Source organism: Negativibacillus massiliensis (assembly GCF_900148495.1).
Classification (GTDB): Bacteria; Bacillota; Clostridia; order Oscillospirales; family Ruminococcaceae; genus Negativibacillus; species Negativibacillus massiliensis.
Genome location: NZ_FTRU01000008.1, coordinates 230687 through 692059, shown reverse-complemented (window position 1 = coordinate 692059; position 461373 = coordinate 230687). Strand labels below are relative to the sequence as shown.

The following is a 461373-nucleotide window of genomic DNA, read 5'->3' as shown; positions in this document are numbered from 1 at the left end:
TCCGGCTGTCCCAGAACATCCTGTGGTCGAGCAACCATCCGGCAGACCAGTTTGGTCTCTTCCTCTTCGCGGACAGTAAGCCTTCCCTCAATATAGAGGACCTGATTTTCTTCAATCAGATATCGGTACTGATCATAAGTCTGCGGAAATACCAGCATTTCCATTGAACCGCTGGTATCTTCAATATTAACAAAGGCCATGTAACCTCTGCGCTTTAAAATCTTTGTTTTTTTACCGGTCACGATACACAAAACCTTGACGATATCGCCGTCATGATACTGCTGATCCCCCAGCAGAAGGTCTGCATCTTCATCCACCGTCATCAGGTCTTCCAGTTCCACCGTTTCCAGCTGTTCCGCCATGCTCCGGTACTGTGCAAGCGGATGTCCGGAAACATACAGTCCGGTGACCTCTTTTTCCATTGCAAGTTTTAATTCCGGCATATATTCTTCCAGTTTTGGCAGAGAAAATCCCTGTCTGCTGCTGGACAGTTCCGGTGTATCAAACAGGTTCAGCTGACCTTCCAGATTATTTTTGTGGCGGTCATCAATATCACTGATCAGCGCAGTATATCCTTCCAGCATTTCCCGGCGATTGTGTCCAAAGCTGTCCAGAGCCCCGCACTTGATTAAGCTCTCAATCGCGCGCTTGTTTAATTCCTGTCCATACATTCTTTCGCACAGGTCATCCAGGTCGCTAAACGGACCGTTTTCCTCTCGTTCCTTAACCAGAGCTTCCATGACACCCTTGCCCAGATTTTTAACGCCCAAAAATCCAAAGCGGATGCATCCGTCTTCTACAATAAATCCAGTATTGCTGCGGTTGATGTCTGGAGGAAGGATTTTTATTTTCATCAGCTCGCATTCCTTGAGGTAGCCGAGCATCTTATCAGTATTATCCAGGATACTGGTCAAAAGCGCTGCCATGTATTCTTTTGGATAGTGTGCTTTTAGGTATGCGGTGCGGTAAGCAACAATCGCATAGGCTGCTGCGTGCGACTTATTGAATGCGTAGGATGCAAACGAGCTCATCTCATCGAAAATTTCGTTTGCTACCTGTTCACTGACACCATTTGCCACACAGCCCACACAGTCAACCGAGCCATCCTCTTTTTTGGCTCCCCAGATAAAGTTCTGCCGTTCCTTTTCCATGACATCGTGCTTTTTCTTCGCCATAGCGCGGCGCACAAGGTCAGCTCGTCCATAGGAGTATCCTGCCAGCTTGCGGCAGATCTGCATAACCTGTTCCTGATAAACGATACATCCGTAGGTAACATCCAGAATATCCTTGAGCAGTGGGGTCTTATAGGTAATCTCCTGCGGGTTGTGGCGGTTCTTGATATATTTCGGGATGGAATCCATCGGACCCGGACGATACAGCGAGATAACCGCAATCAAATCCTCGACTGATTCCGGTTTTAACTGGGTCAGCACCTGACGCATTCCGCCCGACTCAAACTGGAATACACCTTTTGCCTGACCTTTGGACATCATTTCAAAAGTCTGCGGGTCAGAAAGGGAAACTTTTTCAATATCAAAGTCTGGTTCTTCCTTGCGGATCATCTTTTCCGCATCACTGATAACGGTCAGGTTACGAAGCCCCAGAAAGTCCATTTTGAGTAGTCCCAGCTCTTCCAGCGTGGTCATGGTGTACTGGGTCACAATGGCCTCATCGTTCTTTGCAAGCGGTACATAGGTTTCAACCGCATCCCTCGCGATTACAACGCCTGCCGCATGGGTCGAGGCATGCCGTGGCATACCCTCAATCTTGGATGCCTGATCGATCAGCTCCTTGACCTGTGGATCACTTTCATACATCACTTTCAGGTCTGGGGAGCGTTCCAGAGCCTTGGCAATGGTCATGTGCAGTTCCATCGGAATGGCTTTTGCCACCTTGTCCACCTGCTGATAATCCATTCCCAGCACCCTGCCGACATCGCGCACACCGCCGCGGGCTGCCATCGTACCAAAGGTAATGATCTGCGCTACCCTCTCCTTGCCATATTTGCGGATAACATAATCGATAACTTCCTCACGACGTTCATAACAGAAGTCAATATCAAAGTCCGGCATGCTGACACGTTCTGGATTTAAGAATCGCTCAAACAACAGATGGTATTTCATCGGGTCGATGCCGGTGATACCGATACAGTAAGCCGCAATACTGCCTGCACCGGAACCACGTCCCGGACCGACCGGAATTCCATTTCGTTTTGCATAGTCGATGAAGTCCCAAACAATCAGATAGTAGTCGACATAGCCCATCTTTTCGATGACCGAAAGCTCATATTCCAGACGATCCCGGTATTCCTGCGGAGGATTTTCCCCATAGTTGCGGTAAAATCCTTCATAGCATTTTTCTCTGAAAAAGGCAGCGTTGTCCTTATTGTCCGGCACCTCAAACCTTGGGAGAATATGATGTCCGAAGGTAAATTCCACCTGACAGCGCTCTGCAATCTTTTCGGTATTATCCAGCGCTTCATTGATAACTGCTTCGTCCCCGATACACTCCCGCATAGCGTCGTGCATTTCCTGACGGGATTTTACGTAGAACTCCTCTGTTTCAAACTCCATCCCGTTATCTTCCTGCAAGGTATGGTTTGTCTGGATACAGATCAGGATTTTCTGGGTAGAGCTGTCCTCTTTCTTCAGATAATGGCAGTCGTTGGTCGCAACCAGACCCACTCCCAGCTCCCGGGAAAGGCGCACAAGATCCGGAATAATCTTCTGCTGCTCGGCAATGCCATGATTTTGTATCTCAATAAAGTAGCGGTCCTTGCCGAACACATCCAGATAAAACTGTGCTGCTTCCTTTGCCTGTGCATAATCGTTTTGATTCAGTGCCCTTGGCACCTCACCTGCAAGGCAGGCAGACAGCGCAATCAAGCCTTCAGAATGCTGCCGGAGCAGTTCGCGGTCGATACGTGGCTTAAAATAAAAACCTTCGGTGAAGCTGCGGGAGACCATCTTGATCAGGTTTTGGTAGCCGGTCTGATTTTCACACAGCAAAACCAGGTGATATGGCGCATTGTCAAAACCCATCACCTTATCAAAACGGGTTCTTGGCGCAACATAGACTTCACAGCCGATAATCGGCTTGATTCCATTGGCTTTTGCCTCTTTGTAAAAGTCGATGGCACCGTACATTACCCCATGGTCGGTCACCGCTATCGCACTCTGTCCAAGCTCTTTGGCACGCTGTACCAGCTGTTTGATGCGGCACGCGCCATCCAGAAGGCTGTATTCACTGTGAACGTGCAGATGAACAAAATGATCTTCCATCCTGCCTGCTCCTTTCTATTCCTGTTCTTCCCTTACCTGCTTTGCAATCTGGCTGATTTTTTGCAGACGATGATTGATTCCCGAACGGGATACTCCCAAAAGCTCTCCCAGCTCCCGAAGAGACATTTCAGGATGGCGCAGACGTGCTTCTCCGGTCTCCTTGAGCACTACTTCCAGGTTCTGGAACACGCCCATCTTTTTTAAGTAGCGGATATCAGCCGCCTGTGTCGTCGCCGCGCTGACTGTCTTTTCGATATTAGAGGTTTCGCAATTGGTCACGCGGTTAATCTTGTTCCGCATATCCTTATAAATCTTGACGTTGACAACATCCATCATCGAGCCGGTCGCGCCTACCATGGTGAGCAGCTCCTCGATCGATTTGCTGTCCTTGCAGTAAAGGACCTGCTGTCCGCGGCGAACCATGTGCTTAAAATTCAGTTCCAGACTGTACAGCACCTCCATCAGTGCCTGCAAAGCGCAGCTGTCCGAAACCACAAATTCCAGATGATAGTCCTTTTGTGGGTCACTGATATTGGATGCACTCAAAAACGCCCCCGCTAAAAAGGCGTGGCGGTGTTCAATATCCTCCAGCAGATCGCGGTTATAATCCTTCAAATGTTCTTCATCATGACCAAAAAAGCGGAGGATCGTTTTGCGGTCCTCCTCATCATCCACGCTGACCGAATAGGTGGTCTGCTGGAAATTTCCGTTATATTCTCTGGTCGTCACGCTGGTCTGCATTGGAATCTGCTGAAAGATCAGCTTTGCATACAGCTTTGCGACATACTTGTTTTCGGTTGTCATGGCAATGCTTTCTGTGGAAAAGCTTTTGCCGCACAGCAGCATTCCATAGGAGAATGCTTTTTTATTTCGTCCGATCAGCCCCTTGTTATGGCTGATTTCGCTTTTTACTTTGGTTGCGAATGTCACTCATGTGACCTCCTTAAATCCTGCTTTCATTTTTTCTTAAAGCTGTATTAGAGCACAATGTTACAGCATCTTTTCCAGTTCAATTTCATGACGGATCGGGATTCCGTTGTCTGCCTTGAGCGGAATTTGCGGTTTTTTCTTTCTGGCACGATCCACCGCACCATATCTTAGGCAAACCATATCAAATCCTCTTTTTTGATAAAACTCTAAAGCATGCAGATTATCATTTGTCGTACTGACAATAATTCTTTTTCTATGCTGGGCTTTTTGCTCCTGCTCGAGCATTCCAATTAAATAGCTTGCTGCTCCCCGATTCTCAATCAGTGAATCCAGTGAGACAATCTCACAATCATCGCCGGTAACCGAATAGGTCAAAAGTGCTGTGATATTCCCTTTTTCCATCAGCAAAAATCCCGGCAAATTTGACAGGCAAAAGGTGGTGTCATGCACCACCATCTGCTCACTGCCCCATTGGGAACACACAAATTCCCGTACCTTCTCATCATCAGAAGGCAATATTTTTCGATATTCCATCTTGATTTACAACTTCTTTTTCTCGATATCCCGATGGCTTGTGATGACACGAAGCCCCTGATTTTTTAAATGTTCCGAAAGTTTCTGTGCAATGGTTACTGAGCGGTGCTTTCCGCCGGTGCAGCCAATGGCAATTACCAGCTGGCTCTTCTGCTCGTCGTGACGGTAGAGCGGAATCATATAGTCGATAAAGTCATAGAGCCTTGTCAAAAAGCCCTGTGTTTTCTGGGAATCCAGCACGTAGTCCTGAACTGCACGGTCAAGACCAGTCTTTGGACGCAGCTGGACATCATAAAACGGGTTTGGCAGACATCTGACATCAAACATCAGGTCTGCATCTGCCGGAACCCCAAATTTAAAGCCAAACGAGATGCAGTTTACCACAAAATCATCTTTTTCCGGGTCATCACTGCGAAACAGCTCGTGAATGTTGCTCCGAAGCTGGGAAGCGGAAAGCAGCGTTGTGTCCAGTACAATATCCGCCCGTTCCTTTACCTGACGCAGCATCTCCCGCTCCTGACAGATGGCACGGTTGAGCGAGTCACTTCTTCCCATTAACGGATGTGGACGACGGGTAATCTTGTAGCGGTTAATCAGCTCTTCGGTCGCTGCATCCAAGAACAGAATCTGGTAGCTGACATGCTCCCGATCCAGCTCTGCCAGCGCGTCCAGCAGTTCCTTGAGTGCATCCTTTCCCCCGATGCTGCTGCGCAGACCTCTGGCATCAATGACCAGCGCCACGCGGTCAATCGAAGATGATTCCGGCCCGATTCCGCCCAGATGTGCGATCTTTGGAATCAGGGACGGCGGAATATTGTCCATACAGTATACACCGACATCCTCCAGCGCATCTACTGCCGCTGATTTTCCCGCACCGGACATTCCGGTCACAATAATAAACCGCATAAAGATTCTCCCCTTTTCCGGGCTACGGCAGGAGCCTTACTTCCATCTCCAGCTCAAAGCCCGTCTTTTCTTTTACACATTCCTTTACCTGACGCGCAAGCTCCAGTACATCCTGACAGGTTGCTCCCCCGATATTGACCACAAAACCGGTATGCTTTGTGCTTACCTGTGCTCCTCCTACGGTAAAACCGCGAAGGCCACACTGGTCGATCAGCTGAGCTGCATAAGCTCCCTGCGGGCGTTTAAAGGTACTTCCTGCACTTGGCAGATCAAGAGGCTGTTTTTCCTTTCTCTGACCGATGATTCGGTCCATTTCTGCCTGAATGGCCGCCTGTTCTCCTTTTTCCAAAGAAAATGCTGCCCTGATAATGCAGACACCCTGATATTCCTGCTCCATAAAACAGCTGTGGCGATAGGAAAGATTGAGCTTTTCTGCCGGCACACGCTGGATGTTTCCATCCAGGTCAAGATATTCCACCCAGATAAGCCGATCCTTCATTTCTCCGCCGTAGGCTCCAGCATTCATATAGACAGCTCCGCCCACGCTTCCTGGGATTCCCCAGGCAAACTCCAGTCCGGTAAGCTCTGCCCGACACGCTGCAGCACACACAGAGGACAGCTTTTTCCCTGCCGGAGCTTCCAGAATCGTGTTGCTGATCAAAATTTCCTCGTCAAAATCAGAATCCAGCAGAATCACAACACCTTTTAATCCTTCATCCGAGATCAGCAGATTGGAACCATTTCCAACAAACCAATGGTTTATCTGCATTTTTCTCAAAAACGAGAGCAAACAGGACAGCTGTTCCCGATTTTTGGGAATACATACTGCCGATGCAGGACCGCCAATCTGAAAGCTGGTATAATGCTTCATTGGTTCTTCCCACAAAACAGGGATTTCCTTTTCTTTGCACAGCGATGCAAGTTGTTCTTTTGTTGCGTTGTCCAGACAGGTCATGGAACAGCTCCTTTCTTATTGGGCAGTCCTGATTACCGGTTTAATCCCGCACGCTTCTGAGCAACAATCTGCTCAAAGCGCTCTACATCCGTATTGATGATGAGTCTTTCTGGGAAATCAATCTCGGTCAGGATCTTGATTGCTTTATCAAAAACGCCGATATTTGCGGCAAAGTGCGCGTCGCTGTCTACAACGATCGGCACTTCCAGACGTTTGCACCAGCGCGCAATTTCGGCGCAGTTGGACTCGGTATGTGGGCGGGAACCAAACGAACCATTGTCGATTTCTACGATTTTGCCGTATTCCTTGAACGCTTTGATGACCGTTTCGTGGTCAAAATCATATCTTCCGTCTCCACAGTGTCCGATAACATCTACATGAGGATTCTTTGCGATATTCAGCCATGCTTTTGTATGGTTCTCTTTTGTGCTTGGCTTAATACATGGTGTATGCATCGAAGCAATAACCCATTCCAATCCGGCAAGGATATGATCGTCAATATCCAAAGTGCCCTCTTCATCCATAATGTCTACTTCCGCACCGTGCAGGATGTTGACCCCGTTATATACCGATGGAACTTCCCACTGATTGACACAGTGCCAGATATGTGGAGCATCCGGCATCTTTGGTCCATGCTCGGTCATTGCCATATAAACAAGACCTTTTTGTCTTGCTGCTTCGATATTTTCCATGATGGTACTGTAAGCATGATTGCTTGCAATGCTGTGAATGTGAGTATCTGCAATAAACTTCATCTTCCGTCTCCATCCTTTCCTTTTTCCCTGACTGTGCTTCTTTTTCCCTTAATAAGCGTTGTAGTCCGGTGCGTTATTGAGCGCATCTGCCGGAATATCCTCCACCATACCAAGCTGTTTGAGCAGTTCCTGTGCAGCATTGTAACCCATCTTTTTCTGACGGTTGTTCATAGCCGCAACCTCGATGATAATAGCAAGGTTTCGACCGGTCTTAACCGGAATGGTCAGCGATGGAACCTTGATTCCCAGAATCTCGGTATACTCATCGTTCATACCCATACGGTCATAGACCTTTGTTTTGTCCCACTGTTCCAGAGAAATAACCATATCTACTTTTTCGGTCATCTTAACCGAGCCCATACCAAAGATACGGCGGGCATTGATGATGCCGACTCCGCGCAGTTCCATAAAATGACGGATGTTTGCCGGAGAAGAACCGACCAGAGTCTTATCCGAAACGCGGCGGATTTCAACTGCATCGTCTGCAATCAGACGGTGTCCGCGTTTGATCAGCTCAATTGCAGTCTCGCTCTTACCGACGCCGCTTTCACCCAGAAGCAGGATACCTTCGCCATAAACCTCAACCAAAACGCCATGGCGGGTAATTCTTGGTGCAAGGTCAACCTTCAATGTTGCAATCATTGTGGACATAAAGTCGCAGGTGTGCTGAGCGGTACGCAGCAGCGGAACCTCGTATGTATTGGCAGCAGTTACCATCTCTTCCGGAATTTCCAGATTTCGAGTAATGATAACAGCCGGAATATTCTGGGAGAAAAATTTATCTAAGAATTCCTGACGTTCCTGTGGGGTATATTTTTCCATATAGGCAAATTCACCCAGTCCAAACATCTGGATTCGGTTGCTGTCAAAGTAATCATAAAAACCGCACAGCTGAAGACCCGGACGGTTGATATCTACGGTTTTGATCATGATTTCCTGTGGATCGCGGGGCATATAGACCGTTTCCAGCTTCAAATCCTCGATCAGCTTGGAAAGTGCAACGGAATACAGTTTTGCCATAAACAAATTCCTCCTCAAAAATCCTATATCATGAAATCTTTCTGATTTCTTGAATATTATGTTTCTCATAAAAAGAATACAATTTTCTTTTATTATACCACGTTTTTTTCAGCAAGAAAACTCTCCAAAAGCAATTTCTTTTTTGACGATGGTCTGATATAATAAAATTAAAAAGTCATGTTTATTAAGGAGAAAATATAATGAATCTTATCATGAGCGATTGTCCGCTTTCCTTTTCCCCTTCTTTTTCTTCCGATCAAAACACTGTTATTGATCTTTCAGCCCTGAATATTTCTCCCTGTCTGGGATGTTTTGGATGCTGGGTCAAGACACCGGGAAAATGTGTAATTCCTGATGATGCGCACAAGGTTTATCCTTTGATTGCCAAAAGTGAAAATGTGATTTACGTTACACGTCTTTTCCATGGCAGTTACAGTCCTATCATGAAACGGATGCTGGAACGTGCCATCCCGATTCAGCAGGCATTCTTACACCTTTACCGCGGCGAAGTTCATCATGTTCCCCGCAATGTTGTACCTAAAAAAGCTGTCATCATCGCCTATGGCTGTGATGACGTGGAGGAACAGGAATTATTCTGCAAACTGACAGAGCGTAATGCCTTGAATATGCTTTTTACCGAATGCAAGGTTTTGTTCCCTTCCAAAGAAGAACTGGAACATAGTATCGAAAGTGAGGTATCCAGATGGACAAACTCTTAATCTTAAACGGAAGCCCCCGCGCACTCCGTTCCAATTCTCAAAAATTTATCGAAATGATGACACCGCATCTTGGCTGTGAATGGGAAGAATGTTTTTTGTTTACCCAAAATCACCGGGAGATCTGCGATAAAGTAAAAGAATATTCCGATGTTCTGTTTGTCTTTCCACTTTATGTCGATTCCCTCCCCTGCTGTGTTCTGGAATTTTTAGACTGCCTGTGTCAGAATCTTCCCGATTCCCGTCCCACAGTCCACCTGATGATCAACTGTGGATTCCTGGAAACGGAACAAAACAGTATTGCCATCAAAACTCTCCAGTTTTTCTGCAAAAAGTATGGATTCCCGTTTGGATCATGCCTTTCAATCGGAAGCGGAGAAGCCATTCTCACCCCTCCATTTGATATGCTGTTTAAACTAAATCTTAAAAAGCTTGCAAAATCAATCAAAAATTCTGCTCCGCTTACACTTTCGATTGCTCTTCCGATCTCGAAAGAACGCTTTGTTGCTGAATCTGAAAAATTCTGGCTTCGTGCCGGTGAAAAAAACGGTCTTACCAAAGAACAGATGCAGTCACCAAATATCGAATAACAAAAAAGGGATTCCAGTGCTTATGCCTGGAGTCCCTTTTCTGTATCTTGAAACAACAATTCCTTTTTATGTTTGCGGTAATAAAGCAGTCCTGCCAGATCTGCCAAGAACCATCCGATTGGAATAGACCACCAAATACCAACCACACCGATTGCCGGAATAGCAGAAAGCAGATAAGCAAGTGCTACACGGGTACCCAACGAGATAACGGTGAGCACCACCGAAATGCCCGGACGTCGAACCGCACGATAAAAACCATACAGCAAAAACAGGCAGCCAATTCCACAATAAAAGGTTCCTTCCACCCGCAGATACTCCACCCCGATGGACAGAATTTCTGTTTCCTGCGGCTGCACAAAAATCAGCATCAGCTGGCGGGCAAAACCAAATACCAGTACAGAAATCACAAGACAGAATACTACCGTTACCGAAATTGCGCTGCGAATTCCCTTGCGAATTCTTTCCTCCTTCTGTGCTCCAAAGTTCTGCGCCGCAAAGGTGGAAAATGCGTTTCCAAAATCCTGCACCGGCATATAGGCAAAGGAGTCGATCTTGACTGCCGCTGCAAAGGCTGCCATGACCGCAGTACCAAAGCTGTTGACCAGTCCTTGTACCATCAGGATACCAAAATTCATCACCGATTGCTGGATGCAGGTCAAGAAGGCATACTGGAAAATCTCCTTTAAGACGACAAGGTTCATCTTACGGTATTTCCGCTCCGGGAAAAACTGCGGGAATTTAACCAGCGTGTAGATGGTGATTCCCACTGCGGACAAAATCTGGGCAATTACGGTTGCCCAGGCAGCACCCGCTACCCCCATTTTGAAAACCAACACAAAGACCAGATCCAACACAATGTTGGTGATGGCAGAAAACGCCAAAAACAAAAGCGGTGCCAGTGAGTTTCCCACTGCACGCAGCAGTGCAGCAAAAAAGTTATAAAGGAATACAAAACTGATGCCGACAAAGATGACCCACAAATAATCGTACATCATCTGATACACGTCCGATGGAACATTCATAAAGCGAATGATCGGTTCAATCAGGACAAAAACCAGAAGATTGATCACGACCGTAACTAACGCAATCATCACAAATGAAACAAAGATGCTGGACTTTAGCTTTTCTTCATTTCTCTGCCCGTAGCGGATAGAAAACACCGCGGAGCTTCCCATACATAAACCCAACAGAATTGAGGTCAGGAAGGTCATCAGTGAAAATGCGCTTCCTACCGCCGCCAGTGCCTGCGCCCCCAAAAACTTTCCGACAATCAATGTATCCGCAATATTGTAAAACTGCTGCAAAAGATTTCCCGCAATCATCGGCGCCGCAAAGCTGAGCATCGTCCTAGTGATCGGTCCTTTTGTCAAATCGTGCTGCATCAAACTCACCCCTGTATGCTAAAAAAGGTTCAACAAACGCCATGTTTGCTGAACCTTCTCCTATGGTGAGGACAAGTGGACTTGAACCACCGACCCCTTGCATGTCAAGCAAGTACTCTAACCAACTGAGCTATGCCCTCTTATTTCGTGGTGGAGACGAGGAGGATCGAACTCCCGACCTTACGGATGCGAACCGTACGCGCTCCCAGCTGCGCTACGCCCCCGTATAGTTAACGTGAGATATTATACAGGATTTCACACAAAAAGTCAAGTGTTTTTGAAAAAATGGGAAATGGATTTCTCCCACATTCTGTGCTATCCTTATTCATGAAACAGATTCCAAACAAAAGGATGGATAATTATGAAAAAAGGGATTATTTTCGACCTTGACGGCACTTTATGGGATGCAACCGAACAGATGCTTCCTGCCTGGAACAAGGTTCTTCTTCGCTACGCTCCCGACCGTGAGCCAATGACGCTCGAAGAGGTGCGCAGCTTTATGGGGAAAACCGTAGCCGAAATTGCTGCGGCGGCTCTTCCAAACTTTCCTGAGGAAGAAAGAGTAGAAGTTTTTAACCGATGCAGCATTGAGGAACTTCCATGGCTGCGGGAACATCCGGGCAGCATCTATCCAAAGGTGCCGGAAATTCTTCATTTGCTCTCCAAAGAATACCCACTTTACATTGTCAGCAACTGTCAGGACGGTTATATCCAGACCTTTCTGGAGGTAACAGGCTTGGGAAATCTTTTTGAGGATTTTACCTGCTCTGGTATGACCGGTTTAGGAAAGGGTGACAACATCCGACTGATCGTGCAAAAACATCATCTTGATTGTGCGGTATACCTTGGAGATACACAGGGGGACTATAACGCCTGCCAGAAAGCACAGGTTCCATTCATCCATGCAGCATACGGCATGGGAAGTGTTGACGCCGAGGTTCCTTCTATCAGCTGTTTTGCAGAACTTCCAGACGCTGTTACTGAGATTTTGAAGTAAAAAACAAAAGTTTTCGTCCACCTTTTTCAAAAGGTGGTGGTGTCCAGAGGCAACGCCTTTGGCCGCCTTCCGCAGAAGGCGGAATACTTTATCCGTGAAAGCGCCTTTGCGGGTGAATTTTTCAATCCAAAGTTTGGATTGAAAATGAGGGGGCTTTTGTAAGAGAAAAGCCCCCTTAAGAAACAAACGACACGCACTTTTCAGAAAAACCTCCCAGTGGGAGGTTTTTCTACTGTCTATACTATATCTACCAGTTATAGATGAACCGTTTTTTACTAAAGGTCGATTAGAACAAAATATCATTGAGCAAATGCAGATTTCTACTACCGAAAACTTCCCACTGGGAACTTTTCGGGGAGAGTCTATTCTAAACGTTAGCTCTTGAAAACTTTTTGCAAGTGAAAAAGTTTTCAAGAACCGATTGCTAGTAGTGGTCGACCTCAAAAATGATCCAGTGGATGATTTTTGACGGAAAAACTTGTTCCGGTTTACACCGGTGCACTGTCGTGCGGCAGCCTCAGAAATATTTTCTGCCCCTATCGTTTTTTATATTCATTGTGAGGTGTCACAGGGGTTTCACCCCCGTACCCCCGCGACCTTTTGAAAAAGGTGGACAAAAACTCTGATTTGCCTTCGAAGCAAATCTGGCGGAAACCCGAAAAAAAGGATGCTCTTAAAAAGAGCATCCTTTTTCTATTTCTCTTATTTTGCTTCAAAATATTTTGGCTCTTCGCTTTCGCCCAGCACCAGGAAACCATCAAAGCCCTGTTCTTCCAGACGGTTTAAGAATTTACCCAATTTCTTTGGCTTGATATAAGCGCTTGCTTCCACACCCTGCTCACGCAGTTTGTCGGTCATGCGTACTGCCTGCAAACCTTCATCTTCGTTGCAGATAACTGCAATCCGTTTGCGGCGTCCCGGAATAGTAAAGCCCTGTTCCTCCAAAATCTGGAAGATACGCTCAAAGCCAATTGAGAAACCAACTGCCGGAACATTCTCGCCGGTGAACTTGCCAACCAGACCGTCATAACGTCCGCCGCCGCCAATTGCACCGCGGAATTTGTTGCTCTGAATTTCGAATACGGTGCCGGTATAGTAGCCCTGTCCGCGGATAAGCAGCATATCAAATACAACATCATATCTTCCTGCTGCCAGTTCATTTGCATCTGCAATGATTTTTTTCAGCTGTTCGATATAGGTTGGTTCTCCGCAGAGCTGTTCTGCCTGATCGATGGTGCATCCGCCTTCCAACAAGGATGCGATCTTTTCGCAAGATTCTGCCGAAACTTCCTTTTCGCCCAGTTCCTTCATCACACCTTCGGTACCGATCTTGTCCCATTTGTCCAGAGTGATGCACACGCTGTCCATCATATCATCTGCAATACCAATGTTGTGCAGTACTCCTTTGAGTACGCGGCGGTCGTTGATCTTAATGGTAAACGAACCGATGTCCAGCTTGAGCAGTGCAGCTGCTGTGGTGTGAATCAGTTCCAGCTCGCACAGAGGAGAATCGCTTCCCAGAATATCAATGTCACACTGTACAAACTCGCGCATTCTTCCTTTCTGTGGACGCTCTGCGCGGTAGGACTTATCGATCTGGATACATTTAAATGGCAAAGACAGTTTTGCGCGGTTTGCTGCATAAAAACGGCTCAGCGGCAGGGTCAGGTCATAGCGCAACCCTAAATCCGCAAGATTTTTGTAATCCTGTTTTTCCAGCGCAGCATCCAGCTTGTCCCCACGTTTTAAAATCTTGAACATAAGGTTTAAGTTGTCGCCGCCCTCGCTCTTTTCCAGATTTTCCATATCCTCAATGGCAGGGGTCAAAATGCGTTCAAAACCGGCTGCACGATAAGTTTCCAGAATGCTGTTCTGCAAATAATCCCGCAGCAGTGTCTGCGATGGCAGATAGTCCGCGGTTCCCTTAACTGGGTTCATCTTCATAAAACATCTCTCCTTGATACCGTTTGTCTTATTGCTTTATCATACTACATCATCCGCATCTTGTCCAGATAAAATTAAATGCTTTCTCCTGTTGTTTCCTAACAACCCTTAAACGGCACTCAACTTTGATATCCCGCCCCATTGGAGGAAGAAGATAATGACCTTCCCTCCTCAAGCGATGAGCCTGTAAAAAAGTCCAATCCTATAGGCTGCCTTTTCCGTGGGACAGGGTGAGTTTCACCCATCTCCCAGTAGGACTGAAAGTCCCATGCGGGGAAGTTTTCCTCTTTGTTGACCTCATTGTAGTAAAGGCCCTGCGCAGTCATCGAGGCGTTGTCCCCTACCGGATATCCTGCCTTCCAGTGTGCGTTATAGTCCATAAAGTAATAACAGTCTATGTCTTCACCATACTCGTATCCGACAAAACCGCCGACCGTAATGGCAACCTTCATTGTCTTGACCGCACCCATCGACAGGCAGTTTCTTAAGGTACCCATATTCATTCCGGCAAAGCCACCGATAAAGCGCAGATTGATTGCCCCTTCTGCGGACTGATCTCCCCAATTATCCGGCGTTGAGAAATCGGTCTGGGCAAGCAGGCTTTCCCTCGAATCTGCAATCACAGTTCCCATAGAAAGGCTATTTTCTATATTGCTATCCATCCCTAAACATCCGACAAAGCCACCGACATTTTCCTGTCCGCAAACCTCTGCGTCCGCTACACAGTTGAGGATAGAAATATTTCCTGCATTCCCCACAAAGCCGCCGATATCGCTGGTGATGCCATGTACCGTACCAGTGAAGGAGCAGTTTTCGATGCTCGAATAAGTCACACCGTCCGGACCTTCTTCACCGCCTGCCGTACCAACAAAGCCGCCCACATTCTTGAATCCGCTGACCGTTCCTGTGACATTGAGATCATACAGTCTGGCATATCCTCGAATTGATCCGAAAAATCCAGCTACTTCATCATATCGTCCCTCAACAACATTCAAGCCGCTGACGGTATATCCCTGCCCCAGAAAGGTTCCCCGGAAGGGATGATCGCTTGTTCCGATGGGGGTAAACGGCTCATTTTCCAGATTGATGTCATTTTGCAGCACAAAGATGCAATCGGCTGTTTCCTCTCCCTGTGCTATCCATGCCGACAGGTCGTGCAGGTCCTGCGCGGTGGAGAGGGAAAATACTCGCTGTTCATCCACCCGCTGTATCGTCTGGTAGAAGGCAGGGGCATTTTCCGGAATGGACGGCTGCGTTTCCTCCGTTTCTTCCGGCTGTACCGATTCCACCGATTCGCCAACCACCGGCTGCGGGTCCTGCTGATTAAGCTGGCGGCTTTCACAGGCACACAGGGAAGCCAGCAGCAAACAAAGTAAAATCACAGTCTGTATTTTCTTCATAAACACCCCTCCTTTTGGATGATTCTCTACAATTATTTTTCTATGTCTGGCTGTTCGATACCGCCGTATGGTTTGACCCGCAGCTGATCGAGAGTGGACTGGATCGCTCCGGTCGGGCAGGCTGCCTTGCAGTCTCCGCAGCGAATACAATCAAAGCTGTTTGGCTTTTCCCAAACCGGAATATCCATTCCGCAGACACTTTTACATTTACCGCAGTGGATACATTTTGCTTCATCCACCGAAAAGCGGTACAGTGCAATTGGATTAAAGACACCGTAAATTGCTCCCAGTGGACATACATATTTGCAGAACGGACGATAGTATTTGATCGACACAAAGAGGATCAACAGTAAAACAAACATCTTCCAGCTGAACAAAAATCCCACTGCAGAACGGAGCGTTGGATTACTTGCCAGAAGTGGAAGCCCACCAAGCAATGTACCGCTTGGACAGATATATTTACAGAACCACGGATCGCCCATTCCAGTGATACCCACTACCGTCATTGGAAGCAGGATCACAAACAGCACCAAAATCACATAGCGCAGATACTTTAAGACGCGATGTCCTGGCATATTTTTCTTCTTTCGAAACAGCGGAATCTTGTGCAGAAGATCCTGTACCAATCCAAACGGACAGAGCCATCCACAAACAAACCGTCCTAATAGTGCTCCAAACAGCATCAGGAATCCAAACACATAACAGGATACACGGAATTTCCCGCTGTCCAACACCGCCTGTAAAGAACCAATCGGGCAGGAACCCAGTGCTCCCGGGCAGGAATAGCAGTTGAGTCCCGGCACACAGACGTATTTTATCTGTCCTTTATAGATCTTTCCTTCGAGGAAGCCCTTTGCATATCCGTTGGTTACCGCAAACCATGCTGCCTGAAACCAGAGGCGGATATTTTTCTGTTTCTTACCCAATTCCGATACACTCCATACAGATATTGATTGCCTTTGACAGCACCAGCTGGGCCTCCCCTGTCAGGGTTCCGACCGCAATCATCACAACAGCCAGTGCTACAAGGACGAGCGAAAATTTACTTGTCTTCATCTTTATTTCTCCAGCATTGCAAGGCGGTTATTGATTTCTTCCTGCCATGCTGCTTGATCTCTTGCACCAATAACAGACTCACCCACTTCTTTGCCCTGTGAATCTACAAAGAAGGTTGTTGGGACACCGATGATATTTTCCATCAGAAAATTAAGCATTTCATCGTCAGGAACCAGGTGGGTGTAGTCTGCTCCGGTCAGTTCCACAATCTGATTTGCAAGTTCAATCTGGCTATCCACACGGTTTGCATCCATGTCCACAAGATCGGTACAAAGGCCTATGATCTGTACCTGTCCACCGTTCTGTTCATATTCATCCGAAAGCTTGGCAAGCTCCGGCATTTCACTCAAACATGGTTTGCAGGAGGTTGCCCAGACATTAATCACAGTAAGGTCATGACCTTCAAAGATCGTTTTATCAATCTCATCACCTGCAAGATTGGTCAGAGACATTTTTTCAAATGCACCTTCTTCTGTGGATTGTTCCGCAGACTGTTCCTCAGTATCTTCTGGTTGTTTTTCAGTATCTTCTGGCTGTTCCTCAGCATTTTCTGGTTGTTCTTCAGTATCTTCTGGCTGCTCTTCCACAGTTTCCTCAGCAGGAGTTTCCGAAGGAGCTTCTTCCTGTGTTTGCTCTGTAGACTGTTCTGTAGCCTTTTCTTCCGAAGACTGTCCACAACCAAACAGACTGAGCGTCATTGCCACTGCGAGAATAAAAACAGTTAATTTTTTTAACATTCTTTTTTCCTCCTAAAAAGGTCCCTATTTTAAGGTTTTGTTTTGATACAGCTATCTTTCTACATTATACCGGCTATTGTTATTTGTGTCCAGTCATTTCCCTTTTTCTGTGTTTCCTTTGTGATTATCAACTACTTTTATTCTCGAAAGGTGAAGGAAATTGTTTTTCCTTACCGTTTTATCAAAAAGAAAAGTTTTTTGTATGAAATCTTCGAAAACATCCAAATTCAGATTGATTTTTGTCAGACATTGCCCTATACTTTATTTAGTAAAACGAGACAATTCTCATTGGAGGTCAGTTATGCGTATTGCAATCTTCACCGAAACCTATCTGCCGCAGATCAACGGCGTTGTTACACATATTAAAATCTTAAAAGAAGGATTGGAAGCACTCGGTCACACCGTTTTGATCGTTACTGCCGATTCCAAAACCCGCAAACATTATATTAAGGATAATGTTCTGCACTGTCCGGCCCACAACCTCAAACGAATTTACGGTCTAGATCTTGCTTCTCCGGTCAGCCGTTCCCGTCTGCATTATCTTCGTGAATTTAACCCGGATATTATCCATGTACACAATGAGTTCAGCATCGGTTTGAGCGGCATGGCAATCGCCAAAATTCTGCACGTACCGGTCGTTTACACCTTACATACCATGTACGATGACTACATCTATTATATTGCACCAAAGCCATTGGTTCCTCTTACCAAAAAGCTTTCGCACCGTTACTTCCGTCTCTTCCCGAAATACGCAAACGTGGTAACCGGACCTTCCAAAAAATGCCAGGAATACACCACCGAAATCGGAAGCGACAAAAAGGTTGAGGTAATCCCGAATCCGGTTGAACTGGATGCATTCTCCCCGCAGACCTCCACTCCGGAACAAAGAGAAGAGATCCGCAAGACCTTCGGCATCCCGTTAGATGCAACCGTTGCCTGCTTTGTAGGACGTCTTGGTCAGGAAAAGAGCGTGGATGTCCTGTTAAAATTCTGGGCAGAAGAAATGAAAAAAGAGGACAACATGTATCTTCTGATCGTAGGCGATGGTCCGGAAAAGCCAAAACTGGAAGAACTTGCAAAAGAGCTGCACATTACTGATACCGTTATCTTCACCGGCAAGGTAATGCATCCAGAACTTCCGCCGTATATTCACACCTGCGACATCTATGTCACCGCTTCCCTGTCGGATACCAACTCTATCTCGATGCTGGAAGGTATGGCGGGCGGACTTCCTGTTCTTCAGCTTTACGATGAGCTCAATGCCGATCAGGTTCGCGATGGTGTCAATGGTTATATGTTCCGAGATGCAAAAGAGATGGGAGCGCGCCTGCGCCAGATTCGCGATATGGATAAGGATGAGCTTGACAAGTTGAAAACCTCCGTTATCCAGTCGGTTAAAAACTCCGGTGCCGAAACGCTGGCAAACTACATCCAGACCATCTATTATCAGATTTACAAAACTGTTCCGCCAAAAAAATCTCCGATCCTTCACCTGTCCGGGCTCCTGTCCCAGAATGGGTTCCGTCATAAATAGCATTTTAAAACACCCGATCCGGTAACGTTCCGTTATCGAATCGGGTGTTTTTTACACGCATTTTTCTGTAAATTGCGCAAAATGATATTGATTTTTGATTTCGGATGTGCTAGACTTCATCTAAGCATTTTCACTTGTTTTTTATTTTAGAAAGGTGGTTTTTTTATGGATATTTCCCTGTTTACCAGCTGTAAGGAACGTGTTTTAGCAAATTGCGGCAAAGTCATCGTCGGAAAAGATGAAGCAATTACCCTTGTATTCACCAGTTTTCTCTGCTCCGGTCATGTCCTGCTGGAAGATGTTCCTGGTACCGGAAAAACAATGCTTCTTCGCGCCTTTTCCAAAACAATCGGTGGAAAGTTTAAGAGAATCCAGTTCACACCGGACCTGCTTCCTTCCGACCTGACCGGTATCAACTTCTACAACCAGAAAACAGGGGAATTCCAGTTCAGAGAAGGCCCTCTTTTCTCCAATATTATTCTTGCTGACGAAATCAACCGTGCTACTCCACGAACCCAGTCCAGCTTGCTGGAAGCAATGGAGGAGCGTCAGATCTCGGTAGATGGCACCACAAGCCGCCTGGAAGAACCATTCATGGTTATGGCAACCCAGAACCCTCTGGAATCTTATGGTACCTTCCCACTTCCGGAAGCACAGATCGACCGTTTCTTCATGAAGCTTAAACTTGGCTATATGACAAGAGAGGAAGAACTTTCTGTTATCTGCCGTCCTTCCACTGGTAAGATTGTGGATGAACTGGAATGTGTTGTTTCTCTGGAAGAAATTGCAAAACTTAAGGAGATGATCCCTCAGATCACCGTTTCCGACGATGTTGCCGGCTACATGATGGACATTGTCACCCAGACCAGAAAGGAATCCCACTTTGCGCTTGGCGTTTCCACCCGTGGTGCAATTGCACTGTATAAAGCATCTCAGGTAACCGCTGCCTTTGCTGGACGCGATTATGTCATTCCGGAAGATGTCCGCTACATCGCTCCGTTTGTACTGGGTCATCGTGTCACCGTAAACGGTACGGTACGCCCAGGTGAAATCGAGAAATACTTCCAGGAAATGCTCGCTTCGATTCCAAGCCCTCTGGAAGCAATCCGCCGTTAACACCTAAAAAGGAGATGATTCCTTGATTTCATTCTTCATTCTCTTTTCTGTTTTTTTGTTTCTCGCTGAATGGTATTCCTTAAAAAAGGGATTAGAGAAGGTCACATATGATGTTCATGTTTCTCAGACACTACTGGAACCGGACGAAAAATTTACCGTTAATTCTATCATAGAAAACCGTAAATTCTGGTTTCTCCCATATATCGATATGGTAGAGACGTTTCCGCATAACATTCAGATACCCGGAGAAGAAAAAAACATCTCAGATGAGGGTATTACTTATTCTCTTTCTTCTCAGCTTTCTACCAATGCATATGATAAGATGTCGGCTGCAAAGCTTCATTCCAGTTTTTATATGATGCCTTACCAGCGCTTGGATCGAACATTGGAGGCCAGCATCCCGGTCCGCGGAAGATATATTTTCAGCGGCTGTTATATTCATGGCGGCGATTTTCTGGGAATAAAAGATGGTGCCACTGAGTTTACCACACACAAAGAAGTTGTGGTTATGCCGCGTTCTCTCCCATCTCCGGACTTTGATTCTTTCCTTGGGGGACTGATTGGAGATATTTCCATTCGACGCTTTATCTATGAAGACCCAATGCTGACCATCGGTTTTTCTGACTATACTGGCCGGGAACCGATGCGCGACATCAGCTGGACGCAAAGCGCTCGTCTTGGCAAAATGATGGTCAAAAACTACGACCACACCACAGATGTCTGTGTTTCTATTATCCTGAACGTCCAGTCAACTGTTAACGGCTCTGAAGATGAAGAACTTGTGGAAACCTGTTTTTCAATGACCCGTTCCATCTGCGAATATCTGGAAAAGAAGCAGATCAAATACCGTTTTACTACAAACGCCATTCCTTTGGGAATGCTTGACTGTATTTCCAGCGTAGATCAGGGATTCGGCAATGTACATTTTTATACTATCATGGAAATTTTGGGAAGAGCTTCTCTTTCTGCCTGTGAAAACTTTGCTGTTACCCTAAGGCGCGCCTGTGGTAATTGTGAACAGGGAGAATATCACATTGTTATCAGTCCAAACGAAAATGCTGTTTGGGAAGAAAACTATCATAAGCTACAGGAACTTTCCCAAAACAAAACCTTCCTTCTGACACCTGCATCTTTTATTTCACAAAATACTGATAATAAAGAGGAGGAAATTGCATGACCTACTGTTTTTTCTTTAAAATGTTAGGAAACCTTTCTCTTTTTTACTTTATTATCAACTGCTTGTTGTGCATGTTTCAAAAGGGGGTTTCCATTCTTCCAGTATTCATTCTGGCCTTGGCAAGTGCACTGGGATTTTTCCTAAATGAAAAGAAACCAAAACTGCGTTATCTTTCCATTCTTCTGATGCCACTTGCCCTGATCACGACTTCTGATATCATTGGAGTTGTTGTCGTCTCGGCTTCTATTGTATACTGCGCTTTCTGCATTGTGCAATCTCGCTTTTTGTTAAGCTACGAAGAACGGCTTGAGTTTTTCCTTATGTTTCCTAAAGTGTTCTTTGTCTGCTTTTTCATGATTATGTTTTCAAGCGTCTACTATTCTGACCAATTTGCCAATACAGTTTCTTTCTTAATGAACTTTCTCTTGGTATTTATGATCAGTACAATTCTAATGACTCAGATTTTGCGTCATGATATTTCTGTCATTGTTAAACCAAAGTTCCGGATGACTTGTATTGGAATTTTTGTCGGAATTACACTGACAATCCTCTTTATTAAATCCAAATTCTTCCTTAGCACATTGGCATTCATTTTTAAAACAGTTTACAGTATGGTAATTATTCCTGTTTTTATGTTTATTGCCAAAATTATAGGAAGCGTTATCTGGTTTATTATTGAGCCTTTTTACGAAACTCTGCACAATATCATGCTTGAGGGAATCGCACAATTAAATGGAAGACCCCTTGTTTCTGATGGAATAGATCCCTTTTGGGACAGTATGCTGAAAGATTTCATCAGTGAACCAACCTCTTCTTTCTCCGATTTTTTCCATGGAATATTGTCACTGGTCATTATTATTTCATGTATTGTTCTGTTTGTTCGTTTGATTAAAAAAATCAATCACAGGATCCACTACTCCCGTGCACAAATATCCCGCTCCACATTAAGTGGAAAAGAACAAATCAAGGAAGATATTCCACTCGATCTCGTTCCTCCCGGTGAACCACGCAAAGCAGTTCGATACTACTATCGCTGTTTTTTACGAAGCTGCCGTAATACGGGATTAACTTTTAAGCCAGATGCAAACAGCGACATTGTCGCGCGGCTAACTGTTGAGCACTTTATGAATCAAGATCCTTCTTCAATTTATAAGCTGCGAAACATATATATCAAAGCTCGTTACAGCGAACATACTATTAAAAACGAGGATGTTGCACAGGCAAGGTTGATTTGTGAAGAACTCAGCGGCGAAGAAAAACGTATGAAGAAACAAGTTTCCAAAGAGCCTCAACTTACACCAGAACAAGTTTTGAATCAGTCGCTCAACGATCACAGAAAAGACGATTTTCCGGGAAATTTCCCTTCCGGTTATTAAGAAAACCCCACTCCAATCTTGGAGCGGGGTTTTCTTAATCATTATGTATATTTAGGCTTTGATGATCTTTTCAAATGCATCCAGTGCACGGTCGATATCTTCGCGGCTGGTATCATGGGTTGTTACGAAACGGAACTCACCATCTTCGATTCCGTTAATCTTAACACCTGCTTCCAGCATTTTTTCTGGCAAAGAGTCAATTACTTCTTTTGGAGCATCCAGTTTAAAGAATACCATGTTGATCTCAACGGAATTCATGTCCAGAGTAACACCCGGCATTTTCTGCAGGCGCTGTGCCATATATTTTGCGTTGTCGTGGTCTTCCTGTAAACGTTTGGTCATAACCTCCAGCGCAATCAAACCTGCTGCTGCCAAGAATCCGCACTGACGCATTCCGCCGCCCAGCATCTTACGATTTCTTCTTGCGCGCTCAATATACTCCTTGCTTCCTACCAGCATGGAACCTACTGGTGCACACAGTCCTTTGGAAAGACAGAACATAACCGAATCTGTGCAGGCTGCAATCTCTTTAACATCAACACCCAGAGCAGTTGCTGCATTAAAGATTCTGGCGCCGTCCATATGAACCGGAATATTTTCCTCTTTCGCCATCTGATAAACCTGCTGTAATCTTTCCAGAGGCACTACCTTACCGGTTGCCAGAGGCTCTTCCACACAGATTAATCCGGTGTAAGGATAATGGATGTTGCTTCTATCGCGGATTGCTGCACGAATCTGTTCAGCGTCAAATAAACCGTCCTTAAAGTGCAGGGTACGGATAAATGCCTGCGAAAGAACCGCAGCGCCGCCAACTTCATGCGCCACAATATGTGCTGTATCAGAGAGAATGACTTCATTTCCACGCTGGATATGGCTCATAACCGCAACAGCATTGCCCATAGTTCCGCTTGCCATAAAGAGAGCTGCTTCCTTGCCCAGCATCTCTGCTGCTTTACGCTCCAGCTCATTCATGGTCGGGTCGTCGCCATATACATCATCGCCAACCTGTGCGCGATACATCGCCTCACGCATTTCCTGGGTCGGCTGGGTAACGGTATCACTTCTCAAATCAATCCATTTTTCCATAAAAAAGACCTCCCTTTTTCATCGCATCCGTGCGTCAGCTGTATTCTCGCCTTTTGCCCGGCGGATTTATTTCCTTAAAATTATACTAAAATATGTTTGTTTATTCAAGTATTTTTTAATAATTTTAACAGTTCCAGTCGATTTTAGCTGGATTTTCCTCGTCTTCTACTGCAATTTCTTGAAGTCTCTGATACATCTTCTGACATTCTTCTGCGGCAATCTGTTCATATACTGCATCCGTTTCTTCGGTTCCTACCCTGTCATAGGCCAGAGCTGCTGCCGCATAAAAACACATCCCCAGTGCGCTGGTCGGTGTGGAAATGGAGCTGAGCGACGAGCTGATCGCTCTGACCGCAGCCTGTTCTGATGGCGACAATCCTGGTTGTTTTGCCTGCGCCATCACTTGTTTGGCTGCTGCTTTTACCTCTGTAAGCTTCTTTTCTTTCACAAGATAGGCCTGTGCTGTTTCCAGAGCCGATCTTACACATTCTGATTTCAGCGCCGATTTTTCATAAATTGGCAGTATCACCTGCTGTGCGTAGGAAACTGCCCAGCAGGAAATGGTATGTTTGCTCTGTGTTTCAATTAAACGCATCAGTGAAATAATATATGGAGAATCTGGACTCCCCAGCATTTTTCTTAACTTTGCCATTCTAATCCCTCCTTTTTTATCTTACCACATTCTGTTTTTTGTTCCAACAAAAAAAGGGCAATTTCCAGAGGAAATTGTCCTTTTTAAGAAAACTATGCTTTTGCCGCTTTTGCAGCCTTCTTTTCCTGCCACAGAGTCCACAGGGAACCGGAGAGGAATACAGAAGAATACAGACCGGAAATAACACCGACCATCATTGGAACTGCAAAGCTGAGGATAGAAGAAACATTCATCATAACCGCTACAACACAGATACAGATCAGTGCCATAACTGTGGTCAGAGAGGTTGTTACGGTTCTTCTCAGACACTGGTTAATGCTCATGTTAACCAGTTCACCCAGTTCCATCTTGTTGCCGTAATAACGTTTGTTTTCACGGATACGGTCATAGATAACGATGGTATCGTTAATCGAGTAACCGAGGATGGTCAGAACTACCGCGATAAAGTTATCATTGATGGTAAAGCCAAGAAGTACAAAGACACCGTAAGCAATCAGTACGTCGTGAATCAGCGCGATAACGGAAACGACACCAGCAGAAGCACCGCCGATCTTGCGGAAACGGAAACCGATATATACAATCATGATAACCGAAGCAAATACAACTGCTACGATACATTTTTTGAAGAATTCCATACCCATAACTGGGTCAACGTTGTTGATATCGGAAGCTTCAATTTCATTGTCTGCATAGGTGGTCTGCAGTTCTTCCAGCAGACCGGTCTGAGTTTCGGTGGTCAGGTTTTTGTTGGAAGTAAGGCTTACCACCATGCTGGTCTGTCCGGTTACGCTGTTCTCCTGTTTCTGAACGGTAACGTCCTGTCCCAAAAAGCTTTCTACAGTCTTGCCAAATTCGTCCGGAGTAATGTCACCGGTATAGGTATAGGTGGCAATTGAGCCGCCCTTAAACTGAATGTCCAGTTTTGGTCCAACCACGATTGTGATGATCAGAACCAGCACCAGCGCTACAATCGAAATTCCAAAGAAAATCTTTCTTTTTCCAATGATATCCAGTTTCATTATTTTTCACCTCCATACAGCCATGCCTTGCGGAATGGTTTGAATCCTGCAAGGGAGCGCAGCATCAATCTGGAAGAAAGAACACCCATCAGGAAGTTGAGGATGATGCTGACAAGCAGGGTGTAACCGAAGGAGTATACCGAACCTGCGGTTGCAGTTCCCAGTCCCATCCAGGAGAACAGGAAGTTAAATGGAATTGCAAAGATGCTGTCGCTTGGACCAAAGACACCCATCAGAATGATTGCAATGAATACTACAGTAATGTTACTGTCGAAAATTGCCGAGAATGCATTCTGGAAACCGGACTGGATCGAAGCATCGATGCCTTTTCCAGTACGGATCTCTTCACGGATACGCTCTGCGGAGATGATGTTTGCGTCAACACCGAATCCAAGACCCAGGATAATACCTGCGATACCTGGAACGGTCAGAGTAAAGGATGGGAATACTGCAAAGAAACCGGTGATTGCTGCAATGGTTCCTGCAAGCTGGCCCATCAGAGCAATGCTTGCTACAAAACCTGGCAGACGATAGTAAAGAATCATGAACAGCGCAATGATGATGAATGCTGCTGCACCTGCTTTTACCATGGCATCTTTTGCACCCATACCGAGGGTTGGGGAAATTGCATTGTAGCTCTGGGTTACCAGTTCAAATGGCAAAGCACCACCGTTAATCTGGTTTGCAAGCTCTACTGCGCTTTCCGCTGTAAAGTTACCGCTGATAACACAGCGACCGTCTGTAATCTCTTCATCTACGGTTGGAGCAGAAATAACTTCGTCATCCATGAAGATGGAGATCTGTTTGCCAACCTGTTCTTTGGTTGCTTCTGCCCATTTTTCTTTTGCTTCATCTTTGAGGACCAGAGAAACAACCGGCTGCGAAACACCTGTTGTCGGGTCCTGCTGCATTACAAACTCTGCTTTTTCTACATCAGCACCGGTCAATACAGGTTCTCCTGCATTTGCACTGAGCAGACCTGTTGTCTGATCAATCGGTACATCCTTGTAAAATGCAAGCTGAGCGGTTTTGCCAAGTTCTTCAATTGCTGCTTCCGGATTAAAGTCCTGTTCGTTGGATTTCCATGGGAAACGAACAATAATACGGTCAGTGTTTGTATCAGTGTAAACCTCACTGTCGGTGATGTTCTGGTTGAGCAATCTGGTTTTGATAACCGATTCTGCTGCGGACATCTCCTCATCGGTTGCGTCGACTTCTTCCGGTGGGCTGAAGGTTACATCGACACCGCCACGGATATCGATACCCCAACGGATATCGTCTGCGCCCTTGATATAGGTGCGGTCGATATCACCGTATTTGGAACTAACGCCAAAAAATGCTGCATAAGTTAAGAGTGCCAGTATCGCAACTACCACGAAAAAGACTGGCTTGCCAACTCTTTTCATCTGCAATCCTCCAATTCCTGTCTCTGAAAAAACTCTTTGGGTCTTCTCAGATTATTTTTGCCATTTTATAGCATTCATACCGCATATTATATTGCAAATTCCCTAAAAAGTCAATTTTATTATCCTCTTTTGTGCTTTTGTTCATAATTCTTTTTCATCTTTTGCTTTTCTTTTCCACAAAATGATTGTAATATGCATGATTTATGCCCTATTAGCAGTGCTGTTTATTCTAAATCCAGTGCGGTCTGGGACGTTGTCTCCTCTCCGGTCATCACATTGCGGTACAGAGAATAAAGCGAGGATGCCGACCAGCTAAAGTTGGTTGTATGCAATCCTTTTCCGTTAAGAGGATGATAATTTTCCCGAATCGGTTCATCGTCCAAAAGTCCCTGCGCATGGTCAAAGATCTTGTACGCAAGCTCTCGTGCTTCTTTCTGATAACCATAATTTTGCAGCGCTTCTATTCCGTACATTGCCTGATCCAACCAAACCGGACCTCTCCAGTATTTGTCCGGTGCAAAGCTCTCGCTGTCCCGGGACACCGTGCCAAGCGACACAAAAGTATTAAACTTATTGGGATCAAGCATATTGGCGATGACCCGATCTGCCTTTTCCTTGGGAGCCAGCTTTGCCCATAGTGGAATCCAGCCTTCCGGACCCTTTCCACGGTTTACAAGCAATCTTTTACCCGAGCCGCCCAGACCGATTTGCAGGTCATAATAATAGCCGGTCTGTTCATCAAACATATAGGTGTTGATATAGTCGCGGACAAACTTCGCCTCTCTTTCCCAACGGCAGACATCCTCTGTTTTCCCCAACAGCTCTGCCATTGATTCTAAAAATCCCTTTTCTGCATACAGGTAAGCATTTAAGTCCACCGACTCCTGATTGATGGAATAGCCGATCACCTGCCCGCTGCTGTCTTTGTTTTCAAAGACCTGCACCCCAGGGTCATCTTCTCCCATTCCCTGTTTATCAAAGCGGGGTGCATTGTCCATGCCGCTCTCCCATGCTGCGGCTTCTATCACAGCATCCGGATCAAACACTTGGTCGTTGTTTTCGTTTGCTTTCCAGTTTGCCTGATCTACCATCGCGCCATACTCTGCGATTCCGTTTTTGTCTGCATCGCGATTCTGATACCACCACTCATGATAAGCCACCAATTTTGGGTACATCTCCTCCACGAAGTTAATATCTCCGCTCTGGCGGTAAACGTTCCATACTGCCCAAGCTGCCAAAGGCGGTTTGGAATTTCGCTCATTCCAGTTTCCGCCGTCTCCGCCGCGCTCCTGATTTTGATTATAAAACACGCAGTCAATGATGGTTCCTTTATCATATGGACGCAGTGCATCTTCCTGTCCGATCTGGTAATCGAACAGTGCCCGGATGTTATCCTTTGCAAGCTGTGGATGAAATGCGCAGACTCCCACCGCCTGCTTCCAGGAATCCCATGCCCACATTCCGATAAAATACTGATAGGATGTGGACGGCACTACGCCATCATGCCGGATTGCTCCAGCAGCGCTTTGCCAGTTGGTCATCAAGGTCTCGATTGCTTTGACTGCTGCCCTTCGATAACTGATCTCTGCCTCATGACCCGAAAAGGTCTTTTGCAGATAATCTTCCCAGCGATTTGCTGAAGCTAAAAAAACATTCTCTCCATTTTGAAGAATCCAAGCTGCCTTTTTCTGTTCTGTTTTTGCTTCTTCTGCGGTAAAGGTAAATCTGTGCGTTTCAAAAGTCTGAAAGCTTCCTTTTGCCGGCAAGAAAACTGCATTTTTTGTTCGGGACTGGTAAGCATTTCCCTGCTCATTTACCGTTGTTACAACCTGTATGTCGTGCGCGATCACAAAGCAGTTTTCATGAGAGGTCAGATAATTCCACCGATTTCGAATAGTTTCAAAAGTCACCTTCACTCCAGTTTGGGTAGAAGAAAGTCTGGTTCCCATTGCAAAACGATTTGGTTCTTCATCACTTGTACCAAATTTTTGATTAATCGTTCCCTCCCAGCAAAGGTGGATCTGCTTTTGCTGCTGCGTTTTATTTTCAATAGTCTCACAGATGAGCGCTGTTCGGTTAGTCGCAAAAACCAGTTCCAGAGTCAATGCAATTTCATCCATATCGTAGTGCTGCACCAGTCTTCCCGGATAGGACACTCCTTTTTGCCGGGCATCTTTCAGCTGATATTCCTTTCCGGTTTCATCCATAATTTTGATATGACTGATTGCTCGTGAAAGATTGACCGGATATTCTTCCGCGATAATAACCGGACCTGCAAAACCGCCTAAAAGTCTATCCTCCCCCTGCTTTGGCAGATAATATCCATGCCATGCACCAAGATCGGAGAAATGATTATACTCGTTGGTGTTGTATGTTCCGTACAGCACCTGTTTTGGATCTGCCGCCAGATTCAGTACGTTTGGATAGCTTTCGGTAAGTTTTCCAATTTTCTGTTTTGTCACTTTATTTTCCTGCATAAAAGTTCCTCTCTTTCCCGATTTTCTTTCAGTATATCGAACTTTTTAAGCAAACTCAAGGGCAAAAAAAGGACAGCCCGCAGGCTGTCCTTTTAAAATCAGCATATTCTTATACGTTTAATTCTGCATGCTCGCCAAGGATATCCTTGTTTGCTTCCAGAACAGGGTTTACACATTCATTTAAGAATTCTGTTACCTGTTTTGGTGCGCGTCCGGTAAAGTTTACTGGATCAAGGATGGAAACGATTTCCTCTTTCTTGAGGTTAAACAGCGGGTCAGCAACAATGCGGTCGATCAGGTCGTTTTCGCCGCCTTCTTCTTTTACAACACGAGCTGCTGCCTGAGAATGAACACGCAGCTGTTCATGCAGTACCTGACGGTCTCCGCCCTTCTTAACTGCAGACATCATGATGTTTTCGGTTGCCATGAATGGCAGCTCTCTCATCACTCTCTGATGAATAACTTTTGGATAAACTACCAGTCCATCACAGATGTTGAGCATGATGTTGAGAATGGAGTCAACACCCAGGAATGCTTCTGCAACCGAGATTCTCTTGTTTGCAGAGTCATCCAGAGTTCTTTCAAACCACTGAGTACCTGCGGTGATTGCCGGGTTAAGGGTATCGATCATAACGTATCTTGCCAGAGAGGTGATACGTTCGCTTCTCATTGGGTTGCGTTTATATGGCATTGCGGAGGAACCGATCTGATTTTTCTCGAATGGTTCTTCCATTTCTTTAAAGTTCTGCAGCAGACGCATATCGTTGGAGAATTTGCTTGCAGACTGTGCAACTGCACTCAGATTGGAAAGAACATAGTAGTCGATCTTTCTGGAATAGGTCTGACCGGATACTGGAACGCATCCATCAAAGCCCATTTCATTTGCGATCATCTGTTCTGCTTTTTTGCATTTTTCTTCATCGCCGCCAAACAGCTCCATGAAGCTTGCCTGTGTGCCGGTGGTACCTTTGGAACCCAGCAGTTTCAGAGATTTGATTCTTGCTTCGATTTCCTGTTCGTCCATCAGCAGCTCATTGATCCACAAAGTTGCACGTTTGCCCACGGTGGTCAGCTGTGCTGGCTGGAGGTGGGTGTAAGCAAGACATGGCATATCTTTGTATTCATTTGCAAATTTAGCCAGCATTGCGATTACATTGAGCAGCTTTCTGCGGACGATCTCCAGACCTTCGCGCATGATGATGATGTCGGTGTTGTCGCCAACATAGCAGCTGGTCGCACCCAGATGGATAATGCCTTTTGCATTTGGACACTCGCAGCCATAAGCATAAACATGGCTCATTACATCGTGACGAACCAGTTTTTCTCTTTCACGGGCAACCTCATAGTTGATGTTTTCTTTGTTTGCCTCAAGCTCTGCAATCTGTTCATCTGTGATATTGATTCCCAGTGCTTTTTCTGCTTTTGCCAGTGCAATCCAGAGTTTTCTCCAGGTCTTGAATTTGTTGTCCTGAGAAAATACATACTGCATTTCTTCACTTGCATAACGGGAAGAGAACGGGCTCTCATATGCATTTGTGCTCATTATAACATTCCTCCATACTTCTCTTTGGCAGTTTCCTCTTTTTATTCCACGTTGTTTTGAGGATTTTCTTTCCTTTTTAGTTTATCAATCTCTTCTCTGATTGTCAATTTATTTTGACTGCTGACAGAAAAAAACATCTTTTTTTCTTTTCTTCTTGTTTTTGACAGTTTAAGTGCACATTTTTATTTTATCAAACAATACTTCTTTTGTTCATTTTTCTTTGATTTTTCTCTTGACAAAGCTCATTTGATATGGTAATCTTATCTCAAACAAGTGAGTTAGCAATTGCTAATCACAAATTAATACAGGAGGTTCAGACTATGGGCACATGGATTATTGCTGCAATCCTGCTGATTCTGGCAGTTTTGGCAATTCGAAATATTATAAAAACACGTAAGGCAGGAGGCTGTTCCGGATGCTCGGGAAGCTGTGGCGGCGGATGCTCCTGTTGTTCCCACGCTGCAAATCACACAAACGATACCCACTAACTTTTTATAGATAACCCATTTTTTTATTCCTTCTTCTTAAAGACAGGCTCCGTTTATAAAAAAACGGAGCCTGTCTTCATTTTACAAAGATTATACTGCCTTTTTAAGCCAAACTCTGTCAGCAATCCGGCAAGCAACCCAGCCAAATAGCCAACCTAACAGTCCTCCACAGAGAACATCCGTTGGAAAGTGAACATACAGATACAATCTAGAAAATGCGACACAAAAAGCCAAAATCAAAGCAATGATCGACCATTTTTTAAAAGTATCGCGATAGTTCCAAAAAACACTGGCACAGGCAAAGGAAGCCATTGTGTGCCCGGATGGAAAAGAATAGTCCTTCAATGGCTTTATCAACAGCTCTATTCCTTCCATTAAGTCATAAGGTCGAATCCGAGCCACTAACGGTTTAAGCAGTAAATTTCCAAAAATCAGGCAAAAGGTCAATCCGCCCAGCAACGCAATTCCTGCACGACGATATTTTTTTCTGCACAGCAAAAAAACTGCCAGTAGTCCAAAGAAGATTCCTCCATTGCCAAGCGCTGTAATTAGGGGCATCAAAAAATCCAGAAAATCCCCTTTGATATGCTGCTGAATCCAATCGAGCACTGCAAAATCAATCTTCTGTATCCATTCCATCCAGGTCATCCTTTCTTTTTCCCATTTTCCTTTTTTCTCAAATTGTGATAAGATAGTAATCGTATTATCTTGTCATGTTTTGGGGGACTTATTTATGCAGGAATATTTTGCAGAAGTTTCTCTGCCGATTCGAGAGTTGGTGGAGTTTGTGTTGGCAAGCGGCAGCATTGATAATCGCTACGGCGGCGGAGACTTATACCAGCGTGCCAACGAAGGTTCCCGTCTGCACCGAAAGTTGCAGCGCCAATCCAAAACAGAATATGGTGACCGCTACCACTCCGAGGTGGCACTGTCCGACGACCGCGTGGAAAACGGCATCCTGTACCACATTTTTGGACGTGCCGACGCCATCCTCACCGATTCAGAGGGAACCATTATTGAGGAAATCAAAACCACTGAACTTCCTCTGTCCTCTTTAAGCGGTGACCCCTCCTCAGCCGGATACCGTCCGCTGCATTGGGCACAGGCAAAATGCTATGCCTTTATCCTCTCCCAAAAAGAAAAGCTTTCTTCTGTCCGCGTCCGCCTGATCTATTGTCAGGTGGAAACGGAAGAAACGATTTCGTTTACGCAAATTTTTTCTACACTTGAGCTTCAAACCTTTTACACCGGACTGCTGCAGGCTTACCGCCGCTGGGCTGTTATGCGGTTTGAATGGACCCAGATTCGCGACAAAAGCGCCAGAGAACTTCCCTTCCCATTTGAGTCCTACCGCGCCGGTCAGCGACAGATGGCTGCTGTCATTTATCGCGCCGCTGCTGCTGGTTCCCGCGTTTTATGTCAGGCGCCTACGGGAATCGGCAAAACAATTTCCTCTCTTTTTCCTTCTATCAAAGCAATGGGGGAAGGACTTGTTTCCCATCTGTTTTATCTGACTGCCAAAACCTCCACCCGCGCTGTTGCGGAGGAAGGTTTTTCCCTCATGCAGCAAAAGGGACTGAGACTCAAGCGGGTGACCCTTACTGCAAAGGACAAAATCTGTTTTTTGCCGGAACGCCTGTGCAATCCGGATGACTGCCCCTATGCCAAAGATTACTTTGACCGGATTCAGGATGTCCTGTTTGAGATGCTGGAAAAAGAGGACTCCTTCACCCGCCAGACTATCGAGCACTGGGCAAAGGAAAAAACGCTCTGTCCTTTTGAATTGGGGCTGGATCTCTCCTCCTGGTGCGACGCCATTATTTGTGACTACAACTACCTGTTTGACCCAGTTGTCTACCTCAAGCGATTTTTCGACCATCGGGACAGATATGCTTTTCTGATTGATGAGGCACACAACCTGCTCGACCGCGCACGCGGAATGTACTCTGCCATGCTGCAAAAATCCGATGTGCTCACCTGCAAAAAGCTGGCAGAGCCGCTCTTTAAGCCACTTTCCAAAAGCCTTAACACGCTCAATCGGGAAATGCTTTCCCTTAAAAAGCAGATTCTAGCTCAGGGAGATAATTCCGAACACTCTCTTTCCTTCCCATCCATCCCCAAACCGTTTTGGAAAGCAGCGCAAAACACCCTTTCTTGCTGTTCTCAGTTTCTGGAAGAACGGCGGCAAAGCCGAAAATACACTCTCTTTCAAGTGGAGGAAAACATTCCCCAGGAAATCCTGCAATTTTATTTTGACCTGCGGTTCTTCCTGCGAATTGCCGAACTTGCAGACACCGAAGAATTACAGCATAAATTCTGTTTTTTTGTCAGTACCAAAGGCAGTCAGGTCACGGTAAAACTCCTTTGCCTCGATCCTGCCCCCATGATTGACAACCGCATGAAGCTCGGACAGACTACCGCGCTGTTTTCGGCGACTCTGTCCCCTCCCTCTTATTATAAAACGGTGCTGGGCTGCGATCATCCTCAAGAAAAGACAAATTCCTACTCTTTTCCTTCCCCATTCTCGCAGGAAAACCTCTGTCTGCTGGTCTGTGGGCAGATCAACACCCGCTGGGCAGCAAGGGAGGAAAGCCTTGTCCCCATCGCGCAGCTGATTCACCAGATGGTCAGCGCCAAAAAAGGAAACTATCTTGCTTACTTTCCTTCCTATCAGTATCTGGAAAAGGAAGCGGAGGTCTTCTCAAAGCTCTATCCTAATATCCGTCTGATCTGCCAGTCGCCACAGATGGACGATCAGGAGCGTGCTGATTTTTTGCAGCAGTTTGATCATCCCGATTCTTCCCCTGCGCTGCTCGGATTTGCCGTTCTGGGTGGGATCTATTCCGAAGGGGTGGATCTAAAAGGGGAAAAACTGCTCGGTACCGCGATTATTGGAACGGGACTTCCCAAAGTCGGAACAGAACAGGAAATCTTGCGGGATTACTACCAACAAAAAAACAATCAGGGCTACGATTTTGCCTACCGCTACCCCGGCATGAACAAGGTGCTTCAGGCAGCTGGCCGGGTTATCCGCGGACAGAATGACCGCGGTGTAGTGCTTCTGCTGGATGATCGGTTTTCCACTCCTGCTTATCTCCGGCTCTTCCCCGAACACTGGCACCATGCCCGTATCGTCTATGACAACGATGGGTTATCTAAAATCCTTCATGATTTCTGGTCAGAATCTTCTATAGATTAATTCATCTTAAAACATGGGAGATCTTTTGTATGAGAAAATGGTATATTAGACTTTTCATTCTAATAGCATACTGTATTCCCTATACTTTCCCTGCCGTTTACGGTGATGCGATGTATCGCACCATGCTCCTTTATGGTGTCATGGCTGTGGCGTTCTTTGTGTTGTATCGTCTTTGTATCCGAAGTCATAACGTCGTTGTTTTCTTCATTGGAAACATACTGAGCCTTCTTATTTCTCTTTTAACAGCTCGTCTGACTCATCTGGAAAAGATGGAGTGGTATTTTAAGCCGTTTACCTCACAATCCCTGCTTTTGACGATTTCCATTGCTGTATTTGCAATTCAACTGATCGCCGCCGCAATCTACTTTCGAAAACAAAAACATTAGCTTATCTTTCCCCATCCACATTCCAGCGCAAAATTCTTCCTACCGGGCAGCCATACTCTCTGGCTGCCTTTTTTGCGGATTCATATTCGATGGTCGTCTTGCTGATTCCTTCAAAGCTGCACCGTTTCCCTTTCAGCTCTCCCCATGGAGATTTTACCGTTACCGCCTCACGCTGCATTACCGCGCGGTCAAAATAGTTCCAGCGCACACCGATGGTCGAGGTGTCCTGCATCAAAATCTTTGCAAACTTCTGTTCCTCGCCCTTGCCGCACAGGACGTTGAGCATCACCGCAGGGCGATTTTTCTTCATTTGAATTGGGATAAAGAACACATCCTTCGCGCCCTCTTCCAGCAGCTTTTCCATCGCCCAGCCCAGCTCCTCGCCAGTGGAATCATCAATGTTGCAGCTGAGAAGCGCAACTTGTTCTGTCTGCGGTTCTTCTCCGATGACAACAAGGACCGAAAAGGTTTCGCCGACCTCTTCTTCTGCCAAAAGCACCTTAACAGGCTCTGTTTTTGGGATAAATTCCACCTCAATCCCAGACTGCTTGATCTTTTCAAGCTCCTCGAGCATCCCGGCATCGTCTTCTTCTCCTGCTGACACACATACCTCTACCCCAAGCTCTGCTGCACGCTGAATTGCTGTAAATTCACCAAAACAGAGCGGCTCTATGAAAACCTTTTTAATCGAAAGATTTTTTAGTCCCTCTGCAAGAGAATCTATCTTTTTCCCAATGAGCTTTTCCAGAACTTTCCTGCACTCTTGCGCACCCAATCTGGATTTTTTTCCTTTTAAAAAGAATGTTGTCTTCACTAGGATTTCCTCCCAAATAATCGATCATACAAGACAAGCCACCAATCCTTGCGGAAAAGTGGCTTGCATTTTTTGCTTTTGTATTTTTGTTTAGAACTCTGCGGAACCGGTTGTTCTTGGGAATGGGATAACGTCGCGGATGTTGCCCACACCGGTGATGTACATGATCAGGCGCTCAAAGCCCAGACCATAACCTGCATGTTTTGTGCCGCCGTATTTGCGCAGATCCAGATACCAGGAGTAGTCCTCCTCTTTGAGACCCAGCTCACGGATACGATCAAGCAGAACATCGTAACGCTCTTCACGCTGGCTGCCGCCGATGATTTCGCCGATACCTGGAACCAGAAGGTCTGCAGCTGCAACAGTCTTGTTGTCGTCGTTTAAGCGCATATAGAATGCTTTGATTTCCTTTGGATAATCGGTAACGAAAACAGGTTTCTTAAAGAGCTTCTCGGTGAGGTATCTCTCGTGCTCGGTCTGGAGATCGCAGCCCCAGTATACTGGATATTCAAACTCATCCTTGTGCTCTTCCAGCAGTTTAACTGCCTCAGTGTATGGCAGACGGACGAAGTCGGAATTTACGATATGGTGCAGACGCTCGAGCAGTTCCTTATCATAGAACTGGTTGAAGAATGCCATTTCCTGTGGACACTGTTCCATAACATAGGACAGAACATATTTCATCATGTCCTCTGCCAGGTTCATCATGTCGTTGAGGTCTGCAAATGCGATTTCCGGCTCCATCATCCAGAATTCAGCTGCATGACGGGTGGTGTTGGATTTTTCTGCACGGAAGGTTGGACCGAAGGTGTAAACATTGGAGAATGCCATTGCCATACACTCTGCTTCCAGCTGTCCAGAAACGGTCAGACTGGTTGGTTTACCAAAGAAGTCCTGGCTGTAATCAACCTTGCCGTCCTCGGTGCGTGGTGGATTTTCCATATCCAGAGTGGTAACATGGAACATTTCGCCGGCGCCCTCACAGTCACTGCCTGTAATCAGTGGAGTATGTGCGTAAACAAAGCCGCGCTCATTGAAGAATTTGTGGATTGCAAATGCTGCTACCGAACGAACACGGAATACTGCGCTGAAGGTGTTGGTTCTCGGTCTCAAATGAGCGATGGTGCGCAAAAATTCAACCGAATGACGTTTTTTCTGAAGCGGATAATCTGGGGTGGAAAGTCCTTCGATTGCGATTTCGTCAGCATGGACTTCATATGGCTGTTTTGCTTCCGGTGTCAGAATCAGCTGACCTTTTACAACAATGGAAGCACCAACGTTGAGCTTGCTGATTTCATTAAAATTTTCCACCTTGCTATTTTCAAATACTACCTGCAGATTCTGGAAGCAGGTACCGTCATTCAATTCGATAAAGCCCAGGTTTTTGGATGTTCGGATGGTTCTGACCCATCCAGCCACAGTCAGCTGCTTATCTGCATATTCTTCTTTGCTGGCTGCGAGCTTTCTCAGTTCTACTCTTTGCATCGTTTTTACCTCCATTTATAATTTATCCTCATAAAAATATGAAAGACACAAACTGGATTCTAGGGACTTCTCGTCCACAATATAGCTTATTATAATACGTTTTGCCGCAATAATCAATCCACTTATCAGACGCTTTTCATAAAAATTTTGCCAAAGATTGTGTTTATCGCAGAAGTGTGATAAAATATCTGTGGATATCACTTAAAGAAAGGATGTAATTTCATTGAAATGTAATATAAAAAAGGATGTCACCTCCAACGCTCTGTATCAGTCTGATCTGGACTGTATCGAAGAGGGTCTGAACCTTCTGGAAGCAGACATCAACGGTTTTCTGGAGCGCAAAAACTTTAAGGAAGTAAGTGAGGAGAACGCTTTGCAGAACCTTGGTTTTATCGCTTCGGTACGCAAACAGCTCGAACACAACCGTCAGTCGTTGAGTCTTAACGAACTGAAAGTTATCTACATCGGCTTAAACTTCCTGCGCGACGATCTGGATGCACCAGCTGACAAACGCAGCGAGAAAAACCGTGACTTAAACGATCGTGAAATCCTCAACAAAAAACAGGATGTCCGCGCTGCACGCCAGAAGATCACCGCGGTATTTACCCGTATGGGTGTCGACATCCAGGCTACTCTGCGTGGCTTCTAATCTTTTTGTCCTTTTTCTGCAAATTAGGGATTGTGCATTGTCGCAAAAAAGAGTATAATAACTTTGAGTTATATTTTGTATTGGAGTAGCGGATTTTTCCCACAGCGGATTGTTTCGCGGCGGGTCCTTCCGCTTTCTTCCTGGAAAGGACTGTGTCAACATGAAAGCAACAGATATCGTAAACAAAGTTGAGCTGGAAGTAGATTACCAGAAACTGATCGAATTAATGAGAGCTGGCCGTCAGGTAGATTTCGTTCTTCCTGCACCAGAAACTGATGGCGACGGCTACCTGACCTGGGATACCGAGTACTGGACCACCGTTGACAACAAACGTTTCATCCGTACCTATTCCCTCAATGGCCGTGTTCTGCGTGACTCCACCACCCACAACATCTACGACCTGGAAAACGACTTCAAACCGGAAAAAGCTGCTCAGATCCGCATCAGCTAATTTTTCTAAGAACTCTGGACGATACCTTGTGAAAGGTATCGTCTTTTTTATTACAAGGAGGTTTTCTATGAAACTGGACACGTTATATACCGAGCGATTGATTCTTCGTCAATTTTCTAAAGAAGATTTAAAAGACTACACAGCTATTATGACAAACCCTCAGGTCACCTGCTTTTTAGGCACCGGAAAGGAGAAAACTCCGGAAGATGTCCGTCAGGTACTGATTCATTTTCAGAATTGTCTTGATAAAAACGGTTTTGGTGTATGGGCAGTTATTTTAAAGGAAAGCGGGAAACTGATCGGGCATTGTGGTTTTCTACCCTTGGAAAACGGGGAGGATGTCGAGCTTCTCTATGCTTTTGATCCTTCCTCATGGGGGAAGAAAATCGCTTCGGAAGCTGCTTGCATTTGTCTAGACTATGCTCAAAAGAACTATCACTGGGATTTTGTTTATGCACTTGCCTATCCCGAAAACACTGCTTCTATTCGTGTTTTGGAAAAACTCGGATTTACTCCAGATGAAAAAGTATTATGTTTTGGGAAGCTTTTAAACCAATTTTCGTACAAATTATGATCATTTCTTCTTCAATCTTTCTTTACAAAAGTGACCACTATTGTTTAAATACAGGTTATACACAATACATATTTTGTCAGTATACTTAGGTCAAACAAAAGAAAAGAGGTGTTGATGGAATAAATTATTCTTCCTTCTAATATTTTTTATATGGATATATTTTTCTTCGTCGGTTCTTTTTTTAAAAAATAGAACAACTGTTAGCCCATTATGTGGACGGAACACCGGCATAGTGGGCGGGGCAGACTAACTATTCTCTTCCACAAAATGGGATTTGATGCAGTACTAGTGATGTATTACTAGCTGCCGGGGTTTTTATCTCCGTATAGATTTATTTTGATATCTTCAATATTTTCTTCATAATACTCTCCTGAAAATCCGTGCTGCAATCAGCGCGGATTTTTACTTTGCTCACCCTTCGTTTTCCAAGGTATAGCGCAAAAATTTTGTTTCATCGACGCGCACTGTACCAAGCTTTACTATACGTACCGTTCTGGGATTTTGGGGCGGCACAAAGGGCTTGATATCCGACACATGGATTTTTTTCTGCTTTTGGGTGTCCTTTTTACAGGCATCCCTTTTTCTATCTTCTAATTCCCTTTGCCAATGCTCGCAGTAAAACTTCAGATCCAGAAGAAAATCCTCCTTTCCCACAGAAATCGCCTGCTCCCTGCTGATTCCCCGCAGGATGGCCAGCCGCTGTGTCAGGAAGGGGGAATTGCTGCTGAGCTGCCGCGCTTCCTGCGCCGCCGTATCCCAGTAGACATACAGTGTAACCGGCTGGTAATACGCAAAACCCGTCCGCTCAAACGCGGTATACAGAAATTCTGTTTTTTCCCCGCGCGGCAAATGGAAAAAGCGGTAATCGCAAAGATTCCGCTGCGGCATCCCCATTTCAATGCAGTACTGGTTGTGGCTTAACAGGCTATACTGGGTCGCCAGATCCAGCTGTTCAAAGGTACATTCAGTCAAGCCTTCTTCCTGTTGTAACCAGAAAATGATCTGCTCGGTTGTTTTGGGAGAAACATTCAGCCGCTCCGAGCCGACTGTGAGCCAGCCGCTGGCGAGCATAGCATGAAGCACCTGTGGTGTCATATCATCTTCCCCTCCTTATTTTTCTTACTCTTTCACGATATACGTCCCCTATTTTTTCCTTTTCCATATTGTACTACACTTTTATGATGTGCTCAACACATTACAAAACAGCAGCACTTCTTCATTACACCTAACAAACTCTTTTCCTTTTCGTGCCCCTTCCAGAAACACTTTTTTCGCCTCCAGCATAGAGTGGTAATGCCGTAAAGTATTTTCGGCACTGGTTACCAGTAATCTATGAAAACGAGGTGGAATCCATGTCATACTACGATTCATGCTGCAATCCATGCTGCTGTAACCCATGCTGCAACCCATGTCAGTCCAACCCCTGCTGCTCCTGCAACTGTGGTGGAAGCGCTGCTTCCGGCACACAGCCGGCATTCATCTGTGCAAACGGTACGATGAATGATTTTGCAAGATGCACGCTCGCACGTTACGATCAGCTTTCCTATGATCTTGACACCATGCCTGCATGCTCGACCATCTGTTCTTCCTTCATTCCTTCCGGCTGCCTGTGCGGCTGTAACCGTCCAACAACTCTTCCTTCTTTCCCCTGCCTGCCAAACTGTCTGCCAAATTGTTCTCAGGGCTGCACACAGAACACCAACAATTGTTCTTCCTGCGCTCCAAGCTATTTAAACTCTGTCAACGAAGCAGAACAGTCTGTAACTACCCAGTCTCCTGTTCTGTTCTCCACTGACAGACTGGCAAGCGGTAACTGTATCCAGCATACAGCAGGTACTGCAAACTTTACTTTAACCTGTCCTGGTGTTTACTTAATTCAGTATAATGCCAACGTTGAACCGGACAGCGGCAGCAACGTCGCACTCTCTCTGGGACTGCTTTCCGGCGGTTCCGTCATCCCAGGTTCCGAATCAGCAACCACTGTTGCTTCTACCGGTGAGCTTGGTTCCATGAGTGCATCTACCATCGTTACTGTTCCATGCGGAACGACCGGAACAATCGCTCTGTCCAACACTTCAGGCGAAACAACCAAAGTAACCAACGCAAATATCCTGATTACCAAAATCATGTAGCTTCATCCTGTTCATCCAAACAGCTGGCATCTTATACAGATGCCGGCTGTTTTTTCTGTTAACAAATATTATCAAAAAAAATTATTTTAGGATTGAATTTTATAAGGAATGACATTATAATGAAAATGGTCCTAAAAATATTTCAGGAAACAATATTTCACGTGTTTTTAAAATATTTTATGTATTTATGAAAAAATTGCAGAAGGGATGGAGCTATTATGAAATCAGTAAACGCTTTGCTGGAATATATGAAACAGCATGATATGGATGCTTTCTTTCTGGCAAAAAAACAGAACATCCGCTACATCAGTGGATATACCGGAGATGATTCCTATCTCGTCATCACCAAAGATCACTTCTATTTCCTGACGGACCCTCGCTATACCGAGCAGATTTCCATTGAATGTCCGGGTTATGAAATTGTGCTGTGGAAAAACTACGGCTCCATCGGAGAATGTGTTGCTGAAATCGCGAAAAAAGAACACATCAACTCCCTTGCTTTTGAGGCAGACACCTTAAACTATCTGTTCTATTCCCAGCTGGAAAAGAACGTAAAAGCAACACTGGTTCCAACCACCAATGTTGTGGAAACCTTCCGTTCCATCAAAACCCCGCAGGAAATCGAGTATCTGCGCGCTGCCTGCGAGATCTCCTGCCGTGCGTTTGAACACATCCTAGGCGACATCCGTGTCGGTGTTACTGAAAAAGAACTGGCTGCAAAACTTTCCGCCTATATGGTTATGGAAGGTGCTGATACCCAGCCATACGGCAACATCCTGATTTCCGGTGCAAGAACTTCCCTGCTGCATGGCATTCCATCTGGCAAAGCAATCGAATACGGCGACTTTGTTCTGATGGATTTTGGTTGTCAGTTTAACGGATACCTTTCCGATATGACCCGTACCGTTGTGGTCGGACGCCCAACTGACAAACAGCGCGAAGTATACGAGCTGGAGAAAAAAATGCTGGAAGATTCTCTGGAAAAAATGAAAGCCGGCGTTCCGCTCAAAGAGGTATATGAAGCTTCCATTCAGGCAGTAAAAGATACCGAATACTATCAATACATTTACAGCGGAATTGGACATGGCATCGGTATGTTCGTTCACGAAATTCCATTTATGGGACCAAACAGCACCGAGCTTCTGGAAGAAAATTCGGTTCGAACCATTGAACCTGGTATTTATATTCCAAACTGGGGTGGCGTCCGCATTGAAGATCAGATCCTGATCACCAAAGACGGATATGAAAATATGATTTCCACCACCCACGAATTGATTGAACTGTAAAACCATCCATTTACATACAGGATGAAATTATCTCAGGAGGGATTTACCATGACTACCAACGAGAAGATCGCCAAAATCAGGGAACTGATGAAGCGCGATCAGATTCAGGCTCTGATCATCCCAAGCGGTGACCCACATATGAGCGAATACTTTTCTGACCACTGGAGAACTGGCACCTATATCTCCGGATTCACCGGTGAGGCTGGAACTTGGGTAATTACAACCGAAATCAGCGGTCTGTGGACAGACGGAAGATTCTATGTTCAGGCACAAAATCAGCTTGCTGGAACCGAAGTTGTACTGTTCCGTGCTTCCGAGCCAGACTGCCCAAGCTATACACAGTATCTGCATGATACTCTGCCGGAAAACAGCGTTGTTGCATTAAACGGCAAACTGTTTAACGTCGATCAAATCAACCAGATGAAAGATCTGTTTACTGACAAGGATATTTCCATTGATATCACCAAAGACTACGGCAACGATGTCTGGGAAGATCGTCCGAAAGAAGAGTTCACTCCGGTATATTATCTGGACGAAAAATACAGCGGCAAAACTGCTGCACAGAAAATTACCGAAGTAAGAGAAGCTCTGGCAGAAAGTGGCTGTGATGCTCTGGTTGTTTCCCGTCTGGACAACACCAACTGGCTGTTCAACGTTCGTGCACTGGACGTTCCAACCAGCCCACTTGCAACTTCTTATGGATTTATCTCCAAAGATTCTGCTGTTTTGTTCCTCAGCCTTTCCTGCCTGTCGGAGGAAGCAAAAGAAACTCTCTCCAAAAATGGCATCTGCGTAAAAGAGTATGAGGAAATCTATTCCTATCTGGAAAATCTGGACACTCAGGCAACTGTTCTCTGCGATGAAAAAGAAGTTAACTACATGCTTTACAACGCAATGGAGAAAAATCACAACCTGATGCTTGTTCCGGGAACCAGCCCAATCCCAATGATGAAAGCAATCAAAAACGAAACTGAGATTGCAAATACCTATACAGCTTACCTCAAAGATGGCTGTGCAGAAGCAGAATTCTTTGGATGGCTGTTTGAGGCTCTGGAAAACGGAGAAACTCTGACCGAGTGGGATTGCTCGGAAAAGATTGCTTCCTTCCGTGCTGCACAGGGCAACTATGTCAGCGAAAGCTTTACCGCTATCATGGCATACCGCGACAATGCTGCTATGATGCACTATGCACCAACTCCTGACAACTGCAAGAAACTCAAACGTGCACACCTGTTCCTCAACGACAGCGGCGGTCAGTACTATGAAGGTACCACCGATACCACTAGAACTTTTGCTCTTGGCGAAATCTCTGCTCAGGAACGCCGCGACTTCACAACCTCTCTCAAAGGTGTCATCGCACTTTCCCGTCAGAGATTCCTTGCTGGTTCCACCGGTTCTGATCTGGATGCTATCTGCCGCGGTCAGGTTTGGAGAGATGGTCTCAACTATCGCTGCGGTACCGGACATGGTGTCGGCTACTTCCTGAACGTTCACGAGGCACCTCCGAACTTCCGTGACCGCACCATTGCATTGGAAGAAGGCATGTTCATCACCATCGAACCAGGTGTTTACACCGAAGGCAGCCATGGTGTTCGTACCGAAAACTCGGTTGTTGTCCGCAAGGATATCGAGACAGAGTACGGTCAGTTCTATCGTTTTGAAACCTTTACCGTTGTTCCAATCGATACCGACTGTCTGGATCTTGCCCTGATGAATGACGAGGAAATCCAGTGGCTCAACGATTACCACAAACATGTTTATGAAAAGGTTTCCCCTCTGGTCAGCGAACGTGCAAGAAAATGGCTGGAAAAGAAAACACAGCCAATTTCCCGATAAACAAAAACAGCCCGGCATACTGCAAGAGTATGCCGGGTTTTCGTTTAATCTGTTTATAATAAAAGAGGCAGCCTTCTGCGGCTGCCTCTTTTCTATTTATCCTCTGATTTGGAGCAGTTTCTGCTTGAGTTCTTCTTCGATTCGTCCCAGCTCCACTTCCGCATCTCTGCGCTTCTGTCTGCCTTCTTCCTGGATTTTCATCACTTCGTCCAGAGTAGAAATCAGCGATTCGTTGGTTGCCTTGAGCGTCTCGATATCCACGATACCGCGCTCGGATTCTTTGGCTGTTTCGATAGTCGCCATCTTCAAAGTCTGTGCATTTTTGCGCAGCAGCTCGTTTGTCATGTCGGTCACTTCACGCTGTGCCTGTGCTGCCTGCTGGGAATGGGTCACGCCCAGAGCAAGCACCATCTGGCTTTTCCAAAGCGGAATGGTGTTGACGATGGTGGACTGAATCTTTTCACTCATCAGGGTATCGTTATTCTGCACCAGTCGAAGCTGCGGCGCCATCTGGATGGAGATCATGCGGGTCAGTTCCAGATCATGCAGCTTCTTCTCAAAGCGGTCGCACAGAGCTGCCAGATCATTTGCTGCCTGCGCGTCCTCTGGAAGGTTGGTCTGTTTTGCCTTTTCAATCAACTGGGCAAGCTGTGTTTGGCGCACTTCTGCCAGTTTTTTCTGACCTGCCAGAATGTACATCGAGATTTCCTTAAAATAGGTTTTGTTTAACTCATACATCTTGTCCAGCATTGCCACGTCTTTAAGCAGAGTTACCATATGATTTTCCAGACCGTTGACGATCTGGTTGATGTTTGCTTCTGCCTTTGCATATTTTGCCTTCATGGAGTTAAGCTTGTTGGTGTTTTTCTTAAAGAAACCAAAGAAGCCCTTTTCCTCTTCCTCGTCAAAGTTCTTAAGCTCGGTGACAACTCCACTAAGCATCTGACCGATTTCACCAAGGTCCTTGGTGCGCACATTTTCCAGCGCACTTTCAGAAAAGTCCGCCATTTTCTTCTGTGCGCCAGCTCCGTACTGCAAAATCATACTAGAATTGGTAAGATCAATCTGTGCTGCAAAATCGTTTACCATTTTGCGTTCCTGCTCAGTAAGCATGCTTTCATCAAAAACAGGCTTTGGTTCTTCTTTTACTGGAGCCTGTGTCTGCTGCGCCTGCACCAATTCCGGAGCAGGTGCTTCCGGGAACGGATCAAAGGTCAATGTTGGCTGTACAGAATTGTTTGGATCATATGTATTGCTCATAAAAGCTTCCTCCTAAAACAAAACTCTTTTAGTTTCTGGTGACGTTCTGATCAAACTCCGATCCCATCAAACCTTCCTGTTTGAGCATGGTTTCCAGCACAGAAATATCGGAACTTACATCCAGAACTTCATCGGTAAAAAGCTGATCCAGCAGATTTTCAAACGCAAGATTGATGGTATCAAGCGTTTTTTCAATCTGTTCTTTAGCAGTTTTGATATTTTCTCCCTGAATAGGCTGATTATCAAATTCCTCATAGGAATTTAATAATTTCAATGTCGTCGGCAGATAATAATTCATCAGTCGACGGATATCTGGCAGTTTTTCCGGATGATCCTCAACCTGACTAAAAATCTTGTCCACAATCTGCTCAAGACGGAACATCTTGTTTGAAATTTCTTCGCCCTCGATGCGGTCATTTGCCTGACGGATCTGTTCGATCATCTCTCTGCCCTGTCGAATTGCTGCTGCAAGCTCCGGACTTTTTGCCATTACCTGGGCTTCCCGTTCCTGCTGGGCTTTCATCGCTGCCTTCTGCGCTTCTTCACGCTCTTTTCTCTGTCGTTCTTCCTCCTGCTGGCGCTGTTTTGCCTGCTGCTGGACATAACGGTATTGCTGGTAAATTTCGTCGGTGAGCATCAGGCAGGTTTTTTCATCGTCCAGATGTGCCTGCGGCAATGCCTTCTTCTGGATCATTTTCTGCAGATCCTTTAAGATAAATGCCTTATCTCTACCGCTTTCCTGAACCAGCATATCGATTGGGCAGAACTGTCCCTTTCCAATAATTTTCAGATATTTTTTAAGGCGGGCACTCCTGTTAAGCAGCGAGATTCCCTTGGCGAGCATCCCGCCCGAAACGGCAATCAGAACAAGCAAAATCCCTGCTACTACAAAAAATGAAGTGCCAAACATCTGCATAATGGAAGTAAGCCATGCTGTTACGAGCAAAAACAGGGTAAAAATACCCAGACCAATTCCGCCAAAAACGGTGAACAATACACCGGATACACTGAACGTTTTGTATGGCTGTATCTTGACTGTATTTTTGCTCTGATTTGATCCATAATGATTGTTGTTATTTTGTGCATAGTCGCTTTTAGACACATGTTTTTTCTCCGCATGGTAACGGTCTGCACTTTCCTTCTTTTGATACGGGTCAGACCCCCATGTTCCGGAGCGACCGTTCTTTTCATTGTTAAAACGGCCTTCTGAACAATAGGAAGAAAACTCTCTCTTGACATCGTCTGCCATATTCTTAAAGTCTCTTTTGATATTTTCCATTTCTTTGGAACGAGAAAGCTCTTCAATCTTTCTGCGTACCTTATATTCAAAATCCTCTGGCATGGCAGGGTTCCTCCATTCATCCTCATTTTTATTCTCATTATAGAACATTTTTCCGTAAAGTACAAGAAGCATACGCCTGCATCAAAATAATTAAGGATTTATTTAAAATATCAAAAATCTCTTCCAAAACCCACAGAATCTTCTTTTCTCCTCTGAAATTGGCGCAAATATTTTTTTTATTTCTGCAAACATTAAAAAGGACATCAAGGACAATGACCGATTTTATATGAAATAGGATTTCCAAATAAAAAAACTTTATGAAGTGTGAGGAATTTCAAGGTGAAACCAATTTTTGTCTTTTCCGGAAGGATCTCCCACAGGAGATTTTTTTATGAATCCTGGCGCATATTCAGTGCGCTGTTTTCTGTTCTTGTTATGGGCAGCCTTTGTTTTGCGCTCTATCTTTCCTCCCAGCTTCCCGACCGCTACTACCTTGCCAAAGGAGAAACCTTTTCCATCGGGGACAACAAGATGATACAAGCTGTCAGCAGCAGTTCCTATCCTCTTTCTGTTTATTCCTCTGCAGGGAACACCTTTCAGATGGATTTAAAGCTATTTGGATTAATCAACATTAAGGATGTCAATGTCCAGGTGGTTGATCGTCGCGTCGTTTCTCTGTGTGGTACTCCGTTTGGCATTAAGATGGTAACAGACGGTGTTATGGTAGTGGGAACCGGTAATGTAACCGATATGCAGAGCCAGTCAGTCAATCCCGCCAAAGAAGCTGGAATACAGGAAGGAGATGTCATTCTTTCTGTTAACGGGGAGAAAATTTCTTCCAAAAAACAGCTGACCAAACTGGTCAGCACGTGCGGTGCCACCCCTATTTCCATAACCGTCCGTCGCGGAAACGATCTGCAAAACCTGACAGTGTCTCCCGTAAAGTCCTCGATGGACAACGACTATCATCTGGGGCTGTGGGTACGGGACAGTTCCGCAGGAATCGGAACCATGACCTTTTTTGACCCCAACAACGGCTGTTTTGCCGGACTTGGACATGCAATCTGTGATGTCGACACCGGACAAATCATGCCTCTTTCCCAAGGTGAAATTGTGGAAGCCTCCATTATCGGGATACAGGCAGGCAGCGCCGGATCTCCGGGACAGCTTCAGGGAGCTTTTGTCGCAGACAGCCCGGTCGGTCAGCTGTATCAGAACAGCTACAACGGTGTTTACGGCAAACTTTCTTCCCTTCCTCCTTATTCTCAGACCATCCCAATGGCACAAAGTCAGGAAGTGAAAGAAGGTCCTGTCCAAATCATGACCACTGTGGAAGGTGAAAAACCGCGTCTGTTTGACGCATATATCGAAAAGGTATCACTTTCTCAGGATGAACCTACTAAAAACATGGTCCTGCGAATCACCGATCCAGAGCTTCTGGAATTATCCGGCGGAATTGTTCAAGGTATGAGCGGCAGCCCCATCATTCAGGACGGCATGTTGGTTGGGGCGGTGACTCATGTTTTTGTCAACGACCCGACCCGCGGTTATAGCATCTTTGCTGAAAATATGGACAACACCCTGCTCACTGTAGCAGCACAGACAAACCAGAATGCAGCATAAAAAATCCCCCACCTCTAAAAAAGGTGGGGGTTGTACGTTTTTTATATAATATCTATTTTGCTTTTCCCTCTAAATTTATCCATAAAATACTGTTGTTCTTATTGTGTTATATTGCTTAGAAACAACTATATATTAAATAATACTTGATAGAAAAAATAAAATATCAGATGAAAGTAAGCTCATAACATGTAAACATTGTGGAATAGTCTATTGCAGCATTTTTTCCCATTACAAAAAGTGAAGTAGAAAGTGCATCACAACGCTTTTCCTCTTTTGACACAATAGTAACAGAATCCAAATCATTGTTCACAGGATAACCTGCTGGCCGGGAACCGATTGCAACAATGTTCCCACTCAAATTCAATAAGGCAGAAGTAACACCTGCTTCTTAAAGAATCTCAGCAACCTTATCACTGGCATATCCTTTACCTACCGCATCCAAATCCAACATCATACCAGGATTCAGGCAATCAGAAAAAACGAAAAGAACCTTTTCACTCTGTTTTCATCTCCTGTCTCTTTCCAATTTTGCGAACACCTGACGCACAATAGTGACCAATCAAAACAAATAGTTCCATCATTGCCAGATAATCTGCAAAAAATAATACAAGTGGTTGCTCATAGTCAAAAAATACAAACTGTGTCCGAAGAAAAAGATAATTTGGAATTCCATGTCGTATAAAAGCAAAGATACCATACACGGCAATTGAAACTGCTATCATACGCAGTAACAAAACAGAACCCACATTTTTTCTCTTACAGAGTTTGCGAACCACACCCATCATTACATTCCAGTGTATACCAAGATGGAAAGAGAAAAAGACAAGATTCCAATATACGCAGAGCATATGCAGCATCCGTCCAAAGCTACGACCTGTACTGATGGAAAGAAAGGAAAATACCTGGCGGGAGATTAGCACTGAGCTAATTATCGTACCTGTCATTGTAATAAAAATCACAAAGACACAAAGTATTTGTAAAATGCGAAAGGGCGTAAACCTGCCGTGAAACAAATTCCTGGTCCAGCTCCAATTTAAGATATGATGTAAAATAAACATTCCAAACATACCAATTCCAATCCATTCGTGAGCTGTTCTACCAATCAATTCAAAAGCCATGAGCAGCATCAAAGTAATGGTCATACTAATATCCAATAAAATTTGGAGCCCCAATTTAGTTTTCATAGCAGCCGCCTCCTGTCGGTTTTTATTTTCGAATAAAATTGGTAAAAACAAATGACTCCTTTGGTGGAAGCGGAACCAATTTGCTGCCAACTTCTTTGCATTTAAGAAAATAAGCTAAATTATGTCCTAAAACCTGCATGCTTTGCATTCCCTCAAGGCCATGCTTGACTTCATCGGGGGTTGTTCCATGAACCATATTCCAGTAACGCGATGTAATAATAGGCATCTGCATTAACCCAAAATATTTGTTTATCTGATCCCATGTGACTGTTGTACCAGCTCCGCGTGCGGAAATTACTGCCGCTGCCAGTTTCAAATAAAATCTTCCCTCACCACCGTTCAGATCCGCATAAAAAACTCTATCCAAAAAAGATGTCATTCCTCCGGATGCTCCTGCCCAGTGAACCGGACTTCCAAATACAAATCCATCGTAAGTATCTGCCAAATCCAAAAAATCATTGACTGCATCCTGAAATACACAGTGATGAAGTTCACTGCATTTATGACACCCAATACAGCCAGAAAGAGGCTTATTGCCAATCCAAAACATAACACAACATGAAAAAAAGAAAGCCATTTCTTTCTACTCATTGTCTGCCTCTTTAATAGCCCAGTTCTTCCAGCCATGCAGCAACATCGGAAGCTGCATCTGCCACTGTCTGCTCGCTGACAGTAAAACCGTCTTCAATCACAGTAGCACCTGGCTCCAATTCCTCAATCGTTTGGATTGTGCGGGAAAAACGACTTCCATTATGAACATTGAATGGAATAATGGTTTTTCCGGAAAAATCGTACTCATCAAAAAAGCTGTATAACACTTGAGGCATATCTCCCCACCAGTTGGGGTATCCGATAAAAATGGTGTCATACTGATCGAGATTCTCAATATGTGTGGTCAGTTCCGGGCGTGCGTTGTTTGCTTGTTCCTCTGCTGCATAATCGATCAGCTCAGCGCCGTCAGCAGGATAAACCACAGAAGTCTGGATTGAGAATAATTCACCACCCACCTTGTCTTGAATCATATCTGCAACTGCACGAATACGTCCAACGGCCTGTCCATCAATCATGGAATAGCTGGCAGAAGCAATCGCATCCACACCGCTGTTTTCAGCTGCCGTAAAATAGGCAATCAATATATTTTCATTCCCTACTTCTTCATTCCCTACTTCTTCATTCCCTACTTCTTCATTCCCTACTTCCCCATTTCCATCCGTTTGAGAATCAGAATCGGATACATCGGTTTTTTCTGCAGGATCAACGTACTCCAAAGTTAAATCTGATACATCGGTTTCACTTTCCGTACTTGAACTACTGCATGCGTTTAACGACAGCAATAACGCTGTGGTCAGCACTGCTATCAACAATTTCTTTGCAAACATCATGATAAAACGGACTCCTTTCTATCTTTCCTGTTCCTATTCTAAGCTATAAAGTTTCGGTTCTTTCTCCCGTTCATGAGGAAAAGTACATCCTATATTGAAAAAAGCAGCGATTTTATCACTGCTTTTTTCAGTTATATTGCTTGAAAGAGATCACCAATGCTTCTCCAGCCACAAACATTTTGGGGCACCGTTTTATATAAAACTTCCCACTTCATTCTGCTTTTACCTTACGACATACCGAAGCCACAAAGCATTTCCTTCTAATTTCTCTACTTCTTTTAACGTAAATGCAACGGGGGTATGAGCAGGCAAAAAGTCTGCCTGTTCAAAGATAGATACCGAAGTTGTACTGCCATCAGCTACTGGAGCAACCACCAAACTAACCTCATCTATCAGATCTTCCTGAAGAAATGACCAGTTCATTACGCCGCCCCCTGCCACCATGATTTTTTCAATGCCAAACAGACTCTGGAGCTTTTGAAGTAATAGCGTACAATCGAGATATTTTTCCCCCGCAAACAGGTACGATACTCCCTGATTTTGCAGATAAGTCAGATATGGTGCAGATACCCGCTTTGTCAGAACCTCAATTACATGGGCAGCAGTTCGCCCTTTCTTTTTTATGGTTGAAGAGGAAAATGCCAGCTCTCCTTTGGGATCCACAGAAATAATAAAGTTTCCCAAATCTTTTCCTGCCGGATTGATCCAATCAACTAAAGGAACTGATTTCGCTATTTCAGGCAAAGCTGGAGCTGGACCATCCGCGTAGACACCAAGCATGGTTGTTGTGCCATAGAGTGTAGCCTGGCACCCATAAAACTCACGCAAATCGCTATAAGCTTTTAAAGCTGGTGCCGTTTGAGGAAGTTCAAAAAAAGCTCCATCAATCTTACCGTCCAAAGACGCAAGCATATGACAAACAACAAAAGGACGTTTTATCTTTCTTTCCTCCATAGATATCCTCAGCCTTTCTGTTATTACTTTAACGCTGTTCCATCCTTAAACGCATTTCCTACCCGCTCACCCAGCACATGGTAGCCATTATTTGCCGGTTCAAAAGCAATAGGATGGAATTTTGCCATATCCAGATGACCTGTATTATCCAGTACATTCTCATCAATGCTGACATTGATAATCTGACCTATGATATTGCCGTCATCAGTCTCTTTCAGGAATTTGCATTCCAGTGCCACCGGAAGCTCACAGATAATCGGTGCATTTACAAATTCACTTTTTACGGTATGAAAGCCTGATTTTTCGAGCTTATTTTGTTCCGTATTTCCCGAAACAAGACCTACGTAGTCTGCAGAAATTACATGGTCAGCGTCGGCAAACGCTACAGTGAATGCTCCCTTTGCATGGATGTTTTTTGTGGTTTTGTGTCCTGCACTCAGGCAAAGTACAACCTTATCCGAATCATACAGTCCACCCCATGCCGCATTCATGGCATCAGAACTTCCATCCTCGTTATAGGTTCCAATAATCAGTACTGGAAGCGGATAAAACCAAGATTTTTTACCAAAATTTTTTCTCATAACAGCAAGCCCTTTCTTATGATTTATTTTTGCTCATCCACAGGCGGAACCATTTCTGCATACCTTTTCAGCATTTCCGGTGTGCTGGTATAGTAACGTTTCTTCTGATCCATAGCAGAGATCTGCTCCATCTCATCTTGATTCAAAGAAAAATCAAACAGGTCGAAATTGTCCTGGATATGTGCAGGACTCTTGGAACCAGGGATTACGATGTTACCTGCCTGTATGTGCCAACGCAAAATAATTTGTGCATTAGATTTGCCGTACTTCTTGCCCAACTTAGAAAACAGTGGCTCCTGAAGGAGCGACTTATCCCCATGTCCCAGAGGATACCATGACTGAATCATAATCCCTTCATTGCTGAGGAAACGTTTTAATTCCTTTTCCTGAAAATATGGATGCACCTCCGTCTGAAGTACAGCGGGCTTCACCTCACAGATTGCCAAAATTTCTTTCATCTGCTCCATATTAAAATTGGAAAGGCCAATGGCTTTTACTTTTCCTTCCTTATATGCTTTTTCCATCAGTTTGTATCCAGCAATATAATTTCCAGCAGGCTGATGAATGAGCAGCAGATCGATATAACCGGTATCCAGCCGTTTCAGTGTTTTTTCTACGGCATCTTGCTGCTCATAGAAAGCAGGCCACAGCTTCGTTTCCAGAAAAATTTCTCCTCGCTGAAGTCCGGATTTCTTCATCGCGCGACCCACAGCCTTTTCGTTGACGTATGCATTGGCGGTATCAATCAGCCGATAACCGCACTTCAAAGCATTGAGCACCGAAGATTCTGCTTCATCAGGTGTGAGTAAAAATGTGCCAATACCCACCATTGGCATCTTTAATCCATTGTTGAGAGTTACATTTTCCATTTTATTTTTCTCCTTACATGTTTAATGGTTGATTGATGTTCTAAAAATACAGCGGATATCTACATCTTATCTAATGCACAGTCCAAATATGGAAGCTCTGTTGAGGACAGGTATGCATCTGCCGTACCTGTATTTTCCTGAATCCACTCTTCTTTTCGGGTACCGGGAATTGGAATTTTTAGAGAACATCCATGCCAAACTGACCTGTGCTGGACTTATGCTTTTCTCTTTTCTATTTATTATTATAAATGGAAGCCGCAGCAAATAGAAGTTCCTGTTTGTTATGGAGTGATAAGCTAAAGGTTTTAACTCTTTGTTTTTGATTTACTGACTAAAGATTTCTGTAAGCCACTTATCATAAGCAGGAATCCAGTCTCCACCTGCTCCAAAACCGTGCGGCATATTGTCAAGTTGAAGTTGTTCTACCAAAACACCTGCCTGTTCTGCCGCATCGGCATTTGCCAAAAACTGTCCGTAAAATGGGTCACGGGTTCCATAGCAATAAAATGTTGGCGGTAAATCACCAGAACGCAGAAGATCTACATCTGTGGTTCCTAAACTCAGCTGTCCATAGAAGGAGTAGATCATGCCACAAGCCGCTACATCTGCCGAAACACTGTCCAGCTCATCCTGCTGGTATTCTGGATCCAGAATCGTGGGAAGTACATCCCCATCAAAGTTTATAAGCATCTCACCGCTTAAAATACCGCCAGCCGAGAAGCCCATCACAGCGATATCCTGTGGCTCAATGCCGTATTCCTCCGCATGGGAGCGAACAAAACGAACCGCTCTTGCCAGATCCAGTGCACCCTCTTGCTGGGTATAGGGTTGCAGACGGTAATCTACCACAAAACACTGATAGCCAAGGATGTTTAATGCTTCTGCCACATCCACACCTTCCGGCTGATCACTACGAAACTGGAAAGCTCCTCCTGGACAGATGAGCACAGCACCTTTTATATCCATACCCTCCGGGACCGGATAACTGGTAAGATAAGGTCTGAAATCTGGGTTATCTGAATACCTTCCATCGTTCATGGTATATTCTGTTTGAGCCGGTGCGTTATCTTCTTCCCATAAATAAAGTACTTGCTGTTGATCGGGTGTTACTGTGGCTGTAGCTACAGTATTACCTTCTTCCGCTGTCGGAACAGCAGTTTTGATATCAGATAGCTCCAGCTCTGCGCCCCACTCACGTATTTCCTCATCCGTAGTATTTTCTTCTATCAAAAACTCGCCGTTTCCCATCAACGCACCTGGTTCCAGCTCCGAGATTGCAGAACTCACGGCAGACAGATCGATACCATCTCCTAAAACAAACGGATAGATTGTGCGGGCACCAAAATTGTACCTTTTCAGAAAATTCTGAACTTGTGGTGAAAGCTGCTGGTTATGGCCATCAAATCCCAGCAAAACAAATTCATACGTATCTACCTGCAGATTGCTGTCATTCGTTATCTCTATCAAATCTGCATTTAGTGTATCTGCCAACAGCTTGGCTGCCCTCGTTATTGTTTCCTGCTCAGGATCATAGGCTATGAGAATATTCGTGTGTATTTGCTGTACCTGACTATTATCCACACCTTCGGACTGTGACAGATTATTATTTATTGTCTGATCAGAAAAGGTGCCCTCATTATTTCCACAGGCAGCTAAACTGAAAAGTAATACCGCTACAAAAATCAGAATAAACATCCGTTTCATCTGCCGAGGTCTCCTTTCAAAACCGCTTATAGTCCAAATCCAGCTGCCCATTGCACCACCTGATCACGGCTTCCTGCCACATCATTTCTGGAAATCTCCAGACCATTCTCACTCACAGTTGCTCCTGGCTGAAGTTCAGCTATTGTACTTTCTGTACGAGAAAACCCACTTCCTCCATGAGGGCAGAAAGGGATAATCGTTTTTCCAGAAAAATCATATTCCTCCAAAAAGGCGTACAGCGCTTGGGGCATATCTCCCCACCAGTTGGGATAGCCGAGAAAAATGGTATCGTACTGTTCCAAATTTTCGATATGGGTGGAAAGCTCCGGACGTGCATCCTCACCCTGTTCCTGTGCTGCCTGATCGACCAAAGGATCATGATCCAATGGGTACTGCTCCACAGTTTCAATCTGGAACAAATCTCCTCCCACTGTGTCCTGAATTATTGAAGCTATATATTCCACATTTCCCATTATTTTACCCTCGTCGACTACAATGCTGGCTCCGGCAATTGCATCCACGCCTTCTGTATCCACATCTTCCGGCATGGTAAAATACGCAATCAAAATATTATTTCCTTCGCTGCTTTCCGACACATCTGTATCAGGAGCAGAAGATTCTTCATTAGAAAACGTTTCCGATTCGACGGAAGTATCAGAAATTTCTGTATTGGAATCTAAAGCATCGGCAATCTCTTCAGACTTATCATTGAGCACACTATCCAGCCATTCCTGAACATCAGACTCACTGACGCTGGAGCGGAAACGTATTCCTTCCTGCCAATCACCAGTTCCAGCTAATTCTGCCAGTAGCTCTCCGCTCTCACCCAAACCGGAGCTGGCAGAAGTACAGAAAGGAATGACTGTTTTGCCGGTAAAATCGTTGGCTTTAACAAACGTATCCACAGGCCATGCGGCAATTCCCCACCAGATAGGATAACCGATAAACACAGTATCGTAGCTTTCCCAGTTCTCCACTGTATCTGCTAACAGTTCAACAGTTCTTAAAGACTCGTCTGCATATTCCCGGGAAACACGACTCTTTTCATTGCCATAATTCAGGTCTTCATCGGTATAAGGGTCAGCAGGCTCCAGCTCAAACAGATCGCCTTCGGTCAAATCGGCAATATAACCTGCTGCCTGCTCTGTATTTCCGGTAGCAGAAAAATACACTACCAGGGTTTTTCCAGTTTGACTTTCTTCTAAAGCATCCCCGCTGTCTGTTTTAGCAGAAGTGCTTTCAGGGACAGCCGGCTGAGAATCCTCTGTTTTAGAATTCTCCTGTGCAGAAGAAACTGAAGCATTGCTGTTTCCGCACGCTGTAATACCAAGTACCATGATCAGACTTAAAAACAATGCTGTTATTTTTTTCATCGTAATCGCTCCTTTCAAGACTAAAAATTTTTATTCATAGCATTCCTGAAAGATTTCCAAAATTTCTTCATGAGTCATGACCTTATAGCTGCCTTGAGAAATGCTGCAAGAATCGGCGATTTCTTTAAGTTGGGATTGATTCACATCCAATTCTTTTAGTGTGGCAGGCAGACCAATTTCTCGAATAAAATTTGCCAGTGCCTGAATACCTGCCAAAGCAAGTTCTTCCTCGGTCTTGCTCTCCGGAGCAATTCCCCATACATTTTTTGCAAAACGGACAAATTTTAACAAGCCCTCTTTATAGATATGCCGGTAGTATACCGGATGGAGCACTGCCAGGCCACATCCATGGTTACAATCAGTAAATGCGCTAAGCTGGTGCTCCATATTATGGCACTGAAAATCACATCTCTTGCCCATTTTGATCATCCGATTTTCCGCCATGGTTGCATCCCACATCAGGTTGGAACGGGCAGTATAGTCCTGTGGATCTTCAATGGCTGCCCGGAGATTTCGAACCACACTTTTCATCAATCCCTCCATAATATCATCAGAAACATTGTCTTCATCGGGTTTGCTGAAATAAGTTTCCATAATATGGCTTAAAATGTCGAAACTAGCGGATACCATTTGTTTTCTTGGCACAGAGAAAGTATAGGTGGGATCCATCAGAGCAAAACGAGGGTTAAGAGCCGGATAGTCCCGACCTGTCTTGACCTTCTTTTCCTCATTGGTGATCACTGCGCCTCCATTACACTCGCTGCCAGTACCCGCCACAGTAACTACAACGCCCAATGGCAACGGATCAAAGTCAATAACACCTGGGTGAATCCAAAAATCCTCCCAAATATCGCCTTCATACTGTGCAGCAAGACAAACAGCCTTACAGCAATCCATCGTGCTGCCGCCGCCTACAGCAAGAACCATATCAACATGATTTTCTCGAGCCAGTTTCGCACCCTCCTGCACCTTAGCATAGGTGGGATTGGACATGATATCAGAAAACTCCACAATGGTTTTACCAGCTTTCTTCAGAATGCTCGTAATCTCATCGTAGACGCCGTTTCGTTTGATTGAACCTCCGCCATAACCCAGCAGAACAGTCTGAGCGTCTTTTGTCAGACAGGCCAGATATTCCTTCACGCAGCCCCTGCCGAAATAAACCTTCGTGCTGTTTTGAAAAATAAAGTTGTTCATATCTGTACTTCCTTCCTTGAATTTCATAAATGATCATCTATATCTGAGCTTCCCAAAAAGAAACAGCTTCGTCAAGCCATCCTTCTGCCACCGTGCCACTTCCCAGCCCAAAGCCGTGTGACAGTCCAGGATAATGATGAAACTCCGTTGGGATGCCAAGATTACTCATAGCATCCAGACGACGCTCCATTGTACGCCAATTTGCGATGCCATCCCGTTCTCCCACACAAGCAAAGGTCGGGGGATCATTTTTTGTATATTCATTGTGTCCGGTGTACTGCATAATCACCGCACTCGGCCGTGGAAGATCTTCTCCTCCAAATGCTACCGGTCCATATGAGCCCAACCACGCTGCCATGCGAGCTCCAGCCGAACCTCCCCAAAGGGAATAACCTTGTACATCAATTTCCAGCTCCTCTTTATGCTCAAAGATAAAGCTGATTGCCCGTGCCAGATCTTCACAGCCAGTTTGTGCCCCAGGACGGTAAATCAGAGCAAAAGCATTATATCCTCGTTTGGAAAGTTCCAACGCATGAGGAAAACTGTCCTGCATGGCACCCACATAGGCAAATCCACCCCCTGCATTGCACAACGCAAATTTTTCTCCTAGATTTCCTTTGAAGAAAAACAATCCAGTATCCTCTTTATCCGGGTCCCTGGCTTTTTCTTCCTCTGTATAAATATCATAGAAAACGGTTTGTCCGGCACTTGCCCGATTCCATAATGTATTGACGACTTCAACCGTTTTGTCTGAATCGATATTGTTATACCAGGTAAGCTGCAAATCACCTAAAGTTTCACCTCTCATATACCACTCTTCCATTGGAAACAAGAAACGTCCATATTTTCCAAAAACAGGGTCATTCATTACGGTATAAATCAAAGTAGTGTCGTTAAAGTGCTGTATCATATCCTCTGCAAGCGCAGAATCCGTTTTCTTCAAGCCAAAACTACTATTTTGCACTGTATCAATCTCAAATATTAATTTCGTCAGTCCACTATATCCAATCATAAACAACAACATAAAGATACAAATGACTGATAACTTCCGCGCTTTCATTGACTCACCATCCTTTCTGTCTGATTTAATTATAAAAAAATCGAGACTTCTGCAGAAGTCTCGATTCGTTATGCACTATTTACTTGAAGGTTCATACTGGATTATCACTTTTGGGTTGCTTTTTTTACTGCTTTCAGAAATTGTTTGACAACTGGAGATGGTGTTGGAGAGTGTAATAAGCCAAAAGGAATCATATAGTTCCAATCCAATGGCAAAATCTTTAGCAGAGGGTGAACATAGCTCCAGTTATTCACAGCCATAAGGACATAGTTGTTGTTCTCACATTGATTAAATGCATTAACATTGTAAAAATCAAAATCCACAATTTGTATTTGAGGATGATTTTTCCATAAATCATCCCGAAGAAGATCGACGTAATGACTCCATCCACGGCGCATCAACATCATCTTTTCTCCATACAGATCCTGTACCGTCAGCCGGTCTTTTTGTGCCAGCCGATGATGAACAGACACTGCACAGCAAATAGGTTCACGGGAAATCTCAAGTCCATTACACTGACGTAATTGAAGCATTGTTTCATCAAAAATTCCGGCAATCACATCAATGTTTTGCCCCAGATTTGCTAGAATTTCTCTGGCATTTTCTGGAGTATTATCAAATGGAACCAGCTTAAATTTTATTCCGGGACAATATTCTTGCAGCTTTGGCCAAAGGTCTACCAATACTTGGGCTGGTGTCATAGGAGAAGTACCGATACGAATTACATTCTTCGTTTCTTGCATTGCATTCTTTGCCCGTGTAACCGAATCTTTACAATACTGTATGATATATTTTGCATCCTGATAAAGAGACCTTCCCGCTTCTGTAAGTTGCAGCCCACGATGTGTCCGAACAAAAAGCTGCAAGTCCAAACTTTCTTCAAGCAAATTGATTTGTTTAATGACTGCTGGTGGAGAAATGTATAGTTTTTCTGCTGCTTTATTAAAGCTGCCAGCCTCTACCACACAGATAAATGTATCTAGCTGCGGATTATACATTCGCCTCACAATTCCTTTCTTCCGGGGATTTCCTTATTTGATACTTTTTATTACACTTACTCATATTGACATTTTTTAGCTTTTTAAGATTGTCTCTGCAAATTCAAATTTTCTGGTTTTTCAATTAACTCTGCCCACAAAACTTTTTAAATTCTTGTTTCAAGAAGTCTTATTACAATAAAATTATAGGCAAATGATTAAAATATTTCAAGTTATATTCTCTTTAACATATTCTTTGACTGTCTTTAAAACCGAGTCTTTGATTTACTTACCATATCTCAGTCAGCATTCTTTAAAAATCTTTCCAGTTCCTGATATTATTTTCTAAAACAAACTTCTCATTCAAAACACTGGCAGACAGAAGATAACAGTAATCCCGTTTTGCAAAACACATATAAATCTATGAACCATGCAAGATTGCTCATAGATTTATATCATTTCGCAATATACCTACTCAATGCAGTGCAAGATGGGAAAAGTATTTTTTATCAATAGCGATAAAACAAAAAATGCCACTAAATGATTCATCATGAATGGTTTAGTGGCATTTCTTTATTCATTATTGTGAGTCTTATAATTTTCTCCCCATGTCCACATGGCATCTAAAATAGGTTTAAGGCTTTTTCCAAGTTCTGTCAAACTATACTCGACTCGTGGCGGCACTTCTGCATACACTTTTCGATTTACCAGTCCACTGTCTTCCATGTCTCGCAGCTGTGCTGTCAGGACTTTTTGCGATACATTGCCAACAGACTTTTTTAATTCACCAAAGCGTTTTGTCCCAGGCATCAGATCACGCAGAATCAAGACTTTCCATTTATTGCTGATCAACATTAAGGTTGTTTCTACTGGACATTCCGGTAACCCTTTTTCTTTCTCCATATGTTTTCCCTCCTCCAATAGTATCTTTTTGGTACCTACAGCACAATAAAGTGCTTACTTTACAAAAGTTCTTTATGGTTTTATTATAATCTTGCAAGATAAAAATTGCAAGACTAAAAACCCATACTTATCAGGAGGTTATAATGATGAACAAAGTTGTAAAATTTTTGCAGGAAAATCCCGTACAATACCTTGCTACTGTTGGTCGTGATGGAAAGGCTAAATGCCGCCCATTCATGTTTGCCGGTGAACTGGATGGCAAACTATGGTTCTGCACCAATAACCAGAAAGATGTCTACAAAGATATGCAGGCTAATCCTTCTGTAGAAGTCTGTGTTTCCAGCCCGGCGTATGCTTGGATTCGCCTGAACGGAGAAGCTGTTTTTGAAAACAACATGTCTGCTAAGGAAATGTGCATCCAGAACCCCATTGTTAAAGGACAGTACGGCGAAGCTACTAACCCAATTTTTGAGGTCTTTTATTTGAAGGACGCTCACGCGGTAATCGCCGACTTCTCCGGTAATCCGCCTGAGGAATACGATCTGTAAACAAAACTTCCCAAATATCTTCGGGGCAAGGTGGAATCCCTGACCGGCAGTGACAGTCTGCGAACTGCAAGAGCAGCCGAAACGGTGTAATCCCGTTACCGACGGTAAAAGTCCGGATGAGAGAAGATATGATAAGAATATCCTCCGCATGTGCCAAACCTCGCAGGATTTGTTCTTAATCCAAATCATATCTTAACAGGAGAATCATGGAAAAAAATATTATCCTACAAAAGAAAACATCCGATCAGAAAGTACGTATTCTCACGATGACGGCTGTACTTTCTGCCATTTCCTTTATCCTTGCTTTTTTTGAGTTTCCTGTTCCCTTATCTCCATCGTTTGCACGAATGGATTTATCGGACTTGCCCGCATTGATCGGTGCCTTTGCATACGGTCCTGAAACAGGAATTCTAATTGAATTTGTTAAGAATGTTCTGCAGCTACCAGCTACTTCTACGGGTGGTACCGGCGAACTTGCTAACTTTATCATGGGAGGCAGCTTTGTTTCGGTAGCCGGACTTATCTATAAATTTCACAAAACAAAGAAAACCGCGATAATCGCCTGTCTGATTGCCAGCGTCATCATGGGAATTGTAGCCGCAGCAGTTAATTACTTTATCTTGCTGCCTCTGTTTGAAACATTTATGCCGCTCGAACAGCTGATTGCTTCTTTTCATGAGTTTATGCCTTTTATCAAGACAAAATTTGATGTCGTTATTTTTAATGCGTTCCCATTCAACTTGCTGAAGGGAATCGGTATCAGTGCTTTCACAATGCTGTTTTACACACACCTCTCCCCCTTCTTAAAAGGTTCACAACAATAGGAGGTTACCATGCAAACAAAAAATTATCTAAAATATATTGTAGAGGAAATTCATTCCACTGTATTTGCTACTGTTGATAAGAATGGTCATCCTGTTACCTGTGCCATCGACATCATGGATTATGATGAAAGCGGCCTTTACTTTCTAACCGCAACGGGCAAAAACTTTTATAGGCGGCTAAAAAACAATGAAAATATCGCTTTTACCGCCATGAAGGGAGAAGATACCCTTTCCTGTGTAGCGGTATCAGTACAAGGCAAAGTAAAAGAAATTGGGCCAGACAAAATACCTGAACTGTTCCGTAAAAATCCATACATGGAAAAGATTTATCCGGATGTATGCTCCCGTAGTGTTCTCACCGTTTTCAAAATATATGAGGGCATTGGTGAATGGTTTGATCTTACCAAACTTCCCATCGAACGAAACAGCTTTTCTTTTGGCATAGCTCAGCCAGCGGAAAATGGTTACTTTGTAACAGAGAAATGCATCGGCTGCAAATTATGCTATTCAAAATGTCCCCAAAAGTGTATTGATATTACACAAAAGCCTGTTGTAATAAAACAGGAGCACTGTCTGCACTGCGGAAATTGCTTTGAAATTTGCCCTGCAAGGGCCATTGAACGGAGGTAACCATATGACACAGGAGCAACGGGCGGAGTTTATGATTCGCTATCTGCTGAATGAAAGAAAAGAATATCAAAATATCGCTCTGCCTTTGAGTCTTGCAGGAAAACGTCGGATTTTGCGCAGCTTAATCAATGTCCGCCCCCCTGTTCCGGTCAGCCAGGATTTTTTGAAAATACAGGACGCATATCTGCAAGAGCGCCTTATTGAGAGAGGGGTTACAAAAATAGAAGACCTGACCCCGCTACAACCGAAGATATATCTATGGCAGGGCGATATTACCACCCTTGCCGCCGATGCAATTGTCAATGCGGCAAACAGCCAAATGCTGGGTTGCTTCGTTCCCTGTCACGGCTGCATCGATAACGCCATCCACACCTTTGCTGGTGTACAGCTTCGTTTAGAATGCGCTGATATCATGGCAAAACAAAATGCAGAAGAAACCACAGGTCAGGCAAAAATTACAAAAGCCTATAATCTGCCCTGCCGTTATGTACTGCATACCGTTGGTCCTATTATTGATGGAGCCGTCACCAAGAAAGACGCTGAATTGCTGGCAAACTGCTATCGTTCCTGTCTGGAACTGGCAGCGTCTTATGGTCTGCAAAATATAGCATTTTGTTGTATCTCCACTGGGGAATTTCATTTTCCCAATCAATTGGCAGCGGAGATTGCTATACAGACAATCAAAAACTGGCAAACACAAAATCCAAAACAAATGGATGTGATTTTTAATGTTTTTAAAGACAGTGACTACGAGATCTACCAAAAATTATTGCGATAATTTGTCCCGCCTAAAACAGGAAGTGCTTACTGCAGATGCCATTGTCATCGGTGCTGGTGCAGGGCTTTCCACTTCTGCCGGATTGACTTACACAGGTGAACGTTTCGAACATTATTTTGGAGATTTCATTCAGAAATATGGTTTTCACGATATGTACTCCGGCGGATTTTATCCCTTTGAAACGTTAGAAGAACATTGGGCATATTGGAGCCGATATATCTACATCAACCGCTATCTGGACGCACCAAAACCCGTTTACAATGACCTTTTGAAACTGGTACAGGATAAAGACTATTTTGTCCTGACCACCAATGTAGACCATTGTTTTCAAAAAGCCGGATTTCAAAAACAACAGCTCTTCTATACACAGGGCGACTATGGATTATGGCAGTGTTCCAAACCCTGTCACCAAAAGACCTATGACAATGAATTTGTTGTCAAAAAGATGTTCACTGAACAGAAAAACATGAAAATTCCCAGTGAATTGGTGCCCCACTGTCCTATCTGCGGTGCGCCTATGTCCATGAATCTACGGGCAGATATGACCTTCGTAGAGGATGAGGGCTGGTATACAGCAGCTGCACAGTATGAGAACTTTCTTCACAAACATCAAGGACAACATATCTTGTATCTGGAATTGGGAGTTGGAAACAATACACCCGGTATTATCAAATACCCTTTTCGAAAAATGACCTATCAAAACCCTAAAGCCGTTTACGCATGCATCAACTTATTGGATTCATATTGTCCAAAAGAGATTCAAGAGCAGACAATTTGTATTAGTAGAGATATCGGCATGGTTTTAAACGAGCTATCCCGATGAGTATACAAAAACAATAAGAGGTGGCAGTATACTGCCACCTCTTATTCTTATCACAGAAATCATAAATCCCCATAGGGAAACCAGAAAGCCAAAATTTTCTCTACCTATGATACTGACTATTTCTCTGCCATCTTGATCACTACATTACCTGCATGGTCAACATCTGCAGCAGTACGAATCGCCTTTTCAAGTTCAGACAAAGAAAACTCATGGGTAATAATAGATTCCAAGTTCCACTTTCCACAGCTCATAATTTCCTGTACATCGCGTACATCCTCGGGCATATAGCCGCCGGACCCGATGATACTTTGTTGAGCATAGGTCATCTGCAACAGATTAATGGAACGAGGAGCATTATTGACCGCAACAGAAACAAATCGACTTTCGATTTTACCAAGGTTCAGAAATTCTGTCAGAATAGTTTCCGCACCTGCGGCATCCAACCAACAGTCAATATCAGCTGTTTTCCCGCTCAATGATACTGACGTTCCAAAGTATGATGCCGCATGAGCTTCAAAGCTTTCATTTGCTGTGTTACAGGTTTCAAATCCCAGTCCAGCCGCCAGTTTTAAGCGAAAATCTGAATGATCACACACCATTACTCTGTTCATCCCGAAATGCTTAAAAGCAACAGCAGCTGCAATCCCGATCGTTCCACATCCAAAAACTACTGCATTTTGACCTGAAACATATTGATTTTGCCCCAATGGAATCATCCCGCGCCTTGCTGCCCGGCAGCCAACTGTAAAAGGTTCGATCAAGCTGGCAAGACGATCGGAAATACTCTCATCAACAGCATAAAGTGAGTAATTCCGCTTGGCCTGCGGAATCAGAATATATTCAGAAAAGCCACCAATCGTCCCTGCTCTCCTGGTATCATTTTTGGCATATCTGGGATAAGGGTAGACCCGTTCTCCCACTACAAACTCAGTAACATTCTTCCCTACTTTGACTACACGGGAAACCGTTTCATGTCCAAATTCTCCGCCCACAGTAATCTTGTGGCCTGTATTGGGACCATGGAGGAATACAGCCACATCGGTTCCGCAAATACTGGAGTAGATGTTTTGCACTAAAACATCATCATCACCTATTTCAGGTAAATCGAGTTCCCGGATTTCAAGCGCTTCTTTTCCTAAATAAATTCCAGCATTCATTTACTTTCCTCCTGTTTTCCGCGCCCACACATGACACATTGCTCCATAACAGCACTAATATGACTAATAGAATCTCTGCAGTCATTTTTCAGCCATTCCGAAATAATTGCCATAAGGCCGTGTATATAAAATGCTACCATATATTGCTGATCCTCTTGTGCAATTTGAAAACGTTCCAGAATTGGGACAAAAACATGACTCATCATCCGGCTGTAAGTTTTGTCCAGTTCAAAAGATTTAGAATTTTTTAATGCTGTTCGGAACAAACGTTTGTTTCGCGCGATATATTCGAGATACGGAGTTAGATATTCCGGTGTAACCAGATACAATTCATCCAAAGGACATTCCTGTATCTTGGAAACGAACATCTCTGCACGCAGCTTCATATGTTCCAGAAATTGTTCGTTCATGTACTGTATGCTTTCTGTCATCAAATCTCCGATTGTCTCATAGTGCAGATAGAAGGTGGAACGATTAACACCTGCTGTTTCACAGATTTCCTTTACTGTGATATATTCCATATCCTTTTTTCCCAACAGTTCCAGAAAAGCCTGATCCATTCGAAAAGCAGTGTTAAAATATTTACTTTCGGATTTTTTCATTGCATTCCACCTACTTTTAATTTTTAATGATTCAATTTAATAAGAGTTACTTGGGACTAAGTTATCTGTTCTTCATTTTTTATTCTCCACTTATTTCTTTGGCCAGTTCCATGATCTCGAAAGCGTATTTCTGTTTTCCTTTCGCCAGCATTTTCTTGTAGACGGGATAGTTGATACCCATGCCTGCTAAGCCAATAAGCCCAATAATGACACCAAGTACGAACGAAACTGAGCTGCCGCTTCCGATCACCTTCATGGACAGGCACATACCAACTCCGGCTATCAGTGCGCAGAGAATACCAACAGTATAGGTAAATACTGTCGCCGGTAATTTTGCTTTGGCATCCAGTTTCCGAAGGGCAATGACTTTGGAGTCGTCCTTAGGTGCATATTCGTTTGCAAGGTGTTCTGCATAAATTTTGTCTGTGTTCATAGTTTTTACCTCCTTGATTTGATACTTCTATCTTACCAAAATCAGAAGTATGATGGAACAACACAGACAGTGCCTTGTGTTGAATTAACCCATTGAATATGCATACAAAACTTTCCCATGAATAGATTATATCACAAAAAACAACTTCTTTTTTGCTTTTGACTAAGACCAGCTCAGACTGATTTCCTGACTTATTCGCTGCTTAGATAGCAAACGTTCTTATCCCCCAAAACAGTTATGATAATATAAAGTGTCTGGGGTGATATCTTTTCCGATATTATAAAAAGAGGAGCTTAAAAAGCTCCTCTTTTTTATTATCATTGCTTATTTCTTTATCATATTTGTTTCAAAGGACACCCGGAAAATAAAGGATAACAACCAACAATTTTAAATGGTACTACTCTAAACAGAAAGTTGCTCAATATAGGAGATATCTATATAATCACCTTTTCGATTCGGTGAACACATCTAAACTTCCAAATAAAATCTGACAGAATAACAACTCCCACTATGGGTCAAATCCTCTGCCTTATTCTTTTTCAAAAATCATTCTCAATTCTGTGTTCGGTGTGCCAAGCTGAATCGTTTCCTCTTTCCCGTCAAAGCAGAAACCGTATCTCTCATAGAATCGGATTGCCCTTTCGTTTCCTTTGAGTACCCAAAGTGCAATCCTCTTATACTCCTTGAGCTTTTCAAAGGCTGCGTTCATCAGCTCATAGCCGACCTTTTTTCCGTAGTAATCAGCGAGCACATAGATGCAGAACACCTCGCCGCAATCCGAAAGTGTATCATCATGATATTTTCCATAGCCGACAAAGCCGATCACTTTCTCTCCATCCTTAGCAACCAAAAGGTTTTCCAGCCATTTGTGGGCGATTTCCTTACACTTTTCTTCGCTCATGCTGCTCAGATATTCGGCATCCATCAGCCCTGCATAAGCTTCCTGATAAGACTGATAGTGAACATGGCCTTTTCCGTCCATTTCACTTTCGGTCTGCATCGGTTTGATAATGTAATTACTCATAAAAATCGTCCCTCCTTACAGGTTGTTTATTTTAAGCTAATTGAGAATTACGAAAATGATGTTCCGCAGAATGCATGATACATCCAGCCGGAAAGCAAAAAGTGTATTCTCTGAGTTCTAAGGTTTTTCTCTGGAGTACCCCCACAAGCTGGAAATCCCTTATTTCTTTTTGAATTTTGACACAATCTTATTTACCCATATATCCATGATTATGTCACCAATGGTTCCCAAAGCATCCACTATTAAATCAAACATAAGACAACCTCTCAAATTTGGATTTGTCATCCACTTTATTTAGATAAATTGTACCATAAATTTATCAACAACTCAATCTATATTCGTAAAAATAAGGGAAAGTCCTAAATAAATGCTATCTTATTCTAATTATAAAACTATTTGCTGTAAGGTTCCCTTCCCTATTGACCAAACTTTTGCTCAAAGCAAATCAGGATCTATTCTTCCGTTTCATATACAATATTACCTGTAAAGTACATGGACAGTGACATCTGAATCGACTCTTCTTTATCAGGCAAACGCAGATAACCAATATATTCCACCTGGTTAAATCCATACATTTCATCTACAATCTCAAAGGAATACTCGTTATACTGATCAAGAAAGTCTTTCAGCGACATTTTCTTTCCTCTAAAATCACCATATCTTCCCAAATCGCTTAACAGTAAAATACAGGCAGAATCCTGATCGACCTCTTCAATGGTAATACTACCATTCACTTGTGGATATGGTTCTTTCGCGCGGATATATCCATGCTCAAATCGCAGATAAACAGTATCATTTTCCAAGATAATCTGATTCACAATCATATCATGTAAGCTATACGGTATGTCAACTTGTTGTTTAAATCTTGTTATCATCTTTTAGCAGCTCCTAATTTCTCGATAATCTTTTTTGTATGAATGATACCATAAATTTATCAACAGTTCCATATTCCATTTACCAGTAAAATACATCGGATTTTGACGGAATCAGCTCTCAGCTACTTTCGATTGAGAAAGTAAATCTGCGGAAAATCATTTTGCCTTTGCGTTAAGCGACCTTAAGCACAAAAAAAACAACGGGTTTGAGAAATCAAACCCGTTGTTTCATCAATAAAATATGAATCACAGTTCATTAATGGTTTCGGACACTGCCATATTGCAAATCCTCTTTGCAGGGGCAAGCGGTGCAAGAAGAGCAGTGAACACAAGCAGTATCAGGATTCCTCCAATGGATGCAAAAGGAACCTGCCATGCTGTTCCCCAATAATTGGTAATCATCTGCGAATAGAGAAAATAATGCAGCGGCAAACCCAAACCACAGCCTGCAAACAGTCCAAGTGCTGTGTATGTGGCGGCTTCTGTGGTAATCATCTTCTTAATTTGTAAGCTGTCCATTCCCACTGCCCGCATAGCTCCGTATTGCTTTGTCCTTGCAGACACACTCATCGAAATACTGTTTACCGTATGGATAATGGTAATCAATGTGATCACTGCTAAGAATCCATAAACAAACAAGCAGAACATATAATAGGTATTTTGTGTATCTTTGTTTTGTTCCAGTCTATCATAAAAGTGATATTTTCCATCCGCCAATGTATAAAGCTCCTTGACATCCTGTGCTGTTGCATCTTTGGACAGCTGTACATCCAGAATCGCATAGGCATCTTCACCGGTAATTTCCTCAAACGTTTTCTCAGAACAAATTACCGTTGGTTGATCTGATGTATCAAAGGGACTGTCCTTCAAAACTCCAGCTACCGTAAGTTCTGTTTGTTCCAGTTGAATGGTATCACCTACCTGCAAAGAGTTGCTTTTATCAAAAACTGTTAATACACCGTTGCTTTCACTGACAGCTTCGATATTTCCTGCAACCAAATCTTCTTCTGCCCACTGAAACTGCTGGTTTTCATAGGAAATCAAATCAATTTGTCCCGATTTTCCTTCATATTCTGCTGGAAGACTTTGATACATCCGCCCAAATACCCGCTTTACATATGGGAGACTTTCTACCTCTGCGACAAAGCTTTTTTCAATTTCACACAGATTGTCCGGGCTGCTGTAAAAGACATCCGGTGCCCATGGCTTTAATGGATTGAGTACCATCTGAACCCATTGTACCAAAACAGAAAAACTCAAAATCATAATAATACTCAATGCAAAAGAGCCTGTCATGAGAAACAGATTTTTGTGCGAAGATATCGCATGATGAATTCCCAAGGTTGTTTCAATTTTTAAAAAGCTTCTTTTGATTGGTCGGGATATCTTTCCTCTTTCGGAAAGATTGCCGGTAACTGCTGCAACCGGAGAAACTCCTGCTGCCCGCCTTGCGGGTGAAATGGAAGATAACAGCACGGTCAAAACGCCGACAACAACGCCGCTGAAAATACCTACTAAACTAATCCCAAACAGAGGAATCTGTACAAACTCACTGCCCGCACAAAACCTGAGCAATCCACAAAGAATCCAGGTACCTACAATTCCAATTCCTACACCGATTGGAACCGCTGTTTTACACCAATAGAGCGCTTCCAGTCTGACGATATGCATAATTTGTACCCGACTTGCTCCAATGCAGCGAAGCATTCCAAAAAATTGTGTTCGTTCTGCAGTTCTGCTGTTGAGGCTTCCCGCAATCATAAAGACTCCTGCTGCCAAAACCAGTGCAAACAGGATTGCCGCTACCAGGTACATTCCCATCACATAAGAATCACTGCTGAACCCTGTTAATCCCATCAAAGCTGTATTTTCGGACAAGGTATCATCGGACAAACCATAGGTCTGGCGCAGCTCGGCAATCACTTTGCGAACGTTGACATTCTCATCAAACTGTACAAAGCAAACCGGTTGAAGCTTACTTCCTTCTGCTCTGGCAAGACTTTGAAAAGCGTCCCAGTTCAGTAAAGCACCCACAACATCAGCATTTGTACTGATGGTAACATCTCCCCCAAAGCCAGAAATCGTATAGTTAAAATCTCCAGCTGGTGTGCACAGGGTCACTGCATCCCCAATATTCAGGGAAAGCTGCTCCTTTGCACGGTTGGAAAGCAGGATTTCATCCGATTTTTCAGGGTAATGTCCTTCCGTCAGGTTGTTATAGATTTCTGTCAAAATGGCTTCGTCAGCACCTACGACGACACAGCTCTTTTCATGGATGGTGTAATCTTCAGACAGATCAAAATTGAGTCCATCATAGCGGGAGAAGGCTGCCACATCCGTTCGCTGTGTGATTTGTTCCGTCAGTTGCTCCGATGGTTCCTTTAACATGATATGCCAGTTTCCGTGTTCTTCTATCACCCGCATTTTCTCCATGCGGATCGCCATATCTGCCATGCTGAAAATCATGGTAACCAACAGCACAGAAATGATGATACATAATAGCGTCATCCGATTTTGTCTCTTTCGTACTTTGGCTGAAATGGGAATCAGACTGAGATAACTTTTCATTCTCGGCACCTCCCAAAGTCAGTCAGCACTCCATCAGATACCTGCAAAATACGGTCTGCCGTCTGAGCGATGCTTTTGCTGTGTGTGATCATCACAATCGTTTGCTCATATTTTCTGGATGCTTCTTTGAGCAGCGCAATAACCTCACTGCTGTTCTGGGTATCCAGATTTCCGGTTGGCTCATCTGCCAAAATCAAAGAGGGACGCGTCATCAGGGCACGCCCGATTGCTACACGCTGCTGTTGGCCGCCAGACAACTGGCTTGGCAGATGCTTCCGCCGTTCTGTCAAATTCAGTACATTCAACAACTCTTCCAGATACTTTTGATTTGGCTTTTGATAGTCCAGCAGTACTGGGAAAATGATATTCTGCTCGACGGTCAGTTCTGGAATCAGATTGAAGCTCTGAAAAACAAAACCGATATTCCTGCGTCGAAATACTGTCAGATTGCGATCTTTCATTGCAAAAATATCTTTGCCGTCAACAAACACTTTACCAGATGTGGGGGTGTCCAATGCACCAATCAGATTTAGTAATGTGCTTTTACCAGAACCGGACTCGCCGACAATCGCGACAAATTCTCCTTTCGGAACAGAAAAACTTGCTGCTTTCAGCGCGTGTACGGCAGTTTCTCCTCTTCCGTATGTTTTGGAAAGTTCCTTCACCTCTAACAAGTTCATGAAGCTAAACACCTCTTTCTTTTTTGTTACGGAAAGAGTAACATAACAATCCTACCGTGACATGACACCCAGCCTACAATTTTGTAGGAATCAAAAAATTGATGGTAAAAGTCGTACCCCTGCCCAGATCACTGTCAATCTCAATTGTGCCGCTGTGAGCTTCCACGATTGCCTTTGTCAACGGCAAGCCCAAACCAACGCCCTGTGTATCTTTGGAAAAACGGCTGCGATAAAATCGTTTGAAAACATGAGGAAGATCCTCTGGATGGATTCCACTGCCATTATTTTGAACAACCAGCTGAACAATCGATGCAAATTGTTTCCACTGGATGGAGATTGTATCCCCAGCTTTGGTATGGGCAAAAGCATTTTTGACAAGGTTGCTGACAGCTTCCATCAGCCAAATACGGTCACATAGCAAAGTAACCGTATCGTCGCCGCAAAAGATCAGCTTTTTTTCCTCCTGCTGGGCCTGATAGGTAAAGTTTCTTTGAACACAGTCCATCATTTCGGAAAGATTTTCCATTGTCTTTTCCAGTACGATTGTTCCGGAATCCAGCTTTGCCATTTTCAGGAGATTTTGTACCAATGCTTCCATCCTATCCAGTTCCTGTTCAGAAAGGTCGGTAAACTCTTTGATTTCAGGAAAATCCTTAGACTCTTCCTGAAGAAGTCCGTTATAGATATTCAGTGCAGCAAGGGGTGTTTTTAACTGATGCGAGATGTTGGATATGGTATCTTTCAAAAAGTACTTTGCTCTGCCTTCATTTTCTGCATGAGCATTCAAAATTGCAGCCAGAGAATTGACCTCGTGAAAGAGGCGGTACAGTTCACCCTCTTCATCACAGTCAATTCGGGCATCCTGATTACCGGAAAGATACTCTCGTATCTGCGTTACCGCATTTTCTATGATCTGATCCTGTTTTCTAAAATACAGGTACAAAGCCGCAACAATAAAAACTCCCATCAAAATGGCAGATACCAAAACACACCACACAGAATACTCCCATTGCAGACTGACAGAAACAATAGAAATAGAGGAAAAACCAGCGATAAGCAATGCTATCTGCCAGAAAAGGTGTTTGGTTTTTCGATTTGCCAAAATTCGCATAGCACACCTCATTCTGTTACATTCCACTTATAACCCATCCGGCGGATTGTGACAATCTTTTGCGGATTGCTGGGATCATCCTCGATTTTTGTGCGCAATCTGCGAATATAAACCGTTAAGGTGCTGTTATCGATATAGTTTTCCTCGCAATCCCAAAGCTTACTCAAAATCTGCTCCGCGGAAAGGACAATGTTGGGATTTTCCATAAACAAGCAAAGCAGTTTATATTCATTCGCTGTCAGGTCAATCTGCCTGCTGCCTTTATATACTTCATGTTTTAATCGCTGGACTGTAATTCCGTTTGAGTTAAGCTCCGCATCGGATAGATAAAAGTTTTCACTTCTGCGCAATAACGCATGAACCCTTGACAGGAATACTGCTAATTTAAAAGGTTTTGTGATATAATCGTCACCGCCAATATCAAGCCCCATGATAATATCTGTTTCTTCATCCGCCGCTGTTAGAAAGATAATCGGAACCTTGGAAGTCTGACGAATTTTTCTGCACAAATCGTAACCGGAGCCATCTGGCAGAGACACATCTAAAATGACCAAATCATATTTTCCGTCCATCCACAGCTGCTCTGCTTCCAAGCTTGTTCGGGAAACATCCACCTCATACCCTTGCTTTTTCATGGCAAAAGACAGTCCGTTGATTAAACTAAGATCATCTTCCACAAAGAAAATTCGTTTCATATTTTTCATCATCTCCTACATGAGCATTTCACCTTTTATGGTCCTATTTCCTTATTATAAAAATATAACTTTTTCAATTTTGAGCATGGAATAGTGATAAAATATCACAGCATTTTCCGCTCCTGCTCATATTCTATTGCCCATTGCTCCAACGCCTCTAAAACAGGAACAAATTTTCGTCCAATTTCTGTTAAAGAATACTCTACTCTGGGTGGTACCTCACGGTAGATTTCCCGGTGCACCAAGCCATATTGCTCCAGCATGCGAAGTTCTTTTGTCAGGTTTGCCTCCGTAACCTGAGGCATTTTTCGTTTCAATTGGCTAAAGCGCAGGGTTTCGTGATAAAGGAAATAAATAATAACCATCGACCATTTTCCACGTATTATTTTCTGAACACTTGCTACTGGGCAATTCGTAATATCGATTTCATGAAATTGTTCCACGTTAACACCCCAATACTATTATTTTTGATAGTACCTATTAAAAAATACCGTACTTGATACTATTGATTATACATCATATACTTATTCATGTAAACGCAAGAATGAATGGAGTGATGTTATGAATGTATTGATTTTGGGTGCATCAGGTGGAATTGGAAAATGGGCTGTTGAATATGCCCTTCAAGACGGACATCATGTAACTGCTTATGTTCGTCATCCTGAAAAAGTACAAATAACTAGTGATCATCTGACTCTCACCCAAGGTCAAATAACGGACAAGGAAAAGATAACCAAAGCCTTATCAGGACAAAACGCTGTCATCTGGTGTGTTGGTATTCCTATGAAACGAAAATACCCTGTCATGCAGTCACTGGAAGGACATAAAATCCTGATTCAGGCAATGAAGGAACAGGGTGTAAAAAGATTCATAGACTGGGGAACACCCAGTATCCGTTTTGAACAGGACAAAAAGTCATTAATAACAGTTGCACCTAGCATCCTTGCTGGAATTGCCTTTCCTCAGGCAAAAAAAGAAATGGTAGCAATCGGGCAGCTGCTTCAAACATCGGAGCTAGAGTGGACCCTGATTCGATTTATGGCTCCGAAAGATACCCCGTATACAGGCAAAGTAAAAACAGGATTTGGCGATGTAAAAATGAAATTCAGCATTTCTCGAAAAGATATTGGCGCATTTATGGCTGAACAACTCCATGATGACCGATTTATTCGGTCGATGCCGATTATTGGAAGTTAATATATAAAACTGATTTGCTGTTAAGATTATTATGCGTTATATTGTCATCTCTTCTGATAGATAAACAAAAGGCGACAGCAAAAAAGCTGTCGCCTCTTTATTACCTTTAACAAAAACAGGACCCTCTCAACCTATCCTGTTTTCTTAAGTCTCTATTATTTTTCCGCTATTTTGATAAGTACATTACCTATATAACCAACATTATCAGCATCAATCGGCATTTAATAATTTGTTATCCTCTTTTTTGCTACACCCGGTGCAGTTGGTACAACCAGACCAAAGTTTGTCAGCAGTTTCAATCCAGTTTTTTGCATACGGCGTCGTTTTGTCGCAAAGATGGTCCACACTTTCAGGACTTTGATAATCCGTGCTGGTAGCTCCTGTTGCTTTTACCATTCCTCTTAATGCTTCTGGATTCTCCAACATAGGACAAGGACGAAGCATATTTTGATTAAATGGTTGATTGTTGTGATAAGCCATAAACAATGGACTCTTGAGGGCATCCAGAAGGCTGGTTTCATGAATGTTGCAGTTGGAATAATGGATAAATACGCACGGCTCCACATCACCTTTTGCATTGATATGGAGATAGCGGCGACCACCGGCAATACATCCTCCCACATACTGAGCATCATTTTGGAAATCCATGGAGAAAATTGCTTTTGTTTGACGGAAAGCACGAATACGATGGTATACTTCCTCCCTCTGTTCAGGAGATGGAAGCAGTTCCACAGCCGCATCGTTTCCGACCGGCATGTAATGGAAGAACCAAACAAACAACGCACCACTGTCGATGATATAGTCGAAAAATTTCTCACTTGTAACATCGGCATAATTATGGCTGGTATAACAGGTGGAGATACCGAACGGCAGATGATGTTTTTTCAGCAATTCCATCGCCTTTTGAACCTTCTGGTATGCACCTGTTCCTCGACGAGAATCGTTAGCTTCCTCAAATCCTTCCAGCGAAATTGCTGGAACAAAGTTTTTAACCTTCAGCATTTCCTGGCAAAAATCCTCATCGATCAAAGTGCCGTTGGTAAAAGACAAAAATTCGCAATCCGGATGCATTTGGCAGATCTTGATCAAATCTGCCTTACGTACCAAAGGTTCTCCTCCAGTATAAATGTACATATAAGTTCCCAGTTTTTTACCCTGGCAAATGATAGAATCGATGGTTTCCAGACTCAAGTTAAGCTGATTGCCATATTCAGCGGCCCAGCATCCGGTACAATGCATATTGCACGCAGAGGTTGGATCAAGCAGAATTGCCCAAGGAACGTTGCAGTTTTCTTTTGCACTGGTTTCTTCCTGTGTGGCACTTCCTTTTAAGCTAGCATTAAAGAGGAAGTTCTGGAAGAAAGCTCTACGGACACCGGGATCGAGTTCATATACCCGGAGGATCAACTGATACCAGTTATTCTTTTCATCAATTACTTTGCGAATGGTATCTCTCTGGCTTTGATACCAACCTTCAGGGGTAAATCGATCCACCAGATCCATCAGCTTTGGAATATTCTCCTCTGGGTTTCCTTCGATATAGTTGAGGGCCTGATTCACTGCAAAATTTTGCATACTATCTTTTATTAGATTCATATAATTCATCCTTTCTGTGCCTTGCATTGGCTGTTTGGCAATATTATAGAAAACCATATATAAAAAGTCACGGGACACAAAAGCGTGCCAGTCAAAAAACGTGACACCCCATCCTCTCCGTTACTTTTTGGGACACAAAGCTGTGATTGTCTATTGTTTCAATCGGCGCAACGGTATATGATTTTCTTATCTAAAACCAATATCTCAATATGACTATTCAATTGTCATTGTATCTTCGGAAGGAGATTCAATATGGAAAACAGCATGTCAAAAATCATCATCGAAACAACCGTCCGGCAGACCTTAAAAAGCTTGAAAGAGGACCCCAAAAGAAGCATCCGGAACTTGGTAGATATGGCTTTGCAATTTTCCAAAGGAAGATTCCAAAGCCGTTTTTTTGAGGCTGCCCACACAATGCTGGAGAATGAAAACAGTGCTTACTATGACTTGATCTATAACGCAACAAATCATATTGAAACGGAGCATCTGATCAAATTTGGAATGAACCTTGGCTACAACAGCTTTACTTGGGGTGCACAGCATATCCGTACAAACGAAAACGTATTGGGGTTTAATATTCCTTGGGTTATTTTCTTCCAAATGGATCAACCTGAATGTCTGGAACATTTGAATCAGTATCACGAGGCGATTAAAGAAGGAGAAGAACTCGGTATTTATTCCTGGATGCTTTTTACACAGGCAAATTCATTGAAAATTCTTCCACTGGTGCAGGAACACCCTGACAGTGCATTTTTCCTCTTTTGTGATCCAAAATTTATAACGCCTATCTTCTTGGAAAAGGTCTCACAAATCAAACATCTTATGCTGATACTCCGCTATAATGACGATGCTGATGAAGCGTGTGCTATGCTGAGAGACGCAGGGCTGCCATATTCTGTTTTTTACTCATATTCATCAGAGGACGCAGAATCTATTACCAATGGGGAACTGTTCCGTGATGCGCAGCAGCTTCATCCTATCTTTACTGTCCTGATCCCACAACCAGACTGTCCTGATAAGACGCGTCAGCTGGTTTATCAGGCTTCTGTACAAGCAAGAAACAAACAATATTTCCAGACCTTACCTTGGGAACTCTATGATGACACTCGAAGTTTGGATAAAATTATTTCGGACGATGCTTGTTGTATGTTCATCGATGGTCAGGGAAATGTGCATGGTGCAAATCATACAGACAACGTTTGTGGTAATTTGTTTCAATGCAGCTTGACAAATCTCATGAAAAAAGCAAATCCGAAAAAAAATGTCCAGCATACACTACAATGATATCTCCCCTCTTCTGTCCGGACAAAAAATAAAAACCAACAGCGCACTGTCAAATGATAGCGCGCTGTTGGTTTTTTATAATCGCTTTTTTGTTATTTACTTTGCTTTTTTTATATTGTTTGAAAAACAAAAAACTCTTAAGATATCTTATCTTTTTCCTGTGTCATCTCCCGATAGATGGATGCTGCACCTTTTTCAGTCAATGATTTAATCTTTTCTACAAACTGCTCTGGAGGCAAACAATCTTTTTTCAATAACCACCGTTCTACCGTACACACAATTGCATCGGTAAAAAAATCCAGAGCGAACTCATCAATCGGTTCATTCGCATATAAATAAGCAAGCCGGGCACTTAAAAGCGGTCTGATATATTCTCGGAAATGATCTGCAAAAGAATTTTGCCCTTGGATTTGAAGTGCTTTGCGGTAAAAGGCATGATTCTCATAGAAATAGAAGCATATTTTCTCTATGAATTCCCAATGCTTCTCATAACTGGTTTCTAAGTCTTCATCCCTCACAAGAAAAATAATCTCTGTATCAAAGATCCAGTTTACCAAATCATATTTATCTTTAAAGTGATAATAAAAACTTTTGCGATTCATACCACAACGTTCACAAATATGTGCCACGTTGATTTTTTCAAATGGCAGTTCTGTCATCAGCTCACGAAGAGCCGTCGCCAATGCATGTTTTGTAATATTGGAATCTGCCATAGTTTGCCTCCTTCCAAATTGCAATATTCCCGTATTGTCCAGCAAAGTTATAACCCATAGGGACAAAATCATTTTCCTGTAAAGTCTGTCTCATAAAAAACACAAGGGAGTCCTGTCAAAGCATATCAATTTCATGGATATGCACAATTATCCTGATTGTACTCATCCAGTAATCTCCTATTCCCAATTTTTAGAGTTTTTCTCCCGACAGATAAAAAAATAAGACTTACCTGTCGATACAGATAAGTCTCGTCATTTAAAATAATACCAGGAAATATCCAGGATGTTGGTATTATCACACCGAATAGTGCTGACTACTCCCTTATATTCCTATTATATTCCTTTTTTCTCTCTTTCACAACAAAAATACTCGTTTGATTGTTGGACAATTTTGTTGTTTTGTCCCACGATATGGCATAAAGATTATCGTAATCGTACCGCATCTATAACAAGCCAAAGCAATGTTCTTATACCGGATAGGACAAATTCATCTTCTTGTCTAAAAATGTAACAAACATTCTTTTGAGGGAAAAAGTCCGACGCCTGAAAAGCTTTGCCCCATGACATAATCCAAGACTTGCATTACAATTTTCTTGTCAACAAACAATCAAGGAGGTATTTGTCAATGACATTTTATCATGCTTCACCATCTGAGGTGATACAGGAACTGGAATCTGATCTTACATCCGGTTTGCGTTCGGATCAAGTGCAGAATAGAATTGCTCAATTTGGCGAAAACAAACTGAAGGGAAAGAAAAGAAAAAGTAACTTTCAACGCTTTTTGGCACAATTTAAAGACGTTATGATTCTGATTCTGCTGGCCGCTGCCGCGATTTCCTTTGTCATCGCATGTGTGGAGGGACAGCCAAAAGAATTTTTTGAGCCACTTCTGATTCTGCTCATTGTGGTTCTGAACGCTATCATGGGCGTCATGCAAGAAAGTAAAGCAGAAAAGGCTTTGGATGCACTCAAAAATCTATCTGCACCACATGCAAGAGTAATCCGCGATGGTAAAGAAAGCATCATTGACGCAGCACAGCTAGTTCCCGGCGATATAATTCGACTGGAAGCTGGTGACTTTATCCCTGCTGATGCAAGATTGTTAAAAAGTGTTAGTCTAAAAAGCGAGGAGTCTGCCCTGACAGGCGAATCTGTTCCTTCTGAAAAGGATGCAGAGGCGATTGTTCTGGAAAACGCTCCTTTAGGCGACCGAAGCAACATGGTATTCTCCGGCTGTTCTATCACTTATGGAACTGCTGTTGCTGTTGTAACCGCTACCGGAATGAACACAGAAATGGGCAAGATCGCAAATCTGTTGGACAATGAAGGCGACACCCAGACTCCTTTGCAGAAGAAGTTGGCTCAGTTAGGTAAGTATCTTGGCATTCTGGCACTGGCTGCCTGCGGTATTATTTTTATTGTTGGACTGTCCAGCGGAATTCCTCCTATGGAAATTTTTATGACAGCTGTTTCCCTTGCTGTTTCCGCTATCCCGGAAGGACTGCCTGCGATTGTAACCATCGTTCTTTCCATTGGTGTCCAGCGAATGGTTAAGAAAAATGCTTTGGTTCGACGCCTCCCTGCTGTAGAAACGCTGGGAAGTGCTTCTGTTATCTGTTCTGATAAGACCGGTACTCTGACCCAAAACCGCATGACTTTGGTAAAAGCATATGTCGATGGTGCTCCCTCTATTGAAGAAATCAACACACAAAACTCTGCAGAGGTACGTCAGCTGCTGCAATATGCCAGCCTTTGTTGCGATGGTACAGTCATCTTTCGCGACAATGAGGAACAGCATATAGGAGATCCTACCGAAACAGCCATTGTTTATGCTGCACATAAAAGCGGAATGTCGAAAGAAACATTGAATCAGCAGTATCCTCGCCTTGCTGAACTTCCTTTTGATTCAGATCGAAAACTGATGACAACAGTTAATCAGATAAACGGAAAAAATGTGGTGATCGTCAAAGGTGCTTTCGATATGATGGCTCCTCGCTGCACATCTGGCAACCTGGATGCAGCAAAGGAAATTGTGGAAAAGATGAGCGCCGATGCCCTCCGTGTTCTGGCTATTGCATATAAAGAAATCGACACTGTTCCCCAACACCCCACCTCAGAAGAATTGGAATGTGGCTTGACATTGATGGGATTAGTTGGAATGATCGATCCACCGCGTCCAGAAGCAAAAGCTGCTGTGGAACTCTGCCGCAAAGCAGGAATCAAACCGGTAATGATTACCGGTGACCATGTCGTAACAGCCTCTGCCATTGCCAAGGATCTTGGTATCATGAAATCCGGTGATAAAGCTATCACTGGTGCACAACTGGATGCCATGACGGACACACAGCTGGACCATGAAGTAGAACAGATATCTGTCTATGCTCGTGTTTCCCCAGAAAACAAGATCCGTATCGTCAAAGCATGGCAGCGTAAAGGTCAGGTGGTGTCCATGACGGGTGATGGTGTCAATGATGCTCCTGCCTTAAAAGCTGCAGATATTGGCTGTGCCATGGGAATCACCGGAACAGATGTTGCCAAAGGCGCTGCGGATATGACCTTGACCGATGATAATTTTGCCACAATTGTGGATGCTATCCGGGAAGGACGCGGTATTTATGCTAATATCCGTAAGGTTGTTGGCTTTCTCTTGGGAACCAATATTGGAGAAGTAATCACTGTCTTCACTGCGATGCTTCTCTGGCACAAGACCCCACTGCTTTCTATGCAGCTTTTATGGATCAATCTGGTAACCGATAGCCTGCCTGCAATTGCTCTTGGTATGGAAGCGGTAGAATCAGATGTTATGAATCAAAAACCTCGTCCAAAAGATGAAGGGATCTTTGCACATGGCTTGGGAATTCGAATTGTCCTTCAAGGAATTATGTTCTCTATCCTGACACTGATTGCTTTCGTTATGGGTGAAAATGCTGTTGGACAGGAAGCCGGCGGTCAGACAATGGCCTTTATGGTCCTTGCTCTGTCACAGATCATACAGGCATTTAATATGCGCTCCGAACACTCCCTGTTCCGAATCGGACCATTCAGCAACCACAAATTAAACTGGGCCTGCCTTGTATCCTTCCTGTTGGTGGCGCTGGTTATCTTTACACCAATACGCGTTGCTTTTGGATTAGTTGTCCTGCCATGGAAAACTTATCTGCTCGGACTGTGCCTGTCGCTGATCCCAGTAGTTGTAATGGAATTTTCAAAAGCTTGTGGATTAATCAAGCATCAACATTAAATGCATATATTAGCATCCAGGGGGATTGCCGAATTGGCTATCCCCCCTTTTTTTATGTCTAACACACTGCTCTATGCAAATTTTATTTTTGTTTCTTGCAATAGAATTATCCTTCCAATCTCATGATTACATATATTTTTTCAAACCCCATGTGTATATCTGACTGATTTCTGATGTGATCTCGTCCAAAGTCAATGTCGATTCTTTGTTCAAACTTTTTTGATATAAGCTAACAAAACCGCCTGCAACACATTCCAGAAAAATTAAGAACCCTTCTCTGTCCTTTACCCCAGTGGTTGGCAGATTTTCCATAACTCTTTTGATAAAAACCCGCTTTATTTTTTCGCAAAAAGCAGCAGCATTTTGATTGGCAAGAAGCAGTCTGTTGGTTTCTACACTGTCCTCTACAAAATGCTGAAATTTTCGCAACAACGGAAGAGGGTCAAAAAATTCTCTGTTATGAACAGCCTCATCCAAGCAACGGTTCATTTCTGAAAGAAAATCATCTTCTAATTCTTCAAGAACAGCGTAAATATCCTGATAATGAGCGTAAAATGTATTCCGGCTTAAATCAGCTTTTCCTATAATGTCAACCACTGTGATTTTTGAAATGTCCTTTTCTGCTAATAGTTCAATCATTGCCGAACGAATCATCTTTTTGGAGCGAATGGAGCTTCTATATTCCTTCATATTTTCCCTTTCTTTCTTAGAAACAGTACATTTTTGATACACGTGTATGATTTTATATATTATACTCAAAATTGTACATTGTGAAATAGCTTTAGAACTATTATACTGTGTTTCAGAAGATAAATCAATCATCCAAATGAAGGAGGTACCTTACATTGAGTACAGACATTTTGTTTGAACCCATCCAAATCGGTAACGTCGAACTGAAAAACCGAATTGCCATGTCACCTATGAACATGGGCTACACCGGCCCGATGGGATTTGCATCCGAACAGACCAACGCATGGTATGCAACCCGCGCCAGAGGTGGTTTTGGTCTGATCATCACCGAGTGCATCGTAGCAAATCCATATCCATGGAGAGGAAGCGACAGCCTCAATCCTCTTCTGTGTGATGCTCAGGACAAATACCGACACATCAGCCAGGTTGCCGATGTAGTTCACTCTTACAAAGGAGCTAAGATTTTTGCACAGCTTTCTCCTGGCTGGGGACGTCAGGGTCACCCACAGCCAGGACATAAGAGCATCGCTTCAGGTGCACCTTCCGCTGTGCCGATGGAAATGGATTTCCGTCATATCACCAAGGGCTGGCTGCGCCAGGCAACCCGTCTGGGATTTGGAGGTATTGTCAATAACTTTGGTGGACTGGAAGCTATCCAAAATATGTCGGACGAAGAGTATGACAAACTTCGTCCATATATTCGTGATTTCATGGAAAAGAATGGCGGAGAACTCTACCATGTCGCTTATGGCGAAACTCCAAGAGAACTGACCATCCGCGAAATTGAACAGATTGAAGACTTTATGGTAGAACAGGCAATCGCTTTGTACGGTCTTGGATTCGATGGTATTGAGCTTCATACCCCACACGGTTATTTACTGCATCAATTTTTATCGCCTCGCTCTAATCTGCGTGAAGATATGTATGGCGGCAACACTGAAAACCGCTGCCGTATTGTAACCAATATCATCGAGCGAATCCGCAAAAAAGTCGGTCCAGACAAAGCACTTGGCGTACGTATCTCCGGCAACGAATATATGAATGATGGACTTGACCACGAGGAAGCCTGCAAAGTTGTCAAACTGCTGTCTGAAGCAGGAGCTAACTTTATCAATGTCTCCCAAGGCAGCTATGAAGCTTTCGGAAAAGGCTTTGCTCCAGATGGTGAGAATGAATTTACTCAGTGGGCTCCGGGCTTCAAAAAAGCTTCTGGTGGTCTGCCAATCATCACTCCAGACTTTATCACACCGGAGGTTGCTGCAGAAGCAATTGCCAGCGGCAAGACCGACATCATTTCTCTGGGACGTCAATCGATTGCTGATCCTTACTGGCCTGCAAAAGTAAAAGCAGGCAGAACACAGGACATCGTTAAATGCTGCCGCTGTCAGCAGTGTTATATGAATTTGTTTGAAGGTAAATGGGCACGCTGCACCGTCAACCCAACCGCTGGATTTGAAAAATACTATCCTGAATTGTGGCAAGAAGACGGCTTGATGGATCAGCGTGCAAAACGTTTTATGGAAAAACGTGCAGAACTGCCGCAGATTTAAGGAAAGGAGCAATTCAGAATGAATCATAATGTATGGGAAGACGGGTTCTTCAAAATTGACCCAGAGTGTCATATCATTGGTGATATGGGACCAATCAACCATTTCCCAGGCGTACAGATGTGGTGGAACGCCATTGATGGCATCATGCGTCCAACAATACAGGGTGCCCCATCAGAATACATGAGTACCCTTGAGCCATGGGAATTGCAAAAGAGCACCGATCCGGAGAATATCCTCCGGGCAATGGACAAATATGGCGTGGATGTAGCCTGCATCCTGCCGGAATCCATGATGGATACTACTGGATATTCCAGCCGTTGGTGTACCAATGGGGATGCCTGGAAAGCAGTACAAACCCATCCGGACCGCTTTATCATCAATCCAAACATTTCTCCTATCAAAAAGAGAGGCGTACAAAATGCCATCTGGGAAATGGAATATTGGGTAGATAAAGGCGCAAAGATCTTTAAATATTACTCCCCAGAGGACACCTATATCAATGATCCAGAACTATGGCCTTTCTATAAACGTGCAGAAGAATTAGGTGTCGTTCTTTGCCTGCATGCCGGATTCAGTTGGGTACCACCAGGCAAGAGTAAATACTGCTATCCTACCCAGATTGATGATGTGGCTCGCGACTTTCCTAACCTCAAAATCGTCGCATTCCATATGGGCTATCCTTTCACCGATGCTATGAATATGGTTGCACTGGGACACCCAAATGTCTACCTCTGTCTGAGTTTGTTAGTTCCGTGGGCCATCTCTGCACCATATAAGTTTGCTCATATTCTTGGAGAAGCTATTCGTTTTGTCGGTCCTGACCGTATTATCTGGGGAACCGACAGTGCAGGTTATGGTGCTCAAATCGGTGCTGCATCTATTGGATTGACGGATTTCCAGATTCCAGAGGAGTTGCAGTGGAAATACGGCTATCTCCCTCTTTCTGATGAGGATAAAAGAAAGATCTTCGGCGGAAATTTGGGCAAACTGCTTGGTATTGATACCACCAAGCGTCGTGGCGGCCCTAATGCTGTTACTGACAGTTTAAATAATCATGCAACCAAGATTCCGTTGATTACCCCTAAAACACAAGAAAAGGAGGCATCTCAGATGCCAAAGAATGAATACGATGTTTCCATTTCCACCCCTATGGGCGACATGGACGGAAAAGTTAATCTGAATATCGATGGCAATGCTCTGTCAGGAACCATCTTCTTTATGAAAAATGAAAATGAATTTACAGGCGGCAGCATCGATGAAAATGGAAACATCTCATTTAAGGGAGATTTGAAGACACCGGTTGGAAAGATAGCTTATACCATCGATGGTACATTTGTTGACGGCAAAATTGATGCCGTAGCAAAAACCAAGATGGGTGACCTGGCAATCAAATCCAAATAAGAGCGTTCCTTCTCGCTCTACTGTAGAGGCGCTGCCTATAATTTCATTTCTCGCATAATAGTAGCAATATTTCTGACAGTGTATGACATGCGTATATCGGTTAGTTTCTTGATATTTTGTTTTCTATGATAATAAAAAGGGGCGACAGCTGAATGCTGCCGCCCCTTTTTTCTATTTGTAGAATCGATATAACTGTCAATCATGGGAGTATTCTTTTTTATCGATCCTTTAGTTCCAAATTTTCTGCCATTCTGAATAGTTCCTTCTTTCCAATATTGCCATAAATATTGATTGATATTCTACCTGTATTTAAGTAAATCGATTGTTTTCCTTCTTTCTCACTGTAAAAGCCCTCATTATCCTTTATTATTATTTTTACTGTTTTAGCATTTTCAGTATCTATTCGAGTCTTTATATCGGTTGAATTAACCCATTGAGAAATACAAAAATATTTTGACTCTTTTTCAAAACTAATATATTGTATTTCTTTGTCTGAAATTGTTTCAATAACCTCAAACCCAACCGGAATATACTTAGGAAAATAAAAATATTCCATTGATTCTTCGTGATCCTCTGCAATAATCTGTTTGTATGTTTGGATCGAGGTATAGCGCTCCTCTCTCAAAAAGATTGTTTCATAAAGAGAAAAGCCATTTGCTTCTGCCAGAAAGATCAGACTTCCTGATATCATCACCACTATCAGCAAAATACTCACTGCCCGCCGTATTGTCCAACTTCTTAAAGAACGTTTGATAGCATACATCCGGTAAGCTCGTTTGATTCTCCTCGCAAATCGTTTGGATGGGACATAATCCCCCGTCTTGTGTTCTTCAAAAAGTTTTTCTGATTTTTGAAGTTCTTCCTCTTCAATCTGCCGCAATGCCTCTGCAAGAAAAACATCAAACAGCTGTTCATTCAGTTTTTCTCTGTTCATCCGCTCTTGTCCTTTCTTGTGATAGATTCTCTTATCCTCCATTTCCCTGATGGACAGATTAATAAACCCACAAACTTAAAATCATGTAAAAATGATGTTGTGCTTTTCATTTAGTCTCGTTACCATTATAGTAAGTATAACTGCTTTTCCCACTGATTTACTACGCTTTACCTTTATTTTTAAACTTTTTGTTTCCGAAATCAAAAATAAACGCCGGATATCCAACCCGGCATGAAACACTTTCAAATCTATGAAACAAAAAATGACAGCGGCTTATAAAAGCCACTGTCACATCTGTTTGCCTATATAAATAACTCACACTCTTTTCGGTCCGAACATACTTTTTTAAGTGCCAGGCCAGCCGCAGACAACATAACAGGATTTACCCGACGCGCCTTATGTGGGCATACCGAAACACATCTCATGCAGGAAATGCACGCCTTGTCATCGACTTTTTTAGGATTATCCTTATCGATTGCCTGAACAGGACACTCTTTTGCGCATATGCCGCATTGTGTACATTCTCTGGTCGGTTTTGGAATCATGCCAACTCCTCCCGCATTTTTATAAGGACGGTTGCCTGGGATAGTAGGTTCTTCAGTATCCTCAGCAGAAAGTTTTGTTTGAATCTGTTTTGCAAATTCAGACAGTTGCTGAGCATCTTGTGTATCCGGTCTACCGGCAGCAAACTGTCGTGCGATGGAATGTTCTGCAATTGCAGCTACGGCTGCTGTTACACAAAAACCTGCCTGTTTTGCAACATCCTGTAATTCCACCAATGTATCCTCATAGGCGCGATTTCCATAGACACAAACTAAAACTGCCCGAGCTCCATGACCATCTATCATAGCCAGTCTTTCAGCAGCAACTGCCGGAACACGGCCTGCATAGGACGGAACCGAAATCACTGCAACATCCTCTTTTGTCAGCGCAATGTTGTGAAAATCTGCCTGATTGCTTGTTAGATCAACTAAAACGGTCTCCCCTTCCAGTGTAGAGGTCAAAAGTGATGAAACCTTTTTTGTTCCTCCTGTCGGGCTAAAACAAATCTCATAAATTTTCATATGCAATTCCTCCTTAATCTCCTGACACATCTCATTGAACGCTCATTTTCCATATCTCATAATCCCGTCAACATTCATTTCCTGCTGTATCACCCATAATCTCTTTGCAGATTTTTTATTTTTATATCGATTTCTCTTGAAACTTTCCGGGAATCTCGATACAATAAATGATGTAATAATTAAATTTACATCGTTTACAGTTTAACACCCAATAGATGTAATGTCAAGAGTTACATCTATTGAAAATATCATTCACTTTTTATTGAAAGGATATATTATGCAAATCAGTATGAAATGCTCCATTGCAGTTCATTGCTTGATATTCATCCATGAAGCTAAGGGAACTGCAAAAGTGACCAGTAATCTCCTCGCTAAAAGTACCGGATGTAATCCCGTTATCATCCGCAACATTATCAGTTCTTTAAAAAAGGCAGGCATCATCACCGTTCCGCGGGGAACCGGCGGTGCAGAATTGTGTGCAGACCCTTCCCAGATCACACTATATCAGATCTATACTGCATTAGAACCAGATGGACTTGCTTCTCTGATTGGGATTCATCCCTGTCAGGACCGTCCATGCCCAGTAGCGCAGAACATCCGCAAGGTATTGCAAACTCCTTACAACAAAATTGAGGACTCGATTAAAGAAACAATGGAAAGCATCACTTTACAATCTATGATCGACGAGTTTGACCACATCTTAAATCCCTTAAATTAAAATACAGGACAATAATTTATACTGATGCAAAAGCGGCTGTCTGAAAACAAATTTTTCAGACAGCCGCTTTTTACGTTGCAGTGTTTATCTTTTTTGTATTTGTGGATAAGAAAAAATTATATGTTATATTACTTTAAATACCCTTCTGCCTTCAAAATTTCCAACACCCTTGCCTCTCGTTCGAGCATGTTCTGTTCCTTTGGACCATGGTCAACCGTTCGGTTTACCACGATAGCTTTGTCTGGTTCCACCCATTCAAGGGTAAAATGCTCGTCCGCTTCATAATCGTCAAGTTTCTGGCTCGTCTTGGCTTTCTGCACCTCACACAGATAATAGAAATTATCCTGCACAAAATAATCTGCATCCATGTGATCGCTCTTTTCAACACGATGGACATAACCAAATTCCCGAATCGATTCCGGAATAATAACAAGCCCCGCCTCTTCCTCGGTTTCGCGAATGAGTGCCTGAACCTTTGTTTCGTTCTCCTCAATGCCGCCGCCTGGGAATTTATAGTAGTCATATTTCATGCTATGTACCATCGCCACCCTGCCATTTTGGATGGTAATGCATCGAGCGGAGTGGCGAACAAATGCCCGTCCGTTTTTGTCATAGTTGTTTGCATCCATATTAAACAATAATCGCATCGTCTTCTCCTTACTTTTCGAAATTTTAATTTTATTGTACCACATCCCAAGGTAGAAGAAAATCTCCTTCTTACATTTTATCCTAACTAAAAAGAGCAAAGGGTGCTCATGAAGCATACCTTCGCTCTTTTTTCTCTTTATGAATTTGCCGGATTGCGCTCTTCCAAAAAGGCCTCAATTGCTTCGACTGTTTGTTTCTGCTGCTCCTCTGCGGAAATTTCAGCCGGAGGATCACCCTTTTGCAAACCGTAATTTCCAAACTGCGCGTGATTTCCGCCTTCGATCTCCACAATATTTTCGGTGTAGTCGATGTGGTCTTCCACACTTTGGTTTAAAGAGCCGTAGATGGTCAGGGTATCCTCGTCAGGATAATCTCCGTAAATATAGGCTCCCATCAAGATCAACCCGTTCACCTCATTGGGATGTTCTGCGGCAAACTTTGATGCCATAGCACCGCCCATCGAATGTCCGGCAAGATACCAGTGTTCTATCTCCGGAAACTGTGTCATAACATCTTCTGCCGCATCCGAATCAAAAATTGCCATGTGAAACGGCATATCCACCAGAATGCAGGTAATACCGGTCTGACGAATCTGGTCGAGCAGCGGCAGGTAAGCTTCCGCTTCTACCTTGGCACCGGGATAAAAGATAATCGCCGTATCGCTTTGGTAGGATGGAGACAGGATGGTCAAATTATCCTGTGTTACGATACCGTCGTTTTGTGCCAGCACTTCAAGAGCTACATCCTCGGCCCGATAGTAATCGGACACATACCAGAAAAAGGCCCCGGCTAAGATTGCCAGCAGCAACAGCACAATAAAAAGCTCTTATCAGCTTTTTATGTACAGATTTTTGTTGTGTTTTCATGCTTACATCACCTTTGTTATGATATGCACGATCAGTGCCAGAGTAAACATTCCCATAAAGCCGGAAATCATCCAACCCAATGCTTTGGAGTAGCCTTTGGGCGTGATACATCCCATGGCATCCAGCTTTTTAATGGTAGGATGCAGCCGCCAGAAGTAGGTGGCAATCGACAGAATCATCGCTACCACCGCCCACATTCTCAGAGTTTCAGTGCCAACAAGCAAAATCACCGCCAGCAGAAAAATAAAGATCAGCTTTACTCCCGCTACCCAGTTGACTAGATAGGAGGTAAACAATTTTTGTTCTTCGCTTTCGCTGTGATGAAACGCATCAAACACCCCAACTCCATTTCCGATCTGACTGCCGGGCCAAAAATAAAGGATGGCAACGTTCATCGATTCCATGATGATAAAAATTAAAATTGCAATGGATAAAATGTCCAAATTTTCGTTCTCCTTTTCATTTACGATTGCAGTACATTAGAAATCAGCCGCATCATTTTCCTGCTACCATTTGGAACTATTGTTCGTCCTGCGGCAGGTAATTCTGGATGGTGTAGCGGCGTCTGCCTTCGGTACCTTTGCCGTACTGGATGGCCTGCTTTGGACATTCGTTGATGCAGCGCAGACACTGATAGCACCGAGTTCCCCAGTTTGGAAGGTTATTGAGCATCGTAATGGTATGTGCTGGACAATTTTTTGCACATAGTCCGCACGCGTTGCAAAGACTTGTCGCATAAAACGATTTTGTGCTGCGGGCAAATCTGTTAAATCCAAAGTTAACAAGGCTCGATTTTAAACCAGCAAGAGAGCCTTCCTCCACACGATAAACCTTTTTGCGCTGTAAAATCTCACCGGAAATCTTCTGCAATTCTTTTCTGGCAGCATTGATTTTCGCATGAATCTTCGCTTCATCGTCGGTATCTGTGCCGACAATGTAGTTGTTTGGCATCACCAGACTGTAACTGCTGTCCAGCGGGTAGTGCTTGGAAAACTGCTTCATTGCCATGCCAGCTTCTTCTCCACAGGTACAAACTCCAAAAGAAAATGCACCGGTCTTCGGTAATTTCATGGCAAAGGCTTCCATCGGTTCGGGAGCTCCCCATGCATAGACGGGAAAGACAAATCCAATCTGTTTTTCCTTCTTAATATCCGGCATTTCAGTCAGCGCGGTGATATCACAGGTTTGATCTCCCAAAAGGTAAGCAAGTTGTTTTGCGACCCATCGAGAGTTTCCGGTTCCCGAAAAATAAAAAATCATAGTATAACCTCATTTCCAAGGAATTTCATTTGCTGCATAATGTGACGACTTTATTATAACATACCCTGATAAAAAATTTCAGTGTTTGTTTTTTCTTTTTCAATTGTTTTGCTGTTTTTATCTTGATTTTCCATTCTAAGGCTAAAATCACAGAAGATTTTTCTGTTTTAAGAATATTTAAAAATTCGTTTTAGTAATTTCAAATATTTTTGCTACCCTTACATTAAGTTGTTAGAAAAAACAAGATTTTATATGAGGTTTATCATGAAAAGCTTTTTTATTGGGGAAATGATACGGCAAAGAAGAATGGAACTTGGGTTAAAACAAAACGAACTTTGCCAAGGGATTTGTGAACCCACAACCATGTGCCGTATTGAATCTGGAAAGCAAACACCCAGTTTAAACCAACTAAAAGTGTTGTTGCAGCGTTTGGGATTACCAGACGAACGTTACTATGCAATTGTCAGCAAAAATGAAATGCTGATTTCCGATCTTCAAACAGAAATCGTTTCCAGCAATGTGTTTCGGGACCCGCAAAGGGGTTTGCCGAAAATCGAAGAACTGGAAAAGATTGCCGATCCGGACGACCGGCCGATTCGTCAATTTATTCTGCGTTCCAAAGTTTTGCTTGGAAAAATAGAAAATGGACAGATTGTCCCCTACACAAATGATGAAAAATTGGATATGCTCTTTGAAGCTATTCGGCTGACCTCACCAAACTTTAATATTGATGCGATTTGTGACGGTCTTTACAGCGTTGACGAAGTCAAGGTAATCAATCAGATTGCTCTTATTTATTCTCAATTAGAACAACGAGAAAAGGCAATTGATATCTACCGTCAATTACTAGCATACATCGAAAATCATTTTCAAAATACCGGACAGTTTGGTAGTTTGTTTTCTCTTGTCGCATTCAACTATGTAAGAGAACTGGATCTGGTGGGGCGTTATACCGAAGCAATTGAAATCGCCGAGATTGGCTGGAAAGCTTGTGTACAACATAAACAATACCGCATGCTGCCTTCTATAATTGCTGGGATTGCAGAATGTTATCATTTTTTAGGAGAAGATGACAAAAGTAAAGATTATTATCTTCAAGCTCTTTATTTGTGTAAGGCTATCAATGATGAGGAATGTCTTAGCACCGTATTATATGAAATCAAAGAATATTTTGGCGATGACTTTTCCTTTTAAATGCCTTTTCTTACCCCATTATCCGCAATGATAATAAAATAAACCGAAATAAAACCCGCATCGATTTTGCATCAGATGCGGGTTTTGTGTTTTATTGCAGCGGCATATTTAGGATCAGCTCAAACTGATTTTCCTTTTTTCCGGCATCAAAGATACCACCATACCTCGTTACGATCTCACGCATTCCATTCAGACCAAACCCATGCAGCGCTTTATCTTTTTTGGTGGTGCTCAAATCCTCATGCTCATCCCCTGCCAAAGGATTTTGAATCAGCAGCATGAACATTCCGTACTCAACCTTGCATCGAAGGGTGATCTTTTTATTTTTTGCCCTTTTTGTCGCATCAATGGCATTGTCCAATGCGTTGCCAAACAGCGCACACAGATCGGTGTCCGCAAAGGGCAGCTGTTCGGGAAGCGAAATTTTGATGTCTGCACCAATATCCAAACGTTCCATTTCCTCGCATTTGGATGTCAGCACCACATTGACAATCTCATTGTCACAAAGCCGGCGGGAACGCCGCAAAACGGGAGAATCGGTGAGCTTCGCAAGATATTCCTGTGCTTTTTGAGTTTCCTTTTCTTCCAAAAGTCCCAGTACCGTGTTCAGATGATTGCGCAGATCGTGCCGCAGGGTTCGCACCTGTGTCTGCTCTTTCTGCAAACTTTGATAATATACTTCGCGCATCTCTGCAAGGGCGGCAGCCTGCGCTTTTTGCTCATAATCTGCCAAAATCAGGATGCTGTGCAGCAGCACTACGGAAGAAATCAGGGACAGCGGCAGGATGAACATTCCCTGAAACAAGGTCAGGTTTTCAATCAGAATGGAATCCGGCATCCAGTAGGCTGGCAGAATCAGAACCGATAACGTGACCAAAGGCAACAAGGTTAATCCGGCACAAAGTTTCCACAATCGGTGCGGCAGACAAACCGCTTGCTGTTTGAGCTGACGGTGCAGTGTCAGGTAAAAGATTCCAAAGATAACCGGCCGCACTATGCGCGACACCATATCGTACAGCCCGAGGCGATCCAGCGGTATCAGATAGGTGTTGGATATCGCACAAACTGACATGATGAAACAATAGAAGATTCCACCTATTGTCAGCCTTCCCAGCCAATCCCCTTTGGTCGCAAAGAAAAAAGCAGCAATATAAAACGGAAAGGTCATCGCAAAGTTGTTGTCTCCAATCCAAATTACCATTCCGCTGGAAAGCGTCATAGCAGAAAAGAGCATAACCTTCGCCCACCAAATCGGCTTTACTTCTGTAAAGCGCAGAGAGGTGTAATACAGAAAAAATCCGCTCAGCAGAACAAAAAGTATATATGGACCAAGAAAAAACAGAAAGGCATTCTGCATGAAAATCACCCCTCCAGTGTTGTTCTGGTCAGCGCAAGCAGTGCGGACGCATGGTAGCTGCGGCTGATTGGCAAAGTGGTGTCACCCACCTGCACCTCGTTGCCGCACAGCTGCCGAATTGCAGCAGAACGCACCAGATAGCGCTGATGGATGCGGACAAATCCCGCTCCCTCCAGCTCCTGAGCCACCTCATCGAGCTTGCCATAAAAGCTGTAAGTTCGGTCTTTGGTAACACAGTTTACCTTGCGCCGATCCGACTCGAAGTACAGGATTTCCTTGTGCGGGATACGAAACCAGCTGTCACCATCCCGGCAGGAGTACACCTCCTGCGCGTCCTGACAGAGTTTGACCAAAAAACGGGAAAGAATTTCTTCCAGCTGGTCGCGTTTAGCAGGCTTCATCAAGTACCCTAACGCCCCCACACGATAGCCATCAAAGACATAATCCGAAAATCCGGTGACAAACACGATTTGCAGTGCACTGTGTTTTTCCCGCAGTTGACTGGCTGTCTCCATACCGTTTACACTGCCCATTTCAATATCCAAAAACAGGAGATCGATTTCGTTAGGATGTTTTTGATCCCATTGCAGGAGAGTTTCACCAGATGAAAATTCAAAGATAGTATGTTCGATATTTTTTCCTTCCAGGATGCTTTCCAAAAGCCATCTTAAGCTTTGCCGGTTGTCCTGGCTGTCATCACAAATTCCAATCGAGAGCACAAAAACTGCTCCTTTCTTTTGCTTGTTTTGCCATTTATTATATCATAGCAGCTTAGATTATCAAAACAAAACTTTACATCAAACGTGCTATTTATTACATGACGTTTTCAAGTTTTACATCATCGCTGCCAAAGATGACACCCCCATTTGCAACCAGAGTTATGCGGTGGTATTGTGGAATCAAAGAAAGGGGCGATACCATGTTATCTGTGCAGAATCTTCATAAGTCCTACAAGGTAGGCAACGAAAAATACGAGGTACTCAAGGGAGTCTCTCTGGAAGTACAAAAGGGGGAATTTGTAGGTGTCATGGGGCCTTCCGGTTCCGGCAAATCCACCCTGCTCAACTGCATTTCCTGCTACATCCCATCCGATTCGGGGAAAATCGAATTGGGTGACACCAATCTCGCAACGCTCGACGAGGAAAGTATGGCTCATGTCCGAAACGAAAAACTCGGCTTTGTTTTTCAGGACTTTTTACTGCTGGACGGACTGACCATTCGGGACAACATCATGCTGCCCCGCATCATCGGTGGAAAAATATCCACCTCTATGGAAAAAAGTGCTGACCTGCTGTGCGACCTGTTCGGAATCTCACACATCAAAAACAAATATCCTGCGGACGTATCCGGCGGTGAAAAACAGCGCACTGCTGTTGCCCGCGCTCTCATCAACAATCCGGAGCTGATTCTTGCCGACGAACCGACCGGCAATCTGGACTCCAAATCCGCACAGGCTGTTATTGATGCTTTCCTGCGGGCTAAAAATGAGCTTTCCGCTACCATCTTTATGGTGACCCACGATTCCTTTGCTGCCAGCTTCTGCGACAGAGTTGTCATCCTTAAAGATGGAAATGTTCGAAAAACACTGGTGCGTGGAAATCAGGAGCGCCGCACTTTCCAGGACGCTTTGCTGGATGCTATCCGCGAATTAAGCGAGGTGAAGGGAGAATGAAAGACATTCGTGCTGTATTTTCTGCCCTGCGCAAGAACGGCAAGGGACAGTACAAACTGCTTTCCGGCTGCCTGTTTTTTGGAAGTCTGCTGATCACTGCGTTTTGCATGATGATGTACTCTCCGACCGTGCAGAACACCCTGCCACAGGGCGGTGACTCCCGCAAACAGGTCATGATGATTTTTATTCTGGCAGTCATCGGTTGCGCTGCTTTTTCGGTCTATGCGTCTGGGTTGTTTTTCCGCTACAAATCCAGAGAAACCGGCGTTTTTCTGGCACTTGGACTCAGCCGCAAAACCCTAGGTCAGCAGCTGCGCCGCAAGGTCATCCAGCTTGCTGTAGCTTCCTGCGGAGCCGGCTTAATTCTGGGGACACCTCTGTGCTGGCTCATCTGGTCACTCTTCCGCTTATCACTGGTCGATACCCCGGAAATGGCTCTGATCTTCGATCTGCGGGCTTACCTGATTCCCCTTGCCTTCCTCTTGTTCGTTTTGATTATGCTGCTTGTGATGCAGAAGCGCTTTCTTGCGCGGGTCAACGTGCTGGACATCATTCAGGAAAGTCACCGCGCGGAACCGGTTCGTGCAGTTCCCCAATGGTACGGCTGGGGCGGTATCCTGATGATTGCAATCGGCTGCCTGTTGGGATATTTTGTCCCAAGCTTTTGTGTACGAGTGCTGCACTGGTACGCACCAGCTATTTTCACCGCACCGTTTTATCTGCCAGCTCTGATCGGACTTTACTGGGTGCTGCTCTATACCGTTGTGGGTGGCTGGCATCGGGGTAAAAACCGATACACCCACCTGATCGAAAGCGGTATGATGCAGTTTCAGGGAAGACAGACCGTCCGCAATATGCTGGTTGTCACCGTATTGGTTGCGGGAGCTTACTTTGCATCCTTTTACACTCCAATGATGATTGTTCCCGGCCGTGCAGAAATTGAGAATCGACCTGTCAACTATCAGTTTTTCTATCGCGCCGATCAAGACATGATCACAAAGTCCGAGATTGAAGAGTTGGCTTCGGACTTCGGAGCGAAGGTCATAGATTATGTAGAAATGCCGTCTGCCTCTCTGGCAATCGATGGTGAAGCTGAGGTGGAAACCGAAGGACCGCTGGGCACGACCTACACCAAAGAATACCGGGAAGCCTTTTTGGAGCACCGATTCTTCTCCGTGTCTTCCTGGAACGCTCTCACCGGTGATGACCTTGTGCTCCAGCCGGGAGAATGTGCTGCAACGCTTGATTATTACGGGGATATTTTAGACATTTCCCTTGTGACCAATCCGGTTACCATGCAGCAGCTTTCTGTTACAACCCTTCCGGAACCTCTGCCGAGCGAGCTGTTTCAGGATACCTTTGTCCTCACTGACGAAGACTATACCTCCATCATACAGGGACTTACTCCCGACTGGCAGGAAGTTCAGGTGCTCTTTAACGCAGAAAATGACAGCTATGCTTTTTCCAAAGCACTGCTGCACAGCATTGTGGCGCACTCCGGACCAGAAACTGCTGTCTTTGACGGATATGACCGAATCAGCCGGATGAATGCGCATAAGGCTGGCGAAGAATACCGGGGCGATCAGGTAGAAGAATTAAACCTTCCTGTCATCGACCTGAGCCAACCAGACACCAGCGATTTTCAGCTCTACTGGCTGTACATGCCAAAATTCCAGGCATTGGATGATGGAAATTTCCTCTCCAATTTTGCTGTATTCCTGCTGCTGTTTGTGTTTGTTGCCATTCTCTGCTTTGGTGCAGTCGGTGTAATCCTCTATACCCGCAGTCAGACACTGATGCTTTCCAATGCATGGGTTTATGAAGATCTTCGCAAGTTAGGTGCATCCAATCGCTACCTGAAAAAGACAGCCCAAGGACAAATTAAGCGGGTGTTCTTCTCTCCGATTTTGATTGGTACGGTACTGATGCTGGGATTCTATACTTTGATCCTGCTTGCAAACGGCGGCGATATGGTGCTGGATCAAAATGAACGCATGTCATTAAGCGTTTGTCTGCTGGTTGTCGCTGCAATGTCTGCTGTCTTCTATGGATTTTATCGTTTTACTTTGAATAAATCGTGTCATACTCTGCACTTGTCAGAGTGATGATAAAATCTAAAAGCAGTATGTGAGGAATCATATTATTATTTTTTCCTTTCATTTTTATATTTTTAAAAACAGGCTGTGCTGTTTTGCACAGCCTGTTTTGTCACAAATTGCAGTATCATTAAAAAAGCATACAGAAAACCGATCCTTTTTTACCAAATCAATTATCTGCATCGGGATATATTTTTGCCATATGCTACTTGTGACCGTTTCTAAAATGTGCTATACTGGAGTGCAAACAAAATCGAGTGCAGAAAGGATACGTATTATGGCAAAACGAGTAGATTTACTGCAAGGAAATATTATGACAACGCTGGTTCAGCTGGCGCTGCCTATCATGGGAACTGCCCTCATCCAGATGGCTTACAATCTGGTCGATATGGTATGGATTGGTAAATTGGGCTCCGGTGCCGTTGCTGCTGTTGGAACAGCGGGACTATTGATGTGGTTATCCAATGGATTCACCGTTCTTTCCAGAATGGGGGGTCAGGTACATACCGCACAAAAACTGGGAGCAGGAGATCCGGAGGAAGCGGGAAAATATGCTCAAAATGCAATTCAAATGGGAGCGCTTCTTTCGATAGGATACAGCGCTGTCATGTTGATTGCCTGCCGTCCGCTGATTGGTTTTTTCAGGCTGAATGATCCAGCTGTAGTGGAATCTGCCGTTCAATATCTGAGCATCGTCAGCCTGGGTATTCTGGCAAGCTTTCTCAATCAAATGTTTACCGCTCTGATTACTACCACTGGAAACAGCCGTACTCCTTTTTATTTCATGACGATTGGTCTGGTCTTTAACATTGTGTTGGATCCTCTGCTGATTTTTGGTTTAGGTCCGATTCCTTCCATGAAGGCTGCCGGAGCTGCTTGGGCAACAACCATTGCACAATGGTTGGTTTCCATCTTATTCTTGCTGTATATTCGCAGAGATGACCACCTGTTCTGCTATGTTCGGTTGTTCGGAAAGATGGACAAAGAATGCTGCGTTTCTATCGTGAAACTGGGATTACCTTCTGCTCTTCAAAACTGTATTTTCCCTCTGATTTCAATGGTAATTGCGCGGCAGGTTGCAAGTTTTGGAGATGCTGCTGTGGCAGTACAAAAGGTCGGCTCACAGATTGAGTCCGTCTCCTGGATGATCTCCGATGGTTTTTCGGTTGCCATCAACAGCTTTGTCGCACAAAACTATGGTGCACACAACTTTAGTCGTGCCGGAAGGGGATATCGAGCTGCTATGATATCCATGACGGTTTGGGGAATTTTCTGTTCACTGCTTTTGATTCTGTGCGGCGGCTGGCTGTTCCAGCTGTTTATCACTGAACCGGACGTTGTTCCAATGGGAATCAGCTATCTGACCATTTTGGGATTCTCCCAGATGTTCATGTGCTGGGAAGGTGTCAACACAGGAGCATACTGTGGCTTTGGCAAAACCTTGCCGCCATCGATCGTAGGCATTGTATTCACTGCTGCAAGAATCCCGGCAGCTTTGATTCTTTCTTCTACCAGTTTAGGTCTGGATGGTATCTGGTGGAGCCTTTCCATCTCCAGTGTCTGCAAAGGTACCCTTTTGACTCTACTGTTCTGGAGATTTCTCCGACATAAACTCAAAGAAGTACCAGAATCTCTCTCCCAGGTAACTATCTGATAAAGTTTCTATCCGCGACAGCAAAACTATCCAGTGATGTTTTGCTGTCGTTTTATTTTTGCTGTATCCACACCAATAAAATATTTCTGGTTTTCAGATTCATGATGATATGGTACAATAAGACCACATCTAAAAAATGGAGGGTAACAAAATGAAAATAGGTGTACTTGGCCTGGGTGCCAGAGGACAAAGCTTAATCAAAAATGCAATCCTGCCTGCACTGCAGGAATATAATATGGAAATTGCTGCAATATACGATCCTTATGCAGACCGTGTCCAGCGAGCTTCCAAACTCATCTTCAAAAAGACAGGAAAACACCCGATAGAAGCAAAAGATCAGCATGAGGTTCTGCAAAATCCGGAAATTCAGGGCGTCATCATCGCATCCAGCTGGGAAGCTCATATCGAACTGGCTGTGGAAGCGATGAAAGCAGGCAAATATGTCGGTCTGGAAGTTGGCGGCGCTTATACCATTGAGGACTGCTGGAAACTGGTGGACACCTATGAGCAGACTAAAACTCCTGTCATGCTGTTGGAAAACTGCTGTTATGGCCGCCGGGAATTGATGGTTCTCAACATGGTTCGAACAGGATTGTTTGGAGAAATCGTCCACTGTTCGGGCGGATACATGCACGACCTGCGTGATGAGGTCTCCGGAGGCAAGGAGTATCGCCATTACCGCCTGAGAAACTATCTCAATCGAAACTGCGAAAACTATCCGACTCATGAACTGGGTCCGATTGCAAAGCTGCTTGACATCAACAACGGCAACCGTATGGTTTCCCTGACCTCCACTGCATCCTGTGCCAAAGGTCTGCATGAGTATATCCTGCAAAAAAGAGGCCCGGAAAGCCCTCTGGCACAGGCTGAATTTTTGCAGGGAGATGTTGTCACAACCGTAATCAAGTGTGCCAAAGGTCAGACCATCACTCTTCAGCTTGACACCACACTGCCGCGAAGCTACTCCCGCGGATTCACCGTTCGTGGAACAAAAGGGGCTTATTTTGAGGACAGTGACAGCATTTTTCTGGACAGTGAACACCACGACTTTGAGTTTAACGCAAAAGGACTGTGGGGAAATGCAGAACAGTACGAGGAAAAATACACCCATCCTGTCTGGGAAAATTACCATCCAACTGGTGGTCATGATGGTATGGATTATCTGGTAATCAGTGCATTTCTAGAAGCGATGACATCCGGAAAACGCCCACCAATCGATGTTTATGATACCGCTGCCTACATGGCTATTACCGCTTTGTCCGAGGAATCCATTCTCAAAGGCAGTGCTCCGGTTATGATTCCTGATTTTACCCGCGGAAAATGGTACATGCGCGACGATATCGATTACAGTCTGAAATATAACCTTGACCGTGAAGGGGTTTTCCAGGGAATTCTGTACTAAAGTTTTATATCCCATTACATCCTAGAAAGATTTCTTTCTCAGTATAAACTAGCAAAACGACAGCAAGCTTACTGCTTTGCTGTCGTTTTTGTTTTGCTGCTTGATATTTATTTTGTACTGGTAAGATGTCCTATCTTCTCACCTACCGGAATCACAATCCTTGTTTTAAATTGGGTGTCGTTAAATTCTGTTTCAAAATCGCCGCCATATTTTTTAACTGTTTCCTGAACATTGGATAATCCTATCCCAAAATGCTCTTTTTTATGCGAACGGATTTTTCCATTTTGAAAATCCGGCTTTTCTCCCATACTGTTTTCCAGCCGAATCACCAGCATCTTTTTATACTGATGGATAAACAGCTCTATCTTTCTTTCCCCCTCTTTCACCTGCTGGCACGCCTCAATGGCGTTGTCGAGGATATTTCCCAGAATGATGACCCAGTCCAAATCACTGATAAAATCAAATTCCAAATCCTGCACTTCTGCACGAAAAAGGATTTTGCTCTTCTCTGTCTGTTCCATCTTACTGTTTACCAAAGTGGTAATGATCTTACTGTTTGTTTGAAATCGAAAGCTTGTTTTGTCAATGCTCTCTATCACCTGCTTTACATATTCCGATGCCTCACCATTTTCGCCTATGCTCAAACGTTCTATCGCCAAAATGTGGTTTTTCATGTCGTGCAGTATTTTTCGCGACCTTTCTTGCTGCTTTTGGAGACGCTGCAGATACAGATATTCCAGCTCATCTTTTTGTCTGGACAAAGCTAGCTGCTGATGCAACTGTTCCTCAACCTGAAGAATGTGGTACAGGTATATTCCAAGCAGGTCAAACACAAGAAAAAGAATCAGGATTACAAACAGAACCTCCTGACTGACCAGAGCGTTTTCTGATAAAAAGATACTATAGATTATCAAACCAATCTCTATGAAAACGGTAAAGAAAAACACGGCATGAATGTTCCATCTGCCTTTTTCAAATTGATTGCGGTTGATATACCGAACAATCCATCGTATTGTCACTATCATTAATCCACTGCTGACCAATGGCAGACAAAGGGTGAACGCATCGCTATACTCTACCTGTTTTTTTCCCATCCCAAAAATCAATGATACAATCGGCAGCGAGAGTGCGTCCAAAATTACCAGATACAGGTAAAAAAAGGTGGTGTAGACCAACTTATTTTTATATGGCTTATAAAAGCAGGAAATGATCTGGATAGAAGTAAATCCAAACAGGGTCATCCAGATAGGATTTCTGTTCCGGGAAATAATCAGAATATAACCCGATACAAAAATAGTCCACAACAGAAGAAAGATTTCCTTCCGATATTGATCCCTGCGTCCATATACCTGATCCATAAAATAACTGGATATTCCCGCGACAGTGAGCACCGGCAAGAATACAGAAATCAGTATTTTTAGAATGACAATCTTACTCATCCCCTTTTGTTAGATCATATAGTAAGTATTTTCCAGAAAATCATAATATTTTTTCTTAAACTCGACACTTCTCTTTTGTGATAATGGTATCATATCTCCGTTATCAACAAAAATGTCATATCCTTTCAGACAATCAACATGGAAAAAATTAATCAAAAAGCTCTGATGCGGACAGGCAAACATTGACCGGTCAATCTTTTGATAAACATCTTCTATCGTACCTTTAAACACGTATTTGCCGTCTTTACAGATCATTCGTATCTTTCGTTCGTAAGTCTCAAAATAGTAGATATCTTCCACAGCAACATGTTTTATCCCGGTGTCTGTCATCACACCAAACTGATGGTGGGGTGATTTCTTTTCCAGATACTCCAGCGCTTCTTCCAGAATTTTGTTGATATTTTCCTCATCAATCGGCTTTGTCAGATATCCAAAAGGATGCACAGAATATGCCGTTTGGGCATACTGTGCATAGTTGGTAAGATAGATAATCTGTCCCCAATTTGACTGCTTCCGAAATGCTTTTGCTACTTCAATTCCGTTTTCTTCTGGCATCTCGACATCCAAAAACATGATATCAAAAAGCGGCATATCTTCCAAAAGCTTTTTTGCATCGGTATATTGCTGAATTGCTGCCGGTATTTTCTTTTGTTCAAGATATTGTTGAATTATCGGAAGTAACTGATGATTGATTGTTTGATCGTCATCACAGATTATAATGGACAGCATAAAAAGCTCCTCACATTAATAAAAATCGATTTTAGTAAAAATTGCTTTTTCATTATACCATAATCGGTAAAGCTATTTCCATTATATTTCTCTTTTCATCTAAACAATTTACCCTTATGGTAACACCCTCATCTATTTTTCTCCTAATATAAGCAAAAACAGCCAGAGTCATTTAGACGCTGGCTGTTTTATGGTATTTTTTATTCTGTGATATTTTGTGGATTTTGGTGTATTCTCACTTTAGGCTTCATGCTCCAGAATACAACATTCATCAAAATCACGATCAGCAAAACGACTGCCATCGCTACCCAAAATCCCATATCAATTCCCAAGAATTCTGTTGTTCCAAACAGATTCATCCAAATTTTAGCCCAGTTCATCAAAATCTCCTCCTTTTAAAGCAGCTCTCCATAGTGACGTACATACGCCTTTTTCAGGCTGGTTGCAAGCACCATATAAAGCAGGATACATGGAATCAGATATGCAAAATAAGAAACAGGAAGTGCTACGAATCCCAACATTGCCCCAAATGGTGTAAATGGAATGATGGTGAGCGCGGTAATACCGCTTAAGGTCAGCAGGGTCAGAGAAGCAGAAGCGCGGCTTTGAATAAATGGAAGTTTTGGTGTGCGGATCATATGGATAACAAGTGTCTGGCTCCACATCGACTCCACAAACCATCCTGCCTGGAACATTCCCATATATGCCTGCTGCATCTGAGCAAGCTGAGCACCCTGATAGTGATTTGCCAAATCGTTATACAATACACCACCGGATACAAACAGCGGGCAGAAAACAAAATACATAAAAATGTAGGTGGTAAAATCAAAGATGGAACTGGTAGGGCCAATCCAGATCATAAAGCTGCCGACACTGGATGCATCCCATTTGCGTGGTTTGGTGATAAATTCCTCGTCCACATTATCCCACGGAATAGCGGTACAGGACAGGTCGTAGATAAGGTTGAGGAAAATCAAATGCACACTCATCATTGGCAAAAACGGAAGCAGAGCTGATGCAGCCAAAACCGAGAACATATTTCCAAAGTTTGAGGATGCTGTCATCTTGATATATTTAATCATATTGGCATAGGTTTTGCGTCCCTCGATAATGCCCTGTTCCAGAACCATCAGATCCTTTTCCAACAGGATAATATCAGCTGATTCCTTGGCTACATCCACCGCAGTATCTACCGAGATTCCGATATCGGCAGCTTTCATGGCAGCTGCATCATTGATGCCATCCCCCATAAATCCAACGGTATGACCATTTTCCCTCAGAACCGAAACTACACGTGCCTTCTGGTCCGGTGTGAGCTTTGCAAATACATCGGTGGATTCTGCTGCTTGTGCAAGCTGGGCATCGCTCATTTTCTCCACATCAGAACCCAGCAGCATGTTGCGCACCTTCATTCCTACCTGTTTGCAGATGGTACGTGTTACCTTATCATTGTCACCGGTCAGAATTTTGGTGGTAACACCGTAATGTTTCAGTGCTTTGATTGCATCTGCTGTGGACTCCTTTGGTGGATCAAGGAAAGCAAGATAACCGATCAGCACCATCTCGCATTCATCCTTTACCCCAAAAGCACCTACCGGAGAAGGATTGCTCTTCTGTGCAATGGCAAGGACGCGAAATCCCTTATCGTTGAGTTCATCCACTGTATGCAGGATACGGCGGCGCACCTCATCGGTCAGGGGTTGTACCCCTCCATCACATTCTGCAAAGGAACAGATGGAAAGCATCTCCTCTACCGCACCTTTTGTCACCATCTGAGTTTTGCCGTTTTTGTCCTGCACCACTGTGCTAAGACGGCGGCGGGTAAAATCAAATGGAATTTCATCTACCTTTACATAGTTTTCAGACAGGTCGATTAACTTAGGGTCCTCTGCCTCTGCCTCCTCAGTCTTGTGGATAATCGCCAGATCCATCAGATTTTTGTATCCTGTCTGGAAGTAGCTATTGAGGTACGCATGGCGCAGTACACGGGTATCATCCTTTCCGTTTACATTCAGATGGTACTCCAAAACAACTCTATCCTGAGTAAGTGTTCCGGTTTTATCCGTACATAAAATATCCATCGCACCAAAATTTTGGATGGAGTTTAAATTTTTCACGATGGTCTGTTTCTTGCTCATCGAGACTGCGCCCTTTGCAAGACAGGTCGTCACGATCATCGGAAGCATTTCAGGAGTCAGTCCAACTGCAATGGAGATACCAAACAGGAATGCATCCAGCCAATCCCCTTTTGTGATGCCATTAATAAAGAATACCAGCGGAACCATTACCAGCATAAAGCGGATCAAAACCCAAGAAACTGCGTTGACTCCCTTAGTAAAGCTGGTTTCCACCGCTTCTCCCGCTACTGCAGATGCCATGGAGCCAAACAATGTGTTGTCTCCGACACAAACTACAACTGCGGATGCACTTCCCGAAACCACATTGCTGCCCATAAACGCAATGTTATTGTAATCGGTAACGCTCTCTTTTGCTGCACTGGCAAAAGGTACCTTTTCGACAGGCTCACTTTCTCCGGTAAGGCTTGCCTGGCTGACAAATAAATCCTTCGCTTCCAGAATTCGTACATCAGCCGGAATCATATCTCCTGCGGACAGATGTACAATGTCTCCAACCACCAGGTCATCCATCGGAATTTCTGTTTTTTCCTGACCTTTGCGGGTAACAGTACAGGTAGTAGTAATCATCGCCAGCAACTTTTCGGCAGCATTTCCGCTTCTGGATTCCTGTACAAACCGAAGTGTTCCGGAAATGATAACCATGGTCAGAATAATCACTACGGTCAGGCAGTCAAAGTCTTCCGGCACACTGCCAAACAGGGAAAAATATGGGAATACCATATCGGTCATTGTGGACACGATTGCCAGACAAAACAAAATAACCGTAAAAGGATTTACAAATGCTCCAGCCAGACGCTTCAGCAAAGGCTGTTTTTTCTCATGTGTCACCTTGTTGCTGCCGTATTTACTGCGGCTCTCACTCACTGCCTGTTCATCCAATCCACACAGTGCAGCCTGATGTTCTTTCAAAACATCCTTGATGCTGCTTTTTGCCGCATGCTCCATACGACGGTTTTGTTCTTCTCGAATCATTGCTTTTTCTGCTGCCTGACGTGCAGCAATTCGATTTTCTTTTCTGTTCATTGCTAAAACCTCCCGATGTTGTTATAGAGGCAGACAGCACGCAGAAAAAATGGCACGGAATCTCCGGCCCCATGCGCGCCTGTGCCTTGGTGGACTGCCATCAGAGTCCATGCCATTCACCTTCCTTTACTCAATCAGATAAAAATTTATGGATGATCATATCGGTGGCCCTTTGAGATATACCAAACATCCAGGCCAGCGACGATAAACCAGGCAACCATTGCACACATAAACCAGTGATCGCGAAATCCTGACCACATTCCTTTGGTCAAAAACAGGATTCCATTTAACATAATCACCTCGCCAATATTGCGGCAAAGCGGCAGAATATCGATTTTGTCCTTTTCCTTCTGCGGCATATTTTTCCATGCCTTAAGGTGGATGTGCCCTTTACCAAAGGCAAAAATAAGTCCCATCGCGATAAAAAGACATCCAAAGAAAATGCAGGTGTAGTTCATTGTCCTCATTCCTTTCTGTTTGTTAAATTGTTTCTGATATTTTTTAGCTTTAATAGCTGTATCATCAGCATCAGCGACATCACTGCAAAGAAAATCCAGATTGTCAGCGTTACCAGATACCAAAGCTCATACAGTACTTCCTGTTGCAAAAGCATGCAGCTTAAACTGCATATCAAAGTAAAGGCTGTGTATAAAAACAAAAAGAACATTATTTTATCGTTTTTTATCCTTTTCCTCATTCACAGCACCTCCCACGCCGCACTGCTTACTTCTGCAATTGACAGCATCCGTCCAACAATGCCCTCCAGAATATTATTTTTTGTTTTTCCAAAGGAGCAATATCCTGCAATAATTTCAACCTTGTTTCCCACAACATCGCAGCTTTCCAGGTGGTTGAGGTACAGCGTCTTGCAAGGATTACTGTTAATCAGCAGCAGACGAACATCCCTCTCCGCTTCCTGCTGGCAAATAACCGAAATTCGGTATTGCTTTTCCATTTCGTCTCCATCCATGATGGGGTTTAACTTTCTTGCCAACGGACGTAGAATCAAATTAGAGGTGATAAGGATTGCAGCAGCAGAAATCGCCATCGCATACATTCCTGTGCTGGAAAGAATTCCGATTGCTGCGGTGCACCAAAGAGTGGCGGCTGTATTCATTCCTCGTACAGAACCACTATCTTTGAAGATTACCCCGCTGCACAAAAATCCGACACCGGATATGATGCTGCTCCCGACACGAAACATCTGATCCGACCCGTAAAGCATTGGAAACAGAGTAAAAAAACTGGTTCCCATACAAATCAAAACATTGATTCGGATTCCTGCCGGATGACCGGTAAGCTGTCGTTCCAAGCCGATTAAAAAGCCAAGCAATAAAGATAAAAAGATTCGGAACAGAAAGCTGGTGTATATCATGTAAGCCACCTCCCATCGACCTTTTATAGCATACAAAAATCGCAAGGAAATTCACATGGTCAAAACCTTGCGATTTCCTTGCGATTTGGTAAGGAGAGTTTTATTCTGTTTTATCGTTAAACTTATATCCGATTCCCCAGATGGTCAGGATATACTCCGGTGCATCCGGATTTGGTTCAATCTTCTTTCTGAGTTTTCGGATAAATGCCATGATGTTGCTGTCATCCAGAAGATAATCACTTTCCCACACCGCTTGATAAATCTGTTCTTTGGTAAACACCTCTCCGCGGTTGCGCGCCAAAAAATACAGGATATCAAATTCCTTTGGTGTCAATGCAATCTCTTTTCCATCCCGTATTACCCGCCGCAGCCGCAGATCAATGGAAAGTGCTCCACAATGAATGACATCTCCCAGAAACGTTTTCGGACTAATTTCCCCCATCTCTACCATCAGGGAACTTGTCGTTCCATTCATCAGCTCCGAAAGTCCTTCCTGCAATTCCTTTGCTGCCGGTGTATCTGGAGCCGAAAGGCGCAGCTTCTCCAAAAGCCACTCTGTAAGGCAGGAATCCAGACTGACAAAGCCAATATTCTTTTTCATCTAAGATCCCTCCTCTCAAAGCAGTTCATGATATTTTTTAAGATATCTGCCTTTTGCTAATGTAACAAACAACAGATAAAGTAAAACGATCACGACCAAAAAGCCAAAATAACTCAGTGGCAAAGCGGTCAAACCAATCAACGTTCCCACTGGCGTAAAGGTCAGGATGGTGAAAAATAAAATTCCCAGCATCGTGACAACCATCACCGGACGGGAAGGTCTGCTTTGCAGCATGGGAACCTTCTGGGTACGCAGCAGATGCAAAATCAGCACCTGTGTCCACATCGATTCCAAAAACCATCCGGTCTGAAATACTGCAATAAATCGCAGCTGTCCACCCTCGGCTAAGGCTGCAAAATTTCCCCCACAGACCGACGGACAAAGGACAAAAAACAGGTAAGAAAATGTTATGATATCAAAAAATGAGCTGATTGGCCCGAAAAAACGCATAAAACGTCCCAGCGTTCTGCCCGACCATTCCAACGGACGGGCACAGATTTCCTCATCCACATTATCCCATGGCAAAACAAGACACAGCATATCGTAAAGCAGGTTTAATAACAAGAGCTGTACTGAGGTCATGGGAAAAAATGGCAGAAACACACTGGCAACAACAATCGAAAAGATGTTGCCGAAGTTAGAAGATGCTGTAATTCTGATATATTTTGATACATTGGCAAAGGCTTTTCGTCCTTCTTTGATTCCTTCTTCCAGAACATTCAGATCCTTTTTGAGCAGGATCACATCTGCTCCTTCCCGGACAGCCTCTGCTGCTGTATCCACCGAGATTCCTACATCCGACTCAACAACAGCAGGAAGATCGTTCATCCCGTCCCCCAAAAATCCTACCGTGTGTCCATTTGATTGCAGAGTCTGTACAATCTGAGCCTTCTGCTTTGGTGAAAGTTCAGAAAATACGGTGGTGCGTTCAATTTTGATTGGAGCCTCATCATCGCTTAAAATTTCCAGCTGAGCACCGGTCAGAGTCTCCGCTGTATCGATGCCCAGTCTACGGCAGATAGAGATTGCCACACTTTCCTGATCTCCGGTCAGCACCCGTATTCCAACATGGAGTTTTTGAAGCTTGCTGATGGCTGCCGCAGCGGTCTGTTTTGGTGCATCAAAAAATGCCAGATATCCCAACAGGACAAAGTTTTGTTCATCCTTGGTGTCCAGATAATCCTGTCCCAGTTCCTTGTATGCTACCGCCAGCACCTTCATGCCATCTTCTGTCATCTCATCCACAACGGCATGAACGCTGGCAAGCCCATCCTCTTCCATAACATTGCGGTTACCTTTATATTCAACGAACCCGCATCGGCGGCAGACTTCGTCCACACTTCCCTTGATGATAAGCAAATTCTTTTCTTTTCCCTTAACCAGAACACTTGCAAACTTTCGTTCATGATTAAACGGCAGCTCATCGAGCTTTGGATGCATCTTTTCAAGCTCCTGAAAGTGCCCAGCTTTCCCCGGCATTTCCTGATACCTGAGAATTGCTGCATCCAGATGATTGCTGACCCCTGTATGGTAAAGGCTATTCAGATAAGCTAAATCCAGGACAGCCTGGCTTTCATTCCCGAGAATATCCATGTAATATTCCAGAATCAGGCTGTCTCCGGTCAGAGTACCGGTCTTATCCACACACAAAATATCCATGCTGCCAAATCCTTGCATGGCATTTATGTTTTTCACCACCGTCTGTTTGCTGCCCATAATGGCGCTTCCCTTTGCAAGGCAGGCGTTAATTACCATCGGAAGCATTTCTGGGGTCAATCCAACCGCAACGGAAAGTGCAAACAAAAATGCAGAAAACCAATCTCCCTGCGTAATACCACAGGCAACAAAAACAACCGGAATTAAAATCGTCATGAACCGGATAAGCACCCACGCAATGGAACCCGCACCCTGATCAAAACCATTTTTTTCGCTTGACTGCGTCCCAGAAAAGCCGCCATATACAGTATCCTTCCCCACTGCAAGCACAACGCCTTCTGCTGTACCACCAATAACCGCAGAACCCATAAAAGCGATATTAGTATATTCGCCATAGGAACGAGCTTTCTCCTGTGCAAGCACATCCGTGTTCTTTTCTAAGATTGCACTTTCTCCTGTAATCACCGACTGCGAAACAAACAGGTCATCCGCTGTGGTCAGCCGAATATCTGCCGGAACACGATCCCCTGCCAGAAGCCGCACCTGGTCGCCGACCACAAGCTCGGTTGAAGAAAGTCCAACCCACTTATTGTTTCGGCGCACCAATATGCTGGAGGCAATCATTCCTGTCAGATGGTCTGCAACAGATTTTGCCCGCAATTCCTGCATAAAGCGAACAACACCGCTAATGAGCAGCATCGATAAAATAATAATGACCGTTGTCATGTTACGACTAAAATTGGACGCAAGAAGAACATCGGTCACAAAGGAAATGCTTGCCAGTATTAGCAGAATGATGGCAAACGGATTGACAAAAGCTCTGCGCAGTCGATAAAGCACCGTATCCGATGCCCTTCCCGACAGAATATTGCTTCCATATTGTGTACGGCTTTCTTCCACCTGTTTTTCTGTGTATCCCTGCTCGGAAATATGAAAATCTCGGTACAGCGTTGCGATGTCTGTGTATGCATAATCAAGCACTCGTCGGTGTATTGTACCGTCTTTCATTACCTTCACCTCCATTTGATTTTTCTTATTATATCACAGAACCACCTGATTAACATAAGTTGAAATCTTGCTTTTTCCTTGTTTTGGTTTAAGAACAGTAAAATCGACTGCACAAAAAAAGCAGGTGATTTTTCACCTGCGTCTTTGATACTCGCTGTATAACAAGGTAACAACCACTGCCGCCGTAAAACAAACCACCGCCACCAGCACATATCCACCGACATTTTCATGCAGCAAAATTGTGCCGTACATTCCATAGATTACCGGATAGGCGGGTCCGCTGGTTTGATGTAAGATAAAAAGCAAAGAGAAGCATAGTGCTCCGCACAGTACCATCAGCCTATGAATACTTTTTCTTGTCCTGTGATACCGCACCCTTCTTTCTACTATCTCAACACGCTTTGTGGTGTCATGCATGACAAGATCTCCTTTCCGCCGAAATTGACCCGAAACAAGCTTTCACTCATATAGGTACAAAAACGCGGAAAAACTCTCACACAATATTTCAATTTTCCAAAAAAAGTCCCCGTTCCGCTGTGGGCCGCGGAACGGGGACAGGCTTTATGCCAAAGATGGATTCTTTCAGAGACAAACTATGTAACAGTTTGCTTATTTAACCAGTTTCTTGAACTCGTCAGCTACAAACTGAACTTTTGGACCGATAATAACCTGTACACTGGTCTTACCTGGACGAACGATACCAGCAGCACCGGATGCTTTCAGTTTCTTTTCGTCTACCAGCAGACGGTCTTTAACTTCCAGACGCAGACGGGTGATGCAGTTGTCAACGCTTGTAACGTTAGCAGCACCGCCAACACCTTCCAGAATAGCTTTTGCCATTGCTGCGTAGTCGTTTGCGCTCAGTTCAATATTCATTTCAGCAGCAGTATCGTCATCTTCACGACCTGGAGTCTTCAGGTTGAGTTTAACGATCATGATGCGGAATACAACATAGTAGATCACAAAGAATACCAGACCGATTGGAATCAGCAGGATTGGGTTCATTGCGAATGGAGCCTTGAAGGACAGGAACCAGTCAACAAAACCAGCACTGAACTGGAAGCCAGCACGAATTGGCAGAGCAGCTACGATTGCAACGGAGATACCGGTCAGAACTGCATGAGCTACATACAGAGCTGGAGCCAGGAACATGAATGCGAATTCCAGAGGCTCGGTAACACCGGTGAAGAAGGAACAGAGTGCAGCGGACAACAGAATACCGCCAGCAATCTTTTTCTTTTCTGGTTTAGCAGTGTGGTACATTGCCAGAGCAGCACCAGGCAGACCAAACATCATAACTGGGAAGAAACCAGCCTGATACATACCGGTCTGACCGAGAACGCCGCCTTCAACAGAACCCCAGAACTTACCAATATCAGAGATATTTGCAACGTCAAACCAGAATACGCTGTTGAGAGCATGATGCAGACCAACTGGAATGAGCAGACGGTTGAGGAAACCGTAGATACCAGCGCCGATTGCGCCCATACCGAGGATGCCTTCACCAACGCTTACCAGGAAGGTGTAAACAACCGGCCATACGAAGTACAGCGGGATGCAGATGAGCAGAGTAACAACAACGGTCATGATCGGAACAAAACGACGGCCTGCAAAGAAGCCAAGGAAGTCCGGCATGTTGATCTTGTGGAACTTGTTGTAGCACCATGCAGCGATCAGACCGCAGAGGATACCGATAAACTGGTTGTTGATTTTACCAAATGCAGGGTTAACGGTTGCATCAGCACCGATGATGAGCTGAACAACAGCGGTTCCCAACATGGTCTGTACAGTCAGCCAGGAGATGATAGCTGCCAGAGCAGAAGTACCTTCCTGGTCTTTGGACATACCGATTGCAACACCCAGAGCGAACAGAATTGCCATGTTATCGATCAGAATACCGCCAGCTTTGATCAGAAGCAGAGCCAGCATGCTGTTAGCACCCCAGCCAGCTGGGTCGATCCAGTAACCGATACCCATCAGGATACCACCGATTGGCAGACATGCTACCGGCAGCATCAAAGATTTACCTAATCTTTGTAAAAATCGCATCATAGAGAAAATTCCTCCTCATTTTTATTTGTCGCATACAGATTCTCTCTATCCATAGACAGACTGCCGCCCACAGCAGTCTATCGGTCTCCAAAAGAAAATGAAAACGCTTTTTCAAGCTGTTTTTTCCAAATAATATGCGGTCGTTTTTGTTAAAATGCCGCGGCAGACCTTTTTACAGGTTTGCTTTCAGAAATTCTTCCAGAGCAGCAGCAGCTTCTGCTTCCTGTGGACCGGAAACTTCGATGGTCAGAGTGTGGCCCTGTTTTGCACCCAGCTGCATAACACCCATAATGCGTTTTGCATCAACAGTCTTGTCACCAGCAGTGATTTTGATATCGCATTCTTTCCATGCGCCAGCAGCTTTTGCAAGCTGACCTGCCGGACGAGCGTGCAGACCGATTGGGTCCTGAATTACATAAGAAATTGTTTTCATTTTACAATAACCTCGCTTTCGCAAACTTTCTTTCTCAACTGCAGCACCCTTGTTGGGGATACAGATAATTCATCATAGCCCATTTCCAGGAAGGTATCTGTCATAGTCAGATCCGCAGCAAGTTCGCCGCAGATTCCGCACCAGATTCCTGCCTTATGTGCGTTTTGTGCAATCATTCCGAGCAAGCGGATGAGTGCCGGATGATGTGGATCATCAAATCCATCCAGAGATGGGTTCTGACGGTCAACCGCCAGAGTATACTGGGTCAGGTCGTTGGTACCAACGCTGAAGAAATCTACTTCTTCTGCCAGCAGATCGCTGATAACAGCTGCTGCTGGGGTCTCGATCATGATGCCGTGCTCAACTTCACCAATTTCAATGCCTTCCTGCTTCATCTCTTCGCGGATCTGCTCGCACATTTCTTTAAGCTTGCGAACTTCCCACACTGAAGCAATCATCGGGAACATTACACTGACTGGTCCCAGTGCACTTGCACGATAGATCGAACGCATCTGGGTACGGAATACTTCCGGACGGCGCAAACAGATTCTTGCACCGCGCAGACCCAGTGCCGGGTTTTCTTCTTTATCCAGTTCAAAGTAGTCTGCCTGTTTGTCAGCACCGATATCCAGTGTACGGATAACGACACGTCTTCCTTCCAGCCCTTCTACTACCTTGCGGTAAGCGTTAAACAGTTCATCTTCGGTCGGGTAGGTGTCGCGTCCCAGATAAAGGAACTCGCTGCGCAGCAGACCAACGCCTTCTGCATCACCCTTGAGCACATGCTCAACATCAGCAGGGCTGCCGATATTGGCATACAGTTTAATCTTCTGACCGTGTGGGGTAACGCTTTCCTTGCCGCGATAGTTTTCCAGCTGACGCTGATATTCGTCGGCAGTGCGTTTCTTTTCCTGCATCTTTGCCAGTGTCTCTTCATCTGGATCGATGTAGTAGCAGCCGTCAAAGCCATCTACAATCATCATCTTTCCATCGAGATCTTCCTCAAGATTGATCTGGGTTTTTACCAGAGATGGGATACCCATGATTCTTGCCAAAATTGCAGTATGGCTGTTCGAGGAACCCTGTCTTGTCACAAATGCAAGAATTTTGTCTTTTGGCATCTGGACTGTTTCGGATGGGGTGAGGTCTTCTGCAATCAGAATACCCGGTTCTTCCATCGAAAATCCTACTTTGCCGTTGCACAGGATGGTAACAACACGGGTGGAAATATCCTGTACATCGGTTGCGCGCGCCTGCATATAAGCGTCATCCATTGCGGAAAATGCTGCTGCAAAGGTATCGCCGGTTTCTTTAACTGCCTGAGCTGCGCTTGCACCATTCTGAATCATTGCCTCGATGCTTTCCAGATAATCCAGGTCATCGAGCATCATCATCTGTACATCCAGAATCATTGCCTGTTCTTCGCCCAGACGCTCTGCGGCATCCTGCATCAAAGTCTGGAGCTGTTCCAGAGCGGTCTGTTTTGCCGCTTCAAATTTCTGCTGTTCCACAGCGGGATCACCACAAGAAACAGGCAGAGTGGCAAGCTGTTTTTTATAAACATAAGCTTTGCCGATGGCAATTCCGGAAAAGACCGGACGTCCATTTCCAAAAATCATATTGTAATGCCTCCAAATTTCAGCGTCTTATTTTTTCAGGGTGAGAACAACATCGCCTACCGATACAGTTCCGGTATGTGGCTCAATTGCAGTAAACTGATCCGAGTTGCAGATTACGATTGGAGTGATGACATCATATCCTTCTGCTGCAATTGCTTCTCTGTCAAAACTGATGAGCTTCTGGCCTTTTTTGACCTGATCGCCGTTTGCTGCGTGAACCTGGTAGTATTTACCTTTGAGGTTTACGGTCTCCAGACCAACGTGGATGAGGATTTCGATGCCGTCGTTGCTTGTCATGCTAACTGCGTGACCGGTATCAAACATCATCTCGATTTTGCCGTCACATGGAGCAAACACTTCGTTTCCAGTTGGGCGGATTGCAAGACCTTTGCCCAGAATCTCATCGCTGAAAGTAGGATCGTTTACCTGAGAAATCGAAACTGCTTCACCTGCAAGCGGTGCTGCAAGTTCCATCTTTGGTTCTTCTTTTTTTCCAAACAGCTTATCCAAAAATCCCATAACTATTACAACCTTTCATTTCATAAAACTGTAACTGTACTTTAAATATATGATTAACCTCGGTTGACCCGATGTAAATTAACGGTCAGATAGGCGCGCTGTTCCGGTGTCAGCGGACGGCCACTTGCCTTTTCCAATGGATGAACCAGAATACCTGCCAGCTGATATTCCCCGGGAAATGCCTGCGGAATCAGCACAGACAATGGACTTTCCTGCTCGAGTACCGGATCATCCGAAAACTGTTTTAATGCAAGGAATTTCAGATGAACGATAAACTCATCAAAATCGATCGAGCTGCGGTCCACATGGAAGGATGGATGTTCCTCCAATACTCTGAGCATTTCTGACAAGGTTTGTGTTACCTGCATGGTGATACTCAGCGAATTTTCGTACTCTGCATTGAGAAGATGCAGTGCAATGGATGCAGCCTCATCTTCCAGGAGAGAAACATGAAATCTGCGTTCAATCTCTGCCAGAGCATAGGAACCGATTGCATATTCCTTTGGATAGAACAGACGAACTTCGGTGTGCAAAGCATTTGCAAAGCGCATTCCGTTTTTTTCCCGCTGAATGGCAAAGCAGATATGATCACTGAGCGTATAGTAAATTACTTCACTCAGCTTATGACCCAAAACGCTCTGTGCGTATTCAATCAACTCAGCACAAAATTCCACCTGATCGTGAGGAAGGCTGGCATAAAGCGTCTGCAAACGCTCCATGTTGTTCTGATCTGTAATGCGAAAAACCTTTTCTGCCTGTTCACGCTCCACGGTATGCCCTGACTTTAACCCAAAGCCAAGACCTCGCCCCATAACAATGTATTCACAGCCATTTTCGTCCTGACAACTGACTACATTGTTGTTGATTGTCTTAATCACACGGAAACTCACAGATCACGCCTCCTTTGACAACCATGCAGCAAATCTTTCTTGTGCCAAACAGCACAAAAAAGAGCTAGCTCTTTTATATAAACAAAAAAACCAGGTCTCACAAAAATCACCACAAATCAGCCGGCAAAAAATGACGACAAAATGTGATGTGCTTTGTGAGCCCCGGTTTTGCCCGCTTATGCAGTAACAATCCAAGTTCATATTCAAATTATATAAAAAATAATTGCATCTGTCAATGGATTTTCGGCAAAACAAATAGTTTAGTGAACTTCACAAAAACTCCGTTAATTCCTTGTTAATATTTACTTAAAAAATGGCATTTCAGACCGTATTTTCCTCGCGTACACGTCCCTTTTTTCCTGCCAGTTTCAGCGACACCTTCCTAAGTTAGAAAACATATTTCTATTTTCTTCTTAAAAAGCAAGATTGCTTTTTAAAGAAAATCATGCTATACTTTGCTCAAATTACGACAATCAGGCTTTATACTGGAAAGGATATTATCATGAAAAAACTGTTTGCAATTTCTATGACCTGTTTGCTTACCTGCCTGCTGGTTCTTCCTGTCTGCGCTGAGTCAACCACTGAATCCCCGGTAATTCCAACTCTGGGAAACGGTGACGGACTGCTGGTGGATGGTTTGGCTCTTTTTCTGGTAGCAGTCATTCTGTTTGCGGTCATCGTTTTCTTTTACCGCGTTCTGGGACCGAAAGATAAAAAACCGGGTTCTCCGCTCAAAAAGAATCGAAAATAGTTTAGATAAACAAAAGGGAATGGATCTGAAGTCCATTCCCTTTTATGATGTCATCGAATATTTTGTTGCAAAAAACTTCTCACAAAATCCTGATATTCCGTTTCTCCCATTTTATAAAAGAAGGAATAGATCAGTACCATATAATAACGCACCAGATCTTCTTGGAAAGTTCCTTCTGAAGCATATCCCCGCAAAAACTCCCTGATTTCTTCCTCTGTCAGCAAAAAACGCTGACCTGGACGCACAATGAGTGCCCACGCAATATCAAACTCCCGATTTCCCATCCCGGACAGCTCAAAATCCAAGATAGCCGAAATGTGCTTTTCTTTCCACAGAATATTGGCATAATGAAAGTCCCCATGACAAAAACATCGGGTTTCCCGCTCCGGTTTGTGCTTTACAAGATAATGGTAGACTTCTTCTAATCGCAGCTCACGAAAATGCTCTTCTAGTGGAATATGAAAGAACCTGCGGTCTTTCACATTTTCAAAATTTCCCTGTGTCTGGTGCAGTATTGCAAGAGTCTGGCCATATTCGAACAGATAATCTATCGACTTCTCGTCTTTATTTTGATTAAGCAGCATCGATAATCTTTCTCCCTGCCGCGCAATCGTCACCACAAATTGTTCTCTATTCTGGTCATAGTCGATAATCTCAGGAGCAAGTTCCAGATTCAGCTTTAAAATGGTATCAATTTCTCTTTTGATATCCGCACCCTGTTGCCTTGCAACCTTGATGTATACCTCTGTCTCCTGCTGCTGGTAGATTCCCTTTGCATGAAACACATCATTGCCGGCATGGGGATAACCCAGAATTTCTGTTAACCGAAAGTGATGGTAGTCCAGTTCAAACGGGTCGATTGTTTCCCTCCACTTGGCTGGATGCATCCTGATTCCTCCTTTATTATGCAGCATCTTACATGAAGTTATTCTATATTCTTTTTCTTCCTTCTATCAGGAAAGCTGCTCTGTTTCTTGCATTCAATTTCCCGCTGTGATATAATCGTTGTCGAATTTTTAAAGTTCCTAAATTTACTAAAATCATTTTATCATAATGCTTCAACACAGAAAAGAGGAATCATTGTCAGATGGAACTATTTTCTTCTAAAGAAGGTTTGTGCTTTCAGCAGTTGATCACCTATCCTGAAATCAAAATCAATGCTGACTGCTTTTCCTTTATCACTGGAAAAAGCGGCTGCGGAAAGAGCACCTATCTGCGAATGCTCAGCGCGACCCTGTCAGCACCGGACGGTCAGATTTTTTATCGTTCAAAGCCGCTCGAGGACTATCCTGTCTTGGATTACCGCAGAGAAGTCATGCTGGTTCCTCAGCAAGTCTTTCTTTTTGATGGAACTATACGAGAAAACTTTGACCTCTTTTACGATATGAGAGAGGAAAAACAGCCCTTAGATGAAGACGTGCAGCGGTTTCTTTCCATCTGCTGTGCTGATTTTCCGTTGAGTGCTAACTGTTCTACCCTCTCCGGCGGAGAAAGGCAGCGTGTCTTTCTTGCAATCTTTCTTTCTGCGATGCCAAAAGTTTTGCTGCTGGATGAACCGACCGCTGCATTGGACGAACAGACCTCCGAAACTTTGCTGCACAATCTAAAACAGTTTTGCTCGCAAAACAACATCAGCGTAGTCTGTGTCTGCCATAACGGCGAACTGGTCCGCCGGTTTGCTGACCAAGAAATCAGATTGGGGGAAGAACGATGAACGGAATTGTCCAGCTGCAATTATGGCAGTTTTCTTTGATTTACCTTTTACTGTTAATCGTCATCTTTATCATGAAGCGGTGCAGCATCAACCGAACCAAACTTTTGATTGTAGCCAGCATCAAGATGACCGTTCAGCTGATTCTTTCTGGACTAATCCTCACCTATATTTTTGAAAACCCACATCCGATTTTTGTTGTTGCCTATGTCTCGGTCATGGTGTGGTTTTCCATCCACCGGGTTTTATCCAACAACAAAGACTTGAACAAACGGTTTAAGGCGGTGATTGCACTTTCGATTGCAAGTTCCGGACTGTTTGTACTGCTGTTCTTTGTCTGTGTTGTTGTGGGAGAAAGCATCTTCAATCCACAGTATGTTATCCCAATTTCCGGTATGCTGATGGGCAACACCATGACCGGTGTCTCTCTGGGTATCAAGACCTTTCGGGAAAGTCTGGATGGTCAACGTGCCAAAATCAATGCCCTACTGTGTTTTGGCGCTGCACCTAAAAAAATCTTGATGCCGTTTGTGAAGCAGTCGCTGGAAACTGCCATGCTTCCAACCATCAATTCGATGATCGGGATGGGTGTTGTTTCCCTTCCGGGCATGATGACCGGTCAGATTCTGTCCGGTACTCTGCCGACCACCGCCATCCTGTATCAGATTGCAATTATGATTGCAATCTGCACTATGGTCACCAGTGCAAGTTTCGGAGCGCTGTATTTTGGTTACCGGACTTTGTACGACTCCAAAAAACAGATTATCTAAAGCAAAAAAGCTTCCTGAAAACAGGAAGCTTTTTTATGTTTTCTTTCTATTTTGTTATCTTTAGAAACCGAGCTCTTCGCCTACCAGAACTACTTTAATTCTGTTTTTGTGGCGCTGCTGAGCACTGACAACATAGTTGCAGCAAATTCTGCCTTCGCTGTGACAGTTCATGCATTCACCGACTTTTGCACATGGGGTCTCACAGTGCAGACGAACTGCATTGATCGGCGCTGCCACCTTTTTCACTCTCTGTACCGCAGCATCGATATCCGGAACAATTTTATTATATCCCGCTACCACGATAACACTGTCCGGTCCATAGACCAAAGCAGCTACGCGGTTGGAATTTCCGTCCACATTGTAAAGCTCACCATTTTCAGTGATAGCATTAGCGCTGAGCAGATAGGTGTCTGCAAAAAATGCCTTACGCAGAATATCCTTGGATTCCTGTGGGGTAAGTCCCGGCTTTGCGCGATCCAGAAAATCATAACGACCGCTGCGCAGCAGATCCATGATGCCGCACTCTGCCAGTGTAACCGAACCACCGCATGCAACAACCTGACCGGTCGGGATCAGACTTTCCACAATTTTCAGCGCGTCTTCTTTTGTCTTTGCATAAAACGGCTGCATGTTGTTTTTTTCCAGATTTGCCATTGTTTTGGCAATTCTTTTTTCAATAACGAAGCGTTTGTTCTCATCCATTTTCTAATTCCCCATTTCCTTTTATTTTACAGCTTCTTTTACTGTCAGCGTTGGACGCTGTTCCAACGCAAGCTGTTTCTGCTGACGAATGGTAACATATCTCTTTTTGCGGAAGGTCAAAAACAGTACAATCACACTTGCCAAAATCGACAAAACCGAACCGGTAATCAAGGTTTCAATCAAAGAAATATCAACCATATAGAAATGAAGCACAATGAAGGAAATGGCTGCTCCGAGATCTGCAGCAACATGATAGGTTACCAGTTCCGGCAGACGGATTTGACTCCAAAAGCTTTTTGCAACCAATGCGATTCCGATTGCCGCAATTGCAAGCGAAAGGATTACCAGCAGAGCTGGAAGATGAATCTTTCCCAGAAACGCAAGCAGCATGGAAGAAACCACTCTGGTCACCGAACCGGCAAGCATCATATAGTACAGAATTTTTTTATACAAAGTTATCGCCACCTAAGTAAATTTCCCTCAGAAAAAGAGAATTTCTTCCTTTTTATCAGGTTTGAGGTGGTTTTATTATATCATATTTTTCCAGTAAAATCAAATTGACCTGGAAACGGCCTGTTTCTGCCTGCTTTTGGGCTTGCTTTTGGAAGCATTGCTTTGGCTGTTAATGACCTCTTCTTTTCTTTTGGGCTTGCTTTTGGAAGCATTGCTTTGGCTGTTAATGACCTCTTCTTTTCTTTTGGAAAACATCATTCCGCTGACCACCGACCACAGCAGAGGAGCTATCATCAGCAGCACACCGATAAGCTTCATCTGCTCTGTATTCAAAGCAGTTGTCTCAAAAATCATCCTGCCCATCGGGTGCCATACTGCAAATCCCATCACCATCAGGGAGGTGCACACTGCAGCAATCAGTTTCCAGTTATTGAAAAATGGAATGCTAAACAGCGTCTTGTTCTCCGACTTACATTCAAACACATGAATCAGCTGGGTTAAGATCAAAGTAACCAACGCGCCGGTTCGGGCAGTCTCCAAGCGAATTGCTTCAGGAATTGCAGGACTGGTCAGCAGCAGAGAAAAGGCTGCAATGGTCGTCAGTCCAATCAGCATTCCCCGGAACAAGATCACGCTGAGCAGACCTCCAGAAAAGATGGAATCGGTGCTCTTTCTTGGCTTCTGATTCATGACATCACTATCCGGTGGGTCCAATCCCAGAGCGATCGCCGGCAAACCATCAGTCACCAGATTGATCAGCAAAATCTGAATCGGCAGGAGCGGAACAGGCATTCCCATCAGCATTGCAAGGAACATGGTGACTACCTCACCGATGTTGCAGGAAAGCAGATATCGGATAAACTTTCGGATATTCCGGTAGATCACTCTTCCTTCTTCAATAGCGGAAACCAAAGTAGCAAAATTATCGTCCATCAGGATGACTGCGCTTGCCTCCTTGGTGACATCGGTTCCGTTTTTTCCCATCGAAACACCGATGTTTGCCTCCTTGACCGCTGGCGCGTCATTGACTCCGTCTCCGGTCATTGCCACGATGTTTCCCTGCGATTTGAGCCCTTTGACAATGCGCAGCTTGTGCGCTGGTGTCACCCTTGCAAACACGCTGACTTTGGGCAGCTTCTGCAAAAAGCTTTCGTCGTCCATCCGTTCTATCTCTGCACCGGTCAATACTTCGCCGCCCGGACGCAGGATTTTTAGCTGCGATGCAATAGCACAGGCGGTCTCCCTGCTATCTCCGGTAATCATCACCGGCCGAATCTGCGCTGTCCTGCATTTTTCCACCGCGTCAAAAGCTTCCTTTCTCGGCGGGTCGATCATTCCGCACAGACCGCAGAACACTAAATTTTGTTCAGCACAGTCGGATGTTGAGTTTGCCCTGCGCCAGCACAGTGCCAGTACACGCATAGCATCCTTTGCCATTGCTTCATTTTCACTTAAGATCTTCTGTTTCTGCATCGGACTCATGACCGATACCTCGCCATTCTTCTGGCAGAACGCGCACCGCTGCAATAAAATGTCCGGTGCACCTTTGGTAAACAGAAACATTTCCCCATTTTTGTTTTTCACAACAACCGACATCATCTTCCGCTGTGAATCAAACGGTATTTCTTTGAGCACCGTAATACCGCTCGACGAAAATTCAACACCGCCTTTTGCCCCCAGTACAGCAAGAGCCGCTTCGGTGGGTTCCCCGTTTACTGCATAGCTTTTGGAAAACAGTCCCTTTCCCCTACGGTTTGCGCCACCTTCTATCCTTGCGTTATTGCATACAACCGCAATTTCAAGGCTTCTTTTTAAATCAGGGTTTTCTTCAATACGGATTTGTCTGCTGTTTTGCTCAATTTTCCCGCTTTCCAACCCGTTTCCAGTTACTGTAAACTGCTGCCCTGCACAGCAGAGCTTCTTGACGGTCATGCGGTTTTCGGTAAGAGTTCCGGTCTTATCCGAGCAGATCACGTTGGCGCATCCCAGTGTCTCCACTGCGTGCAGCCGTCGAATGACTGCATTTTTCTTCACCATGCGGTTGACCGACAACGCCAGAGCGATGGTGACAATGGCAGGCAAGCCCTCAGGAATTGCTGCAACTGCAAGGGAAATTCCGGTGATGAGCATATCCAGTACCGGCTCCCCGCGAAGGATTCCGACCCCCGCTACCACTGCACAGATCAGTAAACAGCCTGCCGCGATCATCTTACCCAGCTGGTCAAGCTTCTGCTGGAGCGGTGTCTGCTCCTCCTCGATGGAATCAAGCATTACCGCAATCTGTCCCATGCGGGTATCTTCACCAATGGCATGGACAATCGCCTTGCCGTGTCCTCGAGTAACGATTGTCCCCATAAATGCACAGACCTGATCGGAGGTATCGTTGGTGCGGTAGTCGGTATATGCTTTTTCCACCGGGACCGATTCTCCCGTCAGCAACGATTCATCCACCATCAGCGCACTGTTCTCGACGATACGACAGTCTGCCGGTACACGATCCCCTGTTTTGAGCAGTACCAGATCTCCGATAGTCACTTCCCGCGCCGGAATCGTCTGCTCTTTTCCGTCACGGATGACACTGGCTGTGGGAGCTGCCAGTTCATTTAATTTTTCAAGCGAACGTTCGGTGCGATATTCCTGAAAAAATCCCAGAAGTGCGTTTAACATTACAATTGCGATGATGGTGACTGCCTCCACCTTTTCCCCCATCATCAGAGAGATTCCGGTCGAGCACAGCAAAATCAGCGTCATCAGATCCCGAAACTGGGACAGAAAGATTTTGATTGGATTTTTCTTCCGGCTGTTTTCCAGAAGATTGTCCCCATAGTCCACACGGTTTTGCTGGGCCTGTCTTTGTGTAAGCCCCGGATATTGTGTCATCTTGAAAACCCCATCCTTTCTTTTTTGCGGTTTCATGAAAGAATGTTTTGCTGCTTTAACCAAAACAAAGCAAAACCTTCTTTACAATTTAAAATTCCGCTTTCGATTCTGACCTGTCCTAAGGATATGTTTTTGGGGCAAAAAAAATGACAGGCAGTCTTGCAAAACTGTCTGTCATAATCTTTTTATTTTTCAATCAGGGCGGTAAGGATGCGGGAATAAACCTCAGCAGGGTCATTCTGAATATGTTCCTTTACCAGAATGCACTCCTCTTCGGTGGGTAAAAACACATTTAAGTTCATCAGGTCTGAGCCGATATCCCGGATGGTCAATTGCAGGATGTAGCCGTCCGAAACAGGGTGATAGTTCACATCCACCTCGTCCATACACTTTTGCACCTCGGTGAGGTGACGTGCAGTTTCCAGAGTCTTTTCCCTTACCGTCAAAGGCAGGGTTTTCTGGAAGGTCTGGGCGGTGATGGAACCGACTTCGGTAATCACAAAAATTTCCTTTTCTCCGTCCGGTGTCATCTGCCGACGGATATGTTCAGTCTTTTCCAGTTCGCTCATCGACTCGGCAAACTCAAAATAGTTGACCAGTCCGGTTTCCTGAAAGATTTCGTTGAGCTCATCAAAAGACAGTCCCGGCTGCTCCCCATCTGAAAGAGCTGCCCCGGGGGAATTTTTCTTCAAGCTGTCCAGCAAAAAGCAAATTAAAATCTTTACTTCAAAATCGTTGGTTAAGCCTCCCGGCTGGATTCCTCCCACAAAAGCGTTAAAGGCCATTCCTTTTCCACCTCATTGTCGTTGTTTTTTCTATTTTACAACATTTTTGTTCATTTTAAAAGAGACGTTTCTCAGTTTTTCTTAAAATTCTTCTTTTTCTCTTAAATTTTCGAGAGTTTTTCCAAAATGGACTGCATCTTTCTGGGGGAAACATAACCACCTGCGTTATTGATGATATCCCGAAGCGGAATTGCGTTTGCCATCGGAAGCATCGGGTGACGCATAATCATCGGCAGCTCCTTTTGCAGCATTGCTTTTGCCTGCGGATTTTTGAGCACCTCTCCGACGGTGATATTATAATTCTTTAAATCCATATTATCTGCTCCTTTCTGTAATCGTAAAAAGGTTTCCTTATATCTTATGCACTTTGTAAAAAATTGTGTTTCTCCCCTATATAATGGCTGATTTTTCTAATATTCCATGATACAATGAAGAAAAAGTCAGGAGGGATTTTATGAAAACTGATCTGCTCTGCATCCCAGGAATCGGTAAAAATATTCGTCAGGACCTGATTAACATTGGCATCGACTGTGTCGAAGCGCTGCGTGGTCAAGACCCTGAACAGCTATACCAAAAAGATTGCCAGTTCAAGGGATATACTGAAGACCGCTGTCAGTTATATGTTTTTCGATGTGCTGTCTACTATGCCGATCACGATACTCATGATCCCCAAAAATGCAAATGGTGGTATTGGAAGGATCATATTTACCTTCCAACACCACAGATTTTCGACCCAAAGGAGTAGTTGCTATGAGAAAAGTGTTACACATAATAATACCCCTCCTGCTTGCTGTGATACTCGCTCTCTTCTGTTGCGGATGCAAAAAGGAGGATGTCCTTCATGCAGGACTCAATGCCGAAATACTGGAAGTCAACGTGGAGAATAAGACAATCCGGGTGCGTAATCTTGATAGAAGCGGTCAATTGCTCCTGGAAGAGTGTACCTTCGATTGCTCCGAAGCCGAAAAAGAAGACCTGATCATCTATGTAAAGTACGGAACCGGCGATGTTACCCAGCTTTCCCTTTCTGACCTGCAGCCGGGGGATGATGTGATTTTGTGGATTTATGACTCTGAGCTTTCCAAAGCAGAAAGTGGCAGCATTGCCAAACTCTATGAAATCCAGCTTGGCACACAGCGACTAAGTTAACTTACTACATCATACTTTCATTTATAATCAAGGGGGAATCTCTGTGAAAAGAATATTTTCCATCTTAACACCTGTCCTACTTGCCTTAATGCTCGTTCTTTTCTGCTGCGCATGCCAAAAAGAGAGTGTTCTCTGCACCGGATTCGATGTTGAGCTGCTCGAGGTCGATGCGGAAAAACAGACCATCCGTGTACGTGACTTGAGGGAAGAAGGCAAAACATTTGGGCAGGACTGCACTCTCGACTGCTCTGAGCTTACAGAACGTGGATATATTCTGTACGTAAACTACGATACCAGCGAAGAGACTTATCTTTCCCTTTCCGACCTGCAGCCGGGAGATGAATTGTTCCTCTCCATTCATGAATCGGAACTTGCCAAAGTAGAAAGCGGCAATGCTCGCCTCTATGGAATCCAGCTTGGAACGCAGCGGTTTAGCTAATAGACCGCAATTTGTGCAAGGAATTAAACACAAGGCATTGAGTTTGCACAAAAAGGGTGCTATAATTTTATCGTATATTTTTTATCATTAATTCTGCCATTGCGGTATTCCATAAAACAGGAGGAGCAAAACCACATGGAAACAAACGACAAAAAGACATTTTATATCACCACGCCAATTTATTATCCATCCGATAAACTGCACATCGGTCACACCTACTGCACCGTAGCAACCGACACCATGGCTCGCTACAAACGTCTGCAGGGCTACGATGTTCTGTTCCTGACCGGTACCGATGAACATGGTCAGAAGATCGAGGACAAGGCAAAAGAGGCTGGCGTTACTCCAAAACAGTTTGTAGATAATATTGTAGAAGGCGAACGCGGCGTACTGGATCTGTGGAAACTGATGAACATTTCCAACGATCGATTCATCCGTACCACCGACGATTACCATGAACATTCGGTACAGAAAATCTTCAAGAAGCTGTACGAAAAAGGCGACATCTATAAGGGCAAATATGTCGGCAAATACTGCAAACCATGCGAATCCTTCTGGACCGAGACCCAGCTGGTAGACGGCAAGTGCCCAGACTGCGGACGTCCTGTTGTTGATGCTGAGGAGGAAGCATACTTCTTCCGTCTTTCCAAATATGCAGACCGCATTCAAGATCTTCTGGAAAACACCGACTTTCTCGAGCCACGCAGCCGTGTCAACGAGATGGTAAACAACTTTATTAAACCAGGACTTGAGGATCTGTGCGTTTCCCGTACCTCCTTCAGCTGGGGCGTTCCGGTTGACTTTGATCCAGGACATGTTGTTTATGTATGGATTGACGCACTTTCCAACTATATCAATGCACTGGGCTACGAGAACGATAAATATCATGATTTCGAAAAATACTGGCCGGCTGACGTACACTTCGTTGGTAAAGAGATCGTTCGTTTCCATTCCATCATCTGGCCTGCTATCCTGATGGCACTGGATCTGCCTCTGCCAAAGAAGGTTTACGGTCATGGCTGGCTGCTTCTGGACGGCGGCAAGATGAGCAAATCCAAGGGCAACGTGGTTGACCCATACGTTCTGGCAGAACGCTACGGCGTAGACGCACTGCGTTACTTCCTGCTGCGCGAGTTCCCATTCGGCTCGGACGGCAACTTCTCCAACGAAGCACTCATCAACCGCATCAACATCGACCTTGCAAACGACTTGGGCAACCTGCTGTCCCGTTCTGTTTCGATGGTAGAAAAATACTTCGGCGGTACTCTGCCGGAAGAACGCGAAGCAGATCCGCTTGATGATGAGCTGATCTCCATGATTTCCTCCCTGCGCGAAAAATATGACGCACAGATGGAAAAATACGCATTCCAGAATGGTCTGGCTGAGGTATTCAAAGTAATCTCCCGCACCAACAAATATATCGACGAGACCGCTCCATGGGCTCTGGGCAAAGATGAAACCAAGAAAGCAAGACTGGCTACTGTTCTGTACAACCTGCTCGAATCCCTGCGTGTATCCGCTTCTCTGCTCTCTCCATTCATGCCGGAAAGCGCTGCTAAGATTGCAGAACAGATTGGTGCAACCGCTGAGGATGTTTCTTACGAAAACGCTGCTAAATTCGGTGTTCTGCCAAAGAACGTAACCGTACACAAAGGTGCAACCCTCTTCCCTCGTATCGATATGCAGAAAGAGCTGGAAGAACTGGCTGCTGCACAGGCTGCTGCTCATCCACAGCTTCCAAAATATGAAGGCGTTGCAGAACTCATCGACATCGAACACTTCGGCAAAGTTGACCTGCGTGTTGCTCAGATCAAAGAATGTGAGCCAATCAAACGTGCAAAGAAACTGCTGAAACTCCAGCTGGACGACGGTTTTGAGGGCGGCAGACAGGTTGTTTCCGGTATTGCTCCATGGTACAAACCAGAAGACCTGATCGGCAAGAAGGTCGTTGTTGTCGCAAACCTCAAACCTGCAAAACTTTGCGGTGAGGAATCCTGCGGCATGATTCTTGCTACTGACGTTGACGACAAGACTGTAAAGGTTCTCTTTGTAGACGACAGCATTCCAAACGGTTCCAAACTGCGCTAAGCAGTAATACAAAAAAGAGGAGCGATTGCTCCTCTTTTTTCGATTGGATGAATAGGGGGAATTTTTGTGATTTCATCTGCCCATGCACAAACTTATCTCAGACAAGCTGTTCAAAGCAATCCCGGCCCTTGGGAGCAGCACAGCCTTTCGGTTGCGGACAATGCAAAACGCATTGCCCAAAAGGCAGGATTAAATCCAGAAAACGCTTATGTAATGGGACTGCTGCATGACATTGGACGCGGTGCAGGGGTCAGCGGCATCCGGCACATCTTCGACGGGTACGACCTGATGACATCGCTTGGAGAGCCTGAGATTGCCCGCATCTGCCTGACCCACTCTTTTCCAAGTAAGGATATTCACACCTATATTGGAAAGATCGACTGCACACAAGCCCAGCTTACCTTTTTGCAGGATTTTTTAAACAGTCGTCCTTATGACGACTACGATCGCTTGATTCAGCTTTGTGACGCCATCTCCCTGCCAAACGGCGCCTGCATCCTCGAAAAAAGGCTTATCGATGTCGCACTGCGTCATGGTGTAACCGAACATTCCATCGATAAATGGAAGGCATTCATGCAGGTGAAAAAGCATTTTGACCAACTTTGCGGATGCAGCATCTACTCCCTGCTTCCCAATGTGCTGGAAAATTCGTCGGTGGATTTGATATGATTTTCTTGCGACAGGAGGTTTTTTATGCAATTTCATTTTTCCCTTATGAGTCAATCGGATGCTGAAAAAATCGCGGATTGGCATTATGAAGGTATCTACTCCTTTTACGATATGGAAAACGATCCCGAAGACTTGCAAGAACTTCTTTCCCCAGAAAAACGTGGCGAAAATTACTGGAGTGTTTTTTCAAACGGAGTTCTGATTGGATTTGTCGCTCTTTCCCGCGATGATCTCTCTATGGAGATTGGTTTAGGGTTACGCCCTGATCTGACTGGCAAAGGACTTGGCAGCACATTCTTAGATGAGATTGAGCAATTTATTCTGGATTATTTTCCTACTGTCTCTAAAATTCGTCTTTCCGTTGCTTCTTTCAATATTCGAGCTCAAAAAGTCTATCAACGTGCTGGATTTCTTCCCTGCAAAGAAGAAATGATTGCAACCAATGGGGGAAAATATCCTTTTCTTATCATGGAAAAACACCTTTTTAATACATAAAAATATCACCTGAACTCTATGAAATGGAGGTACTCATGCAAAATATTTTTGACTCTCACGCACATTACGATGACCCACGCTTTGATGAAGACCGCGATACCCTACTTTCTTCGATGGCTTCCCATGGCGTGCGTGCCATTATGAATGTTGGCAACACTACCCATGCCAATCTTGCAGGTATCGAGCTTGCCAAAAAGTATCCATTTGTCTATTGCAGTATCGGCATCCACCCTGATCAGTCGGCAGAGATCGCTGCACAAAATTCCAAAGAATATCTGGATGTCATTGCACAGCAGCTTTCCTATGAAAAGGCAATGGCTCTGGGTGAAATCGGATTGGATTACTATTATGACGATGATGCTCCGCGCGATATCCAGAAAAAAATCTTTGAAGAGCAGCTTGCCTTGGCAAAAGATCTGGATGTTCCTGTCATCATTCACAACCGTGACGCCCATCAGGACACCTTGGATTTGCTCAAAAAGTATCGTCCAAAGGGCATTATGCACTGTTTTTCCGGCTCGGCAGAGGTTGCAAAAGAGGTTCTCCGCCTTGGAATGTACATCGGATTTACCGGCGTTATCACCTTTAAAAATGCCCGCCGCGCTGTCGAAGCTGCTGCAGAAATCCCACTGGACCGGCTGCTGGTCGAGACAGACTGCCCATACATGGCACCGGAACCATTTCGCGGCAAACGCTGCGATTCCACCATGCTCACCCGCATGATTGAAAAGCTCGCAGAAATTAAGGGCGTAAACCCACAGCAGTTTGCAGATCAAACCTTTCAGAATGCCTGCGAGGTTTATCGCATTTCTTCCCTTATGAAATAACTGCTTTCTTTTTCACCTACAAAAATCGATCCGATTTCACAAGAATTGCTCTTTCTCCCCTTATTCCACTTGACAGTGGTAAAACATGGGACTATAATAGACTTACTGTTACAATTCTTTTATGGAAAGGATGTGCTTTTCATGCGCAGCACAATCAATCGTTTTCTGACTTTTCTTTCTGCTTTTGCAGTATCCTTTTTCGCTCTGACTCCAGTTGCATTCGCAGTAGAAAATCCAAATACCGGTGACAACAACATGGTTCCTGTTGTAATTGGTCTGCTGGCTGTCTCCGCAATCGTAATCGTTCTGCTGCTTGTAATTTCCGCAGCAAAGAAAAAGAAACGCTAATCTGCCGTTTTCAAAAGCCGTCTGATGTTTTTCATCAGGCGGCTTTTTTTATTCTATTTTTCATTGATATTTCATATAGTAAAATATTTTTGCATCAATTTTATCATTGATAAAAAATTATCGAGTGCTTTCTTGTCTGTTTTGAATAAAAGAAGCTTTATTTTTTCTATAATTCTGCGATTTGATTTTATTGTCGCGATGTTTTATAATGTAGTTGAAATTAATTCTTGATTATTTTCATATTATGAAATTTAGAGGGATTCTTATGAATTTTCCAAACATCATCAACATTCAAAAATTTTCCGTTCACGATGGTGACGGAATCCGTACCACCATCTTCTTCAAAGGCTGTGCCTTAAACTGCTGGTGGTGCCACAATCCGGAAAGCCAGAACTTTGCTCCGGAACTGTTGTATAATGCAGAGCGCTGCACTTCCTGTGGCCGATGCGCAGAAATTTGTCCGCAGCATGGCATCAAAGAAGTAAACGGACAGTTTTTAGCAGATCGCACCAAATGTGATGCCTGCGGAACCTGCACTGAATACTGCTTAAACAATGCCCGTGAAATCTGTGGTCAAACCTATGCAATCCGTGACCTGATCAAAGAGATTCAAAAAGATCAGATGTTCTATGAGGAATCAGGCGGCGGCGTTACCCTTTCCGGCGGTGAGGTCATGCTCCAGTCTCCGGAATATATTGAAGAACTGACCCGTCAGCTTCACAAAAAAGGATTTAACATCGCAATTGATACCTGCGGATATGCTCCATGGGAAAATTATGAAAGAATCCTTCCTTATGTAGATACTTTCCTGTATGACATCAAGCTGATCGACCCAGAACGCCACAAAAAATATATGGGACAGGACAATGTTCTGATTTTAGACAATCTCAAGAAGCTCAGCGCTGCTGGTGCTACCATTAACCTGAGACTTCCACTGATTGTTCCGGTCAACACAGATGATCAGGATATTCAGGATATCATTTCCTTCTTAAAGGAAAACAACATCCGCATTTTAAAAACAAATCTGCTTCCATACCACAATACCGGCAATCACAAATATGAAAAGCTCGGTGAGGAGTATAAAGGCGTTACCTTCGAAAAACCTTCTCAGGAACGCTTGGAAGAGATCATGCAGCAATTTATTGACGCTGGTTTTACTAATATTAAAATCGGCGGTTAAGTACAGAACAAAAATTCACATTTTCATATTACAACCCAGCATTTTAAAGGAGAATGTATCATGGAAGAAAGAGGAATGAACGAACGAATCAAAAAGCTTCGTCGTCAGAGCGTAGACACTCCAGCAAGAATCTACATGGAACGTGCCGACCTGATGACCGATGCTTACAAAATGTATGAAGGCAGTGTTTCGGTTCCAGAAATGCGTGCACTCGCGTTCAAATATTTTATGGAACACAAACACCTGTGCATCAACGACGGTGAACTGATTGTCGGTGAAAAAGGCGACGGTCCACAGAAATCTCCTACCTTCCCGGAACTGTGCTGCCACACTCTGGAAGACATGCATGTCATGAACGACCGTGAGCTGATCAGCTTCAAAGTTACCGATGAAGATTTGAAATTACAGGAAGAAAAAATTATTCCATACTGGGAAAAACGTTCGATCCGTCACAAGATCATCAACGCAATGACACCAGAATGGCGCGACTGCTATGAATCCGGTATCTTCACTGAATTTATGGAACAGCGTGGTCCTGGTCATACCGTTGGTTCCCAGAAAATCTACACAAAAGGTTTCCTGGATTATCAGAAAGACATCCAGGACGCAATGGATAAACTGGACTTTTTAAATGATCCAGAAGCTCTGGACAAACAAAACGAGCTCAAAGCAATGTCTATTGCCTGCGATGCCATCATGATTCTGGGCAAACGTTATGCTGCTATGGCTCGTGAAATGGCAGAGAAAGAAACAGACCCAGTCCGCAAAGAAGAGCTGCTGCAGATCGCTCACAACTGTGATGTCGTTCCTGCTCACAAACCAGAAACTTACTGGCAGGCAATCCAGATGTACTGGTTCGTTCATCTGGGTGTTACTACTGAATTAAACCCTTGGGATGCTTACAGCCCAGGTCGTCTGGACCAGCACCTCTATCCATTCTATGAGCATGATGTTGAAGCTGGCATCCTTGATGATGAAAAAGCACTCGAACTTCTCGAATGTCTGTGGGTAAAATTCAACAACCAGCCAGCTCCACCAAAGGTTGGTATTACATTAAAAGAAAGCAGCACCTACACCGACTTTGCAAACATCAATACCGGCGGTATCACACCAGACGGTCATGATGGTGTCAACGATGTCAGCTACCTGATTCTGGACTGCATGGATGAGATGAAACTGCTCCAGCCAAGCTCCAACGTACAGATCAGCAAAAAGACCCCACAGCGTTTCCTCAAACGTGCATGCGAGATTTCCAGAAAAGGCTGGGGTCAGCCGGCATTCTACAACACCGATGCAATCATCCAGGAACTGCTCAATGCAGGCAAGTCGATTGAAGATGCTCGCCGCGGCGGTACCAGCGGATGTGTTGAGACCGGTGCATTCGGAAACGAAGCTTATATTCTGACCGGTTACTTCAACCTTCCAAAGATTCTGGAAATCACTCTGCACAACGGCTTTGATCCAGTCAGCAACAAACAGCTGGGCTTAAAACTTGGTAATGCAGAAGACTTCAAGTCTTACGATGAACTGTTTGAAGCTTACAAAAAACAGGTTCGTCATTTTGCAGATATCAAGATTCGCGGCAACAACGTAATCGAAAAAATCTACAAAGAATATATGCCAGCTCCATTCCTTTCGATCATCACAAACGATTGTATCAGCAAAGGTAAGGACTACAACGGCGGCGGCGCACGTTACAACACCAGCTACATTCAGGGTGTTGGTATCGGTACCATCACTGACTCGCTGGCTGCTATCAAATACAACGTATTTGAACAGCATCGCTTCACCATGCATGAACTGATGGAAGCTCTGGACCACAACTTCGAGGGCTATCCTGAAATCTACAACTTCGTTGCAAACAAGACACCAAAATACGGCAACGACGATGACTATGCAGACGAAATCATGGAATCGGTATTCGACTATTACTATCACACCGTTTCCGGTCGTCCGAACGTTCGCGGTGGTACCTATCGCATCAACATGCTGCCAACCACCTGCCACGTTTATTTCGGTGAAGTAATGCTTGCAAGCCCGAACGGACGTCTGGCTCACAAACCAGTTTCGGAAGGTATCTCCCCTGAAAAAGGCGCTGACGTTCACGGACCAACTGCAGTTATCAAATCCTGCTCCAAGATGGATCACCTGCGCACCGGTGGTACTCTGCTTAACCAGAAATTTACCCCAAGCGTTGTTGCGGGCGAAGAAGGTCTTGACAACATGGCAAATCTGGTTCGCTCCTACTTCAGCATGGACGGTCACCATATCCAGTTCAACGTTATCGACCGTCAGACTCTGATCGATGCACAGAACAATCCGGAAGAATACAAAGACCTGATCGTTCGTGTTGCCGGTTACAGCGACCACTTCCGCAACCTCAGCCGCGCATTGCAGGATGAGATCATCGCAAGAACCGAACAGTCTTTTAATTAGCATGTCTTTTGGGGGGCGGCTTCCTCCTTTATAAAACGCCCTGCCCCCCTTTTTCTTAGAATAATATAACTTTATCAATATATACTTTGGAAAGGATGTCAACACCATGAGCAACGCAAACTTCGCAATTCCAAAAGCATACAATGAGCCTGTAAAAGCTTATCTGCCAGGCAGCCCGGAGCGTGAAGCGCTGAAAAAAGAACTGGATCGTCAGGCTTCCATTCAGGTTGAAATTCCGATCATCATCGGCGGCAAAGAGTACCACACCGGCAACAAAGGCAAATGTGTTATGCCTCATGACTTCAACCATGTTCTGGCTGAATACAACATTGCTGGCGAAGAAGAACTGAAACTGGCTGCTGATGCTGCAATGGTTGCAAAAGAAGAATGGGCTAACATGCCTTGGGAACACAGAGCTTCCATCTTCCTGAAAGCTGCTGACCTGCTGACCGGTCCATGGCGTGCAAAGATGAATGCCGCTACCATGCTTGGTCAGAGCAAAACCGCTTTCCAGGCTGAGATTGACTCTGCTTGCGAGCTTGCAGACTTCCTGCGCTTCAACGTTGCATTTGCTGAACAGATCTACAAACAGCAGCCAGAAAACTCCCATGGCGTATGGAACCGCACCGAGTACCGTCCTCTGGATGGCTTTGTAATGGCTATTTCTCCATTTAACTTTACCTCTATCGGCGGCAACCTCTGCACCGCTCCAGCAATCATGGGCAACACCGTTATCTGGAAACCAGCTCAGACCGCTGCTCTTTCCAACTACTACTTCATGCAGCTGATGAAAGAAGCTGGACTGCCAGACGGCGTTATCAACTTTGTTCCATGCCGTGGTTCTGATGTCAGCAAATATCTGCTGTCTGATCCTCGTATGGCAGGTTTCCACTTCACCGGTTCCACAGCTGTATTCAGCGGTGTATGGTCTCTGGTTGGTGAAAACATCGCAAAATATCATTCCTATCCTCGTCTGGTCGGCGAAACTGGCGGTAAAGACTTCATCTTTGCTCATCCAACTGCACAGGTTGAACCTCTGGTTGCTGCAATGGTTCGCGGCGCATTCGAATTCCAGGGTCAGAAATGTTCTGCTGCTTCCCGTGCTTACATCCCTGCAAGCATCTGGCCACAGGTAAAAGAAGGTCTGCTCAACGAAACTGCAAAACTGAAGATGGGTGATCCAAGAGACTTCACAAACTTCATGTGTGCTGTTATCGACAAAGCTTCCTTCACCAAGATCTCTGAATACATCGACTATGCAAACGCTTCTGAAGATGCTGAGGTTCTCTGCGGCGGTTACGACGGTTCCAAAGGTTACTTTGTAAAACCAACCGTAATTCTTGCTAAGAAACCTGACTTCAAGACCATGGTAGAAGAAATCTTTGGCCCAGTACTGACTGTATATGTTTACGAAGATGAAAAACTGGAAGAAACCCTGAAGATCTGCGATACTGCTTCTCCATACGGTCTGACCGGTGCAATCTTTGCTCAGGACAGAAACGCAATCGTTATGATGGAAAAAGCACTTTCCAACACAGCTGGTAACTTCTATATCAACGACAAGCCAACCGGCGCTGTTGTTGGTCAGCAGCCATTCGGTGGTGCACGTGCTTCCGGTACAAACGATAAAGCTGGCAGCATGCTCAACCTCTATCGTTGGATCAGCCCAAGAACTATCAAGGAATCTTTCGTTCCATCCACCGATATCGCATATCCATTCATGTGCGAAGAATAAACAAGATAGCTTCCTTCTTCAAAATAATATCAAAAAAGGAATCGGCTCTGATAACAGGGCCGATTCCTTTTTTGTTTTATTGCTTTGTTTTAAAAACGTCCTGAACTTCCGCTATAGCTGCCTCCGGACGAGCTAGAAAAACTTCCGCCACTGCCGCCGCTGTTGTTCTTCTGAATGGTTCGGGAGGTTGTGAAGGTACGTACAAAACGATCTCTCTTTGTATGCAGCTGTACCCTGCCATCCTTTAGATAAGCGGTTGCAGAAATCTGGCTGTTTGATACTTTAGGATGGGCAACGATCATGCAGCCGACCACCAGTGCCGCAATCAGTACACCAGCGCCAAGAGAAACCATCACAATCGTTCCTACTGGTTTTACGCCATAGTTTACGATGGTTTGATAAGAATCGTCCAGAAAGGCTCTCACGCCGTCTGCATAACGTCCATCTCTTAAGTAATCTGTAACGTCGTCAACCATATCGTCTGTTTTGCTGACTGGGAAGTAATCCACATAGCTCTGTGTTGTTGCAACAGCAATCTCCCGGTAGTCCATATCGATTGCCAGCATGATTGCCGGAAGGGTGTCGTTATAACCTGCCTTTTCATATTCATCGGCAATATATCGACGAATCTCTTTTCCGTCGGTACCAAATGTTGTCTTGACAAAAACAACAAATCCGGTTTCCTTCGCAATCTTTTCTCCATATGCTATCAGCTCTGTTTCTTCGCTGTCGGTCAGGATTCCTGCATCGTCATAAAGTTCCATCGTTCCGCGATCACTTAATGGCAATCGCTTTTGATCTGCACAAGCGGGAATACAGCACGCAACTATCAACAGAACGCTGACACAAAAGAGGCTTACACGTCGAATTAAAGCTTCCTTTAACACAACAGCAACCCTCCAATCGTACCCAGAATGGTGACTGCCGCAGCAATAATTCCTGCCAGAGCCGCCGCTCTTCCAATGCTCAGCGGCAGATTACCGACCATTTTTCCGGTTTGCCCGTTCATCGCAAACAGATAGTCCTTTCCTCGATATTTGGTGTACAAAAGCCAAACTGGCAGCATAACATAGTTACAATTAGAGCTGACAATCTGAGCATCCACATTGGAGACTTTGAGAGTCGTATAAGCTGTACAGGTATCCCGCAGCTTATCTTCTGCACTTTTCCGGATTCGTTCCCGCACTCTGTCTGTGCACGCTTCCTTTGGTACATCATATCTTTGCGCAAAATAACCGGACAAAAATGCCGTGTTGAATTTTTTGAGGTCTTCATAGGAAAACGGCTCCAGTGCATCCATCATACCATCTTCCATCTTTTGAGAAGCATCGGCAGGCAGGTTCTGATAGGTCAAAGCTGCCTCTCGTTCCACTTCATAGAGATCCGTCTTGGTGTATTCGGTGTTTCCGGTTCTCCATACCCGAATCTTTTCCCCGACTGCCTGCATCCTTGCATCCACATAACAGTCATGCAGCCAGAACGGAACATAAACACCGGTTATCTTTTCGATGTGGGTTTTCTCAGTAAAATCCTTTGGCAGCAGAGGTTTTCGTTTGCAGAGGTCAAACAGTGCCTGCTTTGCCTTCTCCTTATCCAGCTTAAACGGGATCAGTGCTTTGGGCCGAAATTCTCCTTCCAGCTTTTTGGGCAGTACGGATGGATTGCCGCAGAAGGTACAGAATGTCGCAACCGTTTCCTCATCCGTGATAAGCTCTGCACCGCAGTTTGGACAGAAATAACACTTCTTTTCTGCGCGGTACTGCTCTTCTTCCTCCTCCTGCTCCTCTTTCTGCTTTTGTTCCTGTTCTCGATTATACTCTTCCAGGTCGCTTTCCTCAAAAGAGCTTAAGCAAAACTTACAGTCCCATTTTTGTGTCTCACTGTGAAACTCCAAGGGTGCCCCGCAATTAGGGCATTGATAGCTAACCGCTTCCAAAAATAGCCCCCCTATTCCCTGCCTTTTCCTATCCTAATTTTGTTCCGCATTCTGGGCAGAACTTCATTACACTTTCAGATTTAAAGCCGCAGTTTGGACAAACACTGCCTGTCGGTTTTGGTTTTCCGCATTCACTGCAGAACTTTCCGCTGTTCTTTGCTCCGCATGAGCAGACCCATTCTCCTAAAACAGGCTTTGGCTTTCCGCACTCACTGCAGAATTTACCGCTGTTTTTTGCTCCGCACACACAGGTCCACTCTCCAGCTGAACTTTCTGCTGGATTCTGTGCTTTTGCAGCCTGCTGGGATGCAAACTGAGCCTGATTGGAAGCGCTTGCTGCCGACATAAATCCGCCGCCCTGCTGCATTCCCAGATTCATTCCAAAAAATCCTGCTGCTGAACCTGCAGAATTGGAGCCTGCCGCTTCAAGGCCGCGTGCAACCGAACCCTGGACATATCCTTCCCGAATCAGCGGATCGGAAAGCATTGCGCCCTGATTGCGCATATCGATCAGCTTCTTGGACTGCTCATCATAGGTAATGCTGTTGATACCGACTGACTCGATCTGCATTCCTCGTTTTTCATTCCAGGATTCATCCAAAACTTCTCCCATATAGTTTGCAAGCTCCATTGCTTTGGAGGTCACGTGAGAAATGCGGATTCCGTCCATCGACATTTTGTTGACTGCTGTTTGAAATGCAGTCAGAAATTCTGCAATGTACAGCTTTTGAATATCCACAATCGAAACATGATCCATATTTTTCGGAATTGCTTCCGCATAGAATTTAATTGGATCAGTAATTCGGATGGAGAAATAACCGTTGGTGCGCAGATACAGCTCGGCATTATAGAAATTATCGAAGTAGTTGATTGGATTTGGCGTACCAAAAGCAATATCCTTGATCTCCTGAAGATTAATAAAATATACCTTCTGGGAGCTGGATGGAACTCCGCCAAAACGCAGGCGGTTAAAGGTCTCCTCAATCGCTTCCGAAAATCCTCCATTAAACATAGAAGGAGCATTTTTGTTATCTACTTTATAGTAGCCAGGTTCCGAGGTATAATCAACAATTTTGCCGCCATCGGTCAAGATCATGAACTGATTGACTCCCACTTCAATCAGGGAACCGTCACTGACAAAATCAGCTGAACCTTCTTTGTTCTCGTTTCGTTTATCCCATCCGCGTACCTTAACACCGGCTGACATCACGGTCTGACTGTCCATGTTTCCTGCTTTGATATACTCCAGCCACTGATCGGCAAAGCTTCCTCCAATCGAATTGATTGCGGCTTTAATGATTCCCATATTTTTCATCCTTTCTAATATCAAATTTATCTTATTAAAAATGTACAAAAATTCCTCGATATGAACGTTTTTATTATATCATAGCCCCTTTTATTCTGCAATTATGCTTTTCCTGCTTTTGTCTTTTATTCTCAAATTATGCAAAAAATATTCTTTTTTATTTAACAATACGACCATTGTAATTTTCAAAATTATCCGTTACAATTTATGTTAAGGTTGTAGAATTCTATGTTTTTTTATTTTATTATACAAAAGAAAGGATTGGGAGAATGATACGACTTTTCGGGCCGTTAAAAAAAGATCCCGATCTAAGACGGATCGAACAGCTATATGAAGAATACCGCCTTCCTCTGTGGCGTTATGCCTACAAGATTCTCCATGATGAACACATGGCTGATGACGTGGTACAAACGGTATTTACCAAGGCCATTGAAAAAAGTCAATTAATTTTTTCTTTGGACTGTAACAAAACAAAGGCTTATTTCGTCATTATGGTGAGGAACCTCTCATACAGTATCTATCGCCAGCAAAAAAGTCATCCTCACACCGATTTTTATGAACTGGAAGAGATGCTTCCGGATGTAAATGAAAGTCCGGAAGAGCTGATGATTCGGCAGTACGAGTATGAAGAAGTTCACCAGATGCTTTCCTCCCTGCACGAATCCTATCGGGACGTGCTGACCATGAAATTTCTTTACCGTATGTCGGACGAAGAAATCGCATCGGTCATGGGAATCAAGCCTGCCAGTGTCCGGGTAGTATGCCATCGGGCACTCAAATCATTAAAGAAATCTTACCAGACCAGAGAGGAGGGGGAAAATTCATGATGTCTTCCAAAGAAAATTTCGACGACCTGAAAGCTTCTTTTGATGACGATCTCGAACAATTAAACCAGGAATTTGATCAGTTACTTCTCAAAAAACTCTCTCTGGAACATGCACTGGAGCAGGACCAGCTGTTTGATGAGCTTGCTCAGGAAGATGAGCAGATCGACAAACTTGCTGCAAACCGTCCTGATCTGGATGCAGCAATTAAAGACCAGCTGGAACGCTGTCAGAAAAAGCGTCTGCAAAAACATACATTGCAGTCTCTCAAGAAGATTTCACGCCGGGCTGCGGCTTTTCTGGTTGTATTCCTTGCTGGATTCACCGTTTTATTTTTTACCGTAGATGCTGTTAAGCTCAACGTTGTGGAGTTTATCGTCCGTTCTCACGAGATGTTCACCCAATTTCGGATGGAAGATATGTTCGGAAATATGCCGGAGGACATTCCGGAGCTGACCGAATCCTCCTTCCGGCGTCCCTCCTACATTCCGGAACGCTTTTCGGAAGTTTCCTTTCACTTTATTCCGGGACACGGTTATGTTGGCTATGAGTGTCAGGATACACCGTACATTCTCTCCTATTCCTGTATGGAGTTAAGCACCTCCATTTCTCTGGACACCGAGGACTGTATGCGCGAATCGGTATCCGTCAATGGTTACAGCGCTTATCTGTACACCAAATACCGGGGTGATCTTAAGGGAAACACCTCCCTGATCTGGCATGACGAAAACTATATCTATCTCATCAGCGGTCCGGTCAATCAACATGAAATATTAAAGATTGCAGAAAGTTTATACTAATCAAAAAGCAAAAAATCTGTTACACTGATCTGTCTTCTGCCATTCTTTGATAAGATAATATTTTAAAGAAAAGAGGTATCGAATATGTCTACTATTTTGCTGATTGCTTTGTTTGTTTCTCTTTGTCTGATGCAGTGGTTTTTCTCCAAAAACCGAATCAGCCTGCTCTCTTTCCTGCCAACTGAATTTTACCTGTTGATTGCAGGCATTGCTGCAATCCGCACGATTTTGGACGGTACCTTTTCGGCAGAAGCCGGCATCATGCTTCTTCTTGCTTTGTCAGTTCTCCTGATTGTAAGCTTTCTCTCCTACTTTCTGTCCCACAGACACCTCCGTGTAGAGCGAAGCTCTTCCTGTCAGGAAAATCCTGCTTCTTAAAACTGCAATACCAACAACAAAACTACAGAAAAAAGGCACAGGAAAACCTGTGCCTTTTTGATTAACATGATTGTGAGGATTCTTCTTTCTCCTCGATCGGATGCTCCATCGGCGGGAAGCGAAGTTTATACAGACAGAACGCAAACAGCAGAGAGCTGATGATCCAAGTAATCGGATATGCCCAATAGATGACATAAATGCTTGGAATAATCTTTACGGTAACCGTAATATAGAAAATTCGGAAGACGCACCATACCGCCAGCATAATTCCCATCGGGATAATTGGACGACCGATACCTCTCATAATACCGGCACAGCAATGAGAAAATGCAAGCAGGCAATAAAACAGCGAGATGGTATGAATCTGGTTTACACCAAATGCTACTACTTCCGGTTTGTCATTAAATGCGGAAATCAGGGTTGGTGCAAGCAGATACATCGTAATTCCGATACACTCTGCAAGCAGCGGGCTGCAAATCAAACCAAACTTAATGCCTGATTTTACACGGTCATAGCGTCCCGCACCGATATTCTGGCTGACAAAGGTGGACAGAGCCAGCGCAAAACAGGTAACCGGCAGAAAGGCAAAGCCCTCAATCTTGGAGTAAGAACCGCATCCTGCCATTGCAGAAGCGCCAAATGCATTGATATTTGCCTGTACGATAACGTTTGCAAGTGAAATAACCGAGTTCTGTACACCGGATGGAATACCAAGTGTAACGATCTGTTTGAGCATCGGGAGATCGAAATGTACCTTCTTCCAGTACACACGATAGCTTGCCTGAACACGCATCAACTTACCAAAGGCTAAAGTTGCACTCAGAATCTGACTGATAATGGTTGCCAGCGCTGCACTTGCAACGCCCCATCCCAGAACAGCAATAAACAAAAGGTCAAGTACAACGTTGGTAATCGACGCTGTAATCAGGTACTTCATCGGGCTTCGGCTATCTCCCACCGACTGCAGAATACTTGCACCCATGTTGTACAGAATAACTGCAAGCGAACCCAAGAAATATACACGGAAGTAAGCGGTCGAGCTTGCAAGAACGGATTCCGGTGTTCCCATCCAAATCAAAATCTGCGGCGTCAGTACAACACCTACCACTGTCAGCACAATACCGGATACCACACCGAGTGCCACTGTTGTATGAACCGCTCTTTGGATGTTCTCATCGTCCTGTGCCCCAAAAAATCGGGCAATCAGTACGCCTGCACCCATCGATACACCATTGATAAAGCCGATCATCAGCATGATCAGGCTTCCCGAAGAACCAACTGCTGCCAGTGCTTCTTCCCCGATAAAATTTCCCACAATCAGGGAGTCAACTGCATTATAAAGTTGCTGGAACAGATTGCTGAAGAAAATGGGGACTGCAAACAGCAGCATCTTTTTGACGACGCTTCCTGTCGTCAACAGATTTTGGTCTTGACTCATAACCATACACCACCATTAATTAAATTTTTGCACTCCCCCAATTATAGCACATCTGCATCCTGATTAAAAGAATTTTGCAATATAACCTTGTACAAAAATATACAGTACAATCAGCGGCAGCAGATAGGTTACATAACCTCTCGCCCATTTTGGGAACTTGATACCGTTTCCGGTATCTGCTTCCTTGATAAAATTATCCCAGCCCCAACCGTAACGATTAACGCAGAACAGCAGATAAACCAGTGAACCCAGCGGCAGGATGTTGTTGCTGACAATAAAGTCCTCCAGGTCCAGAATGGTGCTTCCATCCCCCAGCGGCTGAACAAAGCTGAGCAGATTATAGCCAAAAACAGCTGGCAGGGACAATACAATAATCAATACAATGTTTACAAGGGTTGCTTTTTTTCTGCTCCATCCCCACAAATCTTTTGCGAAGGAAAGGATATTCTCAAACACCGCAATAATTGTAGTCAGGGCTGCAAAGGTCATAAAGATAAAGAACAGGGAACCCCAGACACGTCCGCCAGCCATGTGGTTAAACACGTTTGGAAGTGTTACAAAAATCAGTCCAGGACCTTCTCCCGGGTTAATTCCAAATGCAGAACATGCCGGGAAAATAATCAATCCTGCCATAAAGGCTACCATTGTATCCAGTACCGCTACGTTGATGGATTCGCCCATCAAAGAACGATCTTTTCCAATATAGCTTCCGAAAATCGCCAGTGCACCAATACCCAGACTCAGAGTAAAGAACGCCTGACCCATTGCTGCAAAGACTACTTCACCAAATCCCGATTCCATCATCTTTCCAAAATCAGGTTTGAGGTAAAACGCAAGTCCTTCTGCTGCTCCGTCCAGCAAACAGGAACGCACTGCCAGTACTGCCATAATCAGAAGCAGACAGGTCATCATGAACTTATTAACTCGCTCTACACCCTTTTGCAGTCCCATAGAGCAGACGCCAAAGCTAAATACAACAACAAGGATCATCCAAAAGATCATTGGACCTGGCTGAGAAAGCATTCCATTGAAGGCATCGCTGACTCCCTGGGCATCCAGACCTTCAAACTCTCCGCGAACCATCTTGACAAAGTAAGAAAGCATCCATCCACCAATGGTGGTGTAAAACATCATCAGAAGGTAGTTTCCCAACATTCCCACATAACCGTTGATATGCCAGTAACTTCCCTTTGGCTCCAGAATCTTAAAGGAGCTGGCACAGCTTTTCTGGCTGGCACGTCCAACTGCAAATTCCATTGCCATAATCGGAAGGCCCATGATAACCAGGAAAAACAAATAAACAAGTACAAAAGCTGCTCCGCCGTATTTTCCGGTAATGTAAGGGAATCTCCACACATTTCCCAAGCCAATTGCACAGCCTGCGGAAATCAGCAGAAATCCCAGGCGGGATGAAAATTTTTCTCTTTCCATTCAAAAAAACTCCTCTCTCAAAGCATATTTTGCAAATTATCAGTTTAAAACTTTATTGCATAAAAGCAACTGACGCAAAAATTTCGGGATAATGCCGCACATTATCCCGATTGCTTTTTTTACAAGTAAAACCATACAACTTTTTTATGTTTTTGTCAAGAGAATCTGCTAGAAACTATCCTTTTGTAACAAAATTCTTTCGACTTTCCGCAGGTCTTCCAGTGAATCGATATCCATCATCTCAGCTGCACAGCAAGCTTCCGAAAGAACAAGAGCGTCTGGGTGCGCTCGAAGTACTGTCGAGCCAGTCTGTCCATCTGTGATTTCCAATAATTCTTTATAGGACGATTTTGGAAAGATGACCGGATTTCCCTTTTTCCCCTGAAAGCTCAGAGCAACAAAACGCTCTTCCCCTTTTCGAAGATATTGCTGGTAGAGGGCAATCTGTTTTTGCAGGGAGCTTTTTTGTTTCAGCGGCTGGTCTGCTGCGACAAACATGCAGCCATCGCTGTTTGAGGAAAGATTGCGCACACCACAGCGTATCGTCGCATCCTGTCCCCCTTCGGGGTCATCGGTATAAATTCCCAAAAATGGTGCCGGATACTCCGCTACAAGATCCAGAATCTCTTTATATTTGGTGACGACCAGAATTTCCGAAAACAGCTCTGCCGGCAAAGCGTCGAGGGTATAGCGAATCAGTTCCTTTCCTTTTAGCTCCGCCATCAGTTTATTGGAGCCAAAGCGTTCTCCTTTTCCACATGCCATGACAATCGCACTTAAAAACATCTTACATTTCTCCTAAAATTTCGCGATTCTATCTTCCTTCTGCGCTTCCCAATAAAACAGTACTTCTACACAGATGCTGCCACAATATGCATCCACTGGAGTCTGCAGCAGTTCACCACGCAGAGGATGTCCCATTGTTCCTCTTTTCTGAGCTGGGCGAACCAGAAAATCAACCTTTTTCCCTGAGCAGTTAATCGGCTGAGAAAGATAATGCTCATCAAAAAACTCCAGTTGCCGATTATCTTCACTTTCATATTCAATCAGAGGAAGATATTTTCCCTTGGGGCATATTCTTTCCATCTGCCTTTCGTTTTGCTCTTTTAATTCTTCCAGCATCTCTTGTGAGAAACATTCCAGTAGTTCAGGATCAGAAAACTGCTCTTCCTCTCCTTCCCATGGATCATATAAATATACCCGATCAATCCAGATGGGATAATCTTCCTGAGGCAGAACATATTTTTTAGGCTTTACGTCTTCTGACTGACCTGTAATGTTCAGTGTCATCTTCTTTTTTACCGGAATTCTTTTGCTATATTGCCCTAATGTTATACTTACCTTTTCCCAAGAAGTGATTGCTCCCACCAGTTCTTCCCAATCTGCATCCAGTGTTATCTCACACAATCCCAGCAGATCAAACACCCAGTCGGTCATGGTTTGCGGTTCCCAGCCTTGTTGGAGGCACCCACGCAGGAAAAAAATATCTTCTGCCTCCAGCATTCCAATTCTACTTTCTGTAATATCATATATATTATCTGCAATTTGTACTTGCTTGATAAAATAATTTCCCGGGTTATTCTGGTAACGCTCTTCTTCCAGATGCCGTGCTATTTGGGTTAATTGCTGGCGTTTAGTTGTCACACTGCGTGTTCTTGTCGGGAAGGCGTCCGATTCGTTTTTCTCAAATGGCTCTAACAAGAGCAGTTTTACGCTTCCATCCTCTTCTTGAGCAAGACCGATCAGCTGCATTTCCAGCTCTGCTTCATCCTGCGTCCCGCGGTTAAGCGGAAAATATTCTGCGTACTTTCTCCCGCAGCCTAAGAGTTTCCCGATTGATAAATCCATCATTTCCATTTTCTTTTTCCCCTTTTATCAAAAGTCATGGAGCTGATTTTATTCTATCATTTCCGATTTTACTTTGCAAGAATCACTTCTTGAGCTTCTCAGAGGTTTTATGAATATCAAAAAAGGACTTCGAATACTCGAAGTCCTTTTTAAAAGTCTTACATAACAATGATGAAACGCAGGATAAACAGAACACACAGGATGTACATAATTGGATGTACTTCTTTTGCTTTACCTTTGAAAAGTTTTGTGATGGTAAAGAAGATAAATCCTGCTGCGATACCGTCTGCAATGCTGTAAGCAAATGGCATGCAGGCAATGGTCAAAAATGCTGGAAGCGCTGTATCAAAATCGTTCCAGTTAATATTCTTAACACTTGCCATCATCAGAACACCAACGATAATCAGAACCGGAGCGGTTGCTGCAGTTGGAACCAGACCAAGGAATGGGGATGCAATGATTGCCAGCAGGAACAAAACTGCTGTTGTGCAGGAGGTTAAACCAGTACGTCCACCTTCGGAAACACCAGATGCAGACTCAACAAAGGTTGTAACGGTGGAAGTACCCATTACTGCACCACATGCGGTTGCGATTGCGTCTGCAAGCAGAGCACCGCTGGCTCTTGGAAGATTACCTTCTTTGTCCAGCATATTTGCACGGGTTGCAGTACCAATCAGTGTGCCGATGGTATCGAACATATCAACCAGAACCAGCGCAATCAGTACCGAAACCACAGAAAGCAGCGCCGTTCCTACACCCTCACTGAAGTTAAACAGCTCACCAAAGCCATGGGTAAACTGCATAAAGGTTGGAGCCAGGGATGGGATGGAGATGCCTGCACTTGGAGCGCTGACACCAACATCAATTCCAAATACAAACTGCAGAACACAGCCTACTGCAGAGGTAACCAGGATACCGATGAACAGAGCACCTTTTACATTGCGAACATACAAAACAGCCAGAACAATCAGTCCAAAAATTGCAAGCAAAGTGGAAGCACTTGCAAAGTTAAATGCTGGAACCGGAGAAGCATCCGCTACGATTGTTCCATCAAAGTTCTGATATTTACCTGGGTCAATGGTAAATTTCAGCATGTTTGCGTTCTTCAATCCGATAAATGCGATAAAGAAACCAATACCAACGCTGATTGCGCTTTTCAGTTCCATTGGGATTGCACGAACAATCGCTTCACGCACACCGGTTACTGTAATAATGATAAACAAACAGCCGGAAATAAAAACTGCTGCCAAAGCTGCCTGCCAGCTGTAGCCCATTGAACCACAGATGGTAAAGGCAAAGAAAGCATTCAAGCCCATACCTGGTGCCAGTGCAAACGGATAGTTTGCTAAGAATGCCATCAGGAAGGTACCAATTGCAGAAGCAATACAGGTTGCCAGCATAACAGCTCCTGCATCCATTCCTGCTGCGGACAGAATTTGCGGGTTGACAAAGATAATGTAAGCCATGGTAAAGAACGAGGTAATACCTGCGGTAATCTCGGTTTTTACATTGGTTCCATTCTCTTTGAGGTGGAAAAGTTTCTCAAACACGTTTGATTCTTCCTCTCTTTTTTATTTTGCGGCTATCGCTTCCAAACTATAGCCACACCCTTTCTCTCTTGCTCCCAAAATATCATTTTGGGAAACATGTCTTTATTGTAAATTATTTTTTAACATTTGACAAGCGCTTTTTTCTTCTTAAAAATTCTTCGCACTCCTTCTTTTCCTCTTTTACAAATGATTTTTACTCTAATCTACACATTTTTTTATTTTGTTTCTACAACTTTTTCTCCCGAAAACACCCTTGTCTTTATGAAAAAACTACCGATTTTTAAAAAGAAAATATTTTTCTCTGATTTTATTTTTTAATGTTTTTAGAACCACGCTCTTGACAAATATTATTTTTTTCCGTATAATCATGTTCAGATTGTTAGTATTCTAATTATTAATATTCTAACTATAAGAAAGAGGTTTGTTTTGGAGAAATCTTTTCACTATTTATTGATGGCAAATCAGGCTGTGCTTCATAAAAAGCTGTTATCTAACCTGAAAAACACCTGTTTGACCTTAGGTCAGCCCAAAATTTTGGACTATCTGAAAGATCACGACGGCGCAAGCCAAAAAGAAATTGCTGCTGCTTGCTATATTGAGGCTGCATCCCTGACTTCCATTTTAAATCGGATGGAGGAAAAGGGAATGATTGAACGCAGAATGTTAAACGGAAATCGACGCAGCTTCTATATCTTTATGACTCCATTTGGAAAAGAGCTGCAGGAAGAAGTTGCCAATAGCTTTACCATGTTGGAGGAAGAAGCATTCCGAAACATTCCGGAAGAAAAGAAAGAAGAGCTAATTGATCTTCTTCTTACCATCCACAACAACCTGATAACGGAAAGGAAGGCAAACGATATTGATTAAGCTAAAGCGTTATCTTGTGTTTTTACTGGGACTTTTTATCAGTTCCTTCGGTGTCAGCTTTATTACCAGATCTAACCTCGGCACTTCGCCCATCTCCTCTGTGCCTTATGTGCTCAGCTTAAATTTTTCTTGGTCCCTGGGAGAATTCACCATCGCATTCAGCGTTCTTTTGATTCTGCTTCAGATTCTGATTCTGCGAAAAAACTTTCGTTTAGAACATCTTCTCCAGATTCCAATTTCCATTGCCTTTGGTTACTTTATTGATCTTACCATGATCTTGCTTTCCTCGCTGAATCCCTCGTCCTACCTCATCAAGCTGGTCTGCCTGATCTTTGGATGTGTGATTTTGGGATTTGGCGTTTATTTGGAGGTTCTGGCCGATGTTGCCATGCTTCCCGGTGAGTCTTTCGTTCGCGCAGTAACCAGCACATGGAACACCGATTTTGGCATGACAAAAGTTGCATTTGACGTTACCATCACGGTTAGTGCTGTTGTTCTTTCCTTTCTTTTTGCACATCAGCTGGAAGGAATTCGAGAGGGTTCTCTGATTGCCGCTCTACTGGTCGGTTTTATTGCACGGCAGTTTGGTTCCAGATTAGCTTTTCTGCCCTCCCTTTTATTTGAAAAGACTGCCATTTCATCCGAAAACGCAGCAAATTAATTTCTTTGACATCTTGATTTCTTCTATCATTTTTACATCCTTTTTTCATTTGACACAAAAGAGCTGTATGGAATCCCATACAGCTCTTTTGTGTTTTATTTATGCCTGATATACGATTTTTCCATCTACCATGGTATAGAGAACCTTTGCATCGGTATCCAGTCCCAGCTTGCCTTTCATGATCACAATATCTGCGTCTTTACCAACTTCCAGACTTCCCAGACGGTCATCCAGATTCAGCTGACGAGCTGGATTGATGGTAACCATACGAACTGCACGTTCCTGGCTAACACCTTCACGAACCGCTTCCCCGATGTGATGATACAACGATTCCTCGCTTAAAATTGGGGAGTCGGTAATCATAGCAACGTTGACACCGCGGTCATCCAGCATTTTAACTGCCTCTACATCCACTTTTCTGCGCTCACCTGGAGAACGGTAGGTTGCAATTGGTCCATAGCAGATATCGCATCCACTTTCCACAATCTCATCCAGATAATCTGTCGCACCCCATGCATGTTCCAGCGAGAATTTTACGCCGTAAGCTTTTGCTACTTCGATTGCAGTAATCATATCATACTGGGTGCAGTGGATTTTACATGGAATCTCTCCCTTGAGTGCTGGAATAATTGCTTCCATGTTTGCATCGTAATCCTGCTCTTCCCCACGGTTTTGTTTATCCAGATATTCTTTTGCTTTTCGGAAGGTTTCCCAAAGAACGTTTGCAACACCCATGCGGGTCATTGGCAGACGTTTCATATCTCCGTAAGTATTTTTCGGATTTCCGCCCAGTGCAATTTTTACGGCTGCTGGTGCTTTGATTGTCATCTCAAAAATATTGTCACCATATGTTTTTGCGACAATAGCCTGTCCGCAGAAAACGTTTCCGCTGCCCGGCGTAAAGAGCATTGTTGTGATACCATGTTCATAAGCAACCTTCAGCTCTCTTGCTTTTGGGTTGATGCTGTAACGTGCATCCATTGCAGCTGTGACCGGATCGGTCATCTCATTAGCATCATCCACCGAGGAATCATGGTTAAAATCAAACAATCCGATATGAGTATGAGCATCAATCAGTCCTGGAAGAACATAGTTTCCATTTGCATCGATTACCTGTGCATCTTCACAGACAATCTCCGGTGCAACCTGAGCAATCTTTCCGTTTTCAACCAAAACATCTCCATGGAAAATATTGTTTTCTCCATCGGTCATTGTATACAGGGTACCACCCTTGATCAGGATCTTGTCCATTAGAAAATCACCTCGCCATTTACCATGCTGTGTTTTACTTTTGCTGCATAACTTGTTACAGGATTTGCGGTGTATACAGATAAATCTGCATCCTTTCCAGCTTCCAATGTTCCCACACGATCCTGAATACCGAGCATATGAGCTGGGTGTTCGGTCATCATGCGAACTACTTCTTCTGCTGGTACACCTGCACGATAAGCTTCGATTGCAGACCAGATAAATACTTCGCGTCCTTCCGAATATCCTCCATTGGAGTTGGTAAACGCGATTCGATTTCCGTTTTCAACCAGCTCACAAAGTTTGGAAAGGTCCATACCATTTTTTGCAATCTGAGAACAGTTATTGACATTTCCCAGAACCAGACCTACCTTTTGTTCCTTAATCTGTTTTAAGGAATCTGCAAAGCAAAATCCATCTACAAGGTTAACCTCTACCTTTTCTTTTTCCATCAGGTGAAGCAAACCGTCAATTTCTGTCTTGCTGGAAGCTGCTACAAACAGCGGCATGCTGGCATTATCAAATACATCGCAGATTACTTTCTGCGCCTCGGTGCGTTTTTCTTCCTTTTCTGCTCTTGCTTTGCGCAGGCTTTCTGCAAACAGGAAGAAAATTCCCATCTTTGTCTTTGGAAGCTGATCGCGGGAACCATAAGTTTCTTTTACACTGCTGGTTACGCTGCACTTTAATCCGGCATGTTCTTTGACCAGACGCTCTTTCATCTTCTGAGGAGCTGTCTTGCAGACAGCGATCTGACCACCCATAATATTGTTATTGGTTGGAGAAAGTCCCACTGTTGTGATACCGCTCTTATAAAATTCCTGACGGTTTACTTCATCTGGGTCCATGCTGTAACGAAGATTCATCTCTGGGGTGATTGGATTGGTTGCTTCATTGTTGTCCAGATAGCGTCCTGGAATTCCCATTGCACCAATGCTGGAAACCGGATCGATAAATCCCGGAAAAACTTCGCATCCGGATGCATCAATAACCTCTGCGCCTTCCGCACTGAGATTCTTTCCTACTTCTTTGATCACTTTGCCTTCCACAAGAACATCGCTTTGCTGCAACACAGTACCGTTTCCAATATGTACTGTCGCATTTTTGATCAGATACATTCTGACTCCCTCCTGACGATTACCTTTGATTTTAAAACAGGCACCCCATACAGGATGCCTGTGAGCATACTTATTCTGCGTCTACGATAGATACCTGAGACCAGTCGATGCGGCCGTTTGTAGTGATTGGATAGTTTTCAACACATTTTGCAACATAGTATGGGCTGCTGCTCAAAGTTTCTGGGGAGATAACTGCATTTTTAACCAGCAGTTCTTCTGCCTGCAGATAAACTTCTGCTTTTTCTTTCTCGTCTACGATATTCTTTGCCTGATCGCACAGTTCTTTGAACTTGTCAGCATCTTCGCCAACCCAACCGATCTTGTCAGCATTGAAGTAACCGTTTACTGGGTCAAACAGAGTCAGAACAGCACTTGGTTCGTTGTAATATGGACCCCAACCGCCGCAAGCGATATCGTAGTCGCCAGCATCGATCTTATCCCACATGATGTTCCATTCCATCATATCGATCTGTACATTGATGCCGAGGGTTGTTTCCCAGGCCTGTTTGAACCATTCTGCCAATTTCTTAGAGAACTCACTAGTACCACGGCTTGCATAACGGATTGTAATCTGAGATGGATCTGGGTCTTTGCCAAGTTCTTTCAGGCCTTCAATCAGCAGAGCTTTTGGATCTGGATTTTCTTCCTGAAGCTGTTTTACAAAGTAGTTCTTGTCGCCAACCAGTTCATGATATGGTGTATCACCAACCATCATGGTGTCTGGCATGGTGGAGTAGATAGCCAGCGCATTGCCGTTGTACAGGTCGTTTACCATTGCTTCACGATCATAAGCGATGGAAAGAGCCTGACGGATCTTTGTGTTGGAAAGATATTCGTTGTTCAGGTTGAACATCAAGAATTCTGGAGCATTTCCTGGTACAGTTTCGCCGGTAGAAAGTCCGGATTCTTCAATGAGCTTCATCCAGTTTGGATCGCTGGTACCAGCTAAATAGATTTCACCATTGATGAATGCCTGAACAGCTGTTGCATTCTCCTGGATGATTCTGTTGTTGATCTTGTCCAGTTTTACATTTTCTGCGTTCCAATAGTTTGGATTCTTAACCAGAACCATTTCTGTATTCTGATTCCAGCTTTCTACCTGGAAAGGACCGCTGCAGATGATCTTATCAGCAGAAGAACCGTAAGCATCGCCCCACTCTTCGTATTTATCCTGTCTAACTGGGTATACGCTGCTTACCAATTCCAGGAAATAAGATGCTGGATGGGTCAGTTTGATTTCCAGTGTCTTGTCGTCAATTGCTTTTACTGCAATATCGTCTGGTGTTTTTCCGTTGCTGTACAGTGCTTCACCAAAGTTTACGATAACACCATCAAACAACCAGCCGTTTGTAGAAGCTGCTGCAGGATCTGCCATCAGTTTCAAGGTGTACTCAAAATCATTTGCTGTCAGCGCTACACCGTCACTCCATTTTGCATTTTCACGGATATGGAAGGTATAGGTCATACCATCTTCACTGACATCCCAGCTTTCAGCCGAACCCGGAACAGTTTCGGTTGTGTTGCCTTCTACTGCATTATTTCTTACCAGAGGATCGCAGATCATGTTGTGAGCTGCGTTATCAGGTGCAGTTGTGTTAGTGATTGGATTCAGACCAACGACTACACTGTTGGAGCTCATATTAAATACCTGTTCTGCTCCACTGTCTGCGCTGGTTGTTCCTTCGCTGCTTCCACCTTCACTTGTGGTTGTTTCTCCGCCGCCGCAACCTGTCAGTGAACCTAATGTCATCACTGCTGCTAACAGGAGGGCCATCCATTTTGTTTTCTTCATTACATTTACCTCCTTAAGGTATATCATCAGCTGTATGAAATATCAGCTTTAAAGACCTAATGCATTCACTTCTTTTACACGGTGACATGCTACAAAATGTCCCGGTAAAACTTCTGTCAGTTCCGGTGTTGTCTGCTTGCAGGCTTCGGTTGCATATTTGCAGCGGGCAGCAAAACGGCATCCTGGTTTTGGATTGATTGGGCTTGGGATTTCGCCTTCGATTGGAATTCTCTTCTTTTCTTTTTCTGCCTTCGGGTCCGGAATTGGAATTGCGGACATCAGCGCTTTGGTATATGGATGCAGTGGTTTGGAATAAAGCTCATCACTGTCTGCAAATTCCACCATGCTTCCCAGATACATAACACCTACACGGTCAGAAATATGTTTTACCATCGAAAGGTCGTGTGCGATAAACAGATAGGTCAGACCCAGCTCTTTCTGAAGCTTGATCAGCAGGTTTACTACCTGTGCCTGAATGGATACGTCCAATGCCGAGATTGGTTCATCACATACAATGAATTCCGGTTCAATTGCCAGCGCACGCGCAATACCGATACGCTGTCTCTGTCCACCAGAGAACTCATGTGGAAAACGAAGTGCATGTTCCTTGTTCAGACCTACCATTTCCAGCAGCTGATGGATTCTCTGGCGACGTTCTTCACCTTTGTACAATCCATGAATATCAATACCTTCTCCGATGATATCTTCAACGGTCATACGAGGGTTGAGCGAAGAATATGGGTCCTGGAAAATAATCTGGGCACGTTTGGTAAATTCTTTCTTTTCTTTTTTATGTAAGCTGTGGATGTCTACGCCATCAAAGATAACCTGACCGCCGGTCGCTTCATAAAGACCCATAACCGTTTTTCCGCAGGTTGTTTTTCCGCATCCGGATTCTCCCACCAGACCTAAAGTTTCTCCCTTATAGATCTTGAAGTTTACACCGTCAACTGCTTTCAAAACAGCTTTTTTTCCTACATTGAAATATTTTTTCAAGTCCTTTACTTCAATCAGTACTTCCTTTTCAGCCACGTCTTCCTACCCCCTCTTGAAAATCTCTTCCGGCAGTCCGCTTACGTCTGCCTTTGGATGATGCAGCCAGCAGGAACACTGCTGAGAATCGCTGAACTGGGTAATTTCCGGATATTTCTGGCGGCAAATTTTCATACCATACTCGCAACGTGGTGCAAAAGAGCAGCCAACCGGTGGATTGATCAGATCCGGTGGGGTACCTTTCAGGGAATACAATGTTTCCTTGTTGCTGGTATGAATCTTTGGCACCGAGCTGAGCAATGCTCTGGTGTATGGATGGGTTGGATGATAGAAGATCTCATCCACTGTTCCGCGTTCAATAATCTTTCCTGCGTACATAACCTGAATTCTGTCCGCTACACTTGCAACGACACCCAGATCGTGGGTAACCAGGATAACAGCCATGTTCAGTTCTTTCTGCAGTTCTCCGATCAGATCCATGATCTGTGCCTGAATTGTTACGTCCAGTGCGGTTGTTGGTTCGTCCGCAATCAGGATTTCCGGTTTGCAGGCTAAAGCTACTGCAATCATTGCTCTCTGGCGCATACCACCAGAAAACTCAAATGGATACTGTTTCATACGCTGAGCTGCATTTGGAATTTTTACCAGCTCCAGCATCTCAAGAGCCTGTTTTTCTGCTTCCTTTTTGCTGATCTTCTGATGAATCAGAATACTTTCCATAATCTGATTTCCGATTTTCATGGTTGGGTTCAGCGATGTCATCGGGTCCTGGAAGATCATCGAAATTTTGCTTCCGCGGATATGGGTCATCTGCTTTTCTGTATAATTGAGAAGATTTTCACCATGGAACAGAATTGCGGAATCTCCATCTTTTTTGATCTGTGTCTGAGGTGTTGGAAGCAAACCCATAATCGCTTTGGATGTTACTGTTTTTCCACAACCGGATTCTCCAACGATCGCAAGAGTTTCACCCTGATTCAGGTGGAAATCTATTCCTCGAACCGCATGGGAAGTACCCGCATAGGTATGGAAGGAAACATTTAAATCTTTAACCTCTAATATTTTTTCGCTCATGATTTTCTTCCTCCTGTTGTTTCATCCTACTGTCTCAATTTCGGGTCAAGCGCGTCCGAAAGTCCATCGCCGATCAGATGGAACGATAAGATTGTAATAACAATCAGCAGACAAGGGAAGAACAACTGATATGGATAGAACATCAGCTGCTGCTGACCTGCACTGGCCAGTGCGCCCCAGCTTGTTTCCGGTGGTCTGATACCAAGACCGATATAGCTTAAGAAAGATTCACTGAAGATAAATCCTGGAACCGACATGGTAACATCTACCATGATAATGCCCAGTGTGTTTGGAAGAAGGTGTTTGATGATAATTCTGCCAGTGTCTGCACCCAAAGCTTTTGCTGCCTGTACATAGTCCTGTTCTTTAATCTGAAGAATCTGACCACGTACCATACGGGTCGTTCCAACCCAAGCAGTCAACGACATCGCAAATACCAGAGAGAACATGCTTCTACCCATTACCATAGAAAGAATTACAACGATAATCAGATATGGAAGGTTTCCGATCAATTCGCAAAGTCTCATGATAAGGTCATCAACAATGCCGCCTTTTAAACCTGCCAGAGCACCCAGCAGAGAACCGATTACAAACATTACCAAAGTACAGCACAGACCAATATAGATAGAAACTCGTCCACCAACGCATACACGGGTAAACAGGTCACGACCCATATCGTCGGTACCAAACCAGTATTCACTGTTCGGAGGTGTATTTTTAATCGAAGCATCAATAAACTGATAATCTTTTCCAGAAAGAGTTGGTCCTATAAAGAGCAGACAGATTACTGCAATCAGAAGGATCAAACCTAAAATTGCCATTTTGTTGGAACGAAATCTTCTCCAAACATCTGCCCAGTATGTAAGGGATTGTTTACCAATATCTTCACCCGAAAGTCCTTCGGTGCCGATTCGTTCAAACATGTCGTCAGTCAACGGAACTTCCTGTACCATTGTTTTCTGTTGATTTTCACTCATCCTAATCACCTCACCTATTTTCTGCCTTTTGCTACTCGAATTCTTGGATCTACAAAACCATATAAAATGTCAACAATAATCAACGAAGCCACAAAGAGCATTGCAAAGAAGATTGTCAGACCAATTACCATGGTATAGTCGTTATCCGAAACGGATTTCATATAATAGAAACCAAGGCCTGGGATAGAGAACATTTTTTCAATAACGAAGGAACCAGCAAAAATACCTGCTACTGCTGGACCGATCATGGTAATAATCGGAATCAAAGAGTTTCTGAAAATATGTTTTCTTACTACTCTGCCCTTGCTGCATCCCTTAGCCTTTGCTGTGATGACATAATCTTCACTGAGAACAGAAAGGGTGCTGTTTCTCATATACTTGGTGTAAGAAGCGATACCACCAAGTGCGTAAGCTGTAACTGGAAGAATATAGTGTTTCAATTCGCCCCAGCCAAATACTGGAACCAATTTCCACTTAAATGCTAGGAAGTATTGCAATAGCGCCGCGAAAACGAAACTTGGAATACAGATTGCCAGTACAACCAGAACTCGTATGATATTATCAACCGGCTTTCCTCGATTTAAAGCTGAGATCATTCCAAGGCAAATACCGATGGTAATCTGGAATACCAATGCAATTAAACCAATTTTTGCGGAAATCAAAGTGTTTTCTTTGATAACATCGTTTGCGGATTTTCCGGTATAGATGATCGATTCACCAAAATCACCTGTTGTAATCAAGCGCTTCATGTAAATCAGATATCTTTCAAAAACCGGTTTATCCAATCCGTATTTTGCACTGATGATCTCCTGTGCCTGTTCTGGCATCTGTCCAACTTTTGCTGCGATTGGGTCTCCCGGAGCCCCCGCAACCAGGAAAAATGTTGCTGTTGCAATTAAAAATAACGTTATAATAGCATACACAAGCCTTTTTCCAATAAATCTAAGCATTTTTCTTCCTCCTTTTACTTCTAATAATCATTGCTGTAAGCAAAAATTATTCCTTTCCCCTTTGTTGTTCCTTCTGAGACAATGTTTCCGGAACCACCATGTAGTGCTTATGAATCTCATGACTGATTTGATCTACACTCGCACTGTTTTTAAACAAATCCAAAATCACTTTATGATTTGCCGCAACAAAATCATATGGCATTAAATTTTCAGTGTTCATGGTATAGTAAGTAGATGTATTCGCTCCCTGTAACTGTCTCCAGATTTTTAAAAGCTTTTCACATTCTGCTTCTTCCACAATTGCGGAATGGAATGCCTCATCCGCCTGAGTCAGTTCGTACAGCGTTTTGTTTTCTCCCGCCATCCGGATATCCTCTAACGCTTCCTCCATTTTACGCAGACCATTTTCACTGATTTTTCCTGCATATATCTGAACTGCCAGAGATTCCAGCGTAGAACGGATCAAGTAGGATTCCTGCATATCTCTTAAGGATAATGTTTTTACAACACATCCTTTATGCGGCTGGTAGGAAATCAAGCCTTCTTCTTCCAGCTGCCGCAGCGCTTCCCGGATTGGACCACGGCTGACCTGATATTCTTTTGCAACTTCTTCTTCGACAATCCGATCACCCGGTGCAATCTCGGATCTTAATATTTTTGATCGAAGGATATCTGCCAGCTGTTCTCTTAGTGTTTTTCTAATAAACTGTTGTTTTTCACTTGGCACAAATTTTTCTCCTTCCAATTTCACTGTGACCTCATTGACCACATTATACTCTGTTAACAATTTGATTGTCAATCGTTAACAATCATCAATGATAAAAAATCTCGTTTTTTGTTAAATAATTGTGTCGATTTTATGCATAATTCACTATCAAATTATTTTTCACTAAAATTTATTTTATTTGCACAAAAAAATTATTTTTATCTCCTAAATTCCATCACCTTTATTCTTAATTTTAAATAAAAAAATCTGTATATTTTTATTTTTAGATCAAAAATAGTTCATATTTTAGGATTTTACAGCAACTCTGCTTTTCATTTTCCACACCATATTTTTATTGTAAAAGTAAAAATGCGCTATTTTTTACTTCCTGACGCACAAAAAAAGGCAGATACCCACTTAACATGGTATCTGCCTTTTCTACATTATTATCTATTCTGTTGTTATCTTTCTTCTCCAACACAGATTTCACAGGTTGACTGCATAATTGAATCTTCTCGTACAATCTCTCCGATAGAATCCGCTACAATTTTTCCGGATTTTGGATTCTTAACTGAAAGAATGTTTCCTTTAACCTTAGCATCCACTTCGGAATATTCAAAAGAGAGATCGGTTTCTTCCATGGTACAATCAATCAAACGAAGGTTCTTGCAGTAGCAAAGCGGCTGTGTTCCAATAATTTTACAGTGAATCAAGGTCAATCCTTCGGAATACCATCCCAGATACTCCCCTTTGATTACGCTGTTTTCTACGGTAACATTTTTACTGTGCCAGAATGCGTCTTTGGTGTCCAGCTCAGAATGATCAATTTTCATGCTTTCGATATACTGGAATGAATATTTTCCTTTCATCTTCAGATGATCGATCTGAACATCTTTACATTCCAACAGGAAATATTCCGACTCAACCTGGCTGTTTTTGATCTCAAGATCCCGGCATTTCCAACCAAACTCCGGAGAATGGATTGTGCAGCCATCCAGCTTCATTCTGTCGCACTCTCTTAAGCATTTGATTCCACCCAAGATACTGTTCTTAATTGTTCCATCGCTTGCATACCAGATTGCCGCACGGGTCAATTCATCCATGGAAGAATCTTCCATCAAAAACTTTTTGGAATGCCACAAAGGATAACGCAGAGAAAAACGACAATTTTTCAAAGCCACGTCACGGGATTCTTTTAATGCGGATTCCCCGTCTGCTGGTCCCGCAAAAATGCAATCTACAACCTGTGTGTCTTTTAAGTTATAGAGCGCACGCTCCTGATCAAAAGTTTGACCTATAATTTTTTCATTCATGATTCATTGCACTCCTTCTGTATAAAATACTTTACTCCCTTTTGAGGAAAATTTCTTATTCTGTGATTTATTATAAAACCTGGAGTGAACTCAAAGTCAATACCTTTCGCGCAATTTTGCGGTAAAAATAAAAACTTCCGGCAAAATTACCGGAAGTTTTTATTTCAAATTAAGCTCTTCTCTTATTTGCTACTTTTACAAACAGGAAGGCAATTACTGCTCCAAAAAGAATTACCACTGCAATGGATGCAATCACTACAACCGCCTTGGAATTTTCCTGAGACTGTGTTTCGGAATCGGATTGTACTTCCTGCTCCAATGTTTCAGACTCATCTGTTGCAGAAATTTCCTCATTTTCTGTTGTTTCCTGTGCTGCTTCCTGTGCTTCCACTTCCTCCTCTGTCATCATTGGCGGAACAGTTACAACCACATTGCCAGAAAGATCCAATGCAGTGCTCTGGGACTGCTCAGAAGTTTGTACAGACATTTCTTCGGTTTTGGCTGCCGCTGTCCACAAATCCTTTGATGTCACAATATATTTTGCCGCATTTTCAATTGGGAATACAACCGTTCCATCTTGGTTTACTACAGCTTCTGCTGTCTTCTGGAGAGTTGCTGCCAACTCATCATAATATGCAAGATAGAGTGTCTGTCCTGCGTAATCTGCACCAACTGTGATCGTTAAGGACGCCGGACATGGCATTTGTCCCTGATACTGAACTGCAAACTGAAGCAGATCACTGCCTTCTGCTGCTGCAGTGAGGTTATGCTGGGAAAGCATCTCCAGCGAGAAATCATAAAATTTCTGCTTATCCGGTACACTGCCGCCATTTGCACCGTCAAAGGTCCATTGATAGTTTCCATACTGAAGGGTAACACTGATTTTCTGCTCAATTGCATTGCGCAGAATATCTGCATCCAACTGCTGTCCCTGCTCAATTGTAATTGCCAGTGTCTTTTTGCCGGATACAGTCTTTACCTGACTGGAAATATCCTTCCATGCCAGTATCTTCTGGGTGCCCTCTGTTGTCTGATTTTTATCGGTTTCCTGCTTTCCTGTGGTGTTTGTCTGGGAAACGGTAATCTGCTGGCTTCCAGAAGGTCTGCTGGTGTTCTGGGACTGATTTGTGTCGGAAGGTTTATTATTTCCAGAGTTGCTTCCAGAGTTGTTTCCAGAAGAGTTATCCGATCCGCTGCCGTTATTCGAACCATCCGGTGTCAGCTTTGTATCGAGCACAACATCCTGATAAACGGTCGATTTTTGATTCTGATTCACTGTTTTCATGTAACCGCTGGTTGCAAAAGAACTGCTGTTCAATTCGCGGTCGGTCACGATGGTCGCCACCTGAACATTGGAACTGTTGGAAAGCGGACGCAGCTTGGAAACATAAAAGGTAATCTGTGTTTTACCGTTGCTGTCTGTCTGGACCGCTTTCTGAACATTTCCGCTATCACCGTCTGCCCAGTTGACAGTGACGTCTTTGTCACTGTCAACTGTCAGATCAAACTGCACACCGTAAGTTTCAGATGATACATTTTGAAGGGTCACTTCATACTCATTTTCAGCACCGTTGGAACGGACCTGAATATTGGGCACACTTGCCGCCGAGGAGGCCAATGCTCCAAATCCTGCCATCATAACAGCAGTAAAACCGGCAACTAAAAATTTTCTCAAGTTCATGGATTAATTTATTCCCCCTGCAATGTAATTTGTGGCATCGATTCATCACTTGGAGAAGAGATCCAGCGGGTATCGCTTACTTTACGTTTATCCTGTGCATTATTCGGGTCATCGGTACGGTACAGTACTGCCTTGATTCTGGATGGCAGAATGCTGTGTGCGCATCCTTCGCCCTGGAACTCTTCTTCTGCCTGGATGTTTGGAACAAAGATCCAGATGCCGTTATTGATTTCTGCTAATGCGCCTTCTTCCGGAACCTCCGCAAAGAGGTAAACTTCTCCGTTGATTGGGCGCTCTTCTGTCTGTGTGCTTCCCTGTGCCATATCACCAACCAGGTATTCACCGAGAATCTGAATGGTATTGTATACCGGGTCACCGCGGTAGGTTCCTGCAACAATCAGGGTTCCTGCCGGAATCACTTCGCTGGAATCTTCACCATACTGGTAATCATGTGCCAGTCGTCCAATTGCTCCATCCATGAAGGCAATGCTGTCTCCCGGATAGCCAACAAAGTCAAAGTTTGTTTCGGTCACATTCTTCGGTAATCCCAGGATTCGGATTGCTTTGGTATCTTCGCAGATTGTAATTCTTCCATCATCTGCACCGCTGTTAAACAGCTGGAGCAGGTTTTCCGGTTTAGTAAGATCGGTCTGTTTTAAGTCGATGGTCAGAACTGTGGTAAAGTCCACGCCATTCTTGCTTACCTGTACCACAATCTGATTGGAAGGAACAGTTTCCGGCTTGTCTTCTTCTGGAAGGTTCTCTTCTGGATGGGTTTCCTCCGGAAGGGTTTCGTCTGGGAGTGTCTCTTCTGTTTCATCTTCCGCAGGAAGTTTCTCATCTTCAGATGGTTCTTCCTCAGACTGATCGCCTTCTGTTACAGACCCATTTTCATTTCCATTGTTGTCTTCTGGAATCTGAGGCTGCTCTTCTGTCAGTCCAGCATCTTCGCTGTCCTCTGTCCACTCATCTGTGGAAGTTTCCAGTGTGGTATCAGCCTCTTCTCCTGCAAACAAGTCAGCAAAGAAGGATGCTGCGTTCTCTACGCTATCCACATTACTATCTACATTCTCTGCTTTCTCTTCATTCGATTCGCCGGAAGGTTCTTTTTCTGTCTCTTCATCGGCTGGAGTATTCTGTTCTGGCTGCTGGGAATCCTCGATCACCGGATCAGATTCACCGATTACCAGTTCCGGCATATCCTTAAAGAGGATACCTGCAACGGTCTGTGGCTGAGTAAAGTTAATCAGCATTGTTCCGTCTTCCTGACGCTGTGCGTTCCAGAAATCGCGGCTGATAACGTTGTTATGGCTGATCAGCACCTCTTCTTTTGTGCTTTCTGCCGCAACGTTGCCCAGAAGGTCAATTGCTTTTACCTGATAGGTAAAGGTCTTGTTGTTTGCTGAACCGATGGTATCAGTGAATGTGAGATCGGAACCTTCGGTAACAAATGCGTATGGTTTATCGTTCTTTAAAATCTCATAGCCCTGCACGCTTCCAGAAAGGGATGGTGTAATATTGATAACAACTTCCTTTTCATTAACAGATGCCTGCATGGATACGCTTCCGGACGCGCTGCCGCTGCCGTTCATTCTCTGGCGGCGGGACTCGTCGGAGAGGTAGTGAATCTTTCTGCTTTCTGTGCTGTGTCCGCGCATTGCAGAAATCGCTGCATCGGAAAGCTGAACGCCCCACTGGGTGAAGAATTCGGTCAGGTCGTAGCCTGCAACTTCGCTTGCAACCACTGCAAATCGTTCATCTCCGCTGAATCCGGAGCCTACGCCGCTTCGATATGCCTTGTTCACTAAATTATAGAAGTTATCATCTGCATCGTCATATGCAAGGTGCAGCTGCCAGTACATTCCAAGCTGAACAAAGACATTGTTTGCAAGGCCTTTTGCACCCGAAGAGGTCTTGTCAAAAATGTTTGGATAAAGATCCGACAATTCCAGACGGGAAGCTTTTGCATTCTGTCCTGCATCAAAGGTCTGTGCGAACAGAGAATAAATATTGTTGGTAATTTCAGCATGGCCTAAAGTATCCATGTTGTGTCCGATCTCGTGTGCAATTCCCCATCCAAACAGGGATTCTTCACCAAAACCTGCGGAACCTGCCGGGATACCCTGAACCAGTGGTGCGGTCGAGCCGTATTCAACGCCGATATGTTCCCCTGCTGCATACATGAAAGCACCGCTGAACATTCTCTGATAACGGATATTGTTTCTGGAAGCTTCGGTTGTGATGTCATCCACACCATGTGTGCGGTACATCAGTTCCATCAGCTGATTCCATGCCAGAGTGTTCTGATACAGTCTTTCCACTTTCGCTTCGGTGGAAGATGCTCCACCGCTGATTCCGGACTGTACCTGATCTGCCGGCAGAGAAAGAAGAACGTATGGCAGAGAAATTTCGGTCGCGTTGCGGATATTGGTCTGAAGATTGTTAGAACCTAATGCAGCAACGTATGTATTAAGTTCTTCCACATAATTTGTGATTTTCTCTTTGCGCTGCTGTTCGGACATGCTTTCCCAATCCGACAGTTCCAGCATTGGGATCTTGGTTACATTACCTCTGATTTGCAGCTTAATGCGGTCAGCGTTGCTTCCAGAATACTGCAAGTACAGAGAGCCGCCTTTTTCTGCGCTCAGGCTGGTCATGGTCGGCATGGTAATAACGTTTCGTCCATTCTGCAGCGCAATCGGAGTTCCTTTCCAGGAATTGGACTCTGCATAGAACTGAGTTGGTACCAATGTGACGCTTTCACCTTCTGGAATTTCTGCGTAAACCACGATTTTCTTTCCAGAATTTGCAACTGCTCCAATTGGCTGAAGAGTGTTGAGCACTCGAACATCTCCAGTTGTATCGCGGGACTGGATTCCATCCATCACGATGCCCAGTGCAGAAGTGTTATTCTGCAGCAGCTGTTCTGCCAGATTCAGCTCATCTTTCAGGATATCACTGTCAATATAGAAATCCTGTGTTGCATTGAGCTGTTCCCTTAACTGATTGATTGTCTGTTCATCTACGCCTTCTGCGAGTTTTGTTTTGCTTTCATTTGCAAACAGAGCATCGATCTGATCTTCAACTCCATTGTACTCATAGAACGCAATTTCGGACAAAGAAATATTGGTTGGAGAACCATCCCACTGGTTTACCTCTACTGAGATCTTTTTGATATGATCATTTCTTTCAAATGGAAGAATCGCATATTTGGTTTCAGATGGATTATTTTTTACATACGGACCACTGCCAACATTTCCTTTGTCGCTGGTCAGATAGGTTTTGTTTCCATCTTTGTCCCATGCTGTGATCGTGTAACGGTTCAAGCTTCTTGCATACTGCCCATCCACACGTGGAACGTAAATCAGGTAGTTCATGCTCTGTTCTTCATCAAACTCGAAGATGAACTCTTTGCTTTCCCACCATCTGCGTGCAGTCCAGTGAGTAGCATAATCATTGTCTGCTACAAACTTGAGATTAAATCCGTTTGGATACTGGGTTGTATCTACATTTGCCGGGAACGCCATCTGGATGGATGTGATCTTATCATTGGAGATTCTGCCCAATTCTGGCAGTTCTGGTCCCTTTACCTCGATCTTTTCCGGTGTTCCGGAAGCGACCAGAGAACGTGGACCTTCACCAATATTATTGACTGCTGTTACATATACATCGTAGCTGACATCGTTTTCCAGTCCGCCCAAAGCATAGCTTGTTGCGGTGATCTCTGCATCCACCTTGGTGTAGGCAGTATCTGGATCGCTGCTCTTTTTATAATACACACGATAGCTCAGGGCATCATCTGTTTTTCCCCAGGAAATGCTCAGAGCCTGATCCTGCGGAGCAACTTTCAGATAATCCGGTGCGCTTGGTACTTTATTTGGCTGTGGAGTTGCTGTCACTTCACTGGACAGCTTTCCGGTCCAACCATCTTCGGTATAAGCTGCAACCGTAAAGTAGTATTTGGTCAGATTTTCCAACCCTTCGATGGTAGCTTCTGGCACCGAAACTTTAAGCTCTCTGGTGTAGTTGCCCGAAGAGGTTCCGTATTTTACCAGATAACCATCTACGTTATTCACTGCTTTCCAGCTTAACTCAACCTGTTCTGCTCCTGCAGTTGCTTTGAGGTTTGTTGGAATTGAGTTGGTGATTTCTACATTATCCGGAACGATATCTTTTAAGAACTGGATATTTTCTACTACGGTATATCCTGTATCGCCTTCTACCTTTTCTACTTTGATAGTTACTTTTTTCACCGCAACACGTTTGCCCAGATTGATTACAACCGAGCTGCTGGTCTTATCACGGCTGATTGCATGTACCCCTTCCGGAGCAGACGCGTCAAAAGAAACTGTTTCTGTTTTCTCCTGTCCATTCTCTTCATAGGTTACTTCTACTTCACCTGTCTGTACCGCTCCATTTCCAGGAGGCGACTGAATGGTGATCTGTTCCATCTCAACCGGTTCTGTAAAAGAAATTGGAAGAACAATCTCTCCACTGGAGGAAGCTTCCAGCTTAACACTCTCGCCATTTTCTTCAAACAGATCGGACAGATTTCCTTCTACATTGATTCCCTGGCTTTCCAGCTCATTTTTAGTTTCCTGCTGGTCAACGATTGTTCCAACAATTGCTGTTGTCTCAAACAGAACCGCTTGTCCTTTTTCACCCTGATTGTGATGGATGATTGCCAGGTCTTCAATATCAACCTGATTATCCTTGGTAATATCTGCATCAGAATTGTTCTGACCCAGCTGAGCTGTTACCTGATTTAAGTCCTGTTCGTTTATTTTTCCATCGTTGGTTACATCACCTAGCGAGAATCCACCTTCCCAGGAACCAATCAGAATTTTTCTGGAATAATCCTTTAACAAAATTTCCTGTGATTCATAATCGGTATAGCCCTCTGCCGAAAGAGCAACGGTGTAATTTTTATTATTTGGAAGGCCTTTGAATTCAACCTCGTAATAACCCACTGTATTTTCTGTTGTCAAATCTACATCTTGTTCATTACGCAGACTAACCAGAATGGTTACTTCTTTTCCATCAACAAAAATCGTTTCTGTTGATGTTTCTTTGGATAAGGAAATTTCTGCACAAAGCTGCTGTCCTTCCTTTAGTTGCAGCTTGAAATTTCTTTGCTCCACATTGTTCAAAAGTTCTGGATAGTCTAAACGGATGGCCGCAGTCAAGTTTCCCACAGCTTGTGTTGCAGCCTTAGAAGATGTTTCTGCAAATACTGAAAGATTGGTCGCAGAAACTAACATTGCCGCTAACAATACTGCAGCAATTACTCTTCTCATCAAAGCCCCTCCTTTATGTAGTAAAAAAGTATATTTTTGCCTCACCTAGAATATCATAAATATTCCTAAATTTCCAGCATTTTTCGGTAATTTTTTTATCTTTGTATATATGACCAAAACTATTTCCCAGTCGTGATTCTCTTTTGTAAAGTCACACATTATTTTATCTATTTGTTACTTTTGTTCTCCCTTTCTTTTTGATCTAACCGTTTTTTACCTTTGTCTTAAAAAATACAACAAAAAATACCGCCTGAAGCAATCAGGCGGTATTGGAACTACATATCAAAATATTTTATATTAATACAACAAACAGTGCCGGTAAAAAGAAAAGTAATCCTGAAACGACATTCGCAAAGAAGTTTGCATAGAGCTTCTCTCGATCTGTCAGCTGTTCCTGTTCGGAAAGCTCCTCATCCACATAATCGATCATCTCTCGTTTTCTTTTCAAAAGACGTTTTTTCTTCTTTTCTTCTTTTCTCATCAAGCTGTTCGCAAATGGATTTCTCAAGCCATCCAATCTCAGATAGTTAATCCATGCAAGTGTCAGCCAGAATGCACCCACAACAAAAAAGGCATCCGGTACAATCGCGTAATAATGGCTGGAATTAACGGTTCGATCCCACAACAGCGCTGCAATAAGGCCGATCAGCAAACGAACAATCGCCTTCTGCAAAGTAGGACGCAGCATATAAGGCTTTAAAACATCCTTTATATCCTTCATTCTCTTTTCAGACATCCTTTCTTTCAAGATATTTTCAGAACGAAATAAAGGGAGTTTCCATTCCAGCATAAAATGACAAAAGCAGTTGCCCGAAAAAATCCGGGCAACTGAAATGACAATCATTTATTTGCTTGTTGCACTGTTATGTGCTTCCTCGCTGGCTTTGATCTCTTCTGTAGTAAAACCATTTGCGTTAGTTTTCCAGTTCTTCATCTTTTCGTTCTGGCTACCAAACATTGCATTCATTTTACTATATGGATCAACTTTTGTCAAACACCAGGTCGGGTTGTAGTAGAATGGGATTACCAGTGCATGATCCAGCATATATGCCTCTGCAACTGCGTATGCCTGATAACGTGCATCCAGGTCATCGGTAATTGCATCTGCTTCTTCTACCAGTCTTGTAAACTCTTTGTAGGTATCAAGCAGGTCTTTGGTTGCTTCTGTTTCTTCTACATCATTGATCTTAGACTGGCTGGTAGAATAGTATGCGTTATCATATCCGTAAGTTTCCTGACCAAGGTAGTTCTGTGGGTCACCGTAGTCAGCACCCCAACCGTTAGTGGAAATGGAGTGGAGTTTTGGAGTGTAAACTTCTGTTGTTGCACTGGAGATATAGGTCTTGATGTTTACTACGATAAAGTCATCACCCAAGCTGCTGGATACGGTCTGTTTGAATACATTAGCGCTGTCCAGAGAAACCTGGTTAGCAGATGCAATGTAGTAATCCAGACCAACTGGGAAGGTTACACCCAGAGCTGTCAGTTCTTCGATTGCAGCCTGTTTGTATTCTTCTGCTTTTTCTGCATCCAGACGGATCATAGTCTCGCCATTATTTTCTGGCAGGCCCATTTCCTGTCTTACCAGTTCTGTATAATCAGTACCATCGGATGTATAGATCAGACCCTTCATGGTATAGAAGTTATTTTCGCAGTTCATTGGGTTAACTGCGTTAACTCTCTTATAGTAATCTGTCAGGTCCAAACCGTAGTAGATTGCTTTTCTGAAGTTTTCATTTGCAATAGCGGTATTCCAGTTGGTATCCGGAGTTCCGTCTTCTTTGTTCTTACTGTAGTTGAAGTGAATCTGGTAGGAATATTTATCTACCGGTTTTTCTACCAGATAATCATAGAACTCGTTATTTGCATTGCCGCTGATGGTCTTCAAGTTACTTTCTGTCAGGTCAACATAGTCAACCTCGCCTGTCTGATAAAGCTGGAATGCAACGTCGTTGGACTCTACCATTTTAATGGTAACAGTGTTGAACAGACTGCACTCTGTATCCCAGTAAGTAGGATTCTTGGTAAATACTTTTTCGTTGCCCTGTACATAGGAAGTCATGGTGTAGCAACCGTTATACCACATTGTCTCGTTGTTCATTTCCTGAACACCTTTGACACCAAGCTCATCAACCATTGCCTGGGACATTGGATACAGACAAGCATAGGTTGCAACTGTGTCAAAATATGGTTTTGGAGTGGTGCAATGATAAACAACGGTGTAATCATCCGGTGTTTCGATTCCAACCATTTCGCGGAACTTGGAGCCTTCACCAGCAGTCAGTGCCTGAGCTTCTTCTGCTGACAAAGTTTTGGTATATTCATAATACTCTTCTGCGCCCTGAATCATTTCCAGAGGCATCGAAGTATTTGCAGAATCGTTTTTATGGAAGTTCAGCACCCATTCGAGGGAGGTTGCAAAGTCCTGAGAAACGCAATCTGCTTTTTCCTGTGCGTTCACATCGACCCATTTTACACCTTCACGGAGTTTGAAAGTCCAGGTCAGACCGCCATCTTCTGTTCCCCATTCTTCTGCCAGTGCTGGAGACAGTTCACCATAGGTGTCTACTTCCAACAATGGCTCTGTCAGGTTACACAGGTTTTCAAAGTCAGACGCCAGCTGGCTATGTAAAATATTGAATGTCTCCAATTCTCTTGTTGCAACCTTTGGAATTACCAAATCGGTAATTTCATCAGCAGAGGATTGAGCATCCTGTTCGCTTTCTGTCTGTTCGTTTTGTGCTGTTGTGCTTTCGCCATCTGTTTTTTCTCCTGAAGTTTCTCCAGTGGAGCTGTTACAGCCACTCAAAACGACAGAGCTTGCTAAAAGCAAAGCAAACAACTTGGAAACTGTCTTTTTCATATTTTTCCTCCTTTACTCAACTGCCTTACACAGTTCATTCACATTGTTTTACCAATATTTTCTATGTTAAAAACTCAAAAACATGAGTTTAACATCACAACAAAATCACAATAAATTATTGTTAGGATACCACAGGATTTATAATTTGTCAATAATATATATTTAATTTCTTTATATTTATTAAAATATGTGCAAAAATTATAATTTTAACGCTTTACTATACTGCATTATTCCTTAAAATTTTGTTATTCTTCATGACTTTCTCATTATATTCTGTTTTAAAAAACAATGTGATTTATTTTGGAAAATCAGCTACATTTTATTCTAATTTTAGAATAAATATTCCGTTGTTCTGATTGTTTTTTAAAGATAAATCAAATAAAAGCAAATACTTTCAGCTTTTTATTATATTTATTAAAAACTTTATTTATTTCTTCCTGATCGGCAAAATGTTTACTTTACATTTAAAACGACATAAAAAAGTCCCCACATTACAATGTGGGGACTTTTAAGTAACTCAATATAAGTTGCAGCAAATAAATTATGCTTCAATCTCTTTTCTGTACTGCTCCAGTTCACGTTTATTTCCGTAAACGAAGTGACCTTCTGTGATTTCTTCCCAGATTGGCTGATCAACAGAGTAATCATGTACAGATGGATCATATACCAACAGTTTCTTTTTCTTTTCAATTTCTGGGTCCGGAATCGGTACTGCAGAAAGCAGAGCTTTTGTATATGGGTGCAGAGGATGCAAGAACAGTTCCTCAGCCTCAGCCAGCTCTACGATTCTACCTTTATGAATTACAGCGATACGGTCAGAAATAAAGCGAACTACAGACAGGTCATGAGCGATGAAGAGGTAGGTCAGACCTCTGTCTCTCTTCAGACGGTTAAGCAGGTTCAGTACCTGTGCACGAATCGAAACGTCCAGCGCAGAAATTGGCTCGTCAGCAACGATGAACTCAGGTTCCATAACCAGCGCACGAGCAATACCGATACGCTGTCTCTGACCACCGGAGAACTCATGTGGGAAACGAGAAGCGAACTCTGGAAGCAGACCTACTTCACGCAGAACCTTCTGTACTTTGTCTTCACGGTCTTTTTCATCTTTGTAGAGATGATGGTTGATCAGACCTTCAGATACGATGTAATCTACCTTAGCTCTTTCGTTCAGGGAAGCCATTGGGTCCTGGAAAATCATCTGGCATTTACGGATAACTTCTTTATCCAGCTCTTTAGAGATCTTGCCGTTGATTTTCTGACCTTTAAAGTAGATTTCACCAGCGGAGGTTGGGTTAATTCTAAGAATTGCACGACCGATGGTTGTTTTACCAGAACCGGACTCACCTACCAGAGAGAAGGTCTCACCTTTGTAGATGTCGAAATTTACATGGTCTACTGCAACGAATTTCTTTTTACCGGTACCGAAACTGATCTGCAAATCTTTCAGTTCGATTAATTTTTCTCTTTCTGCCATTTTCATTAGCTCCTCTCTCTCATTTTCTCACGCAAACGACGGATGGAGTGTGGCTGCTCAATCTTAGGAGCACGAGGATCCAGATACCATGTTTTTGCTTTATGAGTTTCAGAAACGCTGAAGAATGGCGGCTCTTTTACGAAATCAATTGCCAATGCCTGTTTGTTACGTGGAGCAAATGCATCGCCTTTGATAACGTTAAAGAGGTTCGGTGGAGTACCTTCGATGGAAGGAAGTTCTTCACCTTTAATACCCAACTGTGGCAGTGCAGACAGCAGTGCCCAGGTGTATGGATGCCATGCATCATAGAAGATTTCATTAACCAAACCGTATTCAACGATCTGACCAGCGTACATAACAGCAACACGGTCAGCAACGTTTGCAACAACGCCCAAGTCATGGGTGATGTAAATAACGGTCATGTGCAGTTCTTTCTGCAGGCTGTGAACCAGATCCAAAATCTGAGCCTGAATGGTTACGTCCAGAGCGGTAGTTGGCTCGTCGCAGATCAGGATCTGTGGACGACAAGCAACAGCGATAGCAATAACAACACGCTGTCTCATACCACCGGAGAACTCATGTGGATACTGATTATAACGGCGTTCTGGGTTAGGAATACCTACTTTGCGAAGCATTTCGATTGCTTCTTTTTTTGCTTCCTCACCTTTCAGACCCTGATGCAGCTCGATACTTTCCTGAATCTGTTTACCAACAACTTTCAGTGGGTTCAGAGATGTCATTGGGTCCTGCATAACCATGGCAATTTTTTTACCACGGATTGTCATCCATTCTTTTTCTGTTTTATATTTGGAGATATCTACTCCATCGTACATGATGGAACCGCCGATGATGCTACCATTGGCATCCAGCATACCGATAAAAGATTTTGTAAATACAGATTTACCGGAACCAGATTCTCCTACGATTGCTAATGTTTCGCCTTCGTACAAATCCAGAGAGCATTTTCTGATTGCTGTTAATTTACGACCACGCAAACTGAACTGGATTTCCACATCTCTAGCAGATAAAATAGGTTCTTTTGTTGCCATTTGTGCTTCCTCCTGTTCCTTGGTTTATACGTGATTTCGTGGGTCAGCTGCGTCAGAGAATGCATTACCGATCAGATAGAAGGTAATGGTGATGATGGACACGATAACTGCCGGGAATACCAGAAGGTATGGATAATCCAGGAAGTAGCTACGTGCGTTTCTAAGCAGAATACCCAGAGAAGGTGTATTGATATCCAAACCAAGACCGAGGTAAGACAGAGTAGACTCCATACCGATAGTACCTGGAATAGACAGAGCAAGACGAAGAATGATAACGCTGATCAGCTGTGGCAGAACGTTTTTAATCAGAATACGTCCAATTGGAGTACCCAGTGTTCTGGATGCAAGGTTAAACTCACGGTCACGATACATCATAACAAGGTTACGAACGTTACGTGCCATAACCATCCATCCGAAGCAGATCAGGGAAATGCTCATGATGGTGAAGCTCTGACCAATCAGAAGAGCAATCAGAGTCATGTAAAGAATCATTGGTACGTTGTTGATCAGGTTGTAAAGCTCTGTGAAGAAGCGGTCGAGCTGACGAACATAACCCCACAGACAACCGATTGTGATACCCAGTGCACACTCACCAACTGCTACGATCAGAGCAAGTTTGATGGATGTCTGGGAAGCGTACCATACCTGACACCAATAGTCACGACCGATGTTATCGGTACCAAACCAATATTCGGAGTTAGGGCTGATAAATGCTTTTGTACTGTCAGTTACAAGGTTTGCATAGTCGTATTTACCGATTGCAAGAGCAATAAACGAGAAAATAACCAATGCAAAGAAAATGATACTTAAAACTACTGCAGATTTTCTTTTCAAGAAATTTTGGAAAACGGACTTCCAGTAAGAATAATCAGAATAACCGATCATTTCAGCGGCTTCAGGAGAGTATTCAACGAAATGGAAGAGTTCATCTTCATTTTCCAGTTTCTGATCCAATACTTTGTTCTGATCTTCCACTATCTTGTTCCTCCTTTGCCTACAAGTGTGATACGTGGGTCGATGATCATCATGAGCACGTCACCAAGGAATACGCCCACGATACCCAGTGTTGCGTACAGAATTACCAGTGTCTGTACAACGTTTGTGTCGTAACGGTTGATCGAGTCTGTCAGCAGAGGACCCATACCTGGTACAGAGAAGAATCTTTCAACAAGCAGGGAACCACCGATGGTGGACAGAATCGACTGTGGCAGGTACTGTGCAATCGGAACGAATGCGTTTCTCAGTACGTGTCTTGTCATGATCTTTTTGGTTTCCAGACCTTTTACACGAGCCAATTTGATGTAGTCTTTGTTCAGCTCGTCGATCATGTAACGTCTGGTCCACAGTGCGTACCATGCAATGGATGTCATGGACAGACATACCAGAGGCAGGATACTGGAAGGACCAGGATTTCGTGTAGAGTACATGGATGGCAGTCCCAGCACACGGGAACCGAATACCAGTACCAGAGAGTAGGATACCAGTGCAGGTACCGAGTTTACAAAGATGGTGTAGATGGTACCAAGATGGTCAGGAATTCTGTTTTTGTAACGGGTCTGAAGGATACCAATCAGAACACCGATTACCAGAGAGATACCAATCGAGATGATACCTAATTTCATGGAAATCTGGAACTTGCTGCCGATAACTTTTACTACCGGTACACCGTTCTGAATTCTTCGGGATTCACCAAAGTCCAGTCTTACCAGGTCACCATAGAAGCGAACCAGCTGTTCTGGAATTGGATCGAGAAGGCCTGCTGCCAATAACTGTTCCTGTTTCTGTTCTTCGGTGAACTTCATCAACTGCTCTTCTGTGAAGTAATAGTCAGTTGGGAGCATTCTGAGCAGCAAGAATACAATTGTTACAATTATTAAGACTGTTACAAGAGACTGCAGCAGTCTTTTTACAGTATACTTAATCATAGGCTATTTCCTTATCATCCGCAGAATCTTTCACTGTCGGAGTTTTGCATCTTGTTGTGTTGTTTTCGTTCTTCTTTTTGTTCTTTACGAACTTGAAATCCACAACCAGCTCACATGGTCTGATTTATGGATTCTGGGTTTTACTATTCCAATCCTTCCTCGCCTTACCCTTCCTACGGCAATTCATTCTGGTTTGGTTTTTGTAAAACCTCGTTTCTGATTTTTCCAAAGTGAAAAAACATTGTGCCATCATCAACATTCCGTAGTGATCAGAATGTAAGCTGTGGCACCTTAGCCTTTTGCCTGGCAACCAGAAACACATTTTTGCCTTTTATGTAACTGTTTGGCATCCTTTCAGAATATCGGTTTTGCAAATTCCCCTGCAGCTACCTGTATATCCATAATGGAATACCCAATTACATTTCTCCTGATTCTGTACTGAAAAACTGATCAGATTTCCTTTACGATATTCCCCTTAAAAGCGGAACAAGCTGACCCCATACCATGAAGTATGCAAGCGGTCAGTCTGCAAAGTATCTCGATCCCCTTCTTCAGTTTAAACCAGCTCACTCGTTTTGCCTTTGCTCTGTACACGTTCTGTGATACAGCGTCGGTCTTTATCACCGTCGTCGTATCTCCAATTCCCACAGCCGCCCAAGGCAAGAGTGGCTGTCAGCGCCAGAGCAAATCAGCCATTTACTGTTTTTGTCGATAATACTTCCTCCTTCGCCTGTTGGAAACTCATCAGAAACAAGCTCCCATACACAATCCGCCGCTCAAATTTATACAACGCTGTATCTCGGCAGATTTCTTTTGAGCATCATAACCATACCTTAAATGGTATAACCCATCGGCATCTACTGATCTCAAAATTGATTGTATTTAGGATAACAGATATGGTTCACTTTGTCAATATTATATACTATTCTATATTTTTTAAAAACTTTTATATGCAAACAAAACAAAAAATATTTAACTTTATTATCCTAACGAGTTATACACTGTATAATTTGCACGTTTAAATATACATTTTATGTACGTTTATTACAGTTTTTGGGCCGTTCAAAGCTTATTTATAAAAAATTCAGTAGTTTGTCAATATATTCTTATTTTCAAAATTTATCCCGTATCAAGAAATTTCGACTTTTTGTCGATTCTATAAAGCTATTTTTATGCAGATTATCTTGAGTTTTCCACATTTTCTTTGCTTCTCTTTCAATATTTTTATCAGATTATACATTTTATCTTTTATTATTTTGTTTATTTTCACATTTTATTTCTTTTTAAAACACAAGAGAAATTTCTTGAAAGCCCCAATTTTATATAAAAACTCATAGTATTTCTAATAAAAAATTCTGTTGTTTCCGCTCCATTGTAAAAAACATACAAATACAACTAAATTTAAGAAAAAAGCCCCGATCAAATGGCCGGGGGTCATAAGAAAGTAATATTGCTTTTTGCAGGAACGGCATGGCTTCGGTCATGCCGTTTCCTGTTTCATCAGTTCGTCCACGGGGATAAAACCCACAAGGTCATAGGAGATGCGGATGCTCTGTCTGCGCTTCCCGCTGCTCTTGTCAGGCGCTTCGATGTAGATACCCTTGACAAGTTCCCGCAGAGCGTAGGGTGTCATTTCCTGCAAATCCTCGTATTTGTGTACCCGCTGGATGAACTGCTCCAAATTTTCAATCTGTCGTTCCTGTACTTCGATTTCCTGCTGCAAGGTCTGGATTTCCGCTTTAAGCTGCATCTGCTCGTCCTCATAGGTCTTGCTCATCAGCGCAAACCGTTCATCAGAGAGCTTTCCGGCCACATTATCCTCATAGATACGGATGAACAGCCGGTCAAGTTCCCCAAGACGGCGTTCTGCCTGCGCCAGACGCTTCTTGTATCCCCGGACAGCTTCTTCGCTGGACAACCGGAGTCTATGCTCCATCACTGCCCGGAAATGCGATTGATGCCGGGTTACATAGGAGATAACCGTTTTCATGTGCATCCAGACCAATTCTTCCAGTACAACCGCCCGGATGAAATGGGCTGAACAGGTTCCCGTGTTGCTGCGGTAGCTGGCGCATACAAAATGGTCTTGCCGTTTCTCAAAGTAGTTGGTGGTGCAGTAGCGCATTTTTGCCCCGCAGTCAGCACAGTAAACCATGCCGGAGAACAGACTGCTCTTTCCGGTTTTTGTCCTTCGATGGCGCTGCTTGCGGATCTCCTGCACCTTGTCAAAGACTTCCTGCTCAATGATCGCCGGATGGGTATTGTAGAATACCGCCTGCTTCTCAATGGGCGTTTCCCGCTGCTTCTTGTCCCAGATGGAGTTGGTGTAGGTCTTGAAATTAACCGTACAGCCCGTGTATTCCCGCCGTTCCAGAATATGAACAACGGTATTAGGATTCCAATGGCACGGATCGGCGGTTTTAGGGCTTGGGGGGCTAATGCCCTCTCTCCGCTTATAGGCGGTAGGGTTGAGCACCTGTTCCGCCTGCAAGAGTTTTGCGATCTGCATCGGCCCCCGGCCTTCCATACACAGCTTGAAGATGCGCTTGACCACAGGAGCGGCTGCCTCGTCCACGATCCACTTTGTCCGATCCTCCGGGTCTTTGCGGTAGCCAAAGGGGACATTGGTTGTCAGCGGGATGCCCTGCTCGCCCTTGGCCTTCTGTACCGCACGGATTTTACGGCTGGTATCCTTGGCAAAAAACTCATTGAACCAGTTTTTGATTCCCGCAACATCATTATCGGTGCTGTTGGGGTCAATGGTGTCAAAGTGGTCGTTGATGGCGATATAGCGCACACCATACTTGGGAAAAGTGAAGTTGATATACAAGCCCGTCAGGGAAGAATTTCGACCCAGCCGGGATAGGTCTTTCGACAGCACAACAGCCACTTTTCCTGCCTCGATTTCTGACAGCATCTGCTGAAATCCGGGGCGGTCATAGTTCGTGCCGCTGTATCCGTCATCCACAAAAAATGTTGGATTCGGGAAACGGTGCTCTTTTGCGTATCGGAGCAGGATGTCCTTTTGATTGGTGATGGAATTACTGTCGCCCGCGTTTGCATCCTCTTGGGAGAGGCGGCAATAGAGTGCAGTGATTTTATCAGTTGCCCGTAACATTTCTGTATCCTCCTTCAAAGGGGCAACTGTCAGTACAGGATTGGTTGCTTCTATTGTACCAAGATTCCCGGTATTTGTCATTCATCATCCTCCGTATTTTCTGTAAACTTTTCAGCCAGAATGCGCTCCATCTTTCTATCCAGCGTTTCTGTCCCGTCATAGCTGCCCGTGATGGTGTAAATGGTGCCGCCGATCTCACGCTGTAAGGTGAACTCCGGCAGCCAGAAAGCAGATGGATTTTTCACACGGATATGTCCAGTTTCGTCAAACCAGAAATTGTGTCTGGGGCGGTCAGGCGGCAGCGGTTCGAGTTTAAAATAGGGATCGGGATTGGAGAAAAAATATTCCGTTGGCTCGTCATGGTCAGAATTTTCCCATTGACTGATTTCTTCCCAAAGTTCCAAATCATCTGCATCAAAAACCGAAAGCAAATCATCAAGTAACTGTGGGTCAAGAGCATATTTTTCTTCCAGCTGCCTGATGACATCATCCACATCAATGCGGACGGAATCGCCGCTGCGTTGTGCGGCTGCAAATTCCGCATCACTCATATTTGCCCACCGCTGCAATTCAGCCCGTGAAGCATCATCAAGCAATATGAACGAACTTACAGGCTCGCCATTGGGCAGCGTATCACCGAGAAGTATTTTTGCGAGTTTCCTTATGAGGTTATGATCCTCTTTCCAGTTGAGTTCCATTTTTGAATTCCTCCTTAATGGTCGATCTGATGCTGTTTTCTGCGGCTCTGCTCGTGATTTTCCTGTGCACGAACGATCTGTTCTACCTTGTATTTGATCTGCCAAAGTTTTTTCACCTCGGCATAAATGGGCGAAAGTTCCGCTTGCCCCGTCTTGTATTCCTGTTCCAGACGGTCATGCTCCTTGCGCCATGCAGCGACCGGCAATTTTCCATCCTTAAAATGCGGCTTTAATTTGCGCTCTGCCATGTGATACAGGCGGAGTGCATTTTCATTTTCAGATATGAATTGCTCACGCCTGCCTTTCCACTTGATGGCTGCCAGTTTGTCTGCAACAGGCTTTCCGTCAGCGTAAAACTGTACCATGCGGAGAAGCTCGTCCAGCTCCTTCATGCGGTCAGATTTGCCAGACAGGGCGCTCTTCAAAATGTCAATGCGGTCACTCAGCGCAGATACACGCTCCTGCAACTGTTCCGGCGTTGTCAAATCGTTCTGCATGAGATAATTGCAAATCTCATTGAACTCTTTGAGATTTCCGATCTTCGCTTTCCGGCTCCATGCGCCTGTGCTGCGGTTGGTATAATACTCGCTGAGCAGCTGCGCCAGATTGGGGACTTGTGGTTTGCTCAACTCCTCATGTGCTTCTTTCAGCCAGTCAAGCAGCGCCGCAATTTTCTTTTTCAGCTTGCCGATCAAGGCATTGGTCGCCTTGATCCAGCGGTTAAACTCGCCTTTGTCAGTACGAATACCTCTGGCCTCCATCTGGCGGATCGCCGGCCCCTCATGGACAGTAGGCAGCTGCTCCACGCCCTGACGCTCGTAGCTGCGGTGGTCGATGCGGCAATTCAGCCCTTTTTCGGCAAATCGAGCATTGCACATTGCCGCCCACTGTTCCCGCCAATGTTCCAGCGTTTCCGGTTTACCCCAGTCCGTGGTGGGGACAGCGTTGAACACATAGTTTCCTGCTTCATCCCGTATGCGCTCCCTGTTTTCATCCAGGAGATATTCCCGCCGCTGCTTGCTGCCCCATTTCCCGTCCGGCAACAGGGGACGGATGGGACACATGACATGAAAATGCGGGTTGGCAATGCCGCCGTTCCCCTTGTCAGGTGCATGAACTGAGAAATCCACCACCATTCCCCGGCTCACAAATTGCTCCAATAAAAATTGCCTTGCAAGGTCGATGTTCTCCTGCATGGAAAACTCGTTCTGCAAGGCAATGTCGAAACTGTATGCAAGCTGGGCTTTCTTGCCCCGTTCTGCCTTTTCCACCTCGTTCCACAAAGTCTGCCGGTCTGCGAAGGAAGGCGGAGCGTGGGGCGGCAGCAGAATTTCAGAACAGAGCACACCGCCTTTCCGGGTGTAGTCGCTGTCCTCTCCGTAATACTCGCTGTGCAGCTTTTCGCCGGATCGGTAAGCAGCGGACGCAACAGCGGATTGCCCTGCGCTGCGTTTGATCTGGGTAACATGGAAGTGAAATAGTGCGATACTTATCCCTTTCCTTTCTGGCTTGCCTGATTGTGTGTATTGATTGCCTTCATTAACAAAGCCCTGACTTCCGGCAAGGTAAAAACCTTTTCCATGAAAGTATAGAACTCCGTTTCGCTCAAAACCTTTGACAGCGGTGCAATGCTCTCCACGGCAGCCCCTCTGGTAATGAGGCGGTGCGCCCGTTTCTTCCTGTCTCCCTTCTCATAATAGGATTTCCGGTTTTGCAGCCGCTGGATCCTGCTGCGCTCCTGCGCCAGCTTCTTTTCTGCGTCTGCGATCTCCTGTTTCAGCTTTTCGGTTGTTGGCATTGTAGATTCCTCCTTTATTTGCAGATAAAAAATACCGCCTGCCTTTCGGACAAGCGGTAAAATTTGCGTGTTGCGTTTCAGGCTTTGGATGGGAAACTGTCTGTGCAAACAGATTGTTTCCCATCCAAAGCGGGCAGGGATAGCCGCATAAGCGGCGCAAGGGATGCAATCCCTTGTACGGAACGCAGTGACGCAAAACAGCCCGGACTTCCATCGTCCGGGCTGTTTGCCTCGCAGAGCGCACGCATACAGGGTTTACCCTGTATAGAAGTGCGCCCTTGTTACCAAGGGATTATTCGAATTCTACAAGAGATAGTGTGTCAGAGAAAATGCTCGTTCTCGAATACATTCCATCGGGATACACAAACAGCGCAGTTGAGAGAGGTTGATTTGAATCCACCGATTCAGCGGGGCCACCTGCTTTCGGGACTCGTTTAATTTGACCAGAGCCAATCATTGCCAATGCGTAAGTAAAATATTCGTCTTCGTCAATATATTTGGCAAGCTCAGTTATCTCATCCGTTTCAAGTGTTTGAAGGTAATAAATATTATCTCCATCTATGACGAAGTTTCCTACTTTAGAATCTTTGACAATTAGCTCGGCACTCTCTTTGCCTGTAAGTGATACTCTATAAATGCCATTGTCATTTTTGAAGTATATTTTTTCATCGCAAAGGACAAGATTGTACGCCTCGGAACTGCAAATTTCAACGCTCTCAGCCTTTTTTATGTCATAAGAGAAAATTGAACTTTCAGTGGCATAGTAAATCGTGTCACCAGCAAGTATGAAATCCTCAACATTATCAAGCAATAGAGTATCCTCACCATCATTCATGGGGCGCATTCTCAATTCATCATTATACAGATAATACAGAGTCGTATCCGATGCACTGAAATCGTTCAAGTAATTATCGGAATCGTTGGTCAATTCAACAAGTATATTATCGTCTGAACCATCTTTTCCCATTAAACCAATTTTATAAGTGTCATCTTCATAAGTCGCATATAGGATTTTTCCATTTGCGATGCGGATTCTACTGATATTTGGATTACTTGAAACAAGGGATTTATTGGTTCCAGTATACGAAGTTGAATAAGCACAGGTCTCACTGTCATTTTCGTCATAAAGCCCAATAAAATATAGAGCCTTATCATCAAAAGCTAACTTGCCGCCGTTATTAAAATTACTTTCAACTCTTGGATCAGAAACACCAAATGTTGATTTGTTTAGCGCAAAGAAAATAGCTAAAAAAACAATTACAGCAAGAGCAGCAACCAATGCAATAATTCGTCTGCTTTTAGGCTTGGCCACAGTTGCGGTAGGATTTTCATTGGCTGATTCGTTTGATATTTGATTGTTGGAACTGGATTCCTGAGCGATGGAATCTTTAGCCGAATCTAAACTTGCTGTGCGCTTAATAGCCGTGCCGCATTTTTCACAAAACACGGCATCATCATCCAGCTTTGATCCGCAATTTTTGCAAAACACGAATAATATCCCTCCCTTAATAATCAAAGTCGATTACTGTTACTGTACAATCTTTAATTGACCAATCTTTGGAGACAGACAGTCTCCACTTACATGATTCACCCGGTGCAAGCCCTTCTGACCCCACAGCGTATGTCCAATCAGTATCAACCACAGACCCGGAACTTGTCTTAAATGCACCTTTTATTTCTACAAAGCTCACCGTCTGATCGCTGTTGTTTGTAATAGTCCCTTCGGCAATCGTATAACCACTATTGGATGAAAGTTTAACATTGCTAATTTTCAATTCGTGTGAGTACACAGGATCACTGCCGAATTCTTCTTGCGCATCATCGTCATAAAGAAGGTAGTGCTTATAACAATAATTACTATAAAGGAAGCGACTATCCTTACACGACTCTACTGCACATTTATGAGAATAGCAATAATCGCTGCCGGAAACAGCTTTATTTCCACATCCGCTATATTTGCATTTTCCCGGATTTAATACGATTACAATTATGAGAACACAGGCGATCAGGGCCGCTATTCCAAATAAGATTTTGGGATGTTTCCTGATGTTTTTTGTTACAGTCTCGATACTATTGATAGTGCTATTTTTCTGGGTTGCTTCGTCTGTTGAGCCACTTTTTAAGTTCCTTCCACAATTTGGACAAAGCTCATCTGTTTCTGAGATTTCCGTGCCACAATATTTACAGAACCGCATGGTTTTTGTCCCCTTAATGTTTCATTGAAATAACATCAATGGCAGCACCGACAGCTACAATCAACCAACCAATGGCCTGTTCGATAGAAGCAAGAATTTCAGATATTGCAACGATCCCTTGGTAGGTATATGTGTAAAAATCAGCTCCAAAGGAAGTAGCGGAAATGCTTGTTCCTGCGCTCACCACTCTGATAAGGCCAATGATAATTATAAGGGTTCCAATAATCAATCCCGGCATATTTGCCTTTCGTTCTTTCTTTGTTTCTGTTTTAGGGGCGTCAAATGTAGTCGGATGATCACTTTGTTTACCTTGCGCTAACCCATTAGACGCTGCTGCTCCAAAATCGTCAAGGCGTGTACCACAAGAAACGCAGAATTTTGCATCTTCTTCCAAAATAGCTCCACATTTAGGACAGTCCATAATTTCTCCTCCGTTATTTCATTTTTAGTTTTGAAAAAGTGTACCTTTCTGTAAAGAAAACATGACCAGTTTTTTGTTCGCTGTTTTGTCTGGCTTTTCGCCAAAACAGTATGGAAAATTTTGCTGCTCCATGATATAATAAATTTATATAAACTTTTGCACCTTTTACAGGAAGGTACACATTCCTGTAAAAACACCCCTTTTACAACAACTTGGCTTTTTCGTAAATCTCCGCCCGGTAACGGAAGGTAGCAAGGGGCATCCCACATTCCTTTGCTGCTGCCGTCCCGGTGATTTCTCCCATTTTCCAACGCTGGTAAACAGAATGGAAATTCTCGGGCAGCGGTTTGGGTGGCCGCCCAAACCGAATGCCCTTGGCTTTTGCCGCAGCAATACCCTCAGCCTGCCGCTGCCGGATGTTGGTGTGCTCGTTCTCTGCCACAAAAGACAGTACTTGCAGCACAATGTCACTGAGGAAAGTTCCCAGTAAATCCTTACCTCTCCGTGTATCCAGAAGCGGCATATCCAGCACCACAATGTCAATGCCTTTTTCCTTTGTGAGAAAGCGCCATTGCTCCAATATTTCGGCGTAATTGCGTCCCAGACGGTCAATGCTCTTGATATAGAGCAGATCGTCTTTTTTCATTTTTCGCAGCAGTTTCTTGTACTGCGGACGCTTGAAATCCTTGCCGGATTGTTTGTCGATATAAACATTTCTCTCAGGTACGCCCACTTCCCGGAGGGCAATGACCTGACGATCTTCATTTTGCTCTCTGGTGGAAACACGGATGTACCCATAAATTTTCTGCTCGATCTTATTTCCTCCGTTTCTGCCACACAATGTCGTACCCCAGCACATCCGCCAACTCCACCGCCTCGCCATAGCGTAAAGAACCGCGCTTTAATTTCCCGGACAGGTTGGGGACGCTGCTGCTCCATCCGTATTCGTCAGCCAAAACCTCCACTACCTCGCTCATGGTCATGCCAGCCCTGACAATGTAGGCTTTGATCTCGTTCCTGTAATTCTCATGATCGCTCATAAAAAGTCCTCCTGTTTTGTTTGCTCTGCGGCGAACAAAATCTATTCCGTGATAAATTCCATTTGCCGCAAAGCATTGTTTGAATTAAACTCAATTTCAAACTGGAATTTTTGCTTGTGATGCCCTATTCACAGCACCCGCTTTCCCGTTTTGTTGGTTTGTGTGAAATCAAGCCAAACAGCGAATATCCACACGAAACGATGTATTGTGTATGCTGGACGGTGCAACGCTCTTTGGTGTGGGTGGCAATACTAAAATTGCAGTTTGTTCGCTGATTTCACATGGATTGATTTTTGCCTGTGTTTTTTAAGCGCCGTTTTTCCCGAATGCCGTTCCTGCCCGGGACTCTCACCCCGGCGTTTTGTTCTCTTTGGTACGCTCATGTCGTGGCGGTACTTCGCCGGAGAACATATCCCATTCGGACGGTCATGTATTTTTCAAGCTGCAATGTCTGGTGACAAGTACATTTTAGCGAAAAAACATGACCATTCCCGTATATCCAAAAGGATGGAAAAGGCTCTGAAAAAGCAGCAATTTCCACGCTTATAGACAAGCTGTGTTATAATAAAAGAAATGGAGCGGCGAGGAGGCTTGGCATGAATACGACCTTAACGATTCAGGAAAAATTGAAGGATTTGCGGGTGGAGCACGGACTTACCTTGGAACAGCTGGCCAACCAGACCGGGCTTTCCAAATCTGCACTCGGCAAATACGAGAATGACGATTATAAGGACATCAGCCCTTTTGCCATCGTCACACTGGCAAAGTTTTATCATGTAACCACGGATTATCTGTTGGGTGTGTCAGAGCAAAAAAATCACTCAGACACAGAGCTGAGTGCTCTGCACCTGAGTGATGATGCGATTGATGTTCTGAAAGCCAGGAAATTCAACCTCCGGCTGCTGTCGGAAATTCTCTGTCACCATGATTTCCAGAAAATGATGCTGGATGCGGAAATTTATGTGGATCGGATCGCTGATATGCGGATTAGCGATATGAACGCCGTACTGCAAGCCGTCCGCCAGATGGTGCTGATGCAGCAGGGAGAAACGGAAAATGATCTGTACCTACGAACGCTGGAACTTGCACAAGTACAGGAGGACGAGTATTTCGGCCATGTTATTTCTGACGATTTGAAGCTGATCCTTCGGGATATTCGGGAAGCCCATCAAAATGATGCGACCACTGCGGACAGCCATTCTCCGGCGCTGGATGTGCAGCAGAGTTTGCAGGAAGCCACGAACTACAAAGGCAGCGATGCGGAAAAACAGGCCCGCATTTTCCTTGCAACCTTTGGTATTGACTATGATGCGATCACGATGGAGCAGTTTGTAAATCTAATAGAGGTCTTGAAACTGTCCAAACACCTGAAACCTTCTATTAACCAGCGAGGGAAAACCAACATGACCCACGGAAAAGGAAAAAGAAAGCGCAAATAGGCAAAAAAACATGCTGGACACGGTTGATTTCAACCATGTCCCGCCTATTTCATTTACCCAATCCCGTCTGACAGATGATATAGTCATCACAAGAAGCGGAAGCATCGTCTTTTTTTGAAAGCCTTGACAAATTTCGTTTAAACGAATATAATGTATTATGGTTTATTGTATTTGTGAGGTGCCGAATGGAAAACTATATGACAGTGAAAGAAACTGCCGCCAAATGGAAAATCACCGAACGGCAAGTTCAAATTCTTTGCAAAACAAATCGTATTCAAGGGGCAATACAAGTAAGCCGAATTTGGTTGATCCCATCGAATGCATTAAAACCAACAAGGCAATAATTCTATTTGTAGAGAGGTGGTGTTTTGAGTGGACAATGCTAATCCAATATTGCTTAACCGGTTCTTTACTCGAAACACCTTTAAGCAAGTAATTGATGATGGGGAAAGTCCTGCATATATAGCAGCAATTCGCAGATATATCGTTGATCCTACTGAGAAGACCAACGGAGAATGTATTAGCGAAATTTACCAATACCTAAAAAAAGAATACCAAAATGAATATTTTTATAAAAACACTCTACTGAACAAACTATTACTCGGCATCCATAGTCCACGCACGACAACGGCATTAACAGAAGTTCCGGTTGGAAATTCCAAAGCCGACTTCATTTTAATAAACGGAAAAGCTGTTGTATACGAGATAAAAACGGCATTGGATAATTTTGATCGTCTCGATGGTCAAATTGAAGATTATTATAAAGCTTTTTCAAGAGTAGTTGTTGTTACATCAGAAAAGAATTTTGATAGTGTACAACAAAAGCTACAAAATTCTCCAACAGGAATCTGTTTATTGACAAAAAAAGGAACATTAAGTGTACGCAAGGAACCGATTGAATATGGCGATATGCTTTCAAAAACAATTATGTTTAAGATCTTGCGCAAAAATGAGTATGAGCAAATCTTACTTAAGCATTTCGGTCTGTTGCCAGATGTGTCGCAATTTGAGTATTATAGAGAGTGTCAAGCAATGTTTGAGTCATTGCCAACAGATATAGCTCATCAAATGTTTGTCCAAGCCTTAAAATCACGAGCAAAAATTGATGTTGTCGAATACTCAAAAATACCGTATGAATTGAAGTTTTTAATTTATTTTTCAAATTACAAGAAAAGTGACTACGCAAAATTATGTCGCTTTTTAAGTACATAGGAGGATATTATGTATTTCCCAATTTTGCGAGGTCGTCAATTTGAGCTTTTGGCTCTCCGTGAGTGTGTTAACAAAAGCCTTCTTAGCAACAAAATAATCCCTATTGTAGAACCAGTAAAAGTATCATCGACATACACAAAAACCGTGGATTCTTTCATAAAAGCCGGAAAACCCATCGCTGTCATTCGTAATCCGCAAGTAGGCTCTTGGATTAAGGATTTGAAAAAGGAAAGTAATGCTAAAATTCGGGAGCAAGCCAGTGAGCAACTTAAAGATGCCAATGTTATTTCTTCTTTCTATGTAACATCGAAGTTGGATGCGCACATCAAAAATGCAGCAAAAAATGGTATTCCCATTGATTCGTTGCTTTTACTTTGCAATAACCCGGAATATTTGGGCAATTACGAAGAAGTAATTGGTGATAGAATTCCCCTATATAATGTGATACCCGACAAAGGTGATTTCAGAAGAAGAATTCGCCTCAATCGTGTTATGTGTGAAGACCATTTTCCAAAGCAAACACGCAATATTGATTACTCAGATATAGAAACAGAATTCTTTTCTTCTGATCATCTGTATTATGCAGACGATGGATACAAAGGTTTTGCTGATTATTCTGTTGTTGGTGAGGAATATAGCGAAACGGGATTTGCTCCATACGCTGTAGCAATTCACATCGTATACTTTGATACAAAAAATATTTTGCGAATTGCACACTTTGTTTCTGATTCTAACGATGATATTTCTGACCCGGCAAGAAAATTTGCAGAAGCAGTTGAAAAACTGGTCGAGTGGAATAAAACCATGAAATTAGATACTGTCGGAATACGGGAATTTGAAGCAGCTTACCGCAACAAGACCTACCCTGGATTAGGTGTCGTAAAGAAGTATTCAATTATGCACCATCTTGAACTGATGAGCAAGTATTTGGATGGGGTAGCAATATGATTTTTTGTGAGCATTGCTTTAATGACAGGGAAATAGCATCAATTATTTGCTCTGTATCGGCATCGAATGTAGGAGAATGTCCCGTGTGTCATCACAGAGAGGGACACTTATATGATACAAGCACACAAAGCGAATTGACTCCTTATTTTGAAGAGTTGTTGAGCATTTACACTCCTTCTACAATGCTTCCAGATACCTATCCCAAAGCCGAAACCAGATCTTTGATTGATGATCTGAAAGAACGATGGAATATTTTTTCAGAGATTCCAAGAATCCAGATTTATGAGATATTAAAGTCGGTTTGTCATGAATTATATGTAAATGTCCCGGAAATTTTGGATGGAACTGTTGGTATTCCAGAGTTGTATGATAATGTATATCTACAGAGTCATGCTTTATTAAAAAACAATGATTGGGATGCCTTTGTAACTGAAATCAAGACAAAGAACCGATATCATTCAAAGCTAATAAATTTTGATATTCTGGAAAAATATTGCTCGTTTATTCGTAAAACTTACAAGACTGGGGATTTATTTTATCGTGCAAGAATTTCTGAACAAACCGGATATCCAATAAGTGAAATGTCAGCACCCCCTGCTGGTAAAAGTTCGGAAGGTAGGGCTAACGCAAGAGGAATCACTTGCCTTTATGTGGCAAGTGATGTTGATACTACCTTGCATGAAGTGCGTGCTGGTGTGTTCGATTTTGTAAGTGTCGGCACATTTCGATTAAAGCAAGATATTACGGTGGTGGATCTTCGTGCTATAACGGAGATTAGCCCGTTTGTTGATGGTCTTGAATATCTTGACCACGCAATAAACAAGCAATATCTTGAAAAGTTAAATTCTGAAATGAGCAAATCTTTGCGTAGAAGCGACAGTACATTGGACTATGTCCCCACGCAATACATTGTTGATTTTATCAAAAGCATCGAACATAACGGAGCGCAAGAATATGATGGGATTGAATACAACAGCACGACTAATCCAGGCGGGTATAACCTTGCAATTTTTAATCCCGACCTATTTGAGTGTGTATCAGTAAGCGTATATGACATAGAAAAATTGCAATATACATCCAAAAAGGTATTATGAAAGCAGGGGAATCATTCTGAAAAAGAATGATTCCCCTGCTTTTTTCCAATCCCGTCTGACAGATGCCGTAAGTGTAATTTTGAGTGAATTACTTTCTTACGAGCACCCGCCTAACCTCGGGGCTTTTTTCTATTCCATTACGCTAAAAAGATATTCTGTCTTTTCTTTATACAGTTCTCCTGCCTTTAAAACAACACTCGGGAACTGTGGACATGCCATCGCATTTGGAAAATGCTGTGTTTCCAGACAAAAACCGTCCCGATCCTGATAGTTTGCCCCATCTTTCCCCCTGATGTTTGAAGTGCTTAAAAAGTTTCCAGTATAAAACTGTACTCCTGGCTGTGTGGTATAACATTCCATACAGATACCACTTTCCTTGCTGTATGCTCTTGCAGCAAGCCCGTCTTTCCGATTTTCCAAAATATAATTATGGTCATAGCCGGAACCGTTTTTGAGATGGATATTATCCTCCTCTATCTTCTCCCCAATGGTTCTGTCCTCCCGGAAGTCCATTGCTTTTCCCTCTTCCGAGTCAAGAGAGACCACTCTTCCGGTCGGCAGGCAGTCGCTGTCATTTTCGGTGAAGCTATCTGCCCAGATATGTAGATATTGTCCATTCACACTTCCGCTGTCATGACCATTGAGATTAAAGTAGGTATGATTTGTCAGATTAACCACAGTATCGCGGTCTGCAAGCGCCTTGTAACGGATGACAAGACGTCCTTTGTTGGTGAAGGTATATTTTACTGATACCATTAAATTGCCCGGATAGCCCTCCTCACCGTCTGTACTGAGGCGGGAAAAAACCACACTGTCGTCATCCACAACTTTTCCATACCAGACGCGGCGATGAAAACCGGTTGGACCCCCATGCAGATGATTTGGTCCATTATTGACTGCAAGGGAATATTCTTCTCCGTTTAAAACAAATCGACCCTTGCCAATTCGATTTGCATGTCTTCCTGGAACTCCTCCCAGACATGCTGTCTGTTCCTCATAATCAGCAGCGCAGCTGCATCCCAGTGCAATATCACGAAGATTCCTTTCTCTGTCTCTGATATTGATTGCAACAACGGATGCACCATATTCTGTTACGCTGACAGACTCTCCTTTTTCATTGATGATGGTATATAAAAACACCTCTGTTCCATCTGAAAGTTTTCCAAAACTTTGTTTTTTTACTGCCAAAACCTTTCTCCTCCTATTGTTTTTCTTTCATTATAATACACCTGTTTTTCTCTGGCAACCACTATCTGAAATTTCGATCCTTTTTCGCCTGTGTTAACAGCGTTTCCTCGATATATTTCCAGAAATCTGTTCCCAAAAGCCGCAGGCATATTGTATAGAGGAAAAAGAACACACTGATGACAAACACAACCCTTAGCCCGGGGAATATCGGCAAGTCTCCCATCGTCTTGAGCAACAGTCGGGCAAATGCGCCCGAAACTGCCGATGCAAAAAGAGGCCGCCCTATCCAGTTGCCGATTCGGAAGCTTATCTGTGTGTATTTTTTAACCCAGATTGCTGTCATGCTGCATCCAATCAGGGACGAAAGCAGTTCCCCACATAAAAATCCCCAGATTCCCAAGGAGAAAGCTCCTCCCAAAATCAGAGTGCAGCAAAGTCCCGCTAAGCTAGCAAGCACAGTCAGCACTGAACATCGTTTTTGCAGTCCTGTACTTTCCAGCACACATTCCAAAACAGCATAGTAAAATCCCGTCATGGTAATCAAGCTTAACATCGGGATATGATTTCCAACCATTGGATTATGATAAAGAACCTCCCCCAACTGGGAACCGGTAAGGATCAGAATTACCATAGACGGAATTCCAATCAATCCCACGACATGAAGCGCTTTCCCTGTCTTTCGGCGGATCATCGCCTGATCCTCCAGAACCTTTCCTGCGGAAAATCGAGGACTCAATACTGTAATCAATGGAGACAAAAAAGCCGAAGGCAGCATCAGCATCGGCATGGTCATTCCGGACAAAACACCAAACTCGGTCATAGCGGCATCATATCCGCTTCCTGCCCGCATCAGGATTCGGGGAATCAAAATCATATTGGCAGAGGAAATCAGTCTCCCAAGCAGCGTGGACAGCGATACTGGAACCGCTACTGAAGCAATATCCCTTAAAACCTGTGGCAGACAAACCCCATCCCTGCCTGTCAGTTTTTTGCGCCGAAAACGATACAGCGTCGTCAGGAAAGTTGCACTGACGATTTCACTGAAAATCATGCCGCAAACAATCAATGCTGCAGCCTGACCATCTGTAAGCGGTGTACTGCTTTTTGCAGCAAACACCGAGAACAAGCAGAATGCGCCAACAATCCTGCAAAGCATTTCCAGCGTTTCCGATACTGTGGGTGGAAAAGTCTGCCCTGTTCCATAAAAGAAGGCTTTGTGGACATTTTCAAAGCCGGTCAGAAAAAGGCAGGGAACAATCAATAAAAGTGCTGCTGAGGTTTCTGGATTTCCCAGTACCTTCTGAGCAAAAAAATCTCTGCAAAACGCAAAAGGAACTGCAAGCAGGCAAAACAGCCCCAAAAACAGAAAGAGAGCTGTTCGAATCAACCGAATAATAGACCTACCCTCTCCCAAAGCCTGATAGGAAGAAGCTATTCGCGAGACCGAAAGTGCTACTCCAGTCAGGGTGCAGGATAACACTACATTATAAGCAGACATTACCAAACCATAGACAGCGATTGCCTGTGCTCCTGCAAGCCGTCCCAGCAGAATGCGGTATCCAAATCCCAACAACTGCAAAACGACCGAAGAAGAGCTCAACAGCAGGCAATGATAAAAAATACTGTTTTGATTGAGTTTCAACATCATCCCCCCTGTCAAGAGGATATGCTGTATCCAAGCTGCAAATTACCAATTTGCCTTACTGCCGTTATTTTTCTCTTGACCTGGAGTGGACTCCAGATTGTATAATAATTTTATGAAAGGAGGTCATCGCCATGACGATTGCTCAGGTAAGTCAAAAATATGGTCTTTCTCAGGACACACTGCGCTATTATGAGAGAATCGGCTTGATTCCGCCTGTTCCAAGAAATAAGAGCGGTATCCGTGACTACGATGAAGTGTCCTGCGGATGGATCGAACTGATGAAATGCATGCGTTCTTCTGGTGTACAGGTGGAGGCATTGATTGAATATGTCGCTTTGTATCAGCAGGGAGATGCCACCATTGATGCGAGAAAGGCACTGCTGATCGATCAGCGGGATCAGCTTGCTGAACGAATCGAACAGATGCAGCAGTCCCTGACACGGTTAAACGAAAAAATCAGCCGCTACGAACAGGGATTGATGAGCGCCGAACATCGCTTAAAACAACTGGAAGAAAAACGTCAGGAAACCCTGTAAAATTCCGTAAAAAAAGCTCCATCTTGATGATGGAGCTTTTCTAATTATCTGAATCTTCAGGTTATCCGACTCTTCGGAATATTTTCTTTCTCAGTACCTCGCGGTAGGCGGTGATGATGCGGGAGAGTGCAACATCATAAATCCAGAATACGACATTTCCCAGAGCAAGCAGCAGCAATACGCTGTACTTTCCAAACGGACCCACTTCCTCCAAAATATCCTGTATGCCAAACAGATAGATGATGACCATGTAGTTTGCAACCATTGCAACGTTAAACACACTAAACTTCAGCAGATATTCCACCATGCGCACACGGATTTTTTCCAGCTTTCCTTTCAGTATCGGATAATAGCCGAAGAATCCAACAAACAACATCGCCGCTTCCTTATCCGGACAGATGAACAAAGACAGAAATCCTACCGCAGCATAGACCATCCAGGCTGTTGAGTAACCGTTTTCGATTACTACTACAATCAGCACCATCCCCGCAAGTGCCGGCATGGTATAGGTTGCAATCGGGATGATGGTCAAAAGCATCAGCAGCAGACACAGCGCAGAGGCAATTCCTCCCATCGCTACCTGCGTACTTTTCTTAATCAAAAAATCACTTCCCAAAATTTATGGTACAGCAGTTATAAAGCTGCCGAAATTAACAACAGCTGATTAAATCGCCGCCCATACATTCACAGCAGCAGTCAGCACAGATCAAGCCGGAGCACATGTCGCATCCGCTGCATCCGCTGTACTGTACATTGCGGTAATCGCCATATCCATTTCCAGCTGGACGTCCTGTATTTCTCTGCCACATCAATTGGTTGAGTGCATTTTTATATTCCGGATTTGCCGGATTCATCTGGTTTGCGCGAACATAATAGCTGTAAGCCTGGTCAAGCCATCCACGGACATAAAATACCCTGCCGCGCAGATAGTACCATTCTGCATCCCTGCGATTGGAAGGAATACCTTCCAGAAGCTCTTCGGCATCACTGATACGGTTTGCATTTAACAGCTGACGGATATCTGCAAACTGAGAATAACCGCCCTGACTGCCGCTGTATGAGTTCTGGCTGCCATAGCCATAACTCTGGCGAGAATATCCCTGATTAGAGCTATAGCTCTGCTGCTGTTTTCTCTGGCGCTGAATCTGGTCATATGCTTCGTTGATTTCTTTCATCTTTTCCTGCGCCAAATCCGCCAAAGGATTGTTGGCGTAATTATCCGGATGATATTTTCTTGCAAGTTCTCGATATGCGTTTTTGATCTGTTCGTCACTGGCATTCGGCGAAACACCGAGAACCTGATATGGATCTGTCATGATTAATTGCCCTCTTCCTGCTCATTTTCTCAAATTATCAAAACCTGTAGCTTCAAACTAAGTTTGTCCCAGACGTTTTTTCATTATGTTGTCCACTGTCTGCAAAAGTCCAAGATCCAATATATTTTCTAAAATGGTATCCAGCGAGTGGATTCCCAGAAGATCATAGGTCTTTCTCATCTCTGCAACAGTCAGATAAAGGGTTCCCTTTGCCTGCTCATACTGCTGCTCTTTTTGGACCTGTTCCTGACCGTTCTGCTGCTGTGCAAATGGATTATATCTTCCCTTCTGCACATCCTCATCCCAGTCGTCCAGTGCATCAATTAAATAAACCCATCGTCCCATCAGATAGCCCAGACGCTCCAGCACTCTCTTTTCCATTGGATCTTCGGAAAGAGAGGAAAAAACCTCCTCCATCAAACAGGCGGTTGGTTGGGAAGCTAAATCTATCTGCGCACAGTGGTGTTCTTCCAGCTTCTGCTGCTCCTGCATCTGCTGCCGCAATTTTTCGGCAAGCTGTGGACGGAAAGCTGCCGCTTTTTTATAATCCCTTTTTGCAAACGGAAAAATCAGCCGCACTGCTAAACGCTTTGCAAAACCTTCATCGTGCAGGTCATCTTCCAACTTGTGGTAACAAAGCATCATTGCCACATCGCAGCAAAGTTCCAGACTTTCGTTGCAGGTGCAGCAGCTGCGTTTTTTGAAGGGATGGACAATACAGTGTTCCCGGCAAAAGTGAATCCGTTTTCCATGCAGTGCCATATCCAGCATTGCCAGAAATACAAAGTCATAATTTAAGGTCATTCTAGCAAAAAAGCCATATCGTTTGGCAAGCTGTTTGCAAAGCCCGCAATAGATCCCTTGATAGGCTTCCCATTCCTTGACCTTTAATTCTGCTTTGACCGGTTTTATATAGCCAAACACACTGTTTTCCCCTTCGCTGACTGGTTTCTCTACCCTATTTTACAATACTGTGGATGTTATTTCTTGAACAGGCAGTAAATTTTTCCCCCTTTTTCTCCTGCTTTTCTATTTTTTTAATATCTATTGTGAAAAAGAAAAAAAACTGCTATACTATCAACTGTTGCCGATGAATAAGATAAGGTATCTTCTGATCTGGGTTTCATCGGTGGTGCTCGTATGTTTGAGAAGGAGGAATTGTTTTGTTAAACCTGTTAATGATTGCCGTCGGTTTATCGATGGACGCTTCTGCTGTATCGATGAGCAACGGCATGTGTGTGTCTGCACGTTCCAACAAAAGCCGCTTTTTTGGCAGCGCTCTGGTGTGGTCGATTATGTTTGGTGTCTTTCAGGGATTGATGCCACTGATTGGCTACTTCCTTGGAAAAGCCTTTTCCGGATTCATCTCTTCGATTGATCATTGGGTTGCTTTTGTTCTGCTCGCTTTCATCGGCGGCAAAATGGTCTGGGAAGCTATTCATCCAGAGGAGGAAGAATGTGAGGTTTCCTTGCCGTTCCAGACCATTGTAACACAGGCAATCGCAACCAGCATTGATGCTCTGGCTGTCGGCGTCAGCTTCGCACTGCTGCAGATTGAGATTTTCTCTGCAAGCGGCATCATCGCCCTCACCACCTTCCTTTGCTCTATTGTAGCTTCTTTCCTTGGAAAGGTGTTTGGTTCCCTGTTAAAGAGTAAGGCAGAAGTCTTCGGTGGTGTTATTCTGATTCTGATCGGCCTTAAAATTTTACTGGAACACACCATCCTTGCATAAATTGAATAATAAATTATACAAAAAGCCATCGATTTTCACAATTGATGGCTTTTTCTCTTTTTGTTTTTCATTGTGCATTGAGTCGGCACCATGAATCTGTTATAATTAAGACAATCTGTCAAATTGCAGGAAAGAAATCTGCAACTTTCATAAAACAATCAGGAGGGATTACCAAATGAAATTATCTGTGGGAGAAATCGTCCTTTCTCTGGACGAATCGACACTTCGATATCAGGTCGAGGCAGCAGGCATTGAATGGAAATGGAGCGATCATTTCTGCCCTGCCATCCTCACCGAAAAAGGAGAAATTCCTTTTACCCATTGGAAAGAAATTCGTCATACCGAATTCAGCTGCGGCGTTGGAAAGGGAATTCATTCGACCTACCGAAACTATCTTGGCAAAGCAGATTCCTACTCTTTTGATACCATTGTTTGGGTAGAAGAAGTCAACAAAACCGTCCACTTTGAATGGATTCCAATCTGCGAAAAGGATCTTTCCATCCAGCAAGTAAGATGGCCAGGTTATATGGAGTTTGAAGAAGGCAGCAAGGAAAATTATACCCTTCTCAACCAGGGACAGGGCCTGTTGATTCCAAACAACTGGACTGTTGCTCTGGAAAAACTTTCATTTAACGGACAGTTCCTCACCTCCGGCGGATATATGCCTTGGTTTGGTCAGGTAAAACATGGCGCAGGCTACATTGCGATTGCTTCCACACCATGGAACGGCGGTGTCTACGCAGAACATCCTGCTGGTGGACCTTACACCCATGTTGGAACCTGGTGGGAACCAAGTCTTGGCAAGATGGATTACCGCAGATGCCTTGAGTACACCTTCCTGAATAACTGTGACTACAACGACCTGTGCAAGGTTTACCGCAATTATGTCAAAGAACACGGTCTCTTTACTTCTCTGGAAGAAAAAGCTGCAAGGGTTCCTTCGGTCAATGATCTGATCGGCTGTTCCTTTGTTCACTGCGGAATCAAAACCAATGTAAATCCAAAGTCTGATTTCTATGATCCGGAAAATCCGGAAAAGAATAACTTTATCACCACCTTCGCTGCAAGAGAAAAAGAGGTGGAAAATCTCTATCAGCTTGGTGTCAGAAAGATGTACCTGCATCTGGACGGTTGGGCTGAACCGGGATATGACAACCATCATCCTGACTATCTGCCGGCTTGTATCGAAGCAGGCGGCTGGGAAGGAATGAAATCTCTGGTTGACACCATGCATCGTCTGGGATTCATGTTCGGTATCCACGACCAGTACCGCGACTATTATCTGGATGCTCCAACCTTTGACCCAGCTTATGCGACCATGCTGCCGGATGGCACCTATCCACAGCACGCAAGATGGGCAGGCGGCCCTCAGACCTATCTGTGTGGCACACAGGCTCCTTATTATGTCAGAAGGAACTTCACCGAGATTCTCTCCCACGGTATCAAGCTGGATGGCACCTATCTGGATGTTTTCACCTGCAATGAAGGCGACGAGTGTGCAAATCCTCTGCACCGCATGACCCGCAAGGAATGTTATGAATTCCGTAAGAACTGCTTTGACTGGCTGCTTTCTAAAGGCATCCTCTCCAGCTCTGAGGAAGTTTCTGACTGGAGCATGCAGAGTTTGGTATTCTGTCACTATGCACCATACCACTTTATGCTTCAGGCTCCAGGCACTCCAAAGGATGGTATTCCGGTTCCACTGTTTAATCTGGTATATCATGATTGTGTCATCGAGCCTTGGATGATGGACAAAATCAGCGATACCGAAGACCTGATGCTGTATGCTCTGCTCAACGGCGGTGCTCCGTATCTCATCCGTGACGGCGCTTATGCAAACACAGACGGCTCCTTCAGCGAAGGTGCTGCACTGGAAATGAAGGAAAACATCCGCCGCTGCGAAGTAGTTGCCAGCCTGCATGAAAAGGTAGCAAAATGTGAGATGGTAAAACATGAGCTTCTTGACGATACCGGCATGAAGCAGAGAACTACCTTCAGCGACGGAACCACTGTTACCGTTGACTTTGCTGCAAATCATTACGAAGTCTGTTAGTTTCCTCTATCAAAGAAGGACAGTACGCTGACGTACTGTCCTTTTTCTTTTTCAATATCAAATTATATATCAAAAAATCCGCTGGTTATAAAACCAGCGGATTTTGACTGTAAATACAGATTAGAGACCCATTTCTGCTCTAACTTCTTTGAAGCATTTAACGATGAAGTCAATGTCTTCTTTAGTATGGCTAGCGCAAACCTGTGTACGGATTCTTGATTTGCCCTTTGGAACTACTGGATAAGAGAATGCAACAACGTAAACGCCTTTTGCTCTCATACGTTCAGCAAATTCAGCTGCTGTAACTTCGTCGTAGAGCATTACTGGTACGCATGGATGTGTGCCAGGGATGATGTCGAAGCCTTCTTTAACCAAGAGGTCACGGTAGTAAGTTGTGGTTTCTTCCAGATGGTCACGCAGAGCGGTGCTTTCTTCGAGCATGTTGAACATCTCGATGCTAGCGCCTGCGATTGCTGGAGCCAGGGAGTTGGAGAACAGGTATGGACGGCTTCTCTGTCTGAGGAGATCGATGATCTCTTTACGTCCGGATGTGTAACCGCCGGAAGCGCCGCCGAGAGCTTTACCCAGAGTACCGGTGATGATATCAACACGGCCTTCAACACCGCAGTGTTCAGCAGTACCACGACCATGTTTACCTACGAAACCAACTGCATGGCTATCGTCAACCATAACCAGAGCGTTGTATTTATCTGCCAGATCGCAAACACCTTTCAGGTTGCAGATGATACCGTCCATGGAGAATACACCGTCAGTAGCAATCAGTTTGATTCTTGCGCCTGCCTCATCAGCTTCTTTCAGTTTAGCTTCGAGGTCTTCCATGTTGTTGTTTTTGTATCTGAATCTCTTAGCTTTGCAGAGACGTACGCCATCGATGATAGAAGCATGGTTGAGTTCGTCACTGATAACAGCGTCGTCAGCTGTCAGGATTGTTTCGAACAGACCGCCGTTTGCATCGAAGCAGGAGGAGTACAGAATGGTGTCATCTGTGCCCAGGAAGTCGGAGATCTTCTTCTCGAGCTGTTTATGAATATCCTGTGTACCGCAGATGAAACGTACGGAAGCAACACCGTAACCTCTTTCATCGTATGTTCTCTTAGCAGCGTCAATCAGTCTCTGGTTGTCGCCAAGGCCAAGGTAGTTGTTAGCACACATGTTGATAACGGTTCTGCCGTCTTCCAGCTGTACTTTTGCGCTCTGTGGAGATACGAGAGGGAGCTCACCTTTGAAAAGGCCAGCTGCTTTGATATCTTCGACTTCTTTAGTGTAAATGCTCAGAATGTCATTTTTACGTGCCATTTCTAAATCAATCCTTTCTTAGTTGTTTGTTTATTCAATTAGCAATCCTGGGACTGTGGTTCCAGTTTGTCGAGGTCTTCCCAGTTGAGGATTACTTTACCGGACTGACCGGAGATCATAGCGTCAAAGCCCTTCTTATAGTCTTTGATGTTCATTCTGTGAGTGATGATAGCAGAAATATCAAGACCTGCTTCGAGCATGGTGGTCATCTTGTACCAGGTATCCCAAACTTTACGTCCATAGATACCACGGATGTTCAGACCGTTCCAAATGATGGTTTCCCAGTTAACACCATTGCCTGGTTTCTGGAGACCCAGCAGAGCGATGTTACCGCCATGTTTCATGTTAGCGATCATATCGTTGAGAGCTGCGCCTGCACCGGACATTTCCAGACCAACGTCGAAGCCTTCCTTCATGCCGAGTTCTGCCATAACATCTGGGAGTTTTTCTTTGGTCAGGTTAACAGTTCTGGTTGCACCCAGTTTCTTAGCCAGTTCCAGACGGTATTCGTTGAGGTCAGTGATTACAACGTGTCTTGCACCTGCAAATTTAGCGATAGCTGCTGCCATGATACCGATTGGGCCTGCACCGGTGATCAGAACGTCTTCACCGAGCATGTCATAGGACAGTGCAGTGTGGGTAGCATTGCCGAATGGATCAAAAATAGCATACATTTCTTCTGGAATGTTTGGTTTGGTTGGCCATACGTTGCTAGCTGGAATAACGAGGTATTCTGCAAAGCAGCCGTTGCGGTTTACGCCAACACCTTTTGCATCTTTACAGTTTTCTTTGTGACCTTCCAGACAGTTACGGCATTTTCCGCAGGTGATGTGGCCTTCGCCGGAAACAATGTCGCCAACTTTGAAGCCCTGTACGCCAGGACCAACTTCTACGATTTCACCAACGTATTCGTGACCAGCGGTCTGACCAACAGCGATGGTGTGCTGAGCCCATTCATTCCACTGATAAATATGTACGTCTGTACCGCAGATAGCAGTTTTATGAATTTTGATCTTAACGTCGTTTGTACCAACTTCTGGAATTTCTACTCTCTTGAGGGCAAGACCAGGAGCTGCACTTTCTTTTACAAGAGCCCACATTTTGTTGTCGTTCATTGTAATCTCTCCCTTTCTATTTTTTCTCTGATTCCGCTAAATGGTTCTCGGAAAGAGAATAAGTGTCTTTATCTGAAATACAGCATATTTATGTTGTATTCATATCAAGTACATGATAGCACCATCCCAAACCGTTTTCAAGCAAATTTTGAAAAGATTTTCGGTTTTGTAAGATTACACTATTTTGTGTAAGAATTATTATTCAATCCCACAAAAGCAATCTCTGTATAAACCAGCTTGCCGCTGATTCGCTCTGATTTCATCAGGCTTACCCGTTCTACTTGCATGGTACAGTGGTCCTGTCCTGCAAAAAAAGCTCGGAGATCAAAATCTGGTTCCAGAATCACTTCCCGTCCAAGAGTCAGATGCGCCGCAAAAAGACGTTCCTGCAAAACAAAACCTTTTTTGCGCAAAAGAGCCTGAACCTGTGCTGCAAGCTGTTCAAGCGATCTGTTTTTTTCCACACCTGCCCAGACAATATCACCGCCGTCACGTTTAAATCGTCCGCCGCCAGCAATCGTCATTTCAAATGCCGGAGCAGAAATCTGTGACAGCGCCTGCTTTGCTCCCGAAACATTTGTTGTTTCACCAATAAAAGCAAGGGTCAGATGCAGATTTTCTCTGTGGGAAAACCTGCCTGATACAGCATGTGTTTTCAGTTCGCGGGTTGTCTTACTTAAACGGTCAAGGACCGGTTCGCTCAGCTTCAGAGCAACAAACAATCTCATTGGTATCACGCCTTTTTTCCCTTTATTTCCTTAATTTCAGTATAAACCTTTCCTGATTTTGGGGCAAGTAGGGTGCTGGTTTTTTATGGAAAATTACTATATAAATTCATATTTTATTTACAGGTGGTTGACAAAGAATTTCCCTCATGATACCCTGAATGAGCAGATTCTATTATCTGCATATCACTTCACAATTTAACCTTTCAGGGTGCAGAGAATCAAGGTATGTTATGCTAATCTCTCTGAGAATAGGGAAGTCGGGATAAGCCCGCGCAGTCTCCACTGCTGTACCGGAGGAGGAACCGGAAGGATGTCACTGTCCGCAAACGGATGGGAAGATATCCGGTTTTGATGATACCGAAGCCAGAAGACCTGCCCTGCAAGGCAATTGCTCCATCTATGGACGATAGTTGGCGCAACGAATTGGGAATCCGGCGGATTCCTGTGTTTTGTACGCCTTTTGGAACAGTCCAAAAGGTTTTTCTTTTTTTCACAGGAAATTTTGTCGGGCAATTTAAATTTGTGAACCGAATGCTTCCCGGCTTTCGGTTCTGCACCAAAATGGTGCGGAAAGGAATGGTTTACCATGAAAAAAAATGACAAACGCTTATTCGCCCTCAGCATTGCCGCTGCGATGCTCTTTGTCATGCCGACCGGAGCCAGCGCTATGCACATCATGGAAGGTTATCTTCCAATGGGACACGCTATCGCCTGGGGTGCTCTGTGCCTGCCGTTTCTGGCAATGGGATTTATCTCGATCAAAAAAACGGTATCCCAGCACCGTAAAGCACTCCTGATTCTTGCAATGGCAGGGGCTTATGCATTTGTTTTATCCGCATTAAAGATTCCAAGTGTTACCGGCTCCAGTTCCCATCCGACCGGAACCGGACTGGGCGCTATCCTCTTTGGACCTGCTGCAATGAGCATCATTGGCATCATCGTTTTGCTGTTTCAGGCACTTCTGCTTGCACACGGCGGACTGACTACCCTCGGTGCCAACACCTTCTCTATGGCAATTGCTGGTCCATTTTTAAGCTACGGAGTTTATCGTCTGTGCCGCAAATGCGGAGTAAATAAATCCGTCTCTGTTTTTCTTGCTACCTGCCTGGGTGATCTGTTTACCTATTGTGTAACCAGTGTTCAGCTCGGACTTGCCCATCCTTCCGCAGAAGGCGGCGTCATGGCTTCCATCACCACCTTTATGGGAATCTTTGCAGTGACCCAGATTCCTCTTGCTATTGTAGAGGGTTTACTGTCGGTTGTTGTCATTCTGGCGCTGGAATCCTACGCTTCCGGTGAACTCTCTGAACTTGCATACTCCAACTATTAATTTCTGTCAGGAAGGTGAAAAATCATGACAAAGTCCGTTAAGGCTACCATTGCCGTTTTACTGTTATTGTGTGTTATCATCGCTGCATTTCCGCTTTTGAGCATCAAGGATTCCGAATTTGGAGGTGCAGACGGGGCTGCGGAAGAAGCAATCCTTGCCATTGATCCAGATTATCAGCCATGGGCAGAAAGTATTTTGGAACCACCTGGCGGTGAAACCGAAAGTCTGCTGTTCTGTTTGCAGGCAGCACTTGGTTCCGGTGTCCTCTGCTTTGGATTCGGCTATCTGGTTGCACGCAAAAAATATAAAAAAGACTAAACAATCAGGGCGAAGGCAGTTTTTGCCTTCGCCCCTTTTCAGAAAGGTATACTTATGATACTTCTGGACAAACTTGCCTATTCTTCTCCGATCCGACAAAAAAGTCCTGCACTGAAAACACTGTTTGCCGCAGGCTCCCTTACCATCTGTGTTTCGTTCCGGCACAGTCTGGTCTGTCTGCTCATTCTTTGCTGTATGGCAGTCTGTACACTGCGCTTTGCTAACCTCTCTGCAAAGCGATATCTTCGTTTTCTCACCGGACCTTTTCTTTTTCTGATGCTCAGCTCTGTTGCAATTCTGTTCTTCTTTTCCTCTTCCCCGCAAGATCTGATTTCTATTCCCTGCTTTTCTGGTTACCTTGGTATCAGCCATACGTCCTTTTCCCACTGGTATCAACTGATGATTGTTGCTTTTTCCAGCATATCCTGCCTGTATTTTCTCATCCTGACTACCCCTATCACTGACCTGCTCACTGTTTTGAGAAAACTGCACTGTCCATGGCTGTTGCTTGAGCTGATGCTGCTCATCTATCGCGCTATCTTTATTCTGCTCGATCTTGCCGATGCAATCCAGATCTCCCAAAATTGCAGACTGGGCAATCACAGCTTCCGTTCCAAGCTTTCCGGAATGGGACAGATGCTCTCGGTACTGTTGGTACGTTCCTTAAAAAAATCTTCTCTTCTTTATGATGCAATGGAAAGTCGATTATATGATGGAGAAATTCGCGTTCTGGAAGAACATCATCCCGCCAAAAAACAAGAGTGGATTTTCTGTTTTATCTGGCTGATCGTATGCACTGTTCTTTCTCTATTTTAAATAAGGAGGTCTTTCGTTGAAAGAAATTTTGATGCAGGTACAGGATCTTTCCTACCGTTATGAAGATCAGACCCTTGCACTGGATAAAATTAACCTCAACATCTATCGCCACCAAAGGCTCGCTATTATGGGCAGCAACGGCTCCGGCAAGTCTACTCTGTTTTTGAATCTGAACGGTGTCTATAAACCGACTTCCGGTCAAATTTTATATGAAGGTAAGCCGCTTGACTACTCGCGGAAAGGCTTACTTTCCCTGAGAAAAAAGGTTGGAATTGTCTTTCAGGAACCGGATAACCAGCTCTTTTGTGCAAGTGTTCTCGGTGAAATTTCATTTGGACCATTTAATCTGGGGCTGGACGAAGCCACTGTCCGCAATCGTGTCACACAAATTTGTGACACTCTCTCCATTACCCCTTTTCTGGACAAACCCACTCACTTTTTGAGTGGTGGGCAGAAAAAGAGGGTATCCATCGCGGATATTCTGGTGATGGAACCGGAACTTCTGATTCTGGACGAACCTTTTTCCGCGCTTGACCCCAAACATGCCCACATGATCGATAATATCCTCAAACAGCTCACTGATTCCGGTATCACTGTCATCATCGCAACCCATCATGCAGATCAGGCTTATCGCTGGGCAGATCGAATCGTCGTTTTAAATCATTCCCATGTCCTAGCTGATGGAACTCCTCAGGAAATATTTTCGAACAAAGAACTTTTGGCCGCTGCAAATCTGGAACAGCCAACCTTAATGAAAGTATCGGATATTCTAAAAAGAAAAGGAATTTTGTCTGAATGTGATTTTCCAAAAACAGCGGAGGAACTGGAAATGCTGTTAAAATAAGATTCTTTTTCCCCTACCTCTTGTATTTTCTTAAAATTCTTCTTATAATAAGAAAAAAGTAACATTACGATTCTTTTCAAAAATCTGCTAGGAGGTATCTTATGAAAGGTCTTTCCATTACTGGTTTAATTCTTGGCATTGTTGGCACTGCTGCCGGCATCACCGGCGTTATTCTCAGTGCAATCGGTCTTGCAAAATGTAAATCTCAGGAATTCTAGAACTCCTTTCAAACGTCTTTTCTTTCGAAATAGAAAGAAAAGACGTTTTTTGATTGTGAAACACTCTCTTCGCAAAATTTACGGTTTCACGCGCAAAACAGACCCGAATTTTGGCAGGCTCAGTTTGGGCGTTTTTCTTGAAAATATCTCTGGCTTCCTGTATAATTGATAGCTGGATTATGATTCCGGTAAGGAATTAATTTTGAAAGTGAGGCGTGGAAGTATGCAAAAAATTGGATTTGATAACGAAAAATATCTTCACACACAGTCGGAGCACATACGCCAGCGAATTTCCCAGTTTGGCGGGAAACTTTATCTGGAGTTTGGCGGAAAGCTTTATGACGATTACCACGCTTCCCGTGTTCTTCCAGGCTTTCAGCCGGACAGCAAGCTTCGCATGCTGCTTCAATTAAAAGAACAGGTAGAGGTTGTTATCGTCATCAATGCCGATGACATCGAAAAGAATAAAGTCCGCGGCGACCTTGGCATCACATACGATGTAGATGTTCTTCGCCTGATCGACGTATTCCGCGGATTTGGTTTGTATGTTGGCAGTGTTGTTATGACCCGTTTCCAGGGACAGGCTGTCGCACTTGCTTTCCAGGAGCGTCTGGAAGCACTGGGTGTCAAAGTATACCGTCACTATCCAATCGAGGGTTATCCATCCAACATCGCAAAAATTGTCAGCGATGAAGGCTATGGCAAAAACGAATACATCGAAACAACCCGTGAGCTGGTTGTTGTAACTGCTCCTGGTCCAGGCAGCGGTAAAATGGCAACCTGTCTGTCCCAGCTTTATCATGATCACAAGCGTGGAATCAAAGCAGGATATGCAAAATTTGAGACCTTCCCGGTATGGAACCTCCCGCTCAATCATCCGGTTAACCTCGCTTATGAGGCCGCTACCGCTGATTTAAACGATGTCAACATGATTGACCCATTCCACCTGGAAGCTTACGGCACTACCACCGTTAACTATAACCGCGATGTGGAAATCTTCCCGGTACTCAAGGCAATGTTTGACAAGATTGTCGGTGAATGTCCTTACAAATCTCCAACCGACATGGGTGTAAACATGGCAGGAAATTGTATCTTTGATGATGAAGCTGTCAGCGAAGCTTCCCGTCAGGAAATCGTTCGCCGCTACTATACCGCTCTGTGCGCTCAGCGTCAGGGAACCGCTACCGAAGAGATTGTCTACAAGCTCGAACTTCTGATGAAAAAAGCTGGTGTCACCATCCATGACCGTAAGGTTGTTTCTCCAGCTCTCCAGAAAGCTGCACTCACCGGTTCTCCGGCAGCTGCAATGGAACTTCCAGACGGTACCATCGTAACCGGCAAAACATCCGATCTGCTGGGTGCTTCTTCTGCACTTTTGTTAAATGCACTGAAAGTTCTGGGCGGCATCAGTGATGACATCCATCTGATCTCTCCAGTTATTATCGAACCAATTCAGCATCTGAAAGTGGATCACCTCGGCAACCGCAACCCAAGATTGCACACTGACGAAGTTCTGATTGCTCTTTCCATCTGCGCTGCAACCAACCCGACTGCAGAGCTTGCTATGGAACAGTTAAACAAGCTGCGTGGCTGTGAAGTTCATTCTTCGGTAATTCTTTCTCAGGTGGACGAAAAGGTATTCCGCCGTCTGGGTGTCAACATCACCTGTGAGCCAAAATACGAAAACAAACAATAGTCTTATGCATAAAAAGACAGCCGATGAAAAATCATCGGCTGTCTTTTTTATTTTTTCTGTTCTTTCATTCGAAACTGGACATTGACTGCAATCTCATCTTCTGATGGATAGGAAGCGCTGATTTTTCCATGATGCTGATCAACGATACTTTTTGCAATTGCAAGTCCCAACCCATAGCCGCCTTTTTCCCGGTTTCGTGCCTTGTCTGCCCGATAAAACCGCTCAAACATCCGTTCCAACTCCTGTTCGGACATCTTTTCTGAAACGGTATTTTTAACACTTAACAGAAATCGTTCCTTTTCCCCTTCCCGTTCCAGGCGAACAAAGATCTTTCCTTTTGGAGCACAATATTTGCAGGCGTTATCCAACAAGATCCGTACCAGTTCCCGAAGCTTTCCTTCATCGCCCAGAAAATTAATATTTTCGGCAATGTCACTGTCCAGACTCAAGCCCTGCTCAAAGGCTACTGACTCAAATGGAAGCACCGAACTCCAGACAACATCACTGAAATTTACTTCACTGTATACCAGAGAGACTGCTGCATCGCTTTTTGCCAAAAACAGCATGTCATCCACCAGTTTTTTCATATTGACAGCTTCTTCCTGTGTATTCTGAATCCATCGTTTTTGCTGCTCAATACTATCCTGTGGGTGAGACAGCAAAATACCGGTATTGGCAAGGATGACTGTCAACGGCGTTTTCAGCTCATGAGAAGCATCTGCCACAAACTGTTTTTGCTGTGCCCACGCTTTTTCCACCGGACGTACAACCCACGCGGAAAGGAAAAAACTGATTACAAATAACGCAACCAGTGCACAGCTTCCAACCAGCAGAGAAGAAAACAGGAAGGATTTCATCGAAGTATATTCCTGTGTCCGGTCCACAAAGGCAATCCATCTTTGCCCCTGATGTTCCTTTTCCATATATCGCAATCCTAAACCGGGAAGAGTTCCGCTTTTCTCTCCGCTTTCTTCAATTTTTTGCGTTGCCGCATTCACCGCCTGGGTAACTGTCTCTTCACTGACATTCAGATTGTCGCTCTGGTAGGAGACCAGTTTTCCATCACTGTCCACCACTGCACAAAAGGAAAGTGAAAGAGGAAAATCCCGCCACTCCCGTTTTTGTTCAAAATCCAATTTAGGGACTGGCCTCTTCCCTCCGTCATCAAAATATCGTTCCATGACCTTCATGCTGTCCATCACAAGCTTTTGATAGTTGCTGACACACATTGCCGCAAAAACAACCAGAAGTACTGTTCCAACCAACAGCATATTGATCAGGATAAATTTTTTTCGCAAACGTTTGGTCATTTATGCATTTTCCTCCAGATGATAGCCCACTTTGCGCACTGTTGCTATCCCTGCATGAGAGCCCAGGTAGAAAAACTTTTTGCGCAAAAAGGAGATATAGGCCTCTACATTATTATCTTCTGCGTTGGAATCGCTTCCCCACACCTTGACGATCAGTTCTTCCTTGGAAACAATTCCTTTTGGATTTGCAAGCAGAATCTTTAGCACTTCAAATTCCTTAAAGCCCAGGCTGACCGATTTTGTACCGCAGTGCAGGGTGCGGGAGGAAAGTTTTAAGGTAAGGTCAGCCCAAGTAATGTCTTCCAGCTGAACATCCCCCTGCCTGCGGGAAAGTGCTCGGATACGCGCCAGAAGCTCCTCCGGCGAAAAAGGTTTTGTCATATAGTCATCCGCACCGCAGTCAAGTCCCGTCACCTTATCGTTAATTTCATCTCGCGCTGTCAGCATCAGAACCGGCGAAGAAATTTTTGCTTTGCGCAGCTCATAGACAACAGTAAAACCATCTTTTTTCGGGAGCATTACATCCAGCACGATCACATCATACTGTCCGCTCAGCGCATAATCCAATCCGTCTTCCCCATCATAGACAATATCTACACTGTATTTTTGTTCTTCCATAATCTGTCCCAGCGCCTGTGCCAGTCGTTTTTCATCTTCTACAATCAGTACCTTCATCGAATCCTCCTTACTATTTTTTATATCATTTCATTTTCTATCATTACCGTCGGATATCTTTTTTCCAGACAATACCCCAACTTTTGAGCAAGATGAGCTGAAGTTTCGTTATCTGCATCCCAATCTGGGTATTTTCCCTCTTCGAGCGCTTTTACAATCAGTGCAGCACTGACAAGGGTGGCATATCCTTTTCCTTCTTCCTCTGGCGCGGTCTGCACCTGTATCGCAAGCCCTTTCCGGGAAATCAGATAAGAAGATGCTCCGCTGAGTGCACGTCCTTCTTTGGTTAAAAGAAAACCCAATCCATGCTGCTGGTACTCTTGAAAACTGCCAAACTGGGAGCAGAAGTCCTTCATCCATTCCTGCTTCTTACATTCCTCAAACCATTTTTCGTCAATTGCTTCCAGACAGTACCCTTGTGGGAAAGACTTTGTCCATTGTGTAAGCTGTGTTAAACTGCCCTGAAAGGACAACTTGTAACGAAAATAGAGTTTTGTTTTGGGGAAAATTTCCTGTGCAAGTTGAAGATATTCTTCCTCTGCCATTAAAATGGAAGTTTTCCGCTTAGAAAGCAACTCTGTTAAAAATGTCCTATTTTTCTCTCCAAACAAAAACACAAAATCTCCCAGAATAATTGCCGCACTTTTCGGACCATCGAGACGATCTACCACAAATTCTGCCTGATTAAGTGGACTATCAAAACAGCAGTCTAACATACCCCACTCTTTTGTATCAGCAGGAATATTCAACATCTTCCGATATGCTTCATACTGTGCTCGGCTCAAAACAATCATCTTTGTTGCTCCTCTAGATTCGTTTCTGTTTTTATGATATCACAAGCAAAGATTGTTTTTCTATCCTTTTTCGATATTTTACCGTGTAAAGCTTAAAATAATCTGAAAGCATTTTTTCAGACTATTTTAAGGCTTTGGTTGTATTCTTGTGCCAGAGCAAAACAGCAAACGTATGGAGGCGTTTTATGATACAGACTATTTTTAAACGATATGAAAAAAAATATCTGCTCTCGCCGATGCAATATTCTTTTTTGAAAAAGCATCTGGATCAGATTCTGCAGGTAGATACATACGGGCTGCATACCATTTGCAGTATCTATTTTGACACGGATGACTACTCCCTCATTCGCTCCTCTCTGGAAAAACCGGTCTATAAAGAAAAACTGCGGCTTCGCAGTTATGGTATTCCTAAAGATACACAGGACACGGTTTTTCTGGAGTTAAAGAAAAAATACAAAGGTGTTGTTTATAAAAGACGCTGCTCAATGGAGCTTTGTGAGTGTCAAAGATATCTTTACAATCAGCTTCGTCCTGCCAATGATGGTCAGATCCTGCATGAGATCGACTGGTTTCAGCATCACTGGCACACCACCCCAAAGGTTTTTCTAGCCTATGACCGCATTGCGATGTTTTCTCCAGACAATCCGGATCTCCGCATCACCTTTGATCAAAATATCCGCTGGCGAAATACACAGCTTACTTTATCAGACGGCGATTGGGGCTATCCGCTCCTGAGCGGTGACCAGAAGGACTGCATCCTGATGGAAATCAAAATTCCAAATGCAATGCCGCTCTGGCTTTCTTCTCTCCTAGACGAGGCGGGAATTTATCCTACCTCTTTTTCCAAATATGGCTTTTGCTATCAAAACTATATCTTTCCTAAGATCCATCAAACTCACTCTCTCGGAGGCAAAATCTATGCTTAACACACTTTTTGCAAGCGTTATCACCACCACAGTTAGCTGGCAGGCAATTCTGCTCTGTACTCTTTCTTCCCTGATTCTGGGAATCGCCGCTACAGGCATCTACTGTTATAAAAACATGTACACCAAAAGCTTTGTCGTTACTTTGGCTTTGCTTCCTGCGATGGTTCAAATTGTCATCATGCTGGTCAATGGAAATCTTGGTGCTGGTGTCGCCGTTATGGGCGCATTCAGCTTGGTTCGTTTCCGTTCGGTTCCCGGCAGTGCACGGGAAATCGGCAGCCTGTTTTTTGCTATGGCCCTTGGACTTGCAACCGGCATGGGATATATCGGTTATGCTGTTTTGTTCCTGATTATCGTAGGAATTGCTAACCTGGTTTTGTACAGTACGAAATTTGCATCTCCCCGCTACGTTGACCGGGAACTGAAAATTACCATCCCGGAATCTTTGGATTATGACGGACTTTTTGATGATCTGTTTCAAAAATATACTGCTCAGCATGAATTGCTCCGCGTCAGAACCACCAATATGGGCAGTCTGTATGAGTTATGCTATCTGGTTCGTCTCAATGATCGACAGATCAGCAAAGCGTTTCTGGATGACATCCGCTGCCGAAATGGTAACTTAAACATCGTCTGCGGCAAGATTTCAACAGTACGGGATGAGCTTTAAAAGGAGGTTTTCTCTTTGAATATACACAAACTAAAACATCGTCTTTGTCTGCTCGTCCTGTGTATTGCACTGCTTGCCAGCGGCTGTACACAAACCTCGGAGGAAACAACTTCTTCCACTGAGGTCAGCGAGCCTGTACAGAGCGTTTCTAATACCAACAATCCCAACCAACTTCATGAATATTCTGACTATGAACTGGATGCAAGCTATGATGAAAACAACTGTGCCATCATTACCCTCTCTGGTTCGGGAGCTTCCTCCAACGGAACAGGCGTTTCGGTCTCCGGAAGTGTTGTCACCATCACCAAGGAAAGAAGTTATCTGATCAGCGGTACGTTAGATGATGGCCAGATTGTTGTCGATGCCGACAAAACAGATTCTGTTCAGCTGATTCTGGATGGTGCATCCATTTCCTGCTCCAACAGCAGCGCTATTCTGGTTCGTCAAGCTGATAAAGTAAAAGTTACTCTCGCCTCTGGAAGCCAGAACAGTCTGTCCGATGCCGAAACCTATCTCTCTGGCGACGAAGACAATCCGGATGCTGCCTTATTCAGCAAGGATGACCTGATTATCAATGGAGATGGTCAGCTTAATATTACCGGAAACTATAAACACGGTATTGCAGGAAACGATGACCTTGTTATCACGGGCGGTACTTTCGAGATTACATCCAAAAGCCATGCTCTGCGCGGAAAAGATTCTGTTGTCATTTCGTCCGGCAACTTTACATTGACTTCGGAAAAGGACGGTATCCAGGCAAGCAACACAGAAGACAGTACAAAAGGCTGGGTACAGATTGACGGCGGTGATTTTCTCATCGTCTCGGATGGTGATGGTATCCAGGCTGAAACCGATCTTGTCATCAACGATGGCAACTTTACCATCACAAGTGGAGGCGGATCAGAAAATGGTCCGGAACACACCAGCAATATGATGGGCGGCAGAGGAATGGGAGGCGCAATGTCCCGACCAGACATGTCTCAAACCGATATGACCAGACCGGATGATGGCTCTGCTCCGCCGGAAGCTCCTTCCAACGAGAATGGTACTCCACCGGAAATCCCTTCTGATGCAGATTCTACACCGGCAGAATTAACCATTGGAGAAAGCACCGACACTTCTCAATTCCCAGCTTTTGACCCCGATGACTTCGATGATGCTTCTATTGATGATACGGAAAATACTGTCAGCACAAAAGGTATAAAAGCATCCAACAGTATAACGATAAACGGCGGCAACTTTACCATTGATTCTGCCGACGACTCGCTTCACTCTAACTATGAAATCAACATCAACGAGGGTTCCTTCCAGATCCAGACCGGAGATGATGGAATGCACGCTGACGCATATCTGAACATTTCGGGCGGCACCATCGACATCACCGAAAGTTATGAAGGTCTGGAAGCTGTTATCATTGATATTTCAGGCGGCACCATTCAGCTTGTTGCCAGCGATGATGGTGTCAATGCTGCCGGCGGAAATGATTTTGAGATGACAGAAGATGGTCTGGTGCTGAAATCGACTGATGAAACAACTGCTTCAGATCCTTCTCAGCAGACTGCACCGGATGCATCAGCCCCTCAGGAAAACACAACTTCTGAAAGCACCTCACAAACTACACAGGAAAAAAACTTTAACCGAGGTGGGGGTATGATGGCAGAAGAAAATACCCAACTGACTATCAGCGGCGGAAGCCTCACTGTGAATGCAGATGGAGATGGTCTGGACAGTAACGGCAATATCACCATCAGCGGAGGTAACGTTATTGTACTTGGTCCAACTTCAGGAGCAGACAGTGCTCTGGATTATGACGGTGATGCCTCAATCAGCGCAGGTACACTGGCAGCCCTTGGTGGCGTCGGCATGGCACAATCCATCGACTCTTCCTCTGACCAGGCAGTCTTAATGGTAACATGGGATCAAACCCAATCAGCTGGCACCCGCCTTACCTTATGTGACCAGAACGGCCAGATCATATTCTCTCTGCTGCCGGATAAAGATTATCAGACCGCTGTTATCAGCACTGATTCCATGACTGCATCACAGACCCTTACCCTGTATACCGGCGGCACAACCAACTCAGAAAGCCAGTTGATTACAATGGGAGAACTTTCTGACGGTACAAAACTGTGCGACGTCACCTTACAGGAAGGTTTGACCAGCATCTCGCAGGATGGCAGTGAACGAACCCAATCCTTTGGTGGAGGCGGTTTTAAAGGCGGTGGCGGCGGAAGAAAAGACTTTGCCGCAAATCCTCCATCTCAAAATAATGAAGAAGCTTCAACTCAGGAAAATACAACAGAATCTGAGGCTCAAGCTTCTTCTCAAAACAGTTAACTTATTATGATATCTCCTTGTGGGCACAATCAATCGTTTTATACTTCTCCTCGCTCTCCTTTTCTCCAGCTTTATTGTGCCCGCGTTATCCTTTCTTTTTAAAAAGTAAAAGCTCCCTTTTTGGGAGCTTTTACTTTTTTATCCTATTTGAGGTTCATTTAACTTTACCATGTGGATGTGGTCTTCCCACACACCGTTGATTTTCAGATACTTTCTTGCCAGCCCTTCTTCACAGAAACCGCATTTTTTCAGAACACCCAGCGATGCCTGATTGTGTGGCATAACATTTGCTTCGATTCGATGGAGTCCCAGCTCCTCAAAGGCAATCCGCACACACTCGTTGACCGCCTCGGTCATCAGACCCTGACGCAGATAATCCTTGTCCAAGCTGTATCCCAGAAAGCAGGACTCAAAGCATCCCCACACCACATTGTTAAGTGCAATCTTTCCGATAATCTTTTCCGGCTGTAAAGCGGGTGCCAGATAAAAGCGAAAACCAACCGCTTTGCAGATATTTTCTTCTTCCTGAATCAAAAGTTCTCTTTGTGTCTCTTCTGTAAAAAAGCTTTCGTCTCGCTGCGGTTCAAAGGCACGCAGAAACTCCCGATTTCGAAGATAATATTCTGCAATCCCTTTTGCAAGGGATGTTTCTGCCGGCAAAAGCAGGAGTCTTGGGGTCCGATAAAATTTTTTCATTGTTAGACCTCCCTTTTTTTCTGCTTTTTGCGGTATTCTGATGCCTGTGGTGTTTCCAAATAAACATCATACTGTTCGTACAGCCACTGTTCAATTGCCGCCATGCTTTCCTGTGTCATCGGAAACAATCTGGAAGCAATCAGGTCACTGTGTTCCAGATTCCATTCTCCATACCAGATCTGAACCCGGATTTCTTTCTCCTCTTTCTGGGGAGTCATTTTATAATTCATTCCATTCCGGCTTCCGGTCAACTTGTTTCCGCTGTCAAAATAGGTGATAGTCGGAATATAAAAGTCCTTTACCGAATAATCCATCTTATCTGCCTCCAAACAGCCTTGCCAGAGGGCTTACTGCCTTTCCAAGATTGTCAACCGCTTCGTTGAGTGCATTGATGTCGATTTTTTCCAAAACCTCCACCGCTTTTTTCAGTTCTTCCACACTTTCCTGCATCGCAGTCTGGCCCTCCTTAGTCAGGTCATTGACATTATTCATGAGCTCTTTTGGATTTCCCTCATTAATCTGTGCAATCACCTGCTGCGCCTGATCGACTGTTTCCTGCACCTGTGGCATCCATTCCTCGGTCTGAGCGGTAATTTTCTTCGCTTCGGAAAGTACCGATGCGCTTTTGGGAACAATGACAATCGCTGCGATAACTGCTACTGCCAGAACACCAGCTGCACATCCTGCTGTTATCTTCATCAGTTTTTCCATCAGCTGATTGTGTTCTTCCTGACGTTTGGTAAATCGGATAAATTCTTTTGCTTCGTTGTTTTCCTGCTCAACTGCTTCTTCCATATCTTTGATTTCAGCCAGTTTTCCCATCGCTGCCTTCCTTTCTGTCACAAACATAATATTCTTTTTCTTCCTTAGTATACTATATCAGTCTGTGTTAGAATATAGACCATCGGTAAATTTTTCTAAAAATTTCTATTATAGCTTATATTACTATTGCATAAGCTGCTTATGCTGATTATGCTGCCTTTTCTGTTTTTTCCTTCGGAACAATCAGGTTGAGCACAATTGCGCTGACTGCCACGATGCTGACTTCGGATTTGCCAAAGATATCGGTCATCCACTGTGGGAAACCAGCAAATACGCCCGCTGTCTGCGGGATACCGATTGCCAGTGCAATCGAAAGTCCTGCGATAAAGACGCTTCGTGGGCTTAATCCTTCTCTGGAAAGCATACGGACACCGGTCATGGCAATGCTTGCAAAAACAGTGATGGTTGCACCGCCCAGTACCGGCTGTGGAATGGTTGTCAGGATCAGTGCGAATTTCGGCATCAGTGCTGCCAGAGCCACGATACCTGCTGCAAGGGAGAAGACAGTTCGGTTGATTACTTTGGTTGTGGTAACGATACCGACGTTCTGTCCTGCGGTCGCAACTGGAGAACCTCCCAGAAAACCGCCGATCATGCTGGCAATGTTGTTTGCGATAACACCGCCGGAAATTTCTTGAAAGCTTGCGTTGCGGTCAAATGCACCGTTTGCACTGGCTTCCAGCTGTCCCATATCCTGCACTGCATTGACAACAAATACAATCCCCAATGCAATCATCGCACTTGGCTGGAAGTCCAAACCAAAATGCAGAACCTGTGGGAGCTGGAACCATGCAGCTTCCCCGATCCCGTCAAAATGAATCAGTCCCATCGCAAGTGCGGACAGGTAACCCACAATCATACCAATCAGGGTGGAAGAGGCTTTGATCATTCCCTTTCCAAACTGTCCGCAGATAATAACTGTAATCAGGGTAATCATAGCAAGCAACCAGTTCTGCATGCTTCCATAATCTGCCGCTGTTTTAACACCACCTGCCATATAATTGACTGCCGTATCATACAGCGAAATACCGATGGTAACAACAACGCTTCCTGTGACAATCGGTGGAAACAGCTTGCGGATATACTTAAAGAAAATGCCGACAATAATGCCCATCGCCGCGCCGAATACCTGAGCACCCAGCATTGCAGCAATACCATACTGTCCAACAATTGAGCTTAAAGTCGGCAGAAATGCAAATCCACTGCCGATCATGACCGGCAATCCACTTCCAACCAGACCTTTGAGCGGATAGTGCTGCAAAAAGATTGCGATTGCAGCACCCAAAAGCGATGCCTGAATCATGACAATCTGTTCACTGCCAGAGATTCCTCCCGCACCTGCGACCAGCATCGGCATCGAGATACAGCCAACTACCATCGCTACTACGTGCTGAAGTGCCATCGGAACTGCCTGTCCAAGAGACACCTTTCCCTTTGGGCTGTAAAGTCCCTCTTTGTTGTTTTCCTTTTTCATACTTTCGTTCATATTTTCTCTCTTTCTCTATATCTTTTATTCTTTTTCAAAATCGTCCAGATCAAAGCAGACAGCATCTGTTCGGGAACGAATCGCACCAATCAGCGCTGTATCCTTTTTCCGTAACACTGCCGCTACCCTTTTCTGATCAAATAAACTAAGCAGCGCTCTGCAATAAGCAGGACTTGCGTTTTCCAAAAATCCTACCTCGTCAATTACCGCCCAACACCCGGAAGCGGATTTTGCGTGTTCTATTGCCTGCACACCAAAATGATCCAGTACCTCTGCTTTTACCTTTGGTCCCCTTCCGGGAACAAAACCTTCTGCAATAGCCTGCTGCTGCCCATCAGAGCGATCTTCCAGAATAATCTGACTTGGTGTTCCATCCCCGTTCCTTAGGGCAAAGGAACGTATCCCTGCCTGTTCTCCTCCGGGAAGCATATCTTCTTTCAGCAACCGTTCCAAAAGGGTTGTTTTGCCGCTTCCCCTGCTTCCAGTAATCAGGATATGGGCGTTTCCTTGTCTAATCTCCTTACAGATCTCCTGCCATACCTCTTTTCTGCTCTGTGCCATCTACCAGTTGCTCCAATCACAACCTTTGGAGAGCATCTGGGCAATCTTTTCCAAAGCGTTCTGTTCCAACTCGCTGTAACGGTCAAACTCGTAGCTGTCCAGATCGATGACTCCAATCACTTCGTCATTTAAGAAAATTGGAACAACGATCTCGGAGTTGGAACCTCCATCACAGGCGATATGTCCCGGGAACTCATGGACATTCGGCACAAGCTGTGTTTTTTTCTGGGAAACAGCAGTTCCGCAGACACCGCTTCCTACCTTGATTCGGCGGCAGGCAGGTTTTCCACAGAATGGACCAAGGACCAGCTCGCCGTTTTTCATCCGGTAAAATCCAGCCCAGCTGACATCTTTCCAGATTTCAAAAATCGCTGCCGCTGTATTTGCCATATTGGTAACGCAGTCTGTTTCTTCCGCAATCAGAGCACGCACCCGCATTACTGCCCACTGGCAGGCTTCTTCCCTGGTTTGAATGTTCGGCATTTTTACTTCCATATCCATAACCTCACTTTTCGGTTGTTTTCTTTACTTTTATCATAATCGAAAAAAGGGGGTATTGTCAAACAAAAAAGGCCCGGAGTGCTGCTCCGAGCCTTTTTTATCATATTACTTGCACAGTTTGCAAACTTCGTCTACGATGTTTGCTGCGCGCAGACCAAACTCGGTGATAAGATCGCCGCCAGGACCGGAGTGACCGAATTCATCATGTACACCCATCTTAACTACCTTGCAGTTTAAGCCGTTTTCACAAACTGCTGCACAAACAGCGTCGCCAAGACCACCGATAACCGAATGTTCTTCTACGGTGATGATCTTTCCGGTTTCTGCTGCTGCCTTGCAGATCAGCTCTTCATCCAGTGGTTTGATGGTGTGGATGTTGATGATGCGGGCATCAATGCCTTTTTCTTCCAGCAATTTGCCAGCTTCGATTGCTTCTGCTACCATCAGGCCGGTTGCCACAACAGTGACATCTTTACCTTCACGCAGAACAATTCCTTTACCCAGTTCAAAATGATAGTTTTCCGGATCATTGAATACTGGAACTGCCATTCTGCCAAAACGCAGATAAACCGGACCAACATATTCAACTGCTGCGCGGACTGCTGCTCTTGCTTCTACGTCGTCAGCAGGGTTGATCACTACCATACCTGGAATACTTCTCATCAGCGCGATATCTTCGCAACACTGATGGGTAGCACCATCTTCACCAACCGAGATACCTGCATGAGTAGCACCGATCTTTACGTTCAGGTGTGGATAACCGATCGAGTTTCTTACCTGCTCAAAAGCTCTTCCTGCTGCAAACATTGCAAAAGAACTTGCAAATGGAATCATGCCTGCTGCTGCAAGACCTGCTGCAACACCCATCATATTTCCTTCTGCGATACCACAGTCAATAAAGCGTTCCGGACATACCTTTTTAAAGTTTGCTGTTTTGGTTGCTCCTGCAAGGTCTGCGTCGAGCACTACCAGATTTGGATATTCCGATGCAAGCTCAGCCAGTGTAGCTCCATAGCTTTCGCGAGTTGCAACCTTTTTGATCTCTGCCATTATTTTGATCCCTTTCCTTTCCCGATTACTTTGTAAGACCAGCAAGCTGTTCCTGAAGCTCGTTCATTGCAACTTCGTACTGCTCATCGTTTGGAGCAGTTCCATGCCAGGATGCTTTGTTTTCCATAAAGGAAACGCCCTTACCTTTTACAGTTTTTGCAATGATTGCGGTTGGTTTGCCCTTTACAGTACGTGCTTCGTTGTAAGCGGACTCGATCTGATCAAAATCATGTCCATCAATATTGATAACGTGGAAACCGAATGCCTTGAATTTTTCATCAATCGGGTATGGGGACATAACGTCCTCGATGCTGCCATCGATCTGCAGGCCGTTATTATCTACGAGGATACACAGGTTGTCCAGATTATAATGAGAAGCAAACATAGCAGCTTCCCAAACCTGACCTTCCTGAATCTCGCCATCGCCCAAAACAGCGTAGACACGATAGTCTGCACCGGTCAGTTTTGCTGCCTTTGCCATACCGCATGCAGCCGAAATGCCCTGTCCCAGAGAACCGGAGGACATATCTACACCCGGAATTTTCTTCATATCAGGATGTCCCTGCAGGCGGGAGCCGATTTTACGCAGAGTCTTTAACTCTTCCACTGGGAAAAAGCCCTTGTGTGCCAAAGTTGCATACAGTGCCGGTGCAATGTGACCTTTGGAAAGGACAAAACGATCGCGATCTGGTTTTGCCGGATTTTGAGGATCAACATTCATCTCTGCAAAGTAGAGATAGGTCAGGATATCTGCTGCGGAAAGAGAACCACCCGGATGTCCGGATTTTGCATTGTGGGTTCCCTCAATGATACCCATGCGGACTTTGCATGCTGTGATCGACAGCTCTTTTTTGAGGTTGCTGTTCATGTTGTGGAATCATTCCTTTCAGTTGCTTTGTATTCTCATACAATCTTAAAGAGTGTATTTTTGTTCCAAACGATAAATAAAATCGGCTACAGCTCCATTTTCGCACGAATCGACAATAAAATCAACCTCTTTTTGAAGATTTTCGTCTCCATTTTGAGGGGTCGCCGAAAAATCTGCCAGAAGAAGCATGGATTCGTCATTCTCTCTATCTCCAATGGCTGCTGTTTTCGCAAGGTTCAGGGAGTTTTGAATCATCTTCATTCCTTTTCCCTTATCCACGCCATCTGCAACCAGTTCCAGATAAAAGGCATCGCTCTGTACCGGATAAAATCCCTCGGGATTTTGTTCCTCGATATATTTTCTTACGGTCGGGATCTGCTCCGGCGGAACGATCAAAACGACCTTGTGCCACTGCTGCGGACCTTCCTGCTCCGAATAGGTTTTGCAGCAATCCTCTCTCTGGTACATATCGCGGCGCTGTGCCACTCCTTCGATGGATTCATCGCCCCAGCGAATTACCCAGTAATTATCCGGCTCTACCAACATAGCTCCAATCTGGGAAAAGCGCTCCAGCAAAGAAAAAACAAATTCTTTTACATGAAGCGGAAGTTGTGCCTCAAACAAAACTTCCCCTGTTATCGGGGAATAGATGTATCCTCCGTTGATGGTAATAATTGGTGCATTCACCTGAATCTGTGGCAGAATTTCTCCCAAGGCACATTTGGGTCTGCCGGTACACAGAGTAAAGGTTCCGCCCAGCTGCTGAAAGTGTGCAATGGCATCAAGATTTTTCTGTGGCACTTTGCTCAGCTCGGTCAGCGTACCATCAATATCAGAGACCAGAAGAAGGTCATGAAAGACAGAATTATTCATCGGAATCGTCCTCCTCTTTTGGTTTTAGTGTCTTTAAAAATCCGGTAAAATATTCCGGAAGCGGCGATTCAAAATAAAGGTGTTCTCCGGTGATCGGATGGTCAAATCCCAGTGCTCTGGCATGCAGGCACTGTCCATTCAATCGTTTGATGGCTTTCTTCGGCCCATATACCTCATCCCCTGCAACCGGATAGCCCAGATAGGACAGATGAACGCGAATCTGATGGGTACGCCCTGTTTCCAATTTGCAGCGCAGATGGGTAAATCCATCATAACGGCGGATGACCTGATAGTGTGTAACCGCTTCTTTTGCCCCAATCAGGCTTCCATCCGGCTGTCGGCAATCGTTTCGTACTGCCATCTTTTTGCGTTCCTTGGCACTTCTGCCGATCGGAAGATCGATGGTTCCCTCTTCCTCTTTAACATTTCCGTAAACTACCGTTTCATAAAAACGGTCGACGGTATGCGCCTGGATCTGCTGGCTTAATCCCCGGTAAGTTTCATCGTCCTTTGCACAGACCAAAAGCCCGCTGGTATCCTTATCGATACGATGCACGATTCCCTGCCGTTCTATTCCGTTGCAGGTTGCAAGCTTTCCATCACAGTGATAGAGAAGCGCATTAACCAATGTATCCTCTTCGTTTCCTGCTCCCGGATGGACCACCATATCTTTGGGCTTATTGACGACCAGGAGATGTTCATCCTCATATACAATATCCAGTGGAATATTGCTTGGTTTTGGCTCACAGACAGGATGCAGCACTGCTTCCCAGTCAATCTCTCCATCTGCGTCCTCAGCTGATTCGGGCAGGATGACAAAAATGCTCATTCCAGATTTGAGCTTATCATTTTTACCTGCCTGTTTCTCTCCGATTTTCACAAAACCCTGCGTAATCCATTTCTGCGCCTGGCTCCGGCTCATCCCCGGAATGGATTCCTGCAAAAACTTATCGATTCGCTCTCCGTTTTGCTGCTCTTCTACCGGCAGACAAAGAGGGCTACTCATATTTTTTGACCTCCTGACGAATCTCGAAGCGATGATGCTCTTTTCGCTCAATAAACAGAATATAGATCAGCAGCAGCCCTGTTCCGCAGCAGACGCAGATATCCGCTACGTTAAAGACAGGAAAGTTAATCAAACGAAAATCAAACAGGTCCACAACATAACCGCCTGTGCGGAAAATACGATCAATCAGGTTGCCAAGACCACCTGCCAGAATCAGGCTCCAGCTGGATACCAGCCATGGGGAACGGATCTTCTGCATCAAAAGCAGAATCAAAATCAAAACCAGCAAAATCGAGGTACCCAATACAAGCAGGATTCTTTGATTTTGCAGTGTGCTGAATGCTGCACCAAAGTTCTGCACATAGGTCAGGTGGAAAACGCCTGGAATCAGCGCGATGGTATCGACCTGACTGAGCGAGCTTTCTGCCCAGAATTTTACAAATTGATCGGCTGCAACAAGCAGCGCTGCAATTCCCAACCAGATATAGTTTAACATAGGATTCCTCCCTTCATTCCTGTTCAAACATCCTCTGCTACAACACAAAAAGCGGTGCAGGAAGATCTGTTTCCTGCACCGCAGTATCAATCTTAGCCTATAATAGCTGCACAACGTGCACAGAGGGTTGGATGTTTTTCATCTTTGCCAACTGTATCGCTGTAAGCCCAGCAGCGTTCACATTTTTCGCCGTGTGCTTTGGAAACGGTTACCTGAAGACCTTCTACCTCTCCGGTAGCAGCAGCAACTTCACCTTTTTCCAGAACAACCTGGCTTACGATGAATACTGGCTCCAGAACTGCCTCATTTGCTTTGAGGAAGTCATACAGTTCGCCGTCAGCTTTCAGTGTCAGCATTGCTTCCAGAGATTTACCGATTACTTTCTGGTTTCTTGCATTCTCCAGTGCTTTGTTGACGTCATCGCGGATATTGCGGATTCGCTCCCATTTTGCCATAAATTCAGCAGTTTCATCACCTTTGCTGCCTTTTGGCATTTCGTTGAATACGCAAGCTTCCGGATTGTGATCTTTGGATTTTGGCAGGTTAGCCCAGATCTCTTCGCAGGTGAATGCAAGGATTGGAGCAAATACCAGAGTCATATCGCGCAGGATGCGGTAGATAGCGGTCTGAGCTGCACATCTGGATACAGAGTCTGGTTTTTCAACATACAGTCTGTCCTTGATGATATCCAGATAGAAGTTGGACAGGTCAATGGTGCAGAAGTTGCGGATTGCATAATAAACCAGATGGAACTCAAACTCATCATAAGCTTCGTTGCATTCTTTTGCAACCTCATCCATTCTTGCCAGAGCCCAGCGATCCAGTTCTTCCAGCTGATCGTCCGAAACAGAATCGGTATCCGGGTTAAAGTCATAAAGGTTACCCAGAATATAACGTGCGGTGTTACGGATCTTTCTGTAAACTTCAGAAAGCTGTTTTAAGATATCGTTGGAAACGCGGATATCTGCATGATAGTCAGAAGAAGCAACCCACAGACGCAGGATGTCTGCACCGAATTTTTCAGTGATTTCTTCCGGTGCAATACCGTTGCCCAGAGATTTGTGCATGGTCTTGCCCTGTGCGTCAACAACCCAGCCATGGGTGCAGACTGCCTTGTATGGAGCAACACCTTTCCATGCAACAGAGGTCAGCAGCGAGGACTGGAACCAGCCTCTGTACTGGTCAGCACCTTCCAGATAAAGGTCAGCTGGCCATCTGAGATTATCTCTGCCCATCAGAACTGCTGCGTGAGAAGAACCGGAATCGAACCATACGTCCATGATATCGGTTTCTTTTCTGAATTTTTCACAGCCGCACTTCTTACATTTTGTACCTGCTGGCAGGATTTCATTTGCTTCATGGGTCCACCATGCATCGGAGCCTTCTTTGCGGAACAGGTCAGATACTGCTTTGATGGAAGCGTCGTCAATGTGGAACTCACCGCATTCTTCGCAGTAGAAGATCGGGATTGGAACACCCCACAGTCTCTGACGGGAGATACACCAGTCGGAGCGGTCGGTTACCATGTTCTTGATGCGGCCTTCGCCCCAGGAAGGAATCCATTTGATGCCTTCAATTGCTTTTACTGCATCTGCTTTAAAGTCATCAACCGAGCAGAACCACTGTTCTGTTGCACGATAGATGATTGGATGTTTACATCTCCAGCAGTGTGGATACTGATGGACAATCTTCTGAACCGCAAACATGTTTCCGGTTTCTTCCAGTTTCTTTGCGATTGCTTTATTTGCATCATCGGTCTTGAGTCCTGCAAATTCGCCGGCTTCCTTGGTCAGGCGGCCTTCGTTGTCAACAGGAACGACGATGGAAATTTCAGGATAATGGTTAACGCAGACTTCAAAGTCCTCTACACCGTGTCCAGGAGCGGTATGAACGCATCCTGTACCGGAATCCAGTGTAACGTGATCGCCGACAATAACCAGAGAATCACGATCAAGGAATGGATGCTGGCAAACGATGTACTCCAGATCTTTACCAGTTACCGAACCGATCAGTTCATAATCACTGATGGATGCAGCTTCCATTGCAGCAGGAGCAAGCTCTTTTGCCATGATGTAGTATTCGCCGTTTGCTTTTACTGCGCAGTATTCATAGTCAGGACCAAGGCAGATTGCCATGTTGCCCGGCAGAGTCCAGGTAGTTGTGGTCCAGATTACAAAGAAGGTCTTTGCAGGATCAACGCCCAGAGCAGCCAGTTTACCTTTGTCATCTTTTACTGCAAATTTTACATAGATGGAGAAGCAAGGATCTTCTTCGTACTCAATTTCAGCTTCTGCCAGTGCAGTGTTACAGTCAGGGCACCAGTAAACTGGTTTGAGGCCCTTGTAAACATAGCCTTTCTGAGCCATGTTTCCGAAGATTTCGATCTGTTTTGCCTCAAATTCCGGTTTGAGAGTCATGTATGGGTTGTCCCATTCACCCAGAATACCCAGACGTTTAAACTGTGTTCTCTGAGTATCCAGATAGTGCAGTGCAAATTCTTTACAGATCTTTCTCAGTTCAACAGGGCTGATATCGCTGGTAACGCCAGCTTTCTTTCTTGCTTTCAGCTCAATTGGCAGACCGTGGGTATCCCATCCTGGAACGTATGGAGCCTGATATCCGCTCATATTTTTCTGGCGGATGATAAAGTCCTTGAGCACCTTGTTGAGTGCGGTTCCAAGATGAATATCGCCATTTGCATACGGAGGGCCATCGTGCAGAATATACTGCGGTTTACCCTCGTTGTTTTTGATCATTTTATCGTACAGTTTCTTTTCTTCCCATTCTTCCACCCATGCAGGTTCACGCTGTGGCAGCGCACCTCTCATGTTAAACTCCGTTACCGGCAGATTCAGGGTATTGTTATAATCCTGAGCCATGAACATTCTCTCCTCTTATTTTTTATAAAACCCAGTAAAATCTGGAAATCTTATCGATGTTTCTTTCTGGAAAACAGTCCGCTGCCATTTTTAGCTGTGCTGTCACGCTCCACATCAAATCCTTCACCGAATTTGAGTGGACCGAATTTGGATTCCGGCGCGGAAGATGATGCTCCGCCAAATGGAGAATATCCCTGCGAAGGCTGTGTCCGCTGCGGATGCTGTGCTGCTGGAGCAGGTGCATTTCTTGCTCCCACTGCTGCAAAGGAGGTTGTCTCCTCCATGTTATCCAGCGCTGATGTAAAATCAATCATGCTCTCTTCTGTTCCAAATCCGTTTTCCTGAGGTACTGCTTCAGATTTTTCCAGCTGTGCTGCTGGTTCTGTGTTCTCCAGTTCCTCGGTCATTGGCTCCTGACGGGAGGTTTCCGGACGGCTCTGTTCCTGCTGCGGATTTTCTTTTGGTTCCTCATCGTCATATTCCGGAAGCGCACTGATCATTTCCAGATGCTGTCTGTACAAGGTCAGCAATCTGTTTTTAAACTTGGTAACTTCCTTCTGCATCTTAATCAGAGCCATCTGTTCCTTTTCGATGCTCTTCTGTGCATTTTCCAAAATTCGGTCTGCCTTATCCTTTGCTTCCCGAACAATATAATCTGCTTTTGCCTTGGATTCACGGATTACGCTGTCGCCCAGCTTCTGTGCACCAATCAAAGCACTGCGCAGACTGTCTTCGTCCTCGCGATACTGCTCGACCTTATCCGCCAGAACCTCAATCTTTTGTTCCAGTTCTTCCTTTTCAGCCAGAAGTTTTGCATATTCTGCCGCTACCTGCTGCAAAAATATCTCTACTTCATCCTGCTTGTAGCCGCCCATCTGTTTGTCAAAACGTCTGGAGGCAATTGTCTCCGGAGTCAACATACAAGATACCTCCCTTTTGCCGGTTTTATCGTATCGAGGGTTTTCCTCTGTATTTTTCTAAACATATTTCCCGATGGTCAGGTGAATTCTTCCCTTCTTGCTTAAGGAACCGACCTGTGTTAAAACAAATCGCCCATAGCCACGGATAGAAAGAATATCTCCTTCTTTTACTTCCCGGGAGATTTTTGTCTCTTCAAAAAAGTTCAGGTTAACAAGCCCGCTTTCAATCAGGCCCGCACTTTTTTCACGGCTTGCATTGATTGCCAGCGAAACTATACAGTCCAACCGAAAAGAGCTTACCGTTCCGCTTTGATATTCCAGACGGTACGCTTTCGGCAAAGGACCGGTATATCCCTGTTCTTTTTTAATGCCAGCCTTTCCCACCCTTTCCAGCTCAGATAAAATAATCTGCTGGGCTGTCTGGGTGCAAAAGATCACCGCAAAATCTTCTGCGGTTAAAATTTCTCCAATCAGCTCCCGCTTGATATTCAGTCCCATCAAAGAACCTAAAATATCCCGATGGGTCAGTGCATCCTGTTTACGATAAAAAAGCGCAACTGTACTAATTGGAAACTGTTCTTTCCAGATGGAAACATCCATCCCCAAATCAAGAGAAAGATAATCAGGAAACAATCCCAGCATTCGTCTTCCAACTGCTTTTGTGACAGAAGGTTCTTCCTCCTGGTCAAATCCTGTCCAGAAGAAAAACTGATTTTGAGGAAAAGAGATCTCCCTCAAAACTCTTTTTGCCAAAGCTTGTTCCCGTTCATCAAAAAAACGGCTAAAGCACGGCAGGTTGTCTCGCTGCACCTGCCGTGCCATATCCTCAATTCGTGCGCAAAAAAGCCTGTCAGCTTCCATGCGCGGTGTTTGTCCGGCGCGGTTCATCTATTAAAAGATTACGCCGTTATTTTCCAGCTCATCGAGCAGGTCGCCCATAATGTCAACATTATATGGGGTAATGATGTATGTATTGTTTGCTACACGCTTCATCTGTCCGTTGTTGGCATATGCCACTCCGCAAAGAAAATCGATCAGTCGTCTGGAAACATCCTTGCTGGTCTGCTCCAGATTCAGAACAACTGTCTTTTTGGCGTTGAGGTGATCTGCGATAGACGCCGCATCTTCATAGCGTTCTGGTTTTACCAGTACAACCGCCAGCTGGGTTGTTGCATGGATGTTAACAACCTTGTTGTGTTTGCGGTCAGAAGAAAGAGATGGGCTTGGCATCTGCTCCTCTTCTTCCTGTTCCACATTTCCTGCCTGCATGTCGTCATCATACTCGCTGTCATAATCGTTTTCCGGAATTCCGATCAGATTTCTCAATGTGTCCCTCAGTGCCATAATCTTACTTAACTCCTTTTATAATTCCTTTGTCCAAACATTGCTGTGCCAATACGAACAATGTTCGAACCGTATCTTACTGCTGTTGGATAATCAGCAGACATACCCATAGACAAAATTTCCATATTGATATTATCATATTTTTTTTGCTTTATGTCAATAAAGAGTTGGCTCATTCGGGAAAAATATTGCGAAACTTCTTCTTTATTTTCGCATACCGGCGGAATTGTCATCATTCCGCGGACACGAACGTGTTCTAATTTAGCAATTTCTTCCAATAAATGCTCAACTTCCTCGGGGAAAATGCCTGTCTTGTTTTCTTCTCTACCGATATTGACCTCGATGAGTACATCCATCACCTTATCGATTGCAGCACAATGCTTGTCAATCTCTTTTGCAAGTTTGATGCTGTCTACCGATTCGATCATGCAAACCTTATCCACAATTTGTTTTACCTTGTTGGTCTGAAGGTGTCCGATAAAATGGATCGAAACGCCTTCTTTGTGATAGCTGTCATATTTGGAACAGAGTTCCTGCGCTTTGTTTTCACCAAGGAGCGTAATTCCCTGTTCGATTGCTGCATTAACCAATACTGGGTCAACCGTTTTGGTCACAGCCATCACCTGTACATCATCCGGATTACGTCCGGCTGACACAGCTGCCTGCCGAACCTCTTCCATAATGTGCTGTACATTCTGCTTTACTTCCTGTTCTGAAAGAACATTTTCTGAAAGAACATTTTCATTAAGAGCTTGCATTGCTTGATTCCACTCCTTTTACGGTATCTTCATCCAAAAGTACGCCATCTTTCATCTCGATGCCGCCGCTTTCCGTTATTACCATGTCCAGGCGATTGAGCGTATGCTGATCGTCCGTTCCTGCTCTTGGTTCACACAGGATGTAGTTGCCGTTATCTTTGATAATCTCAATTGGTTTAAAACGAATTGTTGTTTTATCCAGAACATAAACTCCTGGTATATTCTGTTCATGATAAAGTGCCTTCGAGCTGATGCGCAATCCGGAATAGGTGGTGAAGATAATATCCACACTCTGCTTACGTACATTGAGCAGCTGATCGGTAATATCTTTACACTCAAAAATAATGACGGAATTTTTTCTTTCCTCATCCGGTATAATGTTCACCACTTTTGCCGCGACTGTTTGTCCGTTTGCAAACTTAAAGTCAATCTTTACATTATCATCAATCTCAAATTTTTGTGCCTGCGAATTTTCCAGGTCAACTCCCAGATACCACACATGGGTCTTGACAATTTTTCCTACGGTATTCCCAGTGGCCTGCGGCTGCTGACTAACAATCTGCTGATAACCTGCATAATCAATGTCTTCCAGCGCTTCAGAGGTCAGGATTGATTCGTATCCATCCACCTCTTTGCAGAAATATCCTGCTGCCGGCGCATCAATTGAAACACCTTTTTCCTTTTGCTTTGCCTTTTGCAGATATGCAATTTCTGAGTTTAACTGGGTAATTCTCTCTGCAAAGGTATCCTCTTCACCCAATGCAATCTTCTTTCGGTTGAGCAGACTGACAAACTCTTCCTTTTGTTCGGCAATTCCTTCCACGACACCATCTGCTGCAAAGTCAACAATCTTTCCGGCCTGATCATTGATCTGGCTGGAAAGATTTGTAACCGCAGAATAACGGGTCGCTTTTACCGTTTGCGCCTTGCTCAAAGATTCCAGCTCCTGCTGAAGCTGCTCAATCTGATTATTGACCATGGAAACGGTTTTGTCCTGATAGACTGCCGCTACCTGCTGATTTTTTGCTACCTCTTCCCCGTCCGCATAGTTATACACGGTCACACCGCTTGTCGTCTGCGGGATGATTTCTTCACTGCGAAAAACCGTTGCTTCGGCACGAACGAAATCATAAATGGTGTCGTCCAGCACCTGCTCTGTTCTCAGCTTAATATTTGCAAATCCCCACAGCTGACTTCCGATATAAACCAGAAGAAAAACGGCAAAGCCAACCGCAAAATATTGTCCGCTTTTCTTGCTTTTTCTTCGATAACCTGCCATTTGCGTCCTCCCGTGTCCGCAGTTGTGCTATTCCTGGGTTTCTTCCTTATCGTCCTGTGCTTCCTGCACTTCCGGTCCGTCCATCAGTTTGACCGGTCTGACCGGTGTGATGGTAGAAACAGCATTCTTGTAGACAAGGTTTTGCCGTCCCTCATTTTCAATAATGATGGTAAAGCTGTCAAACCCCTTAACCGTTCCGCGAAGCTGGAATCCATTAATGAGGTAAACGGTTACCATCGTTTTGTCTTTGCGAATCTGGTTTAAAAAGATATCCTGTAAATTAAGCATAATTTGACCTCCCTTGTCATTATAGTCCGTTTCCTGTTTATATTTTGTCGTGTTGTGGCATACTGCGCCAAAAATACCACTTATTTTCCGGATGTCAATCCTAACATCTGCTCTGCCAGCTGCGCCATCTGTTGGTACATCTCTTCCCTGTCAGAATAATCCTCTGCAAAGAACCAATGATAGCGCTCATCCCGTCGAAACCAGGTCAGCTGACGCTTTGCATAGCGTCTGGACTCCTGGCGGATATGTTCACATGCCTGCTCGAGCGTCTCTTCTCCTGCAAGATATGCCCCCATTTCCTTGTATCCAATCGCCTGAAAGCTTGTTTTTCCATAGCCGTTTTCCAAAAGCCACCTTGCTTCCTGTTCGATACCGTCCTCCACCATTTTTGTCACACGCAGATTGATGCGGTCATACAGCTTTTGACGGTCATGAAAACTCAGTGCCATCATACACAGCTGATAGGGGGATGGTTTTGTTCTGGAAAGTTCCTGATGCTTTGAAATCGGAATACCGGTGGTGTGATAAACTTCCAGCGCTCTTGCGACCCTTCCGATATTGTTTGGGTGAATCTTTTCTGCCGCCTGCGGGTCGACCTGGTTTAATCTGTCCCACAATGCCTGCGGGCCATTTTCTTTGGCAAACTGCTGATATTCTTCCCTCAGCTTTGTATCGCTGTCTGATTGAGAAAACTCGATGTTATCGATCAGGGAGCTGATATATAATCCGGTACCGCCGACTAGAATCGGCAACTTTCCACACCCTGTTATTTCCTCTATCTTCTGTTTTGCAAGCTGTACATAATCTGCAACGGAAAAGGTCTCGGAAGGTTCGAGGAAATCAATCAGATGATGCGGAATTCCTTCCATCTCTTCCGGAATCGGTTTTGCAGTTCCTACGGTCAGGTATTTGTAAATCTGCATTGAGTCTGCAGAAATAACCTCGCCATCTAACAGCTGAGCAAGCCTCACACCTGCCGCTGTTTTTCCCGAAGCGGTCGGACCTGCAACCACGACCAGCGGTATTTTCTGTTCCATCATGAATCCTTTTGCTCCTCTTTTCTGTCTTTTATCCCAAACGTCCAAACATTCGCTCAATTTCCCGCTTGGAGATTGCTTTTGCCACCGGACGTCCATGCGGACAGTAGCGTGCATCTTCATCCGTTTGAAGCATCTTTACGATCTCCCACAATTCCGGCACGGTGTTTTTATCGTTTGCCCGAATGGCACTCTTGCAGGCAACCGAATGAAGCAGCTCATCCAACGCCTGAGGTGTCAGATCTTTTTTGTTTTTGGCAAGATTGTGAGCGGTCTGTTCGATGATTTCCTGAAGCTGGCTTCCCAGCATCATGACCGGCACCTCACGAACCATCAGGTCTCCGTCGCCAAAATCTTCTACTAAAAATCCCGCCTGAGAAAACAGTTCGATGTTCTGCGCTGCAGCCTGATAATCTTCCCGGCTTAAATGAACCATCACCGGTTCGAGCAGAATCTGGCGATCCTCCACAAACTTTTGTTCTTTGAGTCGGTTAAAAATCAGTCTTTCATGTGCTGCATGCTTATCGACCAGAATCATCTGTTCTCCATCTTCCAGCACAAGATAGGTTCCAAGCACCTCACCAACCAGACGAAGTTTGCTTTGCTCTGATTGAGGCTCTGCTCTGACCGACTCCGGTTTGGGATCAGCTTTTATTTCCTGACAGGATTCCTGTTTTTCTGTTTGTTTTTTTATATTCTGGAAAGTTTGTTCCGGTTTAGGAGAAACTACGTTTTTTTCTTCTTTTTGCGTCGAATCGCGCAGCTTTGTTTCACAGTTTTTCACATTTTCGTTTGATTTAAATTCAAACATTTTATGTGATAACGTGTCTTTTTTAGCCAAAACTTGTTCTTTCGGAAAATGTGGTTCTTCCACCAGATAGAGCGGATTTTCCTTTTCCCACCGAACTGTCTGCGGATCATGATCCTGAAAGGTGAGCGGCACATCCTTGATCTGCTTTTCTGCTTTTGGTGCAGCAGGCATCTTCTGTTTTGGCTCAGGCTGCTGTGTCATGCGGCGATATTCCTGCGCGCTCATCCGTGTTGGAACATTCTCTTTCTGCGCCTTCCACACTGCCTGCTCCAGTCCAGTCTGTTCTACCTGCGGCTGGCGCTGCAAGTCAAAGACGGTCATCTGTTTTTTAGCAGCAAACGCCGGTTTTGCAAGCGGCGTTCTGTCATCTTTTGCAAGAGTATTCTTTACCCCGTAGTATACGGCATCAAAGACTGGACGTTCGTTTGTAAAGCGGACCTCAATCTTTGCCGGATGAACATTGATATCGGTTTCTGTGTAAGGGATGGATAGATTTAAGACACATGCCGGAAATTTTCCTACCATGATAGAGTGTTTGTATGCCTCTTCCAAAGCCGCCCTTGCCGTCATGCTTTTGACATAACGTCCATTGACAAAAAAAGTCTGCATCGTTCTGTTGGAGCGGCTGGCGGACGGAAGGGTGATATAACCGGTTACATGAATCGAGTCCTGCGTATAATCTACCTCCACCAGATCTTTGGTAAAATCCTTTCCAAAGACAGCATGGATGGCGGAAAGCAGTCTTCCGTCTCCCGGTGTATGCAGGCGGGTCTGACCTTCACGAATCAGCTGAAATGAGATTTCCGGATGGGAAAGGGCAATCCTTTCGACAACCGCCGCTACAGAGTTTCCTTCCTGCACATCCTTCTTTAAGAATTTCATGCGGGCAGGGGTGTTATAAAACAAATCCATGACCTTGATGGTGGTGCCTGCCGGACATCCAGCCGGTGTCATCTCTCCCGGCTGGCCTCCCTCGCCGCGATAGCAGGTTCCCTCATCGGTTCCCTGCTTTCTGGTCAGCACCTCCACGCGAGATACAGCATGGATGGAAGCCATTGCTTCCCCACGAAAGCCCAGCGTTGCGATTCGGCTCAAATCCTCCTGCGTGCGCACCTTGCTGGTCGCGTGGCGCAGAAACATCATCGGCACATCATCCGGCTCAATCCCGCTGCCATTGTCGCTGACACGGATCAGCGTAACGCCGCCATGCCGGATCTCCACTGTAATTTTGGAAGCTCCTGCATCAATCGAGTTTTCTACCAGCTCCTTCACCACCGATGACGGCCGTTCGACTACCTCACCGGCTGCAATCAGCTGCGAAACTTCCTTATCCAAAAGCTTGATTACGCCCATCTTTGTCAGCTCCTTTCCAACTGTAAATTTGATATTAGCCTTTGTTTATTTCCCTGCACTCGGTGCGGCCCATCAGATAATCCAAAGAAACATTAAAGAAATCTGCAATATCCACCATGGTGATAGCATGGGGATACAGTTTTCCTTCCTCATAGTCCTGAATCATTTTGGGCAAACATCCCAGCTGGGACGCCAGTTCTTCTCTGGTATAACCCTTTTCGTTGCGCAGCTCATACATTCTGTCTGCAAAAAATACCATACGCAAAACCCCTTTTCCTTAGGCTAGATCCTTGCCTTAAGTTCCGACAGCAAGACCAGTGCCTGTACCGGCGTGATCTTTTCGATGTCGATTTCCTTAAGCCTGCGCACAAGCTCGGAGTCGTCCTGCTGTACCAGAACCATCGGTTCGGGCTGTTTTTGTTTTTTCGCTTTGACCGAAGGCATATTCCCCGATTCCAGCTGTTTTAAGATCTGCTGGGCACGCTGGATAATCTCCTCCGGAATTCCTGCCAGTCGGGAAACATCGATGCCGTAGCTGTCATCAGTTCCCCCGCGGACAATCCGCCGCAGGAAATAAATCTCATCACCGTTTTTCTTGACAGCGATATTGTAGTTTTTGATGTTGAAAAAGGACTGTTCCAACTCGGTCAATTCGTGATAGTGGGTTGCGAACAGTGTTTTGGCACCCAGTTTTTTGCGGTTTGCAATATGCTCGATGACCGCCCTTGCGATGCTCATTCCATCAAAGGTGGAAGTTCCTCTTCCAATTTCGTCCAGAATCAAAAGACTGTTTTCGGTAGCGCTCTTTAAAATCTGTGCCACCTCACTCATCTCAACCATGAAGGTCGATTGTCCAGATGCAAGGTCGTCCGAAGCTCCTACTCTGGTATAGATTCCATCCACTACCCCGATCTGTGCTGCCCTTGCCGGCACATAGGAACCAATCTGCGCCATCAGTACAATCAGAGCTGCCTGACGCATATAGGTCGATTTACCTGCCATATTCGGGCCTGTGATGACCGCGATCTGATTTTCTGCCTTGTCCAGCAGCAGGTCGTTTGCTACAAACAGGGTATCCTTTAACATCTGCTCTACGACCGGATGGCGTCCATCCTGAATATGGATTCTACCGGACAGGTCAACGTCCGGACGGCAGTAATTATTTTCAAAGGCAACCTGTGCAAAGCTTGCGTACAGGTCCAGCCATGCAATCGCGTTAGCTGTCGACTGTACCCGGAAGCTCTGCTCTGCCACCTGAGAACGCACCTCGTCAAACAGCTGCGCCTCCAACACAAGAATTTTATCCCTTGCTCCCAGTATGGTCTGTTCCAGCTCCTTTAATTCCTGGGTGATATACCGCTCGCTTCCTGTCAGTGTCTGTTTTCGGATATACTCTGCCGGAACCTGGGACAAAAACGACTTGGTAACCTCGATGTAATAACCGAACACATTGTTAAATCCAATCTTCAGGTTCTTGATGCCGGTCTTTTCCCGTTCCTTTGCTTCAACCGATGCCAAAACTCCCTTGGTGTTGTGTACAATCTCCCGCAGCGAATCCAGCTCCTTGCTGTATCCCTTACGGATTACACCACCGTCCTTTAACAGTGCCGGCGGGTCATCGTCGATTGCACAGGAGATTAAACCACAGATATCTTCCAGCGGGTCCATATTGGCAATCAGTTGTCTTAAATAAACTGATTTGACCTCTCCGACCGCCTCTTTAAGCTGCGGAAGGTTCTGAACGGTAAATTGCAGGGAGCGCATTTCTCTCGGGCTTGCAGACCCGTATACGATGCGAGTAATCAAGCGCTCCAGATCAAAGATATCCTGCAAGATACCGCGGATTTGATCCAGACGGATGCTATCGCTCAAAAGTTCTCCAACCGCATTCAGGCGTTTGTTGATGGCTGTCGGGTTAAGCAGTGGTTTTTCAATCACCGAATGAATCAGACGCTTGCCCATCGGTGTTTTGGTTTTATCCAGCACCCACAAAAGGGTTCCTTTTTTCTCCCCGCTGCGCAGCGTTCTGGTCAATTCCAGATTTCGTCTTGCAGTCAAATCTAAGGTCATATATTGGTCATCGCTGTACAGCTCCAGATGCTGCAAGCTTTCCAGACCATGTTTCTGTGTCTGGGTAAGATATTCGATCATCGCACCCAGCGCATAAATGATAACGTTTTGTCCTTCCCGGCTCATCTGACGGATATCGCAATCCGGAAATTGTGCCGCAACGGTTCGATAGCAGACATCCCAGGTAAAAAAGCTATCCGGAAGAATTTCCGGTCTGATATGTAAGCGATCATTTAAGAAATTTTGAATCAGCGCACATTCCCCAGCTGATTCGTTTAAGAGAACCTCTGCCGGAGAAAATCGTCCCAGCTCATTGAGCACTCTCTTTTTCCAGTCGGACTCAATCTGTGACGCATAGACCTCTCCGGTCGATACATCCGAAAAGACAACGGCAAAATGATCTTTGCCCGGCTCCCGATAGACAAAACAGAGGTAGTTGTTTGCTCCTGCATCCAGCATATTGGTTTCCAGTACCGTTCCTGGAGTAACCACACGGATGATCTCTCGTTTGACCAGACCCTTTGCAGTCGCAGGGTCCTCCACCTGTTCACAGATTGCCACTTTATAGCCTTTTTTTACCAGCTTTGCAATATAGCTCTCGCTGCTGTGATATGGAATTCCGCACATCGGTGCACGTTCTTCCAAGCCGCACTCTTTGCCGGTCAGGGTCAGTTCCAGTTCACGGGAAGCAATCAGCGCATCATCAAAAAACAACTCATAAAAGTCGCCGAGGCGGAAAAATAAAAGCTGATCCAGATATTTTTCCTTGACACTCCAATATTGGCGCATCATCGGTGAAAGTTTTGTGGTGTCAACCGGTTTGCTCGAAATCTTTCTTTCCATTGTCCCTTTCCTTTCCACACGGTACCATTTTTGTGTTTCAGGCTGTTCTGCACAGGGAAACGGGTTTCCCTCTGCACAGCAGCCTGTTTCAAGTTGGATAGAAGGTCAGCCAGCACCCGTTTTCCGGTCTGCTGGCTGACAAAATAATCAATTATTAGTGACAGCCTCCACAGCTTGCGCAGTTGCCGCCGCAGCCTACCTGCATCTCGATGGTGTCTGGGTCTTCACCGTTAACAGAACCATAGAGGATGGTGCTGATAAAGTTCATCATATCGTCTACTTCATGTTTTGCAGCGTTAAACTCTGCCATGTTCTCGTTTGCCATAACTTCGGCATATACTTCTTTGAGTTCTTTGTCCAGAGTGTTGAGCTTATCGGTGTCTTTGTTCTCCTGTGCCATCTCGGTGGTCAGCTCAGAACGTTTCATGTTGAATTTTACGATCAGATCCTGCAGAGCCTGATCTTCATCGTTTGCTTTTTTTGCAGCGTCGATTCTTTTATATCTCTCGTCCTGCTGAATTGCTTTTCCAAGTTCTCTTGCCATTGCAATGATATCCATGTTTTTTCCTCCAAAATATTATTTATATTGTAAACGCGGGGTTCCGCATTTGCATTCTGAAAATTTATGCAAGTTCTCCCTCATATTCCGAGCGCAGACCGCGGGTAACTTTTACCTTGACAAAGCTGCCTGCCCGAACATCTTTTGCAGGGAATTTGATGATCATTCCGTTCTCGCACCGACCAACCATCCAGCCTTCCCTATCCTGTGCCGGATGTTCTGTCAGCACTGAAAGGACTTTGCCTTCCATTGCGCGGTTATCTTCCTCGCTGATCTTATGCTGCGCAGCAATCAGCTCGTTTAACCATTTGGTCTTTTCCTTGTATGGAACCGGGTCCGGCATCTGTGCCGCTCTGGTTCCCGGTCTTGGCGAGAAAATAAAGGTGAACATGCACTGATAACGAACTTCCTGACAAAGGGACAGCGTCTGCAAAAAGTCCTCATAGGTCTCTCCCGGGAAACCAACAATGATGTCGGTGGTAAAGGTAACATCCGGCATCTTTTCTTTTGCGTAACGAATCAGGGAAAGATAGTGCTCTCTGGTATAGCGGCGGTTCATCTGTCCCAGCACGCGGTCTGAACCACTCTGTACCGGAAGATGAATGTTGTGGCAGATCTTTTTGCTTTGTGCAATCAGATCGATCAATTCTCTGGTACAGTCTTTCGGGTGAGAGGTCATAAAACGGATGCGGAAATCTCCCTCAAGCTGTTCGATCTGGTGCAGCAGCTGTGCAAAGTTAATCGGGTGCTCCAGACCTTTACCGTAGGAGTTTACATTCTGACCTAGAAGGAGAATCTCCTTGTAGCCCATGGCAATGATTTCTTTTGCCTCTCGGATAATCTCTTCCGGCTCACGGCTTACCTCTCTGCCGCGGACATAAGGAACGATGCAGTAGGAACAGAAGTTGTCACAGCCATACATGATCTGAAGGGAAGCCTGAACGCCCTGTCCACGCTGAATTGGGAGGTGTTCGGCAATACGATTTTCTCTTCCTTCTCCCTCATAGCAGTTAACAACCCTGCGTTCTCCCCGCAGAATTCGGTTAAGAAGTTCCGGCATGGTGTGCAGAACATGAGTTCCGAAAATCAGTTCTACAAAAGGATAGCTCTTTCTGATCTGACGCACTACTTCATCCTGCTGCATCATGCAGCCGCACAACCCAATCAAAATAGAAGGGTTTGCCTGCTTTAAGCGCTTTAGCTCACCCACCATGCTAAACAGTCTGATTTCCGCGTTTTCCCGGATTGCACAGGTGTTATACAGGATGATATCTGCCTGTTTCTCATCTTCTGCCTGCTCACAGCCCATATTGATGAGCATGCCCATAATCTTTTCACTGTCAGCGACGTTTCCCTGACAGCCAAACGTTTTTACAAATGCACGGGGAGTATGTCCCATACGATGCAGCAAAAGTTCCCTGTTTTCACACAAAAACTGCCACTGATGCATCATTTCTTCCTTTGAAACAACTATGCTTGTTCTGCTCTTTTGCTGTGTATCCATATTGAGCACCAAAAATCCCCCGTCCCAGAAAATTATTATCAATTTATTATACATTTTTCCGCCGTTTTCGTCAATGGCAGATCTGTTTTCCTCTTTTCCCCGATGGTTCTTTTTTCTGCCTTTTTCTTCCCGTTTTTTCTTTGTTTTTCCGCCTTGTCCTGTGACCCTATTTGAGAAAAGTTTATGCTTTTTTCATTTTTTTGCTCAAAATGATTGCAAAGCATCTGCCGCAATGATATGATTAAGAAAATCATGGATATTCAAAAAATTTTTAAGAATATGCCATCATACAAAAAAGCACCTGTATTGTGCACACAGAGGAGTATTTGGGATGAAATATTATATTGGTATTGACCTTGGCGGAACCAACATTGTAGCCGGTGTGGTAGATGAGAACTTTTCTCTGATTGCAACTGCCAGCAACAAAACAAATGCCGGACGTCCGGCAGATCAGATCGCGGAAACCATGGCTCAGACTGCAGCACAGGCTGCAGAAAAAGCAGGAATCTCGATGGAACAGATTGAATCGGTGGGAATTGGTTCTCCTGGTATCGTTGACAGCCAGAAAAGAGAAGTTATCTTTGCAAGCAACTTGGACTTTTACAACGCTCCAATCGGACAGCTTCTGGAAGATCGTCTGCATCGTCCGGTTTTCCTCGCAAACGATGCTGACGCTGCTGCTTACGGCGAATTTATGGCTGGTGCTGGAAAAACAGAAAACGGTCAGCATATCTCCAACATGGTAGCAATCACACTGGGTACCGGTGTAGGCTCCGGTATCATTATTAACTCTAAGATTTACAATGGTTATGGCTTTGCTGGCGGAGAATTTGGTCACACCGTTATCTGCTTAAACGGCAGACCTTGCTCCTGCGGAAGAAAAGGATGTATCGAAACCTACTGCTCCGCTACCGGACTGATCACCACCACCAAAGAACATATGCAGCATAACCCTGACTCCCTGATGTGGAAATTGTGCGACGGCGACCTTGACAAAGTGGATGGACGTACCTGCTTTGATGCAGCAGAACAGGGTGACAAAGCTGGTCAGGCTGCTGTGGAAGAATACACCAATGCACTTGGAGAAGCAATTGTCAATGCAATCAATACTCTCCAGCCAGAAATCATCTGTCTGGGCGGTGGTGTCTCCAAACAGGGCGAAAATCTGCTCCGACCAATCCGCAATTATATGGATCGCTTCTGCTTTGACCGTTTTGCTGCACACCGCACACAGGTGCGCATCGCTGAGCTTGGCAATGATGCCGGCATCATCGGCGCAGCTTTGATCGGTCTGCAGGCTGAATAGCAACATTTGGGGAGGATAAATTCCTCCCCTTTTTGTTTAAAGGAGAATTTGGATGAGACCAACCCTTGTTGACTGGATCCTTGATTTTTTGTGGCCATCCCGATGTATCTTTTGTGGAAAGATTATTCCCCCACAAAAGCTGTACTGTCCGGAGTGTATAAAGCAGCTTTCCCCTGTCACTTCGCTCCCTCCTCTGTTTTATCTGGACATCGTTCTTTCCTTTACCAGATATTCTTACACAAGCTCCTCTGCCATCTACCGGCTTAAATTTAGAAATCAGCCAAAATTGGCCGCAACGCTTGCGCAGATGATGGCAGAACGATTTTGTTCCCAACTTTCTAAGCTTTCAATCGACCTGATCTGTGCTGTTCCGATGTCCCCTCAGAAGCAGCGTCAGCGCGGTTACAATCAGGCCCAACTGCTCGCTCAGCAGGTTGCAAAGCAGACGAATATTCCGTATGCTCCGCTTCTGGAAAAGATAAAAACCACGCCGGAACAACATACCCTCGGTGCGGAACAGAGAAAGCATAACCTGAAGGATGCTTATCGGGTTGTTACTCCGCAGCAGGTTTTGGGAAAACGGATTTTGATTATTGATGATGTCATCACGACCGGTTCAACCATGAACGAATGTGCGCACACCCTGCGTGATGCTGGTGCAGAATGGGTGGGTGCTCTCTCCTTTGCCCATACAACAATGATTCCAAACTAATTAAAAAATCCCGAAGCAAATTGCTTCGGGATTTTTGTTTATCTTGCCTGAAAACTTTCGCAATTTGTCTGGCTGCGGCTTTCAGCGCCATTTCCGCCGATACTGATGTGATCTGCGTTACAGTTTCCCATGGAGTTAAATACACAGTTTTCTGCTGTACATTTTACCTGTGCATTTAAATTTGCATTGGTGAAATGAGTGGAATTGGAAACTTCACCTGGTCCTTTTTTCTGGAAGCTCTGGCACTCTGTTTCACCACAATGGCAGGCACCTTTTCCCTGCACCTTGATCGATGGCTGGCAGCAGCAGTTGTTCTGGTTGCTTGCACAATTGGTTACATGACAGGTCAGTCTTGTTAACATGGTTTCATCCTTCTTTCTCTAACGATTCTTTGCTGAAAATTCCGGTAAATGTTGGAAAAGCTTTTTGATCTTTCTGGCTTTTCTGTCTATATTCTTCCCCTTAAAAGCAAAAACTATTCTCCCACACATGAAAACATCCTGATTTTATTTTGATTTTTGTCTTGGAATTTATAAAATCTCTCGGCAAGTCCTTCTATTTTTCCCGAAAATATGTTAAGATATGATGTGATAAGATTTTATCTTGATTTCAAAATGAAAATTGCTTAGGAGGTTTCTCTCTTGAAAAAGATAATTTCCATTCTGATGGGACTTGTCGTTGCCTGTCAGTTAGCTGTCCCTGTTTTTGCACAAACTGGAACAACACAATCCTCATCTGAAACGACACAAACACAGCAGACCGAAAGCACTTCGGACACGACACAAACAGAGGGAACCACAAGCGGTACCACCTCTACAACGGAAACGGATGCTAACAAAACAGCAGAAAACACTGCCACCGCGCTTCCTGCTATCAACTCCGATTCTTACATCGTCATGAACGCAGAAACCGGTCAGGTTTTGATTTCCAAAAACCCTGACAAAAAACAGTACCCTGCCAGCATCACAAAAATTCTGACCACCGCAATCGCATTAAACTATGTCGATCCGGAGTCTGATTATACTGTCACCACCGAAGACGTATTCCCTACCTATCCAAACGAATACAAATTCAGTGATGGAACCTATGTTGCGATTACACAGGATGAGGTTGTAAAGGTTCGTGACCTGCTGTACGGCACCATGATTCAATCTGCAAACGATACCGCAAATGCTCTGGCTGACTGTGCTGCAAAACTTGCTAATCGTTCGGTCACTCTGGAAGATGGTTCTACCAGCTACACTGGCGGCTTTGTTGAGATGATGAACGAAAAGGCAAAGGAACTGGGCTGTGTCAATTCCAATTTTGTCAATCCACATGGATTGTACAATGAAAACCAGTACACCACCGCCTACGACATGGCACTCATTACCCGCTACGCTCTTACTACACCGGATTTCCTGCAGTATTTCAGCCAGACTGAATATACTATGGAGCCAACCAACAAGCAGCCGCAGCCAAGAAACTGGGGGCGTGTTAAAGAAGGCATGATGGAACCTTCCAACGAGAACTACTATGAAGGAACCATTGGTGTAAAACTGGGATATTTAACCGAATCCAACCACACTGGTGTTTCGGTAGTAGAGCGAGACGGCGTGCGTCTGATCTGTGTTGCACTCAACTGTACCGGCAGCAACGCTTATGCCGTTCAGAAAGATATGATCAACCTGTTTGATTACTGCTACAACAATTTCACCCCAGTTACCTACACTGCTGCGGAACTTGCTCATGAAAACTACAAAACCCCTGTTTATGACAAGCGCGGCGAAGGCTCTACCCTGATTGGTACTGCTACCTACTCTACTGACTCTGATTTTACTGTTCTGATTCACAAGAACTATACCAAAGATGATATTGTCATGACCTCGGATATTCCTGGACGATACTACCAGGATGAGGACATGCCATCCACCCTCACCTTCTCCATGAATCCTACCACGGCTGCGGATGCATCCCAGTACATGGTACCCAACATGGCGGCGTTAAAGCTTCAGGTCAAGGTGGTCACCTTCAGCGAGATAGAAGCACAAAAACAGGCTGCAAGGAAAGAGCTGTTTAACAAGATTTTTAACGTTATCAAAATCATTTTGATTATCTTCTTGGTTCTTGTTGTACTGCTACTTATTTTGCGTATCCACAACAAACGCAAATACAAAAAGCGTATCGCACGCAAAAAAGCCGCACAGGCTCGCCGCAGACAACTTCCGCCTAATTCTCCGCAGAGGACCTCTTCCCAGAGAAGTTCTTCCTCGCAGAATCGTACTTCTAAACCAACCAGAAAAAGATAGGTAAAACAAAAATGCTGTCCATAATGGACAGCATTTTTTTATTGATCTGATTATTTTAAGAAGCCTTCCACAATCTTCGCTTCTGCTTCTTCCGAGGTAAGTCCTAATGTCATCAGCTTGATCAGCTGTTCTCCAGCGATCTTTCCGATTGCTGCTTCGTGAATAAGAGCTGCATCAATGTCGTTTGCAGTCAGTTCTGGGATTGCACTGACAACGCCCTTGTCCATAATAATAGCATCACACTCAGAATGTCCGGTACAGCGGGTATTGCCGTTGATAACCGAACGGAACATCTGCTTGGAAGTTCCTCTTGCAACCGAACGGGAAATCAGATCCACACCGGAATCTTCTCCGTCCAGATCCACAGCAAAGTTTGTCTCTGCATACTGCTCACCATGGGTCATGATTTTTTCTTTGATGACAAGCTTTGCATTTGCCTGCAAAACAGCTTTGGAGTCACGCTTTGTGGAATCAACACCTTTGATCTGAACAGTGTCCATCTCCATATAGCTGTTTTCTGCCATTTCAATATAGGTCTGTGGATTGATGATTCGTTTTCCAGTTCCTTCTCCAATTCCAACATGTTTTTCTTCATAACGGACTTTTGCGTTCTTGGAGATAAAGAAACGATGGATTCCGTTGTGCTGGGAGTCTTCTTCGCCATCGGTATGAACGCCGCAGCCTGCCACGATCACAACATCCGAATTTTCACCAACATAAAAATCATTGTATACCAAATCATCCACATTGCTCTTGGTTACACATGCTGGAATGTATATTTTTTCCTTGGTGTTTGGCTTGATAATAATATCGATACCTGGCTGTCCAACCTTTGGAATAATGTCTACATTTTCGGTTGACTGTCTTCCTGCACAGCCTCCATCTTCGCGAATATTAAATGCACCTTTGATCTCTCCGGAAATATCCGAAATCATGCTTAACAGCTTTTTGGTAATATCATTCATCGAAAAATCCCTCCTTACTGCACAACGCGTCTGCCTTTACCGCCAACACAGTACTGGCAGTCTTCTCTGAGCAATTCTGGAAGGACCTCTTCCTTTTTGCCTCTTGCCATGACTTTACCATCTGCAATCACGATAATCTCGTCAGCAATATCCAGAATTCTTTCCTGATGCGAAATAATCAGCATAGAACCATTGATCTCCTTGCGCAGATTTTTAAACACATCGATCAGGTTGTTAAAGCTCCAAAGGTCGATTCCTGCTTCCGGCTCATCAAAGATGGTCAGTTTGGTTTTTCTTGCCATAACGGTTGCGATTTCAATTCGTTTGATCTCACCACCGGAAAGGCTTGCATTGACCTCACGGTCGATATAATCTCTTGCACACAGTCCAACTTCCTTCAGATATCCGCATGCTTCGCAGTCGCTGATCTCACGTCCGGAAGCCAGATTGATCAGGTCACGAACTGTAATTCCCTTAAAGCGAACCGGCTGCTGGAAAGCAAAGCTGATTCCGCGGGTCGCTCTTTGTGTGATGTCCAGATCTGTAACATCTTCTCCATCCAGAAGAATCTGTCCCTGATTTGGTTTTAAAATGCCTGCGATCATCTTTGCCATTGTGGATTTACCGCCGCCGTTTGGACCGGTAACAACAACCAGCTTTCCGGTCTCAATGGTAAGGCTGACATCTCGCAGAATTTCTTTTTGTCCATTGCCTGTAAATTCATCCTCTACACTCAGAGAAATATTTTTTAATTCGAGCATGTTTTCACTCCATATCTATCAGAAAAAAATTGATACTTTTTAACAAATCAAAAATACTCCATTTTGGTCTACTTGTCAAGTTTTTGCGCGATTTTTAGTGAAAATAAAAGAAAGCTAACACCCTTTTCCAGATATTATTACCACCAAATTGGATTCTCTTGCAAAAGAAAAGAAGCAGAAAAAATATTTCTGCTTCTTTTTATCTTTTCTATTCCATTGATCAGTGAAGCTTTGCCCGCTGGATTACTTTGTTCATTCCATTAAGGACAATATAAAGAAGAACAATCTCAAACGGCAGAGCCATCAAATTTTTAATAACACGCGGTCCCAGTGCGCCAAGGAATGGCATTCCATACAGCCAAGAAACCCATACTGTATTGAGCAGACAGTTGAGCAGAAGGCTGACAGTTGCTTTGGAAGCAATGGCACGAGGGATGGTACATTTTTCTCTGTAAAAAAATACACCATACACAACACCGCCCAGCATTGCTGTCAGGGTAAAACCGAAAAAGTATGCACCGTCTGGCTTTAACAGATATTTAATCAAATCTCCTGCTCCGGCTGCAAGCGCTGCTGTAAATGGGCCATACAGCATTCCCAGCAAAGCGGTAATCAAATAGCCCAGTCCGATCTTAATGGTCTCTGTGACGCGGACAGAAGCGGTAAACGAGATTACCACGCTCATGGCAAGCAACATGGCAACGCCGGTCAGAGTCCGTACCTGCTTGAGCTCCTGTGCGGACTGTCGGAATTTTTCTGGCAGAGAAAGAGAATTTCCTACCTGTTTGGTTGTTGACAGAGAAAGGGAGTTCTCTGCCTGTTTGGGTACAAGGTTCATTTTGCATACCTCCTGAAATAAAGTTGTGACGGCTGTACAAACTTGGAGGAATGCTCCTTGTATGTAACAGCGGGATGCGGCAAACAGACCGCAAACCCCGTTGTATGGAGTTTTTCGTCCCGGCAACAACTCCCCGTTTGCCGAACACTTAACGCCTGTATGCCTACTCTGCTTATGTCGAGTTCATTATATCACAGTTTCTTTTTATTTCAACTTTTCCCTCTTTCTCTGCTTTATCACTTTGCACAACAGTTTTTTTCTTCCCATCACCTTATCCCTGTTTTTCTCAAAAAAACATCGGCATTATTTCTAAATAGTTTCGCATCTTTTCATCAAAACAAGAAAAATATTCTCCAAAATACTCAATATTTATCGATATCTTTTTTCAATCCCCAAAGAAAAGAAAATTTACTTTTCTCCCATTTTCCCCCAAACAAATTTATGCTATAATAAAAATAAGCTTTGGTGATAAAAGATACAAAGCCATGAAGGAGGAATTTAAAATGGAGAAATCGAAAGTTTATTTCACTTCTATGAAGGTCAATGCCGGCACAAACCTTCTGAAAAAATTAAATCATCTGATCAAAGAAGCAGGCATTGCCAACATTGATTTTGAAAACAAATATACTGCAATCAAGATTCACTTTGGTGAACCTGGAAACCTTGCATATCTTCGTCCAAACTATGCAAAGGTTGTTGTTGATCTGGTAAAAGAACTGGGTGGACGTCCATTCCTCACCGACTGCAACACTCTGTATGTCGGCAGAAGAAAAAATGCACTCGATCATCTGGATACCGCTTATGAAAATGGATACAATCCTTTTGCAACTGGATGCCATGTTATCATTGCAGACGGTCTGAAAGGTACTGACGAAACACTTGTTCCGATCAACTGCGAATATGTTAAAGAGGCAAAAATCGGCCGTGCTGTCATGGATGCAGATGTTATCATCTCTTTAAACCATTTTAAAGGACATGAATCCACCGGTTTTGGCGGTGCCTTCAAAAACCTTGGTATGGGATGCGGTTCCCGTGCTGGCAAAATGGAAATGCACAGCAGCGGTAAACCAAATGTAAATCAGGCTTTGTGTATCTCCTGTGGAGAATGTCGCAAGAACTGTGCGCATGACGCAATCAGCTTTATTGATTATACTGGAGAAAACAAACCAGGCAGCCGTGCAGAGCGCAAAAATGCAAAGAAACGTGCATTTATTGATCACAACAAATGCGTTGGCTGCGGCCGCTGCATTGGTGCATGTCCAGAAGATGCTGTAAAAGCTGGAACCAGCGAAGCAAATGATATCCTCAACTGCAAGATTGCTGAATACACCTATGCAATCATCAAAGATAAACCTAATTTCCACATCAGCCTGGTAATTGATGTTTCCCCATACTGTGACTGCCATGCTGAAAATGATATTCCGATCGTACCAGATATCGGTATGTTCGCTTCCTTCGACCCTGTTGCTTTGGATCAGGCTTGTGCAGATGCAGTAAACCGTCAGCCAGTGATCAGTGGCAGCGTCCTTGCAGAAAAAGAACATTGTCATCATGACCACTTCACCGATACCCATCCAGACACCAACTGGGAAACCTGTTTGGAACATGCTGTTAAACTTGGCATGGGCAATCGTGAATACGATCTGATCGAAGTAGAATAATTTTGCTTCTAAAAAAGGACGTCCACAGCAATGGACGTCCTTTTTTTATTCATCTTTATGAGTATTTATAACTACAGCGTTCTAAATATTTATAAGCACTTCATGTATATTTAATCTAAGCAATTATCATCAGGATAAAAAAACAGGACCTTTTAAAAAGGTCCTGTTTTTCTGTATTCTACAATCGATAATCAGTGATTATTCCTGAACCATTGCAGCAACCTGTTCTGCTACACCTTTTTCTTCAGAGGTATAACCGTCTGCGTTGCTTCCCCAGTTCTTCATCTTGTCACCAACACTACCGAACATTGGCTGCATCTTGGTGTCGTTGTCAACACGGCTGAGGCACCAACCGATCTGGTAATAACATGGCAGTACGATTGCATGCTGGAGCATATATGCTTCTGCTTTTGCATATGCTGCATAACGTGCATCCAGATCATCAGTGATAGCATTTGCTTCATTTACCAGAGTGGTAAATTCTTTGTAGGTGTCAATCAGAGCTTTTGTTGCTTCTGTTTCTTCTACTTCGTTGATGTAGTTATATTCCTGAGAATAGTAAGCGTTGTCTTCGCCGTAGGTCATCTGACCGAGGTAGTTCTGTGGGTCACCGTAGTCAGCACCCCAACCATTGATCATGAAGGAATGGAGATGTGGTACGGAAACTTCGTTACGGCTGCTCTGGATGTATGTCTTGATGTTGAGTTTTACATAGTCATCGCCGAGGCAGTCAGAGAATACCTGAGCAAGTACGTTTGCGCTGTCCAGAGCGGTCTGGCTGGAAGCGGAAATATAGAAGTCAGCTTCAACTGGGAAGGTAACGCCCTGAGCGGTCAGCTCTTCAATTGCCTGCTGTTTGTACTGTTCTGCTTTTTCAGCATCCAGTCTGATTGGGGTAGTACCGTTTTCATCGGTCATGCCCATTTCTTTTCTTACCAGATCGGTGTAGTCTGTACCATCAGAAGTATAAACCAGACCTTTCATGGTGTAGAAGTTGTTTTCACAGCTCATTGGGTTGATTGCGTTTACACGTTTCCAGTAGTTTGTGAAATCAATTCCATAGTACCAGGACAGACGGAATGCTTCGTTTGCGATAGCAGTGTTCCAGTTTGTATCCGGTGTACCATCTTCTTTGTTCTTGTTGTAGTTGAACTGCATCTGGTAAGAGAAGTGGGATGGAACGTCTGGAACCAGATAATCATGGAATTCGTTGTTAGCATCTTTTGCAATGGTGTTAACCTGAGCTTCACCAAGCTGTACGTAGTCAACGTCGCCGGTCTGATAGAGCTGGAATGCAACGTCGTTGGATTCTACCATCTTAACAGTAACGGTATCGAACAGTTTTGCTTCGGTATCCCAGTACATTGGGTTTTTGGTGAAGATCTTTTCGTTACCCTGAATGTAAGAGGTCATGGTGTAGCAACCATTGTACCACATGGTTTCGTTGTTCATGGAACGAACAGCATCAGCGCCGCCCAGTTCATCTACCATGCCCTGAGCCATTGGGTACAGAGCAACGTAAGAAGCCAGGGAATCAAAGTATGGTTTTTCAGTGATGCAGTGGTAGATTACAGTGTAATCATCTGGAGTTTCCAGACCAACCATTTCACGGAATTTAGAACCTTCGCCTGCTGTCAGAGCTTTTGCTTCTTCTTCAGACAGGGTCTTGGTGTATTCGTAATATTCTTTTGCGCCTTTGATCATTTCGATTGGCATTGCAGTGTTAGAAGAGTCATTTTTGTAGAAGTTCAGAACCCACTCCAGACCAGTTGCAAAGTCCTGAGCAACACAATCAGCTTTCTCCTGACCATTTACGTCAACCCATTTTACACCTTCACGGAGTTTGAAGGTCCAGGTCAAACCGCCGTCTTCTGTACCCCATTCTTCTGCGATACATGGAACGAGCTCACCTTTTGGGTTAGATTCCAGCAGACCATCAACCAAGCTGGTCAGATTTTCGCCATCTTCTGCTCTCTGTGTGTAGAGGATGTTAAAAGTTTCCAATTCTCTGGAAGCCAGTCTTGGAATAACTAAGTCTTTAATTTCGTTTTCGCTGCTTGCGCTGGTGCTTTCTTCGCTTCCGGATGCACCTGTTGTTTCTTCGGAGTTACCGGAGTTACCAGAACCGCCACATCCGCTCAGTACGAGAGATGCTGCCATAGCCAAAGCCAGCAGTTTGGATACTGTCTTCTTCATAATTTGCCTCCTTAGACAATTGTGTAAAGCGCTTAAAGTAAAATTGCTTGTCCACACTTTACTTGTTCAAAATAATATCCCAGCACAGGATCTGACGTTCCGTCACCTGTGTCGAGTCAACGTGATACAATATAGCACATCATTTTTTTTATGTCAATAAAATTATGTTTGTTAAAAAATAGATTTGTGCCTTTTGTATATTTTTGTTATAAATTATTGTTAACATCAAATTGAAAATTTTTTAACAAATATAGATCTATTGTCTTAATTGTGTAAAATGAAAAATTTTATACTTTTTTATCATATTTGTGCGAAATCATGCTATAGAAATCATTAGAATTGTTGATATAAAAAAATCAGGATCTTTGAAAGATCCTGATTTTTTATTAATAATTATTATTCCTGAACCATTGCAGCAACCTGTTCTGCTACACCTTTTTCTTCAGAGGTGTAACCGTCTGCGTTGCTTGCCCAGTTTTTCATCTTGTCGTTAACAGAACCATACATAGCATTCATCTTTGTATCGTTGTCAACTTTGCTCAGACTCCAACCGATCTGGTAGTTACATGGAATTACGATTGCATGCTGGAGCATATATGCTTCTGCTTTTGCATATGCTGCATAACGTGCATCCAGATCATCAGTGATAGCGTTTGCTTCATCTACCATCTTGGTGAATTCTTTGTAAGTATCGAGCAGAGCTTTTGTTGCTTCTGTTTCTTCTACTTCGTTGATGTAAGAATACTGATCAGAATAGTAAGCATTGTCTTCGCCGTAAGTCATCTGACCGAGGTAGTTCTGTGGGTCAGCGTAGTCAGCACCCCAACCGTTGTTGGTGATAGAATGCAGGTGTGGGATAATTACTTCGTTACGAACACTCTGAATGTATGTCTTGATGTTGAGTTTTACATAGTCATCGCCGAGGCAGTCAGAGAACATCTGTGCAACAACGTTTGCGCTGTCCAGAGCGGTCTGGCTGGATGCCTGGATGTAGTAGTCAACTTCAACTGGGAAGGTAACGCCCTGAGCGGTCAGCTCTTCAATTGCCTGCTGTTTGTACTGTTCTGCTTTTTCAGCATCCAGTCTTACAGGTGTCTGGCCATTTTCTTCTCCCAGACCCAGTTCTGCTCTTACCAGATCGGTGTAGTCTGTACCATCAGAGGTATAAACCAGACCTTTCATGGTGTAGAAGTTGTTTTCACAGCTCATTGGGTCGATTGCGTTTACACGTTTCCAGTAGTTTGTGAAGTCCAGACCATAGTACCAGGACAGACGGAATGCTTCGTTTGCAACTGCAGTGTTCCAGTTTGTATCTGGTGTGCCATCTTCTTTCATCTTGTTGTAGTTGAAGATGTACTGATAAGAGTATTTGGATGGAACGTCTGGAACCAGATAATCATGGAATTTGTTGTTAGGGTCTTTTGCAATTGTATTCAGCTGAGCTTCACCAAGCTGAACGTAGTCAACGTCGCCAGTTTCATACAGCTGGTATGCAACGTCGTTGGACTCTACCATCTTAACAGTAACGGTATCGAACAGTTTTGCTTCAGTATCCCAGTACATTGGGTTTTTGGTGAAGATCTTTTCGTTACCCTGGATGTAAGAGGTCATGGTGTAGCAACCATTGTACCACATATTTTCGTTGTTCATGGAACGAACAGCGTCAGGACCGCCCAGCTCATCTACCATTGCCTGAGACATTGGGTACAGACAAACATAGGAAGCCAGAGAATCGAAGTATGGTTTTTCGGTTACACAGTGATAAACTACAGTGTAATCATCTGGAGTTTCCAGACCAACCATTTCACGGAATTTAGAACCTTCGCCTGCTGTCAGAGCTTTTGCTTCTTCTTCAGACAGAGTCTTGGTGTATTCATAATATTCGGATGCGCCTTTGATCATTTCGATTGGCATGGTTGTATTGGAAGAGTCATTTTTGTAGAAGTTCAGAACCCACTCCAGACCAGTTGCGAAGTCCTGTGCATTACAATCTGCTTTTTCCTGACCGTTCATGTCAACCCATTTTACACCTTCACGGAGTTTGAAGGTCCAGGTCAGACCGCCGTCTTCTGTACCCCATTCTTCTGCGATACATGGGACGAGCTCACCTTTTGTGTCAGATTCCAGCAGACCGTCAACCAGGTTTGTCAGGTTTTCAGTGTCTTCCAGTCTCTGGCTGTAGAGGATGTTAAAAGTTTCCAATTCTCTGGAAGCAACTCTTGGAATGATTAAATCTTTAACTTCATTCTCGCTGCTTGCGCTGGTTGCATCACCGTTCTCGGTTGTGCCGTTGGAACTACCAGATCCACCGCATCCACTCAGTACAAGAGATGCTGCCATAGCCAAAGCCAGCAGTTTGGATACTGTCTTCTTCATAATTTGCCTCCTTAAGCAATCGTGTAAAGTGTCCAAAAGCAGTTATCTTGTCCACTTTACTTGTTTAAAATAATATATCGGCACAGAATTTGGTCATTTTGTTACCTGTACCGAGTCAACGTGATACAATATAGCATATCATTTTTCCATTGTCAACATTCTAGCTTTTTCGCATCTACCTTTTCCATTTTATTTGTACGTATTGTATATTTTATTTTGCAAAACTTGTTCAATGCTTAAAATAGGTTACCTTTTTAACAATCTTTCTCACTCTTGATACAAAAATATAATATTTCTTTGTTTGTTTTAACAATTTCAATTGCTAAAGTGAGCTTTTAAATTTTCATTTTCCTGCATAAAATACTTTCTGTATAATCAAAAAAGGGACGTATAAAACGTCCCTTTTTTTGATTATTTTTAATTGTTTCTACTTGTTATACTCCTCAACGATTGCTTTCATTTCTTCGGTTGTATAACCATTAGAATTGGTTTCCCAATTCTTCATCTTTTCGTTCTGAGCACCAAACATTGCGTTCATCTTGCTGTAAACGTTAATCTTTGTCAGACACCATGGAACATTGTAGTAAGCAGGAATTACGAGACCATGCTGGATCATGTAAGCTTCTGCTTTTGCATATGCTGCATAACGTGCATCCAGATCATCATAAATCTTGTTTGCTTCTTCTACCATCTTGGTAAATTCTTTATAGGTATCCAACAGATCTTTTGTTGCTTCTGTTTCTTCTACATCCTTAACATAGTTGTAGTCCTGTACATAGAATGCATTGTCATATCCGTACATTTCCTGACCGAGGTAGTTCTGTGGGTCACCATAGTCAGCGCCCCAACCACGGATTGTGATAGAGTGGAGTTTTGGATCGAATACTTCGGTACGTTCACTGGAAACATATGTTTTAATATTCAGTTTAACGTAGTCATCACCCAGGCTGTTGGATAATGCCTGACCAAATACAGTTGCGCTGTCCAGAGAAGTCTGGTTGCTTGCTGCAATGTAGTAATCAACTTCAACTGGGAAGGTTACGCCCAGAGCAGTCAGTTCCTCAATTGCCTGCTGTTTGTACTGTTCTGCCTTTTCAGCATCCAGTCTAACCTGTTTTTCACCATTCAGTTCTGGCAGACCCAGTTCCTGATGAACCAGTTCGGTATAATCGGTACCATCAGAAGTGTAAACAAGACCCTTCATGGTGAAGTAGTTGTTTTCACAGCTCATTGGATTGATGGTGTTAAATCTCTTGTAGTATTCACTGAGATCCAGACCATAGTACCAAGACAGACGGAATGCTTCGTTAGCAATTGCGGTGTTCCAGTTGGTATCTACAGAACCATCTTCTTTTCTCTTATCAAAGTTAAAGTGGATCTGATAGGAATACTTATCAGCAGGTCTTTCAACCAGCTGATCGTAATATGGATTATTTTCATCACCGCTGATAGTCTTCAGGTTACTTTCTGTCAGGTCTACATAATCCAATTCACCAGACTGATACAGCTGGAATGCTACGTCGTTGGATTCTACCATCTTAACGGTAACGGTATCAAACAACTGTGCATCTTCATCCCAGTAAGTTGGGTTCTTGGTGAAGATCTTTTCATTGTTCTGAACATATGTAGTCATGGTATAGCAGCCATTGTACCACATATTTTCGTTGTTCATTCCTCTAACACCATCTACACCCAGTTCATCAACCATTGCCTGAGACATTGGATATAGACATGCATAGGTTGCAACAGTATCAAAGTATGGTTTTGGTTCGATACAATGATAAATCAGGGTATAATCGTCAGGAATTTCTACACCAACCATTTCCATGAATTTGGAGCCTTCGCCTGCTGTTAATGCATAAGCTTCTTCTTTGGATAATGTCTTGGTATATTCGTAGTATTCGGATGCGCCTTCAATCATTTCGATTGGCATGGAAGTGTTTGCAGAGTCGTTTTTATGGAAGTTCAGTACCCATTCCAGACCGGTTGCAAAATCCCAAGCAGTAACATTTGCTTTCTCTTCGCCGTTAACATCTACCCATTTTGAGTTGTCACGAAGATTAAATGTCCATGTTTTACCGCCGTCTTCTGTTCCCCATTCTTCTGCAATACATGGAGCAAGTTCACCATGTGGATCCAGCTCCAACAATGGGTCTACCAGGTTACAAAGATTTTCAAAGTCAGAAGCCATCTGGCTGTAAAGAACGTTAAAGGTCTGCAGCTCTCTGGTCGACAGTCTTGGAATAACCAGATCTTTAATTTCGTTTGCAGAACTTTCTTCTCCCGTTTCTGTCTCTGTACCTGTTTCCGACTCAGCTTTTTCTGAGTTTGTATCTGTCGCGTTGTTGCTTGTTCCCACATCAGCGCTTCCACAACCGCTCAGTACCAGCGATCCCATTAACGCTAAAGCTAACAACCTAGATACCATCTTTTTCATAGAGTTTTCCTCCTCTTGCCCCTGATTTTTAAACGACAACTATCTTTGTGGGGCGTACAATTTGCCGTTGGTATAAGGTTACCACATGTGCTTTCATTCGTCAATAATTATTCCTGATTTTTATAAATATTGTTAAATATTTATGTAATATATGTGCATAAATTGCAAAAAGAAAGAGAAGCATCTAAATGCTTCTCTTTCCTTAAAATGTAAAATTATGCAGCGTGGTAAGCTTCTGCGATTGCTTCCATCTCTTCTGTTGTGTAGCCTTCAGAATTGGTTTCCCAGTTCTTCATCTTACCATTTACAGAACCGAACATAGAGTTCATCTTGCTGTATGGGTTAACTTTTGTCAGACACCAGCCTACATCATAGTAGTGTGGGAAGCACAGTGCATGCTGAATCATATAAGCTTCTGCTTTTGCAAATGCCTGATATCTTGCATCCAGATCATCATTGATTGTACCTGCTTCTTCTACCATTCTGGTAAATTCAGCGTAAGTATCCAGCAGGTTCTTGGTAGCTTCAGTTTCTACTACATCATCAATGTAAGAATATTGTTTTGCATAGAATGCGTTATCGTTGCCCATAACTTCCTGAATCATGTAGTTCTGTGGGTCACCGTAGTCAGCACCCCAACCATTGACTACCATGGAATGTTTCTTAGCATTGTAAACTTCCTGAGTAGAGCTCTGTACATAGGTCAGAATGTTCAGTTTAACAAAATCATCGCCCAAGCTATCGGAGAAAGTCTGTTTCAGAACGTTTGCGCTATCCAGCATATTCTGGTTGCTGCCCTGAATATAGTAGTCGATTTCAACAGGGAAAGTAACGCCCAAAGCGGTCAGTTCTTCCATAGCCTGTTTCTTATACTGTTCTGCTTTTTCTTTATCCAGTCTTACTGGGGTTTCACCGTTGTTTTCTGGCAGACCAAGTTCCTGACGAACCAGTTCTGTATAGTCAGTACCATCGGAGGTATAGCAGAGACCTTTCATGGTATAAGCATTGTTTTCACAGCTCATTGGATTGATTGCATTGGTTCTCTTCCACTGTGGTCTCAGATCCAAACCATAGTACCAAGACAGACGGAATGCTTCGTTTGCTACAGCAAGATTCCAGTTGGTGTCTGGTGTGCCATCTTCATTCATCTTATCAAAATTGAAATGAATCTGCCAAGAATATTTGGTTGGCATCTTTTCTACCATATAGTTGTAGAATGGATCATTTTCATTGTTACGGATTGTGCTGATATTGCTTTCGCTCAAGCTAACTTCGTCGATTTCGCCATTCTGATACAGCTGGAATGCTACGTCGTTAGATTCTACCATCTTTGTGGTAACAGTGTCAAACAGTTTACATTCGGTATCCCAGTAAGTTGGGTTTTTAGTCAGAACTTTTTCGTTGTTCTGAACGTATGTAGTCATGGTGTATGGACCATTATACCACATTGTAGTGTTGTCCATTGCGCGGACTGCATCAACGCCGCCCAGTTCATCAACCATTGCCTGAGACAGTGGGAACAGACATACATAAGCTGCTACCGAGTCAAAATATGGTTTTGGATCGGTACAATGATAGATAACTGTGTAATCATCTGGTGTTTCCAGTCCAACCATCTCACGGAACTTAGAACCTTCTCCTGCTGTCAGAGCTTTTGCTTCTTCAGGAGTCAAAGTTTTTGTGTATTCATAATATTCTTCTGCACCTTTGATCATCTCAATCGGCATGGAAGTATTGGAAGAATCATTCTTATGGAAGTTGAGTACCCATTCCAGACCGGTTGCAAAGTCCTGTGCATTGCAAGCGGCTTTTTCCTGACCGTTCATATCAACCCATTTGGAATCTTCACGAAGTTTGAAGGTCCAGTTCAGACCTCCGTCTTCTGTACCCCATTCTGTTGCAATACATGGAGCTAATTTACCATGTGTATCAGTTTCGAGAAGGCCTTCCCATACATTACACAGAACATCGTGTTCCTTCTGGTTGTTTGCGAAAAGGATATTGAAAGTTTCCATTTCGTTTACGCCCAGCTGAGAAATTACGAGGTCTTTGATTTCATTTTCGGACGAAGCAGTTTCTGTGGATTCTGCCTGTTCCTGTCCTGTAGTCTCTCCTTCACTGTTTGGCTCATTGCTTGTTTCATTTGTTGTACCGGTCGATCCACAACCACTCAACACGAGCATGCTCGCTAAAAGCAATGCCAAACCTCTTGATATCGTCTTCTTCATAAATTAAGCCTCCCTCTACGGTGCTTTTTTTGTTGGTACGATCAGATTGTACCAGTCCAGGGTCTCATCCTTGCTACTAAAAAAAACAAATGCTGCATCTTCATGAGGCCCTTTCTCAATGCAGCAATTATGTTTTTTCTATATTAACACATATTTTTCACATTGTCAACATTATTTACTATATTTATGATATCACATTAAAAAATTATATGTAATATATACAATATTCCAAAAAAACTATAAGAATGACATAAAAAAACAGGATCAATGAATGATCCTGTTTTTTTATGTTAAGCGTTTGCTTCTGTATATGCTTTAACCTGTTCTGCTACACCTTTACTTTCGGAAGTATAGCCGTCCATATTGGTTTCCCAATTCTTCATCTTGTCATCCTGAATACCGAACATTGCACGCATCTTGCTGTCATTATCAACTTTGCTCAGTGCCCAGCCAATACCATAGTTACATGGCAGAACCAGAACATGATCCAGCAGATATGCTTCTGCTTTTGCGTATGCTTTGTAACGTTCATCCAGGTTATCGGTGATCTTATCTGCTTCTTCTACCATCTTGGTATATTCTTTGTAGGTATCCAGCAGAGCTTTGTTTTCTGGAGTTTCCTCTGTTACTTCATTGATGTAGGAGTAATGTGCAGAATAATAAGCATTTTCTGGTCCATACATTTCCTGACCGAGGTAGTTCTGTGGGTCACCATAGTCAGCGCCCCAACCGTTCAGTACGAAGGAATGCAGGTGTGGATTTACAACTTCCTGGTTTACACTCTTAATGTAGGTCTTGATGTTGAGTTTAACAAAATCATCGCCCAAACCATCGGAAATGCACTGTGCCAGTACGTTTGCGCTGTCCAAAGCTGTCTGGCTGGATGCCATGATATAGTAATCAGCCTCAACCGGGAAGGTAACGCCCAGAGCAGTCAGTTCTTCCATTGCCTGTTTCTTATACTCTTCTGCTTTTGTAGCATCTACTCGAACAGGTGTTTCGCCGTTAGATTCTGCAAGACCAAGTTCCTGTCTTACCAGTTCGGTATATTCTGTACCGTCAGAGGTATAAACCAGACCCTTCATGGTGTAGAAGTTGTTTTCACAAACCATTGGGTTGATCGCATTGGATCTCTTGAAGTAATCGCTCAGATCCAGTCCGTAATACCAAGCTTTACGGAATGCTTCGTTTGCGATAGCGGTGTTCCAGTTGGTATCTGTTTCTCCATCTTCTGTCTTCTTATTGTAGTTGAAATGGAACTGATAAGAATATTTGGATGGGATATCTGGAACCAGGTAATTATAGAATTTGTGGTTAGGATCTTTTGCAATGGTAGTTACCTGTGCTTCACCCAGCTGAACATAATCAAGTTCTCCACTCTCATACAGCTGATATGCAACGTCGTTGGATTCTACCATCTTTACAGTAACAGTATCAAAGCGTTCACACTCTGTATCCCAGTACATTGGATTTTTGGTGAATACCTTTTCATTACCCTGCAGGTAAGAAGTCATAGTGTAAGCACCATTGTACCACATGTTTTCATTGTTCATGGATTTAACACCATCAGGACCGCCCAGTTCATCAACCATTGCCTGAGACAGTGGGTACAATGCAACATATGCTGCCAAAGAATCAAAATATGGTTTTTCAGCAAGGCAGTGATAAACAACAGTATAATCATCCGGTGTTTCCAGACCAACCATTTCACGGAATTTGGAACCTTCACCTGCTGTCAGAGCTTTTGCTTCTTCTGCGCTCAAAGTCTTGGTGTAATCATAGTATTCCTGTGCACCTTCGATCATTTCAACCGGCATAGAAATGTTGGAAGAGTCGTTCTTATGGAAGTTAAGTACCCATTCCAGACCAGTTGCAAAGTCCTGAGCAGTACAATCTGCTTTCTCCTGAGCATTTACATCAACCCATTTTACACCTTCGCGAAGTTTGAAAGTCCAAGTCAAACCGTTATCCTCTGTACCCCATTCTTCTGCGATACATGGAACCAACTGACCTTTCTGGTCAACTTCCAGCAAACCATCTACAAGGCTGGTCAAGTTTTCGTTGTCTTCCTGTCTCTGTGCGTACAGAACGTTGAAAGTTTCCAGCTCACGGCTTGCCTGTCTCGGAATTACGAGATCTTTGATCTCATTTTTAGCACTTTCTTGGTCACCACTTTCGCCTTCTGTGCTAGAACCACCATTTGATGTTCCGCCACATCCGCTCAATACCAACATTGCTGCAAGGGCTAATGCCATTGCTCTTGTTACTGTCTTTCTCATCGTTAATAATAGCCTCCTTACGGCTTTTTGTTATACTCTCACCTTTTTGAAGGCTGCATATCGGGCCCTTTTGTGCAGCTTTTCTGTTCGTTACGATATTAACACACATGTTTTGACAAGTCAATATTCCCACATCAAAGTTTATGAAATGATGTCACAAAGCATCATTATTTTTGTACAATCTGGTCTTTAGCGTGATAAATAAAAAAACAGGACCATAAATGGTCCTGTTTTCTATGTTTTGTACAATTATTTAGCAGAATATGCAGCAATCTGATCAGCTACACCCTTGTCTTCGGAGGTATAACCGTTGACATTGGTCTCCCAGTTTTTCATCTTGTTATTCTGGATACCGAACATTGCGTTCATCTTGCTGTCATTATCAACCTTACCAAGTGCCCAGCCAATACCATAGTTACATGGCAGAACCAGAACATGATCCAGCATATAAGCTTCTGCTTTTGCGTATGCTGCATAACGTGCATCCAGATCATCTGTGATTTCGTTTGCTTCTTCTACCATCTTGGTGTATTCCTTGTAAGTATTAATCAGCTGTTGATTTGCTTCTGTTTCTGCTGTTACTTCATTGATGAAGGAATAGTTTGCAGAATAATCTGCGTTGTCATAACCATACAGTTCCTGACCAAGGAAGTTCTGTGGGTCACCATAGTCAGCACCCCAACCGTTGAGAACGAAGGACTGGAGATGTGGATTCAAAACTTCCTGACGCAGGCTCTTGATATAGGTCTTGATGTTGAGTTTAACAAAGTCGTCACCCAAACCATCGGAGAAGCACTGTTTCAGAACAGTTGCGCTATCCAGAGCGGTCTGGTTGGAAGCGATAATGTAATAATCAACTTCAACCGGGAAGGTTACACCCAGAGCAGACAGTTCTTCCATTGCCTGTTTTTTGTATTCAGCTGTTTTTTCAGCATCAATACGAACCGGTGTTTCACCATTTTCTTCTGCAAGACCCAGTTCTTTTCTTACCAGTTCAACATAGTCAGTACCATCAGAGGTGTAGCACAGACCTTTCATGGTGTAGAAGTTGTTTTCACAAACCATTGGGTCAATTGCGTTGGTACGTTTAAAGTAATTGGTCAAATCCAATCCATGATACCAGGTCTTACGGAATGCTTCATTTGCAATTGCGTTGTTCCAGTTGGTATCTGGAGTTCCATCTTCTTTGTTCTTGTTGTAGTTAAAGTGGAACTGATAAGAATGTTTGGATGGAACATCCGGAATCATATACTGATAGAGCGGATCATCCGGATTGTTTGCAATTGTATTGATTCGTGCTTCACCCAAAGCAACATAGTCTACCTCTCCGCTTTCATATAGCTGGAAGCTGATATCACCGGATTCAACCATCTTGTAGGTAACAGTATCAAACAATTTTGCTTCAGTATCCCAGTAAAGAGGATTCTTGGTGAAGATCTTTTCGTTGCCCTGCAGATAGGATGTCATGGTATAGCATCCATTGTACCACATGGTCTCATTGTTGATTGCTTTATAGTTTTCAACACCCAGCTCATCAATCAATGCCTGTGGTGCTGGATACAAGCAGTTATAAGTTCCCAGAGAATCGAAATATGGCTTTGGTGCCAGGCAATGGTAAACAACGGTATAATCATCCGGTGTTTCAAATCCAACCATTTCACGGAATTTGGAACCTTCTCCCGCATTCAGTGCATACGCTTCTTCTGCGGACAGGGTCTTGGTATATTCATAATACTCTTTTGCACCTTTAATCATTTCCAGTGGCATCGAAGTATTGGTGGAATCGTTTTTATGGAAGTTGAGTACCCATTCCAGGCCGGTTGCAAAGTCCTGTGCATTACAATCTGCCTTTTCCTGACCGTTTACATCGACCCATTTTACACCTTCGCGAAGTTTAAAGGTCCAAGTCAGACCGCCATCTTCGGTACCCCATTCTTTTGCAATTGCAGGTACCAGTTTACCTTTTGTATCAACCTCCAACAGACCATCAACCAGGTTTGTCAGGTTCTCACTATCCTCTTGTCTCTGTGCATACAGGATGTTGAAGGTTTCCAGTTCACGGCTAACTGCCATCGGAATTACCAGATCTTTGATCTCATTTTCCGAAGATGCTTCTTCCTTCTGCTCTGTTCCGCCAGCTTCTCCGGAAGTAGTATTCTCTTCTCCGGTTTCCTGAGAGCCGCCGCAGCCAGTCAGTGTCAGCATACTTGCCAGAAGCAATGCCATTACTCTTGATACTGTCTTTTTCATTTTTATCCCCCTCTGCAAATTTTATACTGTTATAATTTTAACACAGTATTATTTGCTTTAAATAAAAATATCGCTGCATTTTTCATATAATTATATTTTTTGCAGCATATTTTGTCCTCTATGATATTATCATACGCGTTTCACAAAGTCAATATTTTTTATAAAAATTATTTACTTTCACCTTAAAAAAATATATACTTTGTGCAATTTTGTGTGACAAAAATAAAAAAAAAGCAGGATTGCTTTCGCAATCCTGCTTTTTATCAACATTCACTATTGAGCTTTAGATTCAGTGTATGCTTTAATGATATCTGCAACACCTTTTTCTTCAGAAGTATAGCCATTTGCGTTGGTCTTCCAGTTCTTCATCTTGTCGTTCTGAGAACCGTACATAGCCATAATCTTGCTGTCGTTATCAACTTTGCTCAGGGACCAGCCAACACTGTAGTTGTATGGAATTACCAGACAATGCTCAAGCATGTAAGCTTCTGCTTTTGCGTATGCTGCGTAACGTGCATCCATATCGTCAGTGATAGCGTCTGCTTCTTCTACCATCTTGGTGAATTCTTTGTAAGTATCCAGCAGAGCTTTGTTTTCTGGAGTTTCTTCAGTGATTTCATTGATGTAGGAGTAGTTTGCAGAGTAGTAAGCGTTGTCGTTGCCGTAAACTTCCTGACCGAGGTAGTTCTGTGGGTCACCGTAGTCAGCGCCCCAACCGTTCAGAGCTACAGAGTGCAGGTGTGGAACGTAAACTTCCTGAGTACCGCTCTTGATATAGGTGTTGATAGACAGTTTAATAAAGTCGTCGCCCAGGCTGTCGCTGAAGCACTGTGCCAGTACGTTTGCGGAGTCAAGAGCATTCTGGTTGGAAGCCTGAATATAGTGATCCAGCTCTACTGGGAAGGTTACGCCCAGAGCGGTCAGTTCTTCCATAGCCTGTTTCTTATATTCTTCTGCTTTTGCTGCATCCAGTCTGACTGGTGTTTCGCCGTTTTCTTCTGGCAGACCCATTTCTTTTCTTACCAGTTCAACGTAATCAGTACCATCAGAAGTGTAGCACAGACCCTTCATGGTGTAGAAGTTATTTTCACAAGCCATTGGGTCAACTGCATTAGTTCTCTTCCAGTAGTTGGTCAGATCCAGACCATAGTACATTGCTTTACGGAATGCTTCGTTAGCGATAGCAGTGTTCCAGTTAGTATCTGGTGTGCCGTCTTCATTCTTCTTGTTGAAGTTGAAGTGGAACTGATAGGAGTATTTGGATGGAGTTGCTGGAACCAGATAGTTATAGAACTTGTGGTTTGGATCAGAAGTGATGGTGCTCAGCTGAGATTCGCTCAGACCGATTGCATCGATTTCGCCGGTTTCGTACAACTGATAACCAACATCAGAAGACTCAATCATTTTGTAAGTAACGGTATCAAAACGTGTGCACTCAGTATCCCAGTACATTGGGTTTTTGGTAAATACCTTTTCATTACCCTGGATATAGGATGTCATGGTGTAGCATCCGTTGTACCACAGAGTTTCATTGGTAACAGATTTGAATCCATCTGGACCGCCCAGTTCATCGATCATTGCCTGATCTACTGGATACAGACAGTTGTATGCGCCCAGGGAGTCAAAATATGGCTTTGGAGCTACACACTTATAAATAACTGTGTTAGCATCTGGTACTTCCATACCAACCATTTCCAGGAACTTGGAGCCTTCACCTGCTGTCAGAGCATAAGCTTCTTCTTTGGACAGGGACTTGGTGTATTCGTAATATTCTTCTGCGCCTTCGATCATTTCCAAAGGCATGGAAGTATTGTTGGAATCGTTCTTATGGAAGTTCAGTACCCATTCCAAACCGGTTGCAAAGTCGTAAGCGTCACAATCGCCTTTTTCGTTGCCGTTAACATCAACCCATTTTACACCGTCACGAATGTGGAATTTCCAGGTAATACCACCGTCTTCAGTTCCCCATTCATCAGCAATTGCAGGAACCAGTTTACCATCTGGATCAGCTTCCAGCAGACCATCAAACAGCTGTGTCAGGTTTTCAAAGTCCTCAGCTCTCTGAGAGTACAGCATATTAAAGGTCTCGAGCTCACGGCTAGACAGAATACCAAGAACCAGATCTTTAATTTCGTTTTCAGAACCTGCTTCTGCAGTAGCTTCGCCTTCTGTAGAAGTAGTATTGCCTTCTGTGCTTGTTCCTTCTTCGGTGCTGGTAGATCCGCCAGTACCGCCACAACCACTCAAAACAAGAGAAGCTGTCATTGCGATAGCAAGCAGTCTGGATAATGTCTTTTTCATATTCTTCCTCCTTTACAACCTGTAAACGGTTGAACTATAGGCTCCATAATAAAAACTCATCGCTATAACATTGTACTATATTTTTCGGAGCCTTTGTACAATGTTAACGACTGGTTCAAATATAACACATTATTTTCAGGCTGTCAATAATATATACTATTTTTATTAACAAACTATTCTTTTTTATGTGAAACATGTTATAAATCACCAAAAAAAAAGCAGGAGATACAATCTCCTGCTTTTCTTTTTATTGAAGTTTCTTACTTCTCTGCTTCATATGCTGCTTTAATGGCTTCCATTTCTTCGGTTGTATAACCGTCTGCGTTGGTTTCCCAGTTCTTCATCTTGTCGTTCTGGCAGCCATATACAGCGTACATCTTGCTGTATGGATTGATCTTGGTAAGAACCCAACCAGTTCCATAGTACTGTGGAATTACCAGTGCGTGCTGAATCATGTATGCTTCTGCTTCTGCAAATGCTTCATAACGTGCATCGGTATCATCAACGATAGCATCTGCTTCTTCGATCAATCTTGTGAATTCTTTGTAAGTATCCAACAGAGCTTTGGTGTTTTCATTTTCTTCCACAGAATTGATGTTGGTATATTTTGCGGAATAGTAAGCGTTGTCATATCCATATGCTTCCTGAATCAGGTAGTTCTGTGGATCGCCGTAGTCAGCGCCCCAGCCTGCGCCAGCAGAAATGGAATGGAGTTTTGGAGTATAAACTTCGTTTGTGCTGCTCTGGATGTATGTCTTAATGTTCAGTTTAACATAATCATCACCCAAGCTATTGGAGAAGCACTGTGCCAATACGTTTGCAGAGTCAAGAGCAACCTGGTTGCTTGCGGATACATAGTAGTCAACTTCTACTGGGAAGGTAACGCCAGCAGCGGTCAGCTCTTCAATTGCCTGCTGTTTGTACTGTGCTGCTTTGTCTGCATCCAGTCTTACAATAGATTCACCATTTGCATCCGGCAGACCCAGTTTATCTCTAACCAGTTCTGTGTAGTCTGTACCATCGCTGGTATAGCAGAGACCCTTCATGCTGTAAAATTCATTTTCACAGTTTAATGGATCAATTGGGTCAGTTCTCTTGTAATGATCTTTCAGATCCAGACCATAGTACCAGGACAGACGGAATGCTTCATTTGCAGCTGCGGTATTCCAGTTAGTATCTGGTGTGCCGTCTTCTTTGCGTTTATCATAGTTGAAACGAATCTGGTAAGAATAGATATCCGATGGTTTGGAAACCAGCTGATCATGGAATTCGTTATCTTCGTTTCCATTGATGGTAGCCAGGTTGCTTTCGGTCAAGTCGATGTAATCTGCTTCACCGGTCTGATACAGCTGATAACCTACATCGTTGGACTCGATCATCTTAATTGTAACGGTATCAAAGAGTTTGCAGTCTTTGTCCCAGTAAGCTGGGTTCTTGGTAAATACTTTTTCGTTGCCCTGAACATAAGAGGTCATCAGGTAGCAGCCGTTGTACCACATGGTCTCATTGTTCATAGCTTTTACACCATCAGGACCACCCAGCTCATCGATCATTGCCTGAGATCTTGGATACATACCAGCCCAAGTTGCCAGAGAGTCAAAGTATGGTTTATTGCCTGTACAGGTATAAACAATTGTGTTTGCGTCTGGTGTCTTAATTCCAACCATTTCCTGGAATTTAGAACCTTCACTTGCATCCAGTGCATAAGCCTCTTCTTTGGTCAGGCTCTTGGTGTATTCATAATATTCTTTTGCACCAGCAATCAGTTCGATTGGCTGTGCAGTATGTGCTGCATCATTTTTGTAGTAGTTGAGTACCCACTCCATACCGGTTGCAAAGTCGTAAGATGTAACGTCTGCTTTTTCATTTGCATTGACGTCAACCCATTTTACGCCTTCACGAATATGGAATGTCCAGTTCAGACCATCATCTTCTGTGCCCCACTCATCTGCAATACATGGAACCAGTTTACCATGTGTATCAACTTCCAGCAGTGGATCCTGCATGTTGGTCAGATTTTCCAGGTCATAAAAATTCTGGCTGTACAGAATATCGAATGTCTGCATTTCTCTGGTAGCCAATCTTGGAATTACCAGATCTTTGATTTCATTCTCATTTTCTTCTGCCTGACTTTCTGTTCCAGCACTGTTTTCATCTGTCTGATTGTCTGCTGTTTCGCTGCTGCCGCTGCCGCCGCAACCACTCAACACCAGAGATGCTGTCAATGCCAAAGCCAGCAATTTGGATATTGTTTTCTTCATAATTGCTCCTCCTTCGGACTTGGTGTCTTTTTTAAGTCACCTAAAAACGATTCCATAAAATGTATCGCTTTTACTTTACTTTTTTATAATAGCAACCTTAGCTCTTATTGTCAATAATATCTAATTATTTTCATTATTTTCTTCGTTTTTTATGTTTAATATCTTGCATATTGCTAATTTTTTTAGATAATATATAGATTTTCAATCATTTTTTTAAGCATTATGGTGCTATTATTTCATTCACTTTGATTAGTGAGTACTTTTGTTTTTTACTATATTAAAAGTGAGAGGAAATTCCTCTCACTTTTAATATATAATAGTTACTTTATTTTATGCTTCACGGTTATCATGTTTTTCCTTGATTTCCTGCATTTCTTCACTGGTATAACCATTTGCATTGGTTTCCCAGTTCTTCATCTTGGAATTCTGGATACCGTACATTGCTTTCATCTTGCTGTATGGATTAATCTTGGAAAGAGTCCAGCCGATGTTATAGTAGTTTGGCATGGTCAGAACATGGTCGATCAGATAAGCCTCTGCTTTTGCAAATGCTTCATAACGTGCATCCAGATCATCACAGATCTTGTTTGCTTCTTCAACCATTGCAGTGTACTCTTTGTATTCATCCAGCAGCACTTTGGTAGCTTCTGTTTCTTCTACATCATTGATGTTAGAAAGAGTTCTGGTATAGTAAGCATAGTCGTTTCCATAGGTTTCCTGGCCCAGATAGTTCTGTGGATCACCGTAGTCAGCACCCCAACCAGAAATGTTGATCGACTGGAGTTTTGGCTCATAAACTTCTTTGGAAGCACTGGAGATATAAGTCTTAATGTTGAGTGTTACATAGTCTTCTCCCAGGCTGTCAGCCAATGCCTGTTTCAGTACGTTTGCGCTGTCCAGAGCTGCCTGGTTGCTTGCTGCGATATAATAATCAACACCAACTGGGAAGGTAACACCCAGAGCTGTCAGTTCTTCAATTGCCTGCTGTTTGTACTGTTCTGCCTTTTCTGCATCCAGACGTACCATTGTTTCGCCATTGCTTTCCGGCAAACCAAGTTCCTGTCTTACCAGGTCGGTATAATCTGTACCATCCGAGGTATACAGCAAACCCGGCATGCTGTAGAACAGGTTTTCACAGCTCATTGGATTTACTGCGTTGGTTCTGCTGTAGTATGGAGTCAAATCCAGACCATAGTACCAGGATTTACGGAATGCTTCATTGGAAATTGCGGTATTCCAGTTGGTATCTACAGAACCATCTTCGTTGCGTTTGTCATAGTTGAAGTGGAACTGATAGGAACGGAAATCCAATGGCCATTCGATCATCTGATCGTGATATGGATTGCTTTCATCACCGCTGATGGTCTTAACGTTACTTTCTGTCAGGGTTACTTCATCCAGTTCTCCGGACTGATACAGTTGATATGCCACATCGTTGGATTCTACCATTTTAATGGTAACTGTTTCAAAGCGGCTGCATTCTGTATCCCAGTAATGTGGATTCTTGGTAAATACCTTTTCATTACCCTGAATATAGGATGTCATGGTATAGCATCCGTTGTACCACATATTTTCGTTGTTCATCGATTTGATACCGTCTACACCCAGTTCATCGATCAAGCCTTGAGAGATTGGATAGAGACAGGCGTATGCACCAACGGTATAGAAATATGGTTTTGCTTCGGTGCAATGATATACCAGTGTGTTGCCGTCCACTACTTCGATTCCAACCATTTCTGCAAACTTGGAACCTTCTCCGGCATTCAGTGCATATGCTTCTTCCTGAGACAGGCCTTTGGTATATTCATAGTATTCTGCTGCACCTTCGATCATTTCCATCGGCATCGAAGTATTTGCAGAATCGTTCTTATGGAAGTTCAGAATCCACTCAAGTCCGGTCAGGAAATCCTGTGCAGTACAATCTGCCTTTTCTTCTCCATTTACATCAACCCATTTTACGCCATCACGAATCTTGAAGGTCCAGGTAAGGCCGCCATCTTCGGTGCCCCACTCCTCTGCCAGTGCAGGAACCAGTTCGCCATAGCTGTTTGCTTCCAGCAGACCATCCCAGAGATTGGTCAGATACTGTGTATCAGCCGATGTTTCAGAATTGAGAAGGTTAAAGGTTGCAAGTTCGGAGCTGGCAACTTTTGAGATAACCAAATCTGTAATTGCCTCTGCGCTTTCTTCTTTTTCCTCTGCCTGCGGTTCTTCATTTCCGGAAGCTTCTGTTTTACCAGAAGTATCTTCTTCCTTGTCAGATGAACCTGATGTTCCTCCACAGCCGCTTAAAACGAGGGAAGCTGTCAGTGCAAGTGCAAGCAACTTCGAGAATGATTTCTTCATGATATTCCTCCTTACTGAATGTCCTTTATAAATTATAGTAAAATCCAAACACTGCGTTCGGTCTACTATCATTTCTTAATAATATGCATGAAAAATCCACATAATGTATAATATTTACTTTATTTTGCTTTATCATAGCAAAATCATCAGTCGATGTCAAGAATGCCGTTTTAATTTTTCTAATATTTATAAAATTTACTGTTCTAAAGCAGCAAACTGCTAAATATTGTTTTTTCACTAACAATATATTCAGAAAATCTCGCAATAAAATCCACTTTTTATTGCGCTTTGCACTTTTTCATTTTATCTTGTCAAAGCAAAACATAATTTACCAATTTCTTCCATAAATTTTGTATTTACTTTATTTTAAAAAAAGCTGCCGTAACATTACGGCAGCTTTTATCTTTGTTAAAACTTGAATTGATTCAGTCCCAATTCCGCTACAAACTCGCGGTCCACAACCCCATCAATCAGGGTAATGACCATTTCGCAGGTTACACTGATCATCGCTCTTTTCAGGTGCCCTCCTACAACGGACCCATCCCTTCCAGCAGCGCTCATATGTAAATGGGAGTAGTACTCCCCGTTCATGGTATTGATCGTTCCGGTCAAAGATACGATCTCATGATCTCCTGTAAAATGATTTGGCAGATACTGCATCTTCTGGGTATCGAACAATCCCACCTCAAAGTCGTTGGTTGCTCCCAGAGCACTTACCTGAGCAAGTTTGATATTTTCCTTCAATGCAACTTGTTTTACCTGCTCCACGATTTCTTCGCCCTTGTCCATCCGGACAACAACCGTATTTCCAAATCGTTTGTACTCCATACCGATTCCTCCATTTTATGTTTCAAGCAATCTCCAGTCCTCTAACTGTAACTTGACCTGTTGCTTCAACTGCTGCGCATTTTCTTGGTATACTGGACAGAGGAAAAGATTCCATTCCATCTTTTTCTCTGCATTCTCATAAAGATGCACGCTTGCTGCAATCCGATCCTCTGGGTCAACTGCGAAATAAACCATCTCCGTTTTTCCGTTTAGTCCCAGCATTTGATCTTTCTGTTGATCGAGCCATCCAAAATAATCCTGTTCTATCCTGTCCCAGTCGATCTGCGGCAAGTCATCATCTTTTGTGAAACTATCACGGTAGGCAAGAATAGCGGCCTGCATTCCCTCTGTTGGAAGTACCAGCTGTATCCAGTCCATTATCGGCGCCTCCGGTTCTGTGCCCGTCTTACACCCGCAGTGTTTACAACCGAGCCCGGAACTGCCTTATCCAAAAAAACGATGCCATCCAGATGATCCAGCTCATGGCAGAAACATTTTGCAAGGTCACCTTCTCCAGTCAAGGTAACTGGATTTCCATTCTCATCCAACGCTTTTACTGTCACGCGGTTTGGACGGCGAGTTTGTGCCCAGCGATCCGGAAAACTCAGACAACCTTCTTCACAGAGCTGCTCCCCTTCCTGATTAATAATCTCAGGATTTACCAGCTTCAGTACACCGTTGCTTAATTCTCCCATGTCAATTACAACCAGACGCTTTAAAATACCGACCTGTGGTGCTGCAATTGCAGCGCCGTTTGAGGTTGCATGCAGGGTATCCAGCATATCATTGAGGATTTGGCGGATCTTATCATCCACTACTTCCACTTTTTTACAATGTTTTTTCAAAATTGGATCATCGTTGATCCGGATTGCTCTCAATGCCATGGTTTTCCTCCCTGTTTTGACCTACTCTCCAAATTCCTCGTTTAAACCATCTTCGATTTCCTGCATGGCTGCCAGTGTTCTGGATAACAGTTCATCCAGCTCCCAGCCCAGCATATCTGCACCCTGCTGAATGGTTTCGCGGGAACAACCAGCAGCAAAGCGTTTATCCTTAAACTTTTTCTTTAAAGATTTTAACTCCATATCTTTGGTGCTTTTGGAAGGACGCATCAGCGCTGCTGCACCAATCAGACCAGTAAGCTCATCGGTTGCAAACAATACCTTTTCCATCTGATGTTCTGGGCAGATATCGCAGCACATTCCATAACCATGGCTGGCTGTTGCATGAATCACTTCATCTTCCAGACCTGCCTGTTTCATCAGTTCCTGACTCTTAATGCAGTGTTCTTCTGGATAAAGCTCAAAATCCAGATCATGCAGAAGTCCCACAATACCCCAGAAATCTTCCTCTTCTCCATAGCCCAGTTCCCTTGCAAAGTAACGCATGGTACCCTCTACGGTACGCGCATGTCTTAAATGAAATGGGTCCTTGTTATACTGTTTGAGCAGCTCATAAGCCTGCTGTTGTGTCATTGCTGTATGCATATCAGTTTCCTCCTTAAAGCAAATCCTGTTGGATTTTTTTCTATTATAGACCTTATCTTTTTTGGATGCAAGACAAAGAAGCAGCCGCTTTTCTACAAAGCTGCTGCTTCTTTGCTTTCCCACAAAATAGATTCTTATTTATACGACCGCCTGATGTGTTCTGTCACTGCTTACCAGTTTCCCACCTCTGACAAGCTCAATCAATGCGGTTGGTTTGAGCTTTTTGCCCACTGCTCGCAGGGCACTCTGTGCCAGAATTACAGTCGGGTCGATCATATCGTTATTCATCATGCCTAATCTCTCAAACAAAATCGGAAGCTCGGTACAACCCATAATAATTTTTTCTGCTCCCTGTTCCCACATTTCATCCAGGATTCCCTGTACTGGCAGGTTTTCGATTCCTGATTTTCCTGCTTTGATGTAATCGTAAATCAATGACATCAGCAGTTTCTGATTTTTCTCAGATGGATATACCGTCTGGATCTCTTCATTTCTCAGAGCTTTTTCAAAAATACCGCTTTCTCTTGTTCCGTCAGTTGCCAGAACGCCTACTTTGGAAGTATTAATCCATTTCAAAAAAGCGGCTGTCTCATTGATCATGTTCAAGAACGGTGTTTCCAGATAAGGGATCATATCATCATAAAAATAATGTGCTGTGTTGCAGGACATTATCAGTACCTGTGCTCCCATTGCCTCCAGTCGTTTCGCGCTCTTGACGAGCTCTGGAACCGGGCTTTTTCCACCATGCAGAATTGCTGTGGTTCTATCTGGAATGTTTGTATTGCAGTCAACACAGATTCTGACATGGTCCTGGTCTGTGTCGGCATCGGTATATTCAATGATCTTCTGCATCAAATCGCAGGTTGCCAGTGGACCCATTCCACCGATAATTCCAATAACCGGATTCATTCTTCGTTGTCGCCCCCTTGTTTTAGCTTGACTTAAGTATAAATCCATTTTATAATAAAATCAAATATTTATATATTTATAAAAATCATAAATATTTATTTATGGAGTGTGAGCAGATGTTTCGTAATATGGAATATGTCTATGAGGTCTATAAGGAAAAAAGCTTTACCAAGGCTGCCAAAAATCTTTATGTCACCCAACCCTGTTTAAGTGCCTTGGTCAAAAAGACGGAGCAAAAACTGGGATTCCCTATTTTCAACCGAAATGCATCCCCTTTGCAGCTGACCGAATGTGGTGCAGAATATATCCGCTACATTGAAAAAATTATGACGCTGGAAAATGAATTTGAAAACTATCTCAACGACGTGCGTGGATTAAAGACAGGACACCTCTCCATCGGCTCCAACAATGCCTTCTCTGCTCTGGTTCTTCCGCAGATTATCAGTGAATTTAATCGCCTCTACCCCGGTGTGGATGTAAAACTCAGCGAGGGAAATATCGCCTATCTGGAAGAAAAATTATTTAAAGGAGATCTGGACCTTGTTCTGGACAACCATCCTATGGATGAAAGCATTTATCAGCGCGAGCTGTTCTGCTCAGAGCAGCTTTTGCTGGCTGTCCCTGTATCCGATCCTGTCTGCATCCAAAACCGTTCCTGCGCGCTCACACACGCCGATATCCTAAGCAAAAAGCACATTGACCCTCTTACTCCGTGCATCTCCATGGAAACGTTTCAGGATCACACCTTCATCGCTCTGCGCCACGGCAACGATACCCGCATCCAGCTGGATTCTCTCTGTGAGCAGGCAGGATTTACCCCCAAAATTCAGCTGGAGGTTGACCAGCTCACCACCGCCTATAACATTGTCTGTAACAATATCGGCATTACACTGGTCAGTGATACTCTGGTAACCCGAACCCCACCGGTATCCAATCTGGTATACTATAAAATCAATTCTGACCACACCAAACGTTTTGCTTATTTTTATTATAAAAATTCTTCTTATGTCACTCTTGCCATGCGGGAATTCATAAAACTTGGAATTGATAATATCCAGCGATAAAACGATAAAAAAGGACAGTACCTGTTTGGTACTGTCCTTTTGATTTTAGTATTGTTATTTATCCGAACGATCCTCGTAGTGAGTATGCAGCAGTTCATGAGCCAGATGGCTGTTTGGCTCTTTGAGGAATTCGCTGTACAGGGTCTGGATATCCGGATTCTTATGGGACTGACGCAGATTCATATTCTTATCTACTTTGTACAGTCCATCCATACGATGCTCGCGGATTGCAGCTGTTGTTCTAAATGGCTGACCGCCGCCGCCTACGCAACCGCCTGGACAGCACATAACTTCAATAAACTGATAGTCTGCTTCTCCTGCACGAATCTTATCCATCAGAACTCTTGCATTCTTCAGACCGTTTGTAATAGCAACCTTAACTGGTGTTCCATCCAGATCCAAAGTTGCTTCCTTAATGCCTTCATGACCTCTGCATGCAGTAAAGTCGAGGCTCTGTGGTTCTTTTCCGGTAACAACTTCGTATACGGTACGGATTGCAGCCTCCATTACACCGCCGGAAGTACCGAAGATTGCACCAGCACCGGAACCAAGTCCCAGCGGATGGTCAAATTCTTCCTCTGGCAGGAAGTTAAAGTCCAGTCCAGCCATACGAATCATCTTTGCAAGCTCGCGGGTGGTCAAAACAACATCGACATCCTGATAGCCGGAAGAATTCATTTCCGGACGCTGACATTCATATTTCTTTGCGATACAAGGCATGATCGAAACAACAAACATCTTGTCACGTGGAATGCCCATCTTGTCAGCATAGTAAGTTTTTGCGATTGCACCGAACATCTGCTGTGGGGATTTGCAGGAAGAAACATGCGGAAGCAGATCAGGATAGGTCTTTTCCACAAAGTTGATCCAACCTGGGCTGCAGGAGGTAATCATTGGCAGAGTACCGCCATTCTTCATACGGTCAAGCAGCTCGTAACCTTCTTCCATAATGGTCAGGTCAGCAGAGAAATCGGTATCGAATACTTTGTCAAAGCCCAGTCTGCGCAGAGCAGCAACCATCTTACCAGTTGCAATTGCGCCGCGCTCCATGCCAAATTCTTCACCGATTGCTACACGGACAGCCGGAGCGGTCTGAACAACAACAAATTTATCTTTATTGTCGATTGCATCCCAAACACGTTTGGTATCATCTTTTTCATACAATGCACCAACTGGACATACTGCAACACACTGTCCGCAGTATACGCAAGGAGATTCGCTCAGTGGCTTCTCAAATGCGGTTGTAATCTTGAAATCGGTGGAACGTCCGCTATAACCGATTGCATTGGTTGTCTGAATTGCCTGACAAGCCTCTACACAACGACCGCAGCGAACACATTTTGTCATATCGCGAACCAGAGCTGGATTGCTCAGTTCTTTTGGAACCGGTTTCCAAACTGGATCAAAGATATTACCGCGGATATTATATTCTGCTGCCAGAGTCTGAAGTTCACATTTGCCGTTTCTTTCACAATGCAGACAATCCTGTGGATGGTTTGCAAGCAGCAGCTCCAGAACGGTCTGACGAGCTTTTCTTACCTTTGGAGAATTGGTGGTGATGTCGCCTGCCTCATCAACCAGGTTGTTGCAGGCAGTTTTCAGTCTTCTGCTGTGGCTGTCTTCTACCAGACATACACGACAGAATGCGCGGACTCCCAGGTCAGGATGGTGGCACAGGGATGGAATTTTAATACCGACTTTTCTTGCGGCTTCCATAATTGTGGTACCGGATGGCACGGTTACCGGAATACCGTCAATGTTAATTGTAACCATCTTATTTGGATCAATATGCATACTGGTCACCATACTTTCTGCTATTTAAACAAACCGGACAAATGCCGTTGATGTGTGCCTGGAATTCTTCACGTCTATGTTTCAGACAGGAGTCAAGTGCGGTGGAAGCCGACTGACCCAGACCGCAGGAAGATGCGGTAGCCATAGTAAAGGACAGGCGTTCCAGACGCTCAAAATCTTTTTCTGTTGCAAGTCCTGTTGCAAATTTATGCAGGATCATGTACATCTGACGGTTACCTTCACGGCATGGAACACATTTACCACAGCTTTCATGGATAAAGAATTCCGATACCTTCTTCAGGTAATCAATGATGCATACAGTATCGTCCAGTACAACTACTGCACCGGAACCGATGCTCAGTCCCTGTTTTTTCAGGGAAGTGTGGTCATAACGGGTATCCAGCTGTTCTGGGAAACCGATTGGGCCGGACTGACCACCCAGATGATAGCATTTAAGCTCTTTACCATCCGGAATACCGCCGCCAAATTCAGGGTCAAAAATAATATCACGCAGAGTAACACCGCCAATCGGCACTTCAAAAGTACCTCTGCGATTTACGTTACCGGACAGACAGATCAACTTGGTACCGCCGGAATCTTCTACGCCCAGTTCCTGGAATGCTTTGCCGCCCATATTAATAATTTGAGGTACGCTTGCAAAGGATTCTACGTTGTTTACCAGAGTTGGCTGAGAATAGAGACCAACCTCTGCCAGATGCGGTGGTTTTACACGAGGACGACCGGTTTTTGCTTCAATGGAGTTGAGCAGACCGGAGTTTTCACCACAGATATAAGCACCAGCACCCGAAACAATATGTACGCGGAAGCTGAAGTAGGAACCCATGATGTTGTCGCCCAGATAGTTTGCTTTTACCGCATTGTCAATTGCAGCCTGGAACAGTTTCTGGATCTCACGGTACTCACCGCGGATATAAATATAACCATCATGCGAGTTAAAAACATAACCTGCAATTGCCATACCTTCGATGATGCTCAGCGGATCTTTTTCCAGCAAAACCTTATCTTTAAAGGTTCCCGGTTCGCCTTCGTCGGCATTGCAGACAATATATTTTGGATCTCCTTCAATTTCATAAAGCTGTTTCCACTTTTTGCCTGCTGGATAGGAAGCGCCGCCGCGTCCCAAAAGTTTTGCATCAATGATTTCATTGATGATCTCCATTGGAGCCATGCTCATTGCTTTTTTCAGAGCCGAAAAACCGCCGTTTGCGATATAGTCCGCCACAGAGTCAGGACGGATTTTGCCGCAGCGGGCTGTCAAAAGCTGTATTGTCTTAGACATATATGACATCCTTTCCTCAGCCCTTACTTACTGGGCGTTTTCTCTCAATTCTTTGAGGATTTTTCTGATGCGGTCCTCATTCAGGTTTCCATATACTTTATCGCCGATTTTGATAACCGGACCAATATTACATGCACCAACACACGGCATATACTGGAGGCTGAACATGCCGTCTGGGGTGGTTTCGCCAAAATTGATGCCCAGTTCTTTGCGCAGGAATTTTGCCATTACATGAGATTTTGAAATATAGCAAGGAGCATTGTTGCAAACCTCAATGATATATCTGCCTCTTGGCTTGGTTTCCAGCATTGCGTAGAATGTCAGAATATCATAAAGCTGTACCAGCGGAATATCCAGCTTTTCTGCTACAACTTTAGCACTTGCTTCATTGATATAGTTACGTCTGCACTCTCTCTGAATTTCAATCAGAATGGAAAGAAGATGTTCTTTATCTCCGCCACATTCTTCGATGATTTCCAGAACTCGTTCTCTGCTCAGAGTTTCTGTTGCCATCTAAAAATTCCTCCCCCAAACTTTCGTTTCCGGCCAGTTTTATGTGTATCTCTCTTTGTATCTTTGACACATCTGACCGACAGGTCGTTGTTCTTCAAAACAATATTTGATATTCATAGGATAAAGCTGTGACTTTAATCATCATAGACTTCATCTATTATAAAAATTATATTGTTTCTCTTTCGTACAGTCAAGTGTTACTTTCTTAACGAATTATCATTTTTTCGTCTTCTTATCTGTGCATAACAAAATTCTTTCCATTTAGTTTAATTAAAATTCCACATATTGATTTATTTTTATATATTTTATCCACATTTTCTTCTATTTCAATGGTAGTTTCTACAATGCTTTTGTTTCAGAGACAAATTGAAATAATTTTATATGTGTAATATATTATAGATTTTTCGTGTGATTTTCCAATAAAAACTACAAAAAATCTCTGAAAGCTTCAAAAAATCATTTAGCTTTCAAGTACAGTCAGAAAATACTTTCCTATCCCTTATGTATATTTTTAAAAAAAGAAAAAGACCTCCTGCACTTTAAAATCAGTCTTTGCAGAAAATCTTTTTCCTTACTCTTTTTCTAATCTTCTTTTTTCATTGGGTTTGGTGTGTTCACCATCAGGATTTTGGTAATTTTCGAAGTCTGGTTTTTCCAGTTATGACGGGTCTTGGAACTAAACTGGATGCTGTCTCCTGGATAGAGTGTATAATGTTTGCCTTCCAGCTCTAAAGCAAGGATTCCTTCCAGAACGTAGATAAATTCTTCTCCTTCATGCTTGTATGGTTCTGGTTCGCTTTCCGGCTCTTCTCCGAATGGAAGCAGATAAAACAATCTCGGGAAGAGGTTGTATCCCTCTACATTCTTGCTCAGCGTATACTGAATAATTTCCGGTCCAATCTGAGTCATAGGCATATCATAGCCATGTGTTACCGGATCGCTTCCTGCTTTTGTATCGCTTTCAAAAAAGTCAGCCAGTTCCACACCTAAAACTCTTGCAACATTTGCCAACGAGTCAATTGCAATTGTGGTCATGCCTCGTTCCAGCTGGGAGAGGAAACCAATAGAGAGTCCGGTCTGCTCCGAAAGCATTTTGAGGGTATATTTTTTGTCTTTACGATATTTTTTAATTTTGGTGCCGATGTCGATATTTTTGTTCATTTTCTTCCCTCCAGTTATTCTATTTCCTTTTTAACTATAATCGTTTTTTGTGAAAAAAGCAATATTTTTTTGATATATTGAAAACTCAAAGAATAAATCATTTGTTTTTCTGATTTTTTATCTTGTTTTTTGGTTAAATTAACTATTTATTTTTCACTTGATTCTTGAAAGATGAACAACATGCTGTTTCCAACCCTTTCTTTCATTTTCACATGTATGAATATACAAAAAAAGGTACTGTTTCCAGTACCTTTTTTTATCAATCAATTAAAGTATGCGCCCATTTTTTACTTTTAAACCGAAGGGATGCAAAAACAAGTTTTACCCACTCTTCAAAGAAGACCATTGCAACCACCAGATGCAGTGGGAGCTTCAAAACCAGAACTCCCAGGAAAGCCAGTGGAACACCGATAATCCATACGCCCATCAAATCGAGCATCATGCAGAAACGAGTATCGCCGCCCGAACGAAGGATACCGCAGAATAAAACATAGGTAAACATCTTTGGCAGCATATAAATTGCATAAACGGTAATGGTGTTTGCGAGCATGCTGTTGGTCGCAGCATCAAAGTCATACAAGCTGATAACCGCACCCTCTGACAGGAAGAGCGATACCGACATCACAAGGTTAACGATAAAGGTCATTTTGAGGAAAACCACTGCATAGGAATATGCCTTTTCTTCTTCGCGGCGGCCAAGCTCATTTCCGATCATAACAGCGCTTGCATTACCGATACCGAAGAATACCGACTGGAACAGGTCATTGATGGTAGAAGCTACCTGAACGACTGCCAAAGCAGAAGCGCCCAGCATACCGTACGCGATATAGTACACCGAGTTACCGATACTCCATCCGCCCTCCGAAATAATAACAGGGAGGGATGTTTTCAGTACACGACGGAACATTTCTTTATCGAAGCTGAACAGTTCCTTCGGTTTTCCAGCAAGCGGATGTTCCGAATTGGAATAAACAAAGGTTACCATCAAGGCAAATTCGATAACACGGGCAATCAATGTTGCCAGTGCAGCACCCCGAACTCCCAGTTTCGGCATACCTAACTTTCCAAAGATCAAAACATAGTTGAGGCCCAGATTGATAAACAAAGCCAACATATTGATAATAGTAGGTACTTTCAACTGATGGATTGCACGGGAGTTAAAGTTAATTGCAAACGACATGGAGGTGAAGAAATAGGAAATCGCTACAATTTTCAGATACTGACCTCCAAGTTCGATTACTCGGGCATCTCTTGTAAACAAAGACAGAATCTGTGGTGCAAAAAAGAGTGCCAGCGCTGTAAAGAAAAGTGACATTCCTGTTCCCAGCAAAATATCGATACCAAATGTGCGGCGAATATTCTTGATATCCCGCACACCCCAGTATTGAGAAACATAGACTGCTGCACCGCTGTAAATTCCAAAACACAGCGTGGAAAAAATAAAATACAGTCTGTTTGCTGTTCCAACCGCTGCAAGTTCATCGACACCCAGTTTACCGATCATGATTGTATCTGCCATATTCAATCCAATGCTGATCAGGTTTTGGATGACAATCGGGATTGCAATCATCAATACTGTCCTGTAAAAATTTCTGTCACAATGTTTGTTCTGCATTTTCTCTTCCTTCCTTTCTTTTTTATTCTATTGCATAAAAGAGGAATTCGGAGGTTTCAGTTAGTAAACTATCCTCCTTCGGATCGCATGGCAAAGTTTTATCAAACCTTGCAAAAAGAAAATTCCTCTGTATCTGCTAAATTAAATTTTAAAAAACTGTAAACATAACTGTTTGATTATATCAGATTCTCTTTTTCATTTCAAGTTATGCTATAATACAAAAAAGGAAATTGTTTTTTATTTTTAAAGTAAAATCCTTTTTTCACGCTGTTCTACCAGAAGGAGGCGTCTTATGGAAAACACACCAACTCTCTTAACCAACCGTTTAATCTTACGTCAGTTTGTTCGAGAAGATCTTCCGGCTTTGTTTTCCATTTTAAGTGACCCGGAAGTCAACACCTTTCTTCCCTGGTTTACACATCAGTCCATGGAGGAGACTCTTGCTTTCCTACAAACAAATTTTCTGGAAACCTATTCTCTCCCTCTTGGATATCGCTATGCGATCTGCTTGAAAGAGGATCATATTCCAATTGGTTATATCAACATCAGCCCCAACGAAAGTCATGATCTTGGATATGGAATTCATCGAAACTTCTGGCATCAGGGAATTGCCACGGAAGCAGGAAAATGTCTCCTCGATCATATACAAAAAGTAAAAACAATCCCATTTATTACAGCAACACATGATAAAAAGAACCCAAATAGCGGAAAAGTGATGAAGAAATTAGGAATGCACTATTGTTATTCCTATCAGGAACAATGGCAGCCTAAAAATATTCCTGTCATTTTCCGCATGTACCAAATGAATCTGGATGGTAATGTTCATAAAATTTACTCTCAGTATTGGGATCAATATCCTGTCCATTTTGTCGAAACAAACCTATAAAAAAGAGGTATTCTGTATGGTACAGAATACCTCTTTTTTTATTTCCCAGGAAATTAGCTGTTTAACTTGCTGCTCATCTCTTCTTCCTGGAATTGCTTGGAATAAAGGTCGTGATAGTAGCCGCCCTTCCTCAAAAGCTCCTCATGTTTACCCTGCTCCACAATCTTTCCGTCCTTAACAACCAGAATCAAATCTGCTTGTCGGATGGTGGACAGACGGTGTGCAATCAGGAAAGAGGTTCTTCCTTCCAGCAGGTGCATCGTTGCGTTCTGAATCAGCTGTTCCGTTTGAGTATCAATCGAGCTGGTAGCTTCGTCCAGCACAAAAATTGCCGGATCTGCCAACACGGCTCTTGCAAAGGAAATCAGCTGTTTTTCGCCGGTGGAAAGCTTATCTCCGCCTTCACCTACATCACTGTCATAGCCATTTTCCAGATGTTCCACTACCGTATCTGCGGAAACTGCCTTAGCAGCCTGCTTTACTTCCTCATCGTTAGCATCCAAACGTCCATAGCGGATATTGTCCATAACTGTTCCGGAGAACAGATGCGGATTTTGCAGAACATATCCCAGTCGGCTATGCAGCCAAAGCTGGCTTCTTTCTCGATAATCTTTTCCATCAATCAGGATTCTTCCGCCAGTTGGCTCAAAGAATCGGCAGGCAAGATTGACCAGTGTGGATTTTCCTGCACCAGTTTCTCCAACAATCGCCACATTGGTTCCAGCTGGGATTTTCAGGCTGAAGTGACTAAGTACCTCTTCCTCACCATCCGGATAGCGGAAAGAAACATCGTCAAACTCGATATCACCCTTAATTGGCTCCCAGTTTTCTGTTTTAGGATGGAAGCTGTCACCATATTTTTCGATAACTTCCGGTGTATCTACAATGTTGGGCTTCTGATCCAACAATCCCATAACACGTTCAATGTTTGGCTGAACTGCAATGATATTTGCCAAAACACGCGCCATCTGCTGAATCGGCTCAAAGATCGATACCGCGTAGGTTGTGAATGCGGACAAGGTACCAATCAGAATGCCATGTTCCAGCACCAGATTTCCTCCTCGTGCCAAAACAATTGCTGTTGCAGCGGAGCTTGCCAACATAACAAGTGGAATATACAGAGCGTTAAGTCCTGCTGCGCGAACGGATGCATTGCGCATTTCTTCGGTCAACTCAGAAAATTCATGCGTATTTTTGTCCTCGATAACCAACGTCTTCGAGGTTTTAGCACCCATGATTCCCTCGTTGAAAGCTCCAGTAATGCGGGAGTTGATCGAACGAACCTTTCGGTTCCAGAACAAAATTCGCTTCTGGAAGTAGGTAGTCAGCACTGCAATGACCGGAACGATTACCATAACCATCAGGGCAAGGCGCAGATCCAGCATTGCCATCGACAAAAATGCAAAGGATACGTAGGACAGTGCCCACAAAATATCGATCAGATCCCATGCTGTGATTGCTGCGATCTTGTTGGTATCACTCATAACACGAGCCAGAATATATCCAACCGGCGTTGTGTTATAGTAAGAAAATGAGAGGATTTGGAGGTGGACAAAGCAGGCTCTTTTGAGATCTCGGCCCATCCTCATCTCTGTTTTCATTGCACTTAAGGTATAAAACACAAAGCTTAATACTTGAAGTATAATAACTGCAAGGTATGCAGCGATGAATACCGGCAATCCGTCCAGAGTTCCCTTCTCGATGAAGTTATCTACCGCATAGCGCTGAAATAACGGAAGCGATACATCTACAATTGAAATTAAAATATTGGTAATAACAATCAGGAGCAGCAGCTTTTTGTATGGTTTTGCAAATGGAAACAAACGCTTCCAGATAGAAAACTGAAAGGATTTGTTGCTCTGCACCTCATCATCACGATTTGGATTACCCATAGGATCACCTGCTTTCTGTTGGGTGTTCCGAGTCTGCCTGTTTCAAAAGCTCTCGGTCTGCGTTATTCATCTGTATCTGATAGATATCCTGATAGATTCCTTTTCTGGAAATCAGTTCTTCATGAGTACCGATGTCGGCTACCTTTCCATTATCCAAAACCAGAATCTGATCAGCCTGCATCAAGGTTGTGATACGGTGAGAAATCAGAATCGTCGTAGCATTTCCCATCTTTTCTTTCAGCTGTTTGCGGATTTTTGCATCTGTTTCCGCATCAACTGCTGAAAGGGAATCGTCAAAGATCATAACTGGCGCGTTCTGAGTCAGCATTCTTGCAATTGCAACACGCTGTTTCTGTCCACCGGACAAGGTAACACCGCGTTCACCTACAATCGTATCATAACCGTTGGTGAAATTCTGGATTGCCTCATCCACACAAGCAGAACGGGCTGCCGAGCGAACATATTCGAGCATCGCATCGCGATCCTTTTCTTCGCAGGTAATACCAATGTTCTCCTGAATGGTGCGAGAAAATAGGAACGGCTCCTGCAAAACGATTCCGACATTTTTTCTTAAGTAAGAACGCTTGATCTTTGCGATATCCACTCCGCCAATCGTGATTCTGCCGCTTCCATGACATCCATCCTGACCTTCATCCAGATCATACAGGCGGTTGAGCAGATGCATCAGAGTCGTTTTTCCGCTTCCGGTTCCACCAAGGATTGCAAAAGTTGTACCAGCCTTGATGGTAAAGGAGATATCATCCAAAACCGGTTTCTGATTTTCATACCCAAAGGTTACATGCTCAAAACAAATGTCTCCATGCATGTCAGGAGTTAACGCTCTTGGTGGGTCCTTTTCCGGTTCGGATTCCAAAATGTAGCTGACACGTCCAATCGATACGCCAGTTTTGCTCATTTCAGAAAGAATTTTACCCAGTGAGCGCACTGGCCAGGTCAGCGTTGCATTGTAGGAAACAAACGCCAAAAATTCACCCAGTGTGATCTCTCCATGCACTGCACTGACAGTACCGAAACAAATTACAGTCAGCACCTGCAAAGCCATAATCAGGTCGCCGGTACTCCAGTAAGCGGTCATCATATGTCCCAGACGAATCCAAAGTTCCGAAAAAGCGCTGTTCTTTTCATCAAAGCGCTCAATCTCAAAATTTTCTCGTCCAAAAGCGCGGACAACGCGGACACCGGTCAGATTTTCCTGAACAACGGAGGATAAAACACCTTCTGCAACGTCAGCATCCATAAATCTTTTGGAGATTTTGGAACTGAAGAAGAAAGAATAAAATACAATAATTGGAACAAACACTACTGCGACCATCGAGATCTTTACATTCATCGAAAACATCAGTGCCATCGTCATGACAATCAAAAAGCAGATACGGAATACTTCCACCATCTGTGCACTGATAAAGTTTCGGATAACCTCAACGTCCGAAGTACAACGCTGGATAATCTCACCAGTCTGATGGGCTGTGTGCCAGGAAAACGGAAGTTTCTGGATATGGCCAAATAACTCATCACGCAGCGCCTTGATCGAATTTTCCGAAGCCTTTGCGGTATTTAAACGCGCAAAAAAGCTAAAAATTCCCGACAAAATTGCTGTAATCAACACTGCAGCTGCAGCTAATAAAAGCATTTTTGCAGGATCGTCGGCCGCCATCTGTCCGACACCCAAATTTTCCAGCCATGCCGGAAGTTCCCCCGAACCAATAATCGAGTCAACAGTCAAGCGGATAATCTGCGGGGTCAGTGAGTTAAACGCCGTATTGAGCACCGAGCACAATAATCCCAATCCAAACAACCACAAATTGCTCCGAACAAATCGGAACACAACAGAAAATGCGCTTTGTTTCTGGTCCTTTTGCAAATAAATCACTCTCCTGTCCTTTTTTCAAGATTACTCTCCTAAAACAGCTTATTTCTCTCCCCCTCTGTCAAGCTGTCTTTTCTTAAAAAAGATTCCCTCATCCCGATTAGAATCTTTTCTTTCGGATCAACAAAATTTTTTCCGTGATCCGAAAACAAAAAAAGCATCCCCGTTTGCGCAGGGATGCTTTTCAAGCAGATTGTAAGGACACAACTGTCCAGCACAAGACCTCAGTCCTGTTTTTTAAAAAATTAACAAACACCTGTTTTGGAAGGCTCAAACATTCCCCGCATATTCACTTTTCCGCAATCGGTAAGATTCATCTTCTTGGTCATGTCATCAGCCTCCTTTTCCATGTGTCTTTATTTTACAGTTTCGAAACCGTTACCAGTATACTCCATTCTATCTGCTCTTGTCAAGCAATTTCTTATCAAAAATAACAAAATTTTATTCCTGAGTGAAAATTAATCTGACAATTCTTGCAGATTTACGGCTCTCGAACAAAAATACTCTCTGCTTTTGGTTCTCCATCTTCCTTCATCTCAATGCGATACAATCCCAGAGGAACCTGCTGCTGCAAGGCAAACTGAAGATAAGCCTGCTCATCCACACCCTCAAAGCGGATTGCCAGTCCACAGCTGGTGGAAATAGCGCGCGGGGTAGGCATGATATGAATTTCAAACTGTTCTTTTGCCTTCTTTTCGGTCTGCATCGTATCTGTGGTATTATAAAAGGACATTGCGTAATAAACTTTGGATTCCATTTTCTTTCTCTCCTGACAAAATTTTTCGCTGTTATTCATTCTGTCATATCGCGCCTTTTTTCGTCAAGAGCTGATCTATCAAAATGCCATTGTTTTTTATAATGGCATTTTGGAAAGTAATTGAAAAAATCTATCCAGAAAAAATTTACAGCTTCCAGATATCCTGACAATATCCTTTTATTGTGCGGTCTGAAGAAAAATATCCCGCTTGTGCAATGTTATAAAGCATCTTTCTGCTCCATGCTAGGCGGTCTTCAAAATCAAGGAACATCTGTTCTTTAACCTGGATATACTCTTTCAGATCAAGCAGTGTCATGAACCAGTCCTTGTTTATGATTTCCTTATAAAGTCTGCACAATGGCAGAGGATCGCCCCGTTTTATCATCTCTTTGCTGATGATAAAATCGACCAATCTTTCAATCATCAGGTCCTGCTCGTAGATTTTTCTGGAGCTGTATCCTTTTGTCTCATACAGTTTCATGACCTCATCGCTGGATTTTCCAAAAATATAGCAATTTTCTTTTCCAACCAGCTGAGCAATTTCCACATTAGCACCATCCATAGTACCCAGTGTAACTGCTCCATTGAGCATCAGCTTCATGTTACCGGTGCCACTTGCTTCTTTGGATGCAAGCGAGATCTGCTCGGAGACATCACAGGCTGGAATCAACTTTTCTGCCCAGCTGACGTTGTAATTTTCCACCATCACAATTTTCAAATAAGGTGCAACCTGAGGATCTTCTGCAAACAGCTGCTGCAAACATAAAATCAGGTGGATGATATCCTTTGCAATGGTGTATGCTGGAGCTGCCTTGGCTCCAAATAAAAGGGTAATTGGACGTTTTGGGAGTTTTCCAGATTTAATTTCAAAATACTTCCAGATTGCATACAGAGCATTCATCTGCTGGCGTTTGTACTCGTGCAGGCGCTTGATCTGAATATCATAAATCGAATTTGGATTGATTTCGATTCCCATTCTGCTGCTGATTTCTTCTGCCAGAATCTGCTTTCTCTGCTGTTTGATGGAGAGAAGCTCTTTGAGAACCGTTTCATTTTCCGCAAAATTCAGCAGCTTTTGCAGTTCCTGTGCATCCTTTTTCCAGCCCTCCCCAATCAGCGAAGTGATATATGCTGACAGCTGCGGATTACATAACATTAACCAGCGTCGGAAGGTGATTCCGTTTGTTTCATTATGAAAACGTTCCGGATACAGTTCATAAAAAGCGTTGAGCTCGCTGGATTTTAAAATATCAGTGTGCAGTTTTGCCACGCCATTAATGGAAAAGCCATAGTGGATATCAATATGCGCCATATGTACCTGTTCCCAGCTGTCGATGATAGCGGTTTTAGGATCGTGAGAAAGTGCTTTTGCGCGCTTGTCCAGATGTTCGATGATCGGCACCAACTGAGGAACTGCCTTTTCCAAAAAGGACAGCGGCCATGTTTCCAGCGCTTCCGCCAAGATAGTGTGATTGGTATAGGCACAAGTTCTGGAAACCAGACGGATTGCCTGATCTAAACCGATTCCTTCCTCCATCAGCAGACGAATCAATTCCGGAATAATCATGGTCGGGTGCGTGTCGTTGATTTGAATGACGACATATTGGTCAAGCTGCTCCAATGGACATCCGCGTTCTTTGGTTTCTTTCAAAATCATCTGCGCTGCTGCGCTGACCATAAAATACTGCTGATAGATTCGCAGCATTCTGCCTGCTTCATCGCTGTCATCCGGATACAAAAACAGAGTCAGGTTGTGGCGGATATCCTCCTTATCAAACTCGATTCCATTTTTGACAAGACCTTCGTCTACCTCTTCCAGATCAAACAGCTTGAGTTTTGTTGTCTGCGCTTCTTCTCCCGGCATAGCATAGCCTACAACGTCCAGTTCATACATTCTGGCATGAACAGTTGTGTCCTTGAGATGAACCGGAAATACCAGATCGGTCCGATGCAGAAATTCAGCATTTTCTGTCAGCCATCGGTCAGGATATTCCTTCTGGCTATTCTGTTCAAAACGCTGACGGAATAATCCAAAGTGGTACAGCAACCCTACCCCTTCTCCAGAAATTCCAAGGGTCGCAATAGAATCCAAAAAACATGCTGCCAGTCTGCCCAATCCGCCGTTTCCAAGTGAAGGTTCTGCTTCCTGTTCTTCCAGCTCTGCCAGCGATCTGCCGTATTTTTCCAGCACACTTTGAACCTGTTCATACAATCCCAAATTGAGAAGATTGTTAGAAAGAAGTCTTCCCATTAAAAATTCTGCCGAAACATAGTATAGCTTTTTCCCCTGTTTTTCTGCCTTTTTCGACACATTTTGTTCCATCTTCCCGACTATTTCTCTTATATACCATACCAGAGCCTGATAAAGCTGTTCATTGGTAGCCTGCAAAATATCGCACGAAAAATGAGCCTTCAAAAACTGACCAAGCTTTTCTTCCATACTCCTTGCCTCCATCCCTATTCTCTCATTTCTATTTTTTGACTTTTGCCTTAACTTTTTTGTTGTAAACTGGGCTTCGCCAGCTTGCCTGATTGAGTTTCAATATTTCCCGGGCAAGCTTTTTGTCAACATCCGAAGACTGCATCCTCCACTCCCAGTTTCCACCGACAGTGGAAGGCGTATTCATTCTCGCAGAAGAATCCAGCCCCAGAAAATCCTGCATCGGAGCAATGGCAAGCTCACAGGGAGAAACCCACGCTGCATGAATCATTGCCCAGGAAAAGTTCTTTTTCCCGGATGTTCCAAGGTAAGCCTTTGCCATAGAAAGCTCTTCCTTCGATGCAGTTTTCATCCAGCCAAGGCTGGTGTCATTATCATGGGTTCCGGTATAAATAACCGAGCGCTTCGGACAATTGTGCGGCAGATATTCGCTCTCTTCCTTTGGAGAAAATGCAAACTGAAGCACCTTCATTCCAGGGAATCCAAACTGATCCCGCAGCTGGCAGACATCCTCAGTGATAACACCCAGGTCCTCTGCAATCAGTGCAACCTTTGGAAGTTGCTTGCGGATTGCCAAAAACAGCTTTTCTCCAGGACCTTTTTCCCATACACCGTGTTCTGCGGTCGAAGCTTTTGCATCAATGGCATAATACCCCGCAAATCCGCGGAAATGGTCGATGCGGATTAAATCAAACAGTTTACTCATCGCACCGATTCGTTTGATCCACCAATCATACCCATCCTGTTCCATCACATCCCAGCGATAAAGCGGATTTCCCCAAAGCTGTCCTGTTTTGGAAAAATAGTCCGGCGGACATCCTGCCACTCTGATTGGATAACCTTTTTCATCATACTCAAACAGCTTGAGATTTACCCAGGTGTCACAGCTATCCGGCGCAACGTAAATTGGAATGTCACCAATCAAGCGCACACCCTTACGGTTGCAGTATTCCTTGAATTTCATCCACTGACTGTAAAACAGATACTGGACAAAAACAGGATATTCCATCTCCTGCTTTAATGTTTCTTTCCAGTTATCCAGCGTTTTGGCATCTCGAAAACGAATCTTCTCTTCCCATTCCATCCACGGCTTTTGCCCCATCTTTTCCTTTAAGCTGAGATAGAGCGCATAATCAGAAAGCCAGTCATACTGTTCCTGAAAAAAGAGTTCTACCTGCTTCCAGTATTCGGTCTTTTTTCTTGCACTCAAAAAAGCCTGATGCAGCAGCTCTTGTTTGGCGGCTGATACCTTATCAAAGCAAACTTTGCTCTTTCCTTTTTTGCTGTTATCGCCCCAGTCCTTTTTGTCACATTCCTTTTGACTGAGCAATCCCTCTTCAATCAATTCTTCCAGATCGATCAAATTTGGATTCCCTGCAAATACCGAATCAGACTGATAGGGTGAATTCCCATAACCGGTCGGCCCGATTGGAAGCACCTGCCACCAGCCAAGTCCTGCCTGATGACAAAAATCCGCAAACTTTCTGGCTTCATGCCCCAGAGTACCAATCCCATATTTTCCCGGCAGGCTGCTGATATGCAGCAAAACGCCGCTGCTGCGTTTCATAAAATTCCCTCTTTTCGCTCTTTTTTGCGATTTTCTTATAGAAAATTGTACCGCAATTCCTTCGGTTTGTATAGTACGATTTGTTTTAGCTCCCTTTTCTTCCCACAGTTTTATATGTTTTGACTAACAAAGTTTTTGTTTTGTCGTCTTTTTGCCAATTTTAAATTGTTTTTAAAAATTATGCAGGAAAAATTTTCTTTTTTTACACTTAAAAAACAGAAAGGTCATTTTAAAAATGCTTTATTTTCATTCTGTCAGAAAGGAGTATCCTTATGAAGAAATATTCCCTTATACGCGCTGTCTTTGCCCTTGTTACTGCTTCCGCAATCACGTTAAGCTTTGCAGCCTGCGGTGCTTCCAGCGGCGGTTCTGCCGCACAAACAAATTCTTCTGCTGCATACGATGCTGCCTATGAAGAAGAAATCGGCGTGGAAGCACCAACTGAAGAAGCAATGATATCGGAAAACAAGGTTAACCCAGACACTGCTGGCACTGCTCTTTCGGAAGGTATTTCTCAGACCACTATGCCGGACAATCTGAATCTGAAACTGATCTGGCGTGCCAATGTATCGATGGAAACACTGGAATTTGACCAGTCAATCCAGCAGGTCACCGATCTGGTCAATGAGCTGGGCGGTTTTATCGAGAGTTCTTCCAGTTCCGGCGGCTCAGATGCACAGGGCAACTACATCAATAAATACGCAAGCCTTACCATCCGCATTCCGTCCGATAAACTGAACGGTTTCATTGGAAGTCTGAATGACTGCGGCACCATTACACACCAGAACCTGTCCAGTGAAAATATCTCTTTGGAATATGCTGACACAGAGGCCCGCAAAGAGGCTTTGGAAGCAGAATATGACCGCCTGATCGAACTGATGGCGGAAGCTGAAAATGTGGATGCGGTCATCGCTATTGAGGCACGTCTCTCAGAAGTACGGCTGCAGCTTGACTCTCTCTCTTCTCAGCTGAGGACTTATGATAATCTGGTGGACTACTCCACCATCTATCTGGACATTCAGGAAGTCCGCAATATCAGCGGAGCAGGAGCTACTACCATCTCAGAACGTATCAAGAATGGTTTCTCCAACACTTTATACGGTATCAAAGTATTCTTTGAAGATCTTCTGGTATTTCTGGTAGTTAACATTCCTGTCTTTATCATCCTTGCTGTTGTCATCATCATTGTGCTGTTGATCCTGAAAAAAATCCGGATTCGTAAGGGTCTTAAAAAGAACAAAAAGATGGATCAGCTTCCCGAAAACACCGAAGAACAAAATAAAAATAACGATTCTGAAGAGACCAAATAGCCCTGAAAAATGAATTTATTCTGACAACGAGCCGGAATATTCCGGCTCGTTGTCATGTCTTTGTTATCTTATTTTTATTGCAATATCATGTTAAACATGATACACTTTTAAAGTAATTTTACTCCGATTTTCCTGAAAGGAAGTGCTTATTTTGCTTACTTTGATTTCTGACATTATTGCCAGCAACCTTTTTCTTTTTCGAGTTCTGGCTTCTGTTTTAATTTTTCTTGCCTTTTGGATCTTTAAGTCCAGCGTTACAAAGGGGATTGTAAAAGTTCTGGAAAAGCTGTTAAACAGAAAGCGCCAGATTGCAGACCATTCTACCCTTACTTTTGTTCTGACACCATTAAAAAGCCTGCTTGCTGTCAGTGGTCTTTATTTTGCATTGATTAACCTTCATCTGCCTGCAGGATTCAATCAATTTCTTCTCAAAGCATACCGCATCAGCTTTATTATTGTAATCACCTGGATTCTGCTGAGACTTTGTGATTGTGCATCCGGTTCTTTTTTCCAGTTCAGCAGCAAGCTGGACGAGCATCTGGACGTTAATTTGAACAAGACCCTGATGACCTTTTTAAAGAAGATTGTCAAAGTTCTGATCTTTACTGTTTCTGGTATTGCAATCCTCAGCGAAACCGGAACAAACGTTACAACCATCATCACCGGTATCGGACTTGGAGGTTTAACCTTTGCACTTGCTGCACAGGATACCGCACAGAACCTGTTTGGCGGTATGGTAATTTTATTCGACAGACCTTTTGCAGTCGATGACTGGATTTCCACCCCGGATATCGAAGGTGTTGTGGAAGATATCACCTTCCGTTCCACCCGAATCCGTACCTTCCCGAATGCATTGGTCATCGTTCCAAACTCCAGTCTGGTTTCTTCTCCAATTACAAACTGGTCCCGTATGAACAAGCGCCGTGCCTCTTTCTCGATCGGACTGACCTATGATACCCCGAAAGAAAAAATGGAAACCTGTGTTTCCCGCATCACTGAGATGGTAAACCAGAATCCGGAAATTATTCCAGAGGATACGGTTATCCGCTTTAACAGCTTTAAGGACAGCAGCCTGGAAATCTCTCTGGTGTTCTTCACCCGTCCAACTTCCTTTGCTGACTTCCAGCGAATCAAGGAAACGGTCAACTACGGCATCATGCAGATTGTTGAAGAGGAAGGTTTAAGCTTTGCTTTCCCAACACAGACCCTGTATGTAAACAATCTTTCCAAATAAAATACAAACAAAAAAGGATGGCTTTTCGCCATCCTTTTTCTTATGCCTGATTTTCTTTTTTTGGTTCCTGCTGTTTTGGCTGCTGCACTTTTCTGTCCTCATGATGATTTTTCTTTGCACGAAGGCGCTGAATCTGCGGCAGAATTTTTGCAAATCCGGTATACAGAAGCGGGTTATAGACCTGATCGAACTCTCCGATAAACTCGGTAGCACCCTCTCTGCGGCAAAAACCTTCCTTGAATTTATACAGACCGTTTGTCTTATCCAGAATAAACACGCCGCCAAAATCGTAGATTTCAGAGCCGTTCTCGATGCCCCATTTGATCATCTCTGCCTGCATTGCATAGTTTGGCATCAGATTGCGCTTATTGTTGGAGCTTGCACCGTAGATATACCAGGTCTTGTTTCCGTAATGGATACAGATTGCACCAGACAAAGCCTCTCCTTCATGCTCTGCAATATAGATACGCAGCAGATCGCTGTTTTCATAGGCATGAAGCATCCGTTTAAAATATTCGTACGGACGATGTCCAATATGATCACGCACTGCAGTGATCTCATAAAGTTCAAAAAACTTCTTGAGATCCTCCTCGCTTCTGGACCAGTGAACGGTAACACCCTTTCTTGCAGAAAGACGGATATTATAGCGGGTTTTCTCGCTGAAGTGCGGCATCAATTCCTCAAAGGTCGGCTCATCCAGCTTTAAGATCATGTTATAGCGCGGCTGAATCAGATCGAATTTATCGCATCCATCATTGCGGACGCGCAAACCCATCTGACGATACTCTTCTTCCAGCTCCGGAAGTCTTGGCAGTTCCGGGTCAAATCGAAGCAGGAAAGCATGGTATTTTTTTGCGAGCGGTTTTGCTTCTTCCAGCAAACGCTTTACCATTTCTTTGTCGTGGAAGTCGCAGATTGGAGCACGAGGCGCATACATCAAAGAAAAGTTTCCAAGCACCCTGCGGATAATCAGCGACATTGCCGCTACGATTTTTCCATTTTCCTCCAGATAGACCTGTTCTCCGGTCCATCCTTCCTTTACCTTTTCCCAGGCAAGGTCCTGTGTCGCATTCGCATAAGGAGAGGTACGGACAAAGTTTTGATATTCCTCGACCTTTTTAAGGTCGCTGTGATTTAAAATCGGCATTCTATTGTCACCCCTGTTCTATCATACCGAAAGCAAACGTTTTGCGATTGCAAGGTCAGATTCATAATATACATATTCTCCCCTGACCTTCTGATATACCTCTTCCCCTTTTGCTGCCAGAACAATCACATCGCCCGGCTGCGCAGTCAAAATTGCTTTTTCTACTGCCTGTGCACGGTCTTCGATGATTTCGTATGGTTTATTGTACGGTTTCACAAAAGAAGCGATTTCTTCACAGATTTCCCGAACATCCTCAAACTGCGGATCTTCCGCGGTCAGATAGAGGTAGTCCGCATTTTCGCCGGAAAGTGTTCCAATATCTCTGCGGCGCAGATATGCTTTTCCTCCCGGACAGCCTACCACCACAACGATCCTTCTTCCTGGATAATCTGCTTTCAGCGACTCATACAGTTTTTTGAAGCTGAGATAGTTGTGTGCGTAATCGACCAGAACGGTGATGCCATCCTTTTCAAACAGGTTCATTCTTCCCTGAACCTCATTTTTGAGCAAACCTTCTCGAATGGACTCATCGTCCACTCCCATCGCTTTTGCAGAGATGATCGCAGCCAGAGCGTTTTCCACATTGAATCTTCCCGCCATGCGGATACGCCAAGTGTCCTGCTGCATTCCGTGGCTGGTGGTAAAGGTAAATCCGACATCCTCTTTTTGAATATCGCGCAGAATCCAGCAATCCTCATCGTCCAGATCTGCACCGTCCAGTCTGCCAAAGGTGATGACTCTTTTTGCGTGTGCACGTGCACGCTCCAGTACACGCTGGGCATGATCCATATCACGATTGATTACCGCTGTTTTGCAGTGCTCCATAAACTGGAGTTTGCAGGAGAAGTAATCTTCAAAATCGGTGTGTTCCAGCGGACCGATGTGATCTTCTCCGATATTGAGGAACATTCCCAGATCATATTCCACACCGTAAACACGGTTGAGCTTATATGCCTGAGAAGAAACTTCCATGGTCAGAAAGGAGATACCGCTGTCTCTGGTCTGTGCAAAGTAGCGCTGAAGATCCGGGGACTCTGGGGTGGTCAGATGCGCTTCATGGTGCTCGATTCCGGTGTCCACTTCAACGGTGGAAAGAACCGCACTCTTTGGAGCACCGCACAGCTGAGGATTTTTTGCGCAGAATGTATCCAGAATATTTTTCATAAAATAGGTGGTAGTTGTCTTTCCCTTAGTTCCAGTCAAACCAATCAATCGGAAAGACTTATATGCTTCCCTGTAAAAGGTGATTGCCACCAGACTCATTGCTTTGCGAATATCGCTGGTCAGGATATAAGGAACTGTCTTGGTAAAGCATTTTTCTGCAAGATATGCCCCTGCTCCTTTTTTCACTGCATCCAGCAGATACTCCTCTTTGAAAGCAGCTCCCTTGCAGATAAAGAAGGTGTTCTCCTTTACATCAGAGGAGCTGTATGAGAGATAATCAAATGGATGGTCGAGCATTTCGTCCGGACAGGAAACTTCTGTCAAAATTCCGTCCTGCTTGAGAATCTCCACGACCTGTTTTATTGTAATGGAATCGTTCATTTTCAAATGTCCTTTCCTCTAAAATCGTCTGCATATCTTTATTATTATAACATTTCCCTTCGGCAAAACAAGCCTAACCGGATGAAATTTGTTCTTCTTTTGTAAATTCTTTCCAACAAACCCTTTTTACCACATTAAAAGGAGGATATTCATGAACAACTACTATCCCTTTGTCAATGAACCGCTGCCCTATCACTACGACTCTCTGGAACCGTACATCGACTGCAAAACCATGACTCTGCACCATCAAAAACATCTGCAAACTTATATCGACAAGCTCAATGCTCTGCTGAAAGAAAATCCTTCCTTACAAAAATTAAGTCTTCCGCAGCTGCTTGTAAACCTTCCGCTTCTTCCGTCTTCCATCCAGGTTCCACTTCAAAACAATGCAGGCGGCGTTTATAACCATCGATTTTTCTTTTCCAGTATGCATCAGCCTGATTCGTCGCCTGTTCCGGAAGACGTGATGGAAAAAATCGAGCAAAATTTCGGCAGTTTGGAATCTTTTTATGAGCAATTTAAGCAGTCTGCCTTATCAGTCTTTGGTTCTGGATATACATGGCTTGTCCTGGAAAACGGGAACTTAAAAATCCTTACAACTGCAAACCAAAACACCCCTGATCTGTTAAAGCAATATCCTGTCTTAAATCTGGATGTCTGGGAGCATGCGTACTATCTTAAATATTATAACCTTCGTGTTGATTATATCGACAACTGGTTTTCACTCATCGACTGGAAGCGTGTTGAAACCCGCCTTCTTTCAAGCAGCCAAAGCGGCAAACTGCTTTTACATTAAGTGCACCAAAAAAGCGAAGACAACTTTGTCTTCGCTTTTTGATTAACCGTAGATTCCTTCCAGAAATGCTTTTGTCTCTTCCTCTTTTGGCTGAGAAAAGATCTGTTTTGCCGGTGCAAACTCAATCAGCTTTCCACCAAACAAAAATGCAACATGGTCGGAAATTCGCCGTGCCTGCGCAATATTATGGGTCACAATCACAATAGTGTATTTTTCTTTCAGCTGTGTGAGCATCTTCTCGATGACGCTGGAAGATTTGACATCCAGCGCAGAACACGGCTCGTCCAGCAGGAGAATCTCCGGCTCAACTGTTAAGGCACGGGCTATGCACAAACGCTGCTGCTGCCCTCCGGAGAGCTTGTGTGCGCTTTTATCCAGTTCCTGCGCCACCTCATCATATAACCCTGCCATCTGAAGTTTTTCCTTCACCTGACGATCCAGTTCCTTTTTATCCTTTACGCCATAATATCGCAGAGCATAGGTCATATTTTTATAGATGGAAAATGGAAATGGGGACGGAGTTTGAAACACCAGCCCTACCCGGCGACGCACTTCTTCCGGTTCCATTTTGACAATGTCCTGACCTTTGAGCAGGATATTGCCGGAAACTGCTGCTCCGCTTTCCTCTTTCAGCAATCCATTCATGCAGCGAAGCAGGGTCGATTTTCCGCATCCGGACGGACCGATGATAGCTGTAATGCTGTGGGGAAAAATCTCCATCGAAATATCTTCCAGCGCAGGTTTTCCATCGTAACTTGCTCCCACGCGGTCTAATGTCATGATACTTTCCATTTTTTCTGGCTCCTCCTTGCATATATGGTTGCCAACAGATTGCTCAGTAAGATTAAAGCCATCATCACAAATGCTGTTCCATAAGCTGTGTCCATGGATGTCGTTCCCTGTGCCAGCAGCAGATACAGATGCATCGGTAGTGCCATTGCGGGCTCCATCAAGCTCTTCGGCACACTTGCGTACGCAACTGCTCCTGTAAAGATCATTGGTGCCGTTGCGCCCATCGCATAACATCCGCCCAGAATGATTCCGGACACCAACTCGCCCTTGCATGCCGGCAAGATGATGTTCCAGACTGTATACCATCTGGAACATCCCAGTGCATAGGAAGACTGCACCATCTGGGGCGGAAGTTCGTGAAAAGTCTTTTCTGCCCGAACCTCAATAAAGGGAAGAATCATAATTGCCAGAGCCACACCGGAAGACAAGATACATCTTCCCCATGCAAGATCCCGCACCAGAAAACTATAGGCAAACAATCCCAAAACAATAGAGGGAATTCCGGAAATGCACTGAACAACCATTCGGATCAATCCTTTTATGCGGCGGTTTTTACAGTAGAACACCATATACAAAGCGGTTGCAATTGCCGGAATACTGCCAAGTACAATGGCTGTTGCGGTAAAACAAATGCTTCCCACAATCGCCGGCCAGATTCCGCCTTCTTCCCCCAGCACCGCTCCACTGGGAGCCTGTGTCAAAAATTCCCAGCTGATAGTATCTGCTCCCCGGTAAAACACATATCCAAACAAAAATAAAATAATGGCTGTCACCAATCCCATACTGAGATAAGCCCAGTATTTGGTCAGCCTTGCCTGCCAATGCATCCTGTTCCCCCCTATCCAATCAATTTTTCCCGAAGTATGGTAATAATCAGATTTATTGCAAACAACAGAATCATCAGAACCATTCCTGCTGCATACAGTGCATGGTAATGTGTGCTGCCCACAACTGCTGTTCCCATTTCAAGTGCAATGACCGAAGCGATGCTCTCACTTTTTCCCAAAAGATGTGGGAAAAGGTTTGCATTTCCTATCACCATCATGACCGCCATGGTCTCACCCATGGCACGTCCAATCGCCAAAATCATGGACATCATGATATTCTTCCAGGAAGCAGGCAGTATGATAGTCGCAATTGCGTACCATCTGGAAATTCCCATTGCCTCTGCGCAGGGAAGGTACTCCTCCTTTACCTTGAGCATTGTCTCGCTGCAGGAGGACACCAGAAACGGCAGCAGCATAATTGCCAGTAAAATTCCTGCTGCCAGAACACAGGAACCGGTCGGAATTCCCGCCCGAATAAAATATTTTACTAAAATTACCAGTCCAATAAATCCATAGATGACGGATGGAATGCCCGCAAGCAAATCCACAAAGGGATACAAAATTCCTCGCATCCTCTCTGAAGCCACACAGGAAAGAAAGATTGCCGCACCGATTCCCACCAGAATAGCCATCGCTAAAGCAAGAAAGGAAACATACAGCGTTGCCATGATGAAATTAAAAATTCCAAACGATACTTCTCCTGTATAGGCAATCGGCATCCAGCGCTGTCCAAACAGGAAGTCGGTCACACTGACCTCCTGAAAGGTCGGAAGTGCTTCTTTCACGATAAAATAAATGACAAATGCAAGCACCAGAACTGTCATTGCTGTCAATCCATAAACTAGCAGAGAAAAGATCCTGTTTTTCCACCTTCGCATCCTTACATCCCTTTCCTTTTTATCATACAACAAAATGCTGCTGCCACATTGGGCAGCAGCATCAAGCTTTTTATTTTTTAATTTATGCAGCTGGTGTAAATGCCGGGATATAACCGTTTGCTTCTACAACATCATAGCCAACCTGGGAAAATACATAATCGATGAATTTCTGTTCGGAATCGGAAATGGTGTCGCCAGTTACAAACATAACCGGACGCTGAATGGTGTAAGTTCCGCTGATGATATTTTCGGTGGTAGCTTCTACACCGTCAACCTTCATTGCAGTCAGAACCTGTCCTGCTTCATTTGCTTTGTTGTAAGCACCAAATCCTGCATAACCGATTGCCCATGGGTCGTTAGCAATGTTGGTAGCAAGTTCGGTCATCGATGCGGACTGGGTTGCGGAAGCAGTTACTTCGCTGTCTCCCATAACCGATTTCTGGAATACTTCGTATGCGCCGCCGGAAAGGTCACGGATATAAACATTGATGGTTTCTGCTGGAAGAGAAGCGTCTACCTGATCCCAGGTTGTCAGCTCACCTGCAAAAATTTTGCGGATGGTCTCGGTGGACATATCATCGGTAATCTGGCAGATTGGATTCTGGGAGTTAACCGATACGGTCAGAGCATCTCTTGCAACGATAAATTCCTGATAATTTTCTCCCAGCTCTTCGATTTCGCTGTCCTTCATATCGCGGGCAACCATACCGAAGTCTGCTGTCTTATCGATTGCTGCACTGACACCTACTCCGGAACCGCCTGGTGCAACATAAATGGAAATGTTTTCTTCTGGGAAAGAGGAATCTACCTTATCCCAAGTTACATATTCTTCTGTAAAGGAAGATGCAAGCGACGAAATGATTGGATAAAGCGAAGTGGAACCACAGAACATAACCGATGCCTGGAATTCATCCTCTTCTGCCGGAGTTTCCTCTGCTTCTGCAGTGGTTTCTTCCGGTGCTTCTGTTGCTTCTTCTGTAGTGTTCTGTTCATTTGATGCTTCCTGATTGGTGGTAGAACCACAACCTGTCATCATCGACAAAACCATTGCTGTCGATAAAAGCATTGCCAGTACTTTTTTCATGATATGCCTCCAAAGATACTTCTTTTTTTATTCTTCCATTCGAAGAATTTAACATATATTTCATGCAGTCTTAACATAGCACCATTTATTCGGAGAGTCAAATTTAATTTTTAAATATTCTATGGTAATATGATAGATTTTCTCTATCTGTTTATTAGTTTTTCTTACAAAATTCTTTCTTTTTTGTTGAGAATCTGTCAAATATATAAAGTGCCCTCCATTTAAAAATGGAGGGCTTTCTTTACATCTGAAATATTAATCCAATCGCTGCTGCAATTCCGATATAAGCAATCGGATGCATTTTAAACTTTCTCATGAAAGCAAACAAAGCTACTGCAAGTACAATCGCTGGAAGGTTGATGGTTGCCAGAAAACTTCCAATCTGGGAAAATCCACTCCATTCCCCTTTGAAAAATGCCAGCTGAGCCACACTGAGGCTGGCTGCCAGAATCAATCCGGTAGATGCTGGGCGAAGTGCCTTGAATACTGCCGCTACAATTGGAGAGTTCTTAAACTGCTCCATGCATTTTGCAACCAGAACAATAATTACAATGGAAGGAAATGCCAATGCTAATGTTGCACAGATCGCACCAGGTATCCCACTGGTCAAAAAACCAACATAGGTGGACATATTAATTCCAATCGCTCCAGGAGTTGATTCCGAGATCGCAACCAGATTCAAAATATCCTGATTGGTAAACCATCCTGTTTTTTCCGCCATTTCATACAAAAAAGGCAAAGTTGCCAGTCCGCCGCCTACTGCAAACAGACCGGTCTTACAAAATTCATACATTAAACGAAGTAAAATCATGCTCTCTTGCTCCCCATAACATAATAAATCAGATATCCTGCAATGCCGGCTGCAATAACCAGAAGAATGGTTGAAATATTGGTGAAGGCTGCCAGACCAACCACTACAAGAAAAATAATAACACTACTTTTATCCACAATAGATTTTTTACCAAGTTTCAGCACTGCATCCAGAATCAGGGCACATACACAGATTCGGATTCCTGCAAAGGCATGATTTACAACCGGAAGGGAAGCATAATTAGTCATAAACGCTGCGATCAATACGATAATTAAAATAGAAGGGCTTAAAAATCCCAGTGTCGCTGTAATTGCACCCGGCAGTTTTTTGTATTTATAGCCGATGAAGGTCGAGGTGTTTAATGCAATAATACCAGGGGTACACTGACCAATTGCATAATAATCCATCAGTTCTTCTTCTGATGCCCAGTGATACTGCTCTACGATAACGCGCTGAAGAAGGGACAACATTGCATATCCCCCTCCAAAGGTGCAGATCCCAATGCTGAAGAACACCCGGTACAGTTTCCAAAGTTCTTTCATGATAATTTTCTCCTTTTTCTCCTTGCTGTTTGTTTGGTCTTTTTTTCTCTTTCTGCTATAATATAAAGTAATATATCTCAGAAAGAAGGACTGCTTGTGAAACTCTCTCAGCTGGAATACTTTCAGACCATCTGCAAACACTGTAATCTAACCAGGGCAGCGGAAGAACTGCATGTTTCTCAGCCCAGCCTGACACATGTCATTCATGATCTGGAACAGGAATTTGGACTCACCCTGTTTCTGCGTCAAAACAAAGGTCTGGTTCTAACCGAAGAGGGACGTCAGTTTCTGGATGAAACCAACCGTCTGCTGGAACAAACCAATTACTTTGTCAGCCGAATGAAAATCCTTGGCCAATCCAATCAGGTGGTCCATTTTGGACTTCCTCCTGCCAGTGCAACGCTGTTCTTCCCGCCGATCATCCATCAGCTGCACCGGCAATATCCACAGATCAAGGTCAACATCGTGGAAAGCGGAAGTATCATGAACCACCAGAAAATTCTGGATGGAAAACTTGATCTTGCCATGATTTCTTCTGATTCCCCGGTTTCTTCTGCCTTTGGTTCCTATCTGCTTGCCACTTCCAGAATCTGTCTCTATCTGTCCAAAAAGCATCCTCTTGCATCATCAAGATCTCTTTCTTTAAAAGAAATCTGTCAAATCCCACTGGCACTGCTGACAGAAGACTCTTTCCTGACAACCAATACCCTGAAAACCTGCGCTCAGCACAAGCTGGTTCCCAACATTATCCTGAATACCAATCAGATTGCGATTATTCAGCAATTTGTGGAAAGCAATACTGCCGGCACGCTACTGTTTCATAAAACCATTCCGGACAGCGACCTGTATACTGCCATCGAGATCCCTGAATTTACCAAAGTATATGTTTATCTCATCTGGAATCAGTATAACACGCTTCGCACCGCGGTAAAGGATTTTATCAAGGCAGCCAAATCCGTTTATCCATGCCCTGTTGTCGATTCCTATTATACCGATGAACAGAAAGAAAATCTAATACTTTAAAGTTATTCTGTCATAAATTATAGTTATCACAGATTCGAACTTCTTTCTGAAAAAGGCAGCACCGAGAACCTGTCCATAAAAATCTTCTATTTCTATGATAAATAGATGTGTTCACAATGCTATAAACACCATAGAAAAACTTAGGCTGTGATACGGTATCCACCATATCGCAGCCTGTTTTTTCAAATATTTTATTGGTAGTTTCCTTTAACTCATTTTTCGTATCGGTGCACAATTCTATTGATACCACGTTTCGATCAACGTATCTTTATACTTTGTCCCATCCCACCGAACGACGAACATACCACAAGCTGACACAGTCTTCTTTTCCTAAATTTTGCATAGTATGAAAATTATGGGGTTTAATGCGGATGGAATCTCCCTGTTTCAAAACATACTTTGTTCCATCCACTTCAATGTTCAGTTCTCCCTGAAGCACTATTCCAATTTCCTGATATGGATGCATACCTTCAGCCACCTTCTGTGTTTTACCCGGCTTCATAGTAGCAATCTGATATTCACCATTATCGTCTCCAAAATCAATAAAACGAATGGTCATATGGTACTCCGGATACTCTCTGACTACCCCTTCTTCTTTGCGAATTACAACCCGCTCATCTGCATCTTCTGTAATAATATCCCTCAAAGAAATATTCAGTGCCGAACAGATGGTGGAAAGATTTCGCAGCGTCGGACTGGTCTGATTACGCTCGATATTGCTCAGATATCCCACCGACAAATCCGTATATTTTGCAAGTTCTGTAATGGTAAGTGATTTTTTCTTTCGAATATCCTTGATCCGATTTCCCACACGATCAATGTCATCAATTTTCATCGCAAGACACCCTTTCCTGATTCCTTTATCGCTATTATAAAATAATTTTTGGGGCTTGACAAGGGAAAAAGAAATCGGAGAGGTTATATGAGCCTCTCCGATTTCTTCGGGAATATATAAAATGCTTGGCGAAGTTATCTTAAGAATTTATCTCGCAGATAATCAATATAATACTGAATATTAACATCTTCTCCGGTTGCCTTGATCAGTGTCTGACGTACCGAATAGGTCTGTCCGTACTGATGTACATGCTCTTTGAGCCACTGATTAATCACGCTGATATCTCCCTGTGCCAGCTTTTCATAGGCATCCGGGCAGTCTTCCAGCATCTTGTGGCGCATCTGTGCTGCATAAATTTCACCCAAGGTATATCCCTGGAAATAGCCGATATAACCGGAAGCCCAGTGAACATCCTGTAAAACGCCTTCCGAATATGTTTTTGGTTCTACTCCAAGGTATTCTTTATATTTTGCATTCCATGCCTGATCCATGGTATCTACACTGATCTTACCTTCAAAGTAATCCCGTTCCAATTCATAACGCAGAATAATATGCAGGTCAACGGTCAGCTCATCTGCGTTCAAACGATTGGTTCCCGGAATTGGTTTATTCAGCGCACACAGCAGGTCATCCAGTTTTACATCGCGATATTTTGGAATTTTCTCTTGCAGCTTCGGATAAAATGCTGTCCAGAATTCTTTGGTGCGGCCCACCATATTTTCATAGAACTTAGACTGGGACTCATGCATTGCCCCGTCGATTCCGCCCCAAAGCCCAGCTGCTGCTACCTCATCACTGCCATTATAGTTGTACAAACCGTGTCCTGTCTCGTGTGCAGCAGCAAGCAGGCTGCGGAACAGCTCATAATAATTTGTGGATGGACGGGAATCCCGTGGACCGTTGCAGGTACAAACTGGATGATGTACCTCATACATAACACCCTTATTCCAGTCAAATCCCAGCAGATCCTGAACTTCCCGTACAAGCTCCATCATGGTCTGTTTATCTGCATCGTTCTTTAAAACAGAAGTGTCAATTTTCGCCCTGCTTTCTTCTGTTTTTGCCAAAATATCCCGAATTGCTTCTTTGAGCTTTTCAAAAATGGCGTCAATTTCTTCCAAAGTAAAGTCCTTATCAAATCGGTTGACCAAAACCTGGTAAACCGGTTTTGTTGGATCAATCGCCTGGGCAATCTCTCTTTGAACATCAAACGCTTCCTTTAATACTGGTTTAAAAGACTCGTAGTCGTTTGCATGGACGCAGCGTTCCCATTCCAGCTGTCCTTCCGAACACGCTTTGTTGAGTCTTGCCTGAAGCTGTGCTGGAATCTGAACTGCTTCTTTATATTTTGCTATCAGATAGCTTACCATACCGCGTTCAATATCGTTCTGGTACTGGCTGTCATCAACTGTCTCAAAGTAAGCCACCAACTGTGCAACATGGTCATTGACCAGCTGATCGTGGCGAATCTCTGCAAGGTAAGCATTTACATCCGCCTCATAGGAAAATCCATCTTTGGGGCAAACATGCCATTTATCGCAGTATATAATATTGTCAATCGACTCCAGATAGCGCATCTTAACAACGACATCTCTCACCTGATCGATTGCCTGTGTATAATTCATGCTGTTCTTCCTTTCTTAAATTACAGAATAATCAATTCGTCTGTAATATTGGTAAGGCGTTCAAATCCACTTTCTGTAATCAGGTAATCATCCTCGATTCTGACACCTCCAACACCTGGAACATAGATTCCCGGCTCGATGGTATGAATTACACCTGGCTGGAGCTGATAATCATTGGCTGCGGAAATAAATGGAGCCTCATGGATATCCAGACCAAAGCTATGTCCCGGACCATGTGGAATCTTATATCCTCTTTCTTCCACATACTGATTGATTACTTTATGCAGCTGGCTCATGGCAAGGCCTGGTGCCAACACCTTTTCTGCTTCTCGTTTGCTGTCCCGGACAATGCGGTAAATATTGAGAAGTTCCTGATTTTTGATCTCTCCTACTGCGACAGTACGGGTGATATCGGAACAATAATCCTGATAACGGGTTCCGAAATCAATGGTGACCAGATCGCCTTGCTGAATTTTGCGCATGGATGGGGTAGCATGGCAGTTTGCCCCATTGTCTGGTCCGGAAGCAACAATGGTTTCAAAGCAGAAACCAGAGCCTCCACGGCTGCGGAACTGGTATTCCAGCTCATTTGCAATATCGATTTCGGTAACACCCGGCTTAATCACATCAAGCAGAGCGTAAAAGGATCGCTCCGAAATACGGCAGGCTTTGCGGATTGTTGCAATTTCTTCCGGTGTCTTGATCCGGCGAAGATTTTCTACATAAGGAGCGGCCTGTACAAAATGTGTTCCTGTACACTCTTTGGTCAGTGCCTGATAATCTGCAAAGGAGATATCCTCTCCATAAATTCCGCATTCTTTGATTCCGCACTGTTTTACCAGTTCTCCGGTACGGGCAAAGTAGCTCGAACCGCGTATAAATGCGCTTACTTCCAGACCTTCTGTTTCCTGTTCTGCCTGATTGGTAAAGCGTCCATCTGTGATAAAATAATCTTTATCTGCTGTTAAGAGCAATACAGCAACTCCATATTCACCAGTAAATCCGGTCAGATATTTAATATCCGAACCCCTGCTGATAATCAGTGCTTCTACTTTATCCTGCTGCATGGCAGATTTTAACAACTGCATTCTCTGATTCATTATTAATTCGTCCTTTCCAAACCAGAGCATCCGCTCCAAGCAAAATGGAGCGGATGTTCTTTTTTCGATTATTCTGCTTCCTTGTTATCGGCAAGGCCCATTCCTTTTTCAAGTTTTTTCGCAAATACCATAACCAACAAACCAACAAAACAGGTGATACCGCCGATCAGCAGGAAGTAGGTAGCTTCCGAACCTTCATGATAGAAGTTAACTGCCAGAGTGCTCAGTGCAGCACCGGTAGACTGGCTCATGCTCCATACTGTCATCATCTGGGTTGTAAATGCTTTTGGTGCAACCAGGGAAGCCGAAGAATAACCAACCGCATTGGTGATTGCTTCACCAAAGATAATCAGAACATAGAACATAACAAGCCACATTGGACTTACCTTAACATCTGCTGCATACAGAACGAATGGGATAATCATAAACAGTGGACCACAGCCCCAGAAGATGGTACCGATACCGATTTTGGTCGGAGCGGATGGCTGTTTTTTGCCAAGTTTTGTCCAGAGTGCTGTCACGATGATACCAAAGATAATAGCCAGAACTGCTGGAAGAGTCTGAAAAGCAGCAGGTGTGATTTCAAATCCAAACAGATTTCTGTTTACTCTCTGCTCTGCGTAGATTGCAAGGATGGATGTGGACTGTGTCCAAACCAGCATTGCAAAACAGTTACAGATATACATTGGAATCAGGTACAAAACGTGTTTAGATTCTTCTTTTTCTGTTTTAGGGCTCTTGATAATGTAAACCAGATAGATTACTGGAATGAAAATTGCTGCGGTGCTCATGAAGTTTGCAAATACATTGATGGTCAGGATACCAGTTGTAAACAGAACTGCCATAACAACTACTGCTGCAACCACGATAATTGCAAATTTCATCATAAAGGATTTCTTTTTCTCTGGAGAAAGCGGGTCATCTGGTTCCTGTCCGATTGGACCAAAGAATTTTTTCTCGGTTGCATAGTAGCTGACAACACCAAGAATTGCAAATACTGCGCACATTGCAAATGCAACATTGTAACCAGTCATCAATGCTACTGTACCGGAGATAGCAGGAGCTGCTGCACCGATATTGGAAATAACATAAGAGATTGCAAACGCACCATCGCGGCGTTTATCCTCTTTTTCATACATCTTTCCGGTCAATGCTTCCAGGCTTCGTCCGGAAAGCATGGTTCCCAGACAAAGAAGTGCCTGGCTTGCTACATATCCATACACGCCCAAAAATGGAATAGCAAGACACAGATAAGCAACTGCCTGTACACTTCTTGCTAATCCCAGCGCTTTTCTTGGACCAAGTACGCGGTCAGCAACATAGCTTCCGATAATTCCGGTCAGGATGGATACTGCAGAGTACAAAGATACCAGCTGTGCTGCGTTCTCCTGTGTAAATCCCAGTCCTTCCGGTGCTGCCGCATACAGATAATAAACCAGGATTGCACTCATGCCATAGTTTGCAAACGAGTTGCAAAGCTGCATGAAACTTAAAGTTCCAATTGCCTTTGGATGACCAAAAAAGCTTTTCTGGCTGCGCAGTTGTGCAACCTGACTTGTACTTGCCTGTACAGGATTTGCCATAATAATTCCCCCAATTTTGCTCTACAAATTTATTTGATAAAATCCCAGTCAAATTTGTCCGGGCCCAAATCATACGTTTGCATAGATGCACGAAGATTTCCGTTAATATCATAATGATCGGTATTATGATCCCACGGAGCAGGAAGCAGACGATATGGATAGATGTCCTTCATCAACTCATATCCCTGCGGATCATACTCTTCCAGCTCTCTGCGGGTGTTGACCGGTCCGCGAATACCATCCCAGCGTCCATCCACACCTTCCTGCATCACATTGAACCAGATGGTTCCCAGTGTTGCAAAATATTCCTCATGGTTGCTGATTGCGTAGGTGTCATGCCAAAGTCCGGCATCCTTTGCATGCTGATAACACTCTTTGACACGATTGCTGAGCGTTTTGTCTTCCAGCCCATCCATTCCAACTAAATGGATAGCATGACCAAACTCATGTACCAGAATCATTTCATGAGGATAACTGGTTGCATATCTTCCGCTTCTCAGACGGATTACATTTGCTTCTGAAATGGATGAGAGCGGGTTTGTCATCTCACCGCCAAATCCTTCGATATGACGTGTTGCTAAAAGATAACCCATTCGGTGTCCCGGCACATCAAAAGCGTTTTCCTTGAGACCATATACCGCTACAGAAGCCTGTCTCCGTACCAATTCCTGTGCAACCTGCGGAAGTTTTTCCAGCATCATATCAACAATAACAGCCGCTTTTTCTACACTGCTTCTCTGCACTGTTTTTCCTGCCTTAACGACAATCCCGCAATTGGTGCAGATTTGTGTGGTGTAGTACGGTTCATACACAACTTCATATACCCTCGTATAATCAGCAGGATGATCTTCCAGATCCTCCACCTCTCCGGTTACCTGTACTGTCAGCTTTGATGCGCAGCTGACATCCACCGGCTCGGAAAGTGACAAAGTTGTGCGCATGCTTTCTTTCTGGTAAAGAGTTCCATAACTCCACTCCATATTGCTGGTCCAGTGGAACAATTCCCGCTTTTCTCCGGCATATTTTACCAGAAAATTCTTTTCACAATCAGCGCGTCGCACCTGCGTATTCCAATACAGTTCGATTCGCCGATCGTCAATTAAAACAGCTTTTTGAATATATGGCGTATTATTCTCCATACCAATTTCTCCTTTCCTGTTTATTTTTAAGATGAGGTTCCATCCAATTTTATTTTCATAATTATAATATTTTTTTCACCATCATAATATCACCCGTTCTTTTCACTGTCAACACATTTTTTCTTTTAAGAATTTTTTTCGTTAGTTTTTAAATACAAACATATTTTTTATTGGATATTTTGTACATCAAATAAATAATTTTCCATATTACAGATGATTGTAAAAATATATTCATTTATGAGTCTGGTTTTTTCTAACTCGATAGGTTTAGCTTTTCCTCTGGTATCAATTCCGTCTTTTTCTAAAATTCAGAGCAGAAAAAAATAACAAATGCCCGGAAAAATTCCGGGCATTTGTTATTTTAAAAGCTGATATCTATTTATTTTGTTGTCGCTTTTCCCATTCCAAAAATAAGCAATACCGGCAGCACATAAATGCAGGACGCTGCAAAGAAAATCCCGCTTTCTCCTGCCAGCATCTGGGAGAGGGACACCGACAGCGGCTGTTTGACGGTACTGTCGAGAAATACGATTGCCTGGTCGATGATGTTCCAGTATTCGGCCACTGTCAGTACTAACACCACCATAATCCCTGGGCGCAGATTCGGCAAAATAACCCTCCGGAAAATCTGCCACTCGCTGGCACCGCAGTCCTGCGCCGCTTCGACCCACGCTTTATCAAATCCTTTCATTTGCAAACGCAGTAAAAAGACACCCAGCGGATGAAAAATAGCCGGCAGGATGATTGCCCAGTAGCTGTTGAGCAGTCCCAGCAGGTCGGCTGTGATGTAATTTGGTACCAACGTCACCTGCATCGGCATCAGCAAAATCACCAGATAGACGGCAAAAGCAGCCTCCTTATACTTCCAGTGCGAACGCTCGAAGGCGTAGGCTGCCAGCACCGATACCACCAGTTGTCCGAGCAAGATCGGCACAATCAGCAGCACCGAGTTCCAAAACATCCTAAGATATGCTGGACTTTGCAGCAGAAACTCTTTGTACTGTGCAAGGGTCGGCTCTGTTGGCAGCAGGGTCATCTGCACAAAATGCAGCCCATCCCGCGCAAGGCTGTCGGCATTACCGGGCAGCACCTGACTGGAATAACGGTTGATGACCTCCTGCGGCGACAAAAAGGAGTTGCTCACAGTAAACAACAGCGGGAAAAGTGACATAGCAGCAGTCGACCAAAGTACGAGTTTTCCTGCTAACGTGCTTGTCTTTTTCCCTGTGGAGAGCACCTTAGTCGGGGAAAGCTCCACGCTGGTAAACCGGTCACTCAGCCGCTTCTGCATTAAATAGGTAAGCAAAATCACCACCGCCATCAGCGCAAAGAGAATGTGTGATGCCGCCGAAAGTTTTTGCAGATTCAGGCTGGAAAACTGATTGTTCATGTAGTGCTGCAACAGATAGAGGTGCGGGTTTGGATAGGCTCCGAACAGAATGTACAGCTCTCGAAACACCTTAAAGGACTGAATCACCGCGATCAGTCCGGAAAGAAAGAGGGTCGGTGCAAGATAGGGCAGCGTCACCTTGTAAAAACATATCCACGGCGTTGCACCCTCTCCGGCGGCAATCTCGTAGTATTCCCGCGGAATGCGGCTGTATCCGATGAGCATGATGGCGGTGATGAGTCCGGTATTCTTCCACAAAAACAGAATCACCGGAATCACGATGGCAACCGCCGAGGTTTTCCAATTCACAAGCGGCAGTCCCAGCAGATACAGCATCTTGTTAATCAAACCTCCGGCACTGAAAATCGCATTCCAGAAAAAGGCGGTTACTCCCGATGGCAGCACCAAAGGCACAAGCAGCGCAAACAACAGCGCACGTTTCCCGCGGTGCAGCAAAAGTGCAAGTCCCAGCGAAAGCAGTAAAATCAGCGGAATGGAAAGTCCAAGATAGACGGCAGTATTCCCTGCCGCCTGCAAAAACATCGGATTTTTAAGCGTCTCCACGACATTTTGAAGCCCCACAAACTGCCGGCTTCCCATGTTGTCGATCATGCCATAGTAGAGCGACAGCACAAAGGGAAGCAGATAAAACACCAGTACTCCTCCCAAAGAAGGGGGCAAAAACAGTTTCCATAACCGTTTTTCGTTCATCTTTCTCCCTCCTTTCAGGACAAACGAACTACAGTCCCGTCAGACAGCGGCTCGGTGCTGCTGACTACCACTGGAAGTCCTCCAAAGTCAGTATAAATCAGGGTGGTCTGCCCTTCGTTGCTTACATTGGGCAGCAGGATCTCCCGGCAGACATACTCCTTACCCCAAGCACCTTGCTCTTCCTCCACCACAAACAGATGACGATACCCCTGCTCCTGCACCGCCTGATTTGGCACACGATAGCATCCATCTTCTACCGTTTCGAGCAGAATAAGGCTCACCAGCGGCAGATGATTGCGGTTGGTAATGCAGGAATAGATGGTCGTTGCCCCCATCAGGACAAAAAACAGCGCAAGAATTGCTCCATACCATTTTACCTTGTTCATATCCCATCACTCGTTTAAAAAGATGTTCATCTTGGTTTGAATCGACTTTGCCGTCTCCTCGGCGGTGGCAAGGTCGTACTGATAATAGTTGTTCAGTTCTTCCTGTAAAAGTCCAAAGATCTCTGTCTCGGAGCAGGCAAAATTACGCTGCAGGTTCCATTCATGAATCTGATCCACCGCCTGCTCGGTCAGCTGCTGTGGGTCACCCTGCTTCCAGTTGGTGACATCGGTCATGATGCTGCGGTAGTAGTTACATTCCAAGGTAAAAGAATGATAGAAATTCTGGATATTGATCGGCACCCAGGCATGAAACTGACCGGTATAGTCCATCACTGCCTCGTGTTCCAAACTTTCGGGCGGCTGTTTTTCGGAGATACAATACTTTAGAAATTCCCAGGCAAGCTCCTTGTTTTCGCAGCTGCGGACAATGCCGTAGTCAGCCTGCAGGGTGGAAAAACCAAACTGCCCGTCGTGGCTGCGCATTGGCACCGGCGGCAGGATGTTCGGATAGTCAATCAGCATATTGTAAGTATCTATGGAGGTGACATCATAGTTGCAGAACAGATAGTCCTCTTGCATAAAGTCATCCACTCCACCGGCAACACGGGTCATATCCCAGTCTGCCACGTTCTCCAATTTGGGGATTTCTTCCTTGGTTCTCTTTAAATAGTTGATAAATTCCGGGCTGTCGAAGTTTGCTGTTCCTGTCTCAATGTCATAGTAAGCGGGAAATTCATATTTGAAAAACCATTCGCTGATAATGCCGGGCATGATGGAAAAATCTTTTCCTGTCCTGTCGCTTACCTGACGGTACAGATCAAGCATCTTCTCATAATCTAACGCATCGGGTGCATCCAGTCGAGCCTCTTCGAGCAGCGGGCGGCTCAGATAGGTCATATCGTACAGAAAATAAAATGGCATAGAGTACAGCCCGCCGTCGTACTCCTTTGCCTTAAAAATATTGGTATAGTAGTCCTCGCTGTGAAAATCGCTGTCCATCTCCATAAAGTCATAGATGTTGCACAACAGGCCGCTTTTGGCATAGCGGCTTACTGACATCTGTGCTAGATCGACGATATCGGCTGACTGCCCGCTCATCATCTCCACCGAAGTGCGCTGGAGATAGTCCTCCCAACTCTCCCCGACCGAACCGCTCTGCTGGGCAATCGAAACCTCGATCTGTACTTCGGGATGCAGCTGCTCAAACTCTTCGGCGCGTGCACTAATTTCCTCATCGTAATAGGTGCTGACCTGCAGCGTTCCGCTCAAAGGCTTTTCCTGTGGAGAAAGTGCCGCATCCTGCCCGCTTTTCTGCTCGGATGTTTGTTCGGATGCAGCCTGATTGGTCAGCTGCTCATAAAGTTCTGTGTCATTTGACTGACAGCCGGTCAGCAGACACAAAGCAACAATACAAAATGCCTGACAAAGACATAAAAATCGTTTCACAAGATCTCTCCTTCTTTTACAAATTACATACTATCTAATTGTAGTGTAACATGTTGCTTCTATTTTTTCAACTTCAGGCATTTTATTTACGTATCGTATTCTTTACTGTGATTTTCTTTTTTGTATCTCTACATGATCCCTGCCTACTATAAAGAAAGAGCACATGGTGATGACATCATCACCATGTGCTCTCTTTTTTTAAAGGACAAGTGCATTAACTGCTTCTATCAAATCGACCACATCGGAACGCGGTACTAAGGAAACAGACTGTCCGTCAACCATAGCAAGACATTGCTCTCCATCATAACGATACAATTGGATTTGTACTTGAGGATGAACCTCATTGTCAAGATGAACAGTTACAGAAATTTCTTCCTTCTGAGAAGGTGTTTCATCAGTAAAGCTTGATGCATCCATATTTTCCAAAGCAGACTGCAGGTCATCGATAGCGATTTCTTCTTCTCCATAGTAGAAGGTCTTTTCATCGCCAGTTCCCTTTGAGGTAATGGTATAAACCGAACCATCCAAAGAAATATCCATAGAAGTAATGTCATCAAAAGATGCAGTTAAAACTTCAGGATGTCTCAGATCATTGTAGCTGGCAGCCATCAAAGATTCATAACTGCTGGAGCTGATCTGATAGATAATCTTGGAATCTCCGATTCGTGCGTATGCAGTAACCTCTTCTTCACTTTCTTCCGTATCCGTTTCTTCAGAAGCGTTCTCTGCTTTTTCACGTTCTTCAGGGTCACGGCTGATACTGATGGTAAAGGTTTCACTCGTTACTTCGGAATCATCTTCCGCATCTGGTGTATACTGCACCGTTACTGTCAACTCTGGATTATCCAGTCCGTAAGTAGCCAAATCTTCTTCCCCAGCATTATATGTCATATAATCGCTGAGGGTCAGATATGTGATGCTGCTCAGATAGCTGTTTACCTTCGAGGTATCCAGAGGAAGCAAGTTTTCTCCATCTTCCTTAAAATAAACGTCATCTTCGCAGTAAGTGTAAGGGCTATCCTCGGTATATTCCTGATAAACCACATGATAACTGTCGCTTCCTTTGAAATCAATGCTTTCTACATTATCAAAAGAAGGAGTGTCGTCGTGGAGGATCATATCGCTGAGAGTTGCATCAAAATAGTCCATCGGATCGCTTGTTGCCAAATATACGTTACCATCACCGATAGAAACATAACGCTGAGAATCCATAGAACTATAGTCTCCCAGTTTAATATTGTATGTTTCCTCACCAGCAACCATTTCGATTGTACAAACAGGATCATCCAATCCATATTGGCTGTAATCCGTTACTTCTTCGATGATAAATGCAGCACTGAACTGTTCAAATTGTTCGATGAGTTCATTTATTTTTTCTTCGTTTACAGGGAAAGCTGTATCATCATCGTAAATCCAACCATCCTCTTTGTGGAATGCCAACGATTCTGATTCATTCTCCCAGGAGATAGACTCAACCGAATCCACATCCACTTCCAAAACGACCTCACCGCTATTCCGGATATTTTCCTGTTTTTCTTCGTGTTTCACTACAAAAAAGGTGACAACACAAATAACTGCCAAAATTCCAAGCAGTATATAGATCCGTTTAGCTCGCTTCATTTTGTTCTCTCCTTCTCTTCAAAATTACAACTACGCCAATGCCAAGATAAGCAAGTGGGAATACCCCAATCATCAGTGTCTTGAGCAGCGAAGCAGTAGAATCTGTAATAGAAAGGTAGTTATAGTTCAAAGACTTGCTGCGGATTGCCATCGCTTCATTCTCGCCGATGAGAGAAGAAAGCGCATTCATTGCGAGGTCAGAGTTTGAACCGGAGGACAATGCATTATACATGTCATCCAAAAATGCAGCGGATGAGAACCAGACAATCTGGCCTTCGTTAGTGCAGTCAACAGTCAGAGCAACGGTAAATGGACCGTCGATATCTCCATCCTCTTTCTCGTATGTGGTAAGCTCGTAACCTGCTGTCTTGCTGAACGACTGGTCTGTGGTAGTGAGCAGAGGGGTCACAGAGCCACTTTCATCATTGATAATCATGCCCTGAGAAATCGGCATGTTTGGATAGTAGTTTTCCTCAATGAGCGAGTCGGTAATTTCGTTGCTCGACATCTCTGGCAAAAGAATATGTGGCTGCATGGTATAGTTATCACGATTGCCTTCAACCACGATACCTTCACAGGTTTCCACACCATAATTTTCCAGAAGTCCATACAAGTTTTCCAGGGTACCATCTTGTGTTGGACCAGCCATTACAAGCAATTTACCGCCGTCCTCTGCATACTGATAAAGCATATCAACTTCTTCTTCCGACAGATCCGACGAAGGTTCATAAATTAAAATAACATCGGCCTCTTCCGGAATTGCATCAACATTCAGCAGAGAGAGTGTGTTGGTCTCAATATTTTCCTTTTCAATCTGCTCTTTAAAGTTTTCAGGCAGATCCTTTTCACCATGTCCTTCCAATACATACAGCTGTGGCAGGTCTTCTGTTGTAACATAGTCGATAGCAGAAGTAATCGCGCCCTCACCATCAAAAGATGTGCTGTACGAATAGGAGTACATATTGGCTTCCTGTACGTATATATCATCATAACCTATAAAACGGCTGCGTTCACCACATTCCACAACAAGGCTGTTGTTCTGAACCGTTTCATCGGTATACTGCTCTGCAAAAGTAGGATATACATCCGGATTCTTTTTCACTACCGTGATGTGATCCGATAAGCTGTCATATTTGCCAAGCAAGGTTTCGATAACATCATCTTCCTCACCGGATTGTACAATCCAGTAAATTGTGACGTCTTGCTCAAGTGCATTTACCACAACCTTGGTATTGCTGGTAATGGAATACAGTTTCGTTGCACTGATATCGAACTTTGTTAAACTGGAAGGAAGTGCGGAAACCAGAACATTAAGCACAATTAAAATAGCCAGCACAACAGCTGTGATAGACAGTGCATAGGCTCCTCCTTGGAAGGCTGTGCGATTTCTGTTTGTCTGTTCCGTACTGGGAAGGAGTTTCCACTTTTTCATTAGTTATACCTCCTTTTTTCCAGAGATTGTACAGATAAAAACAGGAAAAATACAATCACAGATACATAGTAAAAGATTGCGGTCAGATCAAATACACCGCTGACAAATGTGTTAAAGCGATCAAACAGAGAGAGCTGACGCATGATGTTTGGTAAAAGCCCTTCAAAGGCTGTTGGATTAAGAAAATATGTCGCTGTAATCACTGCAAGCAAAATAAGCGAAATACCAGAAGCAAGCTGCTCATTGCGTGTTAAATAACGTATGATCACTCCAAGAAGCAGAGCCAGGACAGACAACGCAATGGCGCTGCCAAAAGCTGTCGAGGAAACATATTCCGACAGGCTGACACTATAATAGTTAAACAAAATCACTGCAATGCCAATACCTGCAGCAAGTCCCTGGTTATCTGTCAGAGAAGAAATAAACACTCCCAGTGCAACTAAAGCTGCACCCATGATAAAAATTGCTACCAGCGATCCATAGGAGGTTGGCAGATACACATCACCAAACTGAGCAAAGATCAGCGGATAGATGGAAATAATTGCAAGCGGAATCAGATAAATAACCAGAAGTGCCAGATATTTTCCCAAAATCACTTTTACGGTAGAAATTGGGAGAGAATAAAGGAGCTGGTCAGTCTTCTGTTTGCGTTCCTCTGCAATAACTCTCATGGTCAGGATCGGAACAATTACCACGAATATAATCGTACCAAAGCTAAGTACATATTCAAAATTACTTACTGCTGCCTGCAGATTATAAAGCATCGCACCAATACCTACGATCGCAAGCAGGAAGGCGCCAAACACATAGGCAGTAAATGAGTGAAAATAATTTCTCAGCTCATGTTTTAAAACGGCAATCATGACTGTTCCCCTCCTTCTGTTGCTTTTGCCGGATCTTCTGTTTCAGTCAATTCAAGGAAGATATCCTCCAAGCTTGCTCGCTTCAAGGTTAATTCAAGCAATGCCTGATTTCGCTTAGCAAAAGCAAAAAATATCTCTTTTGATACAGCGTGGATATCCTTTGCGTCTGTCTTAATATGAGCAGACAGGATATTTTCTGTCGTTTCTACCGTTAGCTCAGTAATGTGTTCAACAGTGGAGAGTGCTTCCCGGACATCGCTTTCCGGTGCATCCGTCTTAAAGGAAATCTCATTTGCAGAAAGGAGCTGACTTTCCAGCTTATCCGGTTGGTCAAAAGCAACCAGCTTTCCATGAGCAATGATCAATATCTTTTCACAGATAGCCTGAACCTCAGAAAGAATATGGGAACTTAAAATTACCGTATGGTCCTGCCCCAGCTGTTTGATCAAATCTCGGATTTCAATAATTTGGATTGGGTCCAAACCTACGGTAGGTTCGTCCAGGATAATAACTTTGGGATTGCCAAGAAGTGCCTGCGCAATGCCAACACGCTGTTTATAGCCTTTGGATAATGCAGAAATCCGTTTTCCCTTTACATTCTGGATTTTGACCTGTTCAATTACTTTATCAACCTGCTGCTTTAACTCTGCACCCTTCAGTCCTTTCGCTTCACCGACAAATCGCAAATACTCTAAAGGTGTTTCGTTCATGTACAGCGGTGGCTGCTCTGGAAGATATCCGATCAGTCGCTTAGCATGATCTGGATCTTCAAAAATATCAAATCCACCAATCTGCACATGTCCGGAAGTGGCAGATAAGCAACCCGTCATAATATTCATTGTGGTAGTTTTTCCAGCTCCATTCGGCCCCAGAAAACCATATACATGGCCTTCATCAATTTCAAAAGATAAATCATTGACCGCCAGAAAGTCGCCGTAGTACTTTGTTAAGTGCTCGACCTTTATCATGGAGGAACCTCCTTTTCATTTATGAGTTTCATAGCATGAACATTATCTGCGTTTTGAAGTATAACGCTTTCACCTAAATTGGCACTAAAGAAACTGGAGGAAGCTCATGAAAAAAGCCCGTCGCAAAAATGAACATTTTGCAACGAGCTCTTTTATTCAGACTTTTCGTATGGAATTTTTATATTCTATTTTAACTCTGCACGAAATCCAATCATATCATTTTTCTTATACACCGAAATATTTCCCTTATGGCTGTTTACGATGGATTGTGCAATCGACAAACCGATTCCAAAACTTCCCGAGAATGTTCTGGCTTTATCTGCACGATAAAAACGATCAAACAATCGATTCAGTTCCAGATGATCCACATCTTTGTATGTGTTTTCTACTGTAAGAACAGGATATCTTCTGCAAGTCAAAGAAAGTTGAATCTTCCCATCCGGATCACAGTACTTAATGGCATTATCCAAGAGGATTGCTGTCAGGCGGCGAATCAAAGATTCATCTCCATGGTACTGAATAGATGGGCTTATTGAACTGGTAAGGGTATAATGGTGCTCCTCTGCCAAGCCCTGAAATTCTGATACCGTATCCGCTACAGCATTGCTCAGATCAAAATCCCCTTGTATCAGGGAATCTGTACTCTCATCCATTCGCGATAAGGTCACCAATTGATTGATCAATAACCCCATCCGCTCTCCTTCACTGCGAATATCATCCAGCCACTCACTTTTACCAAGCTCAGATTCAACAATATCCAAATTAGAAAGAATTAACGTAAGTGGTGTCTTTAGTTCGTGATTTGCATCTGTAATGAACTGCCGCTGTTTCTCATAGCTTTCAGCGACCGGCCGCACCGCCCACTTTGACACCACAATGGTGAGGATTACAATCAAAGCTGCACTTCCAAATAAAACAAACAGTGCAGTAAAAAGAAGTCGGTTTGCCATATTTTTATATATGATACCATTAACAAAGACAACCGTAGTACCGTTTTCGGTATCTGTCACCTTATAGCGATAGTCAGATATCCAACCGCGTTCTGTATCTTTTTTCAGAACCTTCTCTATGTAGCCTTCCACATCCTGTTCTGTAATCGTAGAAACAGCATCCATATTGATATCGACAATTTCCTGTTGATCATCCAGCCAAACGGAAAAAAATCGGGTACTGAATCGCGTTTCTTCCGCCATAATATCTGAATACAACAGCTGAATGGGAAGATGGTGCTTTGACGGGTCAAACCTCGGAAAGATACCATCATTGGATGAGATGGTATCAGTAAGCAAATCGAGAGATCTGTTCGTCTGCATCCTTGTAAAGATGAGCAAGAAAAAGAAAATTCCAGAAAATACCACCAGAATAGAAACAATACTGATTGAAATAAATTTTTTTCGAAGACTACCGATCATTTTTAACCTCCAACACATAGCCGGCGTTTCGAATAAAACGTATTTCCATCGGAGCATTGATTGCACTGATCTTTTTTCGCAGATTGGAGATGTGGACCCAGATCACACTGATATCCACACTGGTGTCCCAGCCCCAAAGATGTGTAATAAAACGCTCTGATGAAATAATAACTCCGGGTTGCTGCATTAACATTTCCAAAATTTGAAATTCTTTTCCACTGAGAGACTGAAGCTCATTGCCAAAACCCAACTGATAGGTAGATCGATTTAAGGTAACTGACCCCACTGTCAGCAGATCAGGTAAATAGGTATCCTTTCTGCGCAGCATAGCACGTATGCGGGCAAGCAGCTCTACCGTAGAAAAGGGTTTGGGAAGATAGTCGTCCGCACCTGCATCAAGTCCTTCCACACGGTCAGATACCTCAGTACGAGCGGTCAAGAACAGTGCCGGTGTGGTAATATTACTTGCACGGAGAGATTGCAAAACCTTTAGTCCATCCATTCCAGGCATCATAATATCCAATATCAAACCATCGTATTCTCCGGTCAATCCATAGCTTAATGCATCATCGCCGTTATTTACACCATCCACACTGAATTTATTGGTTTCAAGAATATGAATCAGAGATTTTAATAGCTTAGGATCATCTTCTGCAATAAGCAACTTCAAAATATACACCCCCAAAATCTGTTATAAGAATATCATATCACGGGTAACTAAATATAGCCTAAAAAGAAAGATCAAACAAGCTTCATTCTTTTTCCTTAACTACATTATAAGAAATCATATCCTTTTTATCAACATTCGTCTGTTTTCTTCCCTAAAAGTTTTTGAACACCTCTATTTTGCTTTAGTGCTGCTTTAGGATGATCTGTTAATTTAATTCATACACAAAATTCTACGTTTCCAATCGATATATGCAAATGGAAAGCATTAATGTGATTTGTTCTCACAAAGAAAGGAAGATAACGATGTCCACAAATATAGAACAAGCAGCAAAAAGGAACAGAAAATCCATGATGGAGTTATATTGTGCAAACAAAAATTCCGTTTATCTATTCTGTAAACTGTTGTTAGGGAATGACCAAAAAGCCGCTGAGGCAACAATTGCCGTATTTTATGAAAATTGGCATGAAGTTGCACTTCATTCCACCTGGACGGAGATTTCGTTTCACCACAGCCTCATGGTGATAGCAGCCAAATTTTGCTGGAAAGAGATGTTTGAAGATGTAAAACAAGATTTTGATACCTATAAATCCACCTCAAACAGGTACAAAAAAGTTCAAAGCAAAAATTTTTGCGGTTCCATAGAGGATGGTATGGAGTTGCTTCAGCGTGCCTTTTCACAAATGAAAGCAATTGAACGTTATGTATATCTTTCGATTGAATTTGGCAATCTAAGCACAAAAGAATTAGCACATATCATCAATCATAGTGACCCAGAAATTAAAGCAATATACAACAGTAGCATATCTGCTCTGTCATCTTACCTTCCAACTGATGTTGGTGTGAGACTTTCCTACCCGGAGGTAAAATCATTACTGCAAAAAGCAAACAAGATACAGAACATCCCGCAAGATGCAGAACGCGCATGTATGGAACAGATTAAGGCAATATCCAGACTCCATCTTCCACCACTTCATACTTTACTTTTTGCTGTATCCATGATTGTCTGCGGTTTTGTTTTGATTGCCTGTTTGATTTGCCTAGGAATCGAATAAAAACATTTACATACTTTTATAAATTCTTTTATAAATAACGGATTATGAACTAACGAAAAAGGACAGGTATCTGATATGGTATCCTGTCCTTTTATCATATTCTAAATCATTTTTTCAGTAAAATGATCTTCCTGTAACCGTTCCTTTTGCCATGAGACCATACAATAAAACCGAAACGTAATTTTTTATCACTTTCACAAAGTATCCACCAAATTATTTTTTAATCCATAGCGGAATCTAACGCGATTATATTTTGTGAAAACTTACAATTTATTGTATCTTTTTACTTCATTTTTACCAATAACCGCTTTTGTACTTTACTTTAGCAATATAAAATAGGCACTGTTGAAAACAAGTAAGTTTAGGAGGGTTTGATTGGTAAAGCAGATTTTCTTTGATTTGGGTTTAACACTTGTGCATAACGACATGCCTCGCCGGTATCAGACTGCATTCAAAGAAATCGGGTATGATATTTCGCTTTCCCAGGCAGAAAGAGCATATCATCTGGCGAACAAATACTTTATGAGATTTCGTCAGGGAGAACTCAGCCAGAAAAGTGATAGCGTCGTTTCTGATTTTCACCGATGTGTTTGTCAGTATCTGGATACAGAATCTGCATGGAAGGATTTTTCAAATCAACTCAAAAAGATGGAAAGACCTGTATGGAGATGCTTTGACTTTACACTGAACATGTTGGATGAGTTAAACGACATGGGAATCAAAACAGGACTGATTTCCAACTGGGACCTGTCATGCAGAGAGGTTCTGGAAAAAAATAAAATCCTGTCCAGATTAAACTGTGTCGTTGTTTCCGAAGAAGTCGGTGCAGAAAAGCCGGATAAAAAAATTTTTGAAGAGGCACTGAAGTTAACAGGTGCAAATCCAGACGAATGTTTTTATGTGGGAGACAACTACTATGACGATTATATCGGTTCACAAAAGGTTTCGATGCCCTGTGCCATCATCAACTATCAAGGCAAGCTGGGGATTGAAGAAGTGGACTGCCCAATCGTGATAGAACAGGCCTGTGAAGTGGTCGATTTAATGAAAAAACATTTGATAAGCAAGTAGGAAAAGTAAAGGAGAACTTATGAAAAGATTAGTTTGTTTTATGTTGGCAGCTGTATTGTCCTGCTCTGTATTTTTAACAGGATGTTCGTCAGGAAAAACAGAAGATTCTCAGGGTGCTCAGGCTGATACTGAAACCAAATCAGAGACTGAGCTTCCAAATATTGTACGCACCAGTATCAGCTCTGAACCGGACAGTCTGGATCCATGGCAGTCCGCAGCAACCGATACCGAAGCCATTTTCCACAATGTTTTTGAAGGACTCTTCGTTTACAACGAAAAAGGTGAGCTGGAACCAGGTCTTGCAGAAAGCTATGATGTTTCCGAAGATGGTTTGACCTATACATTCCATCTCAGAGACAACGTAATCTTCCATAACGGAAAAGCAATGACCAGTGCAGATGTTCTGTACACCTACGAAAATCTGGCAGGTATGAACGGTGAAAAAGCAGCATCCAGCAAATTTGGCACTGTTGAAAGCATCAACGCAGTAGATGATTATACTTTTGAGATTAAACTTTCTGAACCTTCGGCATCCTTCCTTGCAAGCAACATCGTAGCAGTTCTTCCGGAAGGTTATACCGAACAGAGCCAGCATCCAATCGGAACCGGCCCTTATAAGTTCAAGGAATATATCCCTGGTCAGAAAGTCGTTCTGGAACTCAACGAAGACTACTATGAAGAGAGCAGAAAAGGAAGCATCCAGACTGTTGAAGTTTACATCATGACTGATGCAAGCAGCGTTGTAACCGCACTCCGTTCCGGACAGCTCGATTTTGCTTCCGTATCAGTCGATAACGCAAACGCACTGGCAGAAGATTTTGATATTTATAACTCTGCACAGAACATGGTACAGATTTTTGCTCTGAACAACTCGATTGAACCACTCAATGATGTAAGGGTTCGTCAGGCAATCAATTACGCAATCAATAAAGATGCTGTCATCGAAGGTGTATTTGATGGATATGCTACCAAGCTGTATTCCAACTTTAGCCCAGTTATGGCAGTTTACTACAACGATCAGCTGGAAGATACCTACCCAACCGATGTAGAAAAAGCAAAAGAGCTTTTGAAAGAAGCTGGATACGAAAATGGTTTTGATCTTACCATTACTGTTCCAGCAAACTATGCAAGCCATGTTGACACCGCACTGATTTTTGCAGATCAGCTGGCACAGGTTGGTATCAATGTTCAGGTAGAAACCATCGAATGGGCAACTTGGCTGGAAGATGTATACAGCAACGCACAGTATGAATCCACCGTCATCGGTCTGACTGGTAAACTTGACCCCGACTCCGTTCTGGGACGCTTTGAAACAACATACAGCAAAAACTTCTTTAAATTCTCGAATGCCCGTTATGACGAACTGATTCAGGCTGCAAGAGTAGAACTGGATGAGACAAAACGCGCAGACATGTACAAAGAATGTCAGCAGATTCTGACAGAGGAAGCAGCAGCAGTATTTGTATGTGACCCTAACCTGACTGTTGCCTGCCGCAAAGATTTGAAAGGTTATACCTTCTATCCAGTAGGATTCATCGATTTCTCTAAACTTTCCTATGAAGCTCAATAAATAGTCAAATAACAAAAGGAGGACAAGCTATGGTATCGGTGTTATATCATAGCTTGTTTTTCTGAGAAAGGAACCCATGAAATATTATTTAAAAAAGATACTTGGTTTTATTTTTACCATATTGTTGGTATCCATTATTACCTTTGTTGTGTTCCAGATTTTACCGGGAGATCCGGCACAGATTATTTTAGGAGTGGACGCAGATCCGGCACAGCTTGAAAATCTTCGAGCAACCATGAATCTGGACAAAGGATATGTCGAGCGTTATTTTATCTGGCTGATAAACGCACTGCATGGTGATCTGGGTGTTTCTTACCGCTACAGCAGAGAAGTTTCCGACCTGATTGCCGAAAGTTTTTTTGTAACAAGTTCCCTTGCGGTTTTCTCCATTGCACTGACCGTTTTGATCGGTCTGCCTCTTGGAATTTTTATTGCCAAAAACAGCAAAAAGAAAATTACTACTGGAATTTCCATGTTATCTCAGCTGGGAATCTCCGTTCCAAGTTTTTGTATGGGTATTGTGCTGATCAGTATTTTCTCTGTTAACCTTGGATGGTTTGATTCCATTGGATATGTTCCGGCAAGTGAAAGCATTACCGGATGGTTTAAGACGATGTTTTTGCCGTCTTTATCCATTGCATTTGGTTCTTCCGCAGTATTGGCACGATATATCCGGGTCAGCATCGCAAACCAGCAGAAGCAGGACTATGTCCGGACTGCAAAAAGCAAGGGTCTGTCAGAAAAAATTATCATGAATAAACACATCCTGAGAAATTCGCTGATTCCAGTCATCACCATTCTTGGTATGCTGGTAGCGGATATTCTGGGAGGCAGTATCATCATTGAAAATGTATTCTCTCTCCCAGGCATCGGAAAACTGATTTCTACCTCAATTACAACAAGGGATCTTCCGCTGATTCAGGGACTGACCGTTTATCTGGCAGGAATCGTTGTAATATGCAACTTTGGTGTTGATATTTTGTATTCGATTATAGACCCGAGAATTAAAACAAAAAGATAACTAGGCAGGAGAAACACTTTGAAAAAGAACAGATTAAAAAAATATTTTTCCAATCGAAATTTTACACTGGGATTTATCATGGTCAGCATTTTGTTCCTTCTGATGGTAGTTGGATTTTTCTATCTGCCTGCTGATCCGAACAAAATTGATGTCTTAAAAGAACTGCTTCCACCTTCCCGTGAAAATCTATTGGGAACAGATCAGCTGGGCAGAGATATTTTGTCCCGCGTTATGGTAGGTTCGAGAATTTCTTTCTTTATCGGTTTTTGCGTCGTACTCTGCGGCGGATTGCTGGGATGCACTCTTGGCGGTGCTGCGGGTTACTATGGCGGAAAAATTGACAGTATTATTACCAAGATCATTGACACACAGATGGCCTTTCCGGGCGTGCTGCTGGCATTGATGTTGATTGCAGTATTTGGAAACAGTGTTCAGAACCTGATTTTGGCACTGAGTGTTATGTCCGTGCCACGTTTTGCCAGAATGTCCCGAAGCGGCTTTTTAAAGTACCGCAACAGCGAATTTGTAAAGGCAGCAAAGGTAAAAGGTGCATCCGATCTGAGAATTATGATTCTTCACATCTTTCCAAATCTTCTTCAGGAGCTGTCGGTTACTGCAACATTGAGTTTTTCCGGAGCGATCATGTCGGAAGCTGGACTTAGTTACTTAAGCCTTGGTATCCAGCCGCCAACCCCAAGTTTTGGAAAGATGCTCAGCGAAGCACAGAATACAATTTTGACAGCAGGCTGGTATGTTGTAATCCCGGCAGCTCTCATTACCATGCTGGTTTTGGGATTTAACCTGATCAGCGACGGATTGAATGAAATTTACAGGCACTAGAGGTAGATTGCTTTGAATAATACAAATAAGAATGTACTGAAAATCGACAATCTGTCGATCTGTTTTGATATCAACGGAAAAAAATGCCATGCAATCCGCGATTTAAACCTGACCGTTAACGCTGGAGAACTGGTTGCACTGGTAGGAGAAAGCGGATGCGGAAAAACGCTCTGTGCGTCTTTTTCGATGGGTCTGGGACCTCAAACCGCTTCTCTGGAACAGGGAAAAATTCTGGTAAATGGTCAGGATATGACACAGGCGGATGATACTGCCTGGAACACAATCCGCGGGAAAGATGTTTCGATGATCTTTCAGGAACCGATGACCAGTTTAAACCCACTGATGAAGGTTGGAAGACAGATTGCAGAAAACGCCACTAACCGTGGAGTATCCAAAGCACAGGCAAAGGAAAAGGCGCTGGAAATGATTCGTCTTGCAGGTTTGCCGGATGCACACAGAATTTATGAGTGCTATCCACACCAGCTTTCCGGTGGACAGAGACAGCGAATCATGATCTGTCTGGCGCTGATCAATCAGCCAAAACTCCTGATTGCGGACGAACCGACCACTGCACTGGACGTAACCATTCAGGCTCAGGTTTTGGAGATCATCCGGGAAATGTGCACGAAAACAGGTACCGCTGTTTTGATTATCACACATGACCTGGGCGTCGTCAGCCATCTTTGTGACAGGACCTATGTCATGTATGCAGGCTCTATCGTGGAAAGCGGACCAACTGCACAGATCATTCAAAATCCAAAACATCCCTATACCAGAGGATTGCTGGCTTGTCTGCCGGACATCAGCAAAAAAGGACAGCGACTGGAGAATATCAAGCACAGCGTCCCTCCTTTGGAAAAACGTCCGGAAATCGGCTGTATTTATGCAAACCGATGCGACGAATGTATGGACTGCTGCACGCAGATCACGCCAAAGCGGATTGTATTTGGACAGCGTGAGATTGCCTGCCACAAATATACCTTAGATAACCTGGAGGAATAAGGTTTGAATAACGTTTTACTGCAAACAAAAAACTTATCAAAGATATACACAGATGACAGAAAATCCATTGTAAAAGCTGTCAATGATATTACACTGCAAATTTATCAAGGCGAGACCTTTGGACTGGTTGGAGAAAGCGGATGCGGAAAATCCACCTTTGGACAGATGCTGGTAAATTTGCTGGAACCAACCAAAGGAGAAATCCTATTTGAAGGCGAAGATATTTTTAAAAGTAGGAGAGCTAGAAAAGAAATCCCACAGAAAATCCAGATGATCTTTCAGGACCCATACTCTTCTCTGAATCCGAAAAGAAAAATTGGATGGCTTTTGGAAGAATCTTTAGATATCCACCGAAAAAATCTGAGCAAAGAACAAAGAATCAAAATTGTAGATGAGATGCTCGAACTGGTAGGACTGGATGAAAGCTATAAAGATCGATATCCTTCCCAGTTATCTGGAGGACAAAGGCAGCGTGTTTCCATCGCAATTGCACTGATTCTAAACCCAAAATTTGTGGTTTGTGATGAGGCTGTATCTGCTCTGGATGTTTCGGTTCAGGCACAGATCTTAAACCTGCTTCATGATTTGCAGGAAAAATTTAATCTTACCTATCTCTTTATTTCGCATAACCTCAATGTTGTTTCCTATATGTCTGACCGAATTGGTGTCATGTATCTTGGCTCTATTGTAGAACTTGGGGATGCTGTCACCTTATCTAAAAATCCTATCCACCCTTACACCAAAATGCTCTTTTCCTCGTCCATGAATGTGGGAGAAGCTGATAGCGGAAAAGTTCAGATTACCGGTGAACTGCCAAGCCCTTCCAATCCGCCAAGCGGCTGCACCTTCCATACACGCTGCGCTTACTGTACTGAGCTGTGCTCATCTGCCCGACCAGAATTGCAGGAGCTGCCTGACGGAAGACAAATTGCATGCCATTATGCGCAAAAATTTTATCAGGAATCGATGGAGAAGAAATAATGAAAATAGGCATTATATCTGATATTCATGTGGATATTAATCAGGACTATGATGTCCTGAAAACACTGGATCGTGTTGCAAAAGAGGAACATTGTGAATTGGTTCTGATTGCCGGAGACATCCACAACAACGCATATCAAAGCATCGAATCGATTGCAGCATTAAGCAGCTTTGGGAATATTTCATATCGATATGTTCCGGGCAATCACGATCTTTGGAATGATCATATTGATCTAAAATCAACCGATGAAATTTATACTCTCTTTTTACAGGACCCAAACTGTCTGTGTGAAAAACCGATGGAGCTTGGAGACTGGGTAATTATTGGCGATGTTGGATGGTACGATTATTCTTTTGGCAATCAGGAAAAATATACCTTTGCTGATTTTGAAAAGATGCAGATGGACGGCCGTACCTGGCAGGACAAAATCAAAAACTGCTGGACCTCAGATAATCACGGAAGAACCGAAAAATCCCTGAAAATACTGGAAGAAACCTTTTCCCGTTATCCGGACAAGAAGAAAATCGTAGTAACCCATATGCTGCCGATTCCCGAATTTTGTGTGCCAGAAAAAAGGCTGGATGAACAAAAGCCTGACTGGAGCTACTTTAACGCATTTTTAGGAAGCAGACAGTATGAAACTCTTTATCAGAGATATGATGTCAAATATGCAATCTGTGGTCATGTCCATTACCGGAAAAATGTCCTGAAAAATAATACACAGTATTTGTGCCGGTGCTTAAATTACTGTACCGAGTGGCAGGGAGAAAAAGAAATTGAATTTCAAATCCGAAAAGCCCTCGATTATATTGAGATCTAACAGGAGATTGCCATGAAAGTTTTTATGATTTCAGATACCCATTTTGGAGATGAACGCATCTTAAGATATGAAAACCGCCCCTTTTCTTCGGTAGAAGAAATGGACAAGGCAATCATCGAGAACTGGAACCAGGTGGTGGGAGACGAAGATACGATATTTCACCTGGGAGATGTTTCTTCCTATGATCCGGAACGAAACAAGGAAATTCTCTCGTCACTGCATGGAAAAAAGATTCTGGTGATGGGCAATCATGACCAGAACTATACCAGCAGACAATGGGAAGAAATGGGATTTGACCAAGCAATTAACTATCCGATCCTGTTTCGTGAGTTTTTTATTCTGTCCCATACACCGATGTATATCTGCACAAATATGCCCTATGCAAATTTTTATGGGCATGTCCACGCAAATCCCAGTTACCGGAATGTTAGCAAGCAAAGCGCCTGTGTCTGTGTAGAACGCATCCATTATACCCCGATAGAAATAGAGGAACTAACTTATAAAATGAGACAAAACCAAATAGGTGATAAATAGAAAAAGGCTCTGCGGTGTAAAAATTCCGGCAGAGTCTTTTTGTTTGTATTTTACCTGTCTTATTTTGGGTATATATCGTGCACTTACATTATTTCTTTTTCAAGAGAGGTTTTTAGAAACTGCAAAAATTGCTCTTCCCGTTGTGTTAACTCATATTGCTTCGGTTTAATATATTTTATCTCTGCCAGAATGTCATTGTCTTTAATTGGCAGGCAGCAGCATCCGCTATATCTCTTTTGCTGCCGTGACATTTCCAAAGTAACAGACACATATCTTCCTGTACGCAAAATATCGCTGTAACTTCCTCGATCTGAAACATAGACAATCTCATGCTGGCTGGATAATCCTAATATATTCACAAATTCATCTGGGTGGGTATCTTTATAATATACAAACGGATACTGTTTTAATTCTTCAATCGTCACGAACTTCTTTTTGGAAAGAGGATTTCCTTTATAAACAATTGCTCTTACCGGAACATTTTCCAAGAGTACCTCAGTTTCCAAATTGTATTGATCATAATAATCCTGTTTTAATAATTTTGAGTTTTTAGGATTGATGCTAATTCCAATTCTGGACTTTCTCTGCACAATTCGCTCAATCATTCGATTAAAGGTATCTTCACAAAATTCATCATGGATGGCCTCATTTTTGTACATCGATTGAAAATCCAAAAAACTTTGTAAAACCATCGAAGAATATACCGTGGCAATTGAAAGATTACTCTGCACCTCCATCTGTGGTTTTATATTATAAATATTGTCGATCTGTTTTTTTATTTGTCCTGCATATTCTAAAAAGAGTTCTCCCTCTTTGGTAATTTTAATTCCTGACGATGTTCTGACAAAAATGGCAAAACCAACATCCTGCTCTACTTTTGAAATTACCTTGCTCAAATATGGCTGTGAGATAAACAAATTCTGCGCTGCCTGACTGATTGACTTACACTGTGCTATTTCCAGCAGATATTGCAGATGTAATAAATTCATCATTTTTCTCCCTCCATTCTTAACTTAAGTATAATATAACAATATACTTTTTGCCATAACCATTTGGATATACACTTCCCTTTTTTGGCATAACCGGAAGCATGTGTGTATGTTACAATATTTTCAACAAATAGCACGAAATATTGTGCACAATTTGTGTAGATGATTTGTTTTGTGTCCTTGTGGGGCAGTACAAAATATCAGGAGGGTAAAATATGAATTTTGATATTCACGAAGAAATTAAGCTTGTTGAAAAAGAAATTGTAAATTGGAGACATGAACTTCATAAGATTCCGGAAATTGGTTATGAACTTCAGAAAACTGTTTCCTATATCACAAAGCAGCTAGATGAAATGGTAATACCTTATACAACCATGTGTGATGGATCTGGTATTGTTGCCTTAATTAACCCAGGATGTGAAAAAGTTCTTGCACTTCGTGCAGACATAGATGCTCTCCCAATCACCGAAAAAACCGGTTTTGAATATGCGTCAACCCACCCGGGAAAAATGCACGCCTGCGGCCACGATTTCCATACTGCTTCTCTTTTGGGAACTGCAAAAATCCTGAAAAAACATGAATCAGAATTAAAAGGTACTGTTAAACTGATTTTCCAATGTAACGAAGAGGGCGCTGGCGGCACCTGTGGTGCAAAGCGAATGATCGAAGAAGGTGTCCTCGAAAATCCAAAAGTAGACAGTATTCTTGGTATGCACGTTGCTAGCATCGACAAGCTGCCGGGCGGTTCTGTTTTCTATAAAGTCGGACCTGCCATGGCATCCAATGATAAATTCTATATCAAATTAATCGGTCAGGGTGCTCACGGTTCAACACCTCACGAGGCAATCGATCCTATTTCCATGGCATGCCATGTTGTACAGGATTTACATACTCTGCGTGCAATGGAAATTGATACCCTTTCCCCAGCAGTCATTACAGTTGGCACTTTACGAGCTGGAGACGGTGCATTCAATGTCATTCCGGGATATGCGGAAATTATTGGAACGGTAAGAACTTTCGACAACACACTGCGTCCATATATTAAAGAACGAATCGAAAATATTGTAAAAGCTGCTGCCGCAGCTCATAATGGTCATTATGAATTCCAATATGACTTTGTATGCTCTGCTCTCTGTCCAAGCAACACAGAAACACAAAATCTTGTTGTCGCTGCACAGAAATGCCTTGGAGCACAATCTGTTATCTGTTTCCCAGCTCCGATTATGGGTTCAGAAGACTTTGCAGAATATCTGCAGGAAATCCCTGGTACCTTCTTCTATTTAAATGCTCCTGCCAAGATTGATGGTATTTGTTATCCGGCCCATTCCTCCAAATTCGCATTGGGAGAAGAATTTTTTGGTATTGCTGCTAAAGTATTCGTTCAATATGTTTTCGATTATTTTGAAAACACACCAAGTAAATAAAAGGAGCATCCTGTATGAAAAACACATCTAAAGTATATTATGGCTGGTACATGGTTGCTTTCAGTTTTTTGGTACAAGCCTTAGCCTACGCCAGCTTGGTATCCTGTCAGGGAATTTTTATCAAACCTGTAACAGAAGATCTCGGCGTTGCACGAAGCGATTTTTCTGCTGTTATGACCTTTTCTGCTGTGGGATTGATTCTTGGTTCTCTGTTTATGGGAAAATTGTTCCGTAAATACCCTTTTAAAAATATTATCGGAACCTGCTGTGTCATTGTATGCAGCTGCCTTGCCGGCTTTGGATTTTCCTCTCAAATGTGGCAGTTTTATATTCTCGGTTCTATCATGGGAATCGCATTTGCTGGATTAACCACCATTCCTGTTTCGATTCTGATCAACAACTGGTTTGGTGTTAAGAAAAAGGGACTTGCTATGAGTATCGCATTTGTTGGCAGCAGCATTGGCGGCATGGTTTTAACCTTTATTCTTAACAGCATCATAGAACATTTTGGATGGAGAATTGCATATTGGTTTAATGCTGCTCTCATTTTCTTTGTGATTATGCCTCTGATTCTGTTTCTTGTGGTTAGTAAGCCCTCTGAAAAGGGACTTTCCAGAATTGGCGAGGGTGAGGTTCTGCAATCTGATCGTGGACTCACCATTGCACAGGCTCAAAAAACAGTTTCCTTCTGGCTCATCTTTTTCTCCTTCTTCCTGATTTCCATGATGAATTCCGGTATCTTAAACCACCAGATTCCTTATCTTTCTGATATTGGATTCTCTTCTGCACTCAGTGCCAGCATCGGAGCTCTGTCCATTGGCCTGGCAAGTGTTGGTAAGTTAATTCTTGGCCTTCTTTTCGATAAGCTGGGGATCAAAAAGGGTTCTCTGGTCGGAAATGCCCTGTTCTTCTTTGCAATGATTGCACTTTTGTTCACCAACAACTTCCATTTTTTAGCTTATCTATACGTTTTGACATTCTGTATAGGCGGATCTGTTCCAACCATCTGTCCTCCACTGTTTGTTGCCAATGTATTTGGTGAAAAGGACTATGGTTCTCTCGTTGGTTTTCTAAACGTTGCTGCTGGACTTGGCGGTGCAATCGGTTCCTTACTTTGCGGAAAACTTTATGATCTTACAGGAAATTACAGCCTTTGCTGGTCTTCTTTTATCATCATCGCTATGATTGCTATGATAATGCAGTGGATCAGTCTCCGCAAAAAAACTTCTTGGAATGAATAGTTAATCCAAGTCTATAAACACAAAAGCCTCTGCTTGTTTTAGAAGCAGAGGCTTTTGTATCTTCATCAAACGATTTCTATTTTACCCTGTTATAAGTTGAGCTTATTGGAAAAATCTTGGCTATTTAAAATTAATAAAAAAGTTTACTATCTGCAATTTCCAGATAGTAAACTTTTTTGCCTATGTATGGTAACTGTAACGATATGTTTTTCCTTCTGCGTTTTATGCATGCAGAGATTCTTTTCCCAGCGTTTGAATGTGGTTCATTGGTCCGTACAGTGACAGCAGTCTGTTGTACTCTTCCACATCATAGAACAGACAGTTTCCTGCTCCAAAGGCCTTAGCTGTTTCAATCATAAAACGAGCAGCTGTTTCCACATCTTCAAAATGTGTTGCACCGGAAGCGCATCCTGCCACGATCGACTGAGTCGTAATGGCAACCCCCACAACAGGTGCTTTTGTTGCTGTGGATGGCTGAAGGATACTGTTAAGATGGAACACACCATTTCCATAAGGAGTAATGTCCTGGGTAGTTAATGCAAAAACACCTGGGAGTTCTCCGGTAACGGTTTCCAAAACAGATAAGAGGTCTTCGCTTACTCGCAGGATATAGCCTTCCTTAACTGTTGGAGAAATTGCAATTCCTTTTTTATTGTAGATACGATTTCCTTTTGTTGTATCCACACAGAGGATTGCATCCAGTTCTTCAACCACTTCTTCCCTGTTCATCTCCACCATGCTGACTGGAGAATTCATGAACGGAACTGGTTTATGCGGCAAAGTTGGAGCATCCGGACAAACATGGGTGGAAAGAAAAACATCTCCTTCCAGTAAGTCTCCTTTCTTTGCCATGGATAACAATTCTGCTGCTGCGCTGAGAGCTGCCAATGCTCCGTCTCCATCCGAAACAAAGCCTGTTACTTCCGGTCTAGCACCAATTCCTCCCAATCTTCCCAGCAAACCGATGGTCGGAGCTGTTCCGCCTTTGGATTTTCCATTTTTCCCCGGAACACGAACCCGTACCATATCTGTGTGGCCTTTTTCACCATGCACCGGATAGGTCTCCACATCTGCCTGAGGATTTACCTGAAGAAGATATTCCTTTACTTTTTCTCCAGATGCTTTCGGGTCATCCAGAATCTCATATAGTTCCATCAAATGTTTCAGTATCACCTGTCATCCCTCCATATTGTGATTTATTCACACAGAACATCCAAACCGCTCATTGCAAGCAGCTGAACCGCTGTTGTCAGTGCACGCTTTCCTTCTTCACCGCCTGCCGCAACAGCAAACTCTTTGGTATGGGTTGCAACCCCTTCCTTTAATCCGATATATGCCTGGATTGCTGGGATTTCATGGGTAACATTTCCAACGTCGGTGGAACCGATTCCTTGGCTGAGGTCACGTTCGATATATGGTTCACCGATGAATTCCATATTATTTCTAAAGTAGGAAACAAGCTTTTTATCATTGCGGACATCTTTGGTAATTTCGTCCTTCTGATTGATTTCTACTGTTGTGCCGGTACACATTGCTGCTCCCTTTGCACAGTTTTCAATCATCTTGATAACTTCTTCCAGATAACTGAATTCCAGTGCACGGATATTAAACAGACATACAGCTCGATCGGTAATGGTGTTGTGTGCAGTTCCGCCTTCTGTGATGATACCATGTACTCTGGTATAATCTTTAAAATGCAGGCGCATTGCATCAACTGCATTAAACATCTGAATAACACCGCTGAGCGCGTTTGCCCCTCTCCATGGAAATGCTGCCGAATGTGCTGGTTTTCCATGGAAAACATATTCAATATTGACACTTGCAAAAGAAATGTCATCCGGAATGGTGGCATCGGTCGGGTGCATAATCATTGCTGCGTCCAGACCTTTGAATACGCCTTCTCTCAGCATCAAAATCTTGCCGCCAACACGTTCCTCTGCCGGTGTGCCGATTACCTTCAATACGCCACCCAAATCATGTTTCTGCATGATTTCCTTGAGAACTACGCCTGCACCGGCAGAGCTGGTACCGATAATGTTGTGACCGCATCCGTGACCAATCTCCGGCAGTGCATCGTATTCTGCCATGAAAGCAATGTTCTTTCCTGGCTTTCCTGTATCGTATACTGCTTCAAACGAGGTGGAAATTCCGCCTACACCGCGTGTAACCGCAAAGCCGTTATTTTCCAGAAGTTCACACAGTGCCTGCTGTCCTTTTACTTCTGTGAAAGCAAGTTCTGGATTTGCAAAAATGTATGCCGAAACTTTTTCAAATTCCTGTTTGTGCGCAGCAGCAGCTGCCTGAATTTCCTGTTTCATTTGATTTTTTTCTGCACTCATTGTTCATTCTCCTTTTCTTTTTATTACTTTATTCAAGTTAGATTGTACCATTTAAGCTCATAACTACCTGTGAAATCAAAGCAGAACCCCAGTAAGTGGATGCCATAACCAGGAAGGAAATCAATACGATTTTCCAACTGAGCTTTTTGAGGACTCCAAGCTGTTCTCCTACGGAAATTCCTGCAAAAGCAAGCAGTGGAAGTCCGACCAAGCTGAAGTTAAATTTTCCTACTGTACCAACAATAAAATCACTCAGCGGAGAAACCGGGAGAGTAAGAACAAAAGAAATCAAGGTTGCCCAAGCAAAACCTGGAAGGTTTGGATGTTTTACAAAGTTCTTTGCTGTAATAGCAAGGACAACCATTGTAAAGCTAACCAGAGATGCTTTCAGCAGCTCCATCGGTGCTGTGCCCAGAGAAAACATCTGAACAACACAGATAATCATATAGATAAAGATCACGATCTTAATTTGTTCCAAAATCTGAGAAGTTGCTTCTTTCATGATTCTATATTTCCTTTCTATCAATCACTTATGCTTTCTTTCCAAAGACTTTTGCTCTCAGTCCCTCGATTGGACGATGCAGCTTTTTGTACATCAGATTTGCTAACGGCAATGCTAAAAACAGCTCCATATAAACACCGGTTATAGATGTTAAAAGTCCGCTGGTTGCAGAATAAGCAAGAATCTGTTCTTCGTATGCTGGTGCCGCATTAACCAGTGCTGCTGTTGCTGCCTGCATCATGGAAGCACTTCCCATACCGGATGCCATCGCTAATGCATAAGGATGAAAACCGATCATCAAGCTGATTGGTGCAAGGAACGAATAGAACAAAGTACCAAAAATACTGCCGCTGATATAAGTTCCCAATGTACCGATACCTTCATCCGAGTTAAGTCCATATTTGTCTCCGGTAATACCCAAAGCGGTATCTCGGCACAGGGAGAAGGTTGCACCAACAGAGCTTCTTCCCAATCCCATAAAAATTGCAAGTGGCAGTGCAATCAGCATGGTTCCCATATTACCAAATTCCTGCAAAACAAGTGCAAGACCTGCTTCAAATACAACGCCGATCTGTGGACCAGCACTGATACCAAACATAATTCCCAATGGATACAACACCATCGAAAGTAAAAACGGAGAACGTTCAATTTCTGGTTTTGAAATGACCTTCTGCAATGCAGGGATTACCTTTCCCAACAAATGAGGAGAAAGCAGGATACCGATAATAATCGCCCAGATCATTGTCATAATTCGAACATCGATGCCCATAACCTGAAATTCCAGTGGTCCAATTGCCTCTGCGATTAAACAGATGATCAAAGCCGCTATCATACAGTTAACCGTTCCTGTCCTCACCTTGCTTGTCTTTTCTTCCATAATAATTCCTCCTCTTGTTTGTGTTTTGGATTGTGTCGTCATGATATCACAGAAAAGTGATTCTGTCTAATAGATAGAAAAAATGAAATTAATAGCTTTAAAGCTATTAATTTTTCTTCTCTCATTGTGATATTTTCTGATTATAGGAAATATCTTTGACGACAAGGTGATTATTTTTACCTCAAAACGAAGATTCAGCGAAAATTCAATCTATTATCAATAAACTTTTCTGTTCTCTTTTGGATAAAATGGAAGCTAGTATTTGACATAAAAAAATAAGCAAGGCAGCAAACAAATCTTGCCACCTTGCTTATTTTTATTTTTACCGATATTTTTCAAAATATTTTTGTGCAAAACTGATAAAGTCACGAACACCTTGATTCCGGTAATGGTTTTCCGGCCACTGCAATTCGATAAATCGCTCACACTTTATATTTTGAATATGCAGCAACTTCACACCTTCTATGGATACTGTTCGCATTCCAATAAAACCCACTCCCAGTCCGCCCTGTATGAGAGAAAGGACCATATCTGGAGAATCACATTCAAATGAAATATTTCTGCGCAATCCGGCTTCCCTGCAAAAGGCGTCTGTCAATTTGCGAAAATTATTGTCCGGACGGCGATCAATAAAATTCTCATTCTGGACCATACTGAGATCAATGCTGTCATAACGGCTGAGTGGATGATTTACTGACACTCCTAACGCAATTTCTTCAGAAAATAAGGTAACACTGTTCGGAAGGATGTCCTCTCTTCTGGACGAAGTGATTAGAAGGTCCAGTTCCTCTTCTTTATCCCAGATGCTGTGTGTCTCATTTTGCTCAAGCCGAAAAGTTACATTAGGATGCAATGCTGCAAAATCACGGATTAACTGTGTGGACATTGCTGCCATAGCCGCTACCTGTATCTTAATTTCATAGATACCTTCTTTTTCCAGATCCTGAAGTTCCTGAACCGAATAATCCAACAGTTTTAATACCTTGCTGATGTTCTTTTGAAAGGCTTTTCCATAATCATTCAGCTGTATCCGACGCCCTACCCGGTCAAATAAAGGAACCCCAAGCTCATCCTCCAGATGACGGATACTTTTGCTCAAGACAGGTTGGGTAATATTCAGTTTTTGTGCTGCTGAAGTCATATGACCTGTTTTTGCAACCATTAAGAAATATCGTAATTGTAACAGTTCCATTTTTCCTTTCCCAAATCCATAAAACAATGTATTTTGCTTCATTTTATCATATATATATTTATTTTTCTAGCAAATCATCTGTTTTCTTTTTTAGTAAGTTAAATAATCGTTTTTAACCAAGCTAGATATATGATTTATTTTAAGAAACATCTAAAACAAATGATTCTTTTTTTAACTTTCATCCAATCCATGGCATCAAGTCTTAGCCAAAAGATATTGATCAGAATGATCCTATTTCTCTTGCGTTCTTTGAAGTATAAGGCTTTGTATTGACAATTTTAGTTAAATATATTATGTTATAATAAAATTATTTTACACTTTAAAGGAAGGAAGCATATGAACAGACAGCTTACCGTTACTTCCGCCGCAGAATACAACCGTGTCTTGTATGGACATATGTCCCCTGCCATGGCCGTTGCGTACCTTCAGGACAACCAGCTGCCTGTCCGTACTTTCAGCGATGTCCTTCATCAAATGTATACAGGAGATGATTTGCAGACACGGCTGACAGATTTTTTTCTGTCGGATATGCCTGATGTCAATCCCCAGTCGACGGCAAGAAAAATTAAAAACTGGCTCAGTGATAAAAACCTGCCCACTAATCGGGAAGATATCTTTCGAATTGGGTATGCACTGGGATTTGGTGAGGCACAACTGGATTATCTACTGAGTATCTGCACCGATTATGGAATCCAATATCGGGATGGGCATGATGTCGTATACGCCTGGTTCTTGCGTAATGGATATGCTTATCAAGATGCGCGTGAATTCTTTGATCACCTTCCGCCTGCTCCCGGTCTCAATCAGATGGATGGTGTCTCTGAATCCCATCTGACCAAAGAAATTCAAAATAACTTTTTGTCTGTCAGTTCAAAAGAAGAATTGCGCAGCTGCTACCTCAACAACCTGAATAAGTTTGGCTGTCAGCATCTGCGGGCATATTATTATTTTGATAAATTCCTCTCGATTCTGATTCATCCCGTTCCGGAATGGATTGATACTCCGGAACCATATTATTCACTGGAAACAGTGATGCAGACCTATCTCTCCCTGTGTATGCCATCCGGCAAAAATCGACAAAACTATTCGCTGGTACAACGACTGATTAAACAAAACTGGCCCAACACCACTGCAATAAAAAATATCCGCAGTCACAAGGTGGATGTCCCCAGAAAACTACTGTTGCTTCTTTATGTAATTACCGAAGACCTTTCCGTTGTTTCTGATCGATTTTCACAGGAAGAATTTGAAGATATGACGATTCAGGAACGAGTTGAGCAGCACTGGTGGACACTGAACGCCATGCTTGCTGATTGCGGAATGGCACTGCTTGATCCACGAAATGTAACCGACTGGCTAATTTTGTATGCAATCGGCGCCGCTGGTGAGGAAGAACCTATGAGTGACCGGCTGGAACAAGTCATCTCTCTGATGTATCACGATATATAATAAACCTGAATAAATAGATAAAACCGCCTGTGGATTTGATTTCACAAGCGGTTTTATTTTTTTGAGCTATAAGCATTTACTAAGAAGTTTTCTGTGCATTTCCATCAATCCGCTCCGAATCGATCGGATGTTCAAGGCTAGTGTATAGAACTCCTTTGTTATAAATCATGCTCTCGCCGATAAGATCATTCGGCAGACAAATCTCAGCATTGCCATTATTATAGATAACGCTGTCCTGCTGGCTAAACTGGATTTCATTCCAGCCGCTAATGAAGAAAAAGCCATCGTTGGTAATCGTCGTATCCCGCAGCAATATATTGCAAAGTTCGCTCTGCATCACTGCTTCTTTCGCAATATAAACAGTGCTGTTCTCCAGACAGAGATCTCTTCCGTATTCTGTAAAAATACCACCCTGTCCGATATTCACAGTACAGTTTCTCAGCATCAGGTTGTTGCCGCCGGAAAAACGTGCATTTTCAAGGTCCATTACGACACCAGAAAGTACCGTCATGCTACTTCGTGTCGGCATAATCATGGCTGATTGCCCTTCAATATTCAGATGGCTGTTATCCATCGAGAAAAACTCACCGCTGCAATCGGATTCTGGTATAATCAGGGACTGATTTCTCAGCTGGATATCGCTTCCTGCTGCCAAGAGACGGCTATTACCACTGCCCTGAATCATACTGCTATCCAGGTCGATCAATCCACCTTCTGGCACTGTGAGGGTGCTGTCATTCAACTGCATAACTGCACCATCCAGCAGGGAGATGTTGTCTGCAGTAAGGCTACCGCCGTCAGCAAGGATTACCTTGTTTCCAACTGCAACCAATCCACCATCTGTTACCGTCAGATTTCCTGTGATATACAGATTTTTGCTGACCTTACATTCACCAGTGTAGGTTAAATCATCTGCTATGATGATTGCTTCGACACTTCCGTCATTCAAAAGGCTTTCCAACTGCTCAGGCGTTTTTGCCACAGATGCACTGGCAACAATCTCATCCATCTGTTGTTTATCCGATATGAAATAGACTGGCGGAGCATTGCTGCATAATAATTCAACTGTTCCGCCCGTTGAAACATATCCGCTGCTGGTCGGTTCATCCAGAAAACCTGGTGGACCCCAAAGCTGCGCCCCTGATTCGGCCCGAATGGTTCCAAAATCATTTTTTACCAGGTACCCATTCCAGAGCTTACTTCCAGATTCAGCCAACAGACTTCCTTTATTGTACAGCAAACCGTTGTTCCTCATCTCTGAATTTTCGGTGATGGTCAGTGTTCCAAAATTGTTGAGCTGCGAACCGGTATTCAGATTGAGAGAATCCTGTTTTCCTGTTAACGAAATAGCTCCATAATTGGAAAGACTTGCATTCAGGAGGAAAAAGTTTTCGGCTTCCAAGGTACCGGTCGGAGTATTGAGCAGATGGTTGTTCTCCCAAAGTCGAGAGCAATCCTGATGCAGCATATACCCTTCATTCAGGATAATTGAATAGCTATTTTCACTCAGCCAAACACTACTGTTTCCTACATCGTTATCCGTTCCACCCTCAAACCTTCCAAAGTTTAAAAATGAAGCGCCGCTGTCTGTCCATACTCCTGCTGCACAGGTTCCATAATTGACCAAAACCGCTGTATCAGCATACAAAGCTAAGTTGAACGGCTCATTTTGTTTGGTGGAAGCAGCTGAAACAGTGACTCCTTCACAGATATAAATTGGATAAGCAAAGCTAAACTCTTTTACCAAAGTAATATCCTTGGTGATCTTAATTCCTTGCGGAATCTCCTCATTCATACAGCTATACAACTCCGATATATTCGTGACCTCTCGGGCTTTGTCCATCTCTTCTTTAAACACCAACGGATAACCGCCGTCGTTTTTGATAGCTATCTGATCAGCACTGTCAAGATTCATACTGCTTTCCATCCAGAAAGACCCACGCTCACAACTGATATGTCCATCCAGTCCATCCGGAAAATGAATTCTCAACTGCTCTCCCTTCATGCGCAGGTCACAGTCATCCATTATCACATTACCTTTTACTTCTAAAAAACCTTCACTATCGATGCACAGTGCATCCACATCCAGCTCAGCACCTGCTTGAATCTGCATCGGTTTTGTCAGAGTAAAAAGGCTTCCATCGTGCAGATATCCTATCTGTCCGGATACCCCTTTAGGAAGTATCAGCGACTTGACGGATGAATCTTCCATCAGTTTCTGCAGTCCTTCCAAAGTCATGTCTTCGGCAGTCAATAAATAGGCATCTTCCCAGATAAAGTTGGTCGATTGAGCAGAGGTTGTTTCTTCCTGATTCTGAACCAATGAATTGACTGTAGGCTGAACATTGTTGTCTTTATTCTCCGATAAATCATTCATTCCAGAAACAAACTGCGCTGTTAATATCAGCACCAGAACGGCTGCTCCCGCACCTATCGGTAATATATGGTGCTGTATAAAAGAAAGACTTTGCCGCAGAATCTCTGTCAGATGAGAAGATGGTTCTGATTCTTGTTTTGGGTCTGAATCTGAGCTTATCTCTGAGTCTGGTTTTGAATTCTGTTCCGAACTTGTCTCTATATCTGGTGCTGGGTTTGGTTTTTGGTTTATTTCAGACGGCTGATACAATGCTCCTTTTAACTCTTCCATCGTCTGATATCGATTCTTAGGCGAAAGATTCAACCCATGAATAATTGCCGCTTCCCGCTGCGGTGAAATATCAATCCCCAACTTACTTGGCAGTATCAGGGATTTTTCCGAACCGATACGATTGAGAGCTTGAGGCGGCTTCTGCCCGACCAGACAAAAATAAATCGTAGCACACAGAGCATAAACATCTGTCCATGGTCCCTGCCCTCCTGATGTTTGGTACTGTTCAATCGGTGCATAACCGTGCTTGAGGGTAATGGTCAGTGTCTCATTGCCGCGCTCAATATCTCTCGCACATCCAAAATCAATCAACCTTACCTCGCCATCTTCCAGCATCAGGTTATCAGGAGAAATATCCCGATGAATCAGCCCTAATCGGTGCAGATTCGCCAGAGCATTAAACAATGGCTCAATTAAGGTAAACAGCTCTTCCGGTGGTATTCGTCCGCCGCGCTGTGCTACCAATTCGGTAAAGGTCGTGCCTTCAATATACTCCATAACAATATAGGCGGTATTATTCGTTTCAAAAAAGTCCCGTACGCCAACAATCACCTGCTGTTTCTCCATTTTTGCCATCGTTCTGGCTTCTTCCAGAAATCTGGCTTTTCCGCGTGCAAAGCCAGTACGTGCAGGTGTAACACTAAAACTGACCAGTTGTTCGGAAACAGCGGTATTTCGACTGACCTTGTCCACCGGATAGTATTCTTTGATTGCCACCTTTAGTTCCAGGCGCAGGTCACAGCCGATATAGGTGATTCCAAAACCACCTTCTCCCAGTACCCGTCCAACCAGATACCGATCCATCAGCAGAGTTCCTGGACGTAGATGGTGGGGCTGCGGAACATAGTTTCCTGCAGTTAACCCACAGCGTGGACATATTTTTCCGTCCTGTATCGGTGTCATGCAATACGGACAATATTGCACATTAGACTTCACGTTTGCAACCTCCTTATCATCGAAAGCCCCTGTTATCCCAGTGGCTTTTCCTGATACGTGCATCGATACACTTTCTTAGATAAGTTTAGCTAAAGCGACTAATCCTACCAAAACTGACAGTGCGGCCGCTATACACAGCCCGATAATCAGCCAGTGCAGTATCGGAAGCTTTTTCAAATTTGGCTGAATCGGCGGCGGATCAGGTGCAGGAACAGGCTCTGGTACAGGCATCTCCGTATCTGACCAAACAGTCAGTGCCTCTGCCCGCTCCAACCACTGCTGCACCTTTTGAGGGCGCATTTCGGGGTTAAGCTGTAATCCCCACATCAACAGTGCTTCCCAATCCGGACTAAGCGGAATATCCAACATATGCGGCCAAACAAGCGGGTCTGGCTTATCATCGTACAGGGCAAACTGCCGCTCCGGTGCTGCTGCCGGTACAATTCCGGTTATGCAGTAATAAATTGTTGCACACAAAGCATACAGATCGGTATAATCTCCCTGACCGTGTGAACCGTACTGTTCAGCAGGCGCAAATCCCGGTTTTAGCTGAACTGTCATAGAACGGCCGTCTTCCATTGCACGGGCACAGCCAAAGTCCATCAGCTTTAAAGTTCCATCCGGCATCCACATAATATTATCTGGTGCAATATCCCGATGCAGTACTCCACGTTCATGAATCGCACAAATATCCCGAATTAATGGGGTTAGCCGCGGTCTGAGAATATGGACAGGTATTTTTCCTCCGCGCTCGACCATCTGTCGAAGTGTTGTACCGTCCAAATATTCCATCACCATGTAAGCTGTTCCATTGGCTGGAAAAAAGTCAAGGATCCGCACCACCGATGGAATATCGTCCAATGCCCGCAACATAGCCGCTTCATTTAAAAAGCTCTTTTTCCCGCTTTGGTACACTTCCTGATATTGGCTTAAGGGAAGAATCGTTCCATCTGTCATTCGACAAGGCTGACAACGGTTTGGAAAATACTCCTTTATCGCTACTTTGCGCTTGGAGGCAATCTCTTGTCCACGATAGGTGATGCCAAAACCGCCTTTACCCAGTACTTTTTCCAAGACAAAGCTGTGGCGAGGACCGCTGACAATCGTTCCCGCTGCAAGGCAAGCTTCCATAACAGTAGGTTGGATTTTATCCATTATTAGTGTCCCTGCCTTTCAGTGATGACAAAACTCTCCTGAGTTGAACCAAGATAGAATCCATCTCCTACCTTAACCTCAATCGACTGATTGGACTGCAGACGAGTTCCGGGCAGAATATAAGTACCATGTTTAGAACCCAAATCTTGTAAAAATATCTTACCATGCTTATACCATACTGCGCAATGTTTTCCACTGACACCCGGTGTCTCTGGGAATATGACATTGCAAAGCTCGCTGTTGCGTCCCAAAATCATCGGTGTATTTTTTCGAATCATAAATCGCTGCCCTGCGAGCGCACCGGAGGTGCACTGTACACGATAACCAGAATCATCTGGATTAGAAGCAGCAGGTGTCTGCTGTTTGACCTCTTGTTGTACAACTGGCTGCTGTACCGCATCTGGCTGGTGCTGCTTTTTATTTTTTAATACGATAATAACAATTGCCACTGCGACCAGAATTACACAAACACCTACCACCCCAACAACTGGCATGGAGATATCCATACCTTCCGCACCCGACATGGTGTAAGGGATACTATTTTGATTTAAAAGCAGAATTGCTTCCGAAATGCTGCATGCATAATAGTTTTTTTCCTGTATATCGCTATTAGAAACTGTCCAGGAGTTTACCCCTAATACTTCACCTTTTTCATTGACCATCGGGCCACCGGAATTACCATGCTGAATAACGGCATCTGTCTGTATTCTCCGAACCCCAGAACCGGATGAGGTCAAAAGTCGGCTGATTGTGCCGCCGGTAACGGTCATGTCATTCAATCCGCTCTGACTTGTTGCATCGATCAGCGCATTGTCTGACAACCCAGGGAATCCGATACAATAAATGGAGGAGCCAACCATATCATCACTTGGTTCTGTCAAAACCAATGGTACTCGCTGGTCGACTGGCGTATTCAAACGCAGAACAGCAATATCTGCAGTCTCATTAAAGGCAACAACGTTTGCCTGTACAAAATCGTCACGTTCAAAGTAGACATCCACATATGCTTTTACTGTTATTTCATTTTTTCCATCCGTCAGGGTAGCCCACTCACCTGAACCAGCAGACAGATAAGTCTCGACAACATGGTAATTGGTAATCATATATTCCGGATTTTTGTTCATCTCTCCAACAAAAAATCCGCTTCCTGAGCCTCCTGCGACCAGGGTACCATTTTCATCCCGCACAGTGCAAAAGATCTGTGCAACACCATTTTTTGCATCCTGTGCATTACCTGCTGTTTTTTGTCCGCATCCAACGAGCAAAAGACAAAACGTCATACATAACGCGACAATTATCTTCATCCATTTTCTTTTCATATCGATCATTTGCTCCTCTCCGGTACGGTAAGCCAGATAGCTGCCGCCGTATTATTATCATTATTTTCCGGTGCTCTTTGCCGCAGTATACTGCGCATTTTTTCCACCCACTCCTCGGGTGAAGATGCTTTTGCAAGAGATACCGTCATTTCCTGCTCATAAACATACTCCCAAAATCCATCACTGCAAAGCAAAAAAGCATATTTCCCCGGTATCAGATCAACGCTCCCGGTGTCCACATTCAGACCCCCATCCTGCCCTAGTGCCCGGAAAAGCTGGCTCCTATCCTTATGGAATCGGATTTCATCCTGGGTAATTTCTCCCATCAGTACTGCCACCTGTGAGGCACTGTGGTCGCGTGTTTGATAAACTAGCTCACCATTATAAAATTGATACAAACGTGAGTCTCCAGCATATGCCCAGTCGGCATGACCTGACCCAACTGACAATGCAACAATCGTCGAACGCATTCTGCATACTGGTGTTTGGGATGAAAGAATCCGGCGATGTGCCTGTAAAATCAAATCATACAAAACAGCCGGTGAGGAAATTCCTTTCCATCCATTCTCAAGTGTTTCTACCGCAATTTCCGAAGCTATCTCTCCGCCACCGTGTCCGCCCAATCCATCCGCAAGTACGGCAAGAAATTGATTTTCCCCCGTTTGTCTGATACAGACGGCATCTTCATTGTGCGATCGACCGCCAATATCAGTATAGCTGTAAGCATTCATCACGATTTACATCTCCTTTCCCGTTGATATTTGGTAGAAACAACCTATGTTTCACAAGACAAAATGACTGCCGTATAATTGTCCTGATCTGGATAAGCTTTGTTTAAGATAGCCTGTTCCAGTTCTGCCGGTGCAGTTTCCACCCCTTTATCCAATGCCGCACAGATTTCTGATTCTTCCAGCGCGTTATAGACACCATCCGACATGATAATCAGCTGGTCACCCGGAAGCAGTGTCAGTGGGGTTGATGGCATGTCGATCTGATCGATAGTACCCATTCCCATAAAACTGATCAGCCCGTCTCTTCGTTTGTCAGTATAAACTTCCTGTAACGGTATTTCCCCATTGATTGCCTGTAAAGCAAGCTTTTGTTTCAGGTCATGTTCCCGGTTAAGCTGAATCAGTTGTCCACCACGATAAAGACAGATTCTGCTGTCTCCGATACTTACCCACGAAAAGTGTCCATCCCGTATCATTCCCATTGCCATGGTTGAACCGCTACTGCGATATCGGTCTGGTCCTAAAAAGAGATTTACCTCTCGAACACTCCATTGAGCCAGAGTAAGCAACACCTGCTCCAGTGTTCCCTGTCCCTGTGAATAGCTAAAGCCATCCAGGACGGTTTCGACAACAGTGGTGCTGATTTTATCCCCATCTGAAAGTCCACCCATTCCGTCAGCAACTACGGCTAACAGTCCGCTTCCTTCCAGTAGTTCTGGATCGGAAACACCAAAGCTATCCTGCTGATAGTTTCTCGCACCCTGACCATGCAGCTTACCGACCTGTATCTGCCGGATTACGTTCAATGGCTGCCCGGTATTTTTCTGGTTTATCTGTTTTTTTCTTCGGATAAGCAAAAACACCAACAGACATAACATCAGAAAGCATACGATTGCTACCGGCAACCATTTCAGTTCCAACGATCCACTCCCAGCACTATCGGAAGTTTCCACCGCGAGAAAGATATTCATCCAATCCATGATTTAACTCTCACTCCAGTCAAATTGCTCACCCGACAATGCAACAAATATCAGATTGGTACTTCCAACCGTAATCCGGTCATACGTTTTTAATTCTGCCTCCCGAATAACTGGTTTTCCGTTGAGCAATAATGGATTTTTTCCCAGCTCGTGTGCGATGTAAAATCCTCGTGTTTGAGGAACATAGGTAACGCTGCAATCCCGTTCAGCTGAAATTGTTGCATCACCATGGATGCAGATATCCCCGCTGGTTCTTCCAACATAGTTGTATCCTACCCGAATTCGGTAGTCCGTTCCACGGCAGGGACCATCCAGTGCTACCAACCACCCTACAACTGGTGAAGATGTTCCTGCCGGTGTTGACGGATCGACTGATTGAGTTTCCTGCATCCGTCCTGAATAGCGCACTTCGGGAACAGCGGTCGGCGTAAACTGGCTATAACTTTCCGGCATATAATGTTGATTTTGATATCCGCTATCCGGCGGTGCAGTCTGAGCAAATGAACCTATGTTCTGTTGTCCTGGATCAACAGTTGCACTCATCGAGTCTGGTGCAAATGGATCAAGAGTAGGCGCAAACCCACCGTTGCTGCAGATAGGACAGCTCTCAAACCGACTTGGATCATATGGATGTCCGTTCGGACAAATTTTGATTTTCTTTTGTATTTCCGCCATAAATTGTTTCCTCCTTAATATTTTGTTGCACTACATATAAACAATCTGACACATATTTCCTGGTGAACCCAGATAAAACTTACTTCCAACATTTAACCGCTCCGGATAATCAGGCGGCAAGCGTTTGCCATTTTCCAACCACGTCCCATATCGGGAATTCAAATCGATCAAAAATGGTACCCCTCCTTCCATACGGATACAGCAGTGCTGACTGCTGATACCCGGAACTCCATCTCCAAACCGAATGGCACAGTCTGCCGCACGTCCCATCACAATTCCTTTGCTTCCAATTCGATAGATCTGTCCTCGCAGTGTTCCTGATAGACACTTGACTGCCAACATACCCCTTTCAGAAATTACCGATTGTACATCGCATACTTTCTGTTGAACAGGATTTGCACCATAGCGATTACTTCCTGGCTGGCTATCCTGGCATAACCAAATAATCATCACAACCCAGCCAAAAATTGGAACTAATCCGACCAAGATCCATGCTCCGCTTTTGCCCACATCATGCAGCCGCCGCACTGTCACTGCCAAACTAGGAATCAACATTGCCATCAGAAAGAGTTGCAACAATATCCATCCAAAAGTAAGTACCGACAACAGGGAAAAGGCAAATACGACACAATAATAAAACAGCATGAAATACCAGTATTCTTTTCTCCGGCTTCGTCCATTAAACTGTGCATAGTTACGAAGTACCTGCTCCACCCAATTAAACCATTCCATTTTGACACCTCCTGCAAAATGATTTTCTGCTGCGCCTTTATCATATCATCTCGATTCGATTGATTCGTCCAACTGTTTTCCACGCCTAAAAACACTTACATCATAACTTGTTTTTCCTTTAAGAATCTTACTGTAGTATATAGTCCTTCTATTTAAAAACAGAAAAAAAGACTTCGGTTAATCTTCTTGGGGGCATCAAAATTCTTTTCTTTCTAAAAAGCTAATTAACACCGGTATTTATTTTCATCATGACCACAGCAAAAAACAGGAGTGACGCAGTATCAACTGCGCCACTCCTGTTAAAAATCAATATTCTTCTTCGGCTCGCTTCATATAATCTGGGAACGTTTAAATGAATTCTTTTTATTTTATTATAATAAACAAGTCTCTAAAAATACTACTCCATGGATTTTGCTTGTCGAAAATAGATAATCGATAAGATGAGATATTTGCTGCTTATAACAAAATAAACTCCAGAAAGTGAAAAAACTTTCCCAGAAACCATGATACTAATCGAAGCTATTATCGTAGCCGCAATTCTACTTTGCAAAATATCCCTTTCTTTTCCTATTCCTTGAAGATAAACCATATAAATCTGATAGCCTACCTTAGTCAATGCCATTACAAAAAGCCACAGAATCAGATTTTCCGCACTCAATATTACCGAATCATCCGAAACAATCCAGTTAAAAATATGCTTTTGTCCAATATAACAGAACAAACTGATACCTATGATAATAATCACAGTGAATTTATATCCAATACTAAGATATTTTTTCACTTGTTTTATATAAATTCTTAAAGATCCCTTCCAAATTCCTTTAGATATATTTACTAATATTTTATACAAAAGATAATGGAAAACAGATATTTTTAGAATAATCAATAATTTCTTTCTACATGCTATTGACTTTTCGTATGAGTTGTACTATTGTTTGGTTATAGAAAATAATTTTAAAAAATAATTTGCTATAAGATAAAATATCAGGTCAGTACAAAACAATTAATTTATGAAATTATTTTCATAAATCTGTAAAATAAATTATAAATTCCATGTATTTTCTTTGGAAATATATGGAAAAAGGGGGATTTTATGAAAAACTAATCAATTAATCAGTTTTCTGGGATATTTGCGTCTTTTTTACTGTAGCAAAACTTTACCGCACCCAACAAAGGATGACAGGTATTTGCTGCAGTTCTGAATACAGCTAAAAACTACTACGGCAAAACAAGGAGGAGAGACTATGAATCTGAAAGAGCAAATTGAAGAATATCTTCAAAAAAACAAATTTGAGATTGTTTCAAGAACTTGCGACCTCGTAAAAATACCCAGCATAAATGTGGAGGACCACTCGGGTAAACCTTATGGTATCGAGTGTGCCAAAGCAATTGATTTTTGTGATCAGCTGTGTAAAGAAAAACACCTGGTTACAAAAAATTATGATTATCGTTGCTTGGAGGTCATGTGTCGTGAAAATCAGACTGGAAAACGTCTGATAATCGCAACCCATGCTGATGTAGTTCCTACGGTTGATGATAACATCTACGATCCCTTTGCAGGTAAAGTATATGGAGACTATATTGTGGGAAGAGGTGTCGTTGATGACAAGGGACCTCTGATTGCTTCTCTCTATGCTTTGGCTTTTTTTAAAGAATATGGTATTCCATTAAAAAATGATATCCGGCTGGTATTCGGCAGTAATGAGGAATGTGGTATGGATGATCTTCAATACTATCTTGAAAGAGCAGGCCAGCCTGATTGGGGGTTAGCTGTGGATGACGATTTTCCTACCGTAAATGGCGAAAAAGGGCTGGTTCATTTCAGTATTTCTGCACCAAAGGCTGAGCATGTAGAGTCTGTAAACTCCTATGGCTCCAAACAACGGTTAGTACATGACTATTGTGAGTCCACTATCAACGGCGAAAACATGGTGATAGGAAGAACTGAAAAAGTAGCAAATCCTGTTCTGCATCGATTTACCGGCGAAGAACAGTTATTTAAAAATGATCAGGATGAAAAATATATCAGAGAAATTCTTGCTGATATTGATGGGCATTGTCTTGGTATCAATCATTCTGATGAAATGAGTGGAAAAACATCTGTCAAGGTCTTTAAGGCAGAAAGTGATGCTCAAAACATCACCCTTACCTTCGATATCAGAACACCTGTAACCTTAGATACCAATGATGTTGTCGAGAAACTGATTGCCTATGGAAAGAAAACTGGCTTGGAGGTGAAGATTGTAAAAGTAAGCAAAGGATACTACAAAAAACCTGAAAATGAAATAGTTTCTATGCTTACAGAGCTCTACAATAAAGAGTTTAATGCAAATGAAAAGCCATATGTTATGGGTGCATGCACTTATGCCCGTCTTTTTGATAATGGCTGCGGATTTGGCGGCGGCAATCCGCATGAAGTGAAGCCATTCCCAAAAGGCCATGGAGCTGCACACGGTGCTGACGAAGCTCACAATATATACGTGCTTTTCGATGCCATAAAAATGCTTATTTTAGGCATTAAGGCCATTGATGACAAATGGTCTTGATAAAATATATTTCAGGAGGGTAAGCGTATGTCAAACACGGTAACAACTCTGGATAAAAAAGCCATCAGAAAAGAAATTCTTGTGCTTATCGTTCCAATTATCCTGGAAGGTATTTTCGGATACCTTGCTGGAATTGTGTCGTCCGCATTGGTTGGACGTCTTTCGGCACTTGCAATTTCGTCACAGGGAGTTGTATTTAGAATCACGGATCTTCTCGCTGTTTTCTGGGGAAGTATCCGCATTGGTGCTATGGTTTACTTTGTTAAGCTTTACGGCGAAGGCAAATACAGAGAAATCATCCAGGCATTCAAAAATATCTGTACAGTAACTTTGGGAATTGGCTTTATTTGTATGGCAGTTCTGGTATTCTTCCCAATGCCGATTCTTTCCTTCTTTACAAAAGATGCTGAGATTCTGGCATCTGCACGTACCTACATGAATATCGTTATGGTTGGTTTACCATTCTTTATTATGATGAAGATGAATGCATCTTTGTTCTATTCTGTAGGAGATACCAAAACCCCAATGTACATACAGATTGCTGTAAACATTGTAAACATTGTTTTGGGCTACCTCTTCATCTTTGTTCTGAATTGGGATTTAATTGGTGCAGGCTGGGCAACTGTAAGCTCCCAGATTGTTGGCGGTGTCTCTGGCCTTTACATGCTCTCCCGCAAACCTGTTTTCAAGAAAATCGGTATTACTTCCTGGAAAATTGAGAATACGGAACCAATCAAAGTTACATTTAAAAAAGCCATTCCAATTGCTCTCGAATCCGGATTCTGGCAGATGTCTGCAATTGTTATGACAAAAGTTATCCTTGTATTCGGTACAGATGCATATGCTGGTTATTCTCTCGCTTCCAGCGCTGAAACTTTGACAGAACTTCCTGTTATCGGTTTTACCGTTGCAGCTACAACATTAGCTGGTAAAGCACTAGGCGAAAAGAATGGCCCTCTGTTCCGTGAGTATTACAGACAGCAGATGTGGATGAACTCCATTATCAGTGGTATCGGTTCTGCAGTTATGATTTTCCTCCCAGGTGTGTTTATGTCCATCGTTACAGATAATCCTGCCCTGAAAGAAATTGGTACTGTATACCTGATTATCATGGGTCTTATCCTTATTCCACAGAATGTACAGCGCACACAAAAAGGCATGCTTTACGGCCTTGGCAACACAAAGGTTCCAATGTACATTTCTGGTTTTGGTATCTGGATTATCCGTATTCCATTAGCATCTCTCGCTGCATGGGTATTCCATTGGCCACTGGTTACAATTTGGATCATTATTGCAGCTGACCAGGTAATTCGTTATCTTCTTATGCATTTCTATATTAAGCATATCAATGCTTTGTACTGTGTAGAAGAGCAGGAGAAAAAAGAACTCGAAGCATCCAAAGCATAATAATAACATCCCGGTAAAACGTTGTGGTAAATTAATTGCCACAACGTTTTACTGTATCAAGTAATTTTTAAATATGAGGAAGCAATATGAAAGAATTATCACAAAATGAAACAATAGGAAAATATATACATGATTTACGGATAAAAAATAAAATGACCTTAAAACAGTTGAGTGAAAAGGTAAATCTTTCTCCAGGATTTTTATCTCAATTGGAAAGAGGCTACACAACATTCAGCTTAAACACTCTTTCTGCTTTAGCTGATGTTTTTTCTACTGATTTAAGCTGCTTTTTTACTCAGGAAACCTCATCCGACAGCGAGCAATGTATTGCCAGAAACTATAAAAGAGCAAATTTGAGAATATCAAAAGGTTTTCAGCAATACACTCTATTTTCCAAAATGCACAGCAACAAAATGAATCCCGAAATCTACGAGATCTATCCTGTAAATGAATATTCCGAAACAGTAGTGTTTTGTCATAAGGAAGAAGAATTTATGTTTCTGCTCAACGGAAGCTTGGAAATCACTTTAGGCGATGATGTATTTATCCTGAATCCTCACGATAGTGTCTATGTTCCACCAAATACTCCGCATAGCTGGAAAAATATTACAGACAATATGGTTATTCTTCTCGGCGTCAGTGTTAATCCGTAGTTGTTATTTTCCATATGCTGATCAAAACTTAGGTCAGAAATAAGTTAAACTGATGGTATTTCAATATACATGATGCATGGCATACTACAAAACAGGAATCAACGGCGTAAAATATCTGATTTCTCAAATCAAAATTCCATCTGACAGGCTCTCTGCTATGATCATTTCCTGGATTTTTTGTACTGATCTACTTTTATGTTTATTTTTACTTTCATTACTTTCTATTTGTACAAAAAATATGTAGGATAAACTTTCTTTTTAACTGTCATGCTTTCCATCAGATACTTCTCCTCATAAATCATTACTTTATATACCATATACTTCCATAAAAGATAAAGGCTCCACCCAGAAATTTCTGAGTGGAGCCTTTGTTGCTATATATCATTTTCCGTGATCATGAATGGTGGAGGCAATCCATAACTGCTCATTATCATGAAAGCATATAATATGGTAAGTCTGAAGGATAACTTCAACAACAGTGTCCATTTTGTACTCTGCCAGCATAAGCCTTAATCCACCCGTAAGCGGACTTTCTCTGACAATTCCTTCTTTCTGAAAAAGAGCTTTCCTGTTCGTTGTATCACAGTGCTGTTCAAAAAGAAAGCATTGCAAATAATCTTCAAAAAAGTTTACTTTTCATTATACAGCCCAAACAGTTTCAGGAATTTCTGCCAGAAGGTCAGCTTTGGCTGTGCTGCCGGTTCTTCTTCCGGAGCATCCGGCTCTTGGATTGGTTCCGTCTGGATAACAAACTGAACTGCCTTGACATTGGTGTTTTCGTCCGAGACAAATGAACCGATATCACTAGGATCTCCGGTGATATCACTGACCAGATTATCGATCTGCTCATCGATTTCGCTATTCATTCCACTGGTTCTGTCGCGCATCTCTCCGGTGCCGTCTTTCAGTTCCCCTGCACCATCATAAAAATCGGACATTCCCTGTGCCATATCGACTGTTCCGTTATACAGGGTATTGGTTCCATCTTTGAGCTTCCCGCTTCCTCCGACCAGCTGTTTTGCTCCATCCACTAGCTGACCGTATCCGTCCAGAATTTTTTCCACACCGCCTGTATAACTGTTAATTCCCTGATCCAAAACTTCATACTGCTCAACAAGCATATCGATTCCTTCGGAAAGCTTCGACAGCCCCAGCAGCATTTCCTTGAGTTGCGTTCCAAGGCCCTCAATCACAGAATTAAATTGTTGATAGTTTGTCTGCAGCTTTTCTGCCCCACTCATCAGTTCTCCGACACCCGGAACTGCAGCACTCAGAAAAGTCTCTGTTCCTTTTGCTAATGCAAGATTTCCGTTAAACAGTTCCTTTACCGTTTCTAATTCTTGAATCAAACTTCTGAGTAAAGAAACCTGCGCCTGAATTTCCTCCTGTGAGATTACTGAACTACCGGAAGAATAATAATCATCCGTTGAGCTTTCTGCCCCTGCCATTTGTGCAGGCTCTTCCGTCTGCAACTCATCGAAAGCTCCTGCATCCTCATCGTTTTGGGAAGTATTCGAAGAATCCTCCTGACTGTTTTCTTCCTGAGACGTCATATTCTGAGAAGCATCTGTGCTTTCTCCTTCAGAAGACTGTTGTATTTCTTCTTCAGTATGCTCCTCCGAGACATCCGGTAAAGGCATTGTTTCGGCCGGAACATCCTGCGCTACAGGAGGTTGAACATCCTGTTCCAACGGAACCGGGATTTGGGACAGCATATTGATAACATTATTGAGTGCATCGATGATACCATCAATAAGCTCGACTGCTGAACCATTTCCTTGCTGCAATTTTTCCAGTCCATCTTCTCCCAGTCCTGCTTTATACTGATCGATTCCGCTCTTCAATGTAGAGATTCCTCCAACTAGCTCACCGATCCCATCATTGATCTCATTGGAGGCTTTTACCAGCTCATCAATTTGATCACTGGATGCAGAGATGGATTTCAAGGCCTCTTGGATGGTTTTCAGTGCCTCCTTTACCTTTGCCGAACCCTCTGTAAGGTCATCCGAGTTGGAATCCAGTTCAATCAGACCATCCTGTACCTTTAAGATACCGTCATAAAGCTCCTGAACACCTCCGTCCAGATCACTCATCCCATCACGCAGATCTAATGCTCCGCTTTCCAGATCACTGCTTCCGTTCTTTAGATCGGATGCACCGTCTTTCAGCTCCAAGCTGCCATCATCCAGTTTCACGATTCCATCAACCAGCTCATCAACCTTGGACATCAGCTCTTCGTCGTCCACTTCAATGTCTAAGGAAAGAGGGACTCCGTTAACTGCTATTGCTGGCATTTCAAAATCCTTTACATCTGCTGTAATAGTTAGATCTGCTTCTTTTCCCGGAAGGATGGTATAAGTCAGTTGCTTTTTGCTTCCGACATTTGCTACGGTTGCATCTTCGGTCACGATATTCTCACATTGATTGGTGTCCAGCGTAACCGATGCTTGAAGCGCATAATTTTCAAAAAATGCGCCGCTGCAATTCGTATTTTTTCGGATCGACATTGTGATTTTTAACGCACCGCTCTTTCCTGCGATCTCCTCTGCCGGATATTCCTTTCCATCCAGATAGTAGTGGAGCGAAAGATCCCAAGGCATCACATTTTTGGAAAGCTTTCCCTCATAGTAAAGCTTTCCCGCCTTTGCATCCACGGTGACCTTATCTCCCGAGTATTCGATCTTGTCGGTCGTGGTCATATTCCTCAGGCTTTCATAGCGTCCGTAATCTACGATCTGACCGTCTTTATCCAAATCAAAAATATTTACGACGTTGATTTCCTTTACAGAACCATCTGTATTCAAGTTGACATACACTACTTCTTCTTTTGGAGTGTTCGGTACTGCCTCGGCAGCAAGCGGCGAAATGGTCATGGAAGCAGAAAGAATCACTGCCATGACACATGCAACTATACGATTCCATTTTTTCTTTGTATCGATGTAACTCATCGTTTCTATGCCTCCTGTTCTTTTGGTTCATTTTGTTTTCTTGTGTGCTTTATTTTATGTTTCGGCGGCTGAACGATCAGTCGGTCAAACAGATATAACAAGCCTGGAAGGACGAACAAAACGATTGCTAATGAGAAAATGGTTCCACGTCCAATAAAAAGTCCCAGCTGTGCAAGAAGCTGATTGGTGGAAATATATCCCATCAGCAAACCAACTACGGTCAGTACACTGCCGGAAGTCAAAATTGAAACGGTTACGTCGGAAATTGTTTGGACAACTGCCTGTTTTTTATCAAAGCTCTGCCTGTTTTCTTTATAACGGTCGGTCATCAAAATTGCATAATCGACGGTCGCTCCAAGCTGGATGGAACTGATAATCAGGTATGCAATATAGAAGATCGTCGTGTCCATAAAATATGGTACCGAGAGATTCAGCCAGATTGCAGTTTCGATGCTCAAAACCAGGATCACCGGCAAGGATATCGAATGCAGTGATACCAGCAGTACCAGGAACACTGCGCCGATTGCAAGCATGTTTACTTTCAGCATATCATCCATTACCGTGTTCATCAGGTCATAGGTGCTGACCCCTTCGCCTGCCAGATAATATTCATTCGGATAGTATTCTGAAGCAATATCCCGGATCTTCTGAATCAGATCAAAAGTTTCCTGACCTTCATAGTCAGCATTGACTGAGATTACCATTCTGCTGTAATCCTCCGAGATTAACTGCGAGATTGTTTTTTCGTCCAAATATTCCAGCGGAACTTCAGCTCCTGCCAGATCCACATAGGAAATAATGTCGCTTACCTGTGGCAGTGTATGCAGCTCATTGGAAAGCTCCTTCTCTGTCGCGGTATCTCCGGCAGGTACCATCAAAACATAGGTATCGCTCTTGCCGAATACCGACTCAATCGCTGCCGTATCATCTCCTAATCGGGTTCCTTCTCCAAATATGTGGGAAGAACCAAAATAATAGTTGTTTGCGTTGGACGCAAGATAGGATGGGATAAAGATCAGCAGAAAGATGCACACCATCGGGATGGAGATCTTTCTGACAAATTCGCCAAATCTACGGAAGGACGGGAGCAGCTGTTTATGCTTGCTCTTATCTAGCAACTTATAAACCGACAAGATAAATGCTGGCATAAATACAAACACAACAATCAGGCTGATTGCAACGCCTTTTGCAAGTGCAAGTCCAAGGTCCGGTCCGATCTTAAAACGCATCAATACCAAGGCTAAAAATCCAATTACTGTTGTCAGACCACTGGACAAAATCGAGGATGTCGATTTGCACAAAGCATCGATCATTGCCGATTGTGGATCACTGTTTTCCAGTCGGCATTCTTCAAATCGATGGATCAGAAATACCGAATAATCCAAAGAAACCGCAAGCTGCAAAACGCTTCCAGCAGCATTTGTTACAAAGGATATTTCACCAAACATCAGGTTCGTACCGTCATTGATGACGATTGCTACTCCAAGTCCAATCAAAATCACCAGCGGTTCCAGCCAATAATTGGTGGTCACAAGCAAAACGAGCAAAACGAACAAAACAGCAATGACCGTAATTGTCTGTATTTCAGATACGGTGTTGGTCGTTGCATCCGCTGTTGCTACCGCACTTCCTGCAATTGCATTGTCTCCGCCAACCAAATCCTTGATCTCTGCTACTGCTTCGATTCTCTTGTCTTCTTCTATGGTAACAGTAAACAACGCGGTATTATCTTTATAATATGTTTCCACCACTTTTTCGTCCAAGTTATCAAACGGAGTGGTAATGTCTACTGAATCATCCAGCCAGGTGACAGCGCTCACACCATCGATTGCTTCCAGTTTTTCTTTATAATCGAGTGCCTGTGGAATGGTGACATTAGAAACCATGACTCGAGCGTTTGGGATTCCTCCCTCAAATTCCTGTTCCAAAACATTGATTGCTACCGTTGAGGGACTGTCATCTGGAAGATAGTCATTGATGTCGTAATCTACCGATACCATGTTCTTCATAAAAAAACTGATAATCGATAGTATTAAGAAAAAGCAAATTACTGTTTTTCGCTTCCTGACTACTATGCTGTAAAACTTTCGCATCTTTTCTCTTCCCCTCTCTTGCATTCATCTTACAGTAAACAATATTATAGATAAAAACAAGATGGAGAAAATAGTCAAAATTCCAGATTTGTCTGAATTTTAGACAAATCTGGAATTTTGACTGACAACGTTTTTTCTATGGCCCATAATTTATAAAACTATCTTTTGTATTTATGAATAATACATGAAATCCTCGTTAAATTATATTCAATTGTCACAACAACTATAAACAAACTCCTTTGGCTTGGCAATATGATTACTTGCTATCCTTGAAAGGCTTTGCATACTCCTTCTTGCTCAAAGTATCTTCAATTTGATCTTGCTTTTCCTGCTCTTAATTTTTTATAGATTATTTTCCGATGGTACTTTGGTGTAAATACAAAATAATATTCGTACAAATAACTTGTGTAGGCTGTATGTTTTCTTCATTTTTCACTTGCTTAACCCCCCTTACTCTTTCGTAATATGGTTCGAAAAAAATTGAGGCGCAGGCAACCAACTGGTTGCCTGCGCCTTCTCGACAGATAAAGGTATTTGATTATGTAATGGTTTAAACGCCGGTGAAGCAAAGAGGATAATCCATTATGTTTATTCTCCGGTCAAACAGCGTTATGTCAATGTGGTTTGTTCGGTAAAGGTAATTCCAGAACAAATACGGTGCTATAAGGTGGTTCCTCTTTCAAATACAGCCGTCCACCATGAAGGCGAGCCAGTTCCTGGGCAATAGACAGGCCAAGGCCGGAATGATCTTTGCCGCCCCGGGCTGCATCCGCCCGATAAAAGCGATCGAATACACGACCCCACAACTCCCTTGGAATACCGGGACCATTATCTTTGACCAGAATGAAAATGCTGCGTCGGGAAGTCCGGGCTGATAGGGTAATTTGACCGCCGGATTGTGTGTAGGTACAGGCGTTATCCACTAGAATGGTCAATAGCTGCTCCAGCCGCTGCGCATCTCCCCGAACCGGCGGCAAACTGCTATCAGGCAGATCCAGCAGAAATTGCTGTGCCTTTTCCGCTGCCAGAAGTCCCCCATTCTCTGCTACTGTGGACAAAATGCTATCTAAATCGATTATCTGGGATTCCAAAGACCAAGTACCTGTATCGCTGCGTGCCAGTACCAGCAGGTCACTCACCAGCCGTCCCATGCGCGCACATTCCCGGCAGATAGTTTGGCGAAGAGTTTCATCCTGCTCTGGTGACATTCCCAGTACGGAGGCACTGGCTGATAGAACGGCCAGCGGAGATTTTAGTTCATGGGATGCCGCAGCCACAAATTCTGTCTGCCGCTGTATACTCTCCGAAATAGGTCGGGCGGCCCGGCCGGACAGCCACCAGGACAAGGCAAGCAATACGATAATACCACCGACCAGCAACCCGACACAGGTCATACGCATCTGGAAGATTTGCCCCTGCTCCTGCTGCAAATCCTTCATCATGACAGCAGTCTGCCAGCCGCTGCTGGAGGATAGAACCGCGGCTTGTACCAGATAGCGGTCGCCATGATCACCGCTCAATGGAAAACTGACACGAGCCGTTTCCGCTGGGAGCATAGGGCGAACCGTCAACTCCAAACCTTGTGCACGAGCCTGTTTTTGAGCACGTTCCAGTAATGTACTGCGCGATGTTTCCGTAGGCCAGATCCCTTGAAACTTTAGTGGTTTACCGCCGTCGCTCAGAAAGATCAATGCTTGATTGGAACGCTCCTGCTGTGCCAGCCATTGGTTGCTGATGATGCTTTCTGTCTCCAGATGGGTCAGAAGGCTGTCCATGCTACTGTCCAGATGATGCCAGGTGGCCTGTCCCAACTGTTTTTCGGCCAGAGAAAGTAATAAAATGGACATCACCACCATAACCAACGTAACCACTGTAAAAATTGCTAACATCAATTGTCGCCGTAGACGGAGCAGTCCAGCGGCGGCTGTCGCATTATGAAAGGATTTCACGGTGATACCTCCAACCGGTAGCCCACGCCCCGAACAGTAATAATTTTTACACAGGAGTTCACAGCTGCCAGACGGCGGCGCAGAAAATAAATGTAGTTATCCAGATTGCCGTCCTCCACAGGTGCATAGGCGCCCCAAATGCGGGATAATAACATTTCACGGGACAGCGTCTGGCCTGCAAAGCGAAAAAACAACTCAAAAAACGCCAATTCTTTTTTGGAAAGCGTACAGATACCGCCAGGGCCGTGCAGAGTTAGGTTGTTTCGATCCAACTGCAAATCGCCGCAGGAAAGCAAGTTGCTGCCATCTTCTAACGCACCTGGCCGCCGGGCAATAGCCCGAATCCGTGCCAGAAGCTCATCTGTTGCAAAAGGTTTCGTCAGATAATCGTCGGCTCCGGCATCCAAGCCCTGCACCCGATCCTGTATGCCGTCCAAAGCCGTCAGCATCAGCACAGGGGTGGTGATCCCGTGCTGACGTAACTGTGCCACAATGGATAATCCGTCCGTTTGGGGCAGAAGCCGGTCGAGTATGATCAGATCATAGGCGTTTTGCAGACCATATTGCAGGCCATCCTCGCCGGTATATACAAATTCTGTATCATACCCTGCAGCCTGAAAGCAGATGGACAGGGCAACGCAAAGCTCTTTATCATCTTCTACCATTAAAATTCGCATGGATGTCCTCCTTTGAATGTATTTTTTACCATTATACCACAGTTTTCTCTAAGTTTTCTCTAATTCTGTTTTAGAATGATACTTAGATGATTTTTAGAGCTATGACCATTATAATAGAGATCAGTAAAATTGGAAAGGAGAAATTCAAACGATGATACAATGGAAGCAATCAATTGCGATACTATTGGCAGGTTGTCTGTCCCTGTCTTTGGTAGCTTGTAGTGGCAATGACAATCAAGCACTCCCTGAAGGAGGAGATGACACCAGCACCGTTGGTCGTTATATCGAAACACCGATAGAGGCCGATTGGGGAAGTGATGATCGGATTTTAGGTATGCAGACCAACGAAAGCGGCACCGTGAGTTTTTACACTGTATCCAAGTCCGGTGATCCTGTGGAAGTAACACGTCATGAGATTGGCGCGAACGATGTGGTTACTAGCCAACCAATGGATTGGGGGCAAGCATTGCCTGATAATAACACTATGGTGAGTGCCATAGCAGAGTTGTCTGATGGAACAGTGATCTTGTTGACCCAGGAGGACACTGGCACCAACCTATACCGCACGGCACTTGGGCAAACAGAATGTCAGCCTATTTCCATTACCGACTGGCCCACACCTTCCTATTCAGTAGAGGGTACCTATGGACCCAGTACCATATTTCCGGCAGGTAATGGCTTCGTGGCAGTGTTCAACGACCAGCCCGAGCATGGGTTGGAGTATAGAACTGCTGATGGTGTGCAGACGTCGACCATTTCCAATAGTATGCTTTACCTGGGTAACAATGATGTGGTTGCCAACAATCAGCAGGTACTGGTCCGTGACATCGCTAACAAGCTGCTACTGCGCTACGATATTGCCACTGGCAATAAGTTGGGAGAGAGTGCCTGCAACTTTGTAGATATCAATACTGCTATGCTATTGACAGAGGATGCCCAGTATTTGGTCGATGCTACCGGTCTCTATCGTCAAACGCTAGATGGAGATAAATGGGAGCAAATTTTTAACGGAGAGGGCTCTTCATTGAGTGCGCCGGCAAACATAATTACGGGTATGGCACTAGACGGTGGAGATGGCTATTACATAGCACTGTCCACCTCCATGGGTCCTCGTGTAATTCATTATATTTGGTCTAATGAGACCCCTTCACTACCAGATACAGAACTGACGGTTTTCTCTCTAAAAGATTATCCCATTCTTCGTCAGGCCATCAGCGAGTATCAGACTCAGAACCCCAATGTGAAAGTGACGCTACAGATTCCGTCCGTTGAGGGAGCTACCACCGAAGATGTTATCCGCGCTTTGAACACGGAGATCCTCAATGGCAGCGGTCCCGATATTTTAGTGCTGGATGATCTGCCCGCCCAGTCTTATGCGGAGAAAGGCGTTTTGCTGGATTTGAATTCGGTAGATGGGCTGCTGGAAGGTGTGCTACCCAATTTAACGACAGCTCAAACTCATGGCGACAGTATCTATCAGATTCCGGCTCAGTTTACCATACCGGTAATCGTCAGTAAAACGGGAACTACCCAGCCCGACAGTATGTCAACCTTGTTGCAGCAGATCCAAGCCAACAGCGGCGATGTTCCATATCTGGTAATTCCCCCCAACCTCGATGCGGCAGAGAATTTCCTTATGGATTGGTATTTACCCTGTGCACCCGAAGTATATTCAAACAACACTTTGGACGTGGCGCAATTGGAGACTGTGCTGGGACAGATTCAATCCATGCATAGTCAGTTGCAGTCGGATGCCGCGAAATTTGGCGTGACACAGGAAGGTATCTGGGTTGAGACAGACAGCATGGTGGAAAGTATTGACGATGGCATTTATCAGGTGGGGCAAGGCAGTGCGACGGCTCATGTAACTACATTAACGGGTAGAACCAGTCTAGAAGCTTTGAGTTTTCAGCAGGATGGTCAGTGTCAAATTGACTCCCTTTACGGAAGAGGCCGTTTCTTACCCCAATGTAGTGTGGGTATCACAGCAAACAGTCAGCATCAAGAGGAGGCAGAAGATTTCCTCAGTGTTTTGCTGAGTCAATCGGTTCAATCGGCTTATGTAGGCATTGGATTTCCTGTTCGCGAAGAAGCTCTGAAAGAAGTGACCCTAAAAACATTCAGCGACGAAAACGGTAAACTCCAACCCTTAGGCGAACAGTTTTTGAATTTGTGTCAAACGCTCCACTCAGCCATTCCCCGGGATGCCGTGGTGGAAGAAGCGATCAGAGCGCAAGCATCCACCGTGCTTAATGGCGGTAGTGCCACAGATGCGGCCAATACCATAGCCGATGCAGTTAACATTTATTTGGCGGAATAACCGAAAACTCTATCAGCAGCTGGAAGACGTTTTCCCAATTGGGAAACACCTTTCCTGAGAACCAGAGCGTATTTCATGAAGCATAAAATCCCAGTTTGGTCTTTGGCTGCACAGCTGCGCCGGAACTGTCAAGTCGTTGCCGGTTAGGTTACGGCCAAACAATAGTTTTCCAGCCGCTGGCATCTGTCCTCTGCCAGCGGCTTTCCGTTTTTTTGTCATGACGTATCATCTGCTTCATCAAATATTCTCCGTTTTTAGTGATTTTAGTTTCAATCAGATAAATATCTTAACCTACATTTACACTGTCTACAATTGCCTGTTCACGTGGATATTCGCTAACGATATTTTCATCAAATAAGGCAAAAGTTCGCTTATCCGGCGTAGCAGTTAACACAATGATAAATGAATCAAAATATGAATATACCTTACTCTACACATTGTAAATAGAATTATGACATTTATCTACAATAATTCCGTCAAAAAATTTAGGCGGGTATTTTCATTGTACATCACTTCCTTTGGCGCTTTGCTGTCAGTTGTGACATATTCCGCAAAAGATATTTCTTTGGCAGATTCGTTCAGCTCTTCTCCTTTTAGGCTTGAATACATTCGCTAAATTGTGCTGATGCAAATCTGAACATCAGAAGGAATATAGGAAAATTTCAACCAACGCACTCCATAAAGCTGAGAAAAAGGACAGGGATCATCTTGGTGTATTTACGTTCTGCCTGCTCTCCAAGGCTTTTTGTGTCCACCAAAAACAAAACACGGTTCATCTTGCCGTATTTAAGTAATCGGTAGGGTTCCGTAATTGCCGTAAAGTTTTTTCCCGCACCAATTGCCATTTGTATAAGAGCTTTTGTTCGATTGTTTGCAAACGAATTGTCAAGATTACGAATCGTATTAATTTGATATTTTCTGAATCCTGTTTCATCAAATATCAGAAAATACTTCATATTATTTAAATATAATCTCAGTGTCCTTGTATCTGTCCATAATGATGATCATATCTTTCCAGCTGTTTATCCTGATAAAATATACACACCTTTCTCGTTCCTCATCTTCTCTGTATAACATACTAGTTCAGAACAAAGCATTTCTTTTTCGATTTTCATAGCTGATTCCTCCTGAAAAAAATAAAGCCTGATAGCATCTATTGATACTATCAGGCTTATTTTTATAATATATATTTATTTTTGCAGGAAGATCGTTCCTTCTACCGAATCGGCAGATTGGTATTCTCTGGATTATGCAGAACCTCTTCCAGTTCTTCTCTACTTACAAAGATACGATTTCCTATCATCTTTGCATCCAGATACCTTTTCACAAATATCCGTAATTTTTTTCTGCTGATGGGCAGGTATTCCTTCTGAATATCTGTAATACTAAGATACTGGCATTTCTGTGTTTCTTCCATCTTTCTCTTCCTCCTTTTCTTCCACACTTTTCCCTTCAAACAGTCGAAAACTTGTCACTTCTTTTCCATACTGCTTTAATCTAGGGCTTTTGGATAATTCCCTCCCTAAACGGACTCTTTCCCCCTGTGTCAGTTCATCTGTCATAAAATAATTCTGATACACTTTGGGATTCTTTCCTGGAATAATACGATCTGCTATTTCCAATATTTCGTCTTCGTACTCACGAAGATCAATATCTTTGTGGCTGGCATCGGATAATCTGAACATTCTGCGCATGTTCCCAACCTCCCTTCTAAAGTTATTATTGATTTGTTCGTTCTTTTTCAGGGCAAACGAAGCAAAATCAGGACAGTTGAGATCATATCGGAAAATGCTGATTTAGTAGGGGTAATATTTTGTTCGTTGGATTTTGATACAAAGGAACACATAAGAAAAAGAGAGATGCAAGCATCTCTCTTTCTTATTATTATCATGGTAATTTATCTATTTTAAATTTAAATCATCCAATATGGGGCTAAAAAGCTTGTAAAAGAAGATTTGATTTTGCATAGCACATTATATTCGGCTTATGTCTATATTATATACTGTAATTTCATTTATTTTCTTTTTTATCGATACAATTGGTAATATCGTTTGTCCCAAATAAAAGAAAGGTATTTATAATATAAATACCTTTCTTTTTAATTATCTTCTTATTACACTAAATTACTTTCAAATTATTTTGTATTTATTGTTTGTTTTTAATAATTATAATTCATTTAAACTATTTTAAGATCGCAAACAATAGAAATTATCTTTTGGACATTCTTTAATCTTTATGATTATATATAAATTGTAAATACTTGGTAAATATTGTCATATTTACACTGCTATTATAAGCAATTGAACTAAAACAGGAGCGTGAAAAAAATGAAATTGGAAGAAATTGTTACAAAATCAGCAAAGTATTCCGATGAAAAACAAATCCCTTCTCCAGACAAACTGACAAGACAGCAGCTTGCAGAAATAGAGGAAAAAGAAAAAACTCCTCTTCAAAAACTTCTGGATGATATTATTGTTATCCTGCCTATTCTATGTGGAATCATTTCTGTTTTGGAATACTGCCTGCTTCCAAACAATTCTGCAAACAATAATCCATTAACTTATTTGGTCCTTTTAATCATTTTAATCATATGGTACTTTGTTCGAATGATCATTGCTTTTGCTAAACGAACACATGGCGATAAGCAAAACTATCAAAAACTACGTTATAAGGCACCATTAAATTCCGCTTTATTCCTCTTTTTAGCTATTTATGATTACCTAACTTTAAAAACAGGAATCTTAATGCACCCATTTGTTCCATGTATCAACGCTATCATCAATATTGCCTGGATTGACCGGGAACAACTGATTATTAGTGCACTCCATACCCTTCGTTTATTATTTATCGGTTATTTTATTGGCGTAATTCTTGGCTTAATTACCGGCATTGCCTGTGGATACAATGAACGTGTTCGATATTGGGTCAATCCTTTGATCAAATTTCTTGGCCCAATTCCAACCTCAACCTGGATCCCAATTATTATGGTCGTAATCGGCGGACATTTGTTTGAAGGTGCTATCTTCATCATTGCTCTCGGCGTTTGGTTTGCTGTTACAGTTGCTTCGATGACAGGAATTTCCAACGTAGATCGCTCTTTCTTTGAAGCAGCAAAAACACTAGGCGCTTCGGAACGTCAGCTTGTGTTTAAAGTTGCCATCCCACATGCTATGCCAAGTATCCTACAAGGTATGACACAGGGTATGAGTACCGCCTGTACCGCTATTATGATCGCTGAAATGATGGGTGTTAAAGCCGGTTTGGGATGGTACATTACCTGGGCAAAATCCTGGGCTTCCTACGATAAAATGTTTGCATCACTATTTGTCATTTGTATGATTTTTACCGTTGTTACTAAAATTTTGAACTTTATCAAGAAACGTGTACTGCGTTGGCAGATTGGAGTTGTGAAGTAAAATGGAATCTGTTGTTTTAACATTAAATGAAGTATCAAAAAGTTTTGCAAAAGTGGAAAAAGATGAAATTACCCATGCTCTTGACCGCATTAGCTTAAACTTCAAAAGCGGTGAATTTATCAGTCTGGTTGGAACCTCCGGCTGCGGAAAATCCACGATTCTTCGTTTGATTGCTGGTCTGATCACTCCGACTACAGGCACTGTTTCCGTCAACGACAAAGAAGTAACAGCCCCAGGACCTGATCGAGGAATGGTGTTCCAAAAACCAACTCTTTTCCCATGGTTGACTGTTGAAAAAAACATCGCTTTCAGTCTCCAGGTCCAAAACAAATTAGCTGGTAATGAGGATCGTGTGAAACGAATGCTAAAGCTCATTGGTCTGGAAGATTTCAAAGATGACTATCCCAGCCAGCTTTCCGGCGGTATGGCACAGCGTGTCGCTTTGGTGCGCTCCCTGATCAATGAACCAGGTATTTTGCTTCTGGACGAACCTTTGGGGGCTTTGGATGCTTTTACTAGAATGAATATGCAGGATGAGATTCTAAATGTTTGGAGAGAAAAAAAGCAATTGGTCGTTATGGTAACCCATGATATCGATGAAGCAATTTATATGGGAACCCGGGTCATTGTTATGGAAGCAAATCCTGGACGTATTAAAGCCGATATTCCGATTGATCTTCCTTACCCTCGCCATCGAAGCAGTTCTCAGTTTACTGATTACCGTACACGTATTTTAAAAATGCTCAACTATTAATCCTTACTTATGTTTTTTATGCTGCTATTCCATATAGCAAATAAAATATGGTTCATTAATAGAAAAAGGAGAAATGAAATGAAAAGAACAAAACTAAAAAAAGTACTCTGTATCATTCTGGCCTCTTTGATGATGATATCTGCTTCTGCATGCCAGCAGAACTCCACCGAAGAAACCTCTACTGCACAAACCACCCAGACCGAAACTTCTGAAACCAAAACCGATGAAGTAAAAACAACAGAAACTTCTACTGAGGCTGCAGAAGATAATGATCTTTCTGCTATGAAAGAAGAGCCGATGTACAATCAGACTATTCAATACTGGTATGATGGCGGTAACTGTACATCTGCTCCATATATTGCAGAAAAACTCGGCTACTTTGATGAATATGGTATTAAGGTAGAGTGTCTGAGCGGTACTGCTGTTAAAGAAGCACTTGGTACCAATGCTGCACAGATGGGCGTCAGCCATATTGCTTCTCTGCTGATCCCAATCACCAATGATGTTGATTATACCTTTGTTGCTGGTGCTCATATAGGCTGTAAATCCTTATATGTTTTGGCTGACAGTGAATATCAGACTACCGAAGATCTCAAAGGTACCAGAATTTCCACCCCAAACGGTGTCGGCAACAGTGACTACAATATTACTGCTATGCTGTTGGATGCTGACGGTATCAATCCTCTCAATGATGTAGAACTAACTCCTGTGGAAACTAGTGCCTGTGTTGCTGCAATGGAAAGCGGTGAAATCTCTGCTGCTCTTCTGTCCGATACCTATGCTTACCAACTGGTAAAAGACGGTAAACTCCGTATGATCCGTTCTTTAATTGATGAAGATTTTCAGGATACTCCTTGCTGTGTTCTTGCAATGAACAACACCTTCCTTGCTGAAAATCCAATTATGGCAGAAAAAATGGTTGAGTGTGTCAAAAAAGCAAGTGAATGGATGAGAAATAATCCAGAAGAAGCTGTTCAGATTCTTCTCGATGATGGTAAGATGAGCGGCGATTTTGATATGAATGTAGAACTTTGGAATACCCTCAACTTCGGTCTAACTGATGACTTTACTCAGAAGGGTCTGGAAGAAACAACCAACACTTACCTGCGACTTGGACTGATTACCTCCACTGACAGTCTGGACGATGTTATGGAAGCTGCTTGGCATCCACTGTATCCAGAAGCATAAGCCAATCCACTTTTTTAAATGTATCAGGAGAACCTATTATGAAAAATACTCAATTGAAAAAAGCTTTATGTGCTATTTTAGCAACTATGCTGATGCTGACAGCAACTGGTTGTCAACAGGCTACTACTGAAGATACTACTTCTGCAAACAATACTCAGTCTGCCGCTGAACAGACCGCTGAATCCGAAACAACATCCGAAGAATCTAAATCTGATTCTGAAACCGCAGAAGAGACTGCAGAAGAGTCTGGTCCAATCGAAAGGAACTCCCCTTATGTCGATGAGCCAATCACCTTGACTGCTGAAGAACAGGAGGCCATGAAAAAAGAACCTGCATATGGAAAAACTATCCGTTACTGGCTTTCCGATGGTTGCACCTCTGGTCCAGTTGTTGCAGACAAGCTCGGTTACTATGCTGAAGCTGGTCTGACCGCAGAAGGTGTCAAAGGTACCAGCTATACCGAAGCACTTGGAACTGGCTCCGCTGAGGTTGCTGTTGGTCATATTGCAACCATGCTGGTTCCATGTACCAATGGTGTGGATCTGACTTTCGTCGGCGGTGCTCATATTGGCTGTAAATCCCTGTATGTTCTGGCTGACAGTGAGTATCAGAGCACTTCTGACATGGTTGGAACCAAGATTGCTGTCCCAAATGGTATTGGTGCAAGCGACTATAATATCACCTCTTTACTTCTGGATGCGGATGGAATTAATCCACAGCAGGATGTTGAGCTGATCCAGGTAGAAACCAGTGCTTGTGTTGCTGCAATGGAAAGCGGTGAAATTTCCGGCGCCCTTCTGTCCGATACCTTTGCATATCATATGGTAGAGGAAGGCAAGCTCCGCTGTGTTCGCTCTTTGACCTGGGACGAAGATTTTCAGCAGGAACCTTGCTGTATTATTGCTATGAATGCAACCTATGTTAAAGAAAATCCAATTCATGCAAAAGTAATTACCGCCTGTGTTAAAAGAGCACATAACTGGATGCGTTCCAATCCAGAAGAGGCAACTCAGCTTCTGATTGATGAAGGCCTTAACAGCGAGGACTTTGATATGAACGTTGAACTCAACCAATCCCTGTATTTTGGTTTAAGTGATGATTTTACCGAAGCTGGTCTGAAGGACATTGCATCCGACTATATTCGTCTTGGCTTGATCACTGCAACAGATGATCTGGATACTGTTATGGAGAAAGCTTGGAATCCACAGTGTCCTGAAGAATAATGAATAGTCATCCCCATGGAATACCCATGGGGATGACACCAAACGAACAACTTATCACAGTTTGACTCCCTAATATATGCAAAAAGATATGATCCACGAGGGATCGAAGAAGGAATTATTAAAGAAGGAATAAAAAGGAGAAATTATGATGAAACAGAAAGTTGTATCTATTGTTTCCGGTATTCTTGCATTACTGTTGGCAGTCGGTCCATGGACTTTGTTCCAAGCCTGCCCTACAACTGAAAAAGTTATGAAGTGTCACTGGTGCTGCCGCGCTGTTATCCCAGTTGCTATCATCTTGCTGGTGATCACTGTCCTTCAGCTTCTGATTAAAGACACAAAACTTTTCAGAAAACTCAGTCTAGTTGGCATTGTTGGTTTTATAATGCCGATTTTACTCACTACCCTTTTGATTGGTGGATGCATGAAACCGGAAATGGCTTGTAACGTTGTTGCATTTCCTGTTATTAACACACTCTCTGCTGTTGGTATCGTACTGCAGGTTATTGGTTTCCTGACTAAAGAAAAATAAGGACGTGTCATAAATGAAAAGTACTTCCTCTATTGTTTGCAGAATGGCCACAAAAAATCTGCAAAGACGTCCTGTTCGTACCCTCTGTATGATGTTCTTTGTTTTTATGCTGTCCACATCATTGTTCTGCAGCTCCGTGTTGGTAGACAGCATGCAAGGAACATTGCAAAAAACAACCGACCGTCTCGGCGCTGACATCATTGTTGTCCCCGAAGAATATGAGCGCGAAATGGCTGACTCACTTTTTCTGGGTGAGTTATGCAGCTTTACCTTTGACCGGGAATGGGTCGATGTAGTCAGTAATCTGGATGGTATTCAGGAATGCACTACCCAAATGTATATGGCTTCTCTTGCTGCTGATTGCTGTTCCGCTGCTACACAAATGATTATCTTTGACCCGGAAACAGATTTTATTGTAACACCATGGTTGGAACAGGATGGTCTTGCCCTTCCTCAAAAAGGCGAATTGTACATCGGTGCACTGATTAATCCTCCGGAACCAGACAGTATCAAATTCTTCGGAGAAAACTACCATATCATTGGTCAGTTAGAAAGAACTAATACCAGCTATGACACCTGTGTATTTATGACAGTAGAAACTGCGCAGGAAATCATGGACAGCGAAGGATGGGCAGCTGCTTTTGGTGAACCAACTTCTGCAGCCGCTGATTTGGTTTCTTCGATGATGATCCGCGTAGAGGATGGGGCAGATGCCAAAGCGATTGCCAGAGAGATTAATTACTCTATCGAAGGCGCCCCAATCTCCGCATATACAACAAATGGTATTTTCAGTGGTGTTATCTCATCTGTGGAAAGCATGACCGGCTATAGCTCTGTTTTGATGGTTTTGATGCTTGTTCTCGTTATTACTGCACTTTTATCAGTATTTACTATTACAATCAATGAACGAACCTCAGAATTTGGTGTTCTGGCTTCTCTTGGAGTAAGCAGCCCAAAATTAGCTGGTATTGTCTTAACAGAAGGAACAATTATTGGTTTTCTTGGTGGATTTTTCGGAATTTGTATCTCTGTTGTAGCATTGATTTTGTTTTCTACCCCTATCCAGGTGAAGCTTTCCATTCCACAGTTAAACACTGAGATTTCTTACTTATTGGTACTGTCCGCAAAATGTATTTTTCTTTCTGTTGCTGTTTCTCTGCTTTCTTCTCTGTATTCTACATGGAAAGTCAGTCGAACCAAATTAGATGGATTGATTAAAGGAGAAGAATTATGATTTTGCAGACAAAAGATTTAACCAAAACTTATCAACGTCAGGGACAGCAGTTTGATGCCGTCAGTCATGTTACGTTTTCTATGGAAAAAGGTGAAATGGTCGTTTTGACTGGTCCATCTGGCTGCGGCAAAAGCACATTTTTCCATTTAATTTCAGGTATCACTGTTCCCGATTCCGGAGAGATCATTTTTGATGGAGAAAAAATCACCTCCCTTACTCCTCAGCAAAAAACAACTCTTCGAGCTTCCAAAATCAGTTATATTTTACAAGGAGATAGTCTTCTTCCAAACTTTACAGTACTGGAAAATATCTGTTTGCCCCATCAGCTTTCCAATGTCACTAATCCAGAAGAACTCTCCTCTAAGGCAATGGAATTGATTCAGGAATTTGGTTTAGAAAAGCTGACCAATGATTATCCGACCAATCTTTCTGGCGGAGAACGTCGACGGGTTGCAATTGCCCGTGCTTTTGTCCATAATCCTCTGATGGTTGTTGCAGATGAGCCAACCAGTGATCTGGACGAAGAAAACACCAAGATTATCTTAGATTATTTTCAAAAGCAAAGCTCACTTGGAAAATCTATTCTGATCAGCACGCATGATTTATCCTGTCTGCGTCCAGGTGTCACTCATTATATTATGAGAAAAGGATCTATGAAGTTTGAAAATCACATCGAGTCCTTAGCAAAGAATTGAAAAAAGTCTCTACCCAGAAAATTCTGAGTAGAGACTTTTTGTTATATATCACTTTCCGTGATAATGAATGGTGGAGGCGAGGGGAATTGAACTGTTGTAACCTTGTTCCCTTCCTGTCACCTATTATACTAATTTTTCCTTTTGTTATGCGGTTTTTTCGCTTTTGTTTTCCCTTCTTTTCCCTACCTGTATTGAGCTATTTTCAGGCGTATTTTGGGCATTTGTCTACCCAAATGTCTACCTGAAAGTTCCCTGTCTTGTTCTTCCCTTTTTGTCACTTTTAACTTTTAGATATAAAGTGTTTTCAGGGAGTAAAAGATTACTTTTGATATCCTCACTTTTTCTTGCAATTTCTTAATTACATAATTTCCACAAAAATACTCATTGAACAATCCAACTACCAGACTGTTCAAATAATGCCTTAAAAATTTGTATGGCAATGCAATTGGTACACTCCCCAAAATTTTTCTGAACAACAGAACATAATCATATCCTAATGTGCCACTTTCTCCTATCACTCACATAATTTGGTTGAGTTCATAGTTCCTGTACTTCGAGCTTCTTTTCACTGTAGCGTTTTTATAACACAGCAGACTACTTTCAGATCAGAAATTACTCTCAAGATAAACAATCTGTCTTCTTGACCCTGAGAGGACAAAACGTGCATTTAGAATATGGGATGAAAGATCTGCATATTTTACTTTATAAACTCGCTCAAATATTTCACACATCAGAATTACTTCATCGGTTGTTCAGAATGGTTAATCAATATTTTCGCAAATAGGTTGATAAATTACTGCACTCTCCGGAGGTAATTTGTTAGATATTCCCCATGGATACTTTTCTGAGGAACTACGTTCATACTGGTACACAATAATCTCAGGGTCATGATGTTCGCTAAAACCCTGTGCAAGAAAAAATGCAAAATCACTGGAAGTTGCAAGCACTAAATGAATTCGTTGAATATCCTTATAGAAAAACACTTCACGAATTTTACTCAAAATACCGCTTCGTAATCTGTTCATGATTGCATATGAATCAATTACATCGAATCCGTACATTGATTCTTTTTCCATCTCAAAACGCAACTCACAACACATGTCATTTTTTCGAAAGACAATTAAATCTTCATTTGATACAGGTAATGATGTTGCGACGACTACAAGCATCTCTTTAGAAGTCGAAGAAGGATTATTTGTTAATTGTCCTAGCAATTGTAATATATAATTATCAGAATCGTTTGAGATTTCTTTAAACTTTGATTGTTCATCCCGGTATTTGTGTAAAAGATGTACTTGTCCTTCATCGCCTATTTGGAAACCAGCACGAAAAATTAAAGGAATGTGTGCAATCCCATAATAGAATATCTCAGTGAATTCATCACATTCTTTAAGAATCCTTCTGATAACATTATCTTGAATACTAATAGCATTAATAATATCATGATTGTTCATCTGATCAACAAGATTAATATCTATTTCTTTAACTGAATAACCAAATAGATTTCTTTCATCATAAGTTGATAAAGAGTTGGAGAAGGTGCTATGTTTTACCACTATAGCCTTGGAGCGCATTACAAATTTACAAATACTCAAGAAGATAAAGATAACGAACAAAGCATAAATAACGATTTTAACAAAATTATTCCCAAATACAACATAGAATTTCGGAAAAAAATTATCAATAGTATTTGCTATATTAGAAATATTCCATAATTCAAATTCTTTCAGTTTTTTGATGTCAACGAGTGTAAAAAGTGTAAGAGTTCCCAATATAGTCAAACCTAACTTTAGCGCACTGCCTGGCAAATTGGAAACAATTTTTCTTAATTTCTTTATCAAATCTTTCATAGTTCTTTCCCCTCAATAAGAATGCCCCTAGTAGAATCGCAAAGCCACACTCGAAATGCTTCGGTTCCGGCAATAATAAATATTAATGCACTGGTGGAATTGGAATTTTTTATAATAGATTTTTTCCAGTCCTGAATATCGACAAACGATGGAATCGGTATTTTTGACGGATGCGTGTGCCACGTACCGATATATCCATATGGAGATTTCAGAGATTTAAGAAGTTCTTGATGCTGTTTACCAAGGAGCAATGAAACGCGGGATCTAATATCTTCGACTTGAGGTTCGGTAGCTCCAGAAATAGTAAAGTTTCCAGTGCACGCATTTTCGTAGCCTAAAAGCATTCCTCCCGCTTCAGTAAGTCTACTCGAAGTTTGCCGCTGCATATACAAGATTTCTTGAACCTCAGGAAAGACATCCAGTACAATTCCATTTTGAAATACAATCTTTTTTATAAAAGCACGATCATTATAGGTGACCACATATTTCACATCTTTCTTCTGCAAAGCTATCATTAATAATCGGAATAACAGCAATACTGCTTTTAAACGAAGAAAAATCATTTTTAATCGAAGCAACTGTATTTTTGCTAATAGAACCATCTAGGATCCCCTGTAGCATAGAAATAGCCAAAGATGTATTACGAACAAGCACATTATTTCCGTATGGGGAAAAAGAGCCGCCGCAACCATTTCTAATAACTCTCTCTGATCCATCAGCATATGATATTTTGCTTTGTCCGAGCAATTCCTCATTATTGTAAAAGAGGCAATTAAAACATCCTTTTTGAGAATAACGCATCACAAGTGCATGGGATCCTTTACCCTCCGCATCTAACCAATTATATAGAAACCAAGCAGTACTTTTAACTTTAGCAAAACGATAATTAAGTCTCCTTTGCAGATCTGTACCACCAACAGCTACTATTATAACTTGATACTTTGCAAGTGTTTTAGAAAGTAAACTATCGTCCATTTCCAAAAGATTTGGTATTTCATCGATTAAAACAAGAGGATTTTCAATTTCCATAAAAAGTTTCATCTTAAAAGTTTTATTTTGCCCGTCACTGCGTGGGCCCAAGTAATGCCGGAACGCATTGCCACTTGTAAATTTATCTGGATCTGATATGCCGATGTTAACAATTCCTAAATTAACAAGTTCTGGTAAGATATAACTTCCAACAGACCCACAACCCAAAAGAAGTACAGATGGAGGATTCATATGAGCCTGCCCAACTCGTTCATGCAGGTATTTTAAATCCATACGGCTAGAGTAAATCGGCGTAAATGAAATAAAGTCCTCTTGAATTTTACTAATAAGGTCTTTTTTTTCCTTATTTCTAAATGATAAAACACCTACTACAGATATCCGCACAGAGTTAGGTTGAGAAAAAGAAAAGATAACAACTTTCCTGTAGTTATCTACCTGCAAATTTCTTAGGAACTCAAAAGAAGTAGGCGAAATCCTATCTATTGTCTGACTATAGACAATATTTAATATATCTCTAGCTTCCCAAGGAACATTGGTCTGTGGAGGGATAATCCCCTCCGGGACTTCGATAGGAATATATATAGCAGTAGATATAGATCCTTTTGGGGTATTACAGGAGTTAAACTCTACACCATCAGGGAAAATAATATACTTCCCCCTCTTTTTTTCCTCAGAATACCAACAATTAAGTAAAGAAGCCGTCTCTAAGTTAGGTAGATAAACCTCAGCTTCTACATGAATGTTTCCAATCAATTGGCAGGCTGAATTCCAATAGAACTCAAATTCTTTTAAATATTCGGTATCTATTTGGCGTGGAGATAGCGTTAATAGAGACTGAACTTGACCCAGATACAATGTAACCAAGTCAGCTAATGAATAAGATGATAGAACATGCTGTTCCTTATCAATCAGGCATAATGAACTAAGTTTCTTTTTATCGTCATATCGAATATAGTGAGGTGGGAGATGAAATCTATCTGCAATGCTATCTTCGATACAAACTAAAACTTCCCGTAAATAAATATTGGCAGGCTCAAAAACATATAATATCAACGAACTCCCACAATAAGTAAACCTAGCCTTAATTATGTTGCCTTCCATAGTTATATTAATTAGCGAAAATTCAGCATAATTGTTGAACGCTGATTGGACAATTTTGAGATAGTTTTCACGCATAGCTATATTCATTTCTTGCAGTTCCTGTCTTTGTTTGTGGTTTCGGTGGCAATTCAAAATCTGTTCCAAAAATCTCTTGTAAGAACTTTGCTGCTTCATATTCCTCAGATGCATCAACAGCATTTTGTACTTTAATGCAAAGAGTTAACCATTTCCTATAGAATCTATCCTGATAATCTTCAGTCATTTTATAAAACACATTACTCCAAGGTCTGACAGGAAGGGAATATTTTATAGTATATTTTCCTGTTATCAAATTACAGGAAAATTTGTTTTTGATGCTGTTTACCACTGTGTTTAGCGCTAAAAGGTCATCATCTTGACCATCAGTTATTTTGTAAACGAAAGCATCTCCGGCCATTAGAGTAAATGCAATACTAGGCGGAATTTGATCTTTGCTATAAGAATCACCATAGTTTTCGAGCTTCCATTTTTTTAGGTATCGCACAATTCTACGCAGTTGATTTCCTTTAGCTCCTGCAAACAAATTATCCAGATGCTCGTTCAATCCGTAAGGATCACAATGCTCCCACTCATAAGATTGTGAAAACTCCTTTCCTCGAGCCAGATAGTAATTACCGTTATGTTTTGCATAAACTGGAAAGTCAATATGAATTTTTTCTTCACCGGCCTTCAGATATTTCACCGTAACACAAGGTTCTTTAATTAAAGGGTTACGCTTATTTTCAATTTTTAGAGCATCTCGTACACATTTTTTGATTTTCCTTGGATCATTATAGGCTTCAATATCAAGTTCAAAATCAACCGCTACATCTCTGTCTGGTGCATCACTAACAATTCCGGTACTAACATTTTGCCGATAACTACCTTGGTCAAAAAAATGAAGATCTGATTTTGTAATCTCAATTCCGATACCTTCTAATTTTTGAGGAAGTTTGTTTTTAATATCAGTCTGAAGAGTCTCTCTCTTTTCCTTTAACTGACTTGTTTCTTTATCAAGCTTAATTGTGTTATGAAAATCTTGAAACTGCTTATATAACTTTGCACCCATGCTATTGTTCCTCCAATGTATCATACAATTAAACATATAATACCAAACATTTTAATGAATTACAATAGATCAAATTCTATATCTTGTATTCAATCAACATTATATTTCTATATAGTGTATTTTTGTAACCATAAAAGCATAGAAGAAATTAAACTATTTTCGCTTCTGTTAAGTTCTTATCTTTAAGTATAAATTATGATATAAACTAAAACTGCATCCCAAAAGCGTCTGTTTTTTGGGGTGCAGTTCACTCTTTTAACAAAATACTTTCTGATTAGGTAGTGTCAACAGTTTTTCGCAAATTGTTTTGCAGAACCTGGGTATGAATGAAGTCAACCTGCAATGGAGGTATCCTCAAGGGCTGCCTCTAGGTGCTTCATATTCATGTACTTTTTGTTGCCCCACTGGGTGCCGGCCACATGGCGCAGCCGGGCACAAACCAGCATCAGAGCAGAGTTGCCGTCCGGGAAACTGCCCACTACACGGGTGCGGCAGCGGATCTCCCGGTTTAATCGCTCAATGACATTATTGGTACGGATGCGAGTCCAGTGTTCACTTGGAAAATCGCAGTAGGTGAGTGTCTCCTCAATACCATCCTCTACTTTCTTAGCTGCCTCTTTAAGCTTCATAGAGCGCAGCTCCTCTAACCACGGCTTTGGCCTTCTCTCGGGCAGCCTTCTTGCTCTCCTGAGCGTGGATCGCCTTGAGCATTTTAGCCACCAATTTCACCTTGGAACTAGGGGTTACAGAGAAAACATTGCAGTAGAAGTGGACGGTACAACGCTGGTACTTGGCTTCAGGGAAAACTTCTCCCACAGTCTCCAGCATACCAAGGCACTTGTCTCCAACAATAAGTTTCACACCGTCCAGACCACGGCCACGGAGCCATTGGAAGAAGCTGACCCAGCTGGCCTTGTCCCCCTTCATGCCCTCAGTGGCACCTAAAACCTCACGGTATCCGTCCTCATTGACTGCAATTGCTACCAGAATAGCTACATTCTCAAACTCTCTGGGGATGGAACATCCCCAGCTCCAGCTTTCGGCGCAAGTAGCTCCCATCCACATAGACATACGGATATCGTCCGCCCTGCAGAGGGCGGTTGCGCCAATCCTCGATGCGGACATACGCTTTCTTGCTCAGTTCACTGAGGTGGAGGAAGAGACCTTACTGCCCCACAGAGCTTCGGTGATGTCTTCCACACGCCGGACGGATACGCCTGCCAGGTACATCTCGATGAGGGCCTCTTCCACGCTGCTCTCCCGGCGGCGGTACCGCTCAATGATGGCAGTCTCAAAGGAGATTCCCTTGATCTTAGACACCTTGAGGGTGAGATCTCCGGAAGTGGTCGTGAGGCTGCGGTTGTAGTGGCCGCTGCGGTAGCCCTGGCGCTGTTCGTTGCGCTCATACCGGGCCGCCTGGGTCAGTTCCTCCGCCTCGGCCTCCAGCAGCTCGTTGAGTGTTTCCTCCACGCTACCTCGTACCAACTCCTTAAGCTGCCCCTTGATTACTTCCTCGTTTAGCTGTACAATCTTCTCGGACATGGTTTGCTCTCTCCTTGCGAATGGTAGTGTCACAACTTCATTCTACCAGAGTTCTGCAAACCATGTCTCTTTTTACCCTCTTTTCAATTTGCGAAACTTATTCTACCTTATCACAAATATTGTAGCTCCTTTTTTATTTACCCATTACTTCTAATAATCTTTGATAGCTATCCACATGTTCATACTTCACTTGACCACTTGACATCTCCTCAAATAGTTTTTTGGCGCAGTCTATTTTTGCTTTTTCAATAGGTCTAAGGTTTAAACTTTCCATAGTACCCTTAGTTTCAGCTACAAAGAATATATGTTTTACTGTTCCTTCATAAAATGCAATTGCCCAGTCAGGTGCATAGTTTCCAACTGGTGTAGGAATATGAAAACCCCTTGGTAGTTTCGCATATACACATACTTCTTCAGCTGCATCCAAGTCCTCTGCAAAGCGTCGCTCTACACTCTGTTCTGCTGTACCATCTGTAAACACATAATCCTGAATTGCTTTCGTTGATTTAAAAGCTTTTTCAAAACTATATACGTTTTTATCAGCTGTAAAAATATTATTATCATAAGACCCTTCAATTTGATTGTAAGAAATATGCTCAACAATCATATTGGCCTTCTGATCCTTAATCAATCGAACAATCTTTGTGATAAATTCTTCTGGATTATTGCGAAACATATATAATTTATCTAAATGAATACCCTGAAGAATTTCACTTACTGTTCTTCTAGTAAGTACTGTTCCTTCTGCTATCTTTCCAATCAAGTCATATTTTATCTGACTTGATTGTGCATGTTTTAATGTTTTCGTTCTGGTTTTTTCTCCAGCAAATGATTCTCCTCGCTCTATCTCATACTGATTCATCTCTGATTTCTGTTGTCCAACTGTTGTTGTATATTGCAGTTGAGAAACAAATAATTTGTTATTAATACACTCAATTGATTTGCGAATCAATTCATTGCTGTCAAACTCCACTGTATATGCGTACTTATGATTTATCTGCTTCCATAATGCTTGGAATTCAGCCTTATCAAAGTTTGCATTTAGTGGATTTTCTTTTACCTTTGTTTCATGGCCATCAGTAAACATATCTTTCAGTACACTGTCATCATATACAGCCTGAATTAACATATGGATACCTTCTGCCATAGGCTGCAATTCTTCCGGTAAGGATGCTAAAGTTCCCATGTTGGCATCTGTTCGGTATTTATCTGTTACTTTTCTCTTCATATCAACATAGCCATTGCTGATAAGATAAAACTCAATGGCATCTGCGGTAACAGCATCAATCAGAGTAGGAACACCATCCACTTTCACATACTTACCTTTAAAATATTCACTGGTTGCCGTTGTCGGTCTATCATAGAGAACTTTCTTGATGTCGCTCTGCAGATCCTCAACAAATCCCTTATAGCTTTCACTTGCAATAACAGTCAAAACATTAATATCATGAACACTGTCACCACAGCTTTGTACGTCCATTCTATTACCCTGTTGATTCACACACAAACGGAGTCCACGTCCAACTTCCTGACGTTTTGCTGTCCGGCTATCTGAGTGTTTCAATGTGCAGATTTGAAAGACATTCGGATTGTCCCAGCCCTCACGAAGTGCAGAATGTGAAAAGATAAAACGTGTCGGTTCATTGAAAGAAAGCAGTCGTTCTTTATTCTTCAAAATCAGATCATAAGCCGAAATATCGTCAGAGAACTCACTGCCACGCTTTAACTGGCTGTCAATACTTCTGCCGGTCTTTTTATCAATACTGAAATACCCTTTATGAATTGCTGATACATCACTACAGGTGGATTTAAGATATCTTTGATATGGTGTATCAAAAACTTTGGTATACTCATTTAAAACATTGGTATATTCCTGCTCGAACATCTGTCCATATTCTCCCAGGAGTTCATTTCCATCCTCATCATACTGGCGGTATTTTGCTACCTCATCTATAAAGAAAAGGGAAAGTGACTTAATTCCCATATTGAAAAGCTTTTCCTCCTTTTCAAAATGAGAAAGGATAGTCTCTCTGATTTGAATACGTCTCATATCAGATTCAGATACATCCCCGACCACTTCACCCGTTTTGATTACCTCTCCATTGGTAAAGGTAACTGTACCATAAAATGGATCAATGTCTGAAATAGTATATCCCTTGTATTGCTCCATCTCCTGAGATATGTAGTAAAGGTCATCCCCCACACTCAAAACTCGAGTCTCTCGATTGATGGATTTATTATAGTTGATTTCCATCTCCATTCGAGCTCTTGGTGGTTTCTTGGCCGATAATACAATCTGCTCCAAAAACAGATAGCTGTCTGTTCCTCTAAAGTTTTTGACCTCGAAACCTTTTACCTCAATCTTTTTAACCAGACGCTTGTTAAATGCCTCCAATGCATCCAGTACATACACCATATTGTGCTCTACCGAATGAGTTGCAGAATAGTTAAGTGTAAACAACGGATTAAAATTTTTCAGAGCTTTTTGGGTAACAGCACCACCCATTTTCTGTGGTTCGTCTAAAATAATAATCGGACGGTTTGCCTTGATAACATCAATCGGACGGCGAGAAGCAAATTCGTCACGCTTGGAATAAATAATGCGAGCCTCCTTGCTCTTACCATCTTCTTTCAGAGAAGAAGCAAAAGCCTGTGTGTTGATAATCATAACATTGATGCCTTGGCTAGCTGAAAAATTATCCAGCTGATTCAGGTTCGCACTATTATAAACAAAGAAACGTGCTTTCTTACCGTAATACTCCATGAAATGATCCGCTGTCATTTCAAATGTTTTCTTTACTCCTTCACGGATTGCAATGGAAGGAACTACTACGATAAATTTACTCCAGCCATATCGTTTGTTCAGCTCAAACATTGTCTTGATATAAACATATGTCTTGCCGGTACCGGTTTCCATCTCAATATCCAGAGAGCATCGTCCCAAATCTTTGACCAGATTGGTAGAAAGACGAATGTTATTCTGACTTTGTACTCGATGAATATTCTGCAGCAGCTGTTCATCAGAAAGTTCAATCAGCTCATTTTTATAACCGGTGTCATCTTCCAGGTCAATATCTTCCTCAGCGTCCTGCTCCAGTTTCTGCACATAAGCAGTTTCAAGAACGTCCTCTCCGTCAACACCCTTGACCTTTTTCCGTTTTCCCTTATCACGGATATAACTGATTCTATCATGATATCCTTGTCCTTGAAAAACCTGAACAACAGCATCAACAGCGTCCGTTTGATACTGCTGTATTTTGAAATTGAATTTCATTTATCTTCTTCCTTTTTTTTAGCATTTCCGTGATTTATATGGTCAGAAAGAGGTTCATGACAGTGATAAATCACTTTACCATCAAGTGTCTTTATCGTTTCTTCATAGTCATTATTTAATCTATCTTCTTTTTTGTAGCGTTCTACAAATTCTCCTCTAAGGTAATTGAGTTCATAATCAGTCTTTTCTTCTAAATATTTATTATGATTTTTGGAATGATATAATAATTTATTAATTTTGGCGATCCTGTAACCATCCATTATATTAAGGTTTTCTTGCAGACATATATATCGACGATTACATTTTGGGCAGAACCCATCTTTATCCAAATCTATTCCACATACTTCACATTTCATTACAGCACCTTCCTTACTGTATCAGGGCTGTATGTAGCAAAAATCTGCTCAAAGTTGGCTGCGACACTGTCGTTTGCCATAGAGCTGTCGCGCATCACAAAATAATATGGCTTTCTCTTGGCAACTTCGGTAATAACTTCTTCGGTTACCTGATCATCAAAGCAGGCAATCAGGAAATTATCTTCCACCTGGAATACCTTCTTGCCGGAGATAACTGTTTCTTCGATTTTGCTGGAAAGCAGCACACCAAGATCCAGCATCACCTGGAACAGCAGATCCTCCGGCGTTCTGTCCTCCTTGATATTATCAGTCAGAGACTCAAACAGGGACGGCTCATACTCATCCGGTCGGTAGTAGACATCCTTCATGTTGGAGCTGTCGCATTTGAGCACACGGAAACCGACATCCAACTGCTGGGTGCCCAGTGGGTTTTCCTCTTTTATCTTAGCACCGGCACGACGGATACGTTCTTTGCCGATTTCGCATATATTTTTATAGCCAGCTCTTTCTGCTTCGCTACCTTCCTCACATATTTCTGGCAACTGAACCAGTATATATTTTCTATGCCCACCATCAGAAGCATTCTGCTTCATTACAGCATGAGCAACAGTTGCTGAGCCAGAAAAGAAATCAAGAACAAATGAATCATCTGGAACTATTTTCTTCAAGATATACAAAATTAAGTCTACCGGCTTTGGATAAGAGAATACTTTTTTGTCAAAAAGTTCTTTAATATCTGCATTTCCTCTTGCGGTATAAAAGCTTTTATCGTCCCATATGGAAGCAATGCCAGAGCCAGCGGTTTTATAGTCCTTAATGTCAATCGTTGGGATTTCCGGATTATCACTAATACGATATGTTTTTATTTCTCCCGATTGTATCTTGTCTATAATGCCACCTGAGAGATACTGAATAGCATATTTATTTTTTGTGTTTGAGCCGTTGATTGGAACCACCTTAATATACCCCTTTTTCCAATCTCCAATAAACCTGTCGGGAATAAGACGCCAAACACATTGCTCGCCTTTATTTGTGATAGGCCAAACTGCCACTGCCCCTTCCGGTGCTTCTTTATAGTCATAAGTATAGTCTTTTGCATGCCCGACGAAAGTGCCATCTGCCATTCTTTGAGCAAGTGATTTCCCACAACCAATTACAGCACCATCCTTAAGCGAAATATAAATGGGATATGCTTGATTCGGTCGCTCATCCTGTGTAAAAGTGGCCAGGTTCATCCCATGATAGGGAGATGCATATTCCTTCATATCCTCTTCCACAGCGATAGGGATAAAATCATTGGGAACAGCAAAAACAACATACTCGTTTGATATATTGAACGCACCATTTGGTTTACCACCAGAAGTTTTCACTGAAACTGAGAAAACCTGACGGTCAGAGAATACTTCTTGGCAAATTTTTAATAAATTGCACATTTCGTGGAAACCAATACTGATTGCGATAACACCATCTCTTCCAAGCAAATCTCTTGCAATTCTTAATCTCGGATAGATCATATTGAGCCAATCTGTATGGAAACGACCATTATTTTCTGTGTTTGACAGAAGTCGATTGCCTTCCTCATCAAACTGACCGCTGTTCGCAAGGTATTCCTCTGTACTTTGTGCAAACTTGTCCTCATATACAAAGTCATGTCCTGTATTGTAGGGAGGATCTATGTAAATCATTTTAATTTTGCCAAGATAAGTTTCTTGCAGGAGTTTAAGGACTTCGAGATTGTCTCCCTCGATATAGAGGTTTTCGGAATCAAAGCCGCCCGGTGTACCGTCCTTACCCACACTTTCTTCCCTGCACGGACGCAAGGTTTTATTGATGGGAGCATTTGCAAGCAGAACCGACTTTTTCTTGTCCGGCCAGGTAAACTGATAGCGTTCTTCCTTGCCGTCCACTACGTGAGTGTTGATCTCCTGCATCAGCACATCCTTATCAATCGCACGAACCACTACACCGTTCTCATCTATGGTCTCGGTCACCGCATTCGGGAACAGCTCTGCTAACTTTTTAAAATTCTCATCCGCCTTATTTGGTGTGTGCATTTTAAGGTTGTCCATTACTTTATAACCTCCAATGTATCTAAGTAGCTTCTCAATTTATTCGATATTTCATCTGATTGTTTTGAAATTTTCTTCTGCGTATTAATTGCTTCTTCTTTAAGTTGTACATATGTATATTCTTTGCCAATAAAATTGTGGGATAAATCATTATCTTCATATAATGGTTCTATTATTATCTTATAATCATCATATGCATTAAAATTATACGCTTCTCTATCCAAGCAAGTAATGTATGTTAATAATTCTCGGTATAATTTAAACAGTTTGTAATATTCATTATATATCTCTTGATTTATAAATGCTGCATGTCTTTGTGTAAATTGATTCGCAATATTATATTTATCCTGTATTCTTTCTATCATATCTCTAAAATCATATATCTGTATTACATCACCTAAAAAACTACTCACCTTGCTGGATTCAAAAATCAAGTCAAATATGTATTCACTTAGTTGTGTGTAGATTTGAAATTCTTTATCAAACTTGACTTTACTGATATAATTTTTTCTTTCATTGAGTGTCTTCTTGTTTTCCAAAGCCTTATCAAAGGAAAGTTGCACACTTTTCGCGACAAAATCTCTAACCTGTGGTACTAAAAGTGGACTTACTGCCAATAAAATACTGACTGTCTGCTTCACAATATCAATGAACCAACTCGGCATCTCTATATTTTCCTTTCATTTTGTATTATCAATTCTTCATTGATTTGAGTACGTTGATCTTCTGAACCAATTCAAACTTTTTCTTTGGCTGCTTTTCGCTTCTTGCCAGCTTTTTCAGGCGGGCAATTTCTTTTTCCAGTTTTTGCTGCTGTTCCCGTAGAGCAAGGTTTTCGTCAAGCGACAGCTCGTCCTTCCATTCTCCGCCCTCAATACTCCTGAGCACGTTCTCCCACACTGCATCCATATCCAGACCCTTCAGTTCCAAAGACAGCCTGTCCTGTTCCTGCCATTCGGTCTGCATCAGCTTGGTGTGATAAACAGCCAGCTTTGCCTGCGTGCCATACTCCAAAACCAATACCATATTTTGAGGAATTAACTTGGAGATTGTGATGATCGTCTTTTCATCAAATTCCTTTTTCTTCAATATCACTGCCAGAACAAAAAAGGATTTTACCTTCTCGCCTTCGGCAATGTTTATTTTTGCAGCGGATACTTCGTTGACAATCAGTATCTTTGAAATATCCGCATCCACTTTTCCTTTTTCTGCATTGCTCATCTGGAACTTTGCATAGATTGCATTCTTGGGGAGCTGCTTATTGAGCTCTGTTGACTTTGGCAAGCCAAGCATTGTATCCCCTCCATTATATCATTATATTCGTACAATTTCATAGGGGACACCCTGTGATTTTGCACATTCTATCATGTTTTTTGTTCCCGGAGATTCTCCATCCCAGAAAACAATAATTGCATCTGCAGATTTTGCCATTTCCATGTTTCGTTTTGGTCCAGCTGCACTCCCAAAATGTCCCCAATCAGCAGGATATTGTTCCAGTCTGAAACCTTTTTCACGGGCATATCGTTCTCCCAAATAGTCTGCACCTTTTGCTGCTCCGCTCAAAATGACCACGCTTTTTGTACAGCCTTTGAGATAATGATCTAGTGCTCGAGACAGAAACTGGTAGTCATCAAAGGTTCTACTTCCCGCTACAACCAGCCTGTATTCCTGCGTGGAGTCTGCTTTCTTTGGGCTATCCTTAACCACCAAAAAGCAAATTAATTCAAAGTCATCCAGCCCCTTGATTTCGTTGCCCAGAAAGCTCATCTGGTCTCCTCCCAAAAAGCTGTCAATATCGCTTTCTTCTTTCACCTCAATAATAGAAGCGATTACATCACCCAACAATTTCGAATAAAAAGACATGTTCTTTCCATCCCGTGTCTCTTTATTGAACTGGTGATATACCTCTGGTATAGGATCTTTCTGCCCTTTGCAAAGAAGCCTCATTTTATCCAGCATTTCCTTTGGTGAAAGATGGTCACAAACAACTTGCCCATCATTTCGGATATAGACCATATAGAATGGATGCAGCCTATTTTGATGATCTATGTTCACACTTTCAGAACGATTCTTCAGAATATAGATTACCCCTGCTGGTGTATCATTTGAAGATGGTACAACTGCATGTAAACCATACGGCGTCTGATCAAGATCGGGATGCGTCTTAATATATTCCAACAGGTCCAGTCTGAACTCATTCAGTCCCAAATCCATGATAGAAATACCGGTAGACATATCCTCAATATCTACTACTTCTTCCTGTAAACGTTTAAGCTGTACTTTTCGGTATTCCAGATCTGTTTTCTCTTCCTCGCTTAAAATATTATCATCACCTGTTGCGGTCATATCAACAATTTTCATGCGAGTTTCTACTTTTGCCTTTAAGTCAATATATTCATCTAATGTAACATCCGGCCAAAAGTTTACCAGTTGAATAAACTGATTCTTACTTCCGATACGGTCAATACGTCCAAATCTTTGTATAATACGAACTGGATTCCAATGAATATCATAGTTGATTAAATAGTCACAGTCCTGAAGATTTTGACCTTCCGAAATGCAGTCTGTTGCAATTAAAATGTCAATATCATTTTTGTCGTTCGGCAACAAAAGTTTTTTATCCTTAGAAATTGGAGAAAAACAAGTCAATACTGTATTCAAGTCACATCTCAATTTTGGTACTGTACTTTTTCCATCTACAGAACCTGTTATCATTGCTGTATTAAGATGGAACTCTCTTTTAACAAATTCACTTACATGCTCATACAGATAATTTGCAGTATCTGCAAAAGCAGTGAAAATAATAATTTTTTTGTTTTCTCCATTGATCGGATTTTCCATTTTATTTTTTATTACATCGAATAATTTCTGCAATTTACAGTCATATCCCGGTGTAATGTCTTCAACCATCAATATCAGAAGTTCCAAAATTTCTCTATCTTTTACTAAGCTATCTCGCCATGACTTATAGTCCATATCTCCGATTTCAATTTTTACTTTTCTGCCGAAGGTAAATAATTCATCATTATCCTGATCTTCAGCATCAAACTCATTTAAGTTTGAAATATCCGTAAGTTCCAAAATACTTGAGCTATGTTTATCATAGGTATCAATTCGATAAATCGTATCATTTATTAAATCGAAGATTCTTTTTAAGGTTAATCGGAAAGAATATACCGAACTTTCCATACGCTTCATCAAGTTAATTGCCATTAATCGACGAATACCCAACTCACGGTTGGCTTGGGTAAAGCCAATATTAACCTTATTATCACCATAAAGGACAGCATATTTTTCTATCGCACTAGCTTGAATAAAAGAACTAGGACGATAAATATCTAAGTTCAGGAGATTTAACTGTTGGAAAATTTCATTATAATTAATTGCTTCCTTAAGACTTGTCAATTTGGGTCTCAAAGAAATTGGTTTTAACCTTGTTGGAAATGTTCCTATATCTGCAGTATCATAGTATTTCTGGATATGCTTACGAGAACGGGCAATCGTTACAGAGTCCAACACCTCGAAAAAGTCAAAATCCAACATTTTTAAAAGGTTTTGAGTTGTTCTCTGCTCTGGTACCCATTTGCTCCATGTATTGAACGCTCTCTGAGCATTTTTAAATATATCGTCAATGCTGTGGGATGTATTCAGCTTATTATCTATAGTATCGCTATTTCCTTCATACGCTAATGCCAACTGATTTTTTAAATCGTTGAAACGATTGTTGACCGGAGTTGCTGAAAGCATTAAAACTTTTGTTTTGATCCCTTTACGGATAACCTTATTGAGAAGTTTCAGATAACGATTTTCTTTTTCATTTTCTTCACCAGTAACTTTTCCACCATTACGGAAGTTATGCGATTCATCAATTACAACTAAATCATAATTACTCCAGTTTAATCGTTCCAAATCTATTCCATTAGATTTTCCTTGCACACGATTTAAATCTGTATGGTAAAGTACATCGTAGCGCAGTCTATCTACTGCTATTGGATTATTTAAATAATTCTCCTTATATGTATTCCAGTTATCACTTAATTTTTTAGGACACAGCACAAGTACAGACTTATTTCTGTTTTCGTAATACTTGATTACTGCTAAAGCTGTAAATGTCTTACCTAAACCCACACTGTCTGCTAAAATACATCCATTGTATTTTTCAAGTTTACTAATAATAGCAAGAACTGCATCTCTTTGAAAATTATAAAGCATAGACCATATCTTGCTTTCCTTGAATCCAGTTGCTTCATTTGGCAAAATATCTTCTGATATATCTTCTAAAAATTCATTAAAGATATTATACAAAGTAATAAAATATATAAAATCTGGTGAATTTTCATTATATGCTGCCGTAATATTTTCAATAACTTCATCGGTTACATCCTGCAATTTTGTCTCATCATTCCACAAATGATCAAACAGCTCTATATATGCTGTAGAAAATGGATTCTCTGTTTTTTGAACCATATTATATGCATTGTTGCCACGTTCACAGCCCAAGTCTACTGTTGTAAAGCCATTAATGGGCATATAGTTTTTATCATCCAAATTGATAAAGCCCATCATATTTTCATTGGTCACATTAGATTTGAATACTACTTTTTTTCTGATCCATTCAGCACATTCTTTTGCTATTGCCTTTTGTGTCAGCTCATTCCTGAGTTTGACTTCAAACTCAGTTCCATATAAACTACGTTCCCTATTTAATCTTGGAATATAGAACTCTCTTTTTTCTTTTTTAGCTTTTTCTGTCGTGAAAGTAGGAGATGTAAAAATAAAACGTAATTTATCTATTCCTTGTAACTCATTCTTTAATTCCTGAAAAGCATAGATAGAAAAGCAAGCTGCTGCAATAGAGAGCTTGCTTCCCTGTTTTATTTCTTCCGATAAATCATCACGCAACGTTTTCGTTACATTATTAATTAGCTCCATATTTCCTTCATCCTAAACGTATTTATATTTTCAACCATATCAAATTTATCTTCTAAAGGGTATACTACAATCATCTACACTATATCACAAATTATTCACCTCCTCAACATTATTTTCATATATAGTGCAATAATACAGAAAAAGGGTATAGTGAAAAAATCTTCTTTCCACTATACCCTTTTTGTTTTCTCATACTTACTTTTTAATCACTAAACTTCTATGTAATATTTGAATTCTTGTAGAAAACATGATATATTCTGATTAAACAATTTCGTGTAAGGTGTTTCTATGAAAAATAAAAAAGAAATTCAATACGTTCAAAAAGTAAAACAGCATATCATGCAAGCTCTTCCTCCTGAACAACTTGGAGGCTTATATCACAATATATCCTATCCTCATATTTGTAAGGAACTGAGATTTAATTTTATTGATGGTCAACCTCCTGCTAGATGTGACCTGAAAGGTGAGCTTTGTAACAGCAGACCACTTCCCTATCATCAATACGCCTGTCATTTAAATTCCTCGCAGGTTTTATGTATCAGCTTTTTCAAAAAGTTCTTTGAAGAAGCCTCCTATGAGGGTTTATTGCTTTCTATTCTGCGCACTGCCGGATTATCTATTCCAGAAAATGTTTGTATCGTAAATGCCTGTTTTGAATATGAACCATCACCAAAAGAACGAACTAACTTTGACTTCTATCTCGAACTATCTGATGGCAGGCATATTTCCTTTGAAATAAAGTACACAGAAACTGAATTTGGAAGTATACGTCCCTGTCCACAGGACAAAGAAAAATATGGACACAAGTGGCGGGAATGCTACCTTCCCCTAACACAAAATTGTCCTTACTTTAAAGAATCTTCCATATGCAGCCATCACTTCCAATGTGTCCAGTTTGGCAAGTTCAATCTTTCCTGCCCAGAATATCAGAACTGTTCTATTTTTGAATTTTATTCTCACTACCAAATTTCAAGAAATATTGTATTTTCCAAAAAACCAGAAGATATTGTCGTATTCCTGACACCAAGAGAAAATCACTCACTTGATCACGAACGTCAATACATCGACCTGTTTGCAAAAAAACATAACACTACAAATATTCTTAACCTTTACTGGGAAGATTTGCTGGAAAGAACATTGTCTGCAACACAGTCCTACCCCAAGTTATTCGATTACTTTCAACAGCTAAAGGAAAAGTATTTTTTATATAACGATCATATTGAACACTAATTGTTTATAGCAACTTAGTTATCTAATTTCTGAATAATCCATAAAAAATGAGGGAGAAAGTATGTTCTTTCTCCCTCATTTTTTCTTCATATCACACCTCATATTGCTTTCCCCCTCCAAATAACGATAGAGGGTAGACTTCTTTACTCCTGTCAGCTGCTCTATCTCCTTAATAGAGTACTGTCCTGTATGGTAGATTCCAATGGCTTTTCGGATGGTATCCTCCGGCACCTTGGGTCTGCCTCCCAGATGTCCTCTTGCCCTAGCAGAGTTTAAACCTTCCCTCGTCCGGTCAGCGATAACATCCCGTTCAAACTGTGCTATGGCACTCATCAGGGTAAACAATAACCTGCCTGTGCTGGAGCTGGTATCGATCTTCTCCTTCAGGGAGATCAGGTGAACTCCCTTCTTCTCAAACAACTCGGTCAGCTCCAATAGGTCTCTGGTACTCCTTCCCAGTCGGGAGAGAGATTCCACCACTACTGTATCCCCTTCTGTGAGCCTCTCCAGCATCTTCTTAAGCTCTGGTCTATCCTTTCTCGTACCAGTCATCTTCTCGTTATATAGCCGGTCTACGCCGTACCCTGTCAGGGCATCAATCTGTCTGTCCAGATTCTGCTGCTCGGTGGATACTCTGGCATAACCATAGGTCTGATTGCCCATCCTGTTCCCTTCCTTCTTCCCAAAAACGATCGTTTCTCATAATAATGTACGAAGTCCCAAAACCTGCATGATACACGGGTTTTGGGACTTTTTTCTTTCCAATTACTCGTCCCAAAATCAAGGTCTATTTACCCTTCCCTTTTTGGGACTTTCTGATCTTTCTTTCCACCTCGGTCAGGAACATTCCAAAACACTCCCTGCCTTTGGCTACTACGATCTCCTCGTCCTGCTGCTCACATTCCTCCAGCTCCACCCGATAGTCCCAGCAGTTGCTCCCACACCCTGTGCAGGTTTCATCCAGACCATCTTCCAGTGTTGCCAGCTGAAGCAAGCCGCAGACCAGACATTTTGCTGTGATCACAACCTGATATGCTTCCAGATCATACTCCTCAAGCAATGCTGCCTGTTCTTCTCTTCCTGTCTCTTTCAAATACTCTATTAACCATCTGAGTCTTTCATCCATACTTTTCCCCATTACGCACCTCTGAGCATATCTTCTTCAAGCAGAATGCTTTCGATCTCTTCCTCGTCTAAACCCTCTTCCCACAGTTCCAACAGCTCCTCAGTGGGAAAGTGGATTAGCTTAGCATACTCAAGCAGCTCCTTAAAATACTCACTCTGCTCTCTGGTATATACCTCTGGTTCATAATAATATCTTCGGTACAGCATGGAATAATAGGACAGATCATCTTCCTTCATCTCAAACTGGTTTACCTCAATATTTCCCTTTGGGCTGATCTTCCAGATAGTTCCTGCTTTTGGTTCTTCTTCTTCTGGGTATGTATCGATTCCTGCCCTTCTCATCGCTCTCTCTGCGATCTCCTTGGTGGAGGCATACAGGATAAACCCTTTCTCTTTAAAATGGTAGATGGCTAACGGGTTGTTGCCCTTGATTAAATAGAGATTGTTATTATCATCCAAAACACTGAAATTAAACATGTTGAACCCATTCCCTATAATATTGCCTAACTGCTTCATGGACTCCATATCGCATTTCTTTGACTGTTCCAGCAGCTGTACTGCAACATAACTGTCGGTTTCCACCTTGCTCTGTGGCAAATGGTACTCTTTTTTCAGTTCCATATCGTCATAGATGATACCATTGTGTGCCAGAGCAAAGCTGTTTTCCTTACAATGTCCCATGAATGGATGATTGTTTCTATTATTGTGGTAATTCCCCTGTGTGGTCAGTCTTGTATGACCCATCACTACTTTTACATCTTTTGGCATGTGCACCTGATACTCATGTGCCGCCTTGCTGCTTTTCTTGATAATGATTCTTCCATTATGATACCACGCATAACCGGTGGCATCGGTGCCTCTTTGCTCTCCTTCAATAGCAAGAGCCCGAATGATTCTTTTCCTTTGTTGGTAGGATAACCCACCCTTATAATCGATCAACCCAAATAAGCAACACATTAAAGCTCCTCCTCTCCTGTAACTGGTTCATTCACATAGAGAGAACGCTCCTTCAAATACTGTACCAGCTCTGCATTGTTCGATACTCTCTTTACAAACTCAATCCAGGACAGATCCTGCATCTCTTCTTCGGTCAGCTGAGCACAAACGGTACAGATCTCATTGACCATCTCCAGTGTTGCAATTAAGGTATTATACTTTAAGGTACCACGGAAGATTCTGAACTCAATCGTCTCCTTGTTCTCCAGATTAAGACTGACATATCTTCCATAATAACCCTTCTTGGCTTTTTGCAGAATATCACTGCCCTGCTTCTCCAATCCATAACGTCTTGCCCAGCGTTCCAGCTGTCCTTCGGTTCTTCGGCTAAAGCAGATCATCTCTCTCCAGAACTTCTCCAAAAAGAACAGGATGTTTGCAACGGTGGCTTCTACCTCGATTTCACCAAACCCCAGACTTTCCCTGTTAACATGTACATGAAGTCCGCAGGTATCGGTCATATGGCTTCTGTATCCCTGTTCCACTACCAGATGGCATACTTCTTTCCATGGCATATTCTCCTTGTGATACCTGAGTGTCATAGGGTGGGTGACAATCTCAAAGCCTTCATTCAGGCTCCCATCATGTTTGATATAGATTTGCTCCTCCTGATCATTAGCAAGCTCCAGAACCTCTTTTGCATCCTCCTGTGGGGATGAACTATGATAATCATCATGATCTACCTCCAGTTCTACCCCCATATAGCGGAGTCCCTTCCCATAAAAAACAGGTTCCGGTTTATAGCTATAGTCATGGATGATTTCTTTCTCCTGCTCCTTCTCGTAACACTCATCACAGTAAGGCCCGAACTCATCAATATATCTTGCCTCACTCTCTGTCAGCACTCTGCCACAGCGGAAACAACTGAGATACTCTCCATTATAATAACATTCCTCACACAGCGGAGTATCTTCATCTCCATCATTATGATCCTCCCAAAAACGCTCTCCACATCTGGTACAGACAAAGCTGTTTCTCTCCATACAGTCCCTGCATACCAGATCCCCTTCCACATCATACAGTGTCTCTGTCGGATGTCCACATCTGCTGCAATATGCTACTTCCTCTTTCATAATAACTCCCATCCTTAATACTCTTCCGCCAGCATCATCGTGCTGTGGTCTCCATCATCGATCACAAAGATCTTTCCTATATAGGTACTGGCACCCTTTGCTACAAAAGTCTCCTCATATGGGGGCACTTCCTGACGATGCTTTACAAACTGACTGCTCTTCTCCACCGTCAGTTCAAACACCTGAAGATAATCCTTCTGTACCTTCATGTTCTGAATTGCTCTCCACAAAATAAGCTGTAGCCTCGGGTCAACGTAGTTCTGCACCCCTCGGGTAATATACTTATCGTTATCAAACATCCTGATATAACAAGAAGAGGGTATTTCTACCCTCTTCTTTCTCCCTTTCTAATTAGCTTATCTCTCAAGTACTCTTTCGATATGAGATACAAGCTCTTTGTCTTTTTCTGTTTTCAAAAGATTTTTGGAAATACCCAGCTCTTTGATGCCTTTCATTTCTTTCAGGACAGAAAGATCCTCCACCCAGGTATCATCAAACTGGAACAGTTCCAGCTCCTTCATTCCCTGAATAAAGGAAATATCGGTTACCGGATTGCTGCTGATGGAAAGGTACTTCATATCCTTATGACCTGTAAGAGGACTCATGTCCTCAATCATATTGTTGCTCAGTTCCAGTACGGTAAGGGACATCTTTTCCAGCTCACTGATGTCAAAGATACTGTTGCCCTGCAGGCTCAGTTCGCGAAGCGACTTGATCTGAGAAATCTTCTGCAGATCCACTACACCCTGCTGGTTTCCAATATCCAGACGTTTGAGCTTCGGGAACTGATCTGCACTCAGACAGAGCTTATCAAAGCGTTTGGTCTTCAGGTATTCCAGATTCGGGAAGACAACCTCTGTTTCGGCTTTGTTCTCAATATGGTCAGCTTCCAGATAGCGAAGGTTTACGCAGTCCTTCAAGTCCTCCGGACGGGTCAGATGATTGACAAACAGGTAGGTGAGTCTTTCCTTTGTTTCTTTTGGTACCAGAGAAATGCTCTCTTCCTCAAAAGCTGTATCAATCAGGGTAAGTGAGTTAAGATTCGGGAATCTCTTCAGCTGCTCCAGACTGTTTTTGGATACTCCAGTCAGATACAAACTCTCCAGAGTATCCGATACCTTGTGCAGATAATTGCCCTTCTTATTACACATACCATACTGTGTAATTTTCAAAAAACGAAGATTGCGGAAGGTACCGATGTCAAACAGGTTATTATCTCTGAAGAGAGTAGATTCACACTTCATCACCCCGTCCATACCACGGTAGTACATGGTGATTCTACCCATCTCAATTTCCAGACCTTCTACCCGATCGGACTCCTCCTGAAGGTATGCACGGTGCTTTCCTGCCACCTTCCTGAGTGTATCTCTCATTTCGTTATTTCTATAACCTACCAACATTTCTCATTTCCTTTCTTACTTAAAAACTCATGCCTCTTATCTTTTGTCGTTCGCATATTTTCTACATAATGAAATCTCCTCCCTTTGCTGTGATTTCATTTTCAGTAAAGGGAGGGAATCCTCTGAACTTTAGAGATTTTTTCCAGTTTTTATGAAAGGAAATCTGCACTCCGCTTATGGGAAATCCCAAAACGCCTAATACGCCTTACATCCATGCTTCTCCAGAAGCTGATGATAGATGGTTTCTTTCTCTTTATTTAGGTTAATCCGCTTATTTGAATAGTCAATCACGAACAGTCCGGTCTTTTCCAGAGCATTCAAAATGACGTAGCGGTAACTTTTCACGCTCTCCGACTTGATAGGTGCAAACTCCTTCATAATGATTTTTTCGTCCTCCTGCATTTTCTGGTCGTGTGCTGATTTTCCAATCTGCTTCTCTTTATAATGCAGCCATTCCAGAGTGCGGACTCTATCATCAATCTGACCGCAGCTGTACATCGTCATCAGGTAGACCATGAACTCGTCAAGGGTAATTCCGTTTGGCTTCATTCCGTTTCGTTCATCTGCCTGATTCACCCGTTCGATCACAGCAATGGTAGCCATCAGAGGACGGATGTTGTATCCCTTCCACTCCGGATCATAGACATCCTCTCTTGTCCGAGGATACTTCCAGTCGGTCAATGCCTGAATCATCATCTCCTCATCGGTGATTTTACCTTCCAGAAACTGATGTCCCCGTTCGGTGATCATCAGCTTCCTGTTGTCCTCAAAGTCGATCTTCACCAGTCCCAGCTTGGTCAGAAACTGCACATAGGCACGGATGGGAGAATTGACCGGATACAGCTCTTCGATCCATTTCATGACCTGCTCCTCGGTTGCATTGCCGCTCTTCAAAAGGGCTCTCTGCTCTTCGGAAAGGCGGTTGTACTCCGGACTGACGATCCCTCTTTGAATGAGGTTTGCAAAGTACCTCTTCTTCGTCTCCTTGTCCCACCGCTTTCCTTCCAGCTTCTGGATGCAGTCGAGCATATCTGCCGCACAGTCCATATTCTTCATACCTGTTACCAAAATCCAACATTTCTTTAAAAGCAAAGTATCCATACTTTATTGCCTCCTTCATGATATTTTTATTTGAGATGAAATCTTACTTTTGATCTTCCTATCTCTACTTTAGATAAGGAGGAATCTTCTGAAAGCATGGCAGCATTTTTCCAAAGGAATCACAAAAAAAAAATAGGGCTCCCATCATGGAAGCCTAGCATTTATTCTAAAAATCCAATCCAAGCATTGATATTTCCCATAATTAATTCACCAGTTTCTAAATCATCACAAAGAGAATTTTATAGTTAATAATACACAAAAACATAACATTTTTTTAAATTTATCAAGAAAATTTCTAATTGTTTTTATTAATCGCTCAGAAATTAGTAATGAAAGTTTTCTATCGATTTTCGCAGACCTCCTGTGATTATCCATAAAACAAGTATTCTAATTTTATCAATTTTTTTTACCACAAAATAACAACTAGTAAGATCACTCGATTTATTTCCAATATTATTTTTGTTTTTTTAATCATTTTGTGTATCTTGTATAAATTGTGTAAAATAACCAAGCAAGTAGACAAGAGAAAAAGTCATTGTTATAATGTGCTCGTAAAACAGATATTGTGTCGAAGATTATCAAAACAATATTCTGATACTTCAGTAAAAAGAAAGAAGGACTTATCATGAAACATGGCAAACTCTCTCGTCTGCTGGCTTTGGTACTTAGCTGTATGATGCTTTTGTCTGCCTGTGGTCAGCCTTCCAATGAAAGCACATCATCGGAAGCCCCATCCACCTCTACAGAACAATCTGCAGAAACAGAAAAACCAGCAGAAGACAAAAAATCAGAAGAAAATAAAGATGCTTCTGAAGCTACCACATATAAAACAGAGTTAAACGTTGCTATGACAGCAAACCCACCTACTTTGGATGTACATGGCGTCAACTCCAATATTGTTGGTGGAATTGGAACACATATCTATGAACCATTGTTCGCAATGAACCAGAACTACGAGCCAGCTGCAGTTCTTGCTGATTCTTATACTGTCAGCGAAGACGGCAAAGTATATACTATTAAACTTCGTCAGGGAGTTAAATTCCATAATGGTCAGGAAATGGTTGCTGATGACGTTGTTGCTTCCATGTCTCGCTGGCTGGAACTCTCCGGCAAAGCAAAAGCTCTGTTGGATGGAACCGTTTTCGAAAAAGTAGATGACTATACTGTGACCATGACCCTTCCTGAGGCATATGCTGATGTCATGACTGTACTGGCTGCTTCTATTCAGTTCCCTGCAATTTATCCAAAATCTGTTATCGATAATGCAAGCGCAGAGGGCATCACAGAATATATCGGAACCGGCCCATACAAACTGGCTGAATGGAAACAGGATCAGTATGTTCATCTGACCAAATTTGAAGAGTACACCCAGCCTGCAGGAGAATCTTCCGGTTTTACTGGTGAAAAACTGGCTGCCACTCCAGATATCTTCTTCCGCGTTGTAACAGACGACTCTACTCGTGTTGCTGGTTTACAGACAGGTCAGTATGATATCGCAGAAGAAATGCCACAGGAACGTTATCAGGAACTTGCAGGCGACAGCAATTTGGCTTTCTCTGTTAAAACCACAGGTACTCTGAACCTGTTCTTTAATACAACTAATGGAATTATGGCAAACCAGGATATGCGTCAGGCTATTATGGCTTGTTTGAATTGCGATGATATCATGCTCGCAAGCTATGGTGATCCAAGCCTGTATATCCTGAATCCAGGATGGTGCAACCCGGATGATGCAATGTGGGGAAGCGATGCGGGTTCTGAATATTACAACCAGAACAATATCGAAAAAGCAAAAGAACTTCTGAAAAAAGCTGGATATAACAACGAAGAAATTGTTCTTGTTACAACCCCTGACTACGGTGAAATGTACAATGCAACATTGGTTGTTCAGGCAGAACTGATGGAAGCTGGCATCAATGCTGTTGTTGAAAGCTATGACTTTGCTACCTTCATGGAGCATCGTGCAAATCCAGATCAGTTCTCTTTGTACATCACCAGCAACCGTTACAACCTCAGCCCTGTTCAGCTCTCCGTTCTTACTAAAGACTGGGCTGGTCTGGATCGTCCAGAAGTCGATGAAGGTATTGTTGCAATTCGTACAGCTGCTTCTTCCGAAGAGTCTTCTGCAAAATGGGATGAACTTCAGAGCTTCCTGTATGAATATGGAGCTGCAAGTGTTCTTGGTCACTATAGCGGCCTGATGGCAACCTCTGCAGATGTGGAAGGATTTAACTATTTCGACTTCCCACTTTATTGGAATGTAAAAGTTCCTGCATAACGCTATTGTTCATGGACAGGTGGTGGGATTTCCCATCACCTGTTTTTCTTTCGTAATCTATCTACAAGAAAGGGAAGATTTATGATTTCTTATATTTTGAAACGTATCCTTTCATTGATTCCTACCCTATTTGTTGTTTCAATTGTTGTATTTTTGGTTGTGTATATGATTCCGGGAGGTCCTGCTACCGCTCTTTTAGGAATGGAAGCTACTCCTGAATCAATTGAAGCACTTAATACTGAACTTGGATTCAATCGTCCGTTTTTTGTTCAGTATGCAGATTGGTTTTCCAATGTTCTTCAGGGAGACTGGGGACAATCCTACTTTTTGCAGACCTCTGTTCTGGATGCTATTGGTGAATATTTTGGTCCAACACTCAGTCTTGCTATCTTGGCTCAGTTGATTTCTCTGATTATTTCTGTTCCGCTGGGAATTCTTGCTGCCTATAGACGTGGCAGTATCGTAGATGTTACCACCGTATCTGCTTCTCTTCTTGGAATTGCTGTTCCTGGATTTCTTCTCAGTATGTTCCTTATGCTCTTTTTCGGTGTTTACCTCAAATGGTTCCCTGTTGCCGGCTATGTTGCCTTGCAGGAAGGTCTGGCAGAGCACCTGCGGTATTTGATTCTGCCTGCACTTTCTCTTGGCTTGGTTCAAGCAGCATATATCACCCGTATGTCTCGTTCTTCTATGCTGGATGTTTTATACATGAACTATATCCGTACCGCACGCGCTAAGGGATTAAAGGAAGCCTCTGTTGTTTTAGTTTACGGATTAAAAAATGCCGCCCCAACTATTTTAACTGTTATTGGTCAGTCCTTTGGCGGTCTGGTAACCGGAACCATTGTAACAGAAACTTTGTTTAATATTCCCGGGCTGGGTATGTTGACCATGACATCCATTACCCGTCGAGATGTCTTTGTTATCCAGGGAGTGGTACTGTTTGTTACCTTGATTTATGTTCTGGTTAACCTTGTTGTGGATATTCTATATGGTTTTGTAGATCCACGTATCCAGTTAGGTCGTAAGTAAGGAGGAAAAATTATGTCAACCCCAAACACCTCTGCTCTTTCTCAGGCTAGCCAATCTATCCGCAAAGAGCAGCAACAAATTCAGAGGGAACGTATCCTTTCTAATCCCAGTTTGATGATTGGTGCTGTCATCTTTCTTCTGATTGTTTTAGCTGCACTGATTATTCCTTCTGTCAGTTCTATCGACCCTAATGCGATGGTTGTTATTGATCGTCTGAAACCACCCAGTCTTGCCCATCCTTTTGGCACAGATGAGTTTGGACGCGACCTCATGATTCGTATCTTATATGGTGCCCGCGTTTCTCTCGGTGTCGGATGCTCAGTCGCTCTTCTTTCCTGTTTATTTGGCACAATCATCGGAATCTATGCCAGCTATTTTAAACTGCTGGATCATATTTTAATGCGTATTTGTGAGGGCCTGATTGCTATTCCTGGTGTTCTGCTCGCTATCGCACTGATGGCTGCTCTTGGAGCAAGCAGCATCAATGTTATTATCGCACTAACAATCGTTTACACCCCAAGCGTTGCCCGTATTGTCCGTGGAAGTGCACTGGTTACACGGGAACAGACCTTCGTGGAAGCCGCTAAGGTGCAGGGAGCAAGCAGTGCCCGCATTCTCTGGAAATTAATCCTTCCAAATGTTATTTCTCCTCTGACTGTTCAGGCTTCTTTTATTTTTGCTCAGGCAATTATTTCGGAGGCTTCCCTGAGTTTTTTAGGCGCTGGTATTCCTGCACCTGCTGCAAGCTGGGGAAATATCCTGCAAGGAAGCAAACAGGTGCTGCAAAAAGCTCCCTGGACTGTCATTTTCCCTGGTTTAGCTGTTGTTCTCTGTGTTCTTAGTCTGAATCTTTTTGGTGATGGTCTGAGAGACTATTTAGATCCTCGTACCGCAAGGAGGAAAAAATAAAAATGAATACAAACGACAAATTTAAATCATTGGAACCGTTGCTGGAAATCAAAAATCTGAAGGTTCAATTTCCTTCCCGAAAGAAAATGCTGACAGCCGTAGATGGTGTAAACCTGACCATCAAACCCGGAGAAATTGTTGGTGTCGTCGGTGAATCCGGTTCCGGAAAAAGTGTTATGTCTCAGTCGATTCTGCGCCTTCGAGAATATGATTCTGCCGTAAAATATGAAGGAGAAATTCTTTTTGAAGGAAAAAATATCCTGCAGCTTAGCCAGTCTGAAATGCGGACAATTCGTGGTAACCGCATCAGTGTTATCTTCCAAGATCCAATGACCTCTCTCAGCCCTGTACATACTGTGGGAAAACAGCTTTCCGAAGTTTTAATTCTGCACAAAAAAATGAGCAAACAGCAAGCAAAAGAACGCTGTCTGGAATTACTGAGTTTGACCGGTATTCCTAATCCGGAAAACTGTTTTAAAAAGTATCCTTATGAACTTTCCGGCGGTATGCAGCAGCGTGTTATGATTGCAATGGCTCTTGCCTGTGAACCAAAGCTGTTAATCGCAGACGAGCCAACAACCGCATTGGATGTGACGATTCAGGAACAGATTTTAAATTTGATTTCTGAATTAAATGAAAAACTTGGAATGTCCGTTCTTTTTATTACCCATGACCTTGGTGCAATGGCTCAGTTATGCCACAGTGTCCGTGTTATGTATCTTGGCAATCTGGTTGAAGAAGCAGAAACTCAGACATTGTTCGAACATCCTCTTCATCCGTATACTCAAGGATTGCTCAGTTGCATTCCTCGCCTGGATTCTGAGCGCGGACGGCCTCTTCATGTTATTTCTGGTGTTGTACCGCCATTATCTGCTGTTCCAGAAGGCTGTCATTTCTGTACACGTTGTCCTTATGCAGACGATGTATGTCGCACACAAAATCCACCATCGGTTGAAGCAGAAGCAAACCATTTTGTAAAATGCTGGAATTATATTTCCAGAGAGGAGGTAAAATAAGATGAATACACCTCTTTTAGAGATTAAACATCTGCAGAAACGCTACCCAATCTATGGACCTCTTGGAAAGTTGTTTCCTCCTAAAACTCATATGAAAGCGGTTGCTGATGTTTCCCTGAATTTATATGAAGGGGAAACTTACGGTCTGGTTGGTGAATCTGGCTGTGGAAAAAGCACTACCGGGCGTTCCATCCTCGGACTTGTAAAACCGGACTCCGGTGAAATACTCTATCGTGGAAAAGATCTTACCAAACTCAGCGACAAAGAATTTCGCCCACTTCGTCGGGATCTTCAGATGGTATTTCAGGACACACTCTCTTCTCTAAACCCTCGCTCCAGAATTGGTGCATTATTAGAAGAACCTCTAATTGTTCAGGGTATGGGCAATCCAGAAGAACGTCGTCAAAAGGTACTGGAAATTTTGAAAATGGTCGGTCTTGCGGAGGATCACTATTTCCGTTATCCCCATGAACTTTCCGGCGGACAGGTTCAGCGTCTTGGTATTGCTCGCGCGCTTATCATCAATCCTAAACTGATTGTGTGTGACGAACCTGTTTCTGCACTGGATGTATCAATTCAGTCACAAATTTTAAATACCCTCACTACTCTTCAGAAAGAGATGAACGTTGCCCTGCTGTTTATCTCCCATGATATTGGTGTTGTTCGTTATATCTCAGATCGTATCGGCGTTATGTATCTGGGAACACTGGTAGAGGAAAGCAGTACTGACGAATTATTCGCCAACACACTGCATCCATACACCAAAGCCCTTTTTTCTTCTATTCCTGATTTCAAGAAAAAAGAGAAAAAAGTTTCCTTATCCGGTGAACTTCCGCAATACACTGATGAATTTAAGGGTTGTGTGTTTCATACTCGCTGCCCTCATGCCTGCGACCGCTGCCGCGAAATTGCACCTGTTCTCACCGAAGTTTGTCCAGGTCATAAGGTTGCCTGTCATCTTATCAATCAATAAATATTGTTTATGCTAAAATATCATTAACCTATATCGCAGTAAAAAAGGAGTCTTTAACAAGACTCCTTTTTTACCCTCATCTATATTACATCTGTACAAGCTCTGCAAGTTCTCCCATATCCCCTTCCCGCAGCCAGCGGTCAAAGCCTTCCATTGGGATGAGATAATCCTTACCAATTTTCAGTACCGGAAATCTCTTGCTTTTAATAAGCTCATATGTCTGGTTTTTTCCGATTCCCAACATCTCTTTAATTTCTTTTACTTTATAGCATCTGCGTGTCATAATGATTCCTCGCTTTCTTTGCAACAAGTTAAATTTGTTTATCATTGAAAGAAAGGAATCTTTCTACCTATCAATAGGACATAAAAATTCCTATTTTTTCCTTATATAAATCTTGCTTTTTCCTCATGATTTTGGAACAATACCTTGGATATTGTACCTTTCATATTTCATTCCTAAACATGAGAAGCTATTCTCGAAATTCCTCTTCACAAGGCTTTCATTTCTTATATTTTATGATACACTAAAAGTACCAAAATCTTTTTCTATCTGCTATGAAACGTAAAGGAGAGCTCTAATATGGATTCTGAAAGAACTTTTTGGAGTAAAAAACTAAAAGAAATACGAAGCAAAAAACACCTTACCCAGCAGCCGCTTGCTGACTCTTTGGGGATATCTACAAAAACGCTCTCCCACTATGAGCACACTGGAAAGATTCGTCCTTCTATCAAGGAGAAACTTGAAGAAATGTTTCCTGATGAACTTTCTGATAAACAGCAATACATCCTCAATGACAGTCAATTGTTCGACACTTTTTATAATAGATTGCATGAAATTTTTTACTCTGATCAGACATCCCCGTCTACATATACCCCGGAAACAATCTTTTTGCGGGTAGTCTCTCTCTATTTTTCTACTCGGGACTGGAAAAATAATGAGGATATTTTCTTTGGTGAAAAGATCCTCGCTGGTTTTTGCGTGACTCTTTTTAAAACTGACATGAATACAATACTGTCTGCCATTTTTCCTTTCACTGCTAATAAAGCATCAAAAAAGTATAATAAAATCTCTATAGCATCTTACGATCAAAGAACTCTGTATTGCTTGCAAAACGCTGTATTCCTTCTAACAAACAGCTTCTATTTTCAATATCGCAGGGTTCAACTAAAAAAGTCTCTCAATACAAACTTTGATTATTACGAGAATTCTACTCCACACTACTCTCCTGATATTCCTTCTATCCTTTACCATCTTCGAAACATAAATCGATATTCTCTCGATGATGTTTCTGCGATGATACAGTCCTTCCGTAAAGATTTGACTAATAGGATTAAGGAGCTTTCCAATCTGAGACAAACCAAGGACGTTCAAGATGAAAAAGAACAATTAGAATACATACTTTCCAGCCTAAAAACCAGTTCCCAAAGTCTCAAAAACTATGAAAGTGGAAAGACATCTCCTTCCATTCCCCTTTTGGAAATGCTCGCTTGGATTTATGGTTTCAGAGATCTCTCAAAATTGATGCGTTGTGATATTGAAGTGGGATGCTCGTCAAATCCACCTCACTTTACAACTGATCCTAAATTACCTTCCAAAACACCATATTCCTATCTTGCTAATGCTTATATCTTTTTGTCCATTTTACATCTTCAATTTAACCACTACCATGTCCCTTATTCTTCATTACCTTGTGAATTTAAACTTAAACCTCTCTATCAAAAAGATAGTGAGAATGCTATTTCATCTGAGACTACCATCAATACATCTAATAATTTTATCCCAGGAAGCGATTTCTATAAAACATTAAATGAAGAGTCGACTAATTTAGGAATATTTGGAGATGTAGACGATGATGATCGTTCTTATTCATGGACAATCCGTGAACTATCTGCTGTATCTGGTGTTCCACTATCCACTTTACAGCGATATTATAAATTCACCTCTCCTGTTCAACCAACTATCCAAAAAGTTTTACAAGTTAGAAATACACTAATAAAAAATCCTCCTTCAGAGCCCTTTTTACAGAAATACAAACCGTTCTTTTTCCGTTTAGATAAACTTTTTCACTCACAGATTGAAAAGGGAAATTCTAAATTTCAAGAATTCTTTCTCTTTCTACAATACTCCCTATATTTATTCTCTAATGACTTAGATGACAATCTACTGAATGATCTTCTTGATTCTTTCGCTCATACAGCATATCTTGCCTATTATCTACCTAACTATGATGGTATCTACTCTTTAAACTTATATATTGAGGTGAAAAAAACAGAGTCTGAAGCTAAGGAGGATAATACAAAATCATATCAAGATGCTTCTATTGACGTCATGGCAAAAAAGATTGCAGAAATACTGATTCAATCTTCCTATCTTGACAAGTATCTCGAGTCTTACCATATTCCTGAGAGTTCAAAATCCTCTGATTCAACCGACAGCAATGCTGATATGAATCGAAAGAAAGAATTAATGATGGATGATATTATTACCAGTATTACAGACTCCTATAAAAATGCTGCAGAATTTCAAAATTTTCTTAATCAGAATCCGGCTGATTCTACAGACCCATTGAATTTGGGTGATATTCCAGGTTTACCAGATGATGATGATACATTTGAGACATCGGATGAGGATTTGGAAGAGCTAGATCGCTTATATCAGAGCATTAGCTAAAGAAGATATAGCGGCAGATTGTCATACAATGTTAAATAAGAAAAATTAAACGTTGTAGCAAATTGCATAAATATTCAAAACAATCGCATTATTCTATCGCATTATTATAAAATCTGTAATTATGCTATATTTCTTGAATTAGGCATATTTACTATTTCTTATGTCTATCACAATCATTTTATTAGCTATTGTAAATATATAATATTTTATTTACATAATAAGTGGTCTATAAAAATTCCAGAATTTATAGGATCAATTTGATAAAATCGATGCTATAAACCATATTTTATTTATTTCCTTATTATCGGAAGTTTATGCTGGTCATTATTGAATTTTGATTATTTATGCTTCTTATTCATAAATATCATTTATATGTACATATGTGCATATAATATTTCTAATAAAATCTCCTTGATAGAACTTCTTCTACACTAAGGGGATTTTAAATGCTAATATATTAGATTACTTCTTCTCACGAATGGCTTTGTCCATTTCCTCAATCAGCTCTTTATGGTTCGGATCAAGAAGATGAGTGTAGACACCGGAGGTAACTGATGTATTGCTGTGACCCATCGCTTTGCTGATATCATACAGCTGTCCACCCAACGAATTGGCGATCGTCGCAAATGTGTGGCGAAGCCCATGCAGAGTGATCTTGGGCAGGTCATTATCTTCGATAAACTTGGTAAACAGTTCGGAGATATAGTTTGGACGATACTTTCTTCCATCAGCCATTACCACAACCAGATCATCCTCCGGTTCAATACCTGCCAGTTCCCTGAGCTTCTCCTGCCGTTCCTTTTCCCTCTTCAAGCATTCCATGACGCTTTCTGGGATATACAGCTCACGGATGGAAGAAAAGGACTTGGTAGTCTTTTCGATCCTCTGACTGCCAGCCATGGTGATCGCCTGATCGATGGTCAGTGTACTTTTCTCAAAGTCTACGTTCTTCCACTGCAAGCCGCAGATTTCCTCACGGCGCAACCCCAGAAATGCAGCCAACACAACAATGAGTTCCAGCCGATCCCCTCTCACCTTTTCCAGCAATGTTTTCAACTGCTCAACGCTATAAAATTGAATCTTTGCTTTCGTGTTCTTTGGCGGCTTCACATGGTCACAGGGATTCCGTACCATCATTTCCTGCTGCACTGCCATCTTAAATGCTGCCTTGAGCAGGTCATGGTGTTTTCTCAGGGTGTTCTGGCTGAGCTTCCCTTCGTTTGTCTTGTCCGTATAATACGCCTGAATCTGCATCGGTTTCAGTTCCTGCAGTGGGTACTTTCCTAAAGCCGGATAGATATGATTTTTAAGGATTTGCTCATAGCCATAGATTGTGGTCTTTTCACTGCTGGGACGGATATTCTCAATATACTGACTCAAGTAGTCCTGAACCGTCATTTTCGATGGTTGAATAACCGTACCGTTAATATTGTCATTCTGAAACTGGTTCCTCGCCCTGATTGCTTCTTCCTTTGTAGAAAAAGTCTTATATTTCTTCTTCCGTTTTCCTGCCTCATCTTTTCCATAGTCAAAGCAGACATAATACTTTTTCTTCTCATCATCGTAGGAAATGTTCTTTTCGTTCTTCAGTGCCTTTCTAGCCATTATGCTGCACCCCTTTTTTACTCTTCCTGGCTTCGCTCACCCTGATATATTATAAATATATCAGGGCACTCCAAAGTCTACCTTTTCATTCTATATTATCAGTTCATAATATGTCTACCTTTTATCGTCAGTATACCATATCTTCCCCTAAATGTCTACCCATCGTGTCTACCCATTGTGTAGGTCAATTTCTATATACACTATATGTAGTATATAATTGCATAAAAATAGGACTATGCCTACAAGATATAGTCCTAAAATTGGTGGAGGCGAGGGGAATTGAACCCCTGTCCGAAAATCCATCCATACATCTTTCTCCGAGCGCAGTTTACCGTTTTCGCCTTACGGCAGTTTTCCTTCCAAGCACACCGGCAAACTGGCGCACTTGGTCGGTAGACTCTGATTCATCGGCAGTACGAGACGCTCCTGCCTGACGTTCACCACTTCATGATGCCCGAACTAAAGCCGTGGTCCTCCCCAGCCGGACAGCTGCTTTAAATTAAGCAGCTACCGCCATTTCGTTGTTGAAATTTACGGTTGTAACGTTATTTTTAGCGTTTATATTTAATAAACATGGACTTTTATAGAGGTGTCCGCCTCTGCTCGCTTGACATACTTCAAAATCCCCGTCGAAAGCCTGTACGCCCCCGTATTGACAGAGCAAAAACTTAACGAATTCGCTCTTTCATAGCGCGATCAATGGTGCGTCTTGCGTCTCGCTTTGCCATGTCATTTCGCTTATCGTAAAGTTTTTTACCTTTGCACAATCCAAGTTCAACCTTCACTCTGGAATTTTTAAAGTACAGAGAAAGCGGAACTAAAGTCAAACCTTCCTGCTTGAGTGTTCCATAGAGTTTCAGGATTTCCTTTTTGTGCATTAAAAGTTTTCTTGGACGGATTGGATCTTTATTAAAGATATTTCCCTTTTCGTAAGGGGAAATATGCATCTGTTTAATAAAGAGCTCTCCGTTCTGGATGTCACACCAGCTATCCTTAAGGTTTACCTGCCCCAAACGAAGCGATTTTACCTCGGTTCCAAACAGCTCGATGCCTGCTTCATAGGTTTCTTCCACAAAATAATCGTGTCTTGCCTTGCGGTTTACTGCAATTGTTTTTGTTCCCGGCTGTCTCACTGGTGCCACCTCCTTATCTTTCATATTATATCCTACATACAAAAAAATTGCAAGTCTTCTCTTGTCGAGCCAGTTGCTTTCTTTTGTTAAATTTCTTCCCGTCTTACACTGTAAAGAAGATGTTTTACCGGTCCATTATAGTAGGTTGCCATAAATTCTTTTTCTGGCTTCATGCCTACCCGCTTTGCTACCTGCTGTGAAGCAAAATTATCTTCCTTAATAATGGAACAGATCCAATCTGCATTCAGAACAGAAAAAGCGTAATTCCGGCAAGCAATTGCTGCTTCACTGGCATAGCCTTTATGCCAATGCCAATATTTCAGCAGATAGCCGATTTCCAGTACCTTTTCTCCCTCACACTCCTGCCAGGTAATCCCTGCCTGACCGACCATCTCTCCGCTTTTCTTTTCTACCATTGCCCAAAGACCAAATCCGAACTGCTCATACCGATTCAGCTGGCGTTCCAACCATACTTTTGCATCTTCCTCGGTAAAATTATGTTCATAGGCATACATTACTTTTGGATCAAACAGCATTTCTTTGAGATCGTTTAAATCAGACCACTCCATCTGCCGAAGGATCAGACGCTCAGTTTCTATAATAGATTTCATACTTTCTCTCCTTAATTTACAGCAAAAATTTTATCTTTACGGCTATTGTTCATATTCCCTTGTAAATCTTGCTAAAATCAACTATACTGATCTTGCCCAAAGAAAAGCGGCAAAACAATTGGGCTGCCGCCCATCAGAAAAAACACAGTCCGGTTGGTAGTCCGGACACAGCAGCGTTTTCTCTGCTGTCAGTAACCTGCCTCCTAAGGTTGTCCGTCTGCATGGAACTTCATTTTAGGAGGAACCAATATGGACAAAATTTCCTGCAGCTTCACTGTATTTTTCGAAGATCCCTTTTGGGTCGGTGTATTCGAACGGAGGACTCCCTACAAAGGAGAAGACCTCTTGACTGCTGCCAAAATCACCTTTGGTGCGCAGCCATCCGACCCACAGGTCTATGATTATCTTCTGGAAAACTACCGGAATCTGAAATTTAGTCCGCCTGTCAGTGCCAAACGACAGCAGCACGCCAAAAATCCCAAACGAATTCAGCGGGAAACCCACCGCGCTGTTTCAGCAAACGGCACTGGCACCAAGTCACAGCAGGCCCTTTCCAAAATGCGGGAAGAAAACCATCTCGCCGCTGTCAAGCGAAAACGGGAACGCCGCCGTCTGGAAAAGGAAAAATATCGAAAATAGTCCACCTGCGCTAAACAAAAAGAGGGTCTTTCCAGACCCTCTTTTTTCTATTTCAAGGTTTCTCCGATTACGCGGAATACGTTATCGTACGCGATCTTATCCAGCTGACTTTCGGTAAAGCCTTCTTTGTGCAGGCGCTCCATCAGCCATACCATCTTATCCACCGAGTCGATTTCCAGATCTCCGCTGATTCCGTCAAGGTCACCGCCCAGTGCCATACATTCGATACCGCCGACCTGATAGATATGTTTCATGTGGCGAACCATATCGTCGATTCGGCTTTCACGGGACTGAATGTCTGGTGAGAGGAAGCGAGGGCTGAAGTTAAGTCCCATTGCACCGCCTGCTTCAGACAGAGCACGAATCATGTCATCGGTCATGTTTCTGGAATGTGGTGTCATTGCACGGGAGTTGGAGTGAGATGCAACAAATGGTTTATGATTTTCCTTACAGATGCGGACAACATCCCAGAAGCCGCCATCCGACAGATGGGAAACGTCCACAATAACACCCATACGGTTCATAGCATCGATCATTTCCATACCAAATGGTTTGAGTCCCAAAGACATCTTTTGAGGATCAAACGAGTTTGGATAACCCAGGCAGTTTTCTTCATTCCATGTAATGGAAATCAGACGGATGCCCATTTTGTACATTTTTTCTAAGCCCTCAAGGCTGCCGTTGATTCCATTGCCATCTTCTGCTGTCAGGAAGCAGGAAATCTTACCTTCTTTTTCGTTGCGCAGAAGATCCTCTTTATTTCCGGCAAATGCCGCTACATCGCTGTATTTTTTGAGGTTCTCATAGAAGCAGGTAGAAAGTGCATCCATAAAATCAGCATCGCTTGGTTTTGTAAGGCCTTTGTCCAGAAAATGTTTTTCCGGCATCAGGCACATTGCGTAAAACTGCGCAGAAAATCCAATCGATTTTAAACGCTTAAAGTCTACTGCCTTGTTGTTTTCATTCAGATCAATTTTTTCTCCATAGGCGGTACCCAGCAGGGTATCACAATGCATGTCAATAAATTTCAAGTTGTTTCCCTCCAAAAATATTTATTCAAACACAGATTAATCTGTGTTTTGTTACATGAATTACCGTTTCCCTTTTTCTTATGTTTCTTCGCTCAAATCCATTTCACGAATCTTCTGTTTTAATGGAAGAATATTGGCTGCCGAAACACTGATATGATCCACTCCGGTACGAAGGAACCATTCTGTCAATTTTGGATCTCCTGCCATGTCTCCGCTTACCGTAACCTTAATTCCCTCCTGATGCGCATTTTGGGTGACCATTTCGATCATCCTCAAAACCGCCGGATGACGAGTATTATAGTAATCGTTGACCCTCGGGTTCTGGCGGTCAACTGCCAGTGCATACTGAATCAGGTCGTTGGTATCGACATGGAAAAAGTCTACCTTTTTAGCAAGTTCCCGACTCAAGATAACAGACGCTGGTGTTTCGATAATCAGCCCAATCTTGACATCCGGATTAAATTCCTTTTTCGCTTCCTTCAGCTGTGCCTTTACCTGTTTAACATAGCCTAAAATTTCTTCGAGTGTCTCTACACTGTCCACCATCGGGAACTGGATTCCCACCGGTCCATAACAGGCAGCACGATAAATGGCACGAAGCTGGGTACAGAACATTTCCGGCATCGCAAGACAGATTCGGATAGAACGGAATCCCAGTGCCGGGTTTGCGTCCGGATGTCGACGGGACAGATCGATCATCTTCCTTGCACCAAAATCAAGTGTACGGATTATCGTTATCCTTCCGTCCATTCGACGAATCACTTCACGATATGCGTTGATTTGTTCCTCTTCACTTGGCAGATCATCACGTTTGAGATATAAGAATTCGCTTCGCATCAGACCAATTCCGGCAGCATCACTGCGCAGTACCTGTTCGATATCCAAAGGTTCTGTAATATTCGCAAAAATATCCAGTTCTCTTCCATCGATTGTACGGCTTTCTTTTCCGATCAGGTAGGAAAGACCCTTCCGTTTTTCTTCTTCCCGACGTTTTTTCTCCTTCAGGCGGTTGAGTGTATCCTCATCCGGATCGATATAAAGGTGTCCGGAATAGCTGTCTACCGCAGCAAGGTGTCCCTGATATTCTTTCTTAACATCCATACCCACCCTTAAAATGGTTGGGATGTTTCGGTCTTTGATGATGATTGCGCTGTGAGAAGTCTCTGCGCCAAACTGCATAACGATTGCCAGAACCTTATCCCGCGGAATCTGCATGACTTCACTGGGCACCAGTTCATCCGCTACCAGAATAGACGGCTGCGAAGGTTGAAAATGTTTTGTTTCCCCATAGGTTAAGATGGTAAGCAGCCGCTGAGAGATATCCCGGATATCTGCCGCACGCTGCTTTAAATAGGGGTCTTCGATGCTGGAAAAAAGTTCGCAGAAGGTGTTAGCTGCCTGATTTACTGCATATTCTGCATTGACATGCTGATTTTGAATGACATCCAGAACATACCCGTTAAAGTCCATATCCTCCAGCAGCATGTGATGCGCCTGAAAGATCGCTGCATTTTCCTGAGAAACTTCCCGCAGAGCTGTCTGGTGCAAAATATGAACCTGGCGAACTGCCTGTTCTTTCGCTTCACGAAAACGCATCATTTCTCTGGTGATGTCCTCAACCTGTTCCTTATGAACCTTGAATATCTGTCTCTCATAAAAAACCAACTGACCAATTACAATATCAGCAAAAACTCCAATTCCCTGAGCAGTCAACATTCCTTCTTTTCCCCCCTTTTTTCTCCTCGAATTCTGTCAAATCTTCGATCCTGCCATGCTCTTATTAAACATCTTTTCCGAAAAAGGTGCAAGAGCTTCTCATGTTTTTCATAAATTTAAGATAAATTTTTCTTTTTTAATTATCTATTTTTACAGAAATTCCAGAATTCTTTTCACCGTTTTTTCTTTTTCTGTTCATAACATAAAAATAGAGGTTCCTGCCGCGTTAGCTATTGACAACTTTTTCCTTGACGAGTAAAATGTAAGCGTAGGCTAACTTATTAAAAATCCCATGTTTATGCTGTTATTTTTCATTTTAAACGCATAAACATTCATTTCATGGAGGCAGTGCTATGACATTAGATCACTTAAAACCAGGAGAAGGCGGCACCATCACCGTTGTTGGTGGTCAGGGCGCTTTGCGCAGAAGACTTCTGGACATGGGGCTTACCCCAAAAACAAAAATTCAGGTTCGAAAGGTCGCTCCGATGGGAGATCCAATCGAACTTTTCCTTCGCGGATATGTTTTGACCATCCGTGCAGAGGATGCATCCAACATTGAAATTGAGGAGGTAACACGATGAGCCACTTGATCGCGCTTGCCGGCAATCAGAACTGTGGAAAAACCACCCTGTTCAATGCTTTGACTGGAAGTAACCAGCATGTTGGAAACTTCCCGGGTGTTACCGTCGAGAAAAAAGAGGGCAGCATCAAAAAGTACAAGGAAGCCGTTCTGGTGGATCTTCCCGGCATCTATTCCTTATCTCCTTACACTGCAGAAGAGGTGGTCACCCGTGACTTTCTGGTAAAGGAACATCCGGATGCCATCATTAATATTGTGGATGCCACCAATCTGGAACGAAACCTGTATCTGACCCTTCAGATGATGGAACTGAATATCCCGATGATTCTGGCGTTAAATATGATGGACGAAGTCCGCGCAAGCGGCAACACCATCCACGTCAAAAAGCTTTCCGAACGCTTAGGTATTCCGGTTATTCCGATTTCCGCTTCCAAAGGTGAAGGAATCGCAGACCTGCTGGATGTTGTGGTTAAAACCATTAAGCAGAAAAAACCGACCCAAAAGCTGGATTTCTGCCAGGGAGAGGTACATCGTGCTATCCATTCGATTGCACATATCATCGAAGACCATGCAGAGGCCGCAGGTTATCCAACCCGATTTGCCGCTACCAAACTGGTCGAAGGCGACGAACCGATGTTTAAAGCTCTTGACCTTGATATGAGCGATATCCATATCATCGACCACATTGTAGAACAGATGGAAGAAAATCTCGGCACCGACCGTGAAGCTGCGCTGGCCGATATGCGATACACCTACATAGAAGCACTGTGCGCAGAATGTGTAGTAAAACATCAGGAAACCCGGGAACAGCAGCGTTCGGAAAAGATCGACCGCTTCCTCACCCATAAATATCTGGGAATCCCGATCTTCCTGCTCATCATGATGACCATATTCTGGCTGACCTTCTCGGTCATCGGTGCTCCTTTACAGGATCTTTTGAGTGCATGGATTGACCGCTTCACTGCAATGCTCTCCAATGTCCTCATTGCAGCTGACGTTACCCCATGGCTTCACTCCCTGATTATCAACGGCGTCTGCGCCGGTGTTGGAAGTGTTCTTTCCTTCCTTCCAATCATCGTTTTGCTGTTCTTCTTCCTTTCTCTGCTGGAAGACAGCGGATACATGGCGCGTGTTGCGTTTGTTATGGATAAGCTGCTGCGAAAAATTGGTCTGTCGGGACGTTCCTTTGTCCCAATGCTGATCGGTTTTGGATGCAGCGTTCCTGCCATCATGGCAACCCGAACCCTTTCCAGTGACCGTGACCGCAAGATGACTATTGTGCTCACTCCGTTCATGTCGTGCAGCGCAAAACTTCCAATCTATGGCATGATTACCGCGTCATTTTTCCCGAACCATGCTGCTCTGGTTATGGTTTCCCTGTATGTTCTGGGTATTGTGGTTGCTATCCTGTCCGGACTGTTGCTAAAGAACACCATCTTCCAGGGAAATTCTGTTCCATTTGTCATGGAACTTCCTGCTTATCGTCTTCCAGATGCTAAAAGCGTTTTGCTTCACATGTGGGAAAAAGGAAAAGATTTCCTGCACAAAGCGTTTACCATCATCTTTATTGCCTCTATCGTTATCTGGTTCCTGCAGAGTTTCGACTGGAGACTGAACATGGTCGCTGACAGTGCAAACAGCATTCTCGCTTCGATTGGCTCGATCATTGCTCCTGCTTTTGCACCAATTGGATTTAATGATTGGCGTGCATCCACCGCTCTCATCACTGGATTTACTGCGAAAGAGTCGGTTGTCAGCACCCTCACTATCCTGACCGGAGCTTCCAGTGACGCACAGCTGAGCGCGATGCTGACCCAGATGTTCTCTCCACTGAGTGCATTCAGCTTCCTTGCTTTCACCATTTTGTATATGCCTTGTGTAGCTGCTTTTGCTGCTTCCAAGAGAGAACTTGGTTCTATGAAAGAAGCTCTGCTCACTGCTGCATACCAGACTTTGGTTGCTTATCTTGCAGCGCTTGTGATCTTCCAGGTTGGTTCTCTGATCTTTTAATAAAGTCATGACCACCCCTAAGAGGGGTGGCATGACGAGCGGCCTATAAGGCCGTGATAAAAGCCAGCGCCTAAATGACGCTGGCTTTCACTTTGTTCAAGCCTCTGGTGGTATGATTACTTGCTACCCTTGAAAGGGTCTACATACTCCTTCTTGCTTAAACTATCTTCTATTTGATCTTGCTTTTCTTGCTCTCGGATATATTTTTGTATTGTCGCAGTATTGATTCCTACTGTACTTACATAATATCCTGTTGCCCAGAAGTTTCTATTCCCAAACTTGTATTTTAGGTTTGCATGCCTTTCAAATATCATCATCGCACTTTTCCCTTTGAGGTATCCCATGAATTGGGATACACTGTATTTGGGCGGTATACTTACCAGAATATGTACATGATCCGGCATCATATGCCCTTCTATAATTTCTACACCTTTCCACTTACACAAATCTTTTATGATTTGCTGGATATCTTTTCTCAATTCTTTATAGATTATTTTCCGACGGTACTTTGGTGTAAAAACGATGTGATACTTGCATACCCATTTGGTATGTGCTAAACTATTTGCCATAAGAAACATCCTTTCCTGGTTTTTTAGAGGCTTGAACAATCTCTATCTTACCAGAAAGGATGTTTCTTTGCTTAAGCCTTAATCCACCCGCATAGCGGGCGGTTGTTGAACTTTCGCTTATTGGCGAAAGTTCTTTGCTAAAGCACTAATAAAAAAAGCGGTGGGATAAACCCACCGCTTTTTTTGTTTGTATATAATCAATTATAAACATAGAAAAGTGTCTTCCAATCGGAAAATATTCGCCCGAATCACCTCAAGGATACTTTTGGTATCGTCCACCCCCAGCTCCTTATTTACTGGTATCCGGAGAATATAATCGTTTCTTTCCAGATTTTCACACTTTGCAAACGGAGATTCAACACAACCAACTGCCTGATGATACTTCGACTGAATTTTTCTGTTATATCCTGACATCCAAACTTCAAAGGTTCCCGTTTTATGAATAAACACTACCTGTACTTTTAATCCAAGTTCTTTGAGTTTTGGGGTTGTGGCCTGAAAATAAGAAAAATCCATTCTGTTCTCTACAACCTGCCCCATAAAATCATGGTCCGACATTTCTTTCTGAAGCTCTGTACGGATATATTTGATCAGTTTGATAATCTCCTGATAGCATTTTTGTAAATTTGTTGTCTGCATCAGCTTCCGATACTCAAGCAGCAACTGATTGGAAAATTCCATCTCGAAACCTCCCATAGTTTGGAATGATGCCCTGTTTCATCATAGCTTCTCTGCTCTGTTTAACCTTTTAAAATCTTCCTTTTTGACCGTTTGTCCTTTGGAAATCACCATAAAATCCTCATCAATTTTTCCGGATACCATCTTTCTTAAAATCCAGTAATCTCCTGGTACGCAGGAAATAGTTCCGTGGAGCACCTGAACCAGCGGCATCATCTGCATGCGAACTTTATCAACATCATGAACACCGGTATCAATAATATAAAACCGCTCGAATCCCCGGTAAACTTCGCGCAGCTTCTGTTCTGCCTGCTCTTTCCCAAGCTTTTGTGTCATATGTTCCAGACTCATCTCGGATTCCAACATATAATCTGCCCAACTCTGGGTTACAAAGATTCCTTTTTCCGGTCGCTCTAGATTTCCATCTTCCTGAGAAAGCAAAAGGTCCAGACAATCTCTGCACCTTGGAATAACCAGCTCTGCATTGGTTGCACAAAGTCCGATTGTTCCTCCCCCGCATCCAGACACACACAATAAAATCTGGTCAATATTTTCTAATCGATCAATTGTTTCCTGCAGGTAAGATTTGAGAATTTTAGGATCATTGTGCAGTTGTCTTGGCAAAAAAAGAATCGGGTCCGAAAATCCCGATTCTTTTACTGCCTGTTCAAGCTCATTTCGTAAGGTTGGACAGGATAAAAGAATCTTCCTCAACACAAACACTTCCTCTTCGGGTATACATTTTATTTGTATATCAGAATACGACACTTTTTCCGTCCTGTCAAATCTATCCCAGCGCCACATCCAGAACCATCATCAGCAAAAATCCGCCCATGACGCCCAGTGTGCCGATATTGGAGTGTTCTCCCAGATGTGCCTCCGGAATCAGCTCCTCAACCACAACATACATCATTGCTCCTGCTGCAAAGCTCAAAAGCCATGGCATCAGCGGTCCGATCTGTCCGGCAATCAGCACAACCAAGATTCCGAAAATCGGCTCCACAATTCCGGAAAGCATTCCATAAACAAAACTTTTTGTTCTGCTCATTCCTTCCTGGCGAAGCGGCAGGGAGATTGCCGCGCCTTCCGGAAAATTCTGGATTCCCATTCCCAGTGCCAGCGCCATCGCTGCAGCATATCCTGCACCCTGACCACTTTGTGCTGCCAGTGCAAAACTAAGTCCCACTGCCATTCCTTCCGGAATATTGTGCAGGGTAACCGCTGTCATCAGCATGGTGGTTCGTTTCCAGTTTGCCGAAAGTCCCTCTGCTTCCTTAGCTCCTGGATGAAGATGTGGCAGTACACTGTCCAGCAGCATTAAAAATGCAATTCCCAGAATAAAGCCTCCTGACGCTGCAAGCCATTCCGGCTGTCCGGCAGATTTTGCTTCTTCCATTGCCGGAATCAGCAGGCTCCAGATGGAAGCTGCAATCATCACCCCTGCAGCAAATCCCAAAAAGATTCGCTGGATAGATGCACTGATCTCTTTTTTAAAGAAAAATACTGTGGCAGAACCCATGCTGGTCATAAAAAATGTAAATCCGGTCCCTGCCATTGCCCATAAAATTGCCTGTGTCATCTCTTATTCACTCCTTCTTAAAGTTAGTTAAAGCTAATTCATGTGTATAGTATACTATTTTTGTATTTAAAAGTCAATGATCATAATATTTTTCACAATCTCATCGAAATTGGTGGCGAAAGCGGACAATCTGTGGTAAACTATACTTGAGATAATATGGGGTTTTTTCGCTTATTTTTAAAAAAATTCCCCACCAATACTTTTCCGAAAGGAGGCTGTGAAGCAGTGTTCAGCGCACAGCAATATATTAAAGCCACTTCGATCCAGCAGGCGCTCGAGCTGAATCAGAAACGCACCAGCGCTATTTTGGGCGGCGGATGTTGGATGCGGCTTGGAAAGAAAAACTACTCCACCCTCATCGACCTGTCCGGTCTTGGACTGGATCAAATCGAAGAAAACGATGATGAAATTTCCCTCGGTGCAATGGTTACTCTGCGTCAGATGGAAACTTCTCAGCTTTTAAACAGATACTTTGGAGACTTTTTTGTACAGATGGTTCGCCACATCGTTGGCGTACAGTTTCGAAACTGCGCTACTGTAGGCGGAAGCATTGTTTCCCGTTTTGGATTCTCGGATATCCTGACCGGATTGCTTGCTCTTGACTGTGATGTTGTTCTTGCACAGAAAGGCAGGGTTTCCCTTAACGAGTATGCTCAGATGCCATACGACCGCGATGTGCTGACCCACATTATTATCAAAAAGAACGGACGTTGTGCTGCATACGAGAGTGTCAGAAACACTGAAACAGATCTTCCAGTTCTGACCTGTGCCGTTTCCATTCTGGAAAACAGCACCCGTTTTGTTATCGGTGCAAGACCACAAAGAGCAGTTGTATATGAAACCAACACCGATCCTGAAGCTATGATCCAGAAGATTCAGGAAGAAACAGAGTTTGGCAGCAATATGCGTGCTTCCAAAGAATATCGCAGAATGCTTTCCGGTGTTCTCTGTCACCGCGCACTGGAAAAAGCAAAGGAGGGAATCAAATGCAGATAACCCTGACTTTAAACGGACGCCGCTGCACTGACGAAATTCCGGCTGATATGACGCTGTTTACCTATCTGCGTCAGAAGGGATGCTATTCGGTCAAGTGCGGATGTGAAACTTCCTCCTGCGGCTTGTGTACCGTCTGGATGGATCAGAAACCTGTTTTATCGTGCAGTGTGCTTGCTGCACGCGCTGACGGACATGAAATCACCACTATGGAAGGGGTACAGCAGGAAGCGGTTGAATTTGGAACCTTCCTTGCAGACGAAGGCGGCGAGCAGTGCGGCTTTTGCAGCCCTGGCTTTATCATGAATGTGCTTGCCATGGTTCGTGAGCTTCCTAACCCGACCGATGAGCAGATCAAAGAATACCTTGCTGGAAATCTCTGCCGCTGCACCGGTTATCAAAGCCACCTGAGAGCCATCAAAAAATATCTTGCGCATAAACAGAAGGAGGCTGTCAGATGAACTACGTCAATTCTGCTGTAAGAAAGAAGGACGCAATCAGCCTGGTTAGCGGTAAACCGGTTTACACTGGCGATATGATCCCGCAGAACACACTGGTTGTCAAGATTTTGCGCAGCCCACACGCTCATGCCATGATCGAAGACATCGATGTCAGCCGTGCTCTGCTGGTTCCTGGCGTTGCCTGCGTGCTGACTTATAAGGATGTTCCTTCCAGCCGCTACACCACTGCTGGTCAGACCTATCCGGAATTCAGCCCTTATGACAAATTGATTCTGGACCCGCACATCCGCTGTGCCGGTGACCCTGTTGCCATTATCGGTGCTGAAACACTGGAAGCTGCCCAGAAAGCGATGAAGCTCATCAAAGTAACCTACAAGGTACTTCCTGCACTCATCGACTATACCAATGCAATTGACAATCCAATCATCGTTCATCCGGAAGATGATTTTAAAACATTGATTCCAATTAATGCAGAACCAAAACGAAATATCTGCTCCAAGGGTGACTTTTCCTTTGGTGATTTGGATGCTGAGTTTGCTGCCTGCGATGTTGTGCTGGAACGCACCTACAACACCAAAGCAAACAACCAGACCATGATGGAACCATTCACTACCTTCACCTATCTGGATGCATTCGGCAGACTGACTGTTGTCAGCTCCACACAGGTTCCATTCCATGTACGCCGTATTCTGGCAAATGCTCTGGAAATGTCCAAGAGCAGCATCCGCGTCATTAAACCTCGTATCGGCGGCGGTTTCGGTGCAAAACAGAGCGCTGTCAGCGAAGTTTTCCCTGCAATCGTCACCATGAAGACCGGACGTCCTGCTGCAATCACCTTCACCCGTGAGGAATGTATGACCAATGGTTCCCCACGCCATCAGATGCAGATGAAGGTAAAAATCGGTGCGACCCGTGACGGCGACATCCGTGCAATCGATCTGTATGCAATCTCCAATGCCGGTGCATACGGAGAACATGCACCAACCACCATCGGTCTGGTTGGACACAAGTCTCTTTCTCTGTATGGTAGCCTGCGTGCAGCACGTTTTAGCTATGATGTCGTTTACTCCAACACCATGGGAGCCGGTGCTTACCGCGGTTATGGTGCAACACAGGGCATCTACGCGGTAGAAAGTGCTGTCAGCGAGCTTGCTGATACTCTGGGAATCGACCCGACCGTGATCCGGGAAAAGAACATGGTTCGTGAAGGTCAGATCATGAAGGCATACTACAATGAGCCATGCAACAGCTGTGCTCTGGACCGCTGCATGAAGACCGCAAAAGAAATGATGGACTGGGACAACAAAGCTGCTGTCCGCACCCTTCCAAACGGACATCTTCACGGTGTCGGTGTTGCCCTTGCTATGCAGGGAAGCGGTATCTCTCATGTCGATATTGCGGCAGTAGAACTGCGTCTGAACGATGACGGCTTCTATACCCTGCTGGTCGGCTGTACTGATATGGGTACCGGATGTGATACCATCCTTGCCCAGATGGCAGCTGATATCCTCGACTGTGACATTGCAAACATTGCTGTTCAGGGTGTTGATACCGACCAGTCCCCTTATGATACCGGTTCTTATGCTTCCGCAACCACCTATGTTACTGGCGGTGCTGTAGTTAAAACTGCAGAAAAACTGCGTGCCCAGATTCTGGAAGCAGGTGCTGACATTCTGGGTGTACCGGCAGAAGAAGCAGAATTTGACGGCAAACAGGTATTGGTACCGGGCAGCGGTAAATCCATTTCACTGCGTGAAATCGGTTATATTACCTGCAATGGTTCCCGTCAGCTTCTCTCGGTGCATGAATCGCACTCCTCCCCAATCTCTCCTCCGCCGTTCATGGTTGGTATGGCAGAGGTGGATATTGACCCTCAGACCGGAAAGGTCAACCTGATGGACTATGTTGCCGTTGTTGACTGCGGTACTGTCATCAATAAAAACCTTGCAAGAGTTCAGACTGAGGGTGGTATCGCACAGGGTATCGGTATGGCTCTGTATGAGGATATTCAGTATAATGAAGACGGAAAGATGATCAACAATTCCTTCCTTCAGTACAAGATACCAACCCGTCTGGAAATTCCAAATATTCGGGTTGCCTTCGAAAGCAGCTATGAACCAACTGGTCCATTCGGTGCAAAATCCATCGGTGAGCTGGTTATCAATACTCCATCCCCTGCAATTGCAAGCGCAATTCGCCATGCAACAGGACTTACCTTCACAACTCTGCCAATTACCGCAGAACAGATTGCGATGGGACTGCTTAAAAATCCTGTTCCAGAGGAAAAATAATTGCAAAAACAAATCTTATGATAAAGCAAAAAGCGAAGCCAAATGGCTTCGCTTTTTTGCATAAAGGGAGAGAAAAAGGTTTTTATTCAAACGTTTTCGAGAAAATCAAATTATCGTTTGCAGACACTCAGAAGATATTCTTCCACTGCCTGCGGTTCGTCCAGCTGCATTGCTTTCTGTTCTACTTCTGCAGTTTCCTTCTGAGACCACTGGGATACAATCTTTCTAGTCTTGAGAATCGAAGAAGCGCTGACGCTCATCTCATCCAGACCAAATTCTAAGAGCAGCGGGATCAGTGCTGGATCAGCAGCAGCTTCTCCGCACATACCAACTGGAATCTTTGCTTCTTTTGCCGCACGAATAATCGAACGGATGCTGCGAAGTACTGCCGGATGCAAAGTTGTGTACAGATTTTCCACCTTTGCGTTGCCGCGGTCCACTGCAAGGGTATACTGGGTCAGGTCGTTTGTGCCAATGCTGAAAAATGCAGCTTCCTTTGCAAGCAGATCTGCAATCAGGGCAGCAGCTGGTGTTTCAATCATAATGCCAACCTGGATATTATCATCATATGCAATACCCTGTGCTGCAAGTTCCTGTTTGCACTCTTCCAACAGCTGTTTTGCTGCGCGGATTTCTTGTACACCAGTTACTAATGGCAGCATGATCTTGATGTTCTTGTGTTCAGCACCAGCACGAAGCAGAGCACGAAGCTGAACTTTAAACAGGTCGCTTTCTTCCAGACAGTAACGGATTGCACGCCATCCAAGGAATGGGTTCTGCTCGGATTCCATCTTGAGATAAGAAATCTCTTTGTCTCCGCCAACATCCAAAGTACGGATGATAACCTCTTTTCCCTGCATGATGTCAGATACTGCCTTATATGCTTCGTACTGTTCCTGTTCGGTCGGCATTGCGGTGCGGTCCATGAAGAGGAACTCGGTTCTGAACAGACCGATTCCTTCTGCACCGTTTTCCAGCGCAATCTGAGCTTCTGCTACACTTCCGATATTGGAATAAAGCTCATAATTTCTGCCGTCTGCATCCTGAGTTTTACGGTCGCGGTAAACAGAAAGCATTGCTTTTTGTTCCTGCTGCTCTTTCCACTGTGCTGTATAGCGCTTTAAGGTATCCTCATCCGGAGAAAGGATTACTTCTCCGCTTTCTCCATCTACGATTGCCTGCTGTCCATCGCTTACCTGATCGAGTACCTGAGGAATTCCAAGTACTGCTGGAATTTCCAGTGCACGGGCAAGAATTGCAGAATGGCTGGTCTTTCCACCAATTTCAGTAAGGATAGCACTGATGTTTTCCTTTTTCAGACCAACGGTCATCGAAGGAGTCAGGTCCTTTGCTGCCAGCACAGTTCCTGCTGGAACCGATGCAATGTCAACGCTGGAAATACCCAGCAAAAGACGGAGCATACGGGTGCGGATGTCGCGGATATCGGTTGCACGCTGCCTCATCAGTTCATCATCGACATTGGAAAACATCTCGATATACATCTGGCACACAGAGTCCAGAGCAGCTTCTGCACAGCTTCCGGAAGCGATCATTTCTTCCATCTGACCGGTCATAAACGGGTCACTGAGCATCATGATCTGACCGCTGAGGATTTCCGATTCTTTTTCGCCGACTCTCTGGCGAATATCCTCTGCCATCTCCTGTGTCACTTCGCAAAAAGTATCTACCGCTTCTTTTAAGCGTGCCTTTTCTTCCGCTTCTCCCTGAAATACCACTTTGGAATAATCCAGAGATTCTTCACGGATACAAACGATTGTTCCAATTCCAATGCCGGAGGATGCACCAACTCCCTTTAACATCTTCCATATGCTCCTTTCTTGTCAGATAGCCGGGAATTATTCTCCCAGACCGGATTCAACCAGAGCGACAGCTGCTTTCAGGCAAGCTTCTTCGTTATCGCCGCTGCATTTGATTTCGATTTCACTGCCCTGCTTGATGCATGCTGCCATCAGGTTCATAATGCTCTTTGCATTGATATCTTTTCCATTTACATTGATTGTAACGTCGCAGCCGAAAGGTGTAACCTCTTTAATAAAGAGCTGTGCTGGACGCATGTGCATTCCCATAGGATTTACGATTGTTGTTTTAGCGGATACCATAAATTTCTTCCTTTCTTAATCTGATATAATCATCAACTATTTTGCTTCTGTTTTATTTTTCTTGAGGATGCCCAGCATCAGCATACCAACTACAGCACCTGCTGCCAAAGCGATCAAATAACCTACAACGTTTCCTACAACCGGGAATACAAAGATACCACCGTGTGGTGCACGCAGAGTACAGCCAAACATCATGCTGAGTCCGCCTGCTACTGCAGAACCGATAACGCAGGATGGGATAACGCGCAACGGGTCAGATGCTGCAAATGGAATTGCGCCTTCTGTGATGAAGCACAGACCCATAATATAGTTTACGACACCGGACTTGCGTTCATCCGCAGTAAATTTCTTTTTGAAGAAGGTAGTTGCCAGAGCGATTGCCAGAGGAGGAATCATACCACCGATCATAACAGCCGCCATAACATCATAGTTACCACTTGCGATGGAAGCAGTACCAAATACATACGCTGCTTTATTGAATGGACCACCCATATCAATACTCATCATACCTGCTACGATTGCACCAAGCAGAATCTTACTGCTGCCGCCCATCGAGTTAAGCAGGTTGATAATTCCGGTATTGATTGCAGCCATTGCCGGGTTTACTGCATACATGAATACACCAATAAAGAATACGCCGAACAGTGGGTAGATCAGAACTGGTTTGATGCCGTCCATACTGTCTGGAAGCTTGCTTGCAATCTTCTGCAGCAGCAGTACCAGATAACCTGCAACGAAACCAGCGAGTAATGCTGCCAAAAATCCGCCCGAAACAGCGCCATCTCCGGTAATGTTTGCAAACGAGTTACCAACTTTTGCAAGGTAACCGCCAACAAAACCAACTGCCAGACCTGGACGGTCTGCAATGCTGTATGCGATATAACCTGCCAGAACAGGGAGCATAAAGTCAAACGCAACACCGCCGACTGTCTTGAAGAAGGAAGCCAGTGGAGTATTCATACCAAAGTTTGCAGGATCGATGGAGTAATCATCCAGCAGGAACGCGATTGCAATCAGGATACCGCCGCCGATAACGAATGGGAGCATGTGGCTGACACCGTTCATCAGGTGTTTGTAGAACTGTCTGCCGATGCTTTCTTTTTCATTTTTCGATACAACAACATCTTCTGCGGAGCCTTTGTGCTCATAAACAGGAGCGTTTCCTCTTTCGATCTGTTCGATCAGCTGTTCTGCTTTGTGAATACCATCGGAAACTGGTACAAACAAAACTTTTTTACCTGCAAAACGTGCTGTCTCTACATTTTTATCTGCTGCAACGATGATACCGTCTGCATTCTGAATTTCTTCATCGGTCAGTTTGTTTTTCACGCCGCCGCTGCCGTTGGTCTCAACTTTGATGCTGATTCCCATTTCCTTGCCAGCTTTTTCCAGGGCTTCTGCTGCCATGTAGGTATGTGCGATACCGGTTGGGCAAGCTGTAACTGCAAGAACCTGATAACCACTCTTCTGTGGTTTTGTTTCCTGTGCAGCTCCATATTTTTCAGTTTCAAAACGGTCGATTACCGAGATAAATTCTGCTTCATCTTTTGCACCACGCAGTGCTGCCAGGAACTGTGGGTCCATCAACAGTACCATCAGATGGGACAGAATCTCCAGATGGAGATCGCCATTTAATGGAGCTGCAATCATAAAGAACAGGTCAGATGGCTGACCGTCCATTGCACCATAATCAACACCTTCTTTGAGGGTCATAGCACAAAGGGAAGGCGCTGTTACTGTTTCAGATTTTGCATGTGGAACAGCAATACCAGCTTCGATTGCTGTGCTGCTCATCGCTTCTCTTGCCAGAATTGCCTGCTTATAAACTTCTTTGTCGCTCAGGTTTCCGCTCTTTGCCTGAAGCTCTACCATTTTTTCGATTGCATCCTGTTTATCTGCTGCCGATGCGCCCAACAGAATACGATCTTTTGTAATCAGGTCGATGATCCTCATAATTATCCCCTTCCATTTTTAGCACAATGTCTGAAGTAAAGCCATTGCTTCTTCTCTGGTTGCCAGTCCATCCGCAAATGCGGTTGCACTGCCGGTTGCCGTTCCCATCTTTAATGCCATACCATAATCTTTGCTTTCCAGATAGCCGGTCAAGAATCCCGCTACCATCGAATCCCCTGCACCAACTGAATTTTTGACCTTACCTTTTGGTGCCTGAATCTTGTGGAACTCTCCGTTTTCATCCAAAAGAATTGCGCCATCTCCAGCCATCGAAACCAGTACATTGCGTGCGCCTCTCTGCTGAAGCTGCTGTGCACATTCCCTGATCTCGTCATCATTTGCAAGGGTCCTGCCAAAGATTTCGCCCAACTCAATATGGTTTGGTTTAATCAGAAACGGTTTATATTTTAAGACATTGCATAACAGATCTTTTGTGGCATCCACTACCACCATAATTTCTCTGCCTTCCATGCGCTGCATGATTTTCTCATAAATATCACTTGGAAGACTTTTTGGAATACTTCCTGCCAAAACAAGAATATCCCCCGGCTTTAAGCAATCCAGCTTTTCAAAAAGCTGATCGAGTGCCTGCTGCGAAATTTCCGGTCCCTGACCGTTGATTTCACTTTCGCAGTCCGCTTTGAGTTTTACATTGATTCGGGTCATCCCGTTTCCCAGATGAATAAAATCGGTTTCTACCCCAATCTTTTTCAGTCCATCTTCAATTGCCTTTCCGGTAAAACCAGCCAGAAAGCCCAGTGCACAGCTTTTTACACCAAGGTTTGTCAGAACGGTGGAAACATTAATTCCCTTGCCGCCAAACTGGATTTCCTCGCTCTGGGTTCGATTTACCTCACCCTTGTTAAACCGATCCATCCGGACTACATAATCGATTGCCGGATTAAATGTCACTGTATAGATCAAACGAATCCACCTCTTTGATTACTGTATATCTCGAATAGAGTTTATCCGGAAGCATATCGGTCAGGATACACGCCTTATCAAGGGAAGCAATGGTCACCGCAGCAACTTTGCCAAACTTGCTGGAATCAGCCAGAATGAAGCTCTGATAGGAACGCTCGATTGCAAGCGACTTTACCGACGCTTCCTCGGTATCCGGTGTGGTGAATCCCTGTCGGACGCTGATTCCATTGGTTCCCACAAATGCTTTGGTGAAATTATACCGGCTCATTGACTCCAGTGCAGATGCCCCAACCAAAGCCTGTGTGCTTGGCTTTAACAATCCTCCCGGAACGTAGACACGAAGTCCTTTTTCTGCAAGCCTTCTGGCACATTCAATCCCCGTGGTAACAAAGGTTGCCTTGCTTCCGTTTAAAAAGTCCACCATCTTTAATGTCGTGGTTCCCGCGTCGATAAAAACAAAATCATCATCGCATACCTGCTTTGCCGCATAGCGGGCGATCCGTTCCTTTTGCTCTACCTGAATTCCTTCCTTGGTATGAACATCCTGTTCCTGACTTTCAAATTCTCCTTCAGGAAGCATTGCTCCGCCATGAACCTTATTGATCTTACCCTGACGGCTCAATTCATTCAAATCCCTTCGGATGGTTGCTTCCGAAGCTCCCGTCTGCTGGCACAGCTGGGCAACACTCACCGCTTTTCTTACTTCCAGTATTTCCAATATGGTCCGCAGACGCTCTTCCGCAAGCATTTTTTCACTCCTTCGTTTTTTGTTAGCTTGATTATAACACCACGCTCCAGAAAAATCAATCACTTTCAATCATTTTCAATCAAAAATAATCAACAAGATTTTTAATTTATCCTCATGCACTTTGACAAAATCCCATTCTTTCCCTCTATTCCATCTTTTATTAACAGAATCGTCACAGGTATCATGATTGATTTTGATTGTTTCTTTCCAGTCAAGCAATCAAACGGTCATCATAAGAGGTGATAGAAAAATTTTCCTGACATTCCACTCCTCTCTTTTCGTCTAAAAAAGCTGTACCGATTCGGGGTACAGCTTTTTAAACATGTTGGTATCCGCTTTCCAATGGAGATTATTGTCTGGATGATTTTATCATTGCAGTCATTGGCATGAATTAAAATCAAATCAAATAAAATTAAATTTAGACCGCAGTCCTTTTTCTCTCCAAAATCCAGACAAATTATGACAAAGATTGTCTCCTTTGGCTAGTGTATTATAGCACAACGGCCATTGATTGACAATCTTTTCACAGGTTATTTTTTATTATTTTATTTGATTTTCTTTCTCATTTATTCTCATTTTGTGTAGAATCTGTTGAATAAAATCCGCCTTTCCTTCCGTATAGGCATTTCGGTCCAGTGGATATTGTTTTTGTAATTTAACTTTGAGTGTTTCATACTCTTTTGCTGCTTGCGGGTGTTCTTTCAAATAATCCCGGAAGAAAATCTGCTGCTGCCACTCTTTTCCCTGATATTCCACCACATGAATATGATGGGTTCGGGTATCTCTGTCAAAATCTCCCACCACAAAAAGCCGATGTCCTTCTCGATCATCGGACGGGCGATAAATAATCCCTTCCTTCTCCAGTTTTGGAACTAGTTGTTCCAATTTTTTGAAGTCATAGATCCCAACTGCAAAATCCAAAATTGGTTTTGCCGCAATATTAGGAATGGATGTACTTCCTACATGCTGGATATCCACTGCAAGCTCACCAAAGAGTTCCTTCAGCTGCTCCATAGTACGTCTGGCTTGCTCATCCCATTCTGTTTGATGGGGATATAATGTTACTCTTCCCCTCTTTAAACCTATCATGCAAAAATTCCCTCCTTTGTGTTATGATAACATTGCAACATCAAAAAAGGAAGCACCATTTGGATATGATGCTTCCTTTTTAAGGTTATAAACCCAGAATTAACTGAGCAATTTTAAAATACATAATCAGAGCAAATGCATCCACAACGGTAGTAATCAGTGGTGCTGCCATAATAGCAGGATCACAGCGCATCATTCCAGCAATCAGCGGCAAAACAGCGCCAACTGCTTTTGCTGCAACTACAGTTACAAACATTGCCAAAGAAACGGTGAGTGCAATTTCTGCCGAATGTGGGGTGGTCAGCAGCAGTCTGAAAAAGTTAACTGCTCCAAGACCTGCTCCAGCCAGAACACCAACGCGGATTTCTTTCCACAAAACAAAAAGAAGATTGCGGATATTGATTTCGCCCATTGCCATTGCACGGATAACCATTGTGCTGCTCTGGGAACCTGCATTTCCGCCGGTATCAGTGAGCATCGGAATAAATGTAACCAGCATTGGAACTGCCGCAAATGCACTTTCATAACGTGCAAGAATCGTTCCGGTAATCATTCCGGAAATCATCAATGCCATCAGCCAGAAAATTCTGCTCTTTGCCAGAGAAAATACGCCAGCTTTCAGATAGCCGGTTTCTGCAACCTGATTTTCGCATTCACAGATTTTTTTTGCTTTTTCCGGAGCCATCAGGCAGGCTACCGAAAAACGGAGATGCTCATCCTGCATTGCCAACCAACGGGATGCTTCCATTGGTTCCATTTCGCTCAGACGGTCGCTGATGGTCTGATAGTCTTTATCCTTAACCAGGAATCCCATCTCTTTTTCGCACAGGTTCATTTCGTTTGCTTTTCCAAAATTTGTTGCCAAAACCATGTTTTTCATCATGTTCAGCGCCTCCTTACTGTCATTTTTTAGGGGACAGTAAAGTACAGCAAAACAAAACCGCACTACCAAAATGGTGGTGCGGCGATTTCTATCATTATGGCACAAGAAAAACAAACCCACAAAAAATACTATCCTCTGGCATAAGAGGAAAAACGCTGTGGGTACAGCTGTCCATCATAACAGAAATCGCTTTTGTTTTTGATCGTACTTCTACTGCAATCGTCCACAGACCTTTCCTCCCTTCCACGGATTTCTTTTTTATCTGCTCTTTCATTATACATGTGTCATACATCTTTTGCAAGAGTTTTTTATGAATTTTCTTTAAATTAGTTCAAATTTGTCCGTTTTATCGAAATATCAGTCATTTTTAGGCTTTTATCTGGCTGTTTCTTTTAATATTACTTGTTTTCTCCCATAAACGAAAGAGCCAAAGCACCTGGGCCTGCATGAGAACCGATGACCGGACCGATGTGGTTAATCATCGACTTCATAATGCCAAACTTTTCTTTTACCAATTCTGCAAGGTATTTTGCATCCTCTTCACAGTCACCATGGCTGATATAGATGGTGTCATTCTCCTTTAAGAAGCTGCCAACATGTTCTTCCATATATTTTACCAGTGTCTGGATAGACTGTTTTCTACCACGAACCTTTGCGATTGGAACCAGATTTCCTTCCTCATTAAGCTTGAGAATTGGCTTAATTCCAATTGCTGTTCCCAAGAACGCTGTGGTCTTAGAAACACGTCCACCGCGATAAAGATGCTTGAGATCATCTACTGTTGCATACAGGCAAAAGTGCGGAATATTTTCCTTAATCCAGGATGTAATTTCCTGAAGGCTTTTTCCTGCCTTCTTCATCTGAACGCTTTTATCTACGATCATGCCCTGTGCCAGAGTTCCCACCAGTGTATCAATTACAGTAATGGTTCTTTCTGGAAATTCTTCCCGCAATTCTTCTGCTGCCATGCAGGCACTGTTATAACTTCCACTTACTGCCGAGGTCAGTGAGATGTGCAGAATATCCTTTCCCTGCTGCAGAATCTCACGAAAACGACGGATTGCCTGATCCGGATTTACCTGCTGTGTCTTTGGCATGGAACCATTTCTCATCTGCTGATAAAATGTCTTCGCAGGCATCTCTTCCTCATGATCCGGTCCATAGGTAACACCATCAATCGTATAATAAAGGGACAAAACACCGATTTCATTTTCCTTAATAAAACTTTCCGGCAAGTCTGCTGCATTTTCTGTTGTGATAACAAAGTTTTCCATCTCAATTAACCCCCAAAATGTTTTTCAAAACGATATCACATTGTTTATCTTACCGGAAAAGTTCTCTAAAAGCAAGAAAAAGATGTAACCTAGGTTACATCTTTTCCCTATTGCACATTTTTAGATTGTAAGATTCGGACATTATTTCCATGAAAAAAATGACGAATCGTTTTATGATACCACTTAACGGGTTTCACCCATAAAGAAGAGTGCCAGTGTACCCGGTCCGGAATGCGCTCCGATAGTAGGACCAACATCATTGATCAAGAACTCATCATAGCCAAAACGCTCTTTGACCAGCTCTGCCAGATAGTTCGCATCTTCGATGCAGTCACCATGGCTGATGAAAATTGGCTGCTTTTCATCGCGATATTTTCCGATATTCTCTTCCATTTTGTTGACAAGTGCTTGAATGGACTGTTTTCTTCCACGAACCTTTGAAATAGAAACCAGTTTTCCTTCTGGGTCAACATGAAGAACCGGCTTGATACCAATCATAGTTCCAACCAGGGCAGTGGTTTTGGAAATTCTTCCGCCGCGCTGAAGATATTTTAAATCCTCAACGGTAAACAGGTGACAGATGTTCTGGATGTGATCTTCCAGCCACTTTGCAGTCTCTTCCATGTTTTTTCCCTGCTGCTGCAATTTGAGCGCATAGTCTACCAGCAATCCCTGTCCCAGAGAAGCACACAGAGAATCAATCACAATGATCTTGCGTTCTGGAAACTCCTCCATCATATTTTCTGCCGCCAGTCTGGCTGCATTGGCAGTACCGCTCAATCCGGAAGAAAAGGCGATGTGAAGGATATCTTTTCCTTCCTTCAAAATCTCGCGGAAGACTTTTTCTGTATCCTCAATGCTTGCCTGCTGTGTTTTGGTCATAGAACCAGCACGCATTTTATCATAAAAGTTTTTTAATACATCTGAACTCGGGCAACCATTTTCTCCGGTCACACCATCTATACTGTAAAACAGGGTTACCAATGGAAGCTGGTGCTGTTTCACATATTCCAGTGGAAAATCACAGGAAGTATCAGTCGAGATAATATATTCTGCCATAAATCATTCTCTCCTCTCTGTTTGGTTTATCTTTTTAATTATACTCTATTTCTAACCATGATTCAATTATTTTTCTGTAAATTCCAGGTCCTGCCTATAATTTCATGTATCCTTTTTGCAGAAAAAAGGGGAATTTTGCTATCTGCAAAATTCCCCTTTTACTATTTATCAAAAACTTAGCGAGGCTCTCGATTTTGTTTTGCCTGAAGAAGAACCTGATCTGCTTTCATCATCAATTCATGATAGGTCGCACCTTGTTCCGGATAGCAAGCAGCACCAACTGATAAAGACAGATTTACGTTATACTTTGCACTAAATTCAGATGTAAAGTCGTTCTGAATTTGAACTGCCTTGCAGTTTAAAATTTCTTCTGAACAAACTCCCTGCATGATAACCGCAAACTCATCTCCGCCAATTCGTGCAACAACATCACTGGAACGAAGATGATGCAGCAGAAAACCAGAAGTATCTTTTAACAGTTGATCTCCGTTTTCATGTCCGGTATCGTTTACCTTTTTAAAGTAGTCGATATCCAAGATCATCAAGCCAAACGGAGCATCTGGTTTTTGCAAAATCTGTCGCTCCATCCAATCTTCCAAAGCTGGTCGATTGTATAATCCAGTTAAGTAATCCTGAAAAGCTTGTTTTTTCCAATGCAGTGATTCTGATTTGAGACGGTTAATATTGGTGATTTTCCCGATATAATCGCAATATTCTTCTTTTTCATCAAAAATAGCTTTCAGGACAATTTCAAACCACTCTTCAGAACCATACTTTGTCATCAGCTTTACTTCCGATCGAAGGGTTGGATTCTCCGGAGAAAGTTTTTCCAATTCAGCATAAATACGCCGACGGTCTGCATCATCGATATGCTCGGATTTTTTCATTGCATCCGCTGCATGCAGAACAACATTTGTTCCACCAAAAATTTCACAGTAACGATCTGTGTATTCAATGGTATCGGTTTCTCGATCATAATCGAACAGGATTTCTCCTGACATCTGGGAAAGACAGCGATATCTTTTTCTCTCTCTTTCCAAAAGCTGCAGGGTACGAACCGATAAATTTGATTCCTCCTGTGGCTTAATGGCACTCATCACCGGTTTTTCCTTGATGATATCTTCCTCTTCCTGCACTTCAGGATGTGCATATAATTGCTCGTGCAAGATATCCGCTACCGCAAAAAAGCTTTCCAGGAGCTGTGGATTAAAAGCTCCGCATTCTCCATTTGCAATCATGGAAAGTGCCTTTTCATGGCTGAGTGCTTTTCGGTAAACACGATCGCTGACCAGAGCATCATAAACATCTGCCAAAGAAACTACCTGAGCGCTTAATGGAATTTCATCTCCCTTTAAGCCATCCGGATAGCCTTTTCCATCCCAACGCTCATGATGATGGCGACAGATTTCGTAGGCATGCTGAAAAATTGGGTCTTCCGTAAAGAATGGGATGGACTTCAACATATCACTTCCGTAAATGGTATGTTTCTTCATCTCATCAAATTCTTCTTTGGTCAGTCTTCCCGGCTTATTCAGAATATAGTCAGGTACCGAAACCTTTCCAATATCATGCATAGTAGCTGCCCCGGAAACAAGTATAATCCACTCTTCACTCAGATTATATTCTGGACAGATTTCCGCCATATTTTCCAGCAAAATTTTTGTCGCTTTTCTAATTCTACGAACATGTTCTCCAGACTCACCGCTGCGAAATTCGATTACCGAGCTGAGCATATCAATGATGGATGTTTTGGTTGTCTGTAAATTTTCATTCTGCTTGCGGATTGTTTGTACCTGCTCTTCTACCAGACACTCCAGATTACTTCTCTTTTGATACAGCTCAATCGCGTTATAAACACGTTTGCAGATAATAGCAGGATCATTAATCGGCTTATTGATAACATCAACAACACCTTTTTCAAATCCACGCATAATCGTATCAACCGCAGTTTCTGCTGTAATCAGAAAAACAGGCAGTTTTTCGATCATATTCTGTTCCGAAAGAAAATCAAGCACACCAAATCCGTCAATGTCCGGCATCACAATATCTAACAGCAATGCTTTGATGTTTGTCCCTTCCTTTTTCAGGATTTCGATTGCCTGTCTCCCACCTTCTGCCTCGATTACTTCATAATCTCGGCAAAACATCTCACACAAAATCGCGCGATTGAGTTCAAAATCATCCACAATCAGGATTTTTTTGTTATTTTGTTTTTTCATACGGTTCCCCTATTGTTTACAGCAGTTAATCGCTTCCAAAACCTTTTGATAAACTGCTTTTAACTGTTCCCACTCTTGTTTTATCATATCCCAGTATCCTTCCGGACGCTGACGTACCAACTGTACAATCTGATTGGCGTGCTGACTCAATTGGTCAAATCCCAAATTGGCTGCTACTCCTTTCAAAGCATGAGCCTGTCGCTCAATTTCTTCATCCTCTTGCTTGAGGACGGCCTGTTCCAAAGAGGAATAGGTAGGGTCCTCTGGAAAACGAAAGACAAACTTTTTCCAAAGCATCTCCATTCCAGAAAAACGTCTTAACACAGTCTGTGAGTCTACTCCAACCGACTCCATCGCTGCCAAAAAGTCCATATTTATTCCTCCTTATCATTTTTTATTACACATAACAGAAAAGCAGGGTAGACATTCTGTCTTCCTGCCATCTATTGTACGTTATTCTATCATCAATGTCAATAAAACATCCGGTTCCTGTGCTTTTGGCAAATTTATTCTTCTAATAAATCAGTTTCAGCTTCCATTTTTCTCAGCTGTTTGAGTGAAATAAATCCCATGACAAAAGCCAGTACCGCTGCGGCAAAGTCAGCTACTGGTCCTGCATACATAACACCATCGATTCCAATCAGCATCGGCAGAATCAAGATCAATGGCAGCAAAAAGATGATCTGACGAGTCAAAGCCAGAACCGCACCCCTGGTAGCCTTTCCGATTGCAGTAAAGAAGTTGGATGTAATCGGCTGGATTCCATTGAGGAAGGTAAAGAAAAGGAAGGTTCTGAAATAGTTTTCTGCAAAGCGGAAATACTCCTCGCTTCCCTGTCCAAACAAAGAAGTAATCTGGCGTGGGAAGAGTTGGAAGCATAAAAATGCCAATGTAGAAACAACCGTTGCAGAAATTAAGGCAAGACGATAGGTATCGTGTACACGGCCATATTTTCTTGCTCCGTAGTTAAAGCTGACAATCGGCTGTAATCCCTGCGAAATACCAATGATGATGGAGAAATAAATCATGTTTACCTTAGCGATAATTCCTGTACACGCCAATGGAATTTCGCTTCCATAAGCAGATTTTCCGCCATAGTAAGTAAGGGTATTGTTCATGGTAATCTGAACCACCATCATTGCCAGCTGGTTAAAGCATCCTGCCAGACCAAGCGATGTGATCTGAACCACTCTTTTTCCTGACAGTTTCAGATCGCTCAACGAAAGCTTCACCGTTTTCATGTGGCTTAAGTATACAATTACCATCAAACCCGAAACAACCTGTCCGATTACTGTCGCCCAAGCTGCACCTTTCATTCCCATATCAAAGCCAAAAATGAACAACGGGTCCAAAACAGTATTAATGATAGCACCAACCAGCATACACATCATCGAATATTTCGGGCTGCCATCTGCTCGAACAAGGTTTGCACCACCGTTAGCAATAATCAAAAATGGAAATCCCCACAGGGTAATGCCGGTATATTCCAGCGCATAACCCAAAACATCCGGTGTTGCGCCAAAAAATCGCATCATTGGTTCCAGTAATATAAAAGAAAACAAACTCAACAGAATACCGCTGAGCAGCAAAAGTGCCACTGCATTTCCCACAAAATGTCTTGCGCGTTCTTTATCTCCTGCACCCATGCAAAGATTAAAATTGGCTGCACCGCCTACACCAAACAGCAGACAAAGAGCCACACATACTGTACTCAAAGGAAAGGCAACATTGGTCGCCGCATTTCCCAGAACCCCTACACTGTGTCCAATAAAAATCTGGTCTACGATATTGTATAAGGCGCTGACCTGCATGGCAATGATGCTTGGTACCGCAAATTTTAACAGAAGCTGCCCGATTGGCTGCGTTCCGAGGATATTTCCCTGTTTGTTTTCCATCCTATTTTCTCTCCTTTTCCCGATTGTTAAACACAATCGCCTGATCCGATAATCTTTCCAGAATAAAGAGTAATTCCTCTTTTTCCTTTCTCTGCATGGATTGTGTTACATTTTCCCAGAATGCTGCCTGCATCTGCTTGCACTCCACAACAAAGCTTTCGCCTTTGTCTGTTACTTCCAAAATATGGGAACGTGCATCCTGAGGATCTACGCTTCGTACAATCATCTGTTCACTTTCCAGTTTTTTCATCACTCTTGTACCGAGCCCTTCATCAATTCCCATCTCGGTACAAACCTTTTTCTGATTGCTCCCCTGATTATGATAAATATACATCATAAATCGTACTGCCGCTGAGCCCATTCCGCGGCTTTTCAGCATTCGATTCAGATATTTGCGCTCTTCCCGATAGAGGGAAGAAAGATATTTGCTAAAAAGATTGTCTACCAAAATCATTCCTGCCTTTATCTTCATTTTTTTCGTAAAAGATCATAACAGACAATAATTGACATGTCAACTATCTCTCATCGATTTTGGTTGACATGTCAATTATTTTGCAAAATCTCTCAGCCCTTTGGCATTTTTCCCAAAACGAAATGGTCTCCTTTCAGAGGAATAACCATTCTAAAATCGTTTTCTTTTTCTGTTTTTCGTGTTATACTGAAGTCAGAAGAATTGAAAGGAGGAATACCATGACCCGAGAAGAAATTTATGCTTCGATTTACACTCACGAAGAAATTTACCGACCACCGCAGGAAGACAGCAGCGCCTGTTTGGAAGTTGCTTTAGGATGCAGCTGGGGAAAATGCAAATTCTGTGATTTTGCAAAGGACAAGTTCCAGATTCACCCTATGTCCAAAATTGAATGGAATCTGCGCATGTTAGGACGTCTGGAACCAGAAAAAACACGATTGTTTTTCCTAGGAGAAAATGCATTTGTCTTAAGTTTTGAGCAGCTGTCCAAAATCATCGAAATGACCCACACCTTTATGCCAAATATACGCGAATTTTCGATGTATGCCCGCATTGATGATGTCCTGCGCAAAACACCGGAAGAACTCAAAAAACTGCGGGAAATGGGGATCTGCGATCTTCACATCGGTGTAGAGTCCGGCAGCGATCCTATCCTTCTAATGATGAACAAAGGTGTTTCCTCCTTTGATATGATCCAGGCTTTCAAAAAGCTTGATGATGCCGGCATCGGATATTACATCACCATCATTCTGGGGCTTGGCGGAAAAGACTACCGCAACCTTCATGCTCTGGAAACCGCCCGTCTGCTCAACCGCCTGCATCCAAAATGCATTTGGGCGTTAAAATTAAAAGTCTGGGAAAACACCCCATTGGAAAAAATGATTAAACGGGGAGAATTTACCCCTATGACCAGCTATCAAATCCTCTTCGAGGAAAGGATGCTTCTGGAATCTTTGACCCTGACGGATTGCTTCTTTATGGACACTACTGTTATGGATCGTTATACCATTCAAGGATTCCTTCCAGAAGGAAAAGAAGCGATGCTGCAAATGATCAATCGGCTGTTAGGTTAACTGATAGCCGATTGATTTTTGCACTATTTTTAGATATAAAATTTATAAGTACTTACAATATTTGTCAAAAAATGTCGAACTTCTCTTCTTTCTCTGATACAATGAGATTACCAAAATATTCCAGCAAAGGAGAAGTTTTGCCTTGAAATCGTTCTTTCGTCTATTCATCTGTTGCTTTCTGTCTTTTCTTCTTTCTTTTCCTGTTTGTGCCGATTCGTTTACCGATTCCTGCTCTTCTGACGAATCCAATTCCCTGCGTGAAACATATAACCTCAGTTCTGCTTCTTCTCATCTTGCCGAGGTTGACTTTCCTGCGATGGAAGATACTACCGCTTTGAGCGTCTCAGATCTCACTTCTCCAGGTGAAATGATCTATGCTGTTCAGGGTGTGGAAGAGGTCAGCGTTTCACTCTATCGTTCTTATGCTTCCTTTGTTGTGGAATATCCTGACGGAAAGCTGGAATACAACGTTCTTCCACCCGAAGGAGAAGAATATCACATCCTGTCCCTCTGGCTGGATGAAACAGATGACTCTGTCTATTGTCTGAGCAACGGTAACTATTATCCTCTCTTTTTTGACTCATTGCAGCAAAAAATTCTAGTCTCCGATGAACCTGTCGTTCCAAAACCTGAACTTGTGATCTATGGACTTAAAATCATGGAATCATCTGATGGTATTTCTTTCCAAGAAGTTGATTATAAAAGAACCTATACCAGTCGTTATGTAAATTCCACTTCCGACTTTTTATTTGATGAAACCTTTCATGCTTCTCTTTCCCCTTCATGCCGCTATTTAAAAATTCAAATCAAGCAATTTTCTCAAATTCAAACCCGATCCCCAAATGGAATAACCGGTTCTACAGATATTGTTACTCCTTACAGTGCCATGATTCGAAAAGTTACCTGTACTGGAGAAGACCTACCGCTCAATCCTGATGGGGGCGCCGATCTCCCAAGCGGCGAAGAGGAAAATACTTTTTATGGAGAGAAAGACAAAGAAACATCCTCTTCCAAAAGTTCAACTTCTTCCAAGACAACCTCCTCCAGCAGTTCTGGAAGCAAGTCATCTTCCGGAAGCACCTCTTCCTCTATTGAACATTCTTCCAGTACCAGCACCACTACAAGCGATTCCAACAATTCCAGCACATCCACCAGCTACACAACCAACTACTATTATTTCAGCTTTTCCCCAGAAGATAAAGCTGCCTTTGAGCAGGTCATGCAGCAGATGGGAATTGAACCGCCGGCAACTTCTTCCGAATCCGACAATACGGATTCGGAAATTGTCAGTGCTGACAATTCGGTTTCGTCAGAGATTGTTTATGAGGAGCAAACCATAGGTTCCTCAGGGTCTGGTGAAATCACGACAGAAGAACAGCCCTCTGCTCCAGCTCAAACGGAACAAAAAGATGATCGGATCATCTACATCGTTGTGGTTGGCATCTCCATTTTAATCATACTGGAGATTATCCGTATCCTGAAACCATCCTGGAAAGCTTCTGGAACAAAGAATAATTTTGATGAGGAAGACGATGATATTTAAATAAAAAAGGTATCCCAATTGGGATACCTTTTTTGTCATTATTCTTCTTCTGGAGCTTCCCAGTTATGGTAAACTTCCTGAACGTCATCATTGTCTTCCAGCATATCCAGAAGTTTCTGCATTTTTTCGCAGAGTTCTGGATCATCGATCTTGGTATAGGTGGAAGGAACCTTCTGGATATCTGCCTCTACAAAGGTATATCCTTTTGCTTCCAGAGCTTCACGAACTGCGCGGAATTCGTTTGGATCGCTGGTTGCAGAGATTTCGATAACACCATCGCCAAATTCAAAGTCTTCAGCACCTGCTTCCATGCAGTCTTCCATGATCTGATCTTCGGTATATTTGTCATCCTCGTTATCGATTACGATAACACCCTTGTCGCTGAACATGAAAGAAACGCATCCGGTCTGACCAAGGTTTCCGCCGCATTTATCAAAATAGTGACGCAGATCACCAGCAGTTCTGTTCTTGTTATCGGTCAGTGCCTCAACGATAACTGCAACGCCGCTTGGTCCATAACCTTCGTATACCATATCAACATAGGTATTCTTGTCGCCTTCACCAGCTGCTTTTTTGATGATACGATCAATGTTATCGTTTGGAACGTTGTTTGCTTTTGCTTTTGCAATCAGGTCACGAAGTTTACCGTTGTTGAGAGGGTCTGGTCCGCCTTCACGAACTGCTACTGCCATTTCACGGCCAATCTTGGTAAAGATTTTACCCTTCTGAGCGTCTGTTTTTTCTTTTTTACGTTTAATATTATTCCACTTGGAATGTCCTGACATAACTCAATCTCCTTTTCTGAAAACGTTGTCCTCTTTTTTCGGCATCATAAGGCCGCATAAACCGAATCCATTTTAGCACAATTTTTCCCATGATACAAGCATTTTCGAAGGAATCATTGCTCTGTCCACACCGATACATACGGATAAACTTTATGAAATCCGTTCGTTCCCTGCTGGGAAGCAAAGATCAAATAGCCAAAACTGATGGTAACTACCAGAACAGATGCCAAGAAAACCATTTCTTTCTTTTTCTGGTTATGCGTATTTTTTGTCCGTTTAGATGCTGATTTTACCCGCTTTTTATCTGTTTTTTCTACTTCGCTGGTTTGGCAGAATGTGCAGACCAGCTTTGGAAGCAGTACCATCGCATACATAAAAAGATAGATCGAAAAGCGTTCAAGAATCATGTGATGGGTACTAAACACATACAAGATCAGCACATAAAACGAAGAATTAATCAGGATTCGATTTTTCTCATCCTGATTAAGCAATCTCTTTCGGAAAAACCATACTGCAGCAAAATAAATTGCTGGAAAAATCACATAACGTTTTCCCAGACCTGCCCAGTAGTGCGAACCGATATAGCCGGCATAATTTTGAAACAGATAATGGGTCAAAAACTGTGCTGCCTGCGTGCTGAACAGGTAAATTGGGAGAGAAATCGCTGCAATCACACCGTAGATTCTGCCATCAACCTTCCAGTTTAAAATCCAGTAAAACGGAAGCAGAAACAGCGCCGAAATGTGAAAAGCAGAAGCCAGCAGAACCACCAGAACAAAGAAAATCAATTTGCGTTTCTTTAAAAAAGGAAATGCCAGCAGACAGATTGTCGCTGCGATGGATTGCCGAAACAGATTCATGCTATGTGCAAAAAACTGCAGCGTCAGATAAAGATATGCACCCAGCCATGGTAGAGGAGAATATCGCTTGAGAAACCAGAACACAATTGCTGTTAAAATGATATTTACCACAAACAGAAGCATCCGATAACTTAGCCCCAGTTCCCAGCACAGGTGGGTAAAGATCGAATAGCCGATAAACTCACGCCCAACATGATCTGTAACAAGCTGCTGGATCGATAATGGTCCCAACTGCTCATAGAGATTTTCATAATTAAAATAATCATATCCTATTCCATAGCGAAAGGTTGCAACAAAAATAAAAATCAATGCTGCTGTCATCAAAAACAGATTTTGAAGCTGTTTTTGATTCTTTTCTAAAAACTCTCCTTGAAGCGGAGAGGTCTGTTTCCAGAGCAGCGAACCTGCACATAAAAAGGCTGCCATTCCAAAATAGATTGACAAAACGCATTCCCTTCCTTTTTTCTTGATTTTTTTATTATAGCGGATTTTCGTGAATTTATCAAACATCCATCGTAAAATCTCATACATTTTGACCCAATTTTTAACATCCTGTACTATTTGCAGTCATCGTATTCTCTAAAATTTTTTCTTTTTTTCGTTCTAAACTTCACTACTCTATTGTTCTATTCCAAACAAAGTGTTAAAATAATGAAATATTTTTATGCTTTGTGTCAAGTTTCTTTAAAATGTGTTGACACAAAAATTGATTTTGAAAGGATGGGTATTCTTGTTTTCCAAAAAAGACCTTCAGCGCCTGATTATCCCGCTGATCATCGAACAATTTCTTGCCATCACCATCGGTATGGCCGATACTGTCATGGTTTCCAGCTGCGGAGAGGCTGCTGTTTCCGGTGTATCGCTGGTCGATGCAATCAATATTCTGCTGATCAACATCTTTTCCGCTCTTGCTACTGGCGGCGCCATCATTTCCTCCCAGTACATTGGTCGTGAAGAACCTCATAAAGCTTGTGAAGCTGCCAAACAGCTCGTACTTTCCGTGTTTGTTCTGTCCATGGTAATTGGCGGAATCTGTGTCTTTGGCGGACCACAGATTCTGGGACTGATCTATCATGATGTTGAGCGTGCGGTTATGGATAACGCTGAGATTTACTTTTTCCTGACTGCGCTTTCCTATCCTTTTATCGCTCTTTATAATGCCGGTGCAGCATTGTTCCGTGCTATGGGAAACTCCAAAGTTTCCATGACAATCTCCATCATCATGAACTGTATCAATGTTGGAGGAAACGCAATTTTCATCTTTGGATTTAACATGGGAGCTGCTGGTGCAGCACTTGCAACCCTGATTTCCCGTATTGTAGGTGCAATCTTCATTTTGATTCTCTTAAAACGTCCTGTCAACATTATTCATGTTGACTCTTATCTCCACTTGGAATTTCGTCCTCAGATGGTCAAAAACATTCTGGAAATCGGTATTCCAAATGGTCTGGAAAATGGAATGTTCCAGCTTGGAAAGATCATTGTTCAGGGTATGATCGCCTCTTATGGAACCGCTGCCATTGCAGCAAACGCTGTCTGCAACTCGATTGCCGGCTTCCCGATTATCCCTGGTACTGCAATTGGACTTGCTATGGTAACCGTAGTAGGACAATGTGTGGGTGCACAAAGATATGAAGAAGCCAAAAAATACATTGTCCGTCTGACCGGACTTGCCTATATCTTTATGTTGATCCTCAATATTTTGATTGCTGTTTTCTGCGGACCGATTGTCGGATTCTTTAATCTGTCAGCAGAAGCAACCTCCACTGCAGAACAGATCATGCTCTGGCACAGCCTGTTCTGTGCGGTCCTTTGGCCAACGGCATTTACGATGCCAAATGGTCTGCGCGCTGCAAACGATGTGAAGTTTACCATGACCGTTTCTGTTCTCTCCATGTGGATTTGCCGTATCTGCATGAGCTACGTTTTTGGAACCATGTTAGGAATGGGCGTTCTGGGTACATGGTTTGCAATGTTCCTTGACTGGGTATTCCGCATCATTTTCTTTGTCGTTCGTCTCCAATCCAACAAATGGCAGCACCGTGAACTGCAGCAAAAACTCTCTGCTCAAGGATAACTAAAAAAAGCCACCGATCTTGATAATCGGTGGCTTTTTTTACTGGTTTTGTTTTTTAACAAATTTTTCTGTTTGCTGCTGATCCAGCACTTCCAACGCAAACCAGAAGGTGCTTCCCTGATTTTGTTTGCTTTCTACCCCATATTCAGCCTGATGCTGCTGGAGAATGTTTTTTACAATACAAAGCCCAAGTCCGCTTCCCTCTGAAGCAGAAGTTCTGTTTCCCTGCTCGATCCGATAATATCGATCCCAGATACTGGAGATCTTATCTTCTGCAATACCCGGACCATTATCGGTTACTCTCACAAAAACTTTTTTATCCTGTACAAGCTGTTGTACCCGGATTTTTTTATCTTGTCCTGTGTGGTTGATTGCGTTGCAGATAAAATTATAGATTACGCGGCTAATCTTTGTTTGATCTGCTCTTACCCACACCCTGCGATCCTTCTCAAAACTAATTTCCCACTGTTTTTGTGCTGTCAATTTTTGATAATGATATACTGTCTCCTGCAATAAATCAGTAAGACAAAAAGTTTCAAGCTTCAAACGAGGCACTGCCTCTTTCATTTTGGAAAGATCCAAAATATCGTTAACCAGCATAGAAAGACGATTTGCCTCATCTATCATAATCTGAACATTTTCTGGTGTATTCTCACCAGGAATTTCCTGCATCATCTGCGCATAGCCGATCATCATAGTAAGCGGCGCACGCAGATCATGAGAAATATTTGCCAGAAGTTCTTCCCGGTTTTGTTCAATTTCTGAGAATTTCTTTACTGCGCAGTTAAGCGACTCTCCAAGATCTTTCATAGAAGAACAACCTTGTACCGGAAAACAAACATTAAAATTTCCCACAGCCAGTTCCTGAGCAACTTCCTTGTACTGCCCTATTTTGCAGTTAAACCTCGTTTTCAGGAAAAGACAGCCTGCAAGCGCAAGCAATAATAATGTTATAGAAACAAAAAGCATCTGAGTCCACATTACATCCAGATTAATCTTGTTTTGCGTGATAATTGAACGCATCAAAACCAAAAGCTCTGTTCCATCTTTTTGTTTTACCAGTTGAGCACAGGTAATCATCCTGCATGTATTGGAGTCTTTATAAAAAGCCGAATCTGTTTCTTCATCCGATTCATCCGCAACATCAAATTTGGTCAGGTGTTCCCACATGATTCCATTTTCTGAAACCTCATCCTGATACAAATCAATCAGCTGCTCTGTTGTGTATTCTGCAAGAGAAGTTTGTTTTGTATTCAAACGGTCCACTCCATTTGAATCAACAATTCTGACTTCTATACCGGCAGATTGAATCTTCGAAATGATTTCATCCAGATTATTTTCGTCAATGTTGTTTGACACTTCCACTAATGCGGATTTTACCATGTTCTTCTTTAAGAATTGATAAACATCGTCCAGAAAGAAAAGCTGAGCAAACCAGGCCATCAGCAACACGCCGATGAAAAACACCAGGACTGCCGCCAATCTTTTTTGGGACAAAAGGCCATGAGTATCCATGGTCTTTACTGTGCTTCAAAGCGATAACCAACACCGCGCAGGGTAACGATATAGCGGCTGTATTGGCCCAAAGCTTTTCGCAGCAATTTAATGTGTGTATCCAGGGTACGGTCATCTCCAAAGAAATCATATCCCCAAACATCATTGATCAGTTTTTCTCTGGTCAATGCAATTCCGCGGTTGCGTACCAGGTAGAAAAACAGCTCATATTCTTTTGGCGAAAGCGAGATCTGTTCCCCATCTACATACACCATTCTTCCAGTAAAGTCTACCTTCAGTCCTTCAAAGGTAAGGATCTCTTTGCGTGGTGCAGAATAACCGCTGCTTCTCTTAATAATTGCCTGCACACGCAGCATCAATTCTTTCGGAGAAAACGGCTTTGTAACATAGTCATCCACACCCAGTTCAAATCCATGAATACGATCGTATTCTTCTCCCCTCGCGGAAAGCATCAGCACCGGAATTTGAGAAAACTTGCGGATTTCTCTGCATGCTGAAAAGCCGTCCAATTCCGGCATCATGACATCCAGTATCATCAAATCGAATTTTTCCTGTCGGCATAATTCGATTGCTGTCATTCCATCCGCAGCTTCTTCTACTTCGTATCCTTCAAATTCCGCATACTTACGAATCAGGACTCGAACTTTTTCTTCGTCGTCTACCACTAAGATCCGATACATTTTTCATCCCCCCAAATGATTTTGCCGCGGGAAAACGGCAGTTTCTGATTCCAAAAGAGAATCACTCCCAGCATAATCCTGCAAATTTTATCCTATCATGAATTTGTGACGGTAGAATGAACAGAACAAGGACTTTAAAAAAGATTAAAGATTCTGTATGTTTCTTGTTAAAAACAACAAAGACTTCCCGGCGTTTTTTCTGTACTGCCGAGAAGTCTTTTGTATTTTTTCTGTATCTTACGGGTTATCCTCTTTGTCCGAATAAGCCGCTTACACTATCCCAGAAACTGCCATCTTCATCATCTTCGCTGCTGGAAGACGTGCTGCTTTCATTTTTCTGAATCACTTTTCTTCCTCCGGATGTGCTGCTGTCACTGCTGTTTCCTTTCGCTGCCGAAGACAGAGAAGAAGAGCCAGAAGAACTGGAAGAAGAGCTGGAATCCGAAGAATCATCGGAATCTGTGGTGTTGTGATCATCTTCCTGAGTTGCTGAAGAAGCACTTCTGTGGAGAATACAGGATGATGGAATATAGGTTTCCTTATACCAGCCAGTTGCTGTGGACGGACAGTTTTCTGTCGCAAGGTCACCGGATTCCGTACAATACTGCATTGCCTTTACATTTTCGGAATAGGTGAAATCTTTTGCTTCCAGTCCTTCATGAATTGGGAGCATCAGATTCTTCCAGAAAATCGGGGTCGGATAGGTGGAATAATAGATTTCTTCCTGAATATCGTAACCCATCCAGACACCAGCAATATAATATGGAGTAAAGCCGATAAACCAAAGGTCAGGGTTATCGATAGCAACTTCCACACCGTTAACATACTTAACACCGGTGGAAGAACCTGTTTTACCTGCGGTGGTAATTCCAGTTTCACTTTTCAGATTTGCTTTTGCACCGGTACCCTGTGTTACAACAGTCTGAAGCAGTCGGTTGAGTACCGTTGCGGTTTCTTCCGATACAACTCGAACCTGTGTGGTATCTTTTTCCAGGACAATGTTTCCTTCCATATCTGTAACCTTGGTATAGGTATATGGTTTTACATATTTACCACCGGTTACAAAAATCTGGTAACAGCCTGTCAATTCTTCCAATGTCATACCGGTAGTCATACCACCAAGTGCCATTGCAGAAAGGCTGGTTGCATCCAGTTCATGCAGGGTGCTGACCTGGAATTTATTCTTCAGAGTATCATAGCAAACCTGCGGGGTCAAAATATTGACAATCTGCGCTGGAACGGTGTTGATAGACTGCTGGATCGCATACTGAACTGTCATTGGCTGGTGAGTATAGCTGTTTGAATAGTTCTGCGGCCACTGGAATGTTTTTCCGTTTTCGGTCAGAGTCAGCGGCTCATCAACAAAGGTAGTCGACCAGGTAATCAGGTCTCGTTCAAACGCATTGAGGTAAGCCGAGATCGGTTTCATGGTAGAACCCGGATGACGCTGCGACTGAGTTGCACGGTTAAACAGTCGGTTGGAAGTCTTTTCGTTGCCGCCGATCATGCCCTTTACACTTCCGTCCGGAGCAATAACGATTGCTGCTGTCTGCGGATATTCCGAGTTGTTCAGCGGTGGGAATGTGGAGGAATCAGCATAAGACGCTTCCAGAGATTTCTGTACTTTTGGGTCCATGGTCGAATAGATGCGGTAGCCACCGCTGTAAACCATATCGGTAGCATAAGCACGGGTATAGTTGTATTCTTCCTGAAGGTCGGTAATGACATCCTCGATAACCTGGTCAGTATGCCAGTCGGTTAGAGCGGTCATACCATCCGAAGTGGATTCCACTTCTTCTCTTTCAGCAAGCTGTACATCATAATTTACCCATTTTTCATATTCGCTTTGTGTCAGCATTCCGAGGTCACGCATTTCGCCCAGAATATATTCACGGCGTTTTGCGTTTTCCTCCATACCGGTACCCCATCCATACGTTTCATTGGTGGTTTCACGCAATGGATTATATTTGGTCGGAGCGTTTGTAATCGCAATCAAGGTTGCCGCCTCGGCCACATTGAGTTCACTGATATCCTTATTAAAGTAGAGCTTGGACGCACTCTGGATACCGTAACACTGATTGGAAAAGAATGCAACGTTCAGATAGGTTTCCATAATCTGTTCCTTGCTGTAACTCTTTTCCAGCTTCAATGCAGTAAAGATTTCCTGAACCTTTCGTTCCGGAGTAACCTCATCATTACCGGTCAGGTTCTTGATTACCTGCTGGGTGATGGTGGAACCACCCTGAATTCGACTGGAGCCACCAAAATAGCTCAGGGTCGACTTGATCGTTCTAAGCCAGTCAACACCATGATGTTCCCAAAAACGCTTATCCTCCGCAGCAACCGTTACGTTGACAATCATCTCCGGAATTTCATCATAGCTTACCCATTCACGGTTCTGACCGGAATACAGTTCCTTAACAACAGTTTCTTCCTGCGTTTCCGGGTCAGTGACGTAGATATAGGATGTATTGTTGAGGTTTACTTCGACATTGGAAAGATCGACAACCGGCGCTCCCTCCAGAGAGTTGAACACATAAAGTGCCATTACCGATACAACGATCGAACCGGTAATAATTCCAATAAAGATCAGAATGGCAAAAGTGCGGCCCAGTCCTCGAAAAAATCTTCTGACCGGTCCCGGACGTTTTGCTGTTTCCAAACAAATCCTCCTCCTTCTATGATTCGTTCTCCGCTTCCGGTATTTGCGGAGATGGATTTTCATTCGTTTGCTGTACGACATTTGTGACTTATATGTACACGCTACTTATTATACCACAATAAAAGTTAAAAATCTTAAAATTTTGAAAAAATTAGGAATTTAGCTAAATTCACAGTTTCTTCTCCTGTAAAATTTGTAAGTTTCCCGTTTGCTGTATAAATTATCCTGAGTTGGACAAATTAAGGATAGTATCATAATCGTTCTGTCAGCTTACGATGAAACCATAAAAAAGAAAGGGTGCGCTCTATTGAGACAAAATATCCTGCTTACCTGTGCCGCACTGACTGCGGTATGCATCATCACCGCATTTCTTCTTACTGTTTCCGATCTGAGCGCTTCCCAACCTCCTTCTGAGGCTCCAGGCCAAGAAACCAGTGAGCAGATGTCGGATGTCCCTCTTTCTCAGACAATTGGGGAATCTGACAGCAAATCCATCTCAGCGCAGTACTATCTGCGGGAATACGATGGAAAGATTGCTGTCTTCCTTCCGGATAAAAATGTTCCGGAAACTGTATTTGAAGTTTATACCTCCACACTGCCTTCCTATGACCGCGGTCAGCTGCAGCTTGGAATTCCCATCCAGAGCTATGAGGAGCTTGTGAAACGGATAGAAGACTATATCAGTTAATGTTATTCTTCTGTTCAAATGGTTACCAAATTGTAATGGAACTTTCATCGGAAAAGGATGATTTTTTTCTTGCCATGGAATATAATAGAGACATAGAAAAGATTAACCCAATGAAATGACGAGACGAGGCGATTCCGATGAACTTCAAATTTGCGCACAATAATATCAATGTACTCAATCTTGATGAGAGCCTTGCCTTTTACAAAGAAGCACTTGGTCTGACAGAGGTTTCGCGAAAAATCGCGGAGGACGGCAGCTTTATCTTAGTTTACCTTGGTGATACCTCCACTAAACACCAGTTAGAGTTGACTTGGCTTAGAGATCGCCATGATCCTTATGACCTCGGCGACAATGAAATCCACATTGCATTCACCACTTCTGATTTTGAGGCTGCTCATGAAAAGCACAAAGCAATGGGCTGCATCTGTTATGAAAACAAAGCAATGGGAATTTACTTCATTGCCGACCCAGACGGCTACTGGCTGGAAATTATTCCAGAAAAAAATTAGACTACTTTTTTCTCCATAAAATTATTCTCCTAACCTAACAAAAAAGGAACCCGTTTTGGGTTCCTTTTTTTGTATCTGCACGCAAAAAATAAGACAGGATATTCTCCTGCCTTACTTTTTACCAAAAACTATTCAGCTTTTGGAGCGCCTACTGGGCAAACACCAGCGCAAGCGCCGCAATCGATGCATTTGCCAGCGTCGATTTCGTACTTATCAGCTCCTGCGGAAATAGCGCCTACTGGGCACTCTGCTTCACATGCACCGCAGCTGATGCAATCACTGCTAATTTTGTATGCCATAACGTAACACCTCCATTATTTTATGTTCCTTCTTTAGGACAACGTACAAGCGTTCATCCTGTACACCCCTATTTTATCACATCATAAAAAAAAATCAACCAATATTCAGAATTTATTTCCGCTTTTTTGTTTGCCTTTTCTCTTATTTTTATACAAAATAAAATGTTTTGTGATATTTTGTTCTTTATTTCTTAGTCAAAACATCCACAAAACATCACAAAAGGACACCAGAATCATGGTGTCCTTTTGTATGCCGTTTATTTGATTTTATGCTAGTTTTCCAGCTTTTTGAGCTCTTTTTCCTGTTTGGCATCCGCATAATCTTCCTTCTGCGGACGAGCATCCTTGAGCACGCGAACTGCTTCGCGTTCAAACACCATTGGTGCACCATCACTTGCCTTGTCCAAGCGGACCTTTACCAGTCCTGTAAGCAGGCTGATCTCGGTTACAGTACCTTTTCCTTCGCTGGTGGATACATAAGCCCCCACTCGTGGTGTAATGCGGATCAGGTCTTCATACGCGTTCTGCTCATACTTTAAGCAGCACATCAGTCTGCCGCAGGTTCCCGAAATTTTGGTTGGATTTAAGGACAAACCCTGCTCCTTTGCCATTTTGATTGATACTGGCTGGAACTCTCCGAGGAAGGAAGAACAGCAGAATGGTCTGCCACAGATACCAAGACCACCCAGCATTTTTGCTTCATCGCGTACACCGATCTGTCTCAATTCGATTCGTGTCTTAAACACCGATGCCAGATCTTTTACCAGCTCACGGAAGTCGACCCTTCCATCTGCTGTAAAGTAAAACAGGATTTTGTTGTTGTCGAAGGTGTATTCCACATCAACAAGCTTCATATCCAGTTTATGCTTTTCAATTTTTTCCAAACAAAGTTTAAAAGCCTTTTTTTCTTTTGCTTTGTTTTCCTCAATATGCTTGCGGTCTTCCTCTGTCGCAATTCGGATTACCGTCTTGAGCGGTTTTACAATGCCCTCATCGTCAATTTCACGATTTGCAATTGCAACCTCACCGCACTCGATTCCGCGTGCAGTTTCTACAATTACTTTTTCTCCAATTGGCATCTGTACTCCGTTTGGAGAAAAATAATAGATCTTGCCCACCTGCTTAAAGCGAACACCAATTACTTCGGTCATGGTTTCCTCCATTCTATAACGAAAAATAGATAAACATTTTATTCTGTCAATTTTGATTGCTATTCAGAAATCGACTTTACTGCAGCACAAAAAGCTGCTGCAACCAGCGTCAGGCTTACATTCTGCGATACCTGCCAGGTTGCTTTATCTATTATATCAAGAATCTGCATGGCCTGCAATGTGGTCAAACGATTTTTCACCTGCATTGGGATATCGGAATAGTTACCAGGGACTGCGTTTTTATAACGAATCAACTCCCAAAAGTAAGAACGAATCTCCTGAAGATACTGCAAAAACTCTTCTCTTTTTTTGTTTCCCGTATACTCCTGTAAACAGCAAAGCAGCTCAAACTCCTGCCCTGCACAGATAATTTCTGCCGCATGTCTTGCGCTGCAGGCAAGCTGAAGTTTTTTCTCGTCCCGCAAAAGCTCCAAGGCTTTGCCAATATTTCCTTGAGAGAGATGTGCTGCTTCCTCCCGCCGTTCAGCAGTCACCGAAGCATCCGCAAGTGTTTCCAGTGCCTTGGCACACTCCTGTGGTGTACAAACGCTGATTGGAATTACTGCTGCTCTGGAAAGAATCGTCTGTAAAATGCGGGTACGGTTATTACAGGTCATGATAAACACGACCTGTGCTGGTGGTTCCTCAATAATTTTAAGCAGTGCATTTTGTGCCTGCTCAGTCATATTGTGGATATTTCGAAGGATGTATACCTTATACTCTCCATCATTGGGACGAATATAAGCGGTACTGCGGATCTCACGGATCTGATCAATATGAAACGCATTTGCCTTGTTATCCGAAGATACGATCTCCACATCCGGGTGCATATCGGACAAAATCAGGCGGCAGTTTCTGCACGCTCCGCAGGGACGGTTTGCCCTTTCCTGCTGGCACAGAACAGCTGCCGCGATCATTTTGGCAAAGGTTGTTTTTCCGCATCCATCCTCTCCTTCAAGCAGGATTGTATGCGGCAAACGCCCGTCAGTTATAAAATTGACGAGCGTTTGTTTGGCTTTATCATTGCAATAAAAGTTATTCAGCAACAATCTTTTTCTCCTGAACGTATCTCAGTTAAGATTATACTTTCTCGAAACGTTCAACATCCATTACGAAGATGGTTGCGCCGCCGATCTGAACTTCTACCGGATAGGTTGTGTACATACCAACACCATAAGAAGCAGAAGATGGAACCATCTGTTTACGTTTCTTGGAGTGATCTGCGATGATGGTGATAACTTCATCTACCTTTTCATCCTGAGTACCGATCAGGAATGTGGTGTTGCCCGAAAGGAGGAATCCACCGGTAGTTGCAAGTTTTGTTACAGAAAAGTGATTTTTGGTCAGCGCGGAAGATACCTTTGCACTGTCGTCATTCGAAACAATCGCTAAAATTAATTTCATATATGTAACCCCCTCTGCACAAGTAGAGCTTCCATTGCTACCTGGCAAATGTTTTTTAACTGGAATATCAGCTGTCTGAATCTTCCGTACTCCTATTTTACCACATCTATAACAAAAATACCAGAGTTTTTTAAGATTTTTATAATTTCTTTGTGCAATCTTTCCCCAGGCATAACAAGTGGAATTCCAGGCGGACAGGTAATTTTGACCTGTGCCGCGATCCTTCCTTCGGCTTTTTCCACTGGGACACTCTCTTTCGGGGATAAAAATGCTTCCCGAAGGCTCATAATCTTCTCTGATGGCACAATTGGAAATGCGGTAAATGGCTGGTTTTGAATCAAAATCTCGTCAAGCAAGGCTTCTGTTCGTTTAAAGTCCTCTTCCCTGTTAAACGGAGAAAACAGAAGGACACATCCGCTGTCGCTCAAATATTCCTCCATGATTTTGTGTTTTCTCAGCAATTTACGAAAACTCTGTGCATCCCATCCTGTTCCGGCAAGCGGGAGCGTTAATCGCATCGGGTCGCAATGCTGCGGAAGAACAAAGCCCTTCTCCCTTGCTTTTTGTCTTAATTCCTCACATCGTGTTACCGTCTGCTGGATTCTTTCTGCTCCATCCTGCATCAAAAATGCTGCAGTGCTGTCCATCGAAAGCATAATCAGATAGTTTGGACTGGTCGAACCAAAAACGGTCATCGCGCCTTTCATCTGCGGACAGTATTTTGCATCGGAAGTGTGCAGGAGCGCCGCCCCAGTCAATGCAAGCATGGTCTTGTGCAAAGAGTCACAGCACAGATCTGCTCCCAGCTGCATCGGGTGATATTCTTCTTTCAAAAAGTGAAGGTGTGCACCATGCGCATTATCCACAAACAGCGGAAGTCCATATTCATGAGCGATTTGGGCAATCGAGCGGATATCACTCATTACACCAAAATAGTCCGGGGACGTTACATAGACCGCACAAAGGGAATCCAATGTGCCCTCCTGTTTTTCTTTTTCCAGAACGCTGCGGATTTCATCGGGAGAAATCTCCCCGATCAGGCGTTCTTCCTGCTTTCTATTTGGATAAACCCAGACTGGCTCTAAACCTAACAGTGCCATTGCATTAACTGCCGCAGCATGGATGTTTCTTCCTGCCAGGATTCGGCCTTCCTTTTTTGCCACCATGCGAAGCATTGCCTGAATACATAAGGTAGAACCGCCAGCACTCATCACCGTTCCTTTTGTATCATAAAGTCGGGTAAAAATTTCTTCCAGCTCTTTGAGCGGTCCATCATCCTCAAACAGGCTGTCCGTACCTTCCACCTCGGTTACATCATACGCCATCAATTCCCCAAATGGGCTGATAGATGCCCCTTTATGCCCCGGCATGTGCAGTCTTGCATAATCCTGACGGATATATTCATCCAATGCCCTTTTGAGCGGTGTATTATCTGTCATCCTCGTTTGCTCCTTCCAACAATTGGATATTTCTCAAAATCGTCTTTTTTCCACGATAGTTATATGCTCTCGTTTTGAGCAATCTTTCTGCTATCTGAGCATCCAGTACCGCTACGGCAGATTCCAAAAATTCCGGTACCGGTGTCAATACTTTTGCTTCTTGGTTCATCGGGCAGACATCGTTGCAGATATCACATCCCCAGATAAGCCCCCCATCCTGAATCTGCCCGATTTCCCAATCGGTCAGTTCTCCTTTTTTCTGGGTAATATGGGATCGGCATCGTTCCAGACAGACACTTCCATCCGATTGAAGTGCTCCCTGCGGACAAACACTTTGGCATTTCCCGCATCCAATACATTCTCCGGAATTCAGTGGCCGGTCCGGCTGCAAAACAAGATCGGTGACAACCTCACCTATAAAAACATAACTTCCATATTTTGGGTGCAGGATCAGCCCATTTTTCCCCCGTCTGCCCAAACCTGCGTGGAAAGCTGCACTCACTTCCCGAATCGGGGAATTATCGGTAAACGGCTCAAATTGGTTTTGTGGAAAAACTTCCTGCAAAGCTTTACAAAAACGATTGAGATACTCTCCTGCAATCATGTGGTAATCGGTCACCATCGCATATCGAGAGATATTGCGTTCTTTGTGCTCCCCTGTATAATATGGAAACAGGCACACCAGCACAGATGCTGCGTCCTGTGGAATTCTCTGTTTTGCCCTGCACTCCAGACACGGCAAAATCTGTTCAAAAGAACAGATTCCAAATGGAAACGCTTCCTTCCCTGACAAAATTTTTGAAGCGACTTCCTTTACTTTTCCGGTTGGTTCCATCCTGATTTCATCCTTTCCTCTTCTGTTATTACTTTAGCATATCCAAAAGCCTGCTGCAAGTTCTGCTTTTTTATTAGAATCATAGGGAGAAAATTGATTTCAATCTTTATCCGCACCGGAATTTATGCTACAATAAGGACAGGCTATTTTTTTAACCACAAATCCAATACAGGGAGGATTTCTGTTATGAATATCAGCATGTTCGATATTCTTGGACCGATCATGATCGGTCCTTCCAGTTCTCATACTGCCGGCGCTCAGCGTATCGGTAAGGCAATGTACAATATGATCGCAGACAAGGAACTGACTTCGGTTCACTTTATGCTGCACGGTTCCTTCCACCTCACTCTGCGTGGTCACGGTACCGACCGTGCACTGGTCGGCGGTGTTCTGGGAATGAACGCAAACGATCCACAGATCAAAAATTCTCTGCAAATTGCGCAGGAAAGAGGCATCGAAGTTTCCTTTGAAGGTGCTGACCTCGGTGATGTTCATCCAAACACCGTTCGCATCATCGCAAGAACCAGCGACGGCAAAATCGTTTCTCTGATGGGCTCCTCGATTGGCGGAGCAAATATCGAGATTGTGGAAATCAACGGAACCGCTGCTAAATTCTCCGGAAAATATCCGGCTGTTGTGATCAACCACACCGACCGCCTTGGCATTATCAGCCATATCACCTCGATTCTTGCAATCAATCAGGTCAACATCGTTACTGTTCTCAACTCTCGTGAGAACAAAGGTAAATCCGCTGTCACCATGATCGAAACCGATTCTCCAATCAGTGCAGCAGTAAAACGCGAGCTGGAAAGCATGTCTGCTGTCCACAGTGTTGTAACGATGGAACGCGTGATCTAAGCATTTATCGACCTTAATCCATTTTTCGAAAGGAACGTTTATTATGTACTTCTCTGCCAAGGAAATACTTGCTCAGCTTGATGGCACAGATATGCGCATCTGTGACCTGGTAATCAAAAACGAAACCGAAATTTCCGAGATCAGCCGTGAAGAAATTTTTTCGATGCTGGAAGAACGTTATCAGATCATGTACAATTCCGCTCACGATGCTCTGGAAAAAGAAATCCGTTCTCTGAGCGGACTGACCGGCGGCAGCGCAAAGAAAATGTGGGAATACTACAAAAAAGGCTCCAGCATCTGTGACAATACCATCATCCGCGGTGCAGCCTATGCACTCTCCTGTCTGGAAGTCAATGCATCGATGGGACTGATTGTTGCTGCTCCAACTGCTGGTGCCTGCGGTATCCTTCCAGGTTCGCTGCTCACCGTTGCAGAAAAATATGACATCCCACATCAGCAGGTTCTGGAAGCTCTTGCAACCGCTTCCGGTATCGGTCAGCTGATTGTAAAGAAAGCTACTGTTTCGGGCGCAGAAGGCGGATGTCAGGCAGAATGCGGAAGCGCTGCTTCGATGGCTGCTGCTGCAATCGTAGAAATGCTCGGCGGTACCCCTGCTCAGGCATTTGACGCTGCTGCAATCGCTATGCAGAATATTATGGGTCTTGTTTGTGACCCGGTAGCAGGACTGGTTGAAATGCCTTGTGCAAAACGTAACGCTTCCGGCGTTGCAAACGCTCTGGTTAGTGCAGACCTTGCACTCAGCGGCATCTTCAGCGAGATCCCATTTGATGAAGTAGTGGAAGCAATGTACAAAGTCGGCAAAGCATTGCCTTCTTCCCTTCGTGAAACCGCTCTGGGCGGCGTAGCTACCACACCAACCGCTCTTGCCATGAAAGAAAAGATTTACGGCAATCAGGAGACATCCTCCTGCACCGGAAATTGCGCTTCCTGTGGCGGCTGCAACTAAAAGATCATCTCTTTTTGGGTCCTGTTAACACAGGACCCTTTTTTATAAGTTATTAACGTAAGTTTTTACATTTTTTCTAAACCTTTTTCCTAAACCTTGTAGCAAATAATATAAAATGTTTACAAAAAACTTTATTTTTATTGTAATTTATTTATTGAATTGTTATACTTATATCAGAGTTTCTTTTCATAAAGCTGCAAGGAGAATCAGTATGGAACATACAACACACTATCATCCTCCCAAAATCGGCATGCGGGTAATCAAAACACTACTCTCGGTACTGCTGGTCACTCTAACCTATGATTATCTGCTTGGTGGACGCAATGCCTGTTTTGCCTGTATCGGAGCGGTTTACGCTATGGGCAACCATTTCCACGAAGGATTCAAATTTGGATTTAATCGCTTCGTCGGTACATTATTCGGGGGATTGATTGTAATTCCATTCTACTGGCTCTACTACCATCATCCACTTGGAATTCCAAAAGAATTTTACCTTGTTCTGGGACTTTTATGTCTGCTTTATCTTCACATCTTGTCAGGAGCAACTACTGCCATCCAGCCGGGGGCTGTTATTTATTTTGTTGTTCTATTTACTCAGCCGGTCAATACCTACATCGGCTACACCATCGCCCGCGTAATTGACACCGGTATCGGTGTTATTTTCAGTCTGGTACTGAATTTTCTTCTTCCTTCCAAACTGGATAAACGAAACGGATTTGATTTTCCGCACACCTTTCAGCGTTGGTTTAAAAGTAATCAGCGCCCTCCAAATGAACGATATCCGGTTGACCCGGAACCGGAAGTCAATCCAGAACAAAACTACGAAAAAAAAGGCTCTTAAAAGAGCCTTTTTTTATTGTCTCTTTTTCATATTGGAGTGAGGATGGGATTCCATCGCTTCACAGGCATGGGACTCCATCGCCTGGCAGGCATGGAGGTAAAGTTCATCCATATTGTGGATCTGATTGGTGCTCTGAATCAGCGCTCCCTGCGCATTTTCGGGAAGGGTTAGAAAAAACTGTTTTGCTTTTGCATCTTTTGCCAGCAGATCATTTAAGTTTTTCAATCAAATCATCGCCTTTCTAAAAGCTGGTATCAAATCTTTCCTGATTAGTATACGCACCTTTTTTTATGGCATACAAAAATCAAAACAAAAACTTTTCCTTTTGTTCTTCTTTCTTTTTCTGATCGAAGCATGGATTTTCCGCACCTTTTCTCCCTGCAATTTCTATACTGTAATAAGCTCGTGATTTTGCAAGGAGGTCTTCGTTATGTCTGAAACTGCACCGATTCGTTTTTTTCTGGGCTCCAACTCCCCGCAGGGATTTGTTTCGCGTTTTGATCAGCTGGATTATGGTGATCCTCAGTGGCATACCTTTTACATCAAAGGAGGTCCCGGATGTGGAAAATCTTCCTTTATGAAGCGGCTTGCTGCTGTGTTTGAAAATCGCTGTCCATTGATGGAACAGATTCCATGCTCCTCCGATCCAGATTCTCTGGATGCGGTCATCTTTCCGGAATGGAAAGTCTCGATTGCAGATGCTACTGCTCCTCATGCGCTGGAACCAAAGTATCCCGGACTTTCAGAAAGTATCCTGTCCTTTGGCGATTTTCTTGATCCATTAAAAATAAAACCTTATGGAGAAACCATACGTCTGATTTCCCAGACCACTTCCAAAAATTACTCTCAGGCAATCGATTGTCTTGCTGCTGCTAAAAGCTTTTTGAATGACTCCCATCGCATTGCACTGAGCAGCTTAAATCCGCAAAAACTAAATGCTTATGCAAAACATTTTTCCTATAAAAACTTCCCGAAAAAGTCCGGTCGTGGAAAAGAAAAGGTCCGTTTTTTAAGTGCCATCAATGCAGAGGGAATTGTAAGCCTTGCTTCCACGGTCCGCTCGCTTTGTCAGGATATTTGTTTTATCTCTGATGATTGGGGTGCTGCATCTTCCCTGTTTCTGTCCGCTCTCCGCTCTCATGCGCTGGAAAACGGTCAGGACGTCATTACCTGTTACTGTCCGCTTTCACCCCATACCAAAATCGATCACCTGATTTTACCGGAACTTGGTCTTGCTTTCCTGACCGAAAATCGCTTCCACGATCTTTCCGGACTGATAGATCAACCTACACTGATCAGCCAGCGCCACATCCATGCAAAACGTTTTCTGGATCTTGATTCTCTGCGCCGACACAAAAAGAGACTTTCCTTTAATCAAAAAGCCGCAGCCCAGATGATTGCACAAGCTGTATATCTGTTATCAGAAAACAAAGAACTGCACGATCAGTTGGAGCAAATTTATCTTTCTGCAATGGATTTTTCCATGATGGACGATGTACTGGAGAGTGTGGTTGCACAGATGATTGATTTTAAGATCGCCAGAGAAGGCTCTTCCCTGCTGTAAGGCAGCTGTACTTATGACACCAATTCTGCTATACTGAAAAAAGAATTGGTGGTGTTTTTATGCAGGAAAATCAAAATTTTGCAGGAAAGGCTTCGTCTTATCAAAAAGGCCGTTCTTCCTATCCCGATCAACTAAAATCTGTCTTGCACACACTCGTTTTTCCCCATACAACTCATCCTCGGGCTGCTGATATCGGGTGTGGAACAGGAATTTTTTCCCGTTTGCTGATTGATTGTGGTTATCACGTATACGGGATAGAACCCGACCCTTCCATGCTTTCCTTAGCGGCAGAGAAGCTGGATTCTAGGCTGTTTACCCCTGTTTCAGGCAGTGCGGAAAATATTCCCCTTTCGGACAACAGTGTTGATTTGGTTTCCTGTGCGCAATCCTTTCACTGGTTTGACAGTGTCTCTTTCCGGGCAGAATGTGACCGGATTTTACGACCAAACGGTAAAATTCTTCTGATATGGAACACAAAAGACACTGATTCCCCGATTATCCGAGACTATCAGGAAATCTGTACCCGAATTTTAGGAACACGGTTTTCAGGATTTCACAACGGGTTAAACCTTAGTGGAAAAGAAGTGCTTTCCTTTTTCCATTCGCATGAACATACCCTTACTTTTTCAAACGACCAATTTGTATCGATGGAAAAGTTTCTCCATTGGTGTCTTTCTTCCTCTTATTCCCCTCAAAAAGACGACCCATGCTATCTTTACTTTCTGGATGAATGCAAAAAGCTGTTTGTCCGCTACTGTGTTTCTGACAAAATCCTGCTTCCCAGCAACACCATTGTTCATATCGGAAATTAAAAAAGCAGCTCCAATCGGAGCTGCTTTTTTATTAATCTTTCAAAATCATCTTATACATGTTGACATAGTCGCCAGCAGATTTGTTCCAACTGAAATCGGACTCCATTGCTGACAGCATTGCTTTTTTCCAAAGAGGTTTGTTTCCAAACAGTCCTTCTGCTCTCTGGATTGCACCCAGCATATCGTGTGCGTTGTATGTCTTAAAGGTAAATCCGTTTCCGTTCTTGTCACCCATATCATGGATGCTGTCTTTCAATCCACCGGTTTCTCGAACAATTGGAAGGGTTCCGTATCTTGCTGCTACCATCTGCGCCAATCCGCAAGGTTCGCTCTTGGATGGCATCAGGAATGCATCTGCACCGGCATAAATCTTCTTGGAAAGACTTGGAATAAAACCGATCTTGACAGCAACTCTGCCTGGGTAACGGTTCTGCATCTCGCGGAAGAAATTTTCGTAAACTTCCTCACCGGAACCAAGGATTACAACCGAAACATTGTCCCTCATTAGGTCATGGAAGATATATTTAACCAGATCCAGACCTTTGTGAGAAGCCATACGGCTGACCATACCGATCAGCATACGGTTTTCATCCGGCTCCAGTCCCATCTCTTTCATCAGTTCCAGCTTGTTTACTTTCTTGTCTTCGATATGTTTTGCATCATAATTCTTATAGATGTTTTCATCGGTCTTTGGATCATTGTCTTTGATATCAATTCCGTTGAGGATACCGATGACGCGATCGCCTTTGATGTTCAAAATTGGGTCCAGACCATGTGAGAACCATGGATCATGGATTTCCATTGCATAGCTCGGGCTGACGGTATTGACGATATTGACCTGCATAATCGCTGCTTTCATCATGTTCAGGCAGCCATTATATTCCAGTACCGGATGCTGATATTCTGGAATTCCTAGAACATCCCAGGCAATTTCCATACCGTACTGACCCTGATACTGAATGTTGTGGATGGTGAATACTGTCTTGATTTCATGATATTTTGGAATGCTGCGATAGAATGTATTGAGATAAACCGGAACAAGTGCAGTGTGCCAATCATTTGCATGAACAACATCCGGATCAAAATCAATGTAGTTGATCATCTCCATTGCTGCCTTGGAGAAGAACGCAAAACGCTCTGCATCATCATAATATCCGTACAGGTTATCGCGTTTAAAATAATATTCGTTATCCAGGAAATAGTAAACAACTCCCTGATGACGGATCTTGAATACACCACAGTACTGATTACGCCATGCCAGCGGTACATTGAAGTTTCTTACAAACTCCATTTTTTCTCTGAACTGCTGCGGAATATTTTTATAAAGTGGAATTACAACACGGCACTCGTGTCCCAGATCACACAACGCTTTTGGAAGAGAACCTGCCACATCTGCCAAACCGCCGGATGCGATAAAAGGTCTTGCCTCACTTGCTACAAACAAAATTTTCATTCACTGTGCCCCCTTCAGATACGCTTGATTTTGAAAAGGGAAGTCCCTTCCTTGGATGACAAGGAGGGACTTCCTGCATCTTTCATTTTATACTGCGGTACCCTTTTTAACAAAGAATGGATACTCTTTGCATCCAATCAGGGTCTTGGAATCGCGAATCATAACATCCTTATCGGTAACAACGCAATCAAGTACGCTCTTTTCACCGACATAAGTTCCCTGCATCAGAATCGAGTTTTTCACAACCGCACCCTTGCCAATCTTAACACCACGGAAAATAATCGAATTTTCTACTGTTCCTTCGATGACACATCCGTCTGCGATCATGGAATTCTTTGCACTTGCATTGATACCATATCGAACTGGAACTTCATCTCGTACTTTGGTGTAAACCGGACGTTCCGGTGGGAACAGCTGACGACGTACATCTGGATTCAGCAGTTCCATTGTGCAGTCATAGTAAGACTGAAGCGACTTGATGTCTGCTACATAATTATCGTAAGCATAGCCGTAGATTTTCAGACGCTGATTTCCCTGCTGCAGAACACCGCGGGTAAAGCTGTAGAAGTTTGTGCTGGATGCTTCGCTGATGATTCTTTCCAGCAGACGTTTGCTGATTACTGTCATGTTCAGCAGAACATTGCCCTCTTCCTGCTCAGGGTTAATAAATGCACCGTTAACACGTTTGTTTTCATCCATGCTGATGGTGATAACATCACGATGGATGGAGTCGGTAATCGGTTTATGTTTATATACTACCGTAATATCGGCATCTTTTTCTTTATGGTAACGCAGCACATCCGAATAGTCGATGGAGGTGATGTTATCGCAGTCTGTCATAACAACGATCTCTGCTTTCGAGGAACGGATATAGTTATAAATGTTTCCCAGTGCTTCCAGACGACCACGGTAAAGAACTGCCTCCTGGCTTCCATATGGAGGAAGAATGGTCAAGCCGCCTTTCTTACGAGAAAGATCCCATTCCTTACCATTTCCAACATGATCCATCAAGGACTGGAAATTGCTCTTTGTGATGATACCGACATCCTTGATGCCAGAATTAATCAGGTTAGATAATACAAAGTCAATCAGACGATATCTTCCGCCAAATGGCACAGAAGCCATGGTACGGTTTTCTGTCAGCTGTCCCAGCATGGAATCATGCATATTGGAAAATACAATTCCCAGTGTTTTACTCATCATTTCCGTCCACCTCCGGTATATCCTGTTCAATCATTGCTTTTGCCGGAACCTTGACGTTTTTGCCAACATGGATTCCCTTTGCAATTACGGTAACGCCCCAGCTTGCTTTGTCCTCAACATTTTCCGGACGGCAGCCTACTACTGCGTTTTCTCCGATTACTGCGTTCTCTGCCACGATCGAATATTCCACTACTGCACCTGCTTTGATAACCGAACCAGGCATTACGATACTGTCATGAACCACAGCACCTTTTTCTACCACAACGCCGGCAAACAAAACAGAGAAATCAACTTCGCCCTCTACAAAACAACCTTCGCTGATCATTGCATTCTGGGTAATAGCTCCATCTGCAACATACTGCGGCGGCATAACTGGATTTCGTGCATAGATCTTCCAGCTGTCGTCATACAGGTCAAGCGGTACGTTTGGATTGAGCAGGTCCATATTTGCTTCCCACAGAGAATCAATGGTTCCTACGTCTTTCCAGTATCCCTGGAAAGCGTACGCATACATTCTCTCACCGTTTTGGAGCATTGCTGGAATAACGTTCTTTCCAAAATCGTTTTCGGAATCCGGATTTGCTTCATCTTCTTCCAGATATTTTCTCAGTTTGCTCCAGGAGAAGATATAAATTCCCATCGAAGCCAGATTGCTCTTTGGTTCCTTTGGTTTTTCTGCAAATTCATAGATTTTTTGTTCTTCATCGCAAGCCATGATACCAAAACGGGATGCTTCTTCCCACGGAACTTCCATAACAGCAATGGTGCAGTCCGCCTGTTTTTCCTTATGGAATTCCAGCATCTTGGAATAGTCCATCTTATAGATATGGTCACCGGAAAGAATGACAACATATTCCGGATCATAGCGGTTGATAAAGTTAATGTTCTGATAGATTGCGTTTGCTGTACCGGTATACCAGTCTGAGTTGGAGCTCTTCTGGTAAGGCGGCAGCACATAGACACCGCCATGGATACGGTCAAGGTCCCAAGGCTGTCCGTTGCCAAGATATTCGTTGAGCTGAAGCGGCTGATACTGGGTCAGTACGCCTACCGTATCAATTCCCGAGTTTACACAGTTGGAAAGAGGAAAATCGATAATTCGATATTTGCCTCCAAACGGCACTGCCGGTTTTGCGATATCTCTGGTGAGTGCGTGCAGACGGCTTCCCTGTCCACCTGCCAGAAGCATCGCGATCCATTCTTTCTTTACGATCATGTTTATCCCCCTCTGGTAATGAGTTGCTCTATTTCCGGTTTGACCGGTTGTTTTGATACAAGATTATTCTTGTGTTTTTGTTGTTTTACGGGTACGCTTTGGCTTTTCAGCAGTTTCCTGCTTCGTGCTTTCTGCTGCTGCCTTTTTGCGGGTGCGTTTTGGTTTTTCTTCTGCTAGCGCCGCTGTCTCCTCTGCTGTCACTGCCTTTTTCCGGGTACGCTTCGGTTTTTCTTCTACTGGTGCTGCATCCTCTGCTGGTGCCGCTTTCTTGCGAGTGCGTTTCGGCTTTTCTTCCACTGGCGCCGCTGTTTCTTCTGCTGTCACTGCTTTTTTGCGGGTACGCTTTGGTTTCTCTTCCTGCTTGGATTCTTTTGCAGGCTCTTCGGTTACCTCAACATCAATAACATTGTCCTCTTTTGATTCCGGCTGAATCTTAGAAGGTTTCAGATACATTACAGACATTGGAGGGATATCCACTGCAATTGAGTTTGCTTTACCATGCATTGCAATCTTTTCAGAAAGGATAATCTCTTTTTCTTTAATGCCATTTCCGCCATATCGGATATCATCCGAATTGAGCGCGATTTCATAATTCTTCTCTTCCGGAATACCGAAACGATATCCATCACGTTCTACCGGAGCAAAGTTACAGATTGCAATGACATCGTCGCCCTCATCATTGGTACGGCGGAAGATCACAACATTCTGGGTGTTATCATCATGAACCAGCCACTGGAATCCATCCCAGCTATCATCAATTTCCCACATTGGAGAATTTTCCAGATAGAAGTGGTTAAGATCCCTTACAAAGCTTTGCAGCTTGCGGTGGCTTTCATAGGAGAGCAGCTGCCAATCCAGTTCTTTTTCAAAGTTCCATTCGATAAACTGTCCAAATTCCTGTCCCATGAACAAAAGTTTCTTGCCTGGGTGCGCCATCATGTAACCGAGCATGGTGCGCATACCTGCAAACTTCTGGCTGTATTCTCCCGGCATCTTATTGATGAGCGAACACTTGCCGTGAACAACCTCATCGTGGGAAAGCGGAAGCACATAGTTTTCCGAAAAAGCATACATCATGCTGAAGGTCAATTTATCATGGTTATAGGAACGATAAATCGGATCAAGCGATATGTAATTGAGCATGTCGTTCATCCAGCCCATATTCCACTTAAAGTTAAAGCCCAATCCTCCCACATATGGCGGTTTGGTTACCAGCGGCCATGCAGAAGATTCCTCAGCAATCATCAGGACATCGGAATGTTCTCCTAAAATTGCAGAATTAAGTTTCTTTAAAAATTCCACTGCTTCCAGGTTTTCGTTTCCGCCATGAACATTTGGTGTCCATTCCCAGGATTCTCTTCCGTAATCCAAGTAAAGCATCGATGCTACCGCATCAACGCGCAGTCCATCAATGTGGAATTTTTCGACCCAGAACATTGCGCTGGAAATCAGGAAGCTCTGCACCTCTGGACGTCCAAAATCAAAAATTCTGGTTCCCCAATGCGGGTGTTCCCGTTTTTGAATATCCTGATATTCATAACACTGGGAACCATCAAACTCGTATAGTCCCTGTGCATCTTTCGGAAAATGTGCTGGAACCCAGTCCATAATGACACCGATATTGTTTTCATGCATCTTGTTGACAAAGTACATGAAGTCCTTTGGGGTGCCATAACGAGAAGTTGCTGCAAAATATCCGGTTACCTGATAACCCCAGGATGGGTCAAACGGGTATTCGGTAATTGGCATCAGTTCCACGTGAGTATATCCCATATCTTTGACATAAGACACCAATTCATCCGCACATTTGCGGTAATCAAAAAACTGTCCATCCTCGTACTGACGCCAGGAACCAATGTTTACCTCATAGATGTTGATTGGCTCACCCACATGGTTCTGCAGTTTTCTTTTATCCATCCACGCCTGATCTTTCCAGAGATATTTTCCAAGCTCATAAAAGCGGGATGCTGATTCCGGGCGGGTCTGCATGTGAAATGCGTACGGATCGGTCTTGAGCAGGATCTTTCCTTCCTGTGTCTCAATACTATACTTATACAGATCGTATTGTTTTATGTCCGGTACAAAACCTTCCCACAATCCATTGTCGCTAATTTTTTCCATTGGATTTTGTGTTCGATTCCAATCATTAAAATCACCGACAACCGAAACACTCAGGGCGTGTGGTGCCCATACACGAAAAATCGCACCGGATACGCCTTTTCGCTTAGACGAGTGGGAACCCAAAAACTCGTATGCCTTATAATTTGTTCCCTGATGGAACAGATAAATTGGTACTTCATCTTTTTTGTTTACTTTATACATACTATCAACCCCCTCGTGTTTAGCATTATCATACCAGAAAACCAGCATTTTTTCAAGCATTTATTGTATAAAATCATGAAATATCATTTTGAGCTTTACAAAAACTTTGTTGTATATTAACAAAATCTCGCACTGTTCTAAGCCTTTTTATTCTGTCACGTTATGACACTTTATACAGTTTGAAGTGTTTTTTTTAGTAAAACGATATAGGAAAACTGCCAATTTGAACTTATTATTCTGCTTTTCTGGTATATTTCTGACAAATCCGCAGCGTTAATCATAACATACTTCTTTCCACAAAATTTATCGAAAGAAAGTTGCTTTTGATTTTTTCTTTTCCGTTCTTTTACATAAAAAAAGCCCGAAGCCAAAGGCTTCGGGTAAAAATTTCCTGTCTGATCTTATTCTTTTGGAACATCATGATCTGATTCGTCCAAATTCTCCAATGCATAGTTCAGGCACTGAATCACCACCCGATTCAGTGAAGTATTGTTTTTCGCTGCAACTTCTTCTAATTTCCTTATCATACCAACCGGTAAACGAAATGTTTTTGACTCCGTATCATACCCTTTTTGTATCCTGAACATCATCTGCACCTCACTATAATCAAATGATAGCGTGCATTTTTCGATAAATATAGACTTATTTTGCAAGATAAAATAAGTCTATATTTATTGCATATTTTTGGTATGATAAATCTGAAACTACAACTTTCCCGCAAAACAAAGTTTTAAACAATTTACAGGGTTAAACCGTAGTTTTATGCGCGCAAAAATCATCCACCAGATAATTTTTGCTGGTAGCATGCTACTTATAATTGGTTTTCGAGAACCTTTTCTCTTGCAAAAAGGTTTTCGAGCTCTCCCACTGAGCGCCTGACGATAAGAGATTTCGCTCGTTGCGACGAGCGCCCAAAGGCTCTGCCTTTGGAATCCGCAAACTTTTGTGTACAAAAGTTTGACAAAAAACCTCTATTTTAGATCCACTCCAAAAAAGAAGGACCAAAGCCTTTTGGCTTCGGTCCTTCAAAATCAATATTTGATTACTGAGCGTCAACAGCAGACATATGTTTGATCAGCTCGAGAACTTTGTTGGAGTAACCCCATTCGTTGTCGTACCAGGATACGAGTTTTACGAATGTATCGTTGAGCATGATACCTGCTTTTGCGTCGAAGATGGAAGTTCTTGGATCGCCCAGGAAGTCAGAGGATACAACCATATCTTCGGTGTAGCCCAGGATACCTTTCATGGTGGTCTCGGAAGCTTCTTTTACTTTAGCGCAGATTTCTTCGTAAGTGGTTGGTTTAGCAAGTTTTACAGTCAGGTCAACAACAGATACGTCCAGAGTTGGTACACGGAAGGACATACCAGTCAGTTTGCCTTTAACTTCTGGGATAACCAGAGCGCATGCTTTTGCAGCACCGGTAGAAGATGGGATGATGTTGCCAGCAGCAGCACGTCCGCCTCTCCAGTCTTTGTTGGAAGGACCGTCAACGGTCTTCTGGGTAGCTGTGGTAGCGTGTACGGTGCTCATCAGACCTTCTACAACGCCGAAGTTATCGTTGATAACTTTTACCAGTGGAGCCAGACAGTTGGTTGTGCAGGATGCGTTGGAAACAACTGTCATGTCTTTTGTATATTTGTCATGGTTTACACCAACAACGAAGGTTGGAGTTTCTTTATCTTTTGCAGGAGCAGAGATAACAACTTTCTTTGCACCAGCTTTGATGTGAGCGGAAGCTTTTTCGGTTGTTGTGAATACACCAGTGGATTCTACAACATACTCAGCGCCGCACTCAGCCCATGGAATTTCGCTTGGGTCTTTGCAGTCATATACGTTGATTGCGTGACCGTTTACAACGAATTTGCCATCTTTTACTTCGAGTGTGCCGTTAAACTGACCATGCATGGAGTCATATTTTGTCATGTAAACCATGTAATCAAGGCCAATAAATGGATCGTTAATACCTACTACTTCAAATACATCCGGCTGAGCCATTGCTGCACGGAATACTAATCTACCAATACGACCAAAGCCATTAATACCAATTTTAATTGCCATTTGAATCAAACCTCCTAAAATTTAGTTCTCTTATATATTACCCTATTTTCCTGAAATATACAATCCCTTTGTTATATTTTTAACTATTATTTTTACTATATGACTGATTTTTCTCGTGTTGTCAGATTGATTTTTGCAAGTTTTCACATAGAAAATTGCGTTTTTTCCGTTACATTCTTTTACTTTCGACTCAAAAAATGTCTCACCTGTTACCTGTCCCCTTCATAGGCTGATAAAAGGATATTTGCATTTTTTAAAATTATTCGTTATACTAAAGCTGTGATGTCATATTTTGTCATTTTATGTCGAAAAATAATAAATGTATATTTTCCTGCCAAAAAGAAAAGCTAACTATACTTCACTGTTTGGAAAGAGGTGTGCTATGACGCAGGATTTTAATTTACTGATAGAATCTTATTTTCAATCCATCATGGACTCTTCTGATCTTGTTCCACTGCCGATTGCACTTGTTGATGAAAATTTAACCCAGTTTTGGGAGAATCAATATTTAAAAGATCGATATCCTTTTCTGTGCAGCAAGGACAATGTAATTTCAATGATGAAAGGATATGACCTGTCTTCCGTCATTCTTGCAATGCGTACACAGGACGCATCCTTCTCCTGTCCTTCCCGCCTTCCGATGGTAAATACAGTTCTAACATTTTCGCCATTATATGACGATGCTCATGTCTGGATTGGTGCCGCTGTCCACTTTTCGGTAAGCAGCAGTGAACTTTTCCCTTCTGACACCAATCTTTCCCAGAAAATGCTTCAAAATTTTAATATTGCTCTGCGTGACCCTCTAGGATCTATCTTTTCTGGTATTTCCACCATGGCACGCCGACTGGAAGTGGAAGATATCGTTTCCTGTGAGACGCTCTTGCAGCAGCTTAATCAGCACTGCTATCACATGCTGAAATCATGCAGCATTCTTTCAGAATATACTGCCTACTCAAATGGTTTGGCAGAACGAAATCTCAAACTGATTTCTCTCAATCCTTATCTTGAGGACCTGTTCAAACATCTCCAGATGGTGGTTCGATGCGTTGGAATTCAGCTGAGTTTTCATCTTCCCTCTGAGCAAATTGACCTGAATCTTGACCCTGATAAACTGGTTATTGTTTTGACCTGCCTTCTTTCCAATTCGATTGCTTTTGCCGATCCTGACGCAGAACTCAAAACAATCCACATCGAAGTCAGTGTCAGCAAACGTTCTGTTCGTTTTGTGGTATCAGATAATGGTCTTGGCATCCAGTCGGATGTACTCCCTCATGTATTTGAGCCATACTTTACCAGTAGCCGGGAAGATTTGCATTTTTCTCACCTTGGGTTGGGATTAACCGTGTGCAAGATGATTGTCAATCATCACGACGGAGATATTTCCATCTTTTCCTCTGAAAAAGGAACATCCGTCAGCTTTACCATTTCCCGTTCTCTGCAAAGCGAATACCCCGGAGAACTCACATTCTGTGATAATCCAGTGGAATATATCACCAATTCCTATTCACCAATGTACATCTACCTTTCCGATGTGTGTGAATGGAGTGCAATCTAATCTGTTATGTATAAACGCAAAAAGAGCGGTTCCAATGAACCGCTCTTTTTTATAATTCCTATTCAACCGAAATGATAAAGTAGTAAACCGGCTGTTTGCCTGCAATCAGAACAACCTCAGCGCTATCGCCAAGACGTTCTGCTACTGCTTCGCGGATTTCTTCTGCCTGGTCTTCTGCAACATCTTCACCGTAAATCAGAGTAACAAAGCTTGCATCCTTGTTTGGTGATTTCTTGGTGAGGTTGTGGGTCAGTTTAACTACTGTCTTTTTCAGGTCAGTATCAACAAAGGACATCTTTCCGTTTTCCAGTGCTAGCAGTTCGCCCTTCTTGATCTTGTGACCTTCATAGTCACTGTCACGTGCTGCAAAGGTAACCGAACCGGTTCCAACTCTTTCATAAGCCTGAACCATGTTGGTAACATTCTGTTTGCGGTCTGCTTCCGGATCAAATGCCAGCATTGCAGAAAGTCCCTGTGGGATGGTTCTGGTCTGGAGAACGTCTACTTTACGGTCTGCCAGATTTGCTGCCTGTTCTGCTGCCATGATAATGTTTTTGTTATTTGGAAGAACAAAAACTCTTTTTGCTGCAGTTGCATGGATTGCGGAAAGAATATCATCGGTAGATGGGTTCATGGTCTGACCACCGCTGACAACATTGTCAACACCCAGATCAACAAACAGCTGTTTTACACCTTCGCCTGCTGCAATTGCAACAAAACCATATTCTTTATCCGGATCAACAGCCTTATATGGGAATGCTGGCTGTCCTTCTGCTTCCAGATCGACCAGCTTGTTGTTATCGCCGTGCTGTTCTTTCATGTTATCGATCTTCATATTAGTCAGATAACCCAGCTTCAGTGCTGCCTGAATTGCATTACCTGGCTCATTGGTATGTACATGACACTTGATGATCTCTTCATCATCAACTACAACAACACAGTCACCGATGGATTCCAGATATGCACGCAGAGAAAGCGGGTCTGCATCCGGATGCTCTTTGTTGATGATAAACTCGGTGCAATAGCAGAAATGAATATCCTCTTCATTGAACTCTGCTGCAACACCGTGTGCCTTTTTCTCTTTTGGAGCTGCCTGAGCTTCTTCTTCGGAAGGAATGATCTGTTCGTTTTCGATTACCGACAGCATACCTTTCCAGATTTCCACAAAGCCCTGACCGCCTGCATCGACAACGCCTGCCTTTTTAAGTACCGGAAGCATCTCCGGAGTCTGTGCAAGCGCATCCTCTGCTGCAGAAAGGATCTCTTTCCACATCATCACTTCGGTTACTTCTTCCTGCTGGGCAACCTGCTGTGCATGTTCAGAGGCAAGTCTCGCAACGGTCAGAATAGTACCCTCTGTCGGCTTCATAACTGCTTTATAAGCAGCAGAAACACCAAGAGACAGTGCATGCGCAATATCCTTTGCGTCTGCTTCTTCCTTGCCTTCCAGACCTTTGGAGAATCCACGGAACAGCAAAGAAAGGATAACACCAGAGTTTCCTCTCGCACCACGCAGAAGAGCCGAAGCTGCCTTTTTGGATACCTGCTCAACGGTTGGATCATCCTTGAGAGTTTCCAGTTCCCGTTTTGCAGCGTTGATGGTCATCGACATATTTGTACCGGTATCACCATCCGGTACAGGGAATACATTGAGCGCGTCTACCTGCTGTCTGCAATTTGAAATGCTGTTTGCGCCAGAGATAAACGCATCTCTGAGCTGACTTCCCTTTATCACACTAAACACTCCTTAACCAAACTATACCTGTCTTTCCTGACAACATGGGGTTCCTGAAAGCAGATTTATTGTTTCATG

At 43.3% G+C, this 461373-nt stretch carries 402 protein-coding genes, 2 tRNA genes, 1 other RNA gene, 4 pseudogenes and 3 riboswitches (2 of these 412 only partly in view); of the genes and pseudogenes, 125 read left to right on the top strand and 284 right to left on the bottom strand.

Features of this window, described 5'->3' with window-relative positions:
- The 7 genes in view from BQ5375_RS09275 to hprK are tightly spaced (at most 60 nt apart) and all read right to left on the bottom strand, a layout consistent with a single transcriptional unit that may run on beyond the window.
- Window positions 1-3281: the 5' portion of a DNA polymerase III subunit alpha gene (locus tag BQ5375_RS09275; RefSeq protein ID WP_076917757.1), read on the bottom strand. The gene continues 313 nt to the left of window position 1, outside the view; 3281 of the gene's 3594 nt are visible here — the first part of the coding sequence; the start codon lies at window positions 3279-3281; the stop codon falls past the left edge of the window.
- 15 nt (window positions 3282-3296) lie between these two features.
- Window positions 3297-4211, bottom strand: a complete 915-nt coding sequence (gene whiA, locus BQ5375_RS09270) for a DNA-binding protein WhiA (protein ID WP_022132611.1) — start codon at window positions 4209-4211, stop codon at window positions 3297-3299.
- Between the two features lie 60 nt (window positions 4212-4271).
- Complete coding sequence (locus BQ5375_RS09265; protein ID WP_076917756.1) at window positions 4272-4745, bottom strand: GNAT family N-acetyltransferase; 474 nt, start codon at window positions 4743-4745, stop codon at window positions 4272-4274.
- Window positions 4746-4751: 6 nt separating this feature from the next.
- Window positions 4752-5651 (bottom strand): RNase adapter RapZ, encoded by a 900-nt coding sequence (gene rapZ / locus BQ5375_RS09260; RefSeq protein WP_022132609.1) that lies wholly within the window; start codon window positions 5649-5651, stop codon window positions 4752-4754.
- A gap of 22 nt (window positions 5652-5673) precedes the next feature.
- Window positions 5674-6606 carry a UDP-N-acetylmuramate dehydrogenase gene (gene murB / locus BQ5375_RS09255; protein ID WP_022132608.1) on the bottom strand — a complete coding sequence of 311 codons (933 nt, stop codon included), beginning with the start codon at window positions 6604-6606 and terminating at the stop codon, window positions 5674-5676.
- Window positions 6607-6638: 32 nt separating this feature from the next.
- The gene (locus BQ5375_RS09250) at window positions 6639-7361 is read right to left on the bottom strand and encodes a phosphatase (protein ID WP_022132607.1); all 723 of its coding nucleotides are present in this window, start codon (window positions 7359-7361) and stop codon (window positions 6639-6641) included.
- Between the two features lie 48 nt (window positions 7362-7409).
- Window positions 7410-8381, bottom strand: coding sequence for an HPr(Ser) kinase/phosphatase (gene hprK / locus BQ5375_RS09245; protein WP_022132606.1), 972 nt, complete (start codon window positions 8379-8381; stop codon window positions 7410-7412).
- Between the two features lie 200 nt (window positions 8382-8581).
- On the opposite strand from hprK, the gene BQ5375_RS09240 reads away from it, so the two are divergent.
- Together BQ5375_RS09240 and BQ5375_RS09235 are read left to right on the top strand one after the other, a co-directional pair.
- Entirely contained in the window at window positions 8582-9100 is a 519-nt protein-coding gene (locus tag BQ5375_RS09240) for an NAD(P)H-dependent oxidoreductase (RefSeq protein ID WP_022132605.1), read from the top strand.
- Window positions 9085-9687 carry a hypothetical protein gene (locus tag BQ5375_RS09235; protein ID WP_076917755.1) on the top strand — a complete coding sequence of 201 codons (603 nt, stop codon included), beginning with the start codon at window positions 9085-9087 and terminating at the stop codon, window positions 9685-9687. The genes BQ5375_RS09240 and BQ5375_RS09235 overlap by 16 nt, the downstream gene beginning before the upstream one ends.
- A gap of 20 nt (window positions 9688-9707) precedes the next feature.
- Here the strand turns inward: BQ5375_RS09235 and BQ5375_RS09230 are convergent, their stop codons facing one another.
- From BQ5375_RS09230 to BQ5375_RS09220, 3 genes are all read right to left on the bottom strand, one after another.
- Window positions 9708-11069, bottom strand: a complete 1362-nt coding sequence (locus BQ5375_RS09230; RefSeq protein WP_022132604.1) for an MATE family efflux transporter — start codon at window positions 11067-11069, stop codon at window positions 9708-9710.
- Between the two features lie 63 nt (window positions 11070-11132).
- Window positions 11133-11209: transfer RNA gene (locus BQ5375_RS09225), tRNA-Val, on the bottom strand.
- Window positions 11210-11217: 8 nt separating this feature from the next.
- A tRNA-Ala gene (locus BQ5375_RS09220) sits at window positions 11218-11293 on the bottom strand.
- A gap of 137 nt (window positions 11294-11430) precedes the next feature.
- On the opposite strand from BQ5375_RS09220, the gene BQ5375_RS09215 reads away from it, so the two are divergent.
- Window positions 11431-12066 carry an HAD family hydrolase gene (locus tag BQ5375_RS09215; RefSeq protein ID WP_022132603.1) on the top strand — a complete coding sequence of 212 codons (636 nt, stop codon included), beginning with the start codon at window positions 11431-11433 and terminating at the stop codon, window positions 12064-12066.
- Between the two features lie 702 nt (window positions 12067-12768).
- On the opposite strand, the gene hisS is transcribed toward BQ5375_RS09215, so the two are convergent.
- The 5 genes from hisS to BQ5375_RS14140 all read right to left on the bottom strand — a co-directional run bounded on the left by hisS (window position 12769) and on the right by BQ5375_RS14140 (window position 17203).
- Window positions 12769-14010, bottom strand: coding sequence for a histidine--tRNA ligase (hisS, locus tag BQ5375_RS09210; RefSeq protein WP_022131547.1), 1242 nt, complete (start codon window positions 14008-14010; stop codon window positions 12769-12771).
- A 119-nt stretch (window positions 14011-14129) separates the two neighbouring features.
- Entirely contained in the window at window positions 14130-15410 is a 1281-nt protein-coding gene (locus BQ5375_RS09205) for a GLUG motif-containing protein (RefSeq protein WP_076917754.1), read from the bottom strand.
- 32 nt (window positions 15411-15442) lie between these two features.
- Complete coding sequence (locus tag BQ5375_RS09200; protein WP_022131754.1) at window positions 15443-16336, bottom strand: 4Fe-4S binding protein; 894 nt, start codon at window positions 16334-16336, stop codon at window positions 15443-15445.
- A complete protein-coding gene (locus tag BQ5375_RS14395; RefSeq protein ID WP_022131753.1) occupies window positions 16329-16466 on the bottom strand; it encodes a CD1871A family CXXC motif-containing protein in 138 nt (45 codons plus the stop codon). The genes BQ5375_RS09200 and BQ5375_RS14395 overlap by 8 nt, the downstream gene beginning before the upstream one ends.
- Window positions 16467-16468: 2 nt before the next feature.
- Window positions 16469-17203 carry a TlpA family protein disulfide reductase gene (locus BQ5375_RS14140; RefSeq protein ID WP_022131752.1) on the bottom strand — a complete coding sequence of 245 codons (735 nt, stop codon included), beginning with the start codon at window positions 17201-17203 and terminating at the stop codon, window positions 16469-16471.
- 301 nt (window positions 17204-17504) lie between these two features.
- Here BQ5375_RS14140 and BQ5375_RS09190 point away from each other — a divergent pair, with 301 nt between their 5' ends.
- The 4 genes from BQ5375_RS09190 (at window position 17505) to BQ5375_RS09175 (ending at window position 22406) form a co-directional block, all read left to right on the top strand.
- Window positions 17505-18737, top strand: a complete 1233-nt coding sequence (locus BQ5375_RS09190) for a glycosyltransferase (protein ID WP_022131751.1) — start codon at window positions 17505-17507, stop codon at window positions 18735-18737.
- Between the two features lie 165 nt (window positions 18738-18902).
- On the top strand, window positions 18903-19853 hold the full coding sequence (locus BQ5375_RS09185) for an AAA family ATPase (protein WP_022131750.1): 951 nt from the start codon (window positions 18903-18905) through the stop codon (window positions 19851-19853).
- Window positions 19854-19875: 22 nt separating this feature from the next.
- Window positions 19876-21030 (top strand): DUF58 domain-containing protein, encoded by a 1155-nt coding sequence (locus BQ5375_RS09180; protein ID WP_022131749.1) that lies wholly within the window; start codon window positions 19876-19878, stop codon window positions 21028-21030.
- Window positions 21027-22406 carry a hypothetical protein gene (locus BQ5375_RS09175; RefSeq protein WP_022131748.1) on the top strand — a complete coding sequence of 460 codons (1380 nt, stop codon included), beginning with the start codon at window positions 21027-21029 and terminating at the stop codon, window positions 22404-22406. Before BQ5375_RS09180 ends, BQ5375_RS09175 begins: the two co-directional genes overlap by 4 nt.
- 51 nt (window positions 22407-22457) lie before the next feature.
- On the opposite strand, the gene ltaE is transcribed toward BQ5375_RS09175, so the two are convergent.
- The 6 genes from ltaE to purB all read right to left on the bottom strand — a co-directional run bounded on the left by ltaE (window position 22458) and on the right by purB (window position 30589).
- A complete protein-coding gene (ltaE, locus tag BQ5375_RS09170; protein WP_022131747.1) occupies window positions 22458-23492 on the bottom strand; it encodes a low-specificity L-threonine aldolase in 1035 nt (344 codons plus the stop codon).
- Window positions 23493-23616: 124 nt separating this feature from the next.
- The gene (locus BQ5375_RS09165) at window positions 23617-24144 is read right to left on the bottom strand and encodes a putative immunity protein (RefSeq protein WP_022131746.1); all 528 of its coding nucleotides are present in this window, start codon (window positions 24142-24144) and stop codon (window positions 23617-23619) included.
- Between the two features lie 92 nt (window positions 24145-24236).
- Window positions 24237-25163 (bottom strand): protein translocase subunit SecF, encoded by a 927-nt coding sequence (gene secF / locus BQ5375_RS09160; RefSeq protein WP_076917752.1) that lies wholly within the window; start codon window positions 25161-25163, stop codon window positions 24237-24239.
- Entirely contained in the window at window positions 25163-26569 is a 1407-nt protein-coding gene (locus BQ5375_RS09155) for a preprotein translocase subunit SecD (RefSeq protein WP_022131744.1), read from the bottom strand. Before BQ5375_RS09155 ends, secF begins: the two co-directional genes overlap by 1 nt.
- 224 nt (window positions 26570-26793) lie before the next feature.
- Entirely contained in the window at window positions 26794-29046 is a 2253-nt protein-coding gene (locus BQ5375_RS09150; RefSeq protein WP_022131743.1) for an MGH1-like glycoside hydrolase domain-containing protein, read from the bottom strand.
- A 109-nt stretch (window positions 29047-29155) separates the two neighbouring features.
- Window positions 29156-30589 carry an adenylosuccinate lyase gene (gene purB, locus BQ5375_RS09145; protein WP_022131742.1) on the bottom strand — a complete coding sequence of 478 codons (1434 nt, stop codon included), beginning with the start codon at window positions 30587-30589 and terminating at the stop codon, window positions 29156-29158.
- Window positions 30590-30909: 320 nt separating this feature from the next.
- On the opposite strand from purB, the gene BQ5375_RS09140 reads away from it, so the two are divergent.
- Window positions 30910-31077, top strand: a complete 168-nt coding sequence (locus BQ5375_RS09140; RefSeq protein WP_076917751.1) for a FeoB-associated Cys-rich membrane protein — start codon at window positions 30910-30912, stop codon at window positions 31075-31077.
- A gap of 90 nt (window positions 31078-31167) precedes the next feature.
- Here BQ5375_RS09140 and BQ5375_RS09135 read toward each other — a convergent pair whose 3' ends face one another.
- Window positions 31168-31716: a phosphatase PAP2 family protein gene (locus tag BQ5375_RS09135; protein ID WP_076918132.1), complete on the bottom strand. Its 549-nt coding sequence runs from the start codon at window positions 31714-31716 to the stop codon at window positions 31168-31170.
- A 94-nt stretch (window positions 31717-31810) separates the two neighbouring features.
- On the opposite strand from BQ5375_RS09135, the gene BQ5375_RS09130 reads away from it, so the two are divergent.
- Window positions 31811-34276 carry an ATP-dependent DNA helicase gene (locus BQ5375_RS09130; protein WP_022132837.1) on the top strand — a complete coding sequence of 822 codons (2466 nt, stop codon included), beginning with the start codon at window positions 31811-31813 and terminating at the stop codon, window positions 34274-34276.
- Between the two features lie 29 nt (window positions 34277-34305).
- The gene (locus tag BQ5375_RS09125) at window positions 34306-34662 is read left to right on the top strand and encodes a hypothetical protein (RefSeq protein WP_022132836.1); all 357 of its coding nucleotides are present in this window, start codon (window positions 34306-34308) and stop codon (window positions 34660-34662) included.
- 1 nt (window position 34663) lies between these two features.
- On the opposite strand, the gene larC2 is transcribed toward BQ5375_RS09125, so the two are convergent.
- Together larC2 and asnS are read right to left on the bottom strand one after the other, a co-directional pair.
- A complete protein-coding gene (gene larC2, locus BQ5375_RS09120; protein WP_022132835.1) occupies window positions 34664-35476 on the bottom strand; it encodes a nickel pincer cofactor biosynthesis protein LarC2 in 813 nt (270 codons plus the stop codon).
- A gap of 90 nt (window positions 35477-35566) precedes the next feature.
- Window positions 35567-36961, bottom strand: coding sequence for an asparagine--tRNA ligase (gene asnS / locus BQ5375_RS09115; protein WP_076917750.1), 1395 nt, complete (start codon window positions 36959-36961; stop codon window positions 35567-35569).
- A gap of 223 nt (window positions 36962-37184) precedes the next feature.
- Between asnS and BQ5375_RS09110 the strand changes: the two genes are divergently transcribed.
- From BQ5375_RS09110 to BQ5375_RS09100, 3 genes are all read left to right on the top strand, one after another.
- A complete protein-coding gene (locus BQ5375_RS09110; protein ID WP_022132833.1) occupies window positions 37185-37610 on the top strand; it encodes a hypothetical protein in 426 nt (141 codons plus the stop codon).
- A gap of 160 nt (window positions 37611-37770) precedes the next feature.
- Entirely contained in the window at window positions 37771-38061 is a 291-nt protein-coding gene (locus BQ5375_RS09105; protein ID WP_022132832.1) for a hypothetical protein, read from the top strand.
- A 28-nt stretch (window positions 38062-38089) separates the two neighbouring features.
- Window positions 38090-38635 (top strand): GNAT family N-acetyltransferase, encoded by a 546-nt coding sequence (locus tag BQ5375_RS09100; RefSeq protein ID WP_159438028.1) that lies wholly within the window; start codon window positions 38090-38092, stop codon window positions 38633-38635.
- A 411-nt stretch (window positions 38636-39046) separates the two neighbouring features.
- Here the strand turns inward: BQ5375_RS09100 and BQ5375_RS09095 are convergent, their stop codons facing one another.
- Entirely contained in the window at window positions 39047-39730 is a 684-nt protein-coding gene (locus tag BQ5375_RS09095; protein ID WP_022132830.1) for a hypothetical protein, read from the bottom strand.
- Window positions 39731-39987: 257 nt separating this feature from the next.
- On the opposite strand from BQ5375_RS09095, the gene BQ5375_RS09090 reads away from it, so the two are divergent.
- From BQ5375_RS09090 to BQ5375_RS09080, 3 genes are all read left to right on the top strand, one after another.
- Window positions 39988-40767 carry a BclA C-terminal domain-containing protein gene (locus tag BQ5375_RS09090; RefSeq protein WP_076917749.1) on the top strand — a complete coding sequence of 260 codons (780 nt, stop codon included), beginning with the start codon at window positions 39988-39990 and terminating at the stop codon, window positions 40765-40767.
- A 218-nt stretch (window positions 40768-40985) separates the two neighbouring features.
- The gene (locus BQ5375_RS09085) at window positions 40986-42053 is read left to right on the top strand and encodes a M24 family metallopeptidase (protein WP_022132828.1); all 1068 of its coding nucleotides are present in this window, start codon (window positions 40986-40988) and stop codon (window positions 42051-42053) included.
- A gap of 48 nt (window positions 42054-42101) precedes the next feature.
- On the top strand, window positions 42102-43889 hold the full coding sequence (locus BQ5375_RS09080) for an aminopeptidase P family protein (protein WP_076917748.1): 1788 nt from the start codon (window positions 42102-42104) through the stop codon (window positions 43887-43889).
- A gap of 96 nt (window positions 43890-43985) precedes the next feature.
- Here BQ5375_RS09080 and BQ5375_RS09075 read toward each other — a convergent pair whose 3' ends face one another.
- Window positions 43986-45149, bottom strand: coding sequence for a toxic anion resistance protein (locus tag BQ5375_RS09075; protein WP_076917747.1), 1164 nt, complete (start codon window positions 45147-45149; stop codon window positions 43986-43988).
- 28 nt (window positions 45150-45177) lie between these two features.
- Window positions 45178-46491: a 5-bromo-4-chloroindolyl phosphate hydrolysis family protein gene (locus BQ5375_RS09070; RefSeq protein ID WP_076917746.1), complete on the bottom strand. Its 1314-nt coding sequence runs from the start codon at window positions 46489-46491 to the stop codon at window positions 45178-45180.
- Between the two features lie 279 nt (window positions 46492-46770).
- Between BQ5375_RS09070 and spoIVB the strand changes: the two genes are divergently transcribed.
- On the top strand, window positions 46771-48054 hold the full coding sequence (gene spoIVB / locus BQ5375_RS09065) for a SpoIVB peptidase (protein WP_083687571.1): 1284 nt from the start codon (window positions 46771-46773) through the stop codon (window positions 48052-48054).
- Between the two features lie 163 nt (window positions 48055-48217).
- Here spoIVB and BQ5375_RS14530 read toward each other — a convergent pair whose 3' ends face one another.
- The 14 genes and pseudogenes from BQ5375_RS14530 to BQ5375_RS08995 all read right to left on the bottom strand — a co-directional run bounded on the left by BQ5375_RS14530 (window position 48218) and on the right by BQ5375_RS08995 (window position 60238).
- Window positions 48218-48364: an FAD:protein FMN transferase gene (locus BQ5375_RS14530; protein ID WP_268876796.1), complete on the bottom strand. Its 147-nt coding sequence runs from the start codon at window positions 48362-48364 to the stop codon at window positions 48218-48220.
- 184 nt (window positions 48365-48548) lie between these two features.
- On the bottom strand, window positions 48549-49238 hold the full coding sequence (locus BQ5375_RS09050) for a DUF4405 domain-containing protein (RefSeq protein WP_022132822.1): 690 nt from the start codon (window positions 49236-49238) through the stop codon (window positions 48549-48551).
- 22 nt (window positions 49239-49260) lie between these two features.
- On the bottom strand, window positions 49261-49815 hold the full coding sequence (locus tag BQ5375_RS09045) for a flavodoxin family protein (RefSeq protein ID WP_022132821.1): 555 nt from the start codon (window positions 49813-49815) through the stop codon (window positions 49261-49263).
- Window positions 49816-49840: 25 nt separating this feature from the next.
- Complete coding sequence (locus BQ5375_RS09040; protein WP_235849992.1) at window positions 49841-50620, bottom strand: flavodoxin; 780 nt, start codon at window positions 50618-50620, stop codon at window positions 49841-49843.
- A 222-nt stretch (window positions 50621-50842) separates the two neighbouring features.
- Window positions 50843-51574 carry a RibD family protein gene (locus BQ5375_RS09035; protein WP_022132819.1) on the bottom strand — a complete coding sequence of 244 codons (732 nt, stop codon included), beginning with the start codon at window positions 51572-51574 and terminating at the stop codon, window positions 50843-50845.
- Between the two features lie 23 nt (window positions 51575-51597).
- On the bottom strand, window positions 51598-52155 hold the full coding sequence (locus BQ5375_RS09030; protein ID WP_022132818.1) for a flavin reductase family protein: 558 nt from the start codon (window positions 52153-52155) through the stop codon (window positions 51598-51600).
- 23 nt (window positions 52156-52178) lie between these two features.
- On the bottom strand, window positions 52179-53024 hold the full coding sequence (locus tag BQ5375_RS09025) for an aldo/keto reductase (RefSeq protein ID WP_022132817.1): 846 nt from the start codon (window positions 53022-53024) through the stop codon (window positions 52179-52181).
- Window positions 53025-53348: 324 nt separating this feature from the next.
- The gene (locus BQ5375_RS09020; RefSeq protein WP_022132816.1) at window positions 53349-54728 is read right to left on the bottom strand and encodes an alpha/beta hydrolase fold domain-containing protein; all 1380 of its coding nucleotides are present in this window, start codon (window positions 54726-54728) and stop codon (window positions 53349-53351) included.
- A 26-nt stretch (window positions 54729-54754) separates the two neighbouring features.
- Window positions 54755-55306, bottom strand: a pseudogene (locus BQ5375_RS14670) (flavodoxin); the annotation flags it as partial.
- Between the two features lie 135 nt (window positions 55307-55441).
- A pseudogene (locus BQ5375_RS14665) lies at window positions 55442-56101 on the bottom strand (flavodoxin); the annotation flags it as partial.
- A gap of 30 nt (window positions 56102-56131) precedes the next feature.
- On the bottom strand, window positions 56132-57298 hold the full coding sequence (locus BQ5375_RS09010; protein WP_022132814.1) for an iron-containing alcohol dehydrogenase: 1167 nt from the start codon (window positions 57296-57298) through the stop codon (window positions 56132-56134).
- 37 nt (window positions 57299-57335) lie between these two features.
- Window positions 57336-58208: an alpha/beta hydrolase gene (locus BQ5375_RS09005; RefSeq protein ID WP_235850009.1), complete on the bottom strand. Its 873-nt coding sequence runs from the start codon at window positions 58206-58208 to the stop codon at window positions 57336-57338.
- A gap of 254 nt (window positions 58209-58462) precedes the next feature.
- On the bottom strand, window positions 58463-59356 hold the full coding sequence (locus BQ5375_RS09000) for a LysR family transcriptional regulator (protein ID WP_022132812.1): 894 nt from the start codon (window positions 59354-59356) through the stop codon (window positions 58463-58465).
- 552 nt (window positions 59357-59908) lie between these two features.
- The gene (locus tag BQ5375_RS08995; RefSeq protein WP_022132811.1) at window positions 59909-60238 is read right to left on the bottom strand and encodes a winged helix-turn-helix transcriptional regulator; all 330 of its coding nucleotides are present in this window, start codon (window positions 60236-60238) and stop codon (window positions 59909-59911) included.
- 146 nt (window positions 60239-60384) lie between these two features.
- Here BQ5375_RS08995 and BQ5375_RS08990 point away from each other — a divergent pair, with 146 nt between their 5' ends.
- The 5 genes from BQ5375_RS08990 to BQ5375_RS08970 all read left to right on the top strand — a co-directional run bounded on the left by BQ5375_RS08990 (window position 60385) and on the right by BQ5375_RS08970 (window position 63841).
- Entirely contained in the window at window positions 60385-60786 is a 402-nt protein-coding gene (locus BQ5375_RS08990) for a pyridoxamine 5'-phosphate oxidase family protein (RefSeq protein WP_076917744.1), read from the top strand.
- 12 nt (window positions 60787-60798) lie between these two features.
- A riboswitch (FMN riboswitch) is annotated at window positions 60799-60918 on the top strand.
- A gap of 74 nt (window positions 60919-60992) precedes the next feature.
- A complete protein-coding gene (locus BQ5375_RS08985) occupies window positions 60993-61610 on the top strand; it encodes an ECF transporter S component (RefSeq protein ID WP_022132809.1) in 618 nt (205 codons plus the stop codon).
- Window positions 61611-61619: 9 nt separating this feature from the next.
- On the top strand, window positions 61620-62240 hold the full coding sequence (locus BQ5375_RS08980) for a 4Fe-4S binding protein (RefSeq protein ID WP_022132808.1): 621 nt from the start codon (window positions 61620-61622) through the stop codon (window positions 62238-62240).
- Between the two features lie 4 nt (window positions 62241-62244).
- On the top strand, window positions 62245-63018 hold the full coding sequence (locus BQ5375_RS08975; RefSeq protein WP_076917743.1) for a protein-ADP-ribose hydrolase: 774 nt from the start codon (window positions 62245-62247) through the stop codon (window positions 63016-63018).
- Window positions 62969-63841 carry an SIR2 family NAD-dependent protein deacylase gene (locus BQ5375_RS08970; protein ID WP_022132806.1) on the top strand — a complete coding sequence of 291 codons (873 nt, stop codon included), beginning with the start codon at window positions 62969-62971 and terminating at the stop codon, window positions 63839-63841. Before BQ5375_RS08975 ends, BQ5375_RS08970 begins: the two co-directional genes overlap by 50 nt.
- A 116-nt stretch (window positions 63842-63957) precedes the next feature.
- Here BQ5375_RS08970 and BQ5375_RS08965 read toward each other — a convergent pair whose 3' ends face one another.
- The 10 genes from BQ5375_RS08965 to BQ5375_RS08920 all read right to left on the bottom strand — a co-directional run bounded on the left by BQ5375_RS08965 (window position 63958) and on the right by BQ5375_RS08920 (window position 73429).
- Window positions 63958-64998, bottom strand: a complete 1041-nt coding sequence (locus BQ5375_RS08965; protein WP_022132805.1) for a zinc-dependent alcohol dehydrogenase — start codon at window positions 64996-64998, stop codon at window positions 63958-63960.
- The gene (locus BQ5375_RS08960) at window positions 64995-65600 is read right to left on the bottom strand and encodes a TetR/AcrR family transcriptional regulator (RefSeq protein ID WP_022132804.1); all 606 of its coding nucleotides are present in this window, start codon (window positions 65598-65600) and stop codon (window positions 64995-64997) included. The genes BQ5375_RS08965 and BQ5375_RS08960 overlap by 4 nt, the downstream gene beginning before the upstream one ends.
- Before the next feature lie 79 nt (window positions 65601-65679).
- Complete coding sequence (locus BQ5375_RS08955; protein WP_022132803.1) at window positions 65680-66033, bottom strand: hypothetical protein; 354 nt, start codon at window positions 66031-66033, stop codon at window positions 65680-65682.
- A 529-nt stretch (window positions 66034-66562) separates the two neighbouring features.
- A complete protein-coding gene (locus BQ5375_RS08950) occupies window positions 66563-67057 on the bottom strand; it encodes a GNAT family N-acetyltransferase (RefSeq protein ID WP_076917742.1) in 495 nt (164 codons plus the stop codon).
- Between the two features lie 452 nt (window positions 67058-67509).
- Window positions 67510-67881 (bottom strand): hypothetical protein, encoded by a 372-nt coding sequence (locus BQ5375_RS08945; RefSeq protein WP_235850008.1) that lies wholly within the window; start codon window positions 67879-67881, stop codon window positions 67510-67512.
- Window positions 67882-68178: 297 nt separating this feature from the next.
- On the bottom strand, window positions 68179-70500 hold the full coding sequence (locus BQ5375_RS08940; protein ID WP_076917740.1) for an ABC transporter permease: 2322 nt from the start codon (window positions 70498-70500) through the stop codon (window positions 68179-68181).
- Window positions 70497-71180 carry an ABC transporter ATP-binding protein gene (locus BQ5375_RS08935; protein ID WP_022132798.1) on the bottom strand — a complete coding sequence of 228 codons (684 nt, stop codon included), beginning with the start codon at window positions 71178-71180 and terminating at the stop codon, window positions 70497-70499. Before BQ5375_RS08935 ends, BQ5375_RS08940 begins: the two co-directional genes overlap by 4 nt.
- Before the next feature lie 73 nt (window positions 71181-71253).
- The gene (locus tag BQ5375_RS08930; protein WP_022132797.1) at window positions 71254-72291 is read right to left on the bottom strand and encodes a sensor histidine kinase; all 1038 of its coding nucleotides are present in this window, start codon (window positions 72289-72291) and stop codon (window positions 71254-71256) included.
- Window positions 72292-72299: 8 nt separating this feature from the next.
- Window positions 72300-72986 carry a response regulator transcription factor gene (locus BQ5375_RS08925; protein WP_022132796.1) on the bottom strand — a complete coding sequence of 229 codons (687 nt, stop codon included), beginning with the start codon at window positions 72984-72986 and terminating at the stop codon, window positions 72300-72302.
- Between the two features lie 104 nt (window positions 72987-73090).
- Entirely contained in the window at window positions 73091-73429 is a 339-nt protein-coding gene (locus BQ5375_RS08920) for a winged helix-turn-helix transcriptional regulator (RefSeq protein WP_076917739.1), read from the bottom strand.
- Between the two features lie 118 nt (window positions 73430-73547).
- Here BQ5375_RS08920 and BQ5375_RS08915 point away from each other — a divergent pair, with 118 nt between their 5' ends.
- Window positions 73548-74183 (top strand): NAD(P)-dependent oxidoreductase, encoded by a 636-nt coding sequence (locus tag BQ5375_RS08915; RefSeq protein ID WP_022132794.1) that lies wholly within the window; start codon window positions 73548-73550, stop codon window positions 74181-74183.
- Window positions 74184-74393: 210 nt separating this feature from the next.
- Here the strand turns inward: BQ5375_RS08915 and BQ5375_RS08910 are convergent, their stop codons facing one another.
- Window positions 74394-75788, bottom strand: a complete 1395-nt coding sequence (locus tag BQ5375_RS08910) for a radical SAM/SPASM domain-containing protein (protein ID WP_076918127.1) — start codon at window positions 75786-75788, stop codon at window positions 74394-74396.
- 345 nt (window positions 75789-76133) lie between these two features.
- On the opposite strand from BQ5375_RS08910, the gene BQ5375_RS08905 reads away from it, so the two are divergent.
- Window positions 76134-77063: a hypothetical protein gene (locus tag BQ5375_RS08905; protein ID WP_235850007.1), complete on the top strand. Its 930-nt coding sequence runs from the start codon at window positions 76134-76136 to the stop codon at window positions 77061-77063.
- A 137-nt stretch (window positions 77064-77200) separates the two neighbouring features.
- On the opposite strand, the gene BQ5375_RS08900 is transcribed toward BQ5375_RS08905, so the two are convergent.
- Window positions 77201-77776 carry a TetR/AcrR family transcriptional regulator C-terminal domain-containing protein gene (locus BQ5375_RS08900; RefSeq protein WP_022133125.1) on the bottom strand — a complete coding sequence of 192 codons (576 nt, stop codon included), beginning with the start codon at window positions 77774-77776 and terminating at the stop codon, window positions 77201-77203.
- A gap of 625 nt (window positions 77777-78401) precedes the next feature.
- On the opposite strand from BQ5375_RS08900, the gene BQ5375_RS08895 reads away from it, so the two are divergent.
- Entirely contained in the window at window positions 78402-81017 is a 2616-nt protein-coding gene (locus tag BQ5375_RS08895; protein ID WP_076917738.1) for a calcium-translocating P-type ATPase, PMCA-type, read from the top strand.
- 126 nt (window positions 81018-81143) lie between these two features.
- Here BQ5375_RS08895 and BQ5375_RS08890 read toward each other — a convergent pair whose 3' ends face one another.
- Window positions 81144-81707 carry a TetR/AcrR family transcriptional regulator gene (locus BQ5375_RS08890; protein ID WP_076917737.1) on the bottom strand — a complete coding sequence of 188 codons (564 nt, stop codon included), beginning with the start codon at window positions 81705-81707 and terminating at the stop codon, window positions 81144-81146.
- Between the two features lie 155 nt (window positions 81708-81862).
- Between BQ5375_RS08890 and BQ5375_RS08885 the strand changes: the two genes are divergently transcribed.
- Together BQ5375_RS08885 and BQ5375_RS08880 are read left to right on the top strand one after the other, a co-directional pair.
- Window positions 81863-83257 carry an oxidoreductase gene (locus tag BQ5375_RS08885; protein ID WP_076917736.1) on the top strand — a complete coding sequence of 465 codons (1395 nt, stop codon included), beginning with the start codon at window positions 81863-81865 and terminating at the stop codon, window positions 83255-83257.
- 18 nt (window positions 83258-83275) lie between these two features.
- Complete coding sequence (locus BQ5375_RS08880) at window positions 83276-84658, top strand: amidohydrolase family protein (RefSeq protein ID WP_022132250.1); 1383 nt, start codon at window positions 83276-83278, stop codon at window positions 84656-84658.
- A gap of 217 nt (window positions 84659-84875) precedes the next feature.
- Here BQ5375_RS08880 and BQ5375_RS08875 read toward each other — a convergent pair whose 3' ends face one another.
- Both BQ5375_RS08875 and BQ5375_RS08870 read right to left on the bottom strand, forming a co-directional pair.
- Window positions 84876-85592, bottom strand: coding sequence for a DUF4367 domain-containing protein (locus tag BQ5375_RS08875; RefSeq protein WP_022132249.1), 717 nt, complete (start codon window positions 85590-85592; stop codon window positions 84876-84878).
- Window positions 85593-85894: 302 nt separating this feature from the next.
- A complete protein-coding gene (locus BQ5375_RS08870) occupies window positions 85895-86656 on the bottom strand; it encodes a 4Fe-4S binding protein (protein WP_022132248.1) in 762 nt (253 codons plus the stop codon).
- A gap of 277 nt (window positions 86657-86933) precedes the next feature.
- On the opposite strand from BQ5375_RS08870, the gene BQ5375_RS08865 reads away from it, so the two are divergent.
- Window positions 86934-87374 carry an Rrf2 family transcriptional regulator gene (locus tag BQ5375_RS08865; RefSeq protein WP_076917734.1) on the top strand — a complete coding sequence of 147 codons (441 nt, stop codon included), beginning with the start codon at window positions 86934-86936 and terminating at the stop codon, window positions 87372-87374.
- Between the two features lie 128 nt (window positions 87375-87502).
- Here BQ5375_RS08865 and BQ5375_RS08860 read toward each other — a convergent pair whose 3' ends face one another.
- The 4 genes from BQ5375_RS08860 to BQ5375_RS08845 all read right to left on the bottom strand — a co-directional run bounded on the left by BQ5375_RS08860 (window position 87503) and on the right by BQ5375_RS08845 (window position 90148).
- The gene (locus BQ5375_RS08860; RefSeq protein ID WP_076917733.1) at window positions 87503-88021 is read right to left on the bottom strand and encodes an NUDIX hydrolase; all 519 of its coding nucleotides are present in this window, start codon (window positions 88019-88021) and stop codon (window positions 87503-87505) included.
- A gap of 137 nt (window positions 88022-88158) precedes the next feature.
- On the bottom strand, window positions 88159-88836 hold the full coding sequence (locus BQ5375_RS08855; RefSeq protein WP_235849991.1) for an alpha/beta fold hydrolase: 678 nt from the start codon (window positions 88834-88836) through the stop codon (window positions 88159-88161).
- Between the two features lie 54 nt (window positions 88837-88890).
- On the bottom strand, window positions 88891-89331 hold the full coding sequence (locus BQ5375_RS08850; RefSeq protein WP_022132244.1) for a hypothetical protein: 441 nt from the start codon (window positions 89329-89331) through the stop codon (window positions 88891-88893).
- 76 nt (window positions 89332-89407) lie between these two features.
- Window positions 89408-90148, bottom strand: a complete 741-nt coding sequence (locus tag BQ5375_RS08845) for an EFR1 family ferrodoxin (protein ID WP_076917731.1) — start codon at window positions 90146-90148, stop codon at window positions 89408-89410.
- Between the two features lie 264 nt (window positions 90149-90412).
- Between BQ5375_RS08845 and BQ5375_RS08840 the strand changes: the two genes are divergently transcribed.
- Entirely contained in the window at window positions 90413-91342 is a 930-nt protein-coding gene (locus BQ5375_RS08840; RefSeq protein ID WP_076917730.1) for a helix-turn-helix transcriptional regulator, read from the top strand.
- Between the two features lie 91 nt (window positions 91343-91433).
- Here BQ5375_RS08840 and BQ5375_RS08835 read toward each other — a convergent pair whose 3' ends face one another.
- Window positions 91434-92699: a sensor histidine kinase gene (locus tag BQ5375_RS08835; RefSeq protein ID WP_022132241.1), complete on the bottom strand. Its 1266-nt coding sequence runs from the start codon at window positions 92697-92699 to the stop codon at window positions 91434-91436.
- 5 nt (window positions 92700-92704) lie between these two features.
- On the bottom strand, window positions 92705-93418 hold the full coding sequence (locus tag BQ5375_RS08830; protein ID WP_022132240.1) for a LytR/AlgR family response regulator transcription factor: 714 nt from the start codon (window positions 93416-93418) through the stop codon (window positions 92705-92707).
- Between the two features lie 200 nt (window positions 93419-93618).
- Here BQ5375_RS08830 and BQ5375_RS08825 point away from each other — a divergent pair, with 200 nt between their 5' ends.
- The 4 genes from BQ5375_RS08825 (at window position 93619) to BQ5375_RS08810 (ending at window position 99523) form a co-directional block, all read left to right on the top strand.
- On the top strand, window positions 93619-94371 hold the full coding sequence (locus BQ5375_RS08825) for an ABC transporter ATP-binding protein (protein WP_022132239.1): 753 nt from the start codon (window positions 93619-93621) through the stop codon (window positions 94369-94371).
- Complete coding sequence (locus tag BQ5375_RS08820; protein ID WP_022132238.1) at window positions 94368-96476, top strand: FtsX-like permease family protein; 2109 nt, start codon at window positions 94368-94370, stop codon at window positions 96474-96476. Before BQ5375_RS08825 ends, BQ5375_RS08820 begins: the two co-directional genes overlap by 4 nt.
- A gap of 268 nt (window positions 96477-96744) precedes the next feature.
- Window positions 96745-98121, top strand: coding sequence for an MATE family efflux transporter (locus BQ5375_RS08815; protein WP_022132237.1), 1377 nt, complete (start codon window positions 96745-96747; stop codon window positions 98119-98121).
- 151 nt (window positions 98122-98272) lie between these two features.
- The gene (locus BQ5375_RS08810) at window positions 98273-99523 is read left to right on the top strand and encodes a Gfo/Idh/MocA family protein (protein WP_022132236.1); all 1251 of its coding nucleotides are present in this window, start codon (window positions 98273-98275) and stop codon (window positions 99521-99523) included.
- 107 nt (window positions 99524-99630) lie between these two features.
- Here BQ5375_RS08810 and BQ5375_RS08805 read toward each other — a convergent pair whose 3' ends face one another.
- The 14 genes from BQ5375_RS08805 to BQ5375_RS08735 form a co-directional block, all read right to left on the bottom strand.
- The gene (locus tag BQ5375_RS08805) at window positions 99631-100962 is read right to left on the bottom strand and encodes a sensor histidine kinase (RefSeq protein ID WP_022132235.1); all 1332 of its coding nucleotides are present in this window, start codon (window positions 100960-100962) and stop codon (window positions 99631-99633) included.
- Between the two features lie 9 nt (window positions 100963-100971).
- A complete protein-coding gene (locus BQ5375_RS08800) occupies window positions 100972-101691 on the bottom strand; it encodes a LytR/AlgR family response regulator transcription factor (RefSeq protein WP_022132234.1) in 720 nt (239 codons plus the stop codon).
- A gap of 200 nt (window positions 101692-101891) precedes the next feature.
- Complete coding sequence (locus tag BQ5375_RS08795) at window positions 101892-102071, bottom strand: hypothetical protein (RefSeq protein ID WP_022132233.1); 180 nt, start codon at window positions 102069-102071, stop codon at window positions 101892-101894.
- Window positions 102072-102086: 15 nt separating this feature from the next.
- Window positions 102087-104852, bottom strand: coding sequence for a magnesium-translocating P-type ATPase (gene mgtA, locus BQ5375_RS08790; RefSeq protein ID WP_022132232.1), 2766 nt, complete (start codon window positions 104850-104852; stop codon window positions 102087-102089).
- Between the two features lie 146 nt (window positions 104853-104998).
- Window positions 104999-105310 carry a DUF3784 domain-containing protein gene (locus BQ5375_RS08785; protein WP_022132231.1) on the bottom strand — a complete coding sequence of 104 codons (312 nt, stop codon included), beginning with the start codon at window positions 105308-105310 and terminating at the stop codon, window positions 104999-105001.
- Window positions 105311-105549: 239 nt separating this feature from the next.
- Window positions 105550-106227, bottom strand: a complete 678-nt coding sequence (locus BQ5375_RS08775) for an MgtC/SapB family protein (RefSeq protein ID WP_022132229.1) — start codon at window positions 106225-106227, stop codon at window positions 105550-105552.
- Window positions 106228-106327: 100 nt separating this feature from the next.
- Window positions 106328-106828 carry a winged helix-turn-helix domain-containing protein gene (locus tag BQ5375_RS08770; RefSeq protein ID WP_022132228.1) on the bottom strand — a complete coding sequence of 167 codons (501 nt, stop codon included), beginning with the start codon at window positions 106826-106828 and terminating at the stop codon, window positions 106328-106330.
- Window positions 106829-106843: 15 nt separating this feature from the next.
- The gene (gene mgtA / locus BQ5375_RS08765) at window positions 106844-109492 is read right to left on the bottom strand and encodes a magnesium-translocating P-type ATPase (RefSeq protein ID WP_022132227.1); all 2649 of its coding nucleotides are present in this window, start codon (window positions 109490-109492) and stop codon (window positions 106844-106846) included.
- A 132-nt stretch (window positions 109493-109624) separates the two neighbouring features.
- A complete protein-coding gene (locus BQ5375_RS08760; RefSeq protein ID WP_022132226.1) occupies window positions 109625-109909 on the bottom strand; it encodes a hypothetical protein in 285 nt (94 codons plus the stop codon).
- Between the two features lie 192 nt (window positions 109910-110101).
- Window positions 110102-111544: an N-acetylglucosamine-specific PTS transporter subunit IIBC gene (gene nagE, locus BQ5375_RS08755; protein ID WP_022132225.1), complete on the bottom strand. Its 1443-nt coding sequence runs from the start codon at window positions 111542-111544 to the stop codon at window positions 110102-110104.
- Between the two features lie 172 nt (window positions 111545-111716).
- Window positions 111717-111977, bottom strand: a complete 261-nt coding sequence (locus BQ5375_RS08750) for an HPr family phosphocarrier protein (RefSeq protein WP_022132224.1) — start codon at window positions 111975-111977, stop codon at window positions 111717-111719.
- A complete protein-coding gene (gene ptsP / locus BQ5375_RS08745; RefSeq protein WP_022132223.1) occupies window positions 111974-113596 on the bottom strand; it encodes a phosphoenolpyruvate--protein phosphotransferase in 1623 nt (540 codons plus the stop codon). Before ptsP (BQ5375_RS08745) ends, BQ5375_RS08750 begins: the two co-directional genes overlap by 4 nt.
- Before the next feature lie 27 nt (window positions 113597-113623).
- Window positions 113624-114115 (bottom strand): PTS sugar transporter subunit IIA, encoded by a 492-nt coding sequence (locus tag BQ5375_RS08740; protein WP_022132222.1) that lies wholly within the window; start codon window positions 114113-114115, stop codon window positions 113624-113626.
- Between the two features lie 53 nt (window positions 114116-114168).
- A complete protein-coding gene (locus BQ5375_RS08735; protein WP_076917727.1) occupies window positions 114169-115005 on the bottom strand; it encodes a PRD domain-containing protein in 837 nt (278 codons plus the stop codon).
- A 502-nt stretch (window positions 115006-115507) separates the two neighbouring features.
- Here BQ5375_RS08735 and BQ5375_RS08730 point away from each other — a divergent pair.
- Window positions 115508-115756, top strand: coding sequence for a hypothetical protein (locus tag BQ5375_RS08730; RefSeq protein WP_022132220.1), 249 nt, complete (start codon window positions 115508-115510; stop codon window positions 115754-115756).
- Between the two features lie 50 nt (window positions 115757-115806).
- Here BQ5375_RS08730 and BQ5375_RS08725 read toward each other — a convergent pair whose 3' ends face one another.
- Window positions 115807-116643 carry a phosphotransferase family protein gene (locus BQ5375_RS08725; protein WP_022132219.1) on the bottom strand — a complete coding sequence of 279 codons (837 nt, stop codon included), beginning with the start codon at window positions 116641-116643 and terminating at the stop codon, window positions 115807-115809.
- Between the two features lie 200 nt (window positions 116644-116843).
- On the opposite strand from BQ5375_RS08725, the gene BQ5375_RS08720 reads away from it, so the two are divergent.
- The gene (locus BQ5375_RS08720; protein WP_022132218.1) at window positions 116844-117470 is read left to right on the top strand and encodes an ABC transporter ATP-binding protein; all 627 of its coding nucleotides are present in this window, start codon (window positions 116844-116846) and stop codon (window positions 117468-117470) included.
- Complete coding sequence (locus BQ5375_RS08715) at window positions 117467-118237, top strand: ABC transporter permease (protein WP_022132217.1); 771 nt, start codon at window positions 117467-117469, stop codon at window positions 118235-118237. The genes BQ5375_RS08720 and BQ5375_RS08715 overlap by 4 nt, the downstream gene beginning before the upstream one ends.
- 60 nt (window positions 118238-118297) lie before the next feature.
- Here the strand turns inward: BQ5375_RS08715 and BQ5375_RS08710 are convergent, their stop codons facing one another.
- The 5 genes from BQ5375_RS08710 to BQ5375_RS08690 all read right to left on the bottom strand — a co-directional run bounded on the left by BQ5375_RS08710 (window position 118298) and on the right by BQ5375_RS08690 (window position 123371).
- Window positions 118298-118939: a lactate utilization protein gene (locus tag BQ5375_RS08710; protein WP_022132216.1), complete on the bottom strand. Its 642-nt coding sequence runs from the start codon at window positions 118937-118939 to the stop codon at window positions 118298-118300.
- 21 nt (window positions 118940-118960) lie between these two features.
- Complete coding sequence (locus BQ5375_RS08705; protein WP_022132215.1) at window positions 118961-119392, bottom strand: hypothetical protein; 432 nt, start codon at window positions 119390-119392, stop codon at window positions 118961-118963.
- A 99-nt stretch (window positions 119393-119491) separates the two neighbouring features.
- On the bottom strand, window positions 119492-122272 hold the full coding sequence (locus tag BQ5375_RS08700; RefSeq protein WP_143529457.1) for a cation-translocating P-type ATPase: 2781 nt from the start codon (window positions 122270-122272) through the stop codon (window positions 119492-119494).
- A gap of 185 nt (window positions 122273-122457) precedes the next feature.
- Window positions 122458-123057, bottom strand: coding sequence for a DUF4364 family protein (locus BQ5375_RS08695; protein WP_022133286.1), 600 nt, complete (start codon window positions 123055-123057; stop codon window positions 122458-122460).
- A gap of 101 nt (window positions 123058-123158) precedes the next feature.
- Window positions 123159-123371 carry a hypothetical protein gene (locus BQ5375_RS08690; protein ID WP_022133287.1) on the bottom strand — a complete coding sequence of 71 codons (213 nt, stop codon included), beginning with the start codon at window positions 123369-123371 and terminating at the stop codon, window positions 123159-123161.
- Between the two features lie 140 nt (window positions 123372-123511).
- Here BQ5375_RS08690 and BQ5375_RS08685 point away from each other — a divergent pair, with 140 nt between their 5' ends.
- The 11 genes from BQ5375_RS08685 to pruA all read left to right on the top strand — a co-directional run bounded on the left by BQ5375_RS08685 (window position 123512) and on the right by pruA (window position 134423).
- Window positions 123512-123802, top strand: coding sequence for a helix-hairpin-helix domain-containing protein (locus tag BQ5375_RS08685; RefSeq protein WP_022133288.1), 291 nt, complete (start codon window positions 123512-123514; stop codon window positions 123800-123802).
- A gap of 5 nt (window positions 123803-123807) precedes the next feature.
- The gene (locus BQ5375_RS14240) at window positions 123808-124206 is read left to right on the top strand and encodes a hypothetical protein (RefSeq protein ID WP_022133289.1); all 399 of its coding nucleotides are present in this window, start codon (window positions 123808-123810) and stop codon (window positions 124204-124206) included.
- A gap of 43 nt (window positions 124207-124249) precedes the next feature.
- Complete coding sequence (locus BQ5375_RS08675) at window positions 124250-124645, top strand: hypothetical protein (protein WP_022133290.1); 396 nt, start codon at window positions 124250-124252, stop codon at window positions 124643-124645.
- A 135-nt stretch (window positions 124646-124780) separates the two neighbouring features.
- Window positions 124781-126733: a methionine--tRNA ligase gene (metG, locus tag BQ5375_RS08670; protein ID WP_022133291.1), complete on the top strand. Its 1953-nt coding sequence runs from the start codon at window positions 124781-124783 to the stop codon at window positions 126731-126733.
- A 66-nt stretch (window positions 126734-126799) separates the two neighbouring features.
- A complete protein-coding gene (locus BQ5375_RS08665; protein WP_022133292.1) occupies window positions 126800-127402 on the top strand; it encodes an HD domain-containing protein in 603 nt (200 codons plus the stop codon).
- Window positions 127403-127426: 24 nt separating this feature from the next.
- Complete coding sequence (locus BQ5375_RS08660; protein WP_022133293.1) at window positions 127427-127897, top strand: GNAT family N-acetyltransferase; 471 nt, start codon at window positions 127427-127429, stop codon at window positions 127895-127897.
- Between the two features lie 35 nt (window positions 127898-127932).
- Window positions 127933-128724, top strand: a complete 792-nt coding sequence (locus BQ5375_RS08655) for a TatD family hydrolase (RefSeq protein ID WP_022133294.1) — start codon at window positions 127933-127935, stop codon at window positions 128722-128724.
- Between the two features lie 141 nt (window positions 128725-128865).
- Window positions 128866-129072 (top strand): LPXTG cell wall anchor domain-containing protein, encoded by a 207-nt coding sequence (locus BQ5375_RS08650; protein WP_022133295.1) that lies wholly within the window; start codon window positions 128866-128868, stop codon window positions 129070-129072.
- 265 nt (window positions 129073-129337) lie between these two features.
- A complete protein-coding gene (locus tag BQ5375_RS08645) occupies window positions 129338-130252 on the top strand; it encodes a trans-4-hydroxy-L-proline dehydratase activase (RefSeq protein WP_022133296.1) in 915 nt (304 codons plus the stop codon).
- A 60-nt stretch (window positions 130253-130312) separates the two neighbouring features.
- Window positions 130313-132688, top strand: coding sequence for a trans-4-hydroxy-L-proline dehydratase (gene hypD, locus BQ5375_RS08640; RefSeq protein ID WP_022133297.1), 2376 nt, complete (start codon window positions 130313-130315; stop codon window positions 132686-132688).
- A gap of 106 nt (window positions 132689-132794) precedes the next feature.
- Window positions 132795-134423 (top strand): L-glutamate gamma-semialdehyde dehydrogenase, encoded by a 1629-nt coding sequence (pruA, locus tag BQ5375_RS08635; protein WP_022133298.1) that lies wholly within the window; start codon window positions 132795-132797, stop codon window positions 134421-134423.
- Window positions 134424-134512: 89 nt separating this feature from the next.
- On the opposite strand, the gene BQ5375_RS08630 is transcribed toward pruA, so the two are convergent.
- The 3 genes from BQ5375_RS08630 to BQ5375_RS08620 are packed head-to-tail and all read right to left on the bottom strand — an operon-like array spanning window position 134513 to window position 137665.
- The gene (locus BQ5375_RS08630) at window positions 134513-135310 is read right to left on the bottom strand and encodes a TPM domain-containing protein (protein ID WP_022133299.1); all 798 of its coding nucleotides are present in this window, start codon (window positions 135308-135310) and stop codon (window positions 134513-134515) included.
- A complete protein-coding gene (locus tag BQ5375_RS08625) occupies window positions 135304-136359 on the bottom strand; it encodes a TFIIB-type zinc ribbon-containing protein (protein WP_076917724.1) in 1056 nt (351 codons plus the stop codon). Before BQ5375_RS08625 ends, BQ5375_RS08630 begins: the two co-directional genes overlap by 7 nt.
- Before the next feature lie 28 nt (window positions 136360-136387).
- Window positions 136388-137665, bottom strand: a complete 1278-nt coding sequence (locus BQ5375_RS08620; protein ID WP_022133300.1) for an SPFH domain-containing protein — start codon at window positions 137663-137665, stop codon at window positions 136388-136390.
- 269 nt (window positions 137666-137934) lie between these two features.
- Here BQ5375_RS08620 and BQ5375_RS08615 point away from each other — a divergent pair, with 269 nt between their 5' ends.
- The 3 genes from BQ5375_RS08615 to BQ5375_RS08605 all read left to right on the top strand — a co-directional run bounded on the left by BQ5375_RS08615 (window position 137935) and on the right by BQ5375_RS08605 (window position 139667).
- Entirely contained in the window at window positions 137935-138492 is a 558-nt protein-coding gene (locus BQ5375_RS08615; protein WP_022133301.1) for an RNA polymerase sigma factor, read from the top strand.
- Entirely contained in the window at window positions 138489-139289 is an 801-nt protein-coding gene (locus tag BQ5375_RS08610) for a DUF4367 domain-containing protein (protein ID WP_022133302.1), read from the top strand. Before BQ5375_RS08615 ends, BQ5375_RS08610 begins: the two co-directional genes overlap by 4 nt.
- An 84-nt stretch (window positions 139290-139373) precedes the next feature.
- Complete coding sequence (locus BQ5375_RS08605) at window positions 139374-139667, top strand: hypothetical protein (RefSeq protein ID WP_022133303.1); 294 nt, start codon at window positions 139374-139376, stop codon at window positions 139665-139667.
- A 61-nt stretch (window positions 139668-139728) separates the two neighbouring features.
- On the opposite strand, the gene BQ5375_RS08600 is transcribed toward BQ5375_RS08605, so the two are convergent.
- From BQ5375_RS08600 to BQ5375_RS08580, 5 genes are all read right to left on the bottom strand, one after another.
- Window positions 139729-141111 carry an MATE family efflux transporter gene (locus tag BQ5375_RS08600; protein WP_083687564.1) on the bottom strand — a complete coding sequence of 461 codons (1383 nt, stop codon included), beginning with the start codon at window positions 141109-141111 and terminating at the stop codon, window positions 139729-139731.
- Window positions 141112-141168: 57 nt separating this feature from the next.
- Window positions 141169-142536: a sodium-dependent transporter gene (locus BQ5375_RS08595; protein ID WP_022133305.1), complete on the bottom strand. Its 1368-nt coding sequence runs from the start codon at window positions 142534-142536 to the stop codon at window positions 141169-141171.
- Window positions 142537-142704: 168 nt separating this feature from the next.
- Window positions 142705-143322 carry a nucleotidyltransferase family protein gene (locus BQ5375_RS08590; RefSeq protein WP_076917722.1) on the bottom strand — a complete coding sequence of 206 codons (618 nt, stop codon included), beginning with the start codon at window positions 143320-143322 and terminating at the stop codon, window positions 142705-142707.
- Between the two features lie 12 nt (window positions 143323-143334).
- Window positions 143335-144393, bottom strand: a complete 1059-nt coding sequence (locus tag BQ5375_RS08585; protein ID WP_022133306.1) for a hypothetical protein — start codon at window positions 144391-144393, stop codon at window positions 143335-143337.
- A 149-nt stretch (window positions 144394-144542) separates the two neighbouring features.
- Entirely contained in the window at window positions 144543-145934 is a 1392-nt protein-coding gene (locus BQ5375_RS08580; protein ID WP_022133307.1) for an NCS2 family permease, read from the bottom strand.
- 426 nt (window positions 145935-146360) lie between these two features.
- Here BQ5375_RS08580 and BQ5375_RS08575 point away from each other — a divergent pair, with 426 nt between their 5' ends.
- Together BQ5375_RS08575 and BQ5375_RS08570 are read left to right on the top strand one after the other, a co-directional pair.
- Window positions 146361-146801, top strand: a complete 441-nt coding sequence (locus tag BQ5375_RS08575) for a MarR family winged helix-turn-helix transcriptional regulator (RefSeq protein ID WP_022133308.1) — start codon at window positions 146361-146363, stop codon at window positions 146799-146801.
- Window positions 146794-147462, top strand: coding sequence for a YczE/YyaS/YitT family protein (locus tag BQ5375_RS08570; protein WP_022133309.1), 669 nt, complete (start codon window positions 146794-146796; stop codon window positions 147460-147462). The genes BQ5375_RS08575 and BQ5375_RS08570 overlap by 8 nt, the downstream gene beginning before the upstream one ends.
- A 99-nt stretch (window positions 147463-147561) precedes the next feature.
- Here the strand turns inward: BQ5375_RS08570 and BQ5375_RS08565 are convergent, their stop codons facing one another.
- The 26 genes from BQ5375_RS08565 to BQ5375_RS08440 form a co-directional block, all read right to left on the bottom strand.
- Window positions 147562-148713 carry an amidohydrolase family protein gene (locus tag BQ5375_RS08565; protein ID WP_022133310.1) on the bottom strand — a complete coding sequence of 384 codons (1152 nt, stop codon included), beginning with the start codon at window positions 148711-148713 and terminating at the stop codon, window positions 147562-147564.
- Complete coding sequence (locus BQ5375_RS08560; protein ID WP_022133311.1) at window positions 148713-149828, bottom strand: amidohydrolase family protein; 1116 nt, start codon at window positions 149826-149828, stop codon at window positions 148713-148715. The genes BQ5375_RS08565 and BQ5375_RS08560 overlap by 1 nt, the downstream gene beginning before the upstream one ends.
- 70 nt (window positions 149829-149898) lie before the next feature.
- On the bottom strand, window positions 149899-151620 hold the full coding sequence (locus BQ5375_RS08555) for a peptide ABC transporter substrate-binding protein (RefSeq protein WP_076917721.1): 1722 nt from the start codon (window positions 151618-151620) through the stop codon (window positions 149899-149901).
- Window positions 151621-151668: 48 nt separating this feature from the next.
- Window positions 151669-152652: an ABC transporter ATP-binding protein gene (locus BQ5375_RS08550; protein WP_076917720.1), complete on the bottom strand. Its 984-nt coding sequence runs from the start codon at window positions 152650-152652 to the stop codon at window positions 151669-151671.
- A gap of 6 nt (window positions 152653-152658) precedes the next feature.
- Window positions 152659-153687, bottom strand: a complete 1029-nt coding sequence (locus tag BQ5375_RS08545; RefSeq protein ID WP_076917719.1) for an ABC transporter ATP-binding protein — start codon at window positions 153685-153687, stop codon at window positions 152659-152661.
- 26 nt (window positions 153688-153713) lie between these two features.
- Complete coding sequence (locus tag BQ5375_RS08540) at window positions 153714-154664, bottom strand: ABC transporter permease (RefSeq protein ID WP_022133315.1); 951 nt, start codon at window positions 154662-154664, stop codon at window positions 153714-153716.
- 14 nt (window positions 154665-154678) lie between these two features.
- Window positions 154679-155614: an ABC transporter permease gene (locus BQ5375_RS08535; RefSeq protein WP_022133316.1), complete on the bottom strand. Its 936-nt coding sequence runs from the start codon at window positions 155612-155614 to the stop codon at window positions 154679-154681.
- 46 nt (window positions 155615-155660) lie between these two features.
- Window positions 155661-156341, bottom strand: coding sequence for a GntR family transcriptional regulator (locus BQ5375_RS08530; protein WP_235849990.1), 681 nt, complete (start codon window positions 156339-156341; stop codon window positions 155661-155663).
- Between the two features lie 440 nt (window positions 156342-156781).
- Window positions 156782-157633: a DUF3737 family protein gene (locus BQ5375_RS08525; protein ID WP_076917718.1), complete on the bottom strand. Its 852-nt coding sequence runs from the start codon at window positions 157631-157633 to the stop codon at window positions 156782-156784.
- A gap of 169 nt (window positions 157634-157802) precedes the next feature.
- Window positions 157803-159314 carry a hypothetical protein gene (locus BQ5375_RS08520; RefSeq protein WP_076917717.1) on the bottom strand — a complete coding sequence of 504 codons (1512 nt, stop codon included), beginning with the start codon at window positions 159312-159314 and terminating at the stop codon, window positions 157803-157805.
- An 8-nt stretch (window positions 159315-159322) separates the two neighbouring features.
- Window positions 159323-164611 carry a fibronectin type III domain-containing protein gene (locus BQ5375_RS08515; protein ID WP_076917716.1) on the bottom strand — a complete coding sequence of 1763 codons (5289 nt, stop codon included), beginning with the start codon at window positions 164609-164611 and terminating at the stop codon, window positions 159323-159325.
- A gap of 292 nt (window positions 164612-164903) precedes the next feature.
- A complete protein-coding gene (locus BQ5375_RS08510) occupies window positions 164904-165332 on the bottom strand; it encodes a hypothetical protein (RefSeq protein WP_022133321.1) in 429 nt (142 codons plus the stop codon).
- Window positions 165333-165455: 123 nt separating this feature from the next.
- Window positions 165456-167474: a peptide ABC transporter substrate-binding protein gene (locus tag BQ5375_RS08505; RefSeq protein WP_022133322.1), complete on the bottom strand. Its 2019-nt coding sequence runs from the start codon at window positions 167472-167474 to the stop codon at window positions 165456-165458.
- Window positions 167475-168015: 541 nt separating this feature from the next.
- Entirely contained in the window at window positions 168016-168951 is a 936-nt protein-coding gene (locus BQ5375_RS08500) for an ATP-binding cassette domain-containing protein (RefSeq protein ID WP_022133323.1), read from the bottom strand.
- Window positions 168952-168956: 5 nt separating this feature from the next.
- Entirely contained in the window at window positions 168957-170000 is a 1044-nt protein-coding gene (locus tag BQ5375_RS08495) for an ABC transporter ATP-binding protein (RefSeq protein WP_022133324.1), read from the bottom strand.
- A gap of 24 nt (window positions 170001-170024) precedes the next feature.
- The gene (gene oppC / locus BQ5375_RS08490; protein ID WP_022133325.1) at window positions 170025-170975 is read right to left on the bottom strand and encodes an oligopeptide ABC transporter permease OppC; all 951 of its coding nucleotides are present in this window, start codon (window positions 170973-170975) and stop codon (window positions 170025-170027) included.
- Window positions 170975-171925, bottom strand: coding sequence for an ABC transporter permease (locus BQ5375_RS08485; protein WP_022133326.1), 951 nt, complete (start codon window positions 171923-171925; stop codon window positions 170975-170977). Before BQ5375_RS08485 ends, oppC begins: the two co-directional genes overlap by 1 nt.
- Before the next feature lie 1480 nt (window positions 171926-173405).
- Complete coding sequence (locus BQ5375_RS08480; protein ID WP_076918124.1) at window positions 173406-175043, bottom strand: recombinase family protein; 1638 nt, start codon at window positions 175041-175043, stop codon at window positions 173406-173408.
- A 77-nt stretch (window positions 175044-175120) separates the two neighbouring features.
- Window positions 175121-175741, bottom strand: coding sequence for a hypothetical protein (locus BQ5375_RS08475; RefSeq protein ID WP_076917714.1), 621 nt, complete (start codon window positions 175739-175741; stop codon window positions 175121-175123).
- A 14-nt stretch (window positions 175742-175755) separates the two neighbouring features.
- The gene (gene mobQ / locus BQ5375_RS08470; RefSeq protein WP_076917713.1) at window positions 175756-177228 is read right to left on the bottom strand and encodes a MobQ family relaxase; all 1473 of its coding nucleotides are present in this window, start codon (window positions 177226-177228) and stop codon (window positions 175756-175758) included.
- A gap of 2 nt (window positions 177229-177230) precedes the next feature.
- On the bottom strand, window positions 177231-177539 hold the full coding sequence (locus BQ5375_RS08465) for a DUF3847 domain-containing protein (RefSeq protein ID WP_076917712.1): 309 nt from the start codon (window positions 177537-177539) through the stop codon (window positions 177231-177233).
- Between the two features lie 292 nt (window positions 177540-177831).
- On the bottom strand, window positions 177832-179028 hold the full coding sequence (locus BQ5375_RS08460) for a zinc ribbon domain-containing protein (protein WP_159438027.1): 1197 nt from the start codon (window positions 179026-179028) through the stop codon (window positions 177832-177834).
- 16 nt (window positions 179029-179044) lie between these two features.
- Entirely contained in the window at window positions 179045-179734 is a 690-nt protein-coding gene (locus BQ5375_RS08455; RefSeq protein ID WP_076917710.1) for an FxLYD domain-containing protein, read from the bottom strand.
- A 13-nt stretch (window positions 179735-179747) separates the two neighbouring features.
- Complete coding sequence (locus BQ5375_RS08450; RefSeq protein WP_076917709.1) at window positions 179748-180155, bottom strand: zinc-ribbon domain-containing protein; 408 nt, start codon at window positions 180153-180155, stop codon at window positions 179748-179750.
- Between the two features lie 202 nt (window positions 180156-180357).
- On the bottom strand, window positions 180358-181014 hold the full coding sequence (locus BQ5375_RS08445) for a recombinase family protein (RefSeq protein WP_076917708.1): 657 nt from the start codon (window positions 181012-181014) through the stop codon (window positions 180358-180360).
- On the bottom strand, window positions 180971-181195 hold the full coding sequence (locus BQ5375_RS08440) for a hypothetical protein (RefSeq protein ID WP_021919702.1): 225 nt from the start codon (window positions 181193-181195) through the stop codon (window positions 180971-180973). The genes BQ5375_RS08445 and BQ5375_RS08440 overlap by 44 nt, the downstream gene beginning before the upstream one ends.
- A gap of 596 nt (window positions 181196-181791) precedes the next feature.
- Here BQ5375_RS08440 and BQ5375_RS08435 point away from each other — a divergent pair.
- The 5 genes from BQ5375_RS08435 (at window position 181792) to BQ5375_RS08415 (ending at window position 185888) form a co-directional block, all read left to right on the top strand.
- Window positions 181792-182634, top strand: coding sequence for a helix-turn-helix domain-containing protein (locus BQ5375_RS08435; RefSeq protein WP_076917707.1), 843 nt, complete (start codon window positions 181792-181794; stop codon window positions 182632-182634).
- Window positions 182635-182819: 185 nt separating this feature from the next.
- The gene (locus tag BQ5375_RS08430) at window positions 182820-182978 is read left to right on the top strand and encodes a DNA-binding protein (RefSeq protein WP_076917706.1); all 159 of its coding nucleotides are present in this window, start codon (window positions 182820-182822) and stop codon (window positions 182976-182978) included.
- Between the two features lie 28 nt (window positions 182979-183006).
- Window positions 183007-183846, top strand: a complete 840-nt coding sequence (locus BQ5375_RS08425) for a sce7726 family protein (protein ID WP_076917705.1) — start codon at window positions 183007-183009, stop codon at window positions 183844-183846.
- 9 nt (window positions 183847-183855) lie between these two features.
- Window positions 183856-184794: a sce7725 family protein gene (locus BQ5375_RS08420; RefSeq protein ID WP_076917704.1), complete on the top strand. Its 939-nt coding sequence runs from the start codon at window positions 183856-183858 to the stop codon at window positions 184792-184794.
- Complete coding sequence (locus BQ5375_RS08415) at window positions 184791-185888, top strand: RES family NAD+ phosphorylase (RefSeq protein WP_076917703.1); 1098 nt, start codon at window positions 184791-184793, stop codon at window positions 185886-185888. The genes BQ5375_RS08420 and BQ5375_RS08415 overlap by 4 nt, the downstream gene beginning before the upstream one ends.
- A 129-nt stretch (window positions 185889-186017) precedes the next feature.
- On the opposite strand, the gene BQ5375_RS08410 is transcribed toward BQ5375_RS08415, so the two are convergent.
- Together BQ5375_RS08410 and BQ5375_RS08405 are read right to left on the bottom strand one after the other, a co-directional pair.
- Window positions 186018-187076 carry an aldose epimerase family protein gene (locus tag BQ5375_RS08410; protein ID WP_022133327.1) on the bottom strand — a complete coding sequence of 353 codons (1059 nt, stop codon included), beginning with the start codon at window positions 187074-187076 and terminating at the stop codon, window positions 186018-186020.
- A 61-nt stretch (window positions 187077-187137) separates the two neighbouring features.
- On the bottom strand, window positions 187138-188718 hold the full coding sequence (locus BQ5375_RS08405; RefSeq protein ID WP_076917702.1) for an MATE family efflux transporter: 1581 nt from the start codon (window positions 188716-188718) through the stop codon (window positions 187138-187140).
- 134 nt (window positions 188719-188852) lie between these two features.
- On the opposite strand from BQ5375_RS08405, the gene BQ5375_RS08400 reads away from it, so the two are divergent.
- Window positions 188853-189257: a MerR family transcriptional regulator gene (locus BQ5375_RS08400; RefSeq protein WP_022133329.1), complete on the top strand. Its 405-nt coding sequence runs from the start codon at window positions 188853-188855 to the stop codon at window positions 189255-189257.
- 61 nt (window positions 189258-189318) lie between these two features.
- Here BQ5375_RS08400 and BQ5375_RS08395 read toward each other — a convergent pair whose 3' ends face one another.
- From BQ5375_RS08395 to BQ5375_RS08385, 3 genes are read right to left on the bottom strand one after another with little or no spacing between them, the layout of a single operon-like run.
- Window positions 189319-189858, bottom strand: a complete 540-nt coding sequence (locus BQ5375_RS08395; protein WP_235849989.1) for a hypothetical protein — start codon at window positions 189856-189858, stop codon at window positions 189319-189321.
- Window positions 189859-189907: 49 nt separating this feature from the next.
- On the bottom strand, window positions 189908-190573 hold the full coding sequence (locus BQ5375_RS08390; RefSeq protein WP_022133331.1) for a J domain-containing protein: 666 nt from the start codon (window positions 190571-190573) through the stop codon (window positions 189908-189910).
- A gap of 57 nt (window positions 190574-190630) precedes the next feature.
- Entirely contained in the window at window positions 190631-191497 is an 867-nt protein-coding gene (locus BQ5375_RS08385; RefSeq protein WP_022133332.1) for a DUF5685 family protein, read from the bottom strand.
- A 239-nt stretch (window positions 191498-191736) separates the two neighbouring features.
- On the opposite strand from BQ5375_RS08385, the gene BQ5375_RS08380 reads away from it, so the two are divergent.
- Together BQ5375_RS08380 and BQ5375_RS08375 are read left to right on the top strand one after the other, a co-directional pair.
- Window positions 191737-192306: a manganese efflux pump MntP gene (locus BQ5375_RS08380; protein WP_022133333.1), complete on the top strand. Its 570-nt coding sequence runs from the start codon at window positions 191737-191739 to the stop codon at window positions 192304-192306.
- Between the two features lie 175 nt (window positions 192307-192481).
- Window positions 192482-194359, top strand: coding sequence for a DUF5696 domain-containing protein (locus BQ5375_RS08375; protein ID WP_022133334.1), 1878 nt, complete (start codon window positions 192482-192484; stop codon window positions 194357-194359).
- A 120-nt stretch (window positions 194360-194479) separates the two neighbouring features.
- Here the strand turns inward: BQ5375_RS08375 and BQ5375_RS08370 are convergent, their stop codons facing one another.
- The 3 genes from BQ5375_RS08370 to thpR all read right to left on the bottom strand — a co-directional run bounded on the left by BQ5375_RS08370 (window position 194480) and on the right by thpR (window position 197519).
- Entirely contained in the window at window positions 194480-195676 is a 1197-nt protein-coding gene (locus BQ5375_RS08370; RefSeq protein WP_022133335.1) for a glycine C-acetyltransferase, read from the bottom strand.
- A 38-nt stretch (window positions 195677-195714) separates the two neighbouring features.
- Complete coding sequence (gene tdh, locus BQ5375_RS08365; RefSeq protein WP_022133336.1) at window positions 195715-196791, bottom strand: L-threonine 3-dehydrogenase; 1077 nt, start codon at window positions 196789-196791, stop codon at window positions 195715-195717.
- Window positions 196792-196970: 179 nt separating this feature from the next.
- On the bottom strand, window positions 196971-197519 hold the full coding sequence (thpR, locus tag BQ5375_RS08360; RefSeq protein WP_076917700.1) for an RNA 2',3'-cyclic phosphodiesterase: 549 nt from the start codon (window positions 197517-197519) through the stop codon (window positions 196971-196973).
- A gap of 189 nt (window positions 197520-197708) precedes the next feature.
- Window positions 197709-197913: riboswitch (cobalamin riboswitch) on the top strand.
- 192 nt (window positions 197914-198105) lie between these two features.
- Between thpR and BQ5375_RS08355 the strand changes: the two genes are divergently transcribed.
- The 5 genes from BQ5375_RS08355 to BQ5375_RS08335 all read left to right on the top strand — a co-directional run bounded on the left by BQ5375_RS08355 (window position 198106) and on the right by BQ5375_RS08335 (window position 202741).
- The gene (locus tag BQ5375_RS08355) at window positions 198106-198849 is read left to right on the top strand and encodes an energy-coupling factor ABC transporter permease (protein WP_022133338.1); all 744 of its coding nucleotides are present in this window, start codon (window positions 198106-198108) and stop codon (window positions 198847-198849) included.
- A gap of 24 nt (window positions 198850-198873) precedes the next feature.
- Complete coding sequence (locus BQ5375_RS08350; protein ID WP_022133339.1) at window positions 198874-199167, top strand: energy-coupling factor ABC transporter substrate-binding protein; 294 nt, start codon at window positions 198874-198876, stop codon at window positions 199165-199167.
- Between the two features lie 54 nt (window positions 199168-199221).
- The gene (gene cbiQ, locus BQ5375_RS08345) at window positions 199222-199983 is read left to right on the top strand and encodes a cobalt ECF transporter T component CbiQ (RefSeq protein WP_022133340.1); all 762 of its coding nucleotides are present in this window, start codon (window positions 199222-199224) and stop codon (window positions 199981-199983) included.
- A gap of 16 nt (window positions 199984-199999) precedes the next feature.
- Complete coding sequence (locus BQ5375_RS08340) at window positions 200000-200827, top strand: energy-coupling factor ABC transporter ATP-binding protein (RefSeq protein ID WP_022133341.1); 828 nt, start codon at window positions 200000-200002, stop codon at window positions 200825-200827.
- A 441-nt stretch (window positions 200828-201268) separates the two neighbouring features.
- Complete coding sequence (locus tag BQ5375_RS08335; protein WP_022133343.1) at window positions 201269-202741, top strand: DUF1846 domain-containing protein; 1473 nt, start codon at window positions 201269-201271, stop codon at window positions 202739-202741.
- Between the two features lie 47 nt (window positions 202742-202788).
- Here BQ5375_RS08335 and BQ5375_RS08330 read toward each other — a convergent pair whose 3' ends face one another.
- The 3 genes from BQ5375_RS08330 to BQ5375_RS08320 are packed head-to-tail and all read right to left on the bottom strand — an operon-like array spanning window position 202789 to window position 205520.
- The gene (locus BQ5375_RS08330) at window positions 202789-204051 is read right to left on the bottom strand and encodes a sensor histidine kinase (RefSeq protein ID WP_022133344.1); all 1263 of its coding nucleotides are present in this window, start codon (window positions 204049-204051) and stop codon (window positions 202789-202791) included.
- Window positions 204052-204726, bottom strand: a complete 675-nt coding sequence (locus BQ5375_RS08325) for a response regulator transcription factor (protein WP_022133345.1) — start codon at window positions 204724-204726, stop codon at window positions 204052-204054. It abuts the gene before it with no gap.
- 20 nt (window positions 204727-204746) lie between these two features.
- The gene (locus tag BQ5375_RS08320; protein WP_022133346.1) at window positions 204747-205520 is read right to left on the bottom strand and encodes a GNAT family N-acetyltransferase; all 774 of its coding nucleotides are present in this window, start codon (window positions 205518-205520) and stop codon (window positions 204747-204749) included.
- 185 nt (window positions 205521-205705) lie between these two features.
- Between BQ5375_RS08320 and BQ5375_RS08315 the strand changes: the two genes are divergently transcribed.
- From BQ5375_RS08315 to BQ5375_RS08305, 3 genes are read left to right on the top strand one after another with little or no spacing between them, the layout of a single operon-like run.
- Window positions 205706-206446, top strand: coding sequence for a polyphosphate polymerase domain-containing protein (locus tag BQ5375_RS08315; protein ID WP_022133347.1), 741 nt, complete (start codon window positions 205706-205708; stop codon window positions 206444-206446).
- The gene (locus tag BQ5375_RS08310; protein WP_022133348.1) at window positions 206439-207116 is read left to right on the top strand and encodes a DUF4956 domain-containing protein; all 678 of its coding nucleotides are present in this window, start codon (window positions 206439-206441) and stop codon (window positions 207114-207116) included. Before BQ5375_RS08315 ends, BQ5375_RS08310 begins: the two co-directional genes overlap by 8 nt.
- Before the next feature lie 15 nt (window positions 207117-207131).
- Window positions 207132-209453 (top strand): carbohydrate-binding domain-containing protein, encoded by a 2322-nt coding sequence (locus tag BQ5375_RS08305; protein ID WP_022133349.1) that lies wholly within the window; start codon window positions 207132-207134, stop codon window positions 209451-209453.
- Between the two features lie 138 nt (window positions 209454-209591).
- Here the strand turns inward: BQ5375_RS08305 and BQ5375_RS08300 are convergent, their stop codons facing one another.
- The 24 genes from BQ5375_RS08300 to miaB all read right to left on the bottom strand — a co-directional run bounded on the left by BQ5375_RS08300 (window position 209592) and on the right by miaB (window position 233406).
- Window positions 209592-210149: a GNAT family N-acetyltransferase gene (locus BQ5375_RS08300; RefSeq protein ID WP_022133350.1), complete on the bottom strand. Its 558-nt coding sequence runs from the start codon at window positions 210147-210149 to the stop codon at window positions 209592-209594.
- Between the two features lie 2 nt (window positions 210150-210151).
- Window positions 210152-210463 carry a hypothetical protein gene (locus BQ5375_RS08295; RefSeq protein ID WP_022133351.1) on the bottom strand — a complete coding sequence of 104 codons (312 nt, stop codon included), beginning with the start codon at window positions 210461-210463 and terminating at the stop codon, window positions 210152-210154.
- Window position 210464: 1 nt separating this feature from the next.
- The gene (locus BQ5375_RS08290) at window positions 210465-210998 is read right to left on the bottom strand and encodes a hypothetical protein (RefSeq protein ID WP_076917699.1); all 534 of its coding nucleotides are present in this window, start codon (window positions 210996-210998) and stop codon (window positions 210465-210467) included.
- Window positions 210999-211119: 121 nt separating this feature from the next.
- Entirely contained in the window at window positions 211120-212457 is a 1338-nt protein-coding gene (locus BQ5375_RS08285; RefSeq protein WP_022133353.1) for a uracil-xanthine permease family protein, read from the bottom strand.
- Between the two features lie 24 nt (window positions 212458-212481).
- On the bottom strand, window positions 212482-213018 hold the full coding sequence (locus tag BQ5375_RS08280; RefSeq protein WP_022133354.1) for a nucleoside-triphosphatase: 537 nt from the start codon (window positions 213016-213018) through the stop codon (window positions 212482-212484).
- Window positions 213019-213513 (bottom strand): free L-methionine (R)-S-oxide reductase MsrC, encoded by a 495-nt coding sequence (locus BQ5375_RS08275; RefSeq protein WP_022133355.1) that lies wholly within the window; start codon window positions 213511-213513, stop codon window positions 213019-213021.
- A gap of 111 nt (window positions 213514-213624) precedes the next feature.
- The gene (locus BQ5375_RS08270; protein WP_022133356.1) at window positions 213625-214569 is read right to left on the bottom strand and encodes a transketolase family protein; all 945 of its coding nucleotides are present in this window, start codon (window positions 214567-214569) and stop codon (window positions 213625-213627) included.
- A 25-nt stretch (window positions 214570-214594) separates the two neighbouring features.
- Window positions 214595-215437, bottom strand: coding sequence for a transketolase (locus BQ5375_RS08265; protein ID WP_022133357.1), 843 nt, complete (start codon window positions 215435-215437; stop codon window positions 214595-214597).
- 45 nt (window positions 215438-215482) lie between these two features.
- A complete protein-coding gene (locus BQ5375_RS08260; protein ID WP_022133358.1) occupies window positions 215483-216310 on the bottom strand; it encodes a Cof-type HAD-IIB family hydrolase in 828 nt (275 codons plus the stop codon).
- Window positions 216303-217316: an RluA family pseudouridine synthase gene (locus BQ5375_RS08255; RefSeq protein WP_076917697.1), complete on the bottom strand. Its 1014-nt coding sequence runs from the start codon at window positions 217314-217316 to the stop codon at window positions 216303-216305. The genes BQ5375_RS08260 and BQ5375_RS08255 overlap by 8 nt, the downstream gene beginning before the upstream one ends.
- A complete protein-coding gene (gene lspA / locus BQ5375_RS08250; RefSeq protein ID WP_022133360.1) occupies window positions 217309-217812 on the bottom strand; it encodes a signal peptidase II in 504 nt (167 codons plus the stop codon). The genes BQ5375_RS08255 and lspA overlap by 8 nt, the downstream gene beginning before the upstream one ends.
- Window positions 217813-217904: 92 nt before the next feature.
- Complete coding sequence (ileS, locus tag BQ5375_RS08245) at window positions 217905-220691, bottom strand: isoleucine--tRNA ligase (RefSeq protein WP_022133361.1); 2787 nt, start codon at window positions 220689-220691, stop codon at window positions 217905-217907.
- A gap of 50 nt (window positions 220692-220741) precedes the next feature.
- Window positions 220742-221611: a DivIVA domain-containing protein gene (locus BQ5375_RS08240; RefSeq protein ID WP_022133362.1), complete on the bottom strand. Its 870-nt coding sequence runs from the start codon at window positions 221609-221611 to the stop codon at window positions 220742-220744.
- Between the two features lie 57 nt (window positions 221612-221668).
- Window positions 221669-222364 carry a YlmH/Sll1252 family protein gene (locus tag BQ5375_RS08235; RefSeq protein ID WP_143529452.1) on the bottom strand — a complete coding sequence of 232 codons (696 nt, stop codon included), beginning with the start codon at window positions 222362-222364 and terminating at the stop codon, window positions 221669-221671.
- Window positions 222365-222502: 138 nt separating this feature from the next.
- On the bottom strand, window positions 222503-222955 hold the full coding sequence (locus tag BQ5375_RS08230) for a cell division protein SepF (RefSeq protein WP_022133364.1): 453 nt from the start codon (window positions 222953-222955) through the stop codon (window positions 222503-222505).
- A gap of 8 nt (window positions 222956-222963) precedes the next feature.
- Window positions 222964-223713 carry a YggS family pyridoxal phosphate-dependent enzyme gene (locus BQ5375_RS08225; RefSeq protein WP_022133365.1) on the bottom strand — a complete coding sequence of 250 codons (750 nt, stop codon included), beginning with the start codon at window positions 223711-223713 and terminating at the stop codon, window positions 222964-222966.
- Window positions 223700-224992, bottom strand: coding sequence for a biotin/lipoyl attachment domain-containing protein (locus tag BQ5375_RS08220; RefSeq protein ID WP_022133366.1), 1293 nt, complete (start codon window positions 224990-224992; stop codon window positions 223700-223702). Before BQ5375_RS08220 ends, BQ5375_RS08225 begins: the two co-directional genes overlap by 14 nt.
- A gap of 27 nt (window positions 224993-225019) precedes the next feature.
- Complete coding sequence (hfq, locus tag BQ5375_RS08215; protein ID WP_022133367.1) at window positions 225020-225280, bottom strand: RNA chaperone Hfq; 261 nt, start codon at window positions 225278-225280, stop codon at window positions 225020-225022.
- Window positions 225281-225360: 80 nt separating this feature from the next.
- Window positions 225361-226320: a tRNA (adenosine(37)-N6)-dimethylallyltransferase MiaA gene (gene miaA / locus BQ5375_RS08210; RefSeq protein ID WP_022133368.1), complete on the bottom strand. Its 960-nt coding sequence runs from the start codon at window positions 226318-226320 to the stop codon at window positions 225361-225363.
- A 28-nt stretch (window positions 226321-226348) separates the two neighbouring features.
- A complete protein-coding gene (gene mutL / locus BQ5375_RS08205; RefSeq protein ID WP_076917696.1) occupies window positions 226349-228481 on the bottom strand; it encodes a DNA mismatch repair endonuclease MutL in 2133 nt (710 codons plus the stop codon).
- A gap of 34 nt (window positions 228482-228515) precedes the next feature.
- Window positions 228516-228740, bottom strand: a complete 225-nt coding sequence (locus BQ5375_RS08200; protein ID WP_022132970.1) for a helix-turn-helix domain-containing protein — start codon at window positions 228738-228740, stop codon at window positions 228516-228518.
- 23 nt (window positions 228741-228763) lie between these two features.
- Complete coding sequence (gene mutS, locus BQ5375_RS08195) at window positions 228764-231394, bottom strand: DNA mismatch repair protein MutS (RefSeq protein ID WP_022132971.1); 2631 nt, start codon at window positions 231392-231394, stop codon at window positions 228764-228766.
- Between the two features lie 154 nt (window positions 231395-231548).
- Window positions 231549-231953: a YlbF/YmcA family competence regulator gene (locus BQ5375_RS08190; protein ID WP_022132972.1), complete on the bottom strand. Its 405-nt coding sequence runs from the start codon at window positions 231951-231953 to the stop codon at window positions 231549-231551.
- A 64-nt stretch (window positions 231954-232017) separates the two neighbouring features.
- A complete protein-coding gene (miaB, locus tag BQ5375_RS08185) occupies window positions 232018-233406 on the bottom strand; it encodes a tRNA (N6-isopentenyl adenosine(37)-C2)-methylthiotransferase MiaB (RefSeq protein WP_143529450.1) in 1389 nt (462 codons plus the stop codon).
- A gap of 382 nt (window positions 233407-233788) precedes the next feature.
- Here miaB and BQ5375_RS08175 point away from each other — a divergent pair, with 382 nt between their 5' ends.
- Window positions 233789-234763, top strand: a complete 975-nt coding sequence (locus BQ5375_RS08175; protein WP_022132974.1) for an ROK family protein — start codon at window positions 233789-233791, stop codon at window positions 234761-234763.
- Window positions 234764-234815: 52 nt separating this feature from the next.
- Window positions 234816-235475, top strand: coding sequence for a ComF family protein (locus BQ5375_RS08170; protein WP_022132975.1), 660 nt, complete (start codon window positions 234816-234818; stop codon window positions 235473-235475).
- Window positions 235476-235513: 38 nt separating this feature from the next.
- Here BQ5375_RS08170 and BQ5375_RS08165 read toward each other — a convergent pair whose 3' ends face one another.
- On the bottom strand, window positions 235514-235837 hold the full coding sequence (locus tag BQ5375_RS08165; protein WP_022132976.1) for a DUF1540 domain-containing protein: 324 nt from the start codon (window positions 235835-235837) through the stop codon (window positions 235514-235516).
- Between the two features lie 279 nt (window positions 235838-236116).
- Between BQ5375_RS08165 and BQ5375_RS08160 the strand changes: the two genes are divergently transcribed.
- Entirely contained in the window at window positions 236117-237763 is a 1647-nt protein-coding gene (locus BQ5375_RS08160; RefSeq protein ID WP_076917694.1) for a D-alanyl-D-alanine carboxypeptidase family protein, read from the top strand.
- Between the two features lie 50 nt (window positions 237764-237813).
- Here BQ5375_RS08160 and BQ5375_RS08155 read toward each other — a convergent pair whose 3' ends face one another.
- The 3 genes from BQ5375_RS08155 to BQ5375_RS08145 all read right to left on the bottom strand — a co-directional run bounded on the left by BQ5375_RS08155 (window position 237814) and on the right by BQ5375_RS08145 (window position 240327).
- Window positions 237814-238728, bottom strand: coding sequence for a SufB/SufD family protein (locus BQ5375_RS08155; protein WP_022132978.1), 915 nt, complete (start codon window positions 238726-238728; stop codon window positions 237814-237816).
- Window positions 238729-238742: 14 nt separating this feature from the next.
- Window positions 238743-239489, bottom strand: a complete 747-nt coding sequence (locus BQ5375_RS08150; RefSeq protein WP_022132979.1) for an ABC transporter ATP-binding protein — start codon at window positions 239487-239489, stop codon at window positions 238743-238745.
- Between the two features lie 220 nt (window positions 239490-239709).
- Window positions 239710-240327 carry a folate family ECF transporter S component gene (locus BQ5375_RS08145; protein WP_022132980.1) on the bottom strand — a complete coding sequence of 206 codons (618 nt, stop codon included), beginning with the start codon at window positions 240325-240327 and terminating at the stop codon, window positions 239710-239712.
- A 65-nt stretch (window positions 240328-240392) separates the two neighbouring features.
- A riboswitch (THF riboswitch) is annotated at window positions 240393-240500 on the bottom strand.
- 330 nt (window positions 240501-240830) lie between these two features.
- Here BQ5375_RS08145 and BQ5375_RS08140 point away from each other — a divergent pair.
- Window positions 240831-241988, top strand: a complete 1158-nt coding sequence (locus BQ5375_RS08140; RefSeq protein WP_022132981.1) for a DUF362 domain-containing protein — start codon at window positions 240831-240833, stop codon at window positions 241986-241988.
- A gap of 198 nt (window positions 241989-242186) precedes the next feature.
- Here BQ5375_RS08140 and BQ5375_RS08135 read toward each other — a convergent pair whose 3' ends face one another.
- The 14 genes from BQ5375_RS08135 to cuyB all read right to left on the bottom strand — a co-directional run bounded on the left by BQ5375_RS08135 (window position 242187) and on the right by cuyB (window position 265886).
- Entirely contained in the window at window positions 242187-244184 is a 1998-nt protein-coding gene (locus BQ5375_RS08135) for an ABC transporter substrate-binding protein (protein ID WP_076917693.1), read from the bottom strand.
- Window positions 244185-244580: 396 nt separating this feature from the next.
- Entirely contained in the window at window positions 244581-246560 is a 1980-nt protein-coding gene (locus BQ5375_RS08130; protein WP_076917692.1) for an ABC transporter substrate-binding protein, read from the bottom strand.
- A 427-nt stretch (window positions 246561-246987) separates the two neighbouring features.
- Window positions 246988-248997, bottom strand: coding sequence for a peptide ABC transporter substrate-binding protein (locus tag BQ5375_RS08125; RefSeq protein ID WP_022133421.1), 2010 nt, complete (start codon window positions 248995-248997; stop codon window positions 246988-246990).
- 215 nt (window positions 248998-249212) lie between these two features.
- A complete protein-coding gene (locus BQ5375_RS08120; protein ID WP_022133422.1) occupies window positions 249213-251225 on the bottom strand; it encodes a peptide ABC transporter substrate-binding protein in 2013 nt (670 codons plus the stop codon).
- Between the two features lie 290 nt (window positions 251226-251515).
- Window positions 251516-253504: an ABC transporter substrate-binding protein gene (locus tag BQ5375_RS08115; protein ID WP_022133423.1), complete on the bottom strand. Its 1989-nt coding sequence runs from the start codon at window positions 253502-253504 to the stop codon at window positions 251516-251518.
- Between the two features lie 249 nt (window positions 253505-253753).
- Entirely contained in the window at window positions 253754-255754 is a 2001-nt protein-coding gene (locus BQ5375_RS08110; RefSeq protein WP_022133424.1) for a peptide ABC transporter substrate-binding protein, read from the bottom strand.
- Window positions 255755-256027: 273 nt separating this feature from the next.
- Window positions 256028-258055 (bottom strand): peptide ABC transporter substrate-binding protein, encoded by a 2028-nt coding sequence (locus tag BQ5375_RS08105; RefSeq protein WP_022133425.1) that lies wholly within the window; start codon window positions 258053-258055, stop codon window positions 256028-256030.
- 260 nt (window positions 258056-258315) lie between these two features.
- Window positions 258316-260316: a peptide ABC transporter substrate-binding protein gene (locus tag BQ5375_RS08100; protein WP_076917691.1), complete on the bottom strand. Its 2001-nt coding sequence runs from the start codon at window positions 260314-260316 to the stop codon at window positions 258316-258318.
- Window positions 260317-260646: 330 nt separating this feature from the next.
- A complete protein-coding gene (locus BQ5375_RS08095; protein WP_076917690.1) occupies window positions 260647-262662 on the bottom strand; it encodes a peptide ABC transporter substrate-binding protein in 2016 nt (671 codons plus the stop codon).
- Window positions 262663-263070: 408 nt separating this feature from the next.
- Window positions 263071-263490 carry a PPC domain-containing DNA-binding protein gene (locus tag BQ5375_RS08090; RefSeq protein ID WP_022133428.1) on the bottom strand — a complete coding sequence of 140 codons (420 nt, stop codon included), beginning with the start codon at window positions 263488-263490 and terminating at the stop codon, window positions 263071-263073.
- Window positions 263491-263505: 15 nt separating this feature from the next.
- A complete protein-coding gene (locus BQ5375_RS08085) occupies window positions 263506-263868 on the bottom strand; it encodes a hypothetical protein (RefSeq protein ID WP_022133429.1) in 363 nt (120 codons plus the stop codon).
- The gene (def, locus tag BQ5375_RS08080) at window positions 263868-264374 is read right to left on the bottom strand and encodes a peptide deformylase (protein ID WP_022133430.1); all 507 of its coding nucleotides are present in this window, start codon (window positions 264372-264374) and stop codon (window positions 263868-263870) included. The genes BQ5375_RS08085 and def overlap by 1 nt, the downstream gene beginning before the upstream one ends.
- Before the next feature lie 21 nt (window positions 264375-264395).
- Window positions 264396-264977, bottom strand: coding sequence for a hypothetical protein (locus tag BQ5375_RS08075; RefSeq protein WP_022133431.1), 582 nt, complete (start codon window positions 264975-264977; stop codon window positions 264396-264398).
- 138 nt (window positions 264978-265115) lie between these two features.
- Window positions 265116-265886: a cysteate racemase gene (gene cuyB, locus BQ5375_RS08070; RefSeq protein ID WP_022133432.1), complete on the bottom strand. Its 771-nt coding sequence runs from the start codon at window positions 265884-265886 to the stop codon at window positions 265116-265118.
- Window positions 265887-266002: 116 nt separating this feature from the next.
- Here cuyB and BQ5375_RS08065 point away from each other — a divergent pair, with 116 nt between their 5' ends.
- The gene (locus BQ5375_RS08065; protein ID WP_022133433.1) at window positions 266003-266950 is read left to right on the top strand and encodes a LysR family transcriptional regulator; all 948 of its coding nucleotides are present in this window, start codon (window positions 266003-266005) and stop codon (window positions 266948-266950) included.
- Window positions 266951-267004: 54 nt separating this feature from the next.
- Here the strand turns inward: BQ5375_RS08065 and BQ5375_RS08060 are convergent, their stop codons facing one another.
- From BQ5375_RS08060 to BQ5375_RS08040, 5 genes are all read right to left on the bottom strand, one after another.
- Window positions 267005-268744 (bottom strand): NADH-dependent [FeFe] hydrogenase, group A6, encoded by a 1740-nt coding sequence (locus tag BQ5375_RS08060; protein ID WP_235849988.1) that lies wholly within the window; start codon window positions 268742-268744, stop codon window positions 267005-267007.
- The gene (locus BQ5375_RS08055; protein WP_076917689.1) at window positions 268734-270044 is read right to left on the bottom strand and encodes a complex I 51 kDa subunit family protein; all 1311 of its coding nucleotides are present in this window, start codon (window positions 270042-270044) and stop codon (window positions 268734-268736) included. Before BQ5375_RS08055 ends, BQ5375_RS08060 begins: the two co-directional genes overlap by 11 nt.
- Window positions 270045-270071: 27 nt before the next feature.
- Window positions 270072-270557, bottom strand: coding sequence for an NADH-quinone oxidoreductase subunit NuoE family protein (locus tag BQ5375_RS08050; protein ID WP_022133436.1), 486 nt, complete (start codon window positions 270555-270557; stop codon window positions 270072-270074).
- Window positions 270558-271139: 582 nt separating this feature from the next.
- The gene (locus BQ5375_RS08045; RefSeq protein ID WP_022133437.1) at window positions 271140-271718 is read right to left on the bottom strand and encodes a helix-turn-helix domain-containing protein; all 579 of its coding nucleotides are present in this window, start codon (window positions 271716-271718) and stop codon (window positions 271140-271142) included.
- A 259-nt stretch (window positions 271719-271977) separates the two neighbouring features.
- Window positions 271978-273333 carry an MATE family efflux transporter gene (locus BQ5375_RS08040; protein WP_022133438.1) on the bottom strand — a complete coding sequence of 452 codons (1356 nt, stop codon included), beginning with the start codon at window positions 273331-273333 and terminating at the stop codon, window positions 271978-271980.
- A gap of 292 nt (window positions 273334-273625) precedes the next feature.
- Between BQ5375_RS08040 and BQ5375_RS08035 the strand changes: the two genes are divergently transcribed.
- Window positions 273626-274219, top strand: coding sequence for a GNAT family N-acetyltransferase (locus BQ5375_RS08035; RefSeq protein ID WP_022133439.1), 594 nt, complete (start codon window positions 273626-273628; stop codon window positions 274217-274219).
- A 53-nt stretch (window positions 274220-274272) separates the two neighbouring features.
- On the opposite strand, the gene BQ5375_RS08030 is transcribed toward BQ5375_RS08035, so the two are convergent.
- The 5 genes from BQ5375_RS08030 to malQ all read right to left on the bottom strand — a co-directional run bounded on the left by BQ5375_RS08030 (window position 274273) and on the right by malQ (window position 282763).
- Window positions 274273-276111, bottom strand: a complete 1839-nt coding sequence (locus tag BQ5375_RS08030) for an ABC transporter ATP-binding protein (protein ID WP_022133440.1) — start codon at window positions 276109-276111, stop codon at window positions 274273-274275.
- A gap of 4 nt (window positions 276112-276115) precedes the next feature.
- Window positions 276116-277993: an ABC transporter ATP-binding protein gene (locus tag BQ5375_RS08025; RefSeq protein ID WP_022133441.1), complete on the bottom strand. Its 1878-nt coding sequence runs from the start codon at window positions 277991-277993 to the stop codon at window positions 276116-276118.
- Between the two features lie 487 nt (window positions 277994-278480).
- Window positions 278481-278756, bottom strand: a complete 276-nt coding sequence (locus tag BQ5375_RS08020) for a putative Se/S carrier protein (RefSeq protein ID WP_022133442.1) — start codon at window positions 278754-278756, stop codon at window positions 278481-278483.
- A 145-nt stretch (window positions 278757-278901) separates the two neighbouring features.
- The gene (locus BQ5375_RS08015; RefSeq protein WP_022133443.1) at window positions 278902-281196 is read right to left on the bottom strand and encodes a glycogen/starch/alpha-glucan phosphorylase; all 2295 of its coding nucleotides are present in this window, start codon (window positions 281194-281196) and stop codon (window positions 278902-278904) included.
- A 31-nt stretch (window positions 281197-281227) separates the two neighbouring features.
- Window positions 281228-282763: a 4-alpha-glucanotransferase gene (malQ, locus tag BQ5375_RS08010; RefSeq protein ID WP_022133444.1), complete on the bottom strand. Its 1536-nt coding sequence runs from the start codon at window positions 282761-282763 to the stop codon at window positions 281228-281230.
- Between the two features lie 272 nt (window positions 282764-283035).
- Between malQ and BQ5375_RS08005 the strand changes: the two genes are divergently transcribed.
- Window positions 283036-284073, top strand: coding sequence for a DUF4349 domain-containing protein (locus BQ5375_RS08005; protein WP_076917688.1), 1038 nt, complete (start codon window positions 283036-283038; stop codon window positions 284071-284073).
- Window positions 284074-284224: 151 nt separating this feature from the next.
- Window positions 284225-285307 carry a mechanosensitive ion channel family protein gene (locus BQ5375_RS08000; RefSeq protein WP_083687558.1) on the top strand — a complete coding sequence of 361 codons (1083 nt, stop codon included), beginning with the start codon at window positions 284225-284227 and terminating at the stop codon, window positions 285305-285307.
- Between the two features lie 40 nt (window positions 285308-285347).
- Here BQ5375_RS08000 and BQ5375_RS07995 read toward each other — a convergent pair whose 3' ends face one another.
- Together BQ5375_RS07995 and BQ5375_RS07990 are read right to left on the bottom strand one after the other, a co-directional pair.
- Window positions 285348-286454, bottom strand: coding sequence for a lipid II:glycine glycyltransferase FemX (locus BQ5375_RS07995; protein ID WP_022133447.1), 1107 nt, complete (start codon window positions 286452-286454; stop codon window positions 285348-285350).
- 21 nt (window positions 286455-286475) lie between these two features.
- Complete coding sequence (locus BQ5375_RS07990; RefSeq protein WP_022133448.1) at window positions 286476-287999, bottom strand: Mur ligase family protein; 1524 nt, start codon at window positions 287997-287999, stop codon at window positions 286476-286478.
- A gap of 151 nt (window positions 288000-288150) precedes the next feature.
- Between BQ5375_RS07990 and BQ5375_RS07985 the strand changes: the two genes are divergently transcribed.
- Window positions 288151-288795, top strand: a complete 645-nt coding sequence (locus BQ5375_RS07985; protein ID WP_076917687.1) for a superoxide dismutase — start codon at window positions 288151-288153, stop codon at window positions 288793-288795.
- 42 nt (window positions 288796-288837) lie between these two features.
- Here the strand turns inward: BQ5375_RS07985 and BQ5375_RS07980 are convergent, their stop codons facing one another.
- The 6 genes from BQ5375_RS07980 to BQ5375_RS07955 form a co-directional block, all read right to left on the bottom strand.
- Window positions 288838-289587: a phosphate ABC transporter ATP-binding protein gene (locus BQ5375_RS07980; protein ID WP_022133450.1), complete on the bottom strand. Its 750-nt coding sequence runs from the start codon at window positions 289585-289587 to the stop codon at window positions 288838-288840.
- Window positions 289572-290414: a phosphate ABC transporter permease PstA gene (gene pstA / locus BQ5375_RS07975; RefSeq protein WP_022133451.1), complete on the bottom strand. Its 843-nt coding sequence runs from the start codon at window positions 290412-290414 to the stop codon at window positions 289572-289574. Before pstA ends, BQ5375_RS07980 begins: the two co-directional genes overlap by 16 nt.
- 11 nt (window positions 290415-290425) lie before the next feature.
- Window positions 290426-291292: a phosphate ABC transporter permease subunit PstC gene (gene pstC / locus BQ5375_RS07970; protein ID WP_022133452.1), complete on the bottom strand. Its 867-nt coding sequence runs from the start codon at window positions 291290-291292 to the stop codon at window positions 290426-290428.
- Between the two features lie 82 nt (window positions 291293-291374).
- Window positions 291375-292376 (bottom strand): phosphate ABC transporter substrate-binding protein, encoded by a 1002-nt coding sequence (locus BQ5375_RS07965; RefSeq protein WP_022133453.1) that lies wholly within the window; start codon window positions 292374-292376, stop codon window positions 291375-291377.
- A gap of 241 nt (window positions 292377-292617) precedes the next feature.
- Window positions 292618-293187 (bottom strand): chromate transporter, encoded by a 570-nt coding sequence (locus BQ5375_RS07960; RefSeq protein WP_022133454.1) that lies wholly within the window; start codon window positions 293185-293187, stop codon window positions 292618-292620.
- Entirely contained in the window at window positions 293184-293729 is a 546-nt protein-coding gene (locus BQ5375_RS07955) for a chromate transporter (protein ID WP_022133455.1), read from the bottom strand. Before BQ5375_RS07955 ends, BQ5375_RS07960 begins: the two co-directional genes overlap by 4 nt.
- Window positions 293730-293825: 96 nt before the next feature.
- On the opposite strand from BQ5375_RS07955, the gene BQ5375_RS07950 reads away from it, so the two are divergent.
- A complete protein-coding gene (locus BQ5375_RS07950) occupies window positions 293826-294752 on the top strand; it encodes a LysR family transcriptional regulator (RefSeq protein ID WP_076917686.1) in 927 nt (308 codons plus the stop codon).
- Between the two features lie 268 nt (window positions 294753-295020).
- Here BQ5375_RS07950 and BQ5375_RS07945 read toward each other — a convergent pair whose 3' ends face one another.
- The 14 genes from BQ5375_RS07945 to BQ5375_RS07875 form a co-directional block, all read right to left on the bottom strand.
- Window positions 295021-295587, bottom strand: coding sequence for a helix-turn-helix domain-containing protein (locus BQ5375_RS07945; protein ID WP_022133458.1), 567 nt, complete (start codon window positions 295585-295587; stop codon window positions 295021-295023).
- A 134-nt stretch (window positions 295588-295721) separates the two neighbouring features.
- Window positions 295722-297212, bottom strand: a complete 1491-nt coding sequence (locus BQ5375_RS07940) for a gluzincin family metallopeptidase (protein WP_022133459.1) — start codon at window positions 297210-297212, stop codon at window positions 295722-295724.
- Window positions 297213-297232: 20 nt separating this feature from the next.
- Entirely contained in the window at window positions 297233-298312 is a 1080-nt protein-coding gene (locus BQ5375_RS07935; RefSeq protein WP_022133460.1) for a M24 family metallopeptidase, read from the bottom strand.
- Window positions 298313-298380: 68 nt separating this feature from the next.
- Window positions 298381-299895, bottom strand: coding sequence for a peptide MFS transporter (locus tag BQ5375_RS07930; RefSeq protein WP_022133461.1), 1515 nt, complete (start codon window positions 299893-299895; stop codon window positions 298381-298383).
- 29 nt (window positions 299896-299924) lie between these two features.
- Window positions 299925-301034 carry a hypothetical protein gene (locus BQ5375_RS07925; protein ID WP_022133462.1) on the bottom strand — a complete coding sequence of 370 codons (1110 nt, stop codon included), beginning with the start codon at window positions 301032-301034 and terminating at the stop codon, window positions 299925-299927.
- A gap of 379 nt (window positions 301035-301413) precedes the next feature.
- Window positions 301414-303135, bottom strand: a complete 1722-nt coding sequence (locus BQ5375_RS14125; RefSeq protein WP_022133463.1) for an ABC transporter permease — start codon at window positions 303133-303135, stop codon at window positions 301414-301416.
- Window positions 303136-303149: 14 nt separating this feature from the next.
- Window positions 303150-303521 carry a hypothetical protein gene (locus BQ5375_RS07910; protein WP_022133464.1) on the bottom strand — a complete coding sequence of 124 codons (372 nt, stop codon included), beginning with the start codon at window positions 303519-303521 and terminating at the stop codon, window positions 303150-303152.
- A gap of 6 nt (window positions 303522-303527) precedes the next feature.
- The gene (locus BQ5375_RS07905; RefSeq protein ID WP_022133465.1) at window positions 303528-304967 is read right to left on the bottom strand and encodes an ABC transporter substrate-binding protein; all 1440 of its coding nucleotides are present in this window, start codon (window positions 304965-304967) and stop codon (window positions 303528-303530) included.
- Window positions 304968-305165: 198 nt separating this feature from the next.
- Window positions 305166-306587: a DUF4340 domain-containing protein gene (locus BQ5375_RS07900; protein ID WP_076917685.1), complete on the bottom strand. Its 1422-nt coding sequence runs from the start codon at window positions 306585-306587 to the stop codon at window positions 305166-305168.
- The gene (locus BQ5375_RS07895; RefSeq protein ID WP_076917684.1) at window positions 306574-308019 is read right to left on the bottom strand and encodes a GldG family protein; all 1446 of its coding nucleotides are present in this window, start codon (window positions 308017-308019) and stop codon (window positions 306574-306576) included. The genes BQ5375_RS07900 and BQ5375_RS07895 overlap by 14 nt, the downstream gene beginning before the upstream one ends.
- Complete coding sequence (locus BQ5375_RS07890) at window positions 308019-308882, bottom strand: ABC transporter permease (RefSeq protein WP_076917683.1); 864 nt, start codon at window positions 308880-308882, stop codon at window positions 308019-308021. The genes BQ5375_RS07895 and BQ5375_RS07890 overlap by 1 nt, the downstream gene beginning before the upstream one ends.
- On the bottom strand, window positions 308879-309850 hold the full coding sequence (locus tag BQ5375_RS07885) for an ABC transporter ATP-binding protein (RefSeq protein ID WP_076917682.1): 972 nt from the start codon (window positions 309848-309850) through the stop codon (window positions 308879-308881). The genes BQ5375_RS07890 and BQ5375_RS07885 overlap by 4 nt, the downstream gene beginning before the upstream one ends.
- 185 nt (window positions 309851-310035) lie before the next feature.
- Complete coding sequence (locus BQ5375_RS07880; RefSeq protein WP_022133470.1) at window positions 310036-311262, bottom strand: sensor histidine kinase; 1227 nt, start codon at window positions 311260-311262, stop codon at window positions 310036-310038.
- Window positions 311252-311941 carry a response regulator transcription factor gene (locus BQ5375_RS07875; protein ID WP_320829619.1) on the bottom strand — a complete coding sequence of 230 codons (690 nt, stop codon included), beginning with the start codon at window positions 311939-311941 and terminating at the stop codon, window positions 311252-311254. Before BQ5375_RS07875 ends, BQ5375_RS07880 begins: the two co-directional genes overlap by 11 nt.
- A 293-nt stretch (window positions 311942-312234) precedes the next feature.
- On the opposite strand from BQ5375_RS07875, the gene BQ5375_RS07870 reads away from it, so the two are divergent.
- The 9 genes from BQ5375_RS07870 to BQ5375_RS07830 all read left to right on the top strand — a co-directional run bounded on the left by BQ5375_RS07870 (window position 312235) and on the right by BQ5375_RS07830 (window position 320824).
- On the top strand, window positions 312235-312984 hold the full coding sequence (locus BQ5375_RS07870) for a hypothetical protein (protein ID WP_076917680.1): 750 nt from the start codon (window positions 312235-312237) through the stop codon (window positions 312982-312984).
- Between the two features lie 375 nt (window positions 312985-313359).
- Window positions 313360-314055, top strand: a complete 696-nt coding sequence (locus tag BQ5375_RS07865; RefSeq protein WP_076917679.1) for an HAD family hydrolase — start codon at window positions 313360-313362, stop codon at window positions 314053-314055.
- A 19-nt stretch (window positions 314056-314074) separates the two neighbouring features.
- On the top strand, window positions 314075-315625 hold the full coding sequence (locus BQ5375_RS07860; RefSeq protein ID WP_076917678.1) for an ABC transporter substrate-binding protein: 1551 nt from the start codon (window positions 314075-314077) through the stop codon (window positions 315623-315625).
- A gap of 76 nt (window positions 315626-315701) precedes the next feature.
- Window positions 315702-316646: an ABC transporter permease gene (locus BQ5375_RS07855; protein ID WP_022133475.1), complete on the top strand. Its 945-nt coding sequence runs from the start codon at window positions 315702-315704 to the stop codon at window positions 316644-316646.
- An 18-nt stretch (window positions 316647-316664) separates the two neighbouring features.
- A complete protein-coding gene (locus BQ5375_RS07850; RefSeq protein ID WP_022133476.1) occupies window positions 316665-317486 on the top strand; it encodes an ABC transporter permease in 822 nt (273 codons plus the stop codon).
- A gap of 12 nt (window positions 317487-317498) precedes the next feature.
- Complete coding sequence (locus BQ5375_RS07845; protein WP_022133477.1) at window positions 317499-318488, top strand: ABC transporter ATP-binding protein; 990 nt, start codon at window positions 317499-317501, stop codon at window positions 318486-318488.
- A 3-nt stretch (window positions 318489-318491) separates the two neighbouring features.
- Entirely contained in the window at window positions 318492-319469 is a 978-nt protein-coding gene (locus BQ5375_RS07840; protein ID WP_076917677.1) for an ABC transporter ATP-binding protein, read from the top strand.
- Window positions 319469-320290 (top strand): metallophosphoesterase, encoded by an 822-nt coding sequence (locus BQ5375_RS07835; RefSeq protein ID WP_076917676.1) that lies wholly within the window; start codon window positions 319469-319471, stop codon window positions 320288-320290. The genes BQ5375_RS07840 and BQ5375_RS07835 overlap by 1 nt, the downstream gene beginning before the upstream one ends.
- Window positions 320291-320302: 12 nt before the next feature.
- Window positions 320303-320824, top strand: a complete 522-nt coding sequence (locus tag BQ5375_RS07830; protein ID WP_022133480.1) for a metallophosphoesterase — start codon at window positions 320303-320305, stop codon at window positions 320822-320824.
- An 83-nt stretch (window positions 320825-320907) separates the two neighbouring features.
- Here the strand turns inward: BQ5375_RS07830 and BQ5375_RS07825 are convergent, their stop codons facing one another.
- Window positions 320908-321816 (bottom strand): LysR family transcriptional regulator, encoded by a 909-nt coding sequence (locus BQ5375_RS07825; protein WP_022133481.1) that lies wholly within the window; start codon window positions 321814-321816, stop codon window positions 320908-320910.
- 212 nt (window positions 321817-322028) lie between these two features.
- Between BQ5375_RS07825 and BQ5375_RS07820 the strand changes: the two genes are divergently transcribed.
- Window positions 322029-323237, top strand: coding sequence for a M20 metallopeptidase family protein (locus tag BQ5375_RS07820; RefSeq protein ID WP_022133482.1), 1209 nt, complete (start codon window positions 322029-322031; stop codon window positions 323235-323237).
- A 14-nt stretch (window positions 323238-323251) separates the two neighbouring features.
- A complete protein-coding gene (locus tag BQ5375_RS07815) occupies window positions 323252-324478 on the top strand; it encodes an MFS transporter (RefSeq protein ID WP_076917675.1) in 1227 nt (408 codons plus the stop codon).
- A gap of 222 nt (window positions 324479-324700) precedes the next feature.
- Here BQ5375_RS07815 and BQ5375_RS07810 read toward each other — a convergent pair whose 3' ends face one another.
- The 5 genes from BQ5375_RS07810 to BQ5375_RS07790 form a co-directional block, all read right to left on the bottom strand.
- A complete protein-coding gene (locus tag BQ5375_RS07810) occupies window positions 324701-325651 on the bottom strand; it encodes a DUF1177 domain-containing protein (protein ID WP_022133484.1) in 951 nt (316 codons plus the stop codon).
- A 23-nt stretch (window positions 325652-325674) separates the two neighbouring features.
- Window positions 325675-326817, bottom strand: a complete 1143-nt coding sequence (locus BQ5375_RS07805) for a M20 family metallopeptidase (RefSeq protein ID WP_022133485.1) — start codon at window positions 326815-326817, stop codon at window positions 325675-325677.
- A gap of 37 nt (window positions 326818-326854) precedes the next feature.
- Window positions 326855-327319 (bottom strand): hypothetical protein, encoded by a 465-nt coding sequence (locus BQ5375_RS07800; RefSeq protein ID WP_022133486.1) that lies wholly within the window; start codon window positions 327317-327319, stop codon window positions 326855-326857.
- Between the two features lie 28 nt (window positions 327320-327347).
- Window positions 327348-328196, bottom strand: coding sequence for a DUF3100 domain-containing protein (locus BQ5375_RS07795; protein WP_076917674.1), 849 nt, complete (start codon window positions 328194-328196; stop codon window positions 327348-327350).
- Window positions 328197-328518: 322 nt separating this feature from the next.
- The gene (locus tag BQ5375_RS07790; RefSeq protein WP_022133488.1) at window positions 328519-329388 is read right to left on the bottom strand and encodes a LysR family transcriptional regulator; all 870 of its coding nucleotides are present in this window, start codon (window positions 329386-329388) and stop codon (window positions 328519-328521) included.
- 336 nt (window positions 329389-329724) lie between these two features.
- Here BQ5375_RS07790 and BQ5375_RS07785 point away from each other — a divergent pair, with 336 nt between their 5' ends.
- Window positions 329725-330837: a hypothetical protein gene (locus BQ5375_RS07785; RefSeq protein ID WP_022133489.1), complete on the top strand. Its 1113-nt coding sequence runs from the start codon at window positions 329725-329727 to the stop codon at window positions 330835-330837.
- A 79-nt stretch (window positions 330838-330916) separates the two neighbouring features.
- Here the strand turns inward: BQ5375_RS07785 and BQ5375_RS07780 are convergent, their stop codons facing one another.
- The 8 genes from BQ5375_RS07780 to BQ5375_RS07745 all read right to left on the bottom strand — a co-directional run bounded on the left by BQ5375_RS07780 (window position 330917) and on the right by BQ5375_RS07745 (window position 340898).
- Complete coding sequence (locus BQ5375_RS07780) at window positions 330917-334420, bottom strand: serine/threonine protein kinase (RefSeq protein ID WP_022133490.1); 3504 nt, start codon at window positions 334418-334420, stop codon at window positions 330917-330919.
- A 75-nt stretch (window positions 334421-334495) separates the two neighbouring features.
- Window positions 334496-335575, bottom strand: a complete 1080-nt coding sequence (locus BQ5375_RS07775) for a serine/threonine protein kinase (RefSeq protein WP_076917672.1) — start codon at window positions 335573-335575, stop codon at window positions 334496-334498.
- Between the two features lie 2 nt (window positions 335576-335577).
- Window positions 335578-336903, bottom strand: a complete 1326-nt coding sequence (locus BQ5375_RS14355) for a trypsin-like peptidase domain-containing protein (protein ID WP_076917671.1) — start codon at window positions 336901-336903, stop codon at window positions 335578-335580.
- Window positions 336900-337625: a PP2C family protein-serine/threonine phosphatase gene (locus BQ5375_RS07765; protein WP_076917670.1), complete on the bottom strand. Its 726-nt coding sequence runs from the start codon at window positions 337623-337625 to the stop codon at window positions 336900-336902. The genes BQ5375_RS14355 and BQ5375_RS07765 overlap by 4 nt, the downstream gene beginning before the upstream one ends.
- A gap of 44 nt (window positions 337626-337669) precedes the next feature.
- Complete coding sequence (locus BQ5375_RS07760) at window positions 337670-338545, bottom strand: PP2C family protein-serine/threonine phosphatase (protein ID WP_076917669.1); 876 nt, start codon at window positions 338543-338545, stop codon at window positions 337670-337672.
- A gap of 63 nt (window positions 338546-338608) precedes the next feature.
- Window positions 338609-339280 carry an FHA domain-containing protein gene (locus BQ5375_RS07755; RefSeq protein ID WP_076917668.1) on the bottom strand — a complete coding sequence of 224 codons (672 nt, stop codon included), beginning with the start codon at window positions 339278-339280 and terminating at the stop codon, window positions 338609-338611.
- A gap of 30 nt (window positions 339281-339310) precedes the next feature.
- Window positions 339311-340012 (bottom strand): DUF805 domain-containing protein, encoded by a 702-nt coding sequence (locus tag BQ5375_RS14350; RefSeq protein ID WP_076917667.1) that lies wholly within the window; start codon window positions 340010-340012, stop codon window positions 339311-339313.
- Window positions 340013-340409: 397 nt separating this feature from the next.
- Window positions 340410-340898 carry a hypothetical protein gene (locus tag BQ5375_RS07745; protein WP_076917666.1) on the bottom strand — a complete coding sequence of 163 codons (489 nt, stop codon included), beginning with the start codon at window positions 340896-340898 and terminating at the stop codon, window positions 340410-340412.
- 358 nt (window positions 340899-341256) lie between these two features.
- On the opposite strand from BQ5375_RS07745, the gene BQ5375_RS07740 reads away from it, so the two are divergent.
- The 3 genes from BQ5375_RS07740 to BQ5375_RS07730 all read left to right on the top strand — a co-directional run bounded on the left by BQ5375_RS07740 (window position 341257) and on the right by BQ5375_RS07730 (window position 344618).
- A complete protein-coding gene (locus BQ5375_RS07740) occupies window positions 341257-342558 on the top strand; it encodes a M20/M25/M40 family metallo-hydrolase (RefSeq protein ID WP_022133496.1) in 1302 nt (433 codons plus the stop codon).
- Between the two features lie 27 nt (window positions 342559-342585).
- Entirely contained in the window at window positions 342586-343965 is a 1380-nt protein-coding gene (locus tag BQ5375_RS07735) for an MATE family efflux transporter (RefSeq protein WP_022133497.1), read from the top strand.
- A gap of 86 nt (window positions 343966-344051) precedes the next feature.
- Window positions 344052-344618: a helix-turn-helix domain-containing protein gene (locus BQ5375_RS07730; protein ID WP_022133498.1), complete on the top strand. Its 567-nt coding sequence runs from the start codon at window positions 344052-344054 to the stop codon at window positions 344616-344618.
- 629 nt (window positions 344619-345247) lie between these two features.
- Here the strand turns inward: BQ5375_RS07730 and BQ5375_RS07720 are convergent.
- The 4 genes from BQ5375_RS07720 to BQ5375_RS07705 all read right to left on the bottom strand — a co-directional run bounded on the left by BQ5375_RS07720 (window position 345248) and on the right by BQ5375_RS07705 (window position 352285).
- Window positions 345248-347566: a YhgE/Pip domain-containing protein gene (locus BQ5375_RS07720; RefSeq protein ID WP_022133500.1), complete on the bottom strand. Its 2319-nt coding sequence runs from the start codon at window positions 347564-347566 to the stop codon at window positions 345248-345250.
- Between the two features lie 5 nt (window positions 347567-347571).
- On the bottom strand, window positions 347572-349575 hold the full coding sequence (locus tag BQ5375_RS07715; protein WP_235849987.1) for an efflux RND transporter permease subunit: 2004 nt from the start codon (window positions 349573-349575) through the stop codon (window positions 347572-347574).
- Between the two features lie 698 nt (window positions 349576-350273).
- Window positions 350274-351608: a sensor histidine kinase gene (locus BQ5375_RS07710; RefSeq protein WP_022133502.1), complete on the bottom strand. Its 1335-nt coding sequence runs from the start codon at window positions 351606-351608 to the stop codon at window positions 350274-350276.
- Window positions 351605-352285: a response regulator transcription factor gene (locus tag BQ5375_RS07705; protein ID WP_022133503.1), complete on the bottom strand. Its 681-nt coding sequence runs from the start codon at window positions 352283-352285 to the stop codon at window positions 351605-351607. The genes BQ5375_RS07710 and BQ5375_RS07705 overlap by 4 nt, the downstream gene beginning before the upstream one ends.
- A 151-nt stretch (window positions 352286-352436) precedes the next feature.
- Here BQ5375_RS07705 and BQ5375_RS07700 point away from each other — a divergent pair, with 151 nt between their 5' ends.
- Window positions 352437-354605, top strand: a complete 2169-nt coding sequence (locus BQ5375_RS07700) for an ABC transporter substrate-binding protein (RefSeq protein ID WP_022133504.1) — start codon at window positions 352437-352439, stop codon at window positions 354603-354605.
- Between the two features lie 662 nt (window positions 354606-355267).
- Here BQ5375_RS07700 and BQ5375_RS14525 read toward each other — a convergent pair.
- The 3 genes from BQ5375_RS14525 to BQ5375_RS07685 form a co-directional block, all read right to left on the bottom strand.
- The gene (locus BQ5375_RS14525; protein ID WP_022133505.1) at window positions 355268-355561 is read right to left on the bottom strand and encodes a DEAD/DEAH box helicase family protein; all 294 of its coding nucleotides are present in this window, start codon (window positions 355559-355561) and stop codon (window positions 355268-355270) included.
- A 260-nt stretch (window positions 355562-355821) separates the two neighbouring features.
- On the bottom strand, window positions 355822-356022 hold the full coding sequence (locus BQ5375_RS07690) for a hypothetical protein (protein ID WP_022133506.1): 201 nt from the start codon (window positions 356020-356022) through the stop codon (window positions 355822-355824).
- Window positions 355991-356299: a hypothetical protein gene (locus tag BQ5375_RS07685; protein WP_022133507.1), complete on the bottom strand. Its 309-nt coding sequence runs from the start codon at window positions 356297-356299 to the stop codon at window positions 355991-355993. The genes BQ5375_RS07690 and BQ5375_RS07685 overlap by 32 nt, the downstream gene beginning before the upstream one ends.
- A 633-nt stretch (window positions 356300-356932) precedes the next feature.
- Here BQ5375_RS07685 and BQ5375_RS07680 point away from each other — a divergent pair.
- The 7 genes from BQ5375_RS07680 to BQ5375_RS07650 all read left to right on the top strand — a co-directional run bounded on the left by BQ5375_RS07680 (window position 356933) and on the right by BQ5375_RS07650 (window position 363647).
- The gene (locus BQ5375_RS07680; protein WP_022133508.1) at window positions 356933-358021 is read left to right on the top strand and encodes an ABC transporter permease; all 1089 of its coding nucleotides are present in this window, start codon (window positions 356933-356935) and stop codon (window positions 358019-358021) included.
- 1 nt (window position 358022) lies between these two features.
- Window positions 358023-358775 carry an ABC transporter ATP-binding protein gene (locus BQ5375_RS07675; protein WP_022133509.1) on the top strand — a complete coding sequence of 251 codons (753 nt, stop codon included), beginning with the start codon at window positions 358023-358025 and terminating at the stop codon, window positions 358773-358775.
- A 78-nt stretch (window positions 358776-358853) separates the two neighbouring features.
- Window positions 358854-359963: an ABC transporter substrate-binding protein gene (locus BQ5375_RS07670; RefSeq protein ID WP_022133510.1), complete on the top strand. Its 1110-nt coding sequence runs from the start codon at window positions 358854-358856 to the stop codon at window positions 359961-359963.
- A 38-nt stretch (window positions 359964-360001) separates the two neighbouring features.
- A complete protein-coding gene (locus BQ5375_RS07665; RefSeq protein WP_022133511.1) occupies window positions 360002-361186 on the top strand; it encodes an ABC transporter substrate-binding protein in 1185 nt (394 codons plus the stop codon).
- Between the two features lie 148 nt (window positions 361187-361334).
- Window positions 361335-361718: a DUF4418 family protein gene (locus tag BQ5375_RS07660; protein WP_022133512.1), complete on the top strand. Its 384-nt coding sequence runs from the start codon at window positions 361335-361337 to the stop codon at window positions 361716-361718.
- Window positions 361719-361731: 13 nt separating this feature from the next.
- Window positions 361732-362952, top strand: a complete 1221-nt coding sequence (locus tag BQ5375_RS07655) for an ABC transporter permease (RefSeq protein ID WP_022133513.1) — start codon at window positions 361732-361734, stop codon at window positions 362950-362952.
- Window positions 362949-363647, top strand: a complete 699-nt coding sequence (locus BQ5375_RS07650) for an ABC transporter ATP-binding protein (RefSeq protein ID WP_022133514.1) — start codon at window positions 362949-362951, stop codon at window positions 363645-363647. The genes BQ5375_RS07655 and BQ5375_RS07650 overlap by 4 nt, the downstream gene beginning before the upstream one ends.
- Before the next feature lie 761 nt (window positions 363648-364408).
- Here BQ5375_RS07650 and BQ5375_RS07645 read toward each other — a convergent pair.
- The 12 genes and pseudogenes from BQ5375_RS07645 to BQ5375_RS07590 all read right to left on the bottom strand — a co-directional run bounded on the left by BQ5375_RS07645 (window position 364409) and on the right by BQ5375_RS07590 (window position 380848).
- Window positions 364409-365497, bottom strand: coding sequence for an SAVED domain-containing protein (locus tag BQ5375_RS07645; protein ID WP_076917663.1), 1089 nt, complete (start codon window positions 365495-365497; stop codon window positions 364409-364411).
- Window positions 365494-365988, bottom strand: coding sequence for a Mov34/MPN/PAD-1 family protein (locus BQ5375_RS07640; protein WP_159438026.1), 495 nt, complete (start codon window positions 365986-365988; stop codon window positions 365494-365496). Before BQ5375_RS07640 ends, BQ5375_RS07645 begins: the two co-directional genes overlap by 4 nt.
- The gene (locus BQ5375_RS07635) at window positions 365966-367675 is read right to left on the bottom strand and encodes a ThiF family adenylyltransferase (protein ID WP_022133518.1); all 1710 of its coding nucleotides are present in this window, start codon (window positions 367673-367675) and stop codon (window positions 365966-365968) included. Before BQ5375_RS07635 ends, BQ5375_RS07640 begins: the two co-directional genes overlap by 23 nt.
- Complete coding sequence (locus tag BQ5375_RS14345) at window positions 367656-368675, bottom strand: cyclic GMP-AMP synthase DncV-like nucleotidyltransferase (RefSeq protein ID WP_022133519.1); 1020 nt, start codon at window positions 368673-368675, stop codon at window positions 367656-367658. Before BQ5375_RS14345 ends, BQ5375_RS07635 begins: the two co-directional genes overlap by 20 nt.
- Window positions 368676-369007: 332 nt before the next feature.
- Window positions 369008-369304, bottom strand: coding sequence for a transposase (locus tag BQ5375_RS14660; protein WP_022133520.1), 297 nt, complete (start codon window positions 369302-369304; stop codon window positions 369008-369010).
- Window positions 369294-370217: pseudogene (locus tag BQ5375_RS07625) on the bottom strand (IS256 family transposase). Before BQ5375_RS07625 ends, BQ5375_RS14660 begins: the two are co-directional and overlap by 11 nt.
- 133 nt (window positions 370218-370350) lie before the next feature.
- Window positions 370351-373491 carry a type III restriction-modification system endonuclease gene (locus BQ5375_RS07620; protein ID WP_022133523.1) on the bottom strand — a complete coding sequence of 1047 codons (3141 nt, stop codon included), beginning with the start codon at window positions 373489-373491 and terminating at the stop codon, window positions 370351-370353.
- Window positions 373488-373847, bottom strand: coding sequence for a hypothetical protein (locus tag BQ5375_RS07615; RefSeq protein ID WP_076917661.1), 360 nt, complete (start codon window positions 373845-373847; stop codon window positions 373488-373490). Before BQ5375_RS07615 ends, BQ5375_RS07620 begins: the two co-directional genes overlap by 4 nt.
- Window positions 373847-375916 carry a site-specific DNA-methyltransferase gene (locus tag BQ5375_RS07610; RefSeq protein WP_076917660.1) on the bottom strand — a complete coding sequence of 690 codons (2070 nt, stop codon included), beginning with the start codon at window positions 375914-375916 and terminating at the stop codon, window positions 373847-373849. Before BQ5375_RS07610 ends, BQ5375_RS07615 begins: the two co-directional genes overlap by 1 nt.
- The gene (locus BQ5375_RS07605) at window positions 375916-376581 is read right to left on the bottom strand and encodes a hypothetical protein (protein ID WP_022131716.1); all 666 of its coding nucleotides are present in this window, start codon (window positions 376579-376581) and stop codon (window positions 375916-375918) included. The genes BQ5375_RS07610 and BQ5375_RS07605 overlap by 1 nt, the downstream gene beginning before the upstream one ends.
- A 28-nt stretch (window positions 376582-376609) precedes the next feature.
- A complete protein-coding gene (locus BQ5375_RS07600; protein WP_022131717.1) occupies window positions 376610-377209 on the bottom strand; it encodes a DUF4391 domain-containing protein in 600 nt (199 codons plus the stop codon).
- Between the two features lie 21 nt (window positions 377210-377230).
- The gene (locus BQ5375_RS07590; protein WP_022131718.1) at window positions 377231-380848 is read right to left on the bottom strand and encodes a helicase-related protein; all 3618 of its coding nucleotides are present in this window, start codon (window positions 380846-380848) and stop codon (window positions 377231-377233) included.
- 288 nt (window positions 380849-381136) lie between these two features.
- On the opposite strand from BQ5375_RS07590, the gene BQ5375_RS07585 reads away from it, so the two are divergent.
- On the top strand, window positions 381137-382078 hold the full coding sequence (locus BQ5375_RS07585) for a PGN_0703 family putative restriction endonuclease (protein ID WP_022131719.1): 942 nt from the start codon (window positions 381137-381139) through the stop codon (window positions 382076-382078).
- A 75-nt stretch (window positions 382079-382153) separates the two neighbouring features.
- On the opposite strand, the gene BQ5375_RS07580 is transcribed toward BQ5375_RS07585, so the two are convergent.
- The 7 genes from BQ5375_RS07580 to BQ5375_RS07550 all read right to left on the bottom strand — a co-directional run bounded on the left by BQ5375_RS07580 (window position 382154) and on the right by BQ5375_RS07550 (window position 387773).
- On the bottom strand, window positions 382154-382741 hold the full coding sequence (locus tag BQ5375_RS07580; protein ID WP_022131720.1) for a recombinase family protein: 588 nt from the start codon (window positions 382739-382741) through the stop codon (window positions 382154-382156).
- Window positions 382742-382865: 124 nt separating this feature from the next.
- Window positions 382866-383204, bottom strand: coding sequence for a hypothetical protein (locus BQ5375_RS07575; RefSeq protein ID WP_143529447.1), 339 nt, complete (start codon window positions 383202-383204; stop codon window positions 382866-382868).
- A gap of 11 nt (window positions 383205-383215) precedes the next feature.
- Window positions 383216-384160, bottom strand: a complete 945-nt coding sequence (locus BQ5375_RS07570) for a class II glutamine amidotransferase (RefSeq protein WP_022131722.1) — start codon at window positions 384158-384160, stop codon at window positions 383216-383218.
- On the bottom strand, window positions 384160-385272 hold the full coding sequence (locus tag BQ5375_RS07565; RefSeq protein WP_022131723.1) for an amidoligase family protein: 1113 nt from the start codon (window positions 385270-385272) through the stop codon (window positions 384160-384162). The genes BQ5375_RS07570 and BQ5375_RS07565 overlap by 1 nt, the downstream gene beginning before the upstream one ends.
- Window positions 385273-385286: 14 nt before the next feature.
- Entirely contained in the window at window positions 385287-385571 is a 285-nt protein-coding gene (locus BQ5375_RS07560) for a DUF960 domain-containing protein (RefSeq protein WP_022131724.1), read from the bottom strand.
- Window positions 385572-385628: 57 nt separating this feature from the next.
- Window positions 385629-386672: a leucine-rich repeat domain-containing protein gene (locus BQ5375_RS07555; RefSeq protein ID WP_022131725.1), complete on the bottom strand. Its 1044-nt coding sequence runs from the start codon at window positions 386670-386672 to the stop codon at window positions 385629-385631.
- Between the two features lie 195 nt (window positions 386673-386867).
- Complete coding sequence (locus tag BQ5375_RS07550) at window positions 386868-387773, bottom strand: AlwI family type II restriction endonuclease (RefSeq protein ID WP_022131726.1); 906 nt, start codon at window positions 387771-387773, stop codon at window positions 386868-386870.
- Window positions 387774-388398: 625 nt separating this feature from the next.
- On the opposite strand from BQ5375_RS07550, the gene BQ5375_RS07545 reads away from it, so the two are divergent.
- The 5 genes from BQ5375_RS07545 to BQ5375_RS07525 all read left to right on the top strand — a co-directional run bounded on the left by BQ5375_RS07545 (window position 388399) and on the right by BQ5375_RS07525 (window position 393981).
- On the top strand, window positions 388399-390051 hold the full coding sequence (locus BQ5375_RS07545; protein ID WP_022131727.1) for an ABC transporter substrate-binding protein: 1653 nt from the start codon (window positions 388399-388401) through the stop codon (window positions 390049-390051).
- Window positions 390052-390132: 81 nt separating this feature from the next.
- Complete coding sequence (locus BQ5375_RS07540; protein WP_022131728.1) at window positions 390133-391083, top strand: ABC transporter permease; 951 nt, start codon at window positions 390133-390135, stop codon at window positions 391081-391083.
- Window positions 391084-391095: 12 nt separating this feature from the next.
- Window positions 391096-391992, top strand: a complete 897-nt coding sequence (locus tag BQ5375_RS07535) for an ABC transporter permease (RefSeq protein WP_022131729.1) — start codon at window positions 391096-391098, stop codon at window positions 391990-391992.
- 2 nt (window positions 391993-391994) lie between these two features.
- On the top strand, window positions 391995-393008 hold the full coding sequence (locus BQ5375_RS07530) for an ABC transporter ATP-binding protein (protein WP_022131730.1): 1014 nt from the start codon (window positions 391995-391997) through the stop codon (window positions 393006-393008).
- A 1-nt stretch (window position 393009) separates the two neighbouring features.
- Entirely contained in the window at window positions 393010-393981 is a 972-nt protein-coding gene (locus tag BQ5375_RS07525) for an ABC transporter ATP-binding protein (RefSeq protein ID WP_022131731.1), read from the top strand.
- Between the two features lie 85 nt (window positions 393982-394066).
- On the opposite strand, the gene BQ5375_RS07520 is transcribed toward BQ5375_RS07525, so the two are convergent.
- The gene (locus BQ5375_RS07520; protein WP_022131732.1) at window positions 394067-394264 is read right to left on the bottom strand and encodes a helix-turn-helix domain-containing protein; all 198 of its coding nucleotides are present in this window, start codon (window positions 394262-394264) and stop codon (window positions 394067-394069) included.
- Between the two features lie 297 nt (window positions 394265-394561).
- Between BQ5375_RS07520 and BQ5375_RS07515 the strand changes: the two genes are divergently transcribed.
- The gene (locus tag BQ5375_RS07515; protein WP_022131733.1) at window positions 394562-396652 is read left to right on the top strand and encodes a helix-turn-helix domain-containing protein; all 2091 of its coding nucleotides are present in this window, start codon (window positions 394562-394564) and stop codon (window positions 396650-396652) included.
- A gap of 462 nt (window positions 396653-397114) precedes the next feature.
- Here the strand turns inward: BQ5375_RS07515 and BQ5375_RS07510 are convergent, their stop codons facing one another.
- From BQ5375_RS07510 to BQ5375_RS07495, 4 genes are all read right to left on the bottom strand, one after another.
- Entirely contained in the window at window positions 397115-398257 is a 1143-nt protein-coding gene (locus BQ5375_RS07510; protein ID WP_022131734.1) for a site-specific integrase, read from the bottom strand.
- A 261-nt stretch (window positions 398258-398518) separates the two neighbouring features.
- Window positions 398519-398906, bottom strand: a transfer-messenger RNA (tmRNA) gene (gene ssrA / locus BQ5375_RS07505).
- Window positions 398907-398925: 19 nt separating this feature from the next.
- Window positions 398926-399390 carry an SsrA-binding protein SmpB gene (gene smpB / locus BQ5375_RS07500; protein WP_320830602.1) on the bottom strand — a complete coding sequence of 155 codons (465 nt, stop codon included), beginning with the start codon at window positions 399388-399390 and terminating at the stop codon, window positions 398926-398928.
- A gap of 86 nt (window positions 399391-399476) precedes the next feature.
- Complete coding sequence (locus BQ5375_RS07495; protein WP_022131736.1) at window positions 399477-400001, bottom strand: GNAT family N-acetyltransferase; 525 nt, start codon at window positions 399999-400001, stop codon at window positions 399477-399479.
- A 249-nt stretch (window positions 400002-400250) separates the two neighbouring features.
- Between BQ5375_RS07495 and BQ5375_RS07490 the strand changes: the two genes are divergently transcribed.
- Complete coding sequence (locus BQ5375_RS07490; RefSeq protein WP_022131737.1) at window positions 400251-400640, top strand: YjdF family protein; 390 nt, start codon at window positions 400251-400253, stop codon at window positions 400638-400640.
- A gap of 47 nt (window positions 400641-400687) precedes the next feature.
- Here the strand turns inward: BQ5375_RS07490 and BQ5375_RS07485 are convergent, their stop codons facing one another.
- Both BQ5375_RS07485 and ptsP (BQ5375_RS07480) read right to left on the bottom strand, forming a co-directional pair.
- On the bottom strand, window positions 400688-401671 hold the full coding sequence (locus tag BQ5375_RS07485; protein WP_022131738.1) for a dipeptidase: 984 nt from the start codon (window positions 401669-401671) through the stop codon (window positions 400688-400690).
- 78 nt (window positions 401672-401749) lie between these two features.
- Window positions 401750-403387, bottom strand: coding sequence for a phosphoenolpyruvate--protein phosphotransferase (gene ptsP, locus BQ5375_RS07480; RefSeq protein WP_076917659.1), 1638 nt, complete (start codon window positions 403385-403387; stop codon window positions 401750-401752).
- Window positions 403388-403740: 353 nt separating this feature from the next.
- Between ptsP (BQ5375_RS07480) and BQ5375_RS07475 the strand changes: the two genes are divergently transcribed.
- Entirely contained in the window at window positions 403741-403971 is a 231-nt protein-coding gene (locus tag BQ5375_RS07475) for a FeoA family protein (RefSeq protein ID WP_022131740.1), read from the top strand.
- Window positions 403968-405980, top strand: coding sequence for a ferrous iron transport protein B (feoB, locus tag BQ5375_RS07470; RefSeq protein ID WP_076917658.1), 2013 nt, complete (start codon window positions 403968-403970; stop codon window positions 405978-405980). Before BQ5375_RS07475 ends, feoB begins: the two co-directional genes overlap by 4 nt.
- Window positions 405981-406096: 116 nt before the next feature.
- On the opposite strand, the gene tnpA is transcribed toward feoB, so the two are convergent.
- The 4 genes from tnpA to BQ5375_RS07450 all read right to left on the bottom strand — a co-directional run bounded on the left by tnpA (window position 406097) and on the right by BQ5375_RS07450 (window position 408806).
- Window positions 406097-406558: an IS200/IS605 family transposase gene (gene tnpA / locus BQ5375_RS07465; RefSeq protein ID WP_076917642.1), complete on the bottom strand. Its 462-nt coding sequence runs from the start codon at window positions 406556-406558 to the stop codon at window positions 406097-406099.
- A gap of 192 nt (window positions 406559-406750) precedes the next feature.
- Window positions 406751-407230: a DUF7000 family protein gene (locus tag BQ5375_RS07460; RefSeq protein ID WP_022132466.1), complete on the bottom strand. Its 480-nt coding sequence runs from the start codon at window positions 407228-407230 to the stop codon at window positions 406751-406753.
- Window positions 407231-407269: 39 nt separating this feature from the next.
- Window positions 407270-407941 (bottom strand): DUF1638 domain-containing protein, encoded by a 672-nt coding sequence (locus tag BQ5375_RS07455; RefSeq protein ID WP_159438025.1) that lies wholly within the window; start codon window positions 407939-407941, stop codon window positions 407270-407272.
- 73 nt (window positions 407942-408014) lie between these two features.
- Entirely contained in the window at window positions 408015-408806 is a 792-nt protein-coding gene (locus tag BQ5375_RS07450; protein WP_022132464.1) for a ZIP family metal transporter, read from the bottom strand.
- A 225-nt stretch (window positions 408807-409031) separates the two neighbouring features.
- On the opposite strand from BQ5375_RS07450, the gene BQ5375_RS07445 reads away from it, so the two are divergent.
- Genes BQ5375_RS07445 through BQ5375_RS07435 form a run of 3 tightly spaced genes read left to right on the top strand, consistent with a single transcriptional unit; the run spans window position 409032 to window position 412551 of the window.
- Window positions 409032-409802 (top strand): FAD binding domain-containing protein, encoded by a 771-nt coding sequence (locus BQ5375_RS07445; protein WP_076917657.1) that lies wholly within the window; start codon window positions 409032-409034, stop codon window positions 409800-409802.
- The gene (locus BQ5375_RS07440) at window positions 409793-410260 is read left to right on the top strand and encodes a (2Fe-2S)-binding protein (protein WP_022132462.1); all 468 of its coding nucleotides are present in this window, start codon (window positions 409793-409795) and stop codon (window positions 410258-410260) included. The genes BQ5375_RS07445 and BQ5375_RS07440 overlap by 10 nt, the downstream gene beginning before the upstream one ends.
- A complete protein-coding gene (locus BQ5375_RS07435; protein WP_076917656.1) occupies window positions 410257-412551 on the top strand; it encodes a xanthine dehydrogenase family protein molybdopterin-binding subunit in 2295 nt (764 codons plus the stop codon). The genes BQ5375_RS07440 and BQ5375_RS07435 overlap by 4 nt, the downstream gene beginning before the upstream one ends.
- 110 nt (window positions 412552-412661) lie before the next feature.
- Here BQ5375_RS07435 and ptsP (BQ5375_RS07430) read toward each other — a convergent pair whose 3' ends face one another.
- The 13 genes and pseudogenes from ptsP (BQ5375_RS07430) to BQ5375_RS07370 all read right to left on the bottom strand — a co-directional run bounded on the left by ptsP (BQ5375_RS07430) (window position 412662) and on the right by BQ5375_RS07370 (window position 427163).
- On the bottom strand, window positions 412662-414371 hold the full coding sequence (gene ptsP, locus BQ5375_RS07430) for a phosphoenolpyruvate--protein phosphotransferase (protein ID WP_022132460.1): 1710 nt from the start codon (window positions 414369-414371) through the stop codon (window positions 412662-412664).
- Between the two features lie 36 nt (window positions 414372-414407).
- The gene (locus tag BQ5375_RS07425; RefSeq protein WP_022132459.1) at window positions 414408-414671 is read right to left on the bottom strand and encodes an HPr family phosphocarrier protein; all 264 of its coding nucleotides are present in this window, start codon (window positions 414669-414671) and stop codon (window positions 414408-414410) included.
- 36 nt (window positions 414672-414707) lie between these two features.
- Window positions 414708-416624 carry a PTS fructose transporter subunit IIABC gene (locus BQ5375_RS07420; protein ID WP_022132458.1) on the bottom strand — a complete coding sequence of 639 codons (1917 nt, stop codon included), beginning with the start codon at window positions 416622-416624 and terminating at the stop codon, window positions 414708-414710.
- An 18-nt stretch (window positions 416625-416642) separates the two neighbouring features.
- Window positions 416643-417548: a 1-phosphofructokinase gene (gene pfkB, locus BQ5375_RS07415; protein WP_022132457.1), complete on the bottom strand. Its 906-nt coding sequence runs from the start codon at window positions 417546-417548 to the stop codon at window positions 416643-416645.
- Window positions 417526-418296 (bottom strand): DeoR/GlpR family DNA-binding transcription regulator, encoded by a 771-nt coding sequence (locus BQ5375_RS07410; protein ID WP_022132456.1) that lies wholly within the window; start codon window positions 418294-418296, stop codon window positions 417526-417528. Before BQ5375_RS07410 ends, pfkB begins: the two co-directional genes overlap by 23 nt.
- Window positions 418297-418836: 540 nt before the next feature.
- Window positions 418837-419385: a GrpB family protein gene (locus tag BQ5375_RS07405; RefSeq protein WP_022132455.1), complete on the bottom strand. Its 549-nt coding sequence runs from the start codon at window positions 419383-419385 to the stop codon at window positions 418837-418839.
- A gap of 85 nt (window positions 419386-419470) precedes the next feature.
- A pseudogene (locus BQ5375_RS07400) lies at window positions 419471-420022 on the bottom strand (magnesium transporter); the annotation flags it as partial.
- A gap of 644 nt (window positions 420023-420666) precedes the next feature.
- Window positions 420667-421542 carry a DegV family protein gene (locus tag BQ5375_RS07395; protein ID WP_022132453.1) on the bottom strand — a complete coding sequence of 292 codons (876 nt, stop codon included), beginning with the start codon at window positions 421540-421542 and terminating at the stop codon, window positions 420667-420669.
- Between the two features lie 183 nt (window positions 421543-421725).
- Complete coding sequence (locus BQ5375_RS07390) at window positions 421726-422601, bottom strand: DegV family protein (protein WP_022132452.1); 876 nt, start codon at window positions 422599-422601, stop codon at window positions 421726-421728.
- Between the two features lie 176 nt (window positions 422602-422777).
- Window positions 422778-424820, bottom strand: a complete 2043-nt coding sequence (locus tag BQ5375_RS07385; RefSeq protein ID WP_022132451.1) for a diguanylate cyclase — start codon at window positions 424818-424820, stop codon at window positions 422778-422780.
- 9 nt (window positions 424821-424829) lie between these two features.
- Window positions 424830-425192, bottom strand: a complete 363-nt coding sequence (locus BQ5375_RS07380; protein ID WP_022132450.1) for an Hpt domain-containing protein — start codon at window positions 425190-425192, stop codon at window positions 424830-424832.
- A gap of 134 nt (window positions 425193-425326) precedes the next feature.
- The gene (locus BQ5375_RS07375; RefSeq protein WP_076917655.1) at window positions 425327-426715 is read right to left on the bottom strand and encodes an MATE family efflux transporter; all 1389 of its coding nucleotides are present in this window, start codon (window positions 426713-426715) and stop codon (window positions 425327-425329) included.
- Between the two features lies 1 nt (window position 426716).
- On the bottom strand, window positions 426717-427163 hold the full coding sequence (locus tag BQ5375_RS07370; protein WP_159438024.1) for a MarR family winged helix-turn-helix transcriptional regulator: 447 nt from the start codon (window positions 427161-427163) through the stop codon (window positions 426717-426719).
- A gap of 242 nt (window positions 427164-427405) precedes the next feature.
- Between BQ5375_RS07370 and BQ5375_RS07365 the strand changes: the two genes are divergently transcribed.
- Together BQ5375_RS07365 and BQ5375_RS07360 are read left to right on the top strand one after the other, a co-directional pair.
- Window positions 427406-428260 carry a radical SAM protein gene (locus BQ5375_RS07365; protein ID WP_022132447.1) on the top strand — a complete coding sequence of 285 codons (855 nt, stop codon included), beginning with the start codon at window positions 427406-427408 and terminating at the stop codon, window positions 428258-428260.
- A 142-nt stretch (window positions 428261-428402) separates the two neighbouring features.
- The gene (locus BQ5375_RS07360; RefSeq protein WP_022132446.1) at window positions 428403-429803 is read left to right on the top strand and encodes a hypothetical protein; all 1401 of its coding nucleotides are present in this window, start codon (window positions 428403-428405) and stop codon (window positions 429801-429803) included.
- A gap of 38 nt (window positions 429804-429841) precedes the next feature.
- Here the strand turns inward: BQ5375_RS07360 and BQ5375_RS07355 are convergent, their stop codons facing one another.
- Together BQ5375_RS07355 and BQ5375_RS07350 are read right to left on the bottom strand one after the other, a co-directional pair.
- Window positions 429842-430588: a YebC/PmpR family DNA-binding transcriptional regulator gene (locus BQ5375_RS07355; RefSeq protein ID WP_022132445.1), complete on the bottom strand. Its 747-nt coding sequence runs from the start codon at window positions 430586-430588 to the stop codon at window positions 429842-429844.
- A gap of 113 nt (window positions 430589-430701) precedes the next feature.
- Complete coding sequence (locus BQ5375_RS07350; protein WP_159438023.1) at window positions 430702-431892, bottom strand: EpsG family protein; 1191 nt, start codon at window positions 431890-431892, stop codon at window positions 430702-430704.
- A 286-nt stretch (window positions 431893-432178) separates the two neighbouring features.
- Between BQ5375_RS07350 and BQ5375_RS07345 the strand changes: the two genes are divergently transcribed.
- The gene (locus BQ5375_RS07345) at window positions 432179-433525 is read left to right on the top strand and encodes an MATE family efflux transporter (RefSeq protein ID WP_022132443.1); all 1347 of its coding nucleotides are present in this window, start codon (window positions 432179-432181) and stop codon (window positions 433523-433525) included.
- Between the two features lie 39 nt (window positions 433526-433564).
- On the opposite strand, the gene BQ5375_RS07340 is transcribed toward BQ5375_RS07345, so the two are convergent.
- From BQ5375_RS07340 to BQ5375_RS07330, 3 genes are all read right to left on the bottom strand, one after another.
- Window positions 433565-435022 (bottom strand): sensor histidine kinase, encoded by a 1458-nt coding sequence (locus BQ5375_RS07340; RefSeq protein ID WP_159438022.1) that lies wholly within the window; start codon window positions 435020-435022, stop codon window positions 433565-433567.
- Between the two features lie 23 nt (window positions 435023-435045).
- Window positions 435046-435720 carry a response regulator transcription factor gene (locus tag BQ5375_RS07335; protein ID WP_022132441.1) on the bottom strand — a complete coding sequence of 225 codons (675 nt, stop codon included), beginning with the start codon at window positions 435718-435720 and terminating at the stop codon, window positions 435046-435048.
- 244 nt (window positions 435721-435964) lie between these two features.
- A complete protein-coding gene (locus BQ5375_RS07330) occupies window positions 435965-438382 on the bottom strand; it encodes a transglycosylase domain-containing protein (RefSeq protein WP_076917652.1) in 2418 nt (805 codons plus the stop codon).
- A 307-nt stretch (window positions 438383-438689) separates the two neighbouring features.
- Here BQ5375_RS07330 and BQ5375_RS07325 point away from each other — a divergent pair, with 307 nt between their 5' ends.
- The gene (locus tag BQ5375_RS07325; RefSeq protein WP_022132439.1) at window positions 438690-439070 is read left to right on the top strand and encodes a hypothetical protein; all 381 of its coding nucleotides are present in this window, start codon (window positions 438690-438692) and stop codon (window positions 439068-439070) included.
- Window positions 439071-439207: 137 nt separating this feature from the next.
- Entirely contained in the window at window positions 439208-439579 is a 372-nt protein-coding gene (locus BQ5375_RS07320) for a VOC family protein (protein ID WP_022132437.1), read from the top strand.
- 128 nt (window positions 439580-439707) lie between these two features.
- On the opposite strand, the gene BQ5375_RS07315 is transcribed toward BQ5375_RS07320, so the two are convergent.
- The 6 genes from BQ5375_RS07315 to BQ5375_RS07290 all read right to left on the bottom strand — a co-directional run bounded on the left by BQ5375_RS07315 (window position 439708) and on the right by BQ5375_RS07290 (window position 444707).
- The gene (locus BQ5375_RS07315; RefSeq protein ID WP_022132436.1) at window positions 439708-439878 is read right to left on the bottom strand and encodes a 4Fe-4S ferredoxin; all 171 of its coding nucleotides are present in this window, start codon (window positions 439876-439878) and stop codon (window positions 439708-439710) included.
- A 272-nt stretch (window positions 439879-440150) separates the two neighbouring features.
- Window positions 440151-441029, bottom strand: coding sequence for a PSP1 domain-containing protein (locus BQ5375_RS07310; protein WP_022132435.1), 879 nt, complete (start codon window positions 441027-441029; stop codon window positions 440151-440153).
- Between the two features lie 59 nt (window positions 441030-441088).
- Complete coding sequence (holB, locus tag BQ5375_RS07305; protein WP_022132434.1) at window positions 441089-442075, bottom strand: DNA polymerase III subunit delta'; 987 nt, start codon at window positions 442073-442075, stop codon at window positions 441089-441091.
- A gap of 34 nt (window positions 442076-442109) precedes the next feature.
- Window positions 442110-442433, bottom strand: coding sequence for a cyclic-di-AMP receptor (locus tag BQ5375_RS07300; RefSeq protein WP_022132433.1), 324 nt, complete (start codon window positions 442431-442433; stop codon window positions 442110-442112).
- 92 nt (window positions 442434-442525) lie between these two features.
- Window positions 442526-443872, bottom strand: coding sequence for an aminotransferase class I/II-fold pyridoxal phosphate-dependent enzyme (locus BQ5375_RS14515; protein WP_022132432.1), 1347 nt, complete (start codon window positions 443870-443872; stop codon window positions 442526-442528).
- Window positions 443862-444707 (bottom strand): epoxyqueuosine reductase, encoded by an 846-nt coding sequence (locus BQ5375_RS07290; RefSeq protein WP_022132431.1) that lies wholly within the window; start codon window positions 444705-444707, stop codon window positions 443862-443864. Before BQ5375_RS07290 ends, BQ5375_RS14515 begins: the two co-directional genes overlap by 11 nt.
- 186 nt (window positions 444708-444893) lie before the next feature.
- Here BQ5375_RS07290 and sdaAB point away from each other — a divergent pair, with 186 nt between their 5' ends.
- The 3 genes from sdaAB to BQ5375_RS07275 all read left to right on the top strand — a co-directional run bounded on the left by sdaAB (window position 444894) and on the right by BQ5375_RS07275 (window position 447373).
- On the top strand, window positions 444894-445565 hold the full coding sequence (gene sdaAB, locus BQ5375_RS07285) for an L-serine ammonia-lyase, iron-sulfur-dependent subunit beta (protein ID WP_022132430.1): 672 nt from the start codon (window positions 444894-444896) through the stop codon (window positions 445563-445565).
- Window positions 445566-445608: 43 nt separating this feature from the next.
- Window positions 445609-446532, top strand: coding sequence for an L-serine ammonia-lyase, iron-sulfur-dependent, subunit alpha (gene sdaAA / locus BQ5375_RS07280; RefSeq protein ID WP_022132429.1), 924 nt, complete (start codon window positions 445609-445611; stop codon window positions 446530-446532).
- A gap of 211 nt (window positions 446533-446743) precedes the next feature.
- Entirely contained in the window at window positions 446744-447373 is a 630-nt protein-coding gene (locus BQ5375_RS07275) for an FUSC family protein (protein ID WP_022132428.1), read from the top strand.
- 12 nt (window positions 447374-447385) lie between these two features.
- Here the strand turns inward: BQ5375_RS07275 and BQ5375_RS07270 are convergent, their stop codons facing one another.
- Entirely contained in the window at window positions 447386-447598 is a 213-nt protein-coding gene (locus tag BQ5375_RS07270) for a hypothetical protein (RefSeq protein WP_076917650.1), read from the bottom strand.
- 205 nt (window positions 447599-447803) lie between these two features.
- Here BQ5375_RS07270 and BQ5375_RS07265 point away from each other — a divergent pair, with 205 nt between their 5' ends.
- A complete protein-coding gene (locus BQ5375_RS07265) occupies window positions 447804-448937 on the top strand; it encodes a hypothetical protein (protein WP_022132426.1) in 1134 nt (377 codons plus the stop codon).
- A 59-nt stretch (window positions 448938-448996) separates the two neighbouring features.
- Window positions 448997-449749 carry a class I SAM-dependent methyltransferase gene (locus BQ5375_RS07260; RefSeq protein ID WP_022132425.1) on the top strand — a complete coding sequence of 251 codons (753 nt, stop codon included), beginning with the start codon at window positions 448997-448999 and terminating at the stop codon, window positions 449747-449749.
- Between the two features lie 31 nt (window positions 449750-449780).
- On the opposite strand, the gene glgA is transcribed toward BQ5375_RS07260, so the two are convergent.
- The 5 genes from glgA to gap form a co-directional block, all read right to left on the bottom strand.
- Window positions 449781-451202 carry a glycogen synthase GlgA gene (glgA, locus tag BQ5375_RS07255; RefSeq protein ID WP_022132424.1) on the bottom strand — a complete coding sequence of 474 codons (1422 nt, stop codon included), beginning with the start codon at window positions 451200-451202 and terminating at the stop codon, window positions 449781-449783.
- Window positions 451203-451289: 87 nt separating this feature from the next.
- Entirely contained in the window at window positions 451290-452405 is a 1116-nt protein-coding gene (gene glgD, locus BQ5375_RS07250) for a glucose-1-phosphate adenylyltransferase subunit GlgD (protein ID WP_022132423.1), read from the bottom strand.
- Window positions 452395-453621: a glucose-1-phosphate adenylyltransferase gene (locus BQ5375_RS07245; RefSeq protein ID WP_022132422.1), complete on the bottom strand. Its 1227-nt coding sequence runs from the start codon at window positions 453619-453621 to the stop codon at window positions 452395-452397. The genes glgD and BQ5375_RS07245 overlap by 11 nt, the downstream gene beginning before the upstream one ends.
- Before the next feature lie 63 nt (window positions 453622-453684).
- A complete protein-coding gene (glgB, locus tag BQ5375_RS07240; RefSeq protein ID WP_076917649.1) occupies window positions 453685-455943 on the bottom strand; it encodes a 1,4-alpha-glucan branching protein GlgB in 2259 nt (752 codons plus the stop codon).
- Window positions 455944-456985: 1042 nt separating this feature from the next.
- Complete coding sequence (gap, locus tag BQ5375_RS07230) at window positions 456986-458005, bottom strand: type I glyceraldehyde-3-phosphate dehydrogenase (protein WP_022132419.1); 1020 nt, start codon at window positions 458003-458005, stop codon at window positions 456986-456988.
- 382 nt (window positions 458006-458387) lie between these two features.
- On the opposite strand from gap, the gene BQ5375_RS07225 reads away from it, so the two are divergent.
- Window positions 458388-459560, top strand: a complete 1173-nt coding sequence (locus BQ5375_RS07225) for a sensor histidine kinase (RefSeq protein WP_022132418.1) — start codon at window positions 458388-458390, stop codon at window positions 459558-459560.
- A 58-nt stretch (window positions 459561-459618) separates the two neighbouring features.
- On the opposite strand, the gene BQ5375_RS07220 is transcribed toward BQ5375_RS07225, so the two are convergent.
- Together BQ5375_RS07220 and BQ5375_RS07215 are read right to left on the bottom strand one after the other, a co-directional pair.
- Window positions 459619-461295: a DAK2 domain-containing protein gene (locus BQ5375_RS07220; RefSeq protein ID WP_022132417.1), complete on the bottom strand. Its 1677-nt coding sequence runs from the start codon at window positions 461293-461295 to the stop codon at window positions 459619-459621.
- 65 nt (window positions 461296-461360) lie between these two features.
- A protein-coding gene (locus tag BQ5375_RS07215; protein ID WP_022132416.1) for an Asp23/Gls24 family envelope stress response protein crosses the window boundary here: on the bottom strand, window positions 461361-461373 show its 3' end. The gene runs 338 nt beyond the window's last position; the window shows 13 of its 351 coding nt (coding positions 339-351); its start codon lies off the right edge, out of view; its stop codon occupies window positions 461361-461363.

Coding starts and splice junctions, on each gene's coding strand:
- BQ5375_RS07730 (WP_022133498.1), top strand. CDS start 344,052: ATGAAAGAATTATCACAAAATGAAACAATAGGAAAATATATACATGAT.
- BQ5375_RS09090 (WP_076917749.1), top strand. CDS start 39,988: ATGTCATACTACGATTCATGCTGCAATCCATGCTGCTGTAACCCATGC.
- BQ5375_RS08275 (WP_022133355.1), bottom strand. CDS start 213,513: ATGGAAGTAAAAATGCCGAACATTCAAACCAGGGAAGAAGCCTGCCAG.
- BQ5375_RS08685 (WP_022133288.1), top strand. CDS start 123,512: ATGAAAACTGATCTGCTCTGCATCCCAGGAATCGGTAAAAATATTCGT.
- BQ5375_RS08135 (WP_076917693.1), bottom strand. CDS start 244,184: ATGAAGAAGACAGTATCCAAACTGCTGGCTTTGGCTATGGCAGCATCT.
- BQ5375_RS08220 (WP_022133366.1), bottom strand. CDS start 224,992: ATGGCAGGTTATCGAAGAAAAAGCAAGAAAAGCGGACAATATTTTGCG.
- BQ5375_RS08325 (WP_022133345.1), bottom strand. CDS start 204,726: ATGAAGGTACTGATTGTAGAAGATGAAAAACGACTGGCACAGGCGCTG.
- BQ5375_RS09035 (WP_022132819.1), bottom strand. CDS start 51,574: ATGGAGGAAAGAAAGATAAAACGTCCTTTTGTTGTTTGTCATATGCTT.
- BQ5375_RS08415 (WP_076917703.1), top strand. CDS start 184,791: ATGATTTTTTGTGAGCATTGCTTTAATGACAGGGAAATAGCATCAATT.
- BQ5375_RS08975 (WP_076917743.1), top strand. CDS start 62,245: ATGACACAGGAGCAACGGGCGGAGTTTATGATTCGCTATCTGCTGAAT.
- BQ5375_RS08690 (WP_022133287.1), bottom strand. CDS start 123,371: ATGGATTTAAAGAATTATAATATCACCGTCGGAGAGGTGCTCAAAAAT.
- BQ5375_RS07705 (WP_022133503.1), bottom strand. CDS start 352,285: ATGCGAATTTTAATGGTAGAAGATGATAAAGAGCTTTGCGTTGCCCTG.
- BQ5375_RS08960 (WP_022132804.1), bottom strand. CDS start 65,600: ATGAAAAAATCCGAAAGTAAATATTTTAACACTGCTTTTCGAATGGAT.
- pstA (WP_022133451.1), bottom strand. CDS start 290,414: ATGCATTGGCAGGCAAGGCTGACCAAATACTGGGCTTATCTCAGTATG.
- BQ5375_RS08555 (WP_076917721.1), bottom strand. CDS start 151,620: ATGAAGAAAACAAAATGGATGGCCCTCCTGTTAGCAGCAGTGATGACA.
- BQ5375_RS07440 (WP_022132462.1), top strand. CDS start 409,793: ATGCAGATAACCCTGACTTTAAACGGACGCCGCTGCACTGACGAAATT.
- BQ5375_RS07785 (WP_022133489.1), top strand. CDS start 329,725: ATGAACAGACAGCTTACCGTTACTTCCGCCGCAGAATACAACCGTGTC.
- BQ5375_RS07890 (WP_076917683.1), bottom strand. CDS start 308,882: ATGATTGCCGTTTTAAAACATGAGCTGAGAAATTATTTTCACTCATTT.
- BQ5375_RS07530 (WP_022131730.1), top strand. CDS start 391,995: ATGAATACAAACGACAAATTTAAATCATTGGAACCGTTGCTGGAAATC.
- hprK (WP_022132606.1), bottom strand. CDS start 8,381: ATGGCAAAACTGTATTCCGTTGCACTTTCCAAGCTGATCGAGGATTTG.
- BQ5375_RS08970 (WP_022132806.1), top strand. CDS start 62,969: ATGTTTTTAAAGACAGTGACTACGAGATCTACCAAAAATTATTGCGAT.
- BQ5375_RS08105 (WP_022133425.1), bottom strand. CDS start 258,055: ATGAAAAAGACATTATCCAGACTGCTTGCTATCGCAATGACAGCTTCT.
- BQ5375_RS08990 (WP_076917744.1), top strand. CDS start 60,385: ATGAACAAAGTTGTAAAATTTTTGCAGGAAAATCCCGTACAATACCTT.
- BQ5375_RS07410 (WP_022132456.1), bottom strand. CDS start 418,296: ATGCTTGCGGAAGAGCGTCTGCGGACCATATTGGAAATACTGGAAGTA.
- BQ5375_RS07815 (WP_076917675.1), top strand. CDS start 323,252: ATGAAAAACACATCTAAAGTATATTATGGCTGGTACATGGTTGCTTTC.
- feoB (WP_076917658.1), top strand. CDS start 403,968: ATGAGCCACTTGATCGCGCTTGCCGGCAATCAGAACTGTGGAAAAACC.
- BQ5375_RS08515 (WP_076917716.1), bottom strand. CDS start 164,611: ATGAGAAGAGTAATTGCTGCAGTATTGTTAGCGGCAATGTTAGTTTCT.
- BQ5375_RS07615 (WP_076917661.1), bottom strand. CDS start 373,847: ATGAAATGTGAAGTATGTGGAATAGATTTGGATAAAGATGGGTTCTGC.
- BQ5375_RS08290 (WP_076917699.1), bottom strand. CDS start 210,998: ATGTTTGTGACAGAAAGGAAGGCAGCGATGGGAAAACTGGCTGAAATC.
- BQ5375_RS09050 (WP_022132822.1), bottom strand. CDS start 49,238: ATGAAAACTAAATTGGGGCTCCAAATTTTATTGGATATTAGTATGACC.
- BQ5375_RS08175 (WP_022132974.1), top strand. CDS start 233,789: ATGAAATATTATATTGGTATTGACCTTGGCGGAACCAACATTGTAGCC.
- BQ5375_RS07635 (WP_022133518.1), bottom strand. CDS start 367,675: ATGAATATAGCTATGCGTGAAAACTATCTCAAAATTGTCCAATCAGCG.
- BQ5375_RS08350 (WP_022133339.1), top strand. CDS start 198,874: ATGACAAAGTCCGTTAAGGCTACCATTGCCGTTTTACTGTTATTGTGT.
- BQ5375_RS08400 (WP_022133329.1), top strand. CDS start 188,853: ATGACGATTGCTCAGGTAAGTCAAAAATATGGTCTTTCTCAGGACACA.
- BQ5375_RS08255 (WP_076917697.1), bottom strand. CDS start 217,316: ATGAGTAGCCCTCTTTGTCTGCCGGTAGAAGAGCAGCAAAACGGAGAG.
- BQ5375_RS07570 (WP_022131722.1), bottom strand. CDS start 384,160: ATGTGTTGCTTATTTGGGTTGATCGATTATAAGGGTGGGTTATCCTAC.
- BQ5375_RS08120 (WP_022133422.1), bottom strand. CDS start 251,225: ATGAAGAAGACGATATCAAGAGGTTTGGCATTGCTTTTAGCGAGCATG.
- BQ5375_RS14140 (WP_022131752.1), bottom strand. CDS start 17,203: ATGTTAAAAAAATTAACTGTTTTTATTCTCGCAGTGGCAATGACGCTC.
- BQ5375_RS09215 (WP_022132603.1), top strand. CDS start 11,431: ATGAAAAAAGGGATTATTTTCGACCTTGACGGCACTTTATGGGATGCA.
- BQ5375_RS09250 (WP_022132607.1), bottom strand. CDS start 7,361: ATGAAGTTTATTGCAGATACTCACATTCACAGCATTGCAAGCAATCAT.
- BQ5375_RS07735 (WP_022133497.1), top strand. CDS start 342,586: ATGTCAAACACGGTAACAACTCTGGATAAAAAAGCCATCAGAAAAGAA.
- BQ5375_RS07475 (WP_022131740.1), top strand. CDS start 403,741: ATGACATTAGATCACTTAAAACCAGGAGAAGGCGGCACCATCACCGTT.
- BQ5375_RS08645 (WP_022133296.1), top strand. CDS start 129,338: ATGAATTTTCCAAACATCATCAACATTCAAAAATTTTCCGTTCACGAT.
- BQ5375_RS09205 (WP_076917754.1), bottom strand. CDS start 15,410: ATGAAGAAAATACAGACTGTGATTTTACTTTGTTTGCTGCTGGCTTCC.
- BQ5375_RS08155 (WP_022132978.1), bottom strand. CDS start 238,728: ATGAATGATATTACCAAAAAGCTGTTAAGCATGATTTCGGATATTTCC.
- ptsP (WP_022132223.1), bottom strand. CDS start 113,596: ATGATTTTTGGAAATGGACGTCCGGTCTTTTCCGGAATTGCCATCGGC.
- BQ5375_RS07675 (WP_022133509.1), top strand. CDS start 358,023: ATGGAATCTGTTGTTTTAACATTAAATGAAGTATCAAAAAGTTTTGCA.
- BQ5375_RS08110 (WP_022133424.1), bottom strand. CDS start 255,754: ATGAAAAAGACAGTATCAAGAGTAATGGCATTGCTTCTGGCAAGTATG.
- BQ5375_RS08295 (WP_022133351.1), bottom strand. CDS start 210,463: ATGGATTATTCGGTAAAGGACTTTTATATTCCGACTATCACCTATTTT.
- BQ5375_RS07860 (WP_076917678.1), top strand. CDS start 314,075: ATGAAAAGATTAGTTTGTTTTATGTTGGCAGCTGTATTGTCCTGCTCT.
- BQ5375_RS08695 (WP_022133286.1), bottom strand. CDS start 123,057: ATGGCCTTTAACGCTTTTGTGGGAGGAATCCAGCCGGGAGGCTTAACC.
- BQ5375_RS09040 (WP_235849992.1), bottom strand. CDS start 50,620: ATGATGTTTGCAAAGAAATTGTTGATAGCAGTGCTGACCACAGCGTTA.
- BQ5375_RS08940 (WP_076917740.1), bottom strand. CDS start 70,500: ATGAAAAGTTATCTCAGTCTGATTCCCATTTCAGCCAAAGTACGAAAG.
- BQ5375_RS09095 (WP_022132830.1), bottom strand. CDS start 39,730: ATGACACCACAGGTGCTTCATGCTATGCTCGCCAGCGGCTGGCTCACA.
- ptsP (WP_022132460.1), bottom strand. CDS start 414,371: ATGTTAAAGGGAGTTGGTGCATCCTCCGGCATTGGAATTGGAACAATC.
- BQ5375_RS07290 (WP_022132431.1), bottom strand. CDS start 444,707: ATGGAACCAACCGGAAAAGTAAAGGAAGTCGCTTCAAAAATTTTGTCA.
- BQ5375_RS08260 (WP_022133358.1), bottom strand. CDS start 216,310: ATGAATAATTCTGTCTTTCATGACCTTCTTCTGGTCTCTGATATTGAT.
- BQ5375_RS08450 (WP_076917709.1), bottom strand. CDS start 180,155: ATGGACTGTCCTAAATGTGGAGCTATTTTGGAAGAAGATGCAAAATTC.
- BQ5375_RS09240 (WP_022132605.1), top strand. CDS start 8,582: ATGAATCTTATCATGAGCGATTGTCCGCTTTCCTTTTCCCCTTCTTTT.
- BQ5375_RS07985 (WP_076917687.1), top strand. CDS start 288,151: ATGAACAACTACTATCCCTTTGTCAATGAACCGCTGCCCTATCACTAC.
- BQ5375_RS08620 (WP_022133300.1), bottom strand. CDS start 137,665: ATGGGAATCATTAAAGCCGCAATCAATTCGATTGGAGGAAGCTTTGCC.
- pstC (WP_022133452.1), bottom strand. CDS start 291,292: ATGCGAAGGTGGAAAAACAGGATCTTTTCTCTGCTAGTTTATGGATTG.
- mgtA (WP_022132227.1), bottom strand. CDS start 109,492: ATGAAAGACGGTACAATACACCGACGAGTGCTTGATTATGCATACACA.
- BQ5375_RS14345 (WP_022133519.1), bottom strand. CDS start 368,675: ATGGGTGCAAAGTTATATAAGCAGTTTCAAGATTTTCATAACACAATT.
- BQ5375_RS08060 (WP_235849988.1), bottom strand. CDS start 268,744: ATGCATATTGATCCAAATAAGATGGTTACAATTAACATTGACGGTATT.
- BQ5375_RS08225 (WP_022133365.1), bottom strand. CDS start 223,713: ATGCAAGCTCTTAATGAAAATGTTCTTTCAGAAAATGTTCTTTCAGAA.
- BQ5375_RS07820 (WP_022133482.1), top strand. CDS start 322,029: ATGAATTTTGATATTCACGAAGAAATTAAGCTTGTTGAAAAAGAAATT.
- BQ5375_RS08915 (WP_022132794.1), top strand. CDS start 73,548: ATGAATGTATTGATTTTGGGTGCATCAGGTGGAATTGGAAAATGGGCT.
- BQ5375_RS09185 (WP_022131750.1), top strand. CDS start 18,903: ATGGATATTTCCCTGTTTACCAGCTGTAAGGAACGTGTTTTAGCAAAT.
- BQ5375_RS07825 (WP_022133481.1), bottom strand. CDS start 321,816: ATGATGAATTTATTACATCTGCAATATCTGCTGGAAATAGCACAGTGT.
- BQ5375_RS08370 (WP_022133335.1), bottom strand. CDS start 195,676: ATGGCACGTAAAAATGACATTCTGAGCATTTACACTAAAGAAGTCGAA.
- BQ5375_RS08775 (WP_022132229.1), bottom strand. CDS start 106,227: ATGATATACACCAGCTTTCTGTTCCGAATCTTTTTATCTTTATTGCTT.
- BQ5375_RS07965 (WP_022133453.1), bottom strand. CDS start 292,376: ATGAAAAAAGTACTGGCAATGCTTTTATCGACAGCAATGGTTTTGTCG.
- BQ5375_RS07335 (WP_022132441.1), bottom strand. CDS start 435,720: ATGTATCGGATCTTAGTGGTAGACGACGAAGAAAAAGTTCGAGTCCTG.
- BQ5375_RS08995 (WP_022132811.1), bottom strand. CDS start 60,238: ATGGAGAAAGAAAAAGGGTTACCGGAATGTCCAGTAGAAACAACCTTA.
- BQ5375_RS07790 (WP_022133488.1), bottom strand. CDS start 329,388: ATGGAACTGTTACAATTACGATATTTCTTAATGGTTGCAAAAACAGGT.
- BQ5375_RS07690 (WP_022133506.1), bottom strand. CDS start 356,022: ATGGAAGAAACACAGAAATGCCAGTATCTTAGTATTACAGATATTCAG.
- BQ5375_RS07660 (WP_022133512.1), top strand. CDS start 361,335: ATGAAACAGAAAGTTGTATCTATTGTTTCCGGTATTCTTGCATTACTG.
- BQ5375_RS07550 (WP_022131726.1), bottom strand. CDS start 387,773: ATGGATACTTTGCTTTTAAAGAAATGTTGGATTTTGGTAACAGGTATG.
- BQ5375_RS07580 (WP_022131720.1), bottom strand. CDS start 382,741: ATGGGCAATCAGACCTATGGTTATGCCAGAGTATCCACCGAGCAGCAG.
- BQ5375_RS08055 (WP_076917689.1), bottom strand. CDS start 270,044: ATGTCTAAGACAATACAGCTTTTGACAGCCCGCTGCGGCAAAATCCGT.
- BQ5375_RS07755 (WP_076917668.1), bottom strand. CDS start 339,280: ATGGCGGAAATACAAAAGAAAATCAAAATTTGTCCGAACGGACATCCA.
- miaA (WP_022133368.1), bottom strand. CDS start 226,320: ATGATGGAACAGAAAATACCGCTGGTCGTGGTTGCAGGTCCGACCGCT.
- BQ5375_RS07895 (WP_076917684.1), bottom strand. CDS start 308,019: ATGAAAAAGTGGAAACTCCTTCCCAGTACGGAACAGACAAACAGAAAT.
- BQ5375_RS08485 (WP_022133326.1), bottom strand. CDS start 171,925: ATGATTAAGTATACTGTAAAAAGACTGCTGCAGTCTCTTGTAACAGTC.
- BQ5375_RS09140 (WP_076917751.1), top strand. CDS start 30,910: ATGGGCACATGGATTATTGCTGCAATCCTGCTGATTCTGGCAGTTTTG.
- BQ5375_RS09020 (WP_022132816.1), bottom strand. CDS start 54,728: ATGAAACGGATGTTTATTCTGATTTTTGTAGCGGTATTACTTTTCAGT.
- BQ5375_RS08770 (WP_022132228.1), bottom strand. CDS start 106,828: ATGAAAAAGAATATTGGCTTTGTCAGTCTGGATTCCTGCCTTACAGAG.
- BQ5375_RS08750 (WP_022132224.1), bottom strand. CDS start 111,977: ATGAAAACAATTTCTTATGTAATTCAGGACCCAATCGGTCTGCACGCT.
- tdh (WP_022133336.1), bottom strand. CDS start 196,791: ATGAACGACAACAAAATGTGGGCTCTTGTAAAAGAAAGTGCAGCTCCT.
- BQ5375_RS08265 (WP_022133357.1), bottom strand. CDS start 215,437: ATGAACAGCAACCTCAAAAAAGAGCTGTCGATCACAGCATGCAAAGTC.
- BQ5375_RS08100 (WP_076917691.1), bottom strand. CDS start 260,316: ATGAAGAAAACAATATCCAAATTGCTGGCTTTGGCATTGACAGCATCT.
- BQ5375_RS08300 (WP_022133350.1), bottom strand. CDS start 210,149: ATGAAAAAATTTTATCGGACCCCAAGACTCCTGCTTTTGCCGGCAGAA.
- BQ5375_RS09230 (WP_022132604.1), bottom strand. CDS start 11,069: ATGCAGCACGATTTGACAAAAGGACCGATCACTAGGACGATGCTCAGC.
- BQ5375_RS08230 (WP_022133364.1), bottom strand. CDS start 222,955: ATGGCACTGAGGGACACATTGAGAAATCTGATCGGAATTCCGGAAAAC.
- BQ5375_RS07930 (WP_022133461.1), bottom strand. CDS start 299,895: ATGGCAAATCCTGTACAGGCAAGTACAAGTCAGGTTGCACAACTGCGC.
- tnpA (WP_076917642.1), bottom strand. CDS start 406,558: ATGTTTCTTATGGCAAATAGTTTAGCACATACCAAATGGGTATGCAAG.
- thpR (WP_076917700.1), bottom strand. CDS start 197,519: ATGAGATTGTTTGTTGCTCTGAAGCTGAGCGAACCGGTCCTTGACCGT.
- BQ5375_RS08320 (WP_022133346.1), bottom strand. CDS start 205,520: ATGATTGTTTTGAGCCGAGCACAGTATGAAGCATATCGGAAGATGTTG.
- BQ5375_RS07655 (WP_022133513.1), top strand. CDS start 361,732: ATGAAAAGTACTTCCTCTATTGTTTGCAGAATGGCCACAAAAAATCTG.
- BQ5375_RS08475 (WP_076917714.1), bottom strand. CDS start 175,741: ATGGAACTCAACTGGAAAGAGGATCATAACCTCATAAGGAAACTCGCA.
- BQ5375_RS08715 (WP_022132217.1), top strand. CDS start 117,467: ATGAACGGAATTGTCCAGCTGCAATTATGGCAGTTTTCTTTGATTTAC.
- BQ5375_RS07405 (WP_022132455.1), bottom strand. CDS start 419,385: ATGATAGGTTTAAAGAGGGGAAGAGTAACATTATATCCCCATCAAACA.
- BQ5375_RS08355 (WP_022133338.1), top strand. CDS start 198,106: ATGAAAAAAAATGACAAACGCTTATTCGCCCTCAGCATTGCCGCTGCG.
- BQ5375_RS08115 (WP_022133423.1), bottom strand. CDS start 253,504: ATGAGAAAGACAGTAACAAGAGCAATGGCATTAGCCCTTGCAGCAATG.
- sdaAA (WP_022132429.1), top strand. CDS start 445,609: ATGTACTTCTCTGCCAAGGAAATACTTGCTCAGCTTGATGGCACAGAT.
- BQ5375_RS09125 (WP_022132836.1), top strand. CDS start 34,306: ATGAGAAAATGGTATATTAGACTTTTCATTCTAATAGCATACTGTATT.
- BQ5375_RS07870 (WP_076917680.1), top strand. CDS start 312,235: ATGTCCACAAATATAGAACAAGCAGCAAAAAGGAACAGAAAATCCATG.
- mutL (WP_076917696.1), bottom strand. CDS start 228,481: ATGGGCGTAATCAAGCTTTTGGATAAGGAAGTTTCGCAGCTGATTGCA.
- BQ5375_RS07425 (WP_022132459.1), bottom strand. CDS start 414,671: ATGGTATCCGCTAAAACAACAATCGTAAATCCTATGGGAATGCACATG.
- BQ5375_RS08720 (WP_022132218.1), top strand. CDS start 116,844: ATGGAACTATTTTCTTCTAAAGAAGGTTTGTGCTTTCAGCAGTTGATC.
- BQ5375_RS08950 (WP_076917742.1), bottom strand. CDS start 67,057: ATGAGTAATTACATTATCAAACCGATGCAGACCGAAAGTGAAATGGAC.
- BQ5375_RS08805 (WP_022132235.1), bottom strand. CDS start 100,962: ATGAGTAAGATTGTCATTCTAAAAATACTGATTTCTGTATTCTTGCCG.
- BQ5375_RS08040 (WP_022133438.1), bottom strand. CDS start 273,333: ATGCAGAACAAACATTGTGACAGAAATTTTTACAGGACAGTATTGATG.
- BQ5375_RS08810 (WP_022132236.1), top strand. CDS start 98,273: ATGAAAATAGGTGTACTTGGCCTGGGTGCCAGAGGACAAAGCTTAATC.
- metG (WP_022133291.1), top strand. CDS start 124,781: ATGGAAACAAACGACAAAAAGACATTTTATATCACCACGCCAATTTAT.
- hypD (WP_022133297.1), top strand. CDS start 130,313: ATGGAAGAAAGAGGAATGAACGAACGAATCAAAAAGCTTCGTCGTCAG.
- BQ5375_RS08980 (WP_022132808.1), top strand. CDS start 61,620: ATGCAAACAAAAAATTATCTAAAATATATTGTAGAGGAAATTCATTCC.
- BQ5375_RS08610 (WP_022133302.1), top strand. CDS start 138,489: ATGATGTCTTCCAAAGAAAATTTCGACGACCTGAAAGCTTCTTTTGAT.
- ileS (WP_022133361.1), bottom strand. CDS start 220,691: ATGGCTCAGGATTATAACAATACCCTGAATCTGCCGGTAACGGAGTTT.
- BQ5375_RS08125 (WP_022133421.1), bottom strand. CDS start 248,997: ATGAAAAAGATGGTATCTAGGTTGTTAGCTTTAGCGTTAATGGGATCG.
- BQ5375_RS08655 (WP_022133294.1), top strand. CDS start 127,933: ATGCAAAATATTTTTGACTCTCACGCACATTACGATGACCCACGCTTT.
- BQ5375_RS07525 (WP_022131731.1), top strand. CDS start 393,010: ATGAATACACCTCTTTTAGAGATTAAACATCTGCAGAAACGCTACCCA.
- BQ5375_RS08420 (WP_076917704.1), top strand. CDS start 183,856: ATGTATTTCCCAATTTTGCGAGGTCGTCAATTTGAGCTTTTGGCTCTC.
- BQ5375_RS09010 (WP_022132814.1), bottom strand. CDS start 57,298: ATGAACAACTTTATTTTTCAAAACAGCACGAAGGTTTATTTCGGCAGG.
- BQ5375_RS07275 (WP_022132428.1), top strand. CDS start 446,744: ATGGAACATACAACACACTATCATCCTCCCAAAATCGGCATGCGGGTA.
- BQ5375_RS07670 (WP_022133510.1), top strand. CDS start 358,854: ATGAAAAGAACAAAACTAAAAAAAGTACTCTGTATCATTCTGGCCTCT.
- BQ5375_RS09000 (WP_022132812.1), bottom strand. CDS start 59,356: ATGTATAATCCGCAGCTAGATACATTTATCTGTGTGGTAGAGGCTGGC.
- BQ5375_RS07575 (WP_143529447.1), bottom strand. CDS start 383,204: ATGGATGAAAGACTCAGATGGTTAATAGAGTATTTGAAAGAGACAGGA.
- BQ5375_RS09265 (WP_076917756.1), bottom strand. CDS start 4,745: ATGGAATATCGAAAAATATTGCCTTCTGATGATGAGAAGGTACGGGAA.
- glgA (WP_022132424.1), bottom strand. CDS start 451,202: ATGAAAATTTTGTTTGTAGCAAGTGAGGCAAGACCTTTTATCGCATCC.
- BQ5375_RS07375 (WP_076917655.1), bottom strand. CDS start 426,715: ATGGAAAACAAACAGGGAAATATCCTCGGAACGCAGCCAATCGGGCAG.
- BQ5375_RS08835 (WP_022132241.1), bottom strand. CDS start 92,699: ATGCAGAATGCCTTTCTGTTTTTTCTTGGTCCATATATACTTTTTGTT.
- BQ5375_RS08985 (WP_022132809.1), top strand. CDS start 60,993: ATGGAAAAAAATATTATCCTACAAAAGAAAACATCCGATCAGAAAGTA.
- mutS (WP_022132971.1), bottom strand. CDS start 231,394: ATGGAAAGAAAGATTTCGAGCAAACCGGTTGACACCACAAAACTTTCA.
- BQ5375_RS08660 (WP_022133293.1), top strand. CDS start 127,427: ATGCAATTTCATTTTTCCCTTATGAGTCAATCGGATGCTGAAAAAATC.
- BQ5375_RS08015 (WP_022133443.1), bottom strand. CDS start 281,196: ATGGAAGAAAAGCTTGGTCAGTTTTTGAAGGCTCATTTTTCGTGCGAT.
- BQ5375_RS07460 (WP_022132466.1), bottom strand. CDS start 407,230: ATGGAATTTTCCAATCAGTTGCTGCTTGAGTATCGGAAGCTGATGCAG.
- BQ5375_RS09045 (WP_022132821.1), bottom strand. CDS start 49,815: ATGGCTTTCTTTTTTTCATGTTGTGTTATGTTTTGGATTGGCAATAAG.
- BQ5375_RS08710 (WP_022132216.1), bottom strand. CDS start 118,939: ATGGATGAGAACAAACGCTTCGTTATTGAAAAAAGAATTGCCAAAACA.
- BQ5375_RS08860 (WP_076917733.1), bottom strand. CDS start 88,021: ATGCGATTATTGTTTAATATGGATGCAAACAACTATGACAAAAACGGA.
- BQ5375_RS08725 (WP_022132219.1), bottom strand. CDS start 116,643: ATGCATCCAGCCAAGTGGAGGGAAACAATCGACCCGTTTGAACTGGAC.
- BQ5375_RS08330 (WP_022133344.1), bottom strand. CDS start 204,051: ATGACCAAACGTTTGCGAAAAAAATTTATCCTGATCAATATGCTGTTG.
- BQ5375_RS08455 (WP_076917710.1), bottom strand. CDS start 179,734: ATGCGGTTCTGTAAATATTGTGGCACGGAAATCTCAGAAACAGATGAG.
- sdaAB (WP_022132430.1), top strand. CDS start 444,894: ATGAATATCAGCATGTTCGATATTCTTGGACCGATCATGATCGGTCCT.
- BQ5375_RS07685 (WP_022133507.1), bottom strand. CDS start 356,299: ATGCGCAGAATGTTCAGATTATCCGATGCCAGCCACAAAGATATTGAT.
- BQ5375_RS07545 (WP_022131727.1), top strand. CDS start 388,399: ATGAAACATGGCAAACTCTCTCGTCTGCTGGCTTTGGTACTTAGCTGT.
- BQ5375_RS08090 (WP_022133428.1), bottom strand. CDS start 263,490: ATGGAGTACAAACGATTTGGAAATACGGTTGTTGTCCGGATGGACAAG.
- BQ5375_RS08560 (WP_022133311.1), bottom strand. CDS start 149,828: ATGTATCTGATCAAAAATGCGACAGTACATATTGGAAACGGTACTGTG.
- BQ5375_RS09175 (WP_022131748.1), top strand. CDS start 21,027: ATGACCTACTGTTTTTTCTTTAAAATGTTAGGAAACCTTTCTCTTTTT.
- BQ5375_RS09155 (WP_022131744.1), bottom strand. CDS start 26,569: ATGAAAAGAGTTGGCAAGCCAGTCTTTTTCGTGGTAGTTGCGATACTG.
- BQ5375_RS07835 (WP_076917676.1), top strand. CDS start 319,469: ATGAAAATAGGCATTATATCTGATATTCATGTGGATATTAATCAGGAC.
- BQ5375_RS07385 (WP_022132451.1), bottom strand. CDS start 424,820: ATGAAAAAACAAAATAACAAAAAAATCCTGATTGTGGATGATTTTGAA.
- BQ5375_RS07565 (WP_022131723.1), bottom strand. CDS start 385,272: ATGAAAGAGGAAGTAGCATATTGCAGCAGATGTGGACATCCGACAGAG.
- BQ5375_RS14525 (WP_022133505.1), bottom strand. CDS start 355,561: ATGAAGTATTTTCTGATATTTGATGAAACAGGATTCAGAAAATATCAA.
- BQ5375_RS07450 (WP_022132464.1), bottom strand. CDS start 408,806: ATGACACAGGCAATTTTATGGGCAATGGCAGGGACCGGATTTACATTT.
- BQ5375_RS07510 (WP_022131734.1), bottom strand. CDS start 398,257: ATGGCTAGAAAGGCACTGAAGAACGAAAAGAACATTTCCTACGATGAT.
- BQ5375_RS07650 (WP_022133514.1), top strand. CDS start 362,949: ATGATTTTGCAGACAAAAGATTTAACCAAAACTTATCAACGTCAGGGA.
- BQ5375_RS08595 (WP_022133305.1), bottom strand. CDS start 142,536: ATGGAAAGAGAAAAATTTTCATCCCGCCTGGGATTTCTGCTGATTTCC.
- BQ5375_RS14240 (WP_022133289.1), top strand. CDS start 123,808: ATGAGAAAAGTGTTACACATAATAATACCCCTCCTGCTTGCTGTGATA.
- BQ5375_RS08525 (WP_076917718.1), bottom strand. CDS start 157,633: ATGAATGAAAAAATTATAGGTCAAACTTTTGATCAGGAGCGTGCGCTC.
- ptsP (WP_076917659.1), bottom strand. CDS start 403,387: ATGTTGACTGCTCAGGGAATTGGAGTTTTTGCTGATATTGTAATTGGT.
- BQ5375_RS08440 (WP_021919702.1), bottom strand. CDS start 181,195: ATGAGCGATCATGAGAATTACAGGAACGAGATCAAAGCCTACATTGTC.
- def (WP_022133430.1), bottom strand. CDS start 264,374: ATGGCATTGAGAGCAATCCGGATCAACGATGATCCAATTTTGAAAAAA.
- BQ5375_RS08870 (WP_022132248.1), bottom strand. CDS start 86,656: ATGAAAATTTATGAGATTTGTTTTAGCCCGACAGGAGGAACAAAAAAG.
- BQ5375_RS08505 (WP_022133322.1), bottom strand. CDS start 167,474: ATGAAAAAGACAGTTTCCAAGTTGTTTGCTTTGCTTTTAGCAAGCTCT.
- BQ5375_RS08465 (WP_076917712.1), bottom strand. CDS start 177,539: ATGCCAACAACCGAAAAGCTGAAACAGGAGATCGCAGACGCAGAAAAG.
- glgD (WP_022132423.1), bottom strand. CDS start 452,405: ATGATGAGTAAAACACTGGGAATTGTATTTTCCAATATGCATGATTCC.
- BQ5375_RS07960 (WP_022133454.1), bottom strand. CDS start 293,187: ATGATTTTACTTCGTTTAATGTATGAATTTTGTAAGACCGGTCTGTTT.
- BQ5375_RS07300 (WP_022132433.1), bottom strand. CDS start 442,433: ATGAAATTAATTTTAGCGATTGTTTCGAATGACGACAGTGCAAAGGTA.
- BQ5375_RS08445 (WP_076917708.1), bottom strand. CDS start 181,014: ATGTGCTGGGGTACGACATTGTGTGGCAGAAACGGAGGAAATAAGATC.
- BQ5375_RS07800 (WP_022133486.1), bottom strand. CDS start 327,319: ATGAAAGAAGCAACTTCTCAGATTTTGGAACAAATTAAGATCGTGATC.
- BQ5375_RS07395 (WP_022132453.1), bottom strand. CDS start 421,542: ATGGAAAACTTTGTTATCACAACAGAAAATGCAGCAGACTTGCCGGAA.
- BQ5375_RS09070 (WP_076917746.1), bottom strand. CDS start 46,491: ATGCCAGAGGATTTTGAATATAAGGTACGCAGAAAGATTGAAGAGCTT.
- BQ5375_RS07680 (WP_022133508.1), top strand. CDS start 356,933: ATGAAATTGGAAGAAATTGTTACAAAATCAGCAAAGTATTCCGATGAA.
- BQ5375_RS07990 (WP_022133448.1), bottom strand. CDS start 287,999: ATGAACGATTCCATTACAATAAAACAGGTCGTGGAGATTCTCAAGCAG.
- BQ5375_RS08430 (WP_076917706.1), top strand. CDS start 182,820: ATGGAAAACTATATGACAGTGAAAGAAACTGCCGCCAAATGGAAAATC.
- BQ5375_RS08540 (WP_022133315.1), bottom strand. CDS start 154,664: ATGAGTGAAAATCAACAGAAAACAATGGTACAGGAAGTTCCGTTGACT.
- BQ5375_RS07715 (WP_235849987.1), bottom strand. CDS start 349,575: ATGAAGAACATGGTATCGGTAGATTACGACATCAATGACTATCTTCCA.
- BQ5375_RS09150 (WP_022131743.1), bottom strand. CDS start 29,046: ATGCAGGAAAATAAAGTGACAAAACAGAAAATTGGAAAACTTACCGAA.
- BQ5375_RS07830 (WP_022133480.1), top strand. CDS start 320,303: ATGAAAGTTTTTATGATTTCAGATACCCATTTTGGAGATGAACGCATC.
- BQ5375_RS08170 (WP_022132975.1), top strand. CDS start 234,816: ATGAGACCAACCCTTGTTGACTGGATCCTTGATTTTTTGTGGCCATCC.
- BQ5375_RS07885 (WP_076917682.1), bottom strand. CDS start 309,850: ATGATAAAGGTCGAGCACTTAACAAAGTACTACGGCGACTTTCTGGCG.
- BQ5375_RS07310 (WP_022132435.1), bottom strand. CDS start 441,029: ATGACCGAAGTAATTGGTGTTCGCTTTAAGCAGGTGGGCAAGATCTAT.
- BQ5375_RS07645 (WP_076917663.1), bottom strand. CDS start 365,497: ATGAAAGATTTGATAAAGAAATTAAGAAAAATTGTTTCCAATTTGCCA.
- BQ5375_RS08390 (WP_022133331.1), bottom strand. CDS start 190,573: ATGACAGATCCATATCAGGTTCTCGGTGTTTCGCCGAATGCCAGTGAC.
- BQ5375_RS08435 (WP_076917707.1), top strand. CDS start 181,792: ATGAATACGACCTTAACGATTCAGGAAAAATTGAAGGATTTGCGGGTG.
- BQ5375_RS08730 (WP_022132220.1), top strand. CDS start 115,508: ATGAAAAAACTGTTTGCAATTTCTATGACCTGTTTGCTTACCTGCCTG.
- BQ5375_RS08930 (WP_022132797.1), bottom strand. CDS start 72,291: ATGCGAATTTTGGCAAATCGAAAAACCAAACACCTTTTCTGGCAGATA.
- BQ5375_RS09235 (WP_076917755.1), top strand. CDS start 9,085: ATGGACAAACTCTTAATCTTAAACGGAAGCCCCCGCGCACTCCGTTCC.
- BQ5375_RS08085 (WP_022133429.1), bottom strand. CDS start 263,868: ATGGACTGGATACAGCTGGTACTTCCAACAGAGGGAATGCAGGCCGCT.
- BQ5375_RS09030 (WP_022132818.1), bottom strand. CDS start 52,155: ATGAGAAAAAATTTTGGTAAAAAATCTTGGTTTTATCCGCTTCCAGTA.
- hisS (WP_022131547.1), bottom strand. CDS start 14,010: ATGAAGATGAACCCAGTTAAGGGAACCGCGGACTATCTGCCATCGCAG.
- BQ5375_RS08785 (WP_022132231.1), bottom strand. CDS start 105,310: ATGAACTACACCTGCATTTTCTTTGGATGTCTTTTTATCGCGATGGGA.
- BQ5375_RS07590 (WP_022131718.1), bottom strand. CDS start 380,848: ATGGAGCTAATTAATAATGTAACGAAAACGTTGCGTGATGATTTATCG.
- BQ5375_RS07245 (WP_022132422.1), bottom strand. CDS start 453,621: ATGATCGTAAAGAAAGAATGGATCGCGATGCTTCTGGCAGGTGGACAG.
- BQ5375_RS07855 (WP_022133475.1), top strand. CDS start 315,702: ATGAAATATTATTTAAAAAAGATACTTGGTTTTATTTTTACCATATTG.
- BQ5375_RS07925 (WP_022133462.1), bottom strand. CDS start 301,034: ATGGAGAATAATACGCCATATATTCAAAAAGCTGTTTTAATTGACGAT.
- BQ5375_RS08520 (WP_076917717.1), bottom strand. CDS start 159,314: ATGAACTTGAGAAAATTTTTAGTTGCCGGTTTTACTGCTGTTATGATG.
- BQ5375_RS07260 (WP_022132425.1), top strand. CDS start 448,997: ATGCAGGAAAATCAAAATTTTGCAGGAAAGGCTTCGTCTTATCAAAAA.
- BQ5375_RS07910 (WP_022133464.1), bottom strand. CDS start 303,521: ATGAACAAGGTAAAATGGTATGGAGCAATTCTTGCGCTGTTTTTTGTC.
- BQ5375_RS08935 (WP_022132798.1), bottom strand. CDS start 71,180: ATGAACTTGTTAGAGGTGAAGGAACTTTCCAAAACATACGGAAGAGGA.
- BQ5375_RS08005 (WP_076917688.1), top strand. CDS start 283,036: ATGAAGAAATATTCCCTTATACGCGCTGTCTTTGCCCTTGTTACTGCT.
- BQ5375_RS14350 (WP_076917667.1), bottom strand. CDS start 340,012: ATGGAATGGTTTAATTGGGTGGAGCAGGTACTTCGTAACTATGCACAG.
- BQ5375_RS08140 (WP_022132981.1), top strand. CDS start 240,831: ATGGAGAAATCGAAAGTTTATTTCACTTCTATGAAGGTCAATGCCGGC.
- BQ5375_RS07765 (WP_076917670.1), bottom strand. CDS start 337,625: ATGAATGCTTACAGCTATACTGATATTGGCGGTCGATCGCACAATGAA.
- miaB (WP_143529450.1), bottom strand. CDS start 233,406: ATGATGCATCAGTGGCAGTTTTTGTGTGAAAACAGGGAACTTTTGCTG.
- BQ5375_RS08075 (WP_022133431.1), bottom strand. CDS start 264,977: ATGCATACAGCAATGACACAACAGCAGGCTTATGAGCTGCTCAAACAG.
- BQ5375_RS07740 (WP_022133496.1), top strand. CDS start 341,257: ATGAATCTGAAAGAGCAAATTGAAGAATATCTTCAAAAAAACAAATTT.
- BQ5375_RS07420 (WP_022132458.1), bottom strand. CDS start 416,624: ATGAGGATCATCGACCTGATTACAAAAGATCGTATTCTGTTGGGCGCA.
- BQ5375_RS08500 (WP_022133323.1), bottom strand. CDS start 168,951: ATGGCAGAAAGAGAAAAATTAATCGAACTGAAAGATTTGCAGATCAGT.
- BQ5375_RS08955 (WP_022132803.1), bottom strand. CDS start 66,033: ATGAACACAGACAAAATTTATGCAGAACACCTTGCAAACGAATATGCA.
- BQ5375_RS08825 (WP_022132239.1), top strand. CDS start 93,619: ATGTTATCTGTGCAGAATCTTCATAAGTCCTACAAGGTAGGCAACGAA.
- BQ5375_RS08760 (WP_022132226.1), bottom strand. CDS start 109,909: ATGCATGACACCACAAAGCGTGTTGAGATAGTAGAAAGAAGGGTGCGG.
- BQ5375_RS08795 (WP_022132233.1), bottom strand. CDS start 102,071: ATGAACTGGGCTAAAATTTGGATGAATCTGTTTGGAACAACAGAATTC.
- BQ5375_RS07945 (WP_022133458.1), bottom strand. CDS start 295,587: ATGAAAATTGATGACATTGATCGTGTGGGAAATCGGATCAAGGATATT.
- BQ5375_RS07585 (WP_022131719.1), top strand. CDS start 381,137: ATGAAAAATAAAAAAGAAATTCAATACGTTCAAAAAGTAAAACAGCAT.
- BQ5375_RS07435 (WP_076917656.1), top strand. CDS start 410,257: ATGAACTACGTCAATTCTGCTGTAAGAAAGAAGGACGCAATCAGCCTG.
- BQ5375_RS09080 (WP_076917748.1), top strand. CDS start 42,102: ATGACTACCAACGAGAAGATCGCCAAAATCAGGGAACTGATGAAGCGC.
- BQ5375_RS14355 (WP_076917671.1), bottom strand. CDS start 336,903: ATGATCGATATGAAAAGAAAATGGATGAAGATAATTGTCGCGTTATGT.
- BQ5375_RS07355 (WP_022132445.1), bottom strand. CDS start 430,588: ATGTCAGGACATTCCAAGTGGAATAATATTAAACGTAAAAAAGAAAAA.
- asnS (WP_076917750.1), bottom strand. CDS start 36,961: ATGCAAAGAGTAGAACTGAGAAAGCTCGCAGCCAGCAAAGAAGAATAT.
- BQ5375_RS09165 (WP_022131746.1), bottom strand. CDS start 24,144: ATGGCAAAGTTAAGAAAAATGCTGGGGAGTCCAGATTCTCCATATATT.
- BQ5375_RS08035 (WP_022133439.1), top strand. CDS start 273,626: ATGGAAAACACACCAACTCTCTTAACCAACCGTTTAATCTTACGTCAG.
- BQ5375_RS09105 (WP_022132832.1), top strand. CDS start 37,771: ATGAAAGCAACAGATATCGTAAACAAAGTTGAGCTGGAAGTAGATTAC.
- BQ5375_RS07320 (WP_022132437.1), top strand. CDS start 439,208: ATGAACTTCAAATTTGCGCACAATAATATCAATGTACTCAATCTTGAT.
- BQ5375_RS08535 (WP_022133316.1), bottom strand. CDS start 155,614: ATGCTTAGATTTATTGGAAAAAGGCTTGTGTATGCTATTATAACGTTA.
- BQ5375_RS14660 (WP_022133520.1), bottom strand. CDS start 369,304: ATGAAGCTTAAAGAGGCAGCTAAGAAAGTAGAGGATGGTATTGAGGAG.
- BQ5375_RS08065 (WP_022133433.1), top strand. CDS start 266,003: ATGTTTCGTAATATGGAATATGTCTATGAGGTCTATAAGGAAAAAAGC.
- BQ5375_RS07390 (WP_022132452.1), bottom strand. CDS start 422,601: ATGGCAGAATATATTATCTCGACTGATACTTCCTGTGATTTTCCACTG.
- purB (WP_022131742.1), bottom strand. CDS start 30,589: ATGAGCACAAATGCATATGAGAGCCCGTTCTCTTCCCGTTATGCAAGT.
- BQ5375_RS08700 (WP_143529457.1), bottom strand. CDS start 122,272: ATGACACAATATCCGGGGCTTACACAAAGACAGGCCCAGCAAAACCGT.
- BQ5375_RS07600 (WP_022131717.1), bottom strand. CDS start 377,209: ATGCTTGGCTTGCCAAAGTCAACAGAGCTCAATAAGCAGCTCCCCAAG.
- BQ5375_RS09025 (WP_022132817.1), bottom strand. CDS start 53,024: ATGGAAAATGTAACTCTCAACAATGGATTAAAGATGCCAATGGTGGGT.
- BQ5375_RS08880 (WP_022132250.1), top strand. CDS start 83,276: ATGAATCATAATGTATGGGAAGACGGGTTCTTCAAAATTGACCCAGAG.
- BQ5375_RS07315 (WP_022132436.1), bottom strand. CDS start 439,878: ATGGCATACAAAATTAGCAGTGATTGCATCAGCTGCGGTGCATGTGAA.
- BQ5375_RS08190 (WP_022132972.1), bottom strand. CDS start 231,953: ATGGATATCATTGCAATGGCAAGAGAACTTGGAAAAGCAATTCAGCAG.
- BQ5375_RS08585 (WP_022133306.1), bottom strand. CDS start 144,393: ATGGAAATGATGGATTTATCAATCGGGAAACTCTTAGGCTGCGGGAGA.
- BQ5375_RS07380 (WP_022132450.1), bottom strand. CDS start 425,192: ATGGACTTTTTGGCAGCGATGGAGTCGGTTGGAGTAGACTCACAGACT.
- BQ5375_RS09085 (WP_022132828.1), top strand. CDS start 40,986: ATGAAATCAGTAAACGCTTTGCTGGAATATATGAAACAGCATGATATG.
- BQ5375_RS08910 (WP_076918127.1), bottom strand. CDS start 75,788: ATGAATTATATGAATCTAATAAAAGATAGTATGCAAAATTTTGCAGTG.
- gap (WP_022132419.1), bottom strand. CDS start 458,005: ATGGCAATTAAAATTGGTATTAATGGCTTTGGTCGTATTGGTAGATTA.
- hfq (WP_022133367.1), bottom strand. CDS start 225,280: ATGCTTAATTTACAGGATATCTTTTTAAACCAGATTCGCAAAGACAAA.
- cbiQ (WP_022133340.1), top strand. CDS start 199,222: ATGATACTTCTGGACAAACTTGCCTATTCTTCTCCGATCCGACAAAAA.
- BQ5375_RS08890 (WP_076917737.1), bottom strand. CDS start 81,707: ATGAAGGAATATAGAAGCTCCATTCGCTCCAAAAAGATGATTCGTTCG.
- pruA (WP_022133298.1), top strand. CDS start 132,795: ATGAGCAACGCAAACTTCGCAATTCCAAAAGCATACAATGAGCCTGTA.
- BQ5375_RS08130 (WP_076917692.1), bottom strand. CDS start 246,560: ATGAAGAAGACAGTATCCAAACTGCTGGCTTTGGCTATGGCAGCATCT.
- BQ5375_RS08740 (WP_022132222.1), bottom strand. CDS start 114,115: ATGGGATTTTTGGATAAGCTGTTTGGAAAAAAAGAAGAACCAAAGATG.
- BQ5375_RS08240 (WP_022133362.1), bottom strand. CDS start 221,611: ATGTTGACTCCGGAGACAATTGCCTCCAGACGTTTTGACAAACAGATG.
- BQ5375_RS07700 (WP_022133504.1), top strand. CDS start 352,437: ATGATACAATGGAAGCAATCAATTGCGATACTATTGGCAGGTTGTCTG.
- BQ5375_RS07935 (WP_022133460.1), bottom strand. CDS start 298,312: ATGAATCAGAGAATGCAGTTGTTAAAATCTGCCATGCAGCAGGATAAA.
- BQ5375_RS08615 (WP_022133301.1), top strand. CDS start 137,935: ATGATACGACTTTTCGGGCCGTTAAAAAAAGATCCCGATCTAAGACGG.
- BQ5375_RS08375 (WP_022133334.1), top strand. CDS start 192,482: ATGAAATTATCTGTGGGAGAAATCGTCCTTTCTCTGGACGAATCGACA.
- ltaE (WP_022131747.1), bottom strand. CDS start 23,492: ATGGAAAAATGGATTGATTTGAGAAGTGATACCGTTACCCAGCCGACC.
- BQ5375_RS07955 (WP_022133455.1), bottom strand. CDS start 293,729: ATGAAAGAACTTTGGAAACTGTACCGGGTGTTCTTCAGCATTGGGATC.
- BQ5375_RS07605 (WP_022131716.1), bottom strand. CDS start 376,581: ATGCCGAGTTGGTTCATTGATATTGTGAAGCAGACAGTCAGTATTTTA.
- BQ5375_RS07880 (WP_022133470.1), bottom strand. CDS start 311,262: ATGATCGGTAGTCTTCGAAAAAAATTTATTTCAATCAGTATTGTTTCT.
- BQ5375_RS14125 (WP_022133463.1), bottom strand. CDS start 303,135: ATGAACGAAAAACGGTTATGGAAACTGTTTTTGCCCCCTTCTTTGGGA.
- BQ5375_RS07535 (WP_022131729.1), top strand. CDS start 391,096: ATGTCAACCCCAAACACCTCTGCTCTTTCTCAGGCTAGCCAATCTATC.
- BQ5375_RS08200 (WP_022132970.1), bottom strand. CDS start 228,740: ATGGTATTTTTTGCAGACAGAATGTATGAGCTGCGCAACGAAAAGGGT.
- BQ5375_RS08165 (WP_022132976.1), bottom strand. CDS start 235,837: ATGTTAACAAGACTGACCTGTCATGTAACCAATTGTGCAAGCAACCAG.
- BQ5375_RS08145 (WP_022132980.1), bottom strand. CDS start 240,327: ATGAACCTTGTACCCAAACAGGCAGAGAACTCCCTTTCTCTGTCAACA.
- lspA (WP_022133360.1), bottom strand. CDS start 217,812: ATGTTAAACTATATCTGGTTGGGAATTGCAGCGCTGCTTGTTGCAGCC.
- BQ5375_RS08800 (WP_022132234.1), bottom strand. CDS start 101,691: ATGCTGTCCATTATAATCTGTGATGACGATCAAACAATCAATCATCAG.
- cuyB (WP_022133432.1), bottom strand. CDS start 265,886: ATGAATCCGGTTATTGGAATTATCGGTGGAATGGGTCCACTGGCAACC.
- BQ5375_RS08480 (WP_076918124.1), bottom strand. CDS start 175,043: ATGTTACGGGCAACTGATAAAATCACTGCACTCTATTGCCGCCTCTCC.
- nagE (WP_022132225.1), bottom strand. CDS start 111,544: ATGATGCGATTTTTACAAAGATTAGGTAAATCTTTGATGCTGCCGGTA.
- BQ5375_RS14515 (WP_022132432.1), bottom strand. CDS start 443,872: ATGACAGATAATACACCGCTCAAAAGGGCATTGGATGAATATATCCGT.
- BQ5375_RS07495 (WP_022131736.1), bottom strand. CDS start 400,001: ATGAAATCTATTATAGAAACTGAGCGTCTGATCCTTCGGCAGATGGAG.
- BQ5375_RS09005 (WP_235850009.1), bottom strand. CDS start 58,208: ATGATACAGCACTTTAACGACACTACTTTGATTTATACCGTAATGAAT.
- BQ5375_RS08030 (WP_022133440.1), bottom strand. CDS start 276,111: ATGGGTAATCCAAATCGTGATGATGAGGTGCAGAGCAACAAATCCTTT.
- BQ5375_RS07805 (WP_022133485.1), bottom strand. CDS start 326,817: ATGAGTGCAGAAAAAAATCAAATGAAACAGGAAATTCAGGCAGCTGCT.
- BQ5375_RS08845 (WP_076917731.1), bottom strand. CDS start 90,148: ATGATTTTTTATTTTTCGGGAACCGGAAACTCTCGATGGGTCGCAAAA.
- BQ5375_RS07265 (WP_022132426.1), top strand. CDS start 447,804: ATGTCTGAAACTGCACCGATTCGTTTTTTTCTGGGCTCCAACTCCCCG.
- BQ5375_RS08315 (WP_022133347.1), top strand. CDS start 205,706: ATGATACAGACTATTTTTAAACGATATGAAAAAAAATATCTGCTCTCG.
- BQ5375_RS08905 (WP_235850007.1), top strand. CDS start 76,134: ATGGCTTTGCAATTTTCCAAAGGAAGATTCCAAAGCCGTTTTTTTGAG.
- secF (WP_076917752.1), bottom strand. CDS start 25,163: ATGAAACTGGATATCATTGGAAAAAGAAAGATTTTCTTTGGAATTTCG.
- BQ5375_RS07795 (WP_076917674.1), bottom strand. CDS start 328,196: ATGGAAGAAAAGACAAGCAAGGTGAGGACAGGAACGGTTAACTGTATG.
- BQ5375_RS07940 (WP_022133459.1), bottom strand. CDS start 297,212: ATGAATTATACACAGGCAATCGATCAGGTGAGAGATGTCGTTGTTAAG.
- BQ5375_RS07490 (WP_022131737.1), top strand. CDS start 400,251: ATGGACAAAATTTCCTGCAGCTTCACTGTATTTTTCGAAGATCCCTTT.
- BQ5375_RS08150 (WP_022132979.1), bottom strand. CDS start 239,489: ATGCTCGAATTAAAAAATATTTCTCTGAGTGTAGAGGATGAATTTACA.
- BQ5375_RS14395 (WP_022131753.1), bottom strand. CDS start 16,466: ATGAAGACAAGTAAATTTTCGCTCGTCCTTGTAGCACTGGCTGTTGTG.
- BQ5375_RS07520 (WP_022131732.1), bottom strand. CDS start 394,264: ATGACACGCAGATGCTATAAAGTAAAAGAAATTAAAGAGATGTTGGGA.
- BQ5375_RS08050 (WP_022133436.1), bottom strand. CDS start 270,557: ATGGCAACAGAAACTCTGAGCAGAGAACGAGTTCTGGAAATCATCGAA.
- BQ5375_RS07555 (WP_022131725.1), bottom strand. CDS start 386,672: ATGTTGGTAGGTTATAGAAATAACGAAATGAGAGATACACTCAGGAAG.
- BQ5375_RS08965 (WP_022132805.1), bottom strand. CDS start 64,998: ATGAATGCTGGAATTTATTTAGGAAAAGAAGCGCTTGAAATCCGGGAA.
- BQ5375_RS08900 (WP_022133125.1), bottom strand. CDS start 77,776: ATGGCAGATTCCAATATTACAAAACATGCATTGGCGACGGCTCTTCGT.
- BQ5375_RS07610 (WP_076917660.1), bottom strand. CDS start 375,916: ATGGACAACCTTAAAATGCACACACCAAATAAGGCGGATGAGAATTTT.
- BQ5375_RS08565 (WP_022133310.1), bottom strand. CDS start 148,713: ATGGACAAGATCCTGATCAAGGGTGGTACCCTGTATACAATGACCGAT.
- BQ5375_RS08600 (WP_083687564.1), bottom strand. CDS start 141,111: ATGGTTATGAGTCAAGACCAAAATCTGTTGACGACAGGAAGCGTCGTC.
- BQ5375_RS08605 (WP_022133303.1), top strand. CDS start 139,374: ATGTCTACTATTTTGCTGATTGCTTTGTTTGTTTCTCTTTGTCTGATG.
- malQ (WP_022133444.1), bottom strand. CDS start 282,763: ATGAAACGCAGCAGCGGCGTTTTGCTGCATATCAGCAGCCTGCCGGGA.
- BQ5375_RS08285 (WP_022133353.1), bottom strand. CDS start 212,457: ATGAACGAAAGTATGAAAAAGGAAAACAACAAAGAGGGACTTTACAGC.
- BQ5375_RS08925 (WP_022132796.1), bottom strand. CDS start 72,986: ATGAAACGAATTTTCTTTGTGGAAGATGATCTTAGTTTAATCAACGGA.
- BQ5375_RS08815 (WP_022132237.1), top strand. CDS start 96,745: ATGGCAAAACGAGTAGATTTACTGCAAGGAAATATTATGACAACGCTG.
- BQ5375_RS07540 (WP_022131728.1), top strand. CDS start 390,133: ATGATTTCTTATATTTTGAAACGTATCCTTTCATTGATTCCTACCCTA.
- BQ5375_RS07560 (WP_022131724.1), bottom strand. CDS start 385,571: ATGTTTGATAACGATAAGTATATTACCCGAGGGGTGCAGAACTACGTT.
- BQ5375_RS08650 (WP_022133295.1), top strand. CDS start 128,866: ATGCGCAGCACAATCAATCGTTTTCTGACTTTTCTTTCTGCTTTTGCA.
- BQ5375_RS09130 (WP_022132837.1), top strand. CDS start 31,811: ATGCAGGAATATTTTGCAGAAGTTTCTCTGCCGATTCGAGAGTTGGTG.
- BQ5375_RS07775 (WP_076917672.1), bottom strand. CDS start 335,575: ATGGATAAAATCCAACCTACTGTTATGGAAGCTTGCCTTGCAGCGGGA.
- BQ5375_RS08270 (WP_022133356.1), bottom strand. CDS start 214,569: ATGGCAGAGATCAAAAAGGTTGCAACTCGCGAAAGCTATGGAGCTACA.
- BQ5375_RS08280 (WP_022133354.1), bottom strand. CDS start 213,018: ATGGCACAGAGCAGAAAAGAGGTATGGCAGGAGATCTGTAAGGAGATT.
- BQ5375_RS08495 (WP_022133324.1), bottom strand. CDS start 170,000: ATGGCAACAAAAGAACCTATTTTATCTGCTAGAGATGTGGAAATCCAG.
- BQ5375_RS07900 (WP_076917685.1), bottom strand. CDS start 306,587: ATGAAGCGAGCTAAACGGATCTATATACTGCTTGGAATTTTGGCAGTT.
- mgtA (WP_022132232.1), bottom strand. CDS start 104,852: ATGAACAGAAAAGAAAATCGAATTGCTGCACGTCAGGCAGCAGAAAAA.
- BQ5375_RS07980 (WP_022133450.1), bottom strand. CDS start 289,587: ATGGAAAGTATCATGACATTAGACCGCGTGGGAGCAAGTTACGATGGA.
- BQ5375_RS09190 (WP_022131751.1), top strand. CDS start 17,505: ATGCGTATTGCAATCTTCACCGAAACCTATCTGCCGCAGATCAACGGC.
- BQ5375_RS08020 (WP_022133442.1), bottom strand. CDS start 278,756: ATGGAATCCAAAGTTTATTACGCAATGTCCTTTTATAATACCACAGAT.
- BQ5375_RS08095 (WP_076917690.1), bottom strand. CDS start 262,662: ATGAAGAAATCATTCTCGAAGTTGCTTGCACTTGCACTGACAGCTTCC.
- BQ5375_RS07365 (WP_022132447.1), top strand. CDS start 427,406: ATGACCCGAGAAGAAATTTATGCTTCGATTTACACTCACGAAGAAATT.
- BQ5375_RS07225 (WP_022132418.1), top strand. CDS start 458,388: ATGACGCAGGATTTTAATTTACTGATAGAATCTTATTTTCAATCCATC.
- BQ5375_RS08335 (WP_022133343.1), top strand. CDS start 201,269: ATGCAAAAAATTGGATTTGATAACGAAAAATATCTTCACACACAGTCG.
- BQ5375_RS09135 (WP_076918132.1), bottom strand. CDS start 31,716: ATGGAATGGATACAGAAGATTGATTTTGCAGTGCTCGATTGGATTCAG.
- BQ5375_RS08865 (WP_076917734.1), top strand. CDS start 86,934: ATGCAAATCAGTATGAAATGCTCCATTGCAGTTCATTGCTTGATATTC.
- BQ5375_RS08590 (WP_076917722.1), bottom strand. CDS start 143,322: ATGTTTTTAAGTGCGATTGTCATGGCATGTGGAAAAGGAGAACGCTTT.
- BQ5375_RS08045 (WP_022133437.1), bottom strand. CDS start 271,718: ATGAACAAAAATATCGACATCGGCACCAAAATTAAAAAATATCGTAAA.
- BQ5375_RS07620 (WP_022133523.1), bottom strand. CDS start 373,491: ATGAAATTCAATTTCAAAATACAGCAGTATCAAACGGACGCTGTTGAT.
- BQ5375_RS08820 (WP_022132238.1), top strand. CDS start 94,368: ATGAAAGACATTCGTGCTGTATTTTCTGCCCTGCGCAAGAACGGCAAG.
- BQ5375_RS08510 (WP_022133321.1), bottom strand. CDS start 165,332: ATGAAGGATATAAAGGATGTTTTAAAGCCTTATATGCTGCGTCCTACT.
- glgB (WP_076917649.1), bottom strand. CDS start 455,943: ATGTATAAAGTAAACAAAAAAGATGAAGTACCAATTTATCTGTTCCAT.
- BQ5375_RS07995 (WP_022133447.1), bottom strand. CDS start 286,454: ATGCCGATTTTAAATCACAGCGACCTTAAAAAGGTCGAGGAATATCAA.
- BQ5375_RS08895 (WP_076917738.1), top strand. CDS start 78,402: ATGACATTTTATCATGCTTCACCATCTGAGGTGATACAGGAACTGGAA.
- BQ5375_RS07515 (WP_022131733.1), top strand. CDS start 394,562: ATGGATTCTGAAAGAACTTTTTGGAGTAAAAAACTAAAAGAAATACGA.
- rapZ (WP_022132609.1), bottom strand. CDS start 5,651: ATGCGGTTTATTATTGTGACCGGAATGTCCGGTGCGGGAAAATCAGCG.
- BQ5375_RS08545 (WP_076917719.1), bottom strand. CDS start 153,687: ATGAGCGAAAAAATATTAGAGGTTAAAGATTTAAATGTTTCCTTCCAT.
- BQ5375_RS07720 (WP_022133500.1), bottom strand. CDS start 347,566: ATGAGTTACATCGATACAAAGAAAAAATGGAATCGTATAGTTGCATGT.
- murB (WP_022132608.1), bottom strand. CDS start 6,606: ATGACCTGTCTGGACAACGCAACAAAAGAACAACTTGCATCGCTGTGC.
- BQ5375_RS09075 (WP_076917747.1), bottom strand. CDS start 45,149: ATGAGCAATACATATGATCCAAACAATTCTGTACAGCCAACATTGACC.
- BQ5375_RS08310 (WP_022133348.1), top strand. CDS start 206,439: ATGCTTAACACACTTTTTGCAAGCGTTATCACCACCACAGTTAGCTGG.
- BQ5375_RS08875 (WP_022132249.1), bottom strand. CDS start 85,592: ATGAACAGAGAAAAACTGAATGAACAGCTGTTTGATGTTTTTCTTGCA.
- BQ5375_RS08945 (WP_235850008.1), bottom strand. CDS start 67,881: ATGATTGTGAATCAGATTATCTTGGAAAATGATACTGTTTATCTGCGA.
- BQ5375_RS07665 (WP_022133511.1), top strand. CDS start 360,002: ATGAAAAATACTCAATTGAAAAAAGCTTTATGTGCTATTTTAGCAACT.
- BQ5375_RS08840 (WP_076917730.1), top strand. CDS start 90,413: ATGAAAAGCTTTTTTATTGGGGAAATGATACGGCAAAGAAGAATGGAA.